This is a genomic window from Bradyrhizobium sp. MI1.7, assembly GCF_055811795.1.
In genome coordinates this window covers 175,360-551,783 of the sequence record NZ_JBVVPO010000001.1, presented here as the reverse complement: position 1 = coordinate 551,783, position 376,424 = coordinate 175,360, and the positions used below count along the sequence as shown (strand labels likewise).

The 376,424-nt window shown below is 64.0% G+C and carries 357 protein-coding genes, 1 tRNA gene and 4 pseudogenes; 209 read left to right on the top strand and 153 right to left on the bottom strand.

Annotated features, from left to right (window positions below):
- Positions 1-99: 99 nt before the first annotated feature.
- From AC0L3X_RS02690 to AC0L3X_RS02660, 7 genes are read left to right on the top strand one after another with little or no spacing between them, the layout of a single operon-like run.
- On the top strand, positions 100-927 hold the full coding sequence (locus AC0L3X_RS02690; RefSeq protein ID WP_354131158.1) for an ABC transporter permease: 828 nt from the start codon (positions 100-102) through the stop codon (positions 925-927).
- Positions 924-1,814 (top strand): ABC transporter permease, encoded by an 891-nt coding sequence (locus AC0L3X_RS02685; RefSeq protein WP_063984053.1) that lies wholly within the window; start codon positions 924-926, stop codon positions 1,812-1,814. The genes AC0L3X_RS02690 and AC0L3X_RS02685 overlap by 4 nt, the downstream gene beginning before the upstream one ends.
- A gap of 8 nt (positions 1,815-1,822) precedes the next feature.
- On the top strand, positions 1,823-2,929 hold the full coding sequence (locus AC0L3X_RS02680) for an ABC transporter ATP-binding protein (RefSeq protein WP_354131159.1): 1,107 nt from the start codon (positions 1,823-1,825) through the stop codon (positions 2,927-2,929).
- A gap of 22 nt (positions 2,930-2,951) precedes the next feature.
- On the top strand, positions 2,952-3,443 hold the full coding sequence (locus tag AC0L3X_RS02675) for a (2Fe-2S)-binding protein (RefSeq protein ID WP_187387739.1): 492 nt from the start codon (positions 2,952-2,954) through the stop codon (positions 3,441-3,443).
- 2 nt (positions 3,444-3,445) lie between these two features.
- The gene (locus AC0L3X_RS02670; protein WP_063984051.1) at positions 3,446-5,833 is read left to right on the top strand and encodes a xanthine dehydrogenase family protein molybdopterin-binding subunit; all 2,388 of its coding nucleotides are present in this window, start codon (positions 3,446-3,448) and stop codon (positions 5,831-5,833) included.
- 11 nt (positions 5,834-5,844) lie between these two features.
- The gene (locus AC0L3X_RS02665) at positions 5,845-6,642 is read left to right on the top strand and encodes an FAD binding domain-containing protein (RefSeq protein WP_473316239.1); all 798 of its coding nucleotides are present in this window, start codon (positions 5,845-5,847) and stop codon (positions 6,640-6,642) included.
- A gap of 16 nt (positions 6,643-6,658) precedes the next feature.
- The gene (locus tag AC0L3X_RS02660; protein ID WP_063986463.1) at positions 6,659-8,149 is read left to right on the top strand and encodes an amidase; all 1,491 of its coding nucleotides are present in this window, start codon (positions 6,659-6,661) and stop codon (positions 8,147-8,149) included.
- Positions 8,150-8,151: 2 nt separating this feature from the next.
- On the opposite strand, the gene AC0L3X_RS02655 is transcribed toward AC0L3X_RS02660, so the two are convergent.
- On the bottom strand, positions 8,152-9,051 hold the full coding sequence (locus AC0L3X_RS02655; RefSeq protein WP_063984049.1) for a LysR substrate-binding domain-containing protein: 900 nt from the start codon (positions 9,049-9,051) through the stop codon (positions 8,152-8,154).
- A gap of 389 nt (positions 9,052-9,440) precedes the next feature.
- Here AC0L3X_RS02655 and AC0L3X_RS02650 point away from each other — a divergent pair, with 389 nt between their 5' ends.
- The 10 genes from AC0L3X_RS02650 (at position 9,441) to AC0L3X_RS02605 (ending at position 20,607) form a co-directional block, all read left to right on the top strand.
- Positions 9,441-10,580, top strand: coding sequence for a metallophosphoesterase (locus tag AC0L3X_RS02650; RefSeq protein WP_063984048.1), 1,140 nt, complete (start codon positions 9,441-9,443; stop codon positions 10,578-10,580).
- 456 nt (positions 10,581-11,036) lie between these two features.
- Positions 11,037-11,651: a cupin domain-containing protein gene (locus AC0L3X_RS02645; RefSeq protein ID WP_231144567.1), complete on the top strand. Its 615-nt coding sequence runs from the start codon at positions 11,037-11,039 to the stop codon at positions 11,649-11,651.
- A 301-nt stretch (positions 11,652-11,952) separates the two neighbouring features.
- The gene (locus AC0L3X_RS02640) at positions 11,953-12,969 is read left to right on the top strand and encodes an ABC transporter permease (protein WP_063984046.1); all 1,017 of its coding nucleotides are present in this window, start codon (positions 11,953-11,955) and stop codon (positions 12,967-12,969) included.
- Between the two features lie 3 nt (positions 12,970-12,972).
- A complete protein-coding gene (locus AC0L3X_RS02635) occupies positions 12,973-13,824 on the top strand; it encodes an ABC transporter permease (RefSeq protein ID WP_028152375.1) in 852 nt (283 codons plus the stop codon).
- A complete protein-coding gene (locus AC0L3X_RS02630) occupies positions 13,824-14,786 on the top strand; it encodes an ABC transporter ATP-binding protein (RefSeq protein WP_063984045.1) in 963 nt (320 codons plus the stop codon). Before AC0L3X_RS02635 ends, AC0L3X_RS02630 begins: the two co-directional genes overlap by 1 nt.
- Positions 14,783-15,775: an oligopeptide/dipeptide ABC transporter ATP-binding protein gene (locus AC0L3X_RS02625; RefSeq protein WP_063984044.1), complete on the top strand. Its 993-nt coding sequence runs from the start codon at positions 14,783-14,785 to the stop codon at positions 15,773-15,775. The genes AC0L3X_RS02630 and AC0L3X_RS02625 overlap by 4 nt, the downstream gene beginning before the upstream one ends.
- Positions 15,765-17,219: an amidase gene (locus AC0L3X_RS02620; RefSeq protein ID WP_063986462.1), complete on the top strand. Its 1,455-nt coding sequence runs from the start codon at positions 15,765-15,767 to the stop codon at positions 17,217-17,219. The genes AC0L3X_RS02625 and AC0L3X_RS02620 overlap by 11 nt, the downstream gene beginning before the upstream one ends.
- A gap of 44 nt (positions 17,220-17,263) precedes the next feature.
- On the top strand, positions 17,264-18,877 hold the full coding sequence (locus tag AC0L3X_RS02615; RefSeq protein WP_063984043.1) for an ABC transporter substrate-binding protein: 1,614 nt from the start codon (positions 17,264-17,266) through the stop codon (positions 18,875-18,877).
- Between the two features lie 54 nt (positions 18,878-18,931).
- Positions 18,932-20,119: an amidase gene (locus AC0L3X_RS02610; protein ID WP_063984042.1), complete on the top strand. Its 1,188-nt coding sequence runs from the start codon at positions 18,932-18,934 to the stop codon at positions 20,117-20,119.
- Positions 20,116-20,607 carry a GlcG/HbpS family heme-binding protein gene (locus AC0L3X_RS02605; RefSeq protein ID WP_063984041.1) on the top strand — a complete coding sequence of 164 codons (492 nt, stop codon included), beginning with the start codon at positions 20,116-20,118 and terminating at the stop codon, positions 20,605-20,607. Before AC0L3X_RS02610 ends, AC0L3X_RS02605 begins: the two co-directional genes overlap by 4 nt.
- A 218-nt stretch (positions 20,608-20,825) precedes the next feature.
- On the opposite strand, the gene AC0L3X_RS02600 is transcribed toward AC0L3X_RS02605, so the two are convergent.
- Positions 20,826-21,782, bottom strand: coding sequence for a LysR family transcriptional regulator (locus tag AC0L3X_RS02600; RefSeq protein ID WP_028152372.1), 957 nt, complete (start codon positions 21,780-21,782; stop codon positions 20,826-20,828).
- A 135-nt stretch (positions 21,783-21,917) separates the two neighbouring features.
- Here AC0L3X_RS02600 and AC0L3X_RS02595 point away from each other — a divergent pair, with 135 nt between their 5' ends.
- Together AC0L3X_RS02595 and AC0L3X_RS02590 are read left to right on the top strand one after the other, a co-directional pair.
- Entirely contained in the window at positions 21,918-22,952 is a 1,035-nt protein-coding gene (locus AC0L3X_RS02595) for an amidase family protein (RefSeq protein ID WP_354102009.1), read from the top strand.
- On the top strand, positions 22,925-23,722 hold the full coding sequence (locus AC0L3X_RS02590; protein WP_354102008.1) for a GSU2403 family nucleotidyltransferase fold protein: 798 nt from the start codon (positions 22,925-22,927) through the stop codon (positions 23,720-23,722). Before AC0L3X_RS02595 ends, AC0L3X_RS02590 begins: the two co-directional genes overlap by 28 nt.
- A 346-nt stretch (positions 23,723-24,068) precedes the next feature.
- Here the strand turns inward: AC0L3X_RS02590 and AC0L3X_RS02585 are convergent, their stop codons facing one another.
- Positions 24,069-24,212, bottom strand: a complete 144-nt coding sequence (locus tag AC0L3X_RS02585; RefSeq protein ID WP_155258005.1) for a hypothetical protein — start codon at positions 24,210-24,212, stop codon at positions 24,069-24,071.
- A gap of 31 nt (positions 24,213-24,243) precedes the next feature.
- Between AC0L3X_RS02585 and AC0L3X_RS02580 the strand changes: the two genes are divergently transcribed.
- From AC0L3X_RS02580 to AC0L3X_RS02570, 3 genes are read left to right on the top strand one after another with little or no spacing between them, the layout of a single operon-like run.
- The gene (locus tag AC0L3X_RS02580; protein ID WP_436854282.1) at positions 24,244-24,444 is read left to right on the top strand and encodes a hypothetical protein; all 201 of its coding nucleotides are present in this window, start codon (positions 24,244-24,246) and stop codon (positions 24,442-24,444) included.
- Complete coding sequence (locus AC0L3X_RS02575) at positions 24,380-24,859, top strand: TraB/TrbI/VirB10 family type IV secretion system protein (RefSeq protein WP_473316242.1); 480 nt, start codon at positions 24,380-24,382, stop codon at positions 24,857-24,859. Before AC0L3X_RS02580 ends, AC0L3X_RS02575 begins: the two co-directional genes overlap by 65 nt.
- Before the next feature lie 3 nt (positions 24,860-24,862).
- Positions 24,863-25,105 carry a DUF2274 domain-containing protein gene (locus tag AC0L3X_RS02570; protein WP_354102007.1) on the top strand — a complete coding sequence of 81 codons (243 nt, stop codon included), beginning with the start codon at positions 24,863-24,865 and terminating at the stop codon, positions 25,103-25,105.
- Positions 25,106-25,213: 108 nt separating this feature from the next.
- Here AC0L3X_RS02570 and AC0L3X_RS02565 read toward each other — a convergent pair whose 3' ends face one another.
- Positions 25,214-25,552: a KTSC domain-containing protein gene (locus AC0L3X_RS02565; protein WP_354102006.1), complete on the bottom strand. Its 339-nt coding sequence runs from the start codon at positions 25,550-25,552 to the stop codon at positions 25,214-25,216.
- Between the two features lie 87 nt (positions 25,553-25,639).
- Positions 25,640-26,755, bottom strand: coding sequence for a site-specific integrase (locus AC0L3X_RS02560; RefSeq protein ID WP_354102005.1), 1,116 nt, complete (start codon positions 26,753-26,755; stop codon positions 25,640-25,642).
- Positions 26,756-26,889: 134 nt separating this feature from the next.
- Between AC0L3X_RS02560 and dusA the strand changes: the two genes are divergently transcribed.
- Positions 26,890-27,885 carry a tRNA dihydrouridine(20/20a) synthase DusA gene (gene dusA / locus AC0L3X_RS02555; protein WP_354095267.1) on the top strand — a complete coding sequence of 332 codons (996 nt, stop codon included), beginning with the start codon at positions 26,890-26,892 and terminating at the stop codon, positions 27,883-27,885.
- Positions 27,886-27,938: 53 nt separating this feature from the next.
- On the opposite strand, the gene AC0L3X_RS02550 is transcribed toward dusA, so the two are convergent.
- From AC0L3X_RS02550 to AC0L3X_RS02525, 6 genes are all read right to left on the bottom strand, one after another.
- On the bottom strand, positions 27,939-28,607 hold the full coding sequence (locus tag AC0L3X_RS02550; protein WP_038943855.1) for an outer membrane protein: 669 nt from the start codon (positions 28,605-28,607) through the stop codon (positions 27,939-27,941).
- Positions 28,608-28,973: 366 nt separating this feature from the next.
- The gene (locus tag AC0L3X_RS02545) at positions 28,974-29,513 is read right to left on the bottom strand and encodes a TIGR02281 family clan AA aspartic protease (protein ID WP_063984038.1); all 540 of its coding nucleotides are present in this window, start codon (positions 29,511-29,513) and stop codon (positions 28,974-28,976) included.
- Between the two features lie 28 nt (positions 29,514-29,541).
- Positions 29,542-29,745 carry a DUF1289 domain-containing protein gene (locus tag AC0L3X_RS02540; RefSeq protein WP_028146760.1) on the bottom strand — a complete coding sequence of 68 codons (204 nt, stop codon included), beginning with the start codon at positions 29,743-29,745 and terminating at the stop codon, positions 29,542-29,544.
- A gap of 44 nt (positions 29,746-29,789) precedes the next feature.
- A complete protein-coding gene (locus tag AC0L3X_RS02535) occupies positions 29,790-31,385 on the bottom strand; it encodes a sensor histidine kinase (protein ID WP_063984037.1) in 1,596 nt (531 codons plus the stop codon).
- A 137-nt stretch (positions 31,386-31,522) separates the two neighbouring features.
- Complete coding sequence (gene nhaD, locus AC0L3X_RS02530; protein ID WP_354095268.1) at positions 31,523-32,800, bottom strand: sodium:proton antiporter NhaD; 1,278 nt, start codon at positions 32,798-32,800, stop codon at positions 31,523-31,525.
- A gap of 22 nt (positions 32,801-32,822) precedes the next feature.
- Positions 32,823-33,695 carry an NAD(P)-dependent oxidoreductase gene (locus AC0L3X_RS02525; protein WP_028159845.1) on the bottom strand — a complete coding sequence of 291 codons (873 nt, stop codon included), beginning with the start codon at positions 33,693-33,695 and terminating at the stop codon, positions 32,823-32,825.
- Positions 33,696-33,884: 189 nt separating this feature from the next.
- Here AC0L3X_RS02525 and AC0L3X_RS02520 point away from each other — a divergent pair, with 189 nt between their 5' ends.
- The 4 genes from AC0L3X_RS02520 to AC0L3X_RS02505 all read left to right on the top strand — a co-directional run bounded on the left by AC0L3X_RS02520 (position 33,885) and on the right by AC0L3X_RS02505 (position 37,627).
- The gene (locus tag AC0L3X_RS02520) at positions 33,885-34,322 is read left to right on the top strand and encodes a VOC family protein (RefSeq protein ID WP_063984035.1); all 438 of its coding nucleotides are present in this window, start codon (positions 33,885-33,887) and stop codon (positions 34,320-34,322) included.
- A gap of 108 nt (positions 34,323-34,430) precedes the next feature.
- Positions 34,431-35,573: an Mrp/NBP35 family ATP-binding protein gene (locus AC0L3X_RS02515; protein WP_063984034.1), complete on the top strand. Its 1,143-nt coding sequence runs from the start codon at positions 34,431-34,433 to the stop codon at positions 35,571-35,573.
- A gap of 193 nt (positions 35,574-35,766) precedes the next feature.
- Positions 35,767-36,858, top strand: coding sequence for a TRAP transporter substrate-binding protein (locus AC0L3X_RS02510; RefSeq protein WP_014496209.1), 1,092 nt, complete (start codon positions 35,767-35,769; stop codon positions 36,856-36,858).
- Between the two features lie 523 nt (positions 36,859-37,381).
- Complete coding sequence (locus AC0L3X_RS02505; RefSeq protein WP_425364300.1) at positions 37,382-37,627, top strand: YunG family protein; 246 nt, start codon at positions 37,382-37,384, stop codon at positions 37,625-37,627.
- Positions 37,628-37,852: 225 nt separating this feature from the next.
- On the opposite strand, the gene AC0L3X_RS02500 is transcribed toward AC0L3X_RS02505, so the two are convergent.
- The 3 genes from AC0L3X_RS02500 to AC0L3X_RS02490 all read right to left on the bottom strand — a co-directional run bounded on the left by AC0L3X_RS02500 (position 37,853) and on the right by AC0L3X_RS02490 (position 43,462).
- The gene (locus tag AC0L3X_RS02500; protein ID WP_473316238.1) at positions 37,853-39,667 is read right to left on the bottom strand and encodes a sulfatase-like hydrolase/transferase; all 1,815 of its coding nucleotides are present in this window, start codon (positions 39,665-39,667) and stop codon (positions 37,853-37,855) included.
- 93 nt (positions 39,668-39,760) lie between these two features.
- A complete protein-coding gene (locus AC0L3X_RS02495; protein WP_084795176.1) occupies positions 39,761-42,307 on the bottom strand; it encodes an arylsulfatase in 2,547 nt (848 codons plus the stop codon).
- Positions 42,308-42,604: 297 nt separating this feature from the next.
- Positions 42,605-43,462, bottom strand: a complete 858-nt coding sequence (locus AC0L3X_RS02490; protein ID WP_063984030.1) for a hypothetical protein — start codon at positions 43,460-43,462, stop codon at positions 42,605-42,607.
- Between the two features lie 464 nt (positions 43,463-43,926).
- Here AC0L3X_RS02490 and AC0L3X_RS02485 point away from each other — a divergent pair.
- The 4 genes and pseudogenes from AC0L3X_RS02485 (at position 43,927) to AC0L3X_RS02470 (ending at position 49,008) form a co-directional block, all read left to right on the top strand.
- Positions 43,927-45,685: pseudogene (locus AC0L3X_RS02485) on the top strand (cache domain-containing protein).
- A gap of 131 nt (positions 45,686-45,816) precedes the next feature.
- On the top strand, positions 45,817-46,770 hold the full coding sequence (locus AC0L3X_RS02480; RefSeq protein ID WP_063984028.1) for an ABC transporter substrate-binding protein: 954 nt from the start codon (positions 45,817-45,819) through the stop codon (positions 46,768-46,770).
- Positions 46,771-46,931: 161 nt separating this feature from the next.
- Positions 46,932-47,606 carry a response regulator transcription factor gene (locus AC0L3X_RS02475; protein WP_028146749.1) on the top strand — a complete coding sequence of 225 codons (675 nt, stop codon included), beginning with the start codon at positions 46,932-46,934 and terminating at the stop codon, positions 47,604-47,606.
- Positions 47,607-47,673: 67 nt separating this feature from the next.
- Positions 47,674-49,008, top strand: a complete 1,335-nt coding sequence (locus AC0L3X_RS02470) for a sensor histidine kinase (protein ID WP_371498199.1) — start codon at positions 47,674-47,676, stop codon at positions 49,006-49,008.
- A gap of 18 nt (positions 49,009-49,026) precedes the next feature.
- On the opposite strand, the gene AC0L3X_RS02465 is transcribed toward AC0L3X_RS02470, so the two are convergent.
- The 6 genes from AC0L3X_RS02465 to AC0L3X_RS02440 form a co-directional block, all read right to left on the bottom strand.
- Positions 49,027-50,313, bottom strand: coding sequence for a M20/M25/M40 family metallo-hydrolase (locus tag AC0L3X_RS02465; protein ID WP_063984026.1), 1,287 nt, complete (start codon positions 50,311-50,313; stop codon positions 49,027-49,029).
- 121 nt (positions 50,314-50,434) lie between these two features.
- A complete protein-coding gene (locus tag AC0L3X_RS02460; protein WP_063984025.1) occupies positions 50,435-52,036 on the bottom strand; it encodes a TRAP transporter large permease in 1,602 nt (533 codons plus the stop codon).
- The gene (locus tag AC0L3X_RS02455) at positions 52,033-52,572 is read right to left on the bottom strand and encodes a TRAP transporter small permease subunit (protein ID WP_014496195.1); all 540 of its coding nucleotides are present in this window, start codon (positions 52,570-52,572) and stop codon (positions 52,033-52,035) included. The genes AC0L3X_RS02460 and AC0L3X_RS02455 overlap by 4 nt, the downstream gene beginning before the upstream one ends.
- 300 nt (positions 52,573-52,872) lie before the next feature.
- A complete protein-coding gene (moaA, locus tag AC0L3X_RS02450; RefSeq protein WP_231144576.1) occupies positions 52,873-53,925 on the bottom strand; it encodes a GTP 3',8-cyclase MoaA in 1,053 nt (350 codons plus the stop codon).
- Positions 53,926-54,056: 131 nt separating this feature from the next.
- Complete coding sequence (locus AC0L3X_RS02445) at positions 54,057-54,560, bottom strand: hypothetical protein (protein WP_063984023.1); 504 nt, start codon at positions 54,558-54,560, stop codon at positions 54,057-54,059.
- A 153-nt stretch (positions 54,561-54,713) separates the two neighbouring features.
- Positions 54,714-55,388, bottom strand: coding sequence for an HAD-IA family hydrolase (locus tag AC0L3X_RS02440; protein WP_063984022.1), 675 nt, complete (start codon positions 55,386-55,388; stop codon positions 54,714-54,716).
- A gap of 165 nt (positions 55,389-55,553) precedes the next feature.
- Here AC0L3X_RS02440 and rpiA point away from each other — a divergent pair, with 165 nt between their 5' ends.
- The 3 genes from rpiA to gor all read left to right on the top strand — a co-directional run bounded on the left by rpiA (position 55,554) and on the right by gor (position 58,350).
- Positions 55,554-56,279: a ribose-5-phosphate isomerase RpiA gene (gene rpiA / locus AC0L3X_RS02435; RefSeq protein ID WP_028146742.1), complete on the top strand. Its 726-nt coding sequence runs from the start codon at positions 55,554-55,556 to the stop codon at positions 56,277-56,279.
- 2 nt (positions 56,280-56,281) lie between these two features.
- Entirely contained in the window at positions 56,282-56,830 is a 549-nt protein-coding gene (locus tag AC0L3X_RS02430) for a DUF2059 domain-containing protein (protein ID WP_063984021.1), read from the top strand.
- Between the two features lie 131 nt (positions 56,831-56,961).
- Positions 56,962-58,350 (top strand): glutathione-disulfide reductase, encoded by a 1,389-nt coding sequence (gor, locus tag AC0L3X_RS02425; protein ID WP_063984020.1) that lies wholly within the window; start codon positions 56,962-56,964, stop codon positions 58,348-58,350.
- A 269-nt stretch (positions 58,351-58,619) separates the two neighbouring features.
- Here the strand turns inward: gor and AC0L3X_RS02420 are convergent, their stop codons facing one another.
- Entirely contained in the window at positions 58,620-59,915 is a 1,296-nt protein-coding gene (locus AC0L3X_RS02420) for a DUF892 family protein (protein ID WP_063984019.1), read from the bottom strand.
- 108 nt (positions 59,916-60,023) lie between these two features.
- Complete coding sequence (locus AC0L3X_RS02415) at positions 60,024-61,031, bottom strand: alpha/beta fold hydrolase (protein WP_063984018.1); 1,008 nt, start codon at positions 61,029-61,031, stop codon at positions 60,024-60,026.
- A 463-nt stretch (positions 61,032-61,494) separates the two neighbouring features.
- On the opposite strand from AC0L3X_RS02415, the gene AC0L3X_RS02410 reads away from it, so the two are divergent.
- From AC0L3X_RS02410 to AC0L3X_RS02390, 5 genes are all read left to right on the top strand, one after another.
- Positions 61,495-61,974 (top strand): hypothetical protein, encoded by a 480-nt coding sequence (locus AC0L3X_RS02410; RefSeq protein ID WP_155795277.1) that lies wholly within the window; start codon positions 61,495-61,497, stop codon positions 61,972-61,974.
- Positions 61,971-62,174, top strand: coding sequence for a hypothetical protein (locus tag AC0L3X_RS02405; protein WP_063984017.1), 204 nt, complete (start codon positions 61,971-61,973; stop codon positions 62,172-62,174). The genes AC0L3X_RS02410 and AC0L3X_RS02405 overlap by 4 nt, the downstream gene beginning before the upstream one ends.
- 157 nt (positions 62,175-62,331) lie before the next feature.
- Positions 62,332-62,484 (top strand): hypothetical protein, encoded by a 153-nt coding sequence (locus tag AC0L3X_RS02400; protein ID WP_187387736.1) that lies wholly within the window; start codon positions 62,332-62,334, stop codon positions 62,482-62,484.
- Between the two features lie 85 nt (positions 62,485-62,569).
- Positions 62,570-62,905: a hypothetical protein gene (locus tag AC0L3X_RS02395; RefSeq protein WP_063984016.1), complete on the top strand. Its 336-nt coding sequence runs from the start codon at positions 62,570-62,572 to the stop codon at positions 62,903-62,905.
- Positions 62,906-62,933: 28 nt separating this feature from the next.
- A complete protein-coding gene (locus AC0L3X_RS02390) occupies positions 62,934-63,554 on the top strand; it encodes a hypothetical protein (protein WP_063984015.1) in 621 nt (206 codons plus the stop codon).
- Between the two features lie 60 nt (positions 63,555-63,614).
- On the opposite strand, the gene AC0L3X_RS02385 is transcribed toward AC0L3X_RS02390, so the two are convergent.
- The 4 genes from AC0L3X_RS02385 to AC0L3X_RS02370 form a co-directional block, all read right to left on the bottom strand.
- The gene (locus tag AC0L3X_RS02385; protein ID WP_231144578.1) at positions 63,615-64,754 is read right to left on the bottom strand and encodes a glucuronate isomerase; all 1,140 of its coding nucleotides are present in this window, start codon (positions 64,752-64,754) and stop codon (positions 63,615-63,617) included.
- Between the two features lie 347 nt (positions 64,755-65,101).
- Positions 65,102-65,323 (bottom strand): hypothetical protein, encoded by a 222-nt coding sequence (locus AC0L3X_RS02380; RefSeq protein ID WP_175618061.1) that lies wholly within the window; start codon positions 65,321-65,323, stop codon positions 65,102-65,104.
- Between the two features lie 26 nt (positions 65,324-65,349).
- Complete coding sequence (locus tag AC0L3X_RS02375; protein WP_063984014.1) at positions 65,350-66,576, bottom strand: carboxylate-amine ligase; 1,227 nt, start codon at positions 66,574-66,576, stop codon at positions 65,350-65,352.
- A gap of 20 nt (positions 66,577-66,596) precedes the next feature.
- Positions 66,597-67,427, bottom strand: coding sequence for a class II glutamine amidotransferase (locus tag AC0L3X_RS02370; protein ID WP_063984013.1), 831 nt, complete (start codon positions 67,425-67,427; stop codon positions 66,597-66,599).
- A 203-nt stretch (positions 67,428-67,630) separates the two neighbouring features.
- Here AC0L3X_RS02370 and AC0L3X_RS02365 point away from each other — a divergent pair, with 203 nt between their 5' ends.
- Together AC0L3X_RS02365 and AC0L3X_RS02360 are read left to right on the top strand one after the other, a co-directional pair.
- Positions 67,631-68,227 carry a hypothetical protein gene (locus tag AC0L3X_RS02365; RefSeq protein ID WP_231144579.1) on the top strand — a complete coding sequence of 199 codons (597 nt, stop codon included), beginning with the start codon at positions 67,631-67,633 and terminating at the stop codon, positions 68,225-68,227.
- Positions 68,224-68,709, top strand: a complete 486-nt coding sequence (locus AC0L3X_RS02360; RefSeq protein ID WP_231144580.1) for a hypothetical protein — start codon at positions 68,224-68,226, stop codon at positions 68,707-68,709. Before AC0L3X_RS02365 ends, AC0L3X_RS02360 begins: the two co-directional genes overlap by 4 nt.
- 52 nt (positions 68,710-68,761) lie before the next feature.
- On the opposite strand, the gene AC0L3X_RS02355 is transcribed toward AC0L3X_RS02360, so the two are convergent.
- From AC0L3X_RS02355 to AC0L3X_RS02340, 4 genes and pseudogenes are all read right to left on the bottom strand, one after another.
- A complete protein-coding gene (locus AC0L3X_RS02355; RefSeq protein ID WP_473316237.1) occupies positions 68,762-69,391 on the bottom strand; it encodes an FMN-binding negative transcriptional regulator in 630 nt (209 codons plus the stop codon).
- A gap of 74 nt (positions 69,392-69,465) precedes the next feature.
- The gene (gene pdxR, locus AC0L3X_RS02350) at positions 69,466-70,932 is read right to left on the bottom strand and encodes a MocR-like pyridoxine biosynthesis transcription factor PdxR (protein ID WP_231144581.1); all 1,467 of its coding nucleotides are present in this window, start codon (positions 70,930-70,932) and stop codon (positions 69,466-69,468) included.
- 51 nt (positions 70,933-70,983) lie between these two features.
- Positions 70,984-71,561 (bottom strand): annotated as a pseudogene (locus AC0L3X_RS02345) (redoxin domain-containing protein).
- Between the two features lie 46 nt (positions 71,562-71,607).
- Positions 71,608-73,365: an MOSC and FAD-binding oxidoreductase domain-containing protein gene (locus tag AC0L3X_RS02340; protein ID WP_063984009.1), complete on the bottom strand. Its 1,758-nt coding sequence runs from the start codon at positions 73,363-73,365 to the stop codon at positions 71,608-71,610.
- A 174-nt stretch (positions 73,366-73,539) separates the two neighbouring features.
- Between AC0L3X_RS02340 and AC0L3X_RS02335 the strand changes: the two genes are divergently transcribed.
- The 5 genes from AC0L3X_RS02335 to AC0L3X_RS02315 all read left to right on the top strand — a co-directional run bounded on the left by AC0L3X_RS02335 (position 73,540) and on the right by AC0L3X_RS02315 (position 76,457).
- Positions 73,540-73,920 (top strand): nuclear transport factor 2 family protein, encoded by a 381-nt coding sequence (locus AC0L3X_RS02335; protein ID WP_231144582.1) that lies wholly within the window; start codon positions 73,540-73,542, stop codon positions 73,918-73,920.
- Between the two features lie 453 nt (positions 73,921-74,373).
- Positions 74,374-74,847: a TerB family tellurite resistance protein gene (locus tag AC0L3X_RS02330; RefSeq protein WP_063984008.1), complete on the top strand. Its 474-nt coding sequence runs from the start codon at positions 74,374-74,376 to the stop codon at positions 74,845-74,847.
- 2 nt (positions 74,848-74,849) lie between these two features.
- A complete protein-coding gene (locus AC0L3X_RS02325; protein ID WP_283018642.1) occupies positions 74,850-75,212 on the top strand; it encodes a hypothetical protein in 363 nt (120 codons plus the stop codon).
- Positions 75,209-75,844 (top strand): TerC family protein, encoded by a 636-nt coding sequence (locus tag AC0L3X_RS02320; RefSeq protein ID WP_063984006.1) that lies wholly within the window; start codon positions 75,209-75,211, stop codon positions 75,842-75,844. Before AC0L3X_RS02325 ends, AC0L3X_RS02320 begins: the two co-directional genes overlap by 4 nt.
- Before the next feature lie 34 nt (positions 75,845-75,878).
- Positions 75,879-76,457 carry a TIGR00645 family protein gene (locus AC0L3X_RS02315; protein WP_085404852.1) on the top strand — a complete coding sequence of 193 codons (579 nt, stop codon included), beginning with the start codon at positions 75,879-75,881 and terminating at the stop codon, positions 76,455-76,457.
- 16 nt (positions 76,458-76,473) lie between these two features.
- On the opposite strand, the gene AC0L3X_RS02310 is transcribed toward AC0L3X_RS02315, so the two are convergent.
- From AC0L3X_RS02310 to AC0L3X_RS02300, 3 genes are all read right to left on the bottom strand, one after another.
- Positions 76,474-77,442: a helix-turn-helix domain-containing protein gene (locus AC0L3X_RS02310; RefSeq protein ID WP_063986457.1), complete on the bottom strand. Its 969-nt coding sequence runs from the start codon at positions 77,440-77,442 to the stop codon at positions 76,474-76,476.
- A 176-nt stretch (positions 77,443-77,618) separates the two neighbouring features.
- A complete protein-coding gene (locus AC0L3X_RS02305; RefSeq protein WP_063984004.1) occupies positions 77,619-78,179 on the bottom strand; it encodes a DUF2478 domain-containing protein in 561 nt (186 codons plus the stop codon).
- Positions 78,180-78,246: 67 nt separating this feature from the next.
- Entirely contained in the window at positions 78,247-79,656 is a 1,410-nt protein-coding gene (locus AC0L3X_RS02300) for an aldehyde dehydrogenase family protein (RefSeq protein WP_063984003.1), read from the bottom strand.
- Positions 79,657-79,839: 183 nt separating this feature from the next.
- Between AC0L3X_RS02300 and AC0L3X_RS02295 the strand changes: the two genes are divergently transcribed.
- Positions 79,840-80,217: a hypothetical protein gene (locus AC0L3X_RS02295; protein WP_028159380.1), complete on the top strand. Its 378-nt coding sequence runs from the start codon at positions 79,840-79,842 to the stop codon at positions 80,215-80,217.
- 156 nt (positions 80,218-80,373) lie between these two features.
- Positions 80,374-81,360, top strand: coding sequence for a cysteine synthase A (locus tag AC0L3X_RS02290; protein WP_063984002.1), 987 nt, complete (start codon positions 80,374-80,376; stop codon positions 81,358-81,360).
- Between the two features lie 28 nt (positions 81,361-81,388).
- Here the strand turns inward: AC0L3X_RS02290 and AC0L3X_RS02285 are convergent, their stop codons facing one another.
- From AC0L3X_RS02285 to AC0L3X_RS02260, 6 genes are all read right to left on the bottom strand, one after another.
- Positions 81,389-81,763: a winged helix-turn-helix domain-containing protein gene (locus AC0L3X_RS02285; protein WP_063984001.1), complete on the bottom strand. Its 375-nt coding sequence runs from the start codon at positions 81,761-81,763 to the stop codon at positions 81,389-81,391.
- Positions 81,764-81,909: 146 nt separating this feature from the next.
- Positions 81,910-83,121, bottom strand: a complete 1,212-nt coding sequence (locus AC0L3X_RS02280; RefSeq protein WP_052435626.1) for an MFS transporter — start codon at positions 83,119-83,121, stop codon at positions 81,910-81,912.
- A 118-nt stretch (positions 83,122-83,239) separates the two neighbouring features.
- The gene (locus tag AC0L3X_RS02275; protein ID WP_028159377.1) at positions 83,240-83,683 is read right to left on the bottom strand and encodes a cupin domain-containing protein; all 444 of its coding nucleotides are present in this window, start codon (positions 83,681-83,683) and stop codon (positions 83,240-83,242) included.
- Positions 83,684-83,708: 25 nt separating this feature from the next.
- The gene (locus AC0L3X_RS02270) at positions 83,709-84,509 is read right to left on the bottom strand and encodes an alpha/beta fold hydrolase (RefSeq protein ID WP_063984000.1); all 801 of its coding nucleotides are present in this window, start codon (positions 84,507-84,509) and stop codon (positions 83,709-83,711) included.
- Between the two features lie 42 nt (positions 84,510-84,551).
- Positions 84,552-85,100 carry an NAD(P)H-dependent oxidoreductase gene (locus AC0L3X_RS02265; RefSeq protein WP_084795173.1) on the bottom strand — a complete coding sequence of 183 codons (549 nt, stop codon included), beginning with the start codon at positions 85,098-85,100 and terminating at the stop codon, positions 84,552-84,554.
- A gap of 28 nt (positions 85,101-85,128) precedes the next feature.
- Entirely contained in the window at positions 85,129-86,361 is a 1,233-nt protein-coding gene (locus tag AC0L3X_RS02260; protein ID WP_063986456.1) for an acyl-CoA dehydrogenase family protein, read from the bottom strand.
- A 420-nt stretch (positions 86,362-86,781) separates the two neighbouring features.
- Here AC0L3X_RS02260 and AC0L3X_RS02255 point away from each other — a divergent pair, with 420 nt between their 5' ends.
- Positions 86,782-87,573, top strand: coding sequence for a response regulator transcription factor (locus AC0L3X_RS02255; protein ID WP_135214413.1), 792 nt, complete (start codon positions 86,782-86,784; stop codon positions 87,571-87,573).
- A gap of 126 nt (positions 87,574-87,699) precedes the next feature.
- On the opposite strand, the gene AC0L3X_RS02250 is transcribed toward AC0L3X_RS02255, so the two are convergent.
- Positions 87,700-88,782: a substrate-binding domain-containing protein gene (locus AC0L3X_RS02250; RefSeq protein WP_063983998.1), complete on the bottom strand. Its 1,083-nt coding sequence runs from the start codon at positions 88,780-88,782 to the stop codon at positions 87,700-87,702.
- A 113-nt stretch (positions 88,783-88,895) separates the two neighbouring features.
- On the opposite strand from AC0L3X_RS02250, the gene AC0L3X_RS02245 reads away from it, so the two are divergent.
- Together AC0L3X_RS02245 and AC0L3X_RS02240 are read left to right on the top strand one after the other, a co-directional pair.
- The gene (locus AC0L3X_RS02245) at positions 88,896-90,380 is read left to right on the top strand and encodes an aldehyde dehydrogenase family protein (protein WP_063986455.1); all 1,485 of its coding nucleotides are present in this window, start codon (positions 88,896-88,898) and stop codon (positions 90,378-90,380) included.
- Positions 90,381-90,567: 187 nt separating this feature from the next.
- Entirely contained in the window at positions 90,568-90,831 is a 264-nt protein-coding gene (locus tag AC0L3X_RS02240) for a hypothetical protein (protein WP_063983997.1), read from the top strand.
- A gap of 11 nt (positions 90,832-90,842) precedes the next feature.
- On the opposite strand, the gene AC0L3X_RS02235 is transcribed toward AC0L3X_RS02240, so the two are convergent.
- From AC0L3X_RS02235 to AC0L3X_RS02225, 3 genes are all read right to left on the bottom strand, one after another.
- Positions 90,843-91,634 carry a COG4705 family protein gene (locus AC0L3X_RS02235; RefSeq protein WP_063983996.1) on the bottom strand — a complete coding sequence of 264 codons (792 nt, stop codon included), beginning with the start codon at positions 91,632-91,634 and terminating at the stop codon, positions 90,843-90,845.
- Positions 91,635-91,703: 69 nt separating this feature from the next.
- The gene (locus AC0L3X_RS02230) at positions 91,704-92,042 is read right to left on the bottom strand and encodes a hypothetical protein (protein ID WP_063986454.1); all 339 of its coding nucleotides are present in this window, start codon (positions 92,040-92,042) and stop codon (positions 91,704-91,706) included.
- 121 nt (positions 92,043-92,163) lie between these two features.
- Positions 92,164-92,913 (bottom strand): COG4705 family protein, encoded by a 750-nt coding sequence (locus AC0L3X_RS02225; protein ID WP_063983995.1) that lies wholly within the window; start codon positions 92,911-92,913, stop codon positions 92,164-92,166.
- A 226-nt stretch (positions 92,914-93,139) separates the two neighbouring features.
- On the opposite strand from AC0L3X_RS02225, the gene AC0L3X_RS02220 reads away from it, so the two are divergent.
- A complete protein-coding gene (locus tag AC0L3X_RS02220; protein WP_063986453.1) occupies positions 93,140-93,802 on the top strand; it encodes a response regulator transcription factor in 663 nt (220 codons plus the stop codon).
- Positions 93,799-95,109 (top strand): ATP-binding protein, encoded by a 1,311-nt coding sequence (locus AC0L3X_RS02215; protein WP_084795172.1) that lies wholly within the window; start codon positions 93,799-93,801, stop codon positions 95,107-95,109. The genes AC0L3X_RS02220 and AC0L3X_RS02215 overlap by 4 nt, the downstream gene beginning before the upstream one ends.
- Positions 95,110-95,111: 2 nt before the next feature.
- On the opposite strand, the gene AC0L3X_RS02210 is transcribed toward AC0L3X_RS02215, so the two are convergent.
- Positions 95,112-96,008 carry an alpha/beta hydrolase family protein gene (locus AC0L3X_RS02210; protein ID WP_063983993.1) on the bottom strand — a complete coding sequence of 299 codons (897 nt, stop codon included), beginning with the start codon at positions 96,006-96,008 and terminating at the stop codon, positions 95,112-95,114.
- A 182-nt stretch (positions 96,009-96,190) separates the two neighbouring features.
- Between AC0L3X_RS02210 and AC0L3X_RS02205 the strand changes: the two genes are divergently transcribed.
- The 3 genes from AC0L3X_RS02205 to AC0L3X_RS02195 are packed head-to-tail and all read left to right on the top strand — an operon-like array spanning position 96,191 to position 99,712.
- The gene (locus tag AC0L3X_RS02205) at positions 96,191-97,579 is read left to right on the top strand and encodes a class II 3-deoxy-7-phosphoheptulonate synthase (protein WP_063983992.1); all 1,389 of its coding nucleotides are present in this window, start codon (positions 96,191-96,193) and stop codon (positions 97,577-97,579) included.
- A 4-nt stretch (positions 97,580-97,583) separates the two neighbouring features.
- The gene (locus AC0L3X_RS02200) at positions 97,584-97,937 is read left to right on the top strand and encodes a diacylglycerol kinase (protein ID WP_063983991.1); all 354 of its coding nucleotides are present in this window, start codon (positions 97,584-97,586) and stop codon (positions 97,935-97,937) included.
- Positions 97,938-97,954: 17 nt separating this feature from the next.
- Positions 97,955-99,712 carry an NAD+ synthase gene (locus AC0L3X_RS02195; RefSeq protein WP_063983990.1) on the top strand — a complete coding sequence of 586 codons (1,758 nt, stop codon included), beginning with the start codon at positions 97,955-97,957 and terminating at the stop codon, positions 99,710-99,712.
- A 164-nt stretch (positions 99,713-99,876) separates the two neighbouring features.
- On the opposite strand, the gene AC0L3X_RS02190 is transcribed toward AC0L3X_RS02195, so the two are convergent.
- From AC0L3X_RS02190 to AC0L3X_RS02170, 5 genes are all read right to left on the bottom strand, one after another.
- Positions 99,877-100,269: a cytochrome C oxidase subunit IV family protein gene (locus AC0L3X_RS02190; protein WP_063983989.1), complete on the bottom strand. Its 393-nt coding sequence runs from the start codon at positions 100,267-100,269 to the stop codon at positions 99,877-99,879.
- A 9-nt stretch (positions 100,270-100,278) separates the two neighbouring features.
- A complete protein-coding gene (locus AC0L3X_RS02185; protein ID WP_063983988.1) occupies positions 100,279-101,001 on the bottom strand; it encodes a heme-copper oxidase subunit III family protein in 723 nt (240 codons plus the stop codon).
- 14 nt (positions 101,002-101,015) lie between these two features.
- On the bottom strand, positions 101,016-101,720 hold the full coding sequence (locus AC0L3X_RS02180; protein ID WP_063983987.1) for a cytochrome c oxidase subunit 3: 705 nt from the start codon (positions 101,718-101,720) through the stop codon (positions 101,016-101,018).
- Positions 101,717-103,495 carry a cbb3-type cytochrome c oxidase subunit I gene (locus AC0L3X_RS02175; RefSeq protein ID WP_063986452.1) on the bottom strand — a complete coding sequence of 593 codons (1,779 nt, stop codon included), beginning with the start codon at positions 103,493-103,495 and terminating at the stop codon, positions 101,717-101,719. Before AC0L3X_RS02175 ends, AC0L3X_RS02180 begins: the two co-directional genes overlap by 4 nt.
- Before the next feature lie 78 nt (positions 103,496-103,573).
- Positions 103,574-104,407: a cytochrome c oxidase subunit II gene (locus AC0L3X_RS02170; RefSeq protein ID WP_063983986.1), complete on the bottom strand. Its 834-nt coding sequence runs from the start codon at positions 104,405-104,407 to the stop codon at positions 103,574-103,576.
- Between the two features lie 545 nt (positions 104,408-104,952).
- Here AC0L3X_RS02170 and AC0L3X_RS02165 point away from each other — a divergent pair.
- Positions 104,953-105,861 carry a DUF2189 domain-containing protein gene (locus AC0L3X_RS02165; RefSeq protein WP_063983984.1) on the top strand — a complete coding sequence of 303 codons (909 nt, stop codon included), beginning with the start codon at positions 104,953-104,955 and terminating at the stop codon, positions 105,859-105,861.
- Positions 105,862-105,915: 54 nt separating this feature from the next.
- Here the strand turns inward: AC0L3X_RS02165 and AC0L3X_RS02160 are convergent, their stop codons facing one another.
- Positions 105,916-107,115, bottom strand: coding sequence for a DUF2865 domain-containing protein (locus AC0L3X_RS02160; protein WP_354131169.1), 1,200 nt, complete (start codon positions 107,113-107,115; stop codon positions 105,916-105,918).
- A 130-nt stretch (positions 107,116-107,245) separates the two neighbouring features.
- Positions 107,246-107,551 carry a hypothetical protein gene (locus AC0L3X_RS02155; protein WP_063983982.1) on the bottom strand — a complete coding sequence of 102 codons (306 nt, stop codon included), beginning with the start codon at positions 107,549-107,551 and terminating at the stop codon, positions 107,246-107,248.
- Between the two features lie 289 nt (positions 107,552-107,840).
- On the opposite strand from AC0L3X_RS02155, the gene cysS reads away from it, so the two are divergent.
- The 4 genes from cysS to AC0L3X_RS02135 all read left to right on the top strand — a co-directional run bounded on the left by cysS (position 107,841) and on the right by AC0L3X_RS02135 (position 111,961).
- Positions 107,841-109,223 carry a cysteine--tRNA ligase gene (gene cysS, locus AC0L3X_RS02150; RefSeq protein WP_063983981.1) on the top strand — a complete coding sequence of 461 codons (1,383 nt, stop codon included), beginning with the start codon at positions 107,841-107,843 and terminating at the stop codon, positions 109,221-109,223.
- A gap of 115 nt (positions 109,224-109,338) precedes the next feature.
- Positions 109,339-109,830 carry a GNAT family N-acetyltransferase gene (locus AC0L3X_RS02145; protein WP_063986451.1) on the top strand — a complete coding sequence of 164 codons (492 nt, stop codon included), beginning with the start codon at positions 109,339-109,341 and terminating at the stop codon, positions 109,828-109,830.
- A complete protein-coding gene (gene cimA / locus AC0L3X_RS02140; RefSeq protein WP_063983980.1) occupies positions 109,827-111,425 on the top strand; it encodes a citramalate synthase in 1,599 nt (532 codons plus the stop codon). Before AC0L3X_RS02145 ends, cimA begins: the two co-directional genes overlap by 4 nt.
- 158 nt (positions 111,426-111,583) lie before the next feature.
- Complete coding sequence (locus AC0L3X_RS02135; protein WP_063983979.1) at positions 111,584-111,961, top strand: VOC family protein; 378 nt, start codon at positions 111,584-111,586, stop codon at positions 111,959-111,961.
- Positions 111,962-111,965: 4 nt separating this feature from the next.
- On the opposite strand, the gene AC0L3X_RS02130 is transcribed toward AC0L3X_RS02135, so the two are convergent.
- Positions 111,966-112,571 carry an LOG family protein gene (locus AC0L3X_RS02130; protein ID WP_063983978.1) on the bottom strand — a complete coding sequence of 202 codons (606 nt, stop codon included), beginning with the start codon at positions 112,569-112,571 and terminating at the stop codon, positions 111,966-111,968.
- A 201-nt stretch (positions 112,572-112,772) separates the two neighbouring features.
- On the opposite strand from AC0L3X_RS02130, the gene AC0L3X_RS02125 reads away from it, so the two are divergent.
- The 4 genes and pseudogenes from AC0L3X_RS02125 to AC0L3X_RS02110 all read left to right on the top strand — a co-directional run bounded on the left by AC0L3X_RS02125 (position 112,773) and on the right by AC0L3X_RS02110 (position 117,423).
- Positions 112,773-114,734 carry an ABCB family ABC transporter ATP-binding protein/permease gene (locus AC0L3X_RS02125; protein ID WP_063983977.1) on the top strand — a complete coding sequence of 654 codons (1,962 nt, stop codon included), beginning with the start codon at positions 112,773-112,775 and terminating at the stop codon, positions 114,732-114,734.
- A 77-nt stretch (positions 114,735-114,811) separates the two neighbouring features.
- Positions 114,812-115,519 (top strand): annotated as a pseudogene (locus tag AC0L3X_RS02120) (phosphatidylserine decarboxylase); the annotation flags it as partial.
- 80 nt (positions 115,520-115,599) lie between these two features.
- Positions 115,600-116,481, top strand: coding sequence for a CDP-alcohol phosphatidyltransferase family protein (locus tag AC0L3X_RS02115; protein WP_028146689.1), 882 nt, complete (start codon positions 115,600-115,602; stop codon positions 116,479-116,481).
- 222 nt (positions 116,482-116,703) lie between these two features.
- On the top strand, positions 116,704-117,423 hold the full coding sequence (locus AC0L3X_RS02110) for an RraA family protein (RefSeq protein ID WP_354131170.1): 720 nt from the start codon (positions 116,704-116,706) through the stop codon (positions 117,421-117,423).
- A gap of 16 nt (positions 117,424-117,439) precedes the next feature.
- Here the strand turns inward: AC0L3X_RS02110 and AC0L3X_RS02105 are convergent, their stop codons facing one another.
- Complete coding sequence (locus AC0L3X_RS02105) at positions 117,440-117,733, bottom strand: hypothetical protein (protein WP_063983975.1); 294 nt, start codon at positions 117,731-117,733, stop codon at positions 117,440-117,442.
- A gap of 100 nt (positions 117,734-117,833) precedes the next feature.
- On the opposite strand from AC0L3X_RS02105, the gene AC0L3X_RS02100 reads away from it, so the two are divergent.
- The 9 genes from AC0L3X_RS02100 (at position 117,834) to AC0L3X_RS02060 (ending at position 128,803) form a co-directional block, all read left to right on the top strand.
- Complete coding sequence (locus AC0L3X_RS02100; RefSeq protein WP_063983974.1) at positions 117,834-118,658, top strand: SDR family NAD(P)-dependent oxidoreductase; 825 nt, start codon at positions 117,834-117,836, stop codon at positions 118,656-118,658.
- Between the two features lie 226 nt (positions 118,659-118,884).
- The gene (locus AC0L3X_RS02095; RefSeq protein ID WP_028146686.1) at positions 118,885-119,658 is read left to right on the top strand and encodes a motility protein A; all 774 of its coding nucleotides are present in this window, start codon (positions 118,885-118,887) and stop codon (positions 119,656-119,658) included.
- Between the two features lie 24 nt (positions 119,659-119,682).
- Positions 119,683-120,513, top strand: a complete 831-nt coding sequence (locus tag AC0L3X_RS02090) for an OmpA/MotB family protein (protein ID WP_063983973.1) — start codon at positions 119,683-119,685, stop codon at positions 120,511-120,513.
- 276 nt (positions 120,514-120,789) lie between these two features.
- Positions 120,790-122,688 (top strand): potassium transporter Kup, encoded by a 1,899-nt coding sequence (locus AC0L3X_RS02085; RefSeq protein ID WP_063983972.1) that lies wholly within the window; start codon positions 120,790-120,792, stop codon positions 122,686-122,688.
- A gap of 140 nt (positions 122,689-122,828) precedes the next feature.
- The gene (locus AC0L3X_RS02080) at positions 122,829-124,757 is read left to right on the top strand and encodes a potassium transporter Kup (RefSeq protein WP_028146684.1); all 1,929 of its coding nucleotides are present in this window, start codon (positions 122,829-122,831) and stop codon (positions 124,755-124,757) included.
- 304 nt (positions 124,758-125,061) lie between these two features.
- Positions 125,062-125,388, top strand: coding sequence for a rhodanese-like domain-containing protein (locus tag AC0L3X_RS02075; RefSeq protein WP_028170872.1), 327 nt, complete (start codon positions 125,062-125,064; stop codon positions 125,386-125,388).
- Positions 125,389-125,395: 7 nt separating this feature from the next.
- Positions 125,396-126,577 carry an aminotransferase gene (locus tag AC0L3X_RS02070; RefSeq protein ID WP_063986450.1) on the top strand — a complete coding sequence of 394 codons (1,182 nt, stop codon included), beginning with the start codon at positions 125,396-125,398 and terminating at the stop codon, positions 126,575-126,577.
- A gap of 5 nt (positions 126,578-126,582) precedes the next feature.
- Positions 126,583-127,695, top strand: coding sequence for a polyamine ABC transporter substrate-binding protein (locus AC0L3X_RS02065; protein ID WP_231144586.1), 1,113 nt, complete (start codon positions 126,583-126,585; stop codon positions 127,693-127,695).
- Positions 127,696-127,996: 301 nt separating this feature from the next.
- Positions 127,997-128,803, top strand: coding sequence for an outer membrane protein (locus AC0L3X_RS02060; protein WP_063983970.1), 807 nt, complete (start codon positions 127,997-127,999; stop codon positions 128,801-128,803).
- A gap of 226 nt (positions 128,804-129,029) precedes the next feature.
- Here AC0L3X_RS02060 and AC0L3X_RS02055 read toward each other — a convergent pair whose 3' ends face one another.
- The 6 genes from AC0L3X_RS02055 to AC0L3X_RS02030 form a co-directional block, all read right to left on the bottom strand.
- Positions 129,030-129,962, bottom strand: coding sequence for a lipid A biosynthesis lauroyl acyltransferase (locus AC0L3X_RS02055; RefSeq protein WP_063983969.1), 933 nt, complete (start codon positions 129,960-129,962; stop codon positions 129,030-129,032).
- Positions 129,963-129,970: 8 nt separating this feature from the next.
- A complete protein-coding gene (locus AC0L3X_RS02050) occupies positions 129,971-131,248 on the bottom strand; it encodes a beta-ketoacyl-ACP synthase (protein WP_063983968.1) in 1,278 nt (425 codons plus the stop codon).
- A 47-nt stretch (positions 131,249-131,295) separates the two neighbouring features.
- Complete coding sequence (locus AC0L3X_RS02045; RefSeq protein WP_063983967.1) at positions 131,296-132,501, bottom strand: beta-ketoacyl-ACP synthase; 1,206 nt, start codon at positions 132,499-132,501, stop codon at positions 131,296-131,298.
- Positions 132,498-132,968 (bottom strand): 3-hydroxyacyl-ACP dehydratase FabZ family protein, encoded by a 471-nt coding sequence (locus AC0L3X_RS02040; RefSeq protein WP_063983966.1) that lies wholly within the window; start codon positions 132,966-132,968, stop codon positions 132,498-132,500. The genes AC0L3X_RS02045 and AC0L3X_RS02040 overlap by 4 nt, the downstream gene beginning before the upstream one ends.
- Positions 132,969-132,978: 10 nt before the next feature.
- A complete protein-coding gene (locus tag AC0L3X_RS02035) occupies positions 132,979-133,266 on the bottom strand; it encodes an acyl carrier protein (protein WP_007592476.1) in 288 nt (95 codons plus the stop codon).
- A 208-nt stretch (positions 133,267-133,474) separates the two neighbouring features.
- A complete protein-coding gene (locus AC0L3X_RS02030) occupies positions 133,475-133,816 on the bottom strand; it encodes a hypothetical protein (protein ID WP_063983965.1) in 342 nt (113 codons plus the stop codon).
- Positions 133,817-134,154: 338 nt separating this feature from the next.
- On the opposite strand from AC0L3X_RS02030, the gene AC0L3X_RS02025 reads away from it, so the two are divergent.
- Positions 134,155-134,784 carry a ParB-like protein gene (locus AC0L3X_RS02025; RefSeq protein ID WP_063983964.1) on the top strand — a complete coding sequence of 210 codons (630 nt, stop codon included), beginning with the start codon at positions 134,155-134,157 and terminating at the stop codon, positions 134,782-134,784.
- A gap of 15 nt (positions 134,785-134,799) precedes the next feature.
- Here AC0L3X_RS02025 and AC0L3X_RS02020 read toward each other — a convergent pair whose 3' ends face one another.
- Positions 134,800-134,955, bottom strand: a complete 156-nt coding sequence (locus AC0L3X_RS02020) for a hypothetical protein (RefSeq protein ID WP_166094517.1) — start codon at positions 134,953-134,955, stop codon at positions 134,800-134,802.
- A 276-nt stretch (positions 134,956-135,231) separates the two neighbouring features.
- Here AC0L3X_RS02020 and AC0L3X_RS02015 point away from each other — a divergent pair, with 276 nt between their 5' ends.
- On the top strand, positions 135,232-135,375 hold the full coding sequence (locus AC0L3X_RS02015) for a hypothetical protein (RefSeq protein WP_166094525.1): 144 nt from the start codon (positions 135,232-135,234) through the stop codon (positions 135,373-135,375).
- Between the two features lie 43 nt (positions 135,376-135,418).
- On the opposite strand, the gene AC0L3X_RS02010 is transcribed toward AC0L3X_RS02015, so the two are convergent.
- Entirely contained in the window at positions 135,419-135,622 is a 204-nt protein-coding gene (locus AC0L3X_RS02010; RefSeq protein ID WP_063983963.1) for a hypothetical protein, read from the bottom strand.
- Between the two features lie 162 nt (positions 135,623-135,784).
- On the opposite strand from AC0L3X_RS02010, the gene AC0L3X_RS02005 reads away from it, so the two are divergent.
- Both AC0L3X_RS02005 and AC0L3X_RS02000 read left to right on the top strand, forming a co-directional pair.
- A complete protein-coding gene (locus tag AC0L3X_RS02005; protein WP_063983962.1) occupies positions 135,785-136,516 on the top strand; it encodes a Crp/Fnr family transcriptional regulator in 732 nt (243 codons plus the stop codon).
- 139 nt (positions 136,517-136,655) lie between these two features.
- Entirely contained in the window at positions 136,656-136,823 is a 168-nt protein-coding gene (locus AC0L3X_RS02000) for a hypothetical protein (protein WP_166094532.1), read from the top strand.
- A 32-nt stretch (positions 136,824-136,855) separates the two neighbouring features.
- On the opposite strand, the gene AC0L3X_RS01995 is transcribed toward AC0L3X_RS02000, so the two are convergent.
- The 5 genes from AC0L3X_RS01995 to AC0L3X_RS01975 form a co-directional block, all read right to left on the bottom strand.
- Positions 136,856-137,353, bottom strand: coding sequence for an MgtC/SapB family protein (locus AC0L3X_RS01995; RefSeq protein WP_063983961.1), 498 nt, complete (start codon positions 137,351-137,353; stop codon positions 136,856-136,858).
- Entirely contained in the window at positions 137,350-137,931 is a 582-nt protein-coding gene (locus tag AC0L3X_RS01990; RefSeq protein ID WP_063986449.1) for a peroxidase-related enzyme, read from the bottom strand. Before AC0L3X_RS01990 ends, AC0L3X_RS01995 begins: the two co-directional genes overlap by 4 nt.
- A 114-nt stretch (positions 137,932-138,045) precedes the next feature.
- Positions 138,046-139,818 carry a di-heme-cytochrome C peroxidase gene (locus AC0L3X_RS01985; RefSeq protein ID WP_063983960.1) on the bottom strand — a complete coding sequence of 591 codons (1,773 nt, stop codon included), beginning with the start codon at positions 139,816-139,818 and terminating at the stop codon, positions 138,046-138,048.
- A 274-nt stretch (positions 139,819-140,092) separates the two neighbouring features.
- Positions 140,093-143,101: an ATP-binding protein gene (locus tag AC0L3X_RS01980; protein WP_063983959.1), complete on the bottom strand. Its 3,009-nt coding sequence runs from the start codon at positions 143,099-143,101 to the stop codon at positions 140,093-140,095.
- A gap of 136 nt (positions 143,102-143,237) precedes the next feature.
- Positions 143,238-144,827 carry an ATP-binding protein gene (locus tag AC0L3X_RS01975; RefSeq protein ID WP_224580704.1) on the bottom strand — a complete coding sequence of 530 codons (1,590 nt, stop codon included), beginning with the start codon at positions 144,825-144,827 and terminating at the stop codon, positions 143,238-143,240.
- Between AC0L3X_RS01975 and AC0L3X_RS01970 the strand changes: the two genes are divergently transcribed.
- Complete coding sequence (locus AC0L3X_RS01970) at positions 144,826-145,044, top strand: hypothetical protein (protein ID WP_231144588.1); 219 nt, start codon at positions 144,826-144,828, stop codon at positions 145,042-145,044. The genes AC0L3X_RS01975 and AC0L3X_RS01970 overlap by 2 nt on opposite strands.
- A 368-nt stretch (positions 145,045-145,412) precedes the next feature.
- Positions 145,413-146,381, top strand: a complete 969-nt coding sequence (locus AC0L3X_RS01965) for a catechol 2,3-dioxygenase (protein ID WP_038955078.1) — start codon at positions 145,413-145,415, stop codon at positions 146,379-146,381.
- A 71-nt stretch (positions 146,382-146,452) separates the two neighbouring features.
- On the opposite strand, the gene AC0L3X_RS01960 is transcribed toward AC0L3X_RS01965, so the two are convergent.
- Positions 146,453-149,980: a molybdopterin cofactor-binding domain-containing protein gene (locus tag AC0L3X_RS01960; protein WP_063983957.1), complete on the bottom strand. Its 3,528-nt coding sequence runs from the start codon at positions 149,978-149,980 to the stop codon at positions 146,453-146,455.
- Positions 149,980-150,462 carry a (2Fe-2S)-binding protein gene (locus tag AC0L3X_RS01955; RefSeq protein ID WP_063983956.1) on the bottom strand — a complete coding sequence of 161 codons (483 nt, stop codon included), beginning with the start codon at positions 150,460-150,462 and terminating at the stop codon, positions 149,980-149,982. The genes AC0L3X_RS01960 and AC0L3X_RS01955 overlap by 1 nt, the downstream gene beginning before the upstream one ends.
- A gap of 250 nt (positions 150,463-150,712) precedes the next feature.
- Between AC0L3X_RS01955 and AC0L3X_RS01950 the strand changes: the two genes are divergently transcribed.
- The 9 genes from AC0L3X_RS01950 to AC0L3X_RS01910 all read left to right on the top strand — a co-directional run bounded on the left by AC0L3X_RS01950 (position 150,713) and on the right by AC0L3X_RS01910 (position 159,496).
- Positions 150,713-152,170 (top strand): 6-hydroxynicotinate reductase, encoded by a 1,458-nt coding sequence (locus AC0L3X_RS01950; RefSeq protein ID WP_187387735.1) that lies wholly within the window; start codon positions 150,713-150,715, stop codon positions 152,168-152,170.
- The gene (locus tag AC0L3X_RS01945; protein ID WP_063983955.1) at positions 152,167-153,063 is read left to right on the top strand and encodes a UPF0280 family protein; all 897 of its coding nucleotides are present in this window, start codon (positions 152,167-152,169) and stop codon (positions 153,061-153,063) included. Before AC0L3X_RS01950 ends, AC0L3X_RS01945 begins: the two co-directional genes overlap by 4 nt.
- A 15-nt stretch (positions 153,064-153,078) precedes the next feature.
- Positions 153,079-153,663, top strand: a complete 585-nt coding sequence (locus AC0L3X_RS01940; RefSeq protein WP_063983954.1) for an amino acid synthesis family protein — start codon at positions 153,079-153,081, stop codon at positions 153,661-153,663.
- A gap of 80 nt (positions 153,664-153,743) precedes the next feature.
- Positions 153,744-154,946 (top strand): ABC transporter substrate-binding protein, encoded by a 1,203-nt coding sequence (locus tag AC0L3X_RS01935; RefSeq protein WP_063983953.1) that lies wholly within the window; start codon positions 153,744-153,746, stop codon positions 154,944-154,946.
- 152 nt (positions 154,947-155,098) lie between these two features.
- Positions 155,099-156,988 (top strand): ABC transporter permease, encoded by a 1,890-nt coding sequence (locus AC0L3X_RS01930; protein WP_231144589.1) that lies wholly within the window; start codon positions 155,099-155,101, stop codon positions 156,986-156,988.
- A complete protein-coding gene (locus tag AC0L3X_RS01925; protein ID WP_063983951.1) occupies positions 156,985-157,770 on the top strand; it encodes an ABC transporter ATP-binding protein in 786 nt (261 codons plus the stop codon). Before AC0L3X_RS01930 ends, AC0L3X_RS01925 begins: the two co-directional genes overlap by 4 nt.
- Positions 157,767-158,471, top strand: coding sequence for an ABC transporter ATP-binding protein (locus AC0L3X_RS01920; RefSeq protein ID WP_063983950.1), 705 nt, complete (start codon positions 157,767-157,769; stop codon positions 158,469-158,471). The genes AC0L3X_RS01925 and AC0L3X_RS01920 overlap by 4 nt, the downstream gene beginning before the upstream one ends.
- Before the next feature lie 14 nt (positions 158,472-158,485).
- Positions 158,486-158,941, top strand: a complete 456-nt coding sequence (locus tag AC0L3X_RS01915) for a MarR family winged helix-turn-helix transcriptional regulator (protein WP_063983949.1) — start codon at positions 158,486-158,488, stop codon at positions 158,939-158,941.
- Between the two features lie 165 nt (positions 158,942-159,106).
- Positions 159,107-159,496: a hypothetical protein gene (locus tag AC0L3X_RS01910; protein WP_063983948.1), complete on the top strand. Its 390-nt coding sequence runs from the start codon at positions 159,107-159,109 to the stop codon at positions 159,494-159,496.
- A 4-nt stretch (positions 159,497-159,500) separates the two neighbouring features.
- Here the strand turns inward: AC0L3X_RS01910 and AC0L3X_RS01905 are convergent, their stop codons facing one another.
- Entirely contained in the window at positions 159,501-160,184 is a 684-nt protein-coding gene (locus AC0L3X_RS01905) for a hypothetical protein (RefSeq protein ID WP_063983947.1), read from the bottom strand.
- 125 nt (positions 160,185-160,309) lie between these two features.
- The gene (locus AC0L3X_RS01900) at positions 160,310-161,506 is read right to left on the bottom strand and encodes an amidohydrolase family protein (protein WP_038932039.1); all 1,197 of its coding nucleotides are present in this window, start codon (positions 161,504-161,506) and stop codon (positions 160,310-160,312) included.
- Between the two features lie 157 nt (positions 161,507-161,663).
- On the opposite strand from AC0L3X_RS01900, the gene AC0L3X_RS01895 reads away from it, so the two are divergent.
- The 3 genes from AC0L3X_RS01895 to AC0L3X_RS01885 all read left to right on the top strand — a co-directional run bounded on the left by AC0L3X_RS01895 (position 161,664) and on the right by AC0L3X_RS01885 (position 164,264).
- The gene (locus AC0L3X_RS01895; protein ID WP_063983946.1) at positions 161,664-162,437 is read left to right on the top strand and encodes a ferredoxin--NADP reductase; all 774 of its coding nucleotides are present in this window, start codon (positions 161,664-161,666) and stop codon (positions 162,435-162,437) included.
- A 106-nt stretch (positions 162,438-162,543) separates the two neighbouring features.
- Positions 162,544-162,867: a hypothetical protein gene (locus tag AC0L3X_RS01890; RefSeq protein WP_063983945.1), complete on the top strand. Its 324-nt coding sequence runs from the start codon at positions 162,544-162,546 to the stop codon at positions 162,865-162,867.
- Positions 162,868-162,956: 89 nt separating this feature from the next.
- Entirely contained in the window at positions 162,957-164,264 is a 1,308-nt protein-coding gene (locus tag AC0L3X_RS01885; protein WP_063983944.1) for a cytochrome P450 family protein, read from the top strand.
- Here the strand turns inward: AC0L3X_RS01885 and AC0L3X_RS01880 are convergent.
- The 3 genes from AC0L3X_RS01880 to AC0L3X_RS01870 all read right to left on the bottom strand — a co-directional run bounded on the left by AC0L3X_RS01880 (position 164,165) and on the right by AC0L3X_RS01870 (position 167,296).
- On the bottom strand, positions 164,165-165,415 hold the full coding sequence (locus tag AC0L3X_RS01880; protein ID WP_063983943.1) for a DUF763 domain-containing protein: 1,251 nt from the start codon (positions 165,413-165,415) through the stop codon (positions 164,165-164,167). The genes AC0L3X_RS01885 and AC0L3X_RS01880 overlap by 100 nt on opposite strands.
- Before the next feature lie 92 nt (positions 165,416-165,507).
- Positions 165,508-166,308, bottom strand: coding sequence for an ABC transporter substrate-binding protein (locus AC0L3X_RS01875; RefSeq protein ID WP_063983942.1), 801 nt, complete (start codon positions 166,306-166,308; stop codon positions 165,508-165,510).
- A 10-nt stretch (positions 166,309-166,318) separates the two neighbouring features.
- Entirely contained in the window at positions 166,319-167,296 is a 978-nt protein-coding gene (locus AC0L3X_RS01870) for a tripartite tricarboxylate transporter substrate binding protein (RefSeq protein ID WP_063983941.1), read from the bottom strand.
- Between the two features lie 114 nt (positions 167,297-167,410).
- Between AC0L3X_RS01870 and AC0L3X_RS01865 the strand changes: the two genes are divergently transcribed.
- The 6 genes from AC0L3X_RS01865 to AC0L3X_RS01840 are packed head-to-tail and all read left to right on the top strand — an operon-like array spanning position 167,411 to position 172,296.
- Positions 167,411-168,121, top strand: a complete 711-nt coding sequence (locus AC0L3X_RS01865; RefSeq protein ID WP_063983940.1) for a TetR/AcrR family transcriptional regulator — start codon at positions 167,411-167,413, stop codon at positions 168,119-168,121.
- 30 nt (positions 168,122-168,151) lie between these two features.
- Positions 168,152-169,036 (top strand): amidohydrolase family protein, encoded by an 885-nt coding sequence (locus tag AC0L3X_RS01860; protein WP_063983939.1) that lies wholly within the window; start codon positions 168,152-168,154, stop codon positions 169,034-169,036.
- 52 nt (positions 169,037-169,088) lie between these two features.
- Complete coding sequence (locus AC0L3X_RS01855; RefSeq protein WP_063983938.1) at positions 169,089-169,802, top strand: PIG-L deacetylase family protein; 714 nt, start codon at positions 169,089-169,091, stop codon at positions 169,800-169,802.
- Positions 169,799-170,482: a 4-carboxy-4-hydroxy-2-oxoadipate aldolase/oxaloacetate decarboxylase gene (locus AC0L3X_RS01850; RefSeq protein WP_063983937.1), complete on the top strand. Its 684-nt coding sequence runs from the start codon at positions 169,799-169,801 to the stop codon at positions 170,480-170,482. The genes AC0L3X_RS01855 and AC0L3X_RS01850 overlap by 4 nt, the downstream gene beginning before the upstream one ends.
- Before the next feature lie 27 nt (positions 170,483-170,509).
- Positions 170,510-171,379: a substrate-binding domain-containing protein gene (locus tag AC0L3X_RS01845; protein WP_063983936.1), complete on the top strand. Its 870-nt coding sequence runs from the start codon at positions 170,510-170,512 to the stop codon at positions 171,377-171,379.
- Positions 171,379-172,296, top strand: a complete 918-nt coding sequence (locus AC0L3X_RS01840) for an NAD(P)-dependent oxidoreductase (protein WP_063983935.1) — start codon at positions 171,379-171,381, stop codon at positions 172,294-172,296. Before AC0L3X_RS01845 ends, AC0L3X_RS01840 begins: the two co-directional genes overlap by 1 nt.
- Positions 172,297-172,315: 19 nt before the next feature.
- Here the strand turns inward: AC0L3X_RS01840 and AC0L3X_RS01835 are convergent, their stop codons facing one another.
- The 3 genes from AC0L3X_RS01835 to AC0L3X_RS01825 all read right to left on the bottom strand — a co-directional run bounded on the left by AC0L3X_RS01835 (position 172,316) and on the right by AC0L3X_RS01825 (position 175,297).
- On the bottom strand, positions 172,316-172,627 hold the full coding sequence (locus AC0L3X_RS01835) for a hypothetical protein (RefSeq protein WP_063983934.1): 312 nt from the start codon (positions 172,625-172,627) through the stop codon (positions 172,316-172,318).
- A gap of 152 nt (positions 172,628-172,779) precedes the next feature.
- The gene (locus AC0L3X_RS01830; protein ID WP_063986447.1) at positions 172,780-173,985 is read right to left on the bottom strand and encodes an amidohydrolase family protein; all 1,206 of its coding nucleotides are present in this window, start codon (positions 173,983-173,985) and stop codon (positions 172,780-172,782) included.
- A gap of 73 nt (positions 173,986-174,058) precedes the next feature.
- A complete protein-coding gene (locus AC0L3X_RS01825) occupies positions 174,059-175,297 on the bottom strand; it encodes an amidohydrolase family protein (RefSeq protein WP_063983933.1) in 1,239 nt (412 codons plus the stop codon).
- A 148-nt stretch (positions 175,298-175,445) separates the two neighbouring features.
- Here AC0L3X_RS01825 and AC0L3X_RS01820 point away from each other — a divergent pair, with 148 nt between their 5' ends.
- Positions 175,446-175,862 carry a nuclear transport factor 2-like protein gene (locus AC0L3X_RS01820; protein ID WP_063983932.1) on the top strand — a complete coding sequence of 139 codons (417 nt, stop codon included), beginning with the start codon at positions 175,446-175,448 and terminating at the stop codon, positions 175,860-175,862.
- A gap of 84 nt (positions 175,863-175,946) precedes the next feature.
- On the opposite strand, the gene AC0L3X_RS01815 is transcribed toward AC0L3X_RS01820, so the two are convergent.
- Positions 175,947-176,702 carry a GntR family transcriptional regulator gene (locus AC0L3X_RS01815; RefSeq protein ID WP_231144594.1) on the bottom strand — a complete coding sequence of 252 codons (756 nt, stop codon included), beginning with the start codon at positions 176,700-176,702 and terminating at the stop codon, positions 175,947-175,949.
- A gap of 198 nt (positions 176,703-176,900) precedes the next feature.
- On the opposite strand from AC0L3X_RS01815, the gene AC0L3X_RS01810 reads away from it, so the two are divergent.
- From AC0L3X_RS01810 to AC0L3X_RS01795, 4 genes are read left to right on the top strand one after another with little or no spacing between them, the layout of a single operon-like run.
- Positions 176,901-177,758 (top strand): ABC transporter ATP-binding protein, encoded by an 858-nt coding sequence (locus AC0L3X_RS01810; protein WP_063986446.1) that lies wholly within the window; start codon positions 176,901-176,903, stop codon positions 177,756-177,758.
- Positions 177,758-178,534: an ABC transporter permease gene (locus tag AC0L3X_RS01805; RefSeq protein ID WP_063983930.1), complete on the top strand. Its 777-nt coding sequence runs from the start codon at positions 177,758-177,760 to the stop codon at positions 178,532-178,534. Before AC0L3X_RS01810 ends, AC0L3X_RS01805 begins: the two co-directional genes overlap by 1 nt.
- A gap of 40 nt (positions 178,535-178,574) precedes the next feature.
- Positions 178,575-179,600, top strand: coding sequence for an ABC transporter substrate-binding protein (locus AC0L3X_RS01800; protein ID WP_063983929.1), 1,026 nt, complete (start codon positions 178,575-178,577; stop codon positions 179,598-179,600).
- A 16-nt stretch (positions 179,601-179,616) separates the two neighbouring features.
- A complete protein-coding gene (locus tag AC0L3X_RS01795; protein ID WP_283018655.1) occupies positions 179,617-181,056 on the top strand; it encodes an amidohydrolase family protein in 1,440 nt (479 codons plus the stop codon).
- A 65-nt stretch (positions 181,057-181,121) separates the two neighbouring features.
- Here the strand turns inward: AC0L3X_RS01795 and AC0L3X_RS01790 are convergent, their stop codons facing one another.
- From AC0L3X_RS01790 to AC0L3X_RS01770, 5 genes are read right to left on the bottom strand one after another with little or no spacing between them, the layout of a single operon-like run.
- Positions 181,122-182,261 (bottom strand): ABC transporter substrate-binding protein, encoded by a 1,140-nt coding sequence (locus AC0L3X_RS01790; protein ID WP_063983927.1) that lies wholly within the window; start codon positions 182,259-182,261, stop codon positions 181,122-181,124.
- 20 nt (positions 182,262-182,281) lie between these two features.
- A complete protein-coding gene (locus AC0L3X_RS01785; protein WP_063983926.1) occupies positions 182,282-183,259 on the bottom strand; it encodes a branched-chain amino acid ABC transporter permease in 978 nt (325 codons plus the stop codon).
- Positions 183,256-184,110, bottom strand: a complete 855-nt coding sequence (locus tag AC0L3X_RS01780) for a branched-chain amino acid ABC transporter permease (RefSeq protein ID WP_063983925.1) — start codon at positions 184,108-184,110, stop codon at positions 183,256-183,258. The genes AC0L3X_RS01785 and AC0L3X_RS01780 overlap by 4 nt, the downstream gene beginning before the upstream one ends.
- Entirely contained in the window at positions 184,107-184,850 is a 744-nt protein-coding gene (locus AC0L3X_RS01775; protein WP_063983924.1) for an ABC transporter ATP-binding protein, read from the bottom strand. The genes AC0L3X_RS01780 and AC0L3X_RS01775 overlap by 4 nt, the downstream gene beginning before the upstream one ends.
- Entirely contained in the window at positions 184,847-185,641 is a 795-nt protein-coding gene (locus AC0L3X_RS01770) for an ABC transporter ATP-binding protein (protein WP_223153603.1), read from the bottom strand. Before AC0L3X_RS01770 ends, AC0L3X_RS01775 begins: the two co-directional genes overlap by 4 nt.
- 354 nt (positions 185,642-185,995) lie before the next feature.
- Here AC0L3X_RS01770 and AC0L3X_RS01765 point away from each other — a divergent pair, with 354 nt between their 5' ends.
- Positions 185,996-186,904, top strand: a complete 909-nt coding sequence (locus tag AC0L3X_RS01765; RefSeq protein ID WP_063983922.1) for an amino acid ABC transporter substrate-binding protein — start codon at positions 185,996-185,998, stop codon at positions 186,902-186,904.
- A 10-nt stretch (positions 186,905-186,914) separates the two neighbouring features.
- On the opposite strand, the gene AC0L3X_RS01760 is transcribed toward AC0L3X_RS01765, so the two are convergent.
- Positions 186,915-188,141, bottom strand: coding sequence for an MFS transporter (locus AC0L3X_RS01760; protein WP_063983921.1), 1,227 nt, complete (start codon positions 188,139-188,141; stop codon positions 186,915-186,917).
- 91 nt (positions 188,142-188,232) lie between these two features.
- Between AC0L3X_RS01760 and AC0L3X_RS01755 the strand changes: the two genes are divergently transcribed.
- From AC0L3X_RS01755 to AC0L3X_RS01740, 4 genes are read left to right on the top strand one after another with little or no spacing between them, the layout of a single operon-like run.
- The gene (locus AC0L3X_RS01755; protein ID WP_063983920.1) at positions 188,233-188,706 is read left to right on the top strand and encodes a MarR family winged helix-turn-helix transcriptional regulator; all 474 of its coding nucleotides are present in this window, start codon (positions 188,233-188,235) and stop codon (positions 188,704-188,706) included.
- A gap of 1 nt (position 188,707) precedes the next feature.
- The gene (locus tag AC0L3X_RS01750) at positions 188,708-190,759 is read left to right on the top strand and encodes an FUSC family protein (protein ID WP_063983919.1); all 2,052 of its coding nucleotides are present in this window, start codon (positions 188,708-188,710) and stop codon (positions 190,757-190,759) included.
- Positions 190,756-190,962, top strand: coding sequence for a DUF1656 domain-containing protein (locus AC0L3X_RS01745; protein ID WP_028146630.1), 207 nt, complete (start codon positions 190,756-190,758; stop codon positions 190,960-190,962). The genes AC0L3X_RS01750 and AC0L3X_RS01745 overlap by 4 nt, the downstream gene beginning before the upstream one ends.
- On the top strand, positions 190,959-191,825 hold the full coding sequence (locus AC0L3X_RS01740; protein ID WP_063983918.1) for an efflux RND transporter periplasmic adaptor subunit: 867 nt from the start codon (positions 190,959-190,961) through the stop codon (positions 191,823-191,825). The genes AC0L3X_RS01745 and AC0L3X_RS01740 overlap by 4 nt, the downstream gene beginning before the upstream one ends.
- A gap of 659 nt (positions 191,826-192,484) precedes the next feature.
- On the opposite strand, the gene AC0L3X_RS01735 is transcribed toward AC0L3X_RS01740, so the two are convergent.
- The gene (locus AC0L3X_RS01735) at positions 192,485-193,696 is read right to left on the bottom strand and encodes an acyl-CoA dehydrogenase family protein (RefSeq protein ID WP_063986445.1); all 1,212 of its coding nucleotides are present in this window, start codon (positions 193,694-193,696) and stop codon (positions 192,485-192,487) included.
- A 569-nt stretch (positions 193,697-194,265) separates the two neighbouring features.
- Between AC0L3X_RS01735 and AC0L3X_RS01730 the strand changes: the two genes are divergently transcribed.
- From AC0L3X_RS01730 to AC0L3X_RS01715, 4 genes are all read left to right on the top strand, one after another.
- Positions 194,266-194,994 (top strand): outer membrane protein, encoded by a 729-nt coding sequence (locus tag AC0L3X_RS01730; protein ID WP_187387734.1) that lies wholly within the window; start codon positions 194,266-194,268, stop codon positions 194,992-194,994.
- 51 nt (positions 194,995-195,045) lie between these two features.
- Positions 195,046-195,555: a porin gene (locus AC0L3X_RS01725; protein ID WP_063983916.1), complete on the top strand. Its 510-nt coding sequence runs from the start codon at positions 195,046-195,048 to the stop codon at positions 195,553-195,555.
- A 127-nt stretch (positions 195,556-195,682) separates the two neighbouring features.
- Positions 195,683-196,366, top strand: coding sequence for an outer membrane protein (locus AC0L3X_RS01720; protein WP_206779636.1), 684 nt, complete (start codon positions 195,683-195,685; stop codon positions 196,364-196,366).
- Between the two features lie 31 nt (positions 196,367-196,397).
- Positions 196,398-196,931 carry a porin gene (locus tag AC0L3X_RS01715; protein ID WP_063983914.1) on the top strand — a complete coding sequence of 178 codons (534 nt, stop codon included), beginning with the start codon at positions 196,398-196,400 and terminating at the stop codon, positions 196,929-196,931.
- A gap of 83 nt (positions 196,932-197,014) precedes the next feature.
- On the opposite strand, the gene AC0L3X_RS01710 is transcribed toward AC0L3X_RS01715, so the two are convergent.
- Positions 197,015-198,133, bottom strand: coding sequence for a glycoside hydrolase family 172 protein (locus AC0L3X_RS01710; RefSeq protein WP_354131178.1), 1,119 nt, complete (start codon positions 198,131-198,133; stop codon positions 197,015-197,017).
- 92 nt (positions 198,134-198,225) lie between these two features.
- Entirely contained in the window at positions 198,226-199,851 is a 1,626-nt protein-coding gene (locus AC0L3X_RS01705) for a long-chain fatty acid--CoA ligase (protein ID WP_063986444.1), read from the bottom strand.
- A 163-nt stretch (positions 199,852-200,014) separates the two neighbouring features.
- Between AC0L3X_RS01705 and AC0L3X_RS01700 the strand changes: the two genes are divergently transcribed.
- The 15 genes from AC0L3X_RS01700 to AC0L3X_RS01630 all read left to right on the top strand — a co-directional run bounded on the left by AC0L3X_RS01700 (position 200,015) and on the right by AC0L3X_RS01630 (position 212,978).
- Positions 200,015-201,877, top strand: a complete 1,863-nt coding sequence (locus AC0L3X_RS01700; RefSeq protein WP_063983912.1) for a flavin-containing monooxygenase — start codon at positions 200,015-200,017, stop codon at positions 201,875-201,877.
- Positions 201,874-202,680 carry a shikimate dehydrogenase family protein gene (locus AC0L3X_RS01695; RefSeq protein WP_231144598.1) on the top strand — a complete coding sequence of 269 codons (807 nt, stop codon included), beginning with the start codon at positions 201,874-201,876 and terminating at the stop codon, positions 202,678-202,680. The genes AC0L3X_RS01700 and AC0L3X_RS01695 overlap by 4 nt, the downstream gene beginning before the upstream one ends.
- Positions 202,681-202,799: 119 nt before the next feature.
- Positions 202,800-203,633, top strand: a complete 834-nt coding sequence (locus AC0L3X_RS01690) for a lytic murein transglycosylase (protein ID WP_063983910.1) — start codon at positions 202,800-202,802, stop codon at positions 203,631-203,633.
- 105 nt (positions 203,634-203,738) lie between these two features.
- Positions 203,739-203,960 (top strand): hypothetical protein, encoded by a 222-nt coding sequence (locus AC0L3X_RS01685; RefSeq protein WP_028146622.1) that lies wholly within the window; start codon positions 203,739-203,741, stop codon positions 203,958-203,960.
- Between the two features lie 12 nt (positions 203,961-203,972).
- Positions 203,973-204,395, top strand: a complete 423-nt coding sequence (locus AC0L3X_RS01680; protein ID WP_063983909.1) for a hypothetical protein — start codon at positions 203,973-203,975, stop codon at positions 204,393-204,395.
- Positions 204,396-204,782: 387 nt separating this feature from the next.
- Positions 204,783-205,229, top strand: coding sequence for a MaoC family dehydratase (locus AC0L3X_RS01675; protein WP_014496047.1), 447 nt, complete (start codon positions 204,783-204,785; stop codon positions 205,227-205,229).
- A 100-nt stretch (positions 205,230-205,329) separates the two neighbouring features.
- The gene (locus AC0L3X_RS01670) at positions 205,330-205,842 is read left to right on the top strand and encodes a hypothetical protein (RefSeq protein WP_063983908.1); all 513 of its coding nucleotides are present in this window, start codon (positions 205,330-205,332) and stop codon (positions 205,840-205,842) included.
- A gap of 289 nt (positions 205,843-206,131) precedes the next feature.
- Positions 206,132-207,289 carry a helix-turn-helix transcriptional regulator gene (locus AC0L3X_RS01665; RefSeq protein ID WP_063986443.1) on the top strand — a complete coding sequence of 386 codons (1,158 nt, stop codon included), beginning with the start codon at positions 206,132-206,134 and terminating at the stop codon, positions 207,287-207,289.
- 228 nt (positions 207,290-207,517) lie between these two features.
- Positions 207,518-208,492, top strand: coding sequence for a helix-turn-helix transcriptional regulator (locus AC0L3X_RS01660; protein WP_063983907.1), 975 nt, complete (start codon positions 207,518-207,520; stop codon positions 208,490-208,492).
- A gap of 134 nt (positions 208,493-208,626) precedes the next feature.
- Positions 208,627-208,875 (top strand): DUF6894 family protein, encoded by a 249-nt coding sequence (locus tag AC0L3X_RS01655; RefSeq protein WP_063983906.1) that lies wholly within the window; start codon positions 208,627-208,629, stop codon positions 208,873-208,875.
- A complete protein-coding gene (locus AC0L3X_RS01650; protein WP_187388101.1) occupies positions 208,844-209,077 on the top strand; it encodes a hypothetical protein in 234 nt (77 codons plus the stop codon). Before AC0L3X_RS01655 ends, AC0L3X_RS01650 begins: the two co-directional genes overlap by 32 nt.
- A gap of 144 nt (positions 209,078-209,221) precedes the next feature.
- Positions 209,222-210,340: a helix-turn-helix transcriptional regulator gene (locus AC0L3X_RS01645; RefSeq protein WP_063983905.1), complete on the top strand. Its 1,119-nt coding sequence runs from the start codon at positions 209,222-209,224 to the stop codon at positions 210,338-210,340.
- A 108-nt stretch (positions 210,341-210,448) separates the two neighbouring features.
- The gene (locus tag AC0L3X_RS01640) at positions 210,449-211,567 is read left to right on the top strand and encodes a helix-turn-helix transcriptional regulator (protein WP_063983904.1); all 1,119 of its coding nucleotides are present in this window, start codon (positions 210,449-210,451) and stop codon (positions 211,565-211,567) included.
- A gap of 231 nt (positions 211,568-211,798) precedes the next feature.
- Positions 211,799-212,056, top strand: a complete 258-nt coding sequence (locus AC0L3X_RS01635; RefSeq protein ID WP_063983903.1) for a hypothetical protein — start codon at positions 211,799-211,801, stop codon at positions 212,054-212,056.
- Between the two features lie 193 nt (positions 212,057-212,249).
- Entirely contained in the window at positions 212,250-212,978 is a 729-nt protein-coding gene (locus tag AC0L3X_RS01630) for a sulfite exporter TauE/SafE family protein (protein WP_063983902.1), read from the top strand.
- Here AC0L3X_RS01630 and AC0L3X_RS01625 read toward each other — a convergent pair.
- Positions 212,975-216,178: an efflux RND transporter permease subunit gene (locus tag AC0L3X_RS01625; RefSeq protein ID WP_063983901.1), complete on the bottom strand. Its 3,204-nt coding sequence runs from the start codon at positions 216,176-216,178 to the stop codon at positions 212,975-212,977. The genes AC0L3X_RS01630 and AC0L3X_RS01625 overlap by 4 nt on opposite strands.
- 135 nt (positions 216,179-216,313) lie before the next feature.
- Entirely contained in the window at positions 216,314-217,558 is a 1,245-nt protein-coding gene (locus AC0L3X_RS01620; RefSeq protein ID WP_063983900.1) for an efflux RND transporter periplasmic adaptor subunit, read from the bottom strand.
- A 201-nt stretch (positions 217,559-217,759) separates the two neighbouring features.
- Here AC0L3X_RS01620 and AC0L3X_RS01615 point away from each other — a divergent pair, with 201 nt between their 5' ends.
- Positions 217,760-218,365 (top strand): TetR/AcrR family transcriptional regulator, encoded by a 606-nt coding sequence (locus AC0L3X_RS01615; RefSeq protein WP_063983899.1) that lies wholly within the window; start codon positions 217,760-217,762, stop codon positions 218,363-218,365.
- 16 nt (positions 218,366-218,381) lie between these two features.
- Here AC0L3X_RS01615 and AC0L3X_RS01610 read toward each other — a convergent pair whose 3' ends face one another.
- From AC0L3X_RS01610 to AC0L3X_RS01595, 4 genes are all read right to left on the bottom strand, one after another.
- Positions 218,382-219,869 (bottom strand): amidase, encoded by a 1,488-nt coding sequence (locus AC0L3X_RS01610; protein ID WP_428841293.1) that lies wholly within the window; start codon positions 219,867-219,869, stop codon positions 218,382-218,384.
- A 290-nt stretch (positions 219,870-220,159) separates the two neighbouring features.
- Positions 220,160-221,527, bottom strand: coding sequence for an MFS transporter (locus AC0L3X_RS01605; protein WP_231144605.1), 1,368 nt, complete (start codon positions 221,525-221,527; stop codon positions 220,160-220,162).
- A gap of 75 nt (positions 221,528-221,602) precedes the next feature.
- Positions 221,603-223,132, bottom strand: a complete 1,530-nt coding sequence (locus tag AC0L3X_RS01600; protein ID WP_063983896.1) for an aldehyde dehydrogenase — start codon at positions 223,130-223,132, stop codon at positions 221,603-221,605.
- Entirely contained in the window at positions 223,129-223,779 is a 651-nt protein-coding gene (locus tag AC0L3X_RS01595) for a GntR family transcriptional regulator (RefSeq protein ID WP_063983895.1), read from the bottom strand. Before AC0L3X_RS01595 ends, AC0L3X_RS01600 begins: the two co-directional genes overlap by 4 nt.
- Before the next feature lie 156 nt (positions 223,780-223,935).
- Here AC0L3X_RS01595 and AC0L3X_RS01590 point away from each other — a divergent pair, with 156 nt between their 5' ends.
- The 5 genes from AC0L3X_RS01590 to rnz all read left to right on the top strand — a co-directional run bounded on the left by AC0L3X_RS01590 (position 223,936) and on the right by rnz (position 229,704).
- On the top strand, positions 223,936-224,709 hold the full coding sequence (locus AC0L3X_RS01590; RefSeq protein ID WP_231144607.1) for an alpha/beta fold hydrolase: 774 nt from the start codon (positions 223,936-223,938) through the stop codon (positions 224,707-224,709).
- 397 nt (positions 224,710-225,106) lie between these two features.
- A complete protein-coding gene (locus tag AC0L3X_RS01585; protein WP_063983893.1) occupies positions 225,107-226,324 on the top strand; it encodes a multidrug effflux MFS transporter in 1,218 nt (405 codons plus the stop codon).
- A gap of 15 nt (positions 226,325-226,339) precedes the next feature.
- Positions 226,340-227,737, top strand: a complete 1,398-nt coding sequence (gene guaD, locus AC0L3X_RS01580) for a guanine deaminase (protein ID WP_063983892.1) — start codon at positions 226,340-226,342, stop codon at positions 227,735-227,737.
- A 14-nt stretch (positions 227,738-227,751) separates the two neighbouring features.
- A complete protein-coding gene (locus tag AC0L3X_RS01575) occupies positions 227,752-228,735 on the top strand; it encodes an antibiotic biosynthesis monooxygenase (protein ID WP_063983891.1) in 984 nt (327 codons plus the stop codon).
- A gap of 66 nt (positions 228,736-228,801) precedes the next feature.
- Positions 228,802-229,704, top strand: a complete 903-nt coding sequence (rnz, locus tag AC0L3X_RS01570) for a ribonuclease Z (RefSeq protein WP_063983890.1) — start codon at positions 228,802-228,804, stop codon at positions 229,702-229,704.
- Between the two features lie 15 nt (positions 229,705-229,719).
- Here the strand turns inward: rnz and AC0L3X_RS01565 are convergent, their stop codons facing one another.
- Positions 229,720-230,553: an IclR family transcriptional regulator gene (locus tag AC0L3X_RS01565; protein ID WP_063986442.1), complete on the bottom strand. Its 834-nt coding sequence runs from the start codon at positions 230,551-230,553 to the stop codon at positions 229,720-229,722.
- Positions 230,554-230,676: 123 nt separating this feature from the next.
- Here AC0L3X_RS01565 and AC0L3X_RS01560 point away from each other — a divergent pair, with 123 nt between their 5' ends.
- From AC0L3X_RS01560 to AC0L3X_RS01535, 6 genes are read left to right on the top strand one after another with little or no spacing between them, the layout of a single operon-like run.
- Positions 230,677-231,597, top strand: coding sequence for a dihydrodipicolinate synthase family protein (locus AC0L3X_RS01560; RefSeq protein ID WP_063983889.1), 921 nt, complete (start codon positions 230,677-230,679; stop codon positions 231,595-231,597).
- Positions 231,598-231,624: 27 nt separating this feature from the next.
- Positions 231,625-233,064 carry an FAD-binding oxidoreductase gene (locus AC0L3X_RS01555; protein ID WP_063983888.1) on the top strand — a complete coding sequence of 480 codons (1,440 nt, stop codon included), beginning with the start codon at positions 231,625-231,627 and terminating at the stop codon, positions 233,062-233,064.
- 2 nt (positions 233,065-233,066) lie between these two features.
- Positions 233,067-234,173 (top strand): four-carbon acid sugar kinase family protein, encoded by a 1,107-nt coding sequence (locus AC0L3X_RS01550; protein WP_473316241.1) that lies wholly within the window; start codon positions 233,067-233,069, stop codon positions 234,171-234,173.
- Positions 234,170-235,207, top strand: a complete 1,038-nt coding sequence (gene pdxA / locus AC0L3X_RS01545; protein WP_231144609.1) for a 4-hydroxythreonine-4-phosphate dehydrogenase PdxA — start codon at positions 234,170-234,172, stop codon at positions 235,205-235,207. The genes AC0L3X_RS01550 and pdxA overlap by 4 nt, the downstream gene beginning before the upstream one ends.
- Before the next feature lie 13 nt (positions 235,208-235,220).
- Positions 235,221-236,351 (top strand): iron-containing alcohol dehydrogenase, encoded by a 1,131-nt coding sequence (locus AC0L3X_RS01540; RefSeq protein ID WP_231144611.1) that lies wholly within the window; start codon positions 235,221-235,223, stop codon positions 236,349-236,351.
- A 58-nt stretch (positions 236,352-236,409) separates the two neighbouring features.
- On the top strand, positions 236,410-237,381 hold the full coding sequence (locus AC0L3X_RS01535) for a Bug family tripartite tricarboxylate transporter substrate binding protein (RefSeq protein ID WP_063983885.1): 972 nt from the start codon (positions 236,410-236,412) through the stop codon (positions 237,379-237,381).
- 85 nt (positions 237,382-237,466) lie between these two features.
- Here the strand turns inward: AC0L3X_RS01535 and AC0L3X_RS01530 are convergent, their stop codons facing one another.
- Positions 237,467-237,757 carry a hypothetical protein gene (locus AC0L3X_RS01530; protein WP_063983884.1) on the bottom strand — a complete coding sequence of 97 codons (291 nt, stop codon included), beginning with the start codon at positions 237,755-237,757 and terminating at the stop codon, positions 237,467-237,469.
- Here AC0L3X_RS01530 and AC0L3X_RS01525 point away from each other — a divergent pair.
- The 5 genes from AC0L3X_RS01525 (at position 237,756) to AC0L3X_RS01505 (ending at position 240,417) form a co-directional block, all read left to right on the top strand.
- The gene (locus tag AC0L3X_RS01525) at positions 237,756-238,076 is read left to right on the top strand and encodes a hypothetical protein (RefSeq protein ID WP_063983883.1); all 321 of its coding nucleotides are present in this window, start codon (positions 237,756-237,758) and stop codon (positions 238,074-238,076) included. The genes AC0L3X_RS01530 and AC0L3X_RS01525 overlap by 2 nt on opposite strands.
- Positions 238,077-238,220: 144 nt before the next feature.
- The gene (locus AC0L3X_RS01520; protein WP_231144613.1) at positions 238,221-239,132 is read left to right on the top strand and encodes a DUF6056 family protein; all 912 of its coding nucleotides are present in this window, start codon (positions 238,221-238,223) and stop codon (positions 239,130-239,132) included.
- Entirely contained in the window at positions 239,129-239,527 is a 399-nt protein-coding gene (locus AC0L3X_RS01515; protein WP_063983881.1) for a hypothetical protein, read from the top strand. The genes AC0L3X_RS01520 and AC0L3X_RS01515 overlap by 4 nt, the downstream gene beginning before the upstream one ends.
- A 485-nt stretch (positions 239,528-240,012) precedes the next feature.
- Positions 240,013-240,086: transfer RNA gene (locus tag AC0L3X_RS01510), tRNA-Gln, on the top strand.
- A gap of 46 nt (positions 240,087-240,132) precedes the next feature.
- A complete protein-coding gene (locus tag AC0L3X_RS01505; protein ID WP_283018659.1) occupies positions 240,133-240,417 on the top strand; it encodes a hypothetical protein in 285 nt (94 codons plus the stop codon).
- 218 nt (positions 240,418-240,635) lie between these two features.
- On the opposite strand, the gene AC0L3X_RS01500 is transcribed toward AC0L3X_RS01505, so the two are convergent.
- The gene (locus AC0L3X_RS01500) at positions 240,636-242,990 is read right to left on the bottom strand and encodes a caspase family protein (protein WP_354101993.1); all 2,355 of its coding nucleotides are present in this window, start codon (positions 242,988-242,990) and stop codon (positions 240,636-240,638) included.
- A gap of 205 nt (positions 242,991-243,195) precedes the next feature.
- On the opposite strand from AC0L3X_RS01500, the gene AC0L3X_RS01495 reads away from it, so the two are divergent.
- From AC0L3X_RS01495 to AC0L3X_RS01470, 6 genes are all read left to right on the top strand, one after another.
- A complete protein-coding gene (locus tag AC0L3X_RS01495) occupies positions 243,196-243,558 on the top strand; it encodes a DUF1428 domain-containing protein (RefSeq protein WP_063983871.1) in 363 nt (120 codons plus the stop codon).
- A 365-nt stretch (positions 243,559-243,923) separates the two neighbouring features.
- Positions 243,924-245,177: an ABC transporter substrate-binding protein gene (locus AC0L3X_RS01490; protein ID WP_063983870.1), complete on the top strand. Its 1,254-nt coding sequence runs from the start codon at positions 243,924-243,926 to the stop codon at positions 245,175-245,177.
- Positions 245,178-245,244: 67 nt separating this feature from the next.
- Positions 245,245-246,108, top strand: a complete 864-nt coding sequence (locus tag AC0L3X_RS01485; protein ID WP_063983869.1) for a branched-chain amino acid ABC transporter permease — start codon at positions 245,245-245,247, stop codon at positions 246,106-246,108.
- A gap of 13 nt (positions 246,109-246,121) precedes the next feature.
- Positions 246,122-247,093: a branched-chain amino acid ABC transporter permease gene (locus tag AC0L3X_RS01480; RefSeq protein WP_063983868.1), complete on the top strand. Its 972-nt coding sequence runs from the start codon at positions 246,122-246,124 to the stop codon at positions 247,091-247,093.
- Positions 247,083-247,850 carry an ABC transporter ATP-binding protein gene (locus AC0L3X_RS01475; protein ID WP_063983867.1) on the top strand — a complete coding sequence of 256 codons (768 nt, stop codon included), beginning with the start codon at positions 247,083-247,085 and terminating at the stop codon, positions 247,848-247,850. The genes AC0L3X_RS01480 and AC0L3X_RS01475 overlap by 11 nt, the downstream gene beginning before the upstream one ends.
- Positions 247,847-248,566, top strand: coding sequence for an ABC transporter ATP-binding protein (locus AC0L3X_RS01470; protein ID WP_063983866.1), 720 nt, complete (start codon positions 247,847-247,849; stop codon positions 248,564-248,566). The genes AC0L3X_RS01475 and AC0L3X_RS01470 overlap by 4 nt, the downstream gene beginning before the upstream one ends.
- Here the strand turns inward: AC0L3X_RS01470 and AC0L3X_RS01465 are convergent.
- A complete protein-coding gene (locus AC0L3X_RS01465; protein WP_063983865.1) occupies positions 248,548-249,213 on the bottom strand; it encodes a TetR/AcrR family transcriptional regulator in 666 nt (221 codons plus the stop codon). The genes AC0L3X_RS01470 and AC0L3X_RS01465 overlap by 19 nt on opposite strands.
- 107 nt (positions 249,214-249,320) lie before the next feature.
- Between AC0L3X_RS01465 and AC0L3X_RS01460 the strand changes: the two genes are divergently transcribed.
- Positions 249,321-251,609 carry an arylsulfatase gene (locus tag AC0L3X_RS01460; protein ID WP_063986439.1) on the top strand — a complete coding sequence of 763 codons (2,289 nt, stop codon included), beginning with the start codon at positions 249,321-249,323 and terminating at the stop codon, positions 251,607-251,609.
- 151 nt (positions 251,610-251,760) lie between these two features.
- On the opposite strand, the gene AC0L3X_RS01455 is transcribed toward AC0L3X_RS01460, so the two are convergent.
- The 3 genes from AC0L3X_RS01455 to AC0L3X_RS01445 form a co-directional block, all read right to left on the bottom strand.
- The gene (locus AC0L3X_RS01455) at positions 251,761-252,327 is read right to left on the bottom strand and encodes an invasion associated locus B family protein (protein WP_063983864.1); all 567 of its coding nucleotides are present in this window, start codon (positions 252,325-252,327) and stop codon (positions 251,761-251,763) included.
- Between the two features lie 64 nt (positions 252,328-252,391).
- Complete coding sequence (locus tag AC0L3X_RS01450) at positions 252,392-255,538, bottom strand: multidrug efflux RND transporter permease subunit (protein WP_063983863.1); 3,147 nt, start codon at positions 255,536-255,538, stop codon at positions 252,392-252,394.
- Positions 255,535-256,707, bottom strand: a complete 1,173-nt coding sequence (locus AC0L3X_RS01445) for an efflux RND transporter periplasmic adaptor subunit (RefSeq protein WP_071914957.1) — start codon at positions 256,705-256,707, stop codon at positions 255,535-255,537. The genes AC0L3X_RS01450 and AC0L3X_RS01445 overlap by 4 nt, the downstream gene beginning before the upstream one ends.
- 397 nt (positions 256,708-257,104) lie before the next feature.
- Here AC0L3X_RS01445 and AC0L3X_RS01440 point away from each other — a divergent pair, with 397 nt between their 5' ends.
- The 6 genes from AC0L3X_RS01440 to AC0L3X_RS01415 all read left to right on the top strand — a co-directional run bounded on the left by AC0L3X_RS01440 (position 257,105) and on the right by AC0L3X_RS01415 (position 263,220).
- Positions 257,105-257,344 carry a hypothetical protein gene (locus AC0L3X_RS01440; protein WP_063983861.1) on the top strand — a complete coding sequence of 80 codons (240 nt, stop codon included), beginning with the start codon at positions 257,105-257,107 and terminating at the stop codon, positions 257,342-257,344.
- A 424-nt stretch (positions 257,345-257,768) separates the two neighbouring features.
- On the top strand, positions 257,769-260,321 hold the full coding sequence (locus AC0L3X_RS01435; RefSeq protein ID WP_231144619.1) for a TonB-dependent receptor: 2,553 nt from the start codon (positions 257,769-257,771) through the stop codon (positions 260,319-260,321).
- 20 nt (positions 260,322-260,341) lie between these two features.
- Positions 260,342-261,031 (top strand): Fe2+-dependent dioxygenase, encoded by a 690-nt coding sequence (locus tag AC0L3X_RS01430; RefSeq protein ID WP_063983860.1) that lies wholly within the window; start codon positions 260,342-260,344, stop codon positions 261,029-261,031.
- On the top strand, positions 261,028-261,936 hold the full coding sequence (exbB, locus tag AC0L3X_RS01425; RefSeq protein ID WP_063983859.1) for a tonB-system energizer ExbB: 909 nt from the start codon (positions 261,028-261,030) through the stop codon (positions 261,934-261,936). The genes AC0L3X_RS01430 and exbB overlap by 4 nt, the downstream gene beginning before the upstream one ends.
- A gap of 3 nt (positions 261,937-261,939) precedes the next feature.
- Positions 261,940-262,395, top strand: a complete 456-nt coding sequence (gene exbD / locus AC0L3X_RS01420) for a TonB system transport protein ExbD (protein WP_014495997.1) — start codon at positions 261,940-261,942, stop codon at positions 262,393-262,395.
- Positions 262,396-262,404: 9 nt separating this feature from the next.
- Complete coding sequence (locus AC0L3X_RS01415) at positions 262,405-263,220, top strand: energy transducer TonB family protein (RefSeq protein ID WP_063983858.1); 816 nt, start codon at positions 262,405-262,407, stop codon at positions 263,218-263,220.
- Here AC0L3X_RS01415 and AC0L3X_RS01410 read toward each other — a convergent pair.
- The 3 genes from AC0L3X_RS01410 to AC0L3X_RS01400 form a co-directional block, all read right to left on the bottom strand.
- Entirely contained in the window at positions 263,208-263,627 is a 420-nt protein-coding gene (locus AC0L3X_RS01410) for a hypothetical protein (protein ID WP_028146575.1), read from the bottom strand. The genes AC0L3X_RS01415 and AC0L3X_RS01410 overlap by 13 nt on opposite strands.
- A gap of 62 nt (positions 263,628-263,689) precedes the next feature.
- A complete protein-coding gene (locus AC0L3X_RS01405) occupies positions 263,690-264,370 on the bottom strand; it encodes a site-2 protease family protein (protein ID WP_063983857.1) in 681 nt (226 codons plus the stop codon).
- Positions 264,371-264,441: 71 nt separating this feature from the next.
- Entirely contained in the window at positions 264,442-265,308 is an 867-nt protein-coding gene (locus AC0L3X_RS01400) for a LysR family transcriptional regulator (RefSeq protein WP_063983856.1), read from the bottom strand.
- Positions 265,309-265,398: 90 nt separating this feature from the next.
- Here AC0L3X_RS01400 and AC0L3X_RS01395 point away from each other — a divergent pair, with 90 nt between their 5' ends.
- Complete coding sequence (locus tag AC0L3X_RS01395) at positions 265,399-266,310, top strand: DMT family transporter (RefSeq protein ID WP_063986438.1); 912 nt, start codon at positions 265,399-265,401, stop codon at positions 266,308-266,310.
- Positions 266,311-266,312: 2 nt separating this feature from the next.
- Here the strand turns inward: AC0L3X_RS01395 and AC0L3X_RS01390 are convergent, their stop codons facing one another.
- From AC0L3X_RS01390 to gntR, 6 genes are all read right to left on the bottom strand, one after another.
- Complete coding sequence (locus AC0L3X_RS01390; protein ID WP_063983855.1) at positions 266,313-266,705, bottom strand: GFA family protein; 393 nt, start codon at positions 266,703-266,705, stop codon at positions 266,313-266,315.
- A 3-nt stretch (positions 266,706-266,708) separates the two neighbouring features.
- Positions 266,709-267,842, bottom strand: a complete 1,134-nt coding sequence (locus AC0L3X_RS01385) for a serine hydrolase domain-containing protein (RefSeq protein ID WP_354101992.1) — start codon at positions 267,840-267,842, stop codon at positions 266,709-266,711.
- A gap of 69 nt (positions 267,843-267,911) precedes the next feature.
- Entirely contained in the window at positions 267,912-268,658 is a 747-nt protein-coding gene (locus AC0L3X_RS01380) for an SDR family NAD(P)-dependent oxidoreductase (protein ID WP_014495989.1), read from the bottom strand.
- A 120-nt stretch (positions 268,659-268,778) separates the two neighbouring features.
- A complete protein-coding gene (locus tag AC0L3X_RS01375) occupies positions 268,779-269,510 on the bottom strand; it encodes an SDR family oxidoreductase (protein ID WP_063983852.1) in 732 nt (243 codons plus the stop codon).
- Between the two features lie 164 nt (positions 269,511-269,674).
- On the bottom strand, positions 269,675-271,504 hold the full coding sequence (locus tag AC0L3X_RS01370) for an IlvD/Edd family dehydratase (protein ID WP_063983851.1): 1,830 nt from the start codon (positions 271,502-271,504) through the stop codon (positions 269,675-269,677).
- A 122-nt stretch (positions 271,505-271,626) separates the two neighbouring features.
- Entirely contained in the window at positions 271,627-272,727 is a 1,101-nt protein-coding gene (gntR, locus tag AC0L3X_RS01365; protein WP_063983850.1) for an HTH-type transcriptional regulator GntR, read from the bottom strand.
- Between the two features lie 201 nt (positions 272,728-272,928).
- Here gntR and AC0L3X_RS01360 point away from each other — a divergent pair, with 201 nt between their 5' ends.
- The 14 genes from AC0L3X_RS01360 (at position 272,929) to AC0L3X_RS01295 (ending at position 285,748) form a co-directional block, all read left to right on the top strand.
- Positions 272,929-273,990, top strand: a complete 1,062-nt coding sequence (locus tag AC0L3X_RS01360) for an ABC transporter ATP-binding protein (RefSeq protein ID WP_063983849.1) — start codon at positions 272,929-272,931, stop codon at positions 273,988-273,990.
- Between the two features lie 71 nt (positions 273,991-274,061).
- Positions 274,062-275,375, top strand: a complete 1,314-nt coding sequence (locus AC0L3X_RS01355; RefSeq protein WP_063983848.1) for an ABC transporter substrate-binding protein — start codon at positions 274,062-274,064, stop codon at positions 275,373-275,375.
- Positions 275,376-275,442: 67 nt separating this feature from the next.
- On the top strand, positions 275,443-276,390 hold the full coding sequence (locus AC0L3X_RS01350; protein WP_063983847.1) for a carbohydrate ABC transporter permease: 948 nt from the start codon (positions 275,443-275,445) through the stop codon (positions 276,388-276,390).
- 2 nt (positions 276,391-276,392) lie between these two features.
- Positions 276,393-277,268, top strand: a complete 876-nt coding sequence (locus AC0L3X_RS01345) for a carbohydrate ABC transporter permease (protein WP_014495982.1) — start codon at positions 276,393-276,395, stop codon at positions 277,266-277,268.
- Positions 277,269-277,347: 79 nt separating this feature from the next.
- Positions 277,348-278,334 carry a D-erythronate dehydrogenase gene (denD, locus tag AC0L3X_RS01340; RefSeq protein WP_071914932.1) on the top strand — a complete coding sequence of 329 codons (987 nt, stop codon included), beginning with the start codon at positions 277,348-277,350 and terminating at the stop codon, positions 278,332-278,334.
- Positions 278,335-278,363: 29 nt separating this feature from the next.
- Positions 278,364-279,350 carry a sugar kinase gene (locus AC0L3X_RS01335; protein ID WP_063986437.1) on the top strand — a complete coding sequence of 329 codons (987 nt, stop codon included), beginning with the start codon at positions 278,364-278,366 and terminating at the stop codon, positions 279,348-279,350.
- 13 nt (positions 279,351-279,363) lie between these two features.
- Positions 279,364-280,014: a bifunctional 4-hydroxy-2-oxoglutarate aldolase/2-dehydro-3-deoxy-phosphogluconate aldolase gene (eda, locus tag AC0L3X_RS01330; RefSeq protein ID WP_028146563.1), complete on the top strand. Its 651-nt coding sequence runs from the start codon at positions 279,364-279,366 to the stop codon at positions 280,012-280,014.
- A gap of 57 nt (positions 280,015-280,071) precedes the next feature.
- The gene (locus tag AC0L3X_RS01325; RefSeq protein WP_063983845.1) at positions 280,072-281,241 is read left to right on the top strand and encodes an acetyl-CoA acetyltransferase; all 1,170 of its coding nucleotides are present in this window, start codon (positions 280,072-280,074) and stop codon (positions 281,239-281,241) included.
- Positions 281,242-281,364: 123 nt separating this feature from the next.
- Entirely contained in the window at positions 281,365-281,571 is a 207-nt protein-coding gene (locus AC0L3X_RS01320; RefSeq protein WP_014495977.1) for a hypothetical protein, read from the top strand.
- 119 nt (positions 281,572-281,690) lie between these two features.
- Positions 281,691-282,905 (top strand): CaiB/BaiF CoA transferase family protein, encoded by a 1,215-nt coding sequence (locus AC0L3X_RS01315; RefSeq protein WP_283018662.1) that lies wholly within the window; start codon positions 281,691-281,693, stop codon positions 282,903-282,905.
- Positions 282,902-284,038: a thiolase family protein gene (locus AC0L3X_RS01310; protein WP_283018663.1), complete on the top strand. Its 1,137-nt coding sequence runs from the start codon at positions 282,902-282,904 to the stop codon at positions 284,036-284,038. The genes AC0L3X_RS01315 and AC0L3X_RS01310 overlap by 4 nt, the downstream gene beginning before the upstream one ends.
- A complete protein-coding gene (locus AC0L3X_RS01305) occupies positions 284,035-284,394 on the top strand; it encodes a Zn-ribbon domain-containing OB-fold protein (RefSeq protein ID WP_063983842.1) in 360 nt (119 codons plus the stop codon). Before AC0L3X_RS01310 ends, AC0L3X_RS01305 begins: the two co-directional genes overlap by 4 nt.
- 497 nt (positions 284,395-284,891) lie before the next feature.
- A complete protein-coding gene (locus tag AC0L3X_RS01300) occupies positions 284,892-285,419 on the top strand; it encodes a carboxymuconolactone decarboxylase family protein (protein WP_028146557.1) in 528 nt (175 codons plus the stop codon).
- A gap of 26 nt (positions 285,420-285,445) precedes the next feature.
- Positions 285,446-285,748 carry a nucleoside triphosphate pyrophosphohydrolase family protein gene (locus AC0L3X_RS01295; RefSeq protein ID WP_014495972.1) on the top strand — a complete coding sequence of 101 codons (303 nt, stop codon included), beginning with the start codon at positions 285,446-285,448 and terminating at the stop codon, positions 285,746-285,748.
- 15 nt (positions 285,749-285,763) lie between these two features.
- Here AC0L3X_RS01295 and glsA read toward each other — a convergent pair whose 3' ends face one another.
- The 4 genes from glsA to AC0L3X_RS01275 form a co-directional block, all read right to left on the bottom strand.
- On the bottom strand, positions 285,764-287,611 hold the full coding sequence (gene glsA, locus AC0L3X_RS01290; protein WP_063983841.1) for a glutaminase A: 1,848 nt from the start codon (positions 287,609-287,611) through the stop codon (positions 285,764-285,766).
- Between the two features lie 22 nt (positions 287,612-287,633).
- Positions 287,634-289,832, bottom strand: a complete 2,199-nt coding sequence (locus AC0L3X_RS01285) for a TRAP transporter permease (RefSeq protein ID WP_063983840.1) — start codon at positions 289,830-289,832, stop codon at positions 287,634-287,636.
- Positions 289,833-289,874: 42 nt separating this feature from the next.
- Positions 289,875-291,038, bottom strand: coding sequence for a TAXI family TRAP transporter solute-binding subunit (locus tag AC0L3X_RS01280; RefSeq protein WP_063983839.1), 1,164 nt, complete (start codon positions 291,036-291,038; stop codon positions 289,875-289,877).
- Positions 291,039-291,205: 167 nt separating this feature from the next.
- Entirely contained in the window at positions 291,206-291,427 is a 222-nt protein-coding gene (locus tag AC0L3X_RS01275; RefSeq protein WP_135214343.1) for an acyl-CoA carboxylase biotin carboxyl carrier protein subunit, read from the bottom strand.
- Positions 291,428-291,521: 94 nt separating this feature from the next.
- Here AC0L3X_RS01275 and AC0L3X_RS01270 point away from each other — a divergent pair, with 94 nt between their 5' ends.
- Both AC0L3X_RS01270 and AC0L3X_RS01265 read left to right on the top strand, forming a co-directional pair.
- Complete coding sequence (locus tag AC0L3X_RS01270) at positions 291,522-292,496, top strand: IclR family transcriptional regulator (RefSeq protein ID WP_063983838.1); 975 nt, start codon at positions 291,522-291,524, stop codon at positions 292,494-292,496.
- Positions 292,426-293,985 (top strand): acyl-CoA carboxylase subunit beta, encoded by a 1,560-nt coding sequence (locus AC0L3X_RS01265; RefSeq protein ID WP_063983837.1) that lies wholly within the window; start codon positions 292,426-292,428, stop codon positions 293,983-293,985. Before AC0L3X_RS01270 ends, AC0L3X_RS01265 begins: the two co-directional genes overlap by 71 nt.
- A gap of 491 nt (positions 293,986-294,476) precedes the next feature.
- Here the strand turns inward: AC0L3X_RS01265 and AC0L3X_RS01260 are convergent, their stop codons facing one another.
- A complete protein-coding gene (locus AC0L3X_RS01260; RefSeq protein ID WP_473316236.1) occupies positions 294,477-294,752 on the bottom strand; it encodes a DUF3303 domain-containing protein in 276 nt (91 codons plus the stop codon).
- Positions 294,753-295,021: 269 nt separating this feature from the next.
- Here AC0L3X_RS01260 and AC0L3X_RS01255 point away from each other — a divergent pair, with 269 nt between their 5' ends.
- On the top strand, positions 295,022-297,058 hold the full coding sequence (locus AC0L3X_RS01255) for a molybdopterin-containing oxidoreductase family protein (RefSeq protein WP_063983836.1): 2,037 nt from the start codon (positions 295,022-295,024) through the stop codon (positions 297,056-297,058).
- Positions 297,059-297,078: 20 nt separating this feature from the next.
- Here AC0L3X_RS01255 and AC0L3X_RS01250 read toward each other — a convergent pair whose 3' ends face one another.
- The 6 genes from AC0L3X_RS01250 to AC0L3X_RS01225 form a co-directional block, all read right to left on the bottom strand.
- Positions 297,079-298,554 (bottom strand): FAD-binding oxidoreductase, encoded by a 1,476-nt coding sequence (locus AC0L3X_RS01250; RefSeq protein WP_231144624.1) that lies wholly within the window; start codon positions 298,552-298,554, stop codon positions 297,079-297,081.
- 171 nt (positions 298,555-298,725) lie between these two features.
- Entirely contained in the window at positions 298,726-299,493 is a 768-nt protein-coding gene (locus AC0L3X_RS01245; RefSeq protein ID WP_063983835.1) for an amino acid ABC transporter ATP-binding protein, read from the bottom strand.
- 40 nt (positions 299,494-299,533) lie between these two features.
- Positions 299,534-300,226: an amino acid ABC transporter permease gene (locus AC0L3X_RS01240; RefSeq protein WP_063983834.1), complete on the bottom strand. Its 693-nt coding sequence runs from the start codon at positions 300,224-300,226 to the stop codon at positions 299,534-299,536.
- Positions 300,223-301,017, bottom strand: coding sequence for an amino acid ABC transporter permease (locus AC0L3X_RS01235; RefSeq protein ID WP_063983833.1), 795 nt, complete (start codon positions 301,015-301,017; stop codon positions 300,223-300,225). Before AC0L3X_RS01235 ends, AC0L3X_RS01240 begins: the two co-directional genes overlap by 4 nt.
- A 62-nt stretch (positions 301,018-301,079) precedes the next feature.
- The gene (locus AC0L3X_RS01230) at positions 301,080-301,976 is read right to left on the bottom strand and encodes an amino acid ABC transporter substrate-binding protein (RefSeq protein WP_063983832.1); all 897 of its coding nucleotides are present in this window, start codon (positions 301,974-301,976) and stop codon (positions 301,080-301,082) included.
- A 29-nt stretch (positions 301,977-302,005) separates the two neighbouring features.
- Complete coding sequence (locus tag AC0L3X_RS01225; RefSeq protein ID WP_187387730.1) at positions 302,006-303,166, bottom strand: aminotransferase class V-fold PLP-dependent enzyme; 1,161 nt, start codon at positions 303,164-303,166, stop codon at positions 302,006-302,008.
- 237 nt (positions 303,167-303,403) lie between these two features.
- Here AC0L3X_RS01225 and AC0L3X_RS01220 point away from each other — a divergent pair, with 237 nt between their 5' ends.
- From AC0L3X_RS01220 to AC0L3X_RS01205, 4 genes are all read left to right on the top strand, one after another.
- Positions 303,404-304,198 carry an IclR family transcriptional regulator gene (locus AC0L3X_RS01220; protein WP_063983830.1) on the top strand — a complete coding sequence of 265 codons (795 nt, stop codon included), beginning with the start codon at positions 303,404-303,406 and terminating at the stop codon, positions 304,196-304,198.
- A gap of 380 nt (positions 304,199-304,578) precedes the next feature.
- Positions 304,579-306,003 carry a TadE/TadG family type IV pilus assembly protein gene (locus AC0L3X_RS01215; protein ID WP_063986436.1) on the top strand — a complete coding sequence of 475 codons (1,425 nt, stop codon included), beginning with the start codon at positions 304,579-304,581 and terminating at the stop codon, positions 306,001-306,003.
- 10 nt (positions 306,004-306,013) lie between these two features.
- A complete protein-coding gene (locus AC0L3X_RS01210) occupies positions 306,014-306,571 on the top strand; it encodes a TadE/TadG family type IV pilus assembly protein (RefSeq protein WP_063983829.1) in 558 nt (185 codons plus the stop codon).
- Entirely contained in the window at positions 306,571-307,224 is a 654-nt protein-coding gene (locus tag AC0L3X_RS01205) for a TadE/TadG family type IV pilus assembly protein (protein ID WP_028157690.1), read from the top strand. Before AC0L3X_RS01210 ends, AC0L3X_RS01205 begins: the two co-directional genes overlap by 1 nt.
- Before the next feature lie 117 nt (positions 307,225-307,341).
- On the opposite strand, the gene AC0L3X_RS01200 is transcribed toward AC0L3X_RS01205, so the two are convergent.
- Entirely contained in the window at positions 307,342-308,142 is an 801-nt protein-coding gene (locus AC0L3X_RS01200) for a type 1 glutamine amidotransferase domain-containing protein (protein WP_063983827.1), read from the bottom strand.
- A 471-nt stretch (positions 308,143-308,613) separates the two neighbouring features.
- Positions 308,614-309,789: a patatin-like phospholipase family protein gene (locus AC0L3X_RS01195; protein WP_063983826.1), complete on the bottom strand. Its 1,176-nt coding sequence runs from the start codon at positions 309,787-309,789 to the stop codon at positions 308,614-308,616.
- Between the two features lie 220 nt (positions 309,790-310,009).
- Here AC0L3X_RS01195 and AC0L3X_RS01190 point away from each other — a divergent pair, with 220 nt between their 5' ends.
- From AC0L3X_RS01190 to AC0L3X_RS01180, 3 genes are all read left to right on the top strand, one after another.
- Positions 310,010-310,792, top strand: a complete 783-nt coding sequence (locus tag AC0L3X_RS01190) for an acetoacetate decarboxylase (protein WP_063983825.1) — start codon at positions 310,010-310,012, stop codon at positions 310,790-310,792.
- 115 nt (positions 310,793-310,907) lie between these two features.
- Positions 310,908-311,924, top strand: coding sequence for a transporter (locus tag AC0L3X_RS01185; protein WP_231144625.1), 1,017 nt, complete (start codon positions 310,908-310,910; stop codon positions 311,922-311,924).
- A gap of 21 nt (positions 311,925-311,945) precedes the next feature.
- On the top strand, positions 311,946-313,349 hold the full coding sequence (locus tag AC0L3X_RS01180) for a carbohydrate porin (protein ID WP_473316235.1): 1,404 nt from the start codon (positions 311,946-311,948) through the stop codon (positions 313,347-313,349).
- On the opposite strand, the gene AC0L3X_RS01175 is transcribed toward AC0L3X_RS01180, so the two are convergent.
- The 3 genes from AC0L3X_RS01175 to AC0L3X_RS01165 all read right to left on the bottom strand — a co-directional run bounded on the left by AC0L3X_RS01175 (position 313,346) and on the right by AC0L3X_RS01165 (position 317,021).
- Positions 313,346-314,641 carry an MFS transporter gene (locus AC0L3X_RS01175; RefSeq protein WP_063983822.1) on the bottom strand — a complete coding sequence of 432 codons (1,296 nt, stop codon included), beginning with the start codon at positions 314,639-314,641 and terminating at the stop codon, positions 313,346-313,348. The two genes, AC0L3X_RS01180 and AC0L3X_RS01175, sit on opposite strands and share 4 nt — an antisense overlap.
- A 113-nt stretch (positions 314,642-314,754) precedes the next feature.
- Positions 314,755-315,951: an acetyl-CoA C-acyltransferase gene (locus AC0L3X_RS01170; protein ID WP_063986435.1), complete on the bottom strand. Its 1,197-nt coding sequence runs from the start codon at positions 315,949-315,951 to the stop codon at positions 314,755-314,757.
- Between the two features lie 299 nt (positions 315,952-316,250).
- Positions 316,251-317,021 (bottom strand): enoyl-CoA hydratase, encoded by a 771-nt coding sequence (locus AC0L3X_RS01165; RefSeq protein WP_063983821.1) that lies wholly within the window; start codon positions 317,019-317,021, stop codon positions 316,251-316,253.
- Positions 317,022-317,174: 153 nt separating this feature from the next.
- On the opposite strand from AC0L3X_RS01165, the gene AC0L3X_RS01160 reads away from it, so the two are divergent.
- The gene (locus AC0L3X_RS01160) at positions 317,175-317,705 is read left to right on the top strand and encodes a PaaI family thioesterase (protein ID WP_063983820.1); all 531 of its coding nucleotides are present in this window, start codon (positions 317,175-317,177) and stop codon (positions 317,703-317,705) included.
- 69 nt (positions 317,706-317,774) lie between these two features.
- Positions 317,775-318,395 carry a TetR/AcrR family transcriptional regulator gene (locus tag AC0L3X_RS01155; protein WP_063983819.1) on the top strand — a complete coding sequence of 207 codons (621 nt, stop codon included), beginning with the start codon at positions 317,775-317,777 and terminating at the stop codon, positions 318,393-318,395.
- Positions 318,396-318,490: 95 nt separating this feature from the next.
- Here the strand turns inward: AC0L3X_RS01155 and AC0L3X_RS01150 are convergent, their stop codons facing one another.
- Positions 318,491-319,411: a LysR family transcriptional regulator gene (locus AC0L3X_RS01150; protein ID WP_283018669.1), complete on the bottom strand. Its 921-nt coding sequence runs from the start codon at positions 319,409-319,411 to the stop codon at positions 318,491-318,493.
- Positions 319,412-319,512: 101 nt separating this feature from the next.
- On the opposite strand from AC0L3X_RS01150, the gene AC0L3X_RS01145 reads away from it, so the two are divergent.
- The 8 genes from AC0L3X_RS01145 to AC0L3X_RS01110 all read left to right on the top strand — a co-directional run bounded on the left by AC0L3X_RS01145 (position 319,513) and on the right by AC0L3X_RS01110 (position 328,721).
- Positions 319,513-321,009 carry a CoA-acylating methylmalonate-semialdehyde dehydrogenase gene (locus tag AC0L3X_RS01145; protein ID WP_063983817.1) on the top strand — a complete coding sequence of 499 codons (1,497 nt, stop codon included), beginning with the start codon at positions 319,513-319,515 and terminating at the stop codon, positions 321,007-321,009.
- A gap of 23 nt (positions 321,010-321,032) precedes the next feature.
- Complete coding sequence (locus AC0L3X_RS01140; RefSeq protein ID WP_063983816.1) at positions 321,033-322,178, top strand: isobutyryl-CoA dehydrogenase; 1,146 nt, start codon at positions 321,033-321,035, stop codon at positions 322,176-322,178.
- Positions 322,175-323,242 (top strand): enoyl-CoA hydratase/isomerase family protein, encoded by a 1,068-nt coding sequence (locus tag AC0L3X_RS01135; protein ID WP_063983815.1) that lies wholly within the window; start codon positions 322,175-322,177, stop codon positions 323,240-323,242. Before AC0L3X_RS01140 ends, AC0L3X_RS01135 begins: the two co-directional genes overlap by 4 nt.
- A 24-nt stretch (positions 323,243-323,266) precedes the next feature.
- Positions 323,267-324,163 (top strand): 3-hydroxyisobutyrate dehydrogenase, encoded by an 897-nt coding sequence (gene mmsB, locus AC0L3X_RS01130; RefSeq protein ID WP_256376502.1) that lies wholly within the window; start codon positions 323,267-323,269, stop codon positions 324,161-324,163.
- Positions 324,163-325,878 carry an AMP-binding protein gene (locus tag AC0L3X_RS01125; protein WP_063983813.1) on the top strand — a complete coding sequence of 572 codons (1,716 nt, stop codon included), beginning with the start codon at positions 324,163-324,165 and terminating at the stop codon, positions 325,876-325,878. The genes mmsB and AC0L3X_RS01125 overlap by 1 nt, the downstream gene beginning before the upstream one ends.
- Complete coding sequence (locus tag AC0L3X_RS01120; protein ID WP_063983812.1) at positions 325,879-326,358, top strand: MaoC family dehydratase; 480 nt, start codon at positions 325,879-325,881, stop codon at positions 326,356-326,358.
- A gap of 228 nt (positions 326,359-326,586) precedes the next feature.
- A complete protein-coding gene (locus AC0L3X_RS01115) occupies positions 326,587-327,504 on the top strand; it encodes an SDR family NAD(P)-dependent oxidoreductase (protein WP_063983811.1) in 918 nt (305 codons plus the stop codon).
- The gene (locus tag AC0L3X_RS01110; RefSeq protein ID WP_084795379.1) at positions 327,501-328,721 is read left to right on the top strand and encodes a BaiN/RdsA family NAD(P)/FAD-dependent oxidoreductase; all 1,221 of its coding nucleotides are present in this window, start codon (positions 327,501-327,503) and stop codon (positions 328,719-328,721) included. The genes AC0L3X_RS01115 and AC0L3X_RS01110 overlap by 4 nt, the downstream gene beginning before the upstream one ends.
- On the opposite strand, the gene AC0L3X_RS01105 is transcribed toward AC0L3X_RS01110, so the two are convergent.
- Entirely contained in the window at positions 328,722-329,939 is a 1,218-nt protein-coding gene (locus AC0L3X_RS01105; protein ID WP_063983809.1) for an MFS transporter, read from the bottom strand.
- Between the two features lie 93 nt (positions 329,940-330,032).
- On the opposite strand from AC0L3X_RS01105, the gene AC0L3X_RS01100 reads away from it, so the two are divergent.
- Positions 330,033-330,935 carry a LysR family transcriptional regulator gene (locus tag AC0L3X_RS01100; protein ID WP_063983808.1) on the top strand — a complete coding sequence of 301 codons (903 nt, stop codon included), beginning with the start codon at positions 330,033-330,035 and terminating at the stop codon, positions 330,933-330,935.
- On the opposite strand, the gene AC0L3X_RS01095 is transcribed toward AC0L3X_RS01100, so the two are convergent.
- Genes AC0L3X_RS01095 through AC0L3X_RS01085 form a run of 3 tightly spaced genes read right to left on the bottom strand, consistent with a single transcriptional unit; the run spans position 330,932 to position 334,332 of the window.
- Complete coding sequence (locus AC0L3X_RS01095; protein ID WP_063983807.1) at positions 330,932-332,011, bottom strand: D-TA family PLP-dependent enzyme; 1,080 nt, start codon at positions 332,009-332,011, stop codon at positions 330,932-330,934. The genes AC0L3X_RS01100 and AC0L3X_RS01095 overlap by 4 nt on opposite strands.
- Before the next feature lie 3 nt (positions 332,012-332,014).
- On the bottom strand, positions 332,015-333,826 hold the full coding sequence (locus AC0L3X_RS01090) for an ABC-F family ATP-binding cassette domain-containing protein (RefSeq protein ID WP_063983806.1): 1,812 nt from the start codon (positions 333,824-333,826) through the stop codon (positions 332,015-332,017).
- A gap of 2 nt (positions 333,827-333,828) precedes the next feature.
- Positions 333,829-334,332, bottom strand: coding sequence for a YaiI/YqxD family protein (locus tag AC0L3X_RS01085; RefSeq protein WP_283018670.1), 504 nt, complete (start codon positions 334,330-334,332; stop codon positions 333,829-333,831).
- Between the two features lie 107 nt (positions 334,333-334,439).
- Here AC0L3X_RS01085 and AC0L3X_RS01080 point away from each other — a divergent pair, with 107 nt between their 5' ends.
- Complete coding sequence (locus AC0L3X_RS01080; RefSeq protein WP_063983804.1) at positions 334,440-335,240, top strand: hotdog family protein; 801 nt, start codon at positions 334,440-334,442, stop codon at positions 335,238-335,240.
- An 18-nt stretch (positions 335,241-335,258) separates the two neighbouring features.
- The gene (locus AC0L3X_RS01075) at positions 335,259-336,683 is read left to right on the top strand and encodes a DUF5107 domain-containing protein (RefSeq protein ID WP_283018671.1); all 1,425 of its coding nucleotides are present in this window, start codon (positions 335,259-335,261) and stop codon (positions 336,681-336,683) included.
- Between the two features lie 55 nt (positions 336,684-336,738).
- Here the strand turns inward: AC0L3X_RS01075 and AC0L3X_RS01070 are convergent, their stop codons facing one another.
- Complete coding sequence (locus tag AC0L3X_RS01070; protein WP_063983802.1) at positions 336,739-339,111, bottom strand: xanthine dehydrogenase family protein molybdopterin-binding subunit; 2,373 nt, start codon at positions 339,109-339,111, stop codon at positions 336,739-336,741.
- A 212-nt stretch (positions 339,112-339,323) separates the two neighbouring features.
- Between AC0L3X_RS01070 and AC0L3X_RS01065 the strand changes: the two genes are divergently transcribed.
- The 3 genes from AC0L3X_RS01065 (at position 339,324) to AC0L3X_RS01055 (ending at position 343,064) form a co-directional block, all read left to right on the top strand.
- Entirely contained in the window at positions 339,324-340,397 is a 1,074-nt protein-coding gene (locus tag AC0L3X_RS01065) for a Ppx/GppA phosphatase family protein (protein WP_063983801.1), read from the top strand.
- Position 340,398: 1 nt separating this feature from the next.
- Positions 340,399-341,091, top strand: a complete 693-nt coding sequence (locus AC0L3X_RS01060) for an RlmE family RNA methyltransferase (RefSeq protein ID WP_063983800.1) — start codon at positions 340,399-340,401, stop codon at positions 341,089-341,091.
- Positions 341,092-341,207: 116 nt separating this feature from the next.
- A complete protein-coding gene (locus tag AC0L3X_RS01055) occupies positions 341,208-343,064 on the top strand; it encodes a hypothetical protein (RefSeq protein ID WP_231144628.1) in 1,857 nt (618 codons plus the stop codon).
- Position 343,065: 1 nt separating this feature from the next.
- Here the strand turns inward: AC0L3X_RS01055 and AC0L3X_RS01050 are convergent, their stop codons facing one another.
- From AC0L3X_RS01050 to AC0L3X_RS01040, 3 genes are all read right to left on the bottom strand, one after another.
- Positions 343,066-343,920, bottom strand: coding sequence for a TorF family putative porin (locus AC0L3X_RS01050; RefSeq protein WP_063983798.1), 855 nt, complete (start codon positions 343,918-343,920; stop codon positions 343,066-343,068).
- Between the two features lie 83 nt (positions 343,921-344,003).
- Positions 344,004-344,786 (bottom strand): VIT1/CCC1 transporter family protein, encoded by a 783-nt coding sequence (locus AC0L3X_RS01045; RefSeq protein WP_187387729.1) that lies wholly within the window; start codon positions 344,784-344,786, stop codon positions 344,004-344,006.
- Between the two features lie 178 nt (positions 344,787-344,964).
- The gene (locus AC0L3X_RS01040; protein ID WP_063983797.1) at positions 344,965-346,455 is read right to left on the bottom strand and encodes an MFS transporter; all 1,491 of its coding nucleotides are present in this window, start codon (positions 346,453-346,455) and stop codon (positions 344,965-344,967) included.
- Between the two features lie 469 nt (positions 346,456-346,924).
- Between AC0L3X_RS01040 and guaB the strand changes: the two genes are divergently transcribed.
- The 3 genes from guaB (at position 346,925) to AC0L3X_RS01025 (ending at position 350,190) form a co-directional block, all read left to right on the top strand.
- The gene (gene guaB / locus AC0L3X_RS01035) at positions 346,925-348,418 is read left to right on the top strand and encodes an IMP dehydrogenase (RefSeq protein WP_063983796.1); all 1,494 of its coding nucleotides are present in this window, start codon (positions 346,925-346,927) and stop codon (positions 348,416-348,418) included.
- A gap of 225 nt (positions 348,419-348,643) precedes the next feature.
- A complete protein-coding gene (locus AC0L3X_RS01030; protein WP_063983795.1) occupies positions 348,644-349,666 on the top strand; it encodes an NADP-dependent oxidoreductase in 1,023 nt (340 codons plus the stop codon).
- Positions 349,667-349,893: 227 nt separating this feature from the next.
- Entirely contained in the window at positions 349,894-350,190 is a 297-nt protein-coding gene (locus tag AC0L3X_RS01025; protein WP_063983794.1) for a hypothetical protein, read from the top strand.
- A gap of 9 nt (positions 350,191-350,199) precedes the next feature.
- On the opposite strand, the gene AC0L3X_RS01020 is transcribed toward AC0L3X_RS01025, so the two are convergent.
- The 10 genes from AC0L3X_RS01020 to AC0L3X_RS00975 all read right to left on the bottom strand — a co-directional run bounded on the left by AC0L3X_RS01020 (position 350,200) and on the right by AC0L3X_RS00975 (position 358,642).
- The gene (locus AC0L3X_RS01020; protein ID WP_063983793.1) at positions 350,200-351,264 is read right to left on the bottom strand and encodes a LacI family DNA-binding transcriptional regulator; all 1,065 of its coding nucleotides are present in this window, start codon (positions 351,262-351,264) and stop codon (positions 350,200-350,202) included.
- 41 nt (positions 351,265-351,305) lie between these two features.
- Positions 351,306-352,334: a succinylglutamate desuccinylase/aspartoacylase family protein gene (locus tag AC0L3X_RS01015; protein ID WP_063986433.1), complete on the bottom strand. Its 1,029-nt coding sequence runs from the start codon at positions 352,332-352,334 to the stop codon at positions 351,306-351,308.
- 62 nt (positions 352,335-352,396) lie between these two features.
- Positions 352,397-352,741 carry a RidA family protein gene (locus AC0L3X_RS01010; RefSeq protein WP_018645782.1) on the bottom strand — a complete coding sequence of 115 codons (345 nt, stop codon included), beginning with the start codon at positions 352,739-352,741 and terminating at the stop codon, positions 352,397-352,399.
- Between the two features lie 57 nt (positions 352,742-352,798).
- The gene (locus AC0L3X_RS01005) at positions 352,799-353,596 is read right to left on the bottom strand and encodes a transporter substrate-binding domain-containing protein (protein ID WP_063983792.1); all 798 of its coding nucleotides are present in this window, start codon (positions 353,594-353,596) and stop codon (positions 352,799-352,801) included.
- Positions 353,597-353,627: 31 nt separating this feature from the next.
- Entirely contained in the window at positions 353,628-354,356 is a 729-nt protein-coding gene (locus AC0L3X_RS01000) for an amino acid ABC transporter ATP-binding protein (RefSeq protein ID WP_063983791.1), read from the bottom strand.
- Positions 354,343-354,993, bottom strand: coding sequence for an amino acid ABC transporter permease (locus AC0L3X_RS00995; RefSeq protein WP_473316223.1), 651 nt, complete (start codon positions 354,991-354,993; stop codon positions 354,343-354,345). The genes AC0L3X_RS01000 and AC0L3X_RS00995 overlap by 14 nt, the downstream gene beginning before the upstream one ends.
- An 11-nt stretch (positions 354,994-355,004) precedes the next feature.
- On the bottom strand, positions 355,005-355,664 hold the full coding sequence (locus AC0L3X_RS00990) for an amino acid ABC transporter permease (protein ID WP_063983789.1): 660 nt from the start codon (positions 355,662-355,664) through the stop codon (positions 355,005-355,007).
- Between the two features lie 13 nt (positions 355,665-355,677).
- Positions 355,678-356,973: an amino acid deaminase gene (locus AC0L3X_RS00985; protein WP_063983788.1), complete on the bottom strand. Its 1,296-nt coding sequence runs from the start codon at positions 356,971-356,973 to the stop codon at positions 355,678-355,680.
- A gap of 141 nt (positions 356,974-357,114) precedes the next feature.
- Complete coding sequence (locus tag AC0L3X_RS00980) at positions 357,115-357,957, bottom strand: metallophosphoesterase family protein (RefSeq protein WP_063986432.1); 843 nt, start codon at positions 357,955-357,957, stop codon at positions 357,115-357,117.
- A gap of 70 nt (positions 357,958-358,027) precedes the next feature.
- Positions 358,028-358,642 (bottom strand): hypothetical protein, encoded by a 615-nt coding sequence (locus tag AC0L3X_RS00975; protein WP_063983787.1) that lies wholly within the window; start codon positions 358,640-358,642, stop codon positions 358,028-358,030.
- Between the two features lie 167 nt (positions 358,643-358,809).
- Between AC0L3X_RS00975 and AC0L3X_RS00970 the strand changes: the two genes are divergently transcribed.
- Both AC0L3X_RS00970 and AC0L3X_RS00965 read left to right on the top strand, forming a co-directional pair.
- Complete coding sequence (locus tag AC0L3X_RS00970; protein WP_063986431.1) at positions 358,810-359,184, top strand: MAPEG family protein; 375 nt, start codon at positions 358,810-358,812, stop codon at positions 359,182-359,184.
- Between the two features lie 111 nt (positions 359,185-359,295).
- On the top strand, positions 359,296-360,594 hold the full coding sequence (locus tag AC0L3X_RS00965) for an RsmB/NOP family class I SAM-dependent RNA methyltransferase (RefSeq protein WP_354131185.1): 1,299 nt from the start codon (positions 359,296-359,298) through the stop codon (positions 360,592-360,594).
- Positions 360,595-360,819: 225 nt separating this feature from the next.
- Here AC0L3X_RS00965 and AC0L3X_RS00960 read toward each other — a convergent pair whose 3' ends face one another.
- From AC0L3X_RS00960 to AC0L3X_RS00950, 3 genes are all read right to left on the bottom strand, one after another.
- Positions 360,820-361,029 carry a cold-shock protein gene (locus AC0L3X_RS00960; RefSeq protein ID WP_008141931.1) on the bottom strand — a complete coding sequence of 70 codons (210 nt, stop codon included), beginning with the start codon at positions 361,027-361,029 and terminating at the stop codon, positions 360,820-360,822.
- 265 nt (positions 361,030-361,294) lie between these two features.
- A complete protein-coding gene (locus AC0L3X_RS00955; protein WP_063983785.1) occupies positions 361,295-361,627 on the bottom strand; it encodes a DHCW motif cupin fold protein in 333 nt (110 codons plus the stop codon).
- A gap of 250 nt (positions 361,628-361,877) precedes the next feature.
- A complete protein-coding gene (locus tag AC0L3X_RS00950; protein WP_063983784.1) occupies positions 361,878-362,249 on the bottom strand; it encodes a nuclear transport factor 2 family protein in 372 nt (123 codons plus the stop codon).
- Between the two features lie 149 nt (positions 362,250-362,398).
- Here AC0L3X_RS00950 and guaA point away from each other — a divergent pair, with 149 nt between their 5' ends.
- Positions 362,399-363,997: a glutamine-hydrolyzing GMP synthase gene (guaA, locus tag AC0L3X_RS00945; RefSeq protein ID WP_063986430.1), complete on the top strand. Its 1,599-nt coding sequence runs from the start codon at positions 362,399-362,401 to the stop codon at positions 363,995-363,997.
- Between the two features lie 323 nt (positions 363,998-364,320).
- Here guaA and AC0L3X_RS00940 read toward each other — a convergent pair whose 3' ends face one another.
- From AC0L3X_RS00940 to AC0L3X_RS00925, 4 genes are all read right to left on the bottom strand, one after another.
- Positions 364,321-365,376 (bottom strand): thiamine pyrophosphate-dependent enzyme, encoded by a 1,056-nt coding sequence (locus tag AC0L3X_RS00940; RefSeq protein ID WP_473316210.1) that lies wholly within the window; start codon positions 365,374-365,376, stop codon positions 364,321-364,323.
- A gap of 9 nt (positions 365,377-365,385) precedes the next feature.
- Positions 365,386-366,015, bottom strand: coding sequence for a thiamine pyrophosphate-binding protein (locus AC0L3X_RS00935; RefSeq protein ID WP_473316208.1), 630 nt, complete (start codon positions 366,013-366,015; stop codon positions 365,386-365,388).
- Between the two features lie 146 nt (positions 366,016-366,161).
- Positions 366,162-367,307 carry a zinc-binding dehydrogenase gene (locus AC0L3X_RS00930; RefSeq protein ID WP_428841294.1) on the bottom strand — a complete coding sequence of 382 codons (1,146 nt, stop codon included), beginning with the start codon at positions 367,305-367,307 and terminating at the stop codon, positions 366,162-366,164.
- 127 nt (positions 367,308-367,434) lie between these two features.
- Complete coding sequence (locus AC0L3X_RS00925) at positions 367,435-368,313, bottom strand: NmrA family NAD(P)-binding protein (RefSeq protein ID WP_231144855.1); 879 nt, start codon at positions 368,311-368,313, stop codon at positions 367,435-367,437.
- A 172-nt stretch (positions 368,314-368,485) separates the two neighbouring features.
- On the opposite strand from AC0L3X_RS00925, the gene AC0L3X_RS00920 reads away from it, so the two are divergent.
- Positions 368,486-369,037: a MarR family winged helix-turn-helix transcriptional regulator gene (locus AC0L3X_RS00920; protein WP_187387728.1), complete on the top strand. Its 552-nt coding sequence runs from the start codon at positions 368,486-368,488 to the stop codon at positions 369,035-369,037.
- Positions 369,038-369,297: 260 nt separating this feature from the next.
- A pseudogene (locus tag AC0L3X_RS00915) lies at positions 369,298-369,570 on the top strand (MFS transporter); the annotation flags it as partial.
- A gap of 51 nt (positions 369,571-369,621) precedes the next feature.
- Here the strand turns inward: AC0L3X_RS00915 and AC0L3X_RS00910 are convergent.
- The 3 genes from AC0L3X_RS00910 to AC0L3X_RS00900 form a co-directional block, all read right to left on the bottom strand.
- Positions 369,622-370,116 carry a DUF302 domain-containing protein gene (locus AC0L3X_RS00910; protein ID WP_063983780.1) on the bottom strand — a complete coding sequence of 165 codons (495 nt, stop codon included), beginning with the start codon at positions 370,114-370,116 and terminating at the stop codon, positions 369,622-369,624.
- A 46-nt stretch (positions 370,117-370,162) separates the two neighbouring features.
- Positions 370,163-371,059: an alpha/beta fold hydrolase gene (locus tag AC0L3X_RS00905; RefSeq protein WP_063983779.1), complete on the bottom strand. Its 897-nt coding sequence runs from the start codon at positions 371,057-371,059 to the stop codon at positions 370,163-370,165.
- A gap of 175 nt (positions 371,060-371,234) precedes the next feature.
- A complete protein-coding gene (locus AC0L3X_RS00900; protein ID WP_063983778.1) occupies positions 371,235-372,005 on the bottom strand; it encodes an alpha/beta hydrolase in 771 nt (256 codons plus the stop codon).
- 217 nt (positions 372,006-372,222) lie between these two features.
- Between AC0L3X_RS00900 and AC0L3X_RS00895 the strand changes: the two genes are divergently transcribed.
- The 3 genes from AC0L3X_RS00895 (at position 372,223) to AC0L3X_RS00885 (ending at position 376,265) form a co-directional block, all read left to right on the top strand.
- A complete protein-coding gene (locus AC0L3X_RS00895; protein ID WP_063983777.1) occupies positions 372,223-373,185 on the top strand; it encodes an AraC family transcriptional regulator in 963 nt (320 codons plus the stop codon).
- A 396-nt stretch (positions 373,186-373,581) separates the two neighbouring features.
- The gene (locus AC0L3X_RS00890; protein WP_063983776.1) at positions 373,582-373,878 is read left to right on the top strand and encodes a hypothetical protein; all 297 of its coding nucleotides are present in this window, start codon (positions 373,582-373,584) and stop codon (positions 373,876-373,878) included.
- Positions 373,879-373,979: 101 nt separating this feature from the next.
- Complete coding sequence (locus AC0L3X_RS00885; RefSeq protein ID WP_063983775.1) at positions 373,980-376,265, top strand: COG1361 family protein; 2,286 nt, start codon at positions 373,980-373,982, stop codon at positions 376,263-376,265.
- Positions 376,266-376,424: the final 159 nt, after the last annotated feature.

Here is a 376,424-nt window from a genome sequence, read left to right as displayed (position 1 = left end):
CCGGATGGCTAAAGACCGTGGTGAGAACCACGAACGCGAACAGCGGCACGCCGAAGATCAGGAGCAGCGCCACGCGACAATCTCGCCGGCTGGCTCTATGTGTCGCCGCTGGTCCTGGTGCTCGTGCCGTTCTTCGTGGCGCCTATCTTGGTCGTACTGGCGGCGAGCTTCTTCGCCACTGACGGTTTTGGCGGCCTGACGCCCGACTTCACGCTGGCGAGCTACGTCGATGTGCTGCATTCGGCGCTGACGCTGAAGCTGTATCTGGCGACTATCAAGTTCACGGTGCTGACCTGGATCTTCACGCTGATCATCGGCTTTTTTGTCGCCTATTTTCTGGTTTTCCACGTCCGTAACCAGCTGCTTGCTATCGGCCTGTTCCTGCTGTGCACGGTGCCGTTCTGGACCTCGAACATCATCCGGATGATCTCCTGGATTCCTCTGCTCGGCAAGGAAGGCCTGATCAACCAGGCGCTGTTGACGCTAGGCGTAATCCGCCAGCCGCTTGAGGTGTTGCTGTTCTCCGACCTTGCGGTGGTCATCGCCTATGTCCACCAGCTCACGATCTTCATGATCGTGCCGATCTTCAACTCCATGGCGCGGATCGACAAGAGGCTGATCGAGGCCGCGATCGACGCCGGCGCCAGCCGTTTCGACATCATGCGTCTGATCGTGGTGCCGATGTCCAAGAGTGGCATCGCGCTCGGCACCATCTTCGTGGTCTCGATCGTAATGGGCGACTTCTTCGTGGTGAAAGTGATGTCCGGCGGCGGTTCGGCCTCGGTGGTCAGCGCGTTCTACGAGGACGTGGGCGTGCTGCAATATCCGACCGCGGCGGCGAGCGCCGTACTTCTGACTCTCGTGCTGGTTGCGGTCGTCGCGCTGATCCTACGCACGGTTGATATCCGGCAGGAGATCGCGCGATGAGCGCCGCCCTCGCCGACATGCCCGAAACGGCCGCGCCCGCGACCAGGAAGGCGATCGCACCGAGCAAGGGCGGCCGGCCCTGGACCTTCTACGTTCTTGCGACGCTATTCGGGTTCTACGTGATCGCGCTCTACGGGCCGATGTTCTGCATTTATGTCCTGTCGTTTCAGGATATCCGCGGCGGCCTCGTGTTCCCGATGAAGGGCCATTCGCTGCATTGGTTCGTCGATCTCTTCACGCAGGTGCGGACCGGCGACGTCAAGGGCTCATTCGACCGCTCGATCAAGCTTGCGGTCATCGTCACCGTGATCACAGTGGTGGTGTCCTTTCTGGCAGGGCTCGGCTTCCGCAAGCGCTTTCGAGGCGACACCGTCGTGTTCTACATGATGATTGGTAGCCTTGTTGCGCCCGGGCTGGTGCTCGGTCTTGGCACCGGCCTGCTGTTTCAGGCGCTCGGACTGAACGCCAGCTGGTACACCTCGGCGCTCGGCGCGCAGCTGTCCTGGACGCTGCCGTTCGGCGTGCTCGTGATGTTCGCGGTGATGTCGCGCTTCAATCACGTCTGGGAGGAAGCGGCCTACGATCTCGGCGCCAGTCGCTGGCAGTCGATCTGGCTGGTGATGATCCCGGTGCTGGTGCCCGGCATCGTCGCGGTGGCGCTGTTCGGCTTTACGCTCTCCTACGACGAGTTCGCGCGCAGCCTCCAGACGGCGGGCTCGCTGAACACGCTGCCGCTGGAAATCTGGAGCATGACGCTGAATGTCACCTCGCCCTCGCTCTACGCGCTCGGCACGGTGACGACCATCGTCTCATTCATCGTCATTGGCGCGAGCCTGGGCAGCATCGTGCTGATCCAGAAGAGGCGCGGCAGCAGCGCAAAGGGCTGAGCTGGAATATGAAGAGCGATCGCGGTGATATCGAACTGGCTGGCGTCGGCAAGAGTTTTGACGGAGCGACCTACGTGGTCGACGGCGTCAACCTCAAGATCGCCGACGGAGCCTATTGCTGCTTCATCGGCCCCTCAGGCTGCGGCAAGACCACGATTCTGCGCATGATTGCGGGCCATGAGGACCCGACCGCGGGCGAGATCGTGATCGGTGGCCAGAACGTCGTGGGGCTTGCGCCGGCCCAGCGGCGCACGGCGATGATGTTCCAGTCCTACGCGCTGTTCCCGCATCTCACCGTGCGCGACAACATAGCCTTTGCGTTGCGCGTGCGCGGGATGTCGAAGACCGATCGCCTGCGCGCCGCCGACGTCATGATCGAGAAGGTCCGGCTGACGCAATTCGCTGACCGCCTGCCGGCGCAACTTTGTGGCGGTCAGCAGCAGCGTGTGGCGCTGGCGCGCGCGGCGATCACAGAGCCGCGCGTGCTGCTGCTCGACGAGCCGCTCTCCGCGCTCGACGAGCAGCTACGCGTACAGATGCGCCAAGAGCTCAGGCGGATGCAGCGGGAGCTCGGCATCACCTTCATCCATGTCACCCACACCCAGCTCGAAGCGATTGCGCTCGCCGATCTCGTGGTGGTGATGGAGCAGGGCAAGATCAAGCAGGCGGGGGCCGCGCGCGACGTATACGCCCACCCGCACGACCGTTATGTCGCCGAATTCATGGGCGGTCAGAATGTGCTGTCGGGGCGGGTGGAGAAGGTCAACGGTGCAAGCTTTACACTCGCACAGGCCGCGCCTTCAGGAATCGAAGTGCCACTCCAGGCGCGCTCGACTGTCTCCGTGGGCGACAAGGTTGATATCGCTGTGCGCCGTGACGACGTCGCGCTGGTCAGGCCGGGCCGGGAGTTGCCGCCCGGCTGCAGCACGTCGCTGCCGAGCCGCGTGCTCGCGATCGAATATCAGGGCTATTTCGTCAAGGTCATGCTCGACACCGTGCCGGACGACGAGTTCGTGGCTTATGTGCCGGAAAAGACCTTCTTCGCAGATCCGTTCACCGTCGGCGATGTCGTCATGGCCACATGGGCCACGGGCAGCGCACTTCCACTAGCCTGAAGACCCCATCGCGCACAGGAGTATGACCGTGCAGATATCCTTCACTCTCAACGACCGGCCAACCACCGTTGACGTCGAACCGGCGACGCTCGTCGCCGAGCTGCTGCGCGAGCAGCTCAATCTGACCGGCACGCATATCGGTTGTGACACCAGCCAGTGCGGGGCCTGCGTGGTGCATCTCGACGGCCTCCCGGTGAAGAGTTGCACGCTGCTCGCGCCTGCGCTCGACGGCGCGACGCTGCTGACGATCGAAGGGCTGAGGAGTGAACCCGGCTCGAATCGGATGCATCCGATGCAGGAGGCGTTTCGCGAACATCACGGCCTCCAGTGCGGATTCTGCACGCCCGGTATGCTGATGACGGCGGTGGCGCTCGCCACTGAGAAGCCAACGCTGACGGAGGCGGACGTCCGCCACGGCCTCGAGGGCAATATCTGCCGTTGCACCGGATACCAGAACATCGTCGTCTCAGTGATGGCCGGCGCTGCCGCCATGAACGCTGCCAAAGGAGAGTGACCATGGGCAATGTGATTGGCATTGGCGCCTCACCGAAGCGCAAGGAGGACCAGCGGTTCCTGACCGGCCGCGGCAATTACGTCTCCGACATCAAGCGTCCCGGCATGACCGCGGGCGTGTTCGTGCGCTCTCCGCATGGCCACGCGATTCTGCGCGGCGTCGATAAGAGTGCGGCGCTGGCTTCGCCCGGGGTCATTGCTGTCCTGACCGGCGACGACGTCAAGACTGACGGACTGGGTTCGTTGCCCTGCGGTTGGGGCATCTCGGACGCCAAGGGCGTGCCGATGAAGGAGCCGCCGTTCCCGATGCTGGCTCAGGGCAAGGTGCGCTTCGTCGGCGACATGGTCGCCTTCGTTATTGCCGATACGCCGGAGCAGGCCAATGCGGCAGCGGAACTATTGACCGTCGACTACGAGGTCCTGCCGTCCGTAGTGGGCGTGCTCGAGGCGGTCCGGCCGGGCGCACCCCAACTGTTTGATGATGTGCCGAACAACATCTGCTGCGACTGGGAGCTCGGCGACAAGGCCGCGGTCGAGACCGCCTTCCGCAAGGCCGCGCATGTCGCAAAGCTGAGCCTGGTCAACAACCGCCTGATCGGCAACCCGATGGAGCCGCGTGCCGCGATAGCCGAGTATGAGCCGGGCACCGACCGCTTCACGTTGTGGACCACCAGCCAGTTCCCCCATGTCGTGCGCTTCCTGATGGGCGCTCTGGTCCTGAACATTCCCCAGCACAAGCTGCGCGTGGTCGCTCCGGATGTTGGCGGCGGTTTTGGTGTCAAGCAGTTCCACTACGGCGAAGAGGCCGTCATCACCTGGGCCGCCAAGCGGGTGATGCGGCCGATCAAATGGGTCGCGAGCCGCTCGGAGGGCTACGTTTCCGATCGTCACGGCCGCGATCATGTCACCGAGGCCGAACTCGCGCTCGACGAGACCGGCAAATTCCTGGCGTTCCGCGTCAACACGCTTGCCAATATGGGCGGCTATCTCTCGACGTTCGGGCCGAACATCCCGACCAATCTTTATGGGCCCTTGCTCGGCGGTGTCTACACCACGCCCGCGATCTACTGCAATGTGAAGGTGGTGTTCACCAACACCGTGCCGGTCGACGCCTATCGCGGCGCGGGCCGACCCGAGGCGACGTTCGTGCTGGAACGCATCGTCGATGTCGCAGCCAGCGAGATGGGCATCGACCGCGTTGAGATCCGCCGCCGTAACATGATTCCGAAAGAGGCCTATCCGTACCAGACGCCGGTGCTGGTGCAGTACGATTCCGGCGATCCGATGGGGTGCCTCGACGGCGCGCTGGTCGCGGCCGACGTCAAAAATTTCGGCATCCGTAAGGCGGCCTCGGCCAGCAAGGGAAAATTCCGCGGGCTCGGCTACTCGACTTATGTTGAGGCCTGCGGCCTGGCGCCATCGCGTTTTGCGGGACGGCTCGGCGCGCGCGGTGGCCTCTATGAGAGCGCCACGGTGCGCGTGCATCCAACGGGCCAGGTAACGGTCATGATCGGCACGCACAATCACGGCCAGGGCCATGAGACGACGTTCGCGCAGATCGTCTCGGAGAAGCTCGGCGTCTCCTTTGAGAATGTCGACATCGTGTTCGGGGACACCGATCGCGTGCAGTTCGGCATGGGCACCTATGGCTCCCGCTCGCTGGTGGTCGGCGGCGCGGCGCTGTCCAAGGCGACCGACAAGGTGATTGCGAAAGGCAAGAAGATCGCGGCGCATCTGCTCGAGGCTTCCGAAGTCGATATCCAGTTCGAGGCCGGAAACTTCTCAGTCGCGGGTACGGACCGCATCAAGTCGTTCGAGGAGATCGCGGGCGCTGCCTATGTGCCGCATAATTATCCGCTGGAAGTGCTGGAACCAGGGCTAGAGGAGCAGGCCTACTACGATCCCGTCAACTTCACCTATCCCGGCGGCTGCCACATCGCCGAGGTCGAGGTCGATCCGGAAACTGGCACGGTGACACTGGTCAACTACACGGCCGTGGATGACGTCGGCACGGTGATCAATCCGATGATCGTCGAAGGCCAGTTGCACGGCGGCATCGTCCAGGGTGTCGGCCAGGCGCTGTTTGAGAGCGCGGTCTATGACGAGGGCTCAGGCCAGCTCTTGTCTGGTTCGCTAATGGATTATTGCATGCCGCGGGCCGATCACATGCCGATGATGAAGGTTGCGACCCACTCCACGCTCTGCACTCACACGCCGATGGGTGTGAAGGGCTGCGGCGAAGTCGGGACCATCGGCTCGCCGGCAGCCGTCATCAACGCGGTGGTGGATGCGCTGTCGCATCTGGGCGTGACCCATGTCGACATGCCGGCGACGCCGAACCGGATCTGGCGCCTGCTGCAAAATGCGTCGCTGCCGGTCGCGGCGGAATAGGGAGGACAACAATGAAGCCGTTTGCCTATCACCAGCCGGCCGAGATTTTCGACGCAGCACGATTGCTGACCTCGATTGAGGACAGCAAGCTCGTAGCTGGCGGGATGACACTGATTCCCACCCTGAAACAGCGGCTGGCCAATCCCGTCGCGCTGGTCGACCTGTCGAAGCTCGGATCTCTCAAGAGTATCAACGATGACGGCGCCACCATCACGATCGGCGCGATGACGCCGCACGCGGTTGTGGCTGCCTCGAGACTGGTGCAGGCAAAGATCCCCGGGCTTGCGGCGCTGGCCGCGATGATCGGCGACCCTGCGGTACGCAGCCGCGGTACCATTGGCGGCTCGGTCGCTAACAATGATCCCGCGGCTGAATATCCGGCCGGTGTGCTCGGTCTCGGTGCCACGATCGTCACCAGCATGCGTGAGATCCCGGCCGAAAAGTTCTTCGTCGGGCTGTTCGAAACTGCGCTTGAGCCGGGCGAGATCATCACCGCGATCCGCTTTCCCGTGCCGCTCAAGGCGGGCTATGCAAAGTTCAAGGCGCCGGCGTCGCGCTATGCGCTGGTTGGCGTGTTCGTCGCTAAATTTTCCGACTGCGTTCGCGTGGCTGTGACTGGAGCAGGGTCGGGTGTGTTCCGCGTGCCGCCGATGGAAGAAGCGCTGTCGCAAAATTTCGATCCGTCCGCGATCGCGGCGATCAAGGTCGACACCGACGGCCTCACCTCCGACATCCATGCCGAAGCGGACTACCGTGCGCATCTCGTCACGGTCATGGCCAAACGTGCCGTCGACGCGGCGCTCAGCTAGCTTTTTAGGGTTGATGATGACTGATGGTTCCGGCCGAACGGCCTTCCCGCCAGCGCCGACTGGCCTTGGCGCGCTTTCTGCAACCGAGATCATGGCCGGCTATCGGCGCAAGACGTTTACTCCGCGTGATGTCGTGGACGATACGATAGCTGCGCTCGAAGCGACGCATGAGGCTTGCAATGCGGTGGTGACGCCGATGTACGGGCAGGCGAGGGCGGAAGCCGACCGCGTCACCAAGGAGATGCGCGCGGGCGAGGCCAAGGGGCCACTCGCCGGCGTACCGGTCACCATTAAAGACCTCGTCTTTGTTGCGGGCGTGCCAGCCTATGCCGGCTCGCCGATGAACAAGACGTTCGTGCCCGACGTGGATGCCGCGGTGGTGTCGGCGCTGAAGGCATCGGGCGCGATCATCACCTGCAAGACTACGACTTGCGAGTCCGGCTACAAGCTGACGGCCGACAGTCCGGTCACGGGTACCACGCGAAATCCCTGGAATCCCGGTCGCACCAGCGGCGGCTCGAGCGGCGGCGCGGCCGCGGGCGTTGCCGCGGGCTGCGGCCCGATCGCGATCGGCACCGACGGCGTCGGATCGATCCGTGTTCCATCATCCTTCTGCGGCGTGTTCGGGCTGAAGCCGACCTTTGGCCTCGTGCCGCGCTCGCCCGGTTTCTCGCCGCCATCCTGGGCCTCGCTCGCGCACACCGGACCGATCACGCGGACGGTCGCGGATGCCGCGCTCACGCTGGAAATTATCGCCGGCTACGACATGCGCGATGCCGCAAGTCTGCCCGTGCCGTCCCGTCGCTTCGACACCAACGCTGTTCCGTTGAATGGCGTTCGTATCGGCGCCAGCGCCGATCTCGGCTACGCCGCGGTCAGCACCGATGTGCGCGCAGCGTTCAACAAGGCGATCGCCGTTCTCGATGCCTGCGGTGCACAGGTCACTATCGATGGTCCGGGCCTCGATGCCGGCATCTTGGAACACACGCTGAAGCCGATCGCCTTCACAGAGCAGGCGGCGGCGGTTGCGACAAAGACCACGGCTGATTTGGCCAGTTCGGAAGCCGATTATCGCGACGTGGTTACCGCCGGCCGCCACTACAGTGGCACGGACTATATCGAAGCCAGCTATCGGCGCGGCCAGGCGCGCAATGCATTCCTGAAGCTGTTTGAGCGGGTCGATGCGCTAGTGACGCCAACGGTTGCGGTGACCGCGTTCGAGGCCGGTAAGATCGGTGTCGGCAAGATCGACGGCAGGCAGGTCGATCCGCATCTCGGCTGGTCGCCCTTCACCTGGCCAATCAACCTCGCTGGCCTTCCGGCCGCGACTTTGCCTTGCGGTTTTGACCGGGATGGCCTGCCGATTGGTCTTCAAATCATCGCGCCCTGGCTCGACGAGCCCACGATCTTCCGCATCGCTGCGGCGTTCGAGCAGGCGCAGCCCTGGGCAAAGTTTTGGCCGTCGCTGGCGCTCAACGAGATAGGGCGAACGCGCGCGAAGGCGTAGTGCTAGGACAACGCGATCGGTGCGCCGCGGCCGCTGAGCTCTTCGTCGAGGCGCAGATAGTGCGCCAGGTAGTCGTGCAGTGCGGTCGCGGCTTTCGAAGTCGCGCCGCTCGATTTGTAGAGCAGCAGCTCGATTTTCGGCAGCGGCGGCAGGCCCTCGTTGGGACCGATCTCGCGCATCGTCGGCACCAGCGCGCTGCGGCCGAGCACGGTGACGGCCATGCCGGCGAACGCCGCGGCCTGCAAGCCGCCGACGCTTTCGCTGACGCAGGCGATGCGCCAGCGCAGATTCGCGCGCTCTAGCGTATCGATGGCATAGTCGCGATAGATGTTGCCAGGCGGCAAGAGCGCGAGCGGAATCGGGCGCTCCTGGTGCGCGGCGGATTGATCACCGGTCATCCAAACCAACTGCTCGCGCCGCACCACCTGGCCCCCGGTGAAATCATTCATCCGTGTGACCAAAGCGATGTCGACATCGCCGCGCTTGACGAGACCGACCAGTGGCGTCGACAGCGCGCAGTTGAGCTGGACTTGCACGCGCGGAAAGGATTTTCGGAACACGCTGAGGATCGAGGGGAGCATGAAGGCGGCGTAGAGATCCGGCGTGCCAAGCACGACATGGCCCTCGATCTCCTGTGACGCAAGTTGCGAAATCAGTTCGTCATGCAGCCTCAGGATGGATCTGGCGTAAGTGAGAACCGTGCTGCCATCATCGGTCAACGTCAGCCTGCGGCCGCCATGCTCGAACAACTGCTTGCCGGTGAGCTCCTCCAGCCGCTGCAATTGCAGGGTGATCGCCGGTTGGGTGCGGCCCAGCCGTCGCGCGGTCTCAGTGATGCTGCCGGTCTCGACCACCGAGATCAGCGACCGGAGCATGCGGATGTCGAGACTGATGAGGTTCATGCGGCGTCCATGTCGCCCAGAATTTATGCAAGTTCCGTGCAAGCGTAGCTACAGGCAATTGCGATCAGCCGAACCAGAGAAAACGAACAACCGGGCAGGGCGGCCGACGGGAGAAAAATACCCCTGTGTTTTTGAAGAGTGCTGTAAGATATTGTTAACATGGAAGGTTTTGCTCACTAAGCGAACTGGGCCTCCCTGCCAAGGTGGCTCTGAAATCCGGAATGCGGCTTGCCAAAATGGACTCAGAGCGGGATGTGCCGCGAAGAAATTCCCGGCAAAACCATCGATGCTCGCCACAACCTTCGGAAACTGAAGAACCGGCTATGGGGCGCCGCTGTCGCGCTGGTTCTGTGTAAGAATGCCGCACCGATCAAATCCGGAGCAAACTCATTCCTCAACTCTTATTCGGCCTGGTCTATCTCCTTATCCTGACCCGCTTCATCTGGCCGCTGCAGTTGCCGCTGTCGATCAAGTTCGTAATGGCAGCGCTTGCATTGGTCGCATTGCAGTTTCACCGGTGGAGCAAGCTCTCGTCAGGCTCTGTGTTCTCTCCGGAATTCCCGCGACCGGTGGTCGCTATCTTCAACTGGGCTTTCGGCGCGCTCGTTCTGCTGGCGCTGCTTCAACTGATGCTTGATGCCGGACTTCTATTCGGGTTGCTGATCCACGGCGGGCCCCTGAGTGCCCCCGACGGTGTCCGTTACGGGTTGGCTGGGTTAGCATCGATTGCGGCTGCGACCGGCGTCCATCAGGCAATGAGGATTCCGCCGCTGAAGGACGTCGAAGTCTGCATCTCCGGACTTCCGCGGCAATTCGACGGTTACACCATTCTGCAACTCACTGATCTTCACATCAGCCGCCTCTTTCCAGCATCATGGGCGCGCGCTGTTGTCGAGCGATCAAACAAGCTCGGCGTGGACTTAATCGCGATCACGGGAGATCTGATCGATGGCACGCTCGAAGCGCGACGCGCCGACATCGAGCCGTTGCGGGACTTGAGAGCGCCCGACGGCGTCTACGTGATCTCCGGGAATCACGAATACATTTTCGGCTACAGCACATGGATGGCGCACTTCGGCGCGTTGGGACTGCTCTCGCTCGAGAACAGGCACATCGTTCTCGAGCGCAATGGCGGTAAGTTGGTCCTCGCTGGCATCACCGACCGGGCGTCGCGCCATAGAGGACATCCCGACCGCGATCTCGCTGCAGTCCTTGAAGGCGCTCCAGAAGGTGCTCCTCTCATTCTGCTCGACCACCAGCCAGGTGACGCACGAAACGCCGCGGCGCTTGGCGTGGCTCTGCAACTGTCCGGACATACACACGGAGGACTGATTCTAGGGCTCGACAGGTTGGCCGCGCGCGCCAACGCGGGTTACGTCTCGGGTCAATACGACGTGGACGGGATGACGCTCTACGTGAATAACGGCACGGCCCTATGGCCAGGCTTCGCGTTACGGCTCGGTCGATCATCCGAATTGACGCGGGTCACGCTCCGCCGGGTAAGGTGCAAGTCAGGCAATGCTGACTGATCTGCTCGTAGCCTGTGCCGCAGCTGGCTGTCTTGGTTCGCTGGTTATGCGCTGATCGCTAGGCGGAGGCATATGTAAGTCGACGTATTGGCGTTTCGTCCGCTTCGGGTCAACAGGCGCTGCCCTAATCGCCGCCGGTCCCGTCCGATCTGCCGCGACAACCCGGCGATTTCAGAGCCGGCCCGGGCTTCGCGTTCGGGCCAGAAGTCGACCCAGCAAGTTACCGCTCGCTCACCCGGCCTGTTTAACTTGGCTCGCGGCCCTTGGCTTGACGGGCAGCCCCTTGAGGCGAAGCGGTTGAAATTGGCGAGACCCCAAGGTCGCCTGGACGGTAGAAGCCAACGGCTCTCGCTTGTCAGGTCGGGGGCGAGCCTCGCCCGTAGGCTGGCGAAGAGTTCGGTTCGCCCAACTTCCATTTAGATTTGCCCCAGCATGCTGGTAAATCATGTGATTATAATGCATACACTTCCCGTCCAACTGGCTGGAAAATGCTGCGTGAGCTCTGAAAACAACACCTTGAATATTGGTCCGCGTATCCGGCGTGCCCGCTTGTCCAAGGGGCTGCGAATGCGAGACCTGGCGCAGGTCGTCGGATGCGACGAGAGCATGATCTCCAAGATCGAGGCCGGGAAGGTCATGCCGTCGCTGCCGATGCTCGCCAAGATGGTCGACGCGCTCGACCGCGACATGGCCTCGTTCTTTGGCCTGCGGATCGACGACTACAAGCTGGTGCAGAAGCCCGAGGATCGGCTCAAGGTGCCTGTTGATGCGCTGCGCGGTGGCACGGGCGTCGTGTATGAGCGGCTGGTGCCGGTAGCCGCCGGAAATCTGCTCGAAGCCAATGTTCACGTGGTGGCCCCGGGAGGCGAGAAGATCGATCTGATTACCCATCAGGGCGAGGCCGTCGGCTATCTCGTGTCCGGAACCATCGAGCTCACCATCGACGACACCACCTATCTGATGACTGCAGGCGATTCCTTTTTCTTCAAGGCGTATCTGACCAACAGCTATCGCAACGTCGGGCCGGACGAAGCGCGGATCGTCTGGGTCAATACCCCCCAGGTTCACTGAGCCGAGCGATCAGGCTCACGGTGCATGAATTTCATGCATGTGGCGAAAACTGTAGCAGGCTGCTTCAAAGCCACTTCATTTCCTGCGCCCGCGCGAGCCTGCTTCGCAGTAAAACGAGCTGATCCGCTGGCTCTCGCACCCAAAGGTTCCGAAAGACGAGCTGGCATAACGCTTGCTTAAACTCGGGCATGACTGTGATGCATGCCAACTGCCCCTGGCTGTATCCGACGTCGATGGGGCCCGACCACGTTGATGCGCTCCGGCATGGCCGTCGCACCGGCGAATAACGGCAGGCGAACCGCTGATGGCTTTCGTTTGGAAACGTTTGCTAGGCACCATCCCGAGTCTGATCGGCGTCGTCGTCCTGACCTTTTTCATCTCCCACGCCCTGCCGGGTGACCCGGCGGCGTATTTCGCCGGCCCCGCCGCGAACGCCGCATCGATCGAGAACATCCGCGCCACGCTGGGCCTCGATCGCCCGCTTCCAGTGCAGTTCGTGCACTATGTCGGTGACCTCGCGCAGGGCAACCTCGGCCGTTCGCTCACCACGGGACAGCCGGTGTTGACCGATCTGCTCGAGCGGCTGCCTGCATCGCTGGAATTGTCGTCCTTTGCGCTTTTGTTCGCGATCAGCATCGCCATCCCGATGGGGGTGTGGGCCGCGACCCGCATCAACGGAAGCGTCGATCACGCCTGCCGTGCGCTGGTCACCGTGAGCGCCGCTTTCCCAACGTTCTTCGTCGGGCTGCTGTTCGTCTACATCTTCTATTTCCTGCTCGGCTGGGCGCCGCAGCCGCTCGGCCGCCTGAACGAGATCGCCTTCTCGCCGCCACCGCACGTCACCGGGGCCTACACCATCGACGCACTCATCGCGGGCGATTGGCCGGTGCTCCGCGCGTCGTTGTCTCAGCTGATCCTGCCCGCGATATCGCTCGGCCTGTTCGCGCTGGCGCCGATCGCGCGCATCACGCGCGCGGCCATGTTGGAGGCGCTCGGCAGCGACTTCATCCGTACTGCGCGCGCCAGCGGCTTGCCGGTGCGCAAGATCCTGATGACCTACGCATTCCGCAACGTGCTGCTGCCGGTCAGCAGCGTGCTCGGTATGGTGTTCTCCTTCCTGCTCGGGTCCAACGTCCTGATCGAACAGGTGTTCGGCTGGCAGGGTGTCGGCGCCTACGCGGTCTCGGCCGTCATCGCGTCCGATTACGCAGCGGTTCAGGGCTTCGTCTTGATGATGGCGGTGCTTTACGTGCTGCTTAATCTCGCCGTCGACATTTTCGCGACGCTGGTCGATCCCCGCGTTCGGTTCGAGGGCTGAGCGATGAGTATAGTCACGCTCGCCCGCAACACAGGTTATGCCTTTGGCGAAAACCGCCTGACGCTGATGGCTGTGATCATCCTGGTGCTGCTGGCGCTGTGCGCGATTTTCGGACCTTACATCGCGCCGTACGATCCTCTGGTCACCTCCGCCACCACCAAACTGGCGCGGCCCAGCACCCTGCATCCGTTCGGGACCGACGCGCTCGGACGCGACATCCTCAGCCGTGTCATCGTCGCGACGCGCCTCGACCTCGGGATGGCAGTCTCGGCGGTGGCGCTGTCGTTCGTGGTTGGCCTGGCGCTCGGCTCGCTCGCCGGCTATTTCGGCGGCTGGACTGACCGCATCATCGGCCGCGCCATGGACACCATCATGGCGTTCCCGCTGTTTGTGCTCGCCATGGGCATCGTGGTGGCGCTCGGGAACAGCGTCGCCAACATCATCATCGCCACAATGATCATCAATCTGCCGTTCTATTGCCGCTTCGCGCGCGCCGAGGTGAACGTGCGGCGCGAGCTCGGCTATGTCGAGGCGGCGCGCATGGGCGGCAACGGCTCGCTGCGCGTCCTGCTCAACCATATCGTCCCGAACGTTCTACCGCCGATGATGGTGCAGGCTTCGCTCAACATGGGATGGGCGATCCTCAATGCCGCCGGCCTGTCCTTCATCGGGCTCGGAGTCCGACCACCGACGCCGGAATGGGGCATCATGGTCTCGGAAGGCGCCAGCTACATCATTTCCGGCGAGTGGTGGGCCTTCATGTTCCCGGGCGCCGCTCTCGTGCTCGCGGTGTTCTCCTTCAACATGCTGGGCGACGGACTGCGCGATCTGCTCGATCCGAGGAAACGCGTGTAATGGCGCAGCTCGAGATCGACAATCTGTCAGTGGAGTTTCGCACCCGTCACGGCGTGGTGCGGGCGCTGGACGACGTGAGCTTGTCGGTCGGCCGCGGTGAGATCGTCGGCGTGGTCGGTGAAAGTGGATCCGGAAAGTCGGTCACGGCCTACACCGTCATGGGCCTCAACGATGAGGCGGCGCAGATCACCAAAGGCAACATCACGATGGGCGGCATCGATCTTCTGGCGGCGCGCCCGGAAGCGATGCGCGAATTGCGCGGACGCGAGATGGCGATGATCTTCCAGAGCCCCCGCACGGCGCTCAATCCGATCCGTAAGGTCGGCAAGCAGATCGAGGACGTGCTGCAGGAGCATGCCGGGTTGCCGAGTCGTGATCTCAGGAAAGCGGCAATCGCAGCACTGGCGCGAGTTCGCATTCCCGATCCCGAACGCCGGGCGGAAGCCTATCCGTTCGAGCTCTCGGGCGGCATGTGCCAGCGCGTGATGATCGCCATGGCGCTGGCCTGCACACCGTCGGTCCTGATCGCGGACGAGCCCACGACGGGGCTCGATGTGACAACTCAGGCGGTGATCATGGACCTGATCAGGGACATGAGCCGCTCGACGCGGATGTCGACGTTGCTGATCACTCACGATCTCGGGCTCGCCGGCGAATATTGCGACCGGATCGCCGTCATGCATGCCGGGCACATCGTCGAGATCGCGTCGACCGAGGCGCTGCTCGATCATCCGGCCCATCCCTATACACGCCAGTTGCTCGCCGCCACGCCCGTCCCGGAATCGCGTCTCGACGACCTCAACTCCATTCCCGGCCATTTGCCCGATCTGCGCGGCGCGTTGCCGCCGTGCCGCTTCAGCGGACGCTGCGAGCGGCGGCAGCTAATCTGCGACGAGGCGGAGCTGCCCTGGACCGAATTGTCGCCCGCGCATGTCGTGCGCTGCCGGTTTCCCCTGTCATGACGCCGCTGCTCGAAGTCAGGTCGCTGTGCAAATTATACCCGATCAAGCGGGCGCCGCGCGGCGCCCGGCTCCACGCGGTCGACGATGTGGATCTGACGATCGGCACCGGTGAAAGCGTCGGCCTGGTCGGCGAATCCGGCTGCGGCAAATCCACCATGGTTCGCCTGCTTGGCCGGCTGATCGATCCCACGGCGGGCCAGATCCTGCTCGGCGGTGAGGATCTCACCGCGATTGCGCAGGCGAAGTTCGCGTCCTCGGCAAGCCGGCGGCGTGTTCAGGTGGTGTTCCAGGACGCGACCGAAAGCCTGAATCCATCGTTCCGCGCTTTCCAGGCGATCGCCGATCCCTTGAAACGGCTACTCGGCATGAATAACGGTGCCGAGCTGGACAGCCGCGTTCGCGCCACCGCCGCGCTGGTTGGACTGCCAGAAGAACTGCTGCAGCGCTACCCGCATCAATTGTCGGGCGGCCAGCGCGCACGGGTGGGCATCGCGCGCGCCGTTGCGGTCGAGCCGTCGCTGCTGATCCTCGACGAGCCGACCTCGGCGCTCGACGTGTCGGTGCAAGCCGTGATCTTGCGGCTGCTCGCCGACCTGCGCGCGCGACTGGCGATGAGCTACTTGTTCGTGTCGCACGATCTCAACGTGGTGCGGCTTCTCTGTTCGCGCGTGGTCGTGATGTATCTCGGCAAGATCGTCGAGATCGCACCGGCCGAGACGCTCTTCACTTCACCCCGTCACCCCTATGCGCAGGCGCTGGTCGCCGCGATCCCGGATCCGGCACGGCGCGGTGAAGCGCGGCCCCGACTCGACGGCAGTCCGAGCAGCCCGATCGATCCGGACCCCAACGTCTGCCGCTTCTACGGCCGCTGTCCCAAAGGGGCCGACATCTGCACCAAGGCCATGCCGCCGCTTCGCGCGGTTGGCCCGGACCATTTCGCCGCCTGCCACTTCGCTCTTTCACCCGATGGAGGAACCGATGAGCGCTGACAATCAGATCTGCCGCATGGACGCCGCGACCGTCGCGGCTAAGGTCAGGAACAAAGAGCTATCCGCCGCCGAGGTCACCGAAGCCGTTCTGCGCCGCATGGAGAAGCTCGAACCGCACATCCATGCCTTCTGCACACCGACGCCCGACGTGGCGCGCGCCGCGGCCGCGGCAGTCGACGCCAAGATCGCAGCCGGCAAGGATCCCGGCCTGCTGGCGGGCGTACCGATCGGAATCAAGGATCTCGTCGCCACCAAGGACATCCTGACGGTGATGGGTTCTCCGCTCTACCGGGACTTCGTGCCGGATGAGGACGACATTGTCGTCGAGCGGCTGAAGGACGCCGGCGCAGTCATCATCGGCAAGACCAACGTGCCGGAATTCGGCTACAGCGGCGTCGGCCACAACCCGGTGTTTCCGGCGACGCGCAATCCCTGGAATCTCGACATGACATCCGGCGGATCGAGCGCCGGCTCTGGAGCTTCGGTCGCGGCGGGCGTTGCGCCTTTCGCAATTGGCTCCGATGGCGGCGGATCGATCCGCATTCCGTCCGCGCTTTGCGGCCTGTACGGAATCAAAGCCTCGATGGGGCGGGTGCCGCTCTACCCGGGTTGCCGGGATGAACGCTATCCCGGCGTCTCGAGCTGGGAATCACTCGAGCACGTCGGCCCGATGAGCCGCACCGTGACCGACTCGGCGCTGATGCTGAAGGTGATCACCGGACCCGATCCGCGCGATCGCTATTCCATCCCGGCCGCCGACTTCGACTATGTCGGCGCCGTGAAGGAGAGCATCAAGGGCCTTCGCATCGCCTATAGCGAAGACTGGGGCTATGCGCCGGTCGACCCGGAAGTCCGCCGCGTCGTGTCTGAAGCGGTGCGCGTGTTCGAGACCGATCTCGGCTGCACGGTCGAGCGCGCCAATCCGGGATGGGAAGATCCGTTTCCGCATTTTTGGACCATCGTCGCCGGTGACACCGACCTCGCCGGCATGCGCCGCATGATGAAGGGGCATGAAAAGGAAATGTCGCCGCACCTTGTCGGCTTGTTGCAGCGGCAATGGACGGCCGAAGAATTCACTGACGCCAAGATGATCCGGCAGATGGTCTGCAACCGCATGTGGCGGTTCATGGCCAACTACGACCTCCTGATCACGCCGACGCTCGCGGTACCGGCATTCCCGCTCTACATGCAGGGGCCCGAGATCATCGAAGAGAAGATGGTCTCTACCGGCGATTGGCTCTGCTTCACCTTCATCTGCAATTTGACCGGCCAGCCAGCAGCGACCATTCCCGCCGGCTTCACCAAAACCGGTTTGCCTGTCGGCATGCAAATCATCGGTCGCCATCTGGCGGATCGTACCGTGCTCGCCGCCTCCGGCGCCTTCGAACAAGCGCGTCCGTGGGCTCACAAATGGCCGAAACTGCTGGGCGATCTCGGCCTCTGACGCTGCCTCGACTTTTCAACCGAAATCCAGAAAGGACGCGCGATATGAAGTTCGATCGTAGTCTCGCTACAGCGGCGCTGCTCACAGCGTCCGTTGTCTGGCCCGGCGCTTCCGCGCGCGCGGCCGAAATTGCCAAGGACACGATGGTGATCGTGTCCGAAATGGGCCCCAACGGTCTCGACACGATGGTGCCGACCGCCAACGATCACAGCCGCATGGTGGTGTGGCAGGCCTACGACCGGCTCGTCAGCCACGGCGAGAAAAAGCTGGCCGACGGCACGGTATCTTACGACGCCAAGGTCATGACGCCAGAGCTGGCCGAGAGCTGGGAAGCCAGCGAGGACGGCAAGACCTACATTTTCCATCTGCGGAAGGGCGCGACGTTCCACGATGGCAGCCCGGTCACCGCCAAGGACGTCAAATGGTCGTTCGATCGCGCCATCGCCGCCGGCGGCTTTCCGGCGGTGCAAATGGCGGCGGGATCCCTGGTCAAGCCCGAACAGTTCACGGTGGTCGACGATCACACCTTCAAGGCGACGTTCGATCAGTTCAACAAGCTGACGATGCCTGACCTCGTCGTGCCGGTGCCCGTCATCGTCAATTCCGAGCTGGCCAAGAAGCACGCGACAGCGCAAGACCCGTGGGCGTTCGAGTGGGTGTCACGCAACGATTGCGGCGGCGGTGCCTACAAGGTGGAGTCCTGGTCGCCCGGCCAGCAGACTGTTTTTACCCGCTTCGACGCCTGGAAGTCCGGCCCGCTGCCCCAACTCAAGCGCGTCGTCTATCGGCAGATCGCCTCGGCCGGTACGCGTCGCGCGCTGCTGGAGAAGGGCGATGTCGATATGTCGGTCGGCCTTCCGCCGAAGGACTATGCCGAACTGGCAGAGCAGGGGAAGGTGACGATCATCGGCGTGCCGGTGCAGAACGACCTCGTGTTCGTCGATATGAATGTGAAGATCGCACCGTTCGACAATCCCAAGGTGCGCGAAGCGATCTCCTACGCCATCCCCTACAAGGAGATCGTCAGCTCCGCGCTCTATAACCGCGCCAAGCCGATGTTCGGTGGTGACCCTGACAAACCCTATCCCGACGCGACGTGGCCCGTTCCGATCAAGCATGGCCAGGATCTTGCGAAGGCCAAGCAGCTGTTGACCGAGGCCGGGTTCCCCCACGGCTTCAAGACCACGCTGTCGATCGATCTCAGCGAATCCACCGTGCGCGAGCCGACTGCCATCTTGATCCAGGAGGCGCTCAAGACGATCGGCATCGAACTCACGATCGAGAAGGTCCCGGGCTCGAACTGGTTTGCCCAGATGGCCAGCAAGACGATGCCGATGGTCATCGCCGAATTCTATGGCTGGCTCGATTACCCCGACTATTTCTTCTTCTGGACCTTCCACGGCGGCAACAACTCCGTGTTCAACACTGCCAACTACGTCAATCCCGACCTCGACAAGGTGATTGACCAGGCGCGCTTCACCCGCGATCCCGAGATCTACAAGACAAGCCTGAACAAGATGGTCGACATCGTCATGACCGACTTGCCTCGCATCCCGCTCTACACGCGGTTTGCCGACTATGCGGTGCAGAAGAACGTCAAGGGTTTTGAGTACTGGTTTCACACGCATCCGGATTTCCGCAAACTCTACAAGGAATGAGAGGACGGCAAGCGCGCTCGAACGGGGGCGCTTGCCATTCATCGGGGAAACACCGTGCAAGACACGCTCGGCGCTTTCGTTCCAGGCCCCATCATCCAACGGGCGCCGCACGGCTCAGGGCCACTTTCGGGCTTGAGCTTCGCGGTCAAGGACCTGTTCGATGTTGCAGGCGGCGTGACCGGCTGCGGCAATCCGGACTGGGCTGCCACCCACGAGATCGCAAAGGCCGACGCCTGGGCCGTCGACGCTCTGCTGGGCGCCGGCGCCTCGCTGACGGGCAAGACCATCACCGACGAGATCTCGCTCGGGCTGCTTGGCATCAACAAGTTTTACGGCACGCCGCTGAACCCGCGCGCGCCGGACCGTGTACCGGGCGGCTCGTCGAGCGGCTCCGCGTCCGCTGTTGCCGGCGGCCTGGCTGATTTTGCCTTGGGTACCGACTCCGGCGGCTCAGTGCGCATCCCCGCGAGTTTCTGCGGAATTTACGGCCTGCGTCCGACTCATGGTCGTATCTCCATCGCCGGCATGATGCCCCAGGCGCCATCATTCGATACCGTTGGCTATTTCACTCGCGATGCCCTGACTTTCGGCCGGGTCGGCGCGGTGCTACTCGGAGAGCAGGCGCCCGATGTCTTGCCCAGCGAGATCGTCGTTGCGGCCGACTGTTTTGCCATCGCCGACGAGCCGGTAAGGCGCGCCTTGCAGCCGGTTGTTGATCGGATGCGCGATGCAGTGGCGATCACCGCGTCGCCATTGGCCGAAGGCGCGCTCCTCGACTGGGCGCGCCACCAGCGCATCCTGCAGAAGTGTGAATTCCACGCCACGTTTCGGGATTGGATCGATCGCGTGAACCCGCGCTTCTCGTCGGAGGTAGCCGGCGCGTTTGCCGACGAAGGCCGCATTGAATCGAGTGACCTCTCGGCCGCCAAGGCTTTCCGCGAGTGCGTATCGAAGCGGCTCAACGATTTGCTCGAGGGGCGCCGCATGCTGTGCCTGCCGACCTCGCCCATTCTGCCGATAGGCCGCGACGCGCGCCTGTCGGACATTCGCGCGGCGGTACAGCGGATTGTCGACCTGACCGGTATCGCGGGCCTGACGGGCCTTCCACAGGTCAGCCTGCCCGTCGCTACATCCGGCTCTATTCCGGTCGGGCTGTCCCTCATTGGCTGGCGCGGCGGCGATGCGGCATTGGTCGCAGCAGCGCGCACCCTGGCGCGGGAATTCTCGATTGGACTGGCATGACCGACATCAAGGAAGCACGGACGCTGACCCTCGAAGGCGCGCTTAAGGTGCTCAACGCGGCAATCGGCGAGGCGACCCGCATTGGACAGCCGATGTGCATCGCAGTGGTCGATACCGGCGGCAATCTGCTGGCGTTCGGGCGCATGGACGGCTCGAAGGGACTTAGCGTGACCTCGTCCATCAACAAGGCACGGACGTCGGCACTGTCTGGCTCGCCGACCGGCAGCGCTCACGCGGACGTGGAAATCCAGGTCACTCTCGCGCATGAAAATCGCTGGACCAATCTGATCGGTGGTCTCCCGATCCGCGTCGATGGGTTCATCCTTGGCGCAGTGGCGGCGGGCTCCGGATCAGGCACACAGGATCTCGCTGTCGCCCGGGCCGGTGCGGCCGCGATCCCGGGAGCAGACATGTGCGTCGATTTCACGCCGATGGGCGCGGAAGACACCGGGATCATCAGGGGGGCGACGCTTCAGCCGAGGATTTGAAGCCAGCGGTCGGTCTGCGCACGACGACATAGGCCAAGGGGCGGAAGAGAGCCAAAAGTGATTGCTAGGCTCGGTGGAGCAATGTCTGCACTGGGTCAAGAGCGGGCCGGGATGGATCGCTAAACTTGCCCCTTGGTTGAGGGGCGTGAGTGAGGTGTGCTCCCGCTCGCATGGGGTAGTTGTCGGTCTGTAGCCAAGTGCGCCAAAAGGGACGTTGGCTAAACGTCGAAAAGCGTTTCTTCATTCTTCAAAGTTGCGATAGCGAATCCGTGCGGGCCGAGATCTCGAAAGAACTCACGGATAACGTCGATGAGGACTCGCACGTATTCGGGCTTATTCGATCCGTAAACGTCGGCGATGACGAGCGTGGGTGCGGGCAGATCGTCAGTTATCGGCAGCCGGATAAGCTCAGTGCCGTCCGGGGAAGCGTGGCCCAGTGGGGGCATGTTGAGCACAGAAACTCCAAACCCGCACGCAACAGAGGTCCTGATAGTCTCGTAGTTGCGCGTGCGGAAGCCGATCGTTGGTTGAGTTGCCAGCACATCGAACAATGTAAGGAGATACAGCGCGGTCTGTGGCAAATCCAACAGAACCAAAGGCCGAGTTGCCAATTCTGCGATAGATACGGCCGGCTGACGCGCGAGTTGGTCGGATCGCGAAATTAGCGCATGCGCAGGTACTTTACAGACGCGTGTTGTGTTCTCTTTGAAGTGCGGTCCGATATCATAAGTTACGACCAGGTCGACCGCTCCGTTTGCGAACCATTCTCGCAACTGCAACTGGTCTCCCTCGAGCACAGAAATCTCAACCGGCCCAACGCGCTCGATGTAGCGCTTCAGTGTGTCGGGAATGAAAAGTGCGCCGAAAGGATTGAAGCAGCCAATACGGATTGCCGGCGTGCTCAGTCCTCCCAAGCGAGCTATCGTCCTTTTGAATTCTGCATCGGCGGTCAGCATCGAGCGGGCTGCGCAGATAAAGCGTTCTCCCGCCGGGGTTACTCTGACCCCGCGTGAGGGACGCCTCTCAAAGATTCGAGCGCCCATTTCGGTTTCAGCAAGTTCAATCGCCGCAAGGATCGACGATTGCGAGATCCGCAAACTCACCGATGCTGCGTGCATGCTGCCAAGCCTGGCGACTTCGCTTACGTATCGAATTTGCCGAATCGTAAGATCCACAAGGCGTTCCCTACAGTTGATCGATGGTCTTTCTACAAATTATGCATTTTATGACCAGCTCGTAAATTCCTAATGCTCGCCGGACGGAGCCGAGTTTGACCGCTCCTGACTGTGAGAGAGGGAAAAGCAGTGTCTATGGACGTCTTCAGTCCGCCTGATGGGACCGACATATGTGGGCTGAATGCAGCCCAGGTGCTTTCCGCCTATAAGAAGGGGACATTGTCACCGATTGAGGTGACCGAAGCCGCTTTGGAGAGAGCTGAGGCAGTCAACGGGGAGCTGAACGCGTTCACGTTTATCGACCGGGATCGGGCTAGGAATGAGGCGCGTCGGTCCGAAGCTCGCTGGAGGTCCGGCGCACCCTTGTCAGACCTCGATGGCGTCCCGACAACGATTAAGGACATCGTCTGGGTCGAGGGGTGGTCGGTTCGGTGCGGCAGCCGCACGACGACAGCTTCGCCGTGTGAAAGGGATGCGCCGTCGGTCGAGAGGCTGCGCCGCTCAGGCGCGATCTTCATCGGGCAGACAACAACGCCGGAATTCGGCTGGAAGGCGGTTACCGACTCTCCTCTCTTTGGCGTGACGCGCAACGCCTGGGATCCTTCGATGACGGCAGGAGGATCCTCCGGAGGAGCAGCGGTAGCCGCAGCTGTCGGAGCGGGCAGCCTTCATTTGGGTAGCGATGGCGGTGGCTCGATACGCATTCCGGCGTCGTTCAACGGCATAGTCGGACATAAGCCGTCATTCGGACGTGTGCCCGCTCATCCTCCCAGCGCTTTTGGAACAGTGGCGCACATCGGTCCGATGGCACGAAGCGTTGGCGATGCTGAAGCCATGCTTGAGGCGATGTCTGGGCGCGACTTGCGCGACTGGGCGCAGGGCGCAGGCAAATTACCAAGATTGGGGAAGCGGCAGGCGGACTTTACGGGGATGCGGATCGGATACTGGTCAACTCCCCCTGTAGGACACGTCGACAGGGAAGTGGAATTGAGTGTGGCGGCTGCGGTTCGGCGAATGGAGGAGTGGGGAGCGATCGTCGAGCCGGTCGAATTGCCTTCCATTGATCTTCTTGAGCTGTTCCATAACCGAGGCCGGCCTACCTGCCGCGTCCGCTCGCGCTCGCAGGCCAAGTCGTCGAACAATTGGCAAAAGCCGGCTTCTTCCGAATGAGGGGAGTCCTCGTCGGCACGGTCGCCTACCAATGCTACTCCGCCATTCTCGGCCGGCGCCTCGATGCAGTTGCCATGCAAACCGGTGATGCCGACTTTGCGCAATTCCACGAGATTTCGGTGGCCATCAAGGACTCCATCCCGCCCATCTTGCAGGTACTGCAGGAGGTCGATCCGACGTTTCGCGAGGTGCCGAGTCAAACGGATAGCAGGGTCTCAACTCAGTTCGTTTCGAAGGAAACCAACTTCAAAGTCGAATTCCTCACGCCCAACCAATGGTCCGATGACCAGGCAGGCAAGCCCGTTCCCATGCCCGCCTTGGGCGGCGCTTCGGCGTTTCCGCTACGATTCCTCGACTTCCTGATCCACCAGCCGGTCCGCGCGGTGCTTTTGCACGGTGCCGGCGTGCCAGTTCTCATTCCATCGCCGGAACGCTACGCCGTTCACAAGCTCATCGTCGGATCCCGCCGGAAGATCGACGGCGATCCGAGCGCTAAAAGCTCGAAGGATCGCCTCCAGGCAAAATCCATCATCGAGGCCATGACTGCCAATCGTCAGCATGCCGACCTCGCATCGGCTTTCGTGGAGGCCTGGGATCGTGGTGATCATTGGAAAACAGCGATCCGCGCGAGCATTGCGACTTACGACGAGGACTTCCAGACCTCTCTCCGAACTGAGCTCACGAAGGGGATAAGGGAGATAGGCTCAAATCCCGAAGACTACGATCTCGCACAGCCGCCAACCGGCGGAAGTGCCGAGACACAGGAATGAACCGCAGAAAATTGCGATGAACAGGCGACAAATCGTACTGAGAATATTCGGCCCGCCGATCGCCGAACTTGCAACTACATGCTGCTGATGGTGCTGGTGATGATGTTCACCATCATCAGCAAAGACGTAGCGATCGTGGCTATCGGATGGAAGTTCCACCTTGCGCTGCCGCTGAGTAGCTTCGCCTAAGCGCAATTTGGTCTTAGTAGACGAAGCATCGAGCTCTTGCGCTTCGCGGCAAATGTCACTTGCCGAGGCGAGTCGTGCCGCCTTCAGGTAAGCGAGCCGCCGCGTTGTAAGGCGCTGCCTTGCACGCGCGCGAATTAATCTTACTTACGCTAACCGATCACACGCTGTTGAAGCGTTCGACCATGCTGTATCGGATTTGCTCTTCAAGTCGATTGACCCGATCGCGTTTGACCAGGCTCGCGCTCATCGACAGCACGAATTTTAATTTCGATTGAAGGCTTGCCGGATTCACCGTTCTCATCGCGCCGCTCACATCGAGCGGGTGGCAGCGAATGTTTCCGGCAAAAATCTATGTTGGCCAAATCACCGTCGTGTTCGGCATCGTCGCCGCATCGACATGGGGAGCGACACAATGGACTGCGGCGGCTCTCGGATATCAGCCGCGGCTCGGCGATCCCTGGTTTCTCATTGCCAACTATCCGATCTATCTGCCCTGGCGGTTGTTCGAATGGTGGTTTGCCTTTGAGGCCTAGCGTCGTCGCCTTCGGCCAGAAGAGGGCGCTGGTCGTGTGGGCACGTCTCATTCTGCCGAACGGCAATTCGATTGTGATCGAGAACTTACCGGCCACGGACGTCGCGGGCTATGCCGGGCTCGAAGATGAGGTGGACTTTCATACCTGGCAATTGCTGAAGGGGGTGGCGCTCGCGACTTTGATCGGTGTCGGGACGCAGCTGTCGCTCGGCAATGACGAGAGCGATCTCGTGAAGACGCTGCGGGAAAGTGCGCAGCAGACGACCAATCGCGCTGGTCAGCGCTTGGTGGAGCGCGAGCTCGATGTGCAGCCAACGATCACAGTCCGGCCAGGCTGGCCGCTGCGGGTGATTGTTTCGAAGGATCTGGTGCTGAAGCCGTACTCGGACCTTCAGGCGATGACGAAGGGCAAATGAGAAATGAAGCTCGGAAAACTGCCCGATCGGACGCCGGTGAAGATGAGCGTTGTACTGACGCCGGGCCTTGCGCAACGGCTGAGAGAGTATGCTGACTTCTATGCCGAGACCTACGGAAATAAGGAAGAAGTGGCTGAGTTGATACCGTTTATGCTCGAGGCGCTTCTTGATAGCGATCCTTCCTTCAAGAGAAGCAGAAACGGCAAGGGTGCAAGAGCATCTTTTAGTGATAGCCGCGACCAGTAATGCAGGGGACTGCGTAACCTCGGCGCTCGTGATTTCAGCAGCTCCTTCAAATCATTTGATGAAGCCTCTTCTAAGCTACACAAAAACCCTCCAAAGAGGGTCAGTTCCTCAATACTGCGGCACCTTGTGTGTCCGGCAATCGTAGGGGCCATCCTTACCCGTACCCTTGATGTTGGCGTTGTAGTAGCGTCCCATCGATTCTGCGGCGAGCCACGCATCGACGATAGGCTTCGGCATTTCGCAGTAGTGGTAGTAGGTCGTTTTGAGTTGGACGATGACGTATTGACTAGAGGCGTCGTAGCAGAGCCGATTGACGACGCTGCTTCGAGTGATGTCCTGGCAGGCGAAGGGTTTGAGATCGACCGGGCCACGATATTTCACGTCGACGGTCTCGGCCTCCGCCCAGGACGAGAGAAGCAACACAAAGGCGAATATTAATCGGATCATTCTGCACGCCGTACAAGCGGGATGAGATGCTTGCCAACACAAACGGCAAACAGAGCTAGTGGGGCCGACTTCCAGCATGCGTATCGACTAACTGCTTGCGGTCGATCGGGTGGGACAGCTTAACACCTGCATAAATTCTTCCAGAGACGGCTGATGGGCTGTTTGCAACTTGTGAAGCTCTTCGGGTCTTAGCTTCGTATATCGTCGCAGAGTGCGCCAGTCCTTATGACCGGTCACCAGCGCGACTTTCTCGATCGGCAATCCCGCTTCGAAAAGGCGGCTGGTGCCCTCGTGGCGCAAGTCGTGAAAATGCAGATCCTCGATCTTCAGTTCGTCGCATGCTCGTGTAAATGCCGCGCTCACTGAGCGATGATTGTACGGGAATACCCGACCCTGACCTCTGGTAATGATGCGCTGCTGGAGCAAGAGCTCCCAAGCGTCATAGCCAGTTAGGTTAAGGAGTGGTACTTGCTGGTCATTGCCATCCTTTTCCCTTGGATCTTTGCGGTCTCGGATTAGGAGGATCCGTTTCTTCAAATCAACGTCCGGCCAGTCGGGCCGGCAAATCTCCTCTTGCCTCATCGTCGTTGCGACCGCGTATCGGACAATGCGGCCCATTGGGATGACCTGTCGATAGTTGGATTCGAAGTATTCAATGAGCTCGTCAAGCTCATCCTGAGTTGGTCGCCGGTCTCGCTCGTCGGACTTTCCAACGAGACCCAAATACTTCAGCGCCACGCGTGCCAGGCGAACCTCTTCGGCAGAGATCTCGATGCCGTGAACGGCAGCTGCGTGAGTTGCCACGGTTCTGATGAACGACATGTCGATCGCAAGCGTAGCTGGTCCTGCACCTTCCTTCGCTCGCTTGCGGCCATATTCGATCAAACGTTCGCGGTTGAGGCGAGGAAGCTTCGTTGATCCGAGGTCCTCCTTCAGTGCCTCCAGGACGGCTGCCTTGGATCTACGGGGAGGGCGGCCAACCTCGAGCATGTCTTCGATATGGAGATCGATAATATCGCCAAAGGTTTTCGCTCTTACCGCGGCGCGGGGCTTCGGCGACCCGCTACGATCAATATTGCACTCCATATCGAGCGCCCATTCCTCACCGTCCTTGCGCCGACGAAAGGTCTCTGCCACGTAGCGGTTCTTGCGGCGTACCTGGACGCGCCAGTTCCCGGACGGCAACTGAGTGAAGCTGGCCACGGTCGTGTGCACTCCCCAAATCGTGTGCGCTACGTGTGCACTGAGAGGTCGAAGCGGGTACAAACGTGTGCAATTTCGGCTAGTTTGGAGTGCACATGTTCATGTTTCATCCTGTTGAAGCATAAGGTAAATCATTGAAATCGCAATACTATCGCTTTTCTGTGGCTCCGATGATGGACTGGACCGATAGCCGCTGTCGGGTGTTCCATCGCCATCTGACGCGGCGGGCGCTGCTCTACACGGAGATGCTGACGACCGGGGCCATCATTCATGGCGACCGGGAGCGGCTGCTGGGGTTCGACGCGGTCGAGCATCCGGTGGCGCTTCAGCTTGGCGGGTCGGATCCGCGCGAGCTCGCACAGGCGGCGCGGATCGGCGAAGAGTTCGGCTATGACGAGATCAACCTCAATGTCGGCTGCCCGTCGGATCGTGTGAAGGATGGCCGCTTTGGAGCCTGCCTCATGGCGGAGCCGGAGCTTGTGGCGCGATGTGTCGACGCGATGAAGGGCGCGGTTTCCATTCCCGTCACCGTCAAATGCCGCATCGGCATCGACGATCAGGATCCGGAGGTCGCGCTCGATACGCTTGCGCGCGGAGTGGTCGCCTCAGGCTGCGATGCGCTGATCGTGCATGCCCGCAAGGCCTGGCTCAACGGTCTGTCGCCGAAGGAGAACCGCGACATCCCGCCGCTCGACTATGACCGCGTCTATCGCCTCAAGCGCGCGATGCCTGATGTGCCCATCATCATCAACGGCGGCATCCGCGGTATCGACGAGGCGAAAGCGCATCTCGAGCACGTCGACGGCGTGATGCTCGGCCGCGCCGCCTATCAGGAGCCATGGCGGCTGCTCTCCGTCGATCAAGACATCTTCGGCGAAGCGGCGCCGCATGCGACGATGCAGGACGCGCTCGAAGCGATGATGCCCTATATCGAGCAGCAGCTTGCGCGGGGCACGCGGCTGCATGCGATCACGCGGCATTTCGTCGGGGCGTTCCACGCCGTGCCCGGTGCGCGCGCCTTCCGCCGCCATCTTGCCGAGCAGGGGGTGAAGCCGGGCGCCGGTGTGGACGTGCTGCGCGATGCGATCGCACGTGTCGGTGCGCGCGCTCCGGCGGAGGCCGCGGCCTAGCCCAAACGGGTGAAGAGCCGGATCGTGAAAATCCGGCTCCTCGTCGATCCGTCTCAGCGGAGCAGATCGAAATGATAGTTCACGCCGACGCGGAAGGTGTGGAATTTCGCGGCGTTCCAGTCCGGCAGATCGTCGTGCTTGAACTCGGTGTAGAGATATTCTGCCTTGGCCGACCATTTCGGCAGGAACGCCCATTCGACGCCGCCGCCCGCGGTCCAGCCCATCTTCATCTTGTTGATCGGCCCGTCCTTCAACTCGCCGGTGGCAAGACCCGCGGTCCCGAAGAACAGCAGCCGTGAATCCATCGTCGCGATGCCGGCGCGGGCGCGGCCGGTCATGTACCAGGGGATGCTCACCGCGGCGCTGTTGAGCGCGTCGTGGTTCTTGATGTCGCCGCCCTCGAAGTCATTCTCGATGCCGACCACGAACATCGGCGAGAGCTGGTAGTTGTAGCCAATCTGCACGCCGCCGACGGCGCCCTTGACCTTGCCGCCGCTGATGCCGACGAGATTATTGAACGCGTCGTCGCCGCTCTCTGCGTAGCCGGCGTTGAAGCCCGCATAGAGACCCGTCCACGAATACACCGGCTGCGGCGCCGTGTAGGCGGAGGAGGGCGCGGCGTAGCGCGGCGACAGGTCGGCAGCGCAGGCGCTGCTCGCGGCGAACACCGCGGCAAAGGGCAGGGCGCGCATCGTGCGGCGTAAGGCGGCTCTGGCAGTCATGACTCTCAATCTCCCACTTGGCCGCACCTCACGGAGCAGCCTTGTCCAACCCCGATCCGGGAATAGGCTTGTTATAAACCGACTAGGCGGTTTGTAAATGGAGGAAATGCCACATCGATGGATTGTTCGCGGGGGCTCGGGTTAGGCGGTTGGCTGGAAGCCGCGCCGATGTAGCGCAGCGCGCTGGCGCAAAGGTGGCCTCGCGGACTGGATCAAGCGGGGCTGCCTGGATGGAGCGGCGCCGTTAGTTTGACTGGCGCCAGAGCGGCCAAGGGCGATTTAACAAGCGCCGATCGCGTTGTGCGGCTCAGGCAGTCCCGGCTGATTGGGCCTGGATCGTGCGCACGGATCGGGTAGCGAAGCGCATTATCGCAACGCGCGGCGATCTGGCAATTCCGGGTAGCCGGTGAGCATCAGCTTGTCGGCGCGCACACCCCAGCTCTCCAGGCGGTCGAGGAAGCTCATGCCGAGCAGATTGGTCTTCATCTGCCCGCGCGGCACGACGAGGGCCGGCACCGACTTTTCGACGAGGTGGCCGACGGAGAGACGGTCGAGCGTAAGGCGGGCAGCCTTGGTGTGGCCACCCGCGGTTTCGAGATCGACGTCGTATTCGAGCATCTCGAGAGGCAGTCCGATCGCTTTTGCGGTTTCCCAGGTCAGCACCACGGAGGTCGCACCGGTATCGATCACCATCGGTGCGGCGACGCCGTTGATCTTGGCGCGCAGCGCGAATTCGCCGCCCTGGCCGCGCTGGATCTGCACGGCCGGGGCCGGGGAGGCGATCTGCGCGCGAAACATGTGCGAGACCTTGTTGCTCGCGCGCGCGATCCGGTCGGGATCGCCATAGGCGACGACGGCACCGGCCGTGCCAGCGAGCATAACGAGAACGAGCAGGAAGCGGATCATTGCGCGCCTCCGAGGCGACGCAGGGCGGTCAGGCGCGTTTCGGCGATCCCGCGATCGGCTGCAAACCCGCGTCCGCCATGCGTGCCGGCAACAGCGCCATCACCGCGAGCCGTTCCGTGCTCTCCATGGCGTGCCAGCGCGCGATCTCCGGCAATGTCCGGCCGCAGCCGAAGCACAGCCTCGTCTTGGGATCGATCATGCAGACGGCGACGCACGGCGTTTCTTTGCTCATGTGGCCATAGTGGGGGATCGTCGGGCATGTCTGCAAGCATCTCGTTAAGAGCCCGTACCTGCGCTCATGATCGGCTTGTGGCGCGGCCGGCGCTTCTCGTCGGGCACCGCGGAACTGTCCGGCTGGAGCGGCGGAGAATCGTCCGACATCGGCGCCAGCGCACTCATCACGCGCTCCGGCGGGAAGGTGACGATCACCTCGGTGCCGATGCGCAGCTTCGATTTCAGCGTGAATGTACCGCCATGCAGGTCGATCAGGTTCTTGGCGATGGGCAGGCCGAGCCCTGCGCCCTGTTCGGCCGACTTGATCGAGTTGGAGCCCTGGCCGAACGAGGCGAGCACGATCGGGATCTCGTCCTCGGGGATGCCGGAGCCGGAATCCTTCACCGAGAGATATTGCCCGCCCGAAGCGGTCCAGCCGGCCTTGAGCCAGATCTCGCCGCCTTGCGGGGTGAACTTGATCGAGTTGGAGAGCAGGTTGAGCACGACCTGGCGGATCGCCCGCTCGTCGGCCCAGAGCCGCGGCATGGCCTGCTCGAATACCTCGTGGATGGTGATGCCGCGGCTCGAGGCGCGCAGCTTCATCAAATGATGGCAGTCGGCGACGATGCCGACCAGTGACACCGCTTCCTCGTTGAGCTCGTAACGGCCAGCCTCGATCCGCGACAGATCGAGGATCTCGTTGATGAGGTTGAGCAGGTGCACGCCGGAATTATGGATGTCGGCGGAATATTCCTTGTAGACCGGGACCGCGTGCGCACCAAAGATTTCGCTCTTCATCACCTCGGAGAAGCCGAGGATCGCGTTCAGCGGCGTGCGCAGCTCGTGGCTCATCTGCGCGAGGAAGCGCGATTTTGCGACGTTGGCGGATTCGGCGCGGTGGCGCGCTTCGTCCGAGATCGCCTTGGCCTGTTCGAGCTCGCCGATCAGCGCGTCCTTCTCGGCGCGTGCCTCGAGCGTGGCGAAAGTTGAGGAGTGCAGGCGGTGCGCCAGCAGCACGAAATAGCCTTCGGCTGCGAGCGCGAGCGCCGCCAGGATGTAATTGTCGAGCGCGCCGGTGATTGCAAAGCTCAGCGCCATCGCGACCGCGACCGGCGCCGTGGCGGCAAGGGCGGCGATCGGCAGATTGGCGGCCAGCATGCTCGACACTGCGATCACCAGCAGCATCAGGAACATCATCAGCGTTTCCGTGACCATGTCGAGCACGGGATGGATCAGGATCGCCATCCAGCACAGGCCATAGAGCAGGTCGAGCACGACGAAGTGCGTCCGCCAGGCGCGCGTCGCCGCGGGCGAGGAGGCCTCAGTCAGGAAGCGGTGGCAGCTGCGGATCATCGCGGCGTGGATGCAGAGCATGCCGGCGGTCCAGGCCGCGGCCGGGATCGGCTGCATCCACAACCCGAACAGCACGCCGGTGGCGACCACCAGCAGCATCACGACATAGGAGGCCGACAGCCGCGTCTGGGCATATTGGCGCAGCATCTCGGCGTCGAAAGCCGGCCGGGTTCCGCTGGTCGACGTTAACTTGTCGCGCGCCTCGCGTACCCGCTGCGACGCAACCCGGCGGCTGCTCGCCGATGGCGCGCTCACCGGCTCGGCCGGAAGCTGTACGACCTCTGGCTTTTCAGCGGGTTTACTCATCGAACAACAACATTCCTGCCTGCGCAAAGGCGGGCCTTCTGCATTGTCTATCTCTGGCAAGAAATCCTTAAGAGGTGACTTAAGGAGCTAAAGAATTACGTTAACCCGGCGTTAATTTTGAACGCGCGCAGTGCCGGTCAGTGCAGTGCCGCATGCTGGGCGACGTAGACCACCGCGCCCGCCAGATAGCCCGCGAGCGCGGGGATGGCGATGCGGCGGGCGTACCAGAGGAACTCGATCCGCTCGAGCCCCATGGCGGCGACGCCCGCGGCCGAGCCGATGATCAGGATCGAGCCGCCGGTGCCGGCGCAATAGGCGATGAACTCCCAGAGGAAGCTGTCGGTCGGGTAGTGGCCGAGGTCGTACATGCCCATGGTCGCCGCCACCAGCGGCACGTTGTCGATGACGGCGCTGAGCAGGCCGAGCACGACGACGATGACGTCCTGGCGGCCAATCGTCGCCTCCAGCCAGAGCGCCAGCATCGACAGGAGGCCCGCATGTTCGAGGCAGGCGACCGCCAGCAGAATGCCGAGGAAGAACACGATCGAGCTCATGTCGATCCGCGTCAGCGCATGCGCGAGCGTCAGCGGCCGGCGAACATGCTCGTCCTTGTCGCGGTGAACGACCTCGCCGACCAGCCAGACGATGCCGAGCCCGAGCAGCACGCCCATGAAGGGCGGCAGATGCGTGACCGCCTTGAAGGCCGGCACGGCGATCAATACGCCGAGCCCCAGATAGAACATCAGATTGCGCTCGAACGACCCGACGAGCTGAACTCCGTCGTCCTTGGGTGGTGGCGCGATGGTCTTGCCTTTCACCAGAAGGCTGATGAAGGCGAGCGGCACGAGCAGATTGACCAGCGAGGGCAGGAACACCGAACCCATGATCTTCAACGGCGTGATCTGCCCGCCGATCCACAGCATGGTCGTGGTGACGTCGCCGATCACGGTCCAGGCGCCGCCGGCATTGGCGGCGATGACGATGAGGGAGGCGAACAGCAGGCGGTCGTCGCGCCTGGCGATCAGCCGCTGGATCAGCGAGACCATCACGATGGTGGTGGTCAGATTGTCCAGGATCGCGCTGAGGAAGAAGGTCACGAAGCCGATCAGCCACATCAGGCGGACCTGACTGGTCGTGCTGATGCGAGAGGTGATGACCTCGAAACCGTCGTGGGCGTCGATCACCTCGACGATGGTCATCGCGCCGATCAGGAAGAACACGATCTGCGCGGTGGAAACGACGGATTCGTCGATCTGCCGGCCGACCATGGCGTAGTCGCCGATCGTGGCCGCGTAGATCGCCCAAAGCAGCCCGGCGCCGATCAGCGCCGTGGCACTCTTGCTGATCCGGAGCGGGTGTTCGAGCGCGATCGCCGCATAGGCCAGAACGAAGATGACGGCGATCGCGATCAGCAAGGTGGGATCAGTTCGACAGGTGTCAGCGGTTAAGGCGCGCGAGCAGGCTCGACGTATCCCAGCGCTTGCCGCCCATCTTCTCGACCTCGGCGTAGAACTGGTCGACCAGCGCGGTCACCGGCAGATTGGCGCCGTTGCGGCGGGCTTCGGCCAGCGAGATCGAGAGGTCCTTGCGCATCCATTCGACCGCGAAGCCGAAATCATACTTGTCCTCGTTCATGGTCTTGTAGCGGTTCTCCATCTGCCAGGACTGCGCGGCTCCTTTCGAGATGGTCTCGATCACGGCGGCGACGTCGAGGCCACTCTTCTTGGCGAAGTGGATACCCTCGGAGAGGCCCTGCACCAGGCCCGCGATGCAGATCTGGTTGACCATCTTGGTCAACTGGCCGGAGCCGGCGGGCCCAAGCAGCTTGCACATCCGTGCATAGGCGCCTGTGATGACCGGCTCGGCGCCGGAATAGGCGTCCTGCGCGCCGCCGCACATCACCGTCAGCACGCCGTTCTCGGCGCCGGCCTGGCCGCCCGAGACGGGAGCGTCGATGAATTTGAAGCCGGCCTTGGTGGCGGCAGCGTCGAGCTCGCGTGCGACCTCGGCGGAGGCGGTGGTGTGGTCGACGAAGGTCGCGCCCTTCTTCATGCCGGCGAACGCGCCGTCGGGGCCGATCGTGACCGCGCGCAGATCGTTGTCGTTGCCGACGCAGCACATCACGAAGTCCTGGCCTTCGGCTGCCGCCTTCGGGGTTGCAGCGGTCTTGCCGCCGAACTTGTCCGCCCATTCCTTCGCCTTGGCCGCGGTGCGGTTATAGACGGTGACCTCATGGCCCCCTTTTTTCACGAGGTGTCCGGCCATGGGGAAGCCCATCACGCCGAGACCGAGGAAAGCGACTTTAGCCATGTGTGGTACCTTGTCCGTAGTTTGGGTTTTACGGTTTTTGCCGGGCGAGGGGGCGCCTGGTTCCGCTATGAGGGCGGATTAGGAGCGCACCATAAACCCTTGAGGCCAGAGGGCAACGGCTTCGTTTGGCAGCCGCCTGTGCTAGGATGGCGGGACTTAAGGTCCTACATAAAAAAAGGGAGCGAAAGCATGGGCGGCGTGAGCGTTGGTGTCCTCGATCATTTCAACATCCGGACCCGGAATCTGGCCGAGACGGTCCGCTTCTATGAGGACGTGCTGGGCCTGGAAAAAGGCGCCCGGCCCGATTTCGCCTTCCCGGGGGCCTGGATGTACAGCGAGGGCAAGGCGGTGGTGCACCTCGTCGATATTTCCCCGACCTCGGAGCCACAAAAGCCGGATTCCGGCGTTGTCCACCATGTCGCCTTCGTCAGCCGCGGGTTCGACGGCATGAAGCAGCGGCTGACGTCCAAGGGCATGAAATTCGACTCCCGCCAGGTCCCGGGCGGCGACCTCTGGCAGATCTTCGTCCACGACCCCAACGGGGTCATGATCGAGCTCAATTACGAGGCCGCTGCGGAGCAGGGGGCTGCCCCCGCGGAGATGGCAGACGATATCGGCAAGCAGTAGCCTTTTGGCCGTTTCCGCTCTAATGGGGCATCCTCAAGCCTTGAGCGTGATCTGATCGGAAAGCCGCTCCACACTTTTCCGGATCATGCTCTGTTCAGGAGATGCGCTTTGAGCGTGACGCAGCAACAGGTTCTCGACAGCCTCGCCAGGATCAAGTCGCCCCGCGGGGTCGCGCTCACCAATGCCAATGTGCTGAGCGCGATCAGCGCGGCCGACGGCAAGGTGTTCTTCTCGATCAACGTCGATGCCGCCGAGGCGCGGGCCTGGGAATCCGTCCGGGCCGAGGCCGAAGCCGCCGTGCGCGCCATTCCCGGCGTCACCACCGTGATGGTGGCGCTGACCGCCGAGCGCAAGCCGGGTGCCGCACCGCCTCCGCCGCCAACGCCGAGCCGCGGCACGCCGGGCGTGCAGCCGGTCCACGCCCACAAGCCACCGCCGCAGGGCGGCGCCCAATCGCCGATGGCGCGCCAGTCCGAGATTCCGGGTGTCGCCGCCGTGATCGCGGTTGCCTCGGGCAAGGGCGGCGTCGGCAAGTCGACCACCGCGCTCAACCTGGCGCTGGGCCTGCGCGACCTCGGCCTCAGGGTCGGGCTGCTCGATGCCGACATCTACGGCCCCTCGGTGCCGCGGTTGACGGGCCTCCACGAGAAGCCGGCGCTGGACGGCGAGCGCAAGATGATTCCGCTCAGGCGCTTTGGCCTCGCCATCATGTCGATCGGCTTCCTGGTGGAGGAAGAGACCGCGATGATCTGGCGCGGTCCCATGGTGATGTCGGCGGTGACGCAGATGCTGCGCGACGTCGCATGGGGGAGCCTCGACGTGCTCGTGGTCGACATGCCGCCGGGCACCGGCGATGCCCAGCTCACGCTGGCGCAGAATGTACCGCTCAAGGGCGCCGTGATCGTCTCGACCCCGCAGGACCTGTCCCTGATCGATGCACGGCGGGGGCTTGCGATGTTCAGGAAGGTCAACGTGCCCGTGCTCGGCATCGTCGAGAACATGAGCTACTTCCAGTGCCCGCATTGCGGCACGAAATCGGACATTTTCGGCCATGGCGGCGCGCGCCACGAGGCCGAGAAGCTCGGGGTACCGTTCCTGGGCGAGATCCCCCTGCACATGGCGATTCGCGCCACCTCGGATGCCGGCAATCCCGTGGTCGACAGCGAGCCGGACGGCCCTCATGCGGCGATCTATCGCGCCATTGCGGGGCAGGTCCGGGACCAGCTCAAAGGCGTTATCGCCGCGGCCTGATCCGGTCTTTTGGGGACATGCGACTTTCGTAGAGCCCCGTCATGCCATTGTCGCGTTCCGAAAGCGGGGCTTCCGTGTTAAAGGCCACGGCAGTCAAGCCCCTTCGGTTCGACGCGACAAAAACGCGTCGCCGGAACGAGCGGCGACAACGAGGAAGTTTAGGGGAAACGCCCCAACAAGGAGAGACCTGAAGATGAAGCGTCGTGATTTCCTGAAAGTGTCGGCAGCAGGCGCGGCGGCGACCGCCGCGGTGGCCTCGCCGGCGATCGCGCAGTCCATGCCCGAGATCAAGTGGCGCCTGACGTCGAGCTTCCCGAAGTCGCTCGACACCATCTATGGCGGTGGCGAGCAGCTGGCGAAGTACGTCGCCGAGATGACCGACAACAAATTCCAGATCCAGGTGTTCGCCGCCGGCGAAATCGTCCCCGGCCTCCAGGCGCTCGATGCGACCTCGAACGGCACGGTCGAGATGTGCCACACCGTCTCCTACTACTATGTCGGCAAGGACCCGACCTGGGCGATCTACGCCTCGGTGCCGTTCGGCCTCAACGCGCGCCAGCAGAACTCCTGGTGGTACCAGGGCGGCGGCGAGCAACTCGGCAACGAGTTCTTCAAGAAGTCGAACGTGATCGGTCAGCCCTGCGGCAACACCGGCACCCAGATGGGCGGCTGGTTCCGCAAGGAGATCAAGACCGTTGCGGACCTCTCCGGCCTCAAGATGCGCATCGGCGGCATCGCCGGCCAGGTGCTCCAGAAGGTCGGCGTCGTGCCGCAGCAGCTCGCCGGCGGCGACATCTATCCGGCACTGGAGAAGGGCACCATCGACGCCGCCGAGTGGGTCGGCCCCTACGATGACGAGAAGCTCGGCTTCGCCAAGGTCGCCAAGTACTACTACTATCCCGGCTTCTGGGAAGGCGGTCCGACCGTCCACGCCTTCACCAATTTGGACAAGTGGAATTCGCTGCCGAAGAACTACCAGGCGATCCTCACCAACGCGATGGCCAACGCCAACAGCTGGATGGCCGCGCGCTACGACATGCAGAACCCGGCGGCGCTGAAGCGTCTGGTCGCCGGCGGCACCCAGCTTCGTCCCTTCACCAACGAAGTGCTCGAGGCCTGCCTCAAGTCGACCAACGAGCTGTGGGGCGAGATCTCGGCCAAGAACCCCGACTTCAAGAAGTCGATCGACGCCATGCAGGCCTACCGCTCCGACGAATATCTATGGTGGCAGGTCGCCGAATACACCTACGACAGCTTCATGATCCGCTCGCGCACCCGCGGCTGATCTTTCGAAACGTCGCAAGACGACAGAGCCCGGCCTCGTTCGCGAGGCCGGGCTTTTTCTTTGCCGCCAGCGGCCGCCCAAACAAAAATATGAAAAACAACCCCATGCACAGTAGAAGCAGGGTGAGGGCAGGCCGCCCTGTGAATGCTGCCAACAGCTTGACGCGTCGGGGCAAATCAGCGGGAAGGGGCAATCGTCGCACAGCCGGGGCCAACGCGGCGATTTTGCCTGATCGCGGCATCTGGAATGACATCGTCATTTGCCCCGCGTCCGTTCCCGCATCGTCATTGCGCGGAGCCCTTGCGACGAAGCAATCCAGACTGTCACCGCGGAGGGTTGCTGGATTGCTTCCGCCTTCGCCGAGGCTTCGGCGGACAAGTCGCTACGCTCGCAATGACGAGTGGATGGAGTTGGGGCTCAACCCAGCAACGAACCCGTTTGACACGTCGGGCAAAACAGTGGCAAAAAGCTAGCATCGTATAATCCGAAATTGGCGCTGCGGTGCCGATCCCGTGAGGTGACGATGAGCTTCGATCCCGATGAGGTTCGACGCGCGCTGCGCAAGGCATGGTCGTTGTCGACTTCCAGCCAATGGACGCCGAACAATCCGGCGGTAGGACAGTGCAACGTCACGGCGCTGCTCGTTCACGAACTCTTCGGCGGCGAGCTGCTGAAAACGCCTCTGCCGGCGGCCGATCACTTCTACAATCGGATCGAAGGCCGGCGGTACGACTTCACCTTATTGCTGCTGGACGCCTCCCCTCCTTAGACCGTCGACAATGAAACGCCCGCATTCCAAAGTAGCAGATTTTCCCGGCGGGTTGGTCAGGGTCGTCACTGACTAAGTTCACGCCTTTCTACCACGCCCGTGTCCATGTCCGAGTTGGGTCCAGGCTGTGTAAAGCGGGTACTTGTCAACGACAAGCGCTCTCGTCGTTGACGCTTTTCGCGAGGGCAGTCCCGGGTCGTTCCGCCCCCGTGCAGTTGTTTCACGCTATTGGTGCCGCGGATATTTTTCTTCCTGATCCTGCTGGAACCTCTCAATCGCGTCCTTTACCTTTGGAAGCAGATTGTAGATCGGCGGATTGTTGTTGAGGACACCAATCTTGAACTGCGGCGGATACTTGACGAGGTCCTTGATGTACGAGGCCGCCGCGCCCGCCAATGGTACGCCCATCGGAAGATGGCGTAGCCCTGTTGACACGTCTTCCTTTGGATTGGTGTAGAGGTTCACCATGACCGCGCCTCCTGTGTCGACAGCGATCGGACCACTGAACCCGCCCCAATCACCCTTCTGAAAGAACCCATTCTCGATTTCAGCCGTCCAAATGTATTTGAACTCATCGATGCGGATCATCGCGAAGTATTGATTGAGGGTGTAGATGCGCTCGCGGCGGGCCGACTCACCATTGTCGGCGAGCAGCAGGCCGGACTGATCAACGCCATCGACGTAAGTCGTCTTCGGGAAGAACTCGGCAAGCTGTGCACCGGGCTTACCTGCCAGCGATACAAAGGTCGGCAGGATGTCCGCTTGATCGAACAGTCCCTCCGACCGGCGCGGCTTTATCATGCCTTTCCAGTAGGCAAATGTCGGGACGCGCACGCCTCCCTCCCATGACGAACCCTTGCAGCCCCGGAATAGGGTTCGGCCATGCGGCGGGATTTCGCATTCGGGTCCGTTGTCTGAGGTCAGTAAGATCAGCGTATTCTCAAGCTGACCCGTATCCTCAAGCGCCTTGACGAGTTGCGCGAGCACATAGTCCATGTGCACCAGGCAGTCACTATACACGGTGCGCGCTCGCGATTTTCCTGCCCACTCGTCGGACGGATAGTTGTCGAAATGACAGCCGCGCGTCGCGTGGTAAAGGAAAAACGGCTGCTTGCTGTCCTTCATCTGCTTGATGAAATCGGCGCTGTAGTCCATCCAGCGCTTGTCGAGGTCCTTGATGTAGGCAAGATCGATCAGCTTGAGGTTTTCGCACTGTTCCGTGTTGGTGGGAGTGCAGTGAACCTCATAATGACTGAACGGAGCCTCTTCCATCATCTTGAAGCGGGACGGGCTCAGCGCTATTTCGGGTTCAAAATACTGATCGCGCCACTCCGTGTACTCGTCAGACACGCTGAGAAATCCGAGATAATCATCGTAGCCAACGTTCTGCGGCAGGGAGCCACGGTTCTCGCCCATGTGCCATTTGCCTGCACCACGCGTCACGTAACCAAGCTTCTTAAGAATGCTCGGGAGCGTGATTGCGCCGTCAAGCCCGCCCGGCTCGCCATACATCGGCGGACGGAGAATGCCATGGTGCAGCGGGTTCTGCCCTGTCATGATCGTGGCGCGGCTCGGCGAGCAGCTCGGCGTCGAGTAGGCCGAGGTCAGGTTCAGCCCCTCGTTGGCCAGCTTGTCCATCGTAGGCGTTTCGTTGCCAACCGCGATGCCCCCGCCGTTGAAGCCGGGGTCCGTCCAGGCCACATCGTCGAGTAGGAATACAATGAGATTGGGCTTCTTGCCGGTCTTCCTTTCGAGGTCAGCGAGCTTTCCGCGCGCCTGTTGCTCCTGTTCCGAATGGGCGATAACGGGATACATGTTGTCGGCTGGCTTCACCGGTTTTAGGTGAATGAATTGATCTGGATGATCGTAGCCTTTGGCGGTCGTGGGGCCGGTAGCGCTGCCTCGAATATTCTGCGCGAACGAAACACTCGACATCGTGAGGGCCGCTAACCCGAGCGCGCCCGCCACTAGTGCTGCAATTGAAGCTCCACTGGCTTTGGTTGATTTCAAGTCGCTGAGACGGAACCGTACAACAGGCATGTTTCCCTCCTGATCACACAGAAAAGATGGCGCGGACTGTCGCAATTTTGAGTTCGGTAAAAGCGAAGTGCCAAGCAGCTAAGTCGGAGCGACTTACTGTGCCTTGTTTATCGTTTCCTGGACCTTCTGTTGGTGAAGCTTTTCCTCCGCAGCCTTCATCGGGACCAGCTTGACCGTTAGCTTGTCGATCTTGCCGGTGAAACGGAATGGCGGCTGGTAGTCCTTGTCGTCCACGCCAGTGCGGGTGTCCACACCGACATCGAAGGTCTCGTAGATCGTTTCGACGAACGGAATGGTGTGCGGGATAGTCCTGCTGGCGACTTCCTTGCCATCCACCGACAGGACGCCGGTGCCGCCCTTGCCAAAACCGGGGCCGTCATACTTGAAATCAAACACGATGGTATGCTTACCCGGTGCGAGCGCCGCTGGGCTTTCCCATCGGAAGCGCTCCACGTTAAAAAAATTGTACACGAAGACTGGTTTGCCCTTGAGCAAGTAGAGACCATGACCACCGCCACGGCCCCCGAGCGTATTGATCATGCCTTCTGCGCCTCCCTGCGGAATTTCAACCTCGGCGGTGATGGAGTAGGACTTGCCGGCAATGTCGGGGGCGCTGCTGTAGGGAAGACCAGACGATTCACCCGAGTAGGTGAATAAGGTCCGACCCGCGGTCGCGCTCGGTCGCGGCGTGACTGCGCGAGCGGTGAAGCTGTTATCCAGCGGGAACACGTTGTATTTCTGCGCCGTGACCAGAAACAGTTCCTTCATGTCGCGCAGCCTGTCCGGCATCTTGGCCGCGAGGTCGTTGTTCTCCGAATAATCCTCGGCGAGATTGTAAAGCTCCCAGGTGTAGCCGTTGACGACATCGGGAAACTTGCCGAAGCCCAGATCCCACGGCGGCTCGGGCGGCGTGGTGGCGGCGAGCCAGCCGTCGTGGTAGATCGCCCGGTTGCCGACCATCTCGAAATATTGCGTGCTGCGGGTCGAAGGGGCGTTCGCGTTTGCTTTGTCGAAGGTGTAGGACATGCTCACGCCTTCGATCGGCTTCTGAGCAACGCCGTTGACCATCACCGGCGCTGGAATGCCGGTGGCTTCGAGGATCGTCGGCACGATGTCGATCATGTGATGAAACTGCGTGCGGATGCCGCCCACCTCGTTGATGTGACCGGGCCATGAGATGGCCATGCCTTGACGGGTGCCGCCGAAGTGCGACGCGACCTGCTTGGTCCATTTGAATGGTGTGTCAAAAGCCCAGGTCCAGGCCACCGCAAAGTGCGGCGTGGTTTGGGCCGAACCCCAAACGTCGTAGAATTTCAATTGCTCCGCGACTGGAATGTTGACGCCTTGGATCGCGGCCATTTCGTTCGGGGTGCCGAGGATGGAGCCTTCGGCGCTGTTGCCGTTGTCGCCGCTGATGTAGATGATGAGTGTGTTGTCGAGCTTGCCCTGGTCTTCGACTTCCTGAATGACCCTGCCGATTTCATGGTCGGTGTAGGCCGTGTAGGCTGCAAAAACGTCCGCCTGGCGAATGAAAAGCTTCTTCTCGTCGGGGCTGAGCGTGTCCCATTTTTGTAGCTTCGCGCCGCCGTATTCTGGCTGGCCATCCGGCCACGGTGTGAGCTGGGTATTCGCCGGAATTACACCGAGCCGTTTCTGGTTGGCGAAGATTGTCTCGCGCAGCTTTTCCCAGCCCTGATCGAACAAGTGCATGTCGCTGATCTTCTTGATCCACTCTGGCGTAGGCTGGTGCGGTGCGTGCGAGCCGCCGGGCACGTAATAGATGAAGAACGGCTTGTCTGGCGCGGCGTTGTTCAACCCCCTCATGTAGTTGATCGCATCGTCCGCCATGTCGGTGGTGAGGTTGTAGCCGGGGCGTCCTACCCACGGAAAGACTTGCGTCTGGTCGCGGAAGAGAAACGGCGTCCACTGGTCAGTTTCGCCGCCCATGAAGCCATAGAAGTGATCGAACCCCATCCCGTTCGGCCATTGATCAAAAGGTCCTGCCAAGCTCAGTTGATAGCTGGGAGTGTTGTGGTTCTTGCCGATCCACGCCGTCGTGTAGCCGTTCTCCCTCAGGATCGTGCCGATGGTGGCACTCTCCGGCCCGATGACGGAGTCATACCCCGGGTATCCGGTGGACATTTCGGTGATCACGCCGAAGCCCACCGAGTGATGGTTGCGGCCCGTGATCAGCGCTGCCCGCGTCGGTGAGCAGAGAGCAGTTGAGTGGAACTGCGTGTAACGCAGTCCGGCGTTCGCGATGCGATCCATTGCAGGAGTTGGGATGACGCCGCCGAAGGTCCCCGAAACTCCATAGCCTTGATCGTCTGTCATGATCAGGAGCACGTTGGGCGCACCCTTGGGCGGCACTACTTGCGCAGGCCAATACGGTTTCGACTGGCTGGCCCCAAGGTTGATCTCGCCGCCGAACTTCGGCGGCGGCGGCGGGAGATACTTTCCATCTATCGTCGTCGTGGCGCTGGGTGAACCCGGCGTGCCGGTGGTTTGTTGCGCGAGGCTGGTTGTTCCCAGCGCGCACAGCAAATAAGCGGCGGTGAGTGTGGTGCCGCAAAGCAGCAAGTTGCGGCGGTTGCGGCTTTCTGGCTTTGAGCTATCGTCATCCTGGCGGGCACGGGTCATTGGAAGCTCCCTCTTGGAGACGTCAGAACCCTGTGGGCGCCTACTCGGGACACAATGCCGCAAGGCTTCTATTGATCTAAATCAAGACGGTGCCCACAGGTCCGAAACGTCGCCTTCGGTCATTCGCGACAGGGCCAGACCAGCAGCAAGTCCGGCGATGTCCGTTATGCCGCCGGAAGCGGAAGTAAATTCAGAGCATTGGCCGGACCGCGACCAGCCATTGCGGGTTGGTGGCGCTGCCCGAGACGTGATTCAAGCTCCAAAACCGGAGCCTCGAATCCGTCCAAGACCACCGATCTACAGCTGCGGGCCAGATAGTCTGACCTCTCGCTCGGCGCGGAAGACATTGCCATACAGGTTGCTGATCCATTGTCTTCCGCTCGACGTTACGTTCAGATAACGGATCGCCGTTGGGACTTGCGGTGCGACCTTGGTCCAGTAGAACTGCGGATATTTGTGCACCACGTCCGCGGGTGTGGCGTATCCGAGCGATTTGTTGAGCCCTATCTCTTCGAATTCATAGAAGAGCGCATTTGATTTCTTCATGTAGTTCGGATCGCCGAGCTGGCCGATCAGATCAGCGGCGCGCAGCAACAAACCTTCTTCCTCGTCCAGATCATCCTTGAGTTCGCTCGTTGGTGCGTCTGTATAGGGAAAGCGGGTATATTCGATGGCTTGGGCAACGCGCGCGGCGTCGATCTGGTCGACAGCGTCGAGGCGCTCCACCGCGAACAATTTTGAGCGATCGACGTGATAGGGCGCAAGCGCTGCATCGGAGGAGCCGACCGGCAACTCAACCGTTCGGCCGGTACCATCAACGACATAGGCGCCCTCCTGGTCTCCGTAGATGACGCCCCGAACGTAGCCGATGTCGTGGATCAGACAGGCCAGGATAAAGTGAGCGTAATCGCTGGCCGTGGTTTGCCTCAGAAGTGAGCGGCCGATCAGGATGTCGTGCCCCACCAGCGTGACCAACAGGGTGTGCTCCACGTTGTGATACAATGCATCGCTGTTGCCGATACATTCCAGGGCCAGCTTCGCAGCGTAAGGGAGCAATTCCGGCAAGCTGGCATGCGATGAGCCGAAGCGGCCCTTTGTCTCCGAGATGAGGAACGCACCGAGCGCCTGGGACGTCAGTTCCGGAATTGTTATCATGAGCAAGGTCCTCGTCGACGAACCCCCAATAAGCCTGCTGCAGGATCAGGAGGGAGAGGAGGCCACTGGAAGAATGCGACGCCGAGCTGGAAATTGCCGGGCGCCAGCGAACTGAAAGGCGACGTCACCGCCTGAAATGGGCTGAACATGACGTGAGGCCAAAGGCGGGGGTGATGCTTGACCTAGATCAACGTGGCTGCGGCGCATGCTACGTCTGCCCGGCAGCAACGCCCGTTCAGGGTGGTCAAAAGCCGGCGTGCGGCGCGAAGGCCAGTCAGCCGGAGGCTGACATCGGCCGACAATTCAGCCATGGCGCCAATTTGTCGCCGGACCGCGTTGCTGGTCCGCCCTAGAAAGCGCGAAGGGTGCACCGGTACGCTCGGGTTCGAATGAACTCCACCCGACGGCGGAGCGACATGTTATTCTGGGTCATTGTATTTATGTGATTATCAGGAGACCGGATCATGATTCCTCAGGATCGGTTTCGCGGCCTTTTTCATAAATATCTGTTCGCGCTTTTCGTGGCTGTCGCGATCCCACTTGCATTCAACGGCGTCATTGAGGCGTGGTTCGGCTATCGCGATCAGCGCGCGAGGCTCGACCAGTGGCTTAGCCTCCAGTCCGCATCCGCGGCCGCCGAGATACACGATTTCATCCACGGCATCACGAGTCAGCTTGGCTGGCTGGTTCAGCTTCCATGGAGTGACGAGTTCGACGAACGCCGGCGGACCGACGCGTTGCGCCTGCTTCGACAAGCGCCCGCCATCGTCAGTCTCACACTCCTCGACGGCAATGGCCTGGAGCGTCTCTACATCTCGCGGATCGGCCTCAATCGTATCGAGAGCCGCACGGACCGATCAGCCGATCCCGCCCTGGTTGGTGCCCGCGCAGCTCAGATCTGGTTCAGCGACGTCAGCTACAATCGAGGCTCCGAACCGTACTTGACGGTCGGGATTGCCGGCAACCGACCGGCTGTCGGCGCAGTCATAGCCGAAGTGAACCTCAAGCTGATTTGGGACGTGATCTCGGCGATCAAGGTCGGAAAGACCGGCTCCGCCTTCGTCCTGGACCGATCGGGTCGCCTGATCGCCCATCCCGACATCAGCCTCGTGCTCCGCGGGGCGGAGGAAGCAACCTCCAAGCCATTTCGGGCTGTGCGGGACGCGATAGGGTCGAAAGCGGGCTTCGCAACGAGCCGGGATGCGCAAGGACACTATGTTGCCGCCAGCGCTGCTCCCGTACAGGGCCCCGACTGGACAGTCGTGGTCGTGCAGCCGCTATCCGAAGCTTACGCGCCGATCTATTCCGCCCTGTGGCGGACGGCAATGCTTCTCGCAATCAGCACCATGCTCGCAGGCATTCTTGCCTATGCATTGGCGCACCGGATGACGGAGCCGATCAAGCTGCTCGAGGAGGGCACGGAGAGGATTGGTGCCGGGTCCTTTGACCACCGCATCTCGATCCACACCGGGGACGAGTTCCAGCGTCTTGCAAACAGTTTCAACAGAATGGCGTCCGAGCTGGCGCTGGCGCAGCAGCACCAGGAGCGCATCGCCAAGCTCAAGCGGTTCCTTGCCCCCCAGGTCGCCGATCTCGTCGATCGAGCCGGCGATGACAGCGTGCTGGACGGCCGCCGTACGGAAGTCGTCGTTGTCTTCTGCGATTTGAGGGGGTTCACCGCGTTTTCAGCAGGCGCCGCGCCCGAGGACGTCATGAGCGTATTGTCGGAATATTATGAAAGCCTTGGCAGGGTCATCACGAAATTCGAGGCAACGCTGATCAATTTCTCCGGAGACGGACTGATGGTGCTGGTGAACGCACCTGTCCCGGTCGTAGAGCCTGCATTGAGAGCCATCGATCTCGCCATCGACATGCAGACGAACGTGCAAGCCCTCATCGCCGGCTGGCGATCGCGTGGCTACCACATTGGTTTCGGAATCGGCCTTGCCAGCGGGCCGGCGACTGTCGGCCGGATCGGATACGAGGACCGGCTCGACTACACCGCCATTGGAAGCGTCGTGAATCTTCCGGCTGTGCGCATCTGCCGCAGACAAGGAAATCCTGATCGACGCCAAAGTCGCCGCCGACGTCAAGGGCAGGCGGCCCGTTGAGGATCTCGGGGGCCGCGAGATCAAAGGATTTGACGAAGCCATTCCAGTCTTCGGAATATCCTTCGAGGCTCTCGAGCCGAGTGGCCGCGGGATGCCCGGCACAATCCGCTAGAGACTGTCCGCGTATCCGGGGCTATGCTCCGGCAAACGGCTGACGGCAGCGGGTCCGTGGGCATGAGGTGCGCCAACTCTGAAGCAGCAACGCTACGCAGACGCGCCAGACGGCGTGATTTTCTTCTTTGGATGGCAGGCGCCGCGACGTGGACGACCGTCTCGTATGGGCAGAAGCCCTCCATGCCGGTCATCGGATATCTTTGCCCGGAGTCACCCGAGCTCTTTGGCAGTCGACTTGAGGCTTTCCGACAGGGACTGGAGGAAGCCGGCTTCGTCGAGGGGCGCAATGTGGCGATCGACTTTCAGTGGGCCGCCGGACAATATTCTCGATTGCCAGCCCTGGCTGCCGAATTGGTCGCCAGAAATGTAGATCTGATCGTGGCTCCTGGCGGGGCTCCCGTGGCACTTGCCGCGAAGGGTACGGGTACGACCAAGACCATCGTGTTCGAGATGGGCGGCGACCCCGTTCAGCTACGCGTGGTGGACAGCCTGTCGCGGCCGGGCGGAAATATCACTGGGGTATCGAGCCTGAGCGTCGATGTGTCGCCAAAGCGGCTTGAGCTGATGCGCGACCTGTTGCCCACGGCGACCCGATTGGCGGTGGTCGCCAACCCGACAAGTCCGACCGCACCATCACAATTGCAGAAGCTTCAGGCGGCCGCAGAAACCCTGCGGGTTCAACTGCAGATCTATAGCGCAAGCAAGGAGGATGAATTTGAATCCGTGTTCGCGGCCGTTGCCAGGGACGGGCCAGGCGGAGTTGTGTTTACCTCCGACCCTTATTTTGCATTTCGCAGTGCCCGGCTGGCGGCTCTCGCGATGAAATATCAATTGCCCGCAATCACGCAGACCCGAGACTTTCCCGTGGCTGGAGGCTTGATGAGCTACGGAGGAGATTTCGTGCAGTCGCACCGTCGCGCGGGTATCTATGCCGGACGCATTCTGTCGGGCGAGAAGCCTTCCGATCTTCCGGTTCAGCTCGTCACGAAGGTGGAGCTCGTTGTCAATTTGAAGGCAGCGAAACTGCTCGGCCATCCGTTCTCCGCAGCAGTCATTGCCGGCGCGGACGAGGTGATCGAGTAAACCATCATGGGAACGCGCCCAGATCGGCTTACACGAACCTGACAGGGGGCGCGGGCGAGCCTGCCACGCGCTTTTTCGCTGGCCGAGGCGGCCGGAATGGTGGAAGAGAGCGAAGATGCGGCGCGAGCCGTGATTGCACCGGAACATCCGGCGGGACTGCGATGCGCCTTCTGATCGTCGAGGACAATGTCGAGCTGTCGCGGCTCGTTGCCGCCGGGCTGTCGGCCGCCGGCTACCAGAGCGACATCGTGAGCACCGCGGCCGAGGCACGCGAGGCGGTCAGCAGCGTCAGCTATGCTGCGATGATCCTCGACCTCGGCTTGCCCGACGGCGACGGCCTGTCGGTACTGCGCGAGCTGCGCCGGCAGATGGAGCCGCTGCCGGTGCTGGTGCTGACCGCGCGCGGCGGCCTGCAGGATCGCGTCAGCGGCCTGCGCAGCGGCGCCGACGACTATCTCGCAAAGCCGTTCGCGATGGAGGAGCTGGTGGCGCGGCTGGAGGCGATCCTGCGCCGGCCCGGCCAGCTGCTCGGCCGCTCGCTACGCCTCGCCAATCTCGTCTACGACACCGAGAGCCGCCAGATCTTCGTCGACGACCAGCCGCGGATCATCTCCGCGCGCGAGACGTCGGTGCTGGAGATTTTGCTGCGCCGGCAGGGGCGGGTGGTGCCGAAGAAGAATGTCGAGGACCACATCTTCGGGCTCGAAGGCGAGGTCGCCTCCAACGCGGTCGAGGTCTACGTCTCGCGGCTGCGCAAGCAGCTCACCGAGCACGGCGCCAAGGTCGTGATCCACACCATCCGCGGCGTCGGCTATCTCATGTCCGAGGAGAAATAGCGTGGCGGCCGCCGGGGCCTATGGCAAATCGCCGACATTCAAATCGTTGATCTGGCGCATCGTGTTCATGCACATCGTGGCGGTCGCGGTCGTCGCGATCTTCCTGCCGCTGGTGCTGTTCTGGCTGCTCAATTCCGAAGTCGACCAGCTGCACCGCGAAGCCATGCGCGCGCAGGCCGAGGTGCTGGCCGAGCGCATTGTCGCGGCGCCGGACGGCCTGCTGACGTTCAACCTGCCGGACAGCCTGCGGGGCCTCTATTCGGAGGCCTACGGCCGCTATCTCTACGATATCCGCGATGCCGACGGCCGTTTGCTGTTTTCGTCCCGCCGCAAAACGGGAGCGGCCGCGTCGGCGCCGCCGACGCTTTCCGAGACGATTTCCGGCGCCGGCGTCACCCGCATCATCGACGGCAAGATCGTGCGCATCCGCGTGGCCGAGGATCTGGCGCATCGCGACGTCATCATCGACGACATCATCTCGAACTTCTTCCGCCGGGTCGGGTGGATCACCATTCCGATCCTGCTGATCCTGCTCGCCGCCGACATCATCATCTTCCGCCGCGCCATCGCGCCATTGTGGAAGGCCTCGGAGGAGGCCAGCAATATCGGCCCGGCGCGCACCGACATCCGCCTGCCGACGGAACAGATTCCGCGCGAGATCATGCCGCTGGTCACCGCCGTGAACCAGGCGCTCGACCGGCTCGAGGACGGTTTTCGGGTGCAGCGGCAGTTCACGGCGGATGCCGCGCATCAATTGCGCACGCCGCTCACGATCCTGCGTACGCGGATCGAGACGCTGGGCGATGGCGCCGCACGGCAGGCGCTGCACGCCGACATCGAGGGCATGAGCCGCATCGTCGCCCAGCTGCTGGAGATCGCCGAGCTCGACACCCTGGTGCTCGATCCCGGCGAGACCGCGGACCTGCGCGCCGTCTGTGCCGAGGTGGTCGGCTCCATCGCGCCGTTCGCGATCGCGCAGCACAAGGACATCGCGCTGAAGGGCGCCGACGCGCCGGTGCTGATCCATGGCAATGCGGAGATGCTCCAGCGCGCGATCTTCAACCTCGCCGAAAACGCCATCAAGTTCACGGCGAAGGATACCGCCGTCGACGTCGAGGTGCGCGAGGACGGTTCGGTGCGCGTGCGCGATTGCGGCCCCGGCATCGCGGAGAACGAGCGCGAGCTGATCTTCCAGCGCTTCTGGCGCGCCGACCGCCAGCGCAGCGACGGCGCGGGCCTCGGGCTCTCGATCGTGCGCGGGGTCGCGGACGATCATGCCGCGACGGTGGCGGTGGAGAATCTTCCGGGCGGCGGCGCGGAGTTCACGCTGCGGTTTCGGCTGGCGGAGAAGACGGCTTCTTCACCCTCTCCCCTTGTGGGAGAGGGTGGCTCGCCGCGATAAGCGGCGAGACGCGGCGCGCTATTTCAGCTTGCCCGTGGACAGGTCCATGACCATGCGCGTGGCCAGATAGAGCCGCGGCACGATGCTGTTGATCTGCACATATTCGGCATCGTTGGAGTGCGCGCCGAAGCCTGACAGGCCCATGCCTTCCACCACGGCGCCGCTGGTCTTGAGCGCGGCAAACGCGGCGTCGGTGCCGCCGCCGGTGGCCTTCTCGTCGACCTTGAGGGACAGTCCGATCTCCCCATAGATCGTCTTGCCGTAGGCCGCGACGCGGCGTGAGGCATCGTTGGCCTCCAGCGGCGGACGACGTACCTCGAATTTCAGCTCGACCCTGGAGTCGGGCAGCAGGCGGTTCTTGATCTTCTCCTGCAACGCCTTCTGCAACTCGTCGAAATCGGCGACCTTGAGCGCACGTGCGTCGGCCTGGGCCGAGGCGTCGGCCGGGATGACGTTGCGGTTGGTGCCGGCCTTCGAGACCGTCCAGTTCAGCTTCAGGCCCTGCTCGGGCTTGGACAGGTCCTTCATCTGCAGCACCTGGTGCGAGAGCTCGTACAGCGCGTTGACGCCGCCCTCGGGCCGCGCGCCCGCGTGCGAGGACTTGCCGTGCACCGTGAGATAGGCCGAGCCGATGCCGCTGGTGGCAAGGCGCAGCGTGCCGTCGGTGCCGCCGCCCTCGAACGAGAACACCACGTCCTGATCCGCGGCGAATTTGGTGATGGTGCTGCGCCAGCCGGGCGAGGAGATCTCCTCGTCGCCATTGGTGAGCACCGTGAGCGTGCCGTAATCCCTAAAATTGAGTTTCTGGAGCATCGCCACGGTATGGAGAATGAGCGCGACGCCCTGCTTGTCGTCGGCAATGCCGAGGCCGTAGGCCTTGTCGCCGTCGACGCGGAACGGTTGGTCCTTCAGCATGCCCTTCAGGTACACCGTGTCCATGTGGGCGATCAGCATGATCTTCTTGCTGCCGGTGCCCTTGAACACGGCGTGCACGGCCGGGCCGATTGTCTCGGGCGTGTCGTCGAGGCGATAGACGTCGGTGGGGTGCAAAATCTCCACCGTGCCGCCGAGCTGCTTGAGCTGGCCGGCAACGCGCTCGGCGATCTGGTTCAGGCCGTCGATGTCCTTGCTGCCGGATTCGATACTGACGAGATCGCGCAGCGTGTCGAGCAGCGGCTGCTGCTCCTTTTGCGCCAGCGCATGGACATCGGTCATCGGTTCCGCATGCGCAAACGTTGCGGCACATGCCACCCAGAGCGATGCGATCAAGGGAGCGAGCGACGGAGCAGGGAGCGATCGGGACATGCGCGGCGGTCCATCAGTTGGAGGATGGCCCGGTATGCCCGTGTTTGCGTTGCTTGTCACGCGCGCGGGCGCGCGCGTCATGAACCGCCGAGGCGGAACATGACGGCGATGGTTATGGCCGCTACTTCTGCGGCGGTCCGAGATCCAGCGGCGGCAGGTCGATCTGCGGCACTTCGATCTTGACCTTGTCGAGGTCGACGTTGAGCGGCTTGTCGAGCAGGCCCGTCACCGTGATCGGGAAGATGATCACGAGCAGCACCATGATCAGCTGCAGGCCGATCCAGGGGATCGCGCCCCAATAGATGTCGGAGCTCTTCACTTCCTTCGGCGCCACGCCGCGCAGATAGAACAGCGCGAAGCCGAACGGGGGATGCAGGAACGAGGTCTGCATGTTCACGCACAGCATCACGCCGAACCAGATCAGCGCCGCGTCCGGTCCCACCACCGGGGCGAGGACCTTCTGCGCGATCGGCGCGATCATCGGCAGGATGATGAAGGCGATCTCGAAGAAGTCGAGGAAGAACGCCAGGAAGAAGATGAAGAGGTTGATGAAGATCAGGAAACCCCACACGCCGCCGGGCAGCGAGGTCAGCAGATGCTCGAGCCAGACGCCGCCGGAGACGCCAAGGAACACCACCGAGAAGCAGGTCGAGCCGATCAGGATGAAGGTGACCATGCAGGTGAGGCGCATGGTGGACTCGTAGCCCTGCTTGATCAGGTCGCGCAGCTCGGGGATGCGTGCGGCCTGGATGCAGATCCACGCCACGGCGAGATAGGTGACGGCGAACGAGAGCCTGAAGACCAGGTTCTCGGTGAACAGCATCGCGACGATGGTGCCGACGCCGGCGGCGATCACGCCGCCGATCAGGATCATGCGATCCTTCGAGGTGAAGTCCTTGTGATGGATCGCGGCGAGCACGATGGCGCCGACCGCGCCCATCGCGCCGGCTTCCGTCGGGGTCGCAAGACCCATCATCATGGTGCCGAGCACGACGAAGATCAGCACGGCCGAGGGGATGATGCCCATCAGGCACTTCTTCCACAGCGCCCAGCCGGTGAGCGTGCGCGCTTCCTTCGGCACCGGCGGCACGTGGCTCGGCTTGATCAGGCCGAGGATGAAGGTGTAGCCGGCGAACAGCATGATCTGGAACACCGACGGACCCCAGGCGCCGAGATACATGTCGCCGACCGACTTGCCGAGCTGGTCGGCGAGCACGATCAGCACCAGCGAGGGCGGCACCAGCTGCGTGATGGTGCCGGAGGCCGCGAGCACGCCGGTGATGTAGCGCATGTTGTAGCCGTAGCGGATCATCACGGGCATCGAGATCAGCGCCATGGCGATGACCTGGGCCGCCACCGTGCCGGTGATGGCGCCGAGGATGAAACCGACGATGATGACGGAATAGCCGAGGCCGCCGCGGACCGGGCCGAACAGCTGGCCCATCGAGTCCAGCATATCTTCGGCTAGTCCACATCTCTCTAATATGGCGCCCATGAAGGTGAAGAACGGGATCGCGAGCAGCAGCTCGTTGGAAAGCACGCTGCCGAACACGCGGCCGGGAATCGCCTGGAGGAAGTTGAGGTCGAAGAATCCGAGATGGATGGCGAGGAAGCCGAAGGAGAGGCCGACCGCCGCGAGCGTGAACGCGACGGGGAAGCCGATCAGCATCGCCAGAACCAGGCCGCCGAACATCAGCGGCGGCATCATTTCCAGCGTAATCATTGGGTCGGCCTCTCGTACTTGGCGTCGATCGTCACATAGCCCTGGAGAGCCGCGATTCGCTTGATGACTTCGGAAACACCCTGGAGCGCCAGCAACACGAAGCCGGCGGGGATCACGAACTTGATGGGCCAGCGGATCAGGCCGCCGGCATTGCCCGACATCTCGCCGACGTTATAGGCCTGCATGAAGAACGGCCAGGACAGATAGGCGAGCAGGAGGCAGGAGGGGATCAGGAAGCAGAGCGTGCCGATCATGTCGAGCCAGAGCTGGCCGCGTTCCGAGAGCGTGAGGTAGAAGATCTCGACGCGGACATGCTCGTTGCGCTTGAAGGTGTAGGACGCGCCGAACATCACCAGGATGGCGAACATGTACCATTGCAGCTCCAGCCAGCCGTTCGAGGAGTTGCTGAAGGCATAGCGGATCATGGCATTGGCCGCGCTGACCAGGCACGCCAGCAGCACCAGGATATTACAGACGTACCCAATCTTTTCATTGAGGGCGTCGATGGCGTTGCTCACCGCCAGCAATGGACGCATCTTACTTTCTCTCCGTCGCCGTCGCGGCCTAACACTTTACGGGAGGCTTCAGCACGCATCGCCTGGCCGGCGTGCGAAAAGCACGCGACCGCACGGACAATATTCCGGAGCGATTGCGGCGTCAGTCCTCCCCTCGTGCCTTGCCGTCTTGACCGCGACCGCCAAAGGGGCGCGGCCGGCTTATTGCTGCCGGGCAAGCAAAGGCGGCTGCACCAAACCAGCGGGCTTGTGCGCCGTCAATCGGAAAATGGGCAAATTGACGCCGAGTCAAAAGCTTATGGCGGGGAGGGCGCGAATCCCTCAGCCGCCCGTGACGCTCATGTGCCTGGAGACGCTGGGGCGGTCGTGGCGGCGGTCGATGATGAAATCGTGGCCCTTGGGCTTCAGCCCGATGGCGAGGTCGATCGCATCCGCAAGCAGCATGTCGTCGTCAGATGCACGCAGGGGTTTGCGCAAATCTGAAGCATCCTCGTGGCCGAGGCAGGTGTGCAGCGTGCCCGTGCAGGTGATGCGCACCCGGTTGCAGGATTCGCAGAAATTATGGGTCATCGGCGTGATGAAGCCGAGCTTGCCGCCGGTCTCGGCAATGCTGACATAGCGCGCCGGCCCGCCGGTGCTCTCGGCCAGATCGGTCAACGTGAATTGCTGGGCGAGCCGCGCGCGCACCAGCGACAGCGGCAGGTACTGGTCGATACGGCCCGAGCCGATCTCGCCCATCGGCATGACTTCGATCAGCGTCAGGCCCATGCCCTTGCCGTGCGCCCAGCGCATCAGGTCGGGAAGCTCGTCCTCGTTGAGGTTCTTCAGCGCCACCGCGTTGATCTTCACGCCAAGCCCAGCGGCGCGCGCGGCTTCGATGCCCTCCAGCACCTTGTCGATCTCGCCCCAGCGGGTGATCTCGCGAAATTTCTTGGGATCGAGCGTGTCGAGCGAGACGTTGATGCGGCGGACGCCGCAATCGGCGAGCTCCCGGGCGTGTTTCGCAAGCTGGGTGCCGTTGGTGGTCAGGGTCAGCTCGCTCAGGGCGCCGCTCGAAAGGTGGCGGGACAGCGAGCGCACCAGCGTCATCACGTTGCGGCGGACCAGCGGCTCGCCACCGGTGAGCCGCAGCTTCTTCACGCCCTTGGCGATGAAGGCCGTGCAGAGCCGGTCGAGCTCTTCCAGCGTCAGCAGGTCCGCCTTGGGCAGGAACGTCATGTCTTCCGACATGCAATAGAAGCAGCGCAGATCGCAGCGGTCGGTGACGGATACGCGCAAATACGAGATGGTCCGCCCGAACGGATCGGTCATCGCGCTCGACAGCGCGTCGCGGGGGGTCGCTGCTGCGAGAGGGCTCGCGGAAGGTCCGTTCATACCAGATGCCTTGCCAAATGCCTTGTCACTTACGGCGACGGGCGCACCTTTGCTTCAGTGGTGCTCTGGAAGCAATCTAAGCATCGGACGCGGTTAGGACAATCGGGTGGTATACGTAATCAGCGCCTGGATCAGCGCTTTCCTGCGTTCGGATCGGGAAACGGCGAGGCCGCCACCGCAGCAGGTGCAGCATCCGCAGGGGCCGCAGCGGGTGCGGCATCCGCAGGTGCCGCGGCGGCTGCGGCCGGCTTCGGCTTCTTCGGCCGGTGCGGCTTCTTCACAGGCTTGGGCGGCACTGCCGGCTGGAGTTCCGCGAACACCGGATTCGGGTCGGTGGTGACCGAGGCGGGCGTGGTGAAATCCCCGGGATTCTTGATCACGTTCACCGGCACGCTGGCCGGCTGATATTTCGGCAGCGCGAAAGCGACGGCGAACGGCGCGTCGGGGGCGGGAACCGAGACGGAGCAGGGGGTCTTGCAACCCGCACCCAGCGAGGTCGTGGCGTCAGCTCCTGGAGGATTGGATTCCAGCCGGACCTGGACGGTCGGCGGCGCCGATTTGAACATGTCCCAAGACATCGAGGAGCAGCCACCAAGGCTCGCTCCCGCTAGCGCAATCGCGATGACACGACGCATGACCACCCACTTCTAACTGCGACGAACCGCCACATCCCCGGGCGAACCTACGAGCGTCGTTCCAAGCAAGCAACCGGCGCGCTGCGCATAGTTAATAGATGGTTAACGCAGGGTTCCGTAGAATATGGCAGTTATCTCAGAGGCTTGTGGTTCCTAGGCAGTCATCAGGCTGTGGGCCGCGGCCGGCAGGTCGCGCATGTGATGGATCAGCCGGTCCGGCTTCAGCTCGGCGATCGGCACGTCCGTATAGCCGAAGCTGACCCCGATCACGGGCACCCCGGCGCGCCGGGCCACGCCGACGTCGGTTCCGGCATCGCCGACCATGATGCTGGCTTTGACCGCCCCGCCGGCGCGCGCCACGGTCTCGCGGAAAATGGTCGGATCGGGCTTCTGGACGCCAAAGGTGTCCGCGCCGCAGATCGCGGCAAAGCGGCGGGTGAGGTCGAGCTGGTCCAAAAGCCGCTTCGACAGCCATTCCAGCTTGTTGGTGCAGACCGCCAGCCGGTGGCCCTGGGCGGCAAACTGGTCGAGCGCGGCCTCGAGCCCTTCGAACGGGCGGGATTCGACCGCGATATGGTCGGCGTAATAGGCGATGAAATCCGCCGTCATCCGGTCCATGTCCGCCGGCGTGACCATGCGGCCTTCGGCCTCCAGCCCCCGTTCGATCAGCTTGCGGGCGCCGGCGCCGATCATGTTGCGGGCCGAGGCCATCGGCACGGGCGGCAGCCCTTCGCGGTCGAGCACGAAATTCAGCGCGGTGATCAGGTCGGGCGCCGTATCCACAAGCGTGCCGTCGAGATCGAAGACGAGGGTGTAAGGGGAGGTCATGGTTCCAGCGCTATCGGGCCGGCCGGATCGGCGCAAGGGCCGAAGCCATAAGTTCACCTTATAAGATCGGCCCGGAGGCCTGTTCCGGCGGGAAAAACGAGGCTACATAGGCCGCCGCAAGCAACCTATCGGCGGCACACTCTAAAATTCAGGGGCGGGCGCATCGTGAACATGGACCAGTTGAAGCGGCAGGCTGCGGCGCGCGCCCTCGAGGAGGTGCGTGACGGCATGCAGCTCGGGCTCGGCACCGGCTCGACCGCCAAGCATTTCGTCGAGCTGCTCGGCGAGCGCGTGCAGGCCGGGTTGAAAGTGATCGGCGTACCGACCTCGGAGGCGACGCGCCTCGATGCGGAGCGCTGCGGTGTGAAGCTGACGACGCTGGACGAGATCGATCATCTCGACCTCACCGTCGACGGCGCCGACGAGATCGATCCCGACTTCAACCTGATCAAGGGCGGCGGCGGCGCGCTGCTGCGCGAGAAGATCGTGGCGGCCGCCTCGGATCGCATGATCGTGATTGCCGACGACAGCAAATGGGTGCCGACGCTCGGCCGCTTTCCGCTGCCGATCGAGGTCATCCCGTTCGGGCTCGGCGCGACGCGCCGCGCGATCGAGAAGGCATTTGCCGAATGCGGCGTTTCCGGGCAAATGGCGGTCCGCAAAGCCAAAGGCGGCGACAAGGATGGCCACGTTTTCGTCACCGATGGCGGCCACTGGATTCTCGATGCTCAGCTCGGACGCATCGTGGATCCGCCTGGCCTCGCCAAGGCGTTGAGCTCGATCCCCGGCGTGGTCGAGCATGGCTTGTTTATCGGCTTGGCCAGCTCGGCCGTTTTGGCGGGCGGCGAGGGAATTCGCGTGATTGAACGGCGTAAGCCGAAAGGAGACTAGGAATGAAGAGCGTATTGAGATTCTTGCCGGCCGCGACGCTTGCTGCTGGACTGGCCGTCTTGGCGGTCCCGGCGATCGCGCAGCAGGCCGCGCCGGCCCAGAAGGCTGCTCCCGCGCCGGCCCCGCCGAAAGCCTCGCCTGCGGCGATCGCGGCGGCCAAGGAAATCCTGCAGATCAAGAACGCCACCGCGATGTATCAGGGCGCCGTGCCTGGCATGGTCGAGAAGACCAAGATCACGCTGATCCAGCAGAATCTCAACTACCAGAAGGAGCTCAGCGAGGTCGCGCCGATCGTGGCCCAGCAGCTCAACGGCCGCCAGAACGAGATCGGCGAAGGCATGGCGCAGATCTATGCCAGCGAGTTCACCGAGCAGGAACTGAAGGACCTCGTCACCTTCTACAAGTCGCCGCTGGGCAAGAAGCTGATCGACGCCGAGCCGCGCGCCATCGGCCTCAGCATGGCCTTCATGAACTCCTGGGCCCAGAACTTCTCCGAGACCGTGATGGGTGCCTTCCGTGCCGAGATGCGCAAGCGTGGCAAGGAAATCTGACAGTACCTATCTGATCAGAAACCCCTGAAGCGCGTCATCGCGCTTTAGGCTGTTATTTGCGCATGATCCTATCGGAGAACCGCTGCACACTTCTCCGGATCATGCGCTGAAAGAAGAGGTCGGAGTGGACAATGGCTGAATTCGACGTCGACCTCTTTGTCATCGGCGGCGGCTCGGGCGGCGTGCGTGCCGCCCGCATCGCGGCCGGCCACGGTGCGCGTGTGATGATCGCGGAAGAGTACCGCATGGGCGGGACCTGCGTGATCCGCGGCTGCGTGCCGAAGAAGCTGTTCGTGATCGGCTCGCATGTCCGTCACGAGCTGGAAGATGCCGCCGGTTTCGGCTGGACCGTTCCGCCCGCAACCTTCGACTGGCCGACGCTGATCGCCAACAAGGACAAGGAGATCGCGCGGCTGGAAGCGGCCTACACGACGAATGTCGAGAAGTCGGGCGCGCAGGTCGTCAAGAGTCGCGCGGTGATCGAGGACAAGCACACCGTCCGCCTGCTCGAGAACGACCGGAAGATCACCGCAAAATACATCCTGATCGCCACCGGCGGCGCGCCCAACCACGGCGCCTCGATCCCCGGCATCGAGCACGTGATCTCCTCCAACGAGGCGTTCCATCTGAAGAAGCTGCCGAAGCGGATCGTGATCCAGGGCGGCGGCTATATCGCGCTGGAATTCGCCGGCATCTTCGCCGGCTACGGCTCCGACGTCACCGTGATCTATCGCGGTGACAACATCCTGCGCGGTTTCGACGAGGACGTTCGCGCCCACGTCCGCAGCGAGATGGAAAAACAGGGCATCACCATTCTCACCGGCTGCACGGTGGCGAAGGTCGATCGGCACGGCGAGGAATTTACCACGCATCTGTCGAACGGCTCGAGCCTCGCTTCCGACCAGGTGATGTTCGCGATCGGCCGCCATCCGTCGGTCGCCAATCTCGGCCTGGAGAAGGCCGGCGTCGCCATCAACCCCGAGAATGGCGGCATCGCGGTGGACCATTTCTCGAAGAGCTCGGTCGACAACATCTATGCGATCGGCGACGTCACCCACCGGCACAATCTGACGCCGGTTGCGATCCGCGAGGGGCATGCGTTTGCCGACACCGTGTTCGGCAAGCGCGAGGTGCAGGTCGATCATTCCTACATTCCGACCGCGGTGTTCTCGCAGCCGGAGGTCGGCACGGTCGGTCTGACGGAGACCGAGGCGCGTGCGCAATTCAGCCACGTCGACATCTACAAGACGACGTTCCGCCCGATCAAGGCGACGATGTCCGGCCGTGACACCCGCGTGCTGATGAAGCTCGTCGTCGATGGCTCGACCGACCGCGTGCTCGGCTGCCACATCGTCGGCGATTGCGCCGCCGAGGTCACCCAGGTGGTCGCGATCGCGGTGAAGATGAAGGCGACCAAAGCCGACTTCGACGCGACGATCGCGCTGCATCCGACCGCGGCCGAAGAGCTGGTCACCATGCGCACGCCGACGGCGCGGCATGTACGGCAGGCGGCGGAGTAGGACCGGCCTTTAGCGCGACCTCAAAGCACTGAGATCACGTCACGTCATCTCCGATATCTTGCCCTTGCCTTGGCAGGACTCGCATTTGACTGGATAGATCTTGCGACCCGGGTGCGTTGGCTCCTTGGATTTGGGAAAGCCGGTTCCATTGCACAGCGGGCAGGTATGTTCTTTGATCTTCGGGGGCATGCTAGATCCTTTCCGGCTGTGGTGGCGCAGCGGCCCCTGCAGGGGCCGCGTTGCCTTGTGGTCAATGGTTCAAGGCCGACCTAGCCTCCGGCGGGCTCATCCTCGGCGAAGGTCTGCTCGATGGCGGCGGGCATCTTCGCAACCGACATCAACGAACGTGCGACCTGATTGAGCAACTGGTCCGCGTTCTCTTCCTCCGCCAGATTCTTGGAAAGCAGCGCGACGACGGCGGTGTGACGCAACTGCTGCGCCAGGTTGCGGGCGGTCGCGTAGCCGGCAATCTCGTAGTGCTCGACACGCTGTGCCGCACCGATCAACGCGAGATCCGCAGCGGCATCGTCCTTCCTGGCGCCCTCCTTGATCACTTCGTCGCCTTCCTCGACAAGCCCCTGCATGCCCTTGCAAGCCTTGGCGCGCGGCTTCTTCCCAAGAAGTTCGAAGCACTCGTCGAGACGCTCGATCTGCGCTTCGGTTTCGGCCAGGTGAACGGTGAACAGCTCGGAGAGCTGGTCGTAGCGGGCAGCCTCGATCATCTGAGGCAATGCCTTGGTCAACTGCTTCTCCGCGTGCAGGAGATCCCGCAGCTGATCGATCAGCAGGTCGTCAAGGCCAACGGACGGTTCCGATGGCGAGCTTTCGGCAACGATGGAAGGCGCTGCGCCGGGATCGCCGCTCTGGAGTGCCGGTGATTCCATGAACACCCAGTCCTCGCCTTCATTCCAGGGACCTCTTGTGTCGATTTCTCCATTGTCGCCGGACCCTGTCGAATCGTTGAAGAACTGGTCCACGAGACCGGGCGTCGGAGCGATGCGGCCGATGCTGAACGTGGGCTTGTTCATGCTTTCCAGCGCGCGTGAGAACGCCTTCATGTGGGTGATTTCCCGTGTCATCAGGAATTGCAAGGCGTCCTTGGTGCCGGCGTCATCACAGAAATTGATCAGGCGCTCATAGACGATCTTGGCCCGAGCTTCTGCGGCGATGTTGCTGCGCAGATCGACGTCGAGTTCTCCGGTGATCTTGAGATAGTCCGCCGTCCAGGCACTGCCTTGCGAGTTGAACAGATTGACACCGCCGCCTCCGGCAATCGCGATCAAGGGATCGGCTTCCGCCGCTTCGCGATCGAACTTCATGGGTTTCAAGTGCAGCCGCGCGAGCGATCCGACGACCTCAAGGTGGCTCAACTCCTCGGTTCCAATATCCATGAGGAGATCCTTACGGTCGGGATCCTCGCAGTTGAGACCCTGAATGGAATACTGCATGGCGGCCGCAAGCTCGCCGTTGGCGCCACCGAATTGCTCCAGCAGCATATTGCCGAACCGGGGATCGGGCTCGTCGACCCGGACTGTGAACATGAGCTTTTTGACGTGATGATACATGGAAAGACCTTTGACTACAGGAGATACCGGGGCCAACTGAGCGCTGTGTTGGACGTTCCTAATTCGGATCGTGCCGCGACCAGATGCTTCTCGGGAGAATCAGGTGGCTCAATGCAGCGTTTCCGCCGCGGCTTCGTCGACAGCGGCCATCAGGTCAGCCGTATCCGATTGCTGGATCATGTGACCCGCATTCGGGACGCGACGCATCTTGCTGTGCTTGATCTCGTCATGCAGCCTGCCGGACTGTTCGTCGATGTCGATGAGGCGGTCGTCCTCGCCGGCCAGGATGGTGACCGGCATGGCCAATTCGCCGTAAGTCTTCGCCGACAGCATCGCAGAAGGGACCATCAACGCCGCTTCCGCGGCACCCGCACGAAGCTGCGACGGACGCACCGCCAGTGATTTGGGGAAGCCGTCGAATTTTTCCGGGACGGATTTGGGCCCGAACAGCTGCCGCAGCATCGTCGGCCACATCAGGCGGCTGAGGATCGGCGAGATCGTGTGACTGAGGATGTCGCCAAACCCTGGTATCGCCGGCCCGGCCATCGCCATCATCGCGTCGGTGCGGGCCGTCGGGAAATAATAGCCCGACGCCAGTATCAAGGCTTCGACCAATGAGGGGTGCCTGCTTGCCAGGGCGATCGCAACCGATGCGCCCCAGGAATGTCCGAGCACGATCGCCTTGTCGACGCCAAGGTGCGCAAGCGCGTCTTTGAAAAGGTCGGCTTGGGCGGCCGGCGTCCACACCACGTTGCGCGGCCTCAGACTGTGCCCGAAGCCGGGACGGTCGAACACGATGACCCGATAGTCCTTGGCTGCAAGATCGATCAGGCCACTCGACTCGAAATCCTGGATCATGCTGCCATTGCCATGGAGCAGAACCAGCGGGCGTCCGGACCCGCGCTCGACATAGTGCAGCCGAACACCGTCGATGTCGATGAACCGCCCTTGGGGCGGATTATCACGCTGCGCCTTGTCGGCAAGGCGCCGATTGACGAACGCGGCCGCTGCGAGCAGGCCGGCCGTCGCGGCAATCGTGGAGGCCAAGGGATGTTCTGCGAGAGCATGAAGGGCCGTGGCCGCCAAAGATGGCGAACGTTTTTTCAGTATGCGCATGTGACACTTTCGCTGACTGCGGCCAGCTGTTGGAGAGTGGGGAAGGGACGCTTCCGCATTGACGCCCTTGGTCGCATCACGACCGCGATGGCGCCGGATTCTTGCTGGAGGAGATTTCCGTGCGTCGCGGGTGCGGTTCGGAGACCGGATCAGCACCATCGAGCAGGGATCGATTTCGCCTTCTTGGGACCCGGAACAGTGCTGGTCCGGACCTCCCGGCATGCGCATTCACGGATCATGTCGTGCAGACGCAACAGGAGGGACGGAGAGATGTTCCTAATCCAATCGATGCAGCCAGCAGTCGGAAAATGCCGTAGATCGGAGGTAAAGGCGTGGTTCCTCGGGGCCGCGCACTGGTGAATGTCATTTGCGACACCATATCCAGGATATCACCCGCACAGACATGACAGGCGCCGGTGACAGAGAGACGCTGCCGCGCTCCCGCCACAACCGGAGGCGCGCATTGAACGTTATCTCCTATCCCCTGCATCTCTGCCGCAAGTTCGATCGCCGCTGGAGCGCGAAAGCGGTTCAGGACGAGACACAGCAATCCCCGTCACAACGGCCCAACGGCTGTACCGCCTGCGGGCGAATAGTGGCGGCTCCCTTGCATGCGACCTACTTGCCCACCGGGAACTTCGTCAATCAGTGGCGGTGCCCTGTGTGCAAGAACTCCTGGCAGACCTCTGCCGATGCCACGAGCAGCACTGATATCCAATTGAGCCAGTCCGAGCATCTTCGGCAGAATGCCGGGCACTGCCTGACGCTGGAAGACACCGCTGCCAACGACGCGGCGCGCAAGCAGTTCAGGAGCATGGGCGATGCCTGGCTCGCTCTCGCGGAGACGCAGGAGTGGCTCGATGGCGCGACGCCGCCGGTCTCGCGACCGCAGCCGCAAAGCGCTGATTTGATTCCGATGCCAACGCAGGGGCGTTCGTCATGAATGAGAAGCGCAACCGCGTGCGTCAGGCGGATTCACTTGCCGAGCGTCTCGCAGCTGATGCACTGAGGCTGCGTGAAGAGGCCTCGCACCTTGAACCCGGCCCAGAGCGGGATGCGCTGCTGAGCAAGGCACACCGGAACAAGATGGCTGCCGATATCAACTCCTGTCTGACCGCTCCGGGACGCCGCTTGCCTGGATAGCCAGCGCAGATCTCGAGCCCGAGCTTTCACCGTTTGCCAATAGTAACGAACCACCAAGGGTCCGATTGAGACCCATGGACGATTTGGCGTGGGCAGCACTGCCGGGTCTGACGCAGGCAAACGGTCACCTTTCCCCGGAATGCAAGGACCAGATGACATGGATCGAGACAAGAGCGGCCGCATCGTTGAGACTGCGCTCGAAGCGCGCCAAGGCGAGCTCGGTCCCAGCGTGTTGATGCTGCTGGGTGTGAGTGTGGGACTTGCAGTCATCCTCATGGTGATGACGTGGATGATATTCTTCAGAACCTGAGCGTGAAGGAGATGTCAAAGCGCGAGACGTAGGAACTAAAGCTCTGATGGGGGCTTGGATCACTCCTTAGACACTGGAGACCATCATGAAGCGCCCATCGTTTATCGTTTGCATTTCTTTATTCGCGGCGGCCACCGCCTTCGCAGCTGCTCCGGCCTCGGCACAAAATCCACCGGCGCAGTCCGGACCGAACAACAGCGCGGTCAACAGCGCGGGGCAAAACAACTCCGACGCTCCTGTCGCAGGTCGCAACAGTTTCACCGAAGGACAAGCCAAGTCGAAGATCGAGGATGCCGGCTACGCCAACGTCACCGAACTGAAGAAGGACGACAACGGTGTTTGGCGCGGCCATGCCAGCAAGGGTGGATCTGCCACCGCGGTCAGCGTCGACTTTCAAGGCAACGTCAATTCGGCCAAGTAAGCCATTAAGCAAATAAGAAGGACACACAATGACCGTTACAATTTCTCGTCTTTACGACAACTACAGCACTGGGCAGCAGGCGGTTCAGCGTCTCGAAGCTGCCGGCGTGCCGCATTCGGACATCAGCATCGTCGCCAATAATTCGGACAGCTGGTTCAACACCGACAAGAAGGTAGACCGTGACCGCGATGGCGTCGACGACCGCGCCGAAGGTGCCGGCAAGGGCGCCGGCATCGGTGCGGGCGTGGGTGGCACTGCCGGCCTTCTCGCCGGTCTCGGCCTTCTCGCAATCCCCGGCCTCGGACCCGTCGTTGCAGCCGGTTGGCTCGCCGCCACCGCGGTCGGCGCGGCCGCCGGAGCCGCCACCGGCGGTGTCGTCGGAGCGATGACTGAGGCCGGCATTTCGCGGGAAGATGCGGACTCCTACGCCGAGGGCGTGCGTCGGGGAGGCACGCTGGTGTCGGCGCGGGTCGCAGATGCCGATCGATCCCGCCTTGACGCGGTCCTGAACGAGTCGTCCGTCAATTTGCGTGACCGCAGCGCGGCCTGGCAGAAGACCGGATGGAAGTCGTTCGATCCCGCCAGCAAGCCCTACGGCGCGGACGAAGTTCGCAAGGAGCGGCAGCTCTATAGTGGATCAGTGCGCTAAAGTTCATGCGCCAAATGAGATCGCGACGGCCCGCTTCGGCGGGTCGTCTTTTTTGCGCGGCTACGCGTACAGATACCCGACCGGCTTGCCCTCGGTGCGCAGGGGACGGATGTCCTTCTGCGTGATGATCTGGCCGGCGAGGCCGTCGATCTCGTCGCGCTGCGTCGGCGTCCAGCCGCGAAGCTCGTTCATGCCCTTCAGCAGGCCGAGCCTGAGGACCTGGGTGTTTTCGCCGAGGCCGACAAGGCTGATCGAGCCCTTGCCTGCCGTCACCACATCGCCGGCGGAGAGTTCAAATGCCTCGCCGGACCTTTTCTTGAACTCGGCTGTGCCGCGAATGACGCGATAGATCACGACCTCGCCCTTGGCGAAACAGGTCGGGTCCGCGGCGATCGACGTGCTCTTGGGCAGCAGCGACTGGCCGGGTGGGTCGGTTGCGATGATGTGGCCGGTGACGAGATGGCCGCTCGGCACTTCGATGCCGATGTCGCGCACGTACACCGGCAAGGCCGATTTGATCGGACCGTCGACGAGTGGCTTGAACAGCGCGTCCAGCGCGAGGGGATCCTGAAGCCAGAAGCCCGCGTCGGCCGGCCGGTTGTGCAGCGGGTGGCTCCAGGCCACGCGCGGCGTCTCGGCCTCGTTGATCTGGTCCGGACCGACGATCGTCGGGTTCGGAAAGGTCGTCGGATCGGTCACGAAGGCTTCGAGGAATTTGCCAGAGTAGCCCATCGAGATCGGATCGGGTACCACGGTCTGCGGCGTCTTCAGGTTTTCTTCGGTCGACAGTCCCGACCAAGTGTAGAACAGCTGGCGGTGGACGATCGCGCTTTGCAACATCACCGCACCGGGGCCGACATTGTAGAAGCGCCCGTCGTAGTCGAAGGTGAAGGCGCCCGAGGTGACCAGCACGAGCTGAAAGCCGCCTGGCGGAAGATGAAGATGGAAATCGGTGGGGCCGGTGTCCGGGCGGTAGATCGGGAGGTTCGTCGCGACTTCGTGCAGGAGGAAGGTTTCGTTGTTGGCGTGGAAGCCCTCGTTCGCGCGGTTGTAGAGGGCTTGCGGCCGGTACGTCGCTTCGAACCTGGCGTTCCTGTCGCGATCGATCGCCACGAAATCCTGAGCGTTGAGGCGCAGTGGCGCGCCGTTCGGATGGGTGAGGCCGGTAAATTTGAGATCGCCGGCGGCATGCACGTTCATGGCACTCTCCGATCTTTGCCGCTCATCCGGTCTCCGGGCGCACGCATCTTGCTGCGCCAATTCGTGGGAGCAGGGAATCAGGCCTGACGCTGCCTTGCGAATTCTGGGCCAGTCGGGATGCAGCACGATGCGCGGGCTCGGCGGCTCCGCACGGCGCGATGAAAAATCGAGATTGCACCTGAGGTTAGACGGCAGGTCAGGCTGCCTTGCCTGGGCCACATCGCCGAGCCCGCAACCCCGGCGACGGGGTGCGTCTTGTCTAATTTGTCGGCAAGCCCTGGTGCGATCGTGCAGCCGCGCAGGTCGCGTCGATCAGCAAAGGCCGGCGGCCGGGCATGCGCAACCGCTCATTCGAACGGCTGACGTGTGATCCGCTCGGGCTTGCCGATGGGGCTGTCCGCCCACTTCGCCATGTCCACCGTTCGCGCGTCGATGCCTTCGCACCAGAGGCAGCTGAGCTCCGCGCGGCCCTTGGCCGAAAGCAGCGGTACAAGTCCGTGGCCGCAGCCAGCGCAAGACGTGACGCGATTCACGCGTTCCTCCACGATCACCGAATTCAGGAGCGACATTGTCGTTCGCCAAGCTTGCGCGGGCGCTATGACGGCGCACGAACGCTTCCGATCGGAGCGCTCGCGCCCGAGATCGTCGAGGCTGCGATCCAGCGCGAGACCGCCCCGATGTCCTCCGCATTCTCGCGATAGGCGCGAAGCTGGAATTCCGCCGAGCTGCCGCGCTCCACGATGGTCCGGCAGTGCTCGACCTCGGCGGCGCAGTTCAGCGCGGCTGCGTCCCCGGCGACGTCGTCGATGATCCGGGCCAGCAGCTCCGAGATGGTGACCGGCCCGTCTTTCGAGGCAAAGATGCAATCGGTGCCGTAGCGCTGGGCCCGCCATTTGTTCTCGACCGCAATCGCGCGTTCGACCACCGTGACCTCCTTCGACCGATGCGGCCGCAGATAAAGATGGCGCGTCAGGCAGCGATAGAGCGAGGCGATGGCAACGGCGTCGTCGATGAAAGTGCAGGTGTCGGGCGCGCGAAGCTCGAGGGTCGGATGCCTCATGGACGGCCGCATCGCCCACCAGATATGGCTCTCGTCGGGAATCACGCCGGAGCGTTGCAGCGCGCCGACATATTCGTCGTAGTCGTGCCTGGTTTCGAACAGTTCGGGCAAGCCGGTGCGCGGCAGCTCGGAATAGGCGGCAAGCCGGTAGCCCTTCAGCCCGGTCTTGTGGGAATTCCAGAACGGGGAGGAGGCCGACAGCGCGATGAACAGCGGCAGATGCGGCAGCATCGCCCGCATCACCGCCATCCGCTTCTCGGGATCGGGCAGCTGGACGTGCACATGCATGCCGCACATCATGTTGCGGTGGCCGATGCTGCGCAGATCCTCGATCATCTCCTCGTAGCGCGGCTTCGGACTCGGCTGCGACATCCGCCAGACCGCGGTCGGATGCGTGCCGCAGGCCATGATGACGAAGCCGTATTGCGCGGCGACGTTGGCGACCTCGCGGCGGAGGAACCGCAGCTCTTCCCGGGCGTCATTGACATCGACGTGAACGTTGGTGGCAACCTCGAGCTGGGATTGCAGCATCTCCCGCATCGCCTGGCCGCCGGTGGACCAGTTCACCGACTCGAACAGGGCGTTGGGCGTTTCGATCGCGACCTCGAAGCTGCGGCGATCGGCGAGGAAGTATTCCTCCTCGATGCCGAAGGAATATTCAGCCGCCTTGCCGCGTCCGCCGGCAGAGCGGATGACGAGGTGCTGCTTGTCATCGGAGGAATCGAGGCGCAGCAGTTTCAAAACGTCTGAAGCAAATGTCATAGGGCCACCCGGCAGTGGTATTACCTGCGGGCAATAATCCGCATGACGCGGGCCGGTTCCGCGTCGGACCCACCGGAAATTGCAACGTCGAACGGAACAATTTTCACGTTTTCGGACGCGCGCGCGACCAGCGCGTGATTCGGCGGAACTTCCGTCCAGTCCGTTTCCTTGTCGAACGGCTCGGACACGACGACGACCTGGCCGCCGCCGGCCTCGCGATAATAGAGCGTGTTGGCGGCATCGTTGACCGCGACGCGAAACGCATAGAGATCCCGGCCGTTTGCGATCGCGCTGGTGAAGCGCAGGCGCTCACGAAGCTCGCCCTCGTTGACCAGGCCGACCAGCGATTGCAGCACGGCTTGCGTTGCGCCAAGTGGATCGCTGTCGAGTCCCGCGCCCATCATGGCGAGGAACACGGCTTCCGAATCGGTCGTGCCCAGCCGCGAGGGGTAGTAGGCATCGGGGATCAGCGCCTCGACCTTGCGCCGCAGGCGATTCCAGCTGCCGACGAAGCCGTTGTGCATGAACATCCACTGGCCGCAGGCGAACGGATGGCAATTCTGCCGCGTCACCGCCGTGCCGGTGGCGGCGCGCACATGGGCGAAGAACAGATGCGAGCGCAGATGGCGACAGAGGTAGCGCAGGTTTTCGTCCGACCAGGCCGGACGGGTCTCGCGGTAAAGGCCGGGCTCCGGATGCTCGCCATACCAGCCGAGACCAAAGCCGTCGCCGTTCGAGCCCGCGGTGGATTGCAGCGAGCGGATGCTCTGCGCGATCAGCGAATGCTCGGGCTCGGTGACGTAAGGCTCGAACGAGGTGGTCTCGCCCCGGTATGCGATCCAGCGGCACATGCGGCCTTCCTGTCAGGATGTGGCGTAAGGTTCACCAACAAGATCGCCTGTGTTGGGTTCCCCGGCGATGTGTTCTGCAAAGTCCGGATCATTTCTGCGGCGTGTTTTAGACGTTCATTTACCCTGCATTGCGGGAACCCGCGCATTAATACGTCTCTTAACGCCGACACAGTTAGGTTGCGCGCGAATTTTGAGTGCGCATCATGAGCCGATTTGTTCTTTTCACCTGCATGGCGTTCGTCTCCACGTTCGTGGGCGTCTCCTGGGCGATTCGCGGATTTCCGGTGTCGCACGTTTCGCTGGTCGGTGAATTGAGGCCCACGCTCAGTTCCTCGTTCGGCGATGAGCATTCAAAGGCCAAGCAGCGGAAGGATTGGGAAGCGGAGCACACCCTGCAAAGCGACAAGGACCCGAAGCAAGACGCACTGCGGATGGACGCATTGCAGGCAAGCACCGCTTACGCGATGTCGCCGTGCGACGACACCATGAAGGCGAACCTGAGGGCGGCTACGGAGGCCTATGCGCGGGGCTGGGTGAAGATCTACGACTGCCCAAATCCGAGAATGGGCATGTTCTGCAGTGAAGAGAAGCGCGATCGGGCGAACGCCGCGTATTCCACGCCGCTGGACGTTCGCGTCAAGGCGCAGCTGGCCGAGGCGTTCAAACAAAAGGGCATCGTCAAGGAAGACTTCCCGGAGGATATCCGCGACGTCGTTCTCTGGTTCACCGGGCCTGGTATGTTGTTTGATCCGTCTCCGGTATGCCTGCCACGGCAGCAGGCGTCGGCGAGCTTCAAATGAGCCGCGCCTGGTTCATCGTCTGGGCGCTTGTCATCTGGCAGGTCGCCGCCTGGGCATTCGCTCCGCAGAAGACAGCCCAGCGACCAGCAGCACCGGTCGATGGTCCGGGTTATGGTTCCAACGAAGAGATCTTCGTGGACGGTCGCGCAGGCTTGCGCCGCGAGACCGCTCTGGCGTTCGAGCGCCCTTATGGATCGCGTTGCGCGGGAGAGGGGCGGAAGCAATTCGTCGCCCATATCGACTACTACTATTATCGTCGTCAGAACGACATGGAACACTACCCCAAGATTTTCGGGAAAGCCGGGGCAGACTACATCGCCAAGCAATGGTCGACCGGAGACGACAAGCGCTTCGAACGCCTGACGCAGGAAGCCTACGCGCAAGGCTATCTTGCCCTATCGGATTTCGGTGACGTCGGGCGCAAACTGGCGGAAGCCGTTGTGAGGGGCGAGCGCGTCGTCGCGCATTCCTGCGCAAGCTGATGGTCCACGGAGACTCTCGGTGAAGCCTCTCAGCACCGAGAATCCCGCTCTCTCAGACCGGAAGCGGGACCAGGGCGGCAGCTTCGCGATCATGCGCGTCCTCGCTTGCCGCAAGACCTTGCGCGACGCCGACACGATCGGCCTCGGGGCGGTTCTGGCTCATCTTGCGCTTGCCCTCGAACCGCACGACGGGAATGCGGACGCCAACGATCCCGCGCAGTTGCGCGGCGATGAAATCGGCGGGGGCATCACTGACGGCCCACGGCTTTGCGCGCGCGCCCTCGTGCCTGTTCGTCAGCCGCGTCACGGCCTCGAGCAGGCGCTCCGGCTCCTGGAAGAATTCCACCGGACCATAGGCGTGCACGGCGACGTAATTCCAGGTCGGCACCACCTTTTCCGTCTCTTGCTTGGTCGCATACCAGGACGGCGTCACATAGGCGTCGGGGCCGTTGAAGATGGCGAGCGCATCGCCGATCGGCGGGAGCTTCCATTGCGGGTTGGCCTTGGCGACATGCCCATAGAGCACGCCGTGCTCGCCTTCACTCTCGTCGAGGAACAGCGGCAGGGGCGTGGCGACCGGACCTTCGCTGGTCGCCGTCACGAGGCTGGCGAGCCGGGCGCCGCGGATGGTCGCGCGGATGCTCTCGATGTCGTCGTCCTTGAAGGCGGGCGGGATGTACATGGCGTGTCTCCGTTCTTGATGCGGAGATAGCCGAAATCTGGCCTATATGAAACGGCCAGTTTTACATGATTTAATCAGTCCAGTTCGGCGGCGGCCTGCGCGAGAATCTTGCAGCCTCTCTCGATCTGCGCAATCTCCAGCGCCGAATAGCCCATGACGAGACCGACGGTCTTCCGCGCCCTGCGTGGGCCGACCAACAACGCGGAGACGGGATAGACGCCGACGCCTTTCGTGCGAGCCGCCTGGATCAATGCATCTTCGCGCTTCTGCGGCAGATCGTCGAGCCACGCCACCACGTGCAGGCCCGCCGCCGTGCCCTCGATCCGGACGCGATCTCCGAACCGGCGGCGCAACGCGGCGAGCAGCGCCTGCTGACGCTCGGCGTTGCGCCGGCGCACGCGCCTGACGTGGCTGTCATAGGCGCCGCTTTCGAGCATCGAAGCGAGAGCGTGCTGTTCGATCAGCGGCGTGTGCCGGTCCATGATCTGCTTGGCGGCGGCGAACAGGGATCGCAGCCCGGCGGGCACGACCAGGTAGCCGATCCGCAAGGTCGGGGAGAGTGTCTTGGAGACGGTGCCGAGATAGATCACGTTGTCGCTGCCCTCCAGCGCATGCAGCGGCGGGATCGGCCTGGTGTCGTAGCGATACTCGCTGTCGTAATCGTCCTCGATCACGTAGGCGTCGTGCTTGCGTGCCCAGGCGAGCAATTGGTGCCGGCGTCCGATCGGCATGACGCCGCCGAGCGGATATTGATGCGATGGCGTCACATAGGCGAGCCGGGCCTCGATGCCGTCGAGCCGCGTTGTCTCCAGTCCATCCGCGTCAACGGGGATCGGCACCGTCTCGGCGCCCGTTGCCGCGAGCGTGTGCCGCGCCATCTGGTAGCCGGGATCCTCCATCACGAAGCGGTCGCCGGCGTCGAGCAGGAGGCGCGCGCAGATGTCGAGCCCCTGCTGCGAGCCGTTCACGACAACGATCTGATCGACCTCGCAGCGGACGCTGCGCGATCGCCACAGATAGCCCTGAAGCGCGGTCCGCAGCCGCAGCGCGCCGCAGGGGTCGTCATAGGCCAGCCGCTCGGGCTTGCGCGCCATCGCCGCCGTCACGGCCTTCTTCCACGCCAGCACCGGGAAATCCGACGGCGAGAGCTCGCCATAGCGGAAGTTGGCGATGAGCCCGCGCGGCGGCTCGGTCCAGCGCGGCGGGTCCGACCGCAACCGCTCGCCGAAGGCCGACAGAAGCGGCCTGCGCGCCGAGGGCCGCGATGCGGCGCGCGCGCGTCCGCGTTCGACGACGGCGCGGGCAACGCGCGGCCGCGCGCCATGGCGTGTCTCGATAAAACCTTCGGCGGCGAGCTGTTCATAGGCGACGGTCACGGTCGAGCGCGCCACGCCCATCTCGCCGGCAAGCGCCCGCGACGACGGCAGCAGGCTGTCGATCCCGTAGACCTGCGTCAGAATCTGATCCCTCAGGGCTTCGTAGATCTGGCGCGCGCCCATGCGGCCGGCGCGATCGCCGGGAGTCGTCTTCATCTGGACCATCCACATTCCTGGCTCGGCATTCGTCCGAACGGACGATGCCGGAATGTGTTTCTAGTCCCGTTCGCCGAGAGTTTCGACGTAAGCCTTGCCGTAGGGATAAAAATGCTCCTTGCGGCCCTGATCCCAGAGGGTCTTCAGCCCGGGCGCGGTGATGTCCCAGTCCGGACGGCAATTCATGCTGACGGCTCGGAGATCCTGGCGCAGCTCTTCGACGGTCGGGCGTCCGAAGAACCAATAGCCGTTATAGATCTTGTGAACGCGCAGGCCGGGCTCCAGCACGATGACATGCGGGATCATCGGATTGTGGACGGGATCGGTGTATTCGGCGATGTCGAGATCCTTCTGAACGATCCGCCGCGAATCCGACAGGAAAGGCCAGTGCGCCCCGACGCCGCTGCGATATTCGTTGGTCTGGGTGATGTTGTCGGTGGTGATCGTGACCAGCCGGCAATAGCCGACCTCCATCTCGCGATGGAGTTGCAGCAGACCTTCGGACAGAAGCCGCCGCGGCCGAGAACGAGCACCATTGGATCGCCACCCTGCAGCTCGGAGAGCTTTCGGTGCTTGCCGGTGTGGTCGCTGAGCTCGTAATCCGGGAAGGTTACTCCCGGCATCATGTCAGGTCGCATTGAACTCTCCCATATCTTCTCGCATGTCTGGCGTGGGTGCCGACACTCACAGATCGATCACGACGTCGCCCTGGGGCCGTGAACAGCAGATCAGGACATTGCCGTCCGCTGGTGCGTCGAGCGGATCCGGCGCATAGCTGACCGCGCCGGCCACCAGCCCGCTCTCGCAGTTGTGGCACACGCCGGTCCGGCACGACCAGCGCACGGGAACGTCGCAGGCTTCGGCCAGCTCGAGCAGGCTGGCATATGATGGTCCCCAGCAGACATTGAGGCCGCTGCGGGCGAACGAGACCATCGGGCCTGGGCCGGTTGCGCCGGCCGGCAAGTGCGCCCGCTTCTGCGGGGAGGACGCTATGCCGGGTGTCAGGGATGGTCCGGCGCCGAACATCTCGGTGTGAACGCGATCCGCTGCGATGCCGAGTCCGGCAAGCCCGCGCGAGAGATCGGTCATGAACGGTGCCGGCCCGCACAGATAGAAATCGCCGTCGCGTGGGACGCCGACGGATTGAAGCACCCGGAGGTCCAGATGTCCGATCGTGTCAAAATCCACATTGAGGCGATCGCCTGGATCGGGCGCGCTGTAGCAGACATGGCTGTGATGGTGGGCCAGCCCAGCCAACAGCCCGCGCACCTCGGCGGCGAACGCATGTTCGCGACCGTTGCGGGTGCCGTGCAGCCACCAGACCTCTCGCGTCGATGCTTCCGCGGCGAGCGCGTGCAGCATCGCAAGCACCGGCGTTACGCCAATGCCGGCACTCAGCAAGACGACGGGCCGCGCATCTTGCCGTAGCGTGAAACTTCCGCGCGCCGCGCCGATCTGCACAGCGTCGCCAATCTTGACCTCGTCGGCGATATATTGGCTCGCCGCGCCGTGGGCTTCCCGCTTGATGCTGATGCGCCAGGACGCGGCATCGGAGCGGCTCGACAGCGAATAGCTGCGCGTCATCGCCGGTGCAGTGGAGGTGCCGAGCCGCACGACGACGAATTGCCCGGGCAGGGCGGCGGCGACGGGATGTCCGTCCGTGGGTTCGAGGATCAGCGACGTCACGTTGCCGCTTTCGGCGATCTTGCGCGCGACGCGAAACGGCCGGAAGCCGCGCCAGGCCGGAGGCGGGCTCGACGCCGGGCCGAGCCCGGCGTTTCCCGCCGTCGTATCCTTGCGCTGCTGCTCGAGCAGCGCCTCGAAGGAATGACGCCAGCCGCCGCTCAGCGCCGGAATTTTCAGCGCGCGCTCCAGGCCGTCGCGCGGGTGAGGAGGCAGATAGAGCAGCGCATTGATCTCGGACACGCTCATGCGTTCGGGGCCATCAGCGATCTGCGTGATCTCGTCGCCGGCCTCGACGTCGCCTTCCTCGATCACACGAAAATAGAAGCCGGGCCGGCCGTGCCTGACAAGCAGCGCGGCCATGTCCGGCTCCTCCATGCGAATCCCCAGCCGGTAACAGGTGACGCGCGGCTGCGTCACCTCGAACAGGGCAGAGCCGATTTTGTAACGGTCTCCGATGCAGACGTCCCTGTCGGCGAGGCCGTCGACGGTAAAATTCTCGCCGAATTGACCTTGGACGAGGTTCGATCGACCGAGGTGCTCCTGCCAGTATTGATAGGACTCCCGCTGGTAGACGTAGACGGCGCGCTGCTCGCCGCCATGACCGGCGGTATCGCCCTGTCCATCGCCGTCGATGTTGAGCCGGCGCACCCTGCGCGGACCACTGACGGGCGTCTTCCAGACGCCGGTATAAACGGTCTTGCCTTGCCACGCGATGTCGCGCGGCAGGCCGACATTGAGGGAGAGCAAACGGGCCATGGGGTTCCCCGGCGTGACGGCGCGGCTCTGGCGGTTTCCAGGTCGCTGCAATGCCAATCTGCATCCATGTCGGAATTTTGGCCCGTTAGTCGTTGTTAGACGTTGCTAGCCGGTCTTGTCGCCGGCTGTCTGCGTCCCGATCTGGGGGCAGACACCGCAAGACGGGAGATCGCGATGGATGATCAGGCGATACTGGCGGCCCTTCAGCGCCATTGGGCTGCGTCGGACGCGAATGATTTCGAGGCCGAACACGACATTTACCGTGAGGACGCCGTGCTCGACTATCCGCAGTCCGGCGAGCGCATCCGCGGCCGCGGGACGATTCAGGAGAGCCGGTTCGTGCAGCCCAACAAGAAGCGCTTCACGGTCCGCCGGATCGTCGGCGGCGGCGATCTCTGGGTGAGCGAGTTCGTGCTGACCTATGACGGCGTGCCGTCCTATGTCGTCAGCATCATGGAATTCCGCGAAGGACTGGTGGCGCACGAGACGCAGTATTTCGGCGAGAAGTTCGATCCCGCACCATCGCGCGCGCATCTTGTCGAGGTCGTGAGGTAAGTTGCGCGTCAAACGGCGGTCTCGTGCCCCGGACGGAGCGCAGCGCCTCTTCGGCGGTGCGCTGCTGAGCCGGGGCCCATATTGCGGCGGAATGCGTGGCCTTCTGGGTCCCGGCTCTGCGCAGCAACGCGAAGGGCGTTGCAGCGCGTCCAGGACACGGAGAGACGCGCACTATTGGTTAACCAGATCCACTGACACGGAACCCGATGCGGCGGCTGGTCGCAGTCTTGTTGCCTTGATTCCGGCCCACCCATCTTTATGTCTGGAGCGAACAAGAATCCGGGCCCCTCTGGCGAGGACGCCGACAATGTCGGCAAAACCTTGCGATGTCGGATGACCTGTCCCGCGCGAATGCGATGGATCGGCCGATCGTCGGGCCTTCTCGAGTTCTCTCCGACTCAATCGTCCCCATCGCAGCCCCGCGCGGTCATTTCGCAACGTAAGGGAGCTACGATGTCCGACGCCGCCACTTCAAATCCGATCGAAATCGAGATCACGGAACCGTCCAGGCTGAACGAGCAGGCTGCGGTCGCGTTGGTGATCGCCGGCGCGCTCGTCGCCGTCGCCGACCGGCGCGTTTCGCCGGTCGAGCGCGACGAGGTGATCCGCTTCATCAGGGATCGCGGACTGGCGCCGCACATGAGTGACGACCGGCTGTTTGCGATATTCGACGAACTGGCGGAACGACTCGAGGAGCCTGACTTTGCCAATGTGGTGATCGACACGTTGCGTCCGGTCTCGGACCTGCCGCTGTCGGCCCATTTGATGGAACTGTCGGAGCGCGTCGCGGCTGCGGACGAGGACGTGCATCCCCATGAGGTGCAGGCGATCAAGCTGTTGCGCCTGCTGACGCTCGTGCTGCCGCGCGCAAAGCCGGTGGCGCCGGGCAGCGCAGGCACTGAACGGCGCGCCGCCGCGCAGGAGTGAGCATGAGCACAGCATCGGACGAGCGGACGACAGGAAATCTGGTCACCACCGGCCAGATGGCCGGTGGCGACCCGCGCCTCGACAAACTCGTCCGTCGCCTGCCGCCGCGCATGGGCGACACCGTCGCCTATCTGCTCAAACCGTCCAGCCGCTGGGTGAGGATCCCTTCGGGCGCGCTGCTCATCGTTGGCGGCGTGCTCTCCTTCCTGCCGGTGCTCGGAATCTGGATGCTGCCGCTCGGCCTCGCACTGCTCGCCGAAGACGTCCCGGCGTTGCACGCCTCGCGCTCCAAGGTCCTGGATTGGGTCGAGCGGAAGAAGCCGCAATGGCTCGATCCGTCTGCATCGAAAAATGATCAATCATGACTGAATTCATCACCGCCGACGCGCTGACCGCGCTGCTCCAGGTCATCCTGATCGACCTCGTGCTCGCCGGCGACAACGCCGTCGTCATCGGCCTTGCCGCCGCCGGCCTGCCGGCCGAGCAGCGCCGCCGCGCCATTATCGTCGGCATCGTCGCCGCCACAGCCTTGCGCATCGTCTTCGCCGGCGTCGCGACCCAGCTCCTGCAGGTGATCGGCCTGCTGCTCGCCGGCGGCGTGCTGCTGCTGTGGGTGTGCTGGAAGATGTGGCGCGAGCTGCGCGAGCAGTCCGCGCACACCGAGCTCTCGTTGAGCCATGGCGGTAGCGCGGGCAGCGCACCGGCGTCGCGCAAGACCTTCGGGCAGGCGGCGTTGCAGATCGTCGCCGCTGACGTCTCGATGTCGCTGGATAACGTGCTCGCAGTCGCAGGCGCCGCGCGCGAGCATCCCTACATCCTCGCGTTCGGACTGTTGCTGTCGGTCGCGATGATGGGCGTCGCCGCCGATCTGCTCGGCCGGGTGTTGCAGAAGCAGCGCTGGATCGCCTATGTCGGTCTCGCCATCATCGTTTACGTCGCCTTCGAGATGATCTATCGCGGTTCGCTCGAGCTCGCGCCCGTCATCGCGAGTCTCTGAGGCGACAATTCCTGCCTGCAATCCGGAGTGATCCATGACGCCTGAACCCAAAGCACCTTCGGCGCACGCCGGGCCGCGACCGAAAATCGGCCCATTCGCCCAGCTCATCTTCGGCTCGCGCTGGCTGCAAGTGCCGCTCTATGTCGGCCTCATCGTCGCGCAGGGCGTCTATGTGCTGCTGTTCCTGAAGGAGCTCTGGCACCTGGTCGCGCACTCGTTCGACGCCAGCGAGCAGCAGATCATGCTGGTCGTGCTCGGACTGATCGACGTCGTCATGATCTCGAACCTGCTGGTCATGGTGATCGTCGGCGGCTACGAGACCTTCGTCTCGCGCCTGAACCTGAACGGCCATCCGGACGAGCCGGAATGGCTGAGCCACGTCAATGCCAGCGTGCTGAAGATCAAGCTCGCGATGGCGATCATCGGCATTTCCTCGATCTCGCTGCTCAGGACCTTCATCGAGGCCGGCAATCTCGGCACCACGCGCAGCAATTTCACCGAGTCCGGCGTGATGTGGCAGGTGCTGATCCACCTGACCTTCATCATTTCCGCAATCGGTATCGCCTGGGTCGACCGCATCAGCGAGAGCGGGCACCGCAAGGGTCACGCCTGAGGGGCGATCCGCACTCTCAGGCGCCGATGGCCAGATGCAACGGACGCCGTCCGCGTGCCAGCGTCTCGGACGGCGCTTCGCCGAAGGCCAGTCTGTAGCTCCTTGAGAAGTCGCCCAGATGCCAGAAGCCGTTACCGAGCGCTGCGGCCTTGACGGTCAAGCCATCGCCCCCGGTCATGAGCTGGACGCGAACGGCCCACAACCGTTTGAGGCGCAGATAGTGGTGCAGGCTCACGCCATGCACCGCGTGCGTCGCGACCTGGAGCGTGCGCACGGACACGCCGAGCGCGGCGGCGAGGTCGTCGCTGTAGAGCGGCTTGCTGCCGAACAGCGCAACGACGTCGTCGAGATGCGCGATCAGCTTGCGGTGCTTGTCGAATGAACCGGGGCGGGCGCTGCGTGCGCCTGCCGGCAGCAGGGTGGCGTCGAGGCCGGCGAGCAGCGTTTCCTGGATCGGGCGGTAGAGCGCCTCGAATTGCCGGGGATCGTTGCATGCCGACGCCAGCGAGAACATCTCCACGATAGCCGCGCGCAGGCGCGTCATCGGATCGTCCTGCGTGCGGACATAGGCGAGGCCGGTGTCGAAATCCGCCCAGCCGCGATGGCGCATGTCCGAGTTGAAGCGCAGCATCAGGTAAGTGTTGGGGTGATGCTCGATCGCCTTGACGGGGGCTTTGCCGCGCATGACGGCGATCATCGAACTATCGACCTCGCGGCCATTGGCGATGGAGTGAAAGGTGAGGGGAACAACGAGGCCGACGCCGTTGTCCGTGCCGATCTCGGCCTCATACCGCCGTGCAAAGGAGCGCTGGAGCACGAAGAGCCCGTCGCGGAGCGGCAGGATGGCGCGAGACAGCGAGAATTCCCGCGGACGGAGCGGCGTGCTGGTGCCGAGACCGAGCACCTCGTTGGCGCGAAATTCGTCGAAGTCCGAGAAGCGCTCGACGCCGAGGACGCGCGATGGCTTTAGCCGACGTACCGGCATTTCGGGATCCCAGGGCATGTCGGGGTGAGCGGGTTGAATCCGCACAAGCGTATCAGAGGCCCGACCGTCGGCCATATTCCGGGAAACTACTGCCTGCGCGGCGGCGACAGGGGAAGTCGGCGCGCTGCTGTGAGGACTTCACGGACAAGTACGCGAGTCCGGCAGGCTCAGATCGTTCACTTCAGAATTTCGCACACCGTAGGATGTGATCCGACGTCAAGCTGCGCGTTGCTTGTGGAGATGCTCCGCCACCACGCCTCCAGCGCGTCGCGCTCGCAGCCGAGCCTGACGCTCATGCCGCCGGCGAACTTGATCCAGTCGGCGAAATGGTCTCTGCCAACCGCGATCACCACGGGAATGTCGGCGTCGAGCGCGCGTCCGATCAGATGGGACAGGCCCTTGCCGTCGCGCTCGCGCTTGCCGAAGCGGTTGATGATGACGAGATCGGCGCCATGCGAGAGCGCGTCCGCGATCCGCATCCCCGCATTTTGCAGCCGCGCGAGATCGAGACGGCAGCCGCGCGCGGCCGGATCGAAATCCTGCGCGAGCAGAAGCGTCTCGCCGCTGTGAAGCAGCACGGCCGACAGGCTCAAATCCGCGCATTGCCCGGCCTGAACCATGCCGACGACGCGACGGCCACGCGCATTCAGATCCGCCGCAAAGCTGCGCAGGACCGCGTCGGGGTCCTGATGCGCCTCGTAGACGAGGGCGGCGAGGTCGCATTGCGCATCGAACATGGTCGGCCTCCGTTTGACGGCAAAGAATTGGGGCCGCGACGTTTCCGCCGCGGCCCCGGTTCTCCGATCAGGCCGCGGGCGGGCCGTTGATGATCTGCAGCTGTGTGAACTCGGCGAGGCCTTCCTCGGCGAATTCAGTGCCGATGCCCGATTGCTTGGCGCCGCCGAACGGGATGTGCGGGGCCATGTCGAGGTGCTTGTTGATCCAGACCGTACCGGACTCGAGCTGTGTTGCGACTTCGTGCGCGCGCTTGATGTCGGACGACCAGACCGAAGCGCCGAGGCCGTAGGTGGTGGCGTTGGCGCGGCGGATCGCATCGTTCTTGTCGGAGTACTTGATCAGCGGCAGCACCGGGCCGAACTGCTCCTCGTCGACCAGTTTCGAGCCTTCCTGGATGTCGCGCACGATGGTCGGCTCGATGAAATAGCCGGGACGGTCCATCGCCGAACCGCCGGCGACCACCTTGCCGTTCTTGCGCGCGTCCTCGAGGAACGTCTTCACCTTCTCGTACTGCATCTTGTTCTGCAGCGGCCCGAGCTTGGTGCCCTGCTTGGCGCCGTCGTCGACCACCGTGCTCTTGGCGATCGCGACCAGCTCGTTGCAGAGCTCGTCATAGACGGACTCGTGGACGTAGAGACGCTTGATGGCGAGGCAGACCTGGCCGGAGTTCTGGAACGCGCCCTCGAAGATGTCGGGAGCGACCTTCTTCGGGTCGACATCGTCGAGCACGATGCCGGCGTCGTTGCCGCCGAGCTCGAGCGTGATGCGCTTGAGCGTCTGCGCCGCGCTCGCCATCACCTTCTGCCCCGTGGCGGAAGAGCCGGTGAACGAGATCTTGCGGATATCAGGATGCTTGGTCATCTCGCCGCCGAGGTCGTTGGCGTCGGTGATGAAGTTGAGAACGCCCTTCGGCAGGACGTCCTTGATCAACTCGGCGAAGCGCAGGGTCGCCAGCGGCGTGGTCGGCGCCGGCTTCACCACCAGCGTGTTGCCGGCGAGCAGCGCCGACGGCAGCTTGAAGCTGAGGATGAGCAGCGGATAGTTCCAGGGAATGATGGCGCCGACGACGCCGAGCGGGCGGCGATAGGCTTCCACCTTGCGGTCACCGGAATCCTCGATCACCTTCATCGGCAATTCGAGCGAGCTGAGGTAGCGGAAGAACGCGGCCATGCCGAGGACCTCGCCGGTGGCGTCGCCAAGCGGCTTGCCTTGCTCGCTGGTGAGGATGTGGGCGAGCTCGCCCGAATTGGCCTCGATCACGTCGGCCATCTCGTTCACGAGCTTGCGGCGTTCCGCCATCGGGGTCGCGGCCCAGGCCGGGAAGGCGGCCTTCGCCGCGGCGACGGCGGCATCAAGCTGCGCCTTCGAGGCACGCGGACACTGCGCCAGCACCTCTTCGGTCGCGGGATTGAGAACCGGCATGGTCTGGTCGCCGGGCACCATCTTGCCGTCGATGAGAAGATTGTAGTCACTCATTGGCTTTGCGCTCCCTTGCAAAAACGGGCCGTTCGGGGCCTCGTTATATCGAACTATATATCACGACTTCGCCGGGCCGACCATGGCGGCCGGTTCGATCAATTCCAGAAAAGCAGGGCTGGACGCGGGTGGACATATCGATATATCGTGATGAATATAGCGAACCGTGTTCCGGGACTGACGATGGAAATCAAGGTGAGGCAGCTCACGACCTGCGAGGTGGCGTCCGACGGCGGCGCGATCTCGCTGGGCTTCGAGGATCTGGCGGGCAACCCCGCCGCGGTCAGTGTCTCGCTCAACCAGGTCGGCGCCCTCATCATGACGCTGCCCGGGCTGCTCGAGGCGGCGCTGAAGGCCCGCTACGGCGACCAGAGCTTGCGCTACGCCTATCCGCTGGCGTCCTGGGCGATCGAGCAGGCGACCGATACGACCCAGCGCATCATTACGCTTCAAACCGAGGACGGCTTCAAGGTGCGCTTCTCGATCCCGAAAGCCGAGCAGAGCCTGCTCGGCGAAGCGCTGACCCAGCCGATGCCGGAAATGTCGGTGCGGCCGAACTAGCGGCTTGGGCCAAAGGCGCAATTAAAACGCAGCCCAAGAATGAAATTGCCGATTGGGCCGGTCGGGCGCCGGAAATGTTGCACGCGTCGCCTGAACTAGAGAATCGCTTTGCCTGTTCGCCAGCCTAAAGTTGTGGGCGCGTAGGGGTGGCAAGCGATGAGAGATGTTCGAACGGGTTTCCTGGACGCTATCGGCAACACGCCATTGATCAGGCTGCGAATGCCGTCGGAGGCCACGGGTTGCGAGATCTATGGCAAGGCCGAATTTCTCAATCCCGGCGGCTCGATCAAGGATCGCGCGGCGCTGGCCATGATCGACGATGCCGAGCGATGCGGCAAGCTTGAGCCGGGAGGCGTCATCGTCGAAGGAACAGCCGGCAATGTCGGAATCGGCATAGCGCTCGTGGCGAATGCACGCGGCTATCGAAGCGTGATCGTGATGCCTGACACGCAAAGTCAGGAGAAAAAGGACATGTTGCGGTTGTGCGGTGCCGACTTGCGCCTGGTGCCTGCCGTACCCTATTCCAATCCGGGTCATTACGCGCGCTATTCCGGTCAGCTCGCCGAGGAGCTCGGTGCTTTCTGGGCCAATCAGTTCGACAATGTCGCCAATCGGGACGGGCATTATCGCACGACTGGTCCGGAGATTTGGCAGCAGACGGATGGACGAATCGATGGCTTCACATGTGCCGTCGGGAGCGGCGGTACCTTGGGTGGGATCGCGCGAGCCCTCAAGGAGCGAAATCCCGGCATCAAGATTGCGCTCAGCGATCCCATGGGGGCCGCTCTCTACAATTGGTTCACCAAAGGGGAACTGACGACAGAGGGAGACTCCATCACCGAAGGGATCGGGCAAGTCCGTGTCACCCGGAACCTCGAAGGCACGCCCATCGATACGGCATATCAGATTACGGACGAGGAAGCCTTGCCTGTCCTGTTCGACCTGATCGAGCACGAAGGGCTGGTGTTGGGCGGCTCAAGCGCGATCAATATCGTTGGAGCCATGCGACTTGCGCGCGACCTCGGTCCAGGCAAAACCATCGTGACCATCCTCGCGGATGGCGGACAGCGCTATCAATCCAAGCTGTTCAACCCGGAATTCCTGCGCAAGAAAAATCTGCCCCTGCCACGCTGGATGCGCTAGCGAGCCGCCAGGATGCGCGCCCGTCCGTTCACGATTTCCGCGAACGGCCGATGTCGCTCCTGAGCGCTTCCAGCTCCTTGTGCACGGCGCGCGCGGCGTCGCGTTCGATCTTGCGGTAGCGCGCGACAAGCTTTTCGCCGAAGGGCGTGAGCATCGCGCCGCCGCCGTTCTTGCCGCCGGCCTGCGGCTCGACCACGGGATGTCCGCAAATGCGGTTGATCTCGTCCACGAGATCCCAGGCACGCTTGTAGGACATGTCCATGGCGCGGCCGGCCGCCGAGATCGAGCCTTGCTCGCGGATCTGCTCCAAAAGCTCGATCTTGCCGGGCCCGATCCGATCCTCGCCATCGAGGTCGATGCGCAGACTGAGCTGGGGAAGCGATTTGGCGCTCGCGCGCGGCATGACGGGGTCTCTTGGGGCACTTGCATGCGAGATTGCCACTCTTGCCCGCCGCGGACAAGGTGAGGGCGCCCGATTTCCCAAAAGATGGACCTTTGTCGAGGTCCCAAGGGCACGGGCTTCTGCCCCGTGCCCTTGATCGCTGCATCTTATTCCGCGGGGCTTCCGACCACCGCGCCCTGACTGACGTCCTCGCGGGCGAGGATCATCAAAAGGCCGACGATGATGAGCTCGACCACCGCGAAAGCAATGAAGGCGCCGGTGAACGAGCCGGCCGAGGCGTTGATGATGGCGCCCATCATCCAGGGCGCCACGAAGGCCGAGAAGATGCCAAATACCTCGGCGTATCCAATCGCGGCCGGTGCGAGCGCGTCGGAGTATTTTTCGCTGAGCAGGGCGAAGATAGCGCCGCCGCCGAGAAGCGCGATACCGCTGAGTGCTGCAAACAGCACCAGCATCGAGAACGACATCGGTGTGACCACGCTCCACAGGAACATCAGCGCGGTCAGGAAAGCGAGACATGCGGTGAGTTTGATCATGAAGGGCTTGCCGAGCCGATCGGACATGTAGCCGCCAATCACCAGGAATAGCACCTGCGACAACCCCATGACGGTGCCGATGACAGCGCCCGCTTCCGGCGGCATGTGCTGTACTGTGATGAAGGCCGGCACCACCCAGGTGGCGGTGCCGGCGATCGCGAAGGTGCAGGCCACGATGCCGAAGCCGCCGACCGCGATCCATTTCGAGCGGAAGATCTCGCCGAGCGGCAGGTGCTCCTGCGGTGTTTCATTGCCCCAGGTAAAACCGTCGATGCCGAGCTCGCGCGGATTGTTACGGACGACGAGTGCGTCGACGGCTGCAACGAGCAGCGTGCCGATCGCCAGCACGGCGAAGAAGGTCCGCCAACCGGTCGCAATCGTCAGGGGAATGCCGAGCGCGAAATCCATGGTGATGGCGAGGCTGTAGGCGGCGAGGATGATGCCTACCACCGAGCCACGCCGACTTTGCGGAAACCAGCCGAAGATCAGCTTCATGTTGCCGATGAAGATGCCGGCGTCGAAGAAGCCGATCACGAGCCGGAGCATCACGAGCTGCGTGTAGCTTTGCACGAACACCTGGAGCACCATGCCAATACCAGTGCCCGCAAGCCCGATCAGCAGCATGTTGCGCGCCGTCATCGACCGGCTGACCGGAGACCAGACGACCATGCCGATGCCGTAGGTCAGCGCAAAGATGCCTTGGGCGAGTCCCGCCTCGGCGGGATTGAGCTTGAGGCTCTCGGAGACGAATGGCAGGACGGCCGCGAAGGCATACCAGTCGGCGGCGAGAAAGATCTCGCAGAGGATGGCGAGCGCCAGCATGGCTTTTTGCCACCGGGCTATCCGACGGCGGTCGTTCTCGGAGATGGACGTCCAAGTTGTTGTCAGCATGGTCATCATCGGTTCTCGCGGTTTGCGTGTCGACGGAATCGGCGTGGCCTCAGGCGGGCGGCGGCAGGAAGTTGACCTCGTGTTCGGCGGCACGTCGCACGACCTCCTGCGGATCGGGGAGATTGTGGATGCGCTCGAACAGCTCTTTCAGCGACCGCGTCGGTGCGACCCAGAACAGGCTGGTGGCGGTTTCACCCGACTTGTTGAAAATGCCGTGGGGGATGCCCTTGGGCATGCGGACGAGGTCGCCGGCCTTGGCGACAAAGTCCTTGCCGTCGAGCCAGAGGTCGTAGCGGCCGCTCAGCACATAGACGAATTCATCCTGGGTCGGATGCACGTGCGGCGGCACGAAGGTGCCATCCGGAAACACGGCATGCCAGGCCATCGACGCTTCGGAATGCTGCTTCAGCGTGTAGGTCTGGCCCAGAATGTTCCAGATGACGTTGCCAAAGCCTTCTTTGGCAGGGGTCACGCCCGGAGGCATCTCGATCATGGTGGTGTCCTCTGTTGTGTGCGGATCAATCGACGAGAAAATCGGTGACGTAGTGTGCGGAAGACGGCGTTTCCTCGAACACGAGATGACCGGTCGCCGGCACCAGCGTCACGCGTGCGTCGGGGAGCCCTGCTTTCCAGGCATCTGCCTGGGCGGTCGGGCGCAAGCGATCTGCGGCCCCCCACAGCACCAGCGTCGGCATCGTGATTCGATGCAGCCAGTGCGCGAGCTTGGGATTGCCCTGCGGTTCGCTGCGGATCAGCTTGGCAAAGCCCGTGACCTCGCGTCCAAGCCGGGCGTCGAAGGCCGGATCGGGCGCCTTGGGAAAGTAACGGAGTGCCGCGGCCGGATCGTGCGCGAGATAGGCTGGCAGTTCTTGCGGTGCGATCTCGAACAATCCGGGCGCAGGCGCGCTTCCGACCACAAGACCGGCGGGCGCAACCAGCACCAGCTTGCGGACCCGATCCGGCTGACGGATCGCGAACTCCGCGGCAAGCCATCCGCCGAGCGAGAACCCGGCGAGGTCGAACTGCTCAAGGCCAAGCTTGTCGAACAGATCCATGTAGTGAAGGACGTGATCCTCGACGGTGTCGATCGTCTCGGAGTCGCCGGAGTCGCCGAAGCCCGCATGATAGGGGATGATGACCGTGTGCCGCTTCGCCCAATCGCGCGCCATCTCGAAGCCGGTGAAGGTGCCGGTGCCGTGCAGGAACACCAGCACGGGGCCGCTTCCGATGCTGTGAACGACGGTCCGCACGCCGTTGATCGTATGTTCCGCGCGGGAGAAGCCGGTGAGATCGGGCGAGGGTTTGACGGTATCAAGCATGGTCGTCTCCGGTTGAAGGCGGCAGAGCCGGGCGTTGGTGAGTCATGCGGCGGCTTCCTGGCGACCGCTGAGAAGTGAGGCGAATTGTTCGACGGCGTTGGCGAGCCGCGCGGCCGTCATTGGTGCGAGCGGCTCGCCCGGTACGATCTCGCCGCTGCTGGAGTAGATCGCCGTCGAAACGGTGCAGGCTTCGAAGAAGCCGAACAGCGGGCGGAGCTGGTGCTCGACCACCAGCGAGTGGCGCAGGCCGCCGCCGACCGCGGTCAACAGCACCGGGCGGTTGCGCAGCACGCTGGGTTCGATCAAGTCGAATACGTGCTTGAACAATCCGGGATAAGAGCCCTGGAACACCGGGCATCCGATCACGAGACCGTCGGCTTGTTCGATGGCCTCGACGACGGCGCGCGCGTTGTCATCGAGTGCAGTCCGGGTGAAGCCGGCGATGCCGCAACCGGCGTCGACAAGGTCGAGGACGGTGGTCTTCAGTCCATGCTGCGCCTGAAGATCGGCGGCGACGGCTTCCACCAGCATGCGCGACTTCGCCGGGCGCCAACTATTGCCGCAGAAGCCAACGATGCGGGATGTCCTCACCTCGACGCCCTCGTGTCTGGTCGCTTGCTCAGCCCGTCACCCCGAAGACCGTCCATTGCGCACCAGGGCCGGGGAGGCCGAGCAGCGCACGGCCGCACTCTTCGACGATCTGGTCGGCCATCAGGATGTGCTGCGTGCCCGAATGGATGTCGCGATAGAACCGCTGCATCGGCGTGTTGTGCAGCGAGGCGCCGCGCGCGGCGCGATGCGCGAAGGTGGCGACATCCGACAGAACGTCGTGGACGTGGCGCAATGACAGCTTGATCATCGTCATCTGCTCCAGCGACGGACTTTCACCGCCGGCACAAGTCTCCGAGACGTCCTTCCAGGTTTCGTGGACCAACGCACGTGCTGCGCGGAAACGAGCTTCGGCCTGCGCAAACTGGAACTTGAAGCTCGCGCTGTCGCGCGACTTGCCGAATGGATCCTGGCGCTGGACGATCACCTTGACGAGTTCGTCGAGCATGCGGCGGCCGACACCGACGGCCCAGGCGGAATGCGCCCAGGCGCTGTAGCCCGCCAGTCCCAGTGCACCCTGCACACCACCTCGGCGCGGCGCGCCAATGTCAAAATCGTAGGTCATGTGCGTGGGCACGAACAACTCGTCGCCCTCGCTCAAAGTGTAGTCGAAACTTCCCGTCGCGCGCAGGCCGAGCACGTCCCAATTGCCCATCAACTTGATGGTCGCGCGCGGATGGTGGGTGACGACGATCTTGGGCTGGCCGTTCGGGCCGAACACCATGTCCTTGCCGGATGCGTCGGTGACGAAGCAGCCTGAATGGACCCACTCGGCGTGCTGAATGCCGCTGCCATAGGCCCAGTTACCGCGGATCATGTAACCGCCATCGACCGGTCGGGCGAAGCCGCGCGGCACGCCGTTGCCGGCAATCGTAATGTCGGGCCCGCCCGCGAAGACTTTCTTGATGCCTTCGTCCTCGATGTAGATGGCGAGCGTCGTGCCTTCCATGTTGTTGCCGATGGCGCACCAGCCGGCGGAGGCGTGTGCGTAAGCGAGCCGCTCGATCACGGTCATGGCGTCGTAAGGCAGAAGCTCGGCGCCGCCGACCTCCTTCGGGAACAGCATGGTGTAGATGCCGGCCTTGCGCAGCGCCGCTACCACGTCGTCAGTCAGATAGCCCTGTGTCTCAGCCTCCGCGGCCCTGGATTCGACCAGCGGTAGCAGCGCGTCGAGGCGCGCATGGAACTCGGCCACCGTCGGGGTCGCGGAAGGCTTTACGGCGAGTTGCACGGAAGGGCTCATGGTCGGTGTCTCCACGTCGGGCTGTTGGTTCTTCGCGCAACGCTGCTGCACGCGAAGATCTGGGTCGGGCGGAACAGACGCCGGTCGCGGGCAAGACTCCGCCCAAACGCGCCAAAGACTGTTGGTGCGCGCGACGAACGGCTCGCGTTGGTGTCGAGATGTCCCCGTCGGAACCGCGCGAACGTCGTTACGCGATCCCGATGGCCGGGATGCTAGAGATGAGGCGGCCAAAGCAGCAATCCCCCATCATGGGGGGTGTTGGCCATGCTGCTCTGCCGCAAAGCTGGGCCGGGAGAGCAGTGTTTTGCCGCTTCTTTTCGCTTGACCAAAGGTCAGGCGAGGCAGAAATTTTAAGCCTATAACAATCGGCAATGACGCGCGTGTGTCCGAGGGCACCGCGCGTTCGCGCGAGGAGTGGCGGTGAGAGCCGAGCAGGAGCATTTGGATGGTCTGCCCGAGCGCCAGCTCGCAGATCGGCTGATGTCCATCGCCGAGAGCCGCTCGGTGCGCGCGCTTGGCATTGCCTGCTGCTCGGCGATCACGGAATTGACGGGATCGCCGACCGTCGGCCTCTATTTGCTCGACGGGCTCGAACCGGAACTGGTCTACAGCCGGCACGTCGCAGAAGGCCTGCTCGACAATTACAGGGCCGGCTTCTGGAAGCGCGACCCCGTGCTCGACTGCATCATGACCCAAGGCCGCGCGGTCGACGGCGAAACGGTGATCGGTCCGCAGCAATGGCGGCACAGTCCGTCCTTCGAGATGCTGCACGAGTGGGGCTTTGCATACAACATGGGCGGCCCGTTGTGGTGCGGGCAGAAGATCGTCGGCGTGCTGTTTACGGCGACGACCGATACGGACGCGCCCTACACGATGCGGTCGCGGCAGCGCATGGAGATGCTGTGTCGGGCCGGCTCGCTCGCTTTGACCAACATGACGAACGCGGGCGCGATCGACGCCCATCCTGCCGCAATCCGGGTCCCCGAGCCGGCAACGACGCCGGTGGCGACGCTCTCGGCATCGCTTCCGCCACGGTCCGCGGACGTCGCGATCCGGGTCTGCCGCGGCCAGACCAACAAGGAAATCGCCCGCGAGATGGGGATTTCCGATCAGACCGTGAAGGAGCACGTCGCGAACCTGTGCCGACGCTTCGGCGTGCACAACCGCACCGAGCTTGCGGCTTGCCTGCTGAGTCCGAGCGCTCGGCAATAAGGTGCCGCGCCGGGGCAGATGTGGTTGACGATCAGCTTGAGCGAACCGACGAAGGTCGGACGCTGCCGATAGTGCCCGTACCGCGCGTCCCAGCGGCCGGACGTGAGATCGTTGCCGAGCCGAGCATCATCGCACGGCGTGCATCTCCAGAAACGCCTTCACGCCGGTTACGTTACCGGTATCCGACGGCACGTAGCCGGGCAGGGTGGCGACGGCGGCGCGGAAATCGGCGCTGCGCATGATCTCCAGGATGCGCTGCATCGGCCCGGTATCGAGGAAGGCACGCTTGCAGACGAAGAAATAATCCTCGGTGAGGATGCGGATGAAATCGAGGCCGAAGTGGCGCGCGGCCGCCTCGACACCAAAGCTCGCATCCGCCATGCCGCTCGCGACATAGGCCGCGACGGCGGCGTGGGTGAACTCGATCTGCTGCGCGCCGTTGATCTTGCTCTCGTCGATGCCGTTCGCGGCAAGCAGCTGGTCGAACAACAGGCGCGTGCCGGAATCATGGTCGCGGTTGACGAAGCGGACTTTTGGACCGGTGAGATCCTGAAGCGAGGAAATACGCAGCGGATTGCCGCGCGCGACCATCAGCCCCATCTCGCGCGTGACGAAACTGATGATGCGATCCTCGCGCGGATCCAGCCATTCGCGCGCCGCCTTGATGCCCTGGGCCCGCAACGCGCCGTGCGGCAGATGCAGGCCCGAGAGATCGCAGGCGCCCTGCGCCAGCGCGACCAGCGAATGTTGGTTGCTGACATAGCGCAAATCGACGCCGATGCCGGGCTCGCGATCGAGGAATTCGCGCAGCTTTGCCACGGCAAAGCCGTGGCTGGCATGAACGCGGATCACCGAAGGGCGCTGTTCGAGGAACGGCTTGATCTCGCTCGCCAGCTCCTGCGCCAGGTTTTCGAGCTGCGGCCCGAGCCGGGCCTGCATGCGTTCGCCGGCCCATACCAGCCGCTCGCCGAACGGCGTGAGCTTCGAGCCCTTGCCGCGCTGGGTCTCGACCAGAGGGGTTCCGAAGAACTCCGACCATTGCTCGATCAGATTCCAGACGTGCCGGTAGGACAGGTGCACATCGCTGGCCGCGCTCGTGATCTTTCCGGTCTTCCGGATCTCGTTGAGCACGCCGAGCATGATCACGGCGGTGCGCGGGCTGCCCTCGTGGCGAAATCGCCAGACGGCCTCGATCTCGATCTGAAGCATCTGAAATCCTTATGAACTGCACTTCATATGTGAGGCGTCCATTTGCAAACCATATCATATTTACTCCGGCCAATAGGCGCCTAGTCTGGTATACCAGATCAGGAGGAAATATGATGTCCGTTGCATATGACTTTGCGCACTCGCCGGCCACCGAGTTCATGTCCCGGCCGCAGCATCTGCTCATCGACGGCCGCCGCGTCCCCGCGAGCTCCGGCCGTACCTTCAAATCCCTCAATCCCGCCACCGGGCAGGTCATCGCCATCGTCGCCGAGGGTAACGAGGCCGATGTCGAGCACGCCGTGGCAGCCGCGCGGCGGGCCTTCGAAGGCCCCTGGCGCACGATGCGGGCGTCGGAGCGCGGCCAGATCCTGCTGCGCTGGGCGGACCTGCTCAAGCAGCACGCCGAAGAAATCATCGAGCTCGAATCGATCGACGCCGGCAAGCCGATCTCCGCGACGACGCGCCAGGATTTTCCGGCCGCGGTCGACACGCTGATCTATTACGCCGGCTGGGCCGACAAGATCAGCGGCGATGTCGTGCCGGTGCGCGACGATGCATTGACTTATACCGTGCGCGAGCCGGTCGGCGTGGTCGCGGCCATCGTGCCGTGGAATTTCCCGCTGATGATCGGCATGTGGAAGCTCGCGCCGGCGCTGGCCTGCGGCTGCACCATCGTGATGAAGCCGGCAGAGCTGACCTCGCTGTCGGCGCTGCGCATCGCCGAGCTCGCACTCGAAGCGGGCCTGCCGGCGGGCGTCTTCAACGTCGTCACCGGTCCGGGCCGCGTCGTCGGCGACGCGCTGGTCAATCACCCTGACGTGGACAAGGTGACCTTCACCGGCTCACCCGGCGTCGGCCGTGGAATCATGAAGGGCGCGGCGAGCAACTTCAAGCGCGTCTCGCTCGAGCTCGGCGGCAAGTCGGCCAACGTCATCTTCGACGATGCCGATCTCGAAGCGGCGTCCAAGGCTGCGGCCTCAGGCATCTTCTTCAATGCCGGCCAGGTGTGCTCGGCCGGCTCCCGCGTGCTGGTGCAGGAGAAGGCTTACGACGAAGTCGTGGAGCGTCTGGCGGCGCGCGCAAAGTCACTCAGGATCGGCGATCCGCTCGATCGCAAGACGGTGCTCGGTCCTGTGATCTCCGAGAAGCAGATGAAGTCGATCCTCGACTATGTCGACATCGGCCAAAAGGAGGGCGCGACCCTCGTCACCGGTGGCGAGAAAGTCGGTGATCGCGGCTATTTCATCAGCCCCGCGGTGTTCGCAGGCGTCGCACACGAGATGCGGATCTCGCAGGAGGAGATTTTTGGCCCCGTCGTCAGCGTCATCAAGTTCAAGGACGAGGCCGATGCGCTCAGGATCGCCAACGGCACGGCCTACAGCCTCGCCGCCGGGGTCTGGAGCCGCGACATCGGCAAGCTCCAGCGCTTCGCCAAGCGGGCGCGTGCGGGCACGGTCTGGATGAACACCTATGGCTACACCGACGTGCGCCTGCCCTGGGGCGGCGAGCGCGACTCCGGCCTCGGCCGTGAGCACGGCACCGCCGCGCTCGACAATTTCACCGAGCCCAAGGCTGTCTGGATGAATCTGGCCGTCTGATAACCTCCCGATCGGCCAATCCTGGGCCCGCCTGATCGTCCGGTCAGGCGGGCTCTCTTTTCGACATCGATAAAATTGTCTGCATTCCGCTCAGCGGCGGCAAACCCTGCGGACAAGAAGGCTGCTGCCTTAAACCTCCACTTTGGAACCGGCGTGCATCCTGCCTGCAAAAGGTTGGGGCATCGACATGTCTGTTCTCAGGGAGATCGTTGCGGCGGTTGCGGGAGTCTACGCGCTCCTGTTCGTCTGCGACGCATTGTTCGGCGTCGGCGAGGCGCGTTTCGACGACGCCTATTACAGCGCCAGCTTCTACGCGCCGCGGCCGAAGGAATTCCGCTTCGCCAGCGATACGCCGCCGGCGGTCCGCGTCAGCGAGGCCTTCGCGCAGTTTGCGCCGGGCGAGGCCAAGCCGAACCGGCGCTACTCGTCTCTGACGACGATCATTCGCTAACGTTCGGCCATTCAGGCTTGCTCCGGCGCCGGGGCGTCGCCGGGATGCTGCCCCGCGCGTTGCGGGATCAGCAGCAGGCACCCCAGCATAAAAGCTGCGATCACGACCGAGGCCAGCGGCCGGCTCAGCGCCAGCCCGCCGTGGTCGAGCGGCTTGTCGAGAAAGTCGCCGACGGTCGCACCCAGCGGACGCGTCAAGATGAAGGCGGCCCAGAACAGCGTGACGCGTGAGACGCGGGTCCAGAAGTAAAGTGCAGCGATAACGACGAGTCCGGCCGCGAAGATCAATGCGCCGCCGCGATAGCCCATATCGCCGGTATCCGCGATCCAGTCGCCGAGCGCAGTACCCAGCGTTTGCGAAAAGGTGATCGCGCCCCAATAGAACGCCTCAACGCGCGGTGTGCTGACGCTGTTGACCGAGATCGTTCCCTCGGCGCGATACCAGAGGCCGAGCACCAGCACGAGACAAGTGAGCAGCAGCGTCGAGCCGCCGGTATAGCCGATGCCGAGCGAGCGGTCGGCGAAGTCAGCCATCGTGGTGCCGAAGGTGGTCGATGCGACGATGGTGGCCCAATACAGTGCCGGATGGAATTTGCGCGCGCGGACCTGCGCCGCGACCAGGACGATCATGGCCGCGAGGAACAGGCAGGTCCCGGCCAGATAGCCCCAGTTCAGCGTCATGGTGACGGTGTCACCGCCGGTCTCGCCGAGCGTGGTGGCGGCGATCTTGATGATCCAGAAACCGAGCGTGACCTCGGGGACCTTGCTCTCGCTGATGATATTGCTTTTGGTCTGATCTTCCATGGTGTCCTCGTTGATATGTCAGCCGCGGACCGGGATCCGCGGCTGACGGGATGATGGCGCGCAGAGGCGTCAGGACTTCGCGGCGGTATCCATGGCCGCGAGCAGATCAGCGACTGCCTGTTTGCACTTCGCCGCATCCGGCGCGCCCGCGCGCAACGCCTCCAGCGCGCGGTCGATCGCCTTGTCGACGGTGTGCCAATCGGCTGCCGCGCGCGGCTTCAATCCGGCTTCTGCCTCGTCCCATTTGGTCTCGAGGTCCTTGATCCTTGTCTTGGCGGCGGGGAGGTCGCCCTTGTCGATCAGCGCGGCGACGTCGACCACGATGCTCCGGAACGGCGTGAGATCGCCGAGCTTTGCGGTCGCGGCTTCCGCGAGCGGCACGAAGGTGAAGTGCTGGCTCGCATGCATGCGCGGTTCGCCCGTGAAGGTCGTCACGAGGCAGACGGCGACGGCGGAAATCAGTTTCATCATGTGGTTTCTCCTGGTGGAGCTCCTGCTTCATGCAGAGAGCGGGATTTCGCGGTTGAAGCTATTGCGCCGGATCGGCGCGGCGCCTGTCGTCGCCCTCGAAGGTCACCCAGGCGACGAGGCCGACGATCACGGTCAGGAAGGCGATGCTGGTCTGGATCGTGCCGAGGCCGATGCCGCCGTACTCGCGTGATTGCGAGAGCAGATCGCCGAGCGAGGCGCCGAGCGGGCGGGTCAGGATGTAGGCAAGCCAGAAGGTGAGGACGGGATTGGCGCCGAAATAATAGGCCATCATCACCGCCGCGATCAGCACGCCGAAGGCGGCGACGCCGAGCTGGAAACCGAGACCAAGTGCTTCGGTGGCAAGATCGCCTGCGGCCGTGCCGAGCGCGAAGGTGAAGAGGATGGCCGTCCAATAAAACAGCTCGCGCCGCGTCGTCACGATGCTGTGGATCGACAGCGTACGCTCGACGCCGTACCAGACCGCAAAGGTTGCGGCGAGCGCGCAAGCGAACGCCGCTGTGCTGATGTAGAGGCTGATCTCGAGCTTGTCGGTCAGGAGATCCGTGAGCTGCGTGCCGACGATACTGACGAGAACGACGGTCAGCCAGTAGATCCAGGGCACGTAGACGCGGCGGTTCAGTTGCAGCAGCAGGGCAGCGACCAGCAGGCCGCTCATGCAGATCGCGGTCAGGCTGGCGCCGAGGCCGACATGCACCGCGAGATAGTCGGCGCCGGTCTCGCCAACCGTGGTCGAGAGAATCTTGATGGCCCAGAAGATCGCCGTGACCTCCGGAACCTTGTTCAGCATCCGTTTTGCGCCAAAACCTGAATATTGCGACACGCCCAAATCTCCCAAGCCGAAGCGATGCGAGACCGTCGCGCAGGCGACTTAGGCCGGGCTTAGGGACGAGAATCTTCAACGCGGGGCGGCCTTCGCCGCATTTTGGGCCTGCTGGCGCTCCCTAACTCTGCGCTAAGTCGGAACGGTCATGATTTTGACGGCCGGATGGCCCGGCGGTTTCGAGGATCGAGCTTTGCGGGTTTTACTGATCGAGGATGACAGGATGGTCGGTGCCGCCGTCGAGCAGGCGCTGAAGGATGCTGCCTACGCCGTCGACTGGGTGAGGGATGGCGAGTCCGCGCTGCTTGCCGCCTCAGCCGAGTCTTACGAGGTGCTGCTGCTCGATCTCGGCCTGCCGAACGCGGACGGCCGGGATATCCTGCGGCAGTTGCGCGCGAATGGCTGCAGGTGCCCGGTCATTATCGTCACCGCGCGGGATGGCGTCGATCACAGGATCGAAGGCCTCGATCTCGGCGCAGACGATTATCTGGTCAAGCCATTCGAGATTCGCGAATTGCTGGCTCGGATGCGGGCAGTGCTTCGCCGCGAAGGCAGCGGTGCGTCCGCTGTGCTTGGCAACGGCAAGCTCAGTCTCGATCCTGCGACCCGCGAGGCGTCGCTGTCTGGCCAAACGGCCCTCCTGACCGCGCGCGAGTTCGCGCTGCTCCAGGCTTTGTTGACGCGCCCCGGCACCATCCTGTCGCGGAGCGAGCTCGAGCGGCAGCTTTACGGCTGGAACGAGGAGGTCGAAAGCAATGCGGTCGAATTCCTGATCCACACCATCCGCAAGAAGCTCGGCACGGAGGCGATCCGTAATGTGCGCGGGATGGGATGGATGGTGGATCGCGCGCCATGATCAACTCGCTGCGCGGCCGGCTGTTCATCAGCTTGACGACGATCGTGCTGGTGACCGGCCTCATCGGAGGCGTCTTCGCACACCGGTGGGCATTCGATGAGGCGATCGAGACGCAGGACTCCGTGCTGATCCAGATCGCGGGCCTCGTTCAGAGCGGTGGCTTCACCGGAGCTCAGGACCTCCATGGGGTCGATGAAAACTCCGAAGTCTGGCTGATGGAGCTGGGCAGGGCGCCGCAAGGCACACCCGAGGAGCGCCAATTGTGGCGGCTTCAGGATGGGATGCGCGATGCAACGCGACAGGGAAAGCCGGTCCGGGTGGTGCTGAAGACGCGATCCGACGGCAGCCGGTTTGCCGTGGCCCAGAGCACGGGTGTCAGGGATGAGATCGCAAGTGACATGGCGCTCCGCACCGTGCTTCCGATCGCCGCGCTGATCCCTTGCCTGATGCTGGTGATCGCCCTTGTCATAGCCGGATCGCTTCGACCCATGGTCCGGCTGGCGGACGAACTCAACGCACGGCGTGCGGATGACATGACGGCCTTGCCGCTGCGCGACCTCCCAAGCGAACTGAATCCGTTCGTGTCTTCCATCAACGGCCTGTTGCAGCGCATGCACGAGATGATAGGGCAGCAGCGAAGGTTTATCGCGGACGCCGCGCACGAACTGCGCACTCCGCTTACGGCGTTGAGCGTACAGGCTGAGAATCTCGATCACGTCGAACTGCCACCGGCCGCGCGCGAGCGCCTTGCAGCGCTTCGGCAGGGCATGAGTCGCAGCAAGCATCTTCTGGAGCAGTTGCTTGCGCTGGCACGACACGACGCTGAGTCCACCGATTGCGGGCAATGGGAGGTTGTGGAGCTCGACCTCGCGGCGAAGAGCGTCATCGCCGATCTGTTGCGGGAGGCGATCAGCCGCGGAGTCGATCTTGGTTTCGAACGGGCCGAGTCAGCTCCGGTGCGCGGCGAGCCGGTCATGCTCGCAGCCATGATCCGCAATCTTCTCGATAACGCGCTCCGTTTCACGCCGGCGGGCGGCAGGATCGATGTGGCGATTTACCGGGACGGCACCAAGGCTGTGCTTCGGATCGAGGACAATGGGCCAGGCGTGTCCCCCGAAGAGATCGGCCGGATATTTGAGCCGTTCTTCCGTGGGCAGCGGCCGGAAGGCGAGGGCGTCGGTCTGGGCCTCTCGATCGTCAAGCGGATTGTCGATCGGCTTGGGGGATCGATCGACGCTGCGAACATCACGGAGGGCGAACGAAGCGGATTGCGGATCGTCATCAAACTGCCCGCGGCGGCCGCGTAATATCACTCCCCCTGGATCCATTCCGCCACGCCGCGCCACAGCGTGTCGCGGTGCTCCGGGCGGAAGAAGCCGAAATGGCCGATCGCCTTGGCGCCGATTTCGGACGGCTTGACCGTCAGCACCTCCGGCTTGATCGCGGAGAAGCCGCTCGCGAGCAGCTCGACCGCGGGCCGCGTCGCCCAGGGATCGTCGGAGAAGCAGAGCGCGCGCAGCTCGCCCTTGAACTTTGCGAAGTTCTCCAGCGCCGGCAATTTGGAGTCGAACAGATAGCGCGGGCTGGAGACCCAGTCGGCCCATTGCAGGAAGACGCCCTTGGGCAGATCCTCGCCGATACCGGCCCAGGCCGGCGCGTAGCCGAGCGCGTGGACGAGCGGCACACCGACGAAATTCATGAAGGCGTAGACGCGATATTTTTCCGGCGACTCCATCAGCCGCCAGGTCGCGGCCTGCGAGGCCACGAAGGCGGCGCGTGAAATGTCGCTGTTGTTGTCGATCAGCCCCAGCGCCTGGCCGCCGAAGGAGTGGCCGACATAGGCGAGCGGCAGGGTGGTGTAGCGCTCGCGCATCCAGCGCACCGCGGCGGTGACGTCCTGCGCGGCCCAGCCCGACATCGAGGCCTTGAATCCGACCAGCGATTTCGGCTGGTTGTAGCCGACCATCGCCGGCTGCCGGGAATCGCCGATGCCGCGATAATCGTAGGTCAGGACCGCGCAGCCGCGATGGGCGAGGTAGGAGGCAAAGCCGCGATAGATCTTTCGCGGGACGGCGGTGGCGGAGTTGATCAGCACGGCATGGCGTTTGGTGCCGCGCGGCAGGAACAGGGTGCCTGCCAGCGGATACCCGTCAGTCGCCGGGAAGCTGATCTCGTCGATGAAAACGTCGTCGCGCGCCGCGTCCATGGGCAGCCGATGTCCTGCCGGTTTCCTTGCCAGCCCTCAGCAAATGCGAATTCGGCTTTCCCCGCAAGGGTTTGCAGTGCGAAATGGATTTACAACTGGCGGCCGGGGACCGGGCTGTGTATAAGGCGGCCCTCGCAACCCACAGATCAGGTTGTGCTTTTTTACTTCACGGAGAGATTGCGATGTCCGAGCGGTGGACGCCCGAGTCCTGGCGCAGCAAGCCGGTGCTACAGGTGCCCGATTATCCCGACGCCAAGGCCTTGGCCGACGTCGAGGCGCAGCTTGCGACCTTTCCGCCGCTGGTGTTCGCGGGCGAGGCGCGCAATCTGAAGAAGTCGCTGGCCCGCGTTGCGGCCGGCGAGGCCTTCCTGCTCCAGGGCGGCGATTGCGCCGAGAGCTTTGCCGAGCACGGCGCCAACAACATCCGCGATTTCTTCCGCGTGCTGCTCCAGATGGCGGTGGTGCTGACCTATGCCGGTGCGGTGCCGGTGGTGAAGGTTGGCCGCATTGCCGGCCAGTTCGCAAAACCGCGGTCGTCGCCGACCGAGAAGATGAACGGTGTCGAGCTGCCGAGCTATCGCGGTGACATCGTCAACGACATCGCCTTCACCAAGGAAGCGCGCGTGCCGGATCCGCAGCGCCAGCTGATGGCCTATCGCCAGTCGGCCGCGACGCTGAACCTGCTGCGGGCGTTCGCGACCGGTGGTTACGCCAATCTCGGCAGCGTGCATGAGTGGATGCTCGGCTTCCTCAAGGATAGCCCGCAGTCCCGCCGCTACAAGGAACTCGCCGACCGCATCTCGGACGCGCTCAATTTCATGCGCGCCTGTGGCCTCGATCTCGAGGCCCATCCCGAGTTGCGCGCGACCGATTTCTACACCAGCCACGAAGCGCTGCTGCTCGGCTACGAGCAGGCCATGACCCGCGTCGATTCCACCACCGGCGACTGGTACGCGACCTCGGGCCACATGATCTGGATCGGCGACCGCACCCGGCAGCTCGATCACGGCCATATCGAATATTTCCGCGGCATCAAGAATCCGATCGGCCTGAAGTGCGGCCCGTCGCTCAAGTCCGACGAGCTGCTGAAGTTGATCGACGTGCTCAACCCCGACAACGAGCCGGGCCGGCTGACGCTGATCAACCGCTTCGGCTCCGACAAGGTCGCCGATCATCTGCCGGGACTGATCCGCGCCGTGAAGCGCGAGGGCAGGGTTGTGGTCTGGTCGTGCGATCCCATGCACGGCAACACCATCACCTCAACGTCAGGCTACAAGACGCGCCCGTTCGACCGCGTCCTGTCGGAGGTGAAGTCGTTCTTCACCATCCACGCGGCGGAAGGCACGCACGCCGGCGGCGTGCATCTGGAGATGACCGGTCAGGACGTCACCGAGTGTATCGGCGGCGCCCGCGCGATCACCGACGAGGATCTCAACGACCGCTACCACACGGTCTGCGATCCCCGCCTAAATGCCGAGCAATCGATCGACATGGCTTTCCTGATCGCGGAGCTCCTCAAGCAGGAACGCGCCGGCAAGGCCAGGCCGATGCCGGTCGCCGCGGGGCTCTAACACCTTGCTGCGGATCTGGAAGGCGACGATCAATTCGCGTAACGGTCTGGCCTTCGCGTTCCGGTCGGAGCAGGCCGTTCGCGAGGAGATTTTTGCGCTCATCCTGTCGGTGCCGCTGGCATGGTTCGTCGCCGCGACGGCGCTGCGGGCGGTCGAGCTGGTCTGTTCGGTTGCGTTCGTGCTGACGGTCGAGCTGCTCAACACCGCGATCGAGAAGCTTGCCGACCGGCTGACCATGGATCACGACAAACAGATCGGCCGGGTCAAGGACATGGGCTCGGCCGCGGTCGGCGTTGCGCTGCTGATGGCCGGCGCATTCTGGATCATCGCCATCATCGAGCGATTGGGGTTCCTCTGAAGCGGAGTGCGGCGGCCATGACCGAACGTCTCAACGTATTCGCGGTCACGCTCGCCCAGCTCAATCCGACCATGGGCGACATCGAGGGCAATGCCGCGAAGGTGCGTGCCGCGCGCGCGCAAGCCAGGTCCGACGGCGCCGATCTCGTGCTGTTTCCGGAATTGTTCATCGCCGGCTACCCGCCGGAAGATCTGGTGCAGAAGCCGGCGTTCCAGGACGCCTGCCGCGGCGCGATCGAGGCGCTCGCGCGCGAGACCGCCGATGGCGGCCCGGCGGTGCTGGTCGGCACGCCCTGGGTCGAGGACGGCAGGCTCCATAATGCCTGCGCGCTGCTCGATGGCGGAAAAATCGCCGCACTTCGCTTCAAGTGCAATCTGCCCAATTACGGCGTGTTCGACGAGAAGCGGCTGTTTTCGCGCGGCCCGGCCGCGGGTCCCGTGACCGTGCGCGGCGTGCGCATCGGCGTGCCGATCTGCGAGGACATCTGGCAGGAGGAGTCCGAGGATTACGAGAACGTGGTCGAGACGCTGGCCGAGACCGGCGCCGAGATCATCCTGGTGCCGAACGGCTCGCCCTATGCCCGCGACAAGAGCGACGTGCGCCTCTCGGTCGCCGTGGCGCGCGTCACCGAGAGCGGGCTGCCGCTGGTCTATCTCAACCAGGTTTGCGGACAGGACGAGCTGGTGTTCGACGGCGGTTCCTTCGCGCTCAACGGCGATCTCTCGCTCGCGGCGCAATTGCCGGCGTTCGAAGAGAGTGTCACCACATTGCGCTTCACCAGGAACGGCGAGGATTGGCGCTGCGCGGGGCCGATTGCCGCGCAGCCGGAGGGCGACCACGCCGACTACGCCGCCTGTGTGCTGGGCTTGCGCGACTATGTCGCCAAGAACGGCTTTCCCGGCGTGCTGCTCGGCATTTCCGGCGGCATCGACTCCGCTCTCTGCGCGGCGATCGCGGTCGATGCGCTCGGTGCCGACCAGGTGCACGGCGTGATGCTGCCTTATCGCTACACCGCGGCGAGCTCGATCGCGGACGCGGGCGAGCTCGCCGGGCATCTCGGAATCCGCTACGAGGTGCTGCCGATCGCTGAAGCCGTGACCGGCTTCGAGACCATCCTGTCCGGCATCTTCAAGAATCTGCCGCCCGACATCACCGAGGAAAACCTGCAGGCCCGCACCCGCGGCACGTTGCTGATGGCGATCTCCAACAAGACCGGGCTGATGGTGGTGACGACAGGCAACAAGTCTGAAATGTCGGTCGGCTACGCCACGCTCTATGGCGACATGAACGGCGGCTTCAATCCGATCAAGGACATCTACAAGACGCAGGTGTTTCGGCTGGCCGCGCTGCGCAACCACTGGAAGCCCGACGGCGCGCTCGGGCCTGCGGGCGAGGTCATTCCGCCTGATATCATCACGCGCCCGCCGACGGCGGAGCTGCGCGAGAACCAGACCGACCAGGACTCGCTGCCGCCTTATGACGTGCTCGACGCCATCCTGGAGCGTCTGATCGAGCGCGAGGAGCCGCTCGACAAGATCATCGCCGCCGGCTTCGACCGCGAGACGGTCACCCGCATCGATCATCTGCTCAACGTCGCCGAATACAAGCGCCGCCAGGCTGCACCGGGCGTGAAGGTGACGGCCCGGAATTTCGGCCGCGACCGCCGCTATCCCATCACCAACCGCTTTCGCGACAAGGGCGAGCCGTCGCCTGCGGCGGACGAGACACTGGTCTCACGCGGCAGCAAGGCGTCGATCGACGCGTTCGAGGGCTGATGCGAGCCGCGCGGCGGGGCAGGCGATGGCGCCCCACCGCTGTCATCATCCGCGGGGGCGGATGATCCAGTACTCCGTGGCGGGCATTGTAGGAACCGACTGCTGACACGGGTTACTGGATGCCCCGCCTTCGCGGGGCATGACAGTGCGAAATCAGCTTGCTGCTACGACGGGACTGCGAAAAACATCACCCGAAGCAAGTGGGTGTATTCGGATTCGAGCACCATGATGGTCACAAACACCATTACCGCGATCGGCGGCAGCAGGATGGCATAGGTGAGGGCCAGCCGCTCCCAGGCCATGTGCATGAAGACGGCGACGATCAGGCCGGCCTTCAACACCATGAACAGCAGGATCAGCGACCACCTGAGGTAGCCGTGTAGGCCAAAGTAGTCGACAAGGTAGGAGCATGTGCTGAGGACGAACAACCAGCCCCAGACCACGAGGTAGAGCTTGATCGGGTGCTGTTGCCCTTTGGCGTGCACGGCTGCTGTTGCGACTGCGCCGTGCGCCGGAGCGTGGAGCTGGCCTTCCATGTGTACCGCCGCGTTTGTCATGCGCCGACCTCACCAAAGATAGAACAATGCAAAGATGAACACCCACACGAGATCGACGAAGTGCCAGTACAGGCCCATGATCTCGACGATCTCGTAATAGCCCTTGCGGCTTGTGAAGAAGCCACGCCTCTCGACGTCGAAGTCGCCCCGCCAGACCTTTCGCGCGATCGCGATCAGGAAGATCACGCCGATCGTCACGTGGGTGCCGTGGAAACCCGTGATCATGAAAAAGCTTGAGCCAAACTGCGCCGCGCCCCATGGATTGCCCCAGGGTCGAACGCCCTCCATGATCAGCTTGGTCCATTCGAACGCCTGCATTCCGACGAAGGTTGCGCCGAATGCCGCCGTGACCAGCATCAGGATTGCGGTTCTCACGCGATCGCGGCGGTAGCCGAAATTGACGGCCATCGCCATCGTGCCGCTGCTGCTGATCAGGACGAAGGTCATGATGGCGATCAGGATCAGCGGGATGTGGTGGCCCCCGATATTGAGGGCGAAGACTTCGCTGGGATTCGGCCACGGCACGGTCGTGGACATGCGCGCCGTCATGTAGGAGAGCAGGAAGCAACTGAAGATGAAGGTGTCGCTGAGGAGGAAGATCCACATCATGGCCTTGCCCCAGGACACGTTCTTGAAGGCGCGCTGATCGGACGCCCAGTCGGCGGCGATGCCGCGCCAGCCTTCAAGCCGCGCAGGCGATTGGCCCGAATGTGTCAGCACGGTTTCAGCCATCTGGTCTCGCCTCCCTAGCTCAGCAATTGACGGCAGATGTTGACGAAATCGTCGGTCCAGCCCGTGAGAAGACCGAGCAGGACAAGCCAGACCAACAGCAGGAAGTGCCAGTAGATGGCGCACAGCTCCACGCTCAAGCGCATCTCGGCGATCTCGGCGCCGCGCCATACCTTGGCCGAGGTTCGCCCGAGGGCCACCAGGCCACCCGTCAGATGCAGCCCGTGCACCGCGGTCAACAGGTAGAAGAAGGAATTTGCCGGATTGGACGCCACGAAATATCCGGCAGCCCCGAGCCGTTGCCAGGCCAGGAGCTGTCCGGCGAGGAAGATCACGGCAGATGCTCCGCCGGCGAGCAGACCGATCTTGACGCTCTCGGTATCGTCTCGCCCGGCAGCCACGTACGACCATTGCAGCGCGACACTGCTCAGGACCAGGACGCCCGTGTTGACCCACAGCAGCCGCGGGACCGGCAGCGGCCGCCAGTCCACCACGCTCATGCGCATCGAGTAGGCGCTGATGAAGAGGACGAACAGTGTGCTCGCGACAGCGAGAAACACGCCAAGTCCGACCTTCGCTGCCGGCCAGGTCATGCTATCGCCGCCGGGGAAATCACCGACCGAGCCTTCCTCCAGCCAGGGCTTGGCCATCAGCCGCTGCTGCGACAGCCACCATCCGGCGATCACCGCAAGCACAGCCAGGAACAGGATGATGGCACTCACGAAGCAGCTCCCTGAACGAGCTGCGTCGCGCGCGGCGGCTGGTTCTGCGGAATGAAGTCCTCCGCAGCACCGGGCACACTGTAGTCATAGGCCCAGCGGTACACGATCGGGAGCTCCTTGCCCCAGTTGCCGTGCCCCGGCGGCGTCTCCGGCGTCTGCCACTCCAGCGTCGTCGCCCGCCACGGATTGCCGCCCGAGGCCTCACCCTTGAACAGGCTCCAGGCAAGATTGAACAGGAACACCATCTGGCTGAAGCCGACGGTCAGGGCCACCACGGAGATGAAGGCGTTCAGTGTATGGGCCGAGGACGGGATGAACGCCGTGTCGCCGAGTTCGAAATACCGGCGCGGAACCCCGAGCAGTCCCAGATAGTGCATGGGGAAGAAGATCAGGTAGGCGCCGAGGAAGGTGACCCAGAAGTGAAACTTGCCCAGGACGTCGTTCAGCATCCGCCCCGTGACCTTGGGGTACCAATGATAGATCGCGCCGAGCACGACCATGATCGGTGCCACGCCCATCACCATGTGGAAATGCGCGACCACGAACATGGTGTCCGAGAGGGGCACGTCCACGACAACGTTGCCGAGGAAGAGGCCGGTGAGGCCGCCATTCACGAAGGTGATGATGAAGCCGAGGGCGAACAGCATCGGCACCCTGAGATGAATGTCGCCGCGCCACAGCGTCAGCACCCAGTTGTAGACCTTGATCGCGGTGGGGATCGCGATGATGAGCGTCGTGGTGGCGAAGAAGTACCCGAATTGCGGGAACATGCCGCTCACATACATGTGGTGCGCCCACACGACGAAGCTGAGCGCACCAATCCCCACGATGGCCCAGACCATCATGCGATAACCGAAGATGTTCTTGCGCGCATGCGTGCTGATCAGATCGGAGACGATGCCGAAGGCGGGCAGGGCAACGATGTAGACCTCGGGGTGGCCGAAGAACCAGAACAGGTGCTGGAAGAGCAGCGGGCTGCCGCCGCCATATTTCGAAAGCGTGCCCATCTCGACGAGGGAGGGCATGAAGAAGCTGGTTCCCAGCAGGCGGTCGAGCAGCAGCATCACCGAGGCGACGAAGAGTGCAGGGAATGCCAGCAACGCCATGACGGTCGCCGTGAAAATGCCCCACACCGTCAGGGGCAGGCGCATCAACGTCATGCCGCGGGTGCGCGCCTGCAGCACCGTGACCACATAATTCAAGCCGCCCATCGTGAAGCCGATGATGAACAGGATCAGGGACGACATCATGAGAATGATGCCCCAATCCTGCCCGGGCGTTCCGGAGAGGATTGCTTGCGGCGGGTATAGCGTCCAGCCGGCGCCGGTGGGGCCGCCGGGGACGAAGAATGTCGAGGCCAGCACCAGGACCGCGAGCAGGTAGACCCAGTAGCTCAGCATGTTCACATATGGGAAGACCATGTCCCGGGCGCCGACCATCAGCGGGATCAGGTAGTTGCCGAAGCCGCCGAGGAACAATGCGGTGAGCAGATAGATCACCATGATCATGCCGTGCATGGTGATGAACTGGAGGTACTGGTTGGCATCGATGAAAGAGAAGGTGCCGGGGAATCCCAGTTGCAGTCGCATCAGCCACGACAGCACCAGGGCCACCAGCCCGATGGCCGAGGCCGTCAGCGAATACTGAATGGCGATCACCTTGGCGTCCTGCGAGAAGACATACCGTGTCCACCAGCTCCTTGGATGATAGAGCTCGACTTCAGGTACTTCGGCAGGCGGGATGCCTGCGATCCCTTCATATGGAATATCGACCATAGAAACCTCCTCGGTCGTTTCCATCGGGGGTGAGGCGTCGGCCTCGTGCACCCGATCCATCTTCGCAGCGGCAGCCTGCTACTTGCCACCGGATTGGTACGTCGCCTTCACGACAGCTCTTACCGGCGACAATTCGGCAAACGTCTTTTGTTGCTCCAGCCAAGCGTGATATTCACGCTCTTCGTCGACGATGACCTTGGCCCGCATCTGATAATGAGCAGCGCCACAAAGCTCCGCACATAGAACATCGAACGTTCCGGTTCGGATCGGCGTTATCCAGAAGTAGGTCACCATGCCAGGGACCATGTCCATCTTGGCGCGGAATTCGGGCACGTAGAAATCGTGCAGGACATCAACCGAGCGGAGGAGAACCTTGACTGGCTTTCCCATTTGAAGGTGCAGGTCGCCGTTCTCGATCACGACGTCGTCCTGCGCATGCGGGTCGTCACGATTGAGTCCCATCGGATTGTCGGAAGCGATGTTGCGGACATCGGATGTGCCCAACCGCCCATCCTTGCCCGGAAGGCGGAAGCTCCATTGCCATTGCTGGCCCATGACCTCGACTTCGGTGGCATCCGCAGGCACCGTCACGAACTGGTGCCAGACCACGAGACCGGGCGCCAGCATGGCCGCGACTCCGACGCCGGTCCCGACGCTCAGCCACCATTCGAGCTTTTTGTTTTCCGGATTGTAGTCGGCCCGTCTTCCCTCTTTGTGGTGAAAGCGGAAGACGCAATAGGCCATGAAGACGATGACCGCGACGAAAACGAAGCCCGTGATCCAGAACGTGATGCTGATGGTGTGGTCGATATAGGCCCAGTTCGTGGCGATCGGCGTCCACCACCACGGGCTGTAGAGGTGAAACAGCACCGAGCCGATCGCGACCAGAAGCAGTATCAGTGCGACAGCCATCCTGATCCATCCTTGCCATCGAAGGCTACGGATACGAATCCAGGGCGGAGCTCACGTCTGTCGCGATGGCGGACTTTCTCTACGCGGACATCTATGCTGACATATGCGCCATCACCGCGCCTCTTGCCTCGCCCATTCAACCAGTCGCGATATTCAAGAGGAAGACCGCGACCGCTGGGGGCGTCCAGGCATTTAAAATGATCCCCCGCGAACCCGGCGTCAATAGCATGTCAACACGCTTACGCGGCGTGGGCGATCGATGTTGCCGTGCGAGCTGGCGAGCCTCGGTCGCATTCTCGATGTGATGCATCGCACAAAATATGCGACGCACAATTCACCCAGCCGGGAGCGCTGGTCATTCCAGATCGCGCGCGCTAAGCTCGGGGCGCAGGTCGCGACGGGTTTCGTCCGGCTAAGCTCCTTCCTCGTTGAGCCTGGAACTGCCGTACTCGGCTCGATCGCGTCTCCCGCACATAAGGGCGGATACGCGCGGCCGGAAAGCGCGCCGTTTGCCGCCGCGACTTTCAGCAGAGGAGGGTGTGTCCATGGCCACTCTTTATCCCGACAACATCATAAAGCGGCACCTGTTCGGCGAAGCGGCCTCCTACCCCATTCGCAAGATCAGCTTGTCCGACCTGACCGAGGCCCTACGCCTGGGTTGGGAGGATTTCCAGGCGATGCCGAGCCACGCGATCGTCGTGTGCGTGATTTATCCCGTTCTCGGTCTCGTCCTGTTCAGGATGGTTCTCGGCTATTCGGTGCTGCCGCTCCTGTTTCCGCTGGCTGCCGGCTTTGCCTTGATCGGCCCTTTTGCCGCGATCGGTCTCTATGAACTCAGCCGGCGTCGCGAGCGCGGCGAGGAGGTCGATGCATGGGATGCGATCAAGGTGCTGCGCGCACCGTCGTTCGGCGCCATGGTCGAGCTCGGCGTGCTCCTGCTGGTCCTGTTCGGGGCCTGGATCGGTGTCGCGAACGCAATCTATGTCACGATCTTCGGTCACGCGGCGGCCGCAAGCATTCCCGACTTCGCAACGCGGGTGCTGACGACACCGGAAGGCTGGTCACTCGTCATCGTCGGTTGCGGTTGTGGCTTCCTGTTTGCGGTTGTGGCCTTGTGCGTCAGCGTCGTGTCGTTTCCGTTGATGCTCGACCGGCATGCGACTGCGATCGACGCGATCCGCACGTCGCTCCGAGCGGTGGCCGCGAATCCGGTTGCGATGGCCGGATGGGGCCTCATCGTCGCGGCGCTGCTCGTGATCGGCTCGCTGCCGTTCTTCGTCGGTCTCGCTGTCGTCCTGCCGGTGCTCGGTCATGCCACCTGGCACCTCTATCGGCGGGTGGTCGAGCCGAATCCGAATCCACCGGACGAGCCGCCGCCGCCCCCGAAGGGAAAGCGCTACGCAGCGGACTTTCCGGCCAATCTCTTCCCGTGGAGCCGCGAGGGTAAGCAGTAGCAGCGAAACGGCCGCACCTGGCGGCCGCCTTCGCGGGGCATGACGGGTTAGAGCCTACTTCTGCTGCTGCGGCAGGAACGTCGGACCGACCGAGCGGATCGGCTTGTTCTCCGACGACGGGGGTGCCGTGCCGGTCTCCGCAGGCGCTGCCGCAGCCGGTGCGCTGGCCGTCGTCGGCGCGGGCGCCGCGCCCTTCTTGGCAGTCGCAGGCGTGCCCTTGTTGAGCCGCTGCTGCTGCATCTTCTTGGCGCTCTCCTCGGTGACGATGATGTCACCCTGCTGCTCGGCCGCCGCCTTGTCGTCGGCGGATTTCAGCGCGTCGGCCCAGGTCTGGCCTGCGGCCTTGCAGGAGCAGGACGGGTTGAACTCGCTGCGGAATTTGAACGCGGTCGGCAGCGCCGTGTAGGGCTGGCCGCTGGTGGAGACCGCGGAGTTCATGTCCTCGCCGGGATTGCGATGAGTGTAGAGCACGGCTTCCGCGGCCGGGCACAGCGCCTTGCAGGTCTTCTCGTCGTCGGGGAAGCGCGCCGGCACGGTGGCAAACGAGACCGGGAAGTAGGCGCCATCGCAGGTGCGCACGCACACGGTGCGGTAGGTGCCAGATTGCGGTCCGAGATCGGAGGGCGGCACGCCTTGCGGATTGTTGGGGTTGTTGCCGCCGCCGCCGAACAGATTGTTCAGGAAGTTGCCGCCGCCTTGCGATTGCGCGGCGTTGGCATATTGCGGGCCGCAATTGTTCTGCGCCAGCGCCGCCAGCACCGAGCGGCGCTGGTTGTCGCGCTCCGGGCTGAAGCCGCCGGGGCCGCCGCCGCGCAGGCGTTCGAGATTGCCGGTGATCTGGTCCAGATTGGCGCGCATCTGCTGGATCTGGGTGTTAACCGGACCGCATTGCGCCGACTGGCCGTTGAACAGCGAGAAGAAGCCGGAGGAATCGCAGCCCATGCGCTTGGCCTGCATGGTGACCCGGTCGAGCTCGGCCTGCTGCTTGGCCTGGGAATCCTGGTAGCGGCGGATCTGGTCTTCGTGCGCGGGGTCGCCACCGCCGCCGCCACGATCGAGCGCGACGAGCTGGCCTTCCAGCCGCACGCACATCGGATTTGGTCCAAGCCCGTTCTGGCCGGGCTGAGGCGGCGGGCCGGGCGGGCCCGCCTGCGCGAAAGCACCGTTGGCGAGCATGACCGTGCTCAGAAGCACGGTGCAGGCAAGGATGGAGCGGGCACGGGAGAGAGACAAAAATTCAGGCATATCCGCCATTCTAGCGAGGTCACGGCCCGGCGTGATTTTGGGGGCCGACGCGCGCCCTCCAATAGCCGCTTCCTGCGGCATCGTCACGTCGTTTCAGGGGCCGAAAACTGGTCCTAAGGTCCGCCAGCTCCGAGGGAATTCAGCGCTGGCAGGTGATTGCGACATATTCGTCGCAATGGCCATGGGAGCAGTTTGCGCCAGTTTTGGGGACAGAGCCGGTAATTTCGTCGGGATCGACCCGGCGATAGGCCGAGGCCTGGGCAAAATCGCGTGACTGGCAATAGGTGCGCGCGACCTGTGCGCCGCATTTCTCACCCTTGGCGAGGCACTGGTCGACACCGTAGCCGTCCGCCTGGTTGGCGATGATGAAGACGCGGGTCTCGGCGAGCGCGCTGGATGCCGCGATGATGGAGGCACAAGAGACGAGCGCGAGCAGGGATCGCATGGGTGCACCGGGGCTTTAGGGAACCGCCGGGTTCCAAGTAAACTCAAAAGGTTAAGGATGATGAACCATCAAGGCGGGGCGGCCGCGCTTTGCGGAGATAAAACGGCGTTTTCGCGGCTCTCTTGACGCGGGGGCGCCTGATAGCCCATATGTGGCCGCATGTACGGTCTCCTCGCCATTTGTGGCATTTGCCGCGAGATTACGAGCTAGCGATTCGCTGGCTGGAGCCGTCTTTTCTCAAAAACATTGAGAGCCTCGGACGCCCGGCCAACAGCCGACGGGTATCCATATGGAATTGCGCCTTTACGATACGCTGAGCCGGGACAAGCGCACCTTCGTGCCGCTCGATGCGAAGAACGTCCGCATGTATGTCTGCGGACCGACCGTCTACGACTTCGCCCATATCGGCAATGCGCGGCCGGTGATCGTGTTCGACGTGCTGTTTCGGCTGCTGCGCCATCTCTATGGCGAGGCGCACGTGACGTATGTCCGCAACATCACCGACGTCGACGACAAGATCAACGACCGCGCCGCGCGCGATTTTCCGGGGCTCCCGCTCAACGAGGCGATCCGCAAGGTCACCGAGCAGACCGGCAAGCAGTTTCACGCCGACGTCGACGCGCTCGGGGCGCTTCGGCCGAGCGTCGAGCCGCGCGCGACCGAGCATATCGGCGAGATGCGCGAGATCATCGAAAGGCTCATCAAGGGCGGCTTTGCCTATGCTGCCGAGGACCATGTGCTGTTCTCGCCGCAGGCGATGAACGCGGCCAATTCCGGCCTGCCGCGCTATGGCGCGCTGTCCAATCGCTCGCTGGACGAGATGGTCGCCGGCGCCCGCGTCGACGTCGCGCCCTACAAGAAGGGCAATACCGACTTCGTGCTGTGGAAGCCGTCCAAGCCGGGCGAGCCGTCATGGCCGTCGCCGGCCGGGATCGCCGCGCAGGGGCGTCCGGGCTGGCACATCGAGTGCTCGGCCATGGCCTGGAAGCATCTCGGCGAGTATTTCGACATCCATGGCGGCGGTATCGATCTCGTGTTTCCGCATCACGAGAACGAGGTCGCGCAAACCTGCTGCGCCTTCCACCAGGAGCGCATGGCGAACTACTGGATGCACAACGGCTTCCTGCAGGTCGAGAGCGAGAAGATGTCGAAGTCGCTCGGCAACTTCGTCACCATCCACGAGCTCCTCGCCGACTGGCCGGGCGAGGTGCTGCGCTTGAACATGCTGAAGACACATTACCGCTCGCCGATCGACTGGACCCTGAAGTCGCTGGAGGAGAGCGCCAGGACGCTCGACGACTGGTATCGGGTCGCGGCCGACGCCGAGCCCGGCCAGCCGGCCGCGTCCGTGGTCGAGCCGCTGCTCGATGACCTCAACACGCCGCTGGCGATCGCGGCGCTGCACGGCCTGCGTGGCAGCGACGTGAGCGCGCTGGCGGGCTCGTTGCGCCTGCTCGGCATCCTCTCCGAAAGCGCTGCGCAGTGGGAAGGGCGCAAGCAGCAGGCCAGCGGGGTCGATGCCAAGGAAGTCGAACGCCTGATCTCGGAGCGGACGGCCGCCCGTAGCCGCAAGGATTTCAAAGAATCCGACCGCATTCGCGATCTGCTTGCCGCGATGGGCGTTGCGATCAAGGACTCCAAGGACGGGACGACCTGGGAGGTCGCGCGATGAAGCGGCCCGACACGCCTTTCCCGCGGCACTGGCTCTATTACATCGCGCTGAAGATCCTGCTGCTCGCGGCCGCCGTGGCGCTGGCGCTGAAACTCTATGGGATGTGGTGAAGACGATGGGACAGACTTTGCCAAAGCCCGGCTTGCGACCGTTCCTGCCTGATGACGTGCCGGTTCTCGCCGCGATCTTCACGGCAAGCATCGAGGAGCTGACCGGCGAAGACTACAACGAGGCGCAGCAGCAGGCCTGGATGGAGGCGGCGGAAACCGAAGAGTTCGGCAAGCGGCTCGCGGCCGATCTCACGCTGGTCGCCACGCTGGAGGGCTCGCCCGTCGGCTTCGCCTCGCTGCGCGGGGCCGATCACATCCATATGCTCTATGTGCATCCCGCCGTGACCGGTCAGGGCATCGCGACCATGCTGGTGGACGCGCTGGAAAAGCTCGCCGGCGGCCGTGGCGCGACCAGCCTGTCGGTCGATGCCAGCGACACCGCGCAAAACTTCTTCGCCAAGCGCGGCTATGTCGCCATGCAGCGTAACAGCATCACCATCAACGACGAGTGGCTCGCCAACACCACGATGAAGAAGACGCTCGGAGCTGCGCAATGAGCAAGGAGCGTCTCTATCTGTTCGACACCACGCTACGCGACGGGGCGCAGACCAACGGCGTCGATTTCACCCTGACCGACAAGCAGGTCATCGCGGCGATGCTCGACGATCTCGGCATCGACTATGTCGAGGGCGGCTATCCCGGCGCCAATCCGACCGACACCGAGTTCTTCGGCACCAAGCCCAAGCTCAAGCATGCGCGCTTCACCGCCTTCGGCATGACGCGCCGGGCAGGGCGCTCGGTCTCCAACGATCCCGGCGTGGCCGGGCTCCTTGAAGCGAAGGCCGATGCGATCTGCTTCGTGGCGAAGTCCTCGGCCTATCAGGTGCGCGTCGCGCTGGAGACGACGAAGGAAGAAAATCTGGCGTCGATCCGCGACAGCGTCGCGGCGGCGAAGGCCGCGGGGCGCGAGGTCATGCTCGACTGCGAGCACTTCTTCGACGGCTACAAGGAGGATTCAACCTTCGCGCTCGCCTGCGCCAAGGCCGCCTATGAGGCCGGCGCGCGCTGGGTGGTGCTGTGCGACACCAATGGCGGCACCATGCCGAACGAGATCGAAGCCATCGTCACCGAGGTGACGAAGCAAATCCCCGGCGATCATGTCGGCATCCACGCCCATAACGACACCGAGCAGGCCGTGGCCAATTCGCTCGCCGCGGTGCGCGCCGGGGCGCGGCAGATCCAGGGCACCTTGAACGGCCTTGGCGAGCGCTGCGGCAACGCCAATCTGTGCTCGCTGATCCCGACGCTGAAGCTCAAGAAGGAGTTTTCCGACGCCTTCGAGATCGGCGTCACGCCCGAAAAGCTCGCAACTCTCGTCAAGGTCTCGCGCACCCTCGACGACATGCTCAACCGCGTGCCGAACCGGCATGCGGCCTATGTCGGCGAGAGCGCCTTCGTCACCAAGACCGGCATTCATGCTTCCGCCGTGCTGAAGGACCCGCAGACCTACGAGCATGTGCCGCCGGAATTGGTCGGCAATCATCGCAAGGTGCTGGTGTCAGACCAGGCCGGACGCTCCAACGTCATCGCCGAGCTCGACCGGGCCGGCATTGCCTACGAGAAGAGCGATCCCAAGCTGACGCGGCTGGTTGAGGAATTGAAGGAACGTGAGGCTGCCGGCTACGCATATGAATCCGCCAACGCCTCGTTCGATCTGCTGGCGCGCCGGACGCTCGGCAAGGTGCCGCATTATTTCGAGGTCGAGCAGTTCGACGTCAACGTCGAGCAGCGCTACAATTCGCACGGCGAGCGCGTCACCGTCGCGCTTGCAGTGGTCAAGGTCGACGTCGCCGGCGAGCGCTTGATCTCGGCCGCCGAAGGCAACGGCCCCGTCAACGCGCTCGACGTCGCGCTGCGCAAGGACCTCGGCAAGTACCAGAAGTACATCGAGGGCCTGACGCTGATCGACTACCGAGTCCGTATCCTCAACGGCGGCACCGGCGCGGTCACGCGCGTGCTGATCGAGAGCGAGGACGAGAACGGAGATCGCTGGACCACGGTCGGCGTGTCCCCGAACATCATCGACGCCTCGTTCCAGGCACTGATGGACTCGGTGATCTACAAGCTGGTGAAGTCGGGGGCGCCGGCGTAGCTCTTGGCACGGCTGTCATACCCCGCGAAGGCGGGGTATCCAGTACGCCGTGGCTTCTCCGTAACGCCGCGGCGTCTCGGAGTACTGGATCGCCCGCCTTCGCGGGCGATGACAGCGGAGAGTGGGGAGAGGCCGGCAACGACGGATGGGGGTATTATATGATCGATCACATCTCCGTCGGCGTCACCGATCTCGATCGCTCTGCAAAATTCTACGAGACGACGCTCGCGGCCCTCGGGCTCGCGCGCCTCGTCGTGCGGCCGCGGACGGTCGGCTTCGGCAAGGCCTATCCGGAGTTCTGGATCAACTTACGCGAGGGGATGCCGCACGTCCCATCGGAAAGCGGCGTTCACATCTGTCTGCGGGCGAAGACGACGGCCGAGGTCGATGCGTTTCACGCCGCAGCACTGTCCGCCGGCGGCGCGTCCGACGGCGCGCCGGGCATCCGCCCACATGACCGCGTGCGCTATTACGCGGCCTTCGTGACCGATCCCGATGGCAACCGGATCGAGGCGGTGACGTTTCCGGCGGAGTAAGGCGCTAGAGCTTGCGCGCCACTTCCGGGGCGAGCTGCGTTTCAGATTCGGCGATCTGTGCCGCTGCCGCCTTCAGCTTCGGCAGAATATCCTCGACGCGATCGGCCTTGAGGATGTCGACCGAAAGGCCGGCGCGGATGAACTCGGTCTGGCGCATGTGCGACAGCAGCGAAAACAGCGGCTCCCAGAAATTGTCGATGTTGGCGAGCAGCACCGGCTTGGCGTGACGGCCGAGCTGTTTCCAGGTCAGCTGCTCCACCAGCTCTTCGAGCGTGCCAACGCCGCCCGGCAGCGCCACGAAGGCGTCGGAGCGCTCGAACATCAGCCGCTTGCGCTCGTGCATGTCGGGGGTGACGATCATCTCCTGCACGCGGGTCAGCGCGTTCTCGCGCTTCCGGAGGAATTCAGGAATGATGCCGGTGACGGTGCCGCCGTGATCGAGCACGGAGGTCGCGACCGAGCCCATCAGGCCGAGCGAGCCGCCGCCATAGACCAGGCGGACGTTGCTCTCGGCGAGAGCCTTGCCGAACGCCTTGGCGCCTTCGGTGAAGCTGGGATTGGTTCCTGGGCCGGAGCCGCAATAGACGCAGACAGTTTTGATCGTGCTCATTGGTGCCATGATGCATTGCAGCGCAGGGGCGTCAAGCCCAATTGGTGATTCGGATCACCCGGAAATCTACCGGTAAATGGCGACAAACAATCAAAGATTCGCCATCTGGCGGGGTGCGCTGGCATCGGGAAGGCTCTATATGACGGGCGAAAACCGCAAATCGTAACGCTGCCCGCACCCGGCGGGCTTTCAGGCTTCTTGATGGACCAACCTCAATCGTTCGACGGCGCAGACGTTCCCGATCCTCCCGCAGGGGGATCGCTGGAGCGAGCCACGCTGATGGGCACGCTGGCGCATCTGTGGCCCTATATCTGGCCGGGCGACCGTTTCGACCTGAAGATGCGGGTGGTCTGGTCGATGGTGCTGCTGCTCGCCGCCAAGCTGATCACGTTGACCGTGCCGTTCAGCTTCAAATGGGCGACGGATGCGCTGACCGGCGCCAACACCGCACCGGTCGCGGCCGACAACTGGCACCTCTGGGTGATCGCCTCGCCATTGCTGCTGACCGCAAGCTATGGCGTGACGCGCATCCTGATGGCGGTTCTGACGCAATGGCGCGACGGCATCTTCGCCCGCGTCGCCATGCATGCGGTGCGCAAGCTCGCCACCATCACCTTCATCCACATGCACGAGCTGTCGCTGCGCTTTCACCTCGAGCGCAAGACCGGCGGCCTGACGCGCGTGCTCGAGCGCGGCCGCGAGGGTATCGAGGTCATCGTGCGCATGGTGATCCTGCAGCTGATCCCGACCATCGTCGAGGTCACGCTGCTATTGGCGGTGCTGCTGTGGCAGTTCGACTGGCGCTACGTCGTGGCGACGCTGATCACGGTCGCGGTCTACATGTACTACACCTACATCGCGACCGAGTGGCGGATCGGGATCCGCCGCAAGATGAACGATTCCGACACCGAGGCGAACACCAAGGCGATCGACTCGCTGCTCAACTACGAGACCGTGAAATATTTCAGCGCGGAGACGCGCGAGGCGCAGCGTTACGACAAGTCGGTCGCGCGCTACGAGGAGTCGAGCGTTCAGGCCTATACCTCGCTCGCGGTGCTCAACACCGGCCAGGCCGTGATCTTCACGCTCGGGCTGACCGCGACCATGCTGATGTGCGCGATCGGCGTGCGCAACGGCACCAACACGGTCGGCGATTTCGTGCTGGTCAATGCCATGATGATCCAGCTCTACCAGCCGCTGAATTTCATGGGCATGGTCTATCGCGAGATCAAGCAGGCCATCATCGACATCGAGAAGATGTTCAACGTGCTGGGCCGCGAGGCCGAGATCAAGGACATGCCCGACGCGCAGCCGCTGGTGGTCTCGGCCGGCAATCTGCGTTTCGAGGACGTGCGCTTCGCCTATGAGCCGACGCGGCCGATCCTCAAGGGCATCAGCTTCGAGGTGCCGGCCGGCAAGACGGTCGCGATCGTCGGCCCGTCGGGGGCGGGCAAGTCGACCATCTCGCGTCTGTTGTTCCGCCTCTACGACATCTCCGGCGGCAAGATCCTGATCGACGGCCAGGACATCCGCGAGGTCACGCAGGCCAGTTTGCGCGCCTCGATCGGCATGGTGCCGCAGGATACGGTGCTGTTCAACGATACCATCCGCTACAACATCCGCTACGGCCGCTGGGATGCCGATGATGCCGAGGTCGAAGAGGCGGCGCGGCTGGCGCAGATCGATCATTTCATCCGCATGGCGCCGATGGGCTACGAGACCCAGGTCGGCGAGCGCGGCCTGAAGCTCTCGGGCGGCGAGAAGCAGCGCGTCGCCATCGCGCGCACCGTGCTCAAGGCGCCGCCGATCCTGGTGCTGGACGAGGCGACCTCGGCGCTCGACACCCACACTGAGCACGAGATCCAGGGCGCGCTCGACCGCGTGTCGAAGAACCGCACCTCGCTGGTGATCGCGCACCGGCTGTCCACCATCGTCGGCGCCGACGAGATCATCGTGCTGGACCAGGGCCGGATCGCCGAGCGGGGCACCCACGCCAAGCTGCTCGTGCAGGGCGGCCTTTACGCCAGCATGTGGAACAGGCAGCGCGAAGCCGAGGCGGCACGGGAGAAACTGGCCAAGATGGCCGACAGCAGCGAGGCGCCCAACCGGGAGCCGCCGCCGGTCGACGACGCCCTCGCGACATCAGCGGCGGCCGCGGAGTGACCTTGTCTCCGGTCCCAACTCTGGCCTAAACAACTCCACCGCGCGGGGGCGACCCGGCGCCATCAACTTCCAGGCGGCAGATAGCGATGTCCATCCTCGATTCGATCCAGCGTCAGATCCCGCCGATCCACAAGGAGGGCTATCCCTTCATTGGCGGCTTTGCGCTGGCAAGCCTGATCCTGTTCTGGCTGTGGTCGCCGCTCGGGTGGATCGGCACGATCCTGACCGTGTGGTGCGCGCTGTTCTTCCGCGACCCCGTGCGCGTGACGCCGGTGCGCGAGGGGCTCGTGGTGTCGCCGGCCGACGGCCGCGTCTCGATGATCACCATGGCGCTGCCGCCGGCCGAGCTCGGGCTCGGCGACCGGCCGCTGCCGCGCATCTCGGTGTTCATGAGCGTGTTCAACTGCCATGTGAACCGCAGCCCGATCGCGGGCAGGGTGGACCGTATCGCCTACCGGCCGGGCCTGTTCATCAACGCCGAGGTCGACAAGGCGAGCGAGGACAATGAGCGCAACTCGCTCGTGATCACGACGCCGACGGCCAAGATCGGCGTGATCCAGATCGCGGGGCTCGTCGCCAAGCGCATCGTCTGCTTCGTCAGGGAAGGGCAGGCGATCGGGGCGGGCGAGCGGTTTGGCCTGATCCGCTTCGGCTCGCGCCTCGACGTCTACCTGCCCCTGGGTACCAAGGCGCTGGTGTCGGAAGGGCAGACGGCGATCGCCGGAGAGACGATTTTGGCCGATCTTGCCGGGGACGACCCAAGCCGCGCCTACCGCGCCAATTAACCATTGGTAGGTGCATCAGGGCCTTCCGCCGCAATGGCGGAGGGGGACGGGGCTTGCTATATCTCGCCTTGAGGTAATCCATGACCCCCTACGACTTCAAAGATCCCGACGTGCGCCGCCGGCGGTTCCGCCCGATCCCGGTGCGGATGCTGGTGCCCAACGTCATCACGCTGCTGGCGATCTGCGCCGGCCTGACCTCGATCCGGCTGTCGATCGAGGGGCGGATGACGCTTGCGGTCTACGCCATCGTGTTCGCGGCCGCGCTCGACGGCATCGACGGCCGCGTCGCGCGCATGATCAAGGGCCAGTCCAAGTTCGGCGCCGAGCTCGACAGCCTCGCCGACTTCGTCAATTTCGGCGTCGCGCCCGGCTTGATGCTGTACTTCTGGCAGCTGCACGAGCTCGGCAATGCCGGCTGGATCGCCGCCATGGTGTTCGCGATCTCCGGGGGCTTGAGGCTCGCGCGCTTCAACGCCACCATGGACGATCCGAACAAGCCGGCCTTCGCCGCCAATTTCTTCACCGGTGTGCCGGCGCCGGCCGGCGCGATCACCGTGCTGCTGCCGATCTACGTCGCGTTTCTCGATCTCGGCCGGCTGCCCGCGGCGGTGACGGCGGCCTACACGCTCTTGATCGCCTTCCTGATGGTGTCGCGCCTGCCGGTATTCTCCGGCAAGACCAAGCGCATGCGCGTGCCGCCCGAGCTGGTGCTGCCGGCGTTCGTCGCGGTGATCGTGTTCATCGCTATCCTGATCGCCTATCCCTGGCACGTGCTGTCGATCGGCACGGTGCTGTATCTGCTCGGTTTGCCGCTCGGCTACAAATCCTACCGCGACCAGGCGCGCGCGATGGCGGCCACCGCGCCGTCCGGAGGCGAGGTCCCGTCGCCGCCTTCGGCGCCGACGCTGGCCAATTTGTCGGAGCCGCCGCTCGACGATGACCGGCCCGGACGGCTGCACTAAAGCGCGATGAGATTTGGCTGAATCGTCATCGCGCTTTAGGTCGTTGTTTGAGCATGATCTTTTCGGAAAACCGCTGCGCACTTTTCCGGATCATGCACTGAGCGGTTTTCGCGGATATCTGCCATGAAGGCGGCCGAGTTGGGTTGACGCCCGATCTCGGCTATATCGCCCTGTGCCGGCGGCACCGCGCCAACAGCGGCCGCCAATCTGGGAGAGAACGCCGTGACTGATACCGCGACCGGGCCGCTGCCCGCTGCCGTCCTCGAAGCGCTGGGCCGCTATGACACCCCGACGATCTGCAATGCCATGGAGATCGTGGCGCCGGAGCGCCGGTTGATCGGCTACACCACCAAGCAACTGGTCTGCCCATTTCCCGACCTGCCGCCGATCGTCGGCTATGCCCGCACGGTTGCGATCCGCTCGGTGCTGAAGTCCTCGCTGCCGGCCGAAGAGCAGTCCAAGCGGCGCATCGAATATTACGAATATGTTGGCACCGGCCACGGTCCGCGCATCTCGGTGATCCAGGACATCGACGGTCCCGACGTCGGCTACGGTGCGTTCTGGGGCGAGGTGCAGAGCAACGTGCACAAGGCGCTCGGCTGCCTCGGCGTCATCACCGACGGCTCGATCCGCGACATCCCGCAATGGGCCCCGGGCTTCCAGGCGCTGGCCGGCTCGATCGGCCCGTCGCATGCCTGGGTGCATGCGGAAAGTTTTGGTGGCGAGGTGCGCGTCGCCGGCTTCACCGTGAAGTCCGACGATCTGATCCATGCTGACCAGCACGGCGCCATCGTGATCCCGCTCGACATCGCCGCAAAGCTGCCCGAGGCCGCCGAACTCTGCGGCCGCCGCGAGACGCCGATCCTGGAGATCGCGCGCAGCCCCGACTTCTCGCTGGAGAAGCTGAAGGCCGCGCTGAAGCGCTCGACGGAGATTCACTAACGGGCGACCGAACGACTTAGGGCCGCGTTGCCGGCCGTGGGCCGCCCTGTTCCGTCAGAAACAGGGCGGCCTGATCCGGCTCGCCGAAGACTGCGGCGGCGCATCCGATCAGGGTGAAGCCGCCGGCGAGATCCCAGAGGGTGATGTCGTCGCCACCATCAGGGACGTGAATCAAGCGCGCTGCGATCACGGCAAAGCCGGCCTCGACAAACAGCAAGACGCTGAACGCCGGCAGGACGAGCCCTGGCTCGAGCAGGTGGAGCGCCAGTACCGCGGGCAGCGCGGTGAGAAGACCGAACAGCGTCAACATGGCAAAACGGCTCCTGCGATGGAGCATGCCGCCCGGCGATACAATACTGCATGATCTCTCGTCGCGGATGTGGCGCAGGGCCGCAGTCGGAGGACGCACAATGAAGATGACTGGCAAAACCGTCCTGATCACCGGTTCGACGGACGGCGTCGGCCGCTACGTCGCGCGTCGGCTGGCCGAAGCAGGTGCGAGGGTCCTGCTCCACGGCCGCGATGCCGTGCGCGCGAAGGCGCTGATCGACCAGATCGTGCAGGCCGGCCACGCTGCGCCGACATTCTACCAGGCCGACTTGTCGTCGATGTCAGGCACGCGAGAGCTCGCTGCGGCCGTTCTCCGCGATCACCAGCGTCTCGATGTGTTCGTCAGCAACGCCGGCATCGGCTCGCAGAACGACGGACCGCAACGGCAGGAGAGTCCGGACGGCTACGAACTGCGCTTTGCCGTGAATTACCTCTCGGGCTTCCTGCTTGCGCACTTGCTGCTGCCGCTGTTGACGTCCGCAGCACCTTCGCGCGTCGTCAATGTTGCCTCCCTCGGTCAGCATCCGATCGATTTCGACGACGTCATGATCAGCAGGGGCTACAGCGGCTCGCGCGCCTACGCGCAGAGCAAGCTCGCGCAGATCATGTTCACCATCGATTTCGCGGAGGAATTGAAGCGCATGGGCATCACCGTCAACGCGCTGCATCCGGCCACCTACATGAACACCACGATGGTGCGCGCCGGCGGCATCACGCCGATCTCGACCGTGGAGCAGGGCGGTGCGGCGATCCTGCACCTCGTCGAAGGCGACGATGTCGCCGGCAAGAGCGGGATGTTCTTCAACGGCATGAACGAGACGCGCGCCAATCCGCAGGCCTACGATGCCGGCGCGCGCAGGCGCCTGCGGGCACTCAGCCTCGAGCTGACCGGGCTTTCGTCCTGAGCTGCCGTCCTGGCGCCCCGCGATCATGGTTAGCGAAGTGTTGAGATTCCCGTCGGTCGCGGGCAAAGCCGGCGTCCTGTCAGCGCGCTGCGCCGGTCTGGCGCCCCGGCTCAACTTAACCTTTACGCGGCTTTAAGGGGGGCACTCTAGGGTTTCCGATGCGGTTCGGGGTTGGGCCGCGCCAGCGGCCAGGACGGCCGTTGTTGCGTTCGCGTTGGAGTGTCCCATGGATATCATGACGAGCGTCGGGCTCATTGCGGGCATCATCGTCATTACGGCGATGATCTTCATGGGCGGCGACCTCCACATGTTCATCTCCGAACATGCCATGATCATCATCTTCGGCGGCTCGGTCTCGGCCACCATGATCCGCTTTCCGCTCAGCGCGCTCCTGCACGGCCTTCCGCTCGGCGCCAAGTTCGCTTTCACCATGAGCCGCCTGTCGGCGCACGACCTCGTCGACGAGCTCGCCCGCATCGCCGAGATCGCCCGCAAGCAGGGCCCGGTCGGCCTCGAAAAGGTCGAGACCGACGAGCCGTTCCTGGCCAAGGGGATCCGCTACGTCGCCGACGGCTACGACCTCGACTTCATCCGCGACAATCTCGAGCGCGACCGCGACAACTTCCTCATGCACCTCGACGAAGGCAGCAAGATCTACCGCGCCATCGGCGACTGCGCTCCGGCCTTCGGCATGATCGGCACCCTGATCGGCATGGTGCAGATGTTCGCCAACATGACCGATCCCTCCAAGCTCGGCCCGTTCATGGCGACCGCGCTGCTCGCAACCCTGTACGGTGCGCTCGTCGCGAACCTGTTCTGTCTGCCGATCGCCGACAAGCTGCACGGCAAGCTGCTCGACGAGGAAACCAACCGCACGCTGATCATCGACGGCATCCTGATGATCCGTGACTCCAAGAGCCCGACGCTCGTGCGCGAAATGCTGCTGGCTTATTTGCCGGAGAAGCATCGTCACGCCGAGGGCGAGCCGGTGCCGGCGTAAAGCCGCCGCCCGGGATCTCGAGAGATGGCCAAGAAGAAGCGCGGCGATGCTCACGGTGGCGGTCACGGCTGGTTCGTGACCTTCGCCGACCTGATGGGCCTGATGATGAGCTTCTTCGTGATGCTCGTCGCGTTCTCGACGCAGGACGCCAACAAGCTGAAGATCGTTGCCGGCTCCATGCGCGACGCATTCGGCGTGCAGAGCGAGGCGCGCTACGCCGGTATCGTCGAGTCCGACGGCCTGCCGACCCGCCCGCGGCTGAAGAACGTCGACCACATCCAGCCCGAGGACGCCTCCAACACGCCGACGCCGGATCAGGAGGACCGCGACCGCACGTCGGGCGCGAAGATCAAGGTCGACCGCAATTTCGCGCTCGCCGCCGCCTCGCTGCGCCAGGCGCTGCAGGACATGCCGGAACTGACCGAGATGTCCAAGCACATCATGTTCGAGGAGACCAAGCAGGGCCTCAACCTGGAGATCGTCGATCAGGATGGCCGCTCGATGTTCGCCGACGGCTCCAAGGTGCCGTATGACCGCACCCGCCGCCTGATCGAGAAGCTCGCGATCCCGCTGAAGGCCACGCCGCTCCGTGTCTCCATCGCCGGCCACACCGCGGCCGGATTCGTGCCGACCCGCAGCGACTATGGCGCCTTCGACCTGTCGGCCGATCGCGCCAATGCCGTGCGTCAGATCCTCGAACGCGAGGGCCTGCCGCCGTCCCACGTCTTCGCCGTCGCCGGCAAGGCCGACACCCAGCCGTTGTTTCCGGACGATCCTTCGCTCGCGGCCAACCGGCGGGTGACGATCACGCTGATGCGCGAGGATCCGCCGCTGCCGCCGAATTTGAAGCCGTAGAGCGTTTCGCGCGAAGCGGCCGCCGGTTTCGCGTGAAGAAAACCCGTCAAACCCAGAATCTCGAGCCCCGTCGTTCCGCTTCCCTAGGAGCGGACGGCTCTAGACACTTGCGCTACCATCTTACCTGAGGCATGTCGTCGCGCTAATAACGATCGTTGCTGCGCCGTCACAGCATCCGCCCCGGCGGCTGCTATGGTGGTGTGCCGATTGACAGGCGCGCCGGAACGGTCAAAAGGCGCCGGATCAATTCTCGGGAAGAAGCGTTTCTCATCTCACATGACGGCGAGCATCACATCGACCGACGCTCAGGACGGGCCGGTCACCTCGGGTTTCTGGGGCCTGACGCTCGGAAGCATCGGTGTTGTCTTCGGCGATATCGGCACCTCGCCGCTGTACGCATTCCACGAGGCGGTCAGGGGCGCGGCCCATGGCGAGCCGGTCTCGCGGGTCATGGTCCTCGGCGTGCTCTCGCTGATTCTCTGGGCGCTCTTTATCGTCGTCACCGCCAAATACGTCCTGCTGCTGCTGCGCGCCGACAATAACGGGGAGGGCGGCACGCTCTCGCTGATGGCACTCGGCCAGCGCGCGCTCGGGCGGCGAAGCTGGTTTCTGATGGCGCTCGGCGTGGTCGGCGCCTCCATGTTCATCGGCGATTCCATGATCACGCCGGCCATCTCGGTGCTGTCGGCGGTCGAGGGTCTGAAGCTCGTGACCCCCGCCTTCGACCACTATGTCGTACCGCTCACCGTCATCATCCTGGTGTTGCTGTTCGCGGTCCAGAGCAAGGGGACCGCGCTGGTGGCCTCGGCCTTCGGGCCGGTGATGGTGGTCTGGTTCACGGTTCTTGCGGTGATGGGCGCCGTGCACATCGCCGACGATCCGTCGGTGCTGGCGGCCATCAATCCCTATTACGCGCTGCAATTCCTGCTGTCGCACGGCACGATCGGCCTGGTCACGCTGGGCGCCGTGTTCCTGGCGGTGACGGGCGGCGAGGCGCTCTACGCCGATCTCGGCCATTTCGGCCGCAAGCCGATCCAGTCGGCCTGGATGTTCTTCGTGCTGCCCGCGCTCCTGATCAACTATTTCGGGCAGGGCGCGCTGGTGCTGTCCGATCCCAGCGCGATCGAGCACTCGTTCTATCGCATGGTGCCCGAGAGTCTGGTGCTGCCGCTGGTTGGACTTGCGACCGCGGCGACCGTGATCGCGAGCCAAGCCGTGATCACCGGCGCCTATTCGCTGGTCTATCAGGCGGTGCAGCTTGGCCTCCTGCCGCGCTTCGAGGTGCGCTACACCTCCGAGACCCATGCTGGCCAGATCTATCTGCCGCGTGTGAACCGGCTGCTGCTGATCGGCGTGATGCTGCTGGTGCTGTTGTTCCACACCCCCAGCAATCTGGCTTCGGCCTACGGCATCGCGGTCTCCACCACCATGGTCGCCGACGGCGTCATGGGCTTCGTCGTGATCTGGAAACTGTGGAACTGGCGCGCCGCGACGGCTGCGGCGGTGATCGTGCCCTTCGTCGTCGTCGACATCAGCTTCTTCAGTGCCAATCTGCTCAAGCTGCTCGAGGGCGCCTGGGTGCCGCTGCTGTTCGGCGCGGTCATGGCCGGGACCATCTGGACCTGGCGCAAAGGGACTGGGATCCTGCTCCAGAAGACGCGCCGGATCGAGGTGCCGCTCGACGACCTGATCCGCAGCCTCGAGAAGCGCCCGCCGCACATCGTCAAGGGCACCGCGGTGTTCCTGACCAGCGATCCCGCCTTCGTGCCGACCGCGCTGCTGCACAATCTCAAGCACAACAAGGTGCTGCACGAGCACAACGTGGTCCTGACCATCGAGACCGCGCACACGCCGCGGGTCGAGCTGTCCGAGCGGTTCCGCATGGAGAAGATCAGCGACAAGTTCTCCAAGGTCAGACTGCGCTTCGGCTACATGGAGCAGCCGAACGTCCCGAAAGCGCTGGCGATCGCCCGCAAGCAGGGCTGGCAGTTCGACATCATGTCGACGTCGTTCTTCGTGTCGCGAAGGTCGCTCAAGGCCTCGGCGCAGTCGGGCATGCCGCTGTGGCAGGACCACCTCTTCATCGCGCTGAGCCGGTCCGCCAACGACGCCACCGACTATTTCCAGATTCCGACCGGACGGGTGGTTGAAGTCGGCACCCAAGTCACCATCTGAACGCAATTGGTCAAGTCATGCAAATTTCGCATGGCAAGGGCCCAAAATCGGGCTAGGCTATGCCGGCAGCGCAGGACTATAAGCCGCGCGCTCTTCCGCCGTTGTGCAGTGAAGCATTCTAGAGGCCACTGGGCTCTCCCATGACAAGTGACGTAGCGATTTCCGCCCCGGAAACGGCGGCGGCCAATGGGCATGGCGAAGCCCACACCACCGCCCGTTTCGGTGCGCTGACGCTCGGCAGCATCGGCGTCGTCTACGGCGATATCGGCACCAGCCCGCTCTACGCGTTCCGCGAGGCGGTGATGGCCGCCTCGGGCGCGGAGGGGGTGCCGACGCCGGCGGCCGTGCTCGGCGTGCTCTCGCTGATCCTGTGGGCGCTCATCGTCGTGGTGACGCTCAAATACGTCGTGATCCTGCTCCGCGCCGACAACAATGGCGAGGGCGGCACGCTGGCGCTGATGGCGCTGGCCCAGCGCGCGGTCGGCACCGGCGGGGCGACCATCGTCCTGCTCGGCATCATTTCCGGCGCCCTGTTCTACGGCGACGCCGTGATCACGCCGGCGCTTTCGGTGCTGTCGGCCATCGAAGGCATGAAGGACGTCACCCTGCACTTCGAGCCCTACATCGTTCCGTTGACCGTGATCATCCTGGTCGGCCTGTTCGCCGTGCAGTCGCGTGGCACCGCCCGCGTCGCCGCGTTCTTCGGTCCCGTGATGTGCGTCTGGTTCGCGGTGATCGCGATCGCGGCAATCCACCCGATCATCGAGCAGCCGCAGGTGCTGTTCGCGCTGAACCCGCTCTACGCCGTGTCCTTCATGTTCCACCACGGCATCATTGGTTTCGTGACGCTGGGCGCCGTGTTCCTGGCGGTCACCGGTGCGGAGGCGCTCTATGCCGACCTCGGCCATTTCGGCAAGCGGCCGATCCAGACCGCCTGGCTGTTCATCGTGCTGCCGTCGCTGGCGCTGAACTATCTGGGGCAGGGCGCTCTCGTCCTCGGCGATCCCGGCGCGATCGTGAGCCCGTTCTTCCAGCTGTTCCCGCAAGGCTTTTTCCGTGGTTGCATGGTCGTTCTCGCCACCGCCGCGACGGTGATCGCGAGCCAGGCCGTCATCACCGGCGCCTATTCGCTGACGCGCCAGGCGATTCAGCTCGGGTTGCTGCCGCGCTTCGAGATTCGCCATACCTCTGAAGCCCATTCGGGCCAGATCTTCATCCCGCGCATCAACCAGCTTCTGCTGGTCGCGGTGGTGCTGCTGGTGCTGCTGTTCCGTTCCTCCAGCGCGCTGGCATCGGCCTATGGCATCTCCGTTACCGGGACCATGGTGGTCACGGCGATGATGGGATTCGTCGTGATCTGGAAGGTCTGGAAGTGGTCGCCGTTCGCTGCCGCCGCCCTGATCGTGCCGTTCCTGTTCCTCGATCTGACCTTCCTCGCCGCCAACCTGCTCAAGGTGTTCGAGGGCGGCTGGGTGCCGCTCGCGCTCGGCGCGCTCATGATCATCCTGATGTACACGTGGCGGCGCGGCAGCAGGCTGCTGTTCGAGAAGTCGCGCAAGCTCGAATTCCCGCTCGCCGACCTCGTGGCGATGCTGGAGAAGCGGCCGCCGCAGCGCGTGCCCGGCACCGCGGTGTTCCTGACCTCAGACCCGCTCAGCGCCCCGACCGCGCTGATGCATAGTCTGAAACACTATAAAGTGCTGCATGAGAAGAACGTCATTCTCACCATCGAGACCGCGCAGACACCGCGGATCGATCCGGCCGAGCGCGTGAGGCTGGAGCAGATCTCACCGACCTTCTCCAAGGTGACGCTGAAGTTCGGCTTCATGGAATCGCCCAATGTGCCGAAGGCGCTGGCGATCGCCCGCAAGCTCGGCTGGCAGTTCGACATCATGTCGACCTCGTTCTTCCTGTCGCGCAGGGCGCTCAAGCCCGCCGCCCATTCCGGCATGCCGCGCTGGCAGGACCGGCTGTTCATCTCGCTCAGCCGCTCCGCCAACGACGCCACCGACTATTTCCAGATCCCCTCCGGCCGCGTGGTCGAGGTCGGTACCCAGGTCACGATCTAGCCCCACCGCCGTCGTCGGCCGGCTTGACCGGGCGACCCAGTACTCCGAGACAGTTGTGGTTGAATTGATAGGCCGCGGCGTACTGGATTCCCCGCCTTCGCGGGGAATGACACCGAGCGCGTGGTGGGATGCGAAGCAGGAGTTTCAGGCATCCTGAAAGCCGCACTTCAAGTCGCTGCGATTTAGCTTTAACTTGCGGCATGCAGCTCAAGCCTTTGTAGCGCTTGATTTTCGGCTGCCGAGAGGCGAGGTTGCCGCCCGCCGGGATCGCCCCGGCAGGCGGCTCGTGACGTTGGAGGATGATGTGGCAAACCAGGTACAGGATCTGACCCCGGACGAGGTCTCCAAGGGTGTCGCGGAAGGGCGCTATCTCCTTGTCGACGTGCGCGAGCCGAACGAGGTCGACGCCGAGGCCTATCCTTACGGCGTTGTCGTGCCGCTCTCGACCTTCGATCCCAAGGCGATCCCCGATCCCCAGGGCAAGGAGGTCGTGTTCGCCTGCCGCTCCGGAAAACGCTCGGTGACGGCCTCGCTCGCGGCGCAGGCGGCGGGGCTGCCTTACGACAAGCATCTGGCCGGCGGCATGCTGGGGTGGAAGGCGGCGGGTCTTCCCAGCAAGGTCGGTGGCTGACCTCGCGATGACGACCAAGAGCTCCTCGCTGAACAAGGTCTTTGCCGACCTTCCCGTCACCATCTTCGAGGCGATGTCGCAGGCCGCGCGCGACAACAACGCCATCAATCTCGGCCAGGGCTTTCCTGATGATCCCGGGCCTGAGGACATCCGCCGCGCCGCGGCCGATGCCTCGCTGAACGGCTACAACCAGTACCCCTCGATGATGGGCCTGCCGGAGCTGCGCCAGGCGATCGCGACCCATTACGGTCACTGGCACGGCCTCAAGCTCGATCCGATGAGCGAGGTGATGGTGACCTCCGGCGGCACCGAGGCGCTGACCTCGGCGATCCTCGCGGTGGTCCAGCCCGGCGACGAGGTGGTCTGCTTCCAGCCGGTCTATGATTCCTACCTGCCGATCATCCGCCAGGCCGGCGGCATTCCGCGCCTGGTCCGCCTCGAGCCGCCGCACTGGCGGCTGAATGAGGACATGCTGAAAAGCGTCTTCAATTCAAAGACCAAGGCGGTGCTCTTCAACAATCCCCTGAATCCCTCCGCAGTGGTCTATCCGCGCGAGGACCTCGAGCTGCTCGCCCGCTACTGCCAGGAGTTCGACGTCATCGCGATCTGCGACGAGGTCTGGGAGCACGTCACCTTCGACGAGCACAAGCACGTCCCGCTGATCACCATCCCCGGCATGCGCGACCGCACCATCAAGGTCGGCTCGGCCGGAAAGATCTTCTCGCTGACCGGCTGGAAGATCGGCTTCGTCTGCGCCGCGCCGCCGCTGCTGCGGGTGGCCGCCAAGGTGCACCAGTTCCTGACCTTCACCACCGCGCCGAACCTCCAGGCCGCCGTCGCCTATGGGCTCGGCAAGTCCGACGACTACTTCCTGTCGATGCGGAAGGACCTGACGCGGAGCAGGGACCGCCTGACCAGGGGACTGGAGAGCCTCGGCTTCCCCGTGCTGAAGTCGCAGGGCACCTACTTCCTCACCGTCGACCTGTCGCCGCTCGGGCTGAACGAGAGCGACACCGAGTTCTGCTGGCGGATCGTGAAAGACTACAAGGTCGCGGCGATCCCGGTGTCGGCCTTCTACGAGCAGGACGCGGTGACCTCCGTGGTCCGCTTCTGCTTTGCCAAGAAGGACGAGACGCTCGACACCGCGCTGGAGCGGTTGTCGGACGCGGTGCGCGGACGCAAGAGGTAGGAAAGATGACGAACGTCGGCCGCTCCAGGCTTTGCCTTGGTTTTGCAATCGCCGCGGCGCTGACGTTGCTTTCTGGCCCCGCAGGGGCCGAGGAGCGGGTCGTCAACTTCTACAACTGGTCCAACTACATGGCGCCTGACGTCCTTGATGCCTTCACCAAGGAGACCGGCATCAAGGTGGTCTACGACACGTTCGATGCCAACGAGACGCTGGAGACGCGCCTGATGGCCGGCAAGTCCGGCTATGACGTCGTGGTGCCGACCGCCTATTTCCTCCAGCGCCAGATCAAGGCCAACATCCTCCAGAAGCTCGACAAGTCGAAGCTGCCGAACCTCTCCAATGCCTGGCCGGTGGTGACCGAGCGCCTTGGCATTTACGATCCTGGCAATGTCTACGCCGCCAACTACATGTGGGGCACGACGGGCATCGGCTACAACGTCGCCAAGGTGAAGCAGATCCTCGGGCCCGACGCGAAGATCGACAGCTGGGACATCGTCTTCAAGCCGGAGAATTTGGCGAGGTTCAAGGACTGCGGCGTCCACATGCTCGACTCCGCCGACGACATCTTCCCCGCGGCGCTGAACTATCTCGGGCTCGATCCGAACTCGACCAAGCAGGCCGACCTCGAGAAGGCCGCCGAAATCGTCGCGAAGGTCCGCCCTTCCGTGCGCAAGTTTCATTCGTCCGAATATCTCAGCGCGCTCGCCACCGGCGAGATCTGCTTCGTGGTCGGCTGGTCCGGCGACATCATGCAGGCGCGCGCACGCGCCGCCGAAGCGAAGGGTGGCATCGAGATCGGCTACGCCATCCCGAAGGAGGGCGCGCAGATGTTCTTCGACAATCTCGCGATCCCCGCGGATGCCAAGAACGTCAAGGAAGCCTACGAGCTGATCAACTATCTCTACCGTCCTGACGTTGCCGCCAAGAATTCGGACTTTTTGTCCTACGCCAACGGCAACCTCGCCAGCCAGAAGTTGGTCGATCCGAAAATCCTGAACGACAAGAACATCTATCCGGACGAGGCGACGCTCGCAAAACTGTTCGTCATCACGGCGCGTGAGCCTGCGACCCAGCGGGTGATCAATCGGCTGTGGACCAAGGTGAAGACAGGGCGGTAGTCGCTCTGGGGACCGCCCGGAAGCCAAAATCTGCAAAACAACCCCATGCACAGTAGAAGCGTCACCTGCGGGTCGCCGGCGGTGGCGGTGCTTAAGTCGCGATGACGCCTGGGCTTCATCGACGCGCGGACGCAATGACCTGAAGCAGCGCGCGCGGTGCCGATCTGCGGCCGGTCTTCTCAGATTGCGCATACAACCTGACGTCGTTGCGATGGTATCCGGATGTGTCCGTGGGGTGACAGCGTCCGGCGCTGTTCCGGTGTATGGAACCGGAATACATTCGTTCATAGGAATTGCCCCGATGAAGAAATTTGTTCTGGCTGCGGCCGGCTCGTTGCTGTTCGTCACCGCGGCGTCGGCGGCTGACATGGCCCCGCGTTACACCAAGGCTCCTGTCGTGGCGCCGGTCTACAATTGGGGCGGTCTCTATCTCGGTATCAACGGTGGCGGCGGTTCTGCGCACACCTGCTGGGACATCTTCAACGATTCCGGCTTCCCGATCGTGCCGTCAGTTCCCGAGGGGTGCCACAACGCGACAGGCGCCACCGTCGGTGGACAGATCGGCTATCGCTGGCAGGCGGCCAACTGGGTGTTCGGCCTGGAAGCGCAGGGCAACTGGGCCGATTTTAGGGGCAGCAACGCGAGCCAGTATGCCGTCTTTGGTACCACCTCTCTCCTCAACGACGTCACCAAGGTCGACGCCTTCGGCCTGTTCACGGGGCAGGTCGGATACGCCTTCAACAACGTGCTGCTCTATGCCAAGGGCGGTGCGGCCGTCGTTCACGACAAATACTCGCTCACGGTGACGCCGGCCGGCGCGGCCGCTCTCGCGCCGTTCTTCGCCGTCGTCGCCGGCCAGACCGGTGCCGTCGGCTCCGAGACGCGCTGGGGAGGGACCGTGGGAGCGGGAATCGAGTTCGGCTTCGCGCCGGGCTGGTCTGTCGCTGTCGAATACGATCATCTGTTCATGGGCAGCCGGGACGTGACCACGAACACCATTGCCCCCTTCGCCGCGCCGCCAAGCACCCACCGCATCGGCCAGGACATCGACATCGGCACGGTGCGCGTGAACTACACGTTCGGTGGACCGGTGGTCGCGAAGTACTGAACGGTTCGAGAGCTTGAACGCGAAGGCCCCGGTCATGCGCCGGGGCCTTTTTGTTTGGGACGAAGTCTTTCGGTAGAGAGAAGGCCAGACCCTCACCCTGAGGAGCGCGCTCTTCGCGCGCGTCTCGAAGGGCGAGGCCACCGGCCGGGCCTGCATCCTTCGAGACGCGCGTTTCGCGCTCCTCAGGATGAGGAATAGGTAGCCGCGTTAGCCGTTTGGCGGCTCGCTACCGCCACCGTCTGTGCAGCCACAGCCACTGCTCGGGATGCTCGCGCACCCAGCCTTCCACCACGCTTGTGATCGCCTGCGTCGTGCCCTGGATGTCGATCTTGCCGTCGGCGTCGCGCACCGGCGGGATCTCCTCGGTCAGCTCGCCGCGGAAACGGTTGCCGGGCAGGCGGATGATACGGACGCCGTGGATCGGGCATTCGACCTGGCGCAGCAGGCGCGCCAGCATCGGATTGGCGCGGGTCTTGCGGCCGAAGAAGGTGACCTCGACGCCGCCGGTCAGGTACTGGTCGATCAGCATGGCGACGTGCTTGCCGTCCTTCAGCGCCTGCGCGAGGCGCAAAGGCGCGTCGCGCCCCGCAGCGATCAGCGTGCCCATGTTGACCTGGCGCATCTCCTGGATGATGCGGTCGGCAGAGGCGATGTTCGGCCGGCGATAGAGGATCGCAGTGTCCAGCCCATGCGCGACGGCGGCGAGCGCCGGCAGTTCCCAGTTGGCGAGATGGGCTGCAAAGATCAGCGCCGGCTTGCCGTCGTCGCGGATCTGGTCGAACAGCTCGATGCTGCGCTGGGGCAGTTCGATCCGGCTCTTTTCCGGATGATCGCGGTCGTAATCCCAGACTTGGTCCATATGGGCGAATTCGGCACCGACGCGGCCGAGATTGTCCCACACGCCCATCAGGATGGTTTCGATTTCTTCCGGCGACTTCTCCGGAAATGCCACGGTGAGGTTGGCGCGGCCGATGCGGTGCTCGCGCAGGCGCGGGCCGATCGTCTTCACCACGCGGGAGAAGAAGTCCGAGGTCTTGGCCGGATCGAAATAGCGCGTGGTGCGCAGCATGCCGACGGTGGTGGCCCCGATCAGGCTTCCGCCGAGCGACTTGGCAGCCTCCCGCGCGCGGGCCTTGATGCTCGCAGGTAACAGCGCCATGCGTCCGGTCAGGCCGGTTCGCGGGTCAGGATCAGCGAGGCGTTCTGGCCGCCGAAGCCGAACGAGTTCGACATGACCGCGGTGACGCGGGCATCGCGCGCCTTGTTGCCGACGACGTCGAACAGGATCGTGGGATCCGGATTGTCGTAGTTGATCGTCGGCGGAATGCGCTGATGCTCGAGGGTGAGCAGCGAGAAGATCGCTTCGACCGCGCCCGCGGCCGAGATGGTGTGGCCGACCATCGACTTGTTGGAGGTCACCGGGATCTTCTGCGCGAGATCGCCGAACACGGCCGATGTCGTGTTGAACTCCATCTTGTCGTTCTCGGGCGTCGCGGTGCCGTGCGCGTTGATGTGGTCGATCTGGTCCGGCGTCATGCCGGCATCGGCCAGCGTCTTGTTCATGCAGCCGATGATCGGCTTGCCATCAGGCGAAGAGCGGGTGCGGTGGAAGGAATCGGTGAGCTCGCCGCAGCCGGCGATCACGCCGAGGATTTTTGCGCCGCGCGCGGTCGCTGCTTCGTAGCTTTCCAGCACGAGGGCGCCGGCGCCTTCGGCCATGACAAAACCGTCGCGGTTCTTGGAGAAGGGGCGGGAGGCCGCCTGCGGCGGATCGTTCTGGGTCGACAGCGCCGAGAGCAGCGAGAACCGCACGAGAGCTTCGGGGTTCACGGTGCCGTCGGTTGCCACGCACAGCGCGGCATCGGTCTCGCCGCGGCGGATCGCCTCGACGCCGAGCTGGATCGAGGTCGCGCCCGAGGCGCAGGCCGTCGACAGCGAGATCGGCGAGCCCTTGGTGCCGAAGGTCTCGGCGAGATAAGCTGCTACCGAGCCGAACATGAAGCGGTGGTGATAGGCGCTGTACTTGCCGCCGCCGGAGATGCGCAGCAGATCGTCATAGGTGATATCCTGCGCGCCGACGGCACGGCCGAGCTCACGGCGCTGCGGCCACTCGACTTCGACCGGTGCAACCGCAAGGAAGAGCGGACCGGGGAAATCGGCCTTGGCGCCGATGCCGGCCTGCGCGAGCGCTTCCTGCGTGACGAGCTCAGCCATCCGCTCGGACAGGCCGGTGGAGGAGAACGGATCGACGCTGACGAAATCGACCGTGCCGGCCATCGTCGTCCTCAGGCCGTCGACCGGAAAGCGCGTGATGGTGCGGATGCCGGATTCGCCGGCCACGAGCTTCGCCCAATTGTCGGCCTTGCCGTTGCCGAGCGAGGTCATGATGCCCATGCCGGTGACGACGACGACGGGACGCCCGAGTTTGTCGCGTGGTGCAGTCATGTCGATCCCCCGATTGAGCTAGAGCATCCGCCAAAGCGCGACGCGCTTCAGCTTACGGCCTCGACCAGAGCCATGCCCTCGCCGCGCCAGTGTCCGGCCCCCACCACCACAATCTGGGTGGGCGCGCCCTGCATTTCAATCTCGGTCCCGGTGGAATCGTTCGGCGGGAACAGCGCACCGCGCGAGATCGACAGCGCCGCGAGCGCGATGCCAAGCGGGAATTGCGTTTCCATGGCGTGGCCGAACATCGTGCCGGTCGAACGCACCGGGAAGTCAGCATGGCCCTTCAGGAAGCCGCGCTCCTCTGACGTCGCGGGCTCCGCGCCGGTCGCGCCCGATATGATCGCGCCCTTGCCCTCGCGCCTGGGCAGCTTTTCCCAAAGCTTCTCCAGCGTCGCGGCCGTGTCGCCGGGTTGCTTGCGCCGGGCGAGGTCGGCAACGACGCTCGACAGCTTTGCGAACGGCTTTGCGCCGCGCGCTTCCGCGTGCGCCTTCGATTCCAGCACCAGGAACGCGCCGGCAGATCCCAACGCGAAACCGGGGTGATCCTTGCGCGCCCACACCGGAGCAAACTTGTCTTTCAGGTTGAAGTCGCCGAATTCGTAGAGGACCATCAGGTCTTTGCGCTCGCCATTGTGGGAGCCGCCGATCAGCGCGATGTCGCTCTCGCCCGAGGCGATGCGCGCGAGCGCAATGCGCGCCGCATCGGCACCCGCGACCTCTTCGCCCATGAAAGTGCGCGAGGTGCCGCCGAGACCGTGCACGATGGCGATGTTGCCGGCGAGCAGGTTCGAGAGCTGGGCCAGGAACAGCGTCGGCCTGAGATCGCTCATCAGCCGTTCGTTGAGGAAGCCGGGCGCATTGGCGCCCTTGACCTCGGCCGTGAGCACGCCGGAGTCGACATTGAGGTCGCGCTCGCCGCCGCCGGCGGCCACCACCATGTCGATCTTCGACAGGATGTCCTTGTTGCCCTTGATCCCGGCGGAATCGAGCGCAAGGCCCGCGGCATAGGTGCCGATGCGCTGCCAGGCTTCCATCTGGCGCTGGTCGCCCTTCTTCGGGATCTGGCTGTCGAAGGTCACAGGCATCAGGGGATGCACGATGCAGGGCGCAAAGCCCTTCTCGTCGACATTGATGCGCTTGTCCTGAAGCGCGGCCCAGTTGGCGTCCAGGCCTTCGCCGAGCGAGGTGGCAAGGCCAATGCCGGTGATCCAGACTTCCGTCTGGCCGGGCTTCGAAGCAGTGTCAGTCATGGCGATCCGGCCTGTTGCGGGAAGCCGACGCGTTTGGCGACCGCGTCCATGAAGCCGCGCATATCCGCATTGGGGAAGGGGATCTGCGTGAAGGTGAGCGTCGAATTCGCGCGCAGCTTACCGCCGACCTTGATCTTGGCCTCGGTCACCGCATAGCCCGAGCCCTGATGCGACAGGGTCGCCTCGATGGTCATGAGATCGCCGGGGAAGACCGAGCCGCGGACCTTGGCCTCCTTGACGGCGGCCAGGATCGGCATGCGCTCGAACTTGAGCACGCCGAGCTGAAGCCAGCCCGAGGCCTGGGCCATCGATTCGATCAGGAGCACGCCGGGCATCAGGGGATAGCCCGGGAAGTGCCCCTCGAAGATCGTGCTCTCCTTGGGGACCAGGGCTTCGACGACAATCGTCTTCGCGTCGACGTTGAGGTCGACGACGCGATCGATCATGTGGAAGTATTCGAGTTGCATGACCGCGCGCTTAGGCGCTCGCGCCCTTGGCCGCAACCAGTTCGTCGATGCGGGCGCACAGATTTTTCAGCACGAAATACTGCTCGGTGGTCGCCTTGCCGTCGTTGACCTCCTGGGTCCATTTTTCCAGCGGCAGCTTGATGCCGAACTGCTTGTCGATCGCGAACGCGATGTCCAGGAAATCGAGGCTGTCGATGCCGAGGTCATCGATGGCGTGGCTATCCGGCGTGATCGTGTCGCGCGGGATGTCGCAGGTTTCAGCGATGATCGTAGCGACCTGATCGAATGTGGAGGACATCACTAAGCCTTTGATATATTGCTGATATTTGTCTGAGGTTCCAGAGTGGAACGGTGGGTGGGCATCGCGCCCCGATGACGCCCTCAACCCCCCCTCTGGCCGGGTCGAAAGCCCGTATATCGGAGCGCCGCCCTGAGTTCAATGGAGCCGGGCGGCCCCGGCGACAGGGCTGGGGATGCCGTCGGCGGCCTTTTCACCCGGGGGGTGCCTAGATATGGGGCGTCGTGATCTTGGCGCAGTCGCGGCGGCCCATCAGTACGCAATCCTGGGTGCGGCGCAGGTCGGCAATGCTCACCGCGAGCCAGATCCCGATCGCGGTCAGCGCGATGGTGAAGGCGAGCGCCGCAATATTGGCGAGCATGCGGTGGCGGAAATTGTCCGGTTCCGGGCGGGGCTTCTCGTAGCGCGACAGGTCGAGCGGCTCGGGCGCGACGCGCAGCGGCTGGACGGTACCGCTGCCCCGTTGGACCGGCGGGGGAGACGCGTTGCGCGGCCTGAACTGGAGCACCCGGTGCTCGTCATCCGAGCTGATGGGCCGCTGTGTTTTCATGGTGCGGGGATCACTCCGAAGCAGCGGTTTTTAGATAGCATACGTCGTGAATGCCTTGCAGAAAATCTTCTCAACGCGCACGTGCATTGCGCTTTCGCACTATCTTGCATGGCATATTTCCGGAGCGGCTCGCGAGCGAACGCGGCGCCGGCTGTCAGGTCGGTGACAGGAAGCGGAGGTTGCGTTGCAACAACACCGCCGAAGCACGCACCGTCGGCTCCCGTGAACATCTGCTTGTGATATCCGCGGCCGGATCGAACGCATTTTGCCGCCGCGGGGCCCATGGCATAATCAAGGGAAACGGACCACCGGTTGCAACCATGTGAGGGGCCTTCATCATGACCACCACCAACGCACGCGAACCGAGAGTGCATCCGGTGCCGATCCTGTCGCTCCGGCCGACGCAGATGACGGTCGGCATGCGCGAGGTCAAGGAGAAGCGCAAGCGCTGGCGCGAGCACGGCAAGAAGAAGCAGGCCGACCTGCTCGGCAATCACATGATCCCCGTCGTCTACGGACCGGACCAGCGCTACTACGTGATCGACCATCATCATCTCGGCCGCGCATTGCACGACGAGGGCGTCAAGGAAGTGCTGGTGACCGTGGTCGGCGACCTCAGAATGGTCGAGCGCGAAGCTTTCTGGGGCGTGATGGACAACAAGCGCTGGGTCTATCCTTACGATTCCAAGGGCGAGCGGCGTCCGTTCCGCGATCTGCCGAAATCGGTCGTCGATCTCAAGGACGATCCGTTCCGGAGCCTTGCCGGCGAGCTCCGCCGCATGGGCGGCTTCGCCAAGGATACCACGCCGTTCTCGGAATTCCTGTGGGCCGACTTTCTGCGCCGGAAACTGACGCGCAAGGCGGTCGATGCCAATTTCGACAAGGCGCTCGAGAAGGCCCTGTCCGCGGCCAAGAGCAAGGACGCTATCTATCTGCCCGGCTGGTGCGGGCCGGCGGATGACGATTAGGCGCAACCGCTCGCATCAGTCGCGCTGAAAGATCTTGGCGCCGGGGTAGACGCGCCGGGCGTAGCTCACGACCAGCGCGCGGTCCTGGGTTGCCAGGAAGGGCGTTCGGATTTGGCACGAGCCGACGACGAGGTGCCACAGACCATTGAGCCTCCGGATGACGACGTTCATTTGAGCAATCCTCGATGACTCCGCGTTCCCGCGAATACTGCTTATCGCGGCAGTCTTGCGATTCATGATCGTGGTCGCTGGCGCGAAATTCCCGTTGCCGCTCGCGACCGTCGCAAGACAACGACGATGATTATTAGTTGGTTACGGCGCGGCGGCCCGAGAAGCCGGATCTCATCACAGCCGCTTGAGCGAAGTCATTTTCTGCAGGGATGAAACCGTCCTGAAACAGAGCCACCCCATCTCTGGTGGGTAGTCGAGCTCACACAGGAGGCCGAAATGCGCCGTCTGGTTTTCGTAATCGCCTTGCTCGCAGTCGCCACAGCAGGAATCTCGGCATCGTTTGCTGCAGTTCGCCACGCCAAGACGCTGACATTCTCTGAGCGCTTTGCTCCGGCGCTCGAGTTGATGGCGCAGCGCTAGCGGTGTAGCGCCTCGCAGTCGCCGCTACGCAACGGTGGGACGATCACTTCTGGTGCTGCGGGCCGGGTGAGGACAGAAGGCGTTCGATCTCGGCGGCTGCCTCGCCGTTGCGCGCCTTCTGCAAGAGTGTGTGGCGTTCGGTGCCGGCGGGCAGCTTCTTGGCCGCGGCGCGGGCGTCCTGCGTGAACCTGTTCAGGCGCTCCTGGAGTGACAGGGCCGGTCGCGTGCGGTTGCGCTTCTTGGTCATGGCTGCACCTTTCCGGCGCAAAGCCAACCATGGGGAGGCGAGTGGCGTCCTTAACTTTTGTTGGAACCGGGGGCGTGGATCGCGGTTTTTTCATTGCAGCGGCGCTTCGGCGCCAGGGATTGCAATACAGATCCCACCTCATACCAACCGGAGCTAGCTCGCGTGCCTAGCGATACGATCCGTGCTGCGCTTGTCAGGCGTTTGCGTACATCTTCAGGCATCTCGGACGACGACGTGAAGGAGATCGAGGCGCTCCCAATCGCGGTTCGTCAATATCCGGCGGAGGCGCCCGTGGTGCACGACGGCGAGCGCGCAACCGATTGCTGCCTGATCGCAGATGGCTTCTGTGCGCGTTCCAAGACGATAGCAAGCGGCAAGCGTCAGATCCTCTCTATCCACATCCCCGGCGAGATCCCCGACCTGATGAGCCTGTTCCTGCATGTGATGGATCACGATCTGTCGACGCTGACGCCATGCACGCTCGGCTTCATCAGTCACGAAACGCTGCGAAAATTGCACCAGCGCAGTCCAAGCGTCGCCGAGTTGTTCTGGCGAGACACGCTGATCGACGCTGCCATGTTTCGCGAATGGATCGTCAATGTCGGCCAGCGTCCCGCGCCCGCAAGGCTTGCCCATGTCATGATCGAGCTGCGCGAACGCCTCCGGGTCATCGGGCGTCTTGACGGCAACAGCTTCGAGATGCCGCTGACCCAGGAGCAGATCGGCGAAGCCCTGGGAATCACCGGGGTGCACGCCAACCGCGTGATCAAGCAGTTGCGGCAGGAGGGCATCGTCGAGCTGCACCGCGGCCGCGTCACGGTGCTGGACGAGCGGAAATTCTTGGAACTTGCCGATTTCGACGGCCGTTACCTGCATCAGTCGCCAACGCTTTGAGGCGCGCAGGCGACTTGACCTACCGCAAATTCGTATCGGTGCAGGGCGCTATGGTCCGTCGGCATGATTGCCGAACCGGTGTTGCCTGAATGTCGAGGGCGCAGGTGGCTCCGAGTCATGCTGACCCGGAGGCATCACCGTGAGCGCAATCTTTCGCATTCTGTTCATCGTTGCCGGTGCCATCACCGCGCTGTTCGTCGCGCGCGATGCCCTGAATTTCACGATCATCCAGACCTTCGTTGCCGTTCTGCTCGTCACCGCCATCGTCGGTGTCGGAAGCTTCTGGAGCCAGCGACGGAAAACGTGACGGATGTGAGAGCCGCGTGCTGGCGCAGCCGGCTAGGTCCGCGGCGGCGCGTCCGGAGACGTCTCCGCGGTGTGCGCATCCCCCTTGCCGCCGAGCATGCGGTGCAGCCGTCGCTCGATGTGGCGGCCCACCGTCAGCAGCACGAAGGCGAGCGCCAGCGCGACGGCGACGATCTTCCACTGTCCGGCGCCGCAGACGATGCCGATGCAGGCCGCGAGAAAGGTGCAGGCGGCGCTGGTCAGCCCGCGGACGCGAAATCCCATGCTCTGATGCACGATGACGCCGGCGCCGAGAAAGCCGATGCCGGTGAGGATGCCCTGGATGACGCGGCTGGTGGCATCGGCGACCCTGGTTGGCTCGGCGAGCTGCAGGGCGAGCAGAACCACGGTCGCCGTGGAGAGCCCGACGATGCCGAGCGTCTTCAGCCCGATCGGTTTGCCGTGCAGGTCGCGGTCGAGGCCGATCGCGCCGGCGGCGACGGTCGCGGCACCGAGACGAGCAAGGATTTCGGACCAGTCGAGCTCCGTCATTTTTTCGGCAAGCGCCCCATCAGGTAAAACTCCTCGTTCGGCCTCATGCCGGTGAAGTTTGCCAGCCGATTGGACAGCGCGAAGAAGGCGGAGATCGCGGCGATGTCCCAGATGTCGTCGTCGCTGAAGCCGTGCGGTGCAAGCGCCCCGAAGTCCTCCTCGGAGACGCGCTGTGCGTCGGCCGAGACCTTCATCGCGAAATCGAGCATCGCCTTTTGCCGCGGCGTGATGTCGGCCTTGCGATAGTTCACCGCGACCTGGTCGGCGATCAGCGGGTTCTTGGCGCGGATGCGCAGGATCGCGCCGTGCGCGATCACGCAATACTGGCACTGGTTGGCCGCCGAGGTCGCGACCACGATCATCTCGCGTTCGGCCTTGGTGAGGCCGCCGTCCTTCTCCATCAGCGCGTCGTGATAGGCGAAGAACGCGCGGAACTCGTCGGGCCGGTACGCCAGCGTCAGGAACACGTTCGGCACGAAGCCGCTCTTCTCCTGCACGGCGAGCAGGCGCGTGCGGATGTCGTCGGGGAGCGTGTCGAGGGCGGGTGCGGGGAAGCGTTGTGAAGGAGGAAGGGGCATGACGATGTTCCGGATGGGGCTCTCGGGGAAGCGCGGAACATAGTCGATCGCAGTCCTTAGCGCAAAGCGCATGCGCGGACTACATCCTGGCTAGCGCAGACAGAGCCGAGGCTCTCAAAGAGTCTTCAAATATTCGAGGAGTGCCTTCTTTTCGTCGTCGCTCAAGCGCGTGCCATAGTCATGCCCGCACCGGCTGTTTCCTGAATTGAGGTCATTGCAATCGGTGACTGGACGAGTTGGCCCCTCTTGTGTGACGTCAAGACCAACATTCTTGATGTCGTATCTCGCGCCAACTTTGAATTGTGACATGCGCTTCGCAGGCGGTACGAGCAATTCCGCCAATGTCGGCACCGAGCCGTTGTGCAAATAAGGCGCCGCGGCCCAAATTCCCTCCAGCACGCGAGCTTCATACTCGCCTCTGTTGAGGGTCCGCTCAAGAAGCGTCCCAGGTTCGATCGTCAGGCTTTCTGGCTGGTTCGGAGGTTGCGCGCTGCTGGGCGGCGCGATGGACGCCTTGACCGGAGCCGGTGACAGAGAGAGGGATGTGGAGGGCGCCTTTTGGGCGTTGGGAGGCAACGAGGAGCCAAAGCCGTCACCGGGGCCGACGTCGCTCCCCAGATACAGCTTATTGTCGAGGATCGCTCCGGCGACTGCACTGAACATCATGTGGACGGCATAATCCTCCTCCTCGAGGTGCCTGGCGATCAACGGGATACCTGCTCCCTTCAGCGCGCCGGTCTTCACCCTCCAACCAAGCTCGTCGAATTGACGTGTGTCGGTGCCGACGTTCTGAACCGGCGTCACCCACGTCGTAACAAACAGGTCGCGCAGGGCACGGACTTCCTTCTTCTCGTGACACCCCTTGCTGCACTGCCTCTCGAAGATTTTTTGACCGTCTTTAGCCAGCTTCGAGTCGATAGGCCAATCTGATGGCCATTTTGGCGGGCCCATCTTCTGGAGCAATTCCTCAAGTCGTTTCAGTCCATCGAAGTTGATGGAGTTGGCATAGTTGAAGAACGGGCCGAACGAGCGCCTTGGTTCGAAGTTGCCGAATGCGAGAGCCTGTCCCGCGTTCCGGGCTAGTGCGAAGACGCGGTTTCCATTCAACACAAAACCGGCCCAGTCGGTCTGGTTCTGCATCGGTGAATTCCACAGGAAAGGATAGCGCACCGGAGCATCGCCAATCTTCATGTTCTCCGGGATCAAAAAATCGGGCGGCGGCCCAACGTCGGTGCCGGATATGCGGTTGAAGATGATCCCGATCGCGTCCAGACGTCCGGGGCCCCAACCAACTGGCGGCAATGTACCGGTCACGAATGCATGAACGCGCCGGTGCCATGCATCAACCCTCTGACGTAGTGCGGCAACATCGGCAGCAGAAGGTGTCGCAGGTTGGGAGACGGCCGCAGCAAATGCAGCGAATGCCGTGTCGCTTGCGGTTACGTCTCCTACCGCCTTGTCCAGGTCGCTCAGGAACTCCTGGAAATCCATAAACGCCGGACCGCCGTCGATGCGGTACGTCTTGCCCCCAACTTCAACCTGCCGCGTGTGACACGCGGAGCATGTTATCCCGACCATCTGGGACTCTGCGGGACCCGTGGTGTGGAGGCCGACGGGGAGGTTGGTATTATTGCCCGGATTTGGGAGAAAGCCGTATCGGGTAAGACCATCCGAGAGGAACGGTTGTCCGTCCTTCGCTTTCAATGCCCGTAACCAGGTGAGGTTGATTAAGCGGGAGCCTTGGTCGCGCGTGTAGTAGTCAGCCCTGTCTTCCGCTGTCCATGTCGGGCCTTGGTCGACATATATCGGATCGCCGAGAGCGGTCTCAATTCCCGAACTTGCAGCGACGACCAGCGCAAAGCGAATGAGGAAAGCGACACGACGCATCGCATGAGCCTCCGTGAACTACAATTGAACCACCCGTTTTCTCGAAATCAGAATTTGTGGAGATATGCGCAGCTCGGCGAGACGCAGCTCGCCCGGTAGCGACGAGAGCTGTCAGAAATAGCCGTCCGATGCTCGAGATTGTACTTCTTGGCAAAGTCCCGTCAAGGTCGTTGCTCCGGGTCGGAGCCCCGGATTGCATGCCGCGCCCGTTGAAGCGCGGCGAGCCCACGAAACGGGCCCGGTGAACTGGTGTGTCTCGACACGAGCGGCCTTGCTAAACCGCGAGCCGGGATCCGTCCCAGGCAACAATGCCAAACTGATCGCAAATCGCGTGCATCTCGGCGAGATCCTCAGCGACGCGGGCGGTGCCAGGCTTCGCCTCGGCGAGCAGTCGCACCCTCAAACCAAGACATTCGACAATCAGCCATGGGTTCCTGATGGTCCTGGCGATGGAAAGAGCGTCATCCAAGGCGCTCAGGCCACGTTCGGATTTCCCGTCCCGAACGAGAGCCTCAGCGTAACCCGCATAGAGAAGGCAGAGCTCGATCTGGCCTGTCCGCAGATGCGTGCCGCTCTCCATACGGGCGTCTATCAGGTCGACGGCCTGATGTGCCTGGCCTGTTCGTGCCAGAGCGGTCGCCATTGCTCCGGTCAGGTTGGCCTTGCTGGCATCGTAGCCGTTACGTTCGACGATCTCCCTTGCAATCGACAAGCATTCCACAGCCTGGTCATTTCGATGGAGCATGAGGAGATTTCGTCCCATCGTAATGCGGGCGAGCACTTGCCCATATGAATCCTGTTCGCGAACTGCGATCTCCAATGCACGCAATGCGAATCCGAGCGCCTCCGCATATTGACCTGTTGCATTCATGAACCAGCTCCTGAATGCCAAAACCGTGCATTTTGGACCGGCCGGTGTCCCGAGACGGGCAGTCTCGAGTTCTCCTGTGAGCATTTCATTCAGTTCGTCCATCGCCGCAATCGCGCGATGGACGTGGCCCATGCTGTGCAACACATTTGCCATGATGGTCTGATTTGAAAATATGAGTGCAGTCGATTTCAGCGCTCGAGCCGTCCTCAGTCCCTCGCTCGTTATTTGCAGCCCTTCTTCATACCGGCCCTCAAACCAGTAGACCATCCCGAGTTGCGACTGGACGCTGCACACGTGAGCAATCCTGCCTTGGCGCCGCGCCAGCTCCAACGTCCGTGGCAAATGCATATTTACTTTTTTGAATTCGCCGAGTTGCAGCATCGAAGCGAAGCTCATTCGACCGAAGTCGACATATTTTTCTTCGGCGGCTTCCCCAAGACGCTCGATGAGCTTGAGCGCCCGGTCGTATATCAAACTGAGCGATGAGGCTGCGGCGTTCCGGCGCGCTTCGACGGCGGCGTCCCAGAGGTAGCCAAGTGCAGCATCAGCATCTCCGGCTTCCTCTGCATGAAAGGCCAACTGTTCGTAACGACCATCCAGATTCGGGTAACGCCGAATGATCGCCTGGACAGCGGCCTGGTGGATTTCCAGACGCCGGCCACGCGGTATCGTGTTTGCACAGGCCTCGGCGATGATCTGATGCCGGAAACGCACGGAGTTACCCGCAAGCGGATGGACAAAAGCAAATCGGGCAAGCTCGAACAACGCAGTCAGCAGCTCGCCTACGTCCACGCCGAGCACCGTCGTAGCCAATTGGATTTCGACCTCCTCTCCCAGCAGGCTGAGCGTCTGCACGAATGCCTTCAACTTCGGAGAAAGCCGTTGCAGGCGCGCATGAATCACGGACTCGACGCTCTGAGGCAGCGAATGTTCGCTCGTTGCGTTCGTCGCGTCCGCCGAACGCAAGAACTCTTCCAATACGAAGGGGACGCCGTCGGCGCGATCGATTGCTCTCGCAAACACGGTCGGGGATCGAGTTTTCGGCCACAATTGGCGTCCCAAAGCCTCCATGCAGGCCCGCGACAGCGGTTGTAGATGAATGAGCGAGTCCGCAATCTCCATGGACTGGTCTGATGATTCCGGACGTCCGGTCAGCAATATGCAAAGCGGCTTTGGGGTACTTGCGCGCGCGAGCAATTTCAGGAAATGGCGGCTTTCCGGATCGATCCACTGGAGGTCTTCGATCAGCAAGAGAGTTGGTCTATCAAGCGCCAATGCGAGGAAGGCATTGACAAGTGCACGTGCAATTTGCGTTTGCGTATTGTCGGTCAATCGTTGGCGAGAGGACGCTTTTCCGGCGATGAATAGGGCTTCGAGCTTTCTGCGATCGGCTGCCTCGATGTGCAGTTCCGCGAGAGCCTCACGAATATGTGCATCCGAAGATGAGCTGTTTGCAGCGAGCATGTCGCCCACCAAGGTGCGGGCGGCGGCGAATGCGGTGGCACGTTTCTGTACGCCGCCATAAAAGACGCAGCATCGCACGTCGGATGTCAGTGCCTCGGTCATTACGGCTGTCGCAAGGCGGCTCTTACCGATACCTGGTTCGCCCAGCAGCGTGACGGAGCAGCTTTTGGCGCCCGGGCGCGGGAGGAGCTCCCGAAGCGCCGCAAGTTCGTCGACCCGATTCACGATCGGATTTTGATAGCGGCTGGCGATTTCGTTGTGATCGACATCGTCCGGCCGGGCATTTAGCGTGTAGGCCTCGATGACCCGATCGGCGATTCCCGAAGTCGTCTTGTGCGCCGTAAGGCCGAGTGGCGATCGGCACAGCTTTGCGGTTTCGGCGCTAACCCTGATCTCGCCTGCCGCTGCTTCCTGCTGCAGCTTGGCAGCAACGTGCACGGTCGCTCCGGCAACGTCGAAGCGGGCGATGGCATTTTTGCCGCCTATGCGTAAGCCGACCAGGCCGGAGTGAAGTCCGACGCGAAAATTGACCGGATCTCCCCTGGGGCCGGACGACTGGCTATGACTCTGAATGTCCCAGGCTGCGATGCACGCACGATCCGCATGATCCTCATATGCGGTTGGCCAGCCGAATATGGCAATGCCACCGTCTCCCGCATAGTGGACAATCTGTCCCCCGAGACGCTCCACGGAGTTGCGGATGTGATCCAGCCACTGGTCCAAAAACGCTTGAGCTTCATCGGGATCGCAAGCCGCGATGTGGCGAGTTGAACCCACCATGTCGACGGCGAGCACCGTTATGATGTTACGATCCGCAATATTGGCACCGCCCACGGACATCTTCGCGCCCCGCGTGCTCAAACCGGCTCTAAAAGGCAAAGGTAGCACGAAGGACAAGCCTTGGGCTATCCGCGAGACGCGGCCTTGAGCCGCGATATCCGGGGGCATTCCCCGTCTTTCACGACTGTCCGCTGTTCGGGAAATTCCAGAGGCGATCGTGATTGAATCGAGGGGCCGCGGCGTACTGGATGCTCCGGTCAAGCCGGGGCATGACAGCGGAATTTGCCGAAGCGGTGTCCGTTCCTTACCGCAGTGGCTTCTTCAGCAGCGAGAAGCGATCCGGGTCCAGCCCCATCGAGGGCTGCAGCATCGGCGCTTCGGCGGTCGCGAGCGTCTTTGCGGGCGGCTGCGAGAACACCGGGTCGTTCGGCACGTCGCGTTGCGAGGTGGCGCCGCGCCAGCGCTCGAGCACGGCGCCGACGAAATGCATGTCGTGACCGGAGGTGACCGACGGCACGCTTGAGATGGTGGCTTCGCCGCGCGGCAATTGGTGCGGCGGCACCTCCTTGAAGCGCAGGCGGGTCGGCAGCGCGACGCCTTCGCCGAACGCCAGGACTTCGCGGGTGCCGAGTGATGGCACGAAGGACAGCAGGTTCGCGGCGGCATCCGACACCGCGGCGCGCAGCAGCGCCTGGTCGCGCTCGTTGGCCAGACGCATCGTGAACAGCGTGTTGCACTGGGAGATGATGGTGGCGTCGAGCTCGGCTGGACGTTGGGTGATGAGGCCAAGATAGACGCCGTATTTGCGGCCTTCCTTGGCGATGCGCGACACCGCCTTGCGGGTCGGGCCGAAGCCGACATTGCGGTCGGCGGAGGCATATCGGTGCGCCTCTTCGCAGACGAACAGCATCGGCGACACGCCGTCGCTCCACAGGCCGAAGTCGAAGGCCATGCGGCACAGCACCGAGACGACGGAATCGATGACCTCGGCCGGGAAGCCGGCGAGCTGCATCACCGTCATCGGCTTGCCGTTGGCGGGCAGGCGGAACAGATGGCTGATCACCTCGGCCATGGTGTCGCCGCCGACATTGGCGTTGTCGAACATGAAGGCGTAGCGCGGGTCGTTGCGGACGGCCTCGATGCGCGAGATCAGCTTGTGATAGATGATGCGAGAGGAGCGGTTTTCCAGCTTGCCCATGCGCTCGTCGATCAGCGAGATCAGATCGACCAGGCGGTATGGCACCGGCGTGTCGACGGTGAAGCCGACCTGCTTGGGATCGATGCGCTTCAGGCCGAGCCGATCGGTGTTCTGATACTGGGTGTAGATGCCCTTGGCGATCGGGATCACCTCGGCGAGGACGTCGAGCTCCTCGGGCACGCCGGCGCGGCCGCCGAACAGCACGTCGACGATTTCCTCGAAGTTGAACAGCCAGAACGGCAGCTTCAGGTTCCGCGGGTTGAGCACCAGCGCGCGATCGCCGAAGCAGCGGCCATATTCGTTGTGCACGTCGAGCAGGAAGATGCGCAGGTTCGGGCGTGATTTCAGGATCTCGTTGAGCAGCAGCGACACGCCGGTGGATTTGCCGACGCCGGTCGATCCCAGCACCGCGAAATGCTTGGAGAGCATTTCCTCGACGTCGACATAGGCGACGACGGAGCGGTCCTGCTGGAGGAAGCCGACATTGATCTGGTCCGATCCGGTCGGCGCGTAGATCGTGCGCAGCTCCTGGCTCGTGATCAGGTCGACGGAATCGCCGATGGTCGGATAGTTGGTGACGCCGCGCTGGAACTTGGCCTTGTCGGCGGCATTGTGGATTTCGCCGAGCAGGTCGACCGACGCGATGGCGATGTAGTCGGAGCTCGAGAGGTTCTCGCAGGACACCTCGGTGATCATGGCGACGATCACCGAGCTGGCGCAGCGGATGCTGACGAAACGGCCGACGGTGGCCCGAATTTCTGAGACCGGCATCTGGCTTGCCGCCAGCAGCCCGACCCGGGCGAGCGACCCGCGTACCGAAATCACGCGTCCAAAGGATGTCACGATGAATGAACCTGGCATGAGCAAGGGGTTTAACCCTGACTATGCGTGCCGCGGCTGGACAAACGGTTAAACGGCAGGCGCGGGGGCTTTGTTAAATCTGCGACAATTCGGTTGAGAGATTTGCTCCTAATGCATACTTGCGGGCGGAATCGGTAGGGGGATGCCGCTTTTCTAGGCCGATAGGCCCGACAGCGCTTAAGGAAGATTTTACCATTCGGCCAGTCGGTCCGCCGTTCGGGGATGGAGGTCATCCCGGCTGGCGCGTCACTCGATCCGGACGGCCATGTTTTGATTTGTTGACGGGACCTAATCATTTGTACATTAGTACAAATGAACCTGCGGCCTGGATGCCGCCCCCGTACGCTCGAGCGCGTTTGCAGCCTTGCGTCCGGTTGCGCGATCCGGTCCGGCGGATCGCAGTCACGCCTGGAGGAAAGCATGCAGCCCGAACCGATCCTTGATCTTGCTCATCTCGGCCACATGGAGCTGCTGACGCCGAAGCCCGACGAGAGCCTGAAATTCTTCGTCGACGTCATGGGCATGACCGTCAGCGGGCAGAAGGGCGAGTCGGTTTACCTGCGCGGCTGGGACGATTATGAGCGCTATTCGCTCAAGCTGACGGCGTCGAAGACATCAGGCATGGAGCATATGGCGCTGCGCGCGCGCAGCCAGCAGGCGCTGGAGCGCCGCGTCGCCGCGCTGAAAGGCTCCGGCTTCGACATCGGCTGGATCGACGGCGACATGGGGCAGGGGCCGACCTTCCGCTGCCGCGACCCTGACGGCCATATCGTCGAGCTCTATTACGAGACCGAATGGTACCAGGCGCCGCCGGAGCTTAGACCCGCGCTGAAGAACCAGGCGCAACGCTTTCCCGCGCGCGGCGTCAATGTCCGCCGCCTCGATCACCTCAACTGCCTCGCCGTCGACATCAAGGCCAACCGCGAGTTCTTCGAAAACTATCTCGGCTGCCGCCTCACCGAGCAGATCGTGCTCAACGACGGGCGGGAAGCGGCGATGTGGCTGACGATGTCGAACAAGAGCTACGACTTCGCCTACTCGCTCGACCACTCCGGCACACCCGGCCGCTTCCACCATGTCACCTACGCGCTCGACAGCCGCGAGGAGATTTTGCGCGCCGCCGATATCTTCCTGGAGAACGGCGTGCACATCGAGACCGGCCCGCACAAGCACGCGATCCAGCAGACCTTCTTCCTTTATGTCTACGAGCCCGGCGGCAACCGCGTCGAGGTCGCCAATGCCGGCGCGCGCCTCATCCTCGCCCCCGACTGGAAGCCGATCGTGTGGACCGAGGAGGAGCGCAAGAAGGGCCAGGCGTGGGGATTGAAGACGATCGAGTCGTTCCACACCCACGGCACACCGCCGGTGGAGGCGAAGAAGCACGGCTAGAGCATGACCCGGACCCGAAGGGCCGCGTTAGCGCAAAGTGTGAAGCGGCTTTCCGATTAGGTCGTGCTCCATCAATGCGTTGAGGTGCGCACGCGCGCGATCGTCTCGCGGACGCCGGTCCAGGCCGGCTTGTCCGGCGCGAACTGCCGGCGCAGGAAGGTGACGAGCTCTTCGACTTGTGCGTCGCTCATGCTGTTCTTGAAGGCGGGCATGTAGCCGAGGTCGCTGGAGACGGGCTCGGTGACGCCGTGCAGGATCACCTGGACAAGATTGTCCGGCATTCTGCTGTGCAGATTGCTGTTGAGCGCGAGCGAGGGCCGGCTGCCGAACAGCGGCAGGCCGCCGACCTCGTGGCAGACGGCGCAGGCGCCCTGATAGAGCCGCGCTCCGGTGGAAGCGGCGGTCGCGACTTGCGTTGCGCCTTCGAGCTTCGCGGCGAGCGCATCCTGCGTCTGCGTATCGGTTGCGGGGTCGTTGAACGAGTTGAGGTAGATCGCCATCGCGCGGATGTCCTGGTCGGGTAGCGCCGTGAGATCCCTGACGATCGGCGCCATCGGACCGGCCGCCACGCCGTGATAACGCGACTGGCCGGTGCGCAAATAGGCGAAGAGTTCGTCTTCACTCCATGGAATCGGCGCATGCGAGAGCGAGGTCAGGGCCGGCGCTTCCCAGCCCTCGGCAAATCCACCCGCGAGATACGCATTGCGCTGCTCCGCGCCGAGCGCGTTGCGCGGCGAATGACACCCGGTGCAATGGCCGAGGCTCTCGACGAGATAGGCGCCGCGGTTCCACTGCTCGGATTTGGCGGGATCGGGCTTGAATTCGCTCGTCCTGTGGAACAGGGCATTCCAGCCCGCAAGCAGCGGGCGGAGGTTGAACGGGAAGGCGAGCGCATTCGCCGGCGCTGTGGCGCGAACCGAAGGCTGGGTCATCAGGTAGGCGTAGAGCGCCTGCATGTCGGCGTCGCTGGTCTTGGCGAAATGGGTGTAGGGGAAGGCGGGGTAGAGCTGCCGTCCGTCGCGGTGCAGCCCGTCGCGCATCGCGCGCTCGAAGGCGGGATAGGACCAGGCGCCGATGCCGGTCTCGACGTCAGGCGTGATGTTGGTTGAGTAGATCGTGCCGAACGGCGTCTGAAGTGCGCGGCCGCCGGCGTTGAGCACGCCATTGAGGCTGGTGTGGCACTCCGCGCAATTGCCGAGTGCTGCGAGTTGCTCTCCGCGCGCGATCGTCGCCGCGGAATAGACCGAGGCATCAGGCCGCGCGATCGGCGCGATGGCGCGTCCGGGCAAGAGGGCCGCGCCGACGCCGATCGCGGCGGTGCAGACGGCCGCGATCGTCGCGAAGATGCCGGCGCGCTTGGCGAACGGATTCTGCCAGATGCGTGACGGCGGCGGCGCAGCGGGCGCGGGCAGGGCTTGCGGCACGGGCGATGTTTCAGCGTGCAACCCCCTCAGGATACGCTCGGGCGTGAACGGCGGCTCGCGGAAGCGCACGCCGGTGGCATCGAAGATCGCGTTGGCGATCGCGGCTGCGCTCGGCACCGAGGCGGACTCGCCGACGCCGAGCGGCGGCTGGTCCTGACGCGGCAACATCAGCACGTCGATCTTGGGCACGTCGGGGAACGGGATGATCGGATAAGCGCCCCATTCGCGCGCCGCCACCGCGCCGCGCTCGAACGAAACCTCCTCCATCAGCGCGCGGCTGGTGGACTGGATGACGTTGCCGTGGATCTGGTGGCGCACGCCGTCCGGATTGATCATCAGGCCGGAGTCCTGCCCGGCGACGACGCGCGTGACGCTGACATCGCCGGTGGACTTGTTCACCGCAACGTCGGCAACCCAGGCCGACCACGCCGCACCATAGCCGGGAAACTTGCTGTGGACATAGAGCGCATAGGCAAAGCCGCGCCCGTGCACGATGTCGCCGTTTTTCTCTTCGCGGACAGGCCGGGGCGTCCAGCCCGCGCGCTCGGCCACCGCATTGACGAGATCGACGGCGCGCTGGTCCTTCAGGTAACGCAGGCGGTATTCGATCGGATCGACGCCGGCCTCGGTCGCGGCCTCGTCGATATAGGATTCATGCGCGAACGTGTTCGGCAGCGCCGAGACACCGCGAAACCAGGACGCGCGCACGATCGGCGCCATGTCGTGGGCGACGACGCGCATGTGGTCGTAGTCGTAAGGCGGAATCGCGGTGCGGTCGCCCATGTGGAGCACATCGGCCACCGGCGAGATTCGCCCCGTCAACAGCAGCGCCAATGTCGGCGCAGCGTTGGAAGGGTAGCGCGTGGCGAGGTCGTAGCCGGCGACGCCGCCGTCCGCGTCGAGCCCGCCATTGACGTCGATGAGCTGCGCCGTGCCCTTGGGCTCCCAGGCGTGCTCCTGCTCGCGCGTCAGCTGCACGCGCACGGGCCGGCCGACGGCGCGCGACAGCAGCAGCGCGTCCGCGGTGACGTCATCGGCGCAGTTGCGGCCGTAGCAGCCGGCGGCCTCCAGGCGGATCACCTCGATCTCGCTCTCGGGACGCTCGATCAGGAGCGCCAGATCGCTGCGCAGGACATGCGGGTTCTGCGTGCCGGACCAGACGCGGATGTCGCCGTCCTGGACATCGGCGACTGCGCAGGACGGCCCGATCGAGGCGTGCATCTGGTACGGCCACACATAAGTGCGCTGCATCGGCTTGGCCGCGCCCGATATCGCAGCATCGACATCGCCCTTGTCGATCAGCGTGCGCGGCGTCGATGGATGGGCGCGCAGCGCGGTCTCGACGTCGGCGAGATCGGTTAGATGAGGTGTCGGCTTCCAGCTCACCGCGAGCTGCTCCGCCGCGCGGATCGCGTTCTCCTCGCGCTCGGCGACCACGCCGACGAAATCGCCGATGCGCACGACGGCAATGATGCCGGGAATGTCGCGTACCGAGGCCTCATCCACCGCGATCAGGCTGGTGCCGACGAACGGCCCGGCATCGACGCCGGCATAGGGCGGACGCACCACCCGGCCGTGCAGCATACCGGGCACCCTAATGTCGTGCACGAAGGTCAACTCGCCCGTCGCCTTGGCGGGCAGGTCGACGCGGGGCGTCGACTGGCCCACGATGGCGTAGTCGCCAACGGACTTGAGTGCGACGTCGTCGGCAAGCTCGAGGCGAATGGTCTCGCCGCCGATCAGTTCGCCATAGCTGACGCTGCGGTTGTGCCCGCGCACGAGGCCGTCTTCGATCTTGAGGTCGCTGGCCGGCAGCTCCAGCCGCTCGGCTGCGCGCGCGATCAGAAAGTGCCGCGCTTGCGCGGCGGCCTTGCGCAGGGGGACGGCGGTGATCTGGATGGTCTCGCTCGCGATCGTCGCGCCCTGGTTTGGAACCACGGCGGTATCGCCGAGCACCACGACGACGCGCGCAAAGGACACATCCAGCTCTTCGGCGACGATCTGGCCGAGTGCGGTGCGGATCCCGGTGCCGAGATCGACATGGCCGTTATAGGCCGAGACCGATCCATCCGCGGTGATGCGGACGAAGGTTTCGGACGTGACTTCGTCCACGGTGCGGACGACGACGAGCGAACCGGATTGCCGCTCAGCTCCGTTCGAAAGAGGGGAGGCCATCAATCAACGGCCTCAGTGATCTGGCCGGATGCGCGCATCACCGCGCGCAGGATCTCGACATGGGTGCCGCAGCGGCAGAGATTGTAGCGCAGCGCCGCCAGCGCCTCCTGTTCGGTCGGCTGCGGGTTGATCGCGAGCAACGCCTTGGTGGTCATGATCATGCCGTTAAGGCAATAGCCGCATTGCGCGGCTTGCTCGTCGATGAAGGCCTGCTGCACCACATCCGGCTTGTCGTGCGTGCCGAGCCCTTCGAGCGTCAGGATGTCGCGGCCTGCACAGCCGCTCACGGGAATCACGCAGGAGCGCGCGGCGGCGCCGTCGATCAGGACAGTGCAGGTGCCGCATTCGCCCAAGCCGCAGCCATATTTCGGACCGTTGAGCGCGAGGTCGTTGCGCAGCACATAGAGCAGCGGTGTCTGCGGCGCTGCCGTGATCTCGTGGATCCTGCCGTTCACGGTGAGGCGGATCGGTGTCTGCGTCATCCTCGTTCCCAAGCCCGTGGCCAAGTGCTCATCAAAACCTACGTCGCGACGATACCGTTTGTACACAAACGTGCAAGCCGCGCATGCCGCACTGCAGCGCGACTGCCTTCTTTGTGGACAGAGCGGATAGGCAAATGGGGTTTTATGCGGCAGCCGCATCTTTTGCGCCGCACCGCCGCTTGACAGCCTTCGGGAGGGCGCGCAACATCGTTCGTATACGAATGATAACCGCAGTCGACTGGCTTTGGACATGGTGACTGAAACGACGAGCGCCGCCATCGACAAGATCCGTTGCGATGCCTGTCCGGTGATGTGCTACATCAAGCCGGGCGCGGCGGGCGCCTGCGACCGCTATGCCAACCACGACGGCAAGCTCGTCCGCGTCGACCCGCACGTGATCCTGGAACGCACCGTCTCGCATGGCGGGAAGCTCGTTCCGTTCAGCCGCACCGAAGACTGGGACGGCAAGATCGTCCACGAGCCCTCTACCTTTGTCACCGCGATCGGTGCGGGCACGACCTATCCCGACTACAAGCCGGCGCCCTTCATCGTCTCGTCCGAGATCGATGGCGTCGACATGGTGACTGTCGTCACCGAGGGCATCTTCTCCTATTGCGGCATCAAGGTGAAGATCGACACCGACCGCTATCTCGGCCCGGAAACCGCGACCGTTCGCGCGCAGGGCGAGGCGGTCGGCCACGTCACCACCAGCGAATACGGTTCGCAGATGCTGTCGCTCGGCGGCGTGCATCATCTCACCGGCGGCTCCAAGAAAGAGGGCCGCGTCACCTGCGATACGCTGATGGATCTCGCCAATTGCAAGGCGGTCGAGCTCACCATCGACGGCGGCGCAAGCGTGGTGGTGCAGGCCGGCCAGGCGCCGATCGTCAACGGCATGAAGGAAGAGCGCATGCGCGTCGGCTGCGGCTCGGCGACGATTGGCATGTTCGCCAAGCAATGGCACGGCAAGGTCGACGAGGTCGTCGTCGTCGACGACCACATCACCGGCGTGCTCTCGGAGCACCAGGCCGGCAAGCTGCTCGACATCGCCGACACCGGCATCAAGATGAAGGGCCGCCGCTCGACGCCGGGCCGCTATTTCCAGGTCGCCGATCCCGGCACGGGGTGGGGCGGCACCAACATTTCCGATCCGCTGGCGATTCTCGGGCCGTTCGACGCCAAGGAAGCCAAGCCTGGTCTCTCCATGCTGATGGTCTCCACGACCGGCGAGCACTCGTCTTACTATGTGCTCGACGAGGCCCTGAAGCCGGTCGAAACCGAGATGCCTGATGACCTGAAGTTCTCGGTCGAGCGCATCCAGGAGAATTGCGAGCCGGCGCTGTGCACGGTGTTGTTCATGGCGGGGGCCGGCGGCTCCTTGCGCGCCGGCGTCACCGACAATCCGGTGCGGCTGACGCGTTCGGTGAAGGACGCGCTGACGCGCGTCACCAGCGGCGGCGCGCCTGTTTATGTCTGGCCGGGCGGCGGCATCACCTACATGGTCGACGTGACACAGATGCCTTCAGGCGCGTTCGGCTATGTGCCGACCCCGGCGCTGGTCGCGCCGATCGAGTTCACGATGAAGCTGTCCGACTATGCCGCGCTCGGCGGGCACATGGATTATGTGAAGCCGCTGTCCGAGGTGCAGAGCGGTGACGACGTCCGCCAATTGCCCTGGCAGAATCCGATTCCAGGGCGCTGGGCATGACCAGGCTCCCGCAAATCGCATTGCTGTCTGGTGGCCGGCGGCTGCATTTGCAGGATGGACCGATTGATCTGATCGTGGAGGCGAGGGGGCGCGCTGACGCAGTGCGTGCGGCCTATGAGGCAGCGGCGCAGCATTTCACCGGACTGCTCGACGAACTCTGCGCGGAATTGCCGGAACTGCGGACGGCCGCTGAAAAGCAAACTTCGCTAAAAGGCGTGGTGGCGCGTCGGATGCACGCTGCTGTCGCACCCTATGCCGCCGATTGCTTCATTACGCCGATGGCCGCGGTTGCCGGCAGCGTTGCAGAGGAGATTCTTGGCGCCATGCTGGGCGCTGCGACGCTCGATCAGGCCTATGTCAACAATGGCGGCGATATCGCGCTGCATCTCGGCGAGGGCGAGCATTTTTCGGTCGGCCTGATGGATCGGCCTGATCGTGCCGGCGTGCTGCGCAAGATGAGGGTCTACTCAGGTGATCCCGTGCGCGGCATCGCGACCAGCGGGCGTCACGGCCGCAGCTTTTCGCTCGGCATTGCCGACGCGGTCACGGTGCTGGCTGCCACCGCATCGCAGGCCGATGCGGCCGCGACGGTCATCGCCAATGCCGTCGATCTGCCCGGGCATCCCGCCATCATCAGAAAGTCTGCGAACGAGCTTCAGCCCGACAGCGACCTCGGCGCGCGTCTCGTCACCCGCGATGTCGGTGAATTGTCGCAGAGCGAGATCGCGGCCGCGCTGGAATCTGGCGCGGAATGTGCACGGCAATTGTTCGATCGTGGATTGATCGAGGGTGCCGTGTTGCAGCTTTGTGGTGATATGCTTGTCATCGGAACCAGGGATATGGAAGAGCAACGAACGCGCCCGCGCATGCTGGAGAACGCGGTCTATGCCTGAACAGGGAAGCGAAACATGAGCGCGATCATCCGCAAGATCGTCACCGTCGTCGAAGAGACGCAGATGGAAATGGGCCGCCAGGTCTCGCCGCCGACGCGGCGCGCAGCGGCGATCGCCGTGATCGAAAATCCCTTTGCCGGCAAATATGTCGAGGATCTCTCGCCCCTGATCGCGATCGGCGAGGAGCTCGGCGAGCTCCTGGCGAAGCGCGCGGTGGCGGCGCTGGGCATCGATGGCGCGAAGGCGCAAAGCTACGGCAAGGCCGCGGCTGTCGGCGAGAACGGCGAGCTGGAGCATGCGGCGGCTATCCTGCATCCGAAGATGGGCGCTCCGGTGCGCAAGGTCCTGAGCAAGGGCGCGGCGCTGATCCCATCGTCGAAGAAGCGCAGCGGCCCGGGCACGACGCTGGACATTCCGCTCGGGCACAAGGACGCAGCCTTCGTGCGCAGCCATTTCGACGGCATGGAGGTGCAGATCAACGACGCGCCGCGCGCCAACGAGATCATGGTCGCGGTCGCCGTCACCGATAGCGGCCGTCCCTTGCCGCGCGTCGGCGGGCTGACGGTTGCGGAAGTGAAGGGTGAAGACGGTTTGAAATAGAGTTTGAACCGGGGAGGCGGGCATAGCTTCTCCGACAAGATCACGCTGAAGACGTAGAGAGTTCAAAACTGGAGGTTGGGATGCGAGCGAGAAACACTTTTGTGGGCGCGGCCTTCGCGCTGCTGGCGGGCGGCATGGCTCATTCGGCCGTGGCGCAGGAGATCAAGATCGGCGAGATCAACAGCTACTCGCTGTTGCCGGCGTTCACCGAGCCCTATCGCAAGGGCTGGCAGCTCGCAGTCGAACAGGTCAACGCGGCCGGCGGCATCAACGGCAAGAAGCTCGTCGTCGTCTCCAAGGACGACGGCGGCAAGCCGGCCGATGCGCAGACCGCTGCCAACGAGCTCGTCTCCAGCGAGGGTGTTGCGATGCTGACGGGTACGTTCCTGTCGAACATCGGCCTCGCCGTCAGCGACTTCGCCAACCAGAAGAAGGTGTTCTTCCTCGCGGCCGAGCCGCTGACGGATGCCATCACCTGGTCCAAGGGCAACAAGTACACCTTCCGTCTGCGCCCCTCCAACTACATGCAGGCGGCGATGCTGGTGGAAGCAGCCAGCAAGCTGCCGGCCAAGCGCTGGGCGACCATCGCGCCGAACTATGAATACGGCCAGTCCGCGGTCGCGGTGTTCAAGAAGCTGATGTCGGAGAAGCGCCCCGACATCCAGTGGGTCGACGAGCAGTGGCCGCCCCAGGGCAAGATCGACGCGGGTCCGGTGGTGCAGGCGGTTGCCGCGGCCAATCCCGAAGCGATCCTCAACGTCACCTTCGGCGCCGACCTCGTGAAGCTCGTGCGTGAAGGCAACACCCGCGGCCTGTTCAAGGGGCGCGAGGTCGTATCGTTCCTGACTGGCGAGCCCGAATATCTCGATCCGCTCAAGGACGAGACGCCGGAGGGTTGGATCGTGACCGGCTATCCCTGGTACTCGATCAAGACGCCCGAGCATGACGCGTTCCTGAAGGCCTACCAGGCCAAGTACAACGACTATCCGCGCCTGGGCTCGATCGTCGGTTACCAGACCATCAAGGCGGCCGCTGCGATCCTTGCGAAGGCCGGCTCGACCGATCCGGAGAAACTGATCGCCGCGGCGGAGGGGCTGTCGATGCCGTCGCCGTTCGGCGAGATCACCTTCCGCAAGATCGACCACCAGTCGACGCTCGGTGCCTATGTCGGCAAGACCGCGCTGAAGGACGGCAAGGGCGTGATGGTGGATTCTTCTTACAAGAAGGGCTCGGACTATCTGCCGAGCGACGCCGAAGTCGATAAGCTGCGTCCGAAGGACTGATGTGAAGAGGAACCGGGGCCTCGTGGTTCGAGACGCGCGGCGTTGCCGCGCTCCTCACCATGAGGGTCCCGGACCTCATCCTGAGGAGGCGCGTAGCGCCGTCTCGAAGGATGAAGCCCCATACTGAGACTTATTCTTAACCCGGACCGCCGATGGCCTTTTATGTCGTACAGTTTCTGACCGGTCTCGCCAGCGCAGCGTCGCTGTTCCTGGTGGCCTCGGGCCTGTCGATCATCTTCGGCGTGACGCGGATCGTGAATTTCGCGCATGGCGCCTTCTACATGATCGGCGCCTACATCGCCTTCACGCTGACGGAGCGGCTTTCGGGTGCGTTCGGCTTCTGGGGTGGGATCGTCGTCGCCGCGTTTGCCGTGGCCTTGATCGGCGTCATCGTCGAGATGGTGCTGCTGCGCCGCATCTATCACGCGCCCGAGCTGTTCCAGCTGCTTGCGACCTTCGGCCTGACCTTGATGGTCGAGGATCTCGTCGTGCTGATCTGGGGCCCCGACGATCTCGTCGGCCGCCGCGCGCCGGGCTTCAAGGGCGCCATCGATTTCTTCGGCCAGAACATCCCGAGCTACGATTTGTTCCTGATCGTGCTCAGCCCGGTCGTACTCGGCATTCTCTGGCTGCTGTTCCAGCGCACGCGCTGGGGCGTGCTGGTGCGCGCGGCGACGCAGGACCGCGACATGGTCGCAGCGCTTGGCGTCAACCAGAAATGGCTGTTCACATCCGTGTTTGCGGTCGGCGTCTTCCTCGCCGCACTCGGCGGCGCGCTCCAGATCCCGCGCGATGCCGTGCATCACGCCATGGATTTGCGGATCATCGTCGAGGTCTTCGTCGTCGTCGTGATCGGTGGCCTCGGCAGCATCGTCGGCGCCTTCGTTGCGGCGGTGCTGGTCTCCGAGCTCAACGCCTTCGGCATCCTGATCTTCCCGAAGATCTCCATCATCCTGGTCTTCCTGGTGATGGCGGTGGTGCTGATCGTCCGGCCCTGGGGTCTGTTCGGCAAGCCCGAGGCGCCCGCGCGCAAGACACCAGGCCTCACTGTTAATCCCTGGCGGCCGCTGACGTCGAACGAGCGGCTCGCGGCGCTTGCCGCGCTCGTCATCGCGGCGACGTTGCCGCTGTTCGCCGGCAATTATGTTCTCACAGTCGGTTCGGAGATTGCGATCTTCGTGATCTTCGCCGTCAGCCTGCATTTCCTGATGTCGGTCGGTGGGCTCGCGTCCTTCGGGCATGCCGCTTATTTCGGTCTCGGCGCCTACGGCGTCGCCTTCCTCGCCAAGATGGCCGGGCTGCCGATGGTCGTGTGCCTGCTGCTCGGGCCGCTGCTGGGCTGCATGGGCGCTGCCGTGTTCGGTTTCTTCGCGGTGCAGCTTTCCGGCGTCTATTTCGCGATGCTGACGCTTGCGTTTGCGCAGATCGTCTGGTCGATCGCGTTCCAGTGGGTGAGTGTAACGGGCGGCGACAACGGCATACTCGGCGTCTGGCCGTCAAGCTGGGCGGCGAGCCCGGGGCATTTCTATTGGTTGGCGCTCGGCGTTGCGGCACTCGTGACGGTCGCGCTTCGGGCCATGGTATTCTCGCCGTTCGGCTACGCACTCAGGGCCACGCGCGACTCGCCTCTGCGCAGCGAGGCGGTCGGCATCAATGCCAAGCGCATCCAGTGGACGGCGTTCGTGATCGCAGGCACGACCGCCGGCATCGGCGGCGCGCTGTTCGCCTACCTCAAGGGCAGCGTCTTCCCCGACAATCTCGGGATCTCGCTGTCGGTCGACGCGCTCGTCATGGTGCTGCTCGGCGGCGTCGAGACGGTGTCGGGTGCGGTGATCGGCGCCATCGTCTACAAGGCGCTCAACATCTGGCTGGTCAGCCAGACCGACCTGTCAAAGCTCGTGCTCGGCGGCTTCATCGTGCTGATCGTCGTCGTCTTCCCCAAGGGCATCGTCGGCACGCTGGAGATGCTGGCGCAGCGGCGCAGGAAGACATCGCCGCCGGGATCTCCCTTGCTTGCCAAGCCGATCGAGTCCGTCGAATGAGCGTCGCACCCCCACTTCTCGCGGTTGAAGGCCTGTCCAAATCCTATGGCGGCATCCACGCCGTGCGTGGCGTCTCGTTCTCGCTGCGATCAGGCGAAATTCTGGCGTTGATCGGCCCGAACGGCGCGGGCAAGAGCACCTGTTTCGACATGCTCAACGGCCAGAACAAGCCTGATACCGGCCATGTCCGCCTGCTGGGCGAGGAGACCACCGGCAAGAAGCCGCGCGAGATCTGGCGGCTCGGCGTCGGGCGCACTTTCCAGATCACCGCAACCTTCGCGACGATGACCGTGCGCGAGAACGTGCAGGTCGCGCTGATCTCGCATGGCAAGCAGCTGTTCAATCTCTTCGGCTCGGCGCCGAACTTCGACCGCGGCGAGGCCGGGCGGCTGCTCGAGCTCGTCGGCATGGGCGGCTACGCCGATCGTCCCTGCGGCGAGCTTGCCTATGGCGACCTCAAGCGGCTCGAGCTTGCGGTGGCGCTTGCCAACGAGCCCAAGCTGCTGCTGATGGACGAGCCAACCGCCGGCATGGCGCCGCGCGAGCGCGTCGACCTGATGCGGCTAACGGCGCAGATCGCGCGGGAAAAATCGATCGGCGTGCTCTTCACCGAGCACGACATGGACGTGGTGTTCGAGCATGCCGACCGCATTATCGTACTCAACCGCGGCACGCTGATCGCCGAAGGCTCGCCGGCCGAGGTGCGCGGCAATCCGCAGGTGCAGGCCGTCTATCTCGGCGAGGGCCTGCTTTACGATGCCGGGCATGGAGCCTCCGCATGAAGCTCACGGTGCAAGACCTCAACAGCCATTACGGCCCGGCGCATATCCTGTTCGACATCGGTTTCGAGGTCGGCGAGGGCGAGGTGGTGGCGTTGCTCGGCCGCAACGGCGCCGGCAAGTCGACGACCTTCCGCTCGATCGTAGGTCTGGTCGCGCAGCGAACCGGCCGTATCATGTTCGAGGGCAAGGATGTCTCGGCGCGCCCGACGCATGAAATCGTGCGCGACGGGCTCGGCTATGTGCCGGAGGAGCGGCGCATCTTCACCGATCTGACGGTGGAAGAAAATCTCGAAGTCGGCCGCCAGCCGAAGCGCCCGAACGCCCCGCACTGGACCCGCGAAAAACTGTTCGCGCTGTTTCCGAACCTGGGTGAGATGAAAAATCGTCCGGGCGGCCGCATGAGCGGCGGCGAGCAGCAGATGCTCACCATCGCGCGCACGCTGATGGGCAATCCCTCGCTGGTGCTGCTGGACGAGCCCTCGGAAGGGCTGTCGCCGAAGATCGTGGAGCAGATGGTCGATGCCATCCTGACCATGAAGAAGGAAGGCGTCAGCATCGTGGTGTCCGAGCAGAATTTGCACTTTGCGCGGCTGATCTCCGACCGCGCCTATATCATCGAGCGTGGCCGCATCTGCTTCGGCGGCACCATGGCCGAGCTCGACGCGCGTCCGGATGTCCGCGACGCGCATCTGTCGTTGTGAGGGGCGGGGAGCGGATGGCAAGAAGCGTTGCGGCGAAGAAAAGCGTCAAACCGGCAAAATCGTCTTACGTGCTCGACGAGCAGGTCGGCTTCATCCTGCGTCAGGTCTGGCAGCGCCACAGTTCGATCTTCTCGCGCGACATCGGCACCAATCTCACGCCGACGCAATGGGCGGCATTGTCGAAGCTGGCCGAGACTGGGCCATGCTCGCAGAACCAGCTCGGGCGGCTGACGGCGATGGATGTCGCGACCATCAAGGGCGTGATCGACCGCCTGACCGCACGAGGCCTGACCGAGACCAGCCAGGATCCCGAGGACGGACGGCGGCTTCTGGTCAGCCTGACGCGCGCCGGTCAGCAGCTTGCGGAGAAGGTCGCGCCGAGTGCGCTCGCGATCACCCGGGAAACGCTTGCGCCGCTCGACGCCAGGGAGCGCGAGATGCTGATGGCGCTGTTGAACAAGCTGCGGTGAGGACGGTCTCGTAGGGTGGGCAAAGCGAAGCGTGCCCACCGTTCTTCCTCAAGTCGCAAAGATGGTGGGCACGGCGCTTCGCGCCTTTTGCCCACCCTACGGCAGTTGAACAAGGGGCGGGAACTGGCGACTAACGTCGATGAAGGGTTTATCGAGGTTGTCGTCATGCGAGCAGTCACGCGATTTGCGATGGTTCTGAGTCTTACTTCCGCGTTGGCGAGCAGCTGCACTGCCGCCTTTGCCGCACAGCCCTACGAGGGCTTCTGGGCGTCAACCAAGAAGGATTGCCGTGATCAGGACAGCGCCAGCCGGATGAGCATCGAAGGCGGCAACCGCCTGTATTGGTACGAGACGCGCTGCCGCGCCGGCGAGATCACCGCAGACGGCAAGCAAAGCTGGAAGATGCGGCTTGCCTGCGAAGGCGAGGGCGAAAAGTTTCGCGCCAATCCCCGAGTCTCCGTTGCGGCGGATGGCCGGCTGGTGATCGAGAATGGCCCGGTCGGCCAGGCCAAGCGCCAGACCTACGTGCGCTGTGAGATCGCAAAGAAGCGCTGATTCCTTACGTCTTCCCCGGCCATTTGGCGCGGTAGCGGATTTCGCTGCCGTCGGCGAGCCGTCGCCACGTGCCGAACTCCGGCGTATGCGGCGCCCGGGCCGTCAGATCGATCGGATAGATCCGGCTCGGCTGGCCCTGGATGTTGACGGTGAGCTGCCGGTGCGAGGTCCTAAAGGCAAGCTCGACTTCGCCTGCGATGACGGGGTGGTCGCCATCACGACGGAAGCCGGCCGGACTTAGCTCGCCCGGCATGGTGTTGAGGTCGGTCTGCAATTCGATTGCAATGCCTTGCGGTGACGTCGGCACCGTTGCTCCGGCCGGAAAGCGAACCTCGAACACGAGCAGTGGATTGCTGGCGTTCGGATTGAGCCAGGGCGTGGCGGTCGTATATGCGTAGACGGCGTAAGTGACACCGGCGGCGAGGCAGAGCAGGACGACGACGCCGAGTGACTTCAGGCTGTTGCGTGCGAGGCCGCCGCTATTGTCGTCCTTGCGTGTCGCCAGCTTGGTGGCGAGCACCAGGCCGATCACTGCGCCGATGGGGGCGATGGCGAACAGGGCGACCAGCCCCGTCGTGATCGGGTCTGCACGATTGCCGAAGCCGGTCAGCTCGAGCAGCCCGATCATGGCGATGAAGCCTGCCGCCGCACCGGCGATGCCGGCGGCAATCCGCAGCGAACTTTTCATGTCTCCCTCGATGGTCCAGCAATGAACTGCCGCCGCCGAGGGCTGCCTGCGTTAGACGCAGCAGGCAGCAGACTTGTTCAATGCCTTGGAGGCGCGACGCGAAGCGGCGAGCTGCTCCGGCTGCGTCACTTCGCCACCACTTCCGGCACCCGGCCGGCCGGCGGGGTGTTGCGGCTGCGCTGGGTGCGCACGATGCCGTCGATGATGGTCATGCCGATGCCGGGGAGGTCGCCGAGCTGCACGCTCTCCAGGATGGTCTTGCCGGGCGAGTGCTGCGCCTTGTCCATGATGACGAAATCGGCCGAGCGGCCGACCTCGATCAGGCCGCAATCGAGCTGACGCATTCGCGCGGTGTTGCCGGTGGCAAGGCAGAACGCGATCTCGGCCGGGAGGTCACCGAGCGAGGATAGCATCGAGACCATGCGCAGAATGCCGAGCGGCTGCACGCCGGAGCCGGCCGGAGCGTCGGTGCCGAGGATGACGCGGTGCAGGTCGCCCATCTCGCGTGCGATGCGCAGCGTGAAAAGGGCCGAGCGCTCATTGCCGTTGTGAACGATCTCGAGGCCGCGCTTGCAGCCCTCGCAGATGCAGCGGATCTGGTCGTCGGGCAGCGCGGTGTGGCCGCCATTGATGTGGCCGACCACGTCGGTGTCGGCCTCCAGCACCACGTCCTTGTCGATCAGGCCGGAGCCGGGGATCGAAGGGCCGCCGGTGTGGATCGTGCTCTGGATGCCGTATTTGCGGGCCCAGCCGACCATCTTGCGTGCCGTCGGGCCGTCCTTGACGCCGCCGAGGCCGACCTCGCCGAGCAGCTTGACGCCGGCCGCGGCCAACTCCTTGAAATCCTCCTCGACCATCTCGCATTCGATCACCGGTGCGCCGGCGTGAACCTTCACGCCGCCCGGGCGCAGATTCCAGAATGCGCGCTGGGCGAAGATCGCCATCGCCTTCAGCCCGACGACGTCGCGCGGGCGGCCGGGCATGTGCACCTCGCCGGCGGAGATCATCGTGGTGACGCCGCCATGCAAATTGCTGTCGATCCAGCCGATCTGGTTCTGGCGCGGCGTCCAGTCGCCCGCCACAGGGTGGACATGGCTGTCGATCAGGCCGGGCGCGACCGTGGTGCCGTTGGCCTCGACGATGGTGGTCGCGCCTTCGGTGTTGAGGTCCTTGAAGCGGCCGATCGCAGTGATCTTGCCGTTCTCGGCGACGATGGTGTCGCCGTCCAGGATCGGCTTTTCCAGGGCGCCGGACAGGATCAGGCCGATATTCCGGATCACGAGCTTCGAGGGTCCGGTGGCCTGGGGGGCGTCATGCGCCATGGAAGGGGCTCCTTGTTCCTAACTGCAACGCTCGCGATCTTGGGCAGCCTTGACCCCGGGAGCAAGCAGGATTATTCATTAGTACACGAATGATCGTGTACAAACGACGCATAGCTGCCCGCCTCGGAACCGCATTGGAAGCGACAGGGAAGGTGAGATGAGCAATTTCAATCAGGAAAGCGTTTTGAGCGTCCACCACTGGACCGACACGCTGTTCTCTTTCAAGACCACCCGCAGCCCGACCTTCCGTTTCCGCAACGGCGAATTCACCATGATCGGGCTCAAGGTCGGCGAGAAGCCGCTGTTGCGGGCCTACAGCGTCGCCAGCGCCAATTACGAGGACACGCTTGAGTTCTTCTCGATCAAGGTGCCGGACGGTCCGCTGACCTCGCGCCTCCAGCATCTGAAGGAAGGCGACGAGATCATCGTCAGCCGCAAGGCCACCGGCACGCTGGTGATCGACAATCTCGAAGAGGGCCGCAACCTCTACCTCATCGGCACCGGCACGGGCCTCGCGCCGTTCCTGAGCGTGATCAAGGACCCCGAGACCTATGAGCGGTTCGAGAAGGTCGTGCTGCTGCACGGCTGCCGGCACGTGAAGGAGCTCGCCTATGGCGAGATGATCACCGAGACGCTGCCAAAGGACGAACTGATCGGCGAGTACATCCGCGATCAGCTGATCTACTATCCGACCGTGACCCGCGATCCCTTCCGCAACCGCGGCCGCATCACCGACCTCATCACGTCCGGCAAGCTGTTCGCCGATATCGGCCTGCCGCCGCTGGAAGCCGCCCATGACCGGGTCATGATCTGCGGCAGCCCGGCACTGGTCGCTGACACCCGCGTGCTCCTGGGCGAGCGCGGCCTCATTGAGGGCAATCACGGCGAGCCGGCCCAATTCGTGGTCGAAAAGGCCTTTGCCGAGCGCTGATCGCGGATTTTTCGCGCAATAAGACCGTATTTTCGCCGTTTGGCGGGCGTTGCGGCGCCGATTCCGCGCGCGATACACTGTGGGAACGAATCAGCGGAGTTCCCACATGGTTGCGGACAGCGACAGCAACATCGCCTGGCACCGGGTTCAGTTGAAGAAGAACCGCGCCGAGTTGAAGGCGCTCGAGACCGCGCGCTTCACGATGGGCGAGATCGCGTCTTCGAAGCGGGACGGGCAGACCCAGAAGGCGATCGCGGAATTCAAGCGCAAGATCGCGCAGTCCGAGCGCGTGATCGCCGATCACGACAAGCGCACGCGCCGCCCCCTCGGCACCGATCTGCAAAGCCTCGCCAACGGTAGCTGGAGCCATTGGGACGCCTACACCAATCAGCAGCGCAAGACCGGTCAGCGCTCGCCGGGGCGCGGATAGGCTCTCTTCTTTTCGCGCGGTTCCGGCCCTTGCGCGTCGCCTCGTACACACCATCTGGTTGAGGCGCCACCAACCAATACGGTGATCCCATGACACCGCGCCTCGATTTCACCAGCGAGGCCTTTTTCCGCGATCCGTCCAAGGCGATCGCGGCGCTGCGCGCGTCCGGCCCCGTGATCGCGTCGCGATTTCCTCTGGTCGGCGATGTCTGGGTCACCACGACCCATGACGCCACGGCGCAGGTCCTGAAGGACGGCACCACCTTCACGCTGCGCAAGGGGGACGGCAAAGTCGCTGGCCTGCGCTGGTGGATGCCAAAACTGGTCACCACCATCGCCAACAACATGCTGACGATGGACGAGCCTGATCACACGAGGCTGCGCAGCATCGTGGACGAGGCTTTTCGCCGCCGCGCGATCGTGGCGATGGAGCCACGCATTCGCGCCATCGCCGACGGCTTGGCGAACGACCTGTTTGCCGATGGCAGCCCCGCCGACCTCGTCCAGCGTTACGCCCGCATCCTGCCGGTGTCGGTGATTTGCGAATTGCTGGGCCTGCCTGCGGCCGATCGCCCGCGATTCATCGCCTGGGCCAACAAGATGTCGTCGCTGACGAATGTCGTCAGCTTCTTCCGCCTGCTGCTCGCGTTTCGCAAGATGCGCGCCTATCTCGAACGGCAGTTGCAGGTCGCACGGGTGCAGGGCGGCGAGGGCCTGATTGCCGAGCTGGTTCAGGTCGAGCGTGAGGGCGGCCAGATCACGCCGGACGAAATGGTGTCGATGGTGTTCCTGCTGCTCGCGGCAGGATCGGAGACCACGACGCATCTGATCAGCGGCTCGGTCTATGAGCTCCTCAGAAATCCGGGCTTGCGTGATTGGCTGGAGGAAGACCGGAGCCGCGTCGGGCTCGCCGTCGAGGAGTTTTTGCGCTTCGTGTCACCGGTGCAGTTTTCCAAGCCGCGCTATGTGCGGCGGGATATCGAGCTTGCGGGCGTGCCGCTGAAACAGGGCGATCGCGTCATGGTCATGCTCGCCGCGGCGAACATGGATCCGGCGGTGCATGACCAGCCCGAGCGGCCCGACCTCACGCGCAAGCCGAACCGCCACATCTCATTCGGAACGGGAATTCACTTCTGTCTCGGCCATCAGCTCGCACGGATCGAGGCGGCCTGCGCGCTGGAGGCGCTGTTTGCGCGATGGCCGAAGCTCGGTCTCGCCGTCGATCCCGCGCAGATTCACTGGCGCAAGCGGCCGGGCATGCGTGCCATCGCGGAGTTGCCGGTCGTCGCGGTGGACAGTCAGCCCGTCGATTTCCGTGACGCCACGACATCGCGCTCCCAGCCGAACACGGAGCGGCCGTCGAGATCGGGCGAGGCTTCACGCTCTCCGGCGATGTAGGCCTCGACCGACGGACCGCTGGCAGTCCGCTCCAGCCGCCGCGCCTGGTCGTCGAGGCGCCTGATCGCCTGCATCTCCTCTTCGCGTCCGAGCTTGGCGTTCTGGATCGCGCCCTTCAGCACGCGGATGGTTTCGTCATAGACCTTGATCGGGACGGGGTAGGGATGCCGGTCCTTGCCGCCATGGGCGAGCGAGAAGCGCGCGGGATCGTTGAAGCGATAGGGCGCGCCATGCACGACCTCGGCGACCATCGCCAGCGAGCGCACGGTGCGCGCGCCGACGCCGGGCGTCAGCAGCAATTCCGGAAAATCGACCGGGCCGCGTTCGGCCGCGGCGGCCAGCGTGCCGTGCAGGCGGCGTGCGAACACGTCCTTGGGCCTGACATCATGATGCGCGGGCATGATCAGATGCGGCAGCATCGCCTGCGCCGGCGCGGGCGCCGTCCCAACGAGGCGTTCGAATTCTGCGAGGATGCGATCGGGGCCGAGACCGCTCAACAGTTCGAGCTGCGCGGCGCGCGAGACATCGGCGCGGTGATCGGTGAGATTGACGATCTCGCCCTGCTGCGGTCCGTCGATCGCGCTATGCGGCGTGTCGACAAAACTCTTCAAGGCCTCGGAATGCCAGTGATAGCGGCGGGCCTGCCGCTTGTCGCCGTTCATGCCCTGCTGCACCACAGTCCATTTGGCGTCTGCAGTGACGAAGAAGCCATGCAAGTACAGATCAAAACCGTCCTGGACCGCGGCGCTGTCGACCTTGGCGACCAGGCGACTGGCCCGCGTGAGGCTCGCACCGTCGAAGCCGACGCGATCGCCGAGCTGCAACAGCTCGTCAGGCGTCTTGCGCGAATGCTGGCCGCGGCCGCCGCAGACATAGATGCCGAGCTCGTCCTGGAGCGGGCCGAGCCCGCGCTTCAGGGCGCCGATCACGGAGGTGGTTATGCCGGAGGAGTGCCAGTCCATCCCCATCACGGCACCGAACGACTGGAACCAGAACGGATGCGACAGCCGCTGGAGGAAGGCGTCGCGTCCATAATGATGCACGATCGCCTGCGTGACGATTGCGCCCAGCGACGACATGCGGCTCGCAAGCCATGGCGGAACCCGCCCGGTGTGGAGAGGAAGATCGGCGCTGCCGGTTCGGCGAGTCATGATCGACGCAAGTTAGCGCAGTTCGGCGACGGTTGCATCGAGGGAATACTGTATTGGGCAGGGCGGGAGGACACCTCACCCAAGTCCGCGAGCTACTCGCGCGCCGCCTTGGACGCGCCGCGCAGGCCCGCCTGCTGCTGGATCGTGTCCAGCACGCCGGATGACTGCTCGTCCGCGACGAAGCGGTTGAGCAGGGGAAGGGCGTCCTCGCGCCCCTTGGGGATCGCGATGGCCATATGCTCGGCGCCCCAATTGCCGTCGAGGATTTTCGCGCCCGGCATCTGGTCGGACATCTCGAACAGCGTCGGTTTGTTGGTCGCGTAGAGGTCGATCTCGCCGCGGCCGAACATGGCAATGGCGACCTTGACGCTTTCCGCGGGAACGATGGTCGCACTCCTGAACTTCGCCGGCAATGTGCGTTCCGAGGTCGAGCCCTTGGTGACGCCGATCTTCACGCCCGGCCTGTCGATGTCCTCGATCCTGCCGATCGGCGAGTTCGCCGGGACGAGATAGCCGAGCTCGATCGCCAGCACGGGCTGGCTGAAGCTGACCTCGTTGGCGCGGGCCGGCGTGGCGTTGGTCACGGTGAAATCGACCTGGCCGTCATGGATCGCGGTGACTATGTCGGCGACGCGCTGAAACCTGACATAGTCGATGCCAACGCCGAGCCTTTTGGCCAGTTCGCCGCCGAGATCGTAGGCGAGGCCATGCGGCTGGCCGGCCGCATCCGTCACCATCGAGGTCGGGCTGCCCGGATAGATGCCGACACGCAAGCTGCCGCTCGGCGCCAGCAGTTTTGCTTCGCCATCGGCGCGCGCGGGCGCGCCGAGCAGGCCGGTCATTGCAAATGCGAGCAGGGCGGTGCGCGCAAATCGCCGGGAAGAGGTCCTCATGTGACGAGCCTCACTGCGCGCGGATGTCGGCGGCCTTCAGCACCGGCTCCCATTTGGTCGCCTCGGCGTGCATGTAGGCGTCAAAGTCCTTGGCGGAGGAGCCGACCGGCGCCGCGCCGATCTTGCCCAGCGTCGACAGCACGTTCGGGTCCTGCAGCGCCGCCTTCAGATCGGTCTCCAGCTTCGCCACGATCTCCGGCGGCATCTTGGCAGGCCCAAGAACGCCCCACCAGACCGAGACGTCGTAGCCGGGGACGCCTGATTCCGCGACGGTCGGAACATTCGGCAGCGCCTTGGAGCGTTCGGCCGAGGTCACCGCGAGCGCGCGCACCGGGCCGCCTTCGAGCTGGCCGATCGCTTCCGCCAGCGGATTGATGCTGAGGGGGATCTCGCCAGCGATCACGGCGGTCAGCGCCGGTGCGCCGCCTTTGTAGGGGATCGCGACGATCTTGCTGCCGGACATGTATTTGAGCAGCTCGCCGGCGAGATGCGCGGAGGTGCCGTTGCCGGACATGCCATAGGAGAGCTTGTCCGGCTCCTTCTTTGCGGCGGCGAGGAGATCGCCGAGCGTCTTGTAGGGGCTGTCCTTGGCGACGACGATCGCGAGCGGCGAGGAGGCGACTTCGGTGATCGCGGTGAAATCCCTGAACGTGTCGTAGGGCACGCTCGGATAGATGAACTGGTTGAGCGGATGGCCGCTCGCGACCAGGATCAGCGTGTAGCCGTCGGGGGCGGCCTGCGTCAGCGCCTGCGAGGCGACGATGCCGCCGGCGCCCGGACGGTTGTCGATCACCGGCTGCTGGCCCCAGGTCTTCGCCAGCGCCTGGCCGAGCGTACGCGCGAGCACGTCGACGGCGCCGCCCGCCGCATAGGGCACAAGGATATGGACCGGCTTGCTCGGGTAATTGTCGGCGGCCTGCGCGGCGCCGCCCAGCAGCAGACCGGCACCCAGCATCAAACCGCCGATTGTCTTGTTCAAACCCAGCATTTTCCAGCACTCCTTGCGGGCTTTCGCATCCTGCCTCGGTGTTCCGAGCCGTCCGGACGCCGCCCATGGTTCTTGTTGACGAGACCTGATCTTTTGTACGATAGTACAAATCACATGGTACGCAAGCCCACCAGCAAGGAAACGGCCCGCAAGCCGAACATGCGCGAGGCGATCCTCGCCGCGGCCGAGGAGCTGTTCGCCACCAACGGCTTCAATGCCGTCTCGGTGCGCGACATCGCGCAGGCCGCCGGCGCCAATCCCGGCAGTGTGACCTATCATTTCAAGACCAAGGACGGTCTGCTGCTGGAGATCTACCAGCGCCATTGCGGGCCGATGAATTTGCGCCGTTCCGAGCTGCTCGCCGCAGCCAAGCGCGTGCGCGACCTCCAGGACCGGCTGGAGGCGATCGTGCGCGCCTATGTGGTGCCGGCCTTCACCTCGGGCAGCGATCTCGCCGGGGGCGGGGCGCGCTTCACGCGGCTGCGCGCCGTGATGTCCGCCGAAGGCAACGAGGTCGTGCGAAAAATCATCGCGCAGACCTTTGACGACACCAGCCATGCCTTCATCGACGCAGTCCACGAGAGCCTGCCGCATATTCCGCGCACCGACATCGTCTGGCGCAGCCACTTCCTGCTCGGCGCACTCTATTACTCGCTGGTGACGCCGGATCGCGTCTCGCGCCTGTCGCGCGGCGAGGCCGACGGCAGCGATGCCGCCAGCGCCATCGAGCAATTGGTGCAGGCCACCGTCGCCGCCTTCCAGGCGCCGGCGCTCGATCAGGCCGCGCCGGTACGGCGGCGGCCGGTCGTCAGCAGCAAGGCTTGAAAGAAGCGATCTCGCTCGGCGGTTCAAGTGATGACGATGATGTACACGCCGACCATTCCGCCGCCCGATCCGAATACTCGCACGCCGAAGTTCGAGCTGCCAAAGCTGTCCTGCGATGCGCATTGCCACATCTTCGGCCCCGGCGCGACATATCCGTATGCACCTGACCGTTCCTACACGCCGCCGGATGCGCCGCTCGAGGATTTTCGTGCGCTGCATGCCAAGCTCGGCGTCGAGCGGGCCGTCATCGTCAATGCCAGCGTGCACGGCACCGACAACACGGTCGCGCTCGATGCGATCGCGCAGAGCAATGGCGCCTATCGCGCGGTTGCCAATATCGACGACACCATCACCGAGCGTGGCCTCCAGGTGCTGCACGAGGGCGGCTTCCGCGGTTGCCGCTTCAATTTCGTGCGCCATCTCGGCGGCGTCCCCGACAAGGGCGTGTTCAACCGCGTCATCGCGATGGTCGCGCCGCTCGGCTGGCACATCGATCTGCATTTCGATGCGATCGATCTGCCCGAATATGCCGACATGCTGGCAAAGCTGCCACTGAGCTACACCATCGACCATATGGGACGGGTGAGGGCGTCCGAGGGGCTCGACCAGCTTCCGTTCAGGATTCTGATCGAGCTGATGCAGCGCGACGAGAAATGCTGGGTCAAGATCTGCGGCTCGGAGCGGGTGTCCTCGGCCGGACCGCCGTTCACGGACGCGGTGCCGTTCGCGCGCAAGATCGTCGAGACCGCGCCCGACCGCGTCATCTGGGGCACCGACTGGCCGCATCCCAACGTCAAGGTGATGCCGAATGACGGCGACCTCGTTGACCTGATCCCGCTGTTCGCGCCGGAGACGGAATTCCAGCAGAAGATCCTCGTCGATAATCCCGCGCGTCTGTTCGAGTTCGACACATGACGGTGCTCGCGATCGATACGTTGCTTATCAAGGAAAGAGGGGAGTTCGTCCCATGAAAACAGGTCTCGTGATCACCGCCCATCCCGGCGATTTCGTCTGGCGCGCCGGCGGCGCCATCGCGCTGCATGCGAAGAAGGGTTATCGCATGAAGATCGTCTGCATGTCCTTTGGCGAGCGCGGCGAGAGCCAGTTCGCCTGGAAGGAAAAAGGCGCGACGCTGGAGTCGGTCAAGGCAGGTCGCAAGGACGAGGCGGAGCGGGCGGCGAAGCTGCTCGGCGCCGAGATCGAGTTCTTCGACTGCGGCGATTATCCGCTGAAGCTCACCGAGGCGCATTTCGACCGCATGGTCGATATCTACCGCGAGCTCAATCCGAGCTTCGTGCTGACGCATGCGCTGGAAGATCCCTATAATTTCGACCATCCGAACGCGGCGCATTTCGCGCAGGAGACCCGCGTGGTCGCGCAGGCGATGGGCCACAAGCCCGGCGCGCAGTACAAATATTCGGCGCCGCCGGTGTTCCTGTTCGAGCCGCACCAGCCCGAGCAGTGTAACTACAAGCCGGACCTGCTCCTCAAGATCGACGAGGTCTGGAAGAAGAAGTACGAGGCGTTCCAGATCCTCGCCGCGCAAAAACATCTCTGGGGTTACTACGAGCGCGTCGCGCTCAACCGCGGCATCCAGGGCAGCCGCAACACCGGCGTGCCCATGACCTATGGCGAGGCCTATCAGCGGTTGTTCCCGACGGTTGCGGAGGAGCTGGCATGAAGCCCGTCGTCGTTCGCAACATCAAGCGTGCCGATCCCGCCGGGATGGCGGAATACGGCGTCTCGACCGTTCACGAGGCTTACGGTCGCCTCGGCCTGATGAAGCCTTACTTGCGGCCCGTTTGGGCCGGCGCGTCGATCGCTGGCCCCGCCGTCACGGTGCTGGCACAGCCCGGCGACAACTGGATGATCCATGTCGCCGTTGAGCAGTGCAAGAAGGGCGACATCCTCGTCGTCGGCTGCACCACCGATAACACCGACGGCATGTTCGGCGAGCTGCTCGCGACGTCGCTGCAGGCGCGCGGCGTGCAGGGGCTGATCATCGACGCCGGCTGCCGCGACGTCAAAGCGCTGCACGAGATGAAGTTTCCGGTGTGGTCGCGCGCCGTCTCGGCCAAGGGCACGGTCAAGGCGACGCTCGGCTCGGTCAACATTCCCGTGGTCTGTGCCGGGGTCAACGTCGATCCGGGCGACATGATCGTGGCCGATGACGACGGCGTCGTCGTGGTGCCCAAGCGCTATGCCTCTGAGGTCGCCGAAAAGGCGAAGAAGCGCAACGCGGACGAGGGCGGCAAGCGCAGGCGGCTGGCCTCGGGCGAATTGGGCCTCGATATGTACAGCATGCGCGAGGCGCTGGCGAAGGCCGGGCTGGTCTACGTCGACAATCCCGAGGACGTCTGAGCGGGACCAGAGAAGCGGAGCGGGCGGATGGATCGTCTCAAGTTGAAGGCTGTGCTCGGCAGTCACCCTCACGTGCAGGCGGTGAAGAGCGGCGAACTCCGCTCCAACCTGTTCGACCTCGATTTCATCGCGTACACGCCGACCAACACGGCGTTCAAGCCGATGGTGCGCGAGCAGGCGTTCGACGTCTGCGAGATGGCGATCGTTACCTATCTGATGGCGAAGGCGCATGGCAAGCCGCTGGTGCTGCTGCCTGCCACCATGCTCGGCCGCTTCCAGCATTCCTACGCGCTCTACAACCCTGCAAGGGGAGTGCTCGGGCCATCCGATCTCGAAGGCAAGCGCGTCGGCATCCGCTCGTTCACGACGACGACGGGCGCATGGATCAGGGGCATTCTCGCCAACGACTACGGTGTCAATCTCGACAAGATCCGCTGGATCACCTTCGAGGATCCGCACGTTGCCGAATATGTCGACAGCACCGAGCGTGCGCCGAAGGACAAGAAGATCTTGCAGATGCTGATCGACGGCGAGCTCGACGCCGTCCTCGGCGAGGCCTCTGATCATCCCACGTTGAAGCCGCTATTCTCCGATCCTGCCGCAGAGGCTGCCAAATGGTACACCCGTCGTGGCGTCGTCCCGGTCAATCATCTCGTGGTCGTGACAGAGCAGCTTGCGAAAGCGCGCCCCGACGTAGTTACAGGCGTTTATGACCTGCTTGAGCGGAACAAGGCGCAGGTGGGACCTGCGGCGACGCCCGACCTCGTTCCGTTCGGGATCGAGGCGAACAGAAAACCGTTGGAGCTGATCGTCGACTACGCATTCCAGCAGGCGCTGATCCCGCGCCGCTATGCGGTCGAGGAGCTGTTCGACGAGACGACACGAGGATTGAATTGATGGCAGGTGATCCCAGGCGCTGGCAGATCGGGCTCGTCGGCTACGGCGAGGTCGGCAGGATCCTGGCCGAGGATTTGCGGCAGCAGGATATCAAGGTAGCCGCTTACGACATCAAGCTCGGAGGCGAGCACGGCGCTCCGCTGAAGGAGCATGCGGCGAAGTTCGGCGTGACGCTGGCGGCGTCTCACGCCGAGCTGACCGCGAAATCCGATTTCATCATCTCCGCGGTCACGGCGAGCCAGGCCGTGCCCGTAGCAAAAGCCTGCGCTGGCGCAATCAACCAGGGCACCTGGTTCCTCGATTTCAATTCGGCGTCTCCCGGCGCCAAGCAGCGCGCCGCTGCGTTGATCGACGGCGCTGCCGGACGCTATGTCGAGGGCGCGGTGATGACCTCGGTGCCGCCTTATCGCATCAAGGTGCCGCTGCTGCTCGGTGGGCCCGGCGCGAGGGAGCTGGAGCCGCTGCTGAATACGATCGGCTTTGCGGCCAAGGTCGCGAGCGACAAGCTCGGCGTGTCCTCGGCCGTGAAAATGTGCCGCAGCATCATGATCAAGGGCCTTGAGGCCATGGTCATCGAAAGCTTCACCACTGCGCGGGCCTACGGCGTCGAGGACGCCGTGCTGGCTTCGCTCGCGGAGACGTTTCCGGCGATCGACTGGGAGAAGCAGGGCGCCTATTGCTTCCAGCGCGTGATCGAGCACGGCCGTCGCCGTGCCGAGGAGGTGCGTGAAGTCGCGGAGACCGTGCGCGAGGTCGGGCTCACGCCATGGTCGGCGCAGGGCACCGCCGAGCGCCAGGCCTGGGTTGCCGATCTCGCTGACGAGGGGCTGTTCGGCATCAAGGGGACGAAGGAATTTGCCCGCAGCGCCGATTGGCGCACCGAGGCGGATCGCATTCTGGCGAAGATCAAGCGCTGAGATCCAGCGCGCATTCAGCTCAAGACTCTGCTGCCGCCGCGTAGTCCGAGAGTTCGTCGCGCGCGAGCTCGATCAGGCTCATCAGGCTCGTGGCTTCGCGGACGACTTCCGTGGTGCGCTCGGTGCGGAACTCGGTGAGAATCGTGCGAATGCATTTGTCGGCGGTATCGAGCGTCAACAGCGCGCGGGCCATGTCGTCCTGCGTGTGGATTGCCGATATGTCGATGCCCGACAGGACTTCGCCGATGCCGGTCAGTCGCTTGATGGCCATCTCGGCGGGCGTGTTGGCCCGAATGGAATGGTAATCGATGCTGCTGAATGCGCTGAACATTCGATACTTCCCCGGAGAACGCAGATGTCAGTGCGTGTCTTAGTATGATCTCCTTGGCCCGTCGTGCAATGCGCGTATTTACGGTCAGGGATTCTACCGGATTGGGGAGTGAGGAAAGCTAGCGGTATAATCGAACGGAAAAGATCCGATCATTAGCCGCGCTTCCCGACAATCTTACCGTCGCATGCGACGAGCTTGCCTTCCTTGTACACGGTGCGCCCTTGCGGCACGCCGACAACGGCTTCAGGAATATGCTCGGCATTCAGTGTCACGAAATCGGCCTTGGCGCCGACGCGCAGGCCATAGCCTTCGAGCCGCAGCGCCTTTGCGCCGGATACGGTGACGACATCGAACGCGACGCGCAGTTCTTCGTCGATATTGAAGCCCGAGCGATAGCCGAGCGTCGTGGCCCGGCGCAGCATGTCGCCGTCGCCATAGGGCCACCAGGAATCGCGGATGTTGTCGTTGCCGCTGAAGACGGTGACGCCGGCATTGCGCAGGGCCAGGATCGGCGGGAAGGGCCGGGCGCCTGGCGCATTGGTCATGATCGCGACGCCCGAGCGGGCGAGGGTGTCGGCGATCTTCTTGAGCTGATCCATGGGGATGTCGCCGAGCCCGTAAGCATGGCTGACGGCAACGCGTCCCGCCATGCCGAGCGCGCGCGTCCGCGCCGCGATCTGCTCGATTTCGAATGCGCCCAGCGTGCCCATGTCATGCAGATGGATGTCGACGTCGACGCCGTGCTTGCCGGCGACACCGAACACGACGTCGAGATGCTTCTCGATGTCGCGATCGAAGCTCGCGGGATCGAGCCCGCCGACGAGATCGGAGCCGAGCCCGATGGCCTCGTCCAGCAATTGCGGCGTGCCCGGGCTCATCAGGATGCCGCTCTGGGGGAAGGCGACGAGCTGGATGTCGATCAGGCCCTTGTATTCCTCGCGCACGCGCAAAATCGTCTCGAGCGATTTCAGGCCGACCGAGCCGTCGACCATGACGTGGCTGCGCATCTGCGTGGTGCCGTGGCCGATGCAGAGATCGAGCTGGTTGCGTGCGCGCACATCCATCGGCGCTGATACGGCCATGTTCTGGGCCTGGAAGGCGACGCGCTCATGCACGTCGAACCCGTTGGTGCATGGCTTGTGCGGACGCCAGGCGTCGCCATAGAAGCTGGTGTCGAGATGGATGTGGCCTTCGACGAAGCCGGGAACGACGAGGACGTTGCCGAGGTCGATGGTCTCGTTTGCGGCGGGACGTTCATCGACGGGCGTGATCGCGGCGATGCGGCCGTCCGCGACGGCGATGTGATGCCGGGCTCCGCCGTCGAAGCGCGCGTTCAGGAAGATCGTGTCGAAGGCCATCCGGTTGCTCCGTTGGTCGATTGCGATGATCATCGCGCAAGCCGCGGGTCGGGCGCAAGGCGCGGAAAGTCGGTCAGCCCGGCCCGAACAAGGTGGGCCGCTGCCGCTCAAACGTCTGGCGGCCGCTCTTGAAGCCCATCACGATATCCGGCAGCTCGGCGATGGCGAAGCGGCTGTCCTGGGTTTCGAGCACGACGAGATCGGCGGGGTTGCCGACCTTGATGCCGTAATCGCCAAGGTTCATCAGCCGCGCCGGCAGTTCGGTCACGAGATCGAGGCAGGTATCGAAGTCGCTGACCGAAGCGTGCGCGACGTTGGCGTAGAAATTTGCCATCCGCAGCAGCGAGGCGTCGCCGAACGGCGTGAACGGGTTGAGCACATTGTTGGTCGCGACCGAACACAGCACGCCGTCGCCGGCGAGCTTGTGCGCAAGCGTCAGCCCGCGCGGCACGTTGTGGGTGGCTTCGCGGCCCATCAGATAAAGATCGGTTGCGGGCAGCACGGTGACGGCAACGCCTGATGTCGCCAGCTGCGCGGTGGCCGCCTTCATCCGCTCCGGCGGCAGTGCCGAGAGTTTTGTCGCATGGCCGATCGCCACGCGTCCTCCGTAGTTGCGCCGCTCGGTCTGGCGGCAGACCTCGTCGAGGTGCCACCAGGAGGGGTCGAGGTCGAAATCGAGATGGAGGTCGACGTCGACGTCGAATTCCTGCGCGAGATCGAAGATGCGTTCGAGATGCGCGTTCGGGTCGGTGTCCATATAGGGACAGCCGCCGATTGCTTCGCCGCCATCGCGCAGCGCCTGCACCAGCAGCTCATCGCTGCCGGGGTCGTTGGTCAGGCCTTCCTGCGGGAAGACACAGAGCGACAGGTCGATGGCCCAGGCATAGTCGCGCTTCAGCGCCTTGACCGCCTCGAAGCCGCGCAAGGCAATGCGGGGGTCGATCTCGACATGGGTCCGCATGCGCGTCGTGCCGTGCACGATGGCGCGCTCGAGCACTTTTGCGCCGCGCGCGTAGACGTCCTCGACCGTGAAATCCTTTTTCATCCCGGCCACGGCGCGGATCGCGTCCGAGACGCTGCCGTGATTGTGCCCGCAGCGGCCGAGCAGGCAGGCCTTGTCGAGATGGATGTGGGTGTCGACGAACCCGGGCAGGGCGAGGCGCCCGCCGACATCGACCTCGACGGCCTCGCAGGCAAGCTGCGGCTCGATCGCGGCGATGCGGCCGCCCTTCACGCCGATATCGACGGGTGCGGCGGATGATCGCAACAGCGTGTTGCGGAAGATCAGGTCAAGGGCGGGTTGGGCGGTCATGGCGTCGGATTCAGCTGTGGTAGCCTAGCGGAAGCTGGGGAAGCGGGCAGCTCCAGATTGTGTGCAGTTATGCCACCAAATTGTTCAAAAAATGTGCATACACTTTGGGGCGTGAATTGTAGAATGCCGCCACCTCGGAGAGCCCACCATGTCTGTCCCCGCAAAAGCCGAACGCCCGATGACCGACGCCGAGATCGTGGAGGCCTATCTCACGGCCTCGATGATACCCGATCCCGATGCCGCCGCGGCCTATATGAAGCCGGGTACGGTGATCACGTTTACCGGCGGGCGCGAGTTCGATCATCCGCGCGGCCCGACCGGCTTCAATGCGAACCGCTATCGCTGGGTCAAGAAGAAGATGGACCGGTTCGACGTCTGTCCGGGCACGGACGAGACCATCGTCTACAGCGTCGGCATGCTCTATGGCGAGTGGATGGACGGCACGCCGTTCGAGGGCAATCGCTATGTCGACCGCTTCGTCGTGCGGGGCGGACAGATCGTGAAGATGGACGTCTGGAACGATAGCGCAGAGCGGATTTTGGTCCAGCGCGGGATCGAGGCTTAACACGCGCATGATCCGGAAAAGTGTGCAGCGGTTTTCCGATAAGATCATGCGCAAACGAAAAGCTAAAGCGCAATTCGCTGCGCTTTAGCGACGAGCCACTTTCGGCAGCTTGACGACGCGGTCGCTCGTCACCTCGTCCGCATAGGGCGCGAGGATATCGAGCAGATCGCGGCCACGCTGCGGGGTGGGAGCCACCAATGCACGATTGGCCACGGAATCCAGATGATGGTGCATCAGTTCCATCACCTTGGCTTCGTCGCCCTTGGCGAGCGATGCGATGATGGCGCGGTGCTCGTTGATCGCGCATTCGGTGGAATGCGGTCGGCTGTAGAGTGACAGCGTCAGGCAGCAGCGATAGGCGACCTCGCTGACATAGCGCACCAGGATCGGGCTGTTCGTCATGTGCGCGAGCAGGATGTGGAATTCGGTGGCGAGCCGGATCGAAACTGCATCCGTGCCGCCGCGTGCGCGGTCCTCGGCATCGACATGGGCATTCAGCTCGGCGATCTGGCTCTTGCTTAGCTTGCCCGCGAGCTGGCGGACGACAAGGCCCTCGAGTTGGATGCGGATGTCGAAGGCATCGCGCGCCTCCTGCCAGCTCGGCGTTGCCACCACCGCGATCCGGTTGCGGCGGAGCTCGACGAGGCCTTCGGCAGCAAGCTGTCCCAGCGCATGGCGCGCAATGGTGCGGCTGACGCCGAAACGTTCGCCCAGCGCATCCTCGGGCAGCTTTGCACCGGGCTCCAGCGCCTGCTCGATGATCGCGCGCCTGAGTGCGCGGCAGATCACGCCGACCTTGTCCGATGATTCAGACGTCTTGCTGGTGGTGCGCGCCGCCATCGGCGAATCCTTGCGGGGAGGGTCGAAACCTCTCTTTAGCACAGGCTTTGTCCAATCCAGCGCTCCAGTTGCATGCAGTTTGGCAGCCGAATTGCCTAAATCGAATCCGGCCATCCGGCGGGGAGTTTGGCCAAATCATTGATTTTGCGAGGACGACCGACTGGCACCCAGCTTGCATGCACTTTGCCTGTGATGCGCATGCAACCCAACGCCCAATTTGACGGCCAGCCCGTTCCCGAAGGCTCCGGCCCGACCGCCATTGAGCTGTCCGAGGCCACCGTGACCTTCGGGCGCGGCGACCGCGCCGTGCCCGCTCTGTCGAAGACGACGTTGCGGATCGCCGACGGCGAGTTTGTCGCACTGGTCGGCCCGTCCGGATGCGGCAAATCGACCATTTTGCGTCTCGTCAGCGGCCTGGTGCAGCCGACCAGCGGCGTCGTCATCGTCGGCGGCCGCGAGGTCGCGGCGCGGGCGCTGCGGGTCGGCATGGCCTTTCAGAACCCGACCATGCTGCCGTGGATGACGATCGAGCGGAACATCATGTTGCCGCTGAAGATCGTCGAGCCGTTCCGCTCGAACTTCCGCAAGCTGCGTAAGACCGAGTTTCGCGACAAGGCCAATGCGCTGCTGGAGCAGGTCGGCCTTAGGGGATTTGGCAGTCGCTATCCCTGGCAGCTATCCGGCGGCATGCTCCAGCGCGCCAATCTCTGCCGCGCGCTGATCCACGAGCCGCGCATGTTGCTGCTGGATGAGCCGTTCGGCGCGCTGGACCAGTTTACCCGCGAGGAGCTGTGGGCGATCCTCCAGAACCTCTGGATGACGCACAAGCCGACCGTGTTGCTGGTGACGCACGATTTGCGTGAAGCCGGTTTCCTCGCCAGCCGCATCTGCGTGATGAGCGCGCGTCCCGGCCGCATCCTCGATGACAGCCGTGTGGAGTTCGCGCGGCCGCGCACCGTTGCCATGACCTTCGAGCCGGATTTCGTCGCGCTGAACCAGAAGCTGCGCGCCTTCATCGAGGATGCGCGCAGCGCAGCCCAACAGGGGACAGGCTGATGTTCGGGATCGATGTCAGGCAGAAGGCATGGTCGGCGGGACTGATCGTGCTGTTCTTCGTCGCCTGGGAGCTGTTCTGCCTGATGACCGGCATGTCGGACCTGGTGCTGCCGCGGCCATCACAGGTTTTTGTCACGCTGTTTCAGCGCTTTCCGGTGCTGTGGCCGCACATCGTGCAGACGCTCGCGACCACCATGTTCGGCTTCGTCCTCGGCGTTGCGCTGGGTGTCGCCCTCGGCGCCATCATCGGCGTCTCCAAGACGGCCTATGACACCTGCTATCCGCTGCTGATCGGCTTCTCCTCGATCCCCAAGGTCGCGGTGGTGCCGATCTTCGTGCTGTGGTTCGGCTCCGGCACGGTGCCGGCGGTGCTGACGGCGCTGTCGATCTGCTTCTTCCCGATTGTCGTCAATATCGCCACGGGCCTCGCGACCACCGAGCCCGAGCTCGAAGACGTATTGAAGGCGCTCGGCGCCAGCAAGTTCGACATCCTCTGGAACGTCGGTCTGCCCAGGACCATGCCGTTCTTCTTCGCCTCGCTGAAGGTCGCGATCTCCTACGCCTTCGTCGGCGCCGTGCTGTCGGAGACGGTCGCCTCCAACCGCGGCATCGGCAACGTCATGATGACCGCGTCCTCCAATTTCAACGTGCCGCTGGTGTTCGCCGGCCTGTTCGTGCTCGCCGGCCTCGGCGTCGCGCTCTACGCGGTGTTCTCGCTGATCGAAGGGCGTGTCACCGGCTGGGCCACGCGCAAGAACGACGTGATCGCCACCTGAATTTCTGAACCGTCACGCAACGAAGCTTGAGGAGGTCTCGATGTTGAGAAAAGTAACAGTCGCGCTGCTGGGATTGGCTCTGTCCACGGGCGCTGCCACGGCCGACGACACCACGATCAAGTTCACGCTGGGTTGGAAGACGCAAGGCAGCGATGCCGCATTCTTCTACGCCAAGGACAACGGCTATTTCAAAGAGGAAGGCCTCAACGTCGTCATCGACCAGGGCGAGGGCTCCGGCGCCACTGTCACGCGCGTGATGTCGGGGGCCTATGACGCCGGCTTCGGTGACGTCAACGCCATCATCCAGAACGCCTCGACCAAGCCGCAGGAGGCGCCCGTCATGGTCTACATGATGTGGAACCAGCCGCCGTTCGCGATCGTCGCCAAGAAGACCAGCGGCATCAACACCATCAAGGATTTTGAGGGCCACACGCTGGGCGGCGCGCAGGGCACGCCGACGACGCGGCTGTTGCCGGTGTTCACCCGCAAGAACGGGCTCGACGGCGAGAAGATCAAGATCTCCAACATGGCCCCGAACCTCCAGGAGCCGATGCTGATCAAGGGCGATATCGACGCGGCGCTCGTGTTCAACATCACCAGCTATTTCAACCTCGTGCTCAACCGCCAGGACCCTGACAAGGATTTCAAATGGTTCTCGTTCGGTGAGTACGGCCTCGATCTCTATTCCAACGGCGTGATGGTCTCGAAGAAGCTGATCGCGTCGAACCCGAAGGCCGTGGCCGGCCTCGTCCGCGCCATCAACAAGGGCGCGATTGCAGTGGCCAAGGACCAGAACGCCGGCATGAAGGCTGCGCTGAACTACGACAATCTGATCGACGTCGCCGTCGAGAAGCGCCGGCTGCAATATTCCTTCGACAAGCTGATCGTCTCGCCGGAGATGAAGGAGATCGGCATCGGCGACATCAAGGATGACCGCATGACGCGCGCCATCGGCATCGTGGTCGAGGGTTATCAGCTCGCCCGCGCGCCGACACCCGCAGAGGTGTTCTCGCGCGAGTTCCTGCCGCCGCGTGCGGAGCGGGAGTTGGTGTATACTGCCAACTAAATTTGGAGAGACGGTCATGGCCACGGAGATTGCGGCAACCAGCCTGTTCCGTGGCCCTGATCTCGGTGTGACCGACAATGTCGTGCTGCGGCACGATAAGGGTACCATCACCGACATTCTTGAAGGAGCGGGGCCTGCTGGCGGGCCTCGCTCCTTCGTCATTCCTGCCTTCGTCAACGCCCATGACCATGCGCGCGCGACCGCGTCGTCCTTCGGGGCGGTCGGCATGCCCCTCGAAAGCTGGATCCTGCGCACCGCGCTCGGCACGCCCTTCGATCCCTATCTGACCGCGGCCTCCGCACTGGCACGTTCCGCCAGGGCTGGTTGCGCGGCGATGATGGTGCACTACACCCGCCCAAGCGGGACGATGCCGTTGCTCGATGAAGCCAAGGCGATTGCGAGGGCGGCATCCGATGTCGGCATCCGCGTGGCATTTGCCCTCGCGGTGCGGGACCTGAATCCGATCGTTTATGGCGATGCCGAGCCGATTCTCTCCGGCCTCCCCAGTGATGACCGCAAGAGCATCGAAGACCTCTTTGTCCGCGCGCCGATGTCTCCGAAGGCCTATATCGAGCTGACCGATGCGATTGCCGCCGCCATCTCCGGCCCGATGGTCGACGTGCAGCTCGGGCCCGCCGGCGTGCAATGGTGTTCGAAGCCACTGCTGGAGGCGATGGCGGAGAACTCGGCGCAGACGGGCCGCCGCATTCACATGCATCTGCTGGAGACCGTCTATCAGCGCGCCTGGGCCGACCAAAACTTTCCGGACATGGTGCGTTGGCTGCGCGATATCGGCTTCCTCTCGGAGCGGCTGACGCTGGCGCACTGCATCCACGCCCGTCCCGATGAGCTGGAGATGATCGCAGCCTCCGGCGCGCGCATCGTCACCAATTTCAGCTCGAACATGCATCTGCGCTCGGGGCTCGCCCCGATCGCCGCCGCACACAAATGTGGCTGCGCCATCGCGGTCGGCGTCGACGGGTTGGCGCTGGACGAGGACGACGACATCCTGCGCGAGATGCGGCTGGTGCAGATGGCCCATGGCGGCCTCGGCTTCAGGGCGACCTGGACGCCGGCCGAGCTGTTCGCGCTCGCCGTCCGCAATGGGCGCCGTGCCACCGGCGCGCCCGGGAGCGGCGAGCTCGTCGCAGGCAATCCCGCCGATTTCGTCGTGATCGACCTCGACCGGCTGAATCGAGATCAGATCATGCCCGTCGACCCCATGGCGCTTCTGTTCGCGCGGGGCAATGCGTCGCTGGTGAAGGAGGTCGTCGTCGCCGGCAAGACGATCGCGAAGGACGGGGCCTGCATGGGCGTTGACCTGCCGGCCATCGAGCAGGAGTTGCGGGCGATGTACCGCGTCAATGTCGGCAAGCTCGGAAGTTTTCAGCGCATGTGGCCGTCCCTATCGGAGCGCGTCTCCGGTTGGTTCGAACAGCAGCTCACTTGCGAGTAGGAGGCGACCAGGGAAACGCCCGCCTGACGATCGGGCGAGCGCTTCCAATGGCACGAATGCCGTCGTTACTGCAATGCCTTGAGCTTGGTGTTCTTGCCGTCGACCACCTCGAACACGACATAGCGAGGCTGCATCTGGCCGTTCGGCAGGAACTGGACGTCGCCGAACACGGTGCCCTTGACGGGCTTGCCGCGGATCGCCTCTGCCACGGTCTTGCGATCGAGCGACTTGGTCTGTTCGACCGCCTGCGCCCACACCTGCACGGCGGCGGCGCCGAGCGCGGCGCTCTTGTCCGGATCAACGCCGTAGGCCTTCTTGTAGGCCGCGACGAACGCTACGCTCTCCGGCTGCGTCGTGAACGGCGGCAGATCGGGGAAAAAGATGTCGGCCGATATCACGCCGTTGTTGGCGTCGCCGGCGACCTTGTACACGGTGCTCAGCATGATGCCGACGGCGCCGACGAAGGTGGATTTTATGCCGGCCTGGCGATACTGGTCGACCAGCGCGGGAAGGCCTGAGGAATTCGACGAACTGGTGACGATGACGGCGTCTGGATTGGCGCCCTTGATATTGGTCAGCTGGACGCGGAAATCGGTGTCCTTGAACGCGAACTTTTCGGTCATGATGACTTCACCCGAAAAGTTCATCTTCTTGAATTCGGCCTCGACGGCGGTCTGAAAGCCGTTGCCATAGACGTCGTTCTGGGTGAGGAACGCGATTTTCTTCGCCTTCATCGTCTGGGCGACGTATTTTGCGATGACTTCCGCATCGAGGCCGTTCGAGCTGTTGATGCGCATCGCGTAAGGGTTCGTCTCGCCGCTGAGGATCAGATCCGACTTCGAGACCGCGGTGAAGTCGAGAATGTTGCCGCGGGCGAGAATCGGCTGCATCGCCAATGTGACTGGTGAGTTCCAGCCTTCGATGACGATGTCCGCCTTCTCGGCAACCATCTCGTTGGCGCGGCTGACGCCGACCGCGGGCGTGCTCTCGTCGTCCTTGGAGATCACCGTCAGCTTGCGGCCGAGCAGGCCGCCCTTGTCGTTGATCTGTTGGACCATCAGCTTGACGGCGTTGGTCACGGTCTGGCCATCAGGGCCGGCGCCGCCGCTGAGCGGAAAGATGGTGCCGACCTTGATGTCCTGCGCCACAGCTGGCACAGATGCGAGACCCAACAATAGCGCGAGAGCCAGTTTCGTCTTGTGCATGCGCTTCCTCCCAATGCATTCTACGTCTTCTTGGTGATACGGCGGTAGAGGCCCACGAGCCCGGCGGGCCAGAAGATCAGGACGAGCGCCAGCACCGATCCCAACACGATCTTGTTCCAGTCGCCGCCGAGCGACAGCAAGTTCTGCTGGGCAATCAGGAGGGCGGTGCCGATCAAGGGGCCGAGCAGGATACGGCGCCCGACCAGCACGATCGCGGTGAGCATCATGACGAGGAAGTAGGACTCGAACATGTCGGGGCCGACATAGGCGCGCTGATAGGCGTAAAGCCAGCCGGCAAGCCCGGTGATCGGTGCCGAGATCACGAACACGGCGAGCCTGACCCGGCGCGGATCGACGCCGAGGCTTGCGGCCAGCGCGGGGTTCATCTGTACCATCAGCGCGGTGGTGCCCAGCCGCGAGCGGCGGAAGCGCGCGATGAAGGCGAGGGTGAGCAGCAGCAGCGCGAAGGCGATCGGCCAGAGATCTTCCTGCATCGCGCCGGAGAAGTTGGTCACGAGCAATGGGAGCTTCAGCGGCGGAATGCCGACGATGCCGTCGGACCCACCGACGGCGTCCCAGTTGAACGCGATCTCGTACGCGACCACGGCGGCCGCATAGGTCACGAGGGAGAACACGAACTCGCGGGTCCGCAAGGTGACGGCGCCGAGGAAGGCCGCGGCCGCGAGGCACAGCGCGATTGTCGCGGCCGCCGTCGCCCAGCCGTTCAGTCCGTATTTGACCGAGAGGTTCGCGGCCGCATAGCCGCCGATGGCCCAGAACACGGTGTGGCCGAGGCTGACCTCGCCGAGATAGGACAGCACGATGTCGGCGCCGTAGCACATCACCGCGAAGATCGCGATCGTGGTCAGCGTGGAATAGGCGACCGAGGTACCGCCCAGCAGGCGCGGCAGGAGGAAGCCGATCACGACGAAGGCCGCGACTGCGGCGAGGCGCAGGAACGGGATCGAGGCGGGCTGCGGGGATTCGATCGCGGTCATTTGGTTGCAAGCCCCGCGGGACGGATCACGAGCAGCGCCAGCAACAGCGCAAAGGCCGCCGCCGTCGTATAGGCCGGCGCGACGAACGCGCCGAAGAAGGCGGTGAACAGGCCGAGCCCGAGCCCGGCTGCGAGCGCGCCGCCGATCGAGCCGATGCCGCCGAGCACGACCACGACAAAGGTCATGATGACCTCGTTGAAACCCATGCTGGTCAGGATCGGCGAGCGGGGCGCCACCAGCGCCGCCCCCAGCGCGACCGCGGAACATTCGAACACGAAGACGCCGAGATAGACGAACTTTGCGTTGATCCCGAACAGCTCTGCGAGCTTCGGGTCCTCGGCGACGGCGCGGATGACCGAGCCGAAGCGGGTTCGCTGGGTGAACAGCCAGACTGCGCCGTAAAGAAGAAGGGTTACGACCAGCACCAGCACGTCCTGCCAGGTGAACCAGAGCGGACCGATGTCGATCTTGGCGCGCGCCAATGTTCCGGGCAGCGTCTGCGGATTGCCGCCGAAGATCAGCGCGCTGCTGCCCTGCAGGACGTAGCCGAGACCGAGCGTCACGATCATCAGGCTGGTCAGGTTCTGCGTCATGACCAGGCGCATCATCGCGTTCTGCATCAGGAGGCCGATCACGCCGAGCACGATGATCGCCACCAGAATGGCGAGCGGGTAGGGCAGGCCCAGTTTGGTGATGGCGTACCAGGTGACGAAGGCGCCGAGCATGTAGAGCTGGCCATGGGCGAAATTCACCAGTCGTGCGACGCCGAGCAAAATGGTCCAGCCCAGCGCGATGCAGGCATAACCGGAGCCAAGCACGATGCCGTTGATGACCTGCTGCGCGATATTCATGCCGGCGTTCCATCGGCGATGGTGCCGAGATAGGCCTCGATGATGCGATGGTCCGCGGCCATGACGTCGGCAGGACCTTCGCCGACGATCTTGCCGCGTTCGAGCAGGTAGAGGTGGTCGACCACCTTCAGCGCCGCCTTGATGTTCTGCTCGACCAGCAGCACCGGCAGGCCGCGATCGACCAGCAGGCGGATGCGGGAGAGCAGGTCGGTGATCAGCCGGGGCGCGAGGCCCGCGGAAGGCTCGTCCAGCATCAGCACGCGCGGGCCGGCGAGCAAGGCGCGCCCGACCGCGAGCATCTGCCGTTCGCCGCCGGAGAGTGCTGCGCCCTTGTGCGAACGGCGCTCGGCGAGGCGCGGGAAGAACTCGAAAACCTCGGGGATGGTGAAGAGATGCCGGCCGGTCGTGTCCGCGGGCGGCCGCACCAGTGCCAGGTTCTCGTCGACGGTCAGCTCCGCAAAGATGTTCTTGCCTTCCGGCACCAGCGTAAGGCCGCGCGCCACCCGCTCGTGCGCGGCGAGTTTCTCGATGCTGCGTCCTTCGAGCTGGACGCTGCCGGTGACCACGGCGCGGCCACGGGACCAGCCGGCGAGCGCATTGACCAGCGTGGTCTTGCCGGCGCCGTTGGCGCCGACGAGGCCAACCATTCGCCCCGCGGGCACGCCGATATTGACGCCTGACACCGCGACATTGCCTGCGTAGCGGACTGAGAGACCGTCGCTCTGGAGTACGCCGCTCATTCGTCGCGTCCCAGATAGGCTTCGCGCACGCGCGGATCGCGCTGGATGTCAACAGGCGTTCCCGTCGCCAGCATGGCACCCTGGTCGATCATGACGATGCGATCGGCAATCGACATGATGAGGTCCATGTGGTGCTCGATGACGACGAGGGCGAGGTTACGCTTGCGTAGGCCAATCAGGACGTCGGCGAGCTTCTTCATGTCGCCGCCGCTGAGGCCGGCCGCGGGTTCATCGAGCAGGAGCACCTTTGCGCCGGTGCCATAGGCGAGTGCGACCGAGAGCAGGCGCTGCACGCCGTAGGGAATGTCGCCGGGAAGCTGGTCATGGTACTGCCGGGCGATGCCGAAGAAGTCGAGCAGTTGTGCAGCCGCCAGTTCGGCTGCGCGGCGCGTGGTGGCCTCGCGCCAGGGCGCGAACAGGGATGTGGCGAGATCGGTCGAGAAATCGCGGAAGATGGCCGAGACCGCGTTCTGCAGGACGGTCAGTTCGCCGAAGAACGAGTTCTGCTGAAAGGTGCGGCGCAGGCCGCGGCCGGCGAGGTCGAACGTCCGGAGCGCCGAGACGTCGGCCTTGTCGAGGAATGTGCGGCCGCGATGGGTGACGGCATTGGTGACGGCGGCAAAGCAGCTGCTTTTTCCCGCGCCGTTCGGGCCGATGATGCCGAGGATCTCGTCGTTATGGACTGACCAGCTCACGTCGCGCAGGGCGACGAGCGCGCCATACTGCACGGTCAGCCCTTCGACGCGCAGCACCTCGCTCGCGCCGCGACGCGTTTCCCCGGAACTTGCCACCCGGCCGTCCATCCCTTGTTGTCCCGGCCGCGCTTACGGCAACCGGTCCTTTTTGGCGAGGCAACGCACGGCAATCGATGCGGGATCAAATCGCAGGAGAGAGGCAGCCTCGCGAGAGGCAAGGTATTGCGCGCCAACTCTGAAAACTTGTGCTGACTGGTCGTCAGACCAGAGACGCCTGCGCTGCGGCCCGCTCAACCCTGACGGCGCGGCACGGTATTTTCTCCCGCAGTGGTACATACAAAACCGCAATAGCTGATAGACGGAACCTCGTCTGGCGATCATCCGGGCTGTGGGCTATGAACCCTGGAGTTGCGCCGCGGCGCAGCCCATGACCCCCTTGAGGAGCCCCCGATGCGTCTTCCCACAATTATCCTGGCCGTCACATGTCTTGCGGGCGCAGCTTCAGCGGAGGACCTGTCGGGCACGCTCCAGAAGGTCAAGGAGACCAAGAAGATCACGCTGGGCTATCAGGAGGCCTCGGTCCCCTTCAGCTATCTCGACGGCAACCAGAAGCCGATCGGCTTCGCCATGGATATCTGCCTCAAGATCGTGGATGCCGTGAAGAAGCAGCTCGGCATGCCCGATATCGCCGTCGACACGCTCGCCGTGACGTCGTCGAACCGGATTCCGCTGATGGTCAACGGCACCCTCGATCTGCACTGCTCGGCGACAACAAACAACGCCGACCGCCAGAAGCAGGTCGCCTTCACCAACACGCATTTCCTCAGCGCGACCCGGTTTGCGGCCAAGAAAGCCGCGAAAATCAGCACCATTGACGACCTCAAGGGCAAGGCCGTTACGGCGGTGGCCGGCTCGGTCAATCTGAATCAGCTTGCCAAGGTCAACACCGAGCGAAATCTCGGCATCAGAATAATGCCGGCCGTGGATCAAGCCGAAGCGTTCCTGCTGCTGGAAACCGACCGCGCTCAGGCCTACGCGCTCGACGACGTCCAGCTTGCGGTCGCGATTGCGCGCTCGAAGGAGCCGGCGCTGTTCATGATCAGCGAAGAGACGTTTTCGAAGGCCGAGCCCTTCGGGATCATGCTGCGGCGGGAAGACGCGCCGTTCAAGGCGCTCGCCGACCGCGCCACCGCCGAGCTTTACGCGAGCCCGGAGATCGAGGTGCTCTACAAGCGCTGGCTGGAATCGCCGACCGCGCCGAACGGCCTCAACTACAATGTCCCGATGTCGGCGGCCTTGCGCAACGCCTTCAAGAAGCCGAGCTCGAGCTTCGATCCCGACGTCTACGTGGTGAACTGAGGCGAGGGCGCTAGCGCGCCCGCGGCGTGTCCAGTAACTGGCCCGCCAACGCCGCGCCGATCGCCGCGATGGCGGCCATAGCAAGCGCCCACGGAACGAACAGCCGATGACCGATCAGCGCGCCGCTCAGGAGCGGCGCGCTGATATTCGCGCCCGACATCAGCGACTGGTTGAGGCCCATGATCATGCCCTGACGATTGATCGCGGTCGAGCGCGACAGCTCGGCCGTCAGCGTGCTGCGCGCGAACATGGTGCCGACGATGATCAGTGTCAGGTTGATCGCGAGCAGGCCGACATTGTCGCGGGCCGCAAGTCCGGCAAATCCGAGACCCATGCAAGCGAACGCGGCCATCACGATGCTGCGGTCTGACGCGATGATGCTCACACGCGTGATGAGCAGTCCCTGAACCACCATGTTGATGAAGCCGGCATAGGCGAACATCCAGCCGAGCTCGCGCGCGCCGAAGGGATGTCCGTCCCAGGAGAACCGCGCCGACAGGAACAGGCCGATCTGCGACAGGAACATCGAGTTGACGAAGAAGAACACGATGAGCAGGCCGAGCAGCCGCCAGGCATAGCGCATGCCGAGCAGGCTGCGGGCCAACGTCGGCTCGGGCACGCGATGCTGGTAGAGCGGCTCGGACGCCGGGTGATCAGGCGGGAGCAGGGCGATCGTCGCAACGATGCTGATCAGCGAGAGCGCGGCCGCGGCCCACACCGGCGCGGTCTGGCCGTAGTGCACGAGGAAGCTCGAGAGAGCGGGGCCGAGCAGCAGCCCGGTTCCGATCGCACCGCTGGTCATGCCGAGTGCCTGCTTGCGTGTTGCCGGCGCGCTGTGCTCGGCGGCATAGGCGTGAGCGACCGAGATGTTGCCTGATGTCAGGCCGTCGATGATGCGTGCCAGGAACACCAGCGTCAGGTTGCCCGCCAATGCGAGCAGGATGAAGCCGATGAACGTCCCGATCTGGCTGACGACCAGAACCTTCCGCCGGCCGTAACGATCCGAGAGCATGCCGACCACGGGGCCGGCAACGAGCTGACAGACGGCATAGGCCGAGATCAGCGCGCCGAGCAGGAACGGCGTCGCGCCGAGCCGCTGCGAGTAGAACGGCAGCAACGGCAGGATGATTCCCATGCCCGTGGCGTCCACAGCGACGACCACGAAGGTCGGGACCAGCGTCAGCGTGCTCTCGCCCGCTATCGTCTCCCTTGCCTCGGTCGCGGAACCCGGTCCCATCCAGCGCTGTCCTCGTTCGCATTTGCGTGATCGATTGCGATACGCGGATTATATAGTTGCAGGCTAATAGTTCGCGTCCTATCTAATTTGCATGGCTCCCTCGCAGGCTCATATCCACGGCGAGATCGGCCGGCTGATCGCGCGACTGGCCCGCATCTGGCGCCGCGAGTCGGATCAGGCGCTGTCCGATCACGGCCTGTCCTATGCGACCGCGATTCCGCTGCTGGTGCTGTCGCGGCAGGGCGAGAACGTGCGCCAGGGCGTGCTCGCCGACGAGCTCGGCATCGAGGGGCCGTCGCTGGTTCGGTTGATCGATCTGCTCGAGGCCGAGGGGCTGGTTGAACGCCGCGAGGATCCGAGCGACCGCCGTGCCAAAACGCTACATCTGACCAAAGCGGGCGAGGTCAAGGTCGAAGAGACCAACCGGGTGCTGCGCCGGGTACGGGCGAGCTTGCTCAAGGATATCGGCGCGGACGAACTTGCGATAACCTTCGAAACTCTTCAGCGCATCGAACAGCGGGCCAGTCGCCTGCAGGACACCAAGACCGGTCCAGAGACGAAATAGCATGCGCGCAGACGAGCCGTTCCTGGTCCGCCACGCGGACGTCATTTTTGCGTTGAAGACGTTTGCCGCGTCGATGCTGGCGCTCGTCATCGCATTCGCCATGGACCTGCCGCGGCCCTATTGGGCGATGGCGACCGTCTACATCACCTCGCAGCCGCTGGCGGGCGCGACCAGCTCAAAAGCTTTCTTCCGCGTCATGGGCACGCTGGTCGGCGCCACCATGACGGTGGCGCTGGTGCCGAACCTGATCGATGCGCCGGAATTGCTTTGCCTCGCGATCGCGCTCTGGGTCGGGCTCTGCCTCTATCTGTCGCTGCTCGATGGCACGCCGCGCAGCTACGTCTTCATGCTGGCGGGATACACGGTCGCATTGATCGGGTTTCCCTCCGTCTCCGAGCCTGGCGCCATCTTCGATACCGCCATTGCGCGGGTGGAGGAGATTTCCCTCGGCATCATCTGCGCGAGCCTCGTCTCCACCATCGTCCTTCCCCGCAGCGTCGCGCCAGCCGTCGCCAACCGCGTCGACGCCTGGCTGTCGGATGCGCAGCGCCTGAGCCAGGCGGTGCTGCTTCGTCAGGGAACGAGTGAGACGCGCCGCGGCAGGCGGCTCAAGCTTGCGACCGACATCGTCGAGATCGACACGCTTTCCACCCATCTTGCGTATGACCGGCTGACCGATCGCAATGTGGTGACTGGCCTCGGCGAGATCCGGCTGCGCATGCTGATGCTGTTGCCGGTGATCGCCTCGCTGGAGGATCGGCTGGCAGCGCTGGGGGAGGAGGCGTTGCGCCGGCAGCCCGAGCTGAAGCGGCTGCTGGAGGATCTTGCGAAATGGATTGCGAGCGATGTCGGCGCGCGGCAACCTGCCGAGCCGATCCGCGCCGCGATCACAGGGCGACAGGCGGTGCTCGATGACAGCGCCTCATGGGAGCGGATCATCACTACGAGCCTGCTGTTGCGGCTGCGCGAGCTGGTCGACCTGTCGCGCGACTGCCGCGTGCTCAGCGAGGCCATCGCCGAGAGCCGCAATGTTTCGACGCTCGACCTGGCCTTCCGTTCCGAGGCCGGCGCCGCGCCGGTGCGCCATCGCGACCGCGGCCTTGCCTTGTGGTCGGCAGCCGGCGCGGCCACGGCCATCCTGATCTGCTGCGCGTTCTGGATCGGGACCGGCTGGCCGGACGGCGCCTCGGCGCCGATGATGGCGGCGGTCGCGTGCTCCTTCTTTGCCGCGCAGGACGAGCCCGCACGTTTCATCCGCAGTTTCGGCCTGTGGTCGCTGGTCGCCATCGTGGTCGTCGCGATCTATCTGTTCGCGCTGGTGCCGGCGATCTCTCATATCGAGGTCCTGATCGTCGCGCTGGCGCCGACCTTCCTGGTCTACGGCTTCCTGATCGGACGGCCGGCAACGGCGGGAACAGGCATGGCGCTCGCGGCCAACACCGCAACGCTGTTGGCGCTGCAATCGACTTACAGCGCGGATTTCGCATCCTATGCCAATTCCGCGGTCGCCTTCTTCGTCGGCGTCGTCATCGCCGAGCTCGTGACGCGGATCGCGCGCGGCGTGGGCGCGGAGTGGATCGCCAATCGCCTGGTGCTATCGAGCTGGAAGACGCTCGCGGTCGCTGCCGAGCGCCGTGGCAAGCATGATCGGGCAGAGTTTGCGGGCCTCATGCTGCATCGGCTCGGGCTGCTGGTGCAGCGCATCGCCTTCCTCTCCGAGAGCGATCGCCACGATGCCGACAGCCTCGTGCAGCTTCGAATCGGGATCAATATCATCGACCTGCGCCGCGCCCGCTATGGGCTTGCCGCAACCACCATTGCCGTCATCGACGACATGCTTGATCAGCTCGCCATCGCTTGCCGCAGCCATGCCGGTGGGGGAATGCCGACCGAGCTTTTGACCAGCGTCGATCGGGCGCTGGCCAAGGCGGTGACGGATTCCAATGACCGCGCGCGCGAAGACGCCCTGATCGGCCTCGTCGGCATCCGCCGCGGCCTGTTCCCGGACGCACCGGCCTACCGGCCGCGTACAGGCGCGAGTGTTGCAGCATGAGATACGTGATCGACATCTATGGCGTGCTCGTGCCGGCGCTGCTGCTGTGGATCATCGTCGCCTATGTCCTGAGCGCGATCCTGCGCCGGCTCATGCAGCGCTTCGACCTCTACCGGCTGGTCTGGCACCGTGCGCTGTTCGATTTCGCGATTTTCGTCTGTCTTCTCGGCGGCGTCGTCTATCTCTCGGAGTTTTTGCCATGAAGGGGAATTTCGCCTGGTTTGGCCGCCTTGCGCTGACCGTTCTCGCCGTCGTCGCCGCGCTCGCGGTCGGCCGTGAACTTTGGGTCTATTACATGGAGCAGCCCTGGACCCGCGACGGTCGCGTCCGCGCCGATGTGGTGCAGGTCGCGCCTGACGTCTCCGGGTTCGTCACGGAGGTGCTGGTCAAGGACAACCAGAAAGTCCATCGCGGCGATGTGCTGTTCCGGATTGATCGCGAACGTTTCGCGCTGGCCTTGCGGCAAGCCGATGCATCGGTGGCGGGTCATCAGGCCACGCTCGACCAGGCCAATTCCGATTTGAAGCGCTACAGCGCGCTGACCACCGATGCGGTATCGCAGCAGAAGCAGGAGCAGGTGTTGGCCACCCAGCTCCAGGCCAAGGCGGCGTTCGATCAGGCCGTCGCCGACCGCGCGGTCGCCCAGCTCAACCTCGATCGCAGCGAGGTCCACGCCTCCGTGAACGGTGTCATCACCAATATGGATCTGCGTCCCGGCGCTTACGTCACGGCCGGCAAGGGCGTGATGGCGCTGGTCGACACGGATACGTTGCACGTGGAGGGTTATTTCGAAGAGACAAAGCTCGCGCGCATCCGCACCGGCGACAAGGTGCGGGTCCGCCTGATGGGCGAAACGGTCACGCTGTCAGGCCATGTCGAGAGCATCGCCGCCGGCATCGAGGACCGCGACCGCGCTGAGGGCGCGAACCTGCTTGCCAATGTCAACCCGACCTTCAGCTGGGTGCGGCTCGCCCAGCGCGTCCCCGTGCGCATCGCGCTGGACAATGTCCCTGACACCATCTCGCTCGTCGCCGGCCGCTCCGCGACGGTAGAGGTATTGGACTAACGCAACGAGCCCATGGATCGCGCCTGGCTTGGGGAAAACCGCCAACAGGCGTTTCAATGCCAAATCGCAGGGCTAATCCTGACGCGCTTGTGTGAGTCGGGGGACCGTATGGGCGTTTGGTTTTTAGTCCTGGCAGCTTGCGTCGTCGGCGCGTTGCTCCTTTTGGCATTCTGCCGATAGAGCCGACAGCGGACGCAAATGTTGCTGCGAAGCATCAGCCAGCCGTTGAATAGCGGTTCCAGACCGATGGTTTTTGACTGTGCATGGATGACCGCGTTCACTTCCGGGATCGGAGGCGGGCATGAGCTGGTTGTTTGTGTTTCTCATTGCCGCGAGCGCAGTCGTTCTGATCGCCCATGCGATTGACGCGATGCGTTCCTGATACTGCCTGCGACTCGGTTCGTCGGTAGCTCGGTAAGCGACGAAATTGTTCCGAGGCGGGCGAGTGTCAATTTGAGGAACCTGGTCCTGCGGGCCAAGGTTGTCACAGCAGGAGGAATACGATCATGCTTGCGTTCTATCTGCCGATCATCATTTTCGGAGCGATGCTCGAAGCGATTTCGAAGCAAACTGTCTCTGCACCCATCCAGGAGCCGCCAAGCATCGATTAGACTCCGACGCTCACGCGTTCCGCTCGGGACTGACGAACCAGCGTCTGCTCAGGCATTCGAGTATTTCTTCAGCTCGAACCGCGCGATCTGGTTTCGGTGCACCTCATCCGGCCCATCGGCAAGCCGGAGCAGGCGCGCGGTCGCGTAGGCCTGGGTCAAGCCAAAATCGTTCGAGGTGCCGCCGCCGCCATGGGCCTGGATGGCCCAGTCGATGATCTGGCAGGCCATGTTGGGCACGGCGACCTTGATCATCGCGATCTCGGCCTTCGCGACCTTGTTGCCGACCGTGTCCATCGCATAGGCGGCGTTGAGCGTCAGCAGCCGGGCCTGCTCGATCATGATGCGGGCTTCCGCGATGCGCTCCTGCGTCACGGTCTGCTCCGAGACCGGTTTGCCGAAGGCGACGCGGCTGCGCACGCGGCGGCACATCTTTTCCAACGTGCGCTCGGCAAGGCCAATCAGCCGCATGCAGTGATGGATGCGGCCGGGGCCGAGGCGGCCCTGTGCGATCTCGAAGCCTCGGCCTTCGCCCAGCAGCATGTTTTCCTTGGGCACGCGCACATTGGTGAAGACGACCTCGGAAGCGCGGTCGGGCACGCCGTAGAAGCCGAACACGGGCAGCGGACGCTTGACCTCGATGCCCGGCGTGTCCATCGGCACCAGGATCATGGACTGCTGCTTGTGCCGGTCGGGATTGTCCGGATCGGTCTTGCCCATGAAGATGCAGATCTTGCAGCGCGGATCGGTTGCGTTGGTCGTGTACCATTTCCGCCCGTTGATGACGTAATGGTCGCCGTCGCGCACGATCGAGCTTTCGATGTTCGTCGCATCGGATGATGCGACCGCGGGCTCGGTCATGGCGAAGCAGGAGCGGATTTCGCCTGATAGCAGCGGCTTCAACCAGCGCTCCTTGTCCTTCTCCGTGCCATAGCGCTCCAGCACCTCCATGTTGCCGGTGTCGGGCGCCGAGCAGTTGAACACTTCGGGCGCCAGATGCGTGCGCCCCATCACCTCGCAGAGCGGGGCATATTCGAGATTGGTGAGACCCGCGCCGTGGCCGGACTCAGGCAGGAACAAATTCCAGAGACCTTCGGCGCGCGCCAGTGGCTTCAGCTCCTCGACGACGGGATAGACCTTCCACGGTCCGAGCTCTTCCGCTTCGCGATAGAAGCGCTCCTCGTTCGGATAGATGTGCCGGTCCATGAAACTTTCGAGCTTGCGCTTGAGCTCGACGACTTTGGGCGACATCGGGTAGAGCATCTGGACCTCCTGTAGATCAAGCAGCGCCTGCACGCGGGGCCGGCCTGCATCAGAATCGAGTCGGCGATAGCGGCGCTTGCCTCATCGCATTTTCATCGGCGCGGCTCTGCGCAAATCGCGTCAGAGCTCACCTGTTGCGTAGCGATATTAACGTCCATTCATGCGTTGTCTTGCGTTTGTGCACCGAATGAGAAGCGCGTGGGAAACAATCAGCAACTGTGACTTTGACGCGACTGGCAATCCGAAAGGTCGTGCCTAAGATCGGCCTCAATCAAAAGTGGGGGCAGCAGTCATGACAACACAAGGGGACTACGGAAGCACTTCCTTACGGATCGCGCGCCCCTAGTTCGCCAGTCGATAGGACGCGGAGCGCATTGTCCTAGACTGCGCGCGGGTTCTTCCAACAACCGATAGTTCGTCCCGTCGATCCGCAAGCTGCGCGGTCGCCGGTTTCGTTCGTTCAAAAGCAAGCAAGGGCTTGATCCAAACGTTGCATCTCAAGGCACAATCTAAAATAGATAAATATAAGAAACACACTCTTGAATTCGAAAGAGGAAATGGACATCGACATGCACACGCAATCAGAACGCTCCGTCACTCACCGCATCAGACTCGCCGCCGCCGTTGCAGCGGTGAGCGCGATTATCACTTCACCTGCTTTCGCCGGCGGTCCGCTGCCTGCACCCGTCGTCTCCTGGTCTGGATTCTACGCCGGTGTCCATGGCGGCTGGGGATGGGGGAAGTCGGAGTTTCGCGATCCCCTCAACAGCCCCGCCAACAATCCGTTCTTTGCCTACTACAACGGACCGCTCGCGGGCGGGCAGCTCGGCTACAATTGGCAGCTGGGCAACTATGTCCTTGGTGCCGAGGTCGACGGCTCCTGGTCCTTCGTGAAGGGCAACACCAGCACGTCGCCCCTTCTCACGTCGAGCACCACCAACGGGGTCGGCTACACCGCCCTCGCGACCGCGACGGGCCGTGTCGGCTACGCATCGGGCCAATGGCTCGCCTATGCCAAGGGCGGTGCCGCCTATGCCCGCATGGAGCTTTCGTCGCGGTTCACCCCGGAGATCACCAACTACAACCGCGAGCTGTTCGGTGCCGTCGGCGGCGTCGGCCTGGAAGTGGCCTTCCTGCGCAACGTCTCCGCCAAGGTCGAATACAACGCGATCTTTCTCCCCACCGAAACGCTGCATTGGGTGAGCCAGGACACGACCTCCGAGATCAAGCATTTCGTCCAGGTGGTGAAGGCCGGCATCAACGTCCGTTTCAACGGCGACGGCGGCCTCCCGCGTTAATTCCCCGGCACGTCGAAACAACATTCAACAGAAATCCTCGGAGACAACATCATGTCCACCATGTCCAAGATCGCCGCAGTCGTCACCGCCGGCCTCGGCGCCATGATCGCCGCACCAAGCCACGCCGCCGCTCCAGTCGAGTACGTCAAGGTCTGCTCCTTGTACGGCGCCGGCTTCTTCTACATTCCGGGCACCGACACCTGCACCAACGCCAACCAGATCGCGACGAACCAGTTCGATCTCGCGCGTGCGCAGACCCGCGCTTCGACCGGCACCGCGATGGCCGCGTCGCTCGTCGCGCCGTGGCTTCCGACCGGCACCAATTACGCGGTCTCGACCCACTGGGCGACCTATGACGGCCAGCACGCCGCGGGCTTCTCGGGCTTGGTGCGGGTCTCCGGCAATTTCGTGTTCTCGGGCGGCTTCTCGCTCGGCCTCGACAAGGGAAGCCTCACGTCCCTCACCAACCGCACGCAGACGGAATTCGGCACGGCGATCCCGGCGCAATCGTGGAGTGACGTCCGTGGCCTCGGCCGCGCGGGGTTCATGTACGCCTGGTGATGCACGCGACGCTCGCTCCTAAAATTCATTCTGACATTTGAAAGACCATCCCATGACAATCTCTCTCTCGCGATCGGCGCGCCGCTTCCTCTCCTGCGTTGCTGCCGTCACGCCGCTTCTCGCGGCCATGCCGCTCACCGCCGCATCCGCGAACGCGGCCGACATGACCGTGAAGGCTCCGGTCGTCGCTCCGGTGCCGCTCTGGAACGGCTTCTACATTGGTGCTCATGGCGGTTATGGCATGGGCAGCAGCCGGCTCGTCGACCCGAGCTTCGCATTCGCGCAAGATCGCTTCACGATGGACACAAAGGGCGCGCTCGCAGGTGCGCAGGTTGGCGCCAACTGGCAGTTCGACAACATCGTGGTCGGTGCCGAGCTCGATCTTTCCTGGGCGTCGATCAAGGGCAATCGTCCGTTCGATCCCGCGAACCCCATCTTGTCCGGGCTTTCAGTGTCGTACCAGGCGATGGCGACGGGCACCGGTCGCATCGGCTACGCGTTTGATAACGTACTGGCTTACGCCAAAGGCGGCGTTGCCTGGGCAAATGTCGCCTACCAGGCCTATGTCGGCACGGTTGCTCCGCTCGACGTGAACCACCAGCGGACCGGCTTGACCGGCGGCGTCGGCCTTGAATACGCGCTGACGAGCAATCTCTCGGCGCGGCTGGAGTACGACTATCTGTACTTCGGTCCGGCCGCGATCGCGCTGAGCACACGGATCAGTACCCAAAACGTCGACCATGACCTGCACCTCGTGAAGCTCGGCGTGAACTACCGCTTCAACGGCGATGCCATCGTTGCTCGTTACTGAGCCGCGTCAACGTCACTGATTGGAGACAAACATGTGGAAGCAAATCAACGCGGCACGAGACGTCTTCCGACGTCACCTGCGCGCTATCCTTGCGACTGCCGCTCTGGTTCTGGCGATCCCGACGCCCGGCCATGCTGCGGTCGAGTACGAAAAGATCTGCTCGGTCTACGGTGCCAACTTCTTCTACATACCGGGTACTGACACCTGCGTGAACGCGGGGCAGACGGTGCAGAGCCAGTTCGATCTCGCACGCCAGATTACCCGTGCAGCGACGGGAACGGCCATGGCGACTTCGCTCGTCAATCCGTTCCTGCCCGACGGGACCAACTATGCGATCTCGACGCACTGGGCCGTCTTCGACGGGCAGCATGCCGCCGGTGTGGTCGGAATGATCAGGATCCAGGGAAACCTGTCACTGACCATGGGCATCGCGTTCGGTCTCGATCGCGGCAGCTTGACGTCCACGTCCAACCGGACCGCGACGGAGTTTGGCGTGGCGCTTCCGGCGCAGTCGTGGAGCGACGTGCGCGCCCTTGGACGGGTGGGGCTCCAGTATTCCTGGTAGCCGGCGCCGAACACGAAGGCGCCGCCCGGACGATCTTCACGACGTCCGGGCGGCGCAAATGCTGTGAGCCCAGGGAAGGGCGGCTAGCCGATTTCGAGATAATCCGGGCCGGGCAATGTCGGGAAGGGCGGGGTCGGCAGCGTCTGGTACCAGAACGCGACCGAGGCGATGTCGTCCTGCAATGGAAGATACTTCGCCTCCTTGACGCCCGGCAGCCAGCCCAGCGCCTGGATCGTCACGCGCAGATCGGAGCGGAAGCGCACGGGATCGGGGATGTGCCAGCGGTACAGGCCGAAGCGTTGCTGCGATTTGTAGGCACCATCGGGACGGATCACCTGCGGCAGGCCGGCATAGGGCGTGGTGAATTCCTGGTAGCGGGATTGTTGCGCCGGACCCTGGCCGGCATGCGCGACATAGGGATCGAAATTATAGGCGCCGCAGAAATAATCTTCGGTGCCGGTGCCGCAGATGGTGGGGAATGCACCGTCGCCGTCGATGAAGAACTTGATCTCGCCTTCGCCCCACCAGCCGTTGTTGTTGACGCCCCAGGCCATATAAGTGCCGACATAATGGCCCGCACCGCTGACGCCATCGAGGATGGTGTAGACCTCCTTGTACGGCAGCGGGTTGGTACGCCGGAATTGCGCATGGAAATAGGCGCAGTCCTCGGGCACCTCAGTCAGCGTGTAGTTGATCTGGTAGTAGACGGTGAGCTGCTCCTCGCTGCGGTTCTCCAGCGTGAAGCGCGCGCGCTTGCGGAACGGCATCTCCCAGTAGCAGTTGAAGGCGCGGCCGGGATTGACGCAGACCACGAGCGAGGACACCTGTGCGAACTCCTCCCATCCGCAGGCGAAGAAATCGCCGGCCGGGCACTCGACGCTCGGTTGCGCCTGGTCGTCCCAGTAGATGCGCAGGATCGAGTGACGGAGCCGCCCGCGCGCCAGCGTCATCCAGATCTGCTGGATCGCGCCCTGGCCCTGGATGTCGCCGAGCGTAAAGGTCGCGCCGGGCCCGATCACGACATAGGGCGAGACCTTCCAGCCCTGGCCGAGATCGCGGGCCTGGCGTGCGGCGGGGCCGTCGACGGACATGCCGCCCTTGCCCTTCTCGCCGGTGAAATTCTCGGGGCTGATCGAGCGCGTCTGCGCATTCGACAGGCGCGACAGATTGCCGAGATGCAGGCCCAATCCGGAAAACGCCATGCTGTCCTCGATCCCTGGAGTTAGCGACACCTCGATATATCGCCGTCGAATCTACCAAAAGATGAAGACCGCGCACGCAGGGTGCGCGTACTTCAGGCGACGCGGTATTCCCTGAACTTCTCGCGCAGCGCGGATTTGAGCACCTTGCCGGTGCCGGTCATCGGAAATTCGTCCAGGAATTCGACCGCATCCGGCATCCACCAGCTCGCGATCTTCGGGCGCATGTGGTCGAGCAGGGCCTTGCCGTCCACGGTCGCGCCCTTCTTGCGGACGACGAGGAGCAGCGGACGCTCCTGCCATTTTTCATGGTTGATCGCGACCACGGCGGCTTGCAGCACATCGGGGTGGGACAAGGCGACGTCCTCGAGCTGGATCGAGGAGATCCATTCGCCACCGGACTTGATCACGTCCTTGGAGCGATCGGTCAGCGTGACGTGGCCTTGGCTGTCGATCACCGCCATGTCGCCGGTGATCAGCCAGCCATCACGGTCGAGGCCTTCGTCGAGCTTCATATAGCCCGAGGCGACCCACGGTCCACGCGCGCGCAGATGGCCGACGGTCTTGCCGTCGCGCGGCAGCTCGTTGCCGCCGTCGTCGACGATGCGCAAGGCTGTGCCGAAGCAGGCGCGGCCCGACACCTGGCGCCGGTCGAATTTCTCCTTGTCGCCGAGATGCTCGGAGCCGGGCCGCAAGCCCGGCATCGAGCAGCCCAGGGCCTCGGTCATGCCCCAGGCCTGGACGTAGTCGATGTCATAGTCGAGCTTGAGCTTCTCGACCATCGCACGCGGCGGCGCCGAGCCGGACGACAGTGTCGCGCGCAGCGTCGAGAATTTATTGCCGGTGCGCCCTAGCCAGTCGAGCAGGATCAGCCAGAAGCTCGGCACGCCGGCGGAGAGCGTCACCTTCTCGCCTTCGAGCAGCTCATAGAGCTTGTCGGGCTCATAGTTGCGGCCGGGCAGCACCAGCTTTGATCCCGTGTAAGGCGCGGTGAATGGCATGTTCCAGCCGTTGCCGTGGAAGAGCGGCGCCATCGGCATCATGACTTCGCGTACGCCTTCGAGATGTCCCGGCAGGAAGTCGAAATTGCAGCAAGTCATGGTCTGCAGGATGGCGGCGCGGTGCGAATAGATCACGCCCTTGGGGTTGCCCGTCGTGCCCGACGTGTAGCAGATGGTGGAGGCGGATTTTTCGTCGAACTCCGGCCAGGCGAAGCCGGCGTCGTTCTCCCTGGCGAGGAGATCTTCATAGCAATGCACGTTCGCAAGCTTGGTCTCCGGCATTCGCTCGCGCGAGGACATCACGACATAGGCCTCGATCGTCTTCAGTTGCGGCGCGATCGCCTCGACCAGCGGCAGCGTGGCGCGGTCGATGAACAGCAGCCGGTCCTCGGCGTGGTTGATGATGTAGACGAGCTGCTCGGGGAACAGCCGCGGATTGATGGTGTGCAGCACATAGCCCATGCCGGGCGCGGCATAGAACATCTCGAAATGCCGGTGCGTATTCCAGGCCAGGGTGCCGACGCGGTCGCCTTGCTTCATGCCGAGCCGCTTCAGAGCCAGCGCCATGCGCTTGATGCGTGGATGGGCGTCGGCGTAGGTGTAGCGATGGATGTCGCCCTCGATCTCGCGCGCGACGATCTCGGCTTCGCCGTGATAGTCCGCGGCATACTGGATCAGGCCGCTGATCAGGAGCGGCATATCCATCATCAATCCCTGCATGGTCTCCTCCGCGGCCACGTCGTTGCGTGGCATATGTTGTGATTTGCGCGTGAGGTTAGCGGAACGTCACGGGACGTTCACGCAAAAAGCGATGGACGCGATTGCATGCGTCACTTTTTCGGGGCTAACTGATCCGAAGCAGCGTCCGCCGTGGAGGAAATCGATGTCAGCGGAAAGACACAAGACCGGTGCAGCCGGCGAATCTACGGTCGATATTTCCGCACTCCGCGCGCGCTATCGCGACGAGCGCGACCGGCGTTTGCGCGCCGAGGGCAAGGCGCAATATGTCGAGGTCGCAGGCGATTTCGGCCGCTATCTCGACGATCCCTGGGCCGATCCCGGATTTGCGCGCGCAGCTGTCAGCGAACAGACCGAAGTTCTCATAGTCGGCGGCGGCTTCGGCGGTCTGCTCTGCGGCGCGCGCCTGCGCGAGGCCGGCATCGAGGATTTTCGTATCGTGGAAAAGGCCGCCGATTTCGGCGGCACCTGGTACTGGAATCGTTATCCCGGTGCGGCCTGCGATACCGAGAGCTACATCTATCTGCCGCTGCTGGAAGAGACCGGCTACATGCCGGTGCGCAAATATGCGCGCGCGCCCGAGATCTACGAGCATTCCCGCCGCATCGGCCGTCACTTCGGCCTCTACGAGCGCGCGCTGTTTCAGACGATCATCTCGCGGATGGAATGGCAGGAGCAGGAGGGTTGCTGGCTGGTCGAGACCGATCGTGGCGATCGCATCCGCGCACGCTTCGTCATTCTCGCCGGGGGCCCGCTGAGCCGTCCGAAGCTGCCGGGTATTCCCGGCATCGAGACCTTCAAGGGCCACAGCTTCCACACCAGCCGCTGGGACTATGGCTACACCGGCGGCACGGCTGAAGGCGGTCTCACCGGTCTGGCCGACAAGCGCGTCGGCATCATCGGGACCGGCGCGACCGCCGTGCAATGCGTGCCGCATCTCGGCCGATCGGCGAAAGAGCTCTATGTCTTCCAGCGCACGCCATCGGCGATCGGCGTGCGCGACGACCGTCCGACGGACGCAAGCTGGGCGCAGAGCCTCGAGCCCGGCTGGCAGCGCGAGCGCATGGACAATTTCACTGCGGTCATCTCCGGCGAGCCGTTCGAACGGGATCTGGTGCAGGACGGTTGGACCGGCCTGCTTGGCGAGATCCTGCTGGCGCCGCGCCGCCAGCCGCAGCCGGTGACCTCGCTCGAAGAGGCGCTGAAGGTCATCGAGCAGGCCGACTACCGCAAGATGGAAGAGATCCGCGCGCGCGTCGATACCGTCGTGAAGGACGAAGCCGCCGCGGCGGCGCTCAAGCCCTGGTACAAGGCGTTCTGCAAACGCCCATGCTTCCACGACGAATATCTCGACACTTTCAATCGTCCCAACGTGCATCTGGTCGACACCAAAGGGCAGGGCGTCGAGCGGATCACCGAGAACGCCGTCGTGGTTGACGGCAAGGCCTATGAGCTCGACTGCCTGATCTATGCCAGCGGCTTCGAGGTCGGCACCGATTACGCCCGCCGCATGGGCTTCGAGGTTTACGGCCGTGACGGCGTGAGCCTGTCCGAGCGATGGCGCGATGGCGTCAAGACGCTGCATGGCTTCTACAGCCGTGGCTTCCCGAATTGCTTCCTGATCGTCACGGTGCAGGCCGGTCAGAGCGCCAATTTTCCGCACATCATCGACGAGCAGTCGCAGCACATCGCCTATGTGATCGCGGAGGCGCGCAAGCGCAAGGCGCGGACGCTGGAGCCGACGCTCGCCGCCGAGGACGCCTGGGTCGAGGAGGTCGTCAAGGCCGCGCTCGGCCGCCAGACCTATCTGGCCGAGTGCACGCCGGGCTACTACAACAACGAGGGCGTGTTCGATCCGATCGCGGCACGAAACAGCCAGTACTGGCGCGGGCCGGTGGCGTTCCTGCGGCTGCTCGACAAATGGCGCAAGGAAGGCAATCTGGATGGCCTGGAATTGACTGAGGGGACCGAGGCGGGCGGCTCTCAGGGTCCGGCTTCACCGGCATGATCCCGGGTCTATCAGGCGCGACGCGGCTCTACGTCATTGTCGGCGATCCCATCGCGCAGGTGCGCTCGCCGGCAGGCGTGACGGCCGCCTTCGCTGCGCGCGGCCATGACGGCATTCTCGTGCCGGTTCAGGTCGCGCCAGCGGATTTGCCGGATTTCCTCTCGGTGGCAACGCGGCTGAAGAACCTCGACGGCATCGTCGTGACCATCCCGCACAAATTTGCCTGCTATCAGGCCTGCGCCAGTGCGACCGAGCGCGCACATTTCCTGCGCACCGCGAACCTGATGCGCCGGCGCGCGGACGGTTCATGGCATGGCGACATGGTGGACGGCCTCGGCTTCGTCGGTGCGGCGCGGGCGAAGGGGATCGATCCCCGGGGCATGCGGGCACTGCTGGTCGGCGCCGGCGGCGCAGGATCGGCGATCGCGCTTGCGCTGGTCGAGGCCGGCGTGAGCGATCTCGCGATTCACGACAGCGCGACCGAGCGCCGCGACGCACTGATCGGCCGGCTCAACGGGCTCGGCAGAACGCCTGTGCGGGTCGGCACCAGGGATCCCGCGGGCTTCGATTTCGTCGCCAATGCGACACCCGCCGGGATGAAGGAGGGCGATCCGCTGCCGGTCGATGTCGCGCGGCTCGCGCCGACGGCCTATTGCGGCTGCGTCATCACACAACCCGAAGTCTCGCCCTTCGTCGCTGCCGCCCGCAGGGTCGGCTGCGTGACCGGGACCGGTACGGACATGTACGAGCAGCACCAGGGCATCATAGTGGATTTCCTGCTCGGCCGCGACGGCGAAGGGTAGGCGGCTGCCCCGGTGTCAAGGCACAGGTTGCGCCGGATGGGGCTTGAGCGATCAGGGCCGACGTAGGATCATGGGCCGGCGCGAGCCGGTCGCGCACGTTTATGTGAGAGGACCAGGGAATGACCAAGGGCAGGACCGTTGCGACGGCCATGATCGGCGCTGCAGCGCTGCTTCTCTCGCTGGCGCCCATGTCCCTGATATCCATGGCCCACGCCGCCACATGCGGCAGCTCGCCGGCGGGCTTTGAGGCCTGGAAGCGCGAGTTCGGCGCGGAGGCGCAGGGCAAGGGAGTCGGCCAGACCGCGCTCTCGGCGCTGATGCAGACCAATTACGCCGGTGCCACGATTGCGGCCGACCGCGGCCAGCGCAGTTTTTCGCTGACGCTCGACCAGTTCCTCGCCAAGCGCGGCGCCACCACCATCGTGGCCAAGGGGCGGCAGCTCAAGCAGTCGCAGGCCGCCTTGTTCGCCTCGATCCAGCAGCGCTACGGCGTCCCGCCCGGGCCGCTGATCGCGATCTGGGGCATGGAGACCGGGTTCGGCAGCCAGCGCGGCAACCAGAACATGCTGTCGTCGATCGCGACCCTTGCCTATGACTGCCGCCGTCCCGAATTTTTTACCGACCAGCTCTATGCCGCCCTCAAGCTGATCGACCGCGGCACGCTGTCGGGGGCGACCCGCGGCTCCATGCACGGCGAGGTCGGCCAGACCCAGTTCATGCCCAAGAACATCCTGGCCTATGGCACCGGCAATCTCGAGGTTGCCGCCAATGCGCTGAACTCGACGGCGAATTTCCTGAAAGCTCATGGCTGGCGCGCAGGAGCCGGTTACCAGCCGGGCGAACCGAATTTTGCCGCTATCGAGGCTTGGAATGCTGCCGGCGTCTATCAGAAGGCAATCGCCCTGATGGGACGGCAGATCGACGAGGGAGGAGGGGCGGCCGCGTTGCGTTGAGGCCGCATGAAGGCTCGGCCGCGCACGAGAAAGTTCTTGCGTTGAGGAACTGACGGCACGAGGTTTGCTTTGATCGGGGGCAGGGCTGGCATGAGGAGACTCAATATGGCTACCCAGATCGTGATGGACCAGACGGGCGACACGCGCCACGAGTTTGATCCTGACAATGCCGAAGCGCTGGCGCGAGCCGAACGGCGCTTTCGTGAGCTGACCGGAGCTGGCTTCACCGCCGCCTATCGTACCGGACCCGGTGAAGTTACCCGCATCAAGTCATTCGATCCGACCGCGCACGAAACGCTGTTCTATCCCCGCCTGGTCGGCGGTTGATCTGAGCTGCTCATGATCGCGGCAATTTGGCTCCGTGCGCCGGCGCGTGCGCGTCTGCATGCGCTGCGCGAGCTCTATCGGCGCTTCTTCGGCGAGAACACGCCGGATGCCCGCGGCCGCCGGCTTTTGGCCGAATGGCTGTCGCCGGCGCAGCGCGCGCAATTCGAGCAGCATCGGTATTTCGATGTCATCGGCTGCGATACCGGCAAAAGGTACCGCATCCACTACGGCACGGCCGCCAATGTCCATGAGATCGACGATGAGGGGCGTGCGGCGATGGGATGGTGCTTCGTCCCGTCAGGCTTTCTCGTGCCCGGCGACGTGATGCTGGCGCAGAAGGTCGCGCTCGAGACCGACGAGAACGCGGCAATCGCGCTCGCCAACCGGTTTCCGCCGGCCACGCACTCGGAGCACTTTTACCGGCGCCCGTTCTAGCGGCCGGAGGGCGTGCAGATCAGGAGTGCGTGGTGCGGTAGGCATCCAAAGCATGCGCCGCGAAGACAGCGACGCTGCAAAGCGCGAGCACGGCTGAGATCAGCTCGATCATAGCTCATCCTCCCGCAGCGGCTGGGAGACGAGATTTTGGCAGCAGGCATAATCCAAGATGAGGTCGAGGAAGAATTGCATGGTCGCCGTCCCTGTATGATTTTGACAACCAGATAACCGGCCATCTGTTTCAGGCGTGTTTCGTCGTTTTGGGAAACGGGTTTCGCGGGGAACCCGGGGCTGGCTTGTGCACCGCAGACCCGCTACATCCCGCGCTGCTCAGTCCTTCAGCCGGGCCTTTCGGGCGGGCGGCAAGTCATATTGCGAGGCAAAATCATGGCGCAGGTCGAGTGGTTCGACGATCTCACCATCGGAATGCGGTTCAAATCCCCCGAGGTGCAAGTCACCGAAGCCGACATCAAGCGCTTTGCAGCCGAGTTCGATCCGCAGCCGATGCATCTCGACCACGAGGCCGCCAAGCAGACCTTGTTCAACGGCCTGGCCGCATCAGGATGGCACACCGCCGCGATCGCCATGAACCTCGCGATCCAGGCCCGCCCGTTCGGCCCGCATCCGCTGATCGGCGCGGGCGTCGATGGCCTGCGCTGGACCATCCCGGTACGGCCCAATGACCGCCTGCATCTGGTCGGCGAGGTCATGAGCCTGACGCCGTCGAAGTCGAAGCCGCAGGGTATCGCGCTGGTGAAATGGACCATGTTCAACCAGAACGGCGAGGAGGTTTACACCTTCACCCCGATCGCCATCATCCCCAGGCGGGTGTAAGGCCGGCGACGTTCAGCATTGGCCGGGATCAGCCTCCTCGAGCCCTTGCGGGCCGCAGGCTGAGGTGGTCATCTCCGCGTGGGGAACGCTGGAGGCTGACATGAGACGATTCCTTCTTGCCGCTTTGCTGAGCGCGGGCGCCTTGGGCGCAGCCGTATCGAGCGCAGGGCCGGCGCTCGCGCAGCAATCCAAGGTCGGCGACTGGACCATCGAGAAGCGCGCGCAGGACACGCATTGCAATGCGAGCCGCGGCTACAAGGACAAGGAAGACGAGAACCGCAACTACGTCATCGTGATCACCTATTCCGAGAAGGCCATCGTGATCGTGATGATCTATGACGGTTGGGAGTGGGACAAGGTCGGCGAGATCCTCCGGGCCGACGTCGGCACCGATGACGCCGACATCATGAAGAAGGCGAAGTGGGAGGTCATGGACAAGACCACCGTGCGCGGCATCTTCGAATACGACCAGTCGATCATGGACCGGCTGTCGAAGGCCAGGCGTCTCTCGCTCGATTTCGAGGACGATGACGAGGACAGCATCGAGATGCAGATCCCGCGCGCCGGCGAGGCGCTGGCCGCGCTGAAGTTCTGCGAGGAGAACCGGAAGTAAAGCGCTGTGCCGCGCACAGCGCGCGCGATCGAGCAAGCAGCGCGAGGGCGCGTGACCCACAGCACACAGCCCGCGCGCTGTTCGCTTTTATCCTAGTCTTTGGCGAAAACGTCCAAGCCGCACCCTGCGGTTGACGTTACGCAAGGACGATGTTCGATATTTTAGCATCTCGCTGCACTGCTTTTTCCACGCCGAAGGCGACGATCGACCGCTCCGTCGGCTCTGCCAATGTCCAATGCGCAAGCTCCCTTCGTCACCGGGGCCGCACGCCGATCGCATCGTCCTTCCGATGACGATCCTCCAGGCAAACCGGTTCTCGTCTCTCGTCGGCGAGATCTACGATGCGGCGGTCGATCCTGCGCTGCGCAGCGGCGCGCTGGAACAGGTTTCCCATTTCGTCGGCGGGTGTGCCGCGACCATCCTGTCCCGCGATGCGGCAAGGCTCTCGATCGAGATTCACCAGCATTTTGGCACCGAATCCCGCTTCCGCCAGCTCTACCGCGACAGATATGTCGAGCAGGATCCTCTGCTCGATCGTCATCTTGCTTTTGCGGCCGGGCACGCCATCGGCGTGACCGATATCATGCCGCACGCGGACTTCGTGGCGACGAGCTTCTATCGCGAGTGGGTCGAGCCGCAGGGCGCGATCGACCTCGCGACCGTCGCGCTCGAGAGATCGGACGCGCGTACCACGGTGTTGCAGGTGTTGCGCCACCGATCCCGCGGAACCGTCGACGAGGCGATGCGCGAACGCATGCGGCTGCTCGCACCCCACATCCAGCGTTCCAGGATCATGGGCCGGCAGATCAGGGCGCGCTCGCACACCGTGGACGATCTTGCCGATGTGCTCGACGGCCTGAGCACGGCGATCTGCCTGCTCGATGCGGATGGCCGGGTCGTCCACGCCAACGCGGCGTGCCGGCAGCTGTTCGTCGATGCAAACCTGCTCGCGATGGTCGGCGACCGGATCGTGGTCCGTAACACCCAGGCCGACAAAATATTCCGCGGCCTGTTCGAAGTTGCCGCAGATGGTGAAACTCACCCGGCCGGTCGCCGCCGCATCGGGCTCGCGACGTCGGCGGACGGTCAGCACTATCTCGTCCAAGTCCTTCCATTGAAGCGGGAGCGCAGCCTGCCGCGAGACGTCGCGGCCACGGTGCTCCTCGTACAGAAGGCCGCGATGGTGCCATCGCTCGTGCCCGACGCCATTGCTGCGGCCTTCAGGCTGACGCGGTCCGAATTGCGCGTGCTGATGGCCATCGTCGAGGTCGGCGGCGTTCCCGATATCGCGGCAAAGCTCGGCATTGCCGAGACCACGGTGAAGACGCATCTCGGTCGCCTGTTCGAGAAGACCGGTGCCGGCAGGCAGGCCGACCTCGTGAAGATCGCGGCCGGCTTCACCGCGCCGTTTGTACAGCGAACGAGCCGCGACGACGACACCATGTGATTCATTTGACGGCGCGAGCCGCGCGGCGATGCAATCTCAATCCATTGTGATGAGCAGGATCGTCAGGTCCTCCGAACGTACGACGCGCGTCATTTGATACTTTCGTATATGGCGCCACTTGAATGAGAAGGGCAGCGTGCGCCACGGAACAATGCGCGCCGGCACCGGACGCGGGTGCGGGAGACGACAGCGCGTGAGCGAGCCTGCCTGTCGGTTGGAGAAATTGCGGTGAGCGGCAAGGTCGAATTTTCCATTCTCAATGTTTCGACGGACCACATTCCCGAAGACGAGCGTGTGTCGCTGCTGCGCGAATTCTATTGCCGCGGCGTGCTCAAGGCGGAGGTCGAGCCGACGGACGAAAAACCGTTCGCCGCGAGCCTCACATCCCATGGCTTGCCGGACGTCCAGCTGGTGATCGGCGGGCTGGTCGGAGCGCGGGTCATCCGTACCAAGCAATTGGTCGTCGACGGCAACGACAGCCTTGGCCTGATGATCAACCGATCCGGCATCGTCGAAGTATCTGCGCGAGGACGAGATCTGAGGCTTCATCCCGGTGACGCGGTTCTGACGAGCGCGGAGGACGCGACGATCTACGAACGCCTCTCGCTTGGAAATTGTCTGTCGCTGCGCGTGCCGCGGCGGGTGCTGGCGCCCATGATCGTGGACATCGACGACACCGTGATGCGAATCATTCCGGAGCGCGCCACCGGACTTCGCCTGCTGGTCGACTACGCGACGTCTCTGGTGCGCGAGCGCGCGTTCGCGGTGCCCGCATTGCGCCAGCTCGCTGTTGCACATCTCCATGATCTGATGGCGCGTGTTCTCGGCGCGACGGATGAGGTTCACGAGCTGGCCGGGCGCAGAGGCGTCCGGGCCGCGCGGCTGCGGAAGGTGAAGTCCTTCATCGTCAACAATTGCTGGCATCAGGACCTTTCGGTCGCGACCGTGGCGCAGGAATTCGGCGTGACCACACGTTACCTTCAGCGGCTGTTCGAAGCCGACGGCAAGACGTTCTCGTCCTTCCTGACCGGGCAGCGCCTCAAACGCGCCCATCGCATGCTGCGCGAGCCTGACTTCGCCGGGCGGCCGGTGAGCTCGATCGCCTACGACGTGGGCTTCGGCGATCTCTCTTATTTCAATCGTTGTTTCCGGCGGGCCTATGGCGCGACGCCCAGCGGCGTCAGGAGCGGCGAAGCGCTGTGACCGCGCGGTGCGCGGTTCGTGCGACCAGGCGGGTGCCTATCGCAGCGCGCGCGTTCGGCCGACTACGTCTTCTAAGCGCGCGGAGTAGAACGATGACGCTGTGTTTCGGACGGCGCCGGCAGTTGGAGTTGTGAATGCGCCGCTTCTTCTTTGATCTCCTGGTCGACAATGTCGTGAAGATCGATCCGGGCGGCATGGTCTTCGAGCAGGCCAAGGCCACGTTCGTCGTGGCCGACGAGATGGCGAGACATCTGTTCGTCTGGCGTGACGATCTGCGTGATCGCGACGCCTGGATCCGCGTCAGGGATGCGGGTGGGCGAGAGGTCTATCGCGCCGCGGTCTGGTCAGAAAATGTCGAGAAGGTCGGCTGGGACCAGGCATGACCGTTCCGACTTCACCCTCCTGGGCGGCAACGCCGACAACCGGTCGCGGCGCCAAGTGCTCAACAATGCTGCGGTGGCCGGCTTCGGCTTCGACTACCGCGCCAGCCGCAACGTGTCCGTGTTCGGCGCGGTCGAGGGCATGATGATGTCCGACCGGAGCCGCACCGGCACAGCGAAGGGTGGCGTTCGCGTCGCGTTCTGAGCCGGCATCAGCCCTGGCGGCTCGAATGCGATGCCCGCCGGCCGGGCCCCATCCGCCCGGCCGGCGCCTCCTCCGATCGGAGGACGTCGCATGCCGTGGTTATGGTATTCTTGGTGATATTGATCACTCAGGCCATTTATAGCCATGCATCGACCACCGAAGCTGCCCGAACTGGTCGAGTCCATCTATGACGCGGGGCTCGATCCCTCGCTGTGGAACCACGTCGTCGCCGGCGTCCGCGATTTCGTCGGCGGGCAGGCCTGCGGGCTGTTTTCCAAGGATTCGATCAGCAAATTCGGCGTCACTCATTATTATTGCGGGGCCGACCCGCACTATATCCGGCTCTATTCAGAGACTTATTCGAAGTTCGACCCGCTGACGGTGCTGCCGCCGCATGGCGAGATCGTCAGCATCCCCGATCTCGTCAATTTCGATGAATACCGGAAAGGGCGCTTTTACCAGGAGTGGATGCAGCCGCAGGGTTGCAGCGACGCGGCCAACGTCGTGCTCGAGACATCGCATGCGAGCTGCCCGGTGATGATGACGGTGCTGTCGGGCCGGCACATGGTGGACCCGGCGATGAAGCGTCGGCTCTCGCTGATCGTACCGCACGCCAGCCGCGCGCTGCTGATCAACCGCGCCATCACCTCGCAACTGACACTGGCGACGGCGCTGGTGGATGTTCTGGACAATCTGGCGTCCGGCATCTTCCTGCTCGATGCCTTCTGCCGGGTGGTGCATGCGAATTCGGCCGGCCACGCCTTGTTTGCCGCCGACGACGTGGTTCGGTCCGTTGCCGGGCAGCTCGTAACCAGCAGCGCGGAGGCCAATCAGACGCTGCGCGAGGCACTTGCGACCCGCAGCGAAATTGCCCTGCTTGCCACACGGGGCCATGCGATCCCGCTGCTTTCGCCGAGCGGCGAGCGTTATGTCGCGCATATTCTGCCGCTGTCGTCCGTGCTGCGAAATGGCAGCGAGCGGGTGGTCGATGCCGCCGGTGCGCTGCTCCTGCGCAAGGTGTCGCTTGGCGGGCAGTCCTATGGCGAGCTGATCGCACGGACCTTCGGCCTCACGCCGGCCGAGCTGCGCGTGTTCCTGTCGATCGTCGAGGTCGGTGGCGTCCCGGAAACGGCGGCAGCGCTCGGTATCGCAGAGACCACGGCGAAGACGCATCTGCATCGGGTGTTCGCCAAGACCGGCGTTTCGCGTCAGGCCGATCTCGTCAAGCTCGCGGCCGGATTCTCCAATCCGCTCGTCAACTGATCGGTCAATCGCGGCCGGGGTTGAACCTTTTGCTCCCACGATAGACTCAATTGTGCCGCCGGGCATGACGAGCATTTCGCGATCTCCAAGTCACCATTGGCTGTTCTGATGTCCCGACCTCCCAAACAGTCCGAGTTGATCGAGAATATATATGACGCGGGTCTCCACCCTGAGTTGTGGAGCGATGTTGTCGTCAAGCTCAATGCGTTCATCGGCAGCCAGGCTTGCGGGCTGATTTCGAAGGATCCGGTCAGCAAGTCCGGCGCGACGCATTATTACTGCGGTGTCGATCCGCACTACATCCAGCTCTATGCCGAGACCTACGCCCAGTACGATCCGCTGGCACGGCTGCCTCGCTATGGCGAGGTTCGTAACATCCCCGATCTCGTGAATTTCGACGAATATCGCCGCGGGCGGTTCTATCAGGAATGGCTGCGGCCCCAGGGCTGCGTCGATGTCGCCAGCGTGGTTCTGGAACAGTCGAAGTCGCCGTGTCCGATGCTGATCACCGTGATTCCCGGCAAGGGGATGCTCGATGCCGAGCAGCGGGCGCGGATGCAATTCCTGATTCCGCATGCGAGCCGGGCGCTGCTGATCAACCGGGCGATCGAGCGGAAGCAGCAGCGGGCGATCGCGCTCGCCGATGTCGTGGATCGGCTGAATGCCGGCGTCATCCTGCTCGATACGGCCTGCAACATCGTCCACAGCAATCCTGCCGCGGACATGTTGCTCGCCGCCGATGATGTCCTGCGGTCTGTCGCGGGCCGGCTGGTGGCACGATCTTCCGCGGCAAATTCGGCGCTGCGCGATATCTTCCGTGACGCAGGCGAGGTTGCCGTCGCGGCGGCCGGCGGGCGAAAGATTCCGCTGATGTCGCATGACGGCTCCTACTACGTCGCGCACGTCATCGCGCTGCCGTCGTTGTTGCGTGAAGGCGCGGCGGAGCGCATGTCGGCGGTCGGCGCCCTGTTCATCTGGAAGGCGGAACTCGACGGCCGCTCATGTGCCGGCCTCATCGACCGCGCGTTCGAACTGACCCCTGCGGAGCTGAGGGTCATGCAATCGATCGTCGAGGTCGGCGGTGTGCCGGAGACGGCCGTGGCGCTCGGCATCGCGGAGACGACGGTGAAGACGCATCTGCATCGGGTGTTCGCGAAGACCGGCGTCTCGCGACAGGCGGACCTCGTGAAGCTCGCGGCTGGATTTTCCAATCCGGTTCTGCACTGACGCGCTTTCCGAAGGCGCAGGCGAGTCGCTCCGGCTCGCGATAGGTTCAAACAGCAGCATCATTAGAAAGTTATCGCGGGTCGTTCGATCGAATGACGCGATTCTCCGCGCTCTCTTCTACGAGAACTCACGCGTTTTCTTGCTCGACGCGTTCGATCTTCGTGTGAAGCAACTCACAGCAAGCGGAAGTGAACCTCATCAATCTCTCGCACAAGTTGAGAGGAGATTGTCATGCGAAAGGCGTCACCAGCTCCGGCCGGCAAGTTCCGCGACATCGTCGCGCGCATCGGCGCGGCATTCCGCGCGCAGCGCGAGATCGACGCGAAGCGCGTGTTGCGGCGCTACAGCCATTTGCTGGAGCAGTCGCACGGAACGTCGCGTTTGAATGAAATGATTCCCGTCTGCAATGAAGAGGATATTTTTGAAAATGCCAACAGAGTTGATCCGCGCGAGCGCGCGGCCGGCCGCACCACGTTCGAACGCGCGTAACGTCAATATTGTCGCAGCCGCGCTGACGGCGGCGCTCGTCACGCTTCAACTGGTCGGGCTGGCAATGCTGGAGCGTTCGCACGCGCAGCCGGTCGCTCGGCCTCTCCTGAATTCGCACGATGCGGAGCTCTGCACCGGGACTGCCGATGTCCCGGCGACGCAGACACCCTACGATTGACCCGGAGAACGCATCGTGCCTGATATCACGACCAGCCTTCTCGTGAGCGTCGCCGTGTTCGCCGGCGCTTTCGTCTCGGGGCTCTCGGGCTTCGCGTTCTCGGCCGTGGCGGGCGCGATTCTGCTCCGCGTGTTTCAGCCGCTGGAGGCCGTGCCGCTGATGATGGCGTGCAGCATCGGCGTGCAGGCCACCAATCTATGGGCGCTTCGGCGCAGCATCCGGTGGGAGGGCAGTCTGCTGCTGATCGTCGGCGGATTGATCGGCGTTCCCATCGCGGTGTCGCTGCTGCAGAGCACGGACACGCATCTGCTCCGGCGCGGCTTCGGTATCATCGTCGCGCTCTATGCGGCCTACATGCTGCTGCGGCCGACGCTGGTGACGGCGGGCGAAGCCGTCGGCCGGCCCTGGGTCGCACTGATCGGGTTCGGGGGAGGGCTGGTCGGCGGCCTGACCGCGATGCCCGGCGCGATCCCCACGATCTGGTGCGACATGCGCGGCATGCCCAAGAGCGAGCAGCGCGGCCTGGTGCAGCCGTTCATCGCCGCGATGCAGGTCTTCGCGATCGCGCTGCTGGTCGGACACCAGGATCTATCGTCGAAGGTGTTCGTCGACCTCGCGATCAGCCTGCCGGCGCTGTTCGCAGGCTCAGCGCTCGGCGTGATCGCCTTTCACCGGGTCAACGAGACGGTCTTTCGCAAGACCGTGCTCGTTCTGTTGCTGCTCTCAGGGATTTCCCTGATCTAGTGGCCTGCGCCTTCGTGCTTGAGACCCTGGACCGGCGCCGCGCTGGTGTCGCTGCTGTGATGCACCAGCGGCTTGTTGCCGGTGACGGTCCGGAGCAGCACATAGAACACCGGCGTCAGGAACAGGCCGAACACGGTGACGCCGATCATGCCGGAGAACACCGCGACGCCCATCGCGCGCCGCATCTCCGAGCCCGCGCCGGTCGAGAGCACCAGCGGCAAGACGCCCATGATGAACGCCATCGACGTCATCAGGATCGGGCGCAGCCGCAAGCGGCTCGCCTCGATCGCCGCCCGAATCGGCGTGCGTCCCGCGAATTCGAGCTCGCGCGCGAATTCGACGATCAGGATCGCGTTCTTGGCGGAGAGGCCGACGAGAACGATAAGCCCGATCTGGGTGAAGACGTTGTTGTCGCCCTTCGAGATCCAGACCCCGAACATCGCAGCCAGCAGCCCCATCGGCACGATCATGATGATCGAGAGCGGCAGGGTCAGGCTCTCATAGAGCGCCGCCAGCACCAGGAACACCAGCAGGATCGCCAGCGGAAACACCCAGAGTCCGGAATTGCCGGCGATGAACTCCTGATAGGTCAGGTCGGTCCATTCGAAGGCAAAGCCCGGCGGCAACGTCTCCGCCGCGATCCGCGTCGCGACCTCCTGCGCCTGGCCCGATGAAAAGCCGGGCGCGGCGGCCGCGTTGATGTCGGACGACAAAAAGCCGTTGTAGCGGATCGCGCGCTCAGGTCCGGCGCTCTGGCGAATCGTGAGCAGCGCCGACAGCGGCACCATGTCGCCCGAGGACGAGCGCACCTTCAACTGCCTGATGTCGTCGGCACGCGCCCGGAACGGCGCGTCGGCCTGGACATAGACGGAGTAGGTGCGACCAAACTTGTTGAAGTCGTTGACGTAGTAGGAACCGAGGTAGATCTGCAGGGTGTTGAACACTTCGGTCACGGGCACGCCGAGCTGAAGCGCCTTGGTGCGGTCGATGTCGGCGAAGAGCTGGGGCACGTTGACCTGGAAGCTCGAGAACACGCCGGCGATCTCCGGCGCCTTCTGCATCGCCGCCATGAACGCCTTGGTCGCCTCGTTCAGCGCTTCATAGCCGAGACCGGCGCGGTCCTCGATCTGCAGCTTGAAGCCGCCGATGGTGCCGAGGCCGTTGACCGGCGGCGGCGGGAACATGGCGATGAAGGCTTCCTGGATGCCGGAATATTTCTTGTTGAGATCGGCCGCGATCGCGTTCCCGCTCAGGGCCGGACCCTTGCGCTCGTCGAACGGTTTCAGCGTCGAGAACACGATGCCGGCGTTGGATGAGTTGGTGAAGCCGGCGATCGACAGGCCCGGGAACGCGACCGAGCTCTCGACACCGGGCTGGGTCAGCGCGATGTCGCTCATCTTGCGGATGACCTCTTCGGTGCGGTCGAGCGCTGCACCGTCGGGCAGCCGCGAGAAGCCGACCAGATATTGCTTGTCCTGGCCCGGCACGAATCCACTCGGCACCTGCTGGAACAGGAAGGCGGTGAGGCCGACCAGCACCACATAGAGGCCCATCACCGCAGCCTTGCCCGAGATCACCTTGGTGACGGTGCCGCTGTAATTGTCCGAAGAGCGCGTGAAGGCCTTGTTGAAGCCGCGGAAGAACCAGCCAAGGCCCTTTTCCATGATGATCGTCAGCTTGTCCTTCGGCTCGTTGTGTCCCTTCAGCAGAAGGGCCGATAGGGCCGGCGACAGCGTCAGCGAGTTGACGGCCGAGATCACGGTCGAGATCGCGATGGTCAGCGCGAACTGCTTGTAGAACTGCCCGGTGAGGCCGGAGATGAAGGCCAGCGGCACGAACACCGCGATCAGCACCATCGCGATCGCGATGATCGGGCCGGAGACCTCGCGCATCGCCTGGTAGGTGGCGTCGCGCGGCGAGAGGCCACCCTCGATGTTGCGCTCGACGTTCTCGACCACGACGATGGCGTCGTCGACGACGATGCCGATCGCAAGCACGAGGCCGAACAGGCTGAGCGCGTTGATGGAGAAGCCGAACAGATGCATCACCGCAAAGGTGCCGACGATGGACACCGGCACTGCCAGCAGTGGAATGATGGAAGCGCGCCAGGTCTGCAGGAACAGGATCACCACCAGCACGACCAGTGCGATCGCTTCCAGCAGCGTGTGGATGACAGCTTCGATCGAGGAGCGCACGAACTGGGTGGGGTCGTAGACGATCTGGTAGGACACGCCCTCCGGCATGTTCTTCTTGATCTCGGCCATGGTGGCGCGGACGTGGTCGGAAATCTCCAGCGCGTTGGAGCCCGGCGCCTGGAAGATCGGGATCGCCACGGCCTGCTTGTTGTCGAGCAGCGAGCGCAGGCCGTATTCGGAGGCGCCAAGCTCGATGCGGGCGACGTCGCGCAGCCGCACGACTTCGCCGCGCGTGCCGGTCTTGACCACGATGTCGCCGAACTGCTCCTCGTTCGCAAGCCGTCCTTCCGCATTGACGGACATTTGCAGGTCGATACCCCTGACGTTCGGCGACGAGCCGACGACGCCGGCGGCGGCTTCGACGTTCTGTGCCTGGATCGACTTGACGATGTCGCTTGCGGTCAGGCCGTGCTCGGCCGCCTTCTGCGGATCGACCCAGACCCGCATCGAATAGTCGCCGGCGCCGTAAAGCTGGACGTCGCCGACGCCGTCGATCCGCGCGAGGCGGTCCTTGACGTTGAGCACCGCGTAGTTGCGCAAATACGTCATGTCGTAGCGGCCGTTGGGCGACAGCAAATGCACGACCATGGTGAGGTCGGGCGACGACTTTTTGGTGATGATGCCGAGCTGGCGCACCACGGCTGGCAGGCGCGGCTCGGCCTGCTGCACGCGGTTCTGCACCAGCTGCGTCGCCTTGTCGGGGTCGGTGCCGAGCCGGAACGTTACCGTCAGCGTCATGGCGCCGTCGGTGGTCGCCTGGCTCGACATGTAGAGCATGCCTTCGACGCCGTTGATCTGCTCCTCGATCGGGGTTGCCACCGTCTCGGCGATCACCTTGGGGTTGGCACCGGGATAGGTCGCGCGCACCAGCACCGAGGGCGGCACCACGTCCGGATATTCGGAGATCGGCATCGCGAACAGCGAGATCAGGCCTGCGAGGAAGATCAGCACGGACAGCACGCCGGCGAAGATCGGACGGTCGATAAAGAACTTTGAGAGATTCATGGCCTTGCCCCTGCAAGAGAGACAGCTCTCCCGTTACCGGGACGCGGGAAATACCCGCGAACCCGGAATCGAGATGCGATGTCTTGGTAGCTCTATGACGTCGTTATTCCGGGCACGCGGCCCGGAATGATGTAACTAGCGTTGCACCACGTCCTGGTTGCTGTGGTTGGAGGCCTGCTGCGGTCCCCGCGCACCCATCACCGCGACCTCCGTCTTGAGGAGAGCACCCGGACGCACGCGTTGCAGGCCATTGACGATGATGCGATCACCGGGCTTCAGCCCCGCCGTCACGATGCGCAGGCCGTCAACCGAACCGCCGAGCGTGATCGGCCGATAGACCGCGCGGCTGTCGTCGCCGACCCCCATCACGAACTTCTTGTCCTGGTCCGTGCCGATCGCGCGCTCGTCGATCATCACCAGCGTCTGCTGCTTCGGCTGGCCCATGCGTACGCGGGCGAACTGGCCGGGGATGAGACGCCCGTCCTCGTTCCGAAACACCGCGCGGACCCGGATGGTGCCGCTCTGGCCGTTGACTTGGTTGTCGATGAGCTGGATATGACCTCTCGCCGAGAGACCGCCGGATGTCGTCATTTCCACCGGGATCTGGTCGAGATTGCCGCGCTTGCCGGAGGCATCCGCGATCGAGTTCAGCGCGCGCAGCACGACCTCTTCATCCGCATCGAACGATGCGTAGATCGGATTGACCGACACCAGCGAGGTCAGCACCGGGGAGGCGGTGCCGGCGGCGACGAGATTGCCGACGGTGATCTCGAACTTGCCGACGCGGCCGTCCACGGGTGCACGCACCTCGGTGTAGTCGAGATTGAGCTTTGCGGTCTGGAGCGTCGCTTCTGCCGCCTTCACATTGGCGATGGCTTCGCGATTGGCATTGTCGCGCTGGTCGTAGTCGCGCCGTGTGACCACGGCATTGCCGACCAGCTGCGCGCCGCGCTCGAGCTCGCTCTGGGTGAACACGACGCGCGCTTTGGCAGCCTCGAGCTGGGCGTTGGCCTTGTCGACCTCTGCTGCGTAAGGCGCCGGATCGATCTTGAACAGCACGTCGCCGGCCTTCACCAGCGCGCCTTCGGTGAAGTTGGTCGCAAGGATCGCACCCGCGACGCGGGGACGAAGCTCGACACGGTTGATGGCCTCGAGCCGGCCGGAGAAATCGTCCCACAGCACGGTCTGCTTCGGTTCGATCAGCGCGACCGTGACAGGGACGGCCTGCTCAGCTGCCGCAGCCGTTGCGGTCGCCTGCGCGGCACGTAAGTAATGGCCGGTCGCGATCGAGCCGGCCACGGCGAGGGCGCCCACGATGGCAACGCCGCCGAGGAGGCGGCGGAAACGGCCGGTGCGGGGGGAGTTTTGCGAGGGATGCATTTGCGCGCTCCAGATATGTAGTGTTCACTACAGATGTGGAGCTGGATGTCGCAGTGCAAGATACTTATGTACCATTCACTAAGAAAATTGTAGCGGCATACCGCAAGAATTGGAAGACGGCAGAGAAAATAAAGCTAGAACAAATAGATAGGATTCGGCGTTAAGCTTCAGGCAGAACGTGAATTCCGAGGAGACAGGCACATGGGCATGGGACGCCCCCGCGAATTCGACGCCGAAACGGCGTTGGACCAGGCGATGGAAGTGTTTTGGCGCCATGGCTATGAGGGCGCCACCATTGCCCAGCTCACCGAGGCCATGGGCATCAATCCGCCGAGCCTTTACGCCTGCTTCGGCAACAAGGAAGGCCTGCTCAAGGCCGCGCTCGACCGTTACACCAAATTGCGGGGCGTCTGGATGGACGAGGTGGTCGCCGCGCCGACTGCCCGCGACGTCGCCGAGCGGATGCTGATGGGCATCGCCGAAAAGCAGACCGATCCCGCCAATCCGCCCGGCTGCCTGCTCGTGCAAGGCGGCATCGCCTGCGGCAGTGGCTCCGAAAACGTCCCCTTCGAGCTCGCCGCCCGCCGCGCCGAGAACGAAGACCAGCTCCGCGAGCGCTTTGTTCGCGCCAAGGCCGAAGGCGATCTCAAGCCGAGCTCTGATCCCGCCGCGCTCGCGCGCTACGTCTCGGCCGTCTCGGTCGGCATGGGCGTGATGGCGTCCTCAGGCTCCGACCGCGAGGCGCTGCGTCAGGTCGCGAGCGTCGCCGTGCAGGCGGTCGAGGCGCAGTCGGCCGACAGAACGTGACGGCCGCCCGCCGTTGTCAATTTGACGATTGCAGCGAAGGCGGCGGGACGAAGCCACCGAACTCGCGTTCAATCAACCCGGCCAGCGCAATCGTCGTGCGGTCCTCGAGATAAGGCCCGATGATCTGAACCCCGACCGGCAGGCCCGACGGCGTTCGCTCGATCGGTACGGCGGTCGCCGGCAGTCCGCAGGTCGAGGCCGGGTCCGCCCAGATGAAGCACGCATCGGCGTAAGGGTGCAGCTTTCCGTCGATGTCCAGTTGCCGCGCGTCGAACGGTTCGGACTGGTCATGCGGAAAGGCCGGCACGGCGGCAGCCGGATAGATCACGGCGTCGAACTCGCGGAAGAACTGCTGCCACCGTTGCTGCAACTGCAGGCGCGCCGCGTCGGTCGCCAGCCATTCGCGATGGATCATGCCCCAGCCCCGCGCACGCTCGGCCTGCAGGCTGCGGTCGTCGGGCGAGAGCGCCGCGGCAATTCCTTGCGCCTCTGCGAGGGCGGCCGGTGTCAGGCGCGGGCTTCGGGCTGCGTTCAACAGCTTCATGTAGAGCCGCGCGGAGTCGGCGAGGTCGGGCAGCGACGTGCTCGCACGTGCGACCCGCGCACCAGATTTGTCGAGCCGGTCGGCCAATCGCCCAATGGCTGAACGCACGGCATCGCCCGTCGGCATCAGCGGATGGGTATCGATCACGAGGATCCTGAAATCCTTGAGATCGTTGTGCCGCGGGGCCGGTAGCGCAAGGCGATAGCCGATCCCGTCGCGCGTCTCGTCGGGGCCGGCAATCACGTCGAGCGACAGCGCAAGGTCGGAGGCGGTGCGCGCCATCGGCCCGACGACAGCCAGATCGCCCTGGCCGGGGACGGGTAGTGCAGGCGGCAGGCTGTAGCCGCGCAGCGGGACCAGGCCGAGGCTGGGCTTGTGTCCGAACACACCACAGAAGTGCGCAGGTACGCGGATCGAGCCGCCGATGTCCGAGCCGATCGAGAGCGGACCGAAACCCGCGGCCAGCGCCGCGCCCGATCCGCCCGAGGAGCCGCCGGGCGACCGGCCGAGTTCCCATGGGTTGTTCGTCGCTCCGTAGATGTCGTTGTAACTTTGGAAGTCCCGCAAGCCGATCGGGATATTGGTCTTGCCGATGATGATGGCGCCTGCCGCCTTCAACCGCGAGACCACAAGGGCGTCTTCCGCCGGTTGGAAATCCCTGAAATGCGGAAAGCCCCATGTCGTCGGCAGGCCGGCGACGTTGAACGGTTCCTTGAGGGTCACGGGAATGCCGAGCAGCGGCAGCCGCTCGCCGCGGCCAAGCGCGGCATCGGCGGCGCGTGCGGCGTCTCTCGCCCGATCGAAATCGCGAACGATGATCGCGTTGATCCGCCCGTCCAGCGCCTCGATGCGCGCGATCGTATGCGCGAGCAACTCGGACGCGGACACTTTGCGAGCGTGCAGGGCGGTCAGCAGTGCGCCGATCGAGCCGTAATTCAGATCAACGTTATCTGCGGTCATCACGCGCTCCATTGTATCACATCGTCTCGGCAAACCGATCCGGGCGCTGAACATGCGATTTTGTGAGCGAGATGAGGAGACGGCACAACGGGAACCAGATCTGCCCGCCGGTCGGGGCCGCGTTAGGGGCGCCGACCGCCTCCACAGCGTCATGGCCGGGCTTGTCCCGGCCATCCACGCCTAACGACACGGCACGGAGAACGTGGATGCCCGGGACAAGCCCGGGCATGACGACCTCCTGTGCCCCGACATCGGGGTCAGAGCATCCGCAGGTCAACTAAGAGCTAACCTCAGGAAGCCTCCTTCAGCACCGGCGACGCGGATTCCTCCGCCTTGAGCTCCTCGAGGCTGCGATGCCGGGGCTCGATGCCCAGCGCCCAGACCGTGATGATCTGCACCACCAGCAGTCCGATCATCAGCGCCATCACGCCGGCCACGCCGCGCGTCTCGAACAGCGACACGACGAGAAACGGTGTGACGATGGTGGCGCCGCGCCCCAGCGTGTTGACGATGCCGGAGGCGCGCAGGCGGACCTCGGTCGGAAACAGCTCGGGGATATAGATGCCGAACAGAAGGGCGACCAGGACGTAGATCGGTACCGTCAGCGCGAAGCCGACAGCCGGCAGCAGGATCGGGTCGGAGATCATGGGGTAGAGGATTCCGAGCATCACCGTGATCAGGGATGCGCCGATGATGGTCGGCTTGCGGCCCCAGCGGTCGGCGGTCAGCGCGCCGATGGCCGAGCCGACGGGCGCGCCGAGCGCCATCAGCAGAGAATAGCCGAACGAGGTCGCGATCGAGAGGCCCTGCTTGACGAAGAACACGGGCAGCCAGGTCACGAAGCCATAGAGCAGGGTGTTGATGGTGATCAGGCAGACGGCGCCGACGATCATCCGCGACAGCAAGGGCGCGGTGAACAGCGTGCCGAGATCGGCAGATGCCGGGATCGGTGTCGTGGCCGCGGGAGGAGGCAGGGGCTGACCCCGCGCGGCTTCCTTCTCGATGGCTTGCATCAGCGCTTCCGCCTCGGCGGTGCGTCCCACAGCTTCCAGCCAGCGCGGCGATTCCGGCAGCGACTTGCGCATGTACCACACCACGAGCGCGCCGACGCCGCCGAGCACGAACATGGAGCGCCAGCCGAATTGCGGCACCACCACGGACGCGATCAATAGCGCCACGGGCAGACCGGTGACGACGCACACGGTCGTGAAGCCGAGCCATTTGCCACGGGTGCGCGCGGGCACGAATTCCGTCATCGTCGAATAGCCGACGACGTTCTCCGCCCCGAGCCCAACGCCCATCACGAAGCGGCAGGCGATCAGGAAGGCCATGTTCGGTGAGAACGCCGCGGCCAGGGAGGCAACGCCGAAAAGGAGCAAATTGAATTGATAGGTGAAGCGGCGTCCGTAGCGGTCGCCGAGGAAGCCGGTGCCGAATGATCCCAGCATCATGCCGACGAAGGTCGCGGAGATGAAAACCGCATTCTGGGCGAGGGTCGAAAAGCCTGTCTTCAGCGTGACGCTGAGCACGGTCCCGGCGATATAGATGTCGAAACCGTCGAAAAACATTCCGATGCCGATCAGCAGCATGATGCGGCGGTGGAATGGCCCGATCGGCAGCCGATCCAGACGGCTGCCTGCGTTCACCATTGTCGACATATACGCTCTCCCCTGACTGTTGTTCTGGTCGATGCGGCCCGCCTTCTATGGGCGGTCGGCCGCTCGTCGTTTTTGCTAGTTCAGGCGCTGCTGGTTGGCCGTATCGCGATACCAGTCGAACGGCTGCTCGTGGGTCGCGACCATCACGCTCTTGGTGTTGAAGTGGTCGTTGAAGCTTTCGGTGCCGCATTCGCGGCCGATGCCGGAATCATCGACGCCACCCCAGGGCGAGGCCGGGTCGAGACGGTGGTGATCATTGATCCAGACGATGCCGGCCTTGACGGAGGCGGCGACACGATGCGCGCGCGCGACGTCGCGGGTGCGGATGGCCGCGGCGAGGCCGAACGGCGAATTGTTGGCAAGCCGCAGCGCATCGGCCTCGTCCTTGAACGGCGTCACCGAGGTGAAGGGACCGAACACTTCCTCCTGGAAGATGCGCATGTCGGATGTGACGTCGGCGAACACGGTCGGCTCGACGAAATAGCCGTTGTCGTGACCCGGCACCTTCGCGGCAACACCGCCGGTGACGAGACGCGCGCCATCCTCGTGGCCGTAGCCTACGTAGGTGAGAACGCGGTCGCGCTGCCGCGCGGAGATCACGGGGCCCATTTGGGTGTTCGCGTCGAAGGGATCGCCGACGCGGATCGTGCGGGTCTTGGCCTGCAGCTTCTCGACGAATTCGTCGTAGATCGTGGCCTGGACGATGTGGCGCGAGGCGCAGACGCAGGTCTGGCCGGCGCCGATGAAGGCGCCGAACGCGGCGTAGTTCACGGCGCGGTCGACGTCGAAATCGTCGAACACCATCACCGGCGTCTTGCCGCCGAGCTCCATGGTTTGATGCGCAAAGACTTTTGCGGCCGCGCTGCCGGCGATGCGGCCCGCTTCGGTGCCGCCGGTCAGGACCAGCTTGTTGATGTCGCCGTGCTCGGACAGCATCTTGCCCGCGCTCTGGCCGAGGCCGAGCACGATGTTGAAGACGCCGGGCGGAAGGCCGGCTTCGGTGAAGATCTGCGCGAGCTTCAACGTCGTCAGCGGCGTGTATTCGGAGGGCTTGACCACGGTGACGCATCCGGTCGCCAGCACCACGGCCAGCGACTTGCACAGGATCATCAGTGGATGATTGAACGGCGTGCAATTGGCGACGATGCCGATCGGCGTGCGAAGCGTATAGTTCAGATAGGCGCCTTCGACGGGGATGACGGAGTCGCGGCGCGCCAGCGCAACACCGGCAAAGTAGCGGAAGAAATCGGGCAGGCGGGAGAGCTGGGCGCGGGTCTCGTTGACCGGCCGGCCGTTGTTGAGGGTTTCCAGCCGGTACAGGCTGTCGAGATTGGCCTCGAAAGCATCGGCGAGCTTGTTGACCAGTCTGGCCCGCGCGCGCGTGTCCATGCCGCCCCAGGCTTTGCCTTCGAACGCCGCGCGCGCGCTCTTCATCGCGCGGTCGATGTCCTCGGCGGTCGAATTGGGGATGCGGGCGATGACGTCGCCGGTCGCGGGATTGCGAACGTCGAGCATCACGCCGTTGCCGGCTTCGACTTCACGTCCGTCGATGAAATTGCCGTGGGTTTCGACGTCGATCGACGCGGGTTTCGATGGAATGTTCATGATGATCTCTCCTCGACGATGACGGCGTTGCGCTTGAGCGCCGGCAGAACGCGTTTTTCGGTGGCCCCGATATGGGCCTTGATGATGCGCGCCGCGGTTCGCGTTTCGCGGCTCTGCATGGCGTCGATCAGGGCGACGTGCTCAGCGACGAGCTTTGCCGGATCGTGACCCTTCAGATTGGACACGCTGACGCGGACCAGCCGGTCGGCCTGGCCGATCAGGTCGCACAGCGCCGTCGCCATGCGGCGATTGCCGGACGCATGAGCCAGCGCGGAGTGGAAGCCGCGATTGTAGGCGATGAAGTCTTCGTGGTCGCCGGAGAAGCGGCGAAATTCGTCGAGCGATTTCAGGACGCTGTCGGGAGCGCTCTCGATCGCCTCGGCGACGCAGGCCGGCTCCAGCGCAAGACGGAAGCGGAGGAGGTCGCGGGCGTCCGACAGCGAGATCGGCGTGACCCGGTAGCCCTGGCGCGGCTGCACCGTCACCAAATGCTCGCGCTGCAGCCTCAAAAGCGCATCCCGAACCGGTTGGCGGCTCACCGAATAGCGTTCGGCCAGATCCTGTTCCCGCATTTCATCGCCCGGAGTGAACCGGCACGCTAAAATATCAGATCGGAGAAGATCGTAGATGTTTTCGCGCAAAAGCATGATTCTAGGGACCTCGTTGGCTTCAATTTGGCAATCCTGATATTTCACGTCAAGAGCCAAATGCTTGAATTCCCTGACAGTTGATTTATCAATCGGGGGCCTCCACGGCACGCAAACGGGCGTGATCCCGCCGACGAAGTTAAGGAAAGACCGGACATGGACAGGCTTCTTGCCAACGGGACCGTCAACGCCGCGCAATCGGGCGATGGGCCGCCGCTGTTTCTCTTCCACTCGCTGTTGTCGGACCGTGCGAGCTTCGATGCGATCGTGCCCGAGCTTGAGGGATCGTTTCGCACCATCGTGCCGGAGTTGCCGGGGTTCGGCCGTTCACGCGCGGTCGAGGGCGGGCTCGTCGCTGTCGCGGACAGGATGGCGGAGGCCGTGAAGGAGGCTGCGGGCGGTGCGCCGGCGATCGTGCTCGGCAATGGCTATGGCGGCTTCGTCGCCTTGCAGATGGCGATCCGGCACCCGGAGATCGCCAGCAAGCTCGTCCTCGCCGATTGCGGCGCGGCGTTCTCGGAGCCCGGCCGCGAGGCGTTTCGCAACATGGCGAGGGTCTCGCGGGAGAAGGGACTCGAGGCGATCACCGACGTTGCGATGCGACGTCTGTTTGCGCCCGAGTTTCAGGCGCAGCATCCCGAACTGATGCGGGATCGTCGTGAAGCTTTTCTGCACACGGATCCCGATGTGTTTCGCAGCGCATGCGACGCGTTGGCAAGCCTCGATCTCCGCGCCGAACTTGCCGCGGTGAAAGTTCCTGCCCTCGTTCTGGTCGGTGAGCACGACGAAGCGACGCCTCCGCCAATGTCGTACGAGCTGGCCGCCGGTTTGCCGCGCGCCGAACTCAAGGTCATTCCAGGCTGCGCGCACGTGCCGCAGCTTCAGTCGCCCCGGCAGTTTCTGGTAGCTCTCAACGGCTTCCTGCTCTGATCTGCGCCTGGTCGATGCCGATCCTGCGCTCGAAACGGCGATGCCTTCCGAACGGTTAATGGCTTCTGTGCGGCGGGAATTCACAAGCGGGGATGATGCAGTCCTGCGCCTGTTCTGCCCGACGTGTCAAACGTCCTCGGGGGCCGCGCTAGCGCCATGCCGGAGCGAAATTCTTCAATGATTTGTACTGCGCATGGGGTTGTTTTCGCATTTTTTGTTGGAGCATCCCCAGGCCGCGAGGACCAGAGCATGGGCCGCCCACATTGAAGCGGGCCTCCTAAGAGTTTTTATACACAGTTCTGGCACGCTCCGCGCGTCAATATCCGCAACCTGCATCGTCGCCTCTCATTGCACGCACGAAAAGACAGGACCCGCGGGCATCGAGGGGGCGTGAGCCATGACTGCAGTTGCTTCGGACGCTGGTCGCGCGAAGGGCGGGATCGTGCCGATCCTGCTATGCGTGGTGCCGTTCAGCCAGATTCCGCTCGATGCCTATACGCCGGGCCTGCCGCAGATGGTGGTGGACCTCGCAACCGATTCTGCGTCGATGCAGAACACCGTCACCGCCTACATGCTCGGCATGAGTCTGGCGCTGGTGCCGGTTGGAATCGCCTCCGATACGCTCGGCCGCCGTAACGTCCTGCTCGCGGGGCTATCGGTTCTCATCGCGATGAGCATCGCCTGTGCGCTCGCCACCAGCGCATCGCTGCTGCTCGCGCTGCGCTTCCTGCAGGGCGTCGGCGGCTGCACCTGCCTCGTCGTCGCCTATGCGGTTGCGGCCGACTGCTTTCGCGGCCGCGAGCTCACGGCGATCTCGGGATTGCTTGGTGCTGCCTGGGGGCTTGCACCCGTGCTCGCACCGGCGGCCGGCGGGTTCATCGTCGAGCTGACGTCCTGGCGCGGGGTCTTCGTCATCATCGCCATCGCTGCGGCCATCGTCGCCGCGATCGTCGTGCTGCTTCTGCCCGAGACGCTGCCGGCCGAGCGACGCGCGCCGTTCGATCCGCGCCGCACGGCGAGCATTCTCCGCGAAGCGCTCGTCCGTCCGGGTTTCCTGGCCTTCGTGCTGGTGTTCGCCGCCGCGGCGAGCGCGCAACTGGCGTTCGGCGTCGTCGCGCCGTTCTTCTACCAGACCGGCCTCGGTTATTCCGCGGCCATCTACGGCCTCGTCGCGCTCGGCCTTGGCGGCGTCAATCTCGCTGGCGAGCTCGGCTGTGCGCATTTCGCGCGCTTCATGCCGGCCCGCGTGATGGGCTTTGGCGCGTTCGCGCTGTTTCTCGCCGGCGCCGTCGTCTTGACTGCGACCGGCTTGGCCGTCGGTCTCGATTTCATGTCGATCACGATCGGCGGTGCGCTGGTGCTCGGCGGTTGCGGCGTGCTGTGCCCGATGATGTACGGCATGGCGCTCGGCCTGTTCGAGCGCGACCACGGCCTGATCGGCGGCCTCATCAGCGCGCTCTGCTATCTCGCGGTGAGCGGCGCCATGGCGATCGCGGCGGTGTTGCCCGAAGCGACGCAGGCGCCGATCGGCTGGCTCTATCTCGGCCTCTGCGCCGTCGCAGGGACGCTGCTTGCGATCTCGCTGCCTTCGGCGCGCCACGCCACACAGACTTAAGGAAGGAACCCATTCATGACCACCGTCGGTATTCGCGGCACGTTCTTCGACTTCGTCGACGATCCCTGGAAACACATCGGCAACGAGCAGGCTGCCGCGCGCTTTCACCAGGACGGCCTCATGGTCGTCACGGACGGCGTCATCAAGGCGTTCGGTCCCCATGACAAGATTGCCGCCGCGCATCCGGGCGTCGAGATCACCCATATCAAGGACCGCATCATCGTCCCGGGCTTCATCGACGGCCACATCCATCTGCCGCAGATCCGCGTGCTCGGTGCCTATGGCGAGCAGCTGCTGCCGTGGCTCCAGAAGTCGATCTACCCCGAGGAGATCAAGTACAAGGATCGCAACTACGCGCGCGAGGGCGTGAAGCGTTTTCTCGACGCACTGCTCGCCGCCGGTACCACCACCTGCCAGGCCTTCACCAGCTCCTCGCCGGTCGCGACAGAAGAGCTGTTCGAGGAAGCGGCCCGCCGCAACATGCGCGTGATCGCGGGCCTCACCGGGATCGACCGCAACGCGCCGGCCGAGTTCATCGACACGCCCGAAAACTTCTATCGCGACAGCAAGCGTCTGATCGCGCAGTACCACAACAAGGGCCGCAACCTCTACGCGATCACGCCGCGCTTCGCCTTCGGCGCTTCGCCGGAGCTGCTCAAGGCATGTCAGCGCCTCAAGCACGAGCATCCGGACTGCTGGGTCAACACCCACATCTCCGAGAACCCGGCCGAGTGCAGTGGCGTGCTGGTCGAGCATCCGGACTGCCAGGACTATCTCGGCGTCTACGAGAAGTTCGACCTGGTCGGGCCAAAGTTCTCCGGCGGCCACGGTGTCTATCTCTCGAACAACGAGTTCCGCCGCATGTCCAAGAAGGGCGCCGCGGTGGTGTTCTGCCCGTGCTCGAACCTGTTCCTCGGCAGCGGTCTGTTCCGCCTCGGCCGTGCCACCGATCCCGAGCATCGGGTGAAGATGTCGTTCGGCACCGACGTCGGCGGTGGCAACCGCTTCTCGATGATCTCCGTGCTCGACGACGCCTACAAGGTCGGCATGTGCAACAACACGATGCTCGACGGCAGCATCGATCCGGCGCGCAAGGATCTCGCGGAAGCCGAGCGCAACAAGCTCTCGCCCTATCGCGGTTTCTGGTCGGTCACGCTCGGCGGTGCCGAAGGCCTCTATATCGACGACAAGCTCGGCAATTTCGAACCCGGCAAGGAAGCCGATTTCGTCGCGCTCGATCCGAATGGCGGCCAGCTGGCGCAACCCTGGCACCAGTCGCTGATCGCCGACGGTGCTGGTCCGCGCACGGTCGACGACGCCGCGAACATGCTGTTCGCCGTCATGATGGTCGGCGACGACCGGTGCGTCGACGAGACCTGGGTGATGGGCAAGCGTCTCTACAAGCAGAGCTGAAGCGAACGGTCGCGATGAGCGCATCTCCGGATCCAGCGGCCCAGGCGGTCGCCCTCGTCATCCAGCGCCGCATTGCCGACGACGGCTTTGCCGCGTTCGCGCGGTGGAACGGCGAGGTCGGCGAGGCGCTGAAGGCGTGGCCCGGCTTCCTCAGTCAGGAGGTCGTGCCGCCGCAGCCGCCAGCGCATGTGGACTGGGTGACCATCCTGCGTTTCGCGAACCCGGCCGCTGCCCGCGCCTGGCTTCAGAGCGATGTACGGGCGCGGCTGATCGCGGACGTGCAGCGCTTCTTCGTCGGGTCGGAGGACGTCCATATCCTTCCCGTCACCGGCGTTCAGCGCGACAGCGCGGTCTCCGCCGTGATCTCCTTCAAGGTCCCGGATGGACTCGAGGATGCGTTCCTCAAATGGCAACAGCGCATCCAGGCCGCGGAGGCCGAGTTCAGGGGGTTCCTGCGCCACAAGATCGAGCGGCCTATCCCGGGCCTGCACGACGAGTGGATCGTCATCCTGTCGTTCGACAGCGATGCCAACCTCAACGCGTGGCTGGACTCGCCCTTGCGGCAGACGCTGCTTGAGGAAGGCGCGCGCTTCAACGCCGGCATGAACGTGAAGCGGGCAAGCTACGGCTTCAATTTCTGGTTCCCGGCCGGCAAGACGCAGGCGCCGGAGCAAGGGCCCAGCCTGATCTGGAAGAGCAACCTCATCGTCCTGCTGGTGCTCTATCCCGTGGTCTATCTCTGGGGCTATTTCATCAGCGCGCCGCTGATCGACAGCCACGGCGTGCCGGTCTGGCTGTCGCTGTTCGTCGGCAATCTCGTGAGTACCCAGCTGCTCGGCTGGTTTCTCGTGCCGGCCGCCTTCAGGGCGCTCGACTGGTGGATCAAGCCGAAGGCAGCGCTCGGCCGCCAGATTGCGGGATATGCACTGCTTGCCGCGCTCTATGCTGGCTCGATGGGCTTGTACGCGCTGCTGCTCGCATGGCATTGGGGACGGTGAGGCCATCCACCGTGCGGACCGTTGCGGTGCTGTCGGGGAGAGGTCGGTCTCTGGACGCTGACGACCATGTTCGCCCTGACATTTCTCGGCACCTCGGCAAGCGTTCCCTCAGTGGAGCGCAACCATCCGGCCCTCCTGGTGGAGGCCGCTGGCAAGCGCATCCTGGTTGATTGCGGCGAGGGTACGCAGCGCCAGTTGCTGCGCAGCGGCGCCGGCTTTCGCCGGCTCGACCGCATCCTGCTGACGCACGGGCATCTCGATCACGTACTCGGCATCCCCGGTCTCTTCTCGACGCTGGGGCTGCGGCAGACCTCCGACGTGATGACCATTCATGCGGGCCCGGGCACGCTCGACATCGTCGTTCGCATGCTCGCGGGCTTGTGGGGCGCGGGCAGGGCGCCGATCCCCGTGGCGTTCGCGCCGCTGAGCGAGGGGCAGGTCATCGATGCCGGCGACTTCACCATCGACTGCTTTCCGGTTCGCCACCGCGACACCGACAGCTTTGGCTTCTCTTTCCAAAGCCCCGCGCACCGCCACCTTCTGCCCGAGCGGCTTGCGTCGCTCAGTGTTCCGGACGGGCCGATGCGCGGAGAACTGGCCGCCGGACGACCGGTCGTGATCGCCGGTCGAACCATCGATCCGGAGGACGTCCTGGGCCCGCCGGGCGGCGGTAGGAAGCTCGTCGTGGTCGGCGACACTGAAACCACGGACGGTCTATCTCGACATGTCGCCGACGCCGACTTGCTGGTGATCGAGGCGACGTTCCTCGATCGTGACGCCGCGACTGCGCGGGACTACGGCCATCTCACGGCGACCGAAGCCGCTTCGTTTGCCGCCGCCAACAACGTCAAGCAGCTCGTGCTGGTCCACATGTCGGGACGGTACGAGGATGAAGAGATATTGGCCGAAGCGACAAGGGTGTTTCCGAATACGCGGATCGCCGCCGACTTCGATCGCATCGTGATCTAATCGCCGTCACCGCGCTCAGCTCGTCAATCCCGACTTGATCGCGAGATCCTGGACTTGGGCCGTCGCCTGCATCAGCCGCGGCAGTGCCTGGTCGCGGAAGGCCGCCATGTCCATGCGCATCGCATCGACCGTGACGCTCAGGCCGCCGATCACAAAACCCTGAGCGTCGAAGATCGGCGTTGCCAGCGTGCGCAGGCCATAGGCATTCTCGCCGTCGGAGACGGCATGGCCTTTTTTCTTCACCTGATCGAGCCGGGCGAGCAGTGCATCGAGATCGGTCAGCGTTCGCTCCGACAGTTTGACGCGAGGACGCAACTCGAGCCGCTCGATCTGCTGGTCGCGTGGCAGATGCGCCAGCATGACATGGCCGAGCGCGGCGCTGTAGGCGGGAATGCGCGTGCCCGGCCGGCGGTCCATCTTGTGACGGTCGAGGCCGGCACCGACGCGCGCGAGATAGACCACGTCGCCGCCATCGAGAATTCCGAGCGAGGCCGCATCGCCGACAGCAGGGACGAGGTCGCGCAGCAGCGGCTCGACGATCGGCCGCAACGAGCCGCGCGACAGCACGGTGTAGCCGAGGTCGAGACAGGCGACGCCGAGACGGAACCGGCGGCTTTGCGGAACGGCCTGGAGATAGCCGAGTTCGGTCAGGGTCTGGATCAGGCGGAACGCCGTCCCGCGATCGAGATCAGCCCGTGCGGCAATCTCACTCAGGGTCAGCTCGAAGGTTTCGCTGGTGAAACTCTTGAGCACGGCAAAGGCCTTGCCGACGGAGGCGACATAATTCTTGGGATTTTTGGCGCTAGTTTCCGATACGCGCTTCGCGGCCTTCCCTGCGACCTTGGCCATGCTCGAATGCCCCACCATGACAGCCATGCCCTTGACGTCGGGCCGAGCTGATTTTACGACTGCACCAGCAAATAACAAATGTTCGCATTCCGAACAACATCGTTCTGACGATCGGAGGAAGTTTTGTCGACATCATCGCTGCACCCTCATGGCGTGTTCTCCGCCGCGTTGACGCCGCTCGACGCCGAGCTTGCTCCCGATCATGCGCGCTTCGTGGACCATTGTCGCTATCTGCTCGACGAAGGCTGCGACGGCATCGCGATGCTGGGCACGACGGGTGAGGCGAACTCCTTTTCGGTGGCCGAACGCACGGCGCTGCTCGAGGCGGTGGTGGCTGCCGGCATCGCGCCGCGGCGGCTTTTGCCTGGCACCGGCGTTGCCGCGCTCAGCGACACCATCGCGCTGACGCGCCACGCACTCTCGGTCGGCGTCGACACCGTGGTGATGCTGCCGCCGTTCTACTACAAGAACGTCACTGATGACGGAATCTTCGCCTCCTACAGCGAGGTGGTGCAGCGCATCGGTGATGCGCGTCTGAAAGTCGTCCTCTATCACTACCCGCAGATGTCGGCGCAGCCGATCTCGCATGCGCTGATCGAGCGGCTGCGCAAGGCCTATCCGGCCACGTTCACGGGCATCAAGGATTCGTCCGGCGACTTCGCCAACATGACGGCGATGGTCGAACGGTTTCCGGGCTTCGCGGTCCTCGGCGGCGCCGATCCATTGATGCTGCCGCTGCTGCGCAAGGGGGGCGCGGGCTGCATCACCGCGACCTCCAATGTCGTCGCGCGCAGTCTTGCCTATGTCTTCAAGCACTTTGGCGACAGCGACGACGATCCGGCGCTCAAGGCGGCGCAGGCGCGCATCGTGAAGGCGCGCGAGCTGGTCTCGCAATTTCCGCAGATGGCCTCGCTGAAGGCGCTTGCGGCTGATCGCACCAAGCATGCCGGTTGGCAGCGGCTGCGGCCGCCGCTGGAGTCCTTGCCGCCGGACCAGTTGAGAGAGTTGCTTGCGAATGCTGCGGCATTCGCAGCCTCCGCCTAAGCTCGGTACGGACGACGAGGCGACCTGATGTCCAACTCATTCCAGGATGCATTGGCCGGGCTCGCCGCGATCGTCGGCGACAAGCACGTCATCGCGTCCGGAGCCGACCAGGAGCCTTATGTGGTGGACTGGCGCGGGCGCTATCGCGGCCGCGCGGTCGCGGTGGTGAAGCCCGGTTCGACCGCCGAGGTCGCCTCCGTCGTCAAATACTGCGCCGACAGGCGCCTTGCGATCGTGCCGCAAGGCGGCAACACCGGCATGTGCGGAGCCGCGACGCCGGACGATCACGCGGGCAATGTCGTGATCCGGCTCGACCGCATGCGAGCCGTGCGCGACGTCAGTCCGCTCGCCAATACGATCACGGTCGAGGCCGGCTGCATTCTCGCCGAGGTCCAGAACGCGGCGCGTAGCGTCGATCGCTACTTTCCCTTGAGCCTGGGTGCCGAGGGTTCTTGCCAGATCGGCGGCAACATCTCGACCAATGCCGGCGGCACGGCCGTTCTGCGCTACGGCCCGACGCGCGATCTCGTGCTCGGGCTCGAAGCCGTGCTGCCCGACGGGCGTATCTTCAACGGCCTGCGCGCGCTGCGCAAGGACAACACGGGTTACGCGCTCAAGCAGCTCTTCATCGGGGCGGAAGGCACGCTCGGCATCGTCACCGCGGCGGTGCTGAAACTGTTCTCGCCGCCGCGCAGCTCGGCGCTGGCGCTGGTGAAATTGCAGGGTGTCGCGCAGGCACTCGAGATCATGGCGCGCCTGCGCGGTATGGTCGGCGACCGGCTCGGCAGCCTCGAAATCATGTCGCGCTCGCAGATCGAGGTGATCAGGGAGACCGTGCCGCACGTCACGATCCCGTTCGAGCTGACGACGCCGTGGTATCTGATCGTCGAGCTAACCGACGCGCTCGCGGGCGTCGATCTCGACGAGCCGCTCGCCACGGCGCTGGCGGATGCGATGGAGGCCGGCATCGCCGAAGACGTCACCCTGGCCTCCAACCTCGCGCAGGCGAAGGCAATCTGGGCCGTCAGGCACAGCGTGTCCGAAGGCAACAAGCGCAGCGGCTATGTCGTCTCGCACGACAGCGTTGTGCCGCTGGAGCGCCAGGCGGACTTCGTCACCAATGTCGAGGCGCGAATTGTGGCCGCGGTACCGCATGCCCGCGTGGTGATGCATGGCCATATCGGCGACGGCAACATCCACGTGATCGCCCTGATCGACCGTGCGCATTGTCAGGAGCCGGTGACGACGGCCGCCCTGGTGGCGCAAATCAATGAGATCGTCGACGATGAAACCGCAGCGCAGGGCGGGGCGATCAGTGCCGAGCACGGCATCGGGATCACCAATCGCGTCCGGCTGGCCCGTGTCGCCGATCCGCTCGATATCGAGCTGATGCGCGGCATCAAGCGCTTGCTCGATCCGAACGGCCTGATGAACCCCGGCAAGATCTTTGGCGCGGGAGCAGCATGACGATGACGGTCGTGCGCCTGCTTGCCGACGATCTCACCGGCGCGCTCGACACCGCGGCGGAGTTCGTCGGCCTGTGCGGACCGTTCGACGTCACCTGGGTGGATTCGCCCGCGGCTCCGGGCGCGCAAAGCCTCGCGATCGACAGCGGCACCCGCGAGCGGTCGAAAGCCGACAGCGTCGAGATCGTCGGACGGCTGGCGCCGCAGCTTCAGGGTGGGACGATCGCCTACAAGAAGGTCGACAGCCTGCTCCGCGGTGCCTGGGCGGCCGAGCTCGGCGCCTGCCTGCGCGGCGGCCCTTGGGCTTCATGCGTGGTCGCACCGGCCTTCGACTATCGGGGACGCCGTACCGTCGAGGGCCAGCAATTCGCGCGCACTGTACAGGGTGACTGGCATCGCGTCGGCGACAACCTGCTGGATCAATTGAAACTGGAAGGTATCGAGGCGCGGCAGGGCGGCCCTGACACGCTCGCGCAAGGTGGCGTTCAGGTGTTCGATGCCGAGAGCGACATCGACCTCGATCGCGTCGTCGAAATGGCGCGGCAGATGCCGGGGCCCGTGCTCTGGTGCGGAAGCGGCGGGCTGGCCGGCGCGCTCGCCCGCGGCCATCGCGCCGATGCCCCGAGCCGGCTGAAGCGGCCGGTGCTGGGGCTGTTCGGTTCCGACCAGGCCGCTACTGCCTCCCAGCTCGCAGCATGTGGCGAAGCCACCATCGCGTTGGCCGAAGGTGAGGGGGGCGCAGGCGTTCAACGCAAGCTGGCTGACGATGGCGTGGCGCTGGTGAAATTCGCGCTCGCGGATGGCCTTTCGCGCGCCGAGGCCGCCCAGCGGATCGCGCGCGAGCTGACGACGCTGATTTCGGCGCTCAATCCGCCCGGAACCCTGATCGTTGCTGGCGGCGAGACCTTGAAGGCCGTATGCGTTGCGCTCGGCGCGCATGCGCTCCAGGTGACGGGGCGTATCGTGCCGGGATTGCCGCGCTCGGTGCTGCAAGGCGGCCGTTGGGCCGGCGTCGACGTCATCTCGAAATCCGGCGCGTTCGGCACCAGCGAGCTGTGGCGCGATCTGCTCCGGGACAATCATTTGCTGAATATGGGGAGCCCGACATGACCTCTCGTCATCTTGCCATTACCATGGGCGATCCGGCCGGGATCGGCCCGGAGATCATCGTCAAGGCCTGCGTCGGGCTGAAGGACCGGATCGCGACAGGCGATCTGCGCATCCTGATCATCGGCAGCGGCGCCGCGCTCGATGGTGCCAGGGCCGCGCTCGGCGCTGCCGTTGCGATTCCGGAGGTGAGTGCTGACGATGCTGACTGGCCGAACCTCTGTTTCCTCCAGGCCGATGTCGAGGGCACCCCGATCAAGCCCGGCGTCTTGAGCGCCGATGGCGGCCGCTTTGCCTACAAGGCGATCGAGCAGGGCGTGCGCCTGACCCAGGCCGGGCGGACCTCCGCGATTGTTACCGCGCCGCTCAACAAGGAAGCACTCAACAAGGCCGGCTATCACTTCCCTGGCCATACCGAGATGCTGGCGCACCTCACCGGCGTCCGCGGATCGGTGATGCTGCTCGCCCACGGCAACATGCGCGTCAGCCATGTCTCGACCCACGTGGCGCTGGAAGACGTGCCGAAGCGTCTGACGCCGGAGCGTCTGCGCATGGTGATCGATCTCACCAACGAGGCTTTGCTGCGGCTCGGTATCGACAAGCCGAAGATTGCGATCGCCGCGCTCAATCCGCATGCGGGCGAGGGCGGTCTGTTCGGCCGGCAGGATATCGACGTTTCGGCACCGACGATTGCCAAGGCCGTCGCCGATGGCCTCGACGTCGTCGGCCCGGTGCCCGGCGACACCATCTTCGTCAAGCTGCGCGCCGGCCAGTACGATGCTGCAGTCGCGATGTATCACGACCAGGGGCACATCCCGGTCAAACTGCTGGGCTTCCAGGTCGATCCCGCGACCGGGCGCTGGCAGGAGCTCTCCGGCGTCAACATCACGCTGGGCCTGCCGATCATCCGCACCTCCGTCGATCACGGCACCGCCTTCGACATTGCCGGCAAGGGCATTGCCAACGAGCACAGCCTGATCGAGGCCATCGACTATGCCGAGCGGCTCTCCGCTGGCGTCTCCGCCTCCAAGTCATGAGATCTGGCGCACGATGACCAACGCCTTCACGCCCATCGAAATCCAACGTCCCACCATCCTGGAATTCGGCAACGGCACCATCACGGCTGCTGCGCGTTTCGCCGAGCGGATCGGCGCCAGGCGGCCGCTGGTGATTTCCGATCCGTTCAATGCGCGCCGCGTCGATGCGCTGGCGCTGCCGGGGGCAGTGAAAGTGTTCGGCGACGTGAAGCCCGAGCCGGACCTGCCCAATCTCGAGAAGGCCGTCGCGATGGCGCGTGACGTCAAGCCTGATCTCGTGGTCGGCTTCGGCGGCGGCAGCGCGATGGATCTCGCCAAGCTGGTCGCGGTGCTCTGCACCAGTGACGTGGCCTTTGCCGATATCGTTGGGCCAGAAAAAGTCGCCGGCCGCAGCGTCGCGCTGATGCAGATCCCGACCACGTCGGGCACCGGCAGCGAGGTGGGTACCCGCGCGCTCGTCACCGATCCCGTCAGCCAGAACAAGCAGGCGGTGCAGAGCCGCTTCATGCTCGCCGATATCGCCATCGTCGATCCTGATCTCACAATGACCGTTCCGAAGGAGGTCACTGCAGCCACCGGCGTCGATGCGCTGGCGCATTGCGTCGAGGCCTACACCAGCCGCAAGGCGCATCCGATGATCGACCTTTATGCGCTCGAGGGCGCGCGGCTGGTCGGGCAATATCTCAAGCGGGCGGTCGCTGACGGCGGAGATCGCGAGGCACGCGCGGGTCTCTCCCTGGCCTCGCTCTATGGCGGCTATTGCCTTGGACCGGTGAACACCACCGCCGGGCATGCCGTCGCTTATCCGCTCGGCACGCGCCATCATGTCGCGCATGGGCTCGCCTGTGCCGTGATCTTCCCGCATACGCTGGCCTTCAACATGCCGGCAGTCGAGGCGAAGACGGTCGCGGTGCTGGCGGCGCTCGGCCTGCCGGCGCAGAACGATGCGAAGCTCGCATTCGACGCCACTTACGATTTCTGCAAGAACCTCGGCATCGAGATGCGTCTGTCCGCGCTCGGCGTGCCCAAGGGCGATCTCGGCGTCATGGCCGACGAGGCGCACGCCATTCGCCGCCTGCTCGACAATAATCCGCGCGACCTCGGCCGGGATGCGATCCTGAACATGTACGAGGTCGCGTTCTAGTCACCTCCGCCGCGCGCGGCACCCAATCAACAAAACAGTAGCAGTAGAGGAAACTTCGATGAGATCGATGTGGCTTGGTCTTGTGTCAGCCGTGCTGCTGGCGACGTCGCCGGCAAAGGCGCAGGACGGCTACCCGTCCAAGCAGGTGACGGTGATTGTGCCCTTCGCCGCCGGCGGTACCGCCGACATCTTCGCGCGCATGGTGTCGAACCATCTGCAAGTGAAGCTGGGCAAGCCGTTCGTGGTCGAGAATGTCGGCGGTGCCGGCTCGATCCTCGGCGTGACGCGGCTGGCGAAATCGGCGCCTGACGGCATCACGCTCGGCCTTGCCAGCACCTCCGCGCTCGCGATCAACCCCACGCTCTACGGTCCGAAGCTCAGCTACCAGCCGGACAGGGACCTGGTGCCGGTCGCCCAGATCAGCGTCGTGCCGAATGTGCTCGTGGTGAATCCGAACAAGATCAAGGCGCGCACCGTGCCGGAGCTGATCGCCTATCTGAAGGCGAACCCGGACAAGGTCTCGTTCGGCTCGGCCGGCGTCGGCACCTCGCAGCATCTTGCCGCTGAACTGTTTCAACAGATGACCGGCACCAAGATGGTACATGTGCCCTACAAGGGCTCCAGCCAGATGCTGACGGATCTGTTGAGCGGCCAGATCGATCTTGCCTTCGACAACGTGCCGCTGCTGCTGCCACAGGTGAAGACCGGCCAGCTCGCGATGCTCGCCACTGCAACGCCCAAGCGCGCCGCCTTCGATCCGGAAGTCCCGGCCGTCGCCGAATTCCTGCCGGGCTTCGAAGCGGTGGCCTGGCACGGCTTCTTCGTTCCCGCGGCCACGCCGAAGCCCATCGTCGAAAAGCTGTCGGGCGAGATCCGCGCCTTCATGCGGCAGCCGGAGACGGTGCAGAAGATGGCCGAGCTCGGCGCGGCCGCGGTTGCGGTGGATTCGGAGCCGTTCAAGATCTACATCGCTTCCGAGACTGAGCGGTGGAAGAAGGTGATCGAAGCGGCGAACATCAAGCTGGAGTAGGGGGCGGTCGCTTATCTGGAAATGACGGACGGGTCGCTGTCGGCTCGGCTTCCTCGCGAGCCCCGCTGAGCGCGGGCCTTGCCCCTCATTCGAAGAATTCTCCAACCCAGTTGTGCCTGACAGCCTCGACGTGCCAGCCCATTGCGCGTTGCGCGTTCGGTAGGGGATCCGGCACGTCGCTGCGGACGTGGCTGTCGAGGCCCCGCGCACGGTGCGCGTGGCGTCCTTCGCTCCGCAGGCGAAACCTGCCTTGTGACTCGAAAATCCGGCTGTAGCCGTCGGTCGGAAAGAAAGTTCCTGCGATCGGAAAGTGGGTCGGCTGCTGCCGAAGCATCAGGAACGTGATGTCCTCCGCGGTTTCCGAGAGACGTGTCATGACTGTCCTGCTGAGAAACACCTTCAAGGCCTGGATCGACCGGGCGCCGGGCGCGCCGCCCAAGCTGGTCATGGTCGGCGACGTGAGGGTACCGACCGATGGCTGGCAGGCCCGGCTGACCAGGCGCTCGCCGCAAGGTATCAATCCGAAGATCCTGATCCTCGACGTGAACACGCAGCAGCCGGGCGGCGAAGCGCAGGAAGCGATCACCACGATCCCGCTCCGTTACGAGGAGAGCCCGCCGCAGGACGAATACGGCCAGGTGATGATCGCGAACGGCAAGGCTGAGATCGTGGTCCGCGTCTGCGGCTCGAACTAGCCTTTCGATTGTTTGCCCGCGGAACCTTGTGATCTTCTGTGCCGCGTTGCATAACGAGGGTTGCATTCGGGGCTGTTCGCTCTCTCGTTGCTGCCGCTTTGTTCAGTCGATTTTGGGGGATTTCCTGTGCGCCTCGGAAGCCGCATGCCGGACGTGATGCCTATCGTGGCCGCTTCTGTCGCTCTCTTCATCCTGCTCTGGCTCGCATCCATCGCGCTCTATGCGATGCCTGAATCCGACGATTATTGCGTGACGAACCGCGTCAACAGCATGGGTCTCGTCGGAATGGTCAAATCCTATTATTTGCACCAGATGGGCCGACTGACCTCGCTTGTGGCGATCGCCGCCCCCGCCGTTGTCAGCAAGGTGACAGGCGTCGATTATTTGGTCGTCTATCCGGTCATACTCATTTGCGGCATGGCCATCTTCTTGGCAGTCAGCGTTTATTGGGCTGGTCGAATGTGGACCGGCCTGTCGTGGCCAGAGAGATTTTTGGCGGGTGCAATGCTCTGCGCGGCGAGCTTCGTTCTGGCGATCAGTCTGCGGGAGATGCTTTACTGGATCTCGGGCAGTGCGTCCTACATGGTTCCCGCCCTCTTCGTGATCATCATCCTCGTTGAGCTGGTGCGGTCCGCAGCGAACGAAACCGTGCTCTCGACCGGCCAAATCGTCGTTCTCTCCGCAATCGGCTTCCTGGGTGCTCTGGCCAACGAGTTCACGCCATTTTGGATCGTGGCCCTCGTCGCCGGTTCTGCCGTTTATCGAGCGTTCTACCATCCTCGCCCGCAACTGGCGGGCCATGCAGTGATGCTGACGGCGACCTTCATCGGACTTGCGATCCTGCTTTTGTCACCGGGGAATGCGGTCCGGATGGCGGCATATCCGGAGGGGGGAAGATCGCCGCTTCTTTCTCGATGGGGTTGTACTATCTGTGGCTCGAGCTGGTTCGGCATTACACCGAATCTGCGACGTGGGCCTGGCTCGGTTTCGTGGCGTTGTTTTCGGTCTTCGTGGTGCCTTCGCAACCGAGGCCGACGGCGCGGCTGCTGGTCTTGATCGTCGGGTTCGTGGCGGCAGTGCTCGCTGGTCTCTACACCGCTTATGTCATTGCCTATTTTGCGACGGCGGAGGATCTCGCGACGCGAGGGCGGAATGAGGTGGTGGTTTTTCTTCTTGCCGGAGGGGGCTGCGTCGTCGCCCTGGCTGCCCGCTTCCTTCCCTCCCTGGGCCATCATGCCCATATTCGCATGACGGCCCTGGTGGCCTGCGGGCTCCTTTCTTTTTTGCTCCTCGATAGCGTCGCGCTGGGATACGTCCGCGCCGAGGAGTCGCAATTCGCGACCTTCTGGAGCGAGAGTTGTCCAGAGGCATCAATTTCTTCGGACGACCAAGGACCTGGATGTTGTCGTCCCCAAGAGATCGGTCAAGCCGTCCATGCTGATGGACGGTGAGCTAACCAAAAATCCGGGCCAGCTGCCGAATGATTGCGTCGGTGAATTCTATGGCAAGCGATCCGTGGTCTTGGGCGATTAAGTCAGCGGATCAGGCTGTAAACCCGCTCGCGCTTCGTGCGGGCGATCGCCGGCTGCGGCGTGCCGGCGTCGAGCGCGCGCATCATGCCTGGGTGAAGCCGACAGACCATCCCCATTGATCGACGTGAAGCGGCACGCCGGCGCGCCCGTTGATCGTGGCATGTGGACGTCGTCGAGGCAGGCGTGCCAGGTCTCCTGGTGCTGATTGCCGGAGCCGGCCGCGGGTGAGGGCGGACATGCCGCTACGGCGCGAACGCAGCGAGAACAAGCTGCGATGCTTACAGAGGGGCTAGACCGCGAACGCCGGCGCGGCTATATGAGCGCCAGCGCGCCGCTGATTTGCAAAACTTTTGCTGCGGCTTGCAAAGCTTCCGAAGAAAGTCTTGTGATATCAAGCACTTCGGTGGGGAATGGTGTAACGGTAGCACAACAGACTCTGACTCTGTTTGTCTTGGTTCGAATCCAGGTTCCCCAGCCAGAATATCGGAAAGCCCATTTCGCAAACGAAATCAGGAGCTTACCGAATGGCACAAAACCCGAACCCACCTAGCTCACCCACCTCGGTTCAAAGCACCAGCCCGCAGCAACTAGCCGACCTCGCAACCTTGCTTGCGCTGATGCAAACCGCCTCAAAGATCAGCCAGGAACTGGACACGCTTGCCAACCAAGTCGGCGGGTCGCTGGAGAAGATTGCAGAGCGCTTCGGGGTACCCTTTGGCGATGTTCATCAGACCTTCGTGGAGCAGCGGACCACAGGCAGGAGGACGCCGAAGGTCAACAAGCCGCGCAAGGCAGCATCACCTCGTTGATCAACACCATTCAACCATCACTTCGCCGCCGAAGGGTCGCGAAGGAGGGAGGGGCCTTATGGTTTCGCCATGGGGCCTTTTCTCTGTCCTGATAGGTTCTACCGCGCCTCTGCACGTTATTCGCAAAAGGCATGGCTCATCGCATCGGTATTGTTAGACCGAAATTACCGATGAAGCCCCATGCGGGACCTCACCGGCCAAGTCTGATCCAACCGCCTTTAGGCGGCTTCGTGTTTCACGAGGAAGCTTTTGGCTACTCGCCCTCTGCCTGACACGTACTCCACGCCAATCTCATGCAGAGCCTTGCAGGTTGCGTGAGAGGCGTTACGCAGGACTGCCCTCAGCTTATCCATGCCTCTTGGCTTCAGCCCAAGAGCGCGCTGCACAGCCGTCATAGGGACACTTTCGCCGGGCTCAGTATTCCGCATGAGCGTGATCAGTCCTGCATGCGCGCTTCCCCCACGAGGTCGCAGCACTTTCGGCCCATCCATCTCGAAGGACCACGGCACCACATCAATATCAGGCATGTCGGCCTTGATATCCGTCAGGATGGCATCGCCCATGCTATCGGCAGGAAGCACAATGAAGACGTCGGCTGGGTCGCAGCCCCCGTTCTCGTCAACGGCCTTGCGGCATCTGATGCGATTGATGGCCTGAATAATCTCTACCGACATTTGGCGCTGTTGCATCAGGCGACGAACATTGGTGTAGCCGTTCCACGCAGGCGACTTCAGCCAAGCATCGTCCTGTACGCCCTGAAGCGCAAAGAACACGTTGGTGGGCCATATCAGGTCGCGATACGGCAACCCGAATAGCACGGCCGTGTCGTAGTCCTTCCAGTCGTTGCGGCCGTCCACGGCTCCCCAATGGCCGAAGCCGACGCGCTTGAAGGGATGCTTGAAACTCTCCGCAGAGTGCTCGTAGTCCTTGTGAACGCATACAAACACAGACCTGTCAGAGCCTAGCTGAGCCTCAAGCGCCTCCAGCAAGCGCGCATAGGCGCCATACGACGTGACGCCGTCACGATATTCATAGGACAGCTCCTGCTCCTGGCAGGCCTCGAGGAGAATCGGCAGATAAGGACCGTGATGCCCGAGCTCGGCGCGCGTCTTGTTGTATGCCTTGTCGGGCTGGGTGCGGAGCGCCATGCTGCGCCCGAGCCGCTGCGTGGCGCCGTTGTCGCCGAGATAGTCGGCGCCGTTCTTGCTCTTGCTCAGACTTTCGTTCAGGGGAGGGAACTCACGCGGCACCCACATGCCTTCGCTTGCCTCCCACCGCAGCGCCCGGTGGCGGATATCGTCGGGCGGCGTCAGGCCGCGGATACGCGGACCACCGTCACGTGTCATGCCGCCGGAATGGCAGCAGTCGAGCATGGCGACGAAATAGCAGTCGTACGGAAGCTGTGAGTAGAGCTGGCTGAACTGGCGGTCGAGAATGGCGTGCTCGGGCGTCCAGTCGAAATCATAGGGAACGAGGCACTCGTCGACGCTATCCGGTGCGCCGCTCGGGCTGTATCTGGGAATCTGGGCGCCATGGCCCGAGTAGAACAGCATGCGCTCGTCGCCGTCGCGGACGCCCTCGAGCAGCCAGTGAAGCCTTTCCATGATGCCCTGCGCCGTCGCCCGCTCATTGAGCACGACGCGTATTTCGTCCGGCTTGAAGCCGCTCTCCTGTAGCACCGAGCTCATGAGGAATACGTCGTTGACGCATCCTTCGAGCCTGTCCGCGGGTTTGGGATAGTCGTTGATGCCGATCAGCAGGGCGCGGCGGGTCGGCCGGGCGTCAATGCGGGCAATCCCCCGCGCGGCGCTGACGATGGAGCGGGACGTCGGCACCGGGACCACGTCGTGCCAGACGGTGGCGACGGTCTCGGGGCGCGACAGGTACCAGGTCGCGTTGTGATTCAGGAGATCGTTGGGGACATCGAACGGTGTCAGCACCTGTTGAAAATTGTCTGCGGCGATCTCGAGCGGATAGGTGAGAACGCGATCTTCCCGGTTGAACAGATGGTACCATTTCCGGCAGGGAAGGTCCTGAATGCGGCCTGCGAAGATGTCGCGCACCGCGGGATTGCCGATCTGCGAACCGAACGTGACGAAGACCTTGTCCCTGATCGCACCGGGATTACGCACGAACGTGTCGTAGCAGATCAGCGAGCCGAGGCTGTGAGCCAGGACAACGTCGTAGTTGCCGCTCTTCAGCTTGTCGAGGACTGCGCCGCGCAGCGCGGCCTGCAGCTGTTCATCCACCGACCACTGGGCGACCATGCCCGCGGTCCATCTGATCAGGGTTGGTACATCTTCGAGGCTGCGTGTGCCCGCGAGCAGATCACCGACCCCGTGGACGGTCGCGCTCGCGAGCAGTTTTGCCAGCGCGATGCCATAGGTGATGAGGTTCGGCGGGCTCTTGTCGAACAGGTCGTCATACGAGAGGAAGTCGATGGCCGGGTTGAGGCTCTGATCGACGGACTGGACCGCGCGTATGATCGCCTCGGACCATGACTTTCGAAACTCGGCGTCGATCTCCGCGTGACCGACGCCGTGGACGCAAAGCAATGACAGGCGGGTGCTCATGAAAGCTGCCTTCTGCTCAATGCAATCTGAAGTAGCCGATGTTCGAGCGCAAACGTCCGGGATGATGTCACGGCGCCACGAGCTTCAAATATGAAGTAGCGCACGAAATCCTCGCGACAGTTTGCCTCACCTTGCGGGAGGCATGACGTGTCGGATCGTCCCGCGCCGCTTCGTCCTCGGGGCAGGCAACCCAAGGAGATCCGTGATGCCTTATGTCGATGGTTTCGTGCTGGCCGTGCCGAAGGACAAGATCGAGGCCTACAAGGTGCTGGCGCGTAAGGCCTGCGCCGTGTGGATGGAACATGGCGCGCTCGATTACGTCGAGTGCATCGGCGACGACGTGCCTTATGGCGAATTGACCTCGTTTCCGCGCGCGGTGATCGCGAAGGAGGACGAGGTCGTGGTGTTCTCCTGGATCGTCTACCGTGACCGGGAGACCCGCGATGCCGTCAACAAGAAGGTGATGGCTGATGAGCGGTTCAAGGGCGCCGACATGCCCTTCGACGGCAAGCGCATGATCTATGGCGGCTTCACGACGCTGTTGCGGGCGAGCGACGTCGTCGGCTGACGGCGTTTTGCAGGGTGGGTTGGCGGCAGCCACCGCCTCTGCGTTCGCGGAAACAGACGGGGGCCGGGTTACGCCAGCGGACCGCGCTTGGCGCAGTCGCAGCGTTAACCCACCCCTGCAGATGGCAATGACGTCCGCCGTTCGGGTTACCGCGTTCGCGCCGGACGACGCCGGATTTGAACGCTGCCCGCGCCGGCGCATTCGCTGCCTCTCCCATGCAGCATTGCGCAAGTCCGTTTCGTCTTGCCGGTGTCCGGCTGGCATGCCATCCTAGATCCACCAGGCATAAACAAACGGAAGCGGGCGCTTAGCCTGCAGCTTCCAAAATAGCTTGGTCGGGGAAACCCTTTGGGAGGTCTGATTTGATGAATTTCAAGCACGTCACCGGGCTGTTTTGCGCAGCCGCGATGTTCCTTACGCTGGGCTCCGGCGCGCAGGCCCAGGACAAGGTCATCAAGATCGGCGTCATCATGCCGATGTCCGGCGGCACCGCCTCGATCGGTGCGCACGCCAAGGCGGCGCTCGAAGTCGCCATGGACATCATCAACAACGCTCATCCTGAGCTTGGCAATCTGCCGCTGGCGAAGAACGCCGGCCTTGCCGGCCTCGGCGGCGCCAAGATCGAGGCTGTGTTCGCCGACAACCAGGGCAACCCGGCGACGGGCCAGAACCAGGCGCTACGCCTGATCACGGAAGAGAAGGTGGCGGCCGTGTTCGGCTCCTACCAGTCCGGCGTCACGCTGACTTCGAGCGCGATCGCCGAGAAATACGGCGTTCCCTTCCTGAACTCGGAATCGGTCGCCGCCAATCTCACCGAGCGCGGCTTCAAATGGTTCTTCCGCACCACGCCGATCGCGACCGATTTCGCCAAGATCTATGTCGACTTCCTCGCCGACATCAAGGCGCAGGGTGCCAAGACCGACGCCGTCGCGGTGGTCCATGACAACACCGAATACGGCACCTCGGTCGCCAACACGATCGCCGGCGCCTTCAAGGAAAAGGGCCAGCCGATCGCGCTCGACATCGCCTATCCCGTCAATGCGACCGATTTGCAGGGCCAGGTGCTGCAGCTCAAGGACAAGAAGCCCGACGTCGTCATCATGATCAGCTACACGTCGGATGCGATCCTGTTCGCCAAGACCATGCAGTCGCTCGACTACAAGCCGGCCGTGCTGCTGGCCGACGATGCCGGCTACTCCGATCCGTCCTTCACCAAGGCGGTAGGCAAGATCTCGCAAGGCGTCTTCAACCGCTCGTCCTGGGTCGTGGGACCGCCGGGCTCGGCGTCCGCCATCATCGCCGACATGTACAAGAAGAAGAGCGGCGAGGAGATGGACGACACGGTCGCCCGGCAGATGCAGGGCTTCTTCGTGCTGGCCGATGCCATCGACCGCGCCGGCTCGACCGAGCCTGCCAAGATCCAGGCCGCGCTGAAGGCGACGGACCTGAAGCCCGAGCAGCTCATGATCGGCTACAAGGGCGTGAAGTTCGACGACAAGGGCCAGAACATCCTGGCTTCCGGCGCCATCATCCAGCTCCAGGATGGCGAGAACTACGTCGCGGTATGGCCGAAGGCCAATGCCGAGAAGGCGCCGGTACTGCCCTACAAGGGCTGGTGAGATTGCCTGAAGGCGGGACCGCGCGTCCCGCCTTTCCCAGAATGTTTTGATCAGAGCAACGCAGCTCATGTCCTTCGTACTCGTGCAGGTGATTGCCGGCGGGCTTCTGCTCGGTGCCGTCTACGCCCTGTTTTCCTCTGGCCTCACGCTGGTGTGGGGCATGATGAACATCGTCAATTTCGCGCATGGCGACTTCGTCATGCTCGGCATGTACGTCGCCTATGTCGTCTATACCCTGATGGGGGGAGGGCCCATCCTCGGCGCCCCACTGGCGACACTGGTGCTCGCGACCGTCGGGGTCGTCGTCTATTTCGCCCTGATCCGCGACATCATGAAGGGGCCGATGCTGGCGCAGATCCTCGGCACGTTCGGGCTCGCGCTGCTGCTGCGCTATTCCGTGTTCTGGTGGTTCGGCGCCAACTTCCTGTCGATGCCGTCGAATATCGTCGGCGGCACCTATGCGTTTGCGGGCCTGCGCATCGAAGCCTCGCGGCTGCTTGCCGGTGTCGTCGCGCTGCTGGTGACATTCGGTCTTCACCTGCTCCTGACGCGCACATCGCTTGGTTCAAAAATGCTGGCGGTGGCGGAGGATCAGACCGCGGCTCAGCTCATGGGCATCAGGCCCGATACGATGCAGGCGATCGCCTGGGCCATCGCGGCCGGCGCCACCGGCCTTGCCGGCGCGCTAATCGCGAACTTCTTCTACATCGTGCCGACGGTCGGCGAGACGCTCGGCATCGTCGCCTTCGTCACGGTATCCCTTGGCGGCTTCGGCAGCGTGCCAGGCGCGCTCGTCGCGGGCCTGTTGATCGGCGTGATCGAGTCGCTCTCCGGCTATCTGATCGGTGCGGTCTACAAGGACATCGTCGTCTATGTCCTGTTCCTGTCCTTCCTCTGGTTCCGGCCGCAAGGCCTGATGGGCAAGCTCTGATGAGAAAGCTGCAATGCGGCGCTTGATCTGGCTCTCGATCGTCGCAGCACTGGCGATTGCCTATCCGTTGCTGCTGTCCTCGCCGTTCCAGCAGCGCCTGGGCGCACTGGTGCTGCTCTATGCCATCGCCGCGTCGGCCTGGAACATCGTCGGCGGCTATGCCGGCCAGGTCTCGGTCGGCCACGTCGTGTTCTTCGGCTGCGGCGCTTATGCCGCGATGGGGAGCTACGCCAAGTTCGGGCTGTCGCCGCTGTTCGGCATCCCCGGCGGGATCGTGCTGGCGGTGGGGCTCGCTGCGATCATCGGCGTGCCGACGCTACGGCTGTCGGGTCACTATTTCAGCATGGCGACGATCGCGGTCGCCGAGACCGTGCGGCTGATCGTCACCAACACCGACTGGCTCGGCGCGGCCGTGGGTCTTTCCGGTCCAACGGTCCCCCGCAACATCTTCGATCTCTCGTTCCTGTCGTCGCTGCCGTACTACTACCTCTTCCTGGTCGTCCTCGTGATCACGCTGTTCATCACCTGGTGGATGACCAACAGCCGCATGGGATTCTATCTGCGCGCGATCAAGGATTCCGAGAGGGCCGCACGTTCCCTGGGCGCACCCGCGAGCCGGACCAAGCTCTACGCCTACATGCTGAGCGCGGCGCTGACGAGCGTTGCCGGCGCGCTCTATGCGATGATGTTCGGCTTCGTCGATCCCGAGTCCGGGCTCGGCATCCTGATCTCGGTCAAAATCCTGATCATGGCGGCGCTGGGCGGGGCGGGGTTGCTGTTCGGTCCGCTGGTGGGAGCCGCGATCCTCGTGCCGCTGGAGGAGATCTCCAACAGCTGGCTTGGCGGCAAGGGGGCCGGCCTCACCTTCGTCCTGTATGGCGCGATCATCGTGCTGATCGCGCGCTTCCAGCCCGGCGGCCTGCTCAGCCTGTTCATGGGACGACGTAAGCCCGGCGCAGATAAGGGAGCCGGCCATGCTCCTTGAGGCGCGCGGGATCACAAAGGCGTTCGGCAGCTTCAAGGCGGTGGACGATGCGTCCGTCACGCTGGAGCAGGGCGATATTCTCGGCCTGATCGGCCCGAACGGCGCCGGCAAATCCACCTTCTTCAATTGCCTCACCGGCGACCTCAAGACCACCTCGGGCCGCGTGCTGTTCGAGGGGACCGACATCACCGACTTCGCGCCGGAGCAGCGCGCCGGGCTCGGGCTTGCGCGCACCTTCCAGGTGCCGCAGACCTTTGAAGGCATGACGGTGCTCGAGAACGTCATGATCGGCGCCTTCCTGCGCACCTCGCATCGCCACGGGGCCGAGACCAGGGCGCGAGCGGTGCTGGAGCGCGTCGGCATGAGCAGGCTTGCGGATGCGCCGGCGCGCTCGCTGGGCACACCCGGCCGCAAGCGGCTGGAGATCGCCCGCGCACTGGCGACCGAGCCGAAGGTGCTGCTGCTCGACGAGGCCATGGCCGGGCTCAACGCCCACGAGGTGAGGCTCGCCATCGATCTCGTGCGCGACATCCACCGTTCCGGCATCACGCTCGTCATCGTCGAGCACATCATGGAAGTGATCATGTCGCTCGCGAGCCGCGTGATGGTGTTTCACCAGGGCAAGGAGATCGCCCGCGGCTCGCCGCGCGAGGTCACCTCGAACCCGGCGGTGATCGAAGCCTATCTCGGCAAACGCGCGGCGAAGGCCGCGGCCGGCCATACGCCGGTCGAGCTGATGGGCGGGCGGGACCTATGAGCGGCGCGCTTCTTCGGATCGAGCACCTCGAGGTGCGCTATGGCGACCTCATAGGTGTCTCCGACGTCTCGCTGGAGGTGCCGGAGGGCAGCGTCGTCGCGCTGCTCGGCTCCAATGGCGGCGGCAAGACCACGACGCTGAACGCGATCGCGGGTCTCATTCCCGTGCATTCCGGATCGATCAGCTTTCGCGGCGAGGACATCGCCGGCCAGAAGGCCTTTGCGATCGTGCGCAAGGGGCTGGCGCTGTCGCCGGAAGGCTGGCGCCTGTTCGTGCAGCAGAGCGTCGAGAACAACCTCATGCTCGGCGCGACGCCGCTGCACGACAAGTCGCGCCAGACCAATTTGCTTGAGCGCGTCTACGAGATCTTCCCGCGGCTGAAGGAACGCCGCAACCAGCGCGCCGGCACCATGTCCGGCGGCGAGCGGCAGATGCTCGCGGTCGGCCGCGCGCTGATGAGCGATCCTAAGCTATTGATGCTGGATGAACCGTCGCTCGGCCTCGCGCCGGCGGTGGTCGAATCCATGTACGAAACCTTCGGCCGCCTGCATCGCGAGGGCCTGACCATCCTGCTCGCCGAGCAGTCGATCGAGCTCGCGCTGGAAGTCTCGGACTTCGCGACCGTGCTCCAGGTCGGCAAGAGCGTGCTGTCCGGCACGGCCGCTGCGCTCGCACAGGACCCGCAGGTGCAGAAGGCCTATCTCGGGGTCGACTGATTGATCTCCGCCTGGAGCAACAGCAACAGGCAACCGGCCAGCCGCGTCTCCATCTCTTTTGATCTAAGCGACAGCGGCCCGGGATCGTTGAGGATCGCGTTCACCAGCGTGCCCAGCACGACCTGAAAGCCGAAGGCGATCGTGCGGGTCTTGGCGGCCTTGCGTCCCTTGTCCATGGCCGGGAGCAGGAGAGGGGTCGCGCGTCCAGTCGTTGCCTTCGCGAGGGCCTTGAACGGCGTCCATTTGTCCGGACGGGTGTCGTCATGCTGAAGCGCGGCGCGCAGCACGCCCTCGTGGTTGCGCATCCAGGCGATGATGCCGCTGACGATGATGTGGCAGAGCTTGTCGAGGTCCGTATCCGGTGACGGCCGCCTGATTTCGCCCAGCCGCTGTTCGCCGTCGCGCGCAGCCAGCGCCATCAGTGCGTTGAAATAGGCCTCCTTGCTCTCGAAGCGGCTGTAGAAGGCGCCGACGGTGGCGCCGACCTCGGTGCAGAGCGCCTCGATGGACAGCTCCGCAAGGCTGCGCGTGCGCAGCATGCCGGCGCCGGCGCGCAGCAGCGCCAGCGTCGTCTCGCGGCTGCGCTTCTGGCGCGACGGGGCAACGCCGGGAAGGTCGAAATCGGGTTCGTCCGAGCTTGGCCGCATCCGTGCTTGCATCCGGCTAAAATCATAATCATAATTCGGATTATAATTTAGACGTGGCCGAGCCGCGGGTCAACCGCAGCCGCCGGGCAACCAGCAGGGAGAAGCAGATGAGCGCAAACAGCGGCACGCCGTTCCGCGGCACCGTCGGCAAGACGGTCGCGGAGTCGAAACCCTGGTGGCCGGAGGCGCCAAGGCCGCCCGAGGGCGCGCCGAACATCCTGGTCGTGCTGTTCGACGACGTCGGCTTCTCCGATTTCGGCTGCTATGGCTCGACAATCAAGACGCCGACCATCGACCGGCTCGCCGCGGAGGGGCTGCGCTACTCCGGATTCCACACCACGGCAATGTGCTCGACGACGCGCGCCGCGCTGCTGACAGGACGCAATCATCACTCGGTCGGCGTCGGCTGCCTTGCCAATTTCGATTCCGGTTATCCCGGCTACCGCGGCAAGATTGCGCGTGAGGCGGGGACGCTGGCCGAGATGCTGCGCATACATGGCTATCGCAACTACATGGTCGGCAAATGGCACGTCACGCCGCTGACCGAGAGCGGCGCCACCGGCCCGTTCGACGGCTGGCCGCTCGGCCGCGGCTTCGACCGCTTCTACGGCTTCCTTGATGCCGAGACCGACCAGTACGCGCCGGAGCTCGTCTCCGACAACACGCATATCGATCCACCGGGCACGTATGCGGACGGCTATCATCTGACCGAGGATCTGATCGACCAATCGATCCGCTTCATCGGCGACCATGTCGCCGACCGTCCTGACGTTCCCTGGCTCACCTGGGTCGCACTTGGCGCCTGCCACGCGCCGCATCAGGCGCCGGCCGATATCATCATGAGCTATGACGCCGAATTCGCGCACGGCTGGGACGTCGAGCGCGAACGGCGTCTGGCACGCCAGAAGGCGTTGGGGCTGGTGCCTGAGGGCACGCGGATGCCGGCGCGCAACGATGGCGTGAAGGCCTGGGAGGAGCACTCGGCCGATGAGCGCCGCGTCTTCACCCGCCTGCAGGCGGCTTTCGCCGGCATGCTTGATCATTCCGATCGGCATCTTGCACGGCTTGTCTCGTTCCTGGAAACGGCCGGCATTCGCGACAACACCGTGATCATCGTGATGTCCGACAACGGCGCGAGCCAGGAGGGCGGGCCGCTCGGCTTCGTCAACGCGATGGGGCCGTTCAACTTCAAGCCGGAGCCGATCGCGGAAAAGCTCGGCCGTATCGACGACATCGGCGGGCCCGACACCCACAGCAATTTCCCGCATGGCTGGGCGATGGCGTCGAACACGCCGCTGCGGCGCTACAAGCAGAACACCCATGGCGGCGGCATCCGCGATCCCTTCGTCATCAACTGGCCTAAGCGGATCGCAGGCAAAGGCGAGCTGCGGCACCAGTTCGTCCACGCCTGCGACCTCACCCCGACGCTGCTGGAGCTGATCGGCGTTGAGGCGCCGAACGAGATCGGTGGCTGCCCGCAGATGCCGCTGGAAGGCGAGAGCTTCGCGCGCTCGATCACGGATGCGTCCGCGTCCTCAAAAAGCTCGCCGCAATATTTCGAGATGTTCGGCCATCGCGGCCTCTGGCAGGGCGGCTGGAAGGCGGTCGCCTTCCATCCCTCGGGCACGCCGTTCGAGAACGACAAATGGGAGCTGTTTCATCTCGACCAGGATTTCTCCGAGACCGACGATCTCGCCGCAAAGGAGCCGGAACGTCTGGCAGCAATGATGGCGACCTGGTGGGCGGAGGCCGCGAGGCACAAGGTGCTGCCGCTCGACGATCGCTTCGGGCCGCGCTTTGCGGAGAACGCCGCACGCTTCCACGGTGCGCGCCACCATTTCGTCTTCCACGCCGGCATGGGCCACGTGCCGACCGATGTCGCGCCTGACGTGCGCAGCCGCAGCTACACGATCGAGGCGCATGTCGAGATCGACGAGGCGGGTGCAAACGGCGTGCTGATCTCGCATGGCGACGCGACGTCGGGCTACAGCCTCTACGTCAGGGACGGTCACCTCGTGCACGACCTCAACATCGGCGGCAGCCACCAGATCGCGCGGTCGGACCGCAAGGTGCCGTCAGGCGCGCGGCGGCTCGGCGTGTATGTCGAGCGGCTCGTGCGCAAGGAGCCGCCGGCCAAGGGGGCGCGCACCGGCGTCACCGAATATACGCTGCTGATCGACGGCGAGCCGGCGGGGTCGCTCCAGACCCAGCTCGGCTTCCACACGCTGATCTCGTGGTCCGGTCTCGACATCGGCCGTGACCGCGGCAGCCCCGTGTCGCATTACGAGGCGCCGTTCGAGTTCGAGGGGCGATTGCTGCGCGTCACCGTCACCATGCACAACGACCAGAAGCTCGACGGCGATGCCGTCGGCAACGCGCAGATGGCGCGACAGTGATAGGGAAGAGGCGGCGCAGCATCCGCGCCGTCATTGCGAGCGCAGCGAAGCAATCCAGACTGCCTCCGCGGAAAGATTGCTGGATTGCTTCGCTACGCTCGCAATGACGAGGTGAGAGAGCGTCCACTCCAACAGGAAACGGGAGCGGTCCTTACTTGATCTTGTCGTAGGCCGCCGCGAAATCGCCCAGCGGCATCGGGATCGCGATCGCCTCCTTGGCCATGTTCTGGAAGGAGACCTTCAGCTGCTTGCCCGACCGCAAGGCGGCGAGCAGGTCCGCCGCGATCGGCGTCGAGGCGTAGCAGCCGCGGTTCTCGCAGGTCTGGATCTGGAGGTCGAATGTCTTGCCCTCGTCGACCTGGAGCTTGGCCCCGACGGGCAGGTTGAGTCCGAGCGGTAATTGCAGCAGCGCCACCGGCGTGCGGGTGTCGGGCGCGATGCGGATGTTGATCAGCACGATGGTCTGGCCGGTTTTGGTCAGCACCGCGTTCTGCTCCATTGCGCATTCGAGCGGCGCGTCGCGGCTGACGCTGGTGCAGCGCACGACCCATCCGGCTTGCTGCGCACCGTCAGCCTGCGGCTGGGTCGGAGCTGGCGCGGGCTGTGCGGCCGGTGCAGGGGAAGCGGCGTTCTTTTTGGCGCTCTGCTGGGCATACGCGCCGCCTGTCGACAGCAGAAGGGCGGCGGCGAGGGCGACAAGTCTGGATTGCATGGACATGGCGAAACCGCGTTGGCGTGAACCGAGGGCCTCGCTGTAGCGTCGCGGAAGCCGCGGTGCAAGCTTACTCGGCGGCCTGCTTGACGGTGCTGTGCTCGGGCGCCTCGTGACCTTTGCCGTCACCCGAACGGCCCCAGCCCGAGAACCAGTTGTTGAGCTCGTCGAGATAGAGATAGACCACCGGGGTGGTGAACAGCGTCAGCGCCTGGCTGACGATCAGGCCGCCGACCATGGCGTAGCCGAGCGGCTGGCGGATCTCGGCGCCGGTGCCGTGGCCGAGCATCAGCGGCACGCCGCCGAGCAGGGCGGCCATCGTCGTCATCATGATCGGCCGGAAGCGCAGCAGCGCGGCCTGACGGATCGATTGCTCCGGCGTCTTGTGCTCGTCGCGCTCGGCCGCGATGGCGAAGTCGACCATCATGATGCCGTTCTTCTTCACGATGCCGATCAGGAGAATGATTCCGATCAATGCAATGAGGCTGAAGTCGAAGCCGGCCGCCATCAGGATCAGGAGCGCGCCGACGCCGGCCGAGGGCAGGGTCGACAGAATCGTAATCGGGTGGATGTAGCTCTCGTAGAGAATGCCGAGGATCAGATAGACCACGACGAGGGCTGCGAGGATCAGCAGCGGCACGGTGCCGAGCGACTGCTGGAACGCCTGCGCGGTGCCCTGGAAGCTCGAATTCAGGGTTGGGGGTGCGCCGAGATCGGCCATCGCCTTCTGCACGGCCTCGGTGGCCTGGCCGAGCGCGACGCCCTGGGCGAGGTTGAAGCTGATCGTGATCGCCGGGAATTGGCCCTGGTGGCTGATCGAGAGCGGGCGGACCGGATCGGTGGTCCAGGTCGCAAAGGTCGACAGCGGCACCTGGTCGCCGGTCAGCGGCGATTTCAGGTAGAGCTTGTTCAGGCTGTCGAGACTGCCCTGCATCTCCGGCAGGATCTCGAGGATCACCTTGTAGGTGTTGAGCTGGGTGAAATACTGCGTGACCTGCCGCTGTCCGAAGGCGTCGTACAGCGTGTCGTCGATCAGCTGCGGCTGGATGCCGTAGCGCGATGCGGTGTCGCGGTTGATCTTGAGCTGGACCGTGGTGCCCTGCGTCTGCTGGTCGGTCGCGACGTCGCGCAGTTGCGGCAGCGTCTGCATTTTGGCGAGGATTTTCGGCGCCCAGTCGTTGAGCTCGGTGAGATCGGCATCCTGTAGCGTGAATTCAAACTGCGTGCGCGTCGGCCGGCCGCCGAGCCGGACGTCCTGGGCCGCTTGCATGTAGAGGCGGGCGCCCGACACCTTCTCGAGCTTAGGACGCAGCCGGGCAATGATCTCCTGCGCCGACGCGTTGCGCTCGTTGCGCGGCTTCAGCGTGATGAACAAATTGCCGTTGTTGCCGGCGCGGCCGCTGCCGCCGATGTTCATCGCGATCGTGGCGACGTCGGGATCGTCCATCACGATCTTGCCGAGCTCGACCTGGCGGCGCTGCATCTCGGCGAAGGAGATGTCCTGGGACGCTTCCGAGGTCGCGGTGATCAGGCCGACGTCCTGCTGCGGGAAGAAGCCCTTCGGGATCAGGATGAACAAATAGATCGACAGGCCGAGCGTGGCGAAGAAGATCAGGAGCGTGGTGCGGCGCCAGGCCAGAGCATGATCGAGAACGTACTCGTAGCCGCGCAGCATGCCGTCGAAGGCGCGTTCGCTCCACTGGTAGAACTTGCCGTGGGTCACCTCGCCATGAGCGCGCAGGAAGCGTGAGGCCATCATCGGCGTCAGCGTCAGCGACACGAACATCGAGACGAAGATGGTCATCGCCAGCACGACGGCGAACTCGCGGAACAGGCGTCCGATGATGCCGCCCATCAGCAGCAGCGGGATCAGCACCGCGACCAGCGAGATGCTGATCGAGACGATGGTGAAGCCGATTTCCTTGGAGCCCTTGAAGGCGGCCGCCATCGGCGATTCGCCTTCCTCGATGTAGCGCGTGATGTTCTCGAGCATCACGATGGCGTCGTCGACGACGAATCCGACCGCGATGGTGAGCGCCATCAGCGATAGATTGTCGAGCGAATAGCCAACCACCCACATCAGGGCGCACGCGCCCAGTAGCGCCAGCGGAACCGTGATGGTGGGAATGACCGTCGCCCAGAAGCTGCGCAGGAAGACGAAGATGACCATGACCACGAGGGCAATGGTCAGCAGCAGCGTGAACTGGACGTCCTCGACCGCGGCGCGGATGGTCGTGGTGCGGTCGCTGATCAACTCGATCTTGATCGCGGGCGGAATCGCCGCGACGAGGCGGGGCAGGGTGGCCTTGATCCGGTCGACGGTCTCGATGACGTTGGCGCCCGGCTGCTTGAACACCACCAGGAACACGCCACGCTTGCCGTTGGCCCAGGCTGCCTGCTTGGCGTCCTCGGCGCCGCTCACCGCCTGTCCGATGTCGCGGATTCGAAGCGGACCGCCATTGCGATAGGCGATGACGACGTCGTTCCAGTCCTTGGACTGGGTGAGCTGGTCGTTGGCGTAGATCGTGTAGGCGCGCTTCGGCCCGTCGATATTGCCCTTGGGGCTGTCGACTGTGGTGATCGCGATCTGGCTGCGCACGTCCTCCAGCGACAGGCCCTTGGCGACGAGTTTCGCCGGGTCGATCTGAATGCGGATGGAGGGCTTCTGCTGGCCGCCGATGAAGACCTGCGCGACGCCCGAGAGCTGGCTGATCTGCTGGGCAAGCTGGGCGTCGACGGCATCGCTGACGGTGGTCAGCGGCAGTGTATCGGATGTTGCCGAGAGCAGCAGGATCGGCGCGTCGGCCGGGTTGACCTTGCGGTAGGTCGGCGGCGAGGGCAGATTCTTCGGCAATTGACCGCTTGCGGCGTTGATGGCGCCCTGCACGTCGTTGGCGGCGCCGTCGATGCTGCGGTTGAGGTCGAACTGGATGGTGATCGAGGCGGTTCCCAGATAGCTCGTCGAGGTCATCTGGGCGATGCCGGGAATCTGGGCGAATTGCCGCTCGAGCGGCTGGGCCACCGACGAGGCCATCGTCTCGGGGCTGCCGCCCGGCAAATTGGCTGTGATCTGGATGGTCGGGAAGTCCACCTGCGGCAGCGGCGCGACCGGCAGCAGGGGATAGGCGACGAGACCGACGAAGAGGATGCCGGCCATCAGCAGCGAGGTGCCGATGGGATAACGGATGAAAGGTGCCGAAATCCCGCCCTCGGTCATTCCTGTCGTACCTTATTCTGGCTCGGATCCGAGCTTGCTACGGCCGTCGAGACGAGGCTTCCGGGCTGGACCTTGAACTGGCCGCCGGTGATCACCTGTTGACCCGGGCTCAAGCCTTCGTCGACCACCGAACGGCCGTCGATGGCGTAGCTGACCTTGATCTTGTGCACTTCCGCCTTGTTGTCCTGATTGACGGTATAGGCGTAGAGGCCGTTGGTCGAATGCTGAACCGCGTCATCCGGAACCACGGTCGCGTCCTTCAGGGTGCGTACCAGAAGGCGCGTCGAAACCGACTGGCCCGGCCACAGCGTGTGTTCCTTGTTGTCGAACACCGCCTTGAGCCGAATAGTCCCGCTGGTCGTGTCGACCTGATTGTTGATGACCGCGAGCTTGCCCTCGGCCAACGTTTTCTTGCCGTCGGTGGTGAACGCGATCACCTTGAGCGCGCCGGCCTTCTGGCCTTCGCTGATATAAGGCAGCTGGTCTTCCGGCGCGGTGAAGATCACCGAGATCGGCTCGACCTGCGAGATCGTCACGATTCCCGTCTGCGTGGAGGCGTTGACGATGTTGCCAACGTCGACCAGGCGCAGCCCGGCCACGCCGGTGAACGGCGCCTTGATCTGGGTGTAGTCGAGCTGGGTCTGGGCGTTGGAGATGGCGGCTTCGTCGGCGGCGATCTGGGCGGTCAGCTGCGCGACGGTGGAACGCTGGGTGTCGACCCGCTGCGCAGTCGCGAACTCGCCAAGCTTCATGGCACGCTGGAGCTCGAGATTGGCGTTGGCCAGATTCGCCTCGTCCTGCGCCTTCTTGGCCTTGGCCTGGTCGAGCGTGGCTTGATAGGGCCGGGGATCGATCGAGACCAGAAGCTCGTCCTGCTTGACCATCTGGCCTTCGCTGAAGGCGATCTTGTCGATCTGGCCGTCAACCCGGCTCCGGACCTGTACGGTGTTGAAGCCCTGAACCGTGCCGAGACCGGTCAGATATACCGGAAAGTCGGCCTTCTGGACCGGCGAAACGCTGACGGGGATGGCGGGCGGACGCGCCGGACCCTTCTGAGCCGTCTGGGTTTTTCCGGCCTCGGGCGAGCCGAATTTCTGCCAGCCATAGTAACCCGCGGAGGCCACGGCCGCGATGATCAGAATCCAGAGGATCGGCCGTGTTTTTTTCATGTCGGCTCGTTGGCTTTTACGCCCAAAACTACGAATTGTGGAGCAATCATAGGGTTCCAGCGCGCTTGTATAATACACGCCAAGTTCCAGTGTAAACAGCACTATCGGTTCGGAATCCTAAACAATTGGAAAGCTTTGCACTGTCTAGGCAGCTCCGTGACACTACGGTGTGCAGTGCTGCATTTTCCCGGCGCGAGCGATCCGCGCGCAAATCTTGGGCAATGCCCGGAGCCGGTGTGGGCGGCTTGCAGAGCTGTCCGCAAGGGCGCCCCGGCTGTGCTGCGAAGTGAGCCGGGATCAACCCCCGTGAGAACGGTTCTAATTCGCCTGCACGGCGTTTCGGTTGTCAGGAAATCCGGCATCGGTCATATCGGCCCCGCCACAACGGGAGCGCAGGATGGACGAACTGAACGGCAAGCTGATCGCGTGCCAGATTCTGATCACGGGACTGATCGCGCGCGTCGCCAACGAGCAGCGCGATCCCTTGCGATTCCTGACCGACTTCCGGGACGAGATCAAAGCCGTCGTTGGCGGCGTCAACATCGCCGGCATGGACAACTCCGATCGCGTGCGCGCCGTCGCGCAGAAAACCGTCGACGAATTGTTCTCGCTGATGAAGCCGCCGAGCAGCGATTGAGAGCGGCGCCGCTGCTCGCGCCTGCGCAGCTCTCGCATGCGCCCATGTTTCCAGATTGAAATCTGCACCGAGTCCGATCTGGATGAATTCAAATGTGCTGGCAGATCAATCGCATTGACCTGCTTTTCTCCGACCGATAGCACCGCCCCATCGTTCGCGTTTCTGCATCGACGAAGCGCATCAGCTCGAAGGTTGATGCGGCACGACGAGATCGCAGCGCTCAATGTCCAGATTAGAACGGTTCAAGTTTAGAACCATTTAAAACTGCGGCGCACTCAACCGAGTTTAGAATTGCTTTGAAATGGTCGGATTCAAACGGAGTGTTGCAGAGATCGCGTTGACCCCCATGAACACGCCCGATAGCACCAATGCGTCGCGTTGTCGCAACGCGACCAATGGAAGCATAAGCACTGTGGGGCGTGTGATGGGCATGATGAAAACACCGCGATCGTTGCGTTCGGATGCGGATCGGAAATCCTTCGGCAACAATTTCGACACTGCGACCGGCAAGACTGTGTCCACGGTCGCCAGTTTGATTGCGGTCGCGACGGTCTCGACCGGCGCACAGGCGCAGCAGACCAATCTGCCCCCCGTGAACGTCGATGCGCCTCAGCAGCGTCCGCGTCCGACCGCTTCGAAGCCCACCGCCGATCAGATTCGTGCGCGCAACGCGCTGCGGCGCGCGGCGCAGCGGCAGCAGGCCGCACAAGCGCCTGTCGCCAATCCGAGCCCTGGTCCTGCCGATCGTGATCCGTACGCAAATCCCGCCGCGCCTTACATGGCCACCCGAGTGCAAGCGTCAGGTAAATTCCCTGAGCCAATCCTCAACACGCCAAAATCGATCACCGTGCTTACAAAGGATGTGCTGGAGGACAAGAACGCCACGACGCTGAAGCAGGCGATCCTGAGCACGGCCGGCGTGACGCTCGGAACGGGTGAGGGCGGCAATGCCTTCGGTGACCGCTTCTTCATTCGCGGCTTCGATGCCCGCAACGACGTCTTCATCGACGGCGTGCGCGACGCGGGCGTCAGCGTCCGTGAAAACTTCTTCACCGAGCAGGTCGAAATTCTGCGTGGTCCGGGCTCAACTTTCGCGGGCCGCGGTGTCGCCGGTGGTGCGATCAACATCGTCACCAAGCAGGCGACGACCGAGAAGAGCTTCTACAACATGGACACCACGTTTGGCACCGACATGACCAAGCGCGTGGTGCTCGACGTCAACCAGGTGATCAACCCGACCTGGTCGGTGCGCGCGGGCGGACTGTTTCAGGACGCCAATGTCGCTGGGCGAAGCTATGTGACCGACAATCGCGACGGCGCATTCGTCGCGACGATATGGAAGCCTCTGGATGCAGTCAAAATCACTGCCAACTACATCCATACCGAACTGACCGGACTCCCGGACTTCGGCGTGCCTTACTATCGGCCGAGCACGGCGACGACCGCCGGCGGCCCGTTCACCGATTTCGGGGTTAATCGTAAGAATTGGTACGGCTTCCTCAACCGAGACTTCTACCGGACCGGCCAGGACATTGGTTCGCTCAACGCCGAGGTTTACGTCACGCCAGATCTCTTGATCACCAATAGGTTCAGGGATTCTCACTCCACGCAGAACTACATTGGAACGCTGCCTGAAGCGCCGACACTCGCCCCAGGGGCTCCGTTTACGGCCTACACCCTCAGTGCGAATCCGCAGAGCCGCTACCAGGTCACGGACGTCATCGCCAATCAGACGGAGGCGACTTACAAGTTCAGTGATAGCGCAGGCTTCAAACACACTGCGCTTGCCGGGTTTGAATACGACCACGAGACCTCGTCTATCAACAGCTATACCGGCCTTGCTTCGGAGGCGCTGCCTGGCGGCTTTACCGGCAACTCGCTGACAGGCGTGAGCGTGTTCAGTCCGCAATACACAAACCTTCCCTTCGGGATTCCCGGAGGTTTGACGCAGAAGCCGACCAACATCGCGATCGATACCAAGAGCGTATACGTGCTGGATACGGCCAACTACAACGACGTCCTGATCCTGAATGGTGGCGTTCGGTTTGATGACTACAATATCAAGGTGAACGGCTGGGGTTCGGTCAACGGGGGAACGCTGAACGCCTTTGGCCAGCAGCAGCAAGACTACGGGATGCCGAATTTCAATCTCGGCCTCACCCTCAAGCCATTGCCGAACGGAAGCGTTTACGCGGCCTACGCAACCTCGTCGAACCCGGTCGGCGCGGAATTTGACGGAACCAGCGTTCAGTATGGTGGTCTTGCGCCCGTGCTCAACGGCGCCGCTCCTCAGATCTTCGGTCCTGAGAAGAACAAGGCGATCGAGCTTGGAACGAAGTGGGAGCTGTTCGACAGGCACCTGTTGCTGACCGCTGCGCTCTTCCAGACCGAAAAGGAAAATGCGCGAGAGTCGCGCAATGTCACTGCTGCAACTGCGACTGCGGCATGTCCCTATACTGCTACGGCGGGGAACGTATCCTGTATCACGGCCGGCGCGGCCTATCGTATTCGCGGTATCGACCTCGGCGTCAGCGGCAAGATCACCGACAAATGGAGCATTTTCGGCGGTCTCGTTCTGATGCAGTCGGAAGTGACGAAGTCGCTGATTCCGCCGGCCAACACGACGCTCTACACCACCAACGTGGGCCTGCCCCTCTCCAACGTCGCGCACCAATCCTTCAGTTTGCTCAGCAAATATCAGTTGACGGATGTGTGGGAGCTGGGCGGTCAGGCGGTCTACCGCTCGAAGATTTATGGCGGTACGTTCCTCGCGGCGAACCAGGGCACTTCGATCCCGAGCTACTGGCGGTTCGATGCCTTCGTCGAAGCCAAGCTCAACCAGAACTGGCAGCTGAAGCTGTTCGTGAACAACATCTTCGACAAACGCTACTATGACGCGCTGTACCAGAGCGCCGCGCCCTTCGTGCTGGAAGCACCGGGACGCGCCGCCTATCTGGTGATCTCGGCGCGCTACTGATGGAGTAACGACGAGGTGCCATGCTGACATGCATAGACGGCGTCCTGAGCAAGGATGATGTGGCGGAATTCCGCCGCATCATGGACGCCAGCGAATGGGAAGACGGCCGTTCCACCGCGGGCGCGCAGTCAGCAATGGTCAAGCGCAATGAGCAGTTGCCGCCTGACAGCGAGGTCGCGCGCAAGCTCGGCAACCGCATCATCTCGGCGCTGACGTCGAACCCGCGGTTCCTGGCAGCGGCGATCCCGCTGCAGATCTTCCCGCCGCTGTTCAACCGCTATGCGGCCAACAGCGGCCATCATTTCGGGCTGCATGTCGACAATGCGATCCGCGGCGACCGCCTGACCGGCCTTCGCATCCGCACAGACCTGTCTGTCACGCTGTTCCTGGCCGAGCCGGAAGAGTATGACGGTGGCGAACTTGTGATCGAGGACACCTACGGTTCGCACGAAGTGAAGTTGCAAGCCGGGGACTGCGTGCTCTATCCCTCGACCAGCCTCCATCTCGTCACGCCGGTGAAGAGGGGGACGCGGGTTGCGTCTTTCTTCTGGCTTCAGAGCATGATACGGGACGATCAAGCCCGGAGCATGATCTTTGACCTCGACACCGCGATACAGGCGCTGGTGGAACGGCTCGGGCGTGACGATCCCGAAACGGTCAAATTGACGGGTATCTATCACAACCTCATTCGCTACTGGGCCGAAGTATGAAGATCATGTCCTTCCAAGCAAGCCTTGCCGCCGCCTTGATGCTGGCGGCCGCCTGGCTCGTATCCCCTGTTTCTGCCCAGACACAGACCCCGCCGGCGGCACCTGCACCGGCACAGGCGACGGCTCAGCCGGCCACCGCCAGCCCGGCTCCGGCTGCCGCTCCGGCGGTGGTGGCGCCCGTGGCGAAGCCCGACGCGGCCGCTATCGCGCCCGCCATGAAGGAGCTGTCCCCCTGGGTGATGTTTATGTCGGCGGACGTCATCGTGAAGGCGGTGATGATCGGGCTTGCCTTCGCATCGCTGATGACCTGGACCGTCCTGATCGCCAAGTCGATCGAGCTGTCGGTCGCGTCCGGCAAGCTTCGTTCGGCACTGAAGAAGATCTCGGAGGCGCGCTCGCTCGCGGAAGCGCAAATGGCGCTCGGCGCCAAGCAGGGCATTCTGCCGTCCTTCCTGGCGGCGGCGCTGCGTGAGGCGCGGATGTCGGCCGGCCTGTCCAGCGATGCCGGCATCAAGGAGCGTGCGGCCTCGAGCTTTTCCGAAATCGTGCGCGCGGAGGCACGGCGCATCCGCATCGGCATGGGCGTGCTGGCGACCATCGGCTCGACATCGCCCTTCGTCGGCCTGTTCGGCACGGTCTGGGGCATCATGAACAGCTTCATCGGCATCTCGAAGTCGCAGACCACGAACCTCGCCGTGGTCGCGCCCGGCATCGCCGAGGCGCTGCTCGCGACCGCGATCGGCCTCGTCGCCGCCATTCCCGCCGTCATCATCTACAACCACTTCTCGCGCGTGACGAAAAGCTATCTCGAGCTCGTCAGCCGTGCCTCGGGCGCGGCGGGGCGGCTGCTCTCGCGCGATCTCGACCGCAGCCACGGCAGCGCGCATTCGCGCGCGGCGGAGTGAACCATGGGCGTTTCGCTCGCAGACAATGATGACGACGACGATTTCGGCGAGACGCATGACATCAACGTCACGCCGTTCATCGACGTCATCCTGGTGCTGCTGATCATCTTCATGGTCGCAGCTCCGCTCTCCACGGTCGACCTGCCGATCGATCTGCCGACCTCGAGCGCGACCCCGCAGAAGAAGCCGGACAAGCCGACCTATCTCAGCATCAAGCCCGATCTGACGCTTGCGATCGGCGAAAACCCGGTCCACCGCGCCGAGTTGATCGGGACCCTCGACGGCCTGTCCGACATGAGCAAGGACAAGTATGTCTTCCTGCGCGCCGATCGCTCGGTGCCGTATGGCGAGTTAATGAGTGTCATGGAGCTCTTGCGCTCAGGCGGCTATTCCCGGGTGAAGCTGGTCGCGCTGGAGGGCGCTCCCGGAGCGCCTGCGGCAGGCGCCGGTCAGCCTTAGAGGCGCACGATGTCGGACGAAGCCAGACCATCCCGGAAGCTCTGGATTTTGGCGGCGGTGGCGGCGCTCGCGCTCCATCTGGGCGGTGCCGCGCTCGCCCTGGCCCATCTGCGGACCGATGACGACGACGATGGCCTGGGTGCGGCCGGCGCGGAGTTCGCCGTCGAGATGGCCTCGCCCAAGGCGCCCGAGACCGACCTTCCGCCGGGACCGGACAGCGAAGCGATGCAGGAGCAGCAGGCGCTTCCAGAGCAAAAGGCCGAGACCAAGGAAACCGAGCTTCCAAAGGACCAGTCGCAACAGGTCGACGATCCCGATCGGGTCGTCACCGAAAACATCTCGAAGAAGCCGCAGGACGAGGATCCCAAGATCGCGGCGGTCGAGACACCCGCTGCCGAGGCTTCGCCGCAGTCGGTTGCAACGGCGCGGCAGACACTCGACGAGGACGCGCGCGAGGCCGAGAAGGCCCTGGCGCCGGTGCTTGGCCTCGGCAAGGACATCCTCAGGATCACGACCGACTGGAATCGCAAGATCAGTGCGCACCTCACGGCCCACAAGGTCAACCCGGAGGGCAAGCAGCCCAATAATCAGAAGGTGAAGGTCAGCTTCGCGATCAACCGCAGGGGCAATGTGCTGTCCGTCGACGTCGTGGAGTCATCGGGGGATGTGGCCTACGATGCGGCCGCGCTCTCGATTGTCCGCAAGTCCGATCCCATCCCGCAGCCCCCGGCCGGACTGACCGAAGACCGGTTCGAGCGGACCGTCGACATCATCTTCACGCCGCCGGACGAGAAGAAAAAGAAGAAATCGGCTCAGCGCCAGTAGAGCCGGATCCCGACATAGACCACGACCAGGCAGACGAAGATCAGCGCCACCGGGAGGGGCCGTTTCTGGGCTCCGCTAAACGCCGCCGTGAAGGAGGCCGTCTTCGTCGGTTTCGGGGGAGGTCGGCGGAAAGCGGTAACATTGTCCGCCGCCGGCTCGGGCGGACGGGTGCGGACGTCGGGCGGAGTTCCCGCGCCGCCCATCTCGGCATAGTAGGCCTTGTAGATCGCGCCGATCGTGGCCTCGGTGGCCTCGCCCTCGCTCATCCGCGCCAGCAGGTTCTTGTAGCTGACCAGGAACTCCTGCGCCTCGGCAGGCAGCGCGGAGGCCCCGTTGAGCTTGGCCATCATCTTCCAGGTGGCAAAATCGGCGCGGGCGCGGGTGTCCGCGCGTCGCGCGATCAGCATATCGGCAGCTTTGACCAAGTCGGCCTCGAGCCCTTCGGCTTATGTTCGGGTGTTCTGTTGAACTACGCGTTGCCGGTCAGGAAGAGAACAGCCTGAATCACATAACCGGTCAACGTTCGCAGTATTCCTGAAATAACATCAAGATTTAGACCGAACTGCGAGCCCGCGAGCGGCAGCAGGATCAGAAGACCAATCAGGATCAGCATCCCGAATGGCTCGAGCCGGGCCAGCGGCATGGCGAGGGCCCGAGGCAACAGCCCGACCGCGACGCGCCCGCCGTCGAGCGGCGGGATCGGCATCATGTTGAACACCGCCAGCACCGCGTTGATCACCAGCGCATTCTTGAGGTTGTCGAAGATCCACTGGGCCGAGGCCGCCGGTGCTAGGGGCAGGGCATGCAGGGCAAGAGCCGCCGCGAGCGCCAGCAGGATGTTGGTGGCGGGTCCGGCAAGGGCCACCCAGACCATGTCGAGCCTGGGATGGTTGAGCTTGCGGAAATTGACGGGAACCGGCTTGGCATAGCCGAATAGGAACGGCGAGTGCGCGAACAGCAGCATCGCCGGCAGGATCAGGGTGCCGAACGGATCGATATGCTTGATAGGGTTGAAGCTGACGCGGCCGAGCTGCCAGGCCGTGTTGTCACCGAGACGGTACGCGACGAAAGCGTGCGCGGCCTCGTGGAAGGTGATGGCGAGCAGCAGCGGTAGCACCCATACAGAAAGCTCATAGAGGGAAATGTTCACGGCTCGTCCGTCCCGGTTTGCGCCTCGTGGCCTTGCAGCCAACCCGGCCGATCCGGTGATGGGGCAACGCGTCAGGTCAGGATATGGGACGCGGGTTCCGAAATCCCAAGCCGTAAATGATCCGCCAGCAGCGCCGCCGGCTGCGACAGGTTGCGCGCGCGGTGCAGGTGGATGTCGGCAGCCGGCAGCGGCGGCAGGCCGTTCGACAGGGCGCGCAGGCGGGAGGGCAGGGTGCCGGCCTTCACGACCGTGATCGCAAGGCCCTCCGCCGCGATCGCTTCCACCGCCGCAAGGGTGCGACTGACGAAGGCAAGGCGCCAGGGCCGGCCGGCGGCATCGAGGGCGTCCGCGGCCCATTGCCGGAACAGGCAGCCCGGCGGGTAGAGCGCGACGGGCAGCGTGTCCTGTGCTTCGGCTCGATACGTCCTGGCCGCAGCCCAGACCGCCTGCTCGCGTCGGAGCAGTTCGCCATCGCCGCGTCCTTCCGGATGCATGGCGATGACGAGGTCATAGGCCTCGCCGAGCCGGGCCGGCATCGTCGCGGTCAGGCCGGTCTCGATCTCGACCCGGATCTCCGGATGGTTTTGGGCAAAGCGCGCCAGCAAGGGCGGAATGACGATCGTGCCGTAATCGTCCATCACGCCGAGGCGGACCACGGCGTCGCGCTTGCGTGCGCGGAGCACATCGATCGCCTCTGCATTGAGGTCGAGAAGCCGCCTCGCATAAACGAGGAGCTCATCGCCCGCCGCGGTCAGCGCGACGCCGGCCCTGGTGCGCTGAAACAGCTTGGTGCCGATCCGCTCTTCCAGGCGCCTGATCTGGACGCTGACCGCCGACTGGGTCCGGTTGAGCAATTGGGCTGCGCGCGTGAACGAGCGATGCTCGGCGACGGCGAGAAATGCCTTCAGCAGATCGGGGTCGAGAACAGGCGTGGTCATGACGAAAACTTATCCCAGCATGACGGAAACTCCATTCCCTGTTTCGGCGCGCCTCGTATGCTGCGTTCAGGGCTCGTCAAGGGAGGGCGTGTGGGCGAAATCTCCGGCGTTCTGGCCGCGGTGCTGTCGAGCGGCCTCGGCGGCACCTCGATCGGTGCCACGCGCTATCTGGTGGGCAGCCTCGATCCGCTCGCGATCGGCTCGTTCCGGTTCGGCATCGGCTTCCTGCTGCTGTTACCCCTGACGCTGCTCCGCGGTGACCGTTGGCCGGGGCGAGGGGACTGGGCCGCCGCGACCGGGCTCGGCATTCTGTTCTTCGCGCTGTTTCCGATCCTGTTCAATGCATCGCTGATCTTTACGACCGCCGCGCGCGGCGCGCTCGCTTTGTCGACACTTCCGCTGTTGTCGCTCGTGATCGGCGCCGCGCTCGGCGCCGAGGCCCTGAGCTGGCGCAAATCGATCGGTGTCGTGATCGCGACGTTTGGCGTTGCCGTCGCGCTGCTCTCCGACCTGACCTCGGCACCATCCGGCGCCTGGCGCGGCGATCTCCTGATGATGGCGGCCGCGCTGTGCATGGCGCTGTACGGCATCTGGTCAAAACCGCTGATCCGGCGCTCCGGCCCGATCGCCTTCACCACGATGAGCATGGCGGCCGGCGCGGCCTGCCTCATCCTGCTCTCTTATATCCGGAGCAGTTTTGCGCCGGTCGCCGGCTTCGGCGCGCCGCAATGGCTGGCGGCTTTCTATCTCGGCGCCTTCGGTGCTGCGCTGACCTTCTATCTCTGGGCCTTCGCGCTGGAGCGGACCACGCCGACGCGCGTCGCGATCTCGGTGACGGTCAATCCGATCACGGCCTCGCTGGTCGGCGCCTGGCTGCTGAACGAACCGCTGCGCTGGAATCTGGCGGCCGGCATCGTCGCGGTGTTTGCCGGGATCTGGATCGCGACGACGGCGGGACGGCGCGCTCAGGCGGCGAGAGTGCCTGCGTCAGGGCAAGCCTGACGTCACGCCGGGATGGTGCCCTGATATTGCGTCAGGCCGTCGTCGAGCTTCAGCCAGGCGACCTTCTCCGAGACCCAGATGTGCTCGGTCGGCGCAAAGGCGTTGCGATCGTCGAAGGTCGTGAGCGAAACGCCCGCCAGCGTGCCGTTGCGCCGCCAGGAGAACAGGCGCGTGCCGCAGCGCTTGCAGAACACGCGGTCGATGTTCTCGGACGAGGCATAGCGGCCGGTGTCGCCCTCGACGCTGAGCGCGCGCTGGTCGAACTGCGCGCGAGCAAAATAGGGCGAGCCCATCGCCTTCTGGCACAGGCGGCAATGGCAGATGCGGACGTTGAGCGGCTCCCCCTCCGCCTTGAACCGCACCGCGCCGCACAGGCATCCACCTTCCCGGATCATGGCTCAGGCCACCCGCCATTCGCCGACCTGGCGCGCCATGCTCCAGTTGAGATTGTCGAGATCGCCATCCATGTTGGAATTCCCGCGTCTGGTGTTGGTGAAGGCGGCCCAGCAGAAGCCGCCATGGGTGCGCACGGCAATCGTGCTCGTGCCCGGCAGGCTGCCATTGTGCCACCAATTGTCGAATTTGTTGACACAGAAGCCCTTGGCGTAGTTCGGGCTGTAACTGGGTGCGGTGGTCATGACCTCGATGGTGCGCGGCCGCAGGATGTTCGCCGGTCTGGTGTAGCCGTCGACATGCATCAGGAACTGCACGAGATCCGCCGGCGTCGCGATCCAGCCGCCATGGGAATCCATCCGCCGGACATTCATGCTGTAGGGATTTTCGGCCTGACCGTAATAGACGACTTCGCCGGCCTGGCGCTGCTCGCGCGTGTTGCCGGCGACGCTCATGTCGGTGACGCTGCAGCGCGTCAGCACCTCGGTGCGGACGTGCTCGGCATAGGCCTGGCCGGTGAGCTTCTCGATCACGCGGCCCAGCACGCAATAGCCGAAATTGGAATAAGCGTAGTGCTGGCCCGGCGGCCGGTCCAGCGGCCGGTTGGCGAGCGTCCAGGCGATCAGCTCGGCATGATCCATCCGCGGATGCGTGAACATGGGATCGCGGTTGTCGTTGCTCCAGCCGCCGGCAGCGTGCGTCAGCAGATGCTCGAGCGTGATCTGGTCGATGCCGGCGGAGTAGGGCGGTGACCCGTAATCGGTGCCGAGCAGTGCACCGGGGCCGAAGACGCGATCCGTGAGCTTGAGGCGGTTCTCCTCGATCAGGCGGAAGATCGTGACCGAGGTGATCATCTTGCTGACGCTGGCGATCCGGAACAGATGCCGCGGCGTCACGGTCTCGTTCCGCTCGCGATCGGCAAGACCGAAGGCGTCCTCGTGGACAACAGTGCCGGCATAGCCGATCGCAAAGGACAGCGCCGGCACGTCGTATTTGTCCCTGAAGCTGCGCGCGAGCCGCGCCATGGCGCCGCGTTCGGCCGGCGAGGGCGGACGGATGCTCGGCGGGCTGGGCGCCAGTTGCGCGGGCGCAACACGCGACAGCAACGGCAGCGCGCCTGCGCCCGCTGCGAGCTTCACGAAATCCCGACGCCCAAAATCCCGACGTCCAAGCCGCATGGTCCACCCCTTCAAGGGGCGGCCAAAGCTTCAGTAGGTCGCCCGTCCGCCGGAAATATCAAACACCGCGCCGGTGGAGAAGGCACAATCTTGGGATGCGAGCCAGCTCACCATCGCGGCGAGCTCTTCCACCAGCACGAAGCGTGCCTTGGGGATTTTCGACAGCATGAAGTCGATATGCTGCTGCGTCATCTGGTCGAAGATCGCGGTCTTCGCCGCGGCCGGCGTCACCGCATTCACGAGGATGTCATGTGCCGCCAATTCCTTGCCGAGCGATTTCGTCAGCGCGATCAGTCCGGCCTTGGAGGCCGAGTAATGCGAGGCGTTGGGATTGCCTTCCTTGCCGGCGATCGAGGCGATGTTCACGATCCGCCCGTATTTCTGCTTGAGCATCGTCGGCACGATCGCCTTGCAGACGATGAAAGGGCCGTCGAGATTGATGCGCAGGACCTTGCGCCACTCCTCGAGATCGGTCTCCCAGACCGGCTTGTTGACGCCGGCGATGCCGGCATTGTTGACGAGGATGTCGATCTTGCCGAAGGCGGCAAGCGTCGCATCGCGCGCCTGCTCGACCGCGGCGGGGTCGGTGACGTCGACCTTGAAGACTTTTGTCTCGCCGCCGACTTCATTCGCGGTCTTCTCGGCGAGAGCCGAGTCGAAATCCCAGATCGCGACCTTGGCGCCGGAGTCGATGAAACGCCGGGTGATGGCACGGCCAAAGCCCTGCGCGCCGCCGGTGACGACGGCAATGCGGCCGTTGAGATCGATCTTGTTCATCGAGAACTCCCTTGTCTATCCCTCATGGTGAGGAGCGCGCACTTGCGCGCGCCTCGAACCATAAGCCCGTGGCCCATCCCTCGAGAGGGCGCTGTCGCGCCTCCTCGGGATGAGGAGCGATCAGAGCATGTAGCCGCCGTCGACGACAAGGTCGACGCCGGTGGTGAATGCGCTTTCGTCGCTGCCGAGATAGACCGCCATGGATGCGATTTCGTCGGCGGTGCCGAGCCGGCCCATCTTCTGGCGGGAGACGAACATCTCCTTGCCCTGCGGCCCCTGCGCGGCGGCGCGGTCGAGCATCGAGGGCGTCTCGACGGTGCCGGGGCAGATGCTGTTGCAGCGGATGCCCTTGGTGATGAAGTCGAGCGCGACCGCGCGCGTCAGCAGCGACACCGCCGCCTTCGACGCGCTGTAGACGTAGCGGTTGGCCGGTGGCCGCAGCGCCGCGCAGGACGAGATGTTGACGATGCTGCCGCCGCCGCCCGCCAGCATCTCGGGCAGGAACGCCCGGATGGTCCGGTGCATCGACTTGACGTTGAGGTCGAACGAGAAGTCAAAATCCTCTTCCGAGCACTCCAGGATGGTGCCGTGATGCACGAAGCCCGCCGCGTTGAGCAGGATGTCGATCTTGCCGACGCGCTTGGCGAAGGCGTTGACGTCGGCGGTGTTGCGGACGTCGAGCTTGGCGACCTCGGCGATGCCTTCCTTGGTCAGGCCCGCGATGCCGGCCTCGTTGATGTCGGTGGCGATGACGGTTGCGCCTTCACGCGCGAATGCGATGGCGCATGCGCGCCCGATGCCTGCCGCTGCAGCCGTGACGACGGCGCGCTTTCCCTTGAGGCGGTCTGCCATGTTGTTTTTCTCCTTGGCTTGAATTTGTCTATCGGCTCGTCATTGCGAGGAACTCGTGACAAAATTGCGCAGCAATTTTGCACTGTTGCGACGAAGCAATCCAGACTGTCTCCTTGGAGATATCTCTGGATTGCTTCGCTTCGCTCGCAATGACGACGTGGCTGTTAGTGATTGTCTCTGGCGACACCAAACGTGCCGGCGACGTTCTGATACCTTGTGGCGAGCTCCATGCAGGCGCCGGTCGATTGCTGGCCGACCGTGTTGCGGTAGATCTCCTGCCACGGCGTCTGGTTCGCCGGATGCTTGAAGCCGCCATTGGCCATCAGCTCGGCGTGGCGCTTCTTCACCTCGTCGTCCGAAATGAGAATATTGGCGCTGCCCTTGTTGAGGTCGATGCGTACCTTGTCGCCGGTCTTGAGGATCGCGAGCCCGCCATTGGCGGCAGCTTCCGGCGAGGCGTTCAGGATCGACGGCGAGCCCGAGGTGCCGGACTGGCGGCCGTCGCCGATGCAGGGCAGGGCGAGAATGCCGCGTTTGATCAGCGCAGCCGGCGGCTGCATGTTCACGACCTCGGCGCCACCGGGGTAGCCGATCGGGCCGGTGCCGCGGACGAACAGCATGCAACTCTCGTCGATGTCGAGTGAAGGATCGTCGATCCGCTCGTGATAATCCTCCGGGCCCTCGAACACGATGGCGCGGCCCTCGAAGGCGTTGAGGTCCTTCGGGTTGCTGAGATAGCGGTCGCGGAATTCCTTGGAGATCACGCTGGTCTTCATGATCGCGGAATCGAACAGATTGCCCTTCAGCACCAGGAAGCCGGCGTCCTTCACCAGCGGCTTGTCGTAGGCCCGGATCACGTCATTGTCGGGCGCGGGCGCATTGGCGCAGTTCTCGCCGATGCCGCGGCCGTTCACCGTGACCGCGTCCTCGTGGATGCGCTTGTGCTTCATCAGCTCGCGCACCACGGCCGGCACGCCGCCGGCGCGGTGGAATTCCTCGCCGAGATAGAAGCCGGCCGGCTGCATGTTGACCAGCAGCGGCACGTCGTGGCCGAACTTCTGCCAGTCGTCGATCGACAGCTCGACGCCGATGTGGCGCGCCAGCGCGTTGATGTGGATCGGCGCGTTGGTCGAGCCGCCGATCGCCGAGTTGATCACGATGCAGTTCTCGAACGCCTTGCGGGTCAGGATGTCCGACGGCTTGAGGTCTTCCCAGACCATCTCGACGGCGCGTTTTCCCGTCTCGTAGGCGATCTGGCCGCGCTCCCGATAGGGGGCGGGGATTGCCGCGCAGCCCGGCAGCGAGAAGCCGAGCGCTTCGGCAAGCCCGTTCATGGTCGAGGCGGTGCCCATGGTGTTGCAATGGCCGACCGACGGCGCCGAGGACGCCACGATCTCCATGAATTCCTCATAGTCGATCTCGCCGGCGGCGAGCCGCTCGCGCGACTTCCAGACGATGGTGCCGGAGCCGGTGCGCTCGCCGGCATGCCAGCCGTTCAGCATCGGCCCGCCCGACAGCACGATCGCGGGCAGGTTCACGGTTGCCGCAGCCATCATGCAGGCAGGCGTGGTCTTGTCGCAGCCGGTGGTCAGCACCACGCCGTCGAGCGGATAGCCGTAGAGGATCTCGACGAGGCCGAGATAGGCGAGGTTGCGGTCGAGCGCCGCGGTCGGGCGCTTGCCGGTCTCCTGGATCGGATGGGTCGGGAATTCCATCGCAATGCCGCCGGCCTCGCGGATGCCTTCGCGGACGCGGTGCGCCAGCTCGATATGGTGGCGGTTGCAGGGGGAAAGGTCGTTGCCGGTCTGGGCGATGCCGATGATCGGCTTGCCGGACTGAAGCTCGGCCCGGGTGAGGCCGTAATTCAGGTAGCGCTCCATATAGAGCGCGGTCATGCCCGGATTATGCGGATTGTTGAACCATTCCTGCGAGCGGAGGTGGCGGCGAGCGCCGTTGCTGGCGGGCGCATGCCCATTGGTTGGTTTTTTTGTCATTGGTTTCTCCTGCAATGCAAACGCACTGGCGTCGGGAGCTCAGCTTCGGCTGGTGCGATGCCCAACGGCGCGATCCATGGTTCAAAGGCCCGTTGGCGGGTCATTCCCTCACAAGCGCGATACTAGTCTTGGCCACTTGGTAACGCTATCATTTTGTTCGCGGCGCCCGCGCCTGATGCGGCAGGCCTGTCGTCCGACCGCCGCGACGACGAGCTTTGCCGCTCGATCACCTTGAAGCCGAGATCGAGCACCGGCTGCTCGGGGCGCCGTCCGTCGATCGCTTCGATCAGCATGGTGGCGGCCGTGTTGCCCATCTCGTAGCGGTTGGTGCGCACGCTGGTGAGGGTGGGTACCGCGGAGGCCATGAATTCGAGGTCGTTGAATCCGACGATCGCGATCTGCTCGGGGACCGCGATCTCCCGGCGCCGGCATTCGAACAGCACGCCGAGCGCGAGGTCGTCATTGGCGCAGAACACCGAGTCGATATCAGGCTCGCGCGCCAAAAGATCGGTGAACAGGGTGCCGCCGAGCGTCACCGAGGTCGGTGTCGCCGTCGTGACGACGAGGCGCTGCTCGAACAGCGCGGCGTCCTTCATGGCCGAGACATATCCGTCCAGCCGCCGCTGCACCCGCGGGTCCATGCGCGCGCCGACGAAGCCGATCTTGCGATGGCCTTGCGCGAACAGGTGGGCGATCGCCGCGCGGGCCGCATCATAGTGCGAAAAGCCGATCATCATGTCGACCGGATTGGGCCCGACCTCCATGATCTGCACGATCGGGCAGTCGGCGGCCTCCAGCATCGCGCGCGATTCCGCGGTCTGGTCGATGCCGGTGACGATCAGTCCGGCCGGCTTCTGCGCGAGAAACAGTCGCAGCAGCTTCTCCTCCTGGAGAATACTGTAGCGTGTGTTGGACAGCTGGATCGAGTACCGGCTGCCTTCGGAGGCGTCGTAGATGCCGCGCAGCACGTCGGAAAACACGTTGTTGGTCAGTGACGGGATCAAGACGCCGATCACTTCGGTGCGCTGCGAGGCCAGCGCCCGCGCCGCCAGGTTCGGCACATAGCCGAGCTCATTGGCTGCGCTCTCGACCCGCGTCCGCTTGGCGACCGACAGGGCCTCCGGATTGCGGAAGAACCGGGACGCCGTGATCGGGCTGACGCCGGCAAGCTCGGCAACTTCCGCCAGCCGGATTTTACCTGACTTGGTGCGTTTTCGACCCATTAGTTGCTCTTATCACAGTCGGTCCGGCAAACAAAGGAACGTTGACAGCGCTACCAGCAACGACTAACCAAAGACAAATTGCCAAAACCGCACAAACTGCCGACAATGTCGCTCGCTAAGATCGGGCTTCGTTCGGTGAAGTCTGAAAAACAAGACGGTCGCGGCGCGTGAGGCGTCGTGGACTTTCGAGGAGGGAGCTAGATGTCGTCTGTGCAAATCCGCGACGTGCGGAAATCGTTCGGCAATTTTGAAGTCCTGCACGGCGTTTCGATTCCGATCGAGGACGGCCAGTTCGTCGTCCTGGTTGGCCCCTCCGGCTGCGGCAAGTCGACGCTTCTGCGCATGCTTGCAGGCCTCGAGAACATCACCTCCGGCACGATCTCGATCGGCGACCGCGTCGTCAACAATATCCAGCCCAAGGAGCGGGATATTGCGATGGTGTTCCAGAACTATGCGCTCTATCCGCACATGACCGTCGGCGAGAACATGGGCTTCTCGCTGAAGCTGCGGAACGCGAGCTCCGACGAGATCAACAAGCGCGTCAAGCGCGCCGCCGAAATTCTCGCGCTGTCGCCGCTGCTCGAACGCTATCCGCGCCAGCTCTCCGGCGGCCAGCGCCAGCGCGTCGCGATGGGCCGCGCCATCGTGCGCGATCCGCAGGTGTTCCTGTTCGACGAGCCCTTGTCGAACCTCGACGCCAAGCTGCGCGTCGCCATGCGCACCGAGATCAAGGAGCTGCACCAGCGGCTGAAGACGACGACCGTCTACGTCACCCACGACCAGATCGAGGCCATGACCATGGCCGACAAGATCGTCGTCATGCATGACGGCATCGTCGAGCAGATGGGCACCCCGCTGGAGCTCTACGACAAGCCCGACAACCAGTTCGTCGCCGGCTTCATCGGCTCGCCGGCCATGAACTTCCTGAAAGGCCATGTGCGCGTCAACGGCGTTGCGACCTTCGAGGGGCCGAACGGCGTCAAGCTGCCGCTCAAGAACGCGCCGGCGGCGTCCGACGGTCGTCCTGTCGTCTACGGTGTGCGACCCGAGCATTTCACCATCGCGGACGACGGCGCCGATGCCGAGATCATCGTGGTCGAGCCGACCGGCTCGGAGACGCAGGTGTTCGCGAAGGTGGGTGGCGAGCAGGTCGTCGCGGTCTTCCGCGAGCGTCACCAGTTCAATCCGGGCGACAAGGTCAAGCTGAAGCCTGACCCGTCACTGGTTCATCTGTTCGACGAGGCGACGGGCAAACGTATGTAGCCGCGCCGAAGGATTGCCCAACGACTATTCAAGAACGACCCAATACAAATATAAAATTCAGGGAGAGAACGATGAGCAATTTCGACAGGCGAAGTGTGCTTAAGGCCGGCCTGGGCGGCGCAGCGTTGCTGGCCGGCCCGGGCATCGTGCCGGTCCGCGCCGCGGAGTGGACCAACACGCCCGAACCGAACGCGTCCATCCGCGTCTTGCGCTGGAAGCAGTTCATCCAGGCCGAGTTCGACAAGTTTGCCGAGCAGACCAAGAAGTTCTCCGAGAAGACCGGCGTCAAGATCAAGCTCGAGGCCGAGAGCTGGGAAGACATCCGCCCCAAGGCCGCGGTGGCCGCCAATGTCGGCGCCGGCCCCGACCTCATCATCGGCACGCTCGACGATCCCCACAAATTCCCGGAAAAGCTGATCGATATGACTGATGTCGCCGACTATCTCGGCGCGCAGTATGGCGGCTGGTATCCGGTTGCCGAACGTTACGGCAAGAAGGGCAACAGCTGGATCGCCATTCCGCAGGGCGCGACCGGCGGCTGCCTGAACTACCGCATCAGCCACGTGAAGGCTGCGGGCTTCGAGGAATTCCCCAAGGACACCGCCGGCTTCCTCAAGCTCTGCCAGGCGTTGAAGAAGAACAACACGCCGGCCGGCTTCGCGCTCGGCCATGCCACGGGCGATGCCAATGGCTGGTGCCAGTGGGCGCTCTGGGCGTTCGGCGGCAAGGTCGTCAACGACAAGAACGAGGTCGTGATCGACTCCCCGGAGACGGTCGCCGCGCTCGAATACGTCAAGCAGCTCTACGAGACCTTCATCCCGGGCGTGCTGTCGTGGAATGACTCGAACAACAACAAGGCGTTCCTGAACGGCGAACTCAGCCTGACGCTGAACGGCATCTCGATCTGGACCGTCGGCAAGAACTCCACCGATGCGAAGCAGCAGGAGATCGCCAAGGACATGAACCACGCGCCGATGCCGATCGGCCCCGTGGGCGTGTCGACCGAGCAGCAGAACGTGCTGGTCTACTACGGCTACAAGCACTCGAAGTATCCCAAGGCGGTCAAGGAATTCATCAAGTTCATGATGGACAAGGAGAACTACGACGCCTGGGAGGTCGCTTCCAACGGCTACGTGTCGCCGCCGCTGCCGGCCTACAACGACAACCCGGTGTGGACGTCGGATCCGAAGATCACCCCGTATCGCGACTGCCTGAAGCGCTGCCGCGACAACGGCTTTGCCGGCGATCTCGGCTATGCCTCCGCCGCGGTGATGGGCGACTTCGTCGTCGTCGACATGTTCGCGGAAGCAGCCTCCGGCTCGGCGACGCCGAAGCAGGCGGCGGCGCGCGCCGCCGAGCGCGCCAAGCGCTACTACCAGGTCTGATCAACGCCAATCCGCGCGGCGTCCGGTTCGCCGGACGCCGTGACTTTTCTCCCGAGGGGAATCCGACATGGCAGTCATGGCCGAGTCCGCTGTCGCGCAGGTCAAGCGCGCCAGCCTCTGGACCAGAGCATTCGAGAGCCGGAATTGGCTCGGCGCGATGTTCATGGTGCCGGCGATCGCGATCCTCATCCTGTTTCTGGCTTATCCGCTGGCGCTGGGCTTCTGGCTCGGCATGACTGACACCAAGATCGGCGGGGCCGGGCGCTATATCGGCTTTGCGAACTTCGTCTCGCTCTCCAAGGATTCGGTGTTCTGGCTCTCGGTCTTCAACACCATCTTCTATACGTTCACCGCGAGCATCGTGAAATTCGCCATCGGCCTTTACCTCGCGCTGCTGCTCAACGAGCGGCTGCCGTTCAAGTCGATGATCCGCGCCATCGTGCTGCTGCCCTTCGTGGTACCGACGGTGCTGTCCGCGATCGCGTTCTGGTGGATCTATGACAGCCAGTTCTCGATCATCTCCTGGGTACTGATCAAGGCCGGCCTGATCACGCGCTACATCGACTTCCTCGGCGATCCCTGGAATGCGCGCTTGTCGGTCGTCGCCGCCAACATCTGGCGTGGCGTGCCCTTCGTGGCGATCACGCTGCTGGCGGGATTGCAGACGATTTCGCCCTCGCTCTACGAGGCGGCCAATCTCGATGGCGCCACCAACATGCAGCGCTTCCGCCACATCACGCTGCCGATGCTGTCGCCGATCATCGCGGTCGTGATGACATTCTCGGTGCTGATGACGTTCACCGACTTCCAGCTGATCTACACCATCACGCGGGGCGGGCCGATCAATGCCACGCATCTGATGGCGACGCTGTCGTTCCAGCGCGCCATCACCGGCGGCAATCTCGGGGAGGGCGCAGCGATCTCGAACGCGATGATCCCGTTCCTGGTCGCAGCGATCCTGCTCAGCTTCTTCGGGCTTCAGCGCTCCCGCTGGCAGCAGGGCGGGAGGGACTGACCATGAGCACCGCAGACGACCAAAGCGTCGGAATGGACTATCTCGAGAGCTTCCCGCGGAAGTTCTTGCGGGTCTACTTTCCGCTCGGCCTGATCATCTTCTTCCTGCTGTTCCCGTTCTATTGGATGGCGGTCGCGACGTTCAAGCCGGACGCGGAGATGTACGATTACGAGAAGTACAATCCGTTCTGGATCGTGAATCCGACCATCGAGCACATCAAGAAGCTGTTGGTCGAAACCGACTATCCGCTCTGGATGTGGAACACCGTGATCGTCTCGGTGTCCTCCACCTTCATCTCGCTGTTCGCCAGCGTCTGCGCCGCCTACGCGATCGAACGTCTCCGCTACAAGGGCTCGCGCTATGTGGGGCTAGCGATCTTCCTCGGCTATCTCGTGCCGCCCTCGATCCTGTTCATTCCGCTGGCGGCGATCGTGTTCCAGCTCGGCCTGTTCGATGGCAATCTGGCGCTGATCCTGACCTATCCGACCTTCCTGATCCCGTTCTGCACCTGGCTCCTGATGGGCTATTTCCGCACCATTCCCTACGAGCTCGAGGAATGCGCGCTGATCGACGGTGCGACGCGGCTCCAGATCCTGGTCAAGATCACGCTGCCGCTGTCGCTCCCGGGGGTGATCTCGGCCGGCATCTTCGCCTTCACGTTGTCCTGGAACGAGTTCATCTACGCGCTGACCTTCATCTCCTCGTCGGAGAACAAGACGATTCCCGTCGGCGCCATCACCGAGCTCGTCAGCGGCGACGTCTACCATTGGGGCGCGCTGATGGCGGCGGCCCTGATCGGCTCGGTCCCCGTAGTTATCCTTTATTCCTTCTTCGTGGAGTACTATGTGTCGGCGATGACCGGCGCCGTGAAGGAATGATCGCGGGGCCTGCCTTGAGAGCGTGCCAGGAGAACGTGTCAGGAGCGGCGCGCTCCGGCCAATAAGAAGGAGTAGGCTCTTGCACATTCTGGTTCTGGGCGCCGCCGGCATGGTCGGCCGTAAATTGTGTGAACGGCTGTTGCGCGACGGCCGGCTCGGCAAGAGCGACATCACCAAGCTGACCATGCACGACGTGGTCGAGCCCAAAAAGCCGGAAAAGGCCGGTTTCCCGGTCGAGACCGTGTCAGGCGATTTCGCCGTGCCGGGCGCAGCCGAAAAGCTGATCGCCGGCCGCCCCGACGTGATCTTCCATCTCGCCGCGATCGTCTCCGGCGAAGCCGAGCTCGATTTCGACAAGGGCTACCGCATCAATCTCGACGGCACGCGGATGCTGCTCGATGCCGTCAGGCTCGTCGGCGGCGGCTACAAGCCGCGCGTGGTCTTCACCTCGTCAATCGCGGTGTTCGGCGCGCCGTTCCCGGACGCGATCGGCGACGAGTTCTTCCACACCCCGCTGCTCAGCTACGGCACCCAGAAGGCGATCGGTGAATTGCTGCTCGCCGACTATTCGCGCCGCGGCTTCCTCGACGGCATCGGCATCCGCTTGCCAACCATCTGCATCCGGCCCGGCCTGCCCAATAAGGCGGCATCGGGCTTCTTCTCCAACATCCTGCGCGAGCCGCTGGCCGGCAAGGAAGCGATCCTCCCGGTCTCCGAGGACGTCCGCCACTGGCACGCCACGCCGCGTTCCGCCGTCGGCTTCCTGCTCCACGCCGGCACCATGGACCTCGCCAAGGTCGGTCCGCGCCGCAACCTGACCATGCCCGGCTTCTCGGCTACGGTCGGCGAACAGATCGCTGCGCTCAAGCGGGTGGCCGGCGACAAGGTCGCCGCGCGCATCAAGCACGAGCTGGATCCGTTCATCGTCGGCATCGTCGGCGGCTGGCCGCGCAATTTCGAGGCGAAGCGGGCGCGCGAGCTCGGCTTCACCACCGAAGAAAAGACTTTTGACGACATCATCCGCATTCACATCGAAGACGAGCTCGGCGGCAACTTCGTCGCCTGATCGAACCGATGAACAGCGTGGATATGACGATGGCGAGCGTTGCTTGCATCGGTGAATGCATGGTCGAGCTCCGGCAGGCCCAGGGTGGACAGTCCGCTGGACAGTCCAGCGGGCATGGCCAGGGCGGCGGCCTGTATTCGCGCGGCTTCGGTGGCGACACCCTCAACACGGCGGTGTATCTGGCGCGGCTCGAGGTCAAGGTCGACTATCTCACCGCGCTCGGCGACGATGCCCTGAGCGACGAGATGATCGCGGCCTGGAATGCGGAGGGCGTCGGGACCCGCCGCGTCTCCCGGCTGCCGGGCAAGCTGCCCGGCCTCTACATGATCCAGACGGATGCGAAGGGCGAGCGGCAGTTCTTCCACTGGCGCGACAGTGCGGCAGCGCGCCAATTGATGAGCCTGCCGGAGACGGATGAGCTGCTCAACTCGCTGATGAGCTACGACATCATCTATCTCTCCGCGATCACGCTCTCGATCTACGGGGCGGCCGGGCGCGAGCGCCTGTTCGCGGCGATCAAGCGGGCGCGCCTGCTCGGCACCCGCTTCGTGTTCGACACCAATTTCCGCGCGCGGGGATGGCCGGACCGCGACGTCGCCCGCGAGGTCTTTGCCACGGCGTTTGCGACCGCCGACATCGTGCTGACCTCGACCGAGGATCTGCTCGCGCTCTATCCCGGCGAAAGCCACGAGCAGTTGATGGCGCGCATTCCCACGCCCGAGCTGGTGTTCCGTCTCGCCGAGCCCGTCAGCCTGTTGCGCTTTCCCGGCGGCACCAGCGAAGTCCGCGCCGAACCGATGACCAAGCCGGTCGTTGACACCACCGCGGCCGGCGACAGCTTTGCCGCGGCCTATATCGCGGCCCGGCTCGGCGGCTCCGATCCGGTCGAGGCGGCCCAGGCCGGGCACCGCCTCGCCAGCCTCGTGATCTGCTATGCCGGCGCCATCATTCCGGGCTATGCCATGCCGCCGAAGAAGCGGCACCGGCCAGCGACCACGCGTCAAGCGACCAAGTGAAACGAAAGCCAAGATGACCACGACTGCCCAACAGAACCACCTCGTCGCGCTGTTCAAGGCCGCGACCGTCATTCCTGTCCTCACCATCGAGCGTATCCAGGATGCCGTGCCGCTGGCGAAAGCGCTGGTGGCTGGCGGCGTCCGCACGCTGGAGGTGACCATGCGCACCCCCGTTGCGATCGAGGCGGCGAGGGCGATGATGGCCGAGGTGCCCGAGGCGGTCGTCGGCATCGGCACGATCCTCAAGCCGGCCGATTTCGTCCGTGTCGAGAAGTTGGGCGTCGCGTTCGGCATCAGCCCGGGTCTGACCCCCGATCTCCTGAAGGTCGCCGCGGACAGCTCCTTGCCGTTCGCCCCAGGCATCGCCACCGCCTCCGAGCTGATGCTGGCGCTGTCGTACGGCCTCGACGTCGCAAAATTCTTCCCGGCCGAGCAGGCCGGCGGCATCAAGGGCCTGCGCGCGCTGGGCGGCCCGTTCCCGAACGTGCGGTTTTGCCCGACCGGCGGTGTGGGCGAGGCCAATGCAGCAACCTGGCTTGCCGAGCCCAACGTGGTCGCGGTCGGCGGTTCCTGGCTATGCCCGACGGCGGAGATCAAGGCCGGGAACTGGGCCGGCATAACTGCCATCTGCCAGCGCACCCTCAAGGCCCTGAAAGCCACGTGAAGTCTTGCAGTTGGTGGGCTAAGACATAGGTCAGTAAGAGACCCCAGGGAGATGACCATGACCGCCAGCATCGTCGGATGGGCGCATACGCCGTTCGGCAAGTTCGACACCGAGACCGTCGAAAGCCTCGTCACCCGCGTGGCCAACGAGGCGATGGCCGATGCCGGCATTTCCGCGTCCGACGTCGACGAGATCGTGCTCGGCCATTTCAACGCCGGCTTCTCGCCGCAGGATTTTACCGCCTCGCTGGTGCTCCAGGCCGACCCGAAGCTGCGCTTCAAGCCCACGACCCGCGTCGAGAACGCCTGCGCCACCGGCTCCGCCGCGGTCCATCAGGGCCTGCGTGCGATCGACGCAGGCGCGGCCAGGATCGTGCTCGTCGTCGGCGTCGAGCAGATGACCCGCACCCCGGGTCCGGAGATCGGCAAGAACCTGCTCAAGGCGTCCTATCTGCCGGAGGACGGGGACACCGTCGGCGGCTTCGCCGGCGTGTTCGGCAAGATCGCCAGCTCCTATTTCCAGAAATACGGTGACCAGTCCGATGCGCTGGCGCTGATCGCGGCCAAGAACCACAAGAACGGCGTCGCCAACCCCTTCGCCCAGATGCGCAAGGATTTTGGCTTCGAGTTCTGCCGCGCCGAGAGCGAGAAGAACCCCTATGTCGCGGGTCCCCTGAAGCGCACCGACTGCTCGCTGGTCTCCGACGGCGCCGCGGCGCTGGTGCTGGCCGACGCCGAGACCGCCAAGGGCATGAGCAAGTCGATCGGCTTCCGCGCCACCGCGCACGCCCAGGACTTCCTGCCGATGTCCAAGCGCGACATCCTCCAGTTCGAGGGCTGCACGGTCGCCTGGCAGCGCGCGCTGGAGAAGGCGGGCGTTGCGCTCACCGATCTCTCCTTCGTCGAGACCCATGACTGCTTCACCGTCGCCGAGCTGATCGAGTACGAAGCGATGGGCCTGACGCCGAAGGGGCAGGGCGCCCGTGCCATCAAGGAAGGCTGGACGCTCAAGGACGGCAAGCTGCCGGTCAATCCGTCCGGCGGCCTGAAGGCCAAGGGCCACCCGATCGGTGCCACCGGCGTCTCCATGCACGTGATGACCGCGATGCAGCTTGCCGGCCAGGCGCCCGAGGGCATGCAGCTCAAGAACGCCAAGCTCGGCGGCATCTTCAACATGGGCGGCGCGGCGGTTGCCAACTACGTCTCCGTGCTGGAGCCGTTGAAGTAAGTTCTCGTAGGGTGGGCAAAGGCGCGTTTGCGCCGTGCCCACCTTTTTGTTGCGCTAGATCATGGTGGGCACGCTACGCTTTGCCCATCCTGCGGCTCTTCATTGATTGGCAGGGAATGCATCATGGGCAATGATTACGAAGACTCGCTGTCGATAGACGCACTCAACGATCGCATCGCGATCCTCGAGGACAATATCCGGCAGCTCATCGAGCAGGCCGCTGCCGCCTCCGGCGAGCAGAACGAGTCGCGCATCGCCGACCGGATCAACCAGCAGAACGATGAGCTCGACCGCCTCATCAAGATCCGCGAATCCCGCCAGAAGAAATAGCGGCCGCGGCACCGCGCATGCGGCCATACCCCGGCCGCCCTTGCGCGTGCGGCGTCGCTGCCCTTAGCTGGACCGAAATCGCAGGGCCAGGTTGAGCCCGCGCAATCGGGAGCGAACGGATGGGGCCGCTGAAGGGCATCAAGGTCGTGGATATGACCACCGTGCTGATGGGTCCCTATGCGACCCAGATGCTCGGCGATTACGGTGCCGACGTGATCAAGGTGGAATCGCTCGACGGCGACGTCACCCGCCTGATCGGTCCGATGCGCCATGCCGGCATGGGCCCGGTGTTCCTCAACACCAACCGCAGCAAGCGCTCGATCTGTCTCGATCTGAAGAAGCCCGCCGGCCGAGAGGCCGTCCTGCGGCTGCTGAAGGACGCCGACGTTCTCGTCTACAATGTCCGCCCGCAGGCGATGGCGCGGCTTCACCTCGGCTACGACGTCGTCTCCGCAATCAACCCGCGTCTCGTCTACGCCGGCGTGTTCGGCTTCGGCCAGGACGGGCCCTACGCGGCAAAACCCGCCTATGACGATTTGATCCAGGGCGCGACCGCGCTCCCCGCCTTGATGGCGCAGACGGGTGATGGCGTGCCGCGCTATGTGCCCAACGCGCTGGTCGACCGCATCGTCGGTCTCACTGCGGTCGGCGCGATCTGCGCCAGCCTCGTGCATCGGGATCGCACCGGCCGCGGCCAGCGCGTCGACATCCCGATGTTCGAGACCATGGCCGGCTTCGTCATGGGCGACCACATGGGCGGGCTCACCTACGAGCCGCCGCTCGACAAGGGCGGCTATGCCCGCCACCTCTCGCGCGACCGCCGGCCCTACAAGACCTCGGACGGCTATCTCAGCGTCATCGTCTACAACGACAAGCAGTGGGAGAACTTCTTCAAGGCAACGAGCCGCGACGATCTGCGCGCCGACCCCAAATTCGCGACCTTCGCCGGCCGTGCCGCCAATATCGACGTCGTCTATGCCGAGCTCGCGCGCATCTTCGAGACCCGCACCACGGCCGAGTGGATCGACCTGCTGACCAAGGCCGATGTGCCCGTGATGCCGATGCACGACCTCGCGTCGATCCTGCACGACGAGCATCTGGAAGCCACCGGCTTCTTCCCGGTCGTGAACCATCCGACCGAAGGCCCGATCCGCAGCATGAAGGTGACGGCCAGTTGGTCGGAGACCGAGGCCGAGCCGGCAAGGCTAGCGCCGCGGCTCAACGAGCATGGCGCGGAGATCCTGCGTGAGATCGGCTATTCCGCGGACGAGATCGACGCGATGGTCCGCGATGGCGTCACGCGTTCGCCGCCGGAGCAGGGAGGGGCATCATGAGCTTCATCACCGGCGTCGGCCTCACACCTTTCGGCAAGCACGAAGGCTCGTCCTCGCTCGACCTGATGAGCAAGGCGGCGCAAGCCGCACTCGACGATGCCGGTTTCAAGCGCGCCGACATCGACGGCATCCTCTGCGGCTACTCGACCGTCTCGCCCCACATCATGCTGGCCACCGTCTTCGCCGAGCATTTTGGCATCCGTCCGTCTTACGCGCACGCCGTGCAGGTCGGCGGCGCGACGGGCCTTGCTATGACCATGCTGGCCCATCACCTCGTCGAGGCGGGCGTCGCGCGCAACGTCCTCGTCGTTGCTGGCGAGAACCGCCTCACTGGCCAAAGCCTCGACGCTTCGATCCAGGCTTTGGCGCAGGTCGGGCATCCCGACTACGAGGTGCCGCTCGGCCCGACCATTCCCGCCTATTACGGCCTGGTCGCCACCCGCTACATGCACGAATACGGCGTGACGGAAGAGGATCTCGCCGAATTCGCGGTGCTGATGCGCGCGCACGCCTGCACCCATCCCGGCGCGCAATTCCACGATCCCATCACGGTCGCCGATGTCATCGCCTCGAAGCCGGTGGCAATGCCGCTCAAGCTGCTGGACTGCTGCCCGGTGTCGGACGGCGGCGCGGCTTTCGTCATCAGCCGTGAGCGGACCGGCGAGGCCGGCGTGCGCATCCGCGGCTGCGCCCAGGCGCATACCCATCAGCACGTGACGGCCGCGCCCGCGCTCAGCGAGCTCGGTGCTGAAATCTCCATCGCCCGCGCCAAGGAGGCCACCGGCCTTGCGATCTCCGACGTGCGCTACGCCGCGATCTACGACAGCTTTACGATCACGCTCGCCATGCTGCTGGAAGACCTCGGCCTCGCCGGCCGCGGCGAGGCGGCTGCGCGCGTGCGATCAGGCCATTTCAGCCGCGACGGCGCGATGCCGCTCAACACCCATGGCGGCCTGCTCAGCTATGGCCATTGCGGCGTCGGCGGCGCGATGGCGCATCTGGTCGAGGCGCATTTGCAGATGACGGGGCGGGCGGCTAGCCGCCAGGTGCGCGACGCATCGATCGCGCTGCTGCACGGCGACGGCGGCGTGCTGTCGTCCCACGTGAGCATGTTTCTGGAGCGCGTGCGATGAGCGAACGAATCGCGGACTGGACCAAGGGTGAGCAGGCCATCACCTTTCAGACCTGCGGCGCATGCGGCCATGCGCAGTATTTCCATCGCGCCTTCTGCGCGGCCTGCGGCGCGCCCGATCCGCGCGATGCGCGCGCCTGCGGCAAGGGCAGCGTCTATGCGACTTCGCTGGTCTGCCGCGCCGCCACGCCCGAGACCCGGGCGCACTTGCCCTACAACATCCTGCTGGTCGATTGCGCAGAGGGATTTCGCATGATGGCGCACGGCGAGACGAATCTAGCTATCGGCGATGAGGTCACTGCGAGCTTCCCGACGTTTGCCGGCAAGCTCGTGCCGTTTTTCAGCAAAAGGAAATAGTAGGATCCGTCATTCGGGGGCGGTCCGAGGGACCGAGCCTGGAACGGGATTCTGAGCCTGGCTTGTGCGAGAGCCACCCCGGAATGACGAAAACACTCTACGCAACTCTTGCTAACGCCCGTAGAACAATATGCTGGCGATGACGAGCATCGCCGTCACCGCCAGCATATGCGCGAGCGCTCCCGAGGCCGCCCCCTTGGTGGCTTCCTTCATGCCTTTTTCTCCCTAGACTTGGGCGTGACTCATCGTTGCGCGGCTAGCGCACCCGACGGTCAATTGTTTTTTACTCGGAACACCCCTTGCGAGTATTCACCGTGATTTGTCCCCACACGGCGAATATCGACTGTCCCAAGGTCGATCAGCAATGCGGCGGCATTTTGACTCGATGATGTTGCTGTTGCGGTCACGCCAGAATACAGTTTCGTGGGACTCTCGCCGCTAACGACAAAAAGCATCAAAGGCCCAAGGAAATCGTCAAGGAAATCTTCAGGTAAATCATGGCCCGTATCAACTACAGCGACCCGTTCAAGGCGTCCGACCGCACCCGCGAAATTCTCGACAAGAACCGCAACGCCAACATCTTCCGCATGATGGCGCACTCGCCGAGCTATTTTGAGCAGTATTGCCGGCTCGGCGGAGCCATCCGCCACAAGGGCGAGCTCGATCCCATCGTGCGTGAGCTAGCGATCACCCGCACCGGCATTTTGTGCGAGGCGCCGTATGAGATCGTCGCGCACAAGCGCATCGGCAAGAATGTCGGCGTCACCGACGAGCAGAACGAAGCGCTGGAGAATTGGCAGGCCGCGACCTGCTTCAATGAGGTGCAGCGCGCCGCGCTCGCCTTCACCGACGAGATCGTGAAGCTGAAGAAGCCGACGGATGCGACGTTCAAGGCGATCGCATCGAAGCTGACACCGGCCGCGCTGGTCGAACTCCAGCTTTCGGTCGGCTTCTACATCATGACGTCGAAATTTCTGGAGACTTTTGAAATCGATCTCCAGCCCGTCACGGAAGTGGTGGGCTAATCCAAAAACTGTGGCGAGGTCTGCCGATGACGATCGATGAATACGCGGTCTGGGCCGCGAGCATTGCGAAAGTCGATGAGCATCCGTCCAACGAGCGGCTGTCCTATCTCGGGCTCGGCCTCGCCGGCGAATCCGGCGAGGTGGCCGACCACATCAAGAAGCTGCTGCGCGATGACTGGCTCGACAAGGCGGGCCTCGTCGATGAGCTCGGCGATGTCATCTATTACTGGGCCTGCCTGTGCGCCGCGACCGGCCAGCAGCCGTCCGAATTGCTCAAGGCGAGCGCGGCCAAGATCAAGCGGCGACTGAGCGAAGCCGCGAGCCGCTGACCCGGATCAGCGCGCTCACGTCGACGTCAGAATGTCGACCTTGGCATTGGCGACGATCAGGCGGTCGGCCAGCAGCTGCGCCAGATTGCGCATGATGCGCTCGGAGGCGCGCGGGTGCTGCTTGCGGAAGCGCTCGAAATCCTTCAGCGGCACCTCGAATGCGGTCGCCGCCATGTCCGCGAAAACATCGGCCGAACGCGTCGGCTCCAGCAGCGCCATCTCGCCGAAGGCCATACCGGCGGTCAGCGTCGCCAGCCGCACGCCGTCGGGCAGGGTGACATGTACGGCGCCGCTGCGCAGGAAGAACAGGAAATCGGCGGGGTCGCCTGTCGTGATGATCTTTGCCCCGGATGGAAAGGTCCGGATCGTGCAGATCGAGGCGAGGTCGGTCAGCTCTTCCTCGCTCATGCCTGATAGCAGCGGCTGCTCGGCGAGCTCGGTGGTCTCGTGGAAATCGATCGAGCCGCCGTAGCGGTAGACGATCTGGTCTTCCGCCCATTCGATCGCGGTGTCGAGCAGATAGAAGTCGCGGACGTTCTTCAGCTCCGCCGTCCATTCCCGCAGGCTGTCCCATTCCTTCGACGCACGCCTGACCCCTGACAGTACGACGGTCACGTTCAGCGCTGCCAGCTCCTCGAACGCCTCGGCCACGAGCCGCGCCCCGGCGCGCGTGGTGGAGGTGACGCGGTGGAGATCGAAGATCACGATTTGCGGCCGGGGCTGTCCGGCCAGCCGGCGCGAGACATAGTCCACCGCCGACAGCGACAGCGTGCCGACCAGCTCGATAACCCGCACCTCCTGCTCATGCCCGGCCAGAATCTTGCGCTCCTGCGGCCGGCGCACGCGCCGCGACGGGCTCTTGCCGATGTCGTAGTCGGCGATGACGGCGTTGCGGGCGTCGTCCCTGCGGTTGAGCATGTGCAGGTCGTAATGCGAGGACAGCGCCTCGCAGACCTTGATGCCGCGCACGCTGTTACCGTGCTTGTCGAGCTTGGGCGAATAGCAGCCGAGCCCGAGCCGGGCGGGAAGGGCCGCGAGGATGCCGCCGCCGACGCCGCTCTTGGCGGGGATGCCGATCCGGTAGATCCACTCGCCGGCGTAGTCGTACATGCCCGACGACGTCATCACCGACAGCGTGCGCGAGATGGCGTAGGGTGTCAGCACCTGCTCTCCGGTTACGGGATTGACGCCGCGATTGGCGAGCGTCGCCGCCATCACCGCGATGTCGCGCGCCGTGACCAGCACCGCGCATTGCCGGAAATAGACGTCGAGCACGCCCGCGACATTGTCCGAGATCACCGCATTGGTCTTGAGGAGGTAGCCGATGGCGCGGTTGCGGTCGCCGGTCTGGCTCTCCGAGCTGTAAACGGCCTCGTCCACCGCGAGATCGCGCCCCGCAAAACGGCTGAGCGCAAGCCGGATCTGCTCGAAGGCTTCCGTGCCCTTGCTGTCATAGATCAGCCCGGTGCAGGCGATCGCGCCGGCATTGACCATCGGGTTGAACGGATGGTTCTCGGAATTGAGCCGGATCGAGTTGAAGGGATCGCCCGAGGGCTCGACGCCGATCGCGCTCTCGACGCGGCCGGCGCCCAGGAGGTCCAGCGCCAGCGCGAACACGAAGGGCTTCGACATCGACTGGATGGTGAAGGGCACCCGGCTGTCGCCGACCTCGTAGACATGGCCGTCCAGGGTCGCGAGGCTGATGCCAAAATGGGCAGGGTCGGCCTTGCTAAGCTCGGGGATGTAGTCGGCAACGGCGCCGGAGGTCTCGGCCGAGAATTCGTTGAGACAATTGCCCAGAAACCGCAGCAAGGGCGGCTTCGAGCGGGTCCAGGCGGAGGCGAGAGGCGAAAGCGTTGTCATCGCCTGTCTTTGTGCAACGCAATCAGGGCACGCGCAACCCGTCCGGCACCACAGCCTGCCGCCGGACCAGCAGCAGGGCGATCAAAACCGTGGGCACGAGGATCGCGAGGCCCAGCAGCGTGACCTGCATCTGCGACAGCGGCATGATCCCGCCGCCCGGGGTGGCCACGACGAAGCCGCCGATCACCAGCAGCACCCGCAAAGGCCACTCCATCAGGCCGGCGCCGCGAAGGTCGCCGACAAAAGCCTGGTAGCCCTGGATGCCGCCGCAGATGAAGACGATGCCGAAGCAGGCAAGTCCGGTCAGCCCGAATGCCTCCAGATACGGGTTGCTGCCCTGAAGCAGCAGCGCCGGATTGAGCACGAAGAAAAACGGGATGAAATAGATGATGCTGCCGACCCACATGCTCTCCCAGCCCGTCTTCATCGCGGGCGCGCCGGCGATGCCGGCCGCCGCGAAGGAGGCGATCGCCACCGGCGGCGTGATCGAGGACAGCATGCCCCAGTAGAAGATGAACATGTGCACGGCCATCTTGTTCAGCCCGAGCTTCTCCAGCGCCGGCGCCACCAGAATGGCCAGGAAGATGTAGCAGGAGGTCGTGGTCAGCCCGAGCCCGAGGATCAGGCTGGTGATGGCGCACATGATCAGCAGCAGGAAGGCATCGCCCCCGGCGATGCTGAGCAGGTCGTTGGCGAGGCTCGAGATCACGCCGGTGAGCGAGAAGGCGCCGATCAAGAGGCCACAGCCGGCGAGGATCGCGATCAGCTCGACGAAGGTCTTGCCGTTGAGTTCGAGGAAATGCAGCCAGCGCGCGCCGCCCCAGTTCTTGCCGGGGAAGAATTCGTTCAGCGCGGCCAGCAGGCACATGCCCCACAGCGCGGCATTGAGCACGCCGAACCAGAACATCGCAGCCGTTGCCGCGATCGAACCGGCGAGCACCAGCGTGTTGCCGAGCCTCCAGCGCGCCGGCCCGGACCATTGATGCAGGATCACGAGCAGCACGGAGGCATAGAACGGCGCGTGGCTCTCGCGCTTGAAGTAGAGCAGCATCACCACGAGCACGACGATCACGAAGAGATAGTACCAGCCCTCTTTGAAAGCGTCCCAGAAGCGCGGCAGCTCGGCGCGCGGCAGACCCTTCAGCTTGTGGCGGGCGGCATAGGCGTCGACCTGCGCGAACAGGCCGACATAATAGAGGATCGAGGGGATGGTGGCGGCGAGCGCGACGTCGGCATAGCCCGTGTTCATGAACTGCGCCATGACGAAGGCGGTCGCGCCCAGCACGGGCGGGGCAAGCACGGCGCCGGTCGAGGCGCAGGCCTCGATCGCGCCGGAATAGGACGGCGTGAACCCCGTCTTCTTCATCGCGGGGATCGTCATCGTTCCCGCTGTCAGAACATTGGAGACGATGCTGCCGCCGACGGTGCCGAGCAGGCCGGATGCGAACACACAGACTTTTGCCGCGCCGCCGCGGAAGGTGCCGCACATCGCGAAGGCGATGTTGATGAAGAATTTGCCCGCGCCCGTCATCATCAGCGCGGTGCCAAAGACGAGGAAGCCGATCACGGTGTCGGCAAAGGCCTGGATGGGAATGCCGAGCAGGCTCTCACCGGAGAGCATGTGATAGGACGTGGTCTGCTGCAGCGTCGACTGCGTGCCGCGGAACGGCCCGAGCCAGGAAGAGTCCGCAAACAACGGATAGAGCGTGAAGGGCAGCACGCTGAGCAGCAGGCTCCAGCCGCCGGTGCGCCGCAGCGCCTCCATCAGCACGAACCACATCACGAGCCCGGCGGCGATGACGTTGCCAGGCGCGCCATCGAACTCCCAGCCGAATTGCGCGGCCTTGCGGATGTTGAGCATCAGCCAGATCGCCGAACCGAAGGTCGCGGCGAACAACAGGAGGTCATACCAGGGGATGCGGTCGAGCGGCGCCTTCTCCGATCCTGGAAAGATCAGGAAGGTGAATGGGAGCATCAGCGCTATCAGCAGGTAGAAATATTCGGTGTTGAGCTGGGTGTAGTCGATGAAGAAGCGCAGCGAGAATTGCTGGTTCACACACAACAGGATGGTGGCCGCGGTGGCCGCCATCAGCACCCAGCGCCACGCGCCCTTCAGCGTACGGACGCGCGTGACCTCGGCTTCCTGCAGGTCGGCGGCGGCGCCGAGATGCGGATCTGCGAACTCAACCTTCGTCGCCGGCGCTGCCGCAGTCTCTGACATCGGCGCTCTCCTCAAACAGTTCTGCGGCAGGCAGCTTGACGATCAGTCAAACCCGTTCGGCATGTCGGCCTTGGCCAGCGCCGTGGCGCGCGCCTTCATCCAGCCGTCGAGGAAGGCCTTTTCGTCCGATGGAGGATTGGACTTGCCGTAATCCGCCCACGCCGCACCGAGCACTTCCTGTCGCTTGAACAGCTTGTTGTTGTGGGCGTCCTGCGCGTCAGACCATTGCCCGGCTTCTTTCAAGGCCTTCACCGCGCCGGGATGCACCGGCACCACCCAGTTCTTGGTCTGCCGGTCGGCGGCGAGCCCGCCGGCGCCGGGCGCGGAGTCCTTGTAGGCGTCGTAGTTGACGGTCATCGCCTTGGTCATCGCATAGATCTGGTCGGCCGGTTGCGAGGCATAGGCGACGAAGATCGGATAGGGGTAGTTGCCGAGCTCGATCGGCTTGTCCGGGGTGATGCCGGCACCGCAGGTTGCGGTCTGCGGGAAGAAGAACGAGCCGACCTTCTGCATCCGCGCCCAGCCTTCCTTGTCCTTGGCGGGCAGTGGCGGCCAGACCAGACCGCGCGGCGAGGTCTCGGCTTCCTTGGCGGGGCCGGTGATGGTGGTGCCGAAGGCGGCGTCGGTGTCGTTGTTGATCAGGCCTTTCCACATCGCGCCGTAGCTCGCGAACTCGACGACCTTGACGTCCTTCTGCGTCAGGCCTGCAAAGGCGAGCACCGCGAGCGAGTTCTGGTTCAGCGCGGGCGAGCCCACGACGAAGCCGACGCGCTTGCCTTTCAGGTCTTTCAGATCTTTCACGCCGCTATCGGCTGCGACCCCAAGCGAACCGCAATTGCAATCGACGCTCGAGAGCATGATCTGGAGCGGCTGCGGGCCCCATTCCTTCGAGCCGAACTCGAACACGCCTTCCTGCGCGAAATAGGTGCCAGATCCCATCGCGGATGACGCCGCGCGCTTGGCGCGCAATGGTGCAAGCCGCGCGACGTCGTTGCCTGCAGGCAGCACGCGCACATCGGTGCCGTATTTGTCCTTCATCATCTTGCCGACGCCGACCGCGATGTTGAAGCCGGCGGTGCCGGTGTCATAGGCGGTGAACGTCAATGTCGCCGGCAGCTTGACGTCTTCGGCGATTGCATAGCTTGTAGACGCAAAAGCAATGCCCGCAACCAAGGCAGGCGCGAGCATGGTCAGCCCACGAAGCATGTTTCCCTCCAATGATCCTCGCGTTTGCCGCGAAGAGTTTAATTCTTTGTTTGAAACAGTTTTTTGTTTGAAACGGATCATGTCATCGCGATCAGGCGATGGCAACGCCGTACCGCGAACGCGGCGATGAGGCAGACAGATTGTCGCGGAAGCCACGGATAATGCAGTCAGTTCGCGACGATCGCGATCGCCTGTCCTTCGGCGACGACGTCGTCGAGCTTGACGAGCAGCGATTTGATCGTGCCGCTCGCGGGCGAGGGCACAGGTATCTCCATCTTCATGGCTTCGACGACTACAACGTCATCGCCATCCGCAACGGTTCCTCCAACTTGCACGGGAGTTGCGCAGATGCGACCCGCGACCTCCGTGACGATCTTAATTTCTGGCATGCCATCGCCTTTTTGTTGTCGTCGCAAAATGCCTGAGGTAGCGTCGTCTGCAAGTGGAATTTAATTCCGCAGAGCGGAACGAACGGTAGGGAACATGGGACGACGATCGGAGCGGTTAAGCAGGCAAGGTGCGCTCGCTGGCGATGCCGGCGAGGGTGATGTCATCCAGGTGGTGTCGCGCGCGTTCGACGTGTTGCGATGCTTCGAGGGCCATGAGGCCCGACTCGGCAATCTCGAGATTTCAAATCGCTGCGGCCTGCCGCGCTCGACGGTGTCGCGGCTCACGCACACGCTGACGCGGATGGGGCAACTCGTGTACCTGCCGCGCGACCAGAAATATCGCATCGGCCCGAGCGCGGTGGCGATGAGCGCCTCGATGATGAAGGGCGCGCAGCTGCGCAGCATGATCCGGCAGCGGCTCCAGGAAGTCGCCGAGCAATTGCCAGGCACTGTCGGCTTCGTCGTCCCCGATCGCTTCCATCTGGTCTATCTCCAGTTCGCGCGCTCGGCGACTGCGCTCGGTCTGCATGAGGGCACCGGCAGCCGCATCTCGATGGCCTCGACGGCCGCGGGCGCGGCCTACACGGCGGCGCTAGCGCCTGAAGTCGGCGATGCCTTCATTACGGACATGGAACGGGAAGCGCCCGAGGCTGCGAAAATCCTGCGGCCCCGCATCGAGGCCAACCGGCAGTCGTTGCTCGAGCGCGGTTATGTCACGGCCTGCGGCCTGTGGAGCCCGCACATCAACGGCCTCGCGGTGCCGATCTGGTCGCCGCAATACCAGACCTTCGTCGTCATCACGATCGGGCTGTTGTCGTCGATGTATGACGAGCAACGTCTGCATGCCGAAGTCGCGCCGTTGATGGTCGCGCTCGGCCGCTCGCTCGGAAGCCTGATGGAGGGCGCCGAAGGTGATGTCTTCAACAACCGCCTCTCGCGCAAACCGGTCGCAATGGCCGTGCATAACAATAACAAGCCGATCAATTCGGAGGGAGTGAATGAACTGGAAGCCGGAACTCGACGAGCTCGCCCGGCGCGAAGCCTTCGCGCGGGAGATGGGCGGCGTTGACAAGGTCAAGCGTCAGCATGACCAGGGCCGACTGACTGTTCGGGAGCGTATCGACAGACTGATCGACAGCGGTAGCTTTCACGAGATCGGTGCCGTCTCCGGCATCGGTGAGTACGATTCCAGTGGCGAGCTGCAGAAATTGACGCCGGCGAACTGCGTGTTCGGCCGCGCGCGCGTCGAAGGCCGCACGGTCGTCGTGGTCGGCGACGATTTCACCGTCCGCGGCGGCTCGGCCGATGCGTCGATCTCGGCCAAGCCGTTGATGGCGGAGGAGATGGCGCATGATTTCCGTCTGCCCATCGTCCGCATCATCGAGGGCTCCGGCGGCGGCGGCTCGGTCAAGACCATCGAGACCAAGGGCGCGGCCAATCTGCCGGGCGGCATCGGCGGCACGCGCTGGTATCGCTTCACGACGGAGAATTTGTCGCGCGTGCCGGTCGTCGCGCTCGGTCTCGGCTCGGTCGCGGGCCTTGGCGCGGCGCGCCTTGCCGCCAGCCACTATTCCATCATGACCCGGAAGTCCGCGATGTTCGTCGCGGGGCCGCCGGTGGTGAAGGCGCTCGGGCAGGACCTCTCGAAGGAGGAGCTCGGCGGCGCCGACATCCAGACTCGCGCCGGCGCGGTCGATCACGCCGTCGATACGGAAGAAGAGGCGTTCGCCTGCGCGCGACGTTTCCTCTCTTATCTGCCGTCATCGGTCTATGAGCTGCCGCCGACCTTGCCCTGCACCGACAATCCGGAGCGCACCGAAGAAGCCCTGATGAACGCGGTGCCGCGCAACCGCAAGCAGGTCTACAAGATGCGGCCGATCGTCGAATCGGTCGTCGACAAGGGCTCGTTCTTCGAGGTCGCCAAGAATTTCGGCAAGCCAATCATCGTCGGTCTCGCCCGGCTCGAGGGCAGGGCGGTGATGGTGCTTGCGAGCGACAGCTTTCACTACGGCGGCTCGTGGACCGCGGATGCGTGCCAGAAAGTGGTGCGCTGGGTCGACTTCGCGGAAACCTTCCACCTGCCGATCGTCTATCTCATGGACTGCCCGGGCTTCATGATCGGCCTCGATGCTGAGAAGGCGGCCACCATCCGCCACGGCGTCCGCGCCATGGCCGCGGTCAACCAGACCACCGTGCCCTGGTGCACCGTGATCCTCCGCAACGCCTTCGGCGTCGCCGGCGTGGTGCATCAGCCGGCCGACCGCTTCTCGATCCGCTACGCCTGGCCCTCGGCCTATTGGGGCTCGCTGCCGCTCGAAGGCGGCATCGAAGCCGCCTACCGCGCCGACATCGATGCGGCCGAGGACAAGGCGGGCAAGCTCAACGAGATCCAGGAACGGCTGAACAAGCTGCGCTCGCCGTTCCGCTCGGCCGAAAAATTCTGGGTCGAGGAGATCATCGATCCCAGGAAGACAAGGTCGCTGCTGTGCGAGTTCGCGAGGCTGGCCGAGCCGCTGCGGAAGGCGGGGCCGCCGGAGAACATGACGATCAGGCCGTAGGTTGCGGTCATGGCGAGCAACCGGGGGCGCGCGAAGCGAAGTCCCGATGACGGGCTCCGCGAAGCAATCCAGACTTTACCCGCGGAGGCCGTCTGGATTGCTTCGTCGCTTCGCTCCTCGTGGAGCGGCGCGGTGCAAGTCGTGATGCGTGGAACCATTTCCGGCGCTGTGCATTCAAACGCGCATGAGGAACCTGTATTTCGGCATCGGGGCTCTCGCCGCCGCGCTGGTTCTCTTTACGGTTTGGCTGGGCCAGCATGAACGGGAGGCATCAATCGATCGCCTCGAGCAATGGGTGATTCCACGCCCGCCACCTGAGCGCTAAAGGAATCGCGGCCGTCACTGACGGCCCTATCGAAATACCCGCAAACACATTCGTTGTAAGCCGCCACGGAAACGGCCACGCCTTCGGCCGGACAGATCGACATTTTAGACCTGCCGGGGATGTCACTGCCGCCGGTCTTCAGCGGCAGCGACATGAGGATTGACGATTAGCGCTTGGGCAGCGAGGCCATCACTTCGCCCGCGTCGCCATCCTCCAGACAGGGTGTGACGGTCAATGGGAGCAGGTCAGCCCACTGTGCGAGCCAGCGATACATCGCCTTTGGTTCGCTCGATTCAGAGATCGCAAATCCCTGTCCGTTCATGCCATGCCACCGGCCCAGCATCTTGACGCCTTCGGGTGGCGCTCCGCCGGTTTCCAGAAAACGGCTGACGGCCGCATTGAAGGTGCCTTGAGGTACACTCCAGGTTGTAATGAATTTCATGCGATTCTCCCATAATCTGAATTATTGGATGAATGCTGCGGCTGCGCCGCCCGCGCACAATAGCGCTGGCATATCGAATAACAACGGCGAATGAAGCCGTGGGTTAGTGCGATGGAGGCGCCGTAGCGGACTTGGTCGTGTGTCACCGGCGTCCGCCGGAGAACATGACGATACGGCCGTAGCGGCGCGAACGGGGAACTCATTGGGGCTGCCGACCTATCCCGTCTCTGATAAGATCATCTCGGGAATGAGACCGGGAGGGCTCGCTCATGTCGGCTGTCGATGCGAAGATCGTCCGCACCATGTGTCCGATGAACTGCCACCCGACGTTTTGCGGAATGCAGGTTGAGGTCGAGAGCGGTCGGCTCAAGACGCTGAGCGGAGACAAGGATAATCCGGACAGTGCCGGGTTTCTTTGCGTTCGCGGGGGCGCGACCAGCGAGATCTTCGGCAATCCGAAGCGACTGCTCTACCCCCAGATTCGCGACGATCGCCGCACCGACATCTGGCGCCGCGTAAGCTGGGACGAGGCGCTGGATTTCATGGCGAAGCGGATGCGGTCGGCTGGACCCGAGGCGGTGGGTCTATGGGCGGGGCATGGCGGCTTCACCGTGGGCAGTGCCGTGACGGTGCAGTTGATGCAGCGTTTCGCGCATATGTATGGATGCCAGAACTGGCATCCTGCAATGGTCTGTTGGGGGCTTGGCGGTTTTGGAGTGGGGCTGACGGGCGCGCTCAAGGTCAATACCAAGGAGGATATGGCTGAGAACTCGAACATGATCGTGCTTTGGGGCGCGAACATTTCGAGTCAGCCCAATACCGCCCGTCATATCGTCGCCGCTCGGCGTCGCGGGGCAAAAGTCATCACGATCGATGTAAGGAGAACGGAAGCGGCGGCTCAATCGGATGAAGTTTTCCTGATCCGCCCTGGATCGGACGCTGTGTTCGCTTTGGCCGTCATGCACGTCATCGTCACTGAAAAGCTCTACGACTCTGAGTTTATCGAAGCGCATACCGTCGGCTTCGCGGAATTGTCGTCTCACGTTCTGCCCTTCACGCCGGCCTGGGCAGCAGCCGAGACCGGTCTTGAGGAAGGCCAGATTGCGTCGTTCGCCAGAGCGTACGCGTCCACGCGACCAGCCATGATCCTTCTCGGCGGCAGCTCCATGCACAAGAGTGCCAACGGCTGGCACGCGGCGCGTGCGATCAGCTGTCTGCCGGCGTTGACCGGCAATTTTGGGGTTGCAGGCGGCGGTCTCGGCCCACGTCATGGCGCCCACAGTGCGGCCATGTGCAATCTGAATACGGGTGTGGCACGCGCGCCGGGCAATTATGTTGCCAATCAAATGCCCGACATCGCAAAGGCCTTGTCCGACGGGCAGCTCAAGGTTTTGCTCCTGCTGGGGACCAACATGCTGTCGTCCTTCGCGGACGCCGGTGAAATCTCCCATGGTCTCGACAAGACGGGTCTGGTCGTTTGCGTCGATCTGTTCATGAATGAAACGGCGCGGCGTTTCGCCGATGTGCTGCTGCCTGGAACCGCCTGGCTCGAGGAATTGGGATTTAAGGTGACGAACACGCACCTCTATCTGATGGAGCGTGCACTGGAGCGGGAGGGAGAGACGCGCCCGATCTATGAAATCCTGAGTTCTTTGGCAGACTCCCTCGGGCTTGCTGACCTCTTTCCGTGGGCGTCGATCGAAGAGGTGATCGATGTCATCTTGAATGACACGACAACCGGCCATGCGACTGTTGCGTCGCTGCGCGCTGCCGGTGGCTTTTTGCCTCTTAACGTGCCCGCGGTCGCCTATGCGGATCGGAAATTCGATTCACCGTCCGGGAAGATCGAATTCTGCTCGCCGCAGGCGGCAAGGCTCGGGCTTCCGCCACTTCCGGTGTACGGCGGCGACCAGGCTTCGCCCTATCCGTTGTCGCTGAGCTTCGGAAGGACGCTGACACATTTTCATTCGTTCTATGACGAGGGCCAGGCTCTCCCGGCATTGGCAAAGCACAATGTCGCCCCGCAACTCTGGATATCGCCGGTGGATGCAGAGGCGCGTCAGCTCAGCAACGGGGATGCGATCAGGATTTACAATCAGCGGGGCGAGTTCGCGGCAAAGGCCTGCGTCACCGACGACGTCAAGCCCGGAGTGGTCTGGATGCGCGATGGCTGGGTTGGCCTCAATCATCTCACGTCCGGCGACGCGGTCCTGACCGGGGACGCTCTCAGTCTTTTTCACTTCTCCGTTGGCCAGTCCGACTACGGCGCCCGCGTGGAGGTCGCGCGAAGGCAGGCATCGTTGTAGACGAGGCTATCCGGCGTCGATCACAGCCGCAGCACCTTGCCTGGATTCATGATGTTTTGCGGATCGAGCGCGCGCTTGATGGTGCGCATGATGTCGAGCTCGGTCTTCGAGCGGTAGTGACTGAGCTCGTCGAGCTTGTCGATGCCGATGCCGTGCTCCGCCGAGATCGAGCCGCCCATGGAGGTGATGAGATCGTTCACGGCCCGCGTGATGGCGGACGAATATTGGGTCAGCGTCTGCTGATCCATGCCTTTGGGGCCCATGAACGAGAAATGCAGATTGCCGTCGCCGATGTGTCCCAAAGGATAGGGGCGAATGGTCGGAAGAATGTCGAACACGGCCTTGAGCCCCTGGTCGATGAACCCGGGAATCCTGGAGATGGCCACCGACACGTCGTAGCTCAGTCCCGGCCCCTCGGCACGGGAGGCCTCGGCGACGCTTTCCCGGATGCGCCACATGTTGCGCGATTGACCGACCGTCTGCGCCAATGCCGCGTCGAGCACGCGGCCGGCCTCGAGCTGATAAGCGAGAAACTGCTCCAGCTTCTCGGTCATGCCCTCGGTCCCGTCCTGTCGGGCCCGCGAGGACGACCATTCAAGCAGGAGGTACCATGGCGTGTCCGCCTTGAGAGGATCCTGGGTGCCGGGAATATGGCGCAGCACCATGTCGATGGCGCTGCGGCTCATCAGCTCGCAGGAGCCGACATTGTCCCCTGACGCAGCATGGGCTTCGGACAGGATCTCCAGCGCCGCGCGCGGATCGCGGATCGCCAGCCACGCCGTGCAGACGTCCTTCGGCGCCGGCCACAGCTTGAGGACGGCCTTCGTGATGATGCCCAGCGTTCCCTCGGCGCCCATGAAAAGGTGCTTGAGGTCGTAGCCCGTGTTGTCCTTCTTGAGCGCACGCAGTCCGTCCCAGATGTCCCCGTTGGCCAGCACGACTTCGAGCCCCAAGACGAGATTGCGGGCATTGCCATAGCGGAGCACCTGCACGCCGCCGGCGTTGGTCGACAGGTTGCCGCCGATCATGCATGAGCCCTGGGCGCCAAGGCTGAGCGGCAGGAACCTGTCGTGACGGCTTGCGGTCTCCTGAAGCGTCTGGAGAACGCAGCCGGCCTCGACCGTCATCGCGTAACCGACGGCATCGACGTCCAGCACGCGGTTCATGCGGCCGAGCGACAGCACGATGCCGGTGTGCGCCGGCCAGGGCGTGGCACCGCCCATCAGGCCGGTGTTGCCACCCTGCGGCACGATCGCGACGCCGTGCTCGTGGCAAAGCCGGACGACTTTCGAGACTTCCTCGGTGCTGCCAGGACGAACGACGGCGCCCGCGCCGCCAACCAGCAATCCGCGCCAATCCGTGACGAACGGCTGCTTGCCGTGCTCGTCCTCGATCAGGCCCTTCTCGCCGACGATCGCGCGCAGCGCATCGCGCATCCGGGCGGTCAAAGGAGCGGTCGGGATGGTGGGTAGGGAGGACGGGAAGGCAGCCGGCATTTTGTTTCCCCTGGCGCATCTTGGTGTGCACTGCGCACGTGACGTGCGGGGGTATTCTCCACGTTTGCGGCGGGGAGTCTAATGGCAATATGTCTCGAAGCGGGGGACCGTGGACGAACGCGTCGAGCAGCTGCCGTTACCGACGGCGCCTGGTCTCGGCCGAGCGGGATCCTAGTGGATGATCTGGTTCAGGAAGCCCTTCGCCCGTTCCGTGCGCGGAGCCCGGAAGAATGTCTCCGGATCCGCTTCCTCCACGATGCTTCCGCGATCCATGAAGACGACCCGATCGGCGACCTCGCGGGCGAATCCCATCTCGTGCGTCACGCAGACCATCGTCATTCCATCTCGCGCCAGCTCGACCATGGTGTCCAGCACTTCCTTGACCATCTCGGGGTCGAGAGCGGACGTCGGTTCGTCGAACAGCATGATCTTGGGCTGCATGCACAGCGCCCGCGCGATGGCGACGCGTTGCTGCTGGCCACCCGACAATTGTGCGGGATACTTGTCCGCCTGATCCTGAATGCGGACCTTCCGCAGCAAGCCGAGTGCGCGATCGCGCGCTTCCGCCTGCGAGATGCCGCGAACCTTCATCGGAGCCAGCATGCAGTTCTCGGCAACCGTGAGGTGCGGAAAGAGGTTGAAGCTCTGAAAGACCATCCCGACCTCGCAGCGCACGCTGTTGATGTCGGCCATGCGGTTGCTCAATTCGACACCGTCGACGACGATCCTGCCGCCGTCGTGTTTCTCGATATGGTTGATGCACCGGATGAGCGTCGACTTGCCGGAGCCCGAAGGGCCGCACAGGACGATCTTCTCGCCCTTGCCGACCCTGAGATTGACGTCGTTCAGCGCATTGAATGCGCCGAATCGTTTCATCACGTTTTCGACGAGGACGATTGCATTGGGCTGCGTAGCATTGCTGACAGTCGCTTGAGGCATGTTCGTCTCCCGAATACGAGGCCGTTTGTTATCTCGATGATCACCGTGCCGTGGCAAGGCCATATCGCTTGCGAAGGGTGGCGACGCACTGGGAGGCCACCGAGCTGATCACGAGGTAGGCCACCGCGACGACGAGGTACATCTCGACGAGACGTCCATTGAGCTGTGCGAGCTTGGAAGCCGCGCCCAGAAGATCCGTCAACGACAGCACGTAAACGAGAGACGTGTCCTGAAACAGGATGATCGTCTGGCTCAGGATGATCGGGCTCGCCACGCGAAGGACTTGCGGCAGAACGACATGGCGGTAGGTGTCGTAGGTCGACAGCGCGAGCGCCTGGCAGGCCTCGAACTGCCCCTTGTTCACGGCCCGCAGTCCAACGCGGATGATCTCGGAGTAGTAGGCGGCTTCAAACAAGCCAAAGGTGATGAACGCCGTGTAGGTCGCCCCGATCGGGATCGGGCGGCCGTTGCCGCTCAGGTGCCCAAGCACGATCGGCACCAGGAAGAAGAACCAGAAGAGAACCAGGATCAGCGGGATCGACCGGATGATCGCGACGTAGCCGCGGACGATCTGGGCGAACACCGGGACCTCGAAGTGCTGTACCAGCGCAAGACAGGTTCCGAGGACCATGCCGATGGCGAATGCGGCCGCCGTGAGCGAAAGCGAGAAGAGCAGGCCCGACCAGAGATAAGGCCACGACTGCGCGACGATCGAGAAATCGAGGGTGTTCATTTCACGGTCTCCATGGCGCCAGGCAGAGCGCTGCCTTGCTGCATGTCGGCGGCGAGATCCTGTTCAGCAGTGAGCTTCACCGGGGCGCTACCCGGGATCCTGAAGGCTTTGTCGATGAGCGTCATGATCTGATATGCAACCAGCGCCAGGCAAAGATAGATGATCGTCGCCGCGCCGAATGCCGAGAATGTCTGGAACGTTGCCTCGCTGATCTGGCGCGCCTGTGCGGTCAGCTCCATCAAGCCGATCGTGAGTGCGACGGAGGTGTTCTTGTATATTCCCATCACCTCGCTGGTGAGGCTCGGCACGATCAGGCGCAGAGCCTGCGGCACGACGATGTACCGATAGGTGAGGTAGCCACTGAGGCCGAGAGCGTTGGCGGCCTCGATCTGCCCCTTAGGAAGCGCTTCGATGCCGGCCCGGACCTGCTCGGCTATCCGAGACGCCGTGTAGAGTCCGAGGCAAAGGAGAGCCGGGAAGAACGATGCCCAAGGCGGCGGCATCTGCTTGATGGCATTTCCGAGCGCGGTCGGCACCACCTCCGGGAAAACGAAGTACCAGAGGAACATCTGCACCAGGACAGGGATGTTTCGGAATATCTCGACGTAGAGCCGGGCCGGAATCGAGACGAAACGATTCTGGACTGTGCGGCCCACGCCGACGAACACGCCGATACCGAAGGCGATCCACCAGCCGAAGAAGGCCAGAGCCAGGGTCCAACCGAGACCCGACAGAAGCCAGTCGATATAGCGCTGGCCGTCTGCCGCCTGTTCAAAAAGCACTCCGAACATCGCGAGCCTCCGGGTTGCAGGTGCGGACGAGGATGACTTTCCGGGACGATCAGCTCCGTCAATCAGTCGACGGCATCGCTGGGATGTGCGATCCGCTCCATCAACTCGTCGGTGAGCGGGAATGCGAGGTTCTCACCCTTGGGCGGGATCGGCCTGGTAAACCATTTCGCGTAGGTCTTCTCGAACTGGCCGGATGCCATCTGCTTGGAGAGAACGTCGTCGACGAGCCTCTTGAAGCCGGCATCGCCCTTCGTGAACATCAGTCCATAGTAGATCTTCGCGTAACCCTCGGAAAGGAACAGGAGCGCGTCCGGATTCGGCGCCGCAGCCTTGAGCCCGGCGAGAAGGATATCGTCCTCCATGAAGGCGACGGCACGGCCGGTATTTAGCATCAGGAAGGACTCCGCATGGTCCTTGGCCTGGACGATGTTGAGGCCGAGCTGCTCCTTGGCGTTGACGCTCTGCGCGAAACCGACTGCGTTGGAGCCTTGCGTGGCGACAACCGTCTTGCCCTTCAGGTCGCCGGCGGTCTTCACGCCACTGGCGGCCTTGACGAGCCAGCGCGGCTGGCTGACGAACGTTGCGACCGAGAACGAGACCTGTTCCTGCCGCTTCTTGTCGTTGGCGGTGCCGCCGCATTCGATGTCGACAGTCCCGCTCTGGATCAGGGGAATCCGGTTCGAGGAGTTCACCGGCGTGTAGTTGACCTTCAGACCGGGCAACTTCAGCTCATCCTTGATGCGATCGACGATCGCCGCGCAGAGATCGAGCGAGAAGCCAATGGGCTTCTGATCCGGCCCGAGGTACGAGAACGGTATCGAAGCCTCACGGTAGCCGATCGTGATCGATCCGCTGGATTTGATCTTGTCGAGCGTCGGGCTGTCGGCTGCCGCGGCCGGGCTTGCGTTGACAGCCAGGAGCGCCGGGAGAAGTCCCAAGAGCTGAACGAGCTTCTTCATGGTTTTTGCCTTCCCATCGTTTGTCAGACTCAAGCTGCGACGGACGGGCGTCCGAGCCCTCGCCGGCGGATGACGTCGATCAGGCGATCGATGTCGGTGGCGGTGTTGAACATGCCGAGCGAGACGCGAATGCCATCTCGTTCGGGCGACACGCGCACGCCGTTCTCCTCGAAATGGCCGAGCCAGTCTGCCGCGGGCAGGGCGATGACGTAGATGTGCGGCGCGCGATGCTTGCGCTCGCGCGGACCAACGAGGCGGACGTCCAGCTCGTCCAGGCGTGCAATCAGGTGATCGCCGAGATCGAAGCAGTGGTTCTGGATGTTCTGCACCCCGATCTGCTCGATCATGTCGAGCGAAGCACCGAGGGCGTGGACTGCGGGCAGGTTGAAGTTGCCCAGCTCGAAGCGCCTGGCGGCCGGCGAGGGCGCCATCCCGTCGGCACGCGCGATGAGATCGCTCGGGATCTCGGCGAGGCTCGCAGCCGCCAGGTAGGCCGGCTCGAGCTCCTTGAGCGTCTTGTCCCAATAGAGCAGCCCGAGCCCTTGCGGAACCAGTAATCCCTTGTGGCTGCCGGAGCCGATGAAGCTTGCGCCGATCGCCTTGGCGTTAACAGGCACGACTCCGATGGCCTGCATCACGTCCACCACGAAGTGGAGCTTGTTCCTGACGCACATCGCGCCGACGCTCTCGATGTCAAAGCGGTGACCGGCGTGAAAAGTCACATGCGACATCGAGATCGCACGCGTCCTTTCGTCAATGAAGGGAGCAAAGCTGTCGGCGTCGACGATTTCCGTCATCGGGATGAAGCGGACCTCGACGCCCTTCCGTTGCAGATTGAGGAACGCGTAGGCGTTGTTCGGGTGATCGCCGTGGATCATCAGGACGTTGTCGCCGGCCTGTAGCGGCAGTGCGTTTGCCGCAATGTTCATGCTTTCCGACGTGTTTTTCGTGAAGGCAATCTCATCCGCCGTCACGCCGAGAAAGCGGGCGACCTTGGCACGGGTCTGCTCGACCCGATCGAGCCAGATGCTCTTCGGACCGGCTGTCTCGAAGCCCTCGCGAAGGAAAAGCTCGATCGCGGCCTTCACGGGACGCGCGAGCGGCGTTTGAAACCCGGAATCCAGATAGACCATCCGTTCGACGGCGGGGAATTCCTTCCTCACGGCGTCCACGTCGTAATGACGAGACATGCACATCTCCTGTTGAGCGCGCCGGCAGAACTTGGCTCCCGGCCAAGCGGCGGAGCGCGATTTTCGGAACGGCGAGACCGCACTGCACAATTTCTGGTCAATCGCCGGTGACGCCAAGAATATGAGCTTTCAGGATTTCGACAATCGATTATGTCGAATTTCAATAGGTTTTATTCCGAAAAATGATAATACTCGGCGTTGATCTTGATTTCACTTCCAGTTTTGGCCGGGTGGGAAATGACGAAGCGAATTGGGAAGGAAGGACCGTTGGATCGGGCTTTCGCGATCGTTCGGCATGTTGCCGACCAGCGCAAAGCCGTCTCGGCCGCGGAGATCGCAAAGGCTCTTTCGCTGCCGCTTCCAACGGCACACAGGTTGATCGGAAACCTCGAAGACCGCGGACTGCTTCAGAAGGCGTTGGGTACCAAGCGGTACGTTGTGGGCAACCAGCTCGTCACACTGTCGGCCACCGTCATCGGCGCTGCGTTTCGTACTGCGCGGCGGCATGCGGTGCTTCGGGCGGTCGCGGGAGAAATCGGCGAACAGTGTGAGATCGGCGTCGTACGCGACAACGTCGTTGCCTATGTCGACAGCGTTCGCGTTTCGGAGCCGCAAGGTCTTCAGTTCAATCCGGGGGAAGCGGCGCCGTTACACTGCACGTCGACCGGAAAGATCTATATGAGCAGACTGCCCGAGCGGATCCGGGCGAAGCTGTGCCGCGCGCTACCCCTGACCAAATTCACCGAAACGACGATCGTCGATGTCCACGCGCTGATGAAGGTTCTCGAGGAGACGCGACAACGCGGCTGGGCCAAGACAAACGAAGAGTACGTCAAGGGGGTGGTGGGGTGCGCCGTCCCCATTCTGTCACCGGATCGGGAATTGATCGCTTGCCTCGGCGTCTCTGTACCGGTGGCCCGCGTGAGCTTCGCCGAACTGGACCGGTTCATAGCGCCGCTTCAAAAGGCCGCCGCTCTGCTATCCGACACCATTCTGCAAGTTGAAGACGACGATGGCGCAGATGCCCAATGACGGCATGATGCCTTGGCCTCTGTGCCATAGCCGTCCTTAACCAGACCGACGTGCCTGCTGCGCGCTGATGCTGCGCAGCCCACCGGACGCACCCGCCAGCGCCGGCGTTGAGGCCGTATCGACCGCACCTGAGGCCGCTTACCCCTCAATCTCTGCGATCGCGTTTAACCGACGTTAATGATGTCTTCTCGATATGGAACATCTCACTCCGTTGCACTCCCTGTTTGTGGATTGCCCGTAAGTGTTGATTAAGAAGGCCATATCCATATTCCAGCCTGCGATTGGCGGGCTGACCGGCAGCGGTAATCCCACCGGTTGCCCCGATCAAAAGACTTTAGGAATTGCTCTCTGCCGCCACGACGGCAATCAGGATGAAGGTCATGCTCCGCCGGGTAGTGCTCCGTTTCGCAAGAGACCGGAAGGCCAACATCGCCGTTATCTTCGCCCTCACGATGGTGCCGATCGTCTTTCTCCTGGGCATGACGCTCGATTACACGCAGGCCGTCCGCAAGCGGGAGCAATTGAACGCAGCCGCCGACGCGGCCGCGATCGCAGCCGTGCGGCCGGCGATGCTGACCCAGACCGACAAGACGGTCGTCCAGGCGACCGCCGCAGCCGTCTTTGCAGCGAAGGCGAATCTTCCCGGTCTGACGGCGACGCCGACGCCGACCATCACCGTCACGGATTCCGGCCTCGCACGAAGCATCACGGTTTCCTACACCGCGCAGTCCGTCAATAATTTCCCCAGCGTTCTCGGCAGGCAGACCTGGGACGTCTCTGGCTCCTCAACGGCGAAGGCGTCGAGTGCGCCCAACATGAATTTCTACCTGCTGCTGGACGACTCGCCGTCGATGGCGCTTGCCGCGACGCAGGCCGACATCACCAACATGATCGCGGCCACGAAGAACCAGCCCAGCTACGCGAAGAATTGCTCGTTCGCCTGCCATGAGGCGCGTCCCAACAACGCAACTGCCAGCTCGACGAACAAGGACAATCTCACCGTCGCACGCGCAAACAACATCACGCTGCGCATCGATCTCGTGACCAACGCCGTTACGCAATTGCTGAAGGGACCCTGGACGTGCCCGCAGGCGGGTGTGACGGGCGGCGTCATGCAGTGCATGTCGGCGCTCAACAACACGACCTACAAGGCCGCCATCTACACCTTCGACTACGCCCTCAACACGATTCAGGTGCTGACCACGCCGGACACCGCCGCCACGAAGATCAACAACATTCAGCTCCTGACGGTCGACCACCAGAACTGCCCCATTGTCGATAGCAAGGGCAACTGCACCTACACCACCGACTACGGCACGGACATCTCGGGCGGGCTCACGGGCGTCAACACCGTGATGCCTGCGCCGGGCACCGGCACCAACCAACAGGGCGATACGCCGCAGGAGGTGGTCTTCCTCGTCACCGACGGCGTCGAGGACAAGCTCATCCCGAAGACGGGGGGCTCCTGCGACCCCAATGCCACCTATGCGCTTCCGACAGCCAACTCGACGACCTTGCGGTGCCAGCAACCGCTCGACACGACGGTCTGCACGACGATCAAGAACCGCGGCATTCGCATCGCGGTCCTCTACACCGAGTATCTGCAGCTGAGCGACAGCTGGTACACGAGCCGCATCTCGCAGTTCAACAATCCATCCTCGTCGACCGGCACGATCGCGACACGGCTGCAATCGTGCGCATCGCCCGGTCTGTATGCGAGCGTGCAGACAGGTGGCGACATTTCCGCGGCGCTGACCAACCTGTTCATCAAGGTTGCATCCAGCACGGCCAGCCTCGTGCAGTAGGGAAGGCGCCATGACCCGACAGGTCACGACAACGAAAAGATGCCGCAACCGCTGGGCCGCCTTCGCCGGCGATAGCCGCGGAGCCACGGCCGTCGAATTCGCGCTCGTTGCCGCGCCGTTTCTCGCCCTCATCATCGCGCTCATCCAGACGTTTCTGGTTTTCTTTGCCCAGCAGATGCTTGAAACCGTGGTGCGCCAGTCGGCGCGTCTCGTCATGACGGGGCAGGTTCAGTCGGCGCAGATGAACCAGGCGGTTTTCAAGCAGAAGGTCTGCGATCAGATCGTAATCCTGTTCAATTGCAGCGGCCTGATGGTCGACATGCAGGTCGCAACGTCCTGGTCTTCCGCGAACACGGCGACGCCCACGCTGACCTTCGACGGCTCGGGCAATGTGACCAACAGCTGGCAATACAATCCGGGCGATTCCGGCGATATCGTCGTTCTCCGCGTCATGTATGTCTGGCCGGTCGTGCTCGGGCCGCTCGGCTTCAATCTCTCGAACCTTAGCAATGGCAACCGGCTGCTCATGTCGTCCGCCGCGTTCCAGAACGAGCCAGGAGCTACCTGATGATCTCCGCCCTGTCGTCTCGCGCTCGGCAGATGTTGACCGATGTACGCGCTGTTGCAGCGACGGAGTTCGCCATCGTGACACCGTTCATGCTGGTGCTCTATGTCGGCGGCGTCGAGCTCGGGAACGGGCTCGCCATGAACGTCAAGGTCAGCGCGACTGCGCACAGCGTTGCCGACATGATCTCGCAGAACACGGCCGTCACGTCGACCCAGATGGACGGCATTCTCGCTGCGGCGAGCTCCATCATGGCTCCCTATCCCATCAAGAACGGCAGCACCTCGCTGATGACGATCACGGTCTCCGAGGTCTCGACCGACAGCAATGGCAACGCGACGGTGCAATGGAGCAAGTCGACCAGTACGTCGGGTGCGAGGGCCGCCGGTCAGCAGATGACCTTGTCGTCCTTTACCGCGCCGGGCGGCACCAGCAATGCCAACATCTCGCTCATTCTGAGCGAGGTGTCCTACGACTACGCGCCCAACCTCGGCTTCACGATCGCCGGCACGGTGAAGCTGTCCGACAGCTATTACCTGTTCCCCCGCTGCTCGACGAACACCCCCGCCACGTCGAGTTTTCCCTATTACGACGTGAAATATCCGGCGGCGAAGACCTGCACCTGCGTGCAGCACTTGCAGCAGAAGACCTGTTAGTTTCACGGAACGCGGTCCGAAAGAAGCCGGATGCCGCTGAGGCACGCTTCCGTCCCGATTTCCTCCCGGCCCCTGTGCGCAATTGCGCACAGGGCCGGATGACATTGGAGTAGACGCTTACGCCGCCACAGTGGCGCGGTCGAGCGCTGCGATCAGCTTTGCCGCGATGGGATGGTCGGACCGCGGATTCTGGCCGGTGATCAGCTCGCGGTCCTCGACGACGTAAGGCTCGAAGTCGACGGCGCTTCGGCTGACCTCGGCACCCGCAGCTCCCAGCGCGTCCGGCATGGTGAAGTAGATCTTGCCGTGCAGGAACTGCTCCTCGATCGGTATCTCTTCCGAGGCGGTGAACACCGTCATCTTGTATCCCGCATATTGCCAGCCCTTGCCCAGCTCCGCGACCTTGGCCTTGTCGCCGGCGATCAGGGCGGCGCGATAGGCCTTGGCGTCGGGCAGGGTGGCCAGAGTTGCGATCGGTCCGTGGCAGAGCAGCGCCGTGATCTTCTTCCGTTCGTGGAAATATCGCAGAATCTTGCCGAGCTCGGGATCCTGCATGAGGTCGACGACCGGGCCCTGCCCGCCGGGGACAAAAACGGCGGCATATTGATCCAGTCCTCCGTCCACGATCGCGCGCAACGTATGGACGTTGGTCATCGCCGGGTCCTTGTCGAAGAAGTCGCGTCCCCGCCGGTAGGCCTTCTCGTCGCCGCCGAAATGGGCCGCATGATCGGAGGCCGGATCGATGTACGGTTGCTTGCCGTTCGGCGTCGCCAGCACCACCTCGTAGCCGGCATCGATCACGGCCATCGCCGGCACGACGGTTTCATTGAGGTATTGGCCGGTCGGTCCGGTGCCGCCGCCCTGGATTTCGATACGGGTGGCATTGGAGCCGACAACGAGCACTTTTCCTTTGGACATGGTGTCTCCTGCGATTTGCTTGATCGTCTTGCGGTTAGAACTTCATAACAATCCGGCCGACGCGAACGGCAACCTGCCGCGACGACCGTTCTGGCGTTTCAAGCAACGGCTGGAGCAGATCGGGCGGAGCACGCCGCTTCGCTCCGCAAGCTCGCCCCGAAGGCTCCTGCGGAGGGAATAATCTGTCGCTGTCGAAGAAGTAAGCGGCTTCGCTGACGGCGCGCAAGCCAGCCTCCCAACGTCATTCCGCGCGCAATTTAGGGGATGCGGCGCCGTCTGACCATGTGGCGCGATCGGCCTGGAGCGGATGCATCGTGCGATTTTGCAATGATGCCATCATGCTCCTGTTTTGCCCGACGAGTCAAGTTGACTTCGGTAAAACGTAAGTCATTGATCCGCCACGCGCCGGCTACTGTGCATGGGGTTGTTTTCGCAGTTTTTGTTTGGAGCGGTCCGTCTGAAGAGCGCCCGTTACGCGCTCTCCGTCTCCCGGTGCACGTCGTGCACCACGAGGCCCATGCCTTCCTCGGGCATCTTGATCCAGTCGCGGCGCTTCAGGGTGCGCTTGGTGTCCTCGTAGCCGCTTGTCCAGTGCTCGCGCATCGAGGTGCCCGAGAATTCGTGGTCCTTGGCGTCGCCCTCATAGGCCTTCTGCTGATAGATCAGGTGCAGGATCGCGATCTCCGGCATGTTGCGCAGGCTTGCCTTGAGGCTACGATCCTCGTCGGAGAGTTGCTCGTCCGGGACTTTCGCCAGGGCCTTGTAGAGCAGAACCTTGAGGTTGTGCGTGCGGCGGTAGACGTCGGTGTTGTGGCGCGTGCGCGAGGAATACATGATGTCCTTGTGGCGGGCCATCACGTCCTGGATCGAGCGCGGCAGCACGCCCCGTGCGCTGAACAGGTCGACCTGGAACACCAGCGAGTTGAGCGCATCCTCCTGGTCGAGCAGATGCTGGAGCGGCGTGTTGGAGACGATGCCGCCGTCCCAGAAATGATCGGTGCCGATCCGCACCATCGGCAGCGCCGGGGGCAGGGCGCCGGAGGCCATGATGTGCTCCGGCTCGATCTCGTCATGGGAGTTGTCGAAATAGATGAAGTTGCCCGAGAGCACGTTGACCGCGCCGACCGCGAAACGGACCTTCTTCTCGTTGATGAGGTCGAAGTCGACGAGCTCCAGCAGGCTCTCCTTCAGCGGCATCGTGTCGTAATAGCTGGTGGCGGTGCGCGCGCCGACCGGGCTGAACCAGGGATTGACCTGGTGCGGGGTGAAGAAGCCGGGCTGGCCCATCGCCGACGTCATCCACGCACTGGTGAGATTGCGCCACTGGCGGAAGATGTCGCCGTCGGGCGTGTAATGCCAGATCTTGCGATTGGTGATGCGCTCCCAGAAGATGCGCAGCGCCTCCAGCCGCTTCTCCGGCTTGTTGCCGGCGATGATGGCGGAGTTGATTGCACCGATCGAGACACCGCAGACCCAGTCGGGCTCGATGCCGGCTTCGTGCAGCGCCTGGTAGACGCCGGCCTGGTAGGCGCCGAGCGCGCCGCCACCTTGCAGCACCAGCGCGACGCGGTCGCAGCGTTCGGGGCGCCAGCCCCGTGCGGGAGGCTGATGCGTCTGATGAGCCGGTTGCGACGTGCGGGCGTCCATGGGTGCCTCCTAGCGTGGACCAAACGATTGCGTCCGGCAGTGACGGCGTGATGACAATTTCAGCGCCGATGCGTCGTCTGCATGCAGGCCGACCGCAGCGGAAATGGCGGGAGGTCGTGCGCCTGACGGAAATCCTTCACATCGCAGTCAATGACGGCGGCTAGCAATTTGCGGTCCAGGCCTGACGCCGCCGGGCGGGCACCACACACAGGAGATCAGGATGCGCAGGGAAGACGTGCTGAGACTTCCGTCCATGCCGGCGGCGGGGCCGAGCTATCCGGCCGGGCCCTATCGCTTCGTCAACCGCGAATTCCTCGTCATCACCTACGAGACCGATCCGGAGCTGATCCGCGCCGGCCTGCCTGAGCCGCTGGAGCCGATCGACCAGCCGATCGTGCACTACGAATGGATCAAGATGCCGGACTCCTCCGGCTTCGGCAGCTACACCGAATCCGGCCTCGTCATCCCCGCGCGCCTCAACGGCGAGGAGGTCAATTTCGTCTCGCAGATGTATCTGGATGATGATCCGCCGATCGCGGCGGGCCGCGAGATCTGGGGCTTTCCCAAGAAATATGCCCATCCGAAACTCGAGATCGTCAAGGACACGCTGACTGGCACGCTGGAATATGCCGGTCAGCTCGTCGCCATGGGCACGATGGGCTACAAGCACGAGAGCATGGCCGGCAACGGCGATCGCACCCGTGCGACGCTGTCGAAGACGCAGATCAATCTGAAGATGATCCCGGGCGTCGACGGCCGTCTCGAAGTTTGCCAACTCGTCGCGATCAACCTCATCGACATCGTGCCGAAGGGCTCCTGGATGGGGCCCGGCCGGCTGCATCTGGTGCCGCATGTCAACGCGCCGGTCGCGGATTTCCCGGTCCGCCGCTGCCTGGGCGCGCACCACTACATCGCCGATCTCACGCTGCCGTTCGGCCGCGTCGTGCACGACTACGTCAAGGAGGCCGAGGCGATGGCCGCGACGGGGCTCGCTGCAGAGTAGGGCGGCACCATCATCAAACTGTAACAAAGCCGTAATTGAGTACCCGCGAGAAGTCCGGAAGATGCCGTCAGCCATCTTCCGGAAGCGGGGCATTTGTTGACGGTTGGGGTTGGCCATGGCTGAGCCGGCGAAGCTTGTCAGCACGATATCGGACACCGTGCCCGTCATTCCCGGCCTGGTCTGGGCGTTCCGGCTGCACGGCGACGGCAGTGCCGAGGCGCTGCCGATCGACCAGCCGATCGAGTTCAGCCATGACGGCCGGCTCTGGCTGCATTTCAACCTGACCGATACGCGCGCACGGCCCTGGATCGCGGCGTCACAGCTGCCGCCGCTCGCGCGTGACCTCCTGCTGTCCAACGACACTTTCCAGCAGCTTCACGTCATCGACCATTGCGTCTACGGCGTCTTCTCCGATCTCGTGCGCGACATCGACAGCGCGACGGAGGAGACCGCGTTCCTGCGTTTCGCCATGACCGAGCATCTTCTCGTCAGCGGCCGGCATCAGGCGCTGTGCTCGGCCGATGCGACGCGCCGCGTGCTCGAAGGCGGCTACCGCGTCGACAACGTCGCCCATCTCCTGGAAAAGATCGTCGACGAGGTCGCCGATACGCTGGACCGGATGGCGGACAAGCTCGGCCAGGAGATCGACGACATCGAGGAACGGATTTTGGCCGACGACGCCAAGCCGGAGATGCGCCGCAATCTCGGCCGGCTGCGCCGGACCTGCGTCAGGTTGCATCGCCAGCTCACCGGCCTGCGCGTGCTGTTCCACCGCCTCGATCAGAAGAACACCGATCATCTCGCGCCGGCCTTGCGCATTCACGCCGGCAAGCTGGCGCAGCGGCTGGACGGGCTCGATCACGACATCGTCGAGCTCCGCGAACGCAGCCGCCTGCTCGAGGAGGAGCTGCGCTTCAAGAACGAGGAGGAGAGCAACCACCACCTCCACACGCTCTCCATCGTGACCTCGCTGCTGCTGCCGCCGACCCTGATCACCGGCATCTTCGGCATGAACACCAAGGGCCTGCCGCTCACCGACGTCGAGAGCGGATTTCTCTGGGCGGCGCTCCTGATGGCCTCGTCGGTCGGCGCGGCCTATCTGTTCATGCGGCGCACGGGTATCTTCAGGTAGCGTACGCAGCCGGTATCAGCCGTGATCGGGACGTCCCACAGATTTCCGCTGCGAAATGCGGCCGCGATCGTGCTGGCCTCGACGGTGGCGAGCACCGGCGCGCTCGCCGGCGCCAAGGACGAAAGCGCGGCCGAATGGCTGGCGCCGAAATGGTTCAACGAATGGCATGACGGGCTTGCCAACAAGGGCCTGAACTTCGGCGCCACCTATATCGCCGCCAACATCGCCAACGTCTCCGGCGGCGTGAAGCGCGGCGCCATCCATTTCGGGCGCCTCGATCTCTCGGTCGATGCCGATCTCGACAAGCTCGTCGGCTGGGCCGGCGGCCGCTTCTACGCCAATGCGTTCGTGATCTACGGCCAGGGGCTGAGCCGCAACTACGTGATGAACCTCGCCACCATCAGCGAGATCGAGGCATTGCCGGACCAGCGGCTCTACAACGCCTATTTCGAGCAGAGCTTCTTTGGCGACCGCCTGAACATCAGGGCCGGCCAGCAGGCCGCCGACGTCGAGTTCTTCGACAGCCAGACCGACGACCTCTTCATCAACGGCACCTTCGGCTGGCCCGCGATCAAGGCGAGCAACCTTCCGGCCGGCGGCCCGGCACCGCCGATCGCTGTGCCCGGTATCCGCATCAAGGCGGCGCTGACGGACAACATCACCGCGTTCGGTGCGGTGTTCAACGGCGATCCGTCGGGTCCGGGCGATCAGGATCCGCAGCTGCGCGACCATCATGGCCTGGCGTTCCGGGTCAACGATCCGCCGTGGGTGATCGGGCAGGTCCGCTTCAACTACGACATCGATATCGGCGGCCGGCCGCTCGCCGGCAATTTCACGCCGGGCGCCTGGAAGCATTACGGCTCGTTCGACAGCCAGCGTTTTACGGCCGAGGGGCTCTCGATCGCCGATCCCGGCGGAAGCGGTGTGCCTGCAAGACTTCGCGGCAATTACGGAATCTTCGCTGTCATCGAGCAGGTGCTCTATCGCCCGCCGGAGGTGAAGGACAACACCACGTCAGCCTCGCTTCCGGGCGTCACCGCGTTCGGCCGCATTGCCTACAGCCCGCCGGACCGCAATCTGATCGACCTTTATGTGGACGGCGGCATCGGTTTCGTGGGCTTCACGCCAGGCCGTCCGCTCGATCGCTTCGGCGTGGCGATGGCCTATATGCGGATTTCGAACACCGCGCGCAATCTTGACATTGATACGCAGGCTTTCACCGGCATCCAGAGTCCGGTGCGCAGCAACGAGACGCTGATCGAGATGATCTACGAGGCGCATATCAAGCCGGGCTGGCTGATCGCGCCTTACTTCCAATACGTGTTCCGGCCCTCCGGCGGCATCCCCAATCCGAACGATCCGACCGGCGTTTCGCGGATCGGTGACGCCGCAGTGTTCGGCGTCACCACCACGATCAGGTACTAGGCCATCGCCGGCTTCGGCTCGGCCTTCGGTTGCCGCGACAGCGCCAGAACGATCAGCGAGGCGAACACGCAGAGCGCGCCGGCGATGAAGAACGCGGGCAGGTAGCTCTCATAGACCGTCCGCGAGAAGCCGGCACCGAACGCCGCAGTGCCTGCGCCGAGCTGATGGCCGGCAAAGATCCAGCCGAACACCAGATTGGCGCGCTCGGGCCCGAACTTCTGCGCGGTGAGCCGCACGGTCGGCGGCACCGTGGCGATCCAGTCGAGGCCGTAGAACATCGCGAAGATCGACAGCCCGTAGAACGAGAAGTCGCTGAACGGCAGGAAGATCAGCGAGAGCCCGCGCAGGCCGTAGTACCAGAACAGGAGGTAGCGGTTGTCGTAGCGGTCCGACAGCCAGCCCGACATGATCGTGCCGAAGAAATCGAAGATGCCCATCGCGGCGAGCAGGCCTGCGGCCTGCACCTGCGGAATCCCGAAATCGAGGCACATCGGGATCAGGTGCACCTGGACGAGGCCGTTGGTCGACGCGCCGCAGACGAAGAAGGTCGCAAACAGGATCCAGAACGCGCGCGACTTCGAGGCGTCGCGCAGCGTGCCGAGTGCCACGCCGGTGATCGAACCATGGCTGACCGGAGGGGCCGGCAGGGGCTCGGTGCCTTCGTCGCCGAATGGGCGCAGGCCCACATCGCTCGGCCGGTCGCGCATCGCAAGGAGAACCGCCACGGCGGAGACGCCGAGCGCGATGCAGACGAAGCCGAGCGCGAGCCGCCAGCCGTAACGTTCGGTCAGGCTTGCGAGCAGCGGCAGGAATACGAGCTGGCCGGTGGCGACGCTCGCGGTCATGATGCCGACGACGAGGCCGCGCCGCGCGGCGAACCAGCGCGTCGCTATGGTGGCGCCCAGCACCAGCGCGGTCATGCCGGTGCCGATGCCGATCACGACGCCCCACAGCAACACGAGCTGCCAGACTTGCGTCATGCCGAGCGAAGCCACAAGCGCGGAAACGACGATGAGCTGGGCGGCCAGCGTGACGTTGCGCAGGCCGTAGCGGTTGAGCAGGGCGGCCGCGAACGGCGCCATCAGCCCGAACAGGATGAAGCGGATCGACAGCGCGGAGGAAATCTGCGCCGTGCTCCAGCCGAACTCCTGCTGAAGCGGGACGATGAACACGCCGGGCGCGCCGACCGTGCCGGCGCTGATCAGCGCGGTGAGGAAGGTCACGCCGACCATCACCCAGCCGTAGTGGATATTGCGGCGGCCGAGTGTCGCCGCGAGCCAGTTCGAGATCATTGGGCCTCAATGTTTGATGGGCAGGCTTTGAGACACCTGCACGAGCTTGTAGAATGGCACGGGACGCGTCTGTCGAAAATGACAGAGTTCCCTCATTTTCGGACGTATCTAGGTCAGTGCGTCAGACGCTCCACGGCGATGGCCGTGGCTTCACCGCCGCCAATGCAGAGTGCCGCAACGCCGCGCTTGAGGTTTTGCGCCTCGAGCGCGTGCAGCAGCGTCACAATCAGCCGCGCGCCGGTGGCACCGATGGGATGGCCAAGCGCGCAGGCGCCGCCGTTGATGTTCAGCTTCTCGCGCGGGATGCCGAGGTCGCGCTGCGCCGCCATCGCCACCACGGCGAAGGCCTCGTTGATCTCGAACAGGTCGACATCGCCGGCGCTCCAGCCGACCTTGTCGAGCAGCTTGCGGATCGCCGGGATCGGAGCCGTCGTGAACCATTGCGGCTCCTGGCTGTGGGTGGCGTGGCCCTTGATCTCGGCGATTGCCGGCAGGCCGTTGCGATCAGCCAGCGAGCGCTTCGTCAGCACCAGCGCCGCGGCGCCGTCGGCATTGGCGGAGGAGGCGGCCGGCGTGATGGTGCCGTTGGCGCGGAACGCCGGCTTCAATCCGGGGATTTTCGCAGGATCGACCTTCAGCGGATGCTCGTCATTGGCGACGATGCGAGGGCCTGCTTTCTCGGTCAGCGTGATCGGCGCGATCTCGGCCTTGAACGCGCCGCTCTCGACCGCCTTGCGCGCACGGCTCAGCGTCTCCATCGCATAGGCATCCTGGTCCTTGCGGGTGAACTGATAGGCTTCCGCGGTGGCCTCGCCGAAATCGCCCATGGAACGGCCGGTCTCGTAGGCATCCTCCAGCCCGTCCATCATCATGTGGTCGATGATGCGGTCGTGCCCGGCGCGGTAGCCACCGCGGGCCTTGGCGAGCAGATAGGGCGCGTTGCTCATGCTCTCCATGCCGCCAGAGACGACGATCTCGGCCGAGCCAGCGCGGATGATGTCGTGCGCCAGCATGGTCGCCTTCATGCCGGAGCCGCAGACCTTGTTGACCGTGGTCGCGCCCGTGGCGTCGGGCAGACCGGCGCTACGTGCCGCCTGTCGCGCCGGCGCCTGGCCTTGTCCGGCCGGCAGCACGCAGCCCATGAAAACTTCATCCACCTTCTCGGGCGCAAGCTTGGCGCGCTCCAGCGCGGCGTTGATCACATGCGATCCGAGCTTGTGTGCCGCCAGCGGCAACAGCTCGCCCATGAAGCGGCCGAGCGGGGTGCGGGCGGCGGAGACGATGACGACGGGATCGGCGGCTTCGGCCATGATGAAACTCCCAGCGATGACGGAAAAGATTATGATCATCATATGATGCGGCGCAAAAAATGCAACCGCAGCCGGCATGAGAAATTGTCGTGGTTCGGATGAGATTTGGTCGTTCGATTGGAGGGGGTGACGTGACTGTCGCGGACTTTGGCGTGGCGGTCGCTCCGCACGGCACTGTCATCGCCCGACTTGATCGGGCGATCTAGTATTCCAGAGGCGGTGGTGATCGAACCGATGAGCCGCGGCGTACTGGATGCCCCGGTCAAGCCGGGGCATGACACCGTCAGTGTGGAGGCAGCCTACCGCTTCCTGTTTACGAAAGCCTGCATCAGCCGCGTCGGCTCGTCCGACAGGAACGACTCGCCGAACACCTTGACGCTGAGATTTACCGACTCCGTCAGCGGCAGTTCCTCCCATTGCCGCAGCAGCGCCTTTTGCGAGCGCAGCGCCTCGGGGCCGCATTCGAGCAGCGCCTTCACGACGTGTTCGACCTCGGCATCCAATCCACCCTCCGGCGCGACCTTGTCCACCAGTCCCCAGGCCAGCGCCGTCGGCGCGTCGATGTTCTCCGCCGTCATCACCAGCCAGCGGGCGCGGGCCCAGCCGATCAGGCGCGGAAGCAGGGCGGCGTGGATCACCGAGGGGATGCCGACGCGGACCTCCGGCATGCCGAAATGCGCATCGTGTGCAGCGATTCTGAAATCGCAGGCGGCGGCGACTTCGAGGCCACCGCCGAGGCACCAGCCCGGCATCCGCGCGATCACGGGGGCCGGGAATTGGCGCACGGCCTCGCAGAGATCGCCCAGGCGGCTGATGAAGGCTTCGGCCGACTTCTGGTCGAGCTTGGCCATCTCCTTGATGTCGGCTCCGCCGATCATGCTCTTCTCGCTCTGGCCGCGCAGCACCACGACGCGGATGCTGCGGTCAGTCGCGAGGGTCTGCAGGCCTTCGCGCACGGCATCGGTGACGGGCGAGCCCAGAATGTTGAGCGGGCCGGCGTTGCAGATCGCGACATGGACGACGCCGCGCGCATCGCGCGTCACGCCGCAGTGATTGTTGAGCATTTCCATCGGAGCATCTCGGAGTTTCGTGGACATGCGCGAGGCGCGCGGGTCGGGATCACTTCGGTGCCGAAACGCCCTGCTTGTCAAGCGGGTGGGGGACGGAGTTGCCATGGCGAAGTTCGTGACATAGTATGACATACATCATACAAAGAGGCCGCCATGACCTGTAACGATCAACTCGACCTGTTTTCGCCCGCGCAGCGGCGTGAGCGCGTGGTGGACTGGCAGGTGCCTGCGCCGGTTGCAAAAGTAGCGATGGGGCTTTCAGGCATGGACGCGATGCTGGGAATCCGCGACGGCCGGTTGCCGCCGCCGCCCTTCGCAAAATTGATCGGTTTCACCATGGCCGTGGTCGAGCCGGGCCGGATCGTGATGGAACTTGAGCCGCGCGAGGATCTCGAAAATACCATTGGCCTCCTGCACGGCGCGACCGCCGCGGCGCTGATTGATACCGCCATGGGCTGCGCGATCTCGACGCGGCTGGAGGCCGGGCAGTCGTCAGTGACGCTCGACCTGAAAATGACGTTCCTGCGCCCGCTGTCGGTCCGTTCCGGGCTGATCTCGGCCGAAGGCAAGATCATCAAGCTGGGACGCCAGACCAGCTACACCGAGGGCTTTGTCCGCGACGGCAAGGGTGCGCTCGCAGTCCATGCAACTGCAACCTTTTCCATGATCGGCGCGACAACTTAACATGAATTAATGCACCGCCTGGTCCATTTCTGTGTTATGAGATGATCTCCGACATTCAATGAGACCCGCATGCGCTATTCCCGGGAACACAAGCAGGAAACCCACGACCGAATCGTGAAGAAGGCCTCCGTGCGGCTGCGCGAAAAGGGCGCTCACGGCATCGGCGTCGCCGACCTCATGAAGGAGGCGGGCCTGACCCATGGCGGCTTCTACGCGCATTTCGACTCGCGCGAGGCGCTGGTGATCGAGGCCTTTGCCTACGCCATGGACCGCTCGATGGAGCACTGGCGCAAGCAGTCCGATCAGGTCGCGCCCGAAAAGCAACTGACCCAGATCGTCGAGACCTATCTTTCGGCGCTGCATCGGGACAATCCCGGCCACGGCTGCTCGATTCCCGCGCTCGGCGCCGAGATCGCCCGCGAGAGCCCGAAGACGCGCAAGGCCTTTGCCGGAAAGCTCGACGAGATGGTCGAGATGATGACCGATTTCATCCCCAACCTGCCGCGCAAGGCCGCGCGCAAGCAGGCCATCGCGACATTGGCTACGATGGCCGGCACCATGCTGCTGGCGCGCATCGCAGGATCCAGCGAACTGTCGGACGAGGTGCTGAAGGCCGGCAAGGACAGCGCGCTCGATGGCGCGAAGCGCGAGCCGAAGGTGACGGCGGCGAAGAAGGCGAAGCAGAGCTGAGATGCGGTAGGGTGGGCAAAGGCGCTCTTGCGCCGTGCCCACCATCTGTCCACGCCTGCAACAGATATGGTGGGCACGCTTTCGCTTTGCCCACCCTAGGAGACCGTCGTTACCCCCGCAAACAACGCCCGCTCGCGCTCCACGATCTCGCCGATGTAGTCGGCCACCGCGCGGATCCGCGCCAGATCCTTGCCGTCCGCGTGCATCAGCATCCAGAACGTCCGCGTGATCGATATCTCCTCCGGCAGAACCGCCACCAGCTGCGGGTAGTCGCTCGCCATGAAGTGTGGCAGCACGGCGATGCCGAAGCCCGCGAGTGTGGAATTGAGCTGCGCGATCAGATTGGCGCTACGGAAGCGCGCCGAAATCCGCGGCGATACCTGCGGGAGGTAGTCGAGTTCGGGCGTGAACAGCAGCTCCTCGATGTAGCCGACGAAGCGATGCTGCGGCAGATCCTGCCGCGAGGTGATCTTCGGGAAACGGTCGAGATAGGCCGGCGCCGCATAAAGCCCGAGCCGGTAGTCCAGGAGCTTGCGGCCGACGATGCGGCCTTCCTTCGGCATGGTCAGGCTGATCGCGATATCCGCTTCGCGCTTGGAGAGACTGAACAGCCGCGCGGTGGCCACAAGTTGCAGATCGAGGTCGGGATAGCGGTCGGCGAATGGCGCCAGCCGCGGCGCCAGGAAGGCGGTGCCGAAGCCGTCGGGCGCGCCGATCCGCACCGTTCCGGTCAGCCGTGCCACCGAGCCGCCGACCTGCTCCTGGTTGGCGACGATGGTCGATTCCATGGCTTCCGCGCTGTCGGCGACGCGCTGGCCGGCCTCGGTGAGGAGATAGCCGGTCTTGCGCCGGTCAAACAGCTTTGCCGAGAGGTGTCTCTCCAGCCGGTCGACGCGGCGGATCACGGTGGCGTGGTCGACCCCGAGCTGTTTAGCCGCAGCCGAAACCGAGCCGCCCCGCACGATGGCCAGCACGAAGCGGAAGTCGTCCCAGTCGATGCTACCTTGATCCAGCATTTTCGCACATCTATGGTGCATTATCTCAGACTTGAATCCTATAAAATGCAGGTCGATAGGATTTGTCAAAGCGTTCACGCTCGACCTCAGGAGATCATTCCATGCGTTCAATCGGACATTTCATCGGTGGCAAGGAGGTCAAGGGCACCTCGGGCCGCACTGCCGACGTTTTCGAGCCGATGACCGGCGACGTCCAGGCCAAGGTGGCGCTGGCGTCCAAGGCCGAGGTCCGCGCCGCGGTCGAGAACGCCCGTGCCGCCCAGCCGGAATGGGCCGCGACCAACCCGCAGCGCCGGGCCCGCGTCATGATGAAATTCGTCGAGCTGGTGCAGCGCGACTACGACAAGCTCGCCGAGCTGCTCGCGCGTGAGCATGGCAAGACCGTGCCGGATGCCAAGGGCGACATTCAGCGCGGCCTCGAAGTCGCGGAGTTCGCCTGCGGCATCCCGCATCTGATGAAGGGCGAATATACCGAAGGCGCCGGCCCCGGGATCGACATCTATTCCATGCGCCAGCCGCTCGGCGTCGTTGCGGGCATTACGCCGTTCAACTTCCCGGCGATGATCCCGATGTGGAAGTTTGCCCCTGCCATCGCCTGCGGCAACGCCTTCATCCTGAAGCCGTCCGAGCGCGACCCCGGCGTGCCGATGATGCTCGCCGAGCTGATGATCGAGGCGGGCCTGCCGGCTGGCATCCTCAACGTCGTCAACGGCGACAAGGAAGCTGTCGACGCCATCCTCGACGATCCCGATATCAAGGCCATCGGCTTCGTCGGCTCCACGCCGATCGCGCAATACATCTATGAGCGCGCAGCCCAGACCGGCAAGCGCTGCCAGTGTTTCGGCGGGGCCAAGAACCACGCCATCATCATGCCCGACGCTGACATGGACCAGGCGGTCGACGCGCTGATCGGTGCAGGCTACGGCTCGGCCGGCGAGCGTTGCATGGCCGTGTCGGTCGCGGTCCCCGTCGGCAAGTCCACCGCCGACCGGCTGATGGAAAAGCTGATCCCGCGCGTCGAGTCGCTCAAGATCGGTACCTCGATCGATCCGTCGGCGGACTACGGTCCGCTGGTGACGCGCGAGGCGGTCGAGAAGGTCAAGAGCTACATCGACATCGGCATCAAGGAAGGCGCGACGCTCGCCGTCGACGGCCGCGGCTTCAAGATGCAGGGCTACGAGAAGGGCTTCTATCTCGGCGGTTCGCTGTTCGACAACGTCACCAAGGACATGCGGATCTACAAGGAAGAAATCTTTGGGCCCGTGCTCTCGGTCGTGCGCGCGCACGACTACAAGGAAGCGCTGGCGTTGCCGTCGGATCATGACTACGGCAACGGCGTCGCCATCTTCACCCGCGACGGCGACGCCGCGCGCGACTTCGCGGCCAAGGTCAATGTCGGCATGGTCGGCGTCAACGTGCCGATCCCGGTGCCGATCGCCTACTACACCTTCGGCGGCTGGAAGAAGTCGGGCTTCGGCGATCTCAACCAGCACGGCCCGGACTCGGTGCGCTTCTACACCAAGACCAAGACGGTGACCTCGCGCTGGCCGTCCGGCGTCAAGGAAGGTGCGGAGTTCTCGATCCCGCTGATGAAGTAACCCTCTCAAGAGCGAGGCCGGGGATGCAGTTCGCTCTGAACGAGGATCAGGTCGCGGTTCGCGACATGGCGTTGGCGTTTGCGGCCGAGAAGATCGCGCCGCACGCGCTGCGCTGGGACGAGGAAAAGCATTTCCCCGTCGACGTGATGCGTGAGGCGGCGACCCTCGGCATGGGCGGCATCTACATCCGCGAGGATGTCGGCGGTTCCGCCATGACGCGGTTCGACGCGGCGCTGATCTTCGAGGCGCTGGCAACGGGCTGTCCGACCACCTCGGCCTTCATCTCCATCCACAACATGGCGTCCTGGATGATCGATGCCTTCGGCAGCGACACCCAGCGCCACAAATGGTTGCCGAAACTCTGCTCGATGGAGCTGATCGCGAGCTACTGCCTGACCGAGCCGGGCGCCGGCTCCGATGCGGCAGCGCTGCGCACCCGTGCCGTGCGTGACGGCGATCATTACGTCCTCAACGGCCAGAAGCAGTTCATCTCCGGCGCCGGCGGCACGGATCTTCTTGTCGCCATGGTCCGAACCGGCGGTGACGGTGCCGGCGGCGTCTCGACCCTCGTGATCGACGGCAACACGCCCGGCGTCTCCTACGGCGCCAATGAGCGCAAAATGGGCTGGAATGCGCAGCCGACCCGCGCCGTGATGTTCGAGAACGCGCGCGTGCCGGTCGCCAACCGCCTCGGCGAGGAGGGCATCGGCTTCAAGATCGCGATGGCCGGCCTCGACGGCGGCCGCCTCAACATCACCGCATGCTCGCTCGGCGGCGCGCAGACCGCGCTCGACAAGGCGCGCACCTACATGAAGGAGCGCAAGGCTTTTGGAAAACGTCTCGACGAATTCCAGGCATTGCAATTCCGTCTCGCCGACATGGCGATCGAGCTCGAGGCCGCGCGCACCTTCCTGTGGCGCGCAGCGGCGGCGCTCGACCGCAAGGACCCCGATGCCACCATGCTCTGCGCCATGGCAAAGCGCTTCGGCACCGACGTCGGCTTCGAGGTCGCCAACCAGGCGCTCCAGCTCCATGGCGGCTACGGCTATCTCAGCGAATACGGTATCGAGAAGATCGTGCGCGATCTGCGCGTGCACCAGATCCTCGAAGGCACCAATGAAATCATGCGGCTCATCGTGGCGCGCAAATTGATCGAGGGCGCGCGATGAGTTCAGTGGAGGAGGGCGATCTGGTCGCCCGCGTCGAGGGCGCAGCCGGGGTGATCCGGCTCAACCGCCCCAAGGCCATCAATGCCGTGACGCTGGAGATGTTTCGGGACATCGAGACCGCGCTTGACCGCTTCGAGACTGATCCGGCCGTCGCCGTGATCCTGCTGGAGGGGGCCGGCGAGCGCGGCCTCTGTGCCGGCGGCGACATCCGCACGCTCTGGGAAAGCTCGAAGGTCAATGGTGACCTCGGCAAGATCCTGTGGCGTGAGGAGTACATCCTCAACGCCCGGATCAAGAAGTTTCCGAAACCGTATGTCGCGTTCATGGACGGCATCGTGATGGGCGGTGGCGTCGGGCTCTCCGCCCATGCCAGCCACCGCGTCGTCACCGACCGCACCAGGCTCGCGATGCCCGAGGTCGGGCTCGGCTTCTTCCCCGATGTCGGCGGCACCTTTCTGTTGTCGCGCTCGCCGGGCGAGATCGGCACGTATTTCGGCCTGACCGGCCAGACCATGAACGGGCCCGATGCAATCCATGCGAAGTTCGCCGATGCTGTCGTGCCGGCGGTGAAATTGCCGGAACTGCGCGAGGCTCTGACAAGGACTCGTTCCGGGGCGACCGCAGCCGACGTGAGCAAGCTCATCAACGGTTTTGCGACCGGGGAGACCGCGGGGCCGGTCGCCGCGAAAGAGCCTGTTATCGACGCGTTGTTCGGCTTCGACCGCATGGAGGACATCGTCGCTGCGCTCAAGCGCGACGGGTCGGAGTTCGCGCAGTCGACGCTGAAGACGCTCAACGAAAAATCGCCGCGCGGCATGGTGGTGACGTTGAAGCTGCTGCGGCTCGCGCGCACCGCATCGAGCCTGGAAGAGTGCCTGGTGCGCGAATATCGCGCTGCGCTGGAGGTCTTCCGCAGCGACGATTTCCGCGAAGGCGTGCGCGCGGCCGTGATCGACAAGGACCGCAATCCGACCTGGTCGCCGCCGCGCATCGAGGACGTGACGCCGGCGATGATTGCGCCGTATTTCGCCGAGATCGGCGCCGACGAACTGAAGTTCAACTAATCAACGAAACGTCTAGCGGAGGATATCGATATGGCCACGATCGCATTCATCGGTCTCGGCAACATGGGCGGCCCGATGGCGGCCAATCTGGTCAAGGCCGGCCACAAGGTGGTGGCGTTCGATCTCGCGGAGGCCTCGCGCAACCAGGCCAAGGCCGATGGCGCCGCCATCGCTGAGAGCGCGTCGGGTGCGGTGAAGGGCGCCGATGTCGTCGTCACCATGCTGCCGGCTGGCAAGCACGTGCTCGGCGTCTGGAGCGAGGTTGTTCCCGCCATGGCCAAGGGCGCCCTGATCATCGACAGCTCCACCATCGACGTCGAGAGCGCGCGTCAGGCGCATGCGCTGGCGGCCAAGCATGGCGTGCTCTCGGTCGATGCGCCGGTGTCCGGCGGTACGGGTGGTGCCAAGGGCGCGACGCTCACCTTCATGTGCGGCGGCGAGGAGAGCGCGTTTGCGGCGGCAAAGCCCGTGCTGGAGAAGATGGGCAAGAAGATCGTGCATTGCGGCGGTGCCGGCGCCGGGCAGGCGGCAAAGATCTGCAACAACATGATCCTCGGCATTTCCATGATCGCGGTGAGCGAGGCCTTTGCGCTCGGTGAGAAGCTCGGGCTCTCGCATCAGGCGCTGTTCGACGTCGCTTCGACCTCGTCGGGCCAGTGCTGGTCGCTGACGACCTATTGCCCGGTGCCGGGGCCGGTGCCGACCTCGCCCGCCAACAACGATTACAAGCCGGGCTTTGCCTCGGCGCTGATGGTGAAGGATCTGACGCTGGCGCAGGACGCCGCCAAGGCCGCGGGAGCGGCCACGCCGCTCGGCAAGCATGCGCAGGAGATCTATCAGTCCTTCGATGCCGCCGGGCAGGGCGGGGTGGATTTTTCCGGAATTATCAAGCACGTTAGGGGGCTAGCCGGGAAAGCCTAATGACGACATTTCAGGACGCGCGCGCGTTTCTGCTTAAACACCGCACGGATTACGAGACAGCGGTCAAAGACTTCCGCTGGCCCGATCCGGTTCCCTTCAATTGGGCGCTCGACTGGTTCGACGAGCTCGCGAAGGATGCGGACGCCAAGGACCGGCCCGCGCTCTGGATCGTCGATGCCGCACAGGACAAGCAAACCAAGCTGTCTTTCGCGGCGCTCTCGCAGCGCTCCAACCAGGTCGCCAACTTCCTGCGCGCGCAGGGTCTGAAGCGCGGCGACCACCTGCTGCTGCTGCTCGGCAATGTGGTGCCGTTGTGGGAGACGATGCTGGCGGCGATGAAGCTCGGCGTCGTCGTGATTCCCGCCACCACGCTGCTCACCGCGGACGAACTGCGCGACCGGCTCGATCGCGGCAAGGCGAAGGCGGTGGTCGCGGCGCAAGACCAGGTCACGAAATTCGCAAGTCTCGGTGCTGAGAATATCGTCCGCATCGTCGTCGGTGCGGCCTCCGATGGCTGGCTTGCCTATGACGAGGCAGCGAAGGCTTCGCAGAGCTTTACGGCTGACGGTCCGACCAATGCCGACGACCCGATGCTGCTCTATTTCACCTCGGGCACCACGGCGAAACCAAAGCTGGTGCTGCACAGCCAGCGCAGTTATCCCGTCGGCCATCTCTCGACCATGTACTGGATCGGGCTGAAGCCGGGCGACGTCCACCTCAACATCTCATCGCCCGGCTGGGCCAAGCACGCCTGGAGCTGCTTCTTCGCGCCGTGGAATGCGGGTGCGACCGTGTTCGTGGTCAACCAGCCGCGCTTCGATGCCAAGGGTCTGCTTGCCACCATCGGCCGCTGCGGCGTCACCACGCTGTGCGCGCCGCCGACGGTGTGGCGGCTGTTCATCCAGGAGAACCTTGCGGCGTTCAAGGTGAGCTTGCGCGAGGTCTGCGGCGCGGGCGAGCCGCTCAATCCGGAAGTGATCGACCAGGTGCAGGCCGCCTGGGGCCTCACCATCCGCGACGGCTACGGCCAGACCGAGACCACCGCGCTGGCCGGCAACTCGCCGGGCCAAAAGATCAAGGTCGGCTCGATGGGCCGGCCGCTGCCGGGCTATCGCGTGCAGGTCAGTGACGCCGACGGCCATCCGGCGAAGGAGGGCGAGGTGGCGCTGGTGCTCGGGGCTGACCGTCCGGCCGGCCTGATGCAGGGCTATCAGGGCGACGACGGCAAGCTCTCGGGCGCGGAAGGCGCACTCTACCGCAGCGGTGACGTCGTGTTCGCAGACGAGGATGGCTATCTCACCTTCGTTGGCCGTTCCGACGACGTGTTCAAATCCTCCGATTATCGCATCAGCCCGTTCGAGCTCGAGAGCGTGCTGCTCGAGCATGAGCTCGTCGCGGAAGCCGCGGTGGTACCGAGCCCGGACCCGATCCGGCTCGCGATCCCCAAGGCCTTTGTGCTGCTGACATCAGGTGCGGAGCGCTCGCCCGAGACCGCGCTCTCGATCTTCAGGCATCTGCACACGCGCCTTGCGCCGTTCAAGCGCATCCGCCGCCTTGAAATCGTCACCGAGCTGCCGAAGACGATCTCGGGCAAGATCCGCCGCGTGCAGCTCAGACGGCTGGAACGCGACGACGACCGCAACGATCCCCTGCGCGGTCGCGAATTCCGGGAAGAGGATTTTCCGGAGCTGCCGAAAACACGGAGTGAGACCTAAGTGAACGAAGTCTGGAAGAAGCCGCCGATTTCCCTCGAAGCCTATCAGGCCATGGTCGGCAAGGAGATCGGCGTGTCGTCGTGGCATCTGGTCGATCAGCCACGCATCGACACCTATGCCGACGTGATCGAGGATCACCAGTTCATCCATGTCGATCCGGAGCGCGCGAAGAAGGAGACCGCCTTCGGCACCACCATCGCCCACGGCTTCCTGACGATGTCGCTGCTGTCGATCATGTCCTACGAGGTGATGCCGGTCATCGCCGGCACCACGATGGGCGTCAATTACGGCTTCGACAAGCTGCGCTTCATCTCGCCGGTGCGCTCGGGCAAGCGCGTCCGCGGCCGTTTCGTGCTAGCGGAAGCCAAGCTGCGCAAGCCCAACGAGTTGCAGTCCCGCACCAACGTCACGGTGGAGATCGAAGGCGAGGACAGGCCGGCGCTGGTCGCCGACTGGCTCGGGTTGATCTATTTCGCGTAGGCCCAAGCCGCCATGGCCGGGCTTGACCCCGCCATCCATCACTGCTCAAAAGCTGACAAATTTTCGCGGGTCTGACCCTCTCCCCTTGTGGGAGAGGGTGCCTCGCGGAACGCGAGGCGGGTGAGGGGTCTCTCTCCGCGAGCGCATCTGTCGAGAGAGACCCCTCATCCGGCGCTTCGCGCCACCTTCTCCCACAAGGGGAGAAGGAAGAAGAGGCAGGAACTGCACATGGCAATCAGGTTCGACGGACGTGTCGCCATCGTCACCGGCGCGGGTAATGGCCTCGGACGCGCGCATGCGCTGGGGCTGGCCAGCCGCGGCGCGAAGGTCGTCGTCAACGATTTCGGCGGCGCGCGTGACGGGAGCGGCGGCTCGTTGTCGCCGGCCGAAGCCGTCGTCGAGGAGATCCGTAAAGCCGGCGGCACCGCGATGGCCGACGGCGCCGACGTCTCGAATTTCGAGCAAGTCACGGCGATGGTCGAGCGCGCCACCAAGGAGTGGGGCAGCGTCGACCTGATGTGCGCCAATGCCGGCATCCTGCGCGACAAGTCGTTCGGCAAGATGGAGGCCGCCGATTTCCAGAAGGTGCTCGACGTGCATCTCGTCGGCACCTTCTATTGCTGCAAGGCGGCCTGGGCCGGCATGCGCGACCGCAATTACGGCCGCATCGTGCTGACGACCTCGTCCTCCGGCCTCTACGGCAATTTCGGCCAGGCCAATTACGGCGCGGCCAAGTCCGGCATGGTCGGCCTGATGAACGTGCTGGCCGAGGAAGGCCGCAAGACCGACATCCGCGTCAACATCATCTCGCCGACCGCGGCGACCCGCATGACGGAAGAGCTGCTGCCGCCACAGGCGCTGCAACTGATGAAGCCGAACGCGATCACGCCCGCTGTCGAATACATGCTGAGCGAGGACGCACCGACCCGCACCATCATGGGCGCCGGTGCCGGCTCCTTCGCCGTGATCAAGATTGTGGAGAGCGAAGGCATCAACCTGCCGGAATCCGACTGGACGCCGGATGCGGTCGCCGCGCATTTCGCCGAGATCAGCGACATGTCGAAGGCCAAGGCGCTGCAGGGCGCGTTCGAGCAGACGCAGAAATACGTGGCGCAGGCCGCGGCACGGGCGGGGATCAAGCTCTGACTGACATCGTCGTCATCGGCGCCGGTCCCGCCGGGCTGATGGCGGCGGAGGTGCTGGCGCAGGGCGGCGCCCGCGTCAGTGTCTACGACGCCATGCCGTCCGCGGGCCGCAAATTCCTGATGGCCGGTCGGGGCGGGCTCAATCTCACCCACAGCGAGCCGCTGCCGGAGTTCATGGCACGCTACCGCGAGGCAGCACCAAGGCTGCGAGCGGCAATCGAGGCGTTTTCCCCTGAGGCGCTACGGGGCTGGAGCGAAGCACTGGGCGAGCCGACCTTTGTCGGCACTAGCGGCCGTGTGTTTCCGAAGGCATTCAAGGCCTCGCCGTTGTTGCGCGCCTGGCTGCGGCGGCTCGATGCCGCGGGGGTACGCTTTGCCTTTCGTCATCGCTGGATCGGCTGGGACGGTGAGGGGCGGTTGCTATTTCGCACCAACGATGGGCAAAGGCCGATCGAAGCCAAAGCCACTGTGCTGGCGCTCGGCGGCGCAAGCTGGCCGCGGCTGGGCTCCGACGGCGGCTGGGCCGATATCCTTGCGTCCAAAGGCGTTGCGATCTCGAAGCTGCGGCCGGCTAATTCCGGCTTCACCGTCGCATGGTCCGACGTGTTCCACGACCGCTTTGAGGGCCAGCCGCTCAAGGGCGTGGCGCTGACGATCGGGGCGCATACAGTCCGCGGCGAAGCCATGATCACGCGCAGCGGCATCGAAGGTGGCGCCATCTACACGTTGTCGGCCGAGCTGCGCGAGGCGGTGCTGGGTCTCGGGCAGGCGACGCTGACGATCGCATTGCGGCCCGAGCTCGACGTCGCCGCGCTGACCACGCGCCTGTCGGGCACGCGCGGCAAGCAATCGCTGGCGAACTTCCTGCGCAAGGCGGCGCAGCTGTCGCCGGTCGGCATCGGCCTGATGCAGGAGGCCGCCATCGCATCCGGCCGGCCGCTGGCGACGTTCTCGCCGGCGGAGCTTGCGAAGCTGATCAACGCTATTCCGGTTCAGCTCACCGGCGTTGCCCCGATCGAGCGCGCCATCTCGACCGCGGGCGGGGTGACCTTCGACGAGCTCGACGAACGCCTGATGCTGCGCGAGCTGCCCGGCGTGTTCGCCGCCGGCGAGATGCTGGACTGGGAGGCGCCGACCGGCGGCTATCTGTTGCAGGCGTCGTTTGCGACGGGGGCGGCGGCCGGAAGGGGCGTGTTGCGATGGCTCGCGTCGTCCTGATCACGACGTGCCGGTCCTGGTCAGAAGATCGGTGAGAAGACCTAGCACACCAAAGCTCGCCGCGACCACGCAGACAGCGGTCCAGCCGCCAAAACTCCAGGCCAGCGAGGCCGCTGCGGAGCCGACGCCGCCGCCGATGAAGAACAGCGCAACGAACAGGCCGTTGATGCGGCCGCGCGCCTCGGGGTGCAGCAGATTGACGGCGCGGCGGCCGAGCGTCTGGTCGGCGGTGATGCCGACGTCGAGCAGGATCGTGCCGAGACTCAATACCAGCAGAGCCGCCATGCGGGACTCCATCGCACCGGCCACGGCGCAGAGCGCGAGCGAGCCGATGATGAGCAGATGCGCCACAAGAAACAGCGGGCGCGCCCAGCCCTTATCGCCCCAGCGGCCAGCGAGCGGTGTCGCCGCGGCGCCTGCGACGCCGATCAGCGCGAAGGCCGCGATGCCCTTGGAGTCGAGGCCGAATGGAGCCTCCGGCAGGCGCAGCGCGACCGCCGACCAGAAGGCGGTGAAGGAGGCCATAACCAGCGATGCGGTCCAGGCCCGCACGCGCAGCACAGGTTCTTCCCGCAGCAGCTTTGGGAACGAACGGAGCAATTCGCCGTAGCCGACGCGGGCTGCCGGTCGCAGCGTCGGCAGATAACGGCCGAGCGCACCCGCGAGGAACGTCATTAGGATGGCTGAGGCGAGATAATAGGCACGCCAGCTCCAGAGATCTGCGATCAGGCTCGCTGCCGGCCGCGACAGCAGGATGCCGATCATCAATCCGCTCATGACCTCACCGATGGCCTGGCCGCGACGCTCGGGCGCCACCATCGAAGCCACGAGCGGAACCATCATCTGGATCGCGGCGCAGGAGGCGCCGAGAATGAACGTGGCGAGCAATAGCAGCGACGGCGTCGGCGCCAGCGCCGTTGCCAGCGCCGCGAAGATCGCGCAGCCGAGCGTGCGCAGGATCAGGCGCCGGTTCTCGATGAGATCGACCAGCGGCACCAGCAACAACAGGCCGAGCGCATAGCCGAGCAGCGTTAGCGTGCTGACGAGGCCAGCCTGCCAGGCGGTCATGACCAGCGACCGGCCGATCAGTCCAACGAGGATCTGCGGCGCGAACAAATTGGTGACGACGACGCCGGTGGTGATGGCGCCGAGCCAGATCAGGGATCGCTCGGCAAGTTGCTTCGGGGATGCGAGCTTGGTGGTTTCGGAGATGGTCATGGGACCTCGCGGGCAGGGTACGGGGTCCCCTTTAAGCGGGGTGACTAATATGCTACAATTCAATTAAGCCTATAAAGAATATGCGAGTTCGTTATGAATACCCATGACCTTGTCGCCTTCGTCGCTGTGGTCGAGACCGGATCAATCGTTGCCGCCTCGACGCGCCTCAATCTCACGCAGCCTGGCGTAACCCGGCGCATCCAAAATCTCGAGGAGATGCTGGGCGCGCAGTTGTTGGACCGCCTGTCGAAACCGTTGAAGCCCACGGCCGCAGGTCGTGAGGCCTATGAGCAGGGCCGGCGCCTTCTTCGGATGCTGGACGACCTCAAGTCAGGCGTCGCCAATGACGGCGTTGTACGCGGCGAGTTCAGGCTCGGCCTCACGCCGTTTCTCTCCGAGTCCGGACTCAGCGCGCCGCTCGACGCGGTGCGTGCCGAATTTCCGGCACTGAGCGTGCGCGTCGTCTCGGGCTGGTCGCCCAACCAAGTCGAGCGGGTCAGCCGCAACGAGCTGGATGCCGCCGCGATCTGCCTGCCTGACGGGGCAACGCCGCCTGCCGATCTCGTCGCCGACGATCTCGGGTCGCAGCCGGTGGTGTTCGTCGTCGCGCGCGACATGAAGATTCCGCGCACCGTCGACCTGGAGCGCCTGTCGCAGCTCTCGTGGGTGATCAACCAGGACGGTTGCGGATTTCGCGACACACTCAAGCGTCGCTTCGATGCAGAGCATTTACCGTTCACCGTCGCTGTGGAGGCGCTGGACAGCGAGCTTCGGCTGTCGCTGGTGTCACGCGGTCTGGGCGTCGGCCTGGTCACGCCGATCGGGCTGAAGCGCAGCGCATTTCGCGACAAGCTCAAGCCGGTCGCTGCGCGGGAGTTCAATCCCGCCGTGCGCGCATGGCTGGTACATCGCCCGCCGGCCGGGCGACTGACTCGCCCGATCAACCTGTTCCGCGACGGACTGGATCGGGAGCTGCAAGCTCTAATTCGCGCCTAGCGCAGCTTCCCGCGCGCCGCCACCGGCAGCGTGCCGATGATCTCCTCGCCGCGCACCATCACGACCTCGTCCATCATGTTGACGACGACGCAGACGTGATTGGGCACGATCCGCACGACGTCGCCGACATTGGGGCGCGTGTTGCTGCGTGAGAGGTCGAGGAAGCCGTGTTCTTCCGCGAAGCGCGCAATTTTGGCCTCGGGGTGCTCCAGGATCAGGCCGTGGCCGTCGAGGCCGCCGGTGTCCGTCGTCAGCGTCTTGGAGCCGGCGTCCAGAATGCCGCGCTCGGGCGCGGCGCGGCTGACGACCGTCGAATAGATGTGCAGCGCGCAATCGTCCCAGGTGGCGGAGCCGGCGGCGACCTGCATGCGGTCATTGTAGATGTAGGTGCCGAAGCGATGCTCGGTGCCGCCCTTGAGCTTGCCGAGATTCTTCAGGTTCGGCGTGCCGCCGGTCGAGACGATCTTGGCGTCCAATCCGTGCGCGCGCACGCCGGCCAGCGCCTCGTCGAAGAATTTCTGCGCGTCGGCCCAACCGGTCTCGGTCGGGTACAGCATGAAGCCGGCGAATTCGAGCCCCTTGGACCCGGCGATCTCGCGGGCCAGCGCAATCGCCTCAGCCGGGGTCTCGACGCCCGCGCGCTTGCGCCCCGTATCGCATTCGACCACGACCGAGAGCGGACGACCCGAGGCTGCGGCTGCCTTGGGCAGGCCGGCGACGACCGTCGAGTTATCGGCAGCGACCGTCATGTTCGCCTTCGCCTGCAGCGCGCCGAGGCGCGCCATCTTCTCTTCGCCGAGCAGATTGTAGCTGATCAGGATGTCGTCGATGCCGGCATTGGCCATGATCTCGGCCTCGCCGAGCTTCTGGCAGGTGATGCCCTTCGCGCCGGCCGCAACCTGCAGCTTGGCGATCGTCGGGTTCTTGTGCGTCTTGATGTGCGGCCGGTTGGCGACACCCGCATCGTCGCAGGCCTTCTGGATCCGTGCGATGTTGCGCTCGACCCGGTCCATGTCGATGACGGCGCAGGGCGTGCCATATTCACGGGCGATTTTGGCGGCGAGGGGAGTGGTCATGAGTTAAGCCTGTTCAATCTCTTCGCGGAGCATTTCCAGTTCGAGCCAGCGCTCTTCGGCGGCGGACAATTCGTCGTGCGCCTTGGCGATGGAGGCGGAGGTGTCGTCGAATTTCTTGCGGTCTTTGGTGTAGAGATTGGGATCATCAAGGAAGCGCTGCAGCTTGGCAATGTCGGCGTGCAGGGTCTCGATCTTCTTCGGCAGCGTTTCCAGCGCGTGCTTCTCGTTGAAGCTCAACCGACGTTTTGCCGTGGCGGGCGGAGCAGCCAGCCGCTCCTCTTTCTTCTCCGCGGGGGCTTGCGCCTTCGTCGTCTCGCGCTTGAGATCGGCACCGCGCTGCGCCAGCATGTCGCTGTAGCCGCCGGCATATTCGGTCCACTTGCCGTTGCCTTCGGGTGCGATCACGGACGTGACGACGCGGTCGAGGAAGTCGCGGTCGTGGCTGATCAGGATCACGGTGCCCTCGTAGTCGCCGAGCATGTCCTCGAGCACGTCGAGCGTCTCGAGGTCGAGATCGTTGGTCGGTTCGTCCAGCACCAGCAGGTTCGAGGGCTTTGCCAGCGCGCGCGCCAGCATCAGCCTGCCGCGCTCACCGCCCGAGAGCACCTCGACAGGCGTGCCGCGCTGCTCCTGGGCGAACAGGAAGTCCTTCATGTAGCCGACCACATGCTTCGGTTTGCCGCCGACCATGATCTGGTCGCCGCGGCCGCCGGTTAGCGCCTCGGCCAGCGTCGACTTGGGATCGAGGCTTTCGCGGTGCTGATCGAGCGTGGCCGTCTCAAGATTGGCGCCGAGCCGCAAGATGCCGGAATCAGGCTCCGCGCCGCCGGTCAGCAGGTTGACCAGCGTGGTCTTGCCGGCGCCGTTCGGTCCGACGATGCCGAGCCGGTCGCCGCGCTGGATGCGGGTGGAAAAATTGTCGACGATCACGCGGTCGCCGAAGGCCTTGGTGATGCCCTTGGCCTCGATCACCAGCTTGCCGGATTGCTCCGCTTCGGACGCAGCGAGACTGGCGGTGCCGGCCGTGCCGCGATAGTTGCGGCGCTGGTCGCGCAGTGCATGCAGATTGCCGAGCCGCTTGACGTTGCGCTTGCGGCGGCCGGAGACGCCGTGGCGCAGCCAGTGCTCCTCGTCGACGATCTTGCGGTCGAGCTTGTGTTGGTCGCGCTCTTCCTCGGCGAGCACCTCGTCGCGCCAGCTCTCGAACGAGGCGAAGCCACGATCGATCTGCTTGATCTTGCCGCGGTCGAGCCATGCGGTCGAGCGCGAGAGATTGGTGAGGAAACGGCGGTCATGGCTGATGATCACCAGCGCGCCGCGGCGGCTGTCGAGCTCCTTTTCCAGCCATTCGATGGTGGAGAGGTCCAGATGGTTGGTCGGCTCGTCCAGCAGCAATATGTCGGGCGAGGGCGCCAGCACGCGTGCCAGCGCGGCACGGCGGGCCTCGCCGCCGGAGACGTTGGCCGGGTTCTCGTTGCCGGTAAGCCCGAGCTGCTCCACGAGGTAGCGTGCCTGGTACGGGTCGTCGCCGGGCGCGAGGCCCGCCTCGACATAGGCGAGCGTGGTCTTGTGGTCGCCGAAGTCAGGCTCCTGCGGCAGATAGCGAACGGTGGCGCCCGGCTGCACGAAGCGCGTGCCGCCGTCGGGCTCGACGAGGCCGGCTGCGATCTTCAGCAGCGTCGACTTGCCGGAGCCGTTGCGGCCGATCAAGCAGACGCGCTCGCTCGGCGCGACGTTGAGCTCGACGCCGCTCAGCAGCGGCGTGCCGCCAAAGGTGAGCTTGATGTCTTTGAGTTGGATCAGGGGCGGCGCCATGACTAGCCTTGATTCAAATTCTGGCTCGTCGCGGCCTGGTCGGCACGGCGGCGCTGGATCCGGCGCAGCGTCTGGTCGAGCGCGGAGAGGAACGCGGAGCGGTCGCGCGGCGCGAACGAGCGTGGGCCGCCGGTGACCTCGCCGGCCGAACGCAGATCCGTCATCAGATTGCGCACCGCCAGCGTCATTCCGATCGACTCTTCCGTGAACGGCTTGCCGTTCGGTGCGATCACGTCGGCGCCCGCTTTCACGCAACGGCTCGCCAGCGGAATGTCCGATGTCACGACGACGTCGCCCGGCTTGGCCCGCTCCGCGATCCGGTCGTCGGCGGCATCCATGCCGGCGCCGGCCGCGATCCGCTCGATCATCGGGTCTTGCGGAACGCGGATGAAGTTGCCGGCGACCACGCTCACGGGCACTCCGTGCCGGAGCGCGACGCGGTAGATCTCGTCCTTCACCGGGCAGGCGTCGGCGTCGACATAGATGCGGGTGGGGGTATCAGTCATTCGCCGCGTGGTACCCCATTCGGGCCGCAAAGGCGAGGGGATTGACCGGTGTTCCCGGGGGCCTACGATCAACCCTGAAACAACAAGAATTCAGGGAAAGGCCCGCCATGCCGAACCGGCTCGAAACCTACCGCGTCGAGGCCTACAACACCGCCAAACAGTCCGAAAACAAGATGCATGACGACACGGTGGCGCGCCGCTTCGGCTTTTCCGGCGGGCTGGTCCCCGGCGTCGATGTCTTCGCCTACATGATGCACGTGCCGGTGGCGCGCTGGGGTCGCGATTTCCTGTCGCGCGGGCTGGTCGAGGCCCGCTTCATCAAGCCGGTCTATGACGGCGAGACCGCCGATGTCGATGCGACCGAGCACAACGGCCTGCTCACGATCGAGGTGTTCAGCCGCACCGAACTCTGTGCCACGGGCACGGCCTCCCTGCCGGTGGCCGCGCCTGTGGTGTCGCTGAACGACTATGTGGCGGTGCCGGTCGTAGCCGAACGCAAGCCGGTCAGCCCAGCGACTTTCGAGACCGGCAAGTGGCTCGGCACGATGCCGCGCCGCTGGGCCGGGCAGGACGCGACCGATTATCTCGCCGACGTCAGGGAAACCGATCCGATTTTTGCGCGCGAGGGGCTCGGCCATCCCGGCTTGATCCAGCGCGTGATGAATCGCGTCCTCGTCGACAACACGATTTTGGGCCCGTGGATCCATGTCGGCAGCCGCATGCAGCTGCTGTCGGCCGCGCGCGCCGGCGACGAGATCACCGCGCGGGCAAAAGTCATCGCGAATTACGAGAAGAAGGGCCACCGCTTCGTCGAGCTCGACGCGCTGGTCGTCGCCAACGGCACGACGCCGCTGGCGCACTGCCAGCATACTGCGATCTACCAGCCGCGCGAGCAGGCGGCGGCCTGAAAGCCAGTTGAGGTCTCCTTGCGCGCCCTCGTTTGTTTTGGAATAGCACTCCTTTTGTCACTCCAGGCGCTTTGCGTCGTGCATGCCGCCGGACCGGTGTCCGATAGTGTGTCGCTCAGCGAGCAGACGACGACGTGGAGCACCGTCAAATTCGCCGTCGATGCGGAGAATGGCTTTGTCAGCGGGTCGCTCGACAAGAGCGTGATCGTCGAACGCAGTTTCAAGTCCTACGTGCTTGAGAATCGATATCTGAGGGTAACGCTCGTGCCCGAATTCGGAGGGCGTATTCTTTCCATGGTCTACAAGCCGACCGGCCACGAGCAGCTCTATCGAACTGAAGTCGGAGTGCCCTACGGCATGAAGGCCGGAAATTTCTACTACGACTGGCTGATGGTGTACGGCGGAATCTTTTCAACGTTCCCGGATGCCGAGCACGGCAAGACGTGGCTGAAGCCGTGGGCTTTCCGGGTGGTGAAGCAGGGCGCCGACGAAGTCACGGTCGTGATGTCGTTCCGGGATGACTTCGACTATTCCGCGCGGCCGAGCAAGTTCAGGGGCGCGACCGGCATCGAGGCGAGCTACTATGTCACGCTGAAGGCCGATCGTGCCGCACTCGATGCGCGCGTGGTGCTGAAGAATCCGAACGACGAGGCTGTCCAATACGAATACTGGACGTGCACGACGCTCGCTCCGGGATCGGAGCCGAAAAATCCCAAGGCAACGGGCGGCGCCGAAATCATCGCGCCGATCCGAACTTTCACGACGCCTGCCTGGTCGGCCAATCTGGCCGACGGCGACGAGAGCGCGGATATGGGCAGGCGGCGCTTCGGAAACCTGCGCTACTTCAAGAACTGGCCAACGATGGGCATCGCCTATGCTGCACCAGATATGCAGGGCGGGAATTTCTGGGGCGTCATCAACCATGACAATGCAGAAGGAATTATTCGCATTGCGGACAATACCCTCACGCGGGGCCTGAAAATGTGGACGTGGGGGTTTCCGTCGTTCACCGGCGAAACCGATGCCCGGAAGGATCCGAACGAGTGGCGGCCGTATGTCGAATTATGGGCGGGCGTGTCAGACCAGTTCTTCCACAGCTCAGATTTTCCCGCACGCAGTGAGGTGTCGATTCCGGAAACCTACAGCCCGACCGTCGGCATGAGCAACGTGACGCATGCGAACGAGAAAATCCTGATCAATTTCTCGGCCGAGGCGTCTCGCGCTGTTCTCGAGTTCTTCAGCGTCGAACCGGCCATCCCGTTGCTTGTCACGTTGAAACAGGGTGACACGGCTCTGTTCAGCGGGGTCGTGAGCGCCGATCCGAACAACGGAAATCGCATTTCGGCAGCGATTGCCGACGGCCGCAGCGGGGAAAAGATACGGCTAACGATCACGACCACGGAGGGAAAGGAGTTGATCGCCGCCGAAACAGCGATCAAGTGATCTCTTTCGGAATGCCGGTCGAACCCCCGGCGTTGTCACGATCGCGGAACTCCCCCTACGCCGCGTTGCCCTTCGCATCCTGGATGGCGCGCCACACCCGCTCCGGGGTCAGCGGCATGTCGATGTGCTTGATGCCGTAGTCGGAGAGGGCGTCGAGCACCGCGTTCACCACCGTCGACAGGCTGCCGGCGCAGCCGGCTTCGCCGCAACCCTTGCTGCCGAGCGGATTGGTCGTGGCCGGCACCGGATGATCGCCGACCGTCATGTTCGGAACGTCCTCGGCGCGCGGCAGCGCGTAGTCCATCAGCGAGCCCGTGATCGGCTGGCCGCTCTCGTCGTAGCGGACGTGCTCCATCAGCGCCTGGCCAATGCCCTGGACGACGCCGCCATGAAGCTGGCCCGCGACCAGCAGCGGGTTGATCACCGTGCCGAAATCGTTGACCGCGCTGTAGCGCACGATCTGCACCACGCCGGTATCAGGGTCGATCTCGACCTCGGCGACGTGGCAGCCGTTCGGGAACGCCGAGGGCACCGGTTCGCTGGTATGGTCGACGTCGAGGCTGTCAGGCACGCCGTCCGGCACCTTGCCGTCATGCAGCTTCCTGGCGAGCTCCATGATGTCGATGCTGCGGTCGGTGCCGGCGATGGTGAAGCTGCCGTCGGCGAACTCGATGTCGGCCTCGGAGGCTTCCAGCATATGCGCCGCGGCGCGCTTGCCCTTCTCGATCACGAGCTTGGCGGCGCCCACGATGGCCATGCCGCTCGCCGTGATGGAGCGCGAACCGCCGGTGCCGTTGCCGGTGTGGACGATGTCGCTGTCGCCTTGCTCCAGCTTCACGCTGTCGAACGGCACCCCTAATTGCGCGCACAGCACCTGCGCGAATGCGGACGCGTGGCCCTGGCCGTAATCGAGTGTGCCGGTGATGAGCTGTACCGAGCCATCGGGATCGAACACGATCTTGCCGAGTTCGGGGCTCGGCGGCGCGGTGACCTCGAGATAGGAGCCGACGGCGATGCCGCGCAGCTTGCCGATCTTCTTGCTCTCTTTCTTGCGCTTGGCGAAGTTCTCGTGGTCGGAGATTTCGAGCGCCTTGTTGAACACCGCCTGGAAGTCGCCGCTGTCATAGGTGACGCCGGAGGAGGCCGGGAACGGCATCTGGTTCGGCTTGATGAAGTTGCGCTTGCGCAAGGTCAGCCGGTTGATGCCCATCTCGTCGGCGGCTCGGTCGATCAGCCGCTCCATGTAGTAGTTCGCCTCGGGCCGGCCGGCGCCGCGATAGGCGCCCATCAGCGTGGTGTTGGTGAGCACCGTCTTGATGTCGACGGCCATCAGCGGCGTGCGGTAGACGCTGGAAAAGTTCTTTCCGGTGTTGAGCGAGAGCGGCCCCGGCGCGACGCCGGTGATGTAGGCACCGAGATTGCCATAGCCTTCAAGCTTTGCCGCGAGGAAGTGCCCTTCGGCGTCGAGCGCCAGCTCGGCATGGATTTTCTGCGCACGGCCGTGGCTGTCGGAGAGGAAGCTGGTGGAGCGTTCGTCCAACCATTTCACCGGGCGGCCAAGCTCCTTGGCCGCGTACAGGATGCACATGTATTCGGGGTAATTGACGTTCTTCATGCCGAAGGAGCCGCCGACATTGGCGGTGAGGACCCGCACCTTCTCGTTCGGCACCTTCAGGTTCTTGGCGAGGTTGGCGCGGTTGCCCGCAACGCCCTGCGTCGGCATCTGGATGGTGTAGCGCTCGGTCTTCTTGTCGTAGGAGGCGAGCCCCACGCGCGGCTCCATCGAGACGACGGCGACGCGGGTGTTCTCGATGTCGACCTTGGTGACGTGGGCGGCACTGGCGAAGGCCGCGTTCACCTTGTCCATGTCGCCATAGTGGTAGTCGAGTGCGACATTGTTCGGGATGTGGTCATAGAGCAGCGGCGCACCGGGCCTGGCGGCTTCCTCGGGATCGGTCACCGCCGGCAGCGGCTCGATATCGAGCTCGACGGCTTCGGCGGCGTCGCGCGCCTGCGCCAGCGTGTCGGCGACCACGAAGGCGACGGGATCGCCGACGAAACGGACCTTGTCGGTCGCCAGCGGTTGCCGGTTGGTCTGGAGCAGGGGGGAGCCGTCGCGGCTCTTCAGCGGCAGGCCGCAGGTGAAGGGGCCGTATCCGGCGGCATCGAGGTCCTTGCCGGTCCACACCCCCAGCACGCCGGGCATCGCCCTGGCGGCGTCGGTGCCGATGCCGCGAATGAGCCCATGGGCATGGGTGGAGCGGACGACCACGGCATGGGCCTGGCCGGGCAGGTTGAAATCGTCGGTGTAGCGGCCCTTGCCGCGCACCAGCGTATCGTCTTCCTTGCGGCGGACCGGCTGCCCGACGCCGTATTTTTGCAGTGCAATAGCGTTTTCGAGCGTGGACGATTTGGTGTGTTCTTGCATGGAATTGACCTGAAAAGCCGGCAATCGCGCGTTTTGGGGGGCGCCTGGAGGACCGGACCCTCCAAAAATAACCCACGGTCCCGTTCACGACAACGCACGAATGGGCATGGTCCCATGTGATGCGTTGTTGCGCAGGCTTGCCGCGCTGCTAATGTTTCAGGCGAAAAAGCAATTCCAGATCGGCCCCATCGGGCCGCGGAAAGACAATTTGTATGAATGACCACACGCGGCTCCGCGACGGCCATGCGCCGCACGGTGGGCTGGATGGGTCGATGGCGGCGGTGGCGTTGGCCCCCGAACCGGCCGTCGTCGCGCAAGCGCCGGGAACCGGCGTCTATGCGGCGCTGGACCTCGGCACCAACAATTGCAGGCTCCTGATCGCTTGTCCGACCAGCGACGGCTTTCGCGTGGTCGATTCCTTCTCGCGCATCATCCGGCTCGGAGAGGGCGTCTCGGCGACCGGCTGCATCAGCGAGGCCGCGATCGAGCGCGCCGTCGCCGCGCTCAGCATCTGCCGCGACAAGATCAATTTGCGCAAAGCCAAGCGGCTGCGGCTGATCGCGACCGAAGCCTGCCGGGCCGCCTCGAATGCGGAAGGTTTCCGCAGCCGCGTCGCGGCCGAGACCGGCATCGACCTCGAGGTGATCGACCGCGAGACCGAGGCCTCGCTCGCCGTGCTCGGCTGCGCGCCGCTGGTCGACCCCAGGGGCCGGGGCGCGATCCTGTTCGACATCGGCGGCGGCTCGACCGAGCTGGTGCGGATCGAACGCGATCCGCAAAATCAGGAGCCGCGCATCAAAGCCTGGATGTCGATCCCGCTGGGCGTCGTGACGCTGGCCGAGCAGTTCGGCGGCCGCGACGTCACGCCGGAAATCTATGCCGCGATGGAGCAAGAGGTCGCCAACCACGTCGCACCGTTCGCCGAAGCGCACGGCGGCGATCTCGCCGACATGCACCTGCTCGGCACCTCGGGCACGGTGACGACGCTCGCCGGCATCCATCTCAACCTCGCGCGCTACGACCGCCGCCGCATCGACAGCATCTGGATGAACGATTCCGACATCACCGCGACCATCAGCAAGCTGCTCGGCATGAGCTACGAGGAACGCGCCAACAACAGCTGCATCAGCGTCGAGCGCGCCGATCTCGTGCTGGCCGGCTGCGCCATCCTCGATGCTATCAGGCGCGCCTTTCCGCTGCCGCGCCTGCGCGTCGCCGACCGGGGCCTGCGCGAAGGCATGCTGGTCGAGATGATGCGCGAGGACGGCGCACTCAGGAGCTGGTGAGATGGCCAAGGACACCACCGGCCGCTTGCACGTCCAGGTCAAGACCGGCGGCAAGCGCAAATTGTCGTCGAAGCTGTGGCTGGAGCGGCAGCTCAACGATCCCTATGTCGTCAAGGCGAAGGCGCTCGGCTATCGTTCGCGTGCCGCGTTCAAGCTGCTCGAGATCGACGACAAATACCGCCTGCTGAAACACGGCATGGCGGTGGTCGATCTCGGCGCTGCGCCGGGCGGCTGGAGCCAGATCGCCGCCAAGCGCGTCGGCTCGGTCGACGGCAAGGGCAAGGTGGTCGCGATCGACCTGTTGGACATGCCCGAGATTGCCGGCGTCGACTTCGCGCAGCTCGACTTCATGGACAACGACGCACCCGCGAAGCTCACTGCGATGCTCGGGGGCGGCGCCGACATCGTGATGTCCGACATGGCCGCCAACACCACCGGCCACCGCAAGACCGACCAGCTCCGCATCGTCGGCCTGATCGAAACGGCGGCCGCGTTCGCCTGCGACGTGCTGAAACCGGGCGGGGCATTCCTGGCCAAGACGTTCCAGAGCGGCGCCGACGCCGATCTGCTGGCCCAGCTCAAGCGCGATTTTGCGACAGTGCGGCATGTGAAGCCCGCGGCCAGCAGACAGGATTCCTCCGAGCGCTATGTGCTGGCGACGGGGTTTCGTGGCGGGCAGCCGGACCCGGGCTGACGTGTCACGCTCACATGAGCATGACATTCACATCGATAACATCTTGAGCTGATAGATCCATCATCTGCAATTTCAGCGGGTGAGATCAATCCATGCCGTGCCTTCATCGACAACGCTTGCGCGTTTGCAAGCATCGCCTGTCCCTTGCCTCGGTCTCCTTTCTGGCGTTGGCGTCGCTCGGCTTTGCTTCGGCGACGACGTCGCGTGCAGGGACGTCGATCACGGTCAGCACCCAGAGGCCTTACAATATCGGCCTCAGCGGCAACGACGATCTCGGTGATCTCAAGAAGATCTACCAGAGCGCGAACAGCCCGTCCGAGCAGGCTCTCGACCAGTTCAACCAGATCATCACCGATACCGGCATGAAGCGGACGCGCCTGCTGCTCAGCGATGTCTATTGCGATGTCGATCAGACCGGCGATGTGTTCGGGTACACGCAGGACGGCGTTTTCCATCCGGGCGACTGCCAGCCTCTCGCCTGGCATCTTGAGTGGGCCCTGGGTCGCGGGCTCTCGCCTCACGTGGCGGTCGCGGCCTTCATGCCGCCGCGCCTGGTGCAATACGGACCTGGCGAGAGTTGGAATCGGAACGGGCCGGCTCCGGCACTTTTCCAGAAATACGCCAACGCTCTCGTGCGATATATCGCGAAGAAATCGTTCGACGGCGGGGCGTCATCCGTCATCTTCGAGGTCAGCAACGAGGCCGATATCGCCGATTCAGCCCCGGAGAACTGGAGCGACACCAATCCATCCGCCTACAGGCTCAAGCCATTGGGGTCATGGGGCCGTTGGCTGTGGTGGATGGATCCGGCCAAGTATGTCCTCAACCAGTGGACCCCGCTGCAGACCCACGTGATGTCCAAGGCCGAAGATCCGACCTTGTCGTACCCCTACGGGCTCGATGCGCGCCGTCTGCCCAGGCAGCTCTTGCCGGTTCAGAAGGTCTTCTCGCAGGCGATCGTGAACATCAGAAACGAACTCGCCGCCAACCAGAGTTATAACGGCAAGACGCTGGAAATGGCCGGGCCGGCCCTGGTCGGACTGAGCTTCAACTATTATCCGGCGGAGAATCTTCCGACGCTGGAGGAAGTCTTCCTCGACCAGACCTTCAATCCGCTGGCAGACACTTACTTGGCAAAATTCAACGCGCGGCTCGATCGTTTTTCGTTCCACTATTACGGCTCGACAGACGGCACCGGCGGTTTCGCGTTCTTCGACAATCTGGTCGACAAGGCCAAGGCCAAGCTGGACGCCTTGAAGAAGAACAATGCCAACATGCCCGACGTTAAACTGTTCCTGTCGGAATGGGGCCCTACGGCCTATGAGGCGACTGACGTCAATTATTCGCACAAGGGGGCGGCGTGGACGGCGGCGTTCCTGTCCGAAGCCGTGAAAAAGAAGATATCAATGGGGTCGTACCTCATTATCGGCGACGGCCAGGGGGATCCGAACATCACACCTTTCCTCGGCCAGGCCAGCCTGCTGCACAAGGTGCCGCACGGCGACAAGCCGGCCGACTACTACCCGAAGCCGGTCGCGAACCTCTTCAAGATGTACAACAAGATGTCAGGCCAGCGGGTGCAGGCTGCGCTCACCGGCGGGGCGGGCTCCCACCTCAACGCGTTCGCGACCTGGGATGGCGCTAACTCGACCGCGAACATCATGGTCTACAACTATGATCCGACACGTGTCTTCGGCAACAACATTTCGACCGAGACGCCGGAGGGGATTTCGCTTGAGGTCGACAACCTGCCGTTCAGCGACGGCTCGACCGTGACGATTGAGCGCTACCTGATCGATGCGAATACCAGCAACCTGGCGAAGTTCTATTCCGATCCGACCCACCCCGATCCCAACCTGCAGAGGATATTGCTGCAGCGAACGATCCATAGCGGAAAGCTCGTCCTGACGGGCGACGCGCTCGGGCTGGGTGTCGTGCTCTACCGCATATTGCCGCCGACGGTGGTTCCCTAAGTTAGTTGAACGCAAACCAGACCTTGGCGACGAACGTCGCGCCGCACCAGTTCGAGGCCAGGCCGTCCGGGTTGGTGATCGGATTGACACGGCCGCCCGGCCGCGCATTTGGATCGCCTGTAAAGACGAAGCAGTTTTCCTTCGACAGATTGGTGTCATAGTAGCGCAGATCGAGGTTGAGCGCCTTGTGCGTGAACGTCACGCCGGCCTGCCAGTTGAGATAGGCAGGCAGCGGGAAGCCGCCGAGTTGCGGGGTCTGGTTGCCAAACCAGGAATAGCCGGCGGCGGTGGTGAACGACACGGTCAGGTTCTTCAGCAGAAACCGCTCCGGCACGTCGAAGCCGACTCCGGCCGCCACATATTGGCTCCAGGCGCCGGTGTTCGAGACGTTCGGAGAATAGGCGTAACCGCCGGCGACGCGGATCTGATCGCCGATGCGTCGATCGCCGCGGACCACGATCTCCCAATAATTGATGCCGTTGGTCTCGCCAGGAAGTCTTTCACCGGGATAGGCGAAATAGGTCGCCCCAAGATCAAAATCGATCGTGGCAATCTGCGGGCGCATGCCGGCGGCAAAGGTGAGTTCGGCGGCCGGTTGGGTCGGCAGCTTGACGGTGGCGACCGTTGTGCCGGCGTAGAGCGGGCCCCATCTCGTCTCGAAGGCGGCGCCAGCCGCGGGGCCATGATCGGACAGCGTGGTCCCGCGATAGATGTAGTCGGATGCAAGCCCCGCGCGAGCGCTGAACTCGAACTCGTCGGCAGGCGTTGCGTGGGTGGTGTCGGCCGCCGACCAACCGCGGTTGCCGAGGCCGAGCGCCCCGGCCGAGGATTGGGCCAGCGCCAAACCGCCGGTCATGGGTGCAAGCCACAATCCGGCCAGCGCGGCAAATAAGGCGCCGCTTGCACCCCGAAACGATGTTTCGTGTCGCCGCAAGTCGATCATCCTCCCAGAGCGACCGCGATGCCAACCAGCGTACTACCGACAGCCACCATCGCAAGTCCCGCCACCGAAGGCCGCAGCCCGCTACGAACCCCGAACACGTAACCGCAACAGAACAGCATCACGATGGCGACGGCGTAGGAGACGCGCAGCGCTAGTCTGGCGTCGCTCAGGAACAGGAACGGGATGACCACCGGGAAGGTCGACAGGAAGCTCAGCAGGCAAAGGCCGAGCGCGCCGATCCAGTCGCGCTTCGTCAGCCCTGGACCGGGAGCCGGCTCAGGCAATTGTTGCAGCCGTTTCCGCATCGATTCCAACTGCTCTACGGGCAGCATGGCCGACAATTCCGGCGGCAGCGCGTCGGCAATGACGCGGCGCGCTGCTTCGGGATCCGGCGCCTTCCGTATCGCGCGGAGGGTCAGAACCTTGTCTCCCCGGTCATTGATGCGCGCCAGCAGATAAAGACCGCCGTCAACGATGCCCCATGCGAGATTGCAGCCGAGTGCGCCGATCAGCATTGTTTGAATATTGATATTGGTCCCGGTCGCGACACCAAGCGAGCAGATGAAGGTAAGGGCCATGATCAGCCCGAACAAAGTCTCCGAGATCCGTTCCATCGGATCAAGTATGCTCCCGAACGGAGTATCCGGTCCCAATAAAGCCATGGCTTGGTCTTCGATCACCGTTTGCTGACGATCATGGCTGCGCACGCGGGCGAATGCATCGTCTCGGCTCCTGGGCCAAGCCCGACCCACGCCCGAGCAGGTGTCATCGAGGCTCATGTCCGGCATTCGCTCTTTGAGTTATGTCAACGCGCCCGGGCATGAGTGAACTGGGCCGACGCGCCGCGCGGCGGCCGCTTGTGCCCCGCCAGTCCAACGAAGACGATTTTTGGCCGTAGCTGCCGAGGCGGTCCGATCTTGCGGGTTGCCCCGTCGCCGAATTTGACTTCGTCGCGCTTTACCCCAGCCTTTGATCCCGCACGTCCTGCGTATCCTCCGTCGCCGTCTTGACGGCGGCGGTCGCGGCGCTCTTTGCGGCCCCCTTGCGGCTGGCGATCTCCACCGCCGTGCGGCCGGAGATCTCGTGGCCGGCATCGGCGGGCATCTGCCAGAAGAACCAGCTCGACGCCGCCGAGGTCAGCGCGATCACGAGGAAGGCCGGCGCGAACACGGTGGCGTCGATCTCGCTGACATGGTTGAACCACATCGTCGTTTCCACGCAGGCCGCGCCGACCGCGACGCCGGCGGAGACCGCGAGCTGCTGGTTGACGCTGACCAGCGTGGTGGCGCGGCTCATCTGCGCGGTCTCGACGTCGGCATAGGCCACCGTGTTGATCGCGGTGAACTCCAGCGAGCGGAAGAAGCCGCCGACCACCAGGATCACCAAGATGATGAGCAGCGGCGTCGTCACCGTGAACAGCGCGCAGACGCCGAGGAAGAACGCGCTGACGACCGCGTTCACCGTCATCAAGTTGCGGAAGCCGAAGGTGCGGATGATGCGCGCGGCCAGCGTCTTCATGCCCATGGCGCCGAGCGAGGAGCCGAAGGTGACGAGGCCGGAATGGAAGGGCGACAGCCCGAAGCCGATCTGCATCAGCAGCGGAAGCAGGAACGGTAGCGCGCCGATGCCGAGCCGGAACATGAAGCCGCCGAAAACGGCCGCGCGCAGCGTCGGCAGCTTCAGCAGCGAAAAATCCAGCACCGGCGAACCCGTCCGCCGCGCGTGCAGGACATACAGCGTCATCGAGATCGCTCCGCCCACGACCAGGGCCGCGACCGTGCTCCAGGGCAGAAGGTTGAGCCCGGCGACGGAAAGACCGAAGGCGATGCCGGCGAGGCCGACGCCCGCGAGCACCATGCCGTAGAGATCGAACGGTTCCCGCGTCTCGCTCTTGATGGGATCGATGAAGCGCAAGGCCATGAAGATGCCGAGCAGCCCGATCGGAATGTTGATCAGGAAGATCCAGTGCCATGACGCATAGGTCGTGATGAAGCCGCCGAGCGGCGGGCCGATCACGGGACCGATGAGGGCAGGGACCGTCACCCAGGCCATGGCGTTGACCAGCGCGCTCTTGTCGACCGAGCGCAGCAGCACCAGGCGTCCGACCGGCGTCATCATCGCCCCGCCCATGCCCTGAAGGATGCGCGCGAATACGAAATCGGTGACGGAGGTCGAGAGTGCGCAGCCGATCGAGCCGACCATGAACACGCCGACCGCGATCGCGAACACCATGCGCGCGCCGAACCGGTCCGCAGTCCAGCCGCTCGCCGGGATGAACACCGCGAGCGACAGCAGATAGGAGGTGATGGCAAGCTTGAGCGTCAGCGGGCTCGTGCCGATGTCGGCCGCGATCGCGGGCAGCGAGGTGGCGATCACCGTCGAATCCATGTTCTCCATGAAGAGAGCGGTGGCCACGATCAGCGGGATGACGCGTTGCTTGTCGACCATGACGGATTGGTAATGAAAATCAGAAGGAAAGGTGGACTTGCGGCTTATCACCGCCGCTTGGCGGGGACCATTGCGGATCAACGCATAGCACCTAAATCCTGCGTAACAACGGTGTGACCCTCGACGGCGGGTGCGCGCGCTCCCGCGTCATTCCGGGGCGCGCCCCTTGGCGGGCCCGGAATCCATCGGGCCCCAGAGACCGCTGCGGGATGGATTCCGGGCTCGCGACTTCGTCGCGCCGGGGAATGACGAGGGGGGCCGCCACCCGGCCATCCACGCCGAATTTACTTAAAAAGCCTGTGCATGGCTGGCCGGCGGTCCGATTTGCTTTGATTCGTCGCGTGGCCGTGCTATCGACCCGCGTCAACCCCACCGATGGGCTCCGATTCTCCGGCGATGCCGCAAGGCACGCTGAGGGCGGCGCTCATCCATAGCTATTTGCGGCAGGGCCGCAGGAAGGAGTTGGCAGATGGCCACGGTGCAACTTCAAGGCATTCGCGAAGCCTTTACGTTCGACGACGTGCTGTTGAAGCCGGGCCTGTCGGACGTCATGCCGGGCGAGGTCGACATCCGCTCCCGCGTCACCCGCGCCATTCCGCTCAACATCCCGATCATGGCCTCCGCCATGGACACGGTCACTGAAGCCCGCATGGCGATCGCCATGGCGCAGGCCGGCGGCCTCGGCGTCATCCACCGCAATTTCGATCCCGAGGGGCAGGCCGCCCAGGTCCGGCAGGTCAAGCGCTACGAGTCGGGCATGGTGGTGAACCCGCTCACCATCAGCCCCGAGGCCACGCTCGACGATGCGCTCAAGCTGATGAGCGACCACGGCATCTCCGGCATTCCCGTCGTCACCGGTGCGAGCAAGAATACGCCCGGCAAGCTGGTCGGCATCCTCACCAACCGCGACGTGCGGTTTGCCACCGACCGCCGGCAAAAAGTCTCCGAGCTGATGACGCATGATGGCCTCGTCACGGTCCGCGAGAATGTCAGCCAGGACGAGGCGCGGCGGATGCTGCACCAGCATCGCATCGAGAAGCTGCTCGTGGTCGACGAGCAATATCGCTGCGTCGGCCTGATCACCGTGAAGGACATGGAGAAGGCGGTCGCCCATCCGCTCGCCTGCAAGGACGCGCAGGGCCGCCTGCGCGTCGCCGCCGCCACCACCGTCGGCGACACCGGCTTCGAGCGCACCGAACGGCTGATCGATGCCGGCGTCGATCTCGTCGTCGTCGACACCGCGCACGGCCATTCCCGCCACGTGCTGCATGCGGTCAATCGCATCAAGCGCCTGTCCAACTCCGTCCAGGTCGTTGCCGGCAACGTCGCCACCACCGAGGGCGCGCAGGCGCTGATCGATGCGGGCGCGGACTGCATCAAGGTCGGCATCGGCCCGGGCTCGATCTGCACCACGCGCATCGTCGCCGGCGTCGGCGTTCCCCAGCTCACCGCGATCATGGATGCGGTCGAGGCTGCAAAGAAGTCCGACATTCCCGTCATCGCCGACGGCGGCATCAAGTTCTCCGGCGACCTTGCGAAAGCGCTCGCCGCCGGCGCCGACATCGCCATGGTCGGCTCGCTGCTCGCGGGCACCGACGAGACCCCCGGCGAAGTGTTCTTGTGGCAGGGCCGTTCCTACAAGGCCTATCGCGGCATGGGCTCGGTCGGCGCGATGGCGCGCGGCTCGGCCGATCGCTACTTCCAGCAGGACATCAAGGACACGCTCAAGCTCGTGCCTGAGGGCATCGAGGGCCAGGTGCCCTACAAGGGCCCGGTCGGCAACGTCATGCACCAGCTCGCCGGCGGCTTGCGCGCCGCGATGGGCTATGTCGGCGCAAAGGACATGAAGGACCTGCACGAGAAGGCCCAGTTCGTCCGCATCACCGGCGCAGGCCTGCGCGAAAGCCACGTCCACGACGTCACGATCACGCGCGAGAGCCCGAACTATCCGGGCGCGGGTTAGGCGCTCCGCATTCGGCTGCGCGTCGGTTTCGGCGCGCTCGCCTCGATGACGGTGTCATTCCCCGCGGAAGCGGGGAATCCAGTACGCCGCGGCTTCTCGGTTCAATCACAGCCGCCTCTGGAATACTGGATCGCCTGCATTCGCGGGCGATGACAGCGAGTGTTGGGATTTGCTTCATTCCCACGTACCTCCTAAATGACTGCAACAAGTAGTCAGGAGGAAGCCATGTCCCAAGCCAAACGCATCGTTCTCGCCGCGCGTCCCGTCGGTGAACCCAAGCCATCCGATTTTCGTCTGGAGGAATTCGCGATTCCGGCGCCCGGCGCGGGTGAAGTCCTGCTGCGCACGATCTGGCTCTCGCTCGATCCCTATATGCGCGGGCGCATGAGTGACGGTCCGTCCTACGCAGCACCTGTGCCGGTCGGCGGCGTGATGGAGGGCGAGGCGGTCAGCGAGGTCGCGGCCTCCAACAGTCCTGATTTCGCCAAGGGCGACATCGTGCGAGCCCGTACTGGCTGGCAGTCGCACGCGATCTCGAACGGCAAGGGCTTGATCAAGGTCGATCCGAAGCTCGGTCCGATCTCGACCTCCATCGGCGTGCTCGGCATGCCCGGCATGACCGCCTATACGGGCCTGCTCGATATCGGCAAGCCGCGGGAAGGCGAGACCGTCGTCGTCGCCGGTGCCTCCGGTGCGGTCGGCTCGGCCGTCGGCCAGATCGCGAAGATCAAGGGCGCGCGCGCGGTCGGCATCGCCGGCGGCAAGGACAAGTGCGACTACGTGGTGAAGGAGCTCGGCTTTGACGAGTGTCTCGATCATCGTGAAATCGATTTCGCCGCGAAGCTGAAGTTTGCCTGCCCGAAAGGCATCGACGTCTATTTCGAGAATGTCGGCGGCGCCGTCTTCGAGGCGGTGTTCCCGCTGCTCAATCCGTTCGCGCGCGTGCCGGTCTGCGGCCTCATCGCCCACTACAACGACACCGAGGCCAAGCCGCCGAAATGGGCGGCCAGCATGATGCGCGCGACGCTGACCAAGCGGCTCACCTTCCGCGGCTTCATCGTCTCCGACTTCGCCAACCGCCATGGCGACTTCCTGCGCGACATGTCCACCTGGGTCCGTGACGGCAAGGTCAAGTACAAGGAGTTCGTCACCGAGGGCCTGGACAGCGCACCCGGTGCCTTCATGGGGCTCCTGAAGGGCGCCAATTTCGGCAAGCAGCTGGTGCGGGTCGGGCAAGATAAGGCGTAAGGCGTTTTGGGGTCGCGTGAGGAAAACGCGCCAGACTAGACGCTAGAGCCCCGGAACAGGGCTCTAGCTGCAAGGCCTAGTTGCAAAGGCGTCACACCCCGGACATCGATGGTTAACAAAGAGTGACCGATCGGCCACACCTGCCCGCAAAAGCCGCAGGTGTGACCGTCGGTTCATTGACGGCTGAGCGAAGGCATTGAATCATCGCGCATATTTTAGGTGCTGCGATGTTAGAGATTGGTATTTTCAGCGTAATCCTTCTGGCTGCCGGCTATTGGGCGACCCTGTTCGTCATGGGCCGTCGCGACGACGTCATCCATGGCAAGTTTGTCCATGTCGACGAGGAGGGCGATTTCACGCCAGCCGCGATGCCGGCGCCACCACCGCCATTCCCGAAGCGTCCGGGCAAAGCTGCGCAGCCTGACAAGATCCAGCCTGCGAAGGCGGAGGCGAGGCCGGTGAACAGTGATGCGCTGCAATCGCTGCTGGCTGCGATCCAGCAGGATCTCAAGACCATCGCCTGATCCGCAACCTCAGACGCTACCGCGCTCGACCAGGAACAGCTCGACGGCGAGCCGCTGCTCGGCGTGCGGCGTGCCTGATAGCCGCGCCAGTAGCAGTTCGCCCGCGATCCGCCCCACGGCCGCCGCATCGAACGAGATGGTGGTGAGACCGGGCGTGATCTGATCGGCGACATCGTTGTCGCCGAAGCCGAGCAGCGCCAGATTGTGCGGTACCGAGAGGCCGCGGGCGCGGGCCTCGATCAGCGCGCCGGTCGCAAGCAGATCGTTGGCGCAGAACACCGCATCGACGTCGCCGCCGCGTTCGAGCAGGGCGGTGAAGGCGGCGCGGCCGTCGGCCAGTCCCGTGATCTCACCGACACCGATCTCGTGGACGATCTCGAGGCCCAGCTGTGCCGCTGCGTTCCGAAATCCGTCGCAGCGCAGTGCGCCACGGCCGCTGCCGCGGCCGATGAAGGCGACGCGGCGATGTCCGGCTTCAGCCAGCCTGCGCGCCGCCATCGCGCCGGCATCGGCATTGGGCAGGCCGACCAGCATGTCGATGGGGTCGCGCGGAAACGCCCAGGTCTCGATCACGGGAATGCCGAGTTCGAGCAGCGCGGCACGATTCTCCTCGAGCTCGATCACGCCGGTGAACATCACTGCTGCGGGGCGGATGCCGCGCAGCGACTGGATCATCGCGACTTCCTTGGCATAGGAGTAGGAGGTCTGGCCGACCAGCACCTCGAAGCCTTCCGGCTCCAGCGTGGCGGCGAAGCTGCGCACCGCGAGGCCGAACTGCTGGCTGAGAATGTTGGAGACGAAGGCCATCACCACATTCGAGCGCCCCGAGCGCAGCGCGCGCGCATGCGGGTTGGAGGCGTAACCGGTCGCCTCGATCACTTCGAGGATACGCTCGCGAGTCTCGCGATTGACCTTCTCGGGGTGACGCAGCACCCGCGACACCGTGATCGGCGCAACGCCCGCACGCTCCGCGACCTCCTCGATGCGCGGCGGCCGCCCGCTCGCGCTGGCGCGGCCGGGCGGCGCTGGAATGCGCACCACGTCGTCATAGGTCGGCTTTGCCGGATCGGTCATCGAATCCCGAGTGTAATCGCAGTCGGTATCGTCTCCAAAACTCAGCGCGCCGGCAGCTCGTCTCGTGACAGCGCGCGGCCGACCTGGACCAGGCAGTCGCCGCTCTGGCTGTCGGTGTGCAGGCGCTGCGAGATCACGATGCCGTCGGCGGGGAAGCGCAGCACCTCTTCGGGCAGCTCCGGGCGCTCGAAATTATGGTACCAGCCGGCGATGTCGCCGGCCGCAACCCGCGTGCCGACCATGACGGCGGGCTCGAACCAGCCGCGGCGGGTCGCGAACACCGCCTGCGCATGGCTTTGCAGCGCCAGCAATTCGGTGGCGCGCTCGACCGGCGCGTGAGGGCCCAGCACCGGCGCCTGGACGAGGCCGAGTGCGAGCAGCAGCCGGTCGATCGCGCGCGCGGTGAGCGCCATGGTCTGCGGCGTGACGGTGCCGCCGCCGCCGAATTCACCGGAGAGCCCGATCGCGCCGGCGCGTGCAGCCGCGGCCATCGAGGTCGGAGCGGTCGCGCCGTTTTCCGCGACGAAGGCGAAGGGCATCCCCAACCCCTCCATCAGGCGCAGCGCGTGGCCGAACATCTCGGGCGTGCCCTGCCGCTCGATCAGCGCGCAAGGCACATGCGCCATCGAGGTGCCGCCGGAATGGATGTCGAAGACGACTTCGTGCCGCGGAAACAGCTCGTGCTCGAGGAAGTGCGCAAGCCGGAACGTCGGCGTGCCCGCGGCATCGCCGGGGAAGGCGCGGTTGAGGTTGCCTTCGTCGAGCGGCGAGCGGCGGCGCGCAGCCATCACGGCTGGCCAATTGGCGAAGGGCAGGATGGTGATCTCGCCTTTGACGTCCTTTGCATCGAGCCGGCGATACAGCCGTGTCAGCGCGATCTCGCCCTCATATTCGTCGCCGTGATTGCCGGCCATCAAGAGCAGTTTTGGTCCGGCACCGTTCTTGATTCGGAAGATCGGGATCTTGAGCTGGTAGTAGGGGGAGCGATCGATCGAGAAGGGAATGCCGAGATGGCCCGACCATTTCTGGTCTTTCTCGAAATCGATCTCATGGAAAAGTCCGGTATGCATGGCTTGCCTCGCGGCCGCGCCGTCGCCGGCGCCGGCCAAAGGTTGAAAGGGTGGCGGTGCCTTTACAGCAAGGCGACCGCGGTCATCTCGACGCGCAGGTCGGGATCGGCGAGGCGGGCTTCGACGCAGGCGCGCGCCGGCGGGTTGGCCGGATCGATCCAGGCATCGTAGACCGAGTTCATGGTGTCGAAGTCGGTGATATGCGGCAGGAAGACGTTGACGGCGATCAGCTTCGACCGGTCGGAGCCGGCCTCCTTCAGCAACGCGTCGATCTTGGCGAGCACCTGTTGGGTCTGCGACACGATGCCGGCCTTGCGGTCGTCAGCGACCTGGCCGGCGATGTGCACCATGCCGCCTGCGGCGACGGCCTGGCTCATGCGCGAGCCGACGACGTAACGTTTGATCATCTCGAAATTCTCCTCGTGAAGCTTGGCCCCCGCATGATGCAGGAGCCGTGCGCAAGCTTACAGCGTCGGCAGCGTCTGCTCTTCCTTGAACCACTTTAGTTGCAACGCGCCGAGCTTGCCGTTGAGCTTGTTGAAGAAGATGTCAGTATTGATCCAGTTGAGCAGGTTCTGCTCGCCCTGGCGCACGCCGACATGAGCCGGCGACTGGCGGATCAGGAACTTCAGCTCGACCTCCTTGGTCGGGTTCTGGTCCTGCACCTTCAGCGCGATGGCGCTGTTCTCGGCGAAGGTATCGGCCTGTCCCGCGAGAAACGCGGCGAGCGCGGCCGGCGTATCCTCGAAACGCACCAGCTTCACCTTCGGCGCGTTGTCGGTGAGCCAGACGTCGAGCGTCGAGCCCTTGGCGACCGCAACGCTGCGGCCGTCGAGATTGTCAGGCTTCTTGCCGGTCGCGGCCGGAATTGCCTTGGCGCCATAGACGCCGAGATTCACCACCGCATAGGGCTGCGAGAACATCACCTGCTGGGCGCGCTCGGGCGTCGCGCCGAGGCCTGCGATCAGGATGTCGATCTTGTCGGAGAGCAGGCTCGGGATGCGCGCTGCGCCCGTCACCGGCACGAGCTCGAGCTTGACGCCCATGTCGGCGGCGATCAGCCGGGCGAGGTCGGCATCGAGACCTGCGATCTCGCCCTTGTCGTCCTTGAAGCCCCACGGCGCGGCATCGGTCAGCAGGCCGACGCGCAGCTTGCCCGCGCCGAGCACGTCCTGGAGCTTGTCGGCTTGCGCGAGAGTGGGGGCAGCGAGCACGGCGAGCGCGGTGGCTGCGATCGCAAAGAGGGATTTTAGTGGTCTCATGGCTCTCTCCTGATCGGGGATTGGTGGATGGTTATTTGGCGGACGCGATGAAGCTGGCGAGCTCGGGGGTTTCAGGATTGGCGAACAGCTTTGCCGGCGGTCCCTGTTCCCAGACGCGGCCCTGATGCATGAAGACGATGCGGTTGGCGACGTTGCGGGCAAAGCCCATCTCGTGGGTGACCAAGATCATGGTCATGCCCTGCTTCGCCATCGCCTCCATCACCTTCAGGACTTCGCCGACGAGTTCGGGGTCGAGCGCGGAGGTGACCTCGTCGAACAGCATGAGGTGAGGGGCCATCGCGAGGCAGCGCGCGATGGCGACGCGTTGCTGCTGGCCGCCGGAGAGCTGCTCCGGCCAGGCGTCGATCTTGTCGGCGAGACCGACCCTGGTCAGCACGTCGTCGGCAAGCGCCCGCGCCCGGGCCTTGTCGGTGCGGCCGGTGAGGAGCGGAGCCAGCGTGATGTTGCGCTCGACCTTCAGGTGCGGAAACAAGTTGAAAGCCTGGAACACGATGCCGACGCGCTGACGGAATGCCTTCAGGTCAGGCATCCTGGCGTGGACCTTCTCGCCCTCGACGCGGATCTCGCCGGAATCGACGCTCTCCAGTGCATTGATGCAGCGGAGCAGGGTCGACTTGCCCGAGCCGGAGCGGCCGATGATCGTGACGATCTCGCCTTCCTCGACGTCGAGCGAGACGCCCTTGAGCACCTCGACCTTGCCGAATGTCTTGTGCACGTCGCGGATTTCAACGAGAGCCATCGAGGCGGGCCTCCAGAGAGCGGGACCAGAGCGTGAGCGGCAGGCACAGCGCGAAATAGATCGCGGCGACCAGCGCGTAGGTGAGTAGCGGCTGGAACGTCGCCGCGCTCACCACTTGCCCGGCGCGGGCAAGCTCGACGAAGCCGAGGATCGAGGCGAGCGAGGTGCCCTTGATCAGCTGCACCAGGAAGCCGACGGTCGGTGGCAGCGACAGCCGCAGCGCCTGCGGCGCGATGATGTGGCGGAATTGCTGCCAGGCGGAGAGGCCGAGACAGGCGCCTGCCTCCCATTGCGCCTGCTTCACGGCTTCCAGCCCGCCGCGCCAGATCTCGCCGAGGAAGGCGGCGGTGTAGAGCGTGTAGGCGACGGTGACGGCAACGAGGGCCGGCACCTGGATGCCCAGGAACATCGGCATGCCGAAATAGAAGAAGAACAGCAGCCCGAGCAGCGGCACGCTTTGGACGATCTGGATGCACGCCGCCATCGTCCAGCGCAGGCCGGCGAAGCGGCTGATGCGGCCCGTGACGAACGCCAGCGCCAGCGGCGCACCGAAGGCGAGCGCGAGCACGACGAGCGCAACGGTCCAGCGCAGCGCCGCGAACAGCGAGACGAAATCGATGAGGGTGAAGGATCGCATCGCCTTGTCCCTCAGCGCCGCCGCGGCCAGCGGAAGGCCGCCAGACCGATGATGGCGAACAGCGCCTTGAACGACATCGCCATGGCGAAATAGACCACGCAGATCACCGCATAGACCTCGAAGCTGCGATAGGTGCGGCTCTCGATGAAGCCCGCGACATGAAACAGCTCGTCGGCGGCGACCTGCGAAGCGAGCGAGGTGCCGAGCAGCAGCAGGACGAACTGGCTGGTCACGGCCGGATAGGCGTTGCGCAGCGCCGGCGGCAGCAGGATGTGACGGAACACCTGCCAGCCCGACAGGCCAAGGCACTGGCCGGCCTCGATCTGGTTCTTCGGCACGGAGTCGAGGCCGGCACGGATGATCTCGACCGAGTAGGCCCCGAAATAGAGCGACAGCGCGACGGCGGCGGCTTCGAACGCCGGCAGCTTCAAGCCGAAGTTCGGCAGCACGAAGAAGACGATGAAGATCTGGATCAGCGACGGCGTGTTGCGGAACAGCTCGATGTAGCCGCGCACCAGCCAGCGCAACGGCGTGATGCGGCCGTTCAGCGCGACCGCGCCGGCAACGCCGATCAAAAGCCCGGCCAGCGCCGCGATCACCGTCAGTTCGAGCGTGACGATGGCCCCGTCGATGAGCTGGTTCTGATAGCGCCACAGCGGCAGGAAATTCATCGGGCGCGCCGCCTCAGCCGAACTGGGTGGGGAGGGCGCGCGTCACGACGCCGTCGGCGTCGAGGCCGAGGATCACGCGCCAGCGGTCGAGGCAGGTGCAGGGATGCGAGATGCCGAAGGCGATGACGTCGCCGACCGCAAGCGTGCCATCGGGCGCGACGGACAGGAACGCATGCTGGTCATTGAGACGGGTGACCGACAAGGTCTCGGCAAGCCCTTGTTGTTCGACGCCGTCGCGGAAGACGCGTAGCGGCACCGGCAATCCCTGATCGAAGGAGGCATCGCGCATACCGAAGCCCGCTATCGCGAGGCTTGCCTCCGGCCGCGACAACACCTCGGCCCAAAGTGTCAACGCAGGCCGGAAACCCTCGGCCGCCGAGTGCGGCGCGCCGTCGATGAGGAGACCGCCGCGACGGTCGAGCTCGGCGAAAGCGCGCGCGTAAATGCCGTGATCGGCAAAGAACAGGGCGCCTGAGCGCAAGAGGACGCTGGCGTTGCCGTCGGCCTGCGCGCTCGGTGTGAGCGCGCGGGCGACGACGTCGAAATAGGCCGAGCCGCCGGAGCTGATGATCAGCGGCCGGCCCGGGGCAGCATGACGTACCAGCGCGAAGGCCGCGATGGTGCGCTCCATCAGCGCCGCGATCGCGCGCATCGTCTCGTCGGCATCGGGCGTTGCGACCGCGCCTTCGTAAGTGGCGACGCCGCCGAGCAGGAGGCCGTCGGCCGCGAGCACCGCGGCAATCGTCGCTTCGACCGTGGCGCGATCTCGCGCGCCCGCGCGGCCCGCACCGAGCTCGACCAGCACGGACAATTCGCTGCGGCCCGCAATCCGGGCCGCTTCAGCCAGTGCTGCGACCGCCGCCGGTGAATCCGCGAAGGCGTGAAATTCGACGTCGGGATAGGCGCCGAGCAACGCGCCGAGCCGCCGGCCGGCCGCGAGCCCGCCGATCTCATTGGCCAGAAGCAGGCGCCGCTCGCCGCTCGCGAGCAGCACGGCGGCCTGCTGGATGTTGGCAACCGTCGTGCCCCAGGCGCCGGCCTCACGCAGCGACTGGGCGAGCTCTGGCGACATCGGCGTCTTGGCGTGGGGCGCAACGGCAACGCCGGCGCTCCTGCACCAGCGCAGGAAGAGGTCGCGGTTGGCCGCGAAGGCGGCTTCATCGAGGGTGAGGGCGGGCAGAGCGAGATCGCCGCGGGAGGGCTGCCAATTCTGGCGGGCGATCTCCTCGATCGGCAGGCCATCGACCAGGGGGATGCCCCGCGTGGTCGTTGAAAAACGTTGGCTCTCCCACCGGGACAAGAACTGCATCGTCGCTCCCTCAGCGGCCCCTCGACCGCTCGGGAACGATAGGTCGGAATGACAACGTTGTCATTAGCGGATTCTAGCCAATCTTGGCGCGAATTCGATGCGGGGAGGTAATTTGGTAAGGTGTTGTGCCCGTGAATTGGGCTAGTGCTCGCCGCCCATCTGGGCGAGCAGCTCCTCGATATCGACATCGACCTGGCCCGCGGCCCTGACGTGACGAACTTCAAAACTGTTCGGCCGGAAGCGGTATTCGACGAGCCCGACTTCCTTGATCGCGATGCGGTCCTGGCGCGCGTCGTTGATCCTGAAGCCGGCCGACGGCGCCCAGACATGGCGGGTGTGGCGGTAGGTGAAGTCGCGCCGCTGGTGCACATGGCCGCTGGCGATGAGGCGCAGGTCCACGGTCGAGAACATCTCGATCAGGCGCGCCCGTGCCGGCTGCGGCACGTAGCGGATCGAGGTCTCCGGCGTCTCGGGGTCATCGGGCAGGTTGAGAAACATCGGCTTGTGCACGAACAGCGCGATCGGCCTGCCGTTGATGCGCGCCATTTCCCGGGACAACCAGTCGAACTGCTCGGCCTCGAAGGCGAGCCCGGAATTCATCACCAGCGAGTTCAGACCGATGAAGTGCCAGCCGGCCGCTTCGAACGACCAATGGTCCTCGCCGATGATGTCGCGGAATTGTTGGCGGTGCTTTTCCTCAACCGGCGGCTTTGGCGCAGGCCCGATCGCGGTCGGATTGTCGCCGATGTCGTGATTGCCGGGAATGTAGCGGCAGGCGACGGGCAGGGCGTCGTGCCGGCTCTTGGCGAATTCGACATCGTCGCGACTTGTCGGCCCGTCGAAGGAGACGTCGCCGGTGTTGACGACGAGGTCGGGTCTATCAGCGTCGATATGCTCGCTGACGCGATCGAAATTTGCGATCAGGCCGGGGAAGCGCCGGCCGAGATGGGTGTCGGAAATCTGCGTGAGGCGAAATTCGGACATGGCATCAGCATACGCGTTGTCGCACGTCGGAACGATGACGGCGCGCGCATGCATCGCCATGAAACAAAGTTTAAAGCACGCGATAGCGGATCGTGTAGGCGTCCTGCGGAGCGACGCTGCCGGTGGCCGGCGAGGCGATGCGGTCGGCGAGGTGCCAGGGTCCGAACTGCTCGGACCGGTGCGGCTCGGCGGGCAGGCGGAGGCGGAATTCAAAGGTGCCCTTGCCGGGCAGGTTCACGACCAGCACGCGGTCGGCGGTGCGGTGGTTGAGCGCCACGGCGCCGCGCAGCACGGAGCGGCCATCACCGAGCTCGCGCACGCCGTCGACCAGCGCCAGCGTCTGGTTGCGGTCGGTGTGCAGCTCGATCTGGCTGTCGGACACAGCCGTGAGTGTTTCCCTCGGCATCCGGATCTCGAACTCGACCGCCGGCTTGGAGGGATTGAGGCCGAGATAGGCCAGCGCGGCGTGGCGCATGTCGTAGGCGGCAAAGGCGAACAGGGCGAGCGCGGCCAGAGTGGCGAGGCCATGCCTGACGACGTCGCGCCAGCTCCGGTAGCTCAGGCGGAAGTACACCGTCATCGCCAGCGCGACCGCGAGCGCGGCCGCGATTCCCGCTAGTGCCGACATCAGGACGCCGAGCCGGCCGTCCGCGGATTCGGTCAAAAGGCTGGAGAGGGTGTTCATGTCAGTCTCTTGGCGCTAGCTCGCCTTGCGGTCCCAGGGGCCGAAATCGCTTTAACTATCGGCCTTTGGTCGCGGGACCGGGAACACCGGTTCAACTCGTTGATTGTCAGCGCCAGCAGTCGCGGCTAATGACGGTCCGCGGTGTTCCGCCTGACGGGAAAGTTCCGATGTCCATCCAAATGGTTTTGCTGCCTGTCTTCGTGCAGGTCGGTCTCACCTTCGCACTCCTGATCGGAATGGTACTGGCGCGCCGGCGCTCGCTGGTCTCCGGCGAGACCAAGAGCCGCGACATTGCGCTGGGCGAGCAGTTCGAATTGCCGGTGCTGTTCTACGCGCTGATCGCCCTGGCGCTGCCCTTGCGCCATGCCGATCTCTTCATCGTGCTGATGTCCTGGGTGTTCGTGGTGACGCGCTTCGCCCATGCCGGCGTGTTCGTCTCCTCCAACGATCCCGGCCGGCGCTCCACGATCTGGCTCGCGGGTGTGCTTGTACTGCTCGCGATGTGGATCTACTTCGCGCTGAAGATGCTGTTGTTGATCTAGGCGCGCGCATGATCCGGACCCGGAGGGCCGCGTTAGCGCAAAGTGGATACCGGTTTTCCGACAAGATCATGCGCAAAACAAAAATAGCCAATCCTGACCTGAAAGATTCAAATGACTCCCGCTGCCCGGCTGTCCGCAGCCATCGAACTGATTGACACCATCGAGAAGGACCGCGTGCCGGCGGCCAAGGCGCTCAAGGAGTGGGGCACCGCGCACCGCTTCGCCGGCTCCGGCGACCGCGCCGCCATCGCGGGCCTCGTCTGGGACGTGCTGCGCCGATATGCCTCGAGCGCTTTCCTGATGGACGCCGACACCGCACGCGCCCGGCTGATCGGCATGCTCCGCCTCGAGCGCAACATGGACGCGGCCACCATGGGCGCGCTGTTCGACGGCAGCCGGTTTGCACCGGCGCCGCTGACCGAGGCCGAGCAGGCCGCGCTGACCTCGCGTTCCCTCAAGGACGCGCCGGCTGCGATCGTCGGGGATTATCCTGATTGGCTCGACCCGTACTTTGCAAAAGTGTTCGGCGAGGACCGCGCCGCGGAGGCGGCCGCGATGGCGAGCCGGGCGCCGCTGGATTTGCGCGTCAACACGCTAAAATCCAATCGCGACAAGGTGCTGCGCGGGCTTGCTCATCTTCATGCGGAACCGACGCCATGGTCCGCAAACGGCCTGCGCATCGAGCTTTCGGCCGATGCGCGCAATCCCGGCCTCCAGGCGGAGGAGGATTTCATCAAGGGCGCCGTTGAAGTGCAGGATGAGGGATCGCAACTTGCGGCGAGCTTCACCGCGGCAAAACCCGGCGAGCAGGTGATCGATCTCTGCGCCGGCGCCGGCGGCAAGACGCTGGCGCTCGCAGCCATGATGCAGGGCAAGGGACGGCTGATCGCCACCGACAACGACAAGCGCCAGCTTGCCCCGATCCACGAACGCCTGTCGCGCGCCGGCGTCCACAATGCCGATGTCCGCACGCCCAAGGGCGAGGCCGATCCGCTGGCCGACATCAGCGGCACCACCGACCTCGTCGTGATCGACGCGCCCTGCACGGGAACCGGCACCTGGCGCCGCAACCCCGACGCCAAATGGCGCATGCGCCCCGGCGCGCTGGAGATCCGCCTGCGCGATCAGGCCGAGGTGCTGGAGCGCGCCGTGCCGCTGGTCAAGGCCGGCGGCCGTATCGCCTACATCACCTGTTCGGTGCTGGCGGAAGAGAACGGCGAGCAGGTGAGGGCGTTCACCGCCCGCCATCCCGAGTTCGCCGTCGTGCCGCCGGAGCAGACCGCAAGCGTGCTCTGGGACAAGGCGGAGGATTTCGCAAAGGCCGCGCTGCAGTCGGATGAAGGCTGGCTGATGACGCCACGGCGAACGGGGACGGACGGGTTCTTCGTCTCGGTGCTGAAGAAGACGTAGCTCTCGTAGTGACCCTCGTAGGGTGGGCAAAGCGAAGCGTGCCCACCATTCGCAGTGTGAAAGATGGTGGGCACGGCGCGCGAAGAGCGCGCCTCTGCCCACCCTACGGCACCGCGTGTGCCGCGCCGCAGTTCCCCAAAACAAAAACCCCGCGAACCGAAGCTCGCGGGGCTTTCTAACTCGACGTTCTGCCGGTACGTCCGTGGTCAGAACGGTGCGTGGGCGTTAGCCGACGCGGAGATTGTCAGCCGACGACTTGCCGCTGCGGCGGTCGGCGACGATGTCGAACGAGACCTTCTGACCCTCGTTGAGGGAGGAGAGGCCAGCGCGCTCGACGGCGCTGATGTGAACGAACACGTCCTTCTGGCCGTCATCCGGCTGGATGAAACCATAACCCTTTTGGGTGTTGAACCACTTCACGGTGCCCATAGCCATGGGAATTTCCTTTAGTTAGTTAGAGAGGATACGCACGTGGACCGGTACGCGAAATTGCGCCCATGATCCTGTTCAGTCGATGTTTGGGGAAGTCATCTGAAGCGTGCGCGCCCGTCTGCAACGAAGCGAAGCGGCCCAGTCGTTCGGCCAAGTATCGATGATCACAATATAGCGAGAATTTGGGGCTACTTCAAGGCACCACCCGTGGGCCGGCATGTGGCGCGGCTTTGCTATTTTGCGGTGCAAATGAGCCGCCCGACAGCCCTCAATCCACGATGAAAAGCGTCGCCCCCGTGGCCGTCGAGGACCGGTGCGCGGCGTCGCCGAAGTCCGAGACCTGGTAGCTCATCCCCGCGGTGAGCTTGAATTTCCGCCCGTCGCGCAGCTCGCTGTCGAGCTCGCCCTCGAGCACGTAGAGCACGTGGCCGCGGTCGCACCAATGGTCGGCGAGATAGCCCGGCGAATACTCGACCATCCGCACCCGGAGATCGCCGATGTTGAGCGTCCGCCACTTGGCCTGCCCGGTCTCGCCGGGATGCGTGGTGGCCTCGACCTTGCTCCAGTCTGTGACGGTGAAGGGGGAGGCGGGGAGTTTCATGGGGAATCCTATGTCAGAGCCGGCGGGCGCAGTGTTAGCGCACGCCCGTCCGGCAGTCTCCGTCATCGTGAGCGATACTCGGTGTCATCGCCCGACTTGATCGGGCGATCCAGTATTCCAGAGGCCGCGCCGTGATGCGGAAAAGCCGCGGCGTACTGGATTCCCCGCTGGCGCGGGGAATGACAGCGGTGGGTGGGGCGGCACCGTCTGCACACGATAAGCGCGTGGCCGACAGCAATGCGCGCAAGCGTCACTGCGCCAAATGGTTCGCCGACCCCTGCAAAATCAGCCCCGCTGCATTCACCCGCAGATACTCGCAGATCTTCTTCCCCCGCTCGTTCTCGTAAAACACCACGACGCTGTCAGGGCTGACGAACAGGTCGATCAGTGTAAAATGCAGCTCCGGCAGCAGGGCGAGCGCCTTGCCCCAATACGCCCGCAACGCGTCCTTGCCGCGCACGGTGCCGCTGGCATCGAACCCCATCGCGGGGATGCGGTCCGAGGTCATCACGGTGTCCTCGGCGTAGAGCGTCAGCACGCGCTCGAGATCCCGCGCGTTCCAGGCCTCGACCCAGGTCCGGCCGAGCGCGGCGAGCGTCGATGGCTGATGGTGCTGTGGCATGGCGTTCTCCCCTGATTGCCCCCTGTTTGGCGTGAGGGCATATTAGGTCAATAATACTGACCTATATCCGTTTGTCCATGCCCAAAGAAGAATGTGGGCGCGCGCATCGCGCGGTTGCGGGCAGGGGCACGGTCGCGTATTTGCTGGCCATGACAGCAGCACAGAACGACCGCTCCGCGTCGACGCCCTCGGTGGCCTCGGCGCACGACAAGATTCTCATCGTCGACTTCGGCAGCCAGGTGACGCAGCTGATCGCGCGTCGCGTGCGCGAGGACGGCGTCTATTGCGAGATCGTCCCGTTCAACAGGGCCGAAGAGGCCTTCAAGGAGATGAAGCCGAAAGCGGTGATCCTCTCCGGCGGCCCTGAGTCGGTGCATGAAGCGGGCTCCCCGCGCGCCCCGCAGTTGATCTTCGCCTCCGGCGTGCCGGTGCTCGGCATCTGCTACGGCCAGATGACCATGGCGGAGCAACTCGGCGGCACCGTCGAGGGCGGCCATCACCGCGAGTTCGGTCGCGCCGATGTCGAGGTCAAGGCGCCGAGCAAGCTGTTCGAGGACGTCTGGTCGCCGGGCGGCAAGAACCAGGTCTGGATGAGCCATGGCGATCGCATCACAAAAATGCCGCCGGGCTTCTCGGTGGCCGGCACCTCGCCGAACGCGCCGTTCGCGATCATCCAGGACGAGACGCGCAAGTACTACGGCCTGATGTTCCACCCCGAAGTGGTGCACACGCCCGACGGCGCCAAGCTGATCCGCAATTTCGTCCGCAAGATCGCCGGCCTTTCCGGCGACTGGACCATGCGCGCCTTCCGCGAGGAGGAGATCGCAAAGATCCGCGCCCAGGTCGGCAAGGGCAAGGTGCTCTGCGGCCTCTCCGGCGGCGTCGATTCAGCCGTCGCGGCCGTGCTGATCCACGAAGCCATCGGCGACCAGCTCACTTGTGTGTTCGTCGATCACGGCATGCTGCGCCTCGACGAAGCCAAGACCGTGGTTGATCTGTTCCGCCACCACTACAACATCCCGCTCGTGCATGTGGATGCCTCGAAGCAATTCCTCGGCGAGCTCGAAGGCGTCACCGACCCCGAGACCAAGCGCAAGACCATCGGCCGCCTCTTCATCGAGGTGTTCGAGGCTGAAGCTAAGAAGATCGGCGGCGCTGACTTCCTGGCGCAGGGCACGCTCTATCCTGACGTGATCGAGAGCGTCTCCTTCACCGGCGGCCCCTCGGTGACGATCAAGTCGCACCACAATGTCGGCGGTCTGCCCGAGCGCATGAACATGAAGCTCGTCGAGCCGCTGCGCGAGCTGTTCAAGGACGAGGTGCGCAAGTTAGGGCGCGAGCTCGGCCTGCCCGAAATCTTCGTCGGCCGCCACCCGTTCCCGGGCCCCGGCCTCGCCATCCGCTGCCCCGGCGACATCACCCGCGACAAGCTCGACATCCTGCGCAAGGCCGATGCCGTCTACATCGACCAGATCCGCAAGCACGGCCTCTACGACGACATCTGGCAGGCCTTCGCCGTGCTGCTCCCGGTCAAGACAGTGGGCGTCATGGGCGACGGCCGCACCTACGACTACGTCGTGGGCCTCCGCGCAGTAACCTCCACCGACGGCATGACCGCGGACTTCTACCAGTTCGACATGAAGTTTCTGGGCGAGACCGCCACGCGCATCATCAACGAGGTGAAGGGCGTGAACCGGGTGGTGTACGACGTGACGAGCAAGCCGCCCGGGACGATTGAGTGGGAGTGAAGGGGAGTACCGTGGAGTAGTATCGGATAGCAGAGGACACTCGAGCGAATCCTAGGCCATCGATAGCAGTCGATAGATTTTAAGCGACTCACAGATCCGCCGCTCTGTCGGGCGTCTTCCCGCTCTTCGAACGGCGCCCATGCGCCGTCAGGCCCACCCCAACCTTCGCGACTTTGTGTTGCTCAAATTCGCAATCCCGGTCTTCGCATTGACACAGACATGCCAGCCCAAACGCTTGGCTGCGCAGCATCTGGACCGTGTCGTCCTTCGTCCATAGCCCGTCCGCCATGTATTGGCTTCCGTCGGCGAGGCTTGCGCGCGGATCAGCCGACGCTGATCGGAACCTCAACCAGATTCGTGTTGCCGCTCGCGATTCCGTCCTCGATTGCCGGCGCGATATCGGCTGCTCGTTCCACCCGTCGCGCGGGCACCCCCATCGCGCGAGCCAATGACAGATAGTCAATCTCTGGCTGTTGAATGTCCATGGCGATGAAGCGGTTCGTCTTCGCGGCTACATAGTCTGCCTGCGTTCTCATGAAGTTCTTGAGGACGTTGTACTCGCGATTGTTCATCACGACGAAGGTCACGGGGAGCTTCTCGTGGGCAGCGGTCCAAAGCGCCTGTGGGGAATACATCGCCGCTCCGTCTCCGACGAGGCAAACGACGGGGGCGCGACCGAGTCCAAGCGAACAGCCGACGGCCGCCGGCATACCCCAGCCGAGTCCACCGCCGCGTATGAACGAGTACTGGTTCGGTGATTGGCTGTTGAGGAATTTTCGAACATGGCCTGACGTGGCGACAGCCTCGTCGACGATCGCGACATCCGGTCCGATCGCGCGTACCGCCTCCCGTGCAGCGACCAGTGGCGTGGTCAGAGTGCGATTCATCTCAGCATCCGCCATTTCTGAGAGCGACCGCCGTTGCGCAGCCCGTTCCTCCTGAGCCTTCTGAAGCAGCGTCGCGTACGCGCCACGATTGCTTTTCGTCGCCTCGGAAAGATGCGGCAAAAGAGCCTTGAGCGAGGCCTTGATCTCGCCGACGACCGAGAGCTTGGTCACATAGGTACGGCCGAGATCGCGCACGTCAGCCGACAGTTGGAACACGTCGCATCCGGGCGGGACAGCAGAGCCCTCGGTGTAGAGGATGGTGATCAGTGATTTCCCGCCGAGTGCAAAGATCGCGTCGTAGCGGGAAAGGATCTCGGCCATGCCTCGGGCCACGGTCGGAAAATTCCCCGCCCAAAGCGGGTGAGAAGTCGGGAATGGAATGTGCGATGGCCATGAAGATCCATATACCGGCGCGCCCAGAGCTTCGGCCGCAGCTGCCACTTCCTCGGCCGCCTCGCTGGTGTGAACCTCATCGCCGGCGATGATCGCCAAGCGGCCGGGCTACACCGCGGCGAGGTGTTGCGCGAGCTGTGGGAGCGAGCCTGCAACCGCATTTCGGTCGATGTGAGAGCGGCCCTCAATGCCAACTGTGCTCATCTCCTCCATGACATCCATCGGCAACGACAGAAACACAGGACCCGCTGGAGCGGCGCTGGCATCGTGGAAAGCGCGCCGCACGAGAACAGGCAATTGATCAACGGTCGCGACTTCGCGCGCCCACTTCACCGCCGGTTCTGCGATCCGCACGAGATCACCGAACAGCAGTGGATCTGACACCGTATGTCGTGAGTCCTGCTGGCCCGCCGTGACAACCATCGGGGTTTGGGACACGCTCGCATTGAGCAGATTTCCCATCCCATGCCCGAGACCGCCAGCTGTGTGCAGGTTCAGGAAGGCGGGCCGCCGAGCAGCCTGGGCATATCCATCCGCCATGGCAACCGCTGAGGCTTCTTGTAACGCCAGGATATATTTCAAATCCGGCTTACGCAGCAGTGCGTCGATCAACGGAAGTTCGGTCGTCCCTGGATTCCCGAATATGTATTCAACGCCCTCACTGGAGAGTATTTCGAGCAAGACGTCCGCGCCGCGGCGCGCGCTCCGTTCGTTTAGCTCGGAAAAGCGCTTCAACATTGGTGGCTCCTTAGGCGTGATGTGACTTGACGGGCCGATCCGCCGCGCAAATGGTCCCTCGATAGAGCTGGTGATCTTAAGCGCAGACTTGCTGAGACATACCGACGCTTATGAGCGGTTCTGGCGAAATGATCCGAGGAGCGGTGTCACTTACCTTTGTTCGGGTTGATAAGGAATTTTTCGCCAGTTGCCCGTTTGACGTAGACCGCGATGTTGGCCGGATCGAGCGCTTCGGCCAACGACACTACTTTGGTGTAGTAGCTTGCGAACGTGGTCTTGAGTTCATCGACGACGCGCTGGCGCAGCCTCTGTGAGCCGGCCTGCCCGATCTTCGCCAGGAACGGCATCAACAGCCAGCCGCCTAGGCCCCAAGCGGTGCCGAAGGAACGGGTGATCTCAGTCGGCCGAGGATCGAGCGTGCCGTAGATATAGACCTGCTTGTGGACTGTCGAGCCATAGCGGCTATAGGGGTACTTACCGGAGTTGTTGATGGCCGCCTCCATAGCGCTCAGGATTTGACTCGCGAGCTTGCCGCCGCCGATCGCGTCAAAAGCGATCGTCGCACCGGTCTCAACAAGTGCAGCGCTCAGTTCATCCATGAAGGTCGCGGAGGTTGAGTCGATCACATGCCTGGCGCCGATATTGCGCAGGATCGACGCCTGTTCCGCGTTGCGCACGATATTGACGAGCGAAATGTCGTCCTTGAGACAGATCTTGTTCAGCATCTGTCCGAGATTCGAGGCGGCGGCGGTGTGCACCAATGCGGTATGGCCCTCGGTCCGCATCGCCTCGGTCATGCCGAGCGCGGTCAGCGGATTGACGAAGCAAGAGGCGCCTTCGGCCGGCGTCGTGCCGTCGGGCAGCGGCAGGCAGTCCGCTACTTTCAGGCAGCGATATTGCGCATACATCGCGCCGCCGAATATCGCGACTGTCCTGCCCATCAGGGCCTTCGCTGTATCGGACGAGCCCGTCATGATGACGATGCCGGCGCCCTCAAAGCCGATCGGCAGCGATTGATCGAGGCGCCCTGCCATCGCCGGCATGGTCGTTTCCGGCACTTTCGCGGTGACGATAGGGTGATGGTTGGTCCCTGAGGCCTTGATAGTGGTGAGATCGGCGGTGCCGGTCAGCAAGCCGAGGTCGGACGGATTGATCGGCGTCGCCTCGATTCGCACCACAACCTCATCGGCACCGGGCTCGGGCGTCGGCACGTCTACGAGCGAAATTTCCAGCTCGCCACTCGCCTTGATCAACGAGCGCAGTTGTAGACCCGTCTTTCCCATGCTCGACATGACAGTCTCCTTGATCGCCGGATGATCCGGCCGTCTGAAGTGATTCGGGCACATTCCGCACACAAGGCGGTAGTGCCAGCGAGGGGAACGAAATCTCCGCGAGAAGGCGCAGATTGTCGTCCTGATTTTACTTGGCAAATCTAGCGCGATTGGTATCGGCAAACTGCTCGACAGTCAGGGGCCGTCTGCCGGTGAGATCTTCGACGACATTGTTGGTGCCGGCAAAGATGCCTTCCTGATAGTCCTGTGCGACAGAAACGATGTGCTGCACAAATCGTGGAAGCTGCCCACTATTCTCCATGCGCGCGCGAAACGCTGGAATTGTGAGTGGCCTGTAAACAAAGGGCCGACCTAGCGTTTTCGTCAGCTTCTCTGCGATTTCGTAGTGATTGAGTTCGACGGGACCGTACAGTGGGTACACCTTGCCTGCGTGAGACTTCGGGTCTTGCAACACTGCAGCGATAACGCGGCCCTGGTCTTCTCCGGCTATCGGCGCGTGCCGCCCATCCGCAAACGGGAACTCGATGACGCCTGCTTTTACGTTCCAACCGTCCATCGGATAGAGAAGCCATTCGGCGAAAAACGTCGGCCGTATGTGAGTGGTGGGAACGTCAGACCAATCAAACACCTGTTCGGTGATCCAATGATCGCGAGACGCTTCGCTCTTCGTCTCCCGGCGTGCGGGCTTCTGCGACATATTGACGATCGATTCCACGCCCGCCTCGATCGCAGCCTGTGCAAAGAACGCAGCCGCACCAATAAGGCCCGGTTTGAAAGGGTACACGAAATAAGCGCCTCTGACGCCTTCCATCGCGGCCCGCATTTGGTCCAAGTCTAGCAATTCGCCGACAATGGTTTCAGCACCTTGTTCGCGGAGTGCTTCCGCTCGCGCGTCCTCCTTATGGACGACGGCTCGAACACGTTTTCCCGCATGCCTTAGCGCTGTGACGGCGGCTCTGCCCGTCGTTCCGGTGGCGCCGGAGATCAAATACAGTGGATCAGCCATCCGAGTTTCTCTTCAATAGGTGCATATGCACCTATATATGAGCATATGCACATATATCGAAAAGGGGTAGTCAACTGACTGTGAGGGCGAATTGCTGGAAAAGATTTAGAGTTCGGTCCGGTTGCTGACATACACGAGCAGTGGTGGGAGTGTCCTGCATAGCGAAGCCTGGATGCAAGGTCCCGGCGTCGTGGATCGCCCTTGCTTCGTTCATCGCGGAGGTGTCCGACAGGAAGTAGAACACGAGCTCAATCTCGTGTATGTGTGTGTTGTTGAAATTCTGGAGATATCGGTGGAGCGAATTAGCGTACGGGACTGCAATTGCTTTTATCTCCGCAAGGCAGCCCGCCATCTCACGCAGATATACGACACGATATTGGCTCCGTCGGGCATTCGCTCGACGCAATACATGATCCTGGCGGTTCTGAATGAGAGACGCGGTCTTTCCGTCAACGAACTTGCGGAAGTGATGGTGATGGATCGGACCACTATGGGCAAAAATCTGAGGCCTCTCGTGCGGGATGGTTTGATTGCCGTGAACGTTTCGGACCTGGATCGGCGCAGTCGTACTGTTGGTCTGACCAAAAAAGGGTTCAAGGTGCTGGGGGACGCTTATCCCTTATGGAAGATTGCGGATTCCAGCTTTCAGAAGATGCACGGAAGGCAATTTTCAGAGGATCTTCGCGGCATGCTGGATCTTGTAACTCGGGACAAGAGGGCTTGAGTTCTGTTTGCCGAGGCTGCCGGACCGAGCGTCTCATGCCTGAACCCCCGCCAGCGGCCCCGGTAGAATGGCTGTCCGGGCCAGTCATTGCCGGCGAACCGTGCGGCCAGCTGAGCGAGCGGGGGCTCAATAGACCAACCGCACCGGCTGCATCGCGTCTCGATGTGGGCCTTGTCGATCGTCCATTCAGCCTTCTAGGTTCTCCTGTGCGATTACGGTGACAGTGCACTCAATGTGCGAGGCTATCCGCTCCTTGCGCGTGGACGGGCGTCGGCCCGCTGGTCGCGGGCGCGGTCGCCGAGATGTTCGGCCTGCGCTGGCAGGCGATGATCCAAGGCCTCGCCTTCATGAGCCACCAGATCGGCAGCTTCCTCGGCGCGTACGGAGGAGGGGTTCTCTACGACGCGCTCGGCTCCTACACCATGGCCTGGCGCACCGGCGTGGCGCTGGGCTTGGCCGGTGGCATCATCCAGGTCGCGTTCGCGCTGATCCGGCCGTCGCAGCCGCCCGCGCCGGTGCTGCGGACGGCGTAGCTGGCGAGCCGGACATCGCACTTCCATTGGTCGAAGACGTCATCAGGAGTTTTAGCTTGCACATTCGCGTAGCAAGGTTGTGATTTTCGCATCGAGATTTCGGGCAACGGTGAGGGCTTCCGAGCTGCCATAATGCAGCAGAAAACTCTCCATTTTGTCGTAAGAGACATGCACGCCATCGGAACGCTCATCAATGAGCACCGTGACTGGAGCGTAAGATCCAGCATCGGGCACGTGCTTGACCATTTCTTTCATGATGAGTGGATTGCCGATCACAAGCCGTACGATTTTAGGCGTCTTGGATCCGGCTTCGCGACGCAGAATGTCGCCCAAGTCAAATTCTGCGAAGAGCATAAGGTCCGTTCGGCCGAGGCCGCTTCGTACAACGCGCTCCAAATCCGGGAAGGAATTTGTCGCCCTCGTTTCCTTGAAAAATTCGACCATGTTGGGCTGCCCGACCGCCGACTTGAGCGCCGCCACAATAGTGTCGAATGATTTTAAGCTCGTGAGGCTGAAGCGCTCTACTTCGATTTTAGCGATTGTCATTTTGTCCTCTGTAACAATTCTCATGGATAAAGTGCGCCTGATCCCGTCAGAACGCGCCTTGTGTCATGCGGCCGCGGGCGGGTTGGGCATCCAGGAAAGTCCGGACGTGGCTGACGAAGATGTCGTGGTGCTGAAACAGCGCGCCGTGCCCTGAATCGGGATAGAGGACCAGCTGAGCGTTACTCAGTTCCCTAGACATTGCGTAAGCGTTGTTCGCAGGCAGCATGGTGTCGTGGCTGCCGCTGACCACAAGAACGGGCTGGCGGATAGCGCGCAGAATGGCGTGCCCGGGATCAGGTGTGGCGCACCAGGTGATCAGCGCCTTGGCCTGTGGATCGGTTACCGCGTTGCCGTTATCGGTGTCCCGATCATCCTTGCGCACCTTGGTCCTCTTCAGGAAGGCCAAGCCGGACGACCGGCTGGCGGATGAATTCGTGAAGAACAGCGGCAGGCGGGGGTCCGGCGCATCGGTTTGGGAAAACGCTTCCTGCAGAACCGCTAACAGGTGTTCCTCTCCGCCTTTCGGCGCGGTACCGACGAGTATGAGCTTGCGGACCAGCTGTCCGTGTTCGGCGGCGATCTGCTGAGCGACGCAGCCGCCGAGGGAGAAGCCAAGCAGGTCCACTTCGGAGAGGCCGAGCAAGTCGATGAAATCCACGGCGTCTCGTGCCATCGTCGCGACGTTGTCGGGCGTTTGACCGGTCGACCGGCCGACCCCTGCGTTGTCAAAGGCGATCACGGGGCGATCAGCGGCCAGAGCGTTGACGACGGCGGGATCCCATCCGTCGATGTTTCCCGAGAAGTGCTGCAGAAGAACCAGCGGAGTTCCAGTCGTGGGGCCGAGACGGCGATAGGCGAAGCGGATTCCGTGGCCTTCGATGTAATGGGTTGGCGCCGTTTCGAGTGTGAGGGCGTCCTGGTTCGCGATGTCGAGTTGAGTCATATCGTACTCCGGATGCTTGGCATGAAATGATCGAGCGGGTGACGCACGCAGCGCGGCGACCGAAACCTTCCTCTAGGATGTCGCTGGCGCTTCGCGCCATCGCGGTCCGAGGCGTTCCGCATTCCTCCGAGCGAGCGTGCGCGCTCCCGGCGCGACAGCGCCGGGAGCAGGTTCGTCACTTCGCGAGCGCCGCCTTTTCGATGACCTCAGCGACTTCCTTCGCATGGACCACGAGCGAGGCATGGCTGCCGGCGACTTCCGTCGTCTGAGCCTTCATCCTGGCTGCGAACAACTTCTGGACCTCGGGCGCGATGACTTTGTCCTTCGTGGTGATGACGTAGAACGTCGGCTTGTCGCGCCAGGCCGCAATGCTGACAGGCGCCTCGAACGCAGCGAGGCTCAGCGGAAGCTGCGAGTTGGCCAGGTGCTCGGCGATCTCAGGAGGAAGGTCAGCCGCGACGGCTGACGGAAACAACTTAGGATCGATATACAGATTGCCCTTCGCGTCGGGATGGATCGCCTTGACGCCTTCGGTCTGCGGGCCGTCTTTGGCCAGCAACGCCAGGGATTGACCGACCTCCGGTGCGAAGGCGGAGACATAGACCAGCGCCGAGACCTTGGGATCGTTGCCGGCTTGCGTGATCACCACGCCGCCCCATGAATGGCCGACCAGAACGGTCCTGCCGTCCTGTTTCGCGAGCGCCTGTTTGGTGGCATCGACGTCAGCGGCGAGCGAAGTGAGCGGATTTTCCACGAGCGTGACGTTGTAGCCCTTCTTCGACAGAATATCGGCAACGGGCTGCCAGCTCGTCTGGTCCACGAAAGCGCCGTGCACGAGCACGATGTTGTGGGCTGCTCCCTTGGGCAGCTCAGCGGAATGGGCGGGGCCGACCCATGCCGTTCCGGCCAGGAGTACGGTGGCGGCTGAGAGAAGGATATTTAGCATTGATTGTTCCTGTTGATATGTCGGACGGAATAAGGTCCGGGGGAATGGACAGGCGTTTCCTGCCTGGTCGCGGTTTCTTCCATCCGCCGTTGGCGAGATGGTTGCCGCACATGACGTCGGCCCGCCGCGACATGACCTAGTTCGCAGGCTTTTCGGACGGTAGGGATCAATCGTCCGGATGTTGTGTCCGACCGTCCACCGGACTAACTTCGGCGGCATGGACATCCTCGCCCAAGTGCTCGATCGCGTTCGTCTCGGTGGGACGCTGCTGTTCCACTTCGAGCTCGGCCATCCCTGGAATTTGGCGCTGCCGGCGCGCCCCTACGCGCTGTTTCACTATCTCAGTCGGGGCTCCGCGACCCTCGCGCTCGAACTCGGACAAGAAATCCAGATGACCGAGGGCGATTTTGTCGTCATCACACGCGGCGAGCCCCATGTGTTTTATTCGGATCGCCGGGCCAAGCCTTTGCAGATTGTGGACCTCGATCGATCGTCGGCACGTCTTGGCGTCGTTCGTCACGGCGGCCGTGCCAAGCCGCTCTCGACCATGATCTGCGGCAATTTCACCGTGTCGCGGCCCTCGTTCAGCAGCGTGCTGGAAATGCTTCCGCCCGTGCTTCTGTTGAAGCCGACGGCGGACGGTGGCTGGCTCGAAGCGATCCTGCGGCGCATGGTGAGTGAGTCCGCGCACGAGCGTCCCGGCCAGCGCGTCGCGCTCTCACGACTGACGGAAGTGCTGTTTGTCGAGGTGCTCCGAAGCTGGATCGCGTCTCTCAGTCCCGGACAAGGCGGCTGGCTCGGGGCCATATCGGACCCGCATATCGGACCGGCGCTCAAGTTGATCCACGAAAACCCGGAGCGGCCCTGGACCCTGAGCGACCTCGGCCATCGCGTGGGGCTCGGCCGCTCGGTATTTTCGGCCCGCTTCACCAAGCTCGTCGGCCAGTCGATGCATCGTTATGTGATCGAACGCCGGATGGCGGAAGCGGCGTTCCTGCTCGAAACCAGCGATGAGCCCATCGCACGGATCGCGAGCCAGGTCGGTTACGAGACAGCGGCGGCGTTTTCAAAACTCTTTCATCGACATCATGGCATGTCGCCCGGCCGCTACCGGACCTCTCAGCGCCTTGATGGACACCAAGGTCAACCGCACGGCTCGGAAGCGAACGTCTCCGATTGAATTTGCGTCAGTTGGTGCCCACGGTGAATGTCAGGCCTGCTGCCAAGCTGCAACGCGACCACGCCTCTGCCAACCGCGCCATCCAATGTCCTGTTCATTGTCGCCGGCTCTGACTTGAGCCCGCTCTCGCAAGATCCGGACTGAGCTGCTTCTCCGCCGCGCTTTCATCGCGCTCTCATCGCCGGTGCTCAATTGTCGCACCTTCGGTGTGAAGCATCTCACACGCACGCTTGCGTCAATGCTGCGATAGAGTACCTGTTGTGATTGAACGTGGTGAATTTGGTCGATTTGACACACCCGCCATCACATCAGCCTCAAATGAGCTGCACACGCCAGAACGGCATGTTGAAATAGCCTCCAATCGGCCGCTCGGCCGATGAGAGCTATGGAGACACTATGGCTGACAAACACGAACAGGGCATGGTTGGTACGTGGACCAAATCCACGTCGGCTGCGTGTGCGGACAAGTACCCCGCCACTCTCACATTCTCGACCGGCACCTACCGCGGCATGCGCGGACCAGGGCAGGGCATGGTGTGGTGGGACGCGGGAATCTACCGTCTCGAAGATTCCAACACACTCGTCGTCGGGACGGCGACTGATGAACTTGTGACCTATCGCATTTCACTCAAGGCCGACCGATTTGAGTTTACGGATTCAGAGGGCTGTGTCGTGACCTATCGGCGCGCGTAGGACTGCGCACGCCACAGCTGACCGAAATAACGCGGCTGTACCCGCGAACGAGCCCGATGCTCACGTCGATCGTCTCACCCTTTCAACGAGGAGAAGACGACATGTGCAATTGCTCAGAGCATGAATCGAGTGGCAGCCTTTCCAAGATGACCGCGGCATCGGTCGAGCCCGCGATGAAGCCGCAGGTCCCCCTGTCGCGCCAGATCAGCTTCAGCGACGAGGAGTCCGGCGATCAGCCGGCCTCGACCGATCTGCAGCCGTTTCCGCCGTTCAGGCTCTGCAGGCTCGACTTCCGCGAAGGCTGCTACCAGATCAACTTCAGGCCGACCGCGGGCTTCGTGACCTTCGAAGGCACGCTGCGCGTCGATCGCTCGGCACCCGACGGCGGCGCCGACCATCTGATCGTCAGCGGCGATCTCTACTCGCGCCGGCCGGTGATCGGTCCGATCCCGCCGGTGGGGCCCGTGGTGCCGGTGGGCGACGCGGACGAAGATGAAGCGGCGGCGGGCTCGGGATTGACGAGCCTGGCCGGTTCGCTCAGTGCGCTCGATGACCCCCTGATTCCGTTTCCGATCCGCAGGCCGCGGATCCCCATCTTCCCCCGCGCGCGCTATCATTCCTATCTCAGGGTGACCAGCGTGTCCGCGCCTGTCGCGGTCCCGCCGCCGAAGAAGTGCGAGCTGACGATCACAGCCGAGCAGTTCAATTACACGCAGCCGCCGGCCGGCCAGTTCAAAGGCACGTTCCCGGCTTCGCCGTCGCGCACCGTGACGATGAAGCTTTCAAAGGTGCCGGCGCCGTTTCCGTTCTCCCTGACCGGCGGCCCGTTCTACCAGGGCCGGCTGTTCGAGGGCGGCGTGGACAAGGGAAGCATCACGCTCGCCTGGGTGTCGAAGTTCTTCCGCCGCGCCACGCTGGAGATCGACACGCTGGTCGGAGCCGTGCGGCCCGCGCCGGTGCCCGACGGTGCCGGTGGCACCGAGTTCTTCGATACGGTCTTTGCCAAGACCGGCTGGCAGCTGTCGGTGGTGCAGGACCAGCTCAACGTTCCGGTGCCATCAGGCGTGGTGGCGACCAATTGCTGGAGCTCTGCGGATCTGCACGCGCTGATGACGACCGTGCGCAATCCCGCGACGAATCTGGACACCGAATGGCGCGTGCACATGATCGTGGTGCCCGCAAAACTCGGGTGCTCGCGCGGCATCATGTACGACCAGATCGGCGTACCCCGCGAAGGCTGCGCCAGCTTCTCCGATGACGGCTATCCCGTCTCGGACTCCTCGAACTTCGGTCTCGCCGCCAACAAGAAGCAGCGTGACGTGCCGCGCGCGTTCCTGCGCAGCGCGACCCACGAGCTGACGCATACGCTGAACCAGATCCACCAGGAGCAGGAGACGGCGGCCGACAACTCGATCATGACCACGACGCCGAGCGTGGCGGACGTGCTCGGCGGTCCCGCGACCGGCGCACCCGGCGTGTTCCCGGACCAGATCGCGCTCGCGCACAACACCAACGTCCGCCATCACCTCAACCACATGCCGGATCCGGTCATTCGTCCAGGCGGATGGCCGTTCGCAAGCTGGTTCCCGACCGGTGCGCCGCAGGCCGCCGACCGGCACGATTTCGAACCTTCCGAGCTGGCGCTGACGGTGACGGCCACAACCGACCGCGTCGCGCTCGGCCAGCCGCTGGATCTGACCTGGACGATGACGAACACGAGCGGCGTGTCGCTGCGCGCGCCGAACGACGTCAGCACCGAGGCCTTGTTCGCATCGATCACCGTCACCGACGGCGAGGGGCACGAGCGTCCGGTCAGGCCGTTCGTGATCCTGTGCGAGCACGCGAAGCTGGGCGAGCTTGAGCCCGGCAAGAGCGTCACGGCGTCAGCGAAGGTGTTCTGGAGCACGTCGGGCTTCGCCTTCGAGAAACCGGGCCGCTACCGCGTCGACGTCGCGGTGTCGTGGTCGGCGCAGGGCGTGATGGTTGGCGTGCAGTCGGGCATCGACGTGTTCGTCGACTATCCGACCAGCGCGAGCGACAACCATTCGGCCAATCTCGTGCTGCATCCCGAGGTCGGCAAATGGGTGGCGCTCGGCGGCGATGCCTATCACCTCGGTGAAGCGTGCCGGCGGTTGCAGGCGCTCAGCCAGACCGCAGTGCCGTCAGGCGCGCGCGCCGCAACGGCTGCGGCCGGCGACGATACGACCGCGCCGCGCGCGATCGACGGTTTTGCCGACATGCTGCCCGATCGCGCCAAGCTCGCCAGGTTGCGTCCCGAACTGTCCACTGAGACCGGCGGCCGTACGCCACGCGGACCGGCGCGAGCAGCCGCCCCAGGCCGCAAACGCGCGGCGAAGGCAAAGGGGCGCGCTGGGCGAAAGCGGTAACGGTTTCGCCAGAGTCCGGTGAAGACCATCGGTGTCATGGGCGAGGGCCCCAGCGCCCCGGTGGTGGCCGGTGGGCCCGCACCCAAGCCCCCCCCCCCCCCCAAACCCGCCACAGTTGGCCCCGGGAAATAAAAAAAAAAACTTGGAAAGGGTTAGCGG

Excerpts from the sequence above, each read along its gene's own strand:
- AC0L3X_RS02685 (WP_063984053.1), top strand. The coding sequence starts at position 924 with ATGAGCGCCGCCCTCGCCGACATGCCCGAAACGGCCGCGCCCGCGACC.
- AC0L3X_RS02680 (WP_354131159.1), top strand. The coding sequence starts at position 1,823 with ATGAAGAGCGATCGCGGTGATATCGAACTGGCTGGCGTCGGCAAGAGT.
- AC0L3X_RS02675 (WP_187387739.1), top strand. The coding sequence starts at position 2,952 with ATGACCGTGCAGATATCCTTCACTCTCAACGACCGGCCAACCACCGTT.
- AC0L3X_RS02670 (WP_063984051.1), top strand. The coding sequence starts at position 3,446 with ATGGGCAATGTGATTGGCATTGGCGCCTCACCGAAGCGCAAGGAGGAC.
- AC0L3X_RS02665 (WP_473316239.1), top strand. The coding sequence starts at position 5,845 with ATGAAGCCGTTTGCCTATCACCAGCCGGCCGAGATTTTCGACGCAGCA.
- AC0L3X_RS02660 (WP_063986463.1), top strand. The coding sequence starts at position 6,659 with ATGACTGATGGTTCCGGCCGAACGGCCTTCCCGCCAGCGCCGACTGGC.
- AC0L3X_RS02655 (WP_063984049.1), bottom strand. The coding sequence starts at position 9,051 with ATGAACCTCATCAGTCTCGACATCCGCATGCTCCGGTCGCTGATCTCG.
- AC0L3X_RS02645 (WP_231144567.1), top strand. The coding sequence starts at position 11,037 with ATGCATACACTTCCCGTCCAACTGGCTGGAAAATGCTGCGTGAGCTCT.
- AC0L3X_RS02635 (WP_028152375.1), top strand. The coding sequence starts at position 12,973 with ATGAGTATAGTCACGCTCGCCCGCAACACAGGTTATGCCTTTGGCGAA.
- AC0L3X_RS02630 (WP_063984045.1), top strand. The coding sequence starts at position 13,824 with ATGGCGCAGCTCGAGATCGACAATCTGTCAGTGGAGTTTCGCACCCGT.
- AC0L3X_RS02625 (WP_063984044.1), top strand. The coding sequence starts at position 14,783 with ATGACGCCGCTGCTCGAAGTCAGGTCGCTGTGCAAATTATACCCGATC.
- AC0L3X_RS02620 (WP_063986462.1), top strand. The coding sequence starts at position 15,765 with ATGAGCGCTGACAATCAGATCTGCCGCATGGACGCCGCGACCGTCGCG.
- AC0L3X_RS02615 (WP_063984043.1), top strand. The coding sequence starts at position 17,264 with ATGAAGTTCGATCGTAGTCTCGCTACAGCGGCGCTGCTCACAGCGTCC.
- AC0L3X_RS02605 (WP_063984041.1), top strand. The coding sequence starts at position 20,116 with ATGACCGACATCAAGGAAGCACGGACGCTGACCCTCGAAGGCGCGCTT.
- AC0L3X_RS02595 (WP_354102009.1), top strand. The coding sequence starts at position 21,918 with ATGGACGTCTTCAGTCCGCCTGATGGGACCGACATATGTGGGCTGAAT.
- AC0L3X_RS02585 (WP_155258005.1), bottom strand. The coding sequence starts at position 24,212 with ATGAGAACGGTGAATCCGGCAAGCCTTCAATCGAAATTAAAATTCGTG.
- AC0L3X_RS02580 (WP_436854282.1), top strand. The coding sequence starts at position 24,244 with ATGTTTCCGGCAAAAATCTATGTTGGCCAAATCACCGTCGTGTTCGGC.
- AC0L3X_RS02570 (WP_354102007.1), top strand. The coding sequence starts at position 24,863 with ATGAAGCTCGGAAAACTGCCCGATCGGACGCCGGTGAAGATGAGCGTT.
- AC0L3X_RS02565 (WP_354102006.1), bottom strand. The coding sequence starts at position 25,552 with ATGATCCGATTAATATTCGCCTTTGTGTTGCTTCTCTCGTCCTGGGCG.
- AC0L3X_RS02550 (WP_038943855.1), bottom strand. The coding sequence starts at position 28,607 with ATGACTGCCAGAGCCGCCTTACGCCGCACGATGCGCGCCCTGCCCTTT.
- AC0L3X_RS02545 (WP_063984038.1), bottom strand. The coding sequence starts at position 29,513 with ATGATCCGCTTCCTGCTCGTTCTCGTTATGCTCGCTGGCACGGCCGGT.
- AC0L3X_RS02540 (WP_028146760.1), bottom strand. The coding sequence starts at position 29,745 with ATGAGCAAAGAAACGCCGTGCGTCGCCGTCTGCATGATCGATCCCAAG.
- AC0L3X_RS02535 (WP_063984037.1), bottom strand. The coding sequence starts at position 31,385 with ATGAGTAAACCCGCTGAAAAGCCAGAGGTCGTACAGCTTCCGGCCGAG.
- AC0L3X_RS02525 (WP_028159845.1), bottom strand. The coding sequence starts at position 33,695 with ATGGCTAAAGTCGCTTTCCTCGGTCTCGGCGTGATGGGCTTCCCCATG.
- AC0L3X_RS02520 (WP_063984035.1), top strand. The coding sequence starts at position 33,885 with ATGGGCGGCGTGAGCGTTGGTGTCCTCGATCATTTCAACATCCGGACC.
- AC0L3X_RS02510 (WP_014496209.1), top strand. The coding sequence starts at position 35,767 with ATGAAGCGTCGTGATTTCCTGAAAGTGTCGGCAGCAGGCGCGGCGGCG.
- AC0L3X_RS02505 (WP_425364300.1), top strand. The coding sequence starts at position 37,382 with ATGAGCTTCGATCCCGATGAGGTTCGACGCGCGCTGCGCAAGGCATGG.
- AC0L3X_RS02500 (WP_473316238.1), bottom strand. The coding sequence starts at position 39,667 with ATGCCTGTTGTACGGTTCCGTCTCAGCGACTTGAAATCAACCAAAGCC.
- AC0L3X_RS02495 (WP_084795176.1), bottom strand. The coding sequence starts at position 42,307 with ATGACCCGTGCCCGCCAGGATGACGATAGCTCAAAGCCAGAAAGCCGC.
- AC0L3X_RS02490 (WP_063984030.1), bottom strand. The coding sequence starts at position 43,462 with ATGATAACAATTCCGGAACTGACGTCCCAGGCGCTCGGTGCGTTCCTC.
- AC0L3X_RS02480 (WP_063984028.1), top strand. The coding sequence starts at position 45,817 with ATGGCAGGCGCCGCGACGTGGACGACCGTCTCGTATGGGCAGAAGCCC.
- AC0L3X_RS02475 (WP_028146749.1), top strand. The coding sequence starts at position 46,932 with ATGCGCCTTCTGATCGTCGAGGACAATGTCGAGCTGTCGCGGCTCGTT.
- AC0L3X_RS02470 (WP_371498199.1), top strand. The coding sequence starts at position 47,674 with ATGCACATCGTGGCGGTCGCGGTCGTCGCGATCTTCCTGCCGCTGGTG.
- AC0L3X_RS02465 (WP_063984026.1), bottom strand. The coding sequence starts at position 50,313 with ATGTCCCGATCGCTCCCTGCTCCGTCGCTCGCTCCCTTGATCGCATCG.
- AC0L3X_RS02460 (WP_063984025.1), bottom strand. The coding sequence starts at position 52,036 with ATGATTACGCTGGAAATGATGCCGCCGCTGATGTTCGGCGGCCTGGTT.
- AC0L3X_RS02455 (WP_014496195.1), bottom strand. The coding sequence starts at position 52,572 with ATGCGTCCATTGCTGGCGGTGAGCAACGCCATCGACGCCCTCAATGAA.
- moaA (WP_231144576.1), bottom strand. The coding sequence starts at position 53,925 with ATGAACGGACCTTCCGCGAGCCCTCTCGCAGCAGCGACCCCCCGCGAC.
- AC0L3X_RS02445 (WP_063984023.1), bottom strand. The coding sequence starts at position 54,560 with ATGCGTCGTGTCATCGCGATTGCGCTAGCGGGAGCGAGCCTTGGTGGC.
- AC0L3X_RS02440 (WP_063984022.1), bottom strand. The coding sequence starts at position 55,388 with ATGACCTCCCCTTACACCCTCGTCTTCGATCTCGACGGCACGCTTGTG.
- AC0L3X_RS02430 (WP_063984021.1), top strand. The coding sequence starts at position 56,282 with ATGAAGAGCGTATTGAGATTCTTGCCGGCCGCGACGCTTGCTGCTGGA.
- gor (WP_063984020.1), top strand. The coding sequence starts at position 56,962 with ATGGCTGAATTCGACGTCGACCTCTTTGTCATCGGCGGCGGCTCGGGC.
- AC0L3X_RS02420 (WP_063984019.1), bottom strand. The coding sequence starts at position 59,915 with ATGTATCATCACGTCAAAAAGCTCATGTTCACAGTCCGGGTCGACGAG.
- AC0L3X_RS02415 (WP_063984018.1), bottom strand. The coding sequence starts at position 61,031 with ATGCGCATACTGAAAAAACGTTCGCCATCTTTGGCGGCCACGGCCCTT.
- AC0L3X_RS02405 (WP_063984017.1), top strand. The coding sequence starts at position 61,971 with ATGAATGAGAAGCGCAACCGCGTGCGTCAGGCGGATTCACTTGCCGAG.
- AC0L3X_RS02400 (WP_187387736.1), top strand. The coding sequence starts at position 62,332 with ATGGATCGAGACAAGAGCGGCCGCATCGTTGAGACTGCGCTCGAAGCG.
- AC0L3X_RS02395 (WP_063984016.1), top strand. The coding sequence starts at position 62,570 with ATGAAGCGCCCATCGTTTATCGTTTGCATTTCTTTATTCGCGGCGGCC.
- AC0L3X_RS02390 (WP_063984015.1), top strand. The coding sequence starts at position 62,934 with ATGACCGTTACAATTTCTCGTCTTTACGACAACTACAGCACTGGGCAG.
- AC0L3X_RS02385 (WP_231144578.1), bottom strand. The coding sequence starts at position 64,754 with ATGAACGTGCATGCCGCCGGCGATCTCAAATTTACCGGCCTCACCCAT.
- AC0L3X_RS02380 (WP_175618061.1), bottom strand. The coding sequence starts at position 65,323 with ATGTCGCTCCTGAATTCGGTGATCGTGGAGGAACGCGTGAATCGCGTC.
- AC0L3X_RS02375 (WP_063984014.1), bottom strand. The coding sequence starts at position 66,576 with ATGACATTTGCTTCAGACGTTTTGAAACTGCTGCGCCTCGATTCCTCC.
- AC0L3X_RS02370 (WP_063984013.1), bottom strand. The coding sequence starts at position 67,427 with ATGTGCCGCTGGATCGCATACCGGGGCGAGACCACCTCGTTCGAGCCT.
- AC0L3X_RS02365 (WP_231144579.1), top strand. The coding sequence starts at position 67,631 with ATGAGCCGATTTGTTCTTTTCACCTGCATGGCGTTCGTCTCCACGTTC.
- AC0L3X_RS02360 (WP_231144580.1), top strand. The coding sequence starts at position 68,224 with ATGAGCCGCGCCTGGTTCATCGTCTGGGCGCTTGTCATCTGGCAGGTC.
- AC0L3X_RS02355 (WP_473316237.1), bottom strand. The coding sequence starts at position 69,391 with ATGTACATCCCGCCCGCCTTCAAGGACGACGACATCGAGAGCATCCGC.
- pdxR (WP_231144581.1), bottom strand. The coding sequence starts at position 70,932 with ATGGTCCAGATGAAGACGACTCCCGGCGATCGCGCCGGCCGCATGGGC.
- AC0L3X_RS02340 (WP_063984009.1), bottom strand. The coding sequence starts at position 73,365 with ATGGCCCGTTTGCTCTCCCTCAATGTCGGCCTGCCGCGCGACATCGCG.
- AC0L3X_RS02335 (WP_231144582.1), top strand. The coding sequence starts at position 73,540 with ATGGATGATCAGGCGATACTGGCGGCCCTTCAGCGCCATTGGGCTGCG.
- AC0L3X_RS02330 (WP_063984008.1), top strand. The coding sequence starts at position 74,374 with ATGTCCGACGCCGCCACTTCAAATCCGATCGAAATCGAGATCACGGAA.
- AC0L3X_RS02325 (WP_283018642.1), top strand. The coding sequence starts at position 74,850 with ATGAGCACAGCATCGGACGAGCGGACGACAGGAAATCTGGTCACCACC.
- AC0L3X_RS02320 (WP_063984006.1), top strand. The coding sequence starts at position 75,209 with ATGACTGAATTCATCACCGCCGACGCGCTGACCGCGCTGCTCCAGGTC.
- AC0L3X_RS02315 (WP_085404852.1), top strand. The coding sequence starts at position 75,879 with ATGACGCCTGAACCCAAAGCACCTTCGGCGCACGCCGGGCCGCGACCG.
- AC0L3X_RS02310 (WP_063986457.1), bottom strand. The coding sequence starts at position 77,442 with ATGCCGGTACGTCGGCTAAAGCCATCGCGCGTCCTCGGCGTCGAGCGC.
- AC0L3X_RS02305 (WP_063984004.1), bottom strand. The coding sequence starts at position 78,179 with ATGTTCGATGCGCAATGCGACCTCGCCGCCCTCGTCTACGAGGCGCAT.
- AC0L3X_RS02300 (WP_063984003.1), bottom strand. The coding sequence starts at position 79,656 with ATGAGTGACTACAATCTTCTCATCGACGGCAAGATGGTGCCCGGCGAC.
- AC0L3X_RS02295 (WP_028159380.1), top strand. The coding sequence starts at position 79,840 with ATGGAAATCAAGGTGAGGCAGCTCACGACCTGCGAGGTGGCGTCCGAC.
- AC0L3X_RS02290 (WP_063984002.1), top strand. The coding sequence starts at position 80,374 with ATGAGAGATGTTCGAACGGGTTTCCTGGACGCTATCGGCAACACGCCA.
- AC0L3X_RS02285 (WP_063984001.1), bottom strand. The coding sequence starts at position 81,763 with ATGCCGCGCGCGAGCGCCAAATCGCTTCCCCAGCTCAGTCTGCGCATC.
- AC0L3X_RS02280 (WP_052435626.1), bottom strand. The coding sequence starts at position 83,121 with ATGCTGGCGCTCGCCATCCTCTGCGAGATCTTTCTCGCCGCCGACTGG.
- AC0L3X_RS02275 (WP_028159377.1), bottom strand. The coding sequence starts at position 83,683 with ATGATCGAGATGCCTCCGGGCGTGACCCCTGCCAAAGAAGGCTTTGGC.
- AC0L3X_RS02270 (WP_063984000.1), bottom strand. The coding sequence starts at position 84,509 with ATGCTTGATACCGTCAAACCCTCGCCCGATCTCACCGGCTTCTCCCGC.
- AC0L3X_RS02260 (WP_063986456.1), bottom strand. The coding sequence starts at position 86,361 with ATGAGCCCTTCCGTGCAACTCGCCGTAAAGCCTTCCGCGACCCCGACG.
- AC0L3X_RS02250 (WP_063983998.1), bottom strand. The coding sequence starts at position 88,782 with ATGCTTCAGATCGAGATCGAGGCCGTCTGGCGATTTCGCCACGAGGGC.
- AC0L3X_RS02245 (WP_063986455.1), top strand. The coding sequence starts at position 88,896 with ATGTCCGTTGCATATGACTTTGCGCACTCGCCGGCCACCGAGTTCATG.
- AC0L3X_RS02240 (WP_063983997.1), top strand. The coding sequence starts at position 90,568 with ATGTCTGTTCTCAGGGAGATCGTTGCGGCGGTTGCGGGAGTCTACGCG.
- AC0L3X_RS02235 (WP_063983996.1), bottom strand. The coding sequence starts at position 91,634 with ATGGAAGATCAGACCAAAAGCAATATCATCAGCGAGAGCAAGGTCCCC.
- AC0L3X_RS02230 (WP_063986454.1), bottom strand. The coding sequence starts at position 92,042 with ATGCATGCGAGCCAGCACTTCACCTTCGTGCCGCTCGCGGAAGCCGCG.
- AC0L3X_RS02225 (WP_063983995.1), bottom strand. The coding sequence starts at position 92,913 with ATGCTGAACAAGGTTCCGGAGGTCACGGCGATCTTCTGGGCCATCAAG.
- AC0L3X_RS02215 (WP_084795172.1), top strand. The coding sequence starts at position 93,799 with ATGATCAACTCGCTGCGCGGCCGGCTGTTCATCAGCTTGACGACGATC.
- AC0L3X_RS02210 (WP_063983993.1), bottom strand. The coding sequence starts at position 96,008 with ATGGACGCGGCGCGCGACGACGTTTTCATCGACGAGATCAGCTTCCCG.
- AC0L3X_RS02205 (WP_063983992.1), top strand. The coding sequence starts at position 96,191 with ATGTCCGAGCGGTGGACGCCCGAGTCCTGGCGCAGCAAGCCGGTGCTA.
- AC0L3X_RS02195 (WP_063983990.1), top strand. The coding sequence starts at position 97,955 with ATGACCGAACGTCTCAACGTATTCGCGGTCACGCTCGCCCAGCTCAAT.
- AC0L3X_RS02190 (WP_063983989.1), bottom strand. The coding sequence starts at position 100,269 with ATGACAAACGCGGCGGTACACATGGAAGGCCAGCTCCACGCTCCGGCG.
- AC0L3X_RS02185 (WP_063983988.1), bottom strand. The coding sequence starts at position 101,001 with ATGGCTGAAACCGTGCTGACACATTCGGGCCAATCGCCTGCGCGGCTT.
- AC0L3X_RS02175 (WP_063986452.1), bottom strand. The coding sequence starts at position 103,495 with ATGGTCGATATTCCATATGAAGGGATCGCAGGCATCCCGCCTGCCGAA.
- AC0L3X_RS02170 (WP_063983986.1), bottom strand. The coding sequence starts at position 104,407 with ATGGCTGTCGCACTGATACTGCTTCTGGTCGCGATCGGCTCGGTGCTG.
- AC0L3X_RS02165 (WP_063983984.1), top strand. The coding sequence starts at position 104,953 with ATGGCCACTCTTTATCCCGACAACATCATAAAGCGGCACCTGTTCGGC.
- AC0L3X_RS02160 (WP_354131169.1), bottom strand. The coding sequence starts at position 107,115 with ATGGCGGATATGCCTGAATTTTTGTCTCTCTCCCGTGCCCGCTCCATC.
- AC0L3X_RS02155 (WP_063983982.1), bottom strand. The coding sequence starts at position 107,551 with ATGCGATCCCTGCTCGCGCTCGTCTCTTGTGCCTCCATCATCGCGGCA.
- cysS (WP_063983981.1), top strand. The coding sequence starts at position 107,841 with ATGGAATTGCGCCTTTACGATACGCTGAGCCGGGACAAGCGCACCTTC.
- AC0L3X_RS02145 (WP_063986451.1), top strand. The coding sequence starts at position 109,339 with ATGGGACAGACTTTGCCAAAGCCCGGCTTGCGACCGTTCCTGCCTGAT.
- cimA (WP_063983980.1), top strand. The coding sequence starts at position 109,827 with ATGAGCAAGGAGCGTCTCTATCTGTTCGACACCACGCTACGCGACGGG.
- AC0L3X_RS02135 (WP_063983979.1), top strand. The coding sequence starts at position 111,584 with ATGATCGATCACATCTCCGTCGGCGTCACCGATCTCGATCGCTCTGCA.
- AC0L3X_RS02130 (WP_063983978.1), bottom strand. The coding sequence starts at position 112,571 with ATGAGCACGATCAAAACTGTCTGCGTCTATTGCGGCTCCGGCCCAGGA.
- AC0L3X_RS02125 (WP_063983977.1), top strand. The coding sequence starts at position 112,773 with ATGGACCAACCTCAATCGTTCGACGGCGCAGACGTTCCCGATCCTCCC.
- AC0L3X_RS02115 (WP_028146689.1), top strand. The coding sequence starts at position 115,600 with ATGACCCCCTACGACTTCAAAGATCCCGACGTGCGCCGCCGGCGGTTC.
- AC0L3X_RS02105 (WP_063983975.1), bottom strand. The coding sequence starts at position 117,733 with ATGTTGACGCTGTTCGGTCTTCTCACCGCGCTGCCCGCGGTACTGGCG.
- AC0L3X_RS02100 (WP_063983974.1), top strand. The coding sequence starts at position 117,834 with ATGAAGATGACTGGCAAAACCGTCCTGATCACCGGTTCGACGGACGGC.
- AC0L3X_RS02095 (WP_028146686.1), top strand. The coding sequence starts at position 118,885 with ATGGATATCATGACGAGCGTCGGGCTCATTGCGGGCATCATCGTCATT.
- AC0L3X_RS02090 (WP_063983973.1), top strand. The coding sequence starts at position 119,683 with ATGGCCAAGAAGAAGCGCGGCGATGCTCACGGTGGCGGTCACGGCTGG.
- AC0L3X_RS02085 (WP_063983972.1), top strand. The coding sequence starts at position 120,790 with ATGACGGCGAGCATCACATCGACCGACGCTCAGGACGGGCCGGTCACC.
- AC0L3X_RS02080 (WP_028146684.1), top strand. The coding sequence starts at position 122,829 with ATGACAAGTGACGTAGCGATTTCCGCCCCGGAAACGGCGGCGGCCAAT.
- AC0L3X_RS02070 (WP_063986450.1), top strand. The coding sequence starts at position 125,396 with ATGACGACCAAGAGCTCCTCGCTGAACAAGGTCTTTGCCGACCTTCCC.
- AC0L3X_RS02065 (WP_231144586.1), top strand. The coding sequence starts at position 126,583 with ATGACGAACGTCGGCCGCTCCAGGCTTTGCCTTGGTTTTGCAATCGCC.
- AC0L3X_RS02060 (WP_063983970.1), top strand. The coding sequence starts at position 127,997 with ATGAAGAAATTTGTTCTGGCTGCGGCCGGCTCGTTGCTGTTCGTCACC.
- AC0L3X_RS02055 (WP_063983969.1), bottom strand. The coding sequence starts at position 129,962 with ATGGCGCTGTTACCTGCGAGCATCAAGGCCCGCGCGCGGGAGGCTGCC.
- AC0L3X_RS02050 (WP_063983968.1), bottom strand. The coding sequence starts at position 131,248 with ATGACTGCACCACGCGACAAACTCGGGCGTCCCGTCGTCGTCGTCACC.
- AC0L3X_RS02045 (WP_063983967.1), bottom strand. The coding sequence starts at position 132,501 with ATGACTGACACTGCTTCGAAGCCCGGCCAGACGGAAGTCTGGATCACC.
- AC0L3X_RS02040 (WP_063983966.1), bottom strand. The coding sequence starts at position 132,968 with ATGCAACTCGAATACTTCCACATGATCGATCGCGTCGTCGACCTCAAC.
- AC0L3X_RS02035 (WP_007592476.1), bottom strand. The coding sequence starts at position 133,266 with ATGTCCTCCACATTCGATCAGGTCGCTACGATCATCGCTGAAACCTGC.
- AC0L3X_RS02030 (WP_063983965.1), bottom strand. The coding sequence starts at position 133,816 with ATGAAAACACAGCGGCCCATCAGCTCGGATGACGAGCACCGGGTGCTC.
- AC0L3X_RS02025 (WP_063983964.1), top strand. The coding sequence starts at position 134,155 with ATGACCACCACCAACGCACGCGAACCGAGAGTGCATCCGGTGCCGATC.
- AC0L3X_RS02020 (WP_166094517.1), bottom strand. The coding sequence starts at position 134,955 with ATGAACGTCGTCATCCGGAGGCTCAATGGTCTGTGGCACCTCGTCGTC.
- AC0L3X_RS02015 (WP_166094525.1), top strand. The coding sequence starts at position 135,232 with ATGCGCCGTCTGGTTTTCGTAATCGCCTTGCTCGCAGTCGCCACAGCA.
- AC0L3X_RS02010 (WP_063983963.1), bottom strand. The coding sequence starts at position 135,622 with ATGACCAAGAAGCGCAACCGCACGCGACCGGCCCTGTCACTCCAGGAG.
- AC0L3X_RS01995 (WP_063983961.1), bottom strand. The coding sequence starts at position 137,353 with ATGACGGAGCTCGACTGGTCCGAAATCCTTGCTCGTCTCGGTGCCGCG.
- AC0L3X_RS01990 (WP_063986449.1), bottom strand. The coding sequence starts at position 137,931 with ATGCCCCTTCCTCCTTCACAACGCTTCCCCGCACCCGCCCTCGACACG.
- AC0L3X_RS01985 (WP_063983960.1), bottom strand. The coding sequence starts at position 139,818 with ATGCGTCGTGTCGCTTTCCTCATTCGCTTTGCGCTGGTCGTCGCTGCA.
- AC0L3X_RS01980 (WP_063983959.1), bottom strand. The coding sequence starts at position 143,101 with ATGCCCCCGGATATCGCGGCTCAAGGCCGCGTCTCGCGGATAGCCCAA.
- AC0L3X_RS01970 (WP_231144588.1), top strand. The coding sequence starts at position 144,826 with ATGGCGACGATCACCGAGCTGGCGCAGCGGATGCTGACGAAACGGCCG.
- AC0L3X_RS01975 (WP_224580704.1), bottom strand. The coding sequence starts at position 144,827 with ATGATCACCGAGGTGTCCTGCGAGAACCTCTCGAGCTCCGACTACATC.
- AC0L3X_RS01965 (WP_038955078.1), top strand. The coding sequence starts at position 145,413 with ATGCAGCCCGAACCGATCCTTGATCTTGCTCATCTCGGCCACATGGAG.
- AC0L3X_RS01960 (WP_063983957.1), bottom strand. The coding sequence starts at position 149,980 with ATGGCCTCCCCTCTTTCGAACGGAGCTGAGCGGCAATCCGGTTCGCTC.
- AC0L3X_RS01955 (WP_063983956.1), bottom strand. The coding sequence starts at position 150,462 with ATGACGCAGACACCGATCCGCCTCACCGTGAACGGCAGGATCCACGAG.
- AC0L3X_RS01950 (WP_187387735.1), top strand. The coding sequence starts at position 150,713 with ATGGTGACTGAAACGACGAGCGCCGCCATCGACAAGATCCGTTGCGAT.
- AC0L3X_RS01945 (WP_063983955.1), top strand. The coding sequence starts at position 152,167 with ATGACCAGGCTCCCGCAAATCGCATTGCTGTCTGGTGGCCGGCGGCTG.
- AC0L3X_RS01940 (WP_063983954.1), top strand. The coding sequence starts at position 153,079 with ATGAGCGCGATCATCCGCAAGATCGTCACCGTCGTCGAAGAGACGCAG.
- AC0L3X_RS01935 (WP_063983953.1), top strand. The coding sequence starts at position 153,744 with ATGCGAGCGAGAAACACTTTTGTGGGCGCGGCCTTCGCGCTGCTGGCG.
- AC0L3X_RS01930 (WP_231144589.1), top strand. The coding sequence starts at position 155,099 with ATGGCCTTTTATGTCGTACAGTTTCTGACCGGTCTCGCCAGCGCAGCG.
- AC0L3X_RS01925 (WP_063983951.1), top strand. The coding sequence starts at position 156,985 with ATGAGCGTCGCACCCCCACTTCTCGCGGTTGAAGGCCTGTCCAAATCC.
- AC0L3X_RS01920 (WP_063983950.1), top strand. The coding sequence starts at position 157,767 with ATGAAGCTCACGGTGCAAGACCTCAACAGCCATTACGGCCCGGCGCAT.
- AC0L3X_RS01915 (WP_063983949.1), top strand. The coding sequence starts at position 158,486 with ATGGCAAGAAGCGTTGCGGCGAAGAAAAGCGTCAAACCGGCAAAATCG.
- AC0L3X_RS01910 (WP_063983948.1), top strand. The coding sequence starts at position 159,107 with ATGCGAGCAGTCACGCGATTTGCGATGGTTCTGAGTCTTACTTCCGCG.
- AC0L3X_RS01905 (WP_063983947.1), bottom strand. The coding sequence starts at position 160,184 with ATGAAAAGTTCGCTGCGGATTGCCGCCGGCATCGCCGGTGCGGCGGCA.
- AC0L3X_RS01900 (WP_038932039.1), bottom strand. The coding sequence starts at position 161,506 with ATGGCGCATGACGCCCCCCAGGCCACCGGACCCTCGAAGCTCGTGATC.
- AC0L3X_RS01895 (WP_063983946.1), top strand. The coding sequence starts at position 161,664 with ATGAGCAATTTCAATCAGGAAAGCGTTTTGAGCGTCCACCACTGGACC.
- AC0L3X_RS01890 (WP_063983945.1), top strand. The coding sequence starts at position 162,544 with ATGGTTGCGGACAGCGACAGCAACATCGCCTGGCACCGGGTTCAGTTG.
- AC0L3X_RS01885 (WP_063983944.1), top strand. The coding sequence starts at position 162,957 with ATGACACCGCGCCTCGATTTCACCAGCGAGGCCTTTTTCCGCGATCCG.
- AC0L3X_RS01880 (WP_063983943.1), bottom strand. The coding sequence starts at position 165,415 with ATGACTCGCCGAACCGGCAGCGCCGATCTTCCTCTCCACACCGGGCGG.
- AC0L3X_RS01875 (WP_063983942.1), bottom strand. The coding sequence starts at position 166,308 with ATGAGGACCTCTTCCCGGCGATTTGCGCGCACCGCCCTGCTCGCATTT.
- AC0L3X_RS01870 (WP_063983941.1), bottom strand. The coding sequence starts at position 167,296 with ATGCTGGGTTTGAACAAGACAATCGGCGGTTTGATGCTGGGTGCCGGT.
- AC0L3X_RS01865 (WP_063983940.1), top strand. The coding sequence starts at position 167,411 with ATGGTACGCAAGCCCACCAGCAAGGAAACGGCCCGCAAGCCGAACATG.
- AC0L3X_RS01860 (WP_063983939.1), top strand. The coding sequence starts at position 168,152 with ATGACGATGATGTACACGCCGACCATTCCGCCGCCCGATCCGAATACT.
- AC0L3X_RS01855 (WP_063983938.1), top strand. The coding sequence starts at position 169,089 with ATGAAAACAGGTCTCGTGATCACCGCCCATCCCGGCGATTTCGTCTGG.
- AC0L3X_RS01850 (WP_063983937.1), top strand. The coding sequence starts at position 169,799 with ATGAAGCCCGTCGTCGTTCGCAACATCAAGCGTGCCGATCCCGCCGGG.
- AC0L3X_RS01845 (WP_063983936.1), top strand. The coding sequence starts at position 170,510 with ATGGATCGTCTCAAGTTGAAGGCTGTGCTCGGCAGTCACCCTCACGTG.
- AC0L3X_RS01840 (WP_063983935.1), top strand. The coding sequence starts at position 171,379 with ATGGCAGGTGATCCCAGGCGCTGGCAGATCGGGCTCGTCGGCTACGGC.
- AC0L3X_RS01835 (WP_063983934.1), bottom strand. The coding sequence starts at position 172,627 with ATGTTCAGCGCATTCAGCAGCATCGATTACCATTCCATTCGGGCCAAC.
- AC0L3X_RS01830 (WP_063986447.1), bottom strand. The coding sequence starts at position 173,985 with ATGGCCTTCGACACGATCTTCCTGAACGCGCGCTTCGACGGCGGAGCC.
- AC0L3X_RS01825 (WP_063983933.1), bottom strand. The coding sequence starts at position 175,297 with ATGACCGCCCAACCCGCCCTTGACCTGATCTTCCGCAACACGCTGTTG.
- AC0L3X_RS01820 (WP_063983932.1), top strand. The coding sequence starts at position 175,446 with ATGTCTGTCCCCGCAAAAGCCGAACGCCCGATGACCGACGCCGAGATC.
- AC0L3X_RS01815 (WP_231144594.1), bottom strand. The coding sequence starts at position 176,702 with ATGGCGGCGCGCACCACCAGCAAGACGTCTGAATCATCGGACAAGGTC.
- AC0L3X_RS01810 (WP_063986446.1), top strand. The coding sequence starts at position 176,901 with ATGCAACCCAACGCCCAATTTGACGGCCAGCCCGTTCCCGAAGGCTCC.
- AC0L3X_RS01805 (WP_063983930.1), top strand. The coding sequence starts at position 177,758 with ATGTTCGGGATCGATGTCAGGCAGAAGGCATGGTCGGCGGGACTGATC.
- AC0L3X_RS01800 (WP_063983929.1), top strand. The coding sequence starts at position 178,575 with ATGTTGAGAAAAGTAACAGTCGCGCTGCTGGGATTGGCTCTGTCCACG.
- AC0L3X_RS01795 (WP_283018655.1), top strand. The coding sequence starts at position 179,617 with ATGGCCACGGAGATTGCGGCAACCAGCCTGTTCCGTGGCCCTGATCTC.
- AC0L3X_RS01790 (WP_063983927.1), bottom strand. The coding sequence starts at position 182,261 with ATGCACAAGACGAAACTGGCTCTCGCGCTATTGTTGGGTCTCGCATCT.
- AC0L3X_RS01785 (WP_063983926.1), bottom strand. The coding sequence starts at position 183,259 with ATGACCGCGATCGAATCCCCGCAGCCCGCCTCGATCCCGTTCCTGCGC.
- AC0L3X_RS01780 (WP_063983925.1), bottom strand. The coding sequence starts at position 184,110 with ATGAATATCGCGCAGCAGGTCATCAACGGCATCGTGCTTGGCTCCGGT.
- AC0L3X_RS01775 (WP_063983924.1), bottom strand. The coding sequence starts at position 184,850 with ATGAGCGGCGTACTCCAGAGCGACGGTCTCTCAGTCCGCTACGCAGGC.
- AC0L3X_RS01765 (WP_063983922.1), top strand. The coding sequence starts at position 185,996 with ATGCGTCTTCCCACAATTATCCTGGCCGTCACATGTCTTGCGGGCGCA.
- AC0L3X_RS01760 (WP_063983921.1), bottom strand. The coding sequence starts at position 188,141 with ATGGGACCGGGTTCCGCGACCGAGGCAAGGGAGACGATAGCGGGCGAG.
- AC0L3X_RS01755 (WP_063983920.1), top strand. The coding sequence starts at position 188,233 with ATGGCTCCCTCGCAGGCTCATATCCACGGCGAGATCGGCCGGCTGATC.
- AC0L3X_RS01750 (WP_063983919.1), top strand. The coding sequence starts at position 188,708 with ATGCGCGCAGACGAGCCGTTCCTGGTCCGCCACGCGGACGTCATTTTT.
- AC0L3X_RS01745 (WP_028146630.1), top strand. The coding sequence starts at position 190,756 with ATGAGATACGTGATCGACATCTATGGCGTGCTCGTGCCGGCGCTGCTG.
- AC0L3X_RS01740 (WP_063983918.1), top strand. The coding sequence starts at position 190,959 with ATGAAGGGGAATTTCGCCTGGTTTGGCCGCCTTGCGCTGACCGTTCTC.
- AC0L3X_RS01735 (WP_063986445.1), bottom strand. The coding sequence starts at position 193,696 with ATGCTCTACCCGATGTCGCCCAAAGTCGTCGAGCTCAAGCGCAAGCTC.
- AC0L3X_RS01730 (WP_187387734.1), top strand. The coding sequence starts at position 194,266 with ATGCACACGCAATCAGAACGCTCCGTCACTCACCGCATCAGACTCGCC.
- AC0L3X_RS01725 (WP_063983916.1), top strand. The coding sequence starts at position 195,046 with ATGTCCACCATGTCCAAGATCGCCGCAGTCGTCACCGCCGGCCTCGGC.
- AC0L3X_RS01720 (WP_206779636.1), top strand. The coding sequence starts at position 195,683 with ATGCCGCTCACCGCCGCATCCGCGAACGCGGCCGACATGACCGTGAAG.
- AC0L3X_RS01715 (WP_063983914.1), top strand. The coding sequence starts at position 196,398 with ATGTGGAAGCAAATCAACGCGGCACGAGACGTCTTCCGACGTCACCTG.
- AC0L3X_RS01710 (WP_354131178.1), bottom strand. The coding sequence starts at position 198,133 with ATGGCGTTTTCCGGATTGGGCCTGCATCTCGGCAATCTGTCGCGCCTG.
- AC0L3X_RS01705 (WP_063986444.1), bottom strand. The coding sequence starts at position 199,851 with ATGCAGGGATTGATGATGGATATGCCGCTCCTGATCAGCGGCCTGATC.
- AC0L3X_RS01700 (WP_063983912.1), top strand. The coding sequence starts at position 200,015 with ATGTCAGCGGAAAGACACAAGACCGGTGCAGCCGGCGAATCTACGGTC.
- AC0L3X_RS01695 (WP_231144598.1), top strand. The coding sequence starts at position 201,874 with ATGATCCCGGGTCTATCAGGCGCGACGCGGCTCTACGTCATTGTCGGC.
- AC0L3X_RS01690 (WP_063983910.1), top strand. The coding sequence starts at position 202,800 with ATGACCAAGGGCAGGACCGTTGCGACGGCCATGATCGGCGCTGCAGCG.
- AC0L3X_RS01685 (WP_028146622.1), top strand. The coding sequence starts at position 203,739 with ATGGCTACCCAGATCGTGATGGACCAGACGGGCGACACGCGCCACGAG.
- AC0L3X_RS01680 (WP_063983909.1), top strand. The coding sequence starts at position 203,973 with ATGATCGCGGCAATTTGGCTCCGTGCGCCGGCGCGTGCGCGTCTGCAT.
- AC0L3X_RS01675 (WP_014496047.1), top strand. The coding sequence starts at position 204,783 with ATGGCGCAGGTCGAGTGGTTCGACGATCTCACCATCGGAATGCGGTTC.
- AC0L3X_RS01670 (WP_063983908.1), top strand. The coding sequence starts at position 205,330 with ATGAGACGATTCCTTCTTGCCGCTTTGCTGAGCGCGGGCGCCTTGGGC.
- AC0L3X_RS01665 (WP_063986443.1), top strand. The coding sequence starts at position 206,132 with ATGACGATCCTCCAGGCAAACCGGTTCTCGTCTCTCGTCGGCGAGATC.
- AC0L3X_RS01655 (WP_063983906.1), top strand. The coding sequence starts at position 208,627 with ATGCGCCGCTTCTTCTTTGATCTCCTGGTCGACAATGTCGTGAAGATC.
- AC0L3X_RS01650 (WP_187388101.1), top strand. The coding sequence starts at position 208,844 with ATGTCGAGAAGGTCGGCTGGGACCAGGCATGACCGTTCCGACTTCACC.
- AC0L3X_RS01645 (WP_063983905.1), top strand. The coding sequence starts at position 209,222 with ATGCATCGACCACCGAAGCTGCCCGAACTGGTCGAGTCCATCTATGAC.
- AC0L3X_RS01640 (WP_063983904.1), top strand. The coding sequence starts at position 210,449 with ATGTCCCGACCTCCCAAACAGTCCGAGTTGATCGAGAATATATATGAC.
- AC0L3X_RS01635 (WP_063983903.1), top strand. The coding sequence starts at position 211,799 with ATGCGAAAGGCGTCACCAGCTCCGGCCGGCAAGTTCCGCGACATCGTC.
- AC0L3X_RS01625 (WP_063983901.1), bottom strand. The coding sequence starts at position 216,178 with ATGAATCTCTCAAAGTTCTTTATCGACCGTCCGATCTTCGCCGGCGTG.
- AC0L3X_RS01620 (WP_063983900.1), bottom strand. The coding sequence starts at position 217,558 with ATGCATCCCTCGCAAAACTCCCCCCGCACCGGCCGTTTCCGCCGCCTC.
- AC0L3X_RS01615 (WP_063983899.1), top strand. The coding sequence starts at position 217,760 with ATGGGCATGGGACGCCCCCGCGAATTCGACGCCGAAACGGCGTTGGAC.
- AC0L3X_RS01610 (WP_428841293.1), bottom strand. The coding sequence starts at position 219,869 with ATGACCGCAGATAACGTTGATCTGAATTACGGCTCGATCGGCGCACTG.
- AC0L3X_RS01605 (WP_231144605.1), bottom strand. The coding sequence starts at position 221,527 with ATGTCGACAATGGTGAACGCAGGCAGCCGTCTGGATCGGCTGCCGATC.
- AC0L3X_RS01600 (WP_063983896.1), bottom strand. The coding sequence starts at position 223,132 with ATGAACATTCCATCGAAACCCGCGTCGATCGACGTCGAAACCCACGGC.
- AC0L3X_RS01595 (WP_063983895.1), bottom strand. The coding sequence starts at position 223,779 with ATGCTTTTGCGCGAAAACATCTACGATCTTCTCCGATCTGATATTTTA.
- AC0L3X_RS01590 (WP_231144607.1), top strand. The coding sequence starts at position 223,936 with ATGGACAGGCTTCTTGCCAACGGGACCGTCAACGCCGCGCAATCGGGC.
- AC0L3X_RS01585 (WP_063983893.1), top strand. The coding sequence starts at position 225,107 with ATGACTGCAGTTGCTTCGGACGCTGGTCGCGCGAAGGGCGGGATCGTG.
- guaD (WP_063983892.1), top strand. The coding sequence starts at position 226,340 with ATGACCACCGTCGGTATTCGCGGCACGTTCTTCGACTTCGTCGACGAT.
- AC0L3X_RS01575 (WP_063983891.1), top strand. The coding sequence starts at position 227,752 with ATGAGCGCATCTCCGGATCCAGCGGCCCAGGCGGTCGCCCTCGTCATC.
- rnz (WP_063983890.1), top strand. The coding sequence starts at position 228,802 with ATGTTCGCCCTGACATTTCTCGGCACCTCGGCAAGCGTTCCCTCAGTG.
- AC0L3X_RS01565 (WP_063986442.1), bottom strand. The coding sequence starts at position 230,553 with ATGGCCAAGGTCGCAGGGAAGGCCGCGAAGCGCGTATCGGAAACTAGC.
- AC0L3X_RS01555 (WP_063983888.1), top strand. The coding sequence starts at position 231,625 with ATGTCCAACTCATTCCAGGATGCATTGGCCGGGCTCGCCGCGATCGTC.
- AC0L3X_RS01550 (WP_473316241.1), top strand. The coding sequence starts at position 233,067 with ATGACGGTCGTGCGCCTGCTTGCCGACGATCTCACCGGCGCGCTCGAC.
- pdxA (WP_231144609.1), top strand. The coding sequence starts at position 234,170 with ATGACCTCTCGTCATCTTGCCATTACCATGGGCGATCCGGCCGGGATC.
- AC0L3X_RS01540 (WP_231144611.1), top strand. The coding sequence starts at position 235,221 with ATGACCAACGCCTTCACGCCCATCGAAATCCAACGTCCCACCATCCTG.
- AC0L3X_RS01535 (WP_063983885.1), top strand. The coding sequence starts at position 236,410 with ATGAGATCGATGTGGCTTGGTCTTGTGTCAGCCGTGCTGCTGGCGACG.
- AC0L3X_RS01525 (WP_063983883.1), top strand. The coding sequence starts at position 237,756 with ATGACTGTCCTGCTGAGAAACACCTTCAAGGCCTGGATCGACCGGGCG.
- AC0L3X_RS01530 (WP_063983884.1), bottom strand. The coding sequence starts at position 237,757 with ATGACACGTCTCTCGGAAACCGCGGAGGACATCACGTTCCTGATGCTT.
- AC0L3X_RS01520 (WP_231144613.1), top strand. The coding sequence starts at position 238,221 with ATGCCGGACGTGATGCCTATCGTGGCCGCTTCTGTCGCTCTCTTCATC.
- AC0L3X_RS01505 (WP_283018659.1), top strand. The coding sequence starts at position 240,133 with ATGGCACAAAACCCGAACCCACCTAGCTCACCCACCTCGGTTCAAAGC.
- AC0L3X_RS01500 (WP_354101993.1), bottom strand. The coding sequence starts at position 242,990 with ATGAGCACCCGCCTGTCATTGCTTTGCGTCCACGGCGTCGGTCACGCG.
- AC0L3X_RS01495 (WP_063983871.1), top strand. The coding sequence starts at position 243,196 with ATGCCTTATGTCGATGGTTTCGTGCTGGCCGTGCCGAAGGACAAGATC.
- AC0L3X_RS01490 (WP_063983870.1), top strand. The coding sequence starts at position 243,924 with ATGAATTTCAAGCACGTCACCGGGCTGTTTTGCGCAGCCGCGATGTTC.
- AC0L3X_RS01485 (WP_063983869.1), top strand. The coding sequence starts at position 245,245 with ATGTCCTTCGTACTCGTGCAGGTGATTGCCGGCGGGCTTCTGCTCGGT.
- AC0L3X_RS01480 (WP_063983868.1), top strand. The coding sequence starts at position 246,122 with ATGCGGCGCTTGATCTGGCTCTCGATCGTCGCAGCACTGGCGATTGCC.
- AC0L3X_RS01475 (WP_063983867.1), top strand. The coding sequence starts at position 247,083 with ATGCTCCTTGAGGCGCGCGGGATCACAAAGGCGTTCGGCAGCTTCAAG.
- AC0L3X_RS01470 (WP_063983866.1), top strand. The coding sequence starts at position 247,847 with ATGAGCGGCGCGCTTCTTCGGATCGAGCACCTCGAGGTGCGCTATGGC.
- AC0L3X_RS01465 (WP_063983865.1), bottom strand. The coding sequence starts at position 249,213 with ATGCGGCCAAGCTCGGACGAACCCGATTTCGACCTTCCCGGCGTTGCC.
- AC0L3X_RS01460 (WP_063986439.1), top strand. The coding sequence starts at position 249,321 with ATGAGCGCAAACAGCGGCACGCCGTTCCGCGGCACCGTCGGCAAGACG.
- AC0L3X_RS01455 (WP_063983864.1), bottom strand. The coding sequence starts at position 252,327 with ATGTCCATGCAATCCAGACTTGTCGCCCTCGCCGCCGCCCTTCTGCTG.
- AC0L3X_RS01450 (WP_063983863.1), bottom strand. The coding sequence starts at position 255,538 with ATGACCGAGGGCGGGATTTCGGCACCTTTCATCCGTTATCCCATCGGC.
- AC0L3X_RS01445 (WP_071914957.1), bottom strand. The coding sequence starts at position 256,707 with ATGAAAAAAACACGGCCGATCCTCTGGATTCTGATCATCGCGGCCGTG.
- AC0L3X_RS01440 (WP_063983861.1), top strand. The coding sequence starts at position 257,105 with ATGGACGAACTGAACGGCAAGCTGATCGCGTGCCAGATTCTGATCACG.
- AC0L3X_RS01435 (WP_231144619.1), top strand. The coding sequence starts at position 257,769 with ATGGGCATGATGAAAACACCGCGATCGTTGCGTTCGGATGCGGATCGG.
- AC0L3X_RS01430 (WP_063983860.1), top strand. The coding sequence starts at position 260,342 with ATGCTGACATGCATAGACGGCGTCCTGAGCAAGGATGATGTGGCGGAA.
- exbB (WP_063983859.1), top strand. The coding sequence starts at position 261,028 with ATGAAGATCATGTCCTTCCAAGCAAGCCTTGCCGCCGCCTTGATGCTG.
- exbD (WP_014495997.1), top strand. The coding sequence starts at position 261,940 with ATGGGCGTTTCGCTCGCAGACAATGATGACGACGACGATTTCGGCGAG.
- AC0L3X_RS01415 (WP_063983858.1), top strand. The coding sequence starts at position 262,405 with ATGTCGGACGAAGCCAGACCATCCCGGAAGCTCTGGATTTTGGCGGCG.
- AC0L3X_RS01410 (WP_028146575.1), bottom strand. The coding sequence starts at position 263,627 with ATGCTGATCGCGCGACGCGCGGACACCCGCGCCCGCGCCGATTTTGCC.
- AC0L3X_RS01400 (WP_063983856.1), bottom strand. The coding sequence starts at position 265,308 with ATGACCACGCCTGTTCTCGACCCCGATCTGCTGAAGGCATTTCTCGCC.
- AC0L3X_RS01390 (WP_063983855.1), bottom strand. The coding sequence starts at position 266,705 with ATGATCCGGGAAGGTGGATGCCTGTGCGGCGCGGTGCGGTTCAAGGCG.
- AC0L3X_RS01380 (WP_014495989.1), bottom strand. The coding sequence starts at position 268,658 with ATGAACAAGATCGATCTCAACGGCCGCATTGCCGTCGTCACCGGCGGC.
- AC0L3X_RS01375 (WP_063983852.1), bottom strand. The coding sequence starts at position 269,510 with ATGGCAGACCGCCTCAAGGGAAAGCGCGCCGTCGTCACGGCTGCAGCG.
- AC0L3X_RS01370 (WP_063983851.1), bottom strand. The coding sequence starts at position 271,504 with ATGACAAAAAAACCAACCAATGGGCATGCGCCCGCCAGCAACGGCGCT.
- gntR (WP_063983850.1), bottom strand. The coding sequence starts at position 272,727 with ATGGGTCGAAAACGCACCAAGTCAGGTAAAATCCGGCTGGCGGAAGTT.
- AC0L3X_RS01360 (WP_063983849.1), top strand. The coding sequence starts at position 272,929 with ATGTCGTCTGTGCAAATCCGCGACGTGCGGAAATCGTTCGGCAATTTT.
- AC0L3X_RS01355 (WP_063983848.1), top strand. The coding sequence starts at position 274,062 with ATGAGCAATTTCGACAGGCGAAGTGTGCTTAAGGCCGGCCTGGGCGGC.
- AC0L3X_RS01350 (WP_063983847.1), top strand. The coding sequence starts at position 275,443 with ATGGCAGTCATGGCCGAGTCCGCTGTCGCGCAGGTCAAGCGCGCCAGC.
- AC0L3X_RS01345 (WP_014495982.1), top strand. The coding sequence starts at position 276,393 with ATGAGCACCGCAGACGACCAAAGCGTCGGAATGGACTATCTCGAGAGC.
- AC0L3X_RS01335 (WP_063986437.1), top strand. The coding sequence starts at position 278,364 with ATGGCGAGCGTTGCTTGCATCGGTGAATGCATGGTCGAGCTCCGGCAG.
- eda (WP_028146563.1), top strand. The coding sequence starts at position 279,364 with ATGACCACGACTGCCCAACAGAACCACCTCGTCGCGCTGTTCAAGGCC.
- AC0L3X_RS01325 (WP_063983845.1), top strand. The coding sequence starts at position 280,072 with ATGACCGCCAGCATCGTCGGATGGGCGCATACGCCGTTCGGCAAGTTC.
- AC0L3X_RS01320 (WP_014495977.1), top strand. The coding sequence starts at position 281,365 with ATGGGCAATGATTACGAAGACTCGCTGTCGATAGACGCACTCAACGAT.
- AC0L3X_RS01315 (WP_283018662.1), top strand. The coding sequence starts at position 281,691 with ATGGGGCCGCTGAAGGGCATCAAGGTCGTGGATATGACCACCGTGCTG.
- AC0L3X_RS01310 (WP_283018663.1), top strand. The coding sequence starts at position 282,902 with ATGAGCTTCATCACCGGCGTCGGCCTCACACCTTTCGGCAAGCACGAA.
- AC0L3X_RS01305 (WP_063983842.1), top strand. The coding sequence starts at position 284,035 with ATGAGCGAACGAATCGCGGACTGGACCAAGGGTGAGCAGGCCATCACC.
- AC0L3X_RS01300 (WP_028146557.1), top strand. The coding sequence starts at position 284,892 with ATGGCCCGTATCAACTACAGCGACCCGTTCAAGGCGTCCGACCGCACC.
- AC0L3X_RS01295 (WP_014495972.1), top strand. The coding sequence starts at position 285,446 with ATGACGATCGATGAATACGCGGTCTGGGCCGCGAGCATTGCGAAAGTC.
- glsA (WP_063983841.1), bottom strand. The coding sequence starts at position 287,611 with ATGACAACGCTTTCGCCTCTCGCCTCCGCCTGGACCCGCTCGAAGCCG.
- AC0L3X_RS01285 (WP_063983840.1), bottom strand. The coding sequence starts at position 289,832 with ATGTCAGAGACTGCGGCAGCGCCGGCGACGAAGGTTGAGTTCGCAGAT.
- AC0L3X_RS01280 (WP_063983839.1), bottom strand. The coding sequence starts at position 291,038 with ATGCTTCGTGGGCTGACCATGCTCGCGCCTGCCTTGGTTGCGGGCATT.
- AC0L3X_RS01275 (WP_135214343.1), bottom strand. The coding sequence starts at position 291,427 with ATGCCAGAAATTAAGATCGTCACGGAGGTCGCGGGTCGCATCTGCGCA.
- AC0L3X_RS01270 (WP_063983838.1), top strand. The coding sequence starts at position 291,522 with ATGGGACGACGATCGGAGCGGTTAAGCAGGCAAGGTGCGCTCGCTGGC.
- AC0L3X_RS01265 (WP_063983837.1), top strand. The coding sequence starts at position 292,426 with ATGAACTGGAAGCCGGAACTCGACGAGCTCGCCCGGCGCGAAGCCTTC.
- AC0L3X_RS01260 (WP_473316236.1), bottom strand. The coding sequence starts at position 294,752 with ATGAAATTCATTACAACCTGGAGTGTACCTCAAGGCACCTTCAATGCG.
- AC0L3X_RS01255 (WP_063983836.1), top strand. The coding sequence starts at position 295,022 with ATGTCGGCTGTCGATGCGAAGATCGTCCGCACCATGTGTCCGATGAAC.
- AC0L3X_RS01250 (WP_231144624.1), bottom strand. The coding sequence starts at position 298,554 with ATGCCGGCTGCCTTCCCGTCCTCCCTACCCACCATCCCGACCGCTCCT.
- AC0L3X_RS01245 (WP_063983835.1), bottom strand. The coding sequence starts at position 299,493 with ATGCCTCAAGCGACTGTCAGCAATGCTACGCAGCCCAATGCAATCGTC.
- AC0L3X_RS01240 (WP_063983834.1), bottom strand. The coding sequence starts at position 300,226 with ATGAACACCCTCGATTTCTCGATCGTCGCGCAGTCGTGGCCTTATCTC.
- AC0L3X_RS01235 (WP_063983833.1), bottom strand. The coding sequence starts at position 301,017 with ATGTTCGGAGTGCTTTTTGAACAGGCGGCAGACGGCCAGCGCTATATC.
- AC0L3X_RS01230 (WP_063983832.1), bottom strand. The coding sequence starts at position 301,976 with ATGAAGAAGCTCGTTCAGCTCTTGGGACTTCTCCCGGCGCTCCTGGCT.
- AC0L3X_RS01225 (WP_187387730.1), bottom strand. The coding sequence starts at position 303,166 with ATGTCTCGTCATTACGACGTGGACGCCGTGAGGAAGGAATTCCCCGCC.
- AC0L3X_RS01220 (WP_063983830.1), top strand. The coding sequence starts at position 303,404 with ATGACGAAGCGAATTGGGAAGGAAGGACCGTTGGATCGGGCTTTCGCG.
- AC0L3X_RS01215 (WP_063986436.1), top strand. The coding sequence starts at position 304,579 with ATGCTCCGCCGGGTAGTGCTCCGTTTCGCAAGAGACCGGAAGGCCAAC.
- AC0L3X_RS01210 (WP_063983829.1), top strand. The coding sequence starts at position 306,014 with ATGACCCGACAGGTCACGACAACGAAAAGATGCCGCAACCGCTGGGCC.
- AC0L3X_RS01205 (WP_028157690.1), top strand. The coding sequence starts at position 306,571 with ATGATCTCCGCCCTGTCGTCTCGCGCTCGGCAGATGTTGACCGATGTA.
- AC0L3X_RS01200 (WP_063983827.1), bottom strand. The coding sequence starts at position 308,142 with ATGTCCAAAGGAAAAGTGCTCGTTGTCGGCTCCAATGCCACCCGTATC.
- AC0L3X_RS01195 (WP_063983826.1), bottom strand. The coding sequence starts at position 309,789 with ATGGACGCCCGCACGTCGCAACCGGCTCATCAGACGCATCAGCCTCCC.
- AC0L3X_RS01190 (WP_063983825.1), top strand. The coding sequence starts at position 310,010 with ATGCGCAGGGAAGACGTGCTGAGACTTCCGTCCATGCCGGCGGCGGGG.
- AC0L3X_RS01185 (WP_231144625.1), top strand. The coding sequence starts at position 310,908 with ATGGCTGAGCCGGCGAAGCTTGTCAGCACGATATCGGACACCGTGCCC.
- AC0L3X_RS01175 (WP_063983822.1), bottom strand. The coding sequence starts at position 314,641 with ATGATCTCGAACTGGCTCGCGGCGACACTCGGCCGCCGCAATATCCAC.
- AC0L3X_RS01170 (WP_063986435.1), bottom strand. The coding sequence starts at position 315,951 with ATGGCCGAAGCCGCCGATCCCGTCGTCATCGTCTCCGCCGCCCGCACC.
- AC0L3X_RS01165 (WP_063983821.1), bottom strand. The coding sequence starts at position 317,021 with ATGGAAATGCTCAACAATCACTGCGGCGTGACGCGCGATGCGCGCGGC.
- AC0L3X_RS01160 (WP_063983820.1), top strand. The coding sequence starts at position 317,175 with ATGACCTGTAACGATCAACTCGACCTGTTTTCGCCCGCGCAGCGGCGT.
- AC0L3X_RS01155 (WP_063983819.1), top strand. The coding sequence starts at position 317,775 with ATGCGCTATTCCCGGGAACACAAGCAGGAAACCCACGACCGAATCGTG.
- AC0L3X_RS01150 (WP_283018669.1), bottom strand. The coding sequence starts at position 319,411 with ATGCTGGATCAAGGTAGCATCGACTGGGACGACTTCCGCTTCGTGCTG.
- AC0L3X_RS01145 (WP_063983817.1), top strand. The coding sequence starts at position 319,513 with ATGCGTTCAATCGGACATTTCATCGGTGGCAAGGAGGTCAAGGGCACC.
- AC0L3X_RS01140 (WP_063983816.1), top strand. The coding sequence starts at position 321,033 with ATGCAGTTCGCTCTGAACGAGGATCAGGTCGCGGTTCGCGACATGGCG.
- AC0L3X_RS01135 (WP_063983815.1), top strand. The coding sequence starts at position 322,175 with ATGAGTTCAGTGGAGGAGGGCGATCTGGTCGCCCGCGTCGAGGGCGCA.
- AC0L3X_RS01125 (WP_063983813.1), top strand. The coding sequence starts at position 324,163 with ATGACGACATTTCAGGACGCGCGCGCGTTTCTGCTTAAACACCGCACG.
- AC0L3X_RS01115 (WP_063983811.1), top strand. The coding sequence starts at position 326,587 with ATGGCAATCAGGTTCGACGGACGTGTCGCCATCGTCACCGGCGCGGGT.
- AC0L3X_RS01105 (WP_063983809.1), bottom strand. The coding sequence starts at position 329,939 with ATGACCATCTCCGAAACCACCAAGCTCGCATCCCCGAAGCAACTTGCC.
- AC0L3X_RS01100 (WP_063983808.1), top strand. The coding sequence starts at position 330,033 with ATGAATACCCATGACCTTGTCGCCTTCGTCGCTGTGGTCGAGACCGGA.
- AC0L3X_RS01095 (WP_063983807.1), bottom strand. The coding sequence starts at position 332,011 with ATGACCACTCCCCTCGCCGCCAAAATCGCCCGTGAATATGGCACGCCC.
- AC0L3X_RS01090 (WP_063983806.1), bottom strand. The coding sequence starts at position 333,826 with ATGGCGCCGCCCCTGATCCAACTCAAAGACATCAAGCTCACCTTTGGC.
- AC0L3X_RS01085 (WP_283018670.1), bottom strand. The coding sequence starts at position 334,332 with ATGACTGATACCCCCACCCGCATCTATGTCGACGCCGACGCCTGCCCG.
- AC0L3X_RS01080 (WP_063983804.1), top strand. The coding sequence starts at position 334,440 with ATGCCGAACCGGCTCGAAACCTACCGCGTCGAGGCCTACAACACCGCC.
- AC0L3X_RS01070 (WP_063983802.1), bottom strand. The coding sequence starts at position 339,111 with ATGCAAGAACACACCAAATCGTCCACGCTCGAAAACGCTATTGCACTG.
- AC0L3X_RS01065 (WP_063983801.1), top strand. The coding sequence starts at position 339,324 with ATGAATGACCACACGCGGCTCCGCGACGGCCATGCGCCGCACGGTGGG.
- AC0L3X_RS01060 (WP_063983800.1), top strand. The coding sequence starts at position 340,399 with ATGGCCAAGGACACCACCGGCCGCTTGCACGTCCAGGTCAAGACCGGC.
- AC0L3X_RS01050 (WP_063983798.1), bottom strand. The coding sequence starts at position 343,920 with ATGACCGGCGGTTTGGCGCTGGCCCAATCCTCGGCCGGGGCGCTCGGC.
- AC0L3X_RS01045 (WP_187387729.1), bottom strand. The coding sequence starts at position 344,786 with ATGAGCCTCGATGACACCTGCTCGGGCGTGGGTCGGGCTTGGCCCAGG.
- AC0L3X_RS01040 (WP_063983797.1), bottom strand. The coding sequence starts at position 346,455 with ATGGTCGACAAGCAACGCGTCATCCCGCTGATCGTGGCCACCGCTCTC.
- guaB (WP_063983796.1), top strand. The coding sequence starts at position 346,925 with ATGGCCACGGTGCAACTTCAAGGCATTCGCGAAGCCTTTACGTTCGAC.
- AC0L3X_RS01030 (WP_063983795.1), top strand. The coding sequence starts at position 348,644 with ATGTCCCAAGCCAAACGCATCGTTCTCGCCGCGCGTCCCGTCGGTGAA.
- AC0L3X_RS01025 (WP_063983794.1), top strand. The coding sequence starts at position 349,894 with ATGTTAGAGATTGGTATTTTCAGCGTAATCCTTCTGGCTGCCGGCTAT.
- AC0L3X_RS01020 (WP_063983793.1), bottom strand. The coding sequence starts at position 351,264 with ATGACCGATCCGGCAAAGCCGACCTATGACGACGTGGTGCGCATTCCA.
- AC0L3X_RS01015 (WP_063986433.1), bottom strand. The coding sequence starts at position 352,334 with ATGCATACCGGACTTTTCCATGAGATCGATTTCGAGAAAGACCAGAAA.
- AC0L3X_RS01010 (WP_018645782.1), bottom strand. The coding sequence starts at position 352,741 with ATGATCAAACGTTACGTCGTCGGCTCGCGCATGAGCCAGGCCGTCGCC.
- AC0L3X_RS01005 (WP_063983792.1), bottom strand. The coding sequence starts at position 353,596 with ATGAGACCACTAAAATCCCTCTTTGCGATCGCAGCCACCGCGCTCGCC.
- AC0L3X_RS01000 (WP_063983791.1), bottom strand. The coding sequence starts at position 354,356 with ATGGCTCTCGTTGAAATCCGCGACGTGCACAAGACATTCGGCAAGGTC.
- AC0L3X_RS00995 (WP_473316223.1), bottom strand. The coding sequence starts at position 354,993 with ATGCGATCCTTCACCCTCATCGATTTCGTCTCGCTGTTCGCGGCGCTG.
- AC0L3X_RS00990 (WP_063983789.1), bottom strand. The coding sequence starts at position 355,664 with ATGAATTTCCTGCCGCTGTGGCGCTATCAGAACCAGCTCATCGACGGG.
- AC0L3X_RS00985 (WP_063983788.1), bottom strand. The coding sequence starts at position 356,973 with ATGCAGTTCTTGTCCCGGTGGGAGAGCCAACGTTTTTCAACGACCACG.
- AC0L3X_RS00980 (WP_063986432.1), bottom strand. The coding sequence starts at position 357,957 with ATGTCCGAATTTCGCCTCACGCAGATTTCCGACACCCATCTCGGCCGG.
- AC0L3X_RS00975 (WP_063983787.1), bottom strand. The coding sequence starts at position 358,642 with ATGAACACCCTCTCCAGCCTTTTGACCGAATCCGCGGACGGCCGGCTC.
- AC0L3X_RS00970 (WP_063986431.1), top strand. The coding sequence starts at position 358,810 with ATGTCCATCCAAATGGTTTTGCTGCCTGTCTTCGTGCAGGTCGGTCTC.
- AC0L3X_RS00965 (WP_354131185.1), top strand. The coding sequence starts at position 359,296 with ATGACTCCCGCTGCCCGGCTGTCCGCAGCCATCGAACTGATTGACACC.
- AC0L3X_RS00960 (WP_008141931.1), bottom strand. The coding sequence starts at position 361,029 with ATGGCTATGGGCACCGTGAAGTGGTTCAACACCCAAAAGGGTTATGGT.
- AC0L3X_RS00955 (WP_063983785.1), bottom strand. The coding sequence starts at position 361,627 with ATGAAACTCCCCGCCTCCCCCTTCACCGTCACAGACTGGAGCAAGGTC.
- AC0L3X_RS00950 (WP_063983784.1), bottom strand. The coding sequence starts at position 362,249 with ATGCCACAGCACCATCAGCCATCGACGCTCGCCGCGCTCGGCCGGACC.
- guaA (WP_063986430.1), top strand. The coding sequence starts at position 362,399 with ATGACAGCAGCACAGAACGACCGCTCCGCGTCGACGCCCTCGGTGGCC.
- AC0L3X_RS00935 (WP_473316208.1), bottom strand. The coding sequence starts at position 366,015 with ATGTTGAAGCGCTTTTCCGAGCTAAACGAACGGAGCGCGCGCCGCGGC.
- AC0L3X_RS00930 (WP_428841294.1), bottom strand. The coding sequence starts at position 367,307 with ATGTCGAGCATGGGAAAGACGGGTCTACAACTGCGCTCGTTGATCAAG.
- AC0L3X_RS00925 (WP_231144855.1), bottom strand. The coding sequence starts at position 368,313 with ATGGCTGATCCACTGTATTTGATCTCCGGCGCCACCGGAACGACGGGC.
- AC0L3X_RS00920 (WP_187387728.1), top strand. The coding sequence starts at position 368,486 with ATGCAAGGTCCCGGCGTCGTGGATCGCCCTTGCTTCGTTCATCGCGGA.
- AC0L3X_RS00910 (WP_063983780.1), bottom strand. The coding sequence starts at position 370,116 with ATGACAATCGCTAAAATCGAAGTAGAGCGCTTCAGCCTCACGAGCTTA.
- AC0L3X_RS00905 (WP_063983779.1), bottom strand. The coding sequence starts at position 371,059 with ATGACTCAACTCGACATCGCGAACCAGGACGCCCTCACACTCGAAACG.
- AC0L3X_RS00900 (WP_063983778.1), bottom strand. The coding sequence starts at position 372,005 with ATGCTAAATATCCTTCTCTCAGCCGCCACCGTACTCCTGGCCGGAACG.
- AC0L3X_RS00895 (WP_063983777.1), top strand. The coding sequence starts at position 372,223 with ATGGACATCCTCGCCCAAGTGCTCGATCGCGTTCGTCTCGGTGGGACG.
- AC0L3X_RS00890 (WP_063983776.1), top strand. The coding sequence starts at position 373,582 with ATGGCTGACAAACACGAACAGGGCATGGTTGGTACGTGGACCAAATCC.
- AC0L3X_RS00885 (WP_063983775.1), top strand. The coding sequence starts at position 373,980 with ATGTGCAATTGCTCAGAGCATGAATCGAGTGGCAGCCTTTCCAAGATG.